Genomic DNA, 457,046 nt, shown 5'->3' on the forward strand with positions numbered 1-457,046 from the left:
CGTGGAGCGCGTCACCGGGTTCGACTTCCAGGTCGATTACGGCTCCAACGGCTACTGACACAGCTTTGTAGGAGCTGGCTTGCCAGCGAAGAGGTCGTCACGTTCACCATCAATCTTGTTTGAAAATCCGCCTTCGCTGGCAAGCCAGCTCCTACAGGGATCGCATTTCATCGGCACCCAATGCGACAAAGTCCCTGTAAACTCCGTCTCTTTACTCGACGTTCAGGGAGTTCCAATGTCCGGCTCGATCCTTTATATCCACGGTTTCAACAGTGCGCCTGCATCGCAAAAGGCCACTCAGTTGAGCGAAGTGATGGAGCGGCTGGGCTTGAGCGAGCATCTGCGGGTGCCCGCTTTGCATCACCACCCCCGTGAGGCCATCGGTCAGCTGGAACAGGCGATTGCCGGGCTCGGTCGGCCATTACTGGTCGGCAGCTCGCTCGGCGGCTACTATGCGACTCACTTGGCTGAGCGCCATGGCCTGAAAGCCCTGTTGATCAACCCTGCCGTCAGCCCGCACCGGATGTTCGACGGATTTCTGGGAACGCAGAAAAACCTGTATACCGATGAGACCTGGGAGCTGACCCACGACCACGTGACGGCCCTGGCCGAGCTGGAAGTGCCGGCGCCACAGGACCCGCATCGCTATCAGGTGTGGTTGCAGACCGGGGACGAAACGCTGGACTATCGCCTCGCCCAGCAGTATTACCGGGCTTGCGCCTTGCGTATCCAGGCCGGTGGCGACCATGGATATCAAGGGTTCGCCACACAGCTTCCCGCCATGCTGAGCTTTGCCGGCATTGGCGCAGATGTGTATCAGGCGATTGATTTCGCGGCGCTCTGATTTCAGGGCCGCATGGCCCCTTTGTACTGAACCTTTTTACTGAACAGCTTTTCACTGAAGGACGACGAGACCCCATGGCCACTCCCAGCGCTAGCTCTTATAACGCCGACGCCATCGAAGTCCTCTCGGGCCTCGACCCGGTGCGCAAGCGCCCCGGCATGTACACCGACACCAGCCGGCCGAACCACCTGGCCCAGGAAGTCATCGACAACAGCGTCGACGAAGCCTTGGCGGGGCATGCCAAATCGGTGCAGGTCATCCTGCACGCCGATCACTCGCTGGAAGTCAGCGATGATGGCCGCGGCATGCCGGTGGACATTCACCCCGAAGAAGGCGTTTCGGGCGTCGAACTGATCCTTACCAAGCTTCATGCCGGTGGCAAGTTTTCCAACAAGAACTACCAGTTCTCCGGCGGTCTGCACGGGGTGGGTATTTCCGTGGTTAACGCCCTGTCGACTGAAGTCCGGGTTCGCGTAAAGCGTGACGGCAACGAATACCAGATGACCTTCAAGGATGGTTACAAGGCCACCGAGCTGGAAATCGTCGGTACGGTTGGCAAGCGCAACACCGGCACCAGCGTGTTCTTTGCCCCGGACCCGAAGTACTTTGATTCACCGAAATTCTCCATCAGCCGCCTCAAGCACGTGCTCAAGGCCAAGGCCGTATTGTGCCCGGGGCTGCTGGTCAGTTTTGAAGACAAGGCCACCGGCGAGAAAGTCGAGTGGCATTACGAAGACGGCTTGCGCTCCTATCTGGTCGACGCCGTCAGCGAGTTCGAGCGTCTGCCGGACGAACCGTTCTGCGGCAGCCTGGCCGGTAACAAGGAAGCGGTGGACTGGGCGCTGCTGTGGCTGCCGGAAGGTGGCGACGCGGTGCAGGAAAGCTACGTCAACCTGATCCCGACCGCCCAGGGCGGTACTCACGTCAACGGCCTGCGTCAGGGATTGCTCGACGCCATGCGCGAATTCTGCGAATTCCGCAGCCTGTTGCCGCGCGGTGTGAAGCTGGCGCCGGAAGACGTCTGGGAGCGTGTCGCCTTCGTGCTGTCGATGAAGATGCAGGAGCCGCAATTCTCCGGCCAGACCAAGGAGCGCCTGTCGTCCCGCGAGGCGGCGGCGTTCGTCTCCGGTGTGGTCAAGGATGCCTTCAGCCTGTGGCTCAACGCCAATCCTGAAACCGGCCTGCTGCTGGCCGAACTGGCGATCAACAACGCCGGCCGGCGTTTGAAGGCCAGCAAGAAGGTCGAGCGCAAGCGCATTACCCAGGGGCCGGCGTTGCCGGGCAAGCTTGCCGATTGCGCCGGGCAGGACCCTATGCGCTCCGAGCTGTTCCTGGTCGAAGGTGACTCCGCCGGCGGCTCGGCCAAGCAGGCGCGGGATAAAGAGTTCCAGGCGATCCTGCCGTTGCGCGGCAAGATCCTCAATACCTGGGAAGTCGACGGCAGCGAAGTGCTGGCCAGTCAGGAAGTGCACAACATTGCCGTGGCGATCGGTGTCGATCCGGGTGCTGCGGATATGAGCCAGTTGCGCTACGGCAAGATCTGCATCCTCGCCGACGCCGACTCCGACGGTCTGCACATTGCAACCTTGCTCTGTGCCCTGTTCGTCCAGCATTTCCGTGCACTGGTCGATGCCGGTCACGTTTATGTCGCCATGCCGCCGCTGTACCGCATCGACCTCGGCAAAGAGATCTACTATGCCCTGGATGAAGCCGAGCGCGACGGGATCCTCGATCGCCTGGTGGCCGAGAAGAAACGCGGCAAGCCGCAGGTCACACGATTCAAAGGCCTGGGTGAAATGAACCCGCCGCAGCTGCGTGAAACCACCATGGACCCAAACACCCGACGGTTGGTGCAACTGACGCTGGATGATTTCGAAGCAACGTCGGAAATCATGGACATGCTGCTGGCGAAAAAACGCGCCGGCGACCGCAAGACCTGGCTGGAGTCCAAGGGCAACCTGGCCGAGGTACTGGGCTGATGCGTCTGGGCTTTGCCCTGGCGTGTGCGTTGCTGCTGACCTCGATCACGGTGTCCGCCGAGCCGATCCCGCAGTTGCGGATGTTGTCCGAGCATGCCGTCGATGGCATGCGCGGTGGCAACCTGTCCGGGTTGGCCCAGTGCGGCAAGGAGTTGTGGACGGTTTCCGACCGCGACGATGACCAAATCTACCGCCTCGAAACCGGCGATGGCACTTGGCGCGCGCAAGCGGTGGGGATCGACGTTCCTCCAGTGCCAGACAGTGGATTGCCATGGGGCATACGCGTTCGGGTCTGGGCGGCATCGTTCATCCGTGGCGGTGACCTGGATTTCGAAGGCATCACCTGCGACAACGCTGGCAACCGCTACGTTGTCAGCGAGGCCCACGCGGCGGTGCTGCAAATCCCGCCTGCCGGCCCTGCATCGTGGTTGAAAATTTCTCCACTGCTGGTACGCGAAGCAAGGGCCAGCGGCCTGCTTTTGCATTTCAATGCAGTGTTTGAAGGCCTGGCGATCAATCCGGCCGGTGATCAGCTATGGCTGGCAGCTGAGCGCGAGGGTCGCGGTCTGCTGATGATCAAGCGCAAGCAAACAGTCTGGGACTGTGACGGCGGTTGTGTGTTGCTGAGCGAAGCGGGCATGGAAATGCAACCGGCACAATTTCCTGGCGCCAGGGCGAGACCACGGGATTTCGCCGATCTGGCACTGTTCAACGGCAAGTTGTTCACACTGGAGCGCAATGTCTACCAAATTTGCCGGCGCGATGCGGTGACGGCCAAGGTCGAGCGCTGCTGGTCGTTCGCGGATGAGGCTTTGCAGGAAAATCGTCGTTATCCACAACCCTTTGGACTGGCAGAAGCGCTGGTGGTGGACGCCGAGGGCGCCTGGATCGGCGTCGACAACAACAACGGCGCCCGCGCCGATGGCGAGGTACGTCCGATCGTCTGGCGCTTTGCTGCACCTGACGGTGGCTGGGGCGCCAAGCCGTGAGCCGGCAAACGCCAGGCAAGCGTGCGGGTCGGGTGTTGATGGTGCTGGCCTGGTGCGCTGCGCTGTTTCTGGCGACGCGTTTTTTTGGTCAATGGGAACAACGGCAGCAAAATCCCAACGCCGTGGTCAGTTCACAGCAGGGCGAAGGCTTCGTCGAAGTGAAACTGCTCGGCAATGCCCAAGGGCATTTTGTCGCCAGCGGCCTGATCAACGGGCAGCCGGTGGACTTCATGCTCGACACCGGGGCGACCGATGTGGCGATCCCGGCGCAACTGGCTGAACGCTTGAAGCTCGAAGAAGGTTTCGGTGTGACCCTGAGCACGGCCAATGGCCTGAGCCAGGGCTATCGCACCCGTATCGAACGCCTGCAACTGGGCGACATCGTACTGCGGGACGTCCGCGCACTGGTGGCGCCCGGCCTGCATGGCGATCAGGTGCTGCTCGGTATGAGCGCACTGAACAAACTTGAATTTACCCAGCGCGGTGGCACCATGCTGCTGCGCCAGACAACGAACCGATGAGGCCCGCATGAGCGACATCCTTGCAGACAGCTTAGATGGCGTAGAACGCCGATCGCTGGCTGACTTCACCGAAAATGCCTACCTCAACTACTCCATGTACGTGATCATGGACCGCGCCCTGCCGCACATCGGCGACGGCTTGAAGCCCGTACAGCGGCGCATCATTTACGCGATGAGCGAGTTGGGGCTGGACGCCGACTCCAAGCACAAGAAATCGGCGCGTACCGTCGGTGACGTGCTGGGTAAATTTCACCCCCATGGCGACTCGGCCTGCTACGAAGCCATGGTGTTGATGGCCCAGCCATTCAGCTACCGCTACACGCTGGTGGACGGCCAGGGCAACTGGGGTGCGCCGGACGATCCCAAATCCTTCGCCGCCATGCGATACACCGAAGCGCGCCTGTCGCGTTATTCGGAAGTACTGCTCAGCGAACTGGGCCAGGGTACTGCGGACTGGGGACCGAACTTCGACGGCACTCTCGACGAACCGCTGGTATTGCCAGCACGTTTGCCGAATATCCTCCTCAACGGCACCACGGGTATCGCCGTGGGCATGGCCACCGACGTACCGCCGCACAACTTGCGCGAGGTCGCGAGCGCGTGCGTGCGTTTGCTCGATGAGCCCAAGGCCACGGTCGAACAGCTCTGCGAACATATCCAGGGCCCGGACTACCCGACCGAGGCGGAAATCATCACGCCGCGCGCCGACCTGCTGAAAATCTACGAAACCGGTCGCGGTTCGGTGCGCATGCGTGCCGTGTATCACATCGAAGACGGCGACATCATTGTTACCGCGCTGCCGCATCAGGTGTCCGGGGCCAAGGTGCTGGAACAGATCGCCGCGATGATGCAGGCCAAGCCATCCAAGGCACCGCAAATCGCCGATCTGCGCGATGAATCGGACCACGAAAACCCGTGCCGGATCGTGATCATTCCGGGCGCACGCAAGAACTTTGACCACGATGCGCTGATGCAGCACCTGTTCGCCAGCACGGAGCTGGAGTCGAGCTACCGGGTCAACGTCAACATCATCGGCCTGGACGGCAAGCCGCAGCTGAAGAACCTGCGGGCCTTACTGGTCGAGTGGCTGGAATTCCGCGTGCAGACCGTACGTCGCCGCCTGCAATTCCGCCTCGACAAGGTCGAGCGTCGCCTGCATCTGTTGGACGGCTTGCTGATTGCCTACCTCAACCTGGATGAAGTGATTCATATCATCCGTACCGAGGAACATCCCAAAGCCGCGCTGATCGAGCGTTTCGCCCTCAGCGAAATCCAGGCCGACTACATCCTCGATACTCGCTTGCGTCAGTTGGCGCGCCTGGAAGAGATGAAGCTGCGTGCCGAACAAGACGAGCTGCTCAAAGAACAAGCCAAGCTGCAAGCCTTGCTCGCCAGCGAAGCCAAGCTGAAAAAGCTGGTGCGCTCCGAATTGATCAAGGACGCCGAAACCTACGGCGATGACCGTCGCTCGCCAATCGTCGAGCGCGCTGAAGCCAAGGCGCTGACCGAACACGATCTGCTGCCGAACGAGAAAGTGACTGTTGTCTTGTCGGAAAAAGGCTGGGTTCGTTCCGCCAAGGGGCACGAGATCGACGCTACCGGGCTTTCCTATAAGGCAGGGGACGGTTTCAAGGCCCTGGCGGCCGGGCGTTCCAACCAGTTTGCGGTATTCATCGACTCCACCGGCCGCAGCTATTCGGTGGCGGCGCATACATTGCCATCGGCCCGAGGCCAGGGCGAGCCGCTGACCGGCCGCCTGACACCGCCGCCGGGCGCGAGCTTCGAATGCGTGCTGATGCCAGAAGACGATGCGTTGTACGTCATCGCCTCCGACGCCGGTTACGGTTTCGTGGTCAAGGGTGAAGACCTGCAGGCCAAGAACAAGGCGGGCAAGGCGCTGTTGAGCCTGCCGAACAACGCCAAGGTGATCCTGCCGCGTCCGGTGGTTGATCGAGAGCACAACTGGCTGGCTTCGGTCACCACCGAAGGTCGCCTGTTGATCTTCAAGATCAGCGATCTGCCACAATTAGGTAAAGGCAAAGGCAACAAGATCATCGGGATCTCCGGAGAGCGTGTGGCCAGTCGCGAAGAATATGTCACGGACATTGCCGTCATCCCGGATGGCGCCACATTGGTGCTTCAGGCTGGAAAACGTACCTTGTCACTGAAAGCAGACGACCTCGAACACTACAAGGGTGAGCGTGGGCGTCGTGGTAACAAGTTGCCACGTGGCTTCCAGAGGGTAGATGCACTGCTCGTCGAAAACCTCAATTAGGCGTCCTAGAGCGCCCGATCTACGATTTAACGCGTAGATCGGCGCATTCGCACTGGAGTCGGAACGCATATTCACGGATGATATGGCCTTTCAAGCGCCGGCGTGGCCGAGCGTTCTTCATATTTATTGAGTATTTTCACTGTGATCAGCCTTGTGGCGATCACCTGGATGGGACGATGACTGCTCTGCGCCTTCCTTTTATTTTGATGCTTGCCGGCGTTCTTGGCCTGGCAGGTTGCAGCGTTCACCAGCCGGTGTCGCTGTATCAACTGGACAGTGGAAGTCCCGTTCCGCCTGCGCAAAGCGCGGGCATGGCAGTTTTGCTGGGCCCGGTAACCGTTGCTGACTATCTGCAGCGCGAAACCCTGTTGCAGCGTCAGCCTGATGGCAGCCTGCAAGCCTCGTCCGACGGTCGTTGGGCCGGTAGCCTGTCCTCGGATATCGATCAGCTGTTGCTGCGTCAGGTCGCCGGCCACCTGGATAGCCAGCGCGTGGTGCTGGCGCCGGCCACCGTTGGCTTCACACCGGATGTTCAGGTATTGCTGACCATCACCCGTCTTGACTCGGGTGAGAAGCAACCGGCGATCCTCGATGCGCAATGGCGCCTGATCGACCGCCGTGGCCAAGTGCGCGACAACCGCATCATTCATCTGCAAGAACAGCACACAGGCTCCACGGCTGCCCAGGTTCAGGCTCAGGGAGCGTTGTTGCAGAAACTTGCCGAACAGCTGTCGACCGCGCTCAAGCCACTGGCCAACCAGCCACCGATTGCCGAGGTCCCAAAAAAGCCGGCAGCGAAACCTGTGGCGCCTGCGGCAGAGGCTGAAAAGCAGCCGAAGATCCCGATGGCTGCGCCGATTCGCACGGATATGGAAGTGTTTCGCTTCTAAGCCCGGACTGGTACAGAACAAGGCCCGCATTGATGCGGGCCTTGTTGTTCCTGCAGGATGGAGTTTTCAGTGCTGCTGATGGCCTCATCGCGGGTAAGCCTTGCTCCCGCAGGTTTTGTGTCGCACTCATGTCAAATGAACGACACAGAACCTGTGGGAGCAAGGCTTGCCCGCGATGAGGTCAGAACAGGCAACAAAAAGCCCGCAGACGATCACTCGTGTGCGGGCTTTTTCATAACAAGGTGGTTACGACCGACGCTCATGCATCCGCGCCAGTTGCCGCTCCAGCATTGACGGGTAAGGCTCCATCAAGCGCTCTACGCAGCACGCGCCTTCAGGGCTGGCAATCGGCCTGATACGTGCACGTTGGCGGATCAGCGCATCGTCACTGATCTTGCGCTCCACCAGCAGCAGGTTGCGGCTGTGTTGCGACAGTGCCAGGGCGTCCTGGGCGGGGTCGGTCAGCAGCAGGTCGATCTGGCTCAGGCCGAACAACTCGTCGCCCAGGGTCAGGCCCAGTTGCAATTGCAGGGTAATGCCGCTGTCGGCGACTTCGATCTGCAACTGATGGCCTAATGCCCTCAGCAGTTCGCCGCAGCAGATAGCGTTGGTCAGGTAGTCATCGCCGCTGTCTTCGGTATGGAACAGCATCAGCGTGCTGCCATCATTGAGTGTGTGCAGTTCGCTCTGGTAGAGCGAGGCGGCCTGGTCGAGGCAGTCGCGGTAGCGTTTGAGCAGTTCTTCCAGGCGTGCACGGGGCAGGCGACGTAGTTGCTCCTGGGAACCCAGCTGTACGGCGAGTACGGCGCTGTGCACAGGAGCGCTGGGTGCCACGGGTTTGGCCAGCGGTTTCGAGGCGCTGTCTGGCGCATCGTCGAGCAGGTCCGCGAATGCATCTTCGTCATCGTCTTCGACGGTACTGACAGCGCGTCGTGGGGCAGCCTTCATCGCGGGCATCGGGCGGCTTTCATCAAAGCTCGGATCGCGCAGGTTACGCACTTCGAAACCCGGCTCGGCAGCTTCGTCATCGTCGTCGAACTCGGGTTCCGGCACGGGCTCGGGTTCGGCCGGTTCCGGCGCGAAGTCGGCGTGCAACTGGCGCGCCAGGTCGCCGATCTCGTCCTGGCGCTCGATGCCCGGGGTGTGCTCGTCGATGCGGCGCAGCCATACCCGCAATTGCAGGAGTGGCGTAGTGATGTGCCGGCCCAGGCGCAGGCTCAAGGCCAGGGACAGCGCCAGCAGAATCGCACTCAGGATGCCCATGCTCTGCAGGCTGATGGTCATTGGCTGCTGGAACTGGTCCATGTCCAGGCTGATGCGCAACTGGCCGGCGGTCACGTCCTGGAAGGTGATCTTGCTCTGATAGATGCCTTCGGCCTCGCCCAGCAAGCCGTGCTTGGGACGCTGACCCGCTTCGGCAAGGATGCGGTTATCCATGCTGTAGATGGCGGCGTGGGCCACCAGCTTGTTCTTGGTCAGGTTGTTGAGCAGCACGTTGAGGCTGAGGATGTCGTTGGACACCAGCAGTTCGGTGGCTGAGGTCGCGGTCTGTGTGGTCAGGCTTTCACCCAGCGCATCCGCCTGCTCGTGCATGGCCTGCTTGAACTGCAAACCCATCACACCGGCATAGATCACCAGGGCCAGGGCGACCAGGATCACGTTATGGCTGGCGATGCGCAATGCAATCGGTACACGGCGATGGCGCAGTGCACGGAAGATCAGCAGAAAGAAGTTATCGGTTTTTACTGGCGTGGGCCGGTTCACTTGAGCTCGGCTCTTTTGTCCGTGAAGTTGACGCGCAGTATAGCGACAGGCCCTAGGCCGGCAAAGCGCTCACGGTGCCCGATGGTCACTGAATGTGGGTAGAATGCGGTTTTTTTCCACCTGCGGGGGTGCGCCTTGCGCGAAATCGTCCTGATAAACATCACGGGAGTCGACCGTCCGGGTCTGACTGCGGCCATTACCGGCGTTCTGGCCCAGGGTGGTGTGAACATTCTCGACATTGGTCAGGCGGTGATCCACGACACCCTGTCGTTCGGCATCCTGGTTGAAATTCCTGATACCGAACAAGGCAAGTCGGTCCTCAAGGACATCCTGTTCAAGGGCTATGAGCTCGATCAGCAGGTGCGTTTCACGCCGGTGTCCGAAGAGGACTACCAGCAATGGGTCGGTAACCAGGGTAAAAAACGCCACATCGTGACCTTGTTGACCCGCAAAGTGACTGCCGGGCAATTGCAGGCGGTGAGTTCGATCACCGCCAAGTATGGCCTGAACATCGACCATATCGATCGCCTGTCCGGGCGCATGCCGCTGGATACCCCGGCTGACAAGGGCAAGGGCTGCATCGAGTTTTCCGTGCGCGGCGAAGCGGCCGATCCGCAAGCGTTGCGGGCCGAATTCCTCAGCGTGGCCCAGGAGCTGAACGTCGACATCGCTTTCCAGGAAGATTCGCTGTTCCGTCGCAACCGTCGCCTGGCGGTGTTCGACATGGACTCGACCCTGATCGAAGCCGAAGTCATCGACGAATTGGCCAAGGCGGCTGGCGTGGGCGACAAGGTGTCGGAAATTACCGAGCGGGCGATGGCCGGTGAGCTGGATTTCCGCGCCAGTTTCAAAGAACGCCTGGCGTTGCTCAAGGGGCTGGATGTCGGCGTGCTGGACTCGATCGGCGCTTCGCTGCGCCTGACCGAAGGCGCCGAAACCCTGTTCGCCGAACTCAAGCGCCTGGGCTACAAGACGGCCATTCTGTCGGGCGGTTTCACCTACTTCGCCAAGCAATTGCAGGCGAAACTGGGCATCGACTACGTGTTCGCCAATGAGCTGGAAGTGGTTGATGGCAAGGTGACCGGCGTGGCGGTCGAGCCGATTGTCGATGCGCAGCGCAAGGCAGATCTGCTGAAAGAGCTGGCACACAAGGAAGGTTTGCGTCTGGAGCAGACCATTGCGGTCGGCGACGGTGCCAACGACTTGCCGATGCTGGCGATTGCCGGGTTGGGCGTGGCGTTCCGCGCCAAGCCGCTGGTCAAGCAGTCGGCGAAGCAGGCGATTTCCACCCTTGGGCTGGATGGCGTGCTGTACCTGCTAGGCTTCCGTGATCGCGACGGACAGCTGTAATACCGCAAAACCCGGTGTGAAAACCGGGTCCTGTGGGAGCTGGCTTGCCAGCGATGGCTTACTGGCATTCAACATTAATGTCGACTGATGTACCGCTATCGCTGGCAAGCCAGCTCCCACATTGATCACCATTGTTTTCAGATCAGGCTTTTGGTGAGCCCATGCCTTGGCCCATCTGCACCGGTGAACCCGCAGCCAGTTCTTCAGCCCATTTCACCTGATCCGGCCCGAACAGCACGACAGCGGTCGAGCCCAGCTTGAAGCGGCCCAGTTCCGCACCTTTTTCCAGGTGGATCGGCGCGCGGGCGGCTTCGTCGTAACGGAAGGTTTTCAGTTCGCGTTTCGGCGGTGTGACCAGCCCGGCCCACACGGTTTCGATCGAGGCCACGATCATTGCGCCCACCAGCACCACGGCCATCGGCCCGCGCTCGGTGTCGAAAATGCACGCCACACGCTCATTGCGTGCGAACAGTTCCGGCACGTTTTCAGCGGTGGTCTGGTTGACCGAGAACAGACGGCCCGGAATGTAGATCATCTCGCGCAAGGTGCCGGCCAGCGGCATGTGCACGCGGTGGTAGTCCTTCGGTGACAGGTAAATGGTCGCGAAATCACCGCCCATGAACGGCGCGGCATTCGCCGCATCGCCACCCAGCAGTTCCAGTACGCTGAAACTGTGGCCCTTGGCCTGGAACACGCGACCGTGTTCGATCGGGCCGAGTTGGCTGACCGCGCCGTCGGCGGGGCTGAGGATCGCGCCCGGTGTTTGGTCCAGTGGGCGCGCACCGTCTTTCAAGGCGCGGGTAAAGAAGGCGTTGAAGTGTTCGTAGGCGGTGAGGTCTTCGACCAGGGCTTCGGACATGTTCACCTGGTAACGCTGGGCGAACCAGGCGGTGAAGGCATTCTTGAACCAGCGCACGCGGCATTCGGCGATGCAGCCGGCCATTCGCGAGAGCAGGTTGTGGGGCAGCAGGTACTGGCTGACGATAAACAGACGCTTGTTCATTAACTGTCCTTAAAAACCTTGATTCTCTACGGGGGTATCGGGATGGTTGCCCCATTCGCCCCAGGAGCCGGCGTAGCCTTTGACCCGCGGATAACCGAGGGACTTGGCCACCAGATAGGTGAAGCCAGAGCGATGGTGAGTCTGGCAGTGGGTAATCACTTCTTTGTCTTTGCTGATCCCGAGTTGTTCGAGGATCTGCGGCATGTCGGTGCGGATGCGCAAGTTGCGCGCCTTGTCCATGCCCGCGGTCCATTCGAAATTGACCGCCCCGGGAATGTGCCCACCCTTGGCCGCGAGTACTTTTTCACCGGAAAACTCCAGCGGTCCGCGCGCGTCCCAGATCGCCAGGTCGGTTGCACCGAGACGGCTTTGCAGATACTCGCGGGTGGCGGTGGGCTCGTCGTGCAGGGTCAATGCCACCGGACCGCCAACCGCAGGCGGGATCTGGATCGACATGGGAAAACCTTCTGCCAGCCAGGCGGTCAGGCCACCGTCGACATAGTGGTACTTGCTGTGGCCGATGACATCCAGCAGCCAGATAAAGCGTCCGGCCCAACCGCCGCCTTCGTCGTCATAAACCACGTAGACCGCGTCAGGGTTATGTCCCAACTCACCGAACAGTGCTTCGAGTGCCGCTTGCGGCGGCATCAGCCCAGGCGCTGGCGCCTGGCCGAGTTGCGTGCGTTTCGGATCGACAAAGCGTGCGCCGGGGATATGCCCAGCGGCATAGCGCGCGCTGCTGGTCAGGTCCACCAGGATCAGTTCGCGGGCGTCGAGACGAGAGAGCAAGTCGCTCGGTTCGATCACCAGCGGCAAGCCAGAGAAGTCAGGCATGTGAGGTCTCCAGGGCACAAAAGGGAGGATTGTAGCGCAGCTTATTGTTGGCCGCGTCGGCTAAAACTGTGCAGGGCTTTCTCAATGCACTGCGCGGTTTTGCCGAAGGCTTGCAGGGTGATCTCTGAAAACGGTCCGCCGCCCTGATCCGCCACGACGATCATGATCACCCGGCCATTGTTGACCAGTGATCGCAGCAACAAGTGTTCACCGCTGAACTGCGAACGCAGGCTGTTGGGCAGCAGGGCGGAGAATTGCGCGTTGTTATCCGGGGTCAGGCGCACCTGGGCCTGTTGCGCGAGCAAGCGTTGCAGCACGGTGCTCTGGCTGACCGTGAAATTCAGCCCGGCCACCTCTTTCGGTAGTCCAGCAGTCTGATGCACCCGCAGATTGGCGTGGGTGCGGTCGGCCATCAGGATCATGACCCGGCGCATGCCGCACGCGACCAGTGCGTCACGGGCGGAGGTGGTCAGGTGCATGGCGTTGGTGAAACGACTCGGTTCGATCAGCAACTCGGCGCATTGTCTGCGCCACTTGGCCAGGTCTTCGGCGGTTGGCGCCGGGGCTGGCAGCAGGCCGGCGTGGACACGGTTCGTGCCCCACGGCCAGATCAGTGCAACGGCAGGGTGCCAGAGGTCTGGCATCGCATGATGGCGTCCGCTGTTAGCCGCCTGTTGGTGTAACTGTTGTTGCACCTCGTCCACTGGCATTTGCAGGTAAAGACTGGTCAGGTACTGCCAGCGTTCACTGTGCGGGCTGTCCCAGGCCTGTTGCGCCGAAAGTGCCAGGCCGTTGGCCAGCAGCACTGTGTTGGCCGGCTGATTAAGCCAACGGCGCAGGGTCGGGTCGTCATCGAGGCGGTTTTGCTGGCGTAATGGATGTTCGCTGTCGCGGGCAATGCGCAGGACTTTCACCAGTTCCCGTTGCTCGGTGAGTAGCAGTTTATAACCCTGTTGCACCCAGATCGGCAGGCGCCAGGTGTCCACCAGCGCCAGGCCGATTTCCAGCAGGCGAGCGCCGAACAATTGCTTTTCGACTTTGCGCGCCGACTCGCCTTTATGGATGACTCGCAGTTCCCAGTCTTCGAGCAATTGCGGGTGGGTCAGTGCCAGGGGCCACAGTGGAGAGAGGAACAGCAGGCTGCCCCAATGAATGTCCTGCCACAGGCGCGCGAGGCGGCTGGCAAAAAAACCGTTGGCCTGTTGAGTGGCGTGCTGGCTGATCATCTGCAATTGACGCAGCGCCTTTGGAATCTCGGCCATGGGTTCGGCCGGCAGGCGCTCGAGCAATTCTTCGGTGCGCTTCAGGCCGAGGCGATTGAGCGCGACCTCAAGGTTTTCCGCGGGTTCGCTCATGCTGCCATGCGTGTGTCGATTGGCTTCGCGAATCAGGCTCAGGGCCAGGGCCGGGCTGTCCTGCATCAATTCGGCGATGTCGCGCAGCGAGCTGCGACTGTCGCGGATCGCCCGGCAGACAAGGTCGTGACTGGCTTGCGGAATGGGTAGGCGCACGCCATCGAGAAGCTTGACCCAGCCTTCGAGCGTGGTTGGTTTTGGAGCCGGGACGTTCGTTTCGTTAGCCATGTCTGGAGGCGATCATCGTCTGGATTACCTATGCACGGAGTGGGTCAAATTAGCTTTTCGCCTGAACTGGCTATAGTCTGGCGCAGTTTTGCCGATAAGTAGAAGAAGAGATTTTTTAACTTCCGAATATGACCTTGAACCCGACTCAGTAAGTGCTCTCCTACCTATGGCTAAAATAATCGGCATCATCGTCGTATTCGCGAGCGTGCTCGGCGGATACGTGCTCTCACACGGCAAAATTGCCGCCCTGATCCAGCCTTTCGAGGTCATGATTATCGGGGGTGCGGCCCTCGGCGCATTCCTGCAGGCCAACCCCGGTCACATGACGATGCACGTGCTCAAGAAGTCCCTGAGCATGTTCGGTTCGCGTTTCAACAATGGCTACTACCTTGAAGTCCTGGGCCTGATTTACGAGATCCTCAACAAGAGTCGCCGCGAAGGCATGATGGCCATCGAAGGCGATATCGAAGATGCTGCCGCGAGCCCGATCTTCGCCAAGTACCCGTCGGTCCTCAAGGACGAGCGCATGACCGCGTTCATCTGCGATTACCTGCGCATCATGTCCTCCGGCAACATGGCCCCCCATGAGCTTGAAGGTCTGTTCGACATGGAACTCTATAGCCTCAAGGAGGAACTGGAACACCCTTCCCATGCCGTCAACGGCATTGCCGATGGCATGCCCGGTTTCGGTATCGTCGCCGCGGTACTGGGGATCGTGGTGACCATGGCCTCGCTGGGTGACGGCGACCAGAAATCCATCGGCCTGCACGTGGGTGCGGCACTGGTCGGTACCTTCTTCGGTATTCTCGCCGCCTACGGCTTCTTCGGTCCGCTGGCCCATTCCCTGGCTCACGACGCCAAGGAAGAACTGAATATCTATGAAGCCATCAAGGCCTCGCTGGTTGCCTCGGCTTCCGGCATGCCGCCATCGCTGGCCGTGGAGTTCGGACGCAAGGTTCTGTACCCGGCGCACCGTCCTAGCTTTGCTGAGCTGGAACAAGCGGTTCGTGGTCGATAGTGCTCTGTTTCGCAAATACGTTCCTTTTTTGGCGAGTGGCTGGTGTCGCCAGACAAGGCGCCGCGACGAGTCATAGCCCGCTATGGCGAGGAGCGGCAACGCCGTATGGCGACAACAGACACCGTCAAAAAGGAACAGTATTTGTGAGACAGAGCACTCTCCATGGAAAATAATCAGCCGATAATCATCAAGCGCGTCAAGCGCTATGCCGGCGGGCATCACGGTGGGGCGTGGAAAATCGCCTTCGCCGACTTCGCCACGGCGATGATGGCGTTCTTTCTGGTGTTGTGGCTGTTGTCCACGGCGACACCGGAACAGAAGCTTGCCATCGCCGGTTACTTCAAGGACCCGATCGGCTTCACCGAAAGCGGCACGCCGTACATCATTGATCTGGGCGGTACGCCAGAGTTGGCGCCGGAAAAAACCCTCAACCCCGAGGTGAAATCCCAGCCGCAGCCGGACAAGGTGACTGTCGACGCCGAACAGGTCGAAGGCATGGCCGAGATGGTGGAGAAGGAGCGCCTCGAACTGTTGCTGCAAGAGTTGCAAAACAAGGTCGAAGAAAACCCGCAGCTGCAGAAATTCAAAGACCAGATCATGTTCGAGATCACGCCGGACGGTTTGCGCATTCAGATCGTGGATGCCGAGAACCGGCCGATGTTCGACTCCGGCAGTGCCCGTCTGAAGCCGTATTTCGAAGACATCCTGCTGGCCATGGCCGACACCATCAAGGCCGTGCCGAACAAGATCAGCATCAGCGGCCACACCGATGCCAAGCCATACAGCGGCCAGGGTGATTTCGGCAACTGGGAGCTTTCTGCCAACCGTGCCAACGCCGCTCGCCGGGCGCTGGTCGCAGGTAGCTATCCGGATGCACAAGTGGCGCGGGTGGTCGGTTATGCCTCGTCGGCCTTGTTTGACCGCGAACATCCATTCAATCCGGTCAACCGCCGTATCGACATCATCGTACTGACCAAGAAAGCCCAGCGCGCCATCGAAGGTTCGCAAGGTGCGGAACCGGCGCCGGAACCAACGCAAGGGCAGGGCGGTCCGGGCGAAGTGCCTGCCGACCCGAATGCGTTGCCGGCAGACAAGGAGCCGTTGCCGGCCCACGAACTGCGCGAACGGCTAAACCTGTTCGATGACCCGGCACCGAAACCGGGTGAAGCGCCCAAGCAGTGATTTAGATAAATGAGGGGTGGCTGACCCACCCTCTTCGCGAGCAGGCTCGCTCCCACAAGGGCAACGCGCACTACTGTGGGAGCGAGCCTGCTCGCGAAGGCAATGTTGGAGTCACAACAAAAGCCCAGGCGAAAAAAAGCCGCGAGATGATCGCGGCTTTTTCATGTCTGCCCGAAACGGCTCAGTAACCGTTTTCCGGCAGGCTGGCGATGATCGAGCGGTAGCTGTTCATCCGTTGCTGCTGCACACGGCCATCTTCCAGGGCCTTGAGCAGGGCGCAACCCGGTTCGCGATCGTGCTTGCAGTCACGGAAGCGGCAGGTGCCGAGCAGGTCGTTGAACTCGATGAAGCCGGCTTCGACGTCAGCGCGGCTGACGTGGCCCAGGCCGAATTCGCGGATACCCGGGGAGTCGATCAGCTCACCGCCACCGGGGAAGTGGAACAAGCGTGCGGTGGTGGTGGTGTGAGTGCCCTGGCCGGACAGCTCGGACAGCGGGCCGACACGGGTCTCGACATCCGGCAGCAGGCTGTTGACCAGCGATGACTTGCCGACGCCGGACTGACCGACGAACACGCTGATGCGCCCGTCGAGTTGCTTCTGCAGTTGCTCCATGCCGTTGCCGTGATGCGCCGACACTTCCAGGACCGGATATCCAAGCGTGCGATAAACACCCAACAGGGCATTCAACGCCGGGGCGTTTTGCTCGTCGATCAGGTCGAACTTGTTCAGCAACAGCAGCGGCTTGATGCCCGCGTGTTCGGCAGCTACAAGGTAGCGGTCGATCAGGTTGGCATGAGGTTCTGGCAGTGGTGCGAAAACGATGACAATCATGTCGACGTTCGCCGCCACCGGCTTGAGCTGGCCACGGCTGTCCGGTCGGCACAGTTCGGTGTTGCGCGGCAGTTGCGCCACGATCACGCCGATGCCCTGGTTGCCGGCACGCCAGACCACCTGATCGCCGGTGACCAGCGCCGGCAGGTTGGCGCGCAGGTGGCAACGGAACACCTCGCCGGCCAGCTCGCCGTCGCGGGCCTCGACCTCGACCTGCACGCCGAAGTGCGCGATCACCAGGCCGTGCTGTTCCGGGCCCAGGTCGCCACCTTCGAGTGCCTCGACAGCCGAGGACTCACGTTTGGCGGCGCGGGCAGCGCGTTCGCCCTGAATCTTTTCGATGCGCCAGTTTTGACGACGATTGAGTTGGCGTTTGGCCATGGGTGTTCCGTAGTAATAATGCAGCGATTAGGTAAAACGGCCGCGAGTTTAGCACGCCCGGCCACCGGCCTAGGCTAAACTGCGCAGCATTGCCTAGGAGCCGACACATGCAAAATTCGCAGAACCTGATCTGGATCGACCTGGAAATGACCGGTCTGGACCCGGATAACGACGTCATTATCGAAATGGCCACCATCGTGACCGACAGCGACCTGAACACCTTGGCCGAAGGCCCGGTGATCGCTATCCACCACAGCGACGAAGTCCTCGCTCGCATGGACGAGTGGAACACCCGCACCCACGGCAATTCGGGTCTGACTCAGCGCGTGCGAGAAAGCCGTATCAGCATGGCTGAAGCGGAAGCCGAGACCATCGCCTTCCTGGAAAAGTGGGTGCCGAAAGGCAAGTCGCCGATCTGCGGCAACAGCATCTGCCAGGACCGTCGCTTCCTTTATACCCACATGAAATCCCTGGAAAGCTATTTCCACTACCGCAACCTCGACGTCTCAACCCTCAAGGAACTGGCCGCGCGCTGGGCGCCGGACGTGCGCGACAGCTTCAAGAAAGGCAGCACCCACCTGGCCCTGGACGACATCCGCGAATCCATCGCCGAGTTGCAGCACTACCGCCAGCATTTCATCAAGTCTTGAGCCTGACCAGCGACCTGTAGGAGCTGGCTTGCCAGCGAAGAGGCCCTTGAGGACGCCTTCGCCGGCAAGCCGGCTCCTACAGGTGCGGGTGCCCTCTTTTGGTGCTGACCTTATATGGCTAGACTGCGCGCCTTTCTGCAAGGACCGCCACCATGTTGTTGATGCTTTACCTGATCGCCATCACCGCCGAAGCCATGACCGGTGCCCTGTCTGCGGGCCGTCGAGGAATGGATTGGTTTGGCGTGGTGCTGATTGCGTGTGTTACGGCATTGGGCGGCGGTTCGGTGCGTGATGTGCTGCTGGGCCACTACCCGCTGACCTGGGTCAAACACCCGGAATACCTGGTCCTGACAACCATCGCAGCCATGTTCACGGTGTTCACCGCCCGCTGGATGCGCCATCTGCGCTCGCTGTTTCTGGTGCTCGATGCCGTCGGTCTGGTGGCATTCACCCTGATCGGCTGCATGACCGCCCTGGAAATGGGCCATGGCATGTTGGTTGCGTCGGTCAGCGGCGTGATCACCGGGGTTTTCGGCGGTATCCTGCGGGACATTTTCTGCAACGACATCCCGTTGATCTTCCGCCGCGAACTTTATGCCAGCGTCTCGTTTGCGGCAGCGTGGTGTTACATGTTTTGCCTGTATCTGAACGTGCCGGGTGAGCAGGCGATTCTGATCACGCTATTTGGCGGCTTTCTGTTGCGCTTGCTGGCGATCCGTTTCCATTGGGAAATGCCCAAGTTCGTTTATAACGACGAAGCCTGACGTTCGGCATGTTGCTGCAATGCCCACTCGACATGCTCACGCACCATCTCGGATGGATATTCTCGCCGCGCCTTCAACGCTTCCAATACCGGAATCGTTGAAGGCGCGTTGCCCAGCCCGACGGCCAGATTGCGCAACCAGCTTTCGTAGCCTGCACGTCTTAGCGGCGATCCTTCAGTGCTGCTTAAAAATTTGTCTTCGTCCCACATGAACAGTTCGGCCAGGCTGGCGTTGTCCAGGTTGTGCCGTGGCTTGAAGTCGCCTTCGCCGGATGGGCTGGCGAATCGGTTCCAGGGGCAGACGATCTGGCAGTCATCGCAGCCGAACACCCGGTTGCCGATCAGCGGTCGCAGATCTACAGGTATGGCGCCTTTGAGTTCGATGGTCAGATAGGAAATGCAGCGCCGGGCATCCAGTACATAGGGGCCGACGAAGGCATTGGTCGGACAGATGTCCAGGCAGGCGCTGCAGCGGCCGCAATGCTCGGTGGCGTGTGGCGGGTCCACGGGTAGCGGCAAATCGACGAACAATTCGGCGAGGAAGAAATAACTGCCGGCCTTGCGATTCAAGACCAGCGTGTTTTTGCCGATCCACCCAAGGCCGGCCTTTTCCGCGATGGCTTTTTCCAGCACCGGGGCACTGTCCACGAAGGCGCGGTAACCGAACGGACCAATGACCGCCTGAATTTTTTCCGCCAGTTGTTGCACGCGTTTACGAATCAACTTGTGGTAATCGCGGCCCAAGGCATAACGCGAGACGTAGGCTTTTTCCGGTTGAGCCAGCAATTGCGCCATTTTGGTGTCGCCCGACAGGTAGTCCATGCGCAGCGAAACCACGCGCAAAGTGCCCGGCACCAGCTCATCCGGGTGCGAGCGTTTGCTGCCATGGGCGCCCATGTAGTCCATTTCGCCGTGGTAACCGGCATCGAGCCAGCGCTGCAGGTGCTGCTCATGCTCCCCGAGGTCGAGGCCGCTGATGCCGACTTGCTGGAAGCCCAGCTCGCGGCCCCAGTCCTTGATGGATTGGGCGAGGGCGGGCAGGTCTGTGGTAATAGCGGGCATGAGGCGAGAGAAACCGGAGCTGAGGTGCGTATAATTCTGCCAGACATCGGAGCCTGAAGACGCATGCCGCACACTAAAGATGATTTACCCGACGCGCTGTACAGCGCCGCGCAGGTCCGAGGGCTCGATGCGAGCCTGATCGCGGCCGGCACCCCGGGCTTCGAACTGATGCAGCGGGCGGCGCGGGCAACCTGGCGCGCGCTGGTCCGCCAATGGCCAGCGGCAAGTGAATTGACAGTGGTTGCCGGCCACGGCAATAACGCCGGTGACGGTTACCTGGTGGCCGTTTTGGCCAGGCGCGCCGGTTGGTGGGTCCGGGTGCTGGCGGTAGGCGATCCGCTGCAACTGCGCGGTGATGCGGCGTCGGCCCATGCCGAGGCGGTATCCGAAAACGTCCGCATCGAAGCGTGGAGCGGGCAATCGGAATGTCGTGGGATAGTACTAGACGCCTTGCTCGGCACCGGCTTGACCGGTGACGTGCGCGAACCGTACGCCGGCGTTATTAGTGTAATCAATGCCAGTGGACTGCCAGTGGTGGCTGTGGATATCCCTTCCGGGCTCTGCGCCGATACCGGTCATATCCTCGGCCGCGCCGTTCGAGCCGATCTGACGGTCACCTTCATTGGCTTGAAACTGGGATTGTTCACCGGTGACGCGGCGGACGTGGTGGGCGAACTGGTTTTCAACGACCTGCATGCCGATCCGCAGCTGCTCGAAGGTGCGCCGACCAGTGCCCTTCGCCTGATGGCCGGCAACCTGCCATGTCTTCCCGCTCGGACGCCGACTTCCCATAAAGGCAAATTCGGTCATGTGCTGCTGGTGGGCGGCGATCGCGGCCTGGGTGGCGCGATCCTGCTGAGCGCGCAAAGTGCGCTGCGCAGCGGCGCCGGCATGGTGTCGGTGGCGACGCGGAGCGAACATGTGCCCGCCGCGCTGGCCAGAATCCCCGAAGCGATGGTGCTGGGCACATCATCGGCCAATCAGTTGATGGAATTGCTGCAAAAGGTGTCCGTGCTGGTGAGCGGCCCGGGGCTGGGGCAGTCCGCCTGGGGGCGCAGCTTGTTGTCCGCTGCCGCCAACGCACCCCTGCCGCAAGTCTGGGATGCCGACGCGCTGAACATGCTGGCCGAGGAACGTGTGAACTTGCCCAAGGATTGTGTCATTACGCCGCATCCGGGCGAAGCGGCGCGGTTGCTGGGCATGAGCACTGCCGAGATTCAGGCTGATCGCCCCGCGGCGGCTCATGCGCTGAGTAAAAAATATGCAGCAGTCGTGGTGCTCAAGGGCGCCGGCAGCCTGATCGCCAGTCCCGACGGGCGGCTGGCCGTATGTCATCAGGGTCATCCGGCCATGGCCACCGCGGGTTTGGGCGATGTGCTGGCCGGTCTGGTCGGCGCTCTGCTGGCCCAAGGGATGGACGCGTTCAATGCGGCCTGCCTGGCGGTCTGGCTGCATGCCAACGCGGGTGAGCAACAAGGCAAATTCGGCCGTGGGCTGGCGGCCAGTGATCTGATTCCAGCCATTCGTCAGTTGTTGGAGGAGCAAGCACCGTGTCTGAAGTAACCCTGTACCTGGCTGATGAAGAGGCGATGACCGCGTTTGGCGCTCGCATCGCCCAAACCACAAAAGGGCACGGCCTGATCTTTCTCGAAGGCAACCTGGGAATGGGCAAAACCACATTGTCCCGGGGCATCATTCGGGGGCTGGGGCACATCGGAGCGGTAAAAAGTCCGACATTCACCCTGGTCGAACCCTACGAGATTGGCGATATTCGCGCTTTCCATTTTGACCTGTATCGCCTGGTCGATCCGGAGGAGCTGGAATTCCTCGGTATCCGCGACTATTTCGAAGACGACGCCCTGTGTCTGATCGAATGGCCGGATAAAGGTGCAGGCTTTTTGCCAAAGCCCGACCTGACCATTACCATTAGCCCGCAAGGCAGCGGGCGTTCGCTGAAAATTTTGTCCCAGGGCTCGCGTGGCGAGTCGTGGTGTGCCGCTTTGGCATTGGAATCCAAATAAATGATGGGGTTAGGTATGCGCTTTCGCGCGTTGGTTGCTGCCGTAGGGGTGCTGTTTCTGGCGGTGACCGTCGACGCTGTGGCCGAGACAAAGGTCAACAGTGTTCGCCTGTGGCGGGCGCCGGACAACACGCGGCTGGTGTTTGACCTGACCGGCCCCGTGCAGCACAGCGTCTTTACCCTGACGGCGCCGGATCGCCTGGTTATCGACATCAATGGCGCTACCCTGGGAGCGCCATTGAATGTAAACAGCGCCAATACCCCGATCACTGCCATGCGCTCGGCCCAACGCACGCCGACCGACCTGAGGGTGGTTATCGACCTGAAAAAGGCCGTTACTCCGAAAAGCTTCTCGCTGGCCCCCAATGCCCAGTACGGCAACCGACTGGTGGTCGACCTGTTCGATAACCCGTCCGACGCCGCACCACCGCCTGCGCCGACGCCGTCGGTGGCCACGGTGCCTGCCGTGCCGGTCACGCCGACGGAACCTGCAATCAAATTACCGCCGGCACCGGCGGGCAAGCGCGACATCATTGTGGTGATCGACGCCGGTCACGGCGGTGAAGACCCGGGGGCCTCCGGCTCTCGCGGTCAGCGCGAAAAAGACGTGGTGCTGGCCATCGCCCGGGAATTGCAGCGCCAGGTCAACGGCATGAAAGGTTTCCGCGCCGAACTGACCCGCACCGGCGACTACTTCATTCCGTTGCGTGGGCGTACCGAAATCGCCCGCAAGAAAGGCGCCGATCTGTTCGTCTCTATTCACGCCGACGCCGCGCCTTCAGCCGCTGCTTTCGGTGCTTCGGTGTTCGCCCTGTCCGATCGTGGCGCCACATCGGAGACCGCACGCTGGCTGGCCGATAGTGAAAACCGCTCCGACCTGATCGGTGGTGCCGGCAACGTCAGCCTCGACGACAAGGACCGCATGCTCGCGGGTGTGCTGCTTGACCTGTCGATGACCGCTTCCCTGACTTCCAGCCTGAACGTCGGTCAGAAAGTGTTGAGTAACATCGGCCGGGTCACGCCGCTGCACAAGCAACGGGTTGAACAGGCCGGGTTCATGGTGCTGAAGTCGCCGGACATCCCGTCGATCCTGGTGGAAACCGGGTTCATCTCCAATGCCAATGAAGCGTCCAAACTTGCCGCGTCGAGCCACCAGCAGGCGCTGGCACGCTCCATCAGCAGTGGCGTGCGCCAGTTCTTCCAGCAAAACCCGCCACCGGGCACCTACATTGCGTGGCTGCGGGACTCCGGGAAGATTGCCCAGGGGCCGCGTGATCACCGGGTAAGCCCGGGCGAGACGCTGGCGATGATCGCCGTGCGTTATCAGGTATCGCCGGCCACGTTGCGCAGTGCCAACAACCTGGCGAGCGACGAGCTCAAGGTCGGTCAGCACTTGACCATCCCTGGAACTGAACTGGCGGCCAAGGAATGAACCAGGTGCTGACCAAAGCTGCCCGCATCGAGCTGCTCAGCCCGCGGCTGGCGAACCAGATTGCCGCCGGTGAGGTGGTTGAACGTCCGGCTTCGGTGATCAAGGAGTTGCTGGAGAACAGCCTCGACTCCGGCGCCAGGCGCATCGATGTCGATGTCGAGCAGGGCGGCGTCAAGTTGCTGCGGGTGCGCGACGATGGCAGCGGCATTTCCGCCGATGACCTGCCACTGGCCCTGGCGCGACATGCCACCAGTAAAATCCGCAACCTGGAAGACCTGGAACAGGTCATGAGCCTGGGTTTTCGCGGTGAGGCATTGGCGTCGATCAGTTCCGTGGCGCGCCTGACCCTGACCTCCCGCACCCGTGATGCCGATCAGGCCTGGCAGGTCGAGACCGAAGGCCGTGACATGGCGCCTCGCGTGCAACCGGCAGCGCATCCGGTGGGCACCTCTGTCGAAGTTCGCGACCTGTTTTTCAATACCCCGGCGCGACGCAAGTTTCTCAAGACCGAAAAAACCGAATTCGATCATCTGCAAGAAGTGATCAGGCGTCTGGCCCTGGCGCGTTTCGACGTGGCGTTCCATCTGCGCCACAACGGCAAGACCATCCTCAGCCTGCATGAGGCCCACGATGATGCGGCCCGTGCCCGGCGCGTGGCGGCGATTTGCGGTCCCGGTTTCCTGGAGCAGGCGCTGCCGATCGAAATCGAGCGCAACGGCCTGCATCTTTGGGGTTGGGTCGGGTTGCCGACGTTCAACCGCAGTCAGGCGGATTTGCAGTATTTCTTCGTCAACGGCCGTGCCGTGCGCGACAAGCTGGTGGCTCACGCAGTACGCCAGGCTTATCGCGATGTGCTGTTCAATGGCCGGCACCCGACATTCGTGCTGTTTTTCGAAGTCGATCCGGCGGGTGTTGACGTCAACGTGCACCCGACCAAGCACGAAGTGCGTTTCCGCGACGGGCGCATGGTCCACGATTTCCTATATGGCACGCTGCACCGGGCCCTGGGCGATGTGCGGCCGGAAGATCATCTTGCCGCACCGGTCGAGACAGCCGTTGTGCGGCCTACGGGCCTCGAAGCAGGCGAGTTCGGTCCTCAGGGTGAGATGCGCCTGGCCGCGAACGCACTGTTGGAGCAGCCCCAGGCGCAACCGACATTCAGCCCGCCCGCCGGCTCCGGCGCCGGAGCGGGGTATCAGTATCAATACACTCCGCGTCCTCAGTCCGCTGTTCCCGCCGCTGAAGCGCAAGCCGCCTATCGTGAATTCTTCGCGCCGTTGCCCGAGGCCAATGCGGCCGCGCTGCCGGCCGGACAAGGCGACATTCCGCCGCTGGGCTATGCGCTGGCGCAGCTCAAGGGTATTTATATTCTTTCGGAAAACGCCCAGGGTCTGGTGCTGGTGGACATGCACGCCGCTCACGAGCGGATCATGTACGAACGCCTGAAGGTCGCCATGGCCAGTGAAGGCTTGAGTGGGCAGCCGCTACTGGTGCCGGAGTCCCTGGCGGTCAGCCAGCGTGAAGCCGATTGCGCCGAGGAGCACGTCGCCTGGTTCCAGCGCCTGGGCTTCGAGTTGCAGCGCCTCGGTCCGGAAACCCTGGCCATCCGGCAGATTCCGGCGCTGCTCAAGCAGGCTGAAGCCAATCGACTGGTTGGCGATGTGTTGGCCGACCTGATGGAGTACGGCACCAGCGATCGCATTCAGGCACACCTGAACGAACTGCTTGGCACCATGGCCTGCCACGGCGCGGTACGGGCGAATCGGCGCCTGGCCCTGCCGGAAATGAACGGTCTGCTGCGCGACATGGAAAACACCGAGCGCAGCGGTCAATGCAACCATGGCCGACCGACCTGGACCCAGTTGGGCCTGGACGATCTGGACAAACTGTTCTTGCGCGGTCGTTGATGAGCCAGTTCCCACCTGCAATTTTCCTGATGGGCCCGACCGCCGCCGGCAAGACCGACTTGGCCATCGAACTCACCAAAGTCCTGCCCTGCGAACTGATCAGTGTCGATTCGGCGCTGGTCTACCGTGGCATGGACATCGGCACCGCCAAGCCCTCGAAAGAGCTTTTGGCGCAGTTTCCGCACCGTTTGATCGACATCCTTGATCCGGCGGAGAGTTATTCGGCCGCAGATTTCCGCCGTGATGCCCTCGAAGCCATGGCCGACATCACCGCGCGCGGAAAAATTCCGCTGCTGGTAGGCGGCACAATGCTCTACTACAAGGCTTTGCTCGAAGGCCTGGCCGACATGCCGGCTGCCGACCCGGATGTGCGTACGCAGATCGAAGAAGAAGCTGCACGCCTTGGCTGGCAAGCCTTGCACGAACAATTGGCGGTGATCGATCCGGTTTCTGCCGCGCGTATTCATCCGAACGATCCGCAGCGGCTCAGTCGAGCGCTGGAAGTTTATCGCGTCAGCGGTCAAAGCATGACTGAGCTACGACTGCAACAATCTGCGCAAAGTGCTGAAGCAGCCGCTTCGGGACGGCAACAATTGCCCTATACTGTCGCGAACTTGGCAATTGCTCCGGCAAATCGTCAGGTACTGCATGAGCGAATTAAACAAAGATTCACTTTAATGTTGGAACAGGGATTCATCGACGAGGTCGTAGCCCTGCGTAAGCGAAGGGACCTGCATGCCGGGTTGCCGTCTATACGTGCAGTAGGCTACCGACAAGTCTGGGACTACCTGGATGGCAAGCTGACATTAGCCGAGATGCAGGAGCGTGGAATCATTGCCACGCGCCAATTGGCAAAGCGTCAGTTCACCTGGTTGCGCAGTTGGGATGATTTACACTGGCTGGACAGCCTGGATTGCGACAATCTGCCGCGCGCCTTGAAATACCTGGGGACCATCTCCATATTGAGCTGAGTCCTTGCAATTGCCGTCTATCCTTGGGGGTGTGACGGCCACAAGCCATCTGTTTACCTATTTTTTTATATTGAATCCTTAAAGGAGTGCGGCACATGTCAAAAGGGCATTCGCTACAAGACCCTTACTTGAATACTTTGCGTAAAGAGAAAGTTGGGGTGTCCATCTACCTGGTCAACGGCATCAAACTGCAAGGCACGATCGAGTCTTTCGACCAGTTCGTTATCCTGCTGAAAAACACCGTCAGCCAAATGGTTTACAAACACGCTATCTCTACAGTAGTGCCGGTTCGTCCAATTCGTCTGCCTAGCGCAACCGAATCCGAAGCAGGTGATGCTGAGCCAGGTAACGCCTGATAGGAGTCTCCTTTGTTCTTTGAGCGCCACGGTGGTGGTGAGCGAGCCATTCTCGTTCACTTGGATGGTCAGGACCCTGAGGCGCGCGAAGATCCGCAGGAGTTTCAGGAATTGGCAATGTCGGCTGGCGCCGAGACCGTCGCGTTTTTCAACGTGCCGCGTAATCGGCCAACCGCCAAATACCTGATTGGCAGCGGCAAGGTCGAGGAATTACGCGACCTGGTCAAAGCCGAGCAGGTAGATCTGGTGATTTTCAATCACATCCTCACGCCCAGTCAGGAACGTAACCTCGAACGGATTTTCGAGTGTCGCGTGATCGACCGCACGGGCCTGATTCTCGATATCTTCGCCCAACGCGCCCGCACCCATGAAGGCAAGCTCCAGGTCGAACTGGCTCAGCTTGAGCACATGAGCACGCGGCTGGTTCGTGGCTGGACTCACCTTGAACGGCAGAAGGGCGGTATCGGTCTGCGCGGTCCGGGTGAAACACAGCTGGAAACCGACCGGCGTCTGTTGCGGGTTCGCCTGCGGCAGATCAAAGGGCGCCTGGAAAAGGTCCGCAGCCAGCGCGAACAGTCGCGTCGTGGCCGCAAGCGCGCTGACATCCCGACGGTTTCACTGGTGGGCTACACCAACGCCGGCAAGTCGACGCTGTTCAACTCGGTGACCGAATCCGACGTCTTTGCCGCTGACCAGCTGTTCGCGACCCTCGATCCGACCTTGCGCCGACTTGAACTCGACGACCTCGGGCCGATTGTGCTGGCCGACACCGTGGGTTTCATTCGCCACTTGCCGCACAAACTGGTCGAGGCATTTCGGGCTACGCTCGAAGAGTCGAGCAACTCCGACCTGCTGCTGCATGTCATCGACTCCCACGAGCCCGAGCGCATGGCCCAGATTGAGCAGGTCATGGTGGTGCTCGGGGAGATCGGGGCGCAGGACTTGCCGATCCTGGAGGTATACAACAAACTCGATTTGCTCGAGGGTGTCGAGCCGCAGATCCAGCGTGATGCCGATGGCAAGCCGCAGCGGGTCTGGTTGTCGGCCAAGGACGGTACGGGTCTTGACCTTCTCAAGCAGGCCGTTGCTGAACTGCTCGGCGATGATTTGTTTGTGGGTACCTTGCGCTTGCCGCAACGTTTTGCTCGACTGCGTGCGCAGTTTTTCGAAGTCGGTGCGGTACAGAAAGAAGAACACGACGAAGAAGGCATCAGCTTGCTTGCCGTTCGTTTGCCGCGAGTCGAATTGAATCGACTGGTAAGCCGCGAAGGTTTGCAGCCGCTGGACTTCATCGAGCAACACACTTTGCAATAAAAGCCTGAGAAAGCGGTTGTGTCGTGGTGACAGGCATTCTGTAGCATTGGTCGGCGCGCCGTGGGCGCGTCTTTGCTTTATCAGATGGAGAGCGCTATGGCTTGGAATGAGCCGGGTGGCAACTCGAATAATCAGGATCCTTGGGGTGGCAAGCGCCGTAATAACGGCGATCGCAAGGGGCCGCCAGATCTCGACGAGGCCTTCCGAAAGCTGCAGGAAAGCCTGAACGGGTTGTTCGGTGGTGGTAAGAAACGGGGTGATGACGGCGGTGGTCCGGGCAGGAGTGGCGGCTTCGGCGGCCTGCTCGGCATTGGCCTGGTCGTGTTGGCAGCCGTGTGGCTGTACAGCGCGGTCTATGTAGTCGATGAGCAGGAGCAAGCCGTGGTGCTGCGCTTCGGCAAGTACTACGAAACCGTCGGCCCGGGCCTGAACATCTATTTCCCGCCGATCGACAAGAAGTACATGGAAAACGTCACGCGTGAGCGTGCGTACACCAAGCAAGGCCAGATGCTGACTGAAGACGAAAACATCGTCGAAGTGCCGCTGACCGTGCAGTACAAGATCAGCAACCTGCAGGACTTCGTGTTGAGCGTCGATCAGCCGGAAATCAGCCTGCAGCACGCGACCGACAGCGCCTTGCGCCATGTGGTGGGTTCCACCGCCATGGACCAGGTACTGACCGAAGGCCGTGAATTGATGGCCAGCGAAATCAAGGAGCGCCTGCAACGCTTCATGGATACTTATCGCACCGGTATCACCGTTACCCAGGTCAACGTACAAAGCGCAGCGGCACCGCGTGAAGTGCAGGAAGCCTTCGATGACGTGATCCGTGCCCGTGAAGACGAGCAGCGTTCGCGCAACCAGGCTGAAACCTATGCCAACGGCGTCGTGCCGGAAGCCCGTGGTCAGGCCCAGCGCATTCTCGAAGATGCCAATGGTTACCGTGACGAGACCGTCTCGCGTGCCAAGGGTGAGGCTGATCGCTTCACCAAGCTGGTCGCCGAGTACCGCAAGGCGCCTGAAGTCACTCGTCAGCGTCTGTACCTGGACACCATGCAGGAAGTCTTCAGCAATACCAGCAAGGTTCTCGTGACCGGCAACAAGAATGGCCAGAGCAACCTGCTGTACCTGCCGCTGGACAAGATGATCGACAGCAGTGGCCGCAGCACCAGCACGCCGATGAGCAGTGCGGCAGCCACCAGCAATGAAGCGAATGCACGTGCCGCAGCTGATCTGCAGCAACAGCCGGCACGTACCAGGGAGAGTCGCTGATGAGCAATAAATCGCTGATCGCCCTTATTGTCGGCGTCGTCGTGGCGATCGCTGCCTGGAACTGCTTCTACATCGTGGCTCAGACCGAGCGTGCGGTGTTGCTGCAGTTCGGTCGCGTGGTCCAGGCCGATGTTCAGCCAGGCCTGCATGTGAAAGTGCCTTACGTTAACCAGGTGCGCAAATTCGACGCACGCCTGATGACGCTGGATGCACCGACACAACGCTTCCTGACGCTGGAAAAGAAAGCCGTGATGGTCGATGCCTTCGCCAAGTGGCGCGTGAAGGACGCCGAGCGTTTCTACACCGCGACTTCCGGCCTCAAGCAGATTGCCGACGAGCGTCTGTCCCGTCGCCTGGAATCGGGTCTGCGTGACCAGTTCGGTAAGCGCACCCTGCACGAAGTGGTGTCGGGTGAGCGTGATGCGCTGATGGCGGATATCACGTCTTCGCTGAACAAGATGGCTGAAAAAGAGTTGGGCATCGAAGTTGTCGATGTCCGGGTCAAGACCATCGACCTGCCGAAGGAAGTGAACCGCAGCGTGTTCGAGCGTATGAGCACCGAGCGTGAGCGTGAAGCTCGCGAGCACCGCGCCAAGGGTAACGAGCTGGCAGAAGGCATCCGTGCCGACGCCGATCGTCAACGCCGCGTGCTGCTGGCTGAAGCCTATCGTGAATCCGAAGAGATTCGCGGTGACGGCGACGCCCAGGCCGCTTCGATCTACTCCAAGGCCTACGGTCAGGATCAGGAGTTCTACGCGTTCTACCGTAGCCTGCGTGCCTACCGTGAAAGCTTCGCGAACAAATCCGACGTCATGGTCCTCGACCCAAGCAGTGACTTCTTCCACTACCTGGAAAAAGCCAAGCCTTGATACGACGTTGACCCGAATCATCCCGCCGGGCGGCTAAAACCTCTGGCGGGGTGATCCTTTGGGAAAACGTGTGTATGATGCGGCAGCCGGGAAATTCCCGGCTTTTTTGCGTCTGCACGTTTGATTGCTGTTTTTGTGCAGGTGCGAGAGCTGAAAAGCTCGACAGGTTTTACGAGGAAAGTGCTTGGCGAAGCCCATTTCAGGCTTTTCGCTTCGTCGCTCATGCGCGTGGTTTGTGCTGAGCCAATCATTTTCTGCTTCACTCAAGGCTCGCCCAAAGGCTTGTCGCCCGGATCATAGGGGAATGGCGTAATGGCAACGGTAGACCGCTGGCTGCTGCCAGATGGCATCGAAGAAGTACTGCCACCGGAAGCGGCGCGCATAGAAGTCGCGCGTCGTCAGGTGTTGGATCTGTTCCAGAGCTGGGGTTACGAGTTTGTCGTGACTCCCCATATCGAGTACCTGGAATCCCTGCTGACCGGCGCGGGCCAGGACCTGGATCTGCGGACCTTCAAGGTCATCGACCCGCAGTCGGGTCGGCAGATGGGTTTCCGGGCCGACATTACACCGCAGGTGGCGCGCATCGATGCGCATACCCTGCGTCGCGAAGGCCCGAACCGTCTGTGCTATGCCGGCAGCGTGCTGCATGCCCAGCCACGTGCCTTGTCGTCCTCGCGCAGCCCGATCCAGTTGGGCGCCGAGTTGTACGGCGATGCCAGCCCGAGCAGTGACGTTGAAGTCATCAGCCTGATGCTGGCCATGCTGCAACTGGCCGATGTGCCTGACGTGCACATGGACCTGGGGCATGTGGGCATCTACCGCGGGCTGGCGCGCGCCGCCGGATTGTCCGGTGAAGTCGAGCAGCAGTTGTTTGACGCATTGCAACGTAAAGCCATCGACGAGGTCATTACCTTGACCGAAGGCTTGCCGGCGGATTTGTCAGGCATGCTGCGGGCGTTGGTCGATCTGTGTGGCGGTCGTGAAGTGCTGGTGGCTGCCCGCGAACGTCTGGCCAAGGCTCCGGCGCAGGTGACGGCGGCGCTGGACGACCTGCTGGCGATTGCCGAGCGTTTGTCCGCGCGGTTCCCGGAACTGCCGCTGTATTTCGACCTGGGCGAGTTGCGCGGTTATCACTACCACACCGGTGTAGTGTTTGCCGTGTTCGTGCCAGGTGTTGGCCAGTCCATTGCCCAGGGCGGTCGTTACGACGATATCGGCGCCGACTTCGGTCGTGCCCGTCCGGCAACCGGTTTCTCTACCGATTTGAAAACCCTGGTGACCCTGGGGCGTGCTGAGATCGAGCTACCGTCTGGCGGTATCTGGATGCCTGACAGTACGGATGCGGCACTCTGGCAGCAGGTTTGCCAGTTGCGCAGTGAGGGTCAGCGTGTCGTTCAGGCCTTGCCTGGACAACCTTTGGCCGCCGCCCGTGAAGCGGACTGCGACCGGCAATTGATTCAGCAGAACGGGCTTTGGCAAGTATCGCCACTGGCTTCTTGAGTTTTCCTGCCGGCTACCGCCGGCACCAAGTTTGCGCGAATGAGGACAAGTGTTATGGGTAAGAATGTCGTAGTCCTGGGCACCCAATGGGGTGATGAGGGCAAAGGCAAGATCGTTGATCTGCTGACCGAACATGCTGCCGCCGTAGTGCGCTACCAGGGTGGCCACAACGCTGGCCACACCCTGGTGATCGACGGTGAAAAAACCGTCTTGCACCTGATCCCGTCGGGCGTGCTGCGCGAAGGCGTGCAGTGCCTGATCGGCAACGGCGTGGTGGTTGCACCTGACGCCCTGCTGCGGGAAATCAACAAGCTGGAAGAGAAAGGCGTGCCAGTGCGCGAGCGCCTGCGCATCAGCCCGTCCTGCCCGCTGATCCTGTCCTACCACGTAGCGCTGGACCAGGCTCGTGAAAAGGCCCGTGGCGAGCTGAAAATCGGCACCACCGGTCGCGGCATCGGCCCGGCCTACGAAGACAAGGTCGCACGTCGCGGTCTGCGCATCGGTGATCTGTTCCACCGCGAGCGTTTCGCCGCCAAGCTGGGCGAGTTGCTGGATTACCACAACTTCGTACTGGTCAATTACTACAAAGAGCCTGCGATCGACTTCCAGAAAACCCTGGACGAATGCATGGAATACGCCGAGCTGCTGAAGCCGATGATGCTCGACGTCACCGCCGAGCTGCACCAGCTGCGTCGCGCTGGCAAGGACATCATGTTCGAAGGCGCCCAAGGCTCCCTGCTGGACATCGACCACGGTACTTACCCGTACGTCACCAGCTCCAACACCACCGCTGGCGGCATCGCTACCGGTTCGGGTGTTGGCCCGATGTTCCTGGATTACATCCTCGGCATCACCAAGGCTTACACCACTCGCGTCGGTTCGGGTCCGTTCCCGACTGAACTGTTCGACGACGTTGGTGCGTTCCTGGCCAAGCGTGGCCACGAGTTCGGCGCGACCACCGGCCGCGCCCGTCGTTGCGGCTGGTTCGACGCTGTCATCCTGCGTCGCGCCATCGACGTCAACAGCATCTCGGGCCTGTGCCTGACCAAGCTGGACGTACTGGACGGCCTGGAAACCATCAACATCTGCGTTGGCTACAAGAACCAGGACGGTGCAGTGATCGACGCGCCGACCGACGCCGACAGCTACATCGGCCTGGAGCCAGTGTACGAAGAGATGCCGGGCTGGAAAGAGTCCACCCTCGGTGCCAAGACGCTGGAAGAGCTGCCACAGGCTGCACGCAACTACATCAAACGCGTCGAAGAGTTGGTCGGTGCGCCGATCGACATTATTTCGACGGGTCCGGATCGCAACGAAACCATCGTTCTGCGTCACCCGTTCGCTTGATAAGTCGTTGATGTAAAAAACAAAGGCCCCTTCATCGGGGCCTTTGTCGTTTATGCCTGTCGGACGGCACGACCTTTGCAACTAACATTAAAAAAGCATTGCTTCTGGCGTGCTATCAATTTAATGGCGCCAAAGCAGAGGGATTTCCAGTGTCGGCCGTTCTCTCACTGTTACAAAGCCGTCTCTTGCGGCCTGTGTTCGTTACTCTCGGTATCGCCCTTTTGGTGCAGGTGCTGGTCGCTGTTGCACTGACCAGGAGCACAGTGACCGCGCTGGAAGCCGATTTGGGTGTGCGGCTGGGAGCGGACAGTCAAAAGCTTTCCGGCGAGCTCGAGCAGGCGGGGCGTGAAGTCACGTCGAGCCTCGACAGCCTCTCCACCAGCACGCGTCAGCGTCTTACCGCCGGGTTGTCCTCACGATTGGAAGAGGAGCAGGCGCAACTGCGTGCGACCCTGGAAAAGGACCTGAAGGACTCCGCCAATGATATGGCGCAGCTTCTCGCTTCGGTCGCCCCTCGCGCCATGTGGGACAGCGACGTTCCAACCCTCTCCGAATTCGCCCGCCGGGCGCAGCGTAATCCTAATGTGCTGTTCGTGGTCTACGACGACGCAACGGGCCAACACTTGACGCGCTACCTCAACCGGGAAAATCCGATCAACAAGGCGCTGCTGGAAAAGGGCCAGGGCGAGCGGGCGCTGGACAAGGTGCTGGACGCGGCGAAGAACGATTCGTCGGTCTATTACCTCGAAGCCTCGATTAACCCCAATGGCGTGGAAATCGGCAAGGTTTTGATGGGCATCTCGACAGCTTCGGTGGAAACCGACCTGGCAGCCCTCGACAAGCGCTTCTCGGCCCTGATCGCCAACAGTGACCAACTGGTAGGCGACAGTCTCAAGGGGGCGGCAGCCGACAGCGCCACAGCCATGCGTACACGGCTGCAATCAGCACAATCCACGGCGTCTGAAATGAAAGCCAACACCACCAGCACTGTGCAGGAAGCGGCGGCGACTTTGCGCTGGCGCATCGGCATGGGCCTGGCGCTAGTCGGCGCAGGTGTTCTGCTGTTGCTCGCGGTGGTGCTGGGGCGTCGAGTGGTCAATCGTCTGAAAATGTTGATTGCTGCCATGGATGACCTGGCGGCCGGTGAAGGTGATTTGACCAAGCGTGTACAGATCAACAGCAAGGACGAAATCGGCGACATGGCCTCGGCGGTCAATCGCTTTGTGGATAAGTTGCAACCGATCGTGCGCGAGGCGGGTGATGTTGCCCAGCGCACCGGCGTGGAAATTGGCGCCATGACCTTGCGCAATGCCGGAGCCGATGCGGCTGCGGGCATGCAGCGCGATGAAGTGGCAGAGAGCCTGCGAGCCTTGTCGCAAATGGCGGATGAGGCCCAGTCCGAGAGCCAGGCCATGCAGGCGGCGTTGAAGCAGGTGGTGGATATTCGTCAGGCCACCGATGAAAACACCCGGACCTCGGCGAAAGTCGGCAGTCTTATCGAGGCTCTGGCCGGTCAGGTCGAGACCGGTGCGCAAGTGATCGAGCGGCTGGCGCAGCAAAGTGAACAGATTGAAGTGGTGTTGACGGTGATTCACGGGATTGCCGAACAGACCAACTTGTTGGCATTGAATGCCGCCATCGAGGCAGCGCGAGCCGGTGAGACCGGGCGCGGATTCGCAGTGGTGGCTGATGAGGTGCGGGCGTTGGCCAGCAAGACCCAAAGCTCCACTGGCGATATCCAGGCGCACATCGTGGCGTTGCAGCAAGGCGCGCGTGAAGCGGTGGCGGCGATCGGGCAGGCCGGGCGTCAGGCCAGCGAAGGTTTGCTGGTGTTACGCGACAGTGCGCGGTTGCAGCAATCGGTGCAGGCATCGGTTGAGCAGGTACATACGGCGATTGGTCTGGCGACCCAGGCAGCGGCGCACCAGGCGCAGGGGGCTCAGGCAGTGCGGGGTCGTGTAGAAACGATTCATGCACAGGCCGAGAAGGCGGCTCAGGCGGTGGTGGAAACCACGGCCAGCGGCAAGGTGCTGGATGGGTTGGCGGCGCAGTTGAAGGCGAGCCTGGGGCAGTTCAGGGCTTAAGATTTTCTTTGATTGAGCGGGCCCCTTCGCGAGCAGGCTCGCTCCCACAATGGAATGCGTTCTCTTGTGGGAGCGAGCCTGCTCGCGAAAGCGTTTTCAGCGGCTCAGATACATCCGCGTCGTCAGCAGATAGACCGGCAATCCCGACACCAAGATCAACAGCGCCGCATAGGGCGCCGCCGCCGCAAACTCCACATTCGCGGTATGCGCCCAGACTTCCGTCGCCAAGGTATTCAGCCCGGTCGGACTCAGGAGCAATGTCGCCGTCAGTTCTTTCATCGCGTCCAGAAACACCAGCGCAAACGCCGCCCCCAGCGCCGGGAAGATGATCGGCAATGTCACCCGGCAGAACGCGGTGAGCGATGATGCTCCCAGTGTGCGCGCAGCCTCTTCCAGTTGTGGGGCCGCTTTCGTTAGCGCCGTGCGAATCGGCGCCTGGGCCAATGGCAGAAACAGCAACGCATAGGCGATCAGCAGCAGCGCCGACGTCTGGTACAGCATCGGCACATAGTGAAGGGCGAAATACACCAGGGTCAGGGCGATCACCAGGCCTGGCAGTGCATGCAGCAGATACGGCAGGCGTTCGGCCCAGATTGCCAGTCGGCCCTTGTAACGCACCACCAGCAGTCCTACCGGCACTGCGAGCACCAGGCACAAGGCCGCGCCGCCCAGCGACAGTGCCAGGGATGACAGCAATGCCTCGCTGATGGCGGCAACCGGAAAGGCGGCCGACGAACCTGCAGCGAGCCAATAAGCCAGCATCCCCAGTGGAATGCCGCTGCCAATGATCGCCAGCAACAGGCAGAACAGTTGCCCGGCAGCCGCCCACGGCCCTAATCGCACCTGCTCCGCCCGTCGCGCCGCGCCCTGGCCGGCGCGCACATGCCGGCCCTTACCGCGAACGCGCAGTTCCAGCCACAGCAGTATCAGGCACATCACCAGCAGCACAGCCGAAAGCATCGCCGCATTGGCGTTGCTGAATTCCAGCTCGAACTGTTGATAGATCGCGGTGGTGAAGGTTTGCAGGCCGATGATCGATAGCGCGCCGAATTCCACCAGCATGTGCAGGGCAATCAGAAGTGAGCCTGCGAGCAGTGAGGGCCAAAGCAGGGGCAGGGTGACCTTGAAGAACACGCCCCAGCGATTGTGTCCCAGCGTACGTGCGGACTCTTCCAGCGATGGGTCAAGATTGCGCAGGGTCGCCGCCACCGGCAGGAAAATCAGCGGGTATTTGGACAGGGTCATCACCAGAATCGCCCCGCCCAGTCCTTCGAAGTGTGCGCTGAGCGAAACCCAGGTGAAGCTGCTGACAAACGCCGGTACGGCGAACGGCAAGCATAGAATCACGCCCCACAACCGCCGCCCGCGCAGATTGCTGCGTTCCAGCAACCACGCCAGTGACAGGCCGATCACGCCGCAAGCCACTGTGACGCCAATCATCAGCGACAGGGTGTTGCGCAGCAAGCCAAGCACATAGGGTCGCCACAGCAGGTGCAGTGCTTCGGCCCAGCCAGCTTGCCAGGCCTTGAGTCCGACATAGGCCAGCGGCAACAGGCTGAGTACAACCAGCGCTAAAACCGGTATTAACAACCAGATCGATGGCTGCCTGCGCCGTGGCACGTAATTGCCGTGAGCGGAGGCGGGGAGTGATGTGCTCATTAGTTCAGGCCAACGTCGCGTTCCAGGTCCAGGGCTTGTTCGGCGTTGCCGAGGTCGGCTGGAGTGACTTTCGGCGCTTCCAGTTCACTGAACGGCTTGAGGCCGCGATCCGATTCCATGCCTTTGTGCAGTGGGTATTCGGCGGTGGTCTGGGTGATCACGCGCTGACCCTCTTCGCTCGCCATGTAGGCGAGCAATTGTTGGGCTTCTTTAGGATGTTTGCTGGATTTCAATACGGCCGCGCTGGAAACCGTGATAAGCCCGCCGACGTCGCCACCGGTGAAGTAATGCAGTTTCGAATCGAGCTGACCTTTTTCCCGCTGCAGGGCGAACCAGTAGTAGTTGTTCACCAGGACGGTGGCCACTTCACCATTTTCAACAGCTTTGAGCGCAACCATGTTGTTGCTGTAGGTCTTGCCGAATGCGCGCAAACCGGTCAGCCATTCTTCGGCAGCGTCCATCCCGTGGACCTTGATGATTGCCACGGCCTGTTCCTGGAAGGCGCCGCTGGTGGGCACGAAGCCGACCTTGCCTTGCCATTTGGGGGCGGAGAAATCCATCACCGATTTCGGCAGGTCTTTTTCATCGATCAGCTTGGGGTTGAACGCTACGACGCGCACCCGGGCGGTCACGCCGATCCAGGTGCCATTGCCGGCGACATATTCCCTGGGTAGCACCGCCAACGTTGCGTCATCGGCCTTGGCCAGAAGTCCCTGTTCGCCAAGCTTGTTCAGAGGCGGCGATTCTTCGGTGTAAATCACGTCGGCAGGGGAGCGATCACCTTCTTCGACGATCTGGCTGGCAAGTTGGTTGCTGCTGCCTTTGCGTACGTTGACGTGAATGCCGGTCTTGGCTTCGAAAGCTTTGGCGACAGCGTCACCGACTTCCTTGTGTTGGCCGTTGTAGAGGGTCAGGGAAACCGTGTCGGCGGCTTGGGTGAGGGGAGTGGCGAGTGCCAGGCCTAGCAGGGTAAAGGTCAGGCCGCGGCGCAGGGTATTTCGAAACATCATTCGCAGGGTTCCTCACTGTCGCATTGCAAAAACTTGCAACAATGATAAACGATATTGTTTCTCAAATGCGCCTTGTGGGTTGAGTTGGGTTTTGATAGGCGGGTGTCAATGTGGCGAGGGAGCCTGCTCCCGTTGGGTTGCGAAGCGACCCCAAGATTCTCGCGCGATACAGATTTTGTGAGTGCTGCGCACTCAAGCGGGAGCAAGCTCCCTCGCCACAAAGGTTTCGTCGTTGCGGTTTTCAAATGCCAGAAGCGCAAAAACCCGCTTTCGCGGGTTTCTGTGAAATTCAAGGTCGTGACCGTGAATTTGAATTGGTGCCCAGAAGAAGACTCGAACTTCCACGGCCGTAAGGCCACCAGCACCTGAAGCTGGCGTGTCTACCAATTTCACCATCTGGGCATTCATCTTCAGCGTTGCCGCTGTTGATGTGGCGCACTATACGGAGAGTATTTTTATCTGTAAACCCCTGATTTAAATTTAATAAATCAGACATCCAGAATGCAAAAAACCCGCTTTCGCGGGTTTTTGTGTGAGCCTTGAAATTGATCTAATCTCAAGCTCGAAATTGGTGCCCAGAAGAAGACTCGAACTTCCACGACCGTAAGGTCACCAGCACCTGAAGCTGGCGTGTCTACCAATTTCACCATCTGGGCAGTATCGGCAACGTTGTCCGTCGTCGATGGCGCGCACTATACGGAGCGTCTTTTTAACTGTAAACCCCCGGCATCAAAAAAACCTGAAAAATTTCACCGGCGGTCTGCAAATCAGCTTTGAAGTGTCGATACAGGGCTTTAGAAGGGGCGTCTTAGCCTGAAATTTCCCGTTTCATTACGCCTATGCCAAACTAACCCGCATATAGACAAGGTGAAAACTCTCTAATGGCCGATTGGCAGTCCCTCGATCCCGAGGCCGCTCGTGAAGCGGAAAAATATGAAAACCCCATTCCTAGCCGCGAACTGATCCTTCAGCATCTTGCTGATCGGGGTTCGCCTGCTAACCGCGAACAATTGGTCGAAGAGTTCGGCCTGACCACAGAAGACCAGATCGAAGCCCTGCGCCGCCGCCTGCGCGCCATGGAGCGCGATGCTCAGCTCATCTATACCCGTCGTGGCACGTATGCACCGGTGGACAAGCTCGACCTGATCCTGGGTCGCATCAGCGGTCACCGTGACGGTTTCGGCTTCCTGGTGCCGGATGACGGCAGTGACGACCTGTTCATGAGCCCGGCGCAAATGCGCCTGGTGTTCGACGGTGACCGTGCCCTGGCCCGTGTTTCCGGCCTGGACCGTCGCGGTCGCCGTGAAGGCATGATTGTCGAAGTCGTGTCCCGCGCTCACGAGAGCATCGTCGGTCGTTATTTCGAAGAAGGCGGTATCGGTTTCGTCGTTGCCGACAATCCGAAGATCCAGCAGGAAGTGCTGGTGACGCCGGGCCGTAACGCCAACGCCCAGATCGGCCAGTTCGTCGAAGTGAAGATTACCCACTGGCCGACACCCCGCTTCCAGCCGCAAGGCGATGTGGTTGAGGTTGTGGGTAACTACATGGCGCCGGGCATGGAAATCGATGTTGCCCTGCGCACCTACGACATTCCTCACGTCTGGCCTGATGCCGTGCTCAAGGAAGCTGGCAAGCTCAAGCCGGAAGTCGAAGAGAAAGACAAAGAGAAGCGCATCGACCTGCGTCATTTGCCGTTCGTCACCATCGACGGTGAAGACGCCCGCGACTTCGATGACGCGGTCTACTGCGAGGCCCGGCCAGGCAAGCTGCGCCTGTTCTCCGGTGGCTGGAAGTTGTACGTGGCGATTGCCGACGTCTCCAGCTACGTGAAACTCGGTTCGGCACTGGATGCCGAGGCTCAGGTTCGCGGCAACTCGGTGTACTTCCCCGAGCGCGTGATTCCGATGTTGCCTGAGCAACTGTCTAACGGTTTGTGCTCGCTGAACCCGCAAGTCGATCGCCTGGCCATGGTTTGCGAGATGACCATCTCAAAATCCGGCGAAATGACCGATTACTGCTTCTACGAAGCGGTGATTCACTCCCATGCGCGCCTGACCTACAACAAGGTCAGTGCCATGCTCGAAACGCCGAAAGCGACTGAAGCCCGCAAGCTGCGCGGCGAGTACACCGACGTCGTGCCGCACCTCAAGCAGTTGTATGCGCTGTACAAGGTGTTGCTGGCCGCCCGTCATGTGCGTGGCGCGATCGATTTCGAAACCCAGGAAACCCGGATCATCTTCGGCTCCGAGCGCAAGATCGCCGAAATCCGGCCGACCGTGCGCAACGATGCGCACAAGCTGATCGAGGAATGCATGCTGGCGGCCAACGTGGCCACTGCCGAATTCCTGAAAAAGCACGAGATTCCGGCGCTGTACCGTGTTCATGACGGTCCGCCACCGGAACGTCTGGAAAAATTGCGTGCCTTCCTTGGTGAGCTCGGCCTGTCCCTGCACAAAGGCAAGGATGGCCCGTCGCCGAAGGACTACCAGGCACTGCTGGCCGGTATCAAGGATCGTCCGGATTTCCACCTGATCCAGACCGTCATGCTGCGTTCTTTGAGCCAGGCGGTGTACAGCGCCGATAACCAGGGTCACTTCGGCCTGAATTACGAGGCGTACACGCACTTCACTTCGCCGATTCGCCGCTACCCGGACTTGCTTACGCACCGGGCGATCCGCAGCGTCATCCATTCGAAGCAGGATACTCCGCACGTTCGCCGTGCCGGTGCGATGACCATTCCGAAGGCGCGCATCTATCCGTACGACGAAGCGGCCCTGGAGCAGCTCGGCGAGCAGTGCTCGATGAGCGAGCGTCGTGCCGACGAAGCGACCCGCGACGTGGTGAACTGGCTCAAGTGCGAGTTCATGAAAGACCGCGTCGGCGAGTCGTTCCCGGGCGTGATCACGGCTGTTACCGGTTTTGGTCTGTTCGTCGAGCTGACCGACATTTATGTCGAAGGCCTGGTGCACGTCACCGCGCTGCCGGGTGACTACTACCACTTCGACCCTGTGCACCATCGCCTGGCCGGTGAGCGCACCGGTCGCAGCTTCCGTCTTGGCGATACTGTTGAAGTGCGTGTCATGCGTGTCGACCTCGACGAGCGCAAGATTGACTTCGAGATGGCCGAAAAAACCATCAGCGCGCCGATCGGTCGCAAAAAGCGTGGAACGGAAGCGGCAGCACCTGCGGCCCTCTCTACAAAAACAGTCGCAGAACCGGCTCCGGCGAAAACCGGTCGTCGTCCTGCCAAAGAAAAGGCTGTCGAAGCCTATCGTCCGAGCGATGCAGCGGCGAAAAACGCCGAAGTGCGCAAAAGCCGTGAAATGAAAAAGGCCTTGCTGGCCGACGCGAAAAGCGGCGGTAAAGCGGCGTCTGGGGGAAAGCCCGGACGGTCGGCGCCTGACAAGGCTGTCGGCGGCAAGCCAGCCAAACCGAGCAAACATCGTAAAGGTCCGCCAAAAGCGGGCTCGGCCCCAGCCAAAAGTGGCGGGGCGCGTAAACCTAAGGCCAAGTCATGAGTCAGTTGGAAAAAATCTACGGTGTGCACGCAGTTGAAGCATTGCTGCGTCACCACCCCAAGCGCGTCAAGCAAATCTGGCTGGCCGAAGGTCGCGGTGATCCTCGGGTGCAGACTTTGATCGAGTTGGCCAACGAAAACCGTGTCCAGGTTGGTCAGGCCGAGCGCCGGGAAATGGATGCCTGGGTCGAAGGCGTGCATCAGGGCGTGGTCGCGGACGTAAGTCCAAGCCAGGTCTGGGGTGAGGCGATGCTCGACGAGCTGCTCGATCGCACCGAGGGCGCACCGCTGCTGTTGGTGCTCGACGGCGTGACCGATCCGCACAACCTCGGCGCCTGCCTGCGTTCTGCCGATGCGGCGGGTGCGCTGGCGGTGATCGTGCCGAAGGACAAATCCGCGACCCTGACGCCGGTCGTGCGAAAGGTTGCCTGCGGTGCGGCGGAAGTGATTCCGCTGGTCGCCGTGACCAACCTGGCGCGCACCCTCGAAAAGCTCAAGCAGCGCGGCTTGTGGGTTGTCGGTACGGCGGGCGAGGCGGATGTCAGCCTTTACGACCAGGACCTGACCGGGCCGACCATCCTGATCATGGGTGCAGAGGGCAGCGGCATGCGTCGCCTGACCCGCGACCTGTGCGATTACCTGGTACGCCTGCCGATGGCCGGTAGCGTCAGCAGTCTGAACGTTTCTGTGGCGACCGGCGTATGCCTGTTCGAGGCCTTGCGTCAGCGTGGCGCAAAAGCGGCGACCAAAAAATCTTAAGCCAGTTGTAATCCCTGTGGGAGCGAGCCTGCTCGCGAATGCGGAGTAACATTCAGCATCAATGTCGAATGTTATGCCCCTTCGCGAGCAGGCGCGCTCCCACAATGTTTTGTGCATGGGCAAAGATTGGTGGTTGTTCAAATAATCACCAATTACCTTGCGCCTCCCACATCCCTTCTCTACAATTGCGCCCCTTGCTGTGACGGCAGGCACGCATGTGCCTTACCCACGCAAGTCCATAAGTGTCATTCACTCCTTGTCTGACCGCTTTTGAGCGGCAGGCTACAACCCGTAAGGAGCATTCATGCGTCATTACGAAATCATCTTTTTGGTCCACCCGGATCAAAGCGAGCAAGTCGGCGGCATGGTTGAGCGTTACACCAAGCTGATCGAAGAAGACGGCGGCAAAATCCACCGTCTGGAAGATTGGGGCCGTCGTCAACTGGCCTACGCAATCAACAATGTTCACAAGGCTCACTACGTGATGCTGAACGTTGAGTGCACCGGCAAGGCCCTGGCCGAGCTGGAAGACAACTTCCGCTACAACGATGCAGTGATCCGTAACCTGGTCATCCGTCGCGAAGAAGCCGTTACCGGCCAATCCGAGATGCTCAAGGCTGAAGAAAACCGCAGTGAGCGCCGTGAGCGTCGCGACCGTCCTGAGCACTCCGACGCTGAAGGCGTTGACAGTGATGACAGCGACAACAGCGATAACGCTGACGAGTAATCCACGGACCTTTTAAGGAGCCTATCAAATGGCACGTTTCTTCCGTCGTCGTAAATTCTGCCGCTTCACCGCTGAAGACGTGAAAGAGATCGATTACAAAGATCTCAACACTCTGAAAGCCTACGTATCCGAGACCGGCAAAATCGTTCCAAGCCGCATCACCGGTACCAAAGCTCGTTATCAGCGTCAGCTGGCCACCGCTATCAAGCGCGCCCGCTTCCTGGCCCTGCTGGCCTACACCGACAGCCACGGCCGCTGAGACCGGGCAGTCGACACGTAGCAAAGGATTGAATGTATGCGTGCCTTAGCTGAGTTCATCATGCGGGGCCGTATGCAGGCCACTCTGGTAGTGGCTGGATGCGCGGCATTGCCGTTGTTGTATTGGTTGGGTGCTGCCGCCGGATGCCTTGTGCTCCTGCGGCGCGGATTGAAGGACGCCCTGGGCGTTCTTGCTCTGGGACTGCTGCCGGCGTTGATCTGGTGGCTTTTCTCCGACGACCCACGGGCGCTTCTGGTGCTGCTGGGGTCTGCGAGCCTTGCGTTGGTTTTGCGCGCAAGCGAGTCCTGGAACCGCGTGCTGCTGGTCAGCATAGCGATGGGAGTGGTGTTTTCAGTGGTGCTGGGGACGGCTTTTGGTCCCCAGATCGAGATGCTGGCGCAGGCTTTGATCAAAGTCATGCCGTCGCTACTCGGTGAGGTCTACCAGAAGATGTCGGTAGACGAGCAAGCGCGCTTCGCGTCCCTGATTGCACCAATCCTGACCGGCCTGATTGCGGCCTTGTTGCAAATCGTCAGTGTGCTGAGCCTGATTGTCGGGCGCTACTGGCAGGCGTTGTTGTACAACCCCGGTGGTTTCGGTCGCGAGTTTCGCGCCGTCCGAATCCCGCTGGGTCCCGCGATGTTGCTGCTGGCGGGCATGGTTGTGACACCGAATTTCGGTGCCCAGATGTCCATGCTTGTGCCGTTGTGCAGCGTACCGCTGGTTTTCGCCGGGCTGGCCCTGATTCACGGGCTGGTGGCGCAAAAGCGACTGGCCAAATTCTGGCTGGTGGGGTTGTACGTCACGCTGTTGCTGTTCATGCAGCTGATCTATCCGTTGCTGGTGGTCCTGGCCATCGTCGACAGCCTGATTGATTTTCGCGGTCGTCTGGCGTCGAAAGACGCCGATAACGCGAACGGTGAAGGTTAAAAGTTAAGAGGATTTTCACATGCAACTGATCCTTCTGGAAAAAGTCACCAACCTGGGCAACCTGGGTGACAAAGTGAACGTTAAGGCTGGTTACGGTCGTAACTACCTGCTGCCTTACGGCAAAGCTACCGCCGCGACCCCAGCCAACCTGGCTGCGTTCGAAGAGCGTCGCGCTGAGCTGGAAAAAGCTGCAGCAGACCGTAAATCGTCGGCTGAAAGCCGTGCCGCCCAACTGGCTGAGCTGGAAGTGACCATCACTGCCACCGCTGGTGACGAAGGCAAGCTGTTCGGTTCGATCGGCACCCACGACATCGCTGATGCACTGACCGCCTCTGGCGTTGAAGTGGCAAAAAGCGAAGTTCGTCTGCCGAACGGCACTATCCGCAACGTAGGTGAATTCGACGTAGCCGTGCACCTGCACGCTGAAGTTGAAGCCACCGTACGCGTTGTCGTGGTAGCAGCTTAAGCAGTACTTGTCGGCTGGCACCCTCGGGTGCTTGCCGGTAACATCGGGCACGATCCTGTTTACAGGTCGTGCCCTTTGTCTTTCTGGTAACGCCCGTTTTTCAACCCCTGCTTTTACTAAAAAACCAAGTGGCCATGAACGAAATCTCCGCTCCCGAGCAATACGATCTGCAAACCGCCGCGCTGAAGGTGCCGCCGCATTCCATCGAAGCCGAACAGGCTGTGCTCGGTGGTCTGATGCTGGACAACAACGCCTGGGAACGCGTGCTCGATCAAGTTTCCGACGGTGATTTCTATCGACATGACCACCGCCTGATTTTCCGTGCGATCGCCAAACTGGCCGATCAGAACTCCCCGATCGACGTCGTGACCCTTGCCGAGCAACTGGACAAGGAAGGTCAGACCTCGCAAGTCGGTGGCCTCGGTTATCTCGGCGAGCTGGCGAAAAACACGCCGTCCGTCGCCAACATCAAGGCCTATGCGCAGATTGTTCGCCAGCGCGCGACCCTGCGCCAATTGATCGGCATCAGCACTGAAATTGCCGACAGTGCCTTCAACCCGGAAGGTCGCACCGCTGAAGAAATCCTCGATGAAGCAGAGCGGCAGATCTTCCAGATCGCCGAGGCCCGGCCAAAAACCGGCGGCCCGGTGGGTGTGAATGAACTGCTGACCAAGGCCATCGACCGTATCGATACCCTGTTCAATACCGACAACGCCATCACCGGCCTGTCCACCGGCTACACCGACCTCGACGAGAAGACCAGCGGCCTGCAACCGGCCGACCTGATCATCGTCGCCGGCCGTCCGTCCATGGGTAAGACCACTTTTGCGATGAACCTGGTGGAAAACGCCGTGTTGCGCAGTGAGAAGGCTGTCCTGGTTTACTCCCTCGAGATGCCAGGCGAATCGCTGATCATGCGTATGTTGTCGTCCCTGGGGCGCATCGACCAGACCAAGGTCCGTTCCGGTCAGCTGGAAGACGACGACTGGCCGCGCCTGACTTCGGCGGTCAACCTGCTCAACGACCGCAAGCTGTTCATCGACGATACGGCCGGCATCAGCCCGTCGGAAATGCGCGCCCGGACCCGGCGTCTGGTGCGTGAGCATGGCGACGTCGGCCTGATCATGATCGACTACCTGCAACTGATGCAGATTCCGGGTTCCAGCGGCGACAACCGGACCAACGAGATTTCCGAGATCTCCCGGTCCCTGAAAGCCCTGGCCAAGGAATTCAACTGCCCGGTGGTGGCGCTGTCCCAGCTCAACCGTTCCCTGGAGCAGCGGCCGAACAAACGCCCGGTGAACTCCGACTTGCGGGAATCCGGAGCGATCGAGCAGGACGCCGACGTGATCATGTTCGTTTACCGCGACGAGGTGTATCACCCGGAAACCGAGCACAAGGGCATTGCCGAGATCATCATCGGCAAGCAGCGGAACGGCCCGATCGGCTTTATCCGGTTGGCGTTCATCGGTAAATACACCCGATTCGAGAACCTGGCGCCGGGTAGCTACAACTTCGATGACGACGAGTAAGTTTATGTAGCGCCTGTCAGGGCCTCATCGCGAGCAAGCTTTGCTCCCACAGGTCGCACGCAGACCTCTGTAGGAGCAATGCTTGCTCGCGATGAACGATTACGCGGTATAGCAGACACCCTCTAATTTCCGACCACAGCCGTCGGAATTGGTCAAAATTTGTGCTATATTCCGCGCCCGCGAAATTCAATGAAAGCCAACACCGGTTATCGACATGCAAGCAGCCAAGCCGTTATTTGACTATCCCAAGTACTGGGCCGAATGTTTCGGGCCAGCGCCATTCCTGCCAATGAGCAGGGAGGAGATGGATCAGCTCGGCTGGGATTCCTGCGACATCATCATCGTCACCGGTGATGCCTACGTCGATCACCCGTCGTTCGGCATGGCGATCATCGGCCGGCTGCTGGAGTCCCAGGGCTTCCGCGTCGGGATCATTGCCCAGCCGAACTGGCAGTCCAAAGACGATTTCATGAAGCTGGGCGAGCCGAACCTGTTCTTCGGCGTCGCGGCCGGCAACATGGATTCGATGATCAACCGCTACACCGCCGACAAGAAAATCCGTTCCGATGATGCCTACACGCCAGGTGGCCTGGCGGGCAAGCGTCCGGACCGTGCGAGCCTGGTCTACAGCCAGCGCTGCAAGGAAGCCTACAAGCACGTGCCGATCGTACTTGGCGGCATCGAAGCGTCCCTGCGCCGCATCGCCCACTACGATTACTGGCAGGACCGGGTTCGTAATTCGATCCTGATCGACGCCAGCGCCGACATCCTGCTCTACGGCAACGCCGAGCGTGCCATTGTCGAAGTCGCCCAGCGCCTGTCCTACGGTCACAAGATCGAAGACATCACCGATGTGCGCGGCACCGCGTTCATCCGCCGCGACACGCCGAAAGACTGGTACGAAGTCGATTCCACGCGCATCGACCGTCCGGGCAAGATCGACAAGATCATCAACCCGTACGTGAATACCCAGGACACTCAAGCCTGCGCCATCGAGCAGGAAAAGGGTCCGGTCGAGGATCCGCAAGAAGCCAAGGTCGTGCAGATTCTTGCCAGTCCGAAGATGACCCGCGACAAGACCGTGATCCGTCTGCCATCGGTTGAAAAAGTCCGTGGCGACGCCGTTCTGTATGCCCACGCCAACCGCGTGTTGCACCTGGAAACCAACCCCGGCAACGCCCGTGCGCTGGTGCAGAAACACGGCGAAGTGGACGTCTGGTTCAACCCGCCACCGATTCCGATGACCACCGAAGAAATGGACTACGTGTTCGGCATGCCTTATCAGCGCATTCCGCACCCGGCGTACGGCAAGGAGAAAATCCCGGCCTACGAGATGATCCGTTTCTCGGTGAACATCATGCGTGGCTGTTTCGGCGGTTGCACCTTCTGCTCGATCACCGAGCACGAAGGCCGCATCATCCAGAACCGTTCCGAAGAGTCGATCATTCGCGAGATCGAAGAAATTCGCGACAAGGTCCCAGGGTTTACCGGCGTCATTTCCGACCTCGGCGGCCCGACCGCGAACATGTACCGCATCGCCTGCAAGAGCCCGGAAATCGAATCCGCGTGCCGCAAGCCGTCCTGCGTGTTCCCTGGCATCTGTCCGAACCTGAACACCGACCACTCGTCGCTGATCCAGTTGTATCGAAGCGCCCGTGCCTTGCCGGGTGTGAAGAAGATCCTGATCGCTTCCGGCCTGCGCTACGACCTTGCAGTCGAGTCGCCGGAATACGTCAAGGAACTGGTGACCCACCACGTCGGTGGCTACCTGAAGATCGCCCCGGAACACACCGAGGAAGGTCCGCTCAACCAGATGATGAAACCGGGCATTGGCAGCTATGACAAGTTCAAGCGCATGTTCGAGAAGTACTCCAAGGAAGCCGGGAAAGAGCAGTACCTGATTCCGTACTTCATCGCCGCCCACCCGGGCACCACCGACGAAGACATGATGAACCTGGCCCTGTGGCTCAAGGGCAACGGCTTCCGTGCCGACCAGGTGCAGGCGTTCTACCCGTCGCCGATGGCCACCGCTACCGCGATGTACCACTCGGGCAAGAACCCGCTGCGCAAGGTCACCTACAAGAGTGACGCGGTGACCATCGTCAAGAGCGAAGAGCAGCGTCGTCTGCACAAGGCGTTCTTGCGTTATCACGACCCGAAAGGCTGGCCGATGCTGCGTGAGGCACTGACCCGCATGGGCCGCGCCGACCTGATCGGGCCGGGGAAGAACCAGTTGATTCCGCTGCACCAGCCGTCCACCGACAGCTACCAGAGTGCCCGTCGCAAGAACTCGACGCCGGCCGGCAGCCACAAGGTGGCAGGGGAAAAGACCACCAAGATCCTCACCCAGCACACTGGCCTGCCACCGCGCGCCAGCGATGGCGGTAATCCGTGGGACAAACGTGAACAGGCCAAGGCTGCGGCATTCGCCCGCAACCAGCAGGCCGCCAAGGAGCGCAAGGAAGCGGCCAAGGGCAAGGGGCCCAAGCCTGCGCGCAAGCCGGTCGTACCGCGCTAAGCCTCGCTTGAGCTGAACAGAACGCCAACCTTCGGGTTGGCGTTTTGCATTTCAGGCTTTAAAGGTTTGCTAGGGCGACTGGCCTCATCGCGAGCAGGCTCGCTCCCACAGGGGCCATTGTCGATTACAAGTTTCGCGAACGACTCGAACAAACTGTGGGAGCGAGCCTGCTCGCGATGAGGCCGGTGCAGGCGCTGCAAGTCAGGCTGGCAGTCTCGGCCGCCACAAATCCGTGCAACTCTCTCCAACCATTTTCCTGCATCGCCCGATTTTGGTGCTGTACTGCCTCCAGTAACCGGAGAAAGCGCCAGCACCGCTGGATGGCATAAGTCTTGCGCGCTTTCGAATACGCTTAAGGCTCGCAGGAGGCACGCCGTGTCGATTCATGTCGCATTGCACCATGTCACGCATTACCGCTATGACCGCGCCGTCGAGCTCGGTCCGCAGATCGTTCGCCTGCGCCCGGCCGCCCACAGCCGCACGCGGATACTGTCCTATGCGTTGAAAGTCTCGCCCGAGCAGCATTTCATCAACTGGCAACAAGACCCGCAGGGCAATTACCTGGCGCGGTTGGTGTTCCCGGAGAAAACCGATGAGTTGCGCATCGAAGTCGATCTGCTGGCAGAAATGGCGATCTTCAATCCCTTCGATTTTTTCCTCGAACCCTACGCAGAAAAAATCCCGTTCGACTACGCTGCGGACGAGCGCAAGGAGTTGGCGCCGTACCTGGAAACCTTGCCCCTGACGCCGAAGTTCAAGGCCTATCTGGACAACATTGGCCGTACGCCTCTGCCCGCCGTGGATTTCCTCGTCGCCCTCAACCAGCGCCTGAGCGAAGACGTCGACTACCTGATTCGCATGGAGCCGGGGGTGCAAACCCCCGAATACACGCTCGAACAGGCCTCCGGTTCGTGCCGCGATTCTGCGTGGCTGCTGGTGCAACTCCTGCGCAACCTCGGGCTGGCCGCTCGCTTTGTCTCGGGCTACCTGATCCAGTTGACCGCCGATGTGAAAAGTCTCGATGGCCCTTCAGGCACTGAAGTGGATTTCACCGACCTGCACGCCTGGTGCGAGGTGTACTTGCCCGGTGCGGGCTGGATCGGTCTGGATGCAACCTCCGGGCTGTTTGCGGGTGAAGGGCATATCCCATTGGCCTGTAGTCCAGATCCGTCTTCCGCGGCACCGATCAGTGGCCTGGTGGAACCGTGCGAGTGCGAATTCAGCCATGAAATGTCGGTGGAGCGGATTTGGGAGGCGCCACGGGTCACAAAGCCCTACACCGAAGAGCAGTGGCTGGCGATTCAGGCCTTGGGGCGACAGATCGACGCCGATCTGCTGGAAGGTGACGTTCGCTTGACCATGGGCGGTGAGCCGACCTTCGTCTCCATTGATGACCCGGACGGCGCCGAGTGGAATACGGCGGCACTGGGACCAAACAAGCGTCGGCTGTCCGCCGAACTGTTCCAGCGCATGCGTAAACGCTACGCGCCTCAGGGGTTGGTGCATTTCGGTCAGGGCAAGTGGTATCCCGGTGAGCAATTGCCGCGCTGGTCGCTCAATTGCTATTGGCGTCGCGACGGTGTGCCGATCTGGCATAACAACGCGTTGATCGCCGACGAACAGCAAGACTACGGCGCCAATGGCGAATTGGCCGGGCGCTTCCTGGCGAGTGTGGCCGAACGCCTGAAAATTCCGACACGCTTTGTGTTTCCGGCCTACGAAGACAATTTCTATTACCTCTGGCGCGAAGGCACTTTACCGCAGAACGTCACCGCCGAAGACTCGCGTCTTGACGAGCCGCTGGAACGCGCGCGGTTGCGCAAAGTCTTCAGTCAGGGACTGGACAAGGTCATCGGCCAGGTACTGCCGCTGGCGCGCACCGCCAAGGGCGACCAGTGGCAAAGCGGGCGCTGGTATCTGCGCGACGAACATTGCCGTCTGGTGCCGGGGGATTCCCCGTTGGGCTATCGCCTGCCCCTCGGTTCGCAGCCTTGGGTGAAAGCGGCAGAGTACCCGTTCATTCATACGCAGGACCCGAATCAGGTGTTTGCGTCGCTACCCGACACCGCGCAGTTGAACAGCCATGGTGAGCCTGCCGAGGCGCAAGAGCGCACGCCGAAAATCGACGAGTCCGCCGACTGGCTGACGCGTACGGCGTTCTGCGCCGAGGCGCGGGAAGGCCGGTTGTACCTGTTCATGCCACCGCTGGAGCGGGTCGAGGATTACCTGGAGCTGGTGGCCGCCATCGAAGCCACTGCCGAGGAATTGCATTGCCCGGTGCTACTGGAAGGTTATGAACCTCCGAACGATCCGCGTTTGTGCAACTTTCGCATCACCCCAGATCCCGGTGTGATCGAGGTCAACGTGCAGCCGTCCGCGACTTGGGATGAATTGGTCGAGCGCACTGAATTTCTCTACGAAGAAGCACGACAGACTCGCCTCACCACCGAGAAATTCATGATCGATGGCCGACACACTGGCACCGGAGGTGGTAACCATTTCGTACTGGGTGGCGCGACACCGGCTGACTCACCTTTTCTGCGTCGCCCGGATTTGCTACGCAGTCTGATCAGCTACTGGCATAACCACCCGTCACTGTCCTACCTGTTTTCCGGATTGTTCATCGGCCCGACATCGCAAGCGCCTCGTGTCGATGAGGCGCGCAACGATGCTTTATACGAGCTGGAAGTCGCCTTTGCGCAGATGCCGGAACCGGGCGAGGAGTGCGCGCCGTGGCTGGTTGACCGACTGTTGCGTAACCTGCTGATCGACGTCACTGGTAACACGCACCGTGCGGAATTCTGCATCGACAAACTGTATTCACCAGACGGCGCGACGGGGCGCCTCGGTTTGCTCGAGTTGCGTGCTTTTGAAATGCCACCCCATGCGCGCATGAGCCTGGCCCAACAATTACTGCTGCGAGCGTTAGTCGCACGGTTCTGGCGCGAACCTTACGCACCGCCAAAACTGGCGCGCTGGGGCACAGAGCTGCATGACCGGTTCTTGTTGCCGCACTTTATCGAGCAGGATTTTGCCGACGTCATCGTCGACCTCAATGCCGCCGGTTATCCGCTACGGGCCGAATGGTTTGCGGCGCATCTGGAGTTCCGCTTTCCCAAGGTCGGCGACTACGCCGTCAGTGGCATCGCCCTTGAGTTGCGCCAGGCACTCGAACCGTGGCATGTGCTGGGCGAGGAGGGCGCGGTCGGTGGTACGGTGCGCTATGTGGATTCATCCCTGGAACGCCTGCAGGTCAAGCTCACCGGTCTGCCGCCCCAGCGTTATGTGCTGACCTGCAACGGCATCCCGGTACCATTGCAGCCTACCGGGCGTGTAGGTGAATTCGTCGCAGGCGTGCGATTCCGCGCCTGGCAACCGGCGAACTGTCTGCACCCGACCATCCCGGTCCATGCGCCACTGGTGTTCGATCTGCTCGACACCTGGATGGAGCGGTCGCTGGGCGGTTGCCAGTATCACGTCGCACACCCGGGCGGGCGCAACTACGAGACCTTGCCGGTCAATGCCAATGAAGCCGAGAGCCGGCGCATGGCGCGTTTCTTCCGCATCGGACACACGCCGGGGAAACTTCCCATACCGACTCTGGAAATCAATGACGAGCTGCCGATGACACTCGATTTACGACGTTTCTAAACCGTACGCGACGCCCGGGTCTTTCGTCTATCCGGGCGTCATGAGCCTGCGTTAGTCTGACCGCTCCATGCTGTCTGCCGAGCTTTCCATGCCTGACTTGCTAGACCGCTACCCGCTGACGGCGGGCACCTATCACGAACTGCTCGATGACAGCGGGGCGGTACGTCCGCACTGGCGCCGATTGTTCGACCAATTGCAGCGCAGCACGCCAGCGCAACTGGCGCAGCGTCAGGCACTGCTCACCCGGCAGATTCAGGAAAACGGCGTCACCTATAACGTTTACGCGGATCCCAAGGGCGCCGATCGGCCATGGGAACTGGACCTGCTACCCCATGTGATTGCCGCTGACGAGTGGCAACAGCTGTCGGCGGGCATCGCCCAGCGCGCCCGATTGCTCAATGCCGTGCTGGCCGACCTGTACGGGCCGCAACGCCTGATTGCCGAAGGATTGCTGCCGGCCGAACTGGTGTTCGGCCACAACAACTTTCTCTGGCCCTGCCAGGGCATCAAACCGCCTGACGGCGCCTTTCTGCATCTGTATGCCGTGGATCTGGCGCGCACCCCCGATGGCCGTTGGTGGGTTACGGCGGACCGGACTCAAGCGCCGTCCGGTGCAGGCTATGCCCTGGAAAACCGCACCATCGTGTCCCGGGCGTTCCCCGAGTTGTACCGCGATCTGAAAGTGCAGCATCTGGCCGGCTTCTTCCGCACGCTTCAGGAAACCCTGTCCCGCCAGGCGCCCAGCGATGAAGAGGTGCCATTGGTTGTGTTGTTGACGCCGGGACGGTTCAACGAGAGTTATTTCGAACACCTGTACCTTGCTCGCCAACTCGGTTATCCGCTGGTCGAAGGCGGCGACCTGACAGTGCGCGATGCCACGGTTTACCTGAAAACCCTGAGTGGCCTGCGCCGGGTGCACGCGATCATGCGCCGTCTCGACGACGATTTCTGTGACCCGCTGGAGCTGCGTACCGATTCGGCATTGGGCGTACCGGGCTTGCTTGAAGCCGTGCGACAAGGGCGGGTCCTGGTGGCCAATGCCCTCGGCAGTGGCGTGCTCGAATCCCCAGGCTTGCTGGGTTTTCTGCCGAAGATCAGTCAGTTCCTGTTCGGTGAAGACCTGATTCTGCCGTCCATCGCCACCTGGTGGTGCGGCGAAGCTCCGGTGCTCGCGCAGGCGTTGGAGAAACTGCCGGAGTTGCTGATCAAACCGGCGTTCCCGTCCCAGAGTTTTACCCCGGTCTTTGGCCGTGACTTGAGTGAAAAACAGCGCCATCAGCTTGTCGAGCGCATGCAGGCACGGCCTTACGCTTATGTTGCGCAAGAATTGGCGCAGTTGTCCCAGGCGCCAATCTGGCAGGCCGATGGAGGTCAGTTACAACCCCGGGCCATCGGTCTGCGCGTGTATGCGGTGGCCAGCCGCGAGGGTTATCGGGTATTGCCCGGCGGATTGACCCGGGTGGCCGCCGAGGCCGATGCCGAAGTGGTGTCGATGCAGCGTGGCGGTGCGAGCAAGGACACCTGGGTACTGGGCGATCGCCCGCCCAGCGGCGAACAATGGAAAACCCAGCGCAATATCGGCGTGCATGATCTGGTGCGACGCGATCCCTATCTGCCGTCACGGGTGGTGGAAAACCTGTTCTGGTTCGGTCGTTACTGCGAGCGTTGCGATGACAGTGCGCGATTGTTGCGCATCATGCTGGCGCGATACGTGGACGGCGATGACCCGCAGGCCCTGCAGGCGGCCGTCGATCTTGGTGAACGGCTGATGCTGTTGCCCGATGAAGGTGAGCTGCCGGAGCGTTTGCTGGCAGCAATACTCGGCGATGATTGGCCGTTCAGCCTGCGTTCCAACCTGCAGCGGTTGCAGTGGGCGGCTTCGCAGGTGCGCGGCAAGCTCTCGCGGGAAAACTGGCAGGCGCTGGTGGAGTTGCAGCGCGAAGCCATGGAACTGGAAACCGATGAGCCGGACTTCGGCGAGCTGCTGGATTTTCTCAACCGTCTGGTGATGTCCCTGGCGGCGTTGTCCGGTTTTGCATTGGACGACATGACCCGGGACGAAGGCTGGCGCTTCCTGATGATCGGTCGGCGAATCGAGCGCCTGCAATTTCTCAGTGGCAGCCTGGCGGCGTTTTTGCGTGGCGCCGGGGCGTTCGATCAGGCCGGTCTCGAATGGTTGCTGGAGCTGGGCAACAGCAGCATCACCTACCGTTCGCGTTATCTGGCGGTGGCGCAGTTGATCCCGGTGCTCGACCTGTTGTTGCTCGATGAGCAGAACCCTCACGCCGTGCTGTTTCAATTGAAACTGGTGAACCGTACCCTCAAGCGCCTGAACGACGACTTTGCTGCCCCGCGAGAAGCGGGGCTGGCGCAATGGGTGGAGCGACTGGCGTGTTTCGATCTGGGTTGTCTGGAGAACCCGCTGTTCGGTGAGGCCAGCGTACGCGCGGCGCTCGAAGGGCTGGCCGACCTATTGCAAGAAATCGCCGATGCCAGCGGGCACGTGTCCGATCGCCTGGCCTTGCGTCATTTTGCCCATGTCGATGATGTCAGCCAGCGCACGGTGTCCGTCTGATGAATGCGCGATACCAGATTTTCCACGACACCCACTATCACTACGATAGCCCTGTGTCCCTGGCCCAGCAACTGGCGCACCTGTGGCCGCGGGTCTGCGGTTGGCAGCGTTGTACCGAGCAGCAGTTGCAGATCAGTCCGGACCCGACGTCGCGCCGTGATGAACTGGATGTTTTCGGTAACCCGCTGACCCGACTGGCGTTCGAGCGCCCTCATGATGAATTGCTGGTCAACGCCAGCCTCACGATAGAAGTGCTGCCCCGGCCTGCGCTGGATTTCAATCTGTCGCCAGCCTGGGAGGAAACCCGCAACGCGCTGACTTACAGCAGCCAGCCACTTTCGCCTGAGTTGCTCGAAGCTTGCCGTTATCGGTTTCAATCGCCCTACGTGCACTTGAAGCGCAATTTCGTCGAGTTTTCAGACAGCTGCTTTCCGGCAGGCCGTCCGCTGCTGCGGGGTGTGCAGGCACTGATGGAGAAAATCTTCAGCGAATTCACCTTCGACGCCGAAGCGACCCAGGTGGCAACGCCGCTGGTGGAAGTGCTGGAGCGTCGGCGCGGGGTCTGTCAGGACTTCGCCCACCTGATGCTTGCTTGCGTGCGATCCCGGGGCCTGGCCGCCCGCTACATCAGCGGCTATTTGCTGACTCAGCCACCACCCGGGCAGCCACGCCTGATTGGCGCCGATGCTTCCCATGCCTGGGTGTCGGTGTATTGCCCTGTGCTGGGTTGGGTAGATTTCGATCCGACCAACAACGTGCAGCCGGCACTGGAGCACATTACCTTGGCCTGGGGGCGGGATTTTTCTGATGTGTCGCCGCTGCGCGGGGTGATTCTGGGGGGCGGCAATCATGTCCCCGAAGTTCGCGTCACCGTCATGCCACTGGATTAGCGGTGAACCCCTGTGGGAGCGAGCCTGCTCGCGAAAGTGGTCCGTCAGTCACGGAAAGGATTGGATGTGCTGCCGTCTTCGCGAGCAGGCTCGCTCCCACAAAGGGATATCAGGTATTTTCTGGAAAGGTATTTCAGATCGACCTGTGAGGGCCGGCAGCAAGGCTGCCAACCCTGGACACAGATCCGGTGGGCCTGAAATTGAATCATCCGGCCCGGAGGGTCTCAGGCGTCGGGCGCCTGGTCTTTCGGTGCTTCAACATCATCTTCTGTCGCGACGTCACCGTCAGGGTTCAGTGTCGCGTCTTCAGCCATCGCTTTCTTGCGCTGAAGCTTTTCCTCTTTCTTCTGCTCCTTGGCCAAGTCACGCTGACGTTTGGCGAAGGAATAATTGGGTTTAGCCATGGGCGATCCTCTGGGGTCGAAGGTGAGGTTGAGCGGCGCGTATTCTGCCCTGTATCGGTGCCGAGTCGTTAGTCGGGTTTTTGCTCGACCCACTTTGGCGGTACGGTCGGTTGCCAGCTATCGAGGGCGTCGAGCAGCGTCTGTGGCGATTCGCTCATTTGCAGCATGTCACGGTGTGCCCCGCGAACGAAGCCTTCGCCGACGATGTGATCGAGAAAACCGGTGAGTTTGCTGTAGAAACCGTTCACTTCCAGCAATCCCAGCGGTTTGCCGTGGTAGCCCAATTGGCCCCAGGTCCAGACTTCAAACAGTTCTTCCAGCGTGCCCAAGCCGCCGGGCAGGGCGATGAAGGCATCGCTGAGTTCGGCCATTCGCGCCTTGCGTGCATGCATGCCGTCGACCACTTCCAGGCGAGTCAGGCCGCTGTGGCCGATTTCCTTGTCCTTGAGGCTTTGCGGAATGATGCCGATCACTTCACCGCCGGCTGCCAGGGCGGCGTCGGCCACGATGCCCATCAGGCCTACGGCACCGCCGCCATAGACCAGCGTCAGCTTGCGCTCGGCCAATGCCCGGCCGAGGGCCACGGCTGCTTCGCGATAAGCCGGGTGGGTGCCGGTGCTGGCACCACAAAATACACATACGGATGCTAAAGACATGCCTTCCTCCATGGTCGATCAGGACCACAGAGTAAAGGCAGGCGCGCAACGCTCCAAGGGCTAAACTTCCCGCTTGGACGTTTCGTACGTACCACTGGCGCCGCAGGCATAGGCGGCAAGCAAGCTGCACAACAGGCTATTGAGGGACATGTCAGACGCTCCATTAAGTAATGATGGATCGATCATAGGCCCGGGCCAGACGCTTGGCTGGTAGATTGTTTCGATCAGTGTCATAGCCCAAAAGTTGTATACAATTTTTGATTCAAGTCATATGAACTTGCGAAGTTTTCAGGCAGTCTTCTGTCCATTCGCATTTTTCACTAACCCTGCCTTGGAGATTCACCATGTTTGCCAAACTTGTTGCGGTATCCCTGTTGACGCTGGCCAGCAGCCAATTGATGGCTGCGGAGTGCAAAGTCACCGTTGACTCCACAGACCAAATGTCCTTCAACACCAAGGCCATTGAAATCGACAAGAGCTGCAAGACGTTCACCGTCGAACTGACCCACTCCGGCAGCTTGCCGAAGAACGTCATGGGCCATAACTGGGTGCTGAGCAAAGAAGCCGACATGCAGCCAATCGCCACCGACGGCCTGAGTGCCGGTATCGACAAGAACTACTTGAAAGAAGGCGATGCTCGCATCATCGCGCACACCAAGGTCATCGGCGCCAACGAAACCGACTCGGTGACCTTCGATGTGTCGAAGCTTGATGCTGCCGAGAAATATGGCTTCTTCTGCTCGTTCCCGGGCCACATCTCGATGATGAAAGGCACTGTGACCCTGAAGTAAGCAGGCTCACCGCGTTATCGTTCTTCGCGAGCAGGCTCGCTCCCACAGATTTAGCGCCGTCAATGTGGGAGCGAGCCTGCTCGCGAAGGGGCCATCAGCATCAATCAATGCAATGGTCAAAGAAAAGCCCGCTGAGAATCACTCCTCAGCGGGCTTTTTCATTCGCTCACGCCTCAAGGCGTAAACGGCATCACACGCTTGTGGTGGGTCTTGTTGTACGTGTTGCAAATGATCTTGAACGCTTCCTCTCGCACCGGGTTGCCGTGCAGGAAGGCGTCGATCTCGGCGTAGGTGACGCCGTGGGACGCTTCGTCCGGTTTGCCGGGAGACAGGTCTTCAAGGTCGGCGGTCGGGACTTTTTCCACCAGCGATTCCGGCGCGCCGAAACTGCGGGCAATGGCGCGGACCTGGTTTTTCACCAGGCCGCTGAGCGGTGCCAGGTCGCAAGCGCCATCACCGAACTTGGTGAAGAAACCCATCACCGCTTCAGCGGCGTGGTCGGTGCCGATCACCAGCCCGTGGGCCGCACCGGCGATGGTGTACTGGGCGACCATGCGCATCCGCGCCTTGGTGTTGCCGAGCACGAAATCCACCGAGACCGCATGCTTGCCTTCGAACGCCGCCACTTCGTTGGCCAGCGACTTGACCGCCGGACCGATATTCACCGTGTGACGTTCGTCCGGCTTGATGAAATCCACCGACGCCTGGGCATCGTGTTCATCGAACTGGGTCTCGTACGGCAGGCGCACAGCGATGAATTTGTAGCTGTCGTCACCCGTGCGCTCACGCAGTTCGCGCATGGCACGCTGGGCCAGCAGGCCGGCGGTCAGGGAATCGACGCCACCGCTGATGCCCAGCACCAGGGTCTTGAGCCCGGAATTGACCAGGCAGTCCTGAATGAAGGTAATCCGCCGGGCGACCTCTGCCTCGAGGGCGGCCTCATCGGCAAACGGCGGTTGGACCTTGAGCTGCTCAGCAATCTCACGCTGTACGGCTTGCATGAATTTACTCCTTGCCAGGTTGGCTTGATGGGGCAGGTACTTGGAAAACGTGTCGCAAATAGGCGACGAAATTCGGGTCTTTGCAGTGAGTCTTGCCAGGCTCGTCGGAGATCTTCGCCACCGGCGCACCGTTGCAGGCGGTCATTTTAAGCACGATGCTCATCGGTTCGACACCCGGAATGTCACAGGTCAGGTTGGTGCCGATGCCGAAACTCACATTGATCCGACCCCGCAGCGCCCGGAATATTTCCAGGGCTTTGGGCAGGGTCAGGCTGTCAGAGAAGGTCAGCGTCTTGCTCATCGGATCGATGCCGAGCTTGTGATAGTGCGCGATGGCTTTTTCCGCCCACAGCACTGGATCACCGGAGTCATGGCGCAGACCGTCGAAGAGCTTGGCGAAAAACAGGTCGAAATCGCCGAGGAAGGCATCGATGGTGATGCAATCGGTCAGGGCGATTCCCAGCAGGCCGCGATATTCGCGGACCCAGCAGTCGAGGGCGGCGATCTGGCTGTCGATCAGCCGTGGACCGAGTTGCTGATGAGCCATGATCCACTCGTGGGCCATGGTGCCCAGCGGTTTCATGTCCAGTTCCCGGGACAGGTGCACGTTGCTGGTGCCGACGAAGCGCCCAGGGAAATCGTGCTTGAGCACGTTCACCACTTCTTCCTGCACGCGGTACGAGAAACGACGGCGGGTACCAAAATCGGCGACCTGCAACTCTGATAGTTCGTCGGCCGAGGCGTTGGCAGTCAGCCAGTCAAACTTGCGATACAGCTGTTCGCGGGCCTGTTCCAGGACGATTTCCCGGTAGCGATAGCGGTTACGCACTTCGCTGACGATCGCCAGTATCGGCACTTCGAACAGGATCACGTGCAACCAGGGGCCCCGCAGGCGGATAAACAAATCACCGTTTTCGATGCCGGTGTGGATGTAGCGCAGGTTGAAGCGGAACAGCCCGAGAAAGCGCAGGAAGTCCGGCTTCAGGAAGGTGATGCGCTCCAGAAAGCTCAACTGGTCCGCACTCAGGCTCAACTCGGCCAGGCGCTCGATCTGGAAACGGATCTCCGCCAGGTACGGACGCAAATCCTCGCTGTTGCGGCAACGAAACTCCCATTCGACTTCCACGTTCGGGTAGTTGTGCAGCACCGCCTGCATCATCGTCAGTTTGTAGAAGTCGGTGTCGAGCAGGTTCTGCACGATGCGATCGGCAAACACACTCTCGCTCATAACGGGAATCTCCGGCGTTGCAGCGGTATTGATCAATGGCGCTAGTGGCGCATATCAGGGACAGGGATTACCAGCATTTTTTAGACTACACCGGGCCTCTGTAGGAGCTGGCTTGCCAGCGAAGGCGTCAGGCCAGTCAACCTGGATGTTGAATGTGCTGGCCTATTCGCTGGCAAGCCAGCTCCTACAGAGCGAAGGTACCCATCAGGTCGCTGCAGGGCTGTCGACCTGCTCCAGCATCCACTTCACAAAATCCCGCACTTTTGGCACTTCCGCCGAATGCTCAGGGTACGCCAGGTAATACGCATCGGTGCTGGGCATTGCATGCTGCCAGGGAATGACCAGCTTGCCGTCCGCCAATTCCTCTTCCACCAGAAACCGTGGCAGCAACGCCACGCCACAGCCGACTTGCGCGGCGCGGATGCACATATAGAAGGTTTCGAAGCGCGGTCCGTGGTAGCTGTGTTCGGTGTGGTAGCCCTGGTTGTCGAACCAGTCATGCCAGGCCTGGGGACGGGAGGCGTTTTGCAACAGGACCAGGTCGGTGAGTTGCGTAGGGTCGGTGAAGGGTTCGGCGGGCAGGCTGCCGGGGGCGCAGACCGGTACCAGCTCCTCACCGAACAGCTTCAGGCATTCCGTGCCGGGACGTGAGCCCTGGCCGAAGTAGAACGCCAGGTCACTGCGACCTTGCAGCAGATCATCGGCTTCCTGCTCGCTGCACAGGTCCAGATGAATTGACGGATGGCGCAGGCGCCAGCCTTTTAGCCGTGGTACCAGCCAGCGCGCGCCGAAAGTCGGAGGCGTGGAGACGCGCAGGACTTCTGTTTCGCCGCCGTAGGAACGCAGGTAATGGGTCGACATCTCGACCTGCGTGAGGATTTTTCGTACCTCGACCAGGTATAGATCGCCCGCCGGTGTCATTTGCAGGCGTCGGCGTACCCGGCGAAACAATAGATGCTGTAACAGCTCTTCGAGTTGCGCGACCTGTTTGCTGACAGCACTCTGGGTCAGGTTCAACTCTTCGGCAGCCCGGGTGAAGCTCAGATGCCGGGTCACGGCTTCGAAACACTGCAAGGCAGCGATCGATGGCAAATAGCGTTTGTTCAGCATGGGCGGTCCTTTGTTCTTGTCTCTTTATTGCCAGCAATGCACAGCATGAATAAACGGAATGATATCTCTCTTAAAGGTCGTTTGTTGAGTAACCTCCGGGGCGCTAAAACTACAGGTCTGATCAGCCGTGATCACGCGGCTGCACACGTACCGTTTTTTGCTTGAGGAGTGACCCATGGTTGCCGCATTGCTTGATCGTCTTGGTGTGAACCCGGCCCTGTACCAGAACGGCAAAGTGCCAGTGCATTCGCCCATCGACGGCAGTCGCATCGCCGCCGTGAACTGGGAAGGTGCCGCTGAAGTCGAGCAGCACATCAGTCGCGCAGATCATGCGTTCGAACTGTGGCGCAAGGTTCCGGCGCCGCGCCGTGGCGAGCTGGTGCGTCAACTGGGCGATATCCTGCGTGAATACAAGGCTGACCTCGGCGAGCTGGTGTCCTGGGAAGCTGGCAAGATCACCCAGGAAGGCTTGGGTGAAGTTCAGGAAATGATCGACATCTGCGATTTCGCCGTCGGCCTGTCCCGCCAGTTGTACGGTTTGACCATCGCCTCCGAGCGCCCTGGCCACCACATGCGTGAAACCTGGCACCCGCTGGGCGTCGTCGGCGTGATCAGTGCCTTCAACTTCCCGGTGGCGGTCTGGGCCTGGAACGCCACACTGGCGCTGGTTTGCGGCAACCCGGTGATCTGGAAACCGTCGGAAAAAACCCCGCTGACCGCACTGGCCTGCCAGGCGCTGTTTGATCGCGTGCTGAAAAACTTCAGTGATGCACCCGCACACCTGAGCCAGGTGATCATTGGCGGCCGCGATGCCGGCGAAGCCCTGGTCGATGACCCGCGTGTCGCACTGGTCAGCGCCACCGGCAGCACCCGCATGGGCCGCGAAGTGGCGCCGAAAATCGCTGCACGCTTCGCCCGCAGCATCCTGGAACTGGGCGGCAACAACGCGATGATCCTCGGCCCAAGCGCCGACCTGGACATGGCCGTTCGCGCCATCCTGTTCAGCGCCGTCGGTACCGCCGGTCAGCGTTGCACCACATTGCGTCGCCTGATTGCCCACGAATCGGTCAAGGAAGAAATCGTCACCCGCCTGAAAGCCGCGTACTCAAAAGTGCGTATCGGCCATCCGCTGGAAGGCAACCTGGTCGGCCCGCTGATCGACAAGCAAAGCTTCGACAACATGCAGGATGCGCTGGAGCAGGCGTTGAGCGAAGGCGGCCGGGTGTTTGGCGGTGAGCGTCAGTTGCAAGACAAATTCCCTAACGCTTACTACGTTTCGCCGGCCATCGTCGAAATGCCGGAGCAGAGCGATGTGGTCTGCCACGAAACCTTCGCGCCGATCCTCTACGTGGTGGGTTACAGCGATTTCAACGAAGCGCTGCGTTTGAACAACGCTGTGCCGCAAGGCTTGTCGTCCTGCATCTTCACCACCGACGTGCGCGAGGCCGAGCAGTTCATGTCGGCTGTAGGTAGCGATTGCGGCATTGCCAACGTCAACATCGGCCCAAGCGGTGCCGAAATCGGTGGCGCGTTCGGTGGCGAAAAAGAAACCGGCGGCGGTCGCGAGTCCGGCTCCGACGCATGGCGCGGTTACATGCGCCGTCAGACCAATACCGTGAACTACTCGCTGGAATTGCCGTTGGCCCAGGGTATTACGTTTGACTGATATTTCAGGCAAGCAGTGATCCCTGTGGGAGCGAGCCTGCTCGCGAATGCAATCTGTCAGCCGACATCAATAATGGCTGATATACCGCTTTCGCGAGCAGGCTCGCTCCCACAATGATTTGTGTGGGTTGGTTAGGTTTCTGATTGGAGTCTGGCAATGCCGTTACGCGAAGAGTGTCTGTGGGAAAAACTGACGCCACAAAGGCCCGACAATGCGGCGCTCAAAGGTGAGGTAACAGTCGATGTCTGCGTCATCGGCGCCGGTTTTACCGGGCTGTCGGCGGCGGTGCATCTGCTGGAGCAGGGCAAGACAGTGTGTGTGCTGGAGGCCCATCGCGCCGGTCATGGCGGTTCCGGACGTAACGTCGGGCTGGTCAACGCCGGTATGTGGATTGCGCCCGACGAAATCGAGGCCGGTTTTGGCGAGGCGGTCGGCAGTCAGCTCAACCGCATGCTGGGCGCGGCGCCAGCGCTGGTGTTCAGCCTGGTCGACAAATACAACATCGATTGTCAGCTGCGTCGCGAAGGCACGTTGCACATGGCGCACAACGCCCGTGGCGAAGCCGATCTGCGCAGTCGTGAAGAACAATGGAAGCGTCGCGGCGCGCCAGTGGAGCTGCTGACCGGGCAAGCTTGCGAGCAAGCGACAGGCACCCAAAAGATCGCTGCTGCGCTGCTCGATCGGCGTGCCGGTACCCTCAACCCGATGGCCTACACCACGGGGTTGGCGAAAGCGGCCATCGGTCTGGGCGGTCAGTTGTTCGACCATTCCCCGGTCACCCGACTTGAGCGTCAGGGCTCGCGCTGGTCAGTGCAGACAGCCCAGGGTTCGGTGCTTGCCGAGCAAGTGGTGATCGCCTCCAACGCTTACACCGAGGGTGACTGGACCGAGTTACGGCGCAATTTCTTCCCCGGTTATTACTATCAAGTGGCTTCAGTACCGCTGACCGAAGAGGCCGCCCGGAAAATCCTGCCCGGTGGCCAGGGCTCCTGGGACACCCGCCAGGTGCTCAGCAGTATCCGTCGGGATAAAGACGGTCGCCTGCTGCTCGGCAGTTTGGGCAACGGCAATCAGAAACCGGCCTGGTTCCTCAAGGCCTGGGCCGATCGCGTGCAGCAGCATTATTTCCCCTACCTGAAACCCGTGGAGTGGGAGTGCACCTGGACCGGGCGCATCGCGTTTACGCCCGACCATTTGATGCGCCTGTTCGAACCGGCGCCCGGAATAGTGGCAGTCACCGGTTACAACGGTCGGGGCGTGACCACGGGGACGGTGGTCGGCAAGGCCTTTGCCGATTACCTGTGTAACGGAAATCCTCAAGCGCTACCCATTCCGTTCGCCCCCATGCAGCCATTGGCCGGTGTGGGCCTTCGCAGTTGCCTGTATGAGGCGGGGTTCTCGCTGTATCACGCAGGCCAGTGCTTGCGGATCGTGATCTGATTGTTGAAATTTGTTGCTGGGAGCGGCGCTTTTTCGCGCAGCGACTAGCCTGTGATGGTGCGGGTTGTAGCAGTCCCGCACCAGCAGTGTGCAGTTAGGTGACGCACGTTGTTACAGGCTGGTTGCACACCGTTTGGTGCCGCGGTTGCAATGATGGCGCAGGAGGGTTGCGCCTCGAAAAATAAATGGTTTCACCTTCCGCGGTTTAGACGGTTGCACGCCCAATGAAAATGGGACCGAAACAGTCGAAATAAGAATAAAGCAGCGACTTTTTTAAGAATAAAAAACCGATGGCACGGCCCTTGCTCTGAGCATTCAGTGAAGTCGCAGTGCCAATTAAAAAAAAACCTTGGAGCACCACCTCATGTCCCAGACGTTTTACAAAAAAGGCTTTTTGGCCCTCGCAGTGGCAACTGCGTTGGGTGTTTCTGCGTTTGCTCAGGCTGACATCAAGATCGGCGTAGCGGGTCCAATGACGGGCGCCAACGCAGCATTTGGCGAGCAGTACATGAAGGGTGCACAGGCAGCGGCCGATGCGGTCAACGCATCGGGCGGCGTGAACGGGGAAAAAATCGTGCTGGTCAAGGGCGACGACGCCTGCGAACCGAAACAGGCTGTGACGGTCGCCAAGGACCTGACCAACCAGAAAGTCGCTGGCGTGGTCGGTCACTTCTGCTCCTCGTCGACCATCCCGGCCTCCGAGATCTACGACGAAGCGGGCATCATCGCCATCACCCCGGGCTCCACCAACCCGGCCGTTACCGAGCGTGGCCTGAGCGCCATGTTCCGTATGTGCGGTCGTGACGACCAGCAGGGCATCGTGGCCGGCGACTACATCGTCGACGTGCTCAAGGGCAAGAAGGTTGTCGTGCTGCACGACAAGGACACCTACGGCCAAGGCCTGGCTGACGCCACCAAGGCCCAGCTGGAAAAACGCGGCGTGAAGCCGGTGCTGTACGAAGGCCTGACCCGCGGCGAGAAAGATTTCAGCGCCGTTGTCACCAAGATCCGTGCGGCCGGTGCCGACGTGGTCTACTTCGGCGGCCTGCATCCGGAAGCCGGTCCACTGGTTAAACAACTGCGTACCGAAGGCCTGAAAGACGTGAAATTCATGTCCGACGACGGCATCGTGACCGACGAACTGGTGACCACCGCTGGCGGCCCGCAATACGTCGACGGCGTACTGATGACCTTCGGCGCCGACCCACGCCTGCTGCCAGACAGCAAGACCGTGGTAGACGCTTTCCGCAAGGCCGGCACCGAGCCTGAAGGCTACACCCTGTACGCTTACGCTTCGGTCCAGACCCTGGCTGCCGCCTTCAATGGCGCCAAGTCCAACAAGGGCGAAGACGCTGCTGCGTGGCTGAAGAAGAACCCGGTCAAAACCGTCATGGGCGAGAAGACCTGGGACAGCAAGGGCGACCTGAAAATCTCCGACTACGTGGTTTACCAGTGGGACAAGGACGGCAAATACCACCAACTGGAAAAACAGAAGTGATTTGAGGGTGTGACCGATCTGTGGCGAGGGAGCTTGCTCCCGTTGGACTGCGTAGCAGTCCTGATGTTGGGGGCGCCGCGCGACCCGGCGGGAGCAAGCTCCCTCGCCACACAGTTTGTGTTCGCCGTTAACTGACTGGCATTGGCCAGAAGGCACGTCTGTCTTTTCTCGTAGAGCTGCACACAACCGCATGGTGCCGGCGGCTGAACCCCGGTCCGACGCCAGCGGCTTCTGTGCAGTCTCTCAAATGCGTGAGATTGCGTTATGGATGGTATTTTCCTGCAGCAACTGGTCAATGGCCTGACCCTCGGGTCGGTCTATGGCCTGATCGCCATCGGCTACACAATGGTCTATGGCATCATCGGCATGATCAACTTCGCCCACGGCGAGGTTTACATGATTTCCGCTTACCTCGCGGCAATCAGTCTGGCTCTGCTGGCTTACTTCGGTATTGAATCCTTCCCTCTGCTGATGCTCGGCACCCTGATCTTCACCATCGTCGTCACGGCGGTGTACGGTTGGGTCATCGAGCGCGTCGCCTACAAACCCCTGCGTAACTCCACCCGGCTGGCTCCGCTGATCAGCGCCATCGGTATCTCGCTGATCCTGCAAAACTATGCACAGATCGCCCAGGGTGCCCGCCAACAGGGTGTTCCGACACTGTTGACCGGTGCATGGCGCGTTGACGTAGGCACTGGCTTCGTTCAGCTCACCTACACCAAGATCTTCATTCTGGTCGCAGCGTTCGTCGGGATGGGCCTGCTGACCTACGTCATCAAGTACACCAAGCTCGGCCGCATGTGCCGTGCGACCCAGCAAGACCGCAAGATGGCCTCGATCCTCGGGATCAACACCGACCGCGTGATCTCCTACGTGTTCATCATCGGTGCAGCCATGGCGGCGCTGGCCGGCGTGCTGATCACGATGAACTACGGCACGTTCGACTTCTACGCAGGCTTCGTCATCGGCATCAAGGCCTTCACTGCCGCGGTACTTGGCGGGATCGGTTCTTTACCTGGCGCCATGCTCGGCGGGATCATCCTCGGGATTTCCGAGTCGCTGTTCTCCGGCCTGGTGAACTCGGACTACAAAGACGTCTTCAGCTTCTCGCTGCTGGTTCTCGTTCTGGTCTTTCGGCCTCAAGGCCTGCTCGGCCGTCCTCTTGTGTCGAAGGTGTAAGCGATGTCTTCAACCACTAAAAAAACCATTGATCTCAAAAAAAGTCTGGTTGATGCGATTCTTGCCGGCCTCATCGCCCTGATCGTGTTCGGGCCGATTGTCGGCATCGTGCTCGATGGCTACGGCTTCAACCTGGAAACCAAGCGGGTGGCATGGATTGTTGCCATCGTCATGGCCGGCCGCTTTGCCTTGAGCACATTCCTGCAAACCCCAAAGGGCTTGAAAATCCTAGAAGGATTTGAAACCACCGGCTCCGGAGTGCATGTACTGGCGCCCGATTACAAATCACGTTTGCGCTGGATCATCCCGTTGATGATCGTCATCGCCGTGGTGTTTCCGTTCTTCTCCAACTCCTATCTGCTGGGCGTGGTCATCCTCGGGCTGATCTACGTGCTGCTGGGGCTTGGCCTGAACATCGTGGTCGGCCTGGCCGGTCTGCTCGACCTTGGCTATGTGGCGTTCTATGCCATTGGTGCCTACGGTCTGGCGCTCGGTTATCAGTACCTGGGACTGGGGTTCTGGACGGTGCTGCCGCTGGCGGCGATTACCGCGGGCCTGGCAGGTTGCATCCTTGGCTTCCCGGTGCTGCGCCTGCACGGCGACTACCTGGCGATCGTGACCCTGGGCTTCGGTGAAATCATCCGTCTGATCCTCAATAACTGGCTGTCCCTGACCGGCGGCCCGAACGGCATGCCGGCGCCGTTGCCGACCTTCTTCGGCCTCGAGTTCGGCAAGCGTGCGAAAGATGGCGGCGTGCCGTTCCATGAGTTCTTCGGCATTGCCTACAACCCCGACGTGAAGTACTACTTCATCTACACGGTGTTGTTCCTGGTGGTTCTGGCCGTGCTGTACATCAAGCATCGCTTGACCCGCATGCCGGTCGGTCGTGCTTGGGAAGCCTTGCGTGAAGATGAAATCGCTTGCCGCTCGATGGGTCTGAACCACGTGCTGGTCAAGCTCTCGGCGTTCACCATCGGTGCTTCGACAGCGGGTCTGGCCGGTGTGTTCTTCGCCACCTACCAGGGTTTCGTCAACCCGACCTCGTTCACCTTCTTTGAATCGGCCTTGATCCTTGCCATCGTGGTACTGGGCGGCATGGGCTCGACCATCGGCGTGGTGATCGCGGCCTTCGTACTGACAGTGGCTCCGGAATTGCTGCGTGGCTTTGCCGAATACCGCGTCCTGCTGTTCGGCATCCTGATGGTGTTGATGATGATTTGGCGACCGCGCGGCCTGATTCGGATCAGCCGTACCGGTGTGACCCCGCGTAAAGGAGTAGCGCCATGAGCGAAGTCGTACTCAGTGTCGAAAAACTGATGATGCACTTCGGCGGCATCAAGGCCTTGAGCGATGTCAGCCTGAAGGTCAAGCGCAACTCGATCTTCGCCCTGATCGGCCCCAATGGCGCCGGCAAGACCACGGTGTTCAACTGCCTGACCGGCTTCTACAAGGCCTCTGGCGGCAAGATCGAACTCAACGTGCGCGGCCAGCAAACCAACGTCATCAAGTTGTTGGGCGAATCGTTCAAGCCGACCGATTTCGTCTCGCCGAAAGCCTTTGCCAGTCGGTTGTTCTACAAGGCATTCGGCGGCACCCATCTGGTGAATCGTGCCGGGTTGGCGCGGACATTCCAGAACATTCGCCTGTTCAAGGAAATGTCGGTGCTGGAAAACCTGCTGGTGGCCCAGCACATGTGGGTCAACCGCAGCATGCTGGCCGGCATTCTCAACACCAAGGGTTATCGCAAGGCTGAAAGCGATGCCCTGGACCATGCGTTCTACTGGCTGGAGGTGGTGGACCTGGTGGATTGTGCCAACCGTCTGGCCGGTGAACTGTCCTACGGCCAGCAACGTCGCCTGGAGATTGCCCGGGCCATGTGCACGCGTCCGCAGATCATCTGCCTCGACGAACCGGCCGCCGGCCTCAACCCTCAGGAAACCGAAGCGCTGAGCGCGATGATCCGGCTGCTGCGCGACGAGCACGATCTGACCGTGGTGCTGATCGAACACGACATGGGCATGGTAATGAGTATTTCCGACCACATCGTGGTGCTGGACCACGGCATCGTCATCGCCGAGGGCGGTCCCGATGACATCCGCCACGACCCGAAAGTGATTGCCGCGTACCTGGGCGCCGACGAAGAGGAGGTGGTATGAGTAAATCCATCCTCGAACTCAAGGCGCTGGACGTGTTTTACGGGCCGATCCAGGCCCTGAAGAAAGTCTCGCTGCACATCAACGAAGGTGAAACCGTCAGCCTCATCGGCTCCAACGGCGCCGGCAAGTCGACCCTGTTGATGTCGATCTTCGGTCAGCCCCGGGCGGCGGACGGGCAGATCCTCTACCAGGGTGTGGACATCACCCACAAATCGTCGCACTACATCGCGTCCAACGGCATCGCGCAGTCGCCGGAAGGGCGGCGGGTGTTCCCTGACATGACCGTCGAGGAAAACCTGCTGATGGGCACCATTCCGATCGGCGACAAATACGCCAAGGAAGACATGCAGCGCATGTTCGAGCTGTTCCCGCGGCTCGAAGAGCGGCGCAACCAGCGGGCCATGACCATGTCCGGTGGCGAGCAGCAAATGCTCGCCATCGCCCGGGCGTTGATGAGCCGGCCGAAGCTGCTGTTGCTCGACGAGCCGAGCCTGGGCCTGGCCCCGATCGTGGTGAAGCAGATCTTCGCCACCCTGCGGGAACTGGCCAAGACCGGCATGACCATCTTCCTGGTAGAGCAGAACGCCAACCACGCCCTGAGGCTGTCGGACCGGGCGTACGTGATGGTTAACGGCGAGATCCGCATGAGCGGCACAGGCAAGGAGTTACTGGTCAACGAGGATGTGCGTAACGCCTATCTCGGCGGGCACTGAGTTTTCGTTGTTATGCACAAGCCCCGGCGCGAAAGCTCCGGGGCTTTTTTATATCTCCAGTACACCGCCAAACCCTGTGGGAGCGGGCTTGCCCGCGATGAGGCCGGCACTCTCAACATTAGTGCTGAATCTTAAATCGCCATCGCTGGCAAGCCAGCTCCCACAGGTTCGGTTGCAGCATTCGATGAAATTGTGGAAAACAATATTCCCAAGCTCCGTAACCGCGACATAAAGCCGCTGCAAATAGTTGTTTTGTCACGGTTTTGACTTGTCCCCGTTTACTGTGGAACTGGCTGTGAATAACGTGGGTGTAGCTGGCTGAGAGCCTTTGAATTCGTGGCTTTCAGCGCTGTGGTTGTTTTTTGCTCAGGTGTTTTTGCAAGGCCTCTGGGTGGCTTTGTCAACTTTTTTCTTGATGACGAAAGTGCGCCGGATCGGGGTATGCAAGCCTGTGGATAAGTCTGTGATTAAACTCTGGAAAGACTCGGCTGAAGGCCGTAGTTACTGGCTTGCGGCCATCGTCGAGTTGACTGCCTGGTCGAGAAATTGGCCATGGGCTACACGGCGGGCCTGTGAGGGTCAAGCGAAAAAGTTTTCAAATCCCTCGCAAAGCCTTGTGGAGAGCGGCTTGCAGCATTTCGACTTGCCCCCGGAATGTGTGGATGGGGCTGTGGATAAGGTGCGTGCACATGGCTGCAGGTCACGGTGCGTAAGGCATTGCCAAGATTGATCGTTTTTTGTACAGCTTGTGCGGTGGTTGCCGGTGCGTGCAAGGCCGGGCATGCTGCCAGCTGATTTTCTATTCCAATGGCTGACCATCGGCCGAAGCAAGGAGAACACGATGTCCAACACCCTGTTTATTACCGGCGCGACCTCCGGTTTTGGTGAAGCCTGTGCCCGTCGTTTTGCCGAAGCCGGCTGGAAACTGGTGCTGACCGGCCGTCGTGAAGAACGCCTCAACGCCCTGTGCGCCGAGCTATCGAAGCAGACCGAGGTGCATGGCCTAGTACTGGATGTGCGCGATCGCAAGGCCATGGAAGAAGCCATCGCCAACTTGCCGCCTTCGTTCGCCAAGTTGCGCGGGCTTATCAACAATGCGGGGCTGGCCCTTGGCGCTGATCCGGCGCCCAAGTGCAGTCTGGACGACTGGGACACCATGGTCGATACCAACATCAAGGGCCTGATGTACAGCACCCGCCTGCTGCTGCCGCGCCTGATTGCCCACGGTCGTGGCGCCGGTATCGTCAACCTGGGTTCCGTTGCCGGCAGTTACCCGTATCCGGGCAGCCATGTGTATGGCGGAACCAAAGCCTTCGTCCAGCAGTTCTCCCTGAGCCTGCGCTGCGATCTGCAAGGGACTGGCGTACGGGTCAGCAACATCGAACCGGGCCTGTGCGAGAGCGAGTTCTCGCTGGTGCGCTTCGCCGGTGATCAGGAGCGTTACAACGCCACTTATGCCGGTGCCGACCCGATCCAGCCGCAGGACATTGCCGAGACCATTTTCTGGGTCCTCAATGCCCCGGCGCACATCAATATCAACACCCTGGAGCTGATGCCGGTGAGCCAGACCTGGGCCGGGTTTGCGATTGATCGCAGTGGTGGCAAGGCTTAAGACCGCGTAACGGCCATTCGCGAGCAGGCTCGCTCCCACAAGGATTGCGCTGAACCTGTGGGGGAGAGCTAGCCCGCGAAGGGGGCGGAACAGACGCCGCAGGACATCAGCTAGACTCCTCCCTCAAGTAACCTGCCGCACCCGGCGGTTTCAAGGTTGATCGAGGAGAGCGAGTGAGCAATCGAGGCGAGCAGGCGCTGCTCAAGCAATCGACCTTCCTGATGCTGGTGGTGACATTTGCCGGGATCATCACCGGGTTTGTCTCGGGTTCCCAATCCATCCTGTTCGATGGCTTCTTCTCGCTGGTGGCAGCCTTCATCAAGGTCCTGATGCTGATCACCGCAAAGCTGATCGCCAAGGAAAGCAATCAACGCTTCCAGTTCGGCTCCTGGCACCTGGAACCCATGGTGCTGGTGATCGAAGGCAGTTTCCTGTTGCTGGTGGCCATTTATGCCTTTCTCAACGGCGTGTTCGGCATCATCAGCGGTGGCCGCGAGGTCGAGCTCGGCCTGGTGATCCTTTACGCGTCGGTGTTCACCATCGTCGAGCTCATCTATTTTTTCTACGTCCGCCATCGCAATCGCACGCTCAAATCATCGCTGATCAAGTTCGACAACATCAGTTGGCTGGTGGACGCGATGCTCACGGCCGGCCTGCTAGTGAGTTTCCTTATCGCGCTGCTGCTCAAGACTCAGGGCTACGACAAATGGGCGTTGTATGTCGACCCGATGATTCTGATTCTGCTGGCCCTGGGCATGCTCCCTCCAGCATTCCAAATCCTCGGTCCGGCGTTGCGCGATGTGTTGGGAATTGCCCCGGACCAATTGGACGACAAGGTGCGCCAAGTGATGGAAGAGGCCAAGATCGAGCACGGTTTCGACGACTACATTTCCTACGTGCAGAAGCACGGTCGTGCGTGTTTTATCGAGATTCACGTCGTGTTGCCGAAGGATTATTGGCTGGACGGTGTGGGTCAACTGGACAGTTTGCGAGAGGAAATTTCCACAAAACTTGGCGAGCCGGACGCCGCGCGATGGCTGACGATCAGCTTTACCGGGGATCGCAAGTGGATTGAGTGAAGGCCGTTGACCTCCTCGAGGTCAATCGTTGGATCGCCGCCCGGCCGGCTCGCTCCCACAGAGGAATGAGATCAACTGTAGGAGCGAGCCTGCTCGCGAAAGCGATCTGAACATTAACGCAGATATTCAGCCAACCCGGCATAGCAGGTCGCCAAGTGATAAGGCGTGGTCGATGGCATGTCCAGGCGGCTCACTTCACCGTGCTCGTCACGGCATTCATACCAACCGCCCGCGTGCAGCGATCGTTGTTGCAGCGCCTGCAATTGGCGCAGCACCGGGGCCTCGCTGTTGGGGCGTAGCGTCAGTGCACGCAGGTACTCGGCTTGAGCCCAGATTCGCTGGGTGGCGTCCCGCAAGCCTCCATCCGGCCCAAGATCGAGCATGGCCCGCACGGCCCCCGTCTGTTGGTCGACACCCAATTGCTCTGTGAACGCAAACGCGCGCTCCAGCGAAGCGTGCAATTTCGAACCGCGTAGCAGGTCGGAGGACTCCAGCAGGAAATACCATTCGAACTGATGCCCCGGTTCAAACCAGTTATCCACAGCGCCCAGCGGTTTCTCCATCAGCACACTGTGTTGCGGATCGATGAAACGCTTCTGCATGGCTGTGCATAACTCGACGAGCGCTCGTTGCACAGCGAGGTCTTCGCGCACTGACAACGTGGCGAGGAAGGCTTCCGCCAGATGCATCAATGGGTTTTGCAGAGGGCCGGTTTCCAGGGTTGCCCAGTCGCGATCCAGGCACGCTTCGTAGAGGCCGTCGCCGGTCGCGAATCGCCGTGCGATCACTTCCAGGGCAGCATTGAGCACGGACTCCACCAGCGGCTCGCGGACTTTGTTCCAGTAATGGGCGCAGGCAAACAGGATGAAGGCGTGGGTGTAGAGGTCTTTGCGCTGATCCAGCGGCGCTCCGTGCGGGTCGATGCTGTAGAACCAGCCGCCGTGCTCGGCATCGTGAAAATGCCGCTGCAAGGAGCGGAACAGTGCCGCGGCGCGCTCTTCGGCCTTTGGCACCTGGCCGATCAGACTGGCAAACAGATACAGCTGTCGTGCGCAGGCCATGGCCCGGTAGCGCTGGGGGGGCAGCGGCTGGTGCCCGGCATCCAGCGCTTCATAAGGCAACGCCATGTCGACATTCCAGCCGGGGCCTTGCCAGAGCGGCACGATCACGTTCAGGAAGTGCTGTTGCACCGAAGTGAACAGAGCGGTCAGATCGGGCTGGGAGGCGGAGCGGGAAACAGGCGGCATTGGCTGGCGTCGTCACGGCAGGGTTGATTGCGCGACATGTTAGCAGGCCTGAGAGGTATGGTGTTTTTCAGGCCGCCTTCGCGAGCAGGCTCGCTCCCACAGGGGAACGCATTCCAAATGTGGGAGCGAGCCTGCTCGCGAAGAGGCCGGTTCAATTAATACAAAATCAACCCGCCAACAACCAGACCCCAGCCCCCGCCGAAACTGCACCGGCCAGCCGAACCAATGGTGCAGCCGCCTGAGGCAACACCCGTACCAGCGCATAACCTGCGCCATGCAACGCCGCCGTCGCCGCCACAAACCCTGCTGCATAAGCCCAGGGGCTCGACATAACCGGCAGCTCCAACCCATGCGCCACACCATGGAACAGTGCAAACAGCGCCGTCGCGCCCACCGCCACACTTAATGGCGGACGTACTGCCAGAGCCACCGCCAGACCCAGCGCCAGCACCGACGCGGCAATCCCGCTTTCCAGCGCAGGCAGTTCCAGCCCTTCAAACCCCAGCAACCCGCCGAGCAACAAGGTGCCGACAAAGGTGCATGGCAGCGCCCAGCGCGCGACACCTTTTTGTTGCGCTGCCCACAGACCGACCGCGAGCATCGCCAGCAAGTGGTCGAGGCCGCCGATCGGATGGCTGATGCCGGCGATCAAGCCGTTGTCGCCATGCCCCGGGTGGGCAAAGGCGAGGGCCGGGGACAGCAGCAGGGCCAGGGCCCCCAGAATGCGTTTGAGTGTCATGGGTAAGCTTCCTTGTTGATCAGTGGAGGTCAAGCCGCGGTCAGCAGGCCCTGGCGTTCAATGAAGGCGATGATTTCTTCCAGGCCCTGACCGGTTTTCTGGTTGCTGAAGACGAACGGCTTGCCGTTGCGCATGCGCGTAGTGTCGCTGTCCATCAGGGTCAGTGATGCCCCCACCAGCGGTGCAAGATCGATTTTGTTGATCACCAGCAGATCGGATTTGCAGATCCCCGGGCCTCCCTTGCGAGGCAGTTTGTCGCCGGCCGAGACGTCGATCACGTAAATGGTCAGGTCCGACAGTTCCGGGCTGAAAGTTGCCGAGAGGTTGTCACCCCCGGATTCCACCAGAATCAGGTCCAGACCCGGAAAGCGGCGATTGAGCTGATCCACGGCCTCGAGGTTGATCGAGGCGTCTTCGCGGATCGCCGTATGCGGGCAGCCACCGGTTTCCACGCCGATGATGCGTTCCGGCGCCAAGGCCTGGTTGCGCACCAGAAAGTCGGCATCTTCACGGGTGTAGATGTCGTTGGTCACGACAGCCAGGTTGTACCGGTCGCGCAGAGCCAGGCACAGGGCCAGGGTCAGGGCGGTTTTGCCGGAGCCGACCGGGCCGCCGATGCCGACGCGCAGGGGTTGTGTGTTCATGTGGTTCTCCAATATAGGGCGGCCAAAATAAGGGGCTAGGAACGAAACAGGCGGCTGTATTGGCGCTCATGGGCCATACACGCCAGGGACAGGCCAAACGTGGCACTGCCGTAGTGTTCTGGGGTGATGCCGGTGGCGTTGTGCTGGGCTTGCTGCAGCAGCGGTAGCAATTCGCTGGTCAGGCGCTGAGCGGCCTGCTGGCCCAGCGGCAGGGTTTTCATCAGCACCGCCAGCTGGTTTTCCAGCCAGCTCCAGAGCCATGCAGCCAATGCATCCTGGGGGCTGATCTGCCAGGCACGAGCGGCCAGTGCCCAACCCAGGGCCAGGTGCGGTTCGGGGCGCTGTTCAAGGAAAGCGCGGGCCGTTGTATCCAGCTCCGGCAAGCCGTTGAGCAATTGCTGCAAGGAGTAGCCCATCTGCCGGCTCTCTTGATGCAACTCGCGGGTTTCCCGGCTGGCGCGGTGTTCTTCGCAGCGTTGCAGCAGTTCGCCCCAGTTTTCCTCGAAGGCGGCCACGCAATGAGCGAGCAGCAGCGGGGCTTCGAAGCGGGCGAGATTGAGCAGCAATTGATCGCTGATCCAGCGTCGTGCGCTGTCGGGATCGTTTACGCGGCTGTTCTCCACTGCCATTTCCAGGCCTTGGGAGTAGCTGTAGCCGCCAATCGGCAATTGCGGACTGGCCAGACGCAGCAGCGCCCAGGCGGCGTTCATAGGCGTACGCCGAACTGGTGCAGTTTGGGTGGGTAGTTGAAGTCTTCGTCGCCGTGACGCGAATGGTGATGACCGCCGCCGTACGCACCGTGTTCCGGCTGGAACGGCGCTTCGATGTGCGAGGGGGTGGCGCCCAATTGTTCGAGCATGGCCTTGAGCACGTAATCGTCGAGCAGGCGTAACCAGCCGTCGCCAACCTGCAGGGCGACGTGGCGATTGCCCAAGTGATAGGCGGCACGGGTCAGTTCGAATGCGTTGGCGCAGGTGACGTGCAGCAGCTGTTCCGCACGGGCGCAAACACGGACGATGCGCCCGTCTTCGGCTTGCAGGCATTCGCCGTCATACAGTGGCGATTGACCGCGCGCCAAAAACAACCCGACGTCTTCGCCCTCGGCACTGAAACAGCGCAAACGGCTTTTGCTCCGCGCTTCGAAAGTCAGGTGCAACTCGGCGGCCCAGACGGGTTGAGGGTCGATTCTGCGATGAATCACCAGCATCGGAAAGCTTCCAGCAATGGACAATGCTCAGGCTAGAGCAAGGGGCTTGCCAATCGGGGGAGTGTGTAGGAAATGCCTGTGGGATGCGTAGGGCGGAGCTGATTCGGACATGAGTTGTGAGTGACGATGGTGCGAGATTTTTTGTATTGCACCAACTTGAGGCGATTTGCTTTTTTGTGGGAGCGAGCCTGCTCGCGAATGGGGCTAGTCAGCCACATTGATATGAGAGGACGACCGCTTCGCGAGCAGGCTCGCTCCCACAAGGGTTATTCGGTGCTGCCGAGGCCTTGCCAGTGCTTCAATCCGATAAAGATAAACCGCAGCTGCTGGGTGATCTTTGCCTGGGGCGTCAGATGCTCGGGCAATGCCTCGGCCGGCGGGTCGATGATGTCGGGCAAGGTGGCGAATACACTTTTAACGATCAGGTCCGCCATCACGCTCAGACCGGCAATGTCCAGGTGTTGCAGCTTTGGCATCAATGACAGATCGGCAGCCAGGTCCGAGCTGATATCTTCGCGCAATCGGCCAATGGCCAGGCGCACCGGGAGTGAACCGCCGTATTGCTCGCGGGCGAGAAACAGAAATTGCGAACGGTTGGCCGAAACCACATCGAGAAAGATCCGCACCGACGCATCGATGATACCGCCCATGACGAATTCGTTATGTCGCACCAACCGGATGGTTTCGCGGAAGGTCTGGCCGACCTCGCTGACCAGCACCAGGCCCAGTTCATCCATATCAGCGAAATGCCGGTAGAAACCGGTCGGGACGATGCCGGCGGTTTTCGCCACTTCGCGCAGGCTCAGGCTGCCGAATCCTCGGCCGCCTTCCATCAGGTGGCGGGCAGCGTCCATCAGGGCGTTGCGGGTTTGTTGTTTCTGTTCGGCGCGGGGCAACATCGCAAGGGCGTTTTCTGGAGAAGGGGAGCGGCGCACTCTAGCAAATCGGCTTTGCCGGCGTCGAACGACGAAAGGGAGATCCAGTGCAGAAGGTACGGCGTTGTAAGGTGAGTGGCCAGAAAGTCAAAAGCCCAATCCGGTGATTGGGCTTCTTTTCAGGGCCGCCATGGGCTTAGCTCATAGCGCTGTTGCGTTCGATGACACGGTCACCACCATCAGCGGCAACGGTTTGACCTTGTGGAGTCTTGTCATAGCCATCAGCGGCAACGGTTTGGCCTTGTGGAGTCTTGTCGTAGCCGTCAGCGGCAACGGTTTGACCTTGTGGGGTCTTGTCATAGCCATCAGCAGCAACGGTTTGGCCTTGTGGGGTCTTGTCGTAGCCATCAGCGGCAATGGTTTGGCCTTGTGGAGTCTTGTCGTAGCCATCCTGAGTAATCAGGCCTTTTTCTTTCAGGCGATCGTTACCGCCTTCGGCCAGGGTTTGGCTGAATGCCGAGTGGCTGTCTTTGACTTGCGGAGTAGCCTGGTCAGCGGCCGGCAGTGCGAAAGCAGTGCTGGCCAACATAGAGAGGGTAAGGCTAAGCAGTAGTTGGCGTTTCATGATTGGGTGCTCCGTGGGGCGGCGATAAATTGGGTACAAGGGCAATGCTACTCTCGATAAGTCGATATAAAAGTTCATAAACGCAATGTTAATAATCAACGGAATTGATTGTTCGCTGCAGCCCTTGTAAACCGGGCCTTCGCGGTGCGCTGAGGTGGGTATTTTCGACTCACTTGCACCCCGCAAAAGTGCGGGTGTGGTAACGCCGGAGGAAGGAACGGCGGCAATCGGGCCGTCGTTTGCGGCAAAATCGGTTTTTCGATTAAACCTGCGCGCCGTTTTTCAGTCGTAGATTTCATAGCGGGCCGGTTCTGGCGCTGCGTTTCTCATGTGCGTCGCAGTCCGGCGCTCAGTCGTATCAGGAGCTCTGTGCAATGACGCGCACTCGTAAAATTCTCGCCTGGACCTTCGCCAGCCTGGTTGTACTGCTGGCGGTGCTGGTACTGGTCATCGTGTTCTTCGATTGGAACCGGATCAAACCACCCCTCAATGCCAAGGTCTCCGAGGAGTTGCACCGCCCGTTCGCGATCAACGGCAACCTGGCGGTGATCTGGCGGCGCGAGCTTGAAGAGGGGGGCTGGCGCGCGTGGGTGCCGTGGCCGCATGTGGTGGCCGAAGATTTGAGCCTGGGCAACCCCGACTGGTCGAAAACGCCACAGATGGCCAGCCTCAAGCGCGTGGAACTGCGCATTTCGCCCCTGGCCTTGCTGGCGCAACGGGTGGTGATCCCGCGCATCGACCTCACCGAACCCAATGCCGAGCTGCAACGCCTGGCGGACGGACGTGCCAACTGGACCTTTAAGTTCGATCCGAAAGACCCGAATGCCAAACCCTCGAACTGGGTGGTGGATATTGGTGCGATCGGCTTCGATAAAGGCCACGCCACCCTCGACGATCAGAACCTGAAGACGCAGCTCGATCTATTGATCGACCCGCTGGGCAAACCGATTCCATTCAGCGACATCGTCGGTGAAAAAACCGCGAAAGCCGCGCAGGAGAAGGGGGCGGCCCCGCAAGACTATGCGTTTGCCCTGAAGGTCAAAGGCCAGTACCACGGCCAGAAACTCACGGCCGAGGGCAAAGTCGGAGGGCTGCTGGCCTTACAGGATGCGGCCCGACCGTTTCCGTTGCAGGCTCAGGTGAAGATTGCCGACACCAGCATCGAACTGGCCGGCACCCTGACCGACCCGATGAACCTCGGCGCTCTGGATCTGCGCTTGAAGCTGGCTGGTACCAGCCTGGGCAATCTCTATCCTCTGACCGGTGTGACCCTGCCGGATACACCGCCCTATGCCACCGACGGTCACCTGATGGCCAAGCTGCATGAGCCGGGGGGCGCGGTGTTTCGCTATGAAGAGTTCAACGGCAAGATCGGCGCCAGCGATATCCATGGCGACTTGAGTTACGTCGCCAGCCAGCCGCGGCCGAAACTCAGCGGGTCATTGCTCTCCAATCAACTGCTGTTTGCCGACCTGGCCCCGCTGATCGGTGCTGATTCCAATGCCAAGCAAAAGGCCCGTGGCGGCGAGAGCAAACAGCCGGCGGACAAGGTACTGCCGGTTGAAGAGTTCAAGACCGAGCGCTGGCGTGACATGGACGCCGATGTTGAGTTCTCCGGCAAGCGCATCGTCCACAGCGAAAAACTGCCGTTCAACGACCTCTACACCCACCTGGTGCTCACCGATGGCGTGCTCAGCCTCGAACCGCTGCGATTCAGCGTGGCGGGCGGCAAGCTGGATGCGCAAATCCGCCTGAACGGTCGCACTGAACCCTTGGAGGGCAACGCAAAACTCACTGCGCGCGGTTTCAAACTCAAGCAGTTGTTTCCGACTTTCGAACCGATGAAAACCAGTTTCGGTGAGCTCAATGGCGATGCCGATATCACCGGTCGCGGCAACTCGGTGGCCACATTGCTGGGCAGTGCCAACGGCAATCTGAAAATGCTGATCAACGACGGCGCAATCAGTCGCGAGTTGATGGAGCTGGCCGGGTTGAACGTCGGCAACTACGTGGTGGGCAAGATCTTTGGTGACAAGGAAGTGAAGATCAACTGCGCGGCTGCCGACTTCGACATCAAGACTGGTCTGGCTACTACTCGGCTGTTCGTTTTCGATACCGAGAACGCGATTGTCTATATCGATGGCACGGCGAACATGGCGACCGAGCAACTGGACTTGACCATTACCCCGGAGTCCAAGGGCTGGCGCTTGATTTCATTGCGTTCGCCGCTGTACGTGCGGGGCAAGTTCATCAAGCCCGAAGCCGGGGTGAAAGCAGTACCCCTGATGTTGCGCGGGGCGGGGATGGTGGCACTGGGCGTGATCGCCGCACCGGCGGCGGGGTTGCTGGCATTGGTGGCGCCGAGCAGCGGCGAGACGAATCAGTGCGCGCCGTTACTGGAGCAGATGAAGGCGGGCAAGGCACCGAAGACCGTGAAGAACTGATGCATGAATTTCATGTTCTGTAGGAGCGAGCATGCTCGCTCCTACAGTTGCCGTACCTAAACGGCATCGATTTTTTCAAATCACCCGGTTGGGTGTTGGGGCATGTACTAAGTCGGTGTTGATGTGATTGCCGATTTTCTTTATCACGGTAGCTCTGAACTTGTCGTATTCGCGCGCGTCCAGCGAACTGACCCACAACCACACATTGGACTTTCCATCCTGGATGGAGTTGAGGACGGGTTGATCCAGGATGTCGATGCTGATTCCATTGGTTGCTTTGAATGCAACCTGCAGTGTGATGATGCTTGCATTGTTTCGAACAATGGTCAGTCGGGTTGAAGTGGCAACCGGTTTTTTCATCGAGTGGGAACAATCAATCTCGATTCCTGATGTAAACGTATTGGCCTGGAGTTTATCGAGAATGAGCGGAATGACCGGCGATTGCGTGGGCGGCTTTTTCAACTGCAGAAAAGCGTTAAGTACAGCTTGTTTCTCCTCTTTTGTCAGGGAAGATCCCGTACCTGATTCGATAACGTTCAAAAGGCTTTTCGTTGAAAAAACGTAGTGTCGGAACTCTCGGCTTTTTTCAATCCAGCCTAATCTATTCACAGTAGCTACATACTCTGAAAATAGCTGCTCCCGACTGCCCTGGTGTTTCGAAGTTGATACGAGTTCGGCGAGAAGGCTGGAGTTTAAAATGTCATTTTTAAATTCTTTTTCGTGTTGTCCGCAAAAAACGGTGATGTTGCCATTTATTAGGTAAGTGTCATGCGTTGATGTTTCCATGGTGTGGTGGCCCGAAATACGCAGGTGAAGTTTTTTTGAATCGGCAGATTTGCCAATTCAAATATTCTGTGATTTTAAAAGTCAGGCAGGTTGTCAATATATTTATTGGCCGCATCGGTGTATTTGCTTATCAGCTTGGCGCGTATTCCTGAGAAGGTGTGATTGCTTAGATACATGCGCACTGCGCCGGTTTTGATGGTGGTGGATTGTCTTGTGGATTTCCAGAACAGGATGCCACGGGTGCTTTCCCGCGCATCGAGGGAAATGCAGTTAAGGACCATGTTTGCCTGACCATGACTATCGACCCAAACCGGCGCGATGTCGAACTTGGCCTGAGTGCCGAGTTTAGAATCACGATTGAAAATTTCGATTGCCCTGGGGTTGTTTTTTACGGACTCTACCGCTTGATTCGAGACCTTTGACAGGACTGCCGCAGCACCTGGGGTGAGCAGGCTACTGGCAACCTCAAAGGCAACCTGGTCCATCGTCAGGCCGACTCTCCTGATGGTCGTCTCTTGAATATCCTTGTTTTGGAAAGTCCAGCCTATATTTGACAGACCAGTAATATATTCTTTATACCATTCAAACAGCTGCCTCTCTTCAGGGTACTTTTTAGTCGCGGCATGCTGCATGACCAACTTGCATAGATTGACGTCATCAATGATTTGTTGTGGAACCCCTGGGAGAAAAGCATTTATCGTGTCAGGCATTACACTTGCAGTGGAGTTGCTGACGTCGTGAGGGGGCTGGTTGTCTGGATAAGCAGCGAATGCTCGTGGCATTATGATGGGTGGTAACGCTGGCAGGGAGTCGATGAATTCGAGTCGTTGTTCAAGAAGCATAAGTGTATTCCTTTACTTGATTGTTTTGGCAACCGGTCGGTTGTGGCTGTTAGAATAATTTCATCCTGAAAAAAGTCTATGTGGGGTTTGTAACTTCAAGTGCGTAAAAGTGATAAGTGGAAATTAAGGTTTTGATGTGGTTTTAGTATGGTTAGTCATTGGGTATTACTTGAGTGCAAGCGCTGTCCTGATGCCAACGCCTCCTCGCGCAACCACGCAAAAAAGGCCCGAACCGGCGGGTGTCGCTCCCGTCCCGGCACACACAGTGCGCTGTAACCGGCGCCCTCCACCTGCACGTCGCCCCGATAAGGCACCAGCACACCGCTGGCCACGCTCTCTGACACCAGAATATTGCTCGCCAGCACCACGCCTTGACCGGCAATCGCGGCTTGCAAGGCGTAATGCTCTTCGTCGTATTCACGCACGGCCGGCTGGCCCGTCAGCCAGGTCTCGCCGGACTGCGCGCACCAGGCCTCCCAGCCGTGGGCGTAGAGCCTGGAGTTGTGCCAGCGAACGCTGATCAGCGCTGGTGTGCGAGCTGCCGCCAGGGCCACTTGTTCCGGTGAGCCATAGACACCGAAAGTTTCGTCGAACAGGCACAAGCCATACAGGTTTGGATAGTCACCGAGGCTGTAGCGCAGCACCAGGTCGACACTGGCGTCCTGATGCAGATCGATGACCTCGCAATGGGTGTCGAGGCGCAGGCTGATATTCGGATGGCGGGCGTAGAAGCGACCCAGGCGTGGCACCAGCCACAGTGCGGCGAAGGCGGCGGTGGTGGAGATCGTCAGGCTCGTGCCGCTGCGTTGCGGGCGCAGGGTATCGACGCTTTGCGCCACTTCCAGAAAAGCGCCGTGCAGGCTGTGGAACAGCCGTTCGCCGCAGTCGGTCAGGCGCACCTGGCGTGGCAGGCGCTCGAACAGCGGCACGCCGAGCCAGGTTTCCAGCGAGCGGATCTGATGGGACACCGCCGTCGGGGTCACAGAAAGTTCTTCGGCGGCGGCCTTGAAACTCAGCAGGCGAGAAGCGGATTCGAAGGCGCGCAGGGCGGTCAACGGCAAGGAAGCGAACATTGAGTGCTCCATGGATGAAATAGATTCATCCAGACTGATTTTTGCTCAGTTGAACAGGGGCAGCTGCAAGCTTGAATCTGCAAGCCACACGTTGTTCGAGTTTAGTCCCAAGGAGATTCAGATGAGCACAATTCTTGCGATACATGCCAGTCCACGTGGTGAGCGCTCGCATTCCCGACGTTTGGCCGAAGTGTTTTTGTCAGCCTGGCAGGCGCGCAATCCCCATGCGCAACTGACCCGCCGCGAAGTCGGCCGGGCGTTGATTCCGCCGGTCAACGAGGCTTTCGTGGCCGCGGCGTTTTACCCCGAACCCGACGCCCGACCGCTGACGATGCAGGCCGACCTGGCGTTCAGCGATGAACTGGTTGGCGAGTTGCTGGGCCATGACTTGCTGGTGATTTCCACGCCGATGCACAACTTCAGCGTACCCAGCGGTTTGAAAGCCTGGATTGATCAGATCGTGCGGCTCGGGCTGACCTTCAATCACACGCTGGACAACGGCGTGGCCCAGTACGAGCCGTTGGTGCCAGGCAAAAAGGCGCTGATTGTCACCAGTCGCGGCGGATTCGGTTTTGGTCCGGGCGGCGAGCTGGAAGCCATGAACCATGCCGATCCCTTGCTGCGTACGGTATTGGGTTTTATCGGCATCACCGATGTCACAGTGGTTGCCGCCGAGGGTGAAGAGTCCGAGGCCCGCACCTTCGAAGTCTCCGCAGCCGAGGCCGAGCAGCGCTTGCTCGCGCTGGCCAGGGAGTTCTAGATGGCCTGGTGGTTTTTGCTGATCGCTGCCGGGTTCGAAGTCACCTTTGCCATGGGCATGAAGTACGCCGAGGGCTTCACCCGGTTGTGGCCGTCGCTGATTACCGTGGTGGCGGCAGTGGGCGGGGTGTATTTCCTGACCCTGGCGATGCGTGAGTTGCCGGTGAGTATCGCCTACCCGATCTGGACCGCCATCGGTTCGCTGGGCACGGTGTTTCTCGGTTTTGCGTTGCTGGGTGAAAGCCTGACTGCGGTGAAATTGGTGTCGGTCGGGCTGATCGTGGCGGGTGTAGTGGGGTTGAAATAGGGCGGATGTCATAGACTGGTCGTCGAGTTGTCATATTCGCTGGCGATGCTTGGCGGGTGAATTGTCTCTCGCCTTGCGTCACCCCCGATCATCAGGACGTCCGCCCATGCCGCAAGGTTTTGCTCCGCGTTACCCCTTGGTGCTGGTCCCGGGAATGCTCGGGTACGTGCGGTTGCTGCTCTATCCGTACTGGTACGGGATCGTTTCGGCGTTGCGCCAGGGCGGTGCCGTGGTGTTTGCGGTGCAAGTGTCGCCGATCAACTCCAACGAAGTGCGGGGCGAACAATTGCTCGCGCGGATCGAAGAGATTCTGCGCGAAACCGGTGCCGAAAAGGTCAACTTGATTGGCCACAGCCAGGGCGCGTTGGCCGCTCGGTACGCTGCCGCCAAGCGACCGGATCGGGTGGCGTCGGTGACGTCGGTGGCGGGGCCGAATCATGGCTCGGAGCTGGCGGACTATCTGCATCACCACTATCCCCATGACAGTGTCCGTTGCAGGCTCCTGAGCTTTTTGCTGCGCCTGGTCGGGGCGTTGATGAGCCTGCTGGAAACCGGTTATCGCGGGCCGAAGCTTCCGGTGGATATCCATAAGGCCCATCACTCGCTCACCACTGAAGGTGTGGCGCTGTTCAATCAGCGTTATCCACAGGGGGTGCCCGAAACCTGGGGCGGACAGGGCGCGGAAGAGGTGAACGGCGTGCGTTATTACTCTTGGTCCGGCACCTTGCAGCCAGGCAAGACCGATCGCGGACGCAACCTCCTCGACGGCACCAACCGCACTTGCCGATTGTTTGCCAGAAGCTTCGTGCGCGAGGCCGGCCATTGCGACGGGATGGTCGGACGCTACAGCTCACACCTGGGGACGGTGATTGGCGATGAGTATCCACTGGACCACTTCGACATCGTCAATCAGTCGCTGGGATGGGTGGGCAAGGGGGGCGAGCCGGTGCGGTTGTTTGTCGAGCATGCGGCGCGGTTAAAAGCAGCAGGGCTTTAGACCGCGTGATTTTCTTCGCGAGCAGGCTCGCTCCCACAGGGGAATGCATTTTAAATGTGGGGGCGAGCCTGCTCGCGAAAGGGCCAGATCAGGCAATACTGACCCTTCTGCTCAACACCGTCGTCCAACGCTCCGAAAGAACCACCCCACCCAGCGTCAACACCCCACCCACCAGGTGATACATCGCCAATTGCTCATGCAGCACCCCCGCCGCAATCAAGGCCGTCATCACTGGCAGCAAATTGAAGAACAACGTGGTCCGGCTCGGCCCCAGGCGCACCACGGCCTGCATCCAGGCCAGGGGCGCCAGCATCGAGGCCAGCAGGCAGGCATACAGCACCAGCGGAATGTTCTGCAGGGTCGGGCCGATTTTCGGTGAGGCGAGGAACAATGGAAACAGCACCACCACCGCCACCAGCACCTGCAAATACAACAACACCAGCGGTGGCAACTTCAGCTGCCATTTTTTCAACAGTGTGCTGTAGATCGCATAGGCCAGCGTGGCGACCAGCATCATCGCATCACCCAGGTTCACCCCGTGCTCCAGCAACACGTCGAGGCTGCCGGAGGAAACGACCACCAGAACTCCGGCGAACGACAGTACCGCACCGGCCAGTGCCCCGGCGGTCAGGCGCTGGCCGAGGCTGATGATCGCCATGGCCAGGGACATCAAGGGCATCAGCGACAGGATAATGCCCATATTGGTGGCCGAGGTCAGGGCCGCAGCAAAGTACGCCAGACTCTGATAGACCGCCATGCCGAGCACGCCGAGGATGAAAATCTTGCCAAGATTCGGGCGAATCGCCGGCCAGTGGGCGATCACCGGTTTGAGCAGGAAGGGCGTGAACAATAGTCCGGCAAGCAGCCAGCGGTAAAAGCCGATCTCTGCGGGGAAGATCGCCCCGGCCGACATTTTTGTGATCACGGTGTTGCCGGCCCAGATAAAAATGGCCAGGAGGGGATAAGCGTATTGCATCGGGGAAAACCATAACGTTAATGAGGGGCGATTATCCCCTGTCTGGATACAGGCTTATACTTCGATCCAGACAACCCACCCCTGATTCCGGACAGCATGACCCATAAACACATCGACTTGCTGGATTTCAGCGAACTGCCGGCCCCGGTGTACTTTCGTTATGCCGATTTCGATGCCCACCGCTTTGCTTCGGCGCACCGGCATCCATGGGGCACGCTGGAATATTCGGCCCATGGCGTGTTGCACATGGAGATCGGCGGCAGCCGCTTCATGTCACCGCCGCAATACGCCGTGTGGGTACCGCCCCAGACCGAGCACAGTTTCTACAGCAACCAGCCGATCAACTACCGCGCGGTCTGTCTCGCGCCGACGCTTTGCCATGAATTGCCGCCACAAGCCTGCACCCTGGCCATCAGTGACATCCTCAAGGCCATCCTCAAGGATTTCGCCGCCCGGGACGTGAAGATTCCCGAGCAGGACGCGGACCGGCGCCTGGCCCAGGTGTTGGTGGATCAACTGCAACTGGCGCCGGTACACGAGTGCTACCTGCCCTACGCCAGCAGCGCGGGGCTGCTCGGCATTCTCGAAGCCCTGCAGAATGAGCCCGGGGATAACCGGCCATTGGCGGATTGGGCGGCGCACATTCATGTCAGCGAGCGCACCCTGGCGCGGCAGTTTGTCCGTGAGTTGGGCATGAGTTTTGGCGAGTGGCGCCAGCGCCTGCGGTTTCTCGCGGCCATCGAAGCGCTGGACAGCCACCGCAGCATTCAGGAAATCGCCTTCGACATGGGCTATAGCACCGGCTCTGCGTTTATAGCGATGTTCCAGCGCCAGGCCGGGTGCACGCCGGAGCAGTACCGACGTAGCCATCTGGAGAACAGGAAGGTGTAACAGCTGTTGTCTACACTCCATGGCGAGGCCGTTCCCCTCGGTGCGGCAACAAGGAGAAAACTCCATGAAGATGTTGCGTGTCCCTTTGTTGATGATCGGTTTGCTGCTCTGCTCCCAGAGTTTCGCCGCCACTGAACAACAGAACAAGATGACCACCTGCAACGCCGACGCCACCGCAAAAAGCCTCAAGGGCGATGAGCGCAAAGCCTTCATGAGCACTTGCCTCAAGGCGGCACCGGCAGCGAACGATGCCGGCAAAGCCTTGACTCCGCAGCAAGAGAAGATGAAGACCTGCAATGCCGATGCGGCGACCAAAGCCCTGAAGGGAGATGCGCGCAAGGCGTTCATGAGTGATTGCCTGAAGAAAAAATAGGCATTGATCGGGGTTCTGTGGTGGTTGTGAGGGCCTCTTCGCGAGCAGGCTCGCTCCCACATTTGTACTGTGTACACAATTCCACTGTGGGAGCGAGCCTGCTCGCGAAGGGGCCGATAAGGACGCTGCAAATCTTGATCGTAACCCCGACCAAGGTCGCCCCACACAATCCCTAGTGCTCACACCGGATCGCTGGCAGACTGCCAATCCTTTTACGCCGTTCGTTTTGAGGCTGTATGCCAACGTTTTCTCAGCGTCATGTATTGCTGGTCATCAGCTGGGTCATCATTTTTGGCGGGCTGCTGCTGGTCATCCCACTGCGGTTGCTGCCCAGCCTGCTGGCCGGGTTGCTGGTGTTCGAACTGGTCAACATGCTCACCCCGCAATTGCAGCGGCTGATTGAAGGTCGGCGTGCGCGCTGGCTGGCGGTGGCGTTGCTGGGGACGTTGGTGGTCAGCGTGTTGACGCTGATCTTTGCTGGCGCCATCAGCTTTCTGCTGCACGAGGCGGAAAACCCCGGCGCTTCCCTCGATAAATTCATGCACGTGGTCGATCGCGCCCGCGGGCAACTACCGCCGTTCATCGACGCCTACCTGCCGGCCAGCGCTGCGGAGTTTCGCGTGGCAATTGGCGAGTGGATGAGCAAACACCTCAGCGACCTGCAACTGGTGGGCAAGGACGCGGCGCACATGTTCGTGACGTTGCTGATCGGTATGGTGCTCGGCGCGATCATTGCCTTGCAGCGCGTGCCGGACCTGACCAAACGCATGCCTTTGGCCGCCGCGCTGTTCGATCGCCTGCACCTGCTGGTCCAGGCCTTTCGCAATATCGTCTTCGCGCAGATCAAGATTTCCCTGCTCAACACTGTCTTCACCGGGATTTTCCTGGCCGTAATCCTGCCGCTGTTCGGCATCAAGTTGCCGCTGACCAAGACGCTGATCGTCCTGACCTTCCTGCTCGGCCTGTTACCGGTGATCGGCAACCTGATGTCGAACACCCTGATCACCATCGTCGGCCTGTCGCTATCGATCTGGGTGGCCGTGGCGGCGCTGGGTTACCTGATTTTTATCCACAAGCTGGAATACTTCCTCAACGCGCGCATCGTCGGCGGGCAGATCAGTGCCAAGTCGTGGGAGTTGCTGCTGGCGATGCTGGTGTTCGAAGCCGCGTTCGGCCTGCCGGGGGTGGTGGCGGGGCCGATTTATTACGCGTATTTGAAGAGTGAGTTGAAGCTGGTGGGGATGGTTTGATAAAGCCTTTGTAGCGCCTGATGGGGCCTATTCGCGAGCAGGCTCGCTCCCACAGGGAACTGCATTCCATTGTGGGAGCGAGCCTGCTCGCGAAGGGCGCGCCTCGGTTTCGGATCAGTCCATGGTGCCGTAGCGCTTGGCCGCTTCAATGGCCAAACCACTGCCGATGCTGCCAAAGATATTGCCTTCCACATGCCGCGCATTCGGCAGCATCGCCGAGACACTGTTGCGCAGTGCCGGAATACCGCTCGAACCGCCTGTGAAGAACACCGTATCCACCTGATCGACTCGCACATCGGCATCCGCCAGCAATTGGCTGACGCTGTTGCGCACGCGTTCCAGCAAATTGTCGATGGCTGATTCGAACAGCGCACGGCTCAGTTCCACGCTTAAACCCGGTTCGATGCGGTCCAGAGGGACGATACGGCTATCGACGTGGGTCAGCTCAATCTTGGTTTCTTCTGTCAGCATGGCCAGCCAGTGCCCGGCACGCTGTTCGATCAGCTTGAACAGGCGATCGATGCCGCCGGTGTCTTCGATGTCGTAGCGCATGCTGCCCAGCGCCAGTTGCGACTTTTGCGAGTACACCGAGTTGATGGTGTGCCAGGTCGCCAGGTTCATGTGGTGGCTGGTGGGCATGTAGGCGCCACTCTTCATCCGGCTGCCGTAGCCGAACAGCGGCATGAGGCCCTGCAGGCTCAGTTGCTTGTCGAAATCGGTCCCGCCGATGTGCACACCGCCGGTGGCCAGGATGTCTTCGTGACGGTTATCCACACCCCGACGCTCGGGAGACAGGCGTACCAGCGAGAAGTCCGATGTACCCCCGCCGATGTCGACGATCAGCACCAGCTCTTCTTTCTCGATGGTCGACTCATAGTCGAACGCCGCGGCGATCGGTTCGAACTGGAACGAGACTTCCTTGAAACCGATTTTGCGCGCGACATCCACCAGCGTGTCTTCGGCTTCCTTGTCCGCCATCGGGTCGTCGTCGACAAAAAACACCGGCCGACCCAGTACCACCTCTTCGAATTCCCGACCGGCGGCGGCTTCGGCGCGCTGCTTCAGCTGACCGATGAACAGTCCGAGCAGGTCCTTGAACGGCATGGCCGTGCCCAGGACGCTGGTGTCGTGCTTGATCAGCTTGGAACCCAGCAGGCTCTTGAGCGAGCGCATCAGGCGGCCTTCGTAACCTTCCAGGTACTCGTGCAGCGCCAACCGGCCGTACACCGGGCGGCGTTCTTCCAGGTTGAAAAAGACCACCGAGGGCAGGGTGATCTTGTCGTCCTCCAGCGCGATCAGCGTTTCCACGCCGGGGCGCAGCCAGCCGACGGTGGAGTTGGACGTGCCAAAGTCGATGCCCACGGCACGGGCTGGAGATGCGTTTTTCATGTCTTTCGAGTTCCGGTTAAAAAACGGCCGCGCAGTGTATGCCAGAGCGGCACAGAATCGAAGGCCGGTTATCCGCTAAATCTTGCCGTTCACCGCTTGAAAGACGCGCCATCACCCCCAAACTACCCTGCATCAACCGGACAGCCCCCGGGGCGAGCACAAGTCGCCCCGCCCGCTGCCGATAAACTTCTGATGCGCTGCCCGGTCACAACCTTGAGATCGGTCAACCTCTGCACTGCAATCAAGCGCATGCTGTGGCAGGTGGCGCGACTTCGATAACGGATGGTGATTCCCGCGATGGACTTCAAAGACTATTACAAGATTCTCGGTGTGGAGCCGACGGCTGACGACAAGGCGATCAAGGCGGCCTATCGCAAGCTTGCGCGCAAATACCACCCCGACGTCAGCAAGGAAAAGGACGCCGAGTCCAAGTTCAAGGATGCGTCCGAAGCCTATGAAGCGCTGAAAAGCGCCGACAAACGCGCCGAATACGATGACTTGCGCCGCTATGGCCAGCACGGTCAGCCATTCCAGGGACCACCGGGCTGGCAGAGCCGTGGCGGTTTCGGCGGCGGTGGCCAGGACACCGGCGATTTTTCGGACTTCTTCAGTTCGATCTTCGGTAACCGTGGCCCGGGTTTCGGTGGTGGGCAGTCGCGTCGCAGCACCGGACGTCGAGGGCAGGACGTGGAAATGGAGCTGGGGGTTTTTCTCGAAGAAACCCTGTCCAACGAGTCGAAAAAAGTCACCTTCCAGGTGCCGCAATACAACGCGGCCGGCCAGCACGTGAGCAACACCCCTAAAAGCCTGAACGTGAAAATCCCCGCCGGCGTGACCGACGGCGAGCGCATCCGCCTCAAGGGCCAGGGTGCACCGGGCGTCGGCGGTGGCGTCAACGGCGATCTGTACCTGACGATTCGTTTCGCGCCGCATCCGAAATTCGACGTCGAAGGCGAAAACCTGATCATCACGCTGCCGCTGGCACCGTGGGAGCTGGCGCTGGGCACCGAAGTCGCCGTGCCGACCCTGACCGGCAAGATCAACCTCAAGGTCCCGGCCGGCAGCCAGAATGGCCAGCGCATGCGCGCCAAGGGGCACGGTTTGATGAACAAGGCCGGTGAGCGGGGTTACCTGTTCGTGCAACTGAAGGCTGTCATGCCGAAAAAATCCGACGATGACATCAAGGCCTTGTGGCAGGAACTGGCGAAGAAAGCCGCGTTCGACCCCAGAGAGCACTTCTGATTTGGAACCAAGGAGCTACTGACTATGAGCAGTCCCCTGATCGTTCAACTGGACCTGGCAGAATTCTGTGAGGCGACCGAGCTGTCGGACGTCTACGTGATCGAGATTGTCGAGCACGGCATCCTCGAACCTCAGGGCGCCGTGCCCAAGGACTGGCGTTTCACCGATTACGAACTAGCCCTGGCCAAACGGGCCGCCAAGCTGCGCCATGACCTGGAGCTGGACTGGGAAGGGGTTGCCCTGGCGTTGGACCTGCTTGAAGAGGTTCAGCAGCTGCGGGCGGAGAACCGGATGCTCAAGCAGCGGTTGGGGCGGTTGGTGGTGGAGTAATCGCTGTCTGGCTCGCCCCACCAAGCTTGAGCGCGGCTGGAGATTTGAATTGCCAGTGTTCACTCCCCCTCTCTGATGGCCTTTGATTCAAACATGACTTTACTGCTATGCGACCAGGTGCCATCGGTGTTCCGACTCATGCTGTACTGACGGACTAAATTGGGAGAAATCCTTCTCGTCGGAGGAAGAGGCGGAACGTCTGGATCTACTGAACCGATTAGATGGACCGTAATGTTGGCAGGTCGAATTCTGCTGCGGCCAGATGAGCCCGGATTCTGCGGAGCCAATCGCTCTACTAAAAAACCACTGCTTATCTGAGGCGTAGGAGCGGTATTCGGAGGTACCGGTCCTAACTGCTCAAGTGTAATGAACCGAGACGGTGCTGGGGGCTGAATAGCCTCGGTAGGCAGGAGTGACGGAAGTGACACTCCGCTAGTGGGCAATGTTTGTGCCGTCGAGGACGACCTTGCCGGGAGGGGTAAATACACATTAGGTGTAGCTGTGCTACGAGGAAGTGTCGGGGGGGATGGACTAGTTCTGGAAGTACGAAACACACGAGGTAATTTCATATGCCCCGTCGGATCCGTAAAATTTACCGGATCCCCCCCGCAATACCTATAAGCATTCAACCCACCTTTCCCAAACGGGCTCCAACTGTCCGGACTATGGAATCGCATCAATATTGGGTTGTAAACGCGGTAGCCTTTACCGAGGAAATACCAACCAATAGCCCTTTCGCACAATTCACCATTGAACCCCAGATGCGAGGCAATCTTCTGCTGCGCGGACTGCCGACCGTAGGGGGAATAAGCGATGGAATTATGCTGGGCCCCTGCGAGTTCGGCGTGTATCGAGTTTTTGTCGTCGGGCGCCAGCAGTATCGCGCGTGGCTGGGTAACAGAGGGCAGGTTGGGCATGGCGACGTCTTCCTTGGTAAGGGAACCCGGAGCAACACCCTCAGTTTGACTCGACCAGAAAGGGCTGGGAACTAGCAGAACTGATAGTGAGACATGTAGGAGCTCCTACACAGCTCCTGCAAGTCCTACCCGTTCTTGCGCGGCAACACCACGGTAAATAGCGTCCCCTCCAATTCGCTGGAACTGACCTCCACCGTCCCGCCGTGCGCATCGACCACTTCCTTGACGATGAACAAACCCAGCCCGAGGCTGGTGGATGGCCGGCCTAGTTCTTCGTCGGCGCTGCGTATCAGCGGGTCGAAGATCGTGCCAATGTCCTGCTCGGCGATCGGAGTGCCGTAGTTGTGCACCGTGAGGCGAACGGTGTCGGGCTCACCGGTAAGTGTCAGCGTTACATCGCCTTTGGTCGAGCCATGCTGCAAGGCATTGCCGATAAGATTTTGCAACAACTGACTCAACCGCGCGGCATCCCAGTTGCCTTGCATGTCACCCGCGACGTTCAGCGTCGGATCGCACTCCGGGTTTCCCGCGCAGGCCTGGGCAATCGCTTCATGCGCCACGGCAGCCAGGTCCATGGGCGCCGGGTCTATGGGCAGGCTTTTGCCCAGGCGACTGCGCACCAGTTCCAGCAAATCATTGACCATCGCCGCCATGTGCCGCGTGCCACGTTTGATGTTGTTGGCACAGGTCAGTGCATCGCCCTCCAACTGTGCTTTGCGCATCAGTAATTCGGTGGACATGCTCACCGCTTGCAAGGGCGCGCGCAGGTCATGGCCGAGAATCGCCAGGAAAATGTCCCGCGAACGATTGACCTGTTCGGCATAGGCCGCAGTGGACTCGGCGAGAGCTTCGTCGATGGCTTCGTTGAAACGGATCATGTCCTGGAAGTACGCCATGTCCGGTGATTCCAGGCTCTCGACCCACAAGCGAATCACACAGGCGCGCAGGTGGCGGAACTCGCTGGTCATCTGTACCAGGTCGAACCCCACGGTATGCCGCAGTTCGCCATGGCTGGCCCCGGCTTCGTCGAGGCTCGGGGTTTTCTCCGGCCCATCACCCCTGGCTTTAGCCATTTGCTCATTGGCGCTCTGCGGCTTGGTCATGTCCTGCGCGGCCGCCAGCAAAATGGCCTTGGCGTGGTCGCGCAGGGCCACCCGATCCATGTATTCGGCCGAGGGAGTGATGGTTTTGGCGAACTGCTCCCATTCATCGACGATACGGTCCGCCTGTTGCGTGATGAAATCGGGTAAGCGCATGGCGGAGTCCTGAGCATGTGAAGGCGGGTCGAGTCGAAATATTAGCTTCTTTGGGCTGGAATTAAAGCGACGCAGACGGGCAGCACAAGATGGGCTTGCCGAGGTGGTGCATAGATGTATGTGTAAACCTGCTTTTCGAACGATAGGCGGTGATTTTCTGCCTGTAACCAGCAGGTATTCGGACTTTTGTTTTGGGGCCGCGCGAATACGCTAATGACTCCATTTTTCATACAAAGGTTTTAACCATGGCCGATTTGCAAGGAAGCACTTCGACGACCGCTTTACCTGTGCCAGCAGTCAATAAAAGCATTCACGCGCATCGAGTGGCCAGTGTCATCCCCAATGCAATAAGACAGGCATCGAATGCCACGCTCGAGTCCATGCTGAATTTGAATCCCGCGATGCCGGATTGGTACATGAACACACGGGAGGTGAATCGGCAGCATCTTAAAGCGTTGATCGATGAACGCTGGCGTGTACAAGGTGAACTCGATGAAGTGCTTGATAACCTGCAGCATGAGATTGAGGTTTTTGCCAAGCCATTGCTCACCAATGCATTGAAGGAAAACTTCAACATTGGCGAAAAAACGGAGGATCTATCGCTGCAACTTTATGTGCCGGATAACCTTGTGTTCGGTATAGACACCGGCGTCAGCCGTGTCCGCCGCAGTTCTTTGCTTGCGGCGGCCCTGCATAATTTTGAAGAAGCGGAAACCCTGGCTGGAGCGTTTCGCAGCGGATCCGGTGTGTACAAAAATGACGCTCAAGGAGTTCCGGTATGCGTCAGTGTCATTACGCCGGATAAGTTCGCCAGTGTGTGCCGCAAGCTGGATATCGGTGGGCAATATCAAACTTATTTAAAGGCGCGATTGGCGCCGTCAAACATAAAGCAGCGGCTCGCCTTGCAGGAACGTTCGGTTGTCAGTGAAAAAGCCGCCTTCAAGTTGTCTGCGTTTATCGCCCGCTTGAAAGGCGAAGTCAGTGCCCGCGCCTATGCCCGACTTCGAGAAGTGGTGGATGGCCAATCCGGTATCACGCTAAATAGACGTCCCCTGCACAACCATCGTCTGTCCCTGATGGGATTCAGGCTGACAGGCGTGGTTCTTTTCAGTGCGGTGAGCGAGCCATCGATCGTGAAAGAGGCCATCGATGGCCTGACCCCTGACACTTTAAAGTTCTGGATCGACTGGTCACGACGCATTCCCGTTCTGCCGGGCCAGCAGTACGAGCAATTCAAATACCTCCAGGCGTTCTTTGCCAATGGGCCCGAGGGGGTGAAGGAAGAATGGCTGCGCAATGACGATATTTATCAACAGAGCCGCTTGAGCGGCCCGTTGATCGCCTACATCCCCGACGATCCGGATCATCCGCTGAGGGAATATGCCTCTCTGGCCGATTTCATGAAAACCCTCATAGGCCAGCTGCGCGACCCGCAATATCAGGCCTTTTTCAGCCGGTTCGTGGCGCAGAAGGACAAGGGGCGATTTTTCGCGCGGGTCAACGAACGCTTGAAGACCATCAGATGGCAACAACGAGAACCGCTCGACATGGGGCCGTGGTGGCGCGAGACCGCCATCGAAAACCCTAACGCGGAACCTGTCACCAACCTCATCGAGGGCGGCTTGTGGATCACGTTGTTTCGGGAACGTCGGGACAAAGCCCTGGCCGACGCCCGGCAGATCGCCGTGCCAACCAATGACGAAGATGCTGCCACCCGCTGGAAACGCCTGACCAGCTACCTGGACATTGGCTGGAATGTGTTCAGTTTCGCCGCGATGCTGGTCCCCGGCGTGGGCGAAGTGGTGCTGGGCATCATGGCCGCACAAATGCTGGCGGAGTTGGTCGAGGGTTTAGAGGACTGGAGTAAGGGCGACAGGGAAGAGGCGTCAGCCCACATCAACGGGGTATTGATCAACTTCGCACAATTGGCCTTGATGGGCGCAGGTCACGTGTTGCCCAAGGGAACCGTGGTGCCGGTCAAGGTTTCGCCCTTTGTGGAAAATCTCAAACCTGTGCAATTCGAGGGCAAAGAGCGACTCTGGAACCCTGATCTGACGCCTTACCGGCATTCGATCACCCTGCCCGAAGCCTCGCAGGCAAATGACCTGGGGCTTTACTCGCACGAGAGCGGGCAGGTGCTGCGCCTGGATGACCAACACCATGTCGTTGCGCAAGACCCGGAAACCGGACGATACCGCCTTCAGCATCCCACCCGGCCAGAAACCTATCAGCCTGCGCTTGAGCACAACGGTGCCGGTAGCTGGAAAACCGAACTCGACCAACCGCTTGAATGGGACAGGATCCGGCTGCTGCGCCGCCTGGGGCCATTGGCCCAGGGCTTGTCCGATGAAAGCCTTGAGCAAGTAATGACCGTCAGCGGCGTACCGGAAAATGCATTGCGCCGCCTGCATGTCGAGCACGAAGTGCCTCCGGCGATGCTGGTTGACACCCTCAAGCGATTCAAGCTGTGGACCGAGACCGGCGACGTCAGCCGGTTCGAAACGCTCTACAGACAAGGCAACGCCAGCGCCGATCCGCGGGCCAACCAACTGATCGGAGAGTATTCACAATTGCCAGCCAGCGTTGCCGAAGATCTGGTGCTCAACGCCGAGCCTGAGGATATGCGGCACCTGACAGAAAAACAGAGCCTTCCTTTACGGCTGCGGGAACAGACGGAAAAAGCCCTGGCACGGGTGCGATCGAGCCGGGCGTATGAGGGGCTCTACTTTGAGCGGTTGGCAACCCACGACACCCGCAGGCTAGAGCTGGCATCGGTGGCTGCTTTGCCGGGCTGGTCGGACAATGTGCGCATAGAGATTCGCTTGTATTCGTTCAGCGGTGAGTTGCAAGCCAGCATCGGCCCGGAAAATGCGCCTGTGCGCAAAGTGCTGGTGTGCGATGAGAGGGGCCGGTATGAGGCGCGGGACGAACAGGATCAGCACCTGCATGGCACTGACGATTTCTATGCGTCGGTATTGCACGCCTTGCCGGACAGCGAGCGAAAGGCCCTTGGGTATGACATTTATGAAGGGGGACGGCTGAGGCAGGCAATACAACGTTCGCCGCTGAGTCATGGGCAGTTCGAATCGATGCTGGATAAACATTCCATTCGCAAGCCGTTTTACGACCCGCAGCTTATGCGACTGCGCGGAGGCATGCAGGGCTATCGCCAACGGGTAGAAGAATCGATGTTGCACCGACAGCTCAGCTCGCTCTATCCGGGGTTCACCGAGGAGCAAGTCGCCACGCTGCTGACTGAATTTGGCGAGACGGCCGAACAACGAGTGACTGAACTGCAAGAGCAGTTCAATGAGCTGAACTACAAGTTCAGGGTCTGGATGGATACGCCGTCCCTGGCTTCCCGGATGAGCCCGGTGGGCATGGCGCAGCTGCGATCCAAAGAGCTGATCTACAAGGCGATCAGGCAATGCTGGCAAAGGACCGGACCGGTCGGGGTGGACGTTCCCGGTATTGTCAGCCCGCAGATGCTGAGGCTTGATGGCCTGCCCATGCACCTGCTGGGGAGCATGCCGAAGCTGGAAGCCAGCTTCGATCACGTCACCAGCCTGAGCCTGCGCAATTGCAACATGCTCAGCAGCCAAGCGGCCTTTCTCGAACCTTTTCGCCGAGTGCGTTACCTGGACCTTGGACAGAACCTGATGAACCGCCTTCCGCCGGTCATCGGTGATATGCGTTATCTGGAAGACGTGATACTCAACGGCAACAATATCGAATTGACTCGTCAGGCAGTTGCCCAATTGAGAGGCTTTATTCGGCTCAGGTCTCTTGGCTTGCGAGGAAACCCTTTGCGGTTGTTGCCCGACATCAGCCGGATGCCGGAGCTACAGGTATTGATTCTGGAAAACACTGGCATCGACAGTTGGCCAACAGGGCTGTTCGCCCAGGCACGACCGCGCAACCTCTATCTGGATATGCGAAACAATCCGATCAGTCGAATACCAGAGGTGGCCCCCGGTTCGTTTCGCGCCGAGTTGTTGGCGCGCACATTGTTGAGCCGCGAGCCGCAGTGGCTATCCCCGGAGAATCTGGAGCGGCTCAGGTTTTACACCGAGTCGGTCGGACTGGACCCTGAGCGTCCCTATCCGCCCAGAGGAACGGTCGATAGCACTGCATGGGCAGAGGGCATGACCGAGCAGCAGTGGCAGGCCAGACAACCTATATGGGACGAAGTCGAAGATGAATTCAACTCCGTATCCTTTTTCGACGAGATCCGGCGGCTGACCCAATCGGCCGATTTTCGGGCGGGAGGCCGTTATCGAGAGGAACTGACCGCGAGGGTCTGGCGCATGTTGGAGGCCATGGCACAAGACAGTGAATTGCGCACGACCCTGTTTGCCGAAGCGGTGGCCCGAACCCAGTGCGTCGATGGGGCGACGCAGCTGTTCAATGTCCTGGGCATGAAAGTGTTGGTTCATGAAGCCTATGGCTTGGCGAATCCGGGATTGATCGAAGCTGAATTGGTTGAACTGGCCAAAGGCAAGTCGCGCCTGGATGAGATCGAGCGGATCGCCGAGCACCATATCGCCGAGCGCGTGTCGAATGGAGAGCAGATGCGCCGCCTGGATGCCGACGGTGAGGTGACAGGTACCATTGACGTCGTCGAGGTTCACCTGGCGTTTACCACCGAACTGGCCAAACCCGAATCGGAGAATGGGCTCGACCTGCCATGGCAGGCTCGCACCATGCAGTTTCGCGGCATTGCGGGCGTGACCCCGACGATGATCGAAGAAGCGCGGCTGAGAGTCCTCGCGCTCGAAGAAGGAAATCTGCTGCGCGACTCCATTGCCGAGCAGCCTTTCTGGAAGTCTTATCTGGAAGGGGTCAATCGCGTTCGCTTCAGGCAGTTTGATCGGCAAATGGATGCGCTTTATGAGTTCAAGACTGCACTGGATGAGCGCGATACCGGTTCAGACCTGTCGCCCGAGGATAAAGACCATTTGAAAACGCAGATCAGGACATTGGCCTTTGAGTTGGGAAAACCGGAAAGCGATTTTGCTCCGGGCCGTGTCATGACCGATGACGAATTCACTGAGCAGTACACGGCGATCAAAAACGAGCGGGACGCACTGCTCAAACAATTGACGCAGCAGGCGATGGATCGGGCGAAGCTGCAAAGGCGCGAACTTCCGTTCCACATTCAATCTTCGTGACATAGCTGACCCTGTGCCCGGGAGTTCAGTGTTGCCCGCGCCGGGTTATATCCCTGGTAATCCGGAGCCCGGCGTCGATACAGGCGGCGCCGGGCTTCGTATGCCAGGGCGGTACATAGTTATGCTTTTTTGCTGATGTCGTTCGTTAGGCTGATGGCTTTCAATCAGTCATGGATGACCCGCAATGCCCAACTCAAATACTTCGCCTTCCCTGTCTGAAGGCGCATTCAATAGCGACCTTCGAGGCGTTCACTACGACTTCCTCAAGGATCGCATTCCCGCTTGGTTCACCGCGGCCTCTGCACGGCGGCAAGTCGAAATCGGCAGCCACGAATTGCAACTGCCCGCCTGGTACCGGACAGCCACACCCGAACAAAAGATGGCCCTGGCCGACAGTCACACGCGCTATCGCGAGACCTTAAATCAGATCGACGCCAAACTTGGCAGCATCAAAGACATTTTCGACTTTGCCGAGCAGCCGCTCAAAGACGCAATCAAGGCACAGTTCAACCTGGAACTCGATGTCCGAAATCTTTACTTCGCGCGTAAATACGGTTTCAAAGGGCGGGACGATTTTTTTGGCTTTTTTGTCTTCGATCATCAAGACAGTCAAAGCCTGCGTTACGAATACCGGGGTATCTCGTTACTCGAGGCGGCCTTGGCCAACTTCGAACCAGACGAAGAAAAGCCGTTGCACTGCAACGATTGTCAGGTCATTACCGGATGGGGCAGTTACGACGGCGAAATCATCCCGACGTTCGAAGCAATAAATTCCCAGGCCACACCCATCGCCCCCCATGACTTTGCCAAGCTATGCCGAACTCTTGATCTTGGAGCGCTGTATCAGAAGCACATCAAGGACATTGTGGCGCCAGGGAAGACCGAGGATCGGCAAGCGCTGGAGCGGGAACTGGAAGAACATCTGCGGCAACGGCTGGCGGTGAGCACCGAATTGGCCTGGCTGCAATTTGCACTCAAACCGGGCGGCAGTCAGGTCGAGACGGGTATCAGTCAAGGCGTCTATCAGATGCTTCAAAAACATTTGCGCAGCGAAAGCAGCGTGACACTGGACAACCGGCCGGTAACGTTCGCCTCATTGAAGGTGTTCGGTATCGAGCTGGTGGGCCCATTGCTGATCGGGCCGAACCGCAAGGACGCCGGTCGGGTCGAGCGCCTGGCGGTTTACCTGCCCAACGATCCGCAACAACCATTGAGAGAATATGCTTCAAGTGCAGAATTCATGGCAGACCTGCGGACCCGTTTGCACAGCGCTGCCTATCGCCGCTTCTTCAGCCAGTTCGTTCCTCTGCGACAACAGGGCATTTTTTTCGCCCGCTTCAATAAGTTGTACAACCCGTCCGGTCTCGATTCCCAGGTTGATTATCCACTGCAACCCAGGCCCGGGAAGCTACCGCTGGACGAAACATACGTTGATGGCGATCTGTGGAAACAACTGCGGCTGAACACCATCGGCAAGCTATATGACGATGCGCGAGCGGTGGCCGTACCTACCGGCGATGAAGACCGCAAGGCTCGGGAAGAAAGACTGGCAAGCTATCTGGATGCAGTGAACAGTGTGTTCAACCTGGCCGCCTTTGTCGTGCCCGGGCTGGGGCCGGTGATGCTGGCGGTGGGCGCCGCGCAAATGTGCGATGAAGTCTTCGAAGGCATGGAAGCGTACGAGCAGGGTGAAACAAAGGAGATGTGGGCGCACTTTTCCAGCGTGGCGCTGAACGTGGCGTTTGTCGGCACCGGCGCAGCAGTGTTGCCCAAGATTCAGGTGTCGAGCGTGGCGGATTCCCTCAAACCCGTTACCTTGGTCAACGGCAAGCAAAAACTTTGGAAACCGGACCTTTCGCCTTACAAGGCCTCCATCAAGCTGGCACCCGAGGCCCGGCCGGATGAATTGGGTCTCTATCCACACAACGGGCAGACAGTTCTGCCAATTGAAGACGCCGTCTACCAAGTCAAACAGGGTGCGGACAGCAACTCGTACCGGATTCAACACCCGACCCGTCCCGAAGCCTACGCACCTGAATTGCGGCATAACGGCGAAGGCGCCTGGCACCACGAGCTCGAGCGCCCTCAGACCTGGAAAGGCGCGACACTGATGCGCAGGCTCGGTCCGGTGGTGGACGGCTTCAGCGACACTGAGCTGGAGCAGATCCGACGGGTAAGTAACGTCGACGATGATGTCCTGCGTCGTGTGCATGCACAGGGTGAGCCGGTCCCGGCGATTCTGCTCGACACCCTCAAGAAGTTCCGTGCGCATGGCGATGCGGTGAAGGTCGCCGAAGGCATCGGCAAGGGTTCGCTTTCCAGCGCACTGTGCAGTTACGCCGCTTCCCTGGCCGTGGAATTGCCGGGCTGGCCACCGGGTAAGGCGATAGAAGCTTTTGCGGGTGAAACGTTGAGCGGGGATTCGGTCAAGTACGGTAACCCCGATGCCAAGCCGCAAGACACCCTCAAAGTCTCTCGCTCGGACCTGGTGCGCGGCCGATTGCCTCAACACGTCATCGGGTTCCTGAATGAGGCAGATATCAAGCAGCTGCAGCCCAACTACACGCCCAGAACGCCGGAGGAACGTATCAGCGCCTTGCAAAAGCAGTTGCAAGAGCAGGCGGTCAGCGCCAGGGGGCGATTGACACGCAGCCTCTACACCGAAGAGCAGTCATCTGCAGACACGGCGGTGGCTGTTGTACAACGTGCATTCAGTCGCTTGTCCGCAGCGATGGTCAAGGAATTGATGGCCGACGCCACCCCCGCCGAGCTAGCGACCCTGAACACCGACAGGCGCATTCCGTTACGCCTGGCCGAGGGGGCGCGCCGGCTGCAGCAGCAACTGCGTCTGACCCAGGCCTACGAAGGGCTACACCTCGATGCACTGGTGGACAAGGACAGCGAAATCCTGGCGCTCAATTCATTGAAAAATCTGCCTGGCTGGGTGAACGGTATCCGTCTCGAAGTACGGGAAGGCGGGCTGGAGGGTGAGCTGCGCGCCAGTTACGGTGCCGAGGATGCTCCCGAGCGCAAGGTGTTGGTGCGGGTGGGTGACGGTCGCTATGAGGCACGCAATGACCGGGACGAACACCTGCACGGTACCGACGATCTCTTTGGTTCGATTCAGCATGCCTTGCCCGATCGGCATCGTTTGTCCATCGGACTGCCCGAGGTTTCCCAGGGCGCACTGTTAAAGGCGACAGTCATTGAACATCAGTTACCCCCTGATCAACTTCGACCGCTGCTGAAGATGCAACCGCGCCGGCAACTGTTTTTCAAACCACCGACGCGTCTGTCCGGCGAGCGCATCGGGTACCCCTTGAGCGATCACCCCCGGACGAGTCAGTGGGAGCAGATCGCCGAGGAGCGGGTCCGGACACTTTATCCGGCGATGTCATCCGCGGAGGTCACGGCATTTATCGAGAGCATGGGGGACCGGCAGGAAACGATCCTGAGGAACCGCGAACGTGAATTCAAGCAACTCAATCACACCTTGCAAAACTGGCAGCGAGCGCAGATGGACGGGGTGTCTGCCGAAGAGCGCCGGACAGAGGATTTTGCCCGGGAGCGACACGCACGGTTGGCAATCATCAAGGCTCTCAAGCAAGCCTGGCAACGCACGGGAGAGCTGGACTTCGATATCCACGGCCAGCCCCTGGGCCAATTCTTGGATTTATCCAATGTGGATCTTGAGGGCCAGCTCGCTGAGCTGCCGCCGTTGACAGCCAATTTCGATCATGTGACCCACCTGGATTTGTCAGGTGCGGGTATTGACGTTGAGGTGGACGGGTTTTTACGCCATTTCCGGCGCCTGCGTCGGTTGAACCTGAGCAACAATGGTTTGTTCGAGTTGCCTGAGCCCGTGGATCGTATGAGCAACCTGACCGAACTGGATCTGTCCGACAACCTGATCGAACTGGACCTGCCGGCAGTTGCCCGATTGCGCGGACTGACACGTCTGCAGTTCCTCGGGCTTGAAGGCAATCCCTTGGGATTGTCGCCTGATGTAGGACAGATGCCGGACCTGAGTATGCTGTTGTTGGGCGATACCGGACTGAATGCCTGGCCTGAAGGAATATTCGATCAGCCTCGGGGCCGGACGTTTGTCCTGGATTTGAGTGCCAACAGGCTTGAGCAGATCCCGCAAGTGGCATCCGGATCGAATGAGGCCGAGTTGGTGGCGCGCACGATCATCAGTCCCGAACCTCGCTATGTTTCCGAACAGAATCTGCAAATCATCAGGGACTATCGCCAGTCAATCGGGCTGGAACCGGATCGGCCCTATCCACCCCGAGGCATGCTCGACAGTATTCATTGGAAAGCAGGCCTGACTGACGAGCAATGGCTGGACAAACAGAATGTGTGGGACAGTCTTGAAGATGAGTCAGGGTCCGAGCCGTTCTTCAGGGAACTGAGGAAACTCGCACAGTCCGCAGACGCCCTCAATCCTGAAGAAGCAGCAAAAGCGGAGCTGTGCCACAAGGTCTGGACAATGATCGAGGCGGCTGCCGAAAACAGCACGCTTCGCACAGTACTCTTTCGCATGGCCACGGCTCCGACGACCTGTGTCGATGCCGGCGCGCAACTGTTCAACGCCATGGGCCTGGAAGTCTTGATTTATCAGGCGTATCGGCTGTATGCACACGATCTGATTGAAACCGCATTACTGGAGTTGGCCCAGGGCAAGTCGCGCCTGGACGAACTGGGCAGGATTGCGCGCGAGCGTATTGGCGTGCTGTTGAGTGAGGGGCACGAATTTCCCCAATATGATGAGCAAGGTATGGCAATACCTCGTTTCGATAATCAGGGGCAGCCCGTTTCGAATATCGATGAGGTGGAGATCCATATGATCTACCCCACGCGATTGGCGCAGCGTCTGGATCTGCCGTGGCAGTCCCGGGAGATGAGGTTCCAGGTTCCCGAGGTCACCTCCGAGATGATTGAGCGCGCGCATGATCGGGTACTGCAAAAGGAACAGGGTGCGCAGTTGCAGCAGCGAATCATCGAGCAACCCTTCTGGGTTGACTACCTCAGGCGATCGAGCCCGGAGCTTTTCAAAGCGCTGCGCGACAAAGGCGAGATCGCACTGGACTTGCAGGCCGCGCAACAGGCGTGGGTCGACAGCGATTCAGCGGTGCACAGGATTCACTGGCGCTCGGAGGTCGTACGGTTGGCGAAACTGCTCGGCAAGCCGGACAGCGAGATCAGGCCTGGCACGGTCATGAGTGACGCGCAGTACTACGCTGAGATGGAAGCCATCGCAGGGCAAGAGCAGGCACTGATCAGTAGGTTGACCACCGAAGCCATGCAGCGCGCCAGATTGCCGCGTGCCGAAACTCCGTTCAAGGTCGAGGAGAGTCCTGCCTCTCGACCTTGATCGAAACCTGGCGCCCGCCGCTACGGTTGGCGCCAGGCAGATTGCCTAGAACAGGAAGTAACGTTGCGCCATCGGCAGGCTTTCTGCCGGTTCGCACCACAGCAGCACGCCGTCGGCCTTGACTTGATAGGTCTGCGGATCGACATCGATGTTCGGCAGATAATCGTTGTGGATCAAATCGGTTTTCTGCACGTCTCGACAGCCTTTGACCACGGCGATTTTCTTCTTCAATCCCAAGGCTTCCGGCAAGCCCGCTTCATGCGCCGCCTGGCTGATGAACGTCAGGCTGGTGGCATGCAGGGAGCCGCCATAACTGGCGAACATCGGACGGTAATGCACCGGTTGCGGGATTGGAATCGATGCATTGGCATCGCCCATCAGGCTGGCCGCAATGGCCCCTCCCTTGAGAATCAGCGTTGGCTTGACCCCAAAAAACGCCGGGCGCCACAGCACCAGATCCGCCCACTTTCCAACTTCAATCGAACCCACTTCATGGCTGATGCCATGGGTGATCGCCGGGTTGATGGTGTACTTGGCGATGTAGCGTTTGGCGCGGAAGTTATCGTTGCCTGCGCCGTCGCCCGGTAGTGCACCGCGCTGCTTTTTCATCTTGTCGGCGGTCTGCCAGGTGCGGGTAATGACTTCGCCGACCCGGCCCATGGCCTGGCTGTCGGAGCTGATCATCGAGAACGCGCCGAGGTCGTGGAGGATGTCTTCGGCGGCGATCGTCTCGCGGCGAATGCGGCTTTCGGCGAACGCTACGTCTTCGGCAATGCTCGGGTCCAGGTGGTGGCAGACCATCAGCATGTCGAGGTGTTCGTCGATGGTGTTGCGGGTGAAAGGTCGGGTCGGGTTGGTCGAACTCGGCAGCACGTTGGCAAAACCACAGGCCTTGATGATGTCCGGTGCATGGCCGCCGCCCGCGCCTTCGGTGTGGTAGGTATGGATGGTGCGGCCCTTGAAGGCGGCGAGGGTGGTTTCGACGAAGCCGGACTCGTTAAGGGTGTCGGTGTGGATCGCCACTTGAACGTCGTACTGATCGGCCACGCTCAGGCAGTTGTCGATGCTCGCCGGGGTGGTGCCCCAGTCTTCGTGCAACTTTAGACCGATGGCGCCGGCCTTGACCTGCTCGATCAGCGGCTCCGGCAGGCTGGCGTTGCCCTTGCCCGTGAGGCCAATGTTCATCGGGAAAGCATCAGCGGCCTGGAGCATGCGCGCCAGATGCCAGGGGCCCGAGGTGCAGGTGGTGGCATTGGTCCCGGTGGCCGGGCCGGTGCCGCCGCCGATCATGGTGGTGACGCCGCTCATCAATGCTTCTTCGATCTGCTGCGGGCAGATGAAATGGATGTGGGTGTCGATGCCGCCGGCGGTAAGGATCATGCCCTCGCCGGCGATGACTTCGGTGCTGGCGCCGATGGCAATGTTCACGTCGGGCTGGACGTCCGGGTTGCCGGCCTTGCCGATGGCGGCGATGCGTCCGTCCTTGAGGCCGACGTCGGCCTTGACGATGCCCCAGTGGTCGACGATCAGCGCGTTGGTGATCAAGGTGTCGACGACTTGCGCGGCAAGCAGCTGGCTCTGGCCCTGGCCGTCGCGGATGACTTTTCCGCCGCCGAACTTCACTTCTTCGCCGTAGGTGGTGAAGTCCTTTTCGACCTCGATCCACAGTTCGGTATCGGCCAGGCGAACCTTGTCGCCGACGGTGGGGCCGTACATGTCGGCGTAGGCTTGTCTTGAGATTCTCATGGGCTTGCCTTGGGGTTCAATTGAATTTGAAATCGTTCGCTGCGCTCACTTTCGCGAGCAGGCTCGCTCCCACAGGGAAATGCGATCAACTGTGGGAGCGAGCCCGCTCGCGAAGGGGCCGGAACATACACTGTGAAACTTACAGGTCACCCATGACCCGCCCGGCAAAGCCGAATACCCGGCGATGCCCGGCCAGATCCACCAGCTCGACCTCGCGACTCTGCCCCGGTTCAAAACGCACGGCAGTCCCGGCAGGAATATTCAGGCGCATGCCGCGGCTGGCGGCGCGGTCGAACGTCAGGGCGTCGTTGGTTTCGAAAAAGTGATAGTGCGAACCGACCTGGATGGGTCGATCGCCGCTGTTGGCTACTTTCAGGCTGAGGGTTCGTCGGCCGGCGTTGAGCTCGATGTCGCCGGGCTGGATCTGGTATTCACCGGGAATCATCAATGGGCTCCTTGGAGAATCTTGTAATAGAGGGCGGTCGGTTTGTAGCGGCCGCTCGGGTCGCAGGCGTAATCGGGAATCTCACCGACGCGGGTATAACCCAGCGCTTTGTAGAAGTCTTCGGCGGGGGAGCCGGCCTCGGTGTCGAGGTAGAGCATGCCGCGCTTGTGTTGCAGGGCGGCCTGCTCCAGCGCCGTCATCAATTGTTGGCCCAGCCCGCGACGCCGCGCGTGCTCGCGCACCAGGAGTTTCTGCACCTCGGCGCGGTTCAGGCCATTGGCTTTCTGGCACAAGCCGAGCTGCACGCTGGCCTGCACCTGTTCATCCTTGACCACCACCCACAGCAACACATTGCCCTTGTTCAGGTTCTCCTGGACTTCATCGAAATACGCGCGGGCCTGGGTTGCATCGAGGTCCGCCATGAAGCCCACGCTGGCGCCGTAGCCGACGGCATCGAGCAGCAGGTCAATCAGTCCCTGACGGTAGTGCGCAAAGCTTTCAACGTTGACGCGGCGCAGTTGAGCGGGGTTCATCGGCGATCACTCCTTGTTGGCGGTCGGTGGCTCGGCACCCGGATTGAGGGTCAGTTGCATGAAGGTCAGGTCCAGCCAGCGGCCGAATTTGGTGCCCACCTGGGGCATTTGTCCGGTTGTCACGAAACCGATGCGCTCGTGCAAATGAATGGAAGCTGCATTGCCGCTTTCGATGGCGGCGACCATCACGTGCTTGCCACAGTCCCTGGCACGCTCGATCAGGGCATCCATCAGTTTCGGGCCCAAGCCATTGCCGCGCTGGTCGCTGCGTACGTAGACCGAATGCTCGACGGTGTGGCGGAAACCATCGAAGGGCCGCCAGTCGCCGAATGAAGCGTAGCCCAGCACGTTGTTCTCATCGTCGGCGATTACCAGGATCGGATAGCGCTGGGACTGCCGTGCGCTGAACCAGGCCTGGCGGTTACCGAGGTCGACAGCCTGTTCGTTCCAGATCGCCGTGGTGTTGAGCACGGCGTCGTTGTAGATGTCACGGATTGCCGGCAGGTCGGCATGTACTGCGTCGCGAATGGTGTAAGTCATGGCGTGGCCTCAGGCGATCGGTTGGTGGACGGTGACCAGTTTGGTGCCGTCAGGAAAAGTCGCTTCCACCTGGATCTCCGGGATCATTTCCGGGATGCCTTCCATCACTTGTTCACGGCTGAGCAGGGTGGTGCCGTAGTGCATCAGTTGCGCAACGGTCTGGCCGTCACGGGCACCTTCGAGCAGCGCGGCGCTGATGTAGGCCATGGCTTCCGGGTAATTGAGTTTCACGCCGCGTGCCAGACGCCGCTCGGCCACGAGGCCGGCGGTGAAGATCAGCAGCTTGTCTTTTTCGCGAGGGGTCAGGTCCATCGTAGAAATCCAGTTTCGGCAGTTAAAAAATCATTCAATGTGTGAACACATGACCTGTAGGAGCTGGCTTGCCAGTGAAGCTTTTGGCGCCAGTACAGACGCCTTCGCTGGCAAGCCAGCTCCTACAGGGGATCGGTGTCAGGTGCTCCATATTCTGGGAGGGACTGCTTCTCGGCCGAGCAGTGCAGGCCTGAGCAATCGCCATAATTCAATCAACCAGCCGCGCGCCAACAGCGCTTCGCCGGCCAGGCATCGGGCAACCAGCAACCCCGGCAACTGCGTCAAATCCCCACGCACGTCATGGGGTAGCGAACGACACTGTTCCAGCAGTTCACTATCAATCTCGCCTGTCACCAACAGCGTCGCAAACACCGGCTGCCCATCCAGCCCGATCGGCGAGTCCAGCAAGCCGTCATCGCCGACGATGCGCTGGCGCTCATGCCAGAGCAACCGGCCATCACGGCTGATATCCAGGTGCGCCTGAAAATGCCCGAGGTCGAAGCGCTCGCCGCTGGCCGGTCTACCCAGTGCCACCACGTCCCAGTAGAACAGCCGGGCATCGCCTTCAAGGTCGATAGAGGTGCTGAGTTGCGCCTGTGCCGCGCTGAAAATGATCGTCTCCTGGGGCAACCATTCCAGTGTCGCACCGGCCGCCACCTTCAATTTCAAGTGCTGATAAGCGGGGCCCGCGGCGCGATACCACTTGGCTGCGCCGGGACTGGTGATCTGTGCCCAGGCGTCACGGCCGACACTGGCCGATATGTCCAGGCGATCACCACCCGCAATCCCGCCAGGCGGATGAACGATGATGTGCTGGCAGACTTCGGGGCCCTCGGCATACAAATGCTTCTGCACGCGCAAGGGCCCGAGGTGACGGCGCTGGACCGGGCGCGTGGTGTCGCCGAAGCGGGCGTAGCCGAGTTCCAGTTCGGCGTGCCAGCTGGGGGTGAACAGCGTTGTGGAGGCAGGTGAATTCATGGTTTTTAATTATCGTTAGGTTGCTACAGATTAAATCGTAACCAGACCGCGCACACCCTCGGCTTCCATATTTTTACCGCGACCCTGCTGCACGATCTCGCCACGGGACATCACCAGATACTGGTCAGCCAGTTCGGCGGCGAAGTCGTAGAACTGTTCAACCAGCAGAATCGCCATGTCGCCACGGGCCGCGAGTTTCTTGATCACCGCGCCGATCTCCTTGATCACCGACGGCTGGATGCCTTCGGTGGGCTCGTCGAGGATCAACAGGCGTGGGCGGCTGGCCAGTGCGCGGCCGATCGCCAGCTGTTGTTGCTGGCCGCCGGACAAGTCGCCGCCACGCCGTTGTTTCATTTGCAGTAACACCGGGAATAGCTCGTAGATGAATGCCGGGACTTCCCTGGCCTCGGAGCCGGGAAACCGCGACAGACCCATCAGCAGGTTTTCTTCCACGGTCAGCCGGCCAAAGATTTCCCGGCCCTGCGGCACATAGGCGATCCCGGCATGCACCCGCTGATGCGGCTTGAACGTGGTGATCGGTTTGCCCTCCCAGTTCACCGCGCCTTCTTTCGCCGGCAACAGACCCATCAGGCACTTGAGCAGAGTGGTCTTGCCCACGCCGTTGCGCCCGAGCAGGCAGGTGACTTCACCGACCTTCACGTCAAACGTCAGGCCGCGCAGGATGTGGCTACCGCCGTAGTATTGGTGCAGCTTGTCGACTTGCAGCATGTTCAAATTCCTTGTGCTTCACACAGAACCCTGTGGGAGCTGGCAAGCCAGCTCCCACAGTGATGGTGTTCGCAGACTCAGCGACCGAGGTACACCTCGATCACCCGCTCGTTGTCCTGTACCTGCTCCAGCGACCCCTCCGCCAGCACGCTACCCTGGTGCAACACGGTGACGTGGTCGGCAATCGAGCCGACGAAGCCCATGTCGTGTTCCACCACCATCAGCGAATGCTTGCCAGCCAGGCTCTTGAACAGTTCAGCGGTGAACTCGGTCTCGGCGTCGGTCATGCCCGCCACCGGTTCGTCGAGCAGCAACAGTTGCGGGTCCTGCATCAGCAACATGCCGATCTCCAGAAACTGCTTTTGACCATGGGACAGCAGGCCGGCCGGGCGATTGGCCGAAGAGGTCAGGCGAATGGTGTGCAGCACCTCGGCGATGCGATCCCGTTGTTCGCCGTTGAGCCGTGCTCGCAGGCTGGCCCACACCGACTTGTCGGTTTTTTGCGCCAATTCCAGGTTCTCGAACACGCTCAAGGCTTCGAACACCGTCGGCTTCTGGAACTTGCGGCCGATGCCAGCCTGGGCGATCTGCACTTCGCTCATTTGCGTCAGATCCAGGGTTTCACCGAACCAGGCCTTGCCGTGGCTGGGGCGGGTCTTGCCGGTGATGACGTCCATCAACGTGGTCTTGCCCGCGCCGTTGGGACCGATGATGCAGCGCAATTCACCCACGCCGATGTACAGATTCAGATTGTTCAGTGCCTTGAAGCCATCGAAGCTGACGCTGATGTCCTCCAGGGTCAGGAGGGTGCCGTGGCGGGTGTTCAGGCCTTTGCCGGCGCGCTGGCCGAGGCCGATCGTATCGCGGCTGGTACCGGCATCGCGGTTGGGCTCCAGGGGCGGAAAAAATGCCGGTTCGAGCATGAACTCAGCCGTGGCAGTGACTCTCATGATTCATCTCTCTTTTCATAAGGCCGTTTCTTCAGCAGACCGATCACGCCTTTGGGCAGGTACAGGGTCACGACGATGAACAGCGCGCCAAGGAAGAACAGCCAGTATTCGGGGAAGGCCACGGTGAACCAGCTCTTCATGCCGTTGACCACGCCGGCGCCGAGCAACGGGCCGATCAGCGTGCCGCGACCACCCAGGGCAACCCACACGGCGGCTTCGATGGAGTTGGTCGGGGACATTTCACTCGGGTTGATGATCCCGACTTGCGGTACGTACAGCGCACCGGCCAAGCCGCACAACACCGCACTCAATACCCAGACAAACAGCTTGAAACCACGCGGATCGTAGCCGCAGAACATCAGCCGGTTTTCCGCATCGCGCAACGCGGTCAGCACGCGACCGAATTTGCTTCGGGCCAGGCGCCAGCCGATGAGCAGGCTCGCTACCAGCAACAGCACCGTGGCGAAAAACAGCACCGCACGTGTGCCCGGTTCTGTGATGCCGAAACCGAGAATCGTGCGGAAATTGGTGAAGCCGTTGTTACCGCCAAACCCGGTCTCGTTGCGGAAGAACAGCAGCATCCCGGCGAAAGTCAGGGCCTGGGTCATGATCGAGAAATACACGCCCTTGATCCGCGAGCGGAAGGCGAAGAAGCCGAACACCAACGCCAGCAATCCCGGCGCCAGCACCACCAGGCATAGGGCCCAGAGGAAGCTTTGGGTGCCGGTCCAGTACCAGGGCAATTCGGTCCAGGACAGGAAGGTCATGAACGCCGGCAGGCCATCGCCCGAAGCCTGGCGCATCAAGTACATGCCCATGGCGTAACCGCCGAGGGCGAAGAACAGGCCGTGGCCGAGGGACAAGAGGCCGGCGTAGCCCCAGACCAGATCCAGCGCCAGGGCGACGATGGCATAGCAGAGGATTTTGCCCACCAAGGTCAGCGTGTAGGCCGAGACATGCAGCGTGCTATCGGGAGACAACAACGACAGCAGCGGTAGCGCCAGCAGTAAAACGAGGGCTACAACACCGACGGCAATCGTGGCTTTGGGGCCGGCTTTCTGTGTCGCGGTAACGAGCAGGGGCTGGTTCATCAGTCGATCACCCGTCCTTTCAGTGCGAAGAGACCTTGCGGACGTTTCTGGATGAACAGAATGATCAGCGCGAGGATGAGGATTTTGCCGAGCACGGCACCGATCTGCGGTTCGAGGATCTTGTTGGCAATGCCCAGACCAAAAGCGGCGAATACGCTACCGGCCAGTTGCCCGACACCACCGAGCACCACCACCAGGAACGAGTCGATGATGTAGCTTTGGCCGAGGTCCGGACCGACGTTGCCGATCTGGCTCAGCGCAACGCCACCGAGGCCCGCGATGCCCGAGCCAAGGCCGAAGGCAAGCATGTCGACGCGGCCGGTCGGCACACCGCAGCACGCCGCCATGTTGCGGTTCTGGGTGACCGCGCGAACGTTCAAGCCCAGACGTGTCTTGTTCAGCAGCAGCCAAGTGAGGACGACCACAAACAGCGCGAAGGCGATGATCACGATGCGGCTGTACGGCAATACCAGATTGGGCAGCACCTGAATCCCGCCTGACAGCCAGGCCGGGTTGGCCACTTCGACGTTCTGCGCGCCAAACACCAGACGCACCAACTGGATCAGCATCAGGCTGATGCCCCAGGTGGCGAGCAGGGTTTCCAGAGGACGGCCGTAGAGGTGACGAATTACCGTACGCTCCAGCGCCATGCCGATCCCGGCGGTGACGAAAAACGCCACCGGCAATGCGACCAATGGATAGAACTCGATGGCCTGCGGCGCCAAGCGCTGAAACATCAGTTGCACCACGTAAGTCGAGTAAGCGCCGAGCATCAGCATCTCGCCGTGGGCCATGTTGATCACCCCGAGCAGGCCGAAGGTGATCGCCAGGCCCAGCGCCGCGAGCAGCAGGATCGAACCGAGGGACATGCCGCTGAAGGCCTGGCCGAGCAGCTCGCCGATCAGCAGTTTGCGTTTGACTTGAGCGAGGCTGGTTTCGGCGGCGGTGCGCACGTTGGTGTCGGTTTCCACGCCGGGTTGCAACAAGCTTTCGAGGCGGGTGCGGGCCAGCGGATCGCCGGTTTCGCCAAGCAGGCGCACGGCGGCGAGGCGAACGGCGGGGTCGTTGTCTACCAGTTGCAGGTTAGCCAGGGCCAGACTCAGGGCGGCGTGGACGCTTTCATCTTTCTCACCAGACAGTTGCTGGTCGAGGAATTTCAGCTGCGCGGGTTTGGCGCTTTTCTGCAATTGTTGCGCGGCGGCCAGACGGAGTTTGGTATCGGTGGCGAGTAATTGGTGGCTCGCCAGCGCGGTATCGATCAGAGCCCGAAGGCGGTTGTTCAGGCGCAAGGTTTTCGGCTGGCCATCGACGGTCAACTCGCCTTGTTGCAGGGCGTTGATCAGTTCGATACGCGCCGGGTCGGGCTGCGCGGCCCAGGACTCCAGCAGCTTGGCTTGCTGTGTGGGGTTGGCGGCGACGAAGTCTTCGGCGTCGCTGGCGAAAGTGGCCATTGGCAAAAGAAATGCGATGGCAAGAACAAGTCGGTAAAAGGCACTGGGCATAGATGATCGCCTTGACGCGGACATTGTGGGAGCTGGCTTGCCAGCGATGCAGGCGACTCGGTGTGTCTGATGTACCGAGGTGATGCCATCCCTGGCAAGCCAGCTCCCACAGGGAATTGTGTCGGGCATGAGCACGGTGTTCACACCCGACATCCAATGGCTCAGTTGCTCTTCACCGCATACTCAGGCTTCTTGTCGTTGCCCGGAATGAACGGGCTCCACGGCTGGGCACGGATCGGCCCTTCGGTCTGCCACACGACGTTGAACTGTCCATCGGCCTGAATCTCGCCGATCATCACCGGCTTGTGCAGGTGGTGGTTGGTCTTGTCCATGGTCAGGGTGTAGCCGGACGGCGCGGCAAACGTCTGGCCGCCAAGGGCTTCGCGGACTTTGTCGACGTCGGTGGACTTGGCTTTTTCCGCTGCCTGGGCCCACATGTGTATGCCGACGTAGGTGGCTTCCATCGGGTCGTTGGTTACGGCTTTGTCGGCGCCCGGCAAGTTGTGCTTCTTCGCGTAGGCTTTCCAGTCATCGACGAACTTCTTGTTCACCGGGTTCTCCACCGACTCGAAGTAGTTCCACGCCGCGAGGTTGCCCACCAGCGGCTTGGTGTCGATGCCGCGCAATTCCTCTTCACCGACCGAGAACGCCACGACCGGAACGTCGGTGGCTTTCAGACCCTGGTTGGCCAGTTCTTTATAGAACGGCACGTTGGAGTCGCCGTTGACGGTGGAGATGACGGCGGTCTTGCCACCGGCCGAGAATTTTTTGATGTTGGCCACGATGGTTTGATAGTCGCTGTGGCCGAACGGGGTGTAGACCTCTTCGATGTCCTTGTCGGCCACGCCTTTGGCGTGCAGGAACGAACGCAGGATCTTGTTGGTGGTGCGTGGGTAGACGTAGTCGGTGCCGAGCAGGAAGTAGCGCTTGGCACTGCCGCCTTCTTCGCTCATCAGGTACTCGACGGCGGGGATCGCTTGCTGGTTTGGCGCGGCGCCGGTGTAGAACACGTTTGGCGACATCTCTTCGCCTTCGTATTGCACCGGATAGAACAGCAGGCCGTTGAGTTCTTCGAACACCGGCAACACCGATTTACGCGATACGGACGTCCAGCAACCGAACACCACCGCGACCTTGTCCTGGGTCAGCAGCTGCCGGCCCTTTTCCGCGAACAGCGGCCAGTTCGACGCCGGGTCCACCACCACTGGCTCCAGCATCTTGCCATTCACGCCGCCCTTGGCGTTGATCTCGTCGATGGTCATCAAGGCCATGTCCTTGAGCGACGTTTCGGAGATCGCCATGGTCCCGGACAACGAATGCAGAATCCCGACCTTGATGGTCTCGGCAGCCTGGACAGTCCAGGTCATGCCCATCGCGGCAATGCTTGCCGTGAGTGTGAAAGCCTTGATCAAACTGCGACGCTTCATTGTGCGATCTCCATGAACGTTTAATTTTTCTGGTTGGCAGATGCGGACGACTGAAGGGTCTTTAGCAAGGGCTGTGCCCGGTCGGGAAAAGGCAGGGAAATGTCGGTTTAGAGCGGTTGCCGGAGTTGGTGGCGCACCATGAAGGGACGCACCTGGCGCGTTGGTGCGTTCCTCTGCGCCAGAACGGGGCGCAGGAATGTCAATTAGCGCCGCCCTCTGTGGGAGCGGGCTTGCCCGCGATAGCGGTAGAACAGGCACAGAAATGTTGAATGTGCCGCCGTCATCGCTGGCAAGCCAGCTCCCACAGGTTCCGTGGTGTTTTGTGGTATCAGCGGCGGCGCATGAGGCCGATGAAGAACAGGCCGCCGATGGCAGCGGTGGCAACGCCGATGGGCAGGTCTTCTGGGGCGATCATTGTCCGTGCCGCAACGTCCACCCACACCAGGAAAACGCTGCCGATCAACACACACACCGGCAACAACCGACGATGCTCGGCCCCGACCAATCGCCGCGCAATGTGCGGCATCATCAGCCCGACGAAACCAATTGAACCGCTGATGGAGACCAGTACTCCGGTCATCAGCGAGGCAATGACAAACACCCACGACCGCACTGTCCGTGCGTTCAATCCCAGCGTCACGGCGGTCTGCTCACCCGCCATCAAGGCATTCAGCGAACGCGCCATACCCAGCAGCATGACCAGTCCGAGCAGTACGCTGGCAGCAGGCACTGCCAGCAATTCCCAACGCGCCAACCCGAGCCCGCCGAGCATCCAGAACATCACTGCGGAACTGGCGCGGTGATCGCCGAGAAACAGCAGCAGGTTGGCAATCGCCATCATCACGAACGACACCGCCACGCCACACAGCAGCAGACGATCACTGTCCAGGCGACCGTGCCGGCTGGCGATCATCAGCACCACCAGCATGCTCGACAATGCACCGATGAAAGCGGCGATGGGCAGGGTCAGCAGGCCGACGATTTCGCCGACATGCAGCACTACGATGACCGCGCCCAACGTCGCGCCGGACGTGACCCCGAGCAAATGCGGGTCGGCCAGCGGGTTGCGCGTCACCGCTTGCAGCACCGCGCCGATCAGAGCCAATCCGGCACCCACCAATGCACCCAGCAACATGCGCGGTACGCGGATCAGCCAGACGATGTGTTCCTGCCCGGCGCTCCAGTCGGGCACGCCGAAACCAAACAGCTTGTGCAGCAGAATCCGCCACACTACGTCCACCGGCACCCGCGCCGGGCCGAAACCCAGCGACACCACGCAGGACACCAGCAACAACGCACCGAGGGCGATCAGCAACAAGGCGTAGCGACGATTGATCATCCGCCGTGGAAGCCATTGGCCAGGGTTTGCACCGCCAGCACGTTATCGATCCCCGGCGTGGCCTGCACGTAGGGGATGACGATGAAGCGTTGGTGCTTGATCGCATCGACAGATTGCAGTGCCTTGTTATCCAGCAGGAACTGCATTTTTTGTTCGGCAGTGACTTCGCCGTAATCGACGATCACGATCACCTGCGGATTGCGCTCGACCACGTTCTCCCAGTTGACCCGGGTCCAGCTCGCTTCGACGTCGTCGAGCACATTGCGTCCGCCCGCCGCATCGATCAGCGCTTGCGGCATGCCCAGGCGACCCGAGGTCATGGCCCGGTCTTCGCCACTGTCATAGAGAAACACCCGGGGTCTTTCGGCAGGCAGACCTTTGCGGACTCCGGCGACCTGCGCCTGCATCTCGCTGATCAAGGTGTTGGCGCGATCCTGTACGTCGAAAATTTTTCCGAGGTTGCGCAGGTCGTTATAAGTGTCTTCCAGCGTCGCCGGTGGACGCTTCATCACAAAGGCGCAGGACTCGGTCAACTCATACACATTGATGCCCAGTGGCTGCAGGGTCTGTGGCGTGAGATCGCCGCCCACGCGCATGCCATAGTCCCAACCGGCGAAGAAGAAATCGACATTGGCGTCGAGCAGGGTTTCCACCGACGGGTACTTGGCCGCCAGTTCCGGCAATCCCTCGAGGATGCTGTGCATTTGCGGCGTCACCGACTTCCAGCCGGACACACCGCTGTATCCCGCCATCTGTGGCTTGAGGCCAAGGGCAAGCATCATCTGGGTCATGTTGATGTCGTGACTGACCGCGTGCTTTGGCGCTTGCTGGAAGGTCACCTCGCGGTTGCAGCTCTGAATCGTCAACGGGTAGTGCGTGGCCTCGGCAAGCGCCTGGGCGCTGCCCAGCAACAGGGAAACGTACAGCAGGGAACGCAAAATCATGGCCGGGTTATCCAGGTGATTCGTGGGTAGCCGTGCAAGGGGTGTTCATCGATTAACGCTTCGACACCAAACACGTTGCGCAGCAGCGCGGCGGTCAGTACTTCTTTCGGCGCGCCGCTGGCGACGATGCGACCGTGGTTGATCACGTAGAGCCGATCGCAGAAGGCGGCAGCCAGATTGAGGTCATGGATGCTCGCCAGGGTGCCGATTTTCAGGCGCTTGACCAACCGCAGCAGCTCAAGCTGATAGCGCGGGTCGAGGTGGTTGGTCGGCTCGTCGAGGATCAGCAATTGAGGTTGCTGGGCCAGGGCGCGGGCGAGGATCACGCGCTGCTTTTCGCCGCCGGAAAGGGTGGAGAGTGCGTGGTCTTCGAAGCCTTTGAGCCCGACGGATTCAATCGCCTTTGTCGCAAGGTTTCGATCTTCGACGGTGTCGCCGTCGAACAGCCCCTTGTGCGGCGTGCGCCCCATGGCAACGACCTCGCTGACGGTCAGGCCAAACGCATCGGGAAACTCCTGCAACACCACGGCGATACGTTGCGCGCACCAGCGCGAAGATTGCGTCCAGACGTTGTGATGGTCGAGCCTGGCCTCGCCGCTTTCCGGTTTGTTGAAGCGCCAGGCGCAACGCAACAGGCTGGTCTTGCCACTGCCGTTGGGGCCGATCAAACCGACGAACTCGCCGGCGGCCACGTGCAGCGAAGCACTGCGCAGCTGAAATTGGTGATGGCAGTGGCCGTGGCCCAGTGGCGACCAGGTGAGGTTTGTGAGGTTCAGCGAGGTCATGCAGTTGCTCTTGGGGTGTTGCTGATGGCCTCTCCGCTGGCAAGCCAGCTCCTACAGGGGACGTGAAAATCCTGTAGGAGCTGGCTTGCCAGCGAAAGGGCCGCAAAGGAAACCCTGAAATGTCAGAGTGACGCGCGGGGGAGTTTACAGTCCCTTAAACCCCGCGCATCTCGCCTGTTTCATGATGAAGTTGAGGCGCTTTCAGTTTGTCGGATCAAGCGCGACAGCAGTAGCTTGTCGAGCAGCCAGACCGCCACCAGCGAAGCCCCCACCAACGGGAACGCCACCGCCAGGGCAAACATGATAACCATTGCGGTTTTCCATTTTGGCAGGTCGTGGCGCAGCGGCGGCACGCCGAACTTGCCTTGCGGGCGACGCTTCCACCAGATCACCACGCCGCTGACGGCGCTGAGCAGGATCATCAGGCAGATCAACAGCACGACGATCTGATTGAACACGCCGAACATTTTGCCTTCATGCAGCATCACGCCGATTTCCGTGGCGCGGGCGACGGTGCCGTACTGCTCGAAGCGCACATCGGCCAGAACTTTGCCGCTGTATTGATCGACATGCAGGGTCGCGTCGTTGCGCGGATCATCGGCGAATACCGAGATGGTGAACACGCCGGTCGCGGACTTCGGCAGGGTGATGCTGTAACCGGGCTCGACCTTGCTTTGCGCCGCGATGTTTTGCACGTCTTGCAGGCTGATGGTCGGCGCCGCGGGACCTGCGTGAGCGCCGTCGTGGGCCATGTGTTCGGCGTGGTCACCGGACATTGGCATCGGCGTGTTTTCCATGGCCCATGGCACGGTTTGGCGATGAGCCTCGTTGAGGCTGCGCGCTTCAACATCGGATTTGGGCACGTTGTCCCACATCGCCGCCGGGAAGACGTTCCACACCGCTGCGTATTGCTGGCCCCAGAAACCTGTCCAGGTCATGCCGCTGAGCAGCATCACCAGCAGCAGCGAGGCGCCCCAGAACCCGGTGACGGCATGCAAGTCGCGCCACAGCAACCGGCCGCGGCTACTCAGGCGTGGCCACAGAATGCCGGCGGCCTGACCCCGCGGCCACCACAGGAATACCCCGGACACCACCAGCACCACACCCCAGCCGGCGGCCAATTCCACCAGTCGGTCGCCCACGGTGCCGATCATCAGTTCGCCGTGAATCGCCCGCGCGATGGCTTGCAGGTTTTTCTTGGCGTCTTGTTCGCCGAGGATGTCGCCGTGGTACGGATCGACGAATACGTTCAGCTCTTTGCCGCTGTCGAGCACAACAAACTGGGCACTGCGTTCGGCGTTCACCGGTGGCAGATATTGTTTGATCGTGCCTTGTGGGTAGGCTTCTTTCACCCGGTTGAGCAGGTTGTCGGCCGGGATGGTGTGATGGCCGGCGGGGACGTTGAGCAAACTGCTGTACATCAGCGAGTCGAGTTGTGGCTTGAACAGGTAAAGGGTGCCGGTGAGGGCCAGCATCACCATGAATGGCGCAACGAACAATCCGGCATAAAAATGCCAGCGCCATGCCAGGTTGTAGAAGTTCACTTTGGGCTGTTTCATCACGTGTGCTCCGCGTGGCTCGGATCTTTTAGTTATGGGTTTGCGGGTCTACGTGATGATGGGCGGGGCGCGGGTGCGGGCACCGGGGAAAAAGGTCTGCCGGGCATGGCCCAGGCGCGGGGAAGGGGAGGTGAAAGTACTGGTGGGCGGGGTGTCGAACGCGGTAAGTGACACACCACCGGTGAGCGCCGGGCAGTTGAACAACAGGCTGCAATAGCCGCACTTTTCCCACAGCGCATGATGCCCCGAAGGGAGCGGGCTGTGTTCGGCGCCCGGTTGTGCGCCATGCCCGGCATGATCCATTGCCGGCATGTCCATGGACAGGCCCATCGACATGCTCACGCTCATGGACGCGTGCGAGTCCATCGGCATCGACTGGGAAACCAGTGGGCCGATAAAGATCATCAACATGGCGAACAGGCTGATCCAGCTGCCGCGTGTCAGGCTCGATGGCTGACGACGGGGTCTGGATCGCCTGGCGCTAAACGGGCGCATGGGCGTTTTCAGCTCAAGCGGTTATTGGGCGTGCGCGTGCTTTTGCCCGTCTTCAGGCGCCTGTTTCTGCACCGCCACTTCGACCGTCACGTCACCGGATTTCTCGAAGTGCAGGGTCATCGGGAAGCGCTTGCCGTCGCTCAGCAGGCTCCGGTCTTTCAGGTTGAGCAGCATCACGTGATAGGCCATGGGTGCAAACGTGACTTCGCCACCGGCGGGGATTTCCACGTTTGGTGCGTGCTGCATTTTCATCACGTCGTTTTGCATCACGTGCTCGTGCAGTTGCGCTTCGCCTGCAATGGGCGAGTCGACACTGAGCAATCGGTCAGCTGATTTGCCTTCGTTGTTGATCACGAAATAGGCAGCAACGTTTGGCGCGTTGGGCGGCAACTCCTGTGACCAGGGATGAGCGATTTCCAGCTCCCCGACCTTGTATTCGTGGGCATTGGCAAAGCAGGCAGGCAGCAGCAACGCTGCCACAACGATGAGTTTGTTCAACATGGTGGTTCTCCAGAACGATTCAGGACGCAGTTCAATTGCGAGATGGAATCACACCAGAGGGGATGCGCGGGGATTGAGGCTCGGCCATTGCTGGCGCGGTGTCGGTGTACTGAGCGAGGCAGCCGGCAGGCTTCGATTGGATTCGAATTGCGCGAAATACAACTGGGGCACGTGCCCCGGCAACGCCACCACCGGCGCCGAGCCGGAGCAACACCAGCAATGCTGCATGTTGGAATGAACATCACTTTGCGGGGCTTTCTGCTCGATATCACCGAGAGAAACCGCCACCATCCTGGTGCCGCTGGACGAGCAGAAACTGCCCCACAACAATTGCTCGGCAGGCAACTTAGCCGACTGCGCCATCGCTCCGGACATCGGCATGGCGAGCAGGTTGAACAGCACTGCGAAGCAGGCTATCCAGGCAATTGCGAGCCGTTGTCGGGACATGGGACAGATCCATTGGGTGGGCGATCAGGCGCGGCTATTTAGCCTGATCAATGCCGATAAGTAAAAAAGCGGCGTGCGGTTTGGTGTCGCAGCGATTTCATAGACTTCAGAATAGACGCGAATAGCGAAATGCCAGTGTCGCTTAAGCATTCTTCGGAATTTCATTCATGATCGTTATCCTTTTGTATCGCTGCCCATGACGTCATCGCGGGCAAGCCCGCTCCCACAGGTTTATTGCCTGGCTCAAATTTTCTGCCCGATCAAATCAACTGTGGGAGCGGGCTTGCCCGCGATGGCGTGCTAAAGCGTTCGCAATACTCAAGTTGATAGCTGTTCTGTCATTACCCGCAACAACTCCGTCACTGATTCGAACTCCCGCTCAACCCCCGGCAACGCCGGCCGCTTCAACACCAACACCGGCACCCCACGCTCGCGCGCCACTTCCAGCTTCGGTTCGGTCGCGGTGCTGCCGCTGTTCTTGCTGATCAGCACGTCGATCTGCCTTCGTTCGAACAGTTCACGTTCATCGTCGATCAGGAACGGTCCACGTGCGCCGATCACTTCGCAGCGCTCATTGCCCGGATACACGTCCAGTGCGCGCAAGGTCCAGAATTGTTCCTCGGGGATTTCGTCCAGGTGTTGCAAGGGCTCGCGGCCCAGGGTGAACAGTGGTCGCCGAAAAGGCTTCAGCGCTTCGATCAGTTCGGCCCAATCGCTGACTTCGCGCCAGTCGTCCCCGGCTTGTGGCTGCCACGCCGGCCGCCGCAGTGCCCAGCAGGCAATACCACTCAGGTGCGCAGCGCTGGCGGCGTTCTGGCTGATTTTGGCCGCATAGGGATGCGTGGCATCCAGCAACAGGTCAATCCGTTCATCGCGGATGAACTGCGCCAGACCTTCGGCACCGCCATAGCCGCCGACGCGAACCTGACAGGTCAGGTCCGTTGGCACCCGACCGATACCGGCCAGGCTGTAGATGTGTTCGGGGCCGAGGGTGCGGGCGATGGCCAGGGCTTCGGTGACACCGCCCAGCAACAGAATGCGTTTCATTGAAAAGCTCCGGCATGGCCAACGATCCCGCCCTGGCGATCGATGGCAAACACTTCGACCTGAACCTGCGCCGGCACCACACTGCGGGCAAAGTCCAGGGCATGCCGGCACACCGCATTGCCGAGGGCAACGCCGGCGGCGCTGGCCATGGCCAGGGCTTGCTGACTGGTGTTGGCCTCGCGGATGCCTTGCTGCAACGCTGTATCGGCACCGACCGCCGCGGCCCATTCGGCCAGTTGCGGCAGGTCGATGCTCGAATGCCGACTGTGCAAGTCCATGTGCCCGGCCGCCAGTTTGCTGATCTTGCCGAAGCCACCACAAATACTGAGTCTGTCCACCGGCACCTTGCGCAGGTGTTTGAGCACCGCGCCAACGAAGTCACCCATTTCGATCAGGGCAATTTCCGGCAGGTTGTAGACCCGGCGCATAGTGTCTTCGCTGGCGTTGCCGGTGCACGCGGCGATGTGCAGGTAGCCGTTGGTCTTCGCCACATCGATGCCCTGGTGGATCGAGGCAATGTAGGCCGCGCACGAGAACGGCCGGACGATGCCACTGGTCCCGAGGATCGACAGGCCACCGAGGATTCCCAGGCGCGGATTCATGGTTTTCAGCGCCAGGGCCTCGCCGTTTTCGACGTTGACCGTGACCTCGAAACCACCGCCATAGCCCAGTTCGCCGGCTAGTCGGGTCAGGTGATCGGTGATCATTTTGCGCGGCACCGGGTTGATCGCCGGTTCGCCGACGCCCAGCACCAGCCCGGGGCGAGTCACTGTGCCGACTCCGCGTCCCGCATTGAAACCAATGCCCGGCTCGGCGCGCAGGCGGACCTGGGAATAGAGCAGGGCACCATGGGTGACATCGGGATCGTCGCCGGCATCCTTGATCGTTCCGGCCTCGGCGCTGTCGTCCGTCAGCCGACAGAATTCCAGGCGCATCTGCACCTGCTTGCCCTTGGGCAAGACGATTTGCACCGCGTCCGCCGGGGTACCGGCGAGCAGCAGGCGAGCCGCGGCGAGGCAGGTTGCAGTGGCGCAGCTGCCCGTGGTCAAGCCACTGCGCAGCGGCGCGGGTTGTTCGGCGGTTTCGTCACGCATCGAGTGGTTTCGTCATATCCAGCAGGGTGATCGGCAATGCCTGGCGCCAGGTATCGAAGTCGCCCAGCGGTTGCGCCTGAGCGATATGGATGCGCGTCAGCTCCCCGCAATGCTGTTCACGCCATGCCATCAGGGTCATTTCACTTTGCAGCGTGACCGCGTTGGCAATCAGTCGGCCGCCCGGTTTTAGCGCGGCCCAGCAGCTGTCCAATACGCCTTCGCGGGTGACACCGCCACCGATGAAGATGGCGTCTGGACGTTCGAGCCCGTCGAGGGCGTGCGGTGCTCGGCCGCGAACCAGTTGCAGGCCGGGCACGCCGAGGGCATCGCGGTTGTGCTCGATCAACAGCTGCCGCCCGTTATCGGCCTCGATGGCCAGCGCCCGGCAACTCGGGTGGGCGCGCATCCATTCGATGCCGATCGAACCGCTGCCGGCGCCGACATCCCACAACAGTTCGCCGGGCACTGGAGCCAGGCGGGCCAGGGTAATCGCGCGCACGTCGCGTTTGGTCAGTTGGCCGTCATGCTTGAACGCCGAGTCGGGCAGCCCGGCCAGGCGCGACAGGCGTGGTGTATTTGGCTCGGCAATGCAGTCGATGGCGATCAGGTTCAAGTCGGCGATGGCGCAATCGGTCCAGTCGCTGGCAATGCCATCGATACGCCGCTCGGCTTCACCGCCCAGGTGCTCCAGCACGGTAAGGCGGCTGGGGCCGAAACCACGCTCGCGCAACAGCGTGGCGATGGCGGCGGGGCTGCGGCCATCGTTGCTCAGCACCAGCAGGCGCGCGCCGCTGAACAATTGGACGCTGAGTGCGGCGACTGGGCGGGCAACCACCGACAGTGTGACCACGTCCTGCAATGGCCAACCCATCCGGGCGGCGGCGAGGGAGCAGGAGGAGGGGGTGGGCAGTATCAGCATTTCATCGGCGGGGATTTGTCGGACGAGACTGGCGCCCACTCCGAAAAACATCGGATCGCCGCTGGCCAGGACGCAGACCGGCTCGCCGCGCCTGGCCAGGACCGGGTCAAGGGTAAAAGGACTGGGCCACAATTGCCGCTCGCCACGGATGCAGGCGGGTAACAAATCCAGTTGCCGCTGGCCGCCAATGATCCGCGAAGCGTTCAACAGGGCGTGCCGGGCATTTTTGCCCAGGCCATTGAAGCCGTTCTCACCGATTCCCACTACCGTCAGCCAGGGCGACATCTATATTCCTCAAACGCACTGATCCGACGGGCAGACTTTTCATGCCGTCGAACAAAGCAGGCATAATACCGCGCCTTTGCTTGCGAATCGCCTTTCCAACATTCCCGGTCTCTCCTTTGAACGAACGCCCGCTGACCACTGCCTTACGCCCCTCGGCCTGCCCGGGGTTGTTGCGTATCGTCCAGGCTCTGGACGGCGGTATCTGCCGGATCAAACTCAACGGCGGCTCCATCCGCTCACAGCAGGCGATTGCCGTGGCTGACGCAGCCGAGCGATACGCTGGTGGGGTGATCGAGGCGACCAACCGCGCCAACCTGCAGATCCGCGGGATAGGCCGCGAACAGGCATCGTTGATCGACAGCCTGCTGGCAGCCGGGTTGGGGCCAAGCGATGCGGCGGGTGATGACGTGCGCAATCTGATGCTCAGCCCTGCTGCCGGGATCGATCGGCAGATGCTGTTCGACACTCGACCGCTGGCGGATCAGATTCTCGCCACGGTGCAACGGCACGAACGTTTCCACGACCTCAGCGCCAAGTTTGCCGTGCAGCTTGATGGCGGCGAGGCCTTGGCGATGCTCGAGCATCCCCACGACCTGTGGCTCTCGGCCTTTGAACGAGACGGCGAGCTGCGGCTGGCGTTTGGTTTGGCCGGTTGCCCCACGGATCAGCCCGCAGGCTCGGTTGCACTCGACGATGGCCATGACCTGGTGGTGGCGGTGCTTGAGTTGTTTCTGGAGCTGGCGCGTCCCGAGCAAACGCGGATGCGTCATTTGTTGGCCGAGTATTCAATCGAAGACTTTCTGGTTCGACTGGCCGAGCGTGTCTCCGTCCAGAGCGTGACCGATGGGCGACGCACCGCGGACTCGAGTGTTCTGCACATTGGCGCTCATCCGCAGGCCGAGACCGGGGTTATCTACGTCGGGGCAGTGCCACCGCTGGGGCGACTGGATCCCGCAACATTGCGCGGAGCTGCACAGCTGGCGGACGCGTTCGGCGATGGCAGCCTGCGGTTCACACCTTGGCAAGGCCTGCTGTTGCCCAACATTCGCAACGAACACGGCACTGAAGTCATTCGAGGTCTGGAGCGACTGGGCTTGCTATGCAACGCCGATCAGTCGTTGACCCGGATGATTGCGTGCACCGGTTCAAACGGTTGTGGCAAAAGCCTGGCCGAGACCAAGGGCGATGCCCGGCAACTGGCTGCACTACTACAACGCCACGCCCTGAGCGTTCATCTGAGCGGTTGCCCGCGTTCCTGCGCTGCCGCTCATACGGCGCCGGTGACGTTGCTGGCCGTCGCCCCCGGTCACTACGACCTCTATTTTCGCGATGCAGCGCAGTCCGGTTTCGGCGCGCTGCATGCACGCAACCTTACTATTGAAGCGGTCGCAGCCTTGCTCGACGCCCGCTCACGGAGCCCCCTTGATGCTTGATTACATCCGCGACGGTCAGGAGATCTATCGCAATTCCTTCGCGATCATTCGCGCCGAGGCCAACCTCGCGCGAATCCCGACCGATCTGGAAAAACTCGCGGTTCGGGTGATTCACGCCTGTGGCATGGTCGACGCCATCGACGGTTTGCAATTTTCCGAAGGCGCGGGCAAGGCCGGGCGCGATGCGCTGGCGGCCGGTGCGCCGATTCTGTGCGATGCACGGATGGTTTCCGAGGGCATCACCCGCGCGCGTTTGCCGGCGAACAATCCAGTCATCTGCACCTTGCGTGATGAAAGCGTGCCGGAGCTGGCTCGTGAACTGGGCAACACCCGATCCGCCGCCGCACTGGAATTGTGGCGTCCGCACCTGGAAGGCAGCGTGGTGGTGATCGGCAATGCGCCGACGGCGCTGTTCTATTTGCTGGAAATGCTTGATGCCGGTGCACCGAAACCGGCGCTGATCCTTGGCTTCCCGGTGGGTTTCGTCGGTGCAGCCGAGTCCAAGGCAATGCTCGCGGCGGACAGCCGTGGCGTGCCTTTCGTCATCATGCAAGGTCGCCTGGGCGGTAGCGCCATGGCCGCCGCCGCCGTCAATGCCCTCGCCACGGAGATCGAATGATGCAACAACCTGGACGTTTGATCGGCCTTGGCGTCGGTCCCGGTGATCCGGAACTGATTACTGTCAAAGCCTTGCGCCTGTTGCGTGAATCGCCGGTTGTGGCGTACTTCGTCGCCAAGGGCAAAAAGGGCAATGCTTTCGGCATCATCGAGGCGCATTTGCAGGGTGCCCAGACCTTGTTGCCGCTGGTTTACCCGGTGACCACCGAGGCGCTGCCCGCACCGTTGTCTTATGAACAAGTGATCAGTGATTTCTACGATGCCGCCGGTGAGCAACTGGCCGTGCACCTGGATGCGGGTCGCGACGTGGCAGTGATCTGCGAAGGTGATCCGTTCTTCTACGGTTCCTACATGTACCTGCACGACCGGCTCGCCGAGCGCTATCAGGCCGAAGTCGTGCCGGGCGTCTGCTCGATGCTGGGTGGGGCTTCGGTACTCGGAGCGCCGCTGGTGTATCGCAATCAGAGTCTGTCGGTATTGTCCGGCGTGTTGCCCCATGATGAGCTCAAACGCCGCCTGGCCGATGCCGATGCCGCGGTAATCATGAAGTTGGGGCGCAACTTTCCCAAGGTTCGCCAGGTGCTGGAAGAACTCGGGCTGGCCGAGCGCGCGCTTTACGTCGAGCGCGCGACCATGGCCAACCAGAAGATCGTGCCGCTGGATCAAGTCGAGCCGATGTCCTCGCCGTACTTCTCGCTGATCATCGTTCCGGGCGAAAGGTGGCAAGGCTGATGACTCGTCCAGTTCCGGCAATTGTCATTCTCGGTAATGGCAGCCTCGCTACCGCACGTACTATTGCGAAGCTGTATCCCGGTGCATTGATCCACGGCCTGGCCGAACGGGTCGAGGGCGCGGACCGTGTCTATCACGAGTTCGGCGCTACCCTGCGCGAGCTTTATCAACAGGACACGCCGATCATCGCCCTGTGCGCTGCCGGGATCGTGATCCGTACTCTCGCGCCGCTGCTGCTGGAAAAGGGCGCTGAGCCGCCCGTACTGGCGGTAGCCGAAGATGGCAGTGCGGTGGTGCCATTGCTCGGCGGCCTGGGCGGTGTGAACGTGCTGGCGCGGGAGATTGCCGCAGGCTTGAACGTGGCGCCCGCCATTACCACCAGCGGTGAGTTGCGCTTCGGTACTTGCCTGCTCAATCCTCCAAGTGGCTACGCCCTTGGTGATCTGGAACTGGGCAAGCGATTTGTCTCCGACTTGCTGGCCGGTGAAACGGTGCGCATCGAAGGCGCGGCACCCTGGCTGGCGCAAGCACAGTTGCCGGAGGATGCTCAGGCGCGACTGGCGGTGCATGTCAGTCCCGTCGAGCGTGTGCCCACGGCCAATGAATTGCTGATCTATCCACGCAGTGTGTTGGTGGCGGTCAGTGGCGGCATTACAGATTTGCCGAACGCGGTGCGCGAGGCTTTGCATCAGTCTCGCATCGCGGTGCAATCGGTGGCCTGCCTGTTGGCGGCCGATACCGATATGGCCAGCCCGGCGCTACGTGAAGCAGCCCTTGAGTTGGGTGTGCCGTTGCGTTTTACCAACGCGGGAGCAGGTGTTGGTGAGCTGGTCAGCAATGCCATCAGTCAGCCTGTATCCGTTCTGGGTGATGACAGCATTGCCATTGTGGTCGCTGAACAACCGCTGGATCCATTGCAGATTGGTCGGCCTCGCGGACGCCTGGCGGTGATAGGGTTGGGCCCCGGTGCCGCCGAACTGATGGTGCCAGCGGTGAAGTCCGAACTGGCTCGCGCCAATGATGTGCTGGGTTATGAAACCTACGTGCGGATGGCCGGACCGTTCCGTGATGACCAGGTGCTGCATTGCACCGACAACCGCGAAGAGATGCAGCGGGCACGCCATGCGTTTGAACTGGCGGCTCAAGGGCGTTCGGTGGTGGTGGTGTCGTCTGGCGACCCGGGCGTGTTTGCCATGGCGGCCGCCGTGCTTGAAGCGTTGCATGAGTCCAGCGATCCAGCGTGGCACCGCGTTGATCTGGAAATCCTGCCGGGCGTGTCCGCGTCACTGGCGACGGCTGCCCAGGCTGGCGCGCCCTTGGGGCATGACTTCTGCGTGATATCGCTGTCGGACAACCTCAAGCCTTGGTCGATCATTGAGAAACGTCTGGATCTGGCAGCTCAAGCGGACCTGGCCCTGGCGTTCTACAACCCGATCTCGCGTTCACGTCCTTGGCAACTTGGGCAGGCGCTGGATATCGTTTCCCGCCATCGCGAGCCCCAGACCCCGGTCGTGTTGGGACGGGACATCGGCCGCCCAGGCCAGACCTTGCGGGTCATCACCCTCGGTCAGTTGACCCCGGATCAGGTCGACATGCGCACCATGGTGTTGATCGGTTCTTCCACGACATGCACTTTTCCCCGTGCCGACGGCGGAGAATGGGTTTATACGCCGCGCTGGTACGGTACTAAACCGGGCTGTTGATGATTACGGCCTCGTTCCGGGGCCGTTTTACCCAGATAATAATGTGGACACTCATCTTGTGTTTGGTGTCTTGTTGTTGTGTCTGAATTGGCAATTTGTTGTATGAGTTTCTATTTATTGTTAATTGAGTCTTGTGGGTGAATGCTTTAGTTTGGATTTGTCGCATGAGGCGGCTTGATGCTAACTAAGGAGTAATGATGGATAATTTTATTTTCACGGACTTGTTGTTTGATCCCTTGTCCCAAGATGAATATTTCGAAGGAATTGAAACTCAGTTGGCCGAGGCTTCTTCTCAACCACGCGTCAGAGGTTTCAGTGGGGATTTCGATTTTGCGTTTTCTCGTACGGAGCAAGAACATGATGCATCCATTGTTGGTCAATCACTCGTAGTGTTCGAAGAGCGTCTTTCCGAGGACGACAAGCAGGATGCATTGGATAGCCAGGCCTTTGCCGAAGCCGTCGTTCGTAAATTGCCTGCCAATAGCTCCCAGGAGCAACGCTACGCCGCGTACAACGAGGCATTGACTGCGCTCGGCTGGGTTACCGAAAGCTATACCCGCAAGACTCATGACTCCAAAACACTGACGCTGACTATGAATGAAGCACTATTGCAGGTGCTGCAGACCGTCATCAGTGCTGGTTCGGGTAATGTGCTGAATCTGGTGGCCAGCGGCTTCGAAAAGCTGAAGGGAGACCAGGCAGCCCTAAAGGTAATCGAGTCGGGAAGCAAGAACAGTCAAGTCGTCAGCTTCAAGGCAGTCCCTTGCATCGTTGCTCCAGGTGGTGGAATGGCGATGGTCATGGGAGGGCTTGATGTCTATAGTAAGCATTACAATGGTGACTTTTTGTTCTTTACCTTCAATACTCAGGGTGTGCATCTTTTTCAGGCGGCTGGAATTCGAAAGTTCAATAAGCGAGCTTTCGATCGCAAGCGCCAGCAGGTGTACAGTTATATTGACCAGTTTGGTGATGGGCTATTCAAGAAGCGGGCGGGCTAACGGCTTTCAGTAACGTTATCAGTTGTTGTGTTGTTATTAAGGTTTGGCTGGCGAGGTATTTATATGCCGGTACATGCAGATGCTGCTGTGGTGGGTGGTTGTTTGCTTGCTTTTGATTCAATAGTCGACTTGCAAGACCAACAGGATATACAGGACTGTTTGCTATATTCCGAATTGACGGCGAACGATAAATACCCACAGCACACGTCACAGAAAGTTTGGTTCGATTGCTACAAGAATCAATTGCTGGAAGTCGGTTTCACCCTGGAAGCTATGGTTCACACCGAACCGTTCCGGGTGACGAGTGTTCCCCAGTTACTGAGGACTGGCCATGAGGTCATTGTTCGGCTTGGCTCCAAGCGCATGGGAGAGCTTTTCGAACATACCTACAGGGCGTTGGAGTTAGACAAATTCGCTTGGGAGTTTTTCCACGGTAACGTCATGCACGGCGGTTTGGGCATTCTCAAATGTGCGCCTTGCGAGCGCCTGGCATCGGGCAAAACGGTTGTCTGTCTTTTTGGCATGCGTGTCAGTACTACTGTGACAGAGCAGGATTTTTTCTTCTGGAAGGAGTTTGACAAAAGGGTGCTGATTGTCCCGGACGGTGGTGTGTATGCCTTCAAGCGAAAAGTATTTGAGGATCACCGTGCGCAGGTGCACGAAAAAATCGAGGCTTACTCCGAAAGATTACTTGTGCACAAACTCAAGCTCTGAATATCTGCCCTGGTAAAAAACAAAGGCCTTGTCTTAATGACAAGGCCTTTTCGTAACTGTCATGTTTCGGCAGGTCAGGGCACCAGATAACCTTTGACCCCGGTAAAAATAATCTGCGCCGCCAACGCACACACGAACAACCCCATCAACCGACTGACAATCTGCAATCCCTGATCGCCGAGAATACGTTCGATGCGGTTGGAGAGGTACAGCACCACACCGACAGTGAAGCTGGCCAGGGCAATACTGAGAATGGCCGTGAGCTTGTCATCCCAATGCGGCTGGCTCACGCCCATCACTAGCAAGGCACCAATAGTGCCGGGGCCGACCGTCAGAGGGATGGTCAGCGGGACGATGGTCACATCCTGCTGCACGTTGTCGGTCTGCACCGCCGACTTGCCCTGAGCCATGCCCAGCGCCGAGATGAACAGCACGCTGCCGGCGCCAATGCGGAACGCGTCCACGGTGATACCGAAAACGCTGAAAATCACCCGGCCAAACAGGTACAACAAGACACTTGAGACCAGGGTGGCGATCGCCACTTTCCAGGCCAGCCGACGTTGTTCCTTGCGCGAGTATCCGCGGGTCAGACTGATGAAGCAGGACAATACGAAGAACGGGCTATAAAGCACCAGCATCTTCAGGTAAACGCTGAACAACACATGGAGCATGGTGCAGGCTCACTGGCGAGGGAGGTCGAGGGGGGAGTCTATCAGGCGTTGCCGGGTCTGTCGGCTCAGGACGTGGGTGTCGCCGTGCGGTTCTGCAGATCGCGTTGGGCAACCCAGTGTTCGATCAGTTCGCGCAATTGCGAAAGCTCGACCGGCTTGGCCATGTGTCCGTCCATGCCCGCCTGGCGCGCGCGCTCCTTATGCTCGGCAAGGATGTGTGCGGTCAACGCAACCACTGGAGTACGGGTGCGCTGGTTGCCCACTTCCCAGGCGCGCAATTGCTGGGTAGCCGAGAAACCGTCGAGGATGGGCATTTCGCAGTCCATCAACACCAGGTCGTAACGTTGCGCCTTCATGGCCTGCAAGGCTTCTTCACCATTGCTGGCCGTGTCAGGTTGCAGATTGAGCTTGCCCAGCATGCCGCGGATAACCTTGGTCGAGATGCTGTTGTCTTCAGCCACCAGAATGCGGAAATCGCTGGGCACCTTGACCGGCAGGGGGCCGCCGGACGGCGGTTGGTGCATGACTGCGAGGCCCTTGTTGCGTTGGGTCAGCTCGTCGGCCAGGGTCGTTTTGAGGGTGTAGCCGGCCACCGGTTTGGCGAGGATGCGTTTGATCCCCGAGTTGCGCGCGATGATTTTGCTCGGCGCATTGCTGATGCCGGTGAGCATGATCAGCAAGATATCGTGGTTCAGGCTCGGATCTTCCTTGATCTTGGCGGCCAGCTGCATGCCGGTCATGCCAGGCATGTTCTGGTCCAGCAGGACGACGTCGAAGTAGTCGCGCAAGTGCGCCTTGGTGCGCAGCAACGCCAGTGCTTCCTTGCCGGACGGAACGGCGCTGACGTTCAGGCCCCAGGCGCTGCACTGTTGCACCAGAACCTTGCGACAGGTGTCGTTGTCATCCACCACCAGAACCCGGGCGCCTTGCAGCGGTCCATCAAGGTCGGAGGTCGGGTGCTCGAGGCGATCAGGGTCCAGCGGCAAAGTCAGCCATAAGGTGCTGCCCTGATTGCTGCCGCTCTTGATGCCGAACTCGCCTTGCATCAGGCGGATCAGCTGTCGGGCGATCACCAGCCCCAGATTGCCGCCCAGACGGTTGGCCGAGAGGAAGTGCTTGCTGTGCAGTTCGGCGTGCATCAGCGCATCGCGCTCTTCGGCGTCCATGGGTTCGCCACTGTCCTGCACGGCAATGCGCAGGCGGGGTTTGGCACTGCGTTCGTCGAGCGCGACGACGATCAGGATTTCGCCTTCGTCGGTTTTCTTCAGGGCATTTTCAAGCAGGCTCAACAAGGTCTGGCGCAGGCGTGTCGGGTCGCCACTGATGACCCGCGGAACTTGCGGCTGAATGAAGCTGATCAACTCGACGTTCTGCTGTTCGGCCTTGGCGCGGAAGATGCTCAGGCAGTCTTCGATCAGTGCGTTGAGATCGAACTGCACGTCGTCGAGTTCGATTTGCCCGGATTCGAGTTTGGAGATGTCGAGGATTTCGTTGATCAGTGTGAGCAGTTCGTTGCCGGCGCTATGGATGGTCTGCACATAGTCGCGCTGCTTGACCGAGAGTGGCGTACCCAGCAACAGCTCGGTCATGCCCAGCACGCCATTCATCGGTGTGCGGATCTCATGGCTGATCTTCGCCAGGAATTCGGCCTTGGCGTTGATCTCGGCGTTGCTGGCCGCGAGGTCGCGGCTGATGCTGAAACGGTCTTCAGTGATACGGCGCTGGCGCTCGCTCAAGGCAATGCTCATCAACAGGCCGCTGATGCAGATGAATGCCAGCAGGGTGGTGATCAGGCCATGGGGCTCGATCAGGGTCAGGCCCAGCAGGGCGGGCAGGATGATCAGAGTGCCGAGGTTGAACACCACCATGGCCGCCACGAACAGCCGCGCCGGACGATAGCCTTTCTGCCAGTGATAGGCGCTGACAAACAGCATGCTCAAGCCTGCCAGGGCGACCAGGCCGTAGGTGATGATGTTCAGCGGCAGTGTGTTGACGAAGAGCAGCAGCAGGCCGCAGATCATGATGAATACGATGTCGCCCAGAATCAGCTTGTTCAGCGGATGCGGACCGAGGGGGGCGAAGAAGCGATAGGCGAACATCAGTCCACAGGGGGCCGTCAATAACAGGGCGAGGTATGCCCCCGGCGTTTGCACCGCTTGCCAATTCGGCAGCCAGGGCCCAGCCAGATTCAGCAACAGTACAAGGCTGAGCCCCAACAAGGCTTCACAAGCTGCCAGCCAGGCACTGCTGCGCGAGCGGGTGTAGGCGTAACGGATGAGGTTGTGCAGGATCAGCATGCCGATGCAGCCCAGCAACAGGCCGTAAATCAGCGACTGGTTCTGGCTGGCCGCGGTCATGACCGCCGATTCCAGGGTGATATAGGGGCGCAGCTGATGTTCGGAAACCAGGCGCAGGTAAACGTCGAGGGGCTTTTCGTTTTGCGGTAGCGGCAGCATGAAGTCGCTGCTGGGCAGTGGCCGATCCGCCAGGGGCTGTTTGTTACCGGTGGTCGACTGCTCTATCAGCTTGTCGCCGTCCAGCACATACATGTTGAGTTGCAGCAGGTCGGGTGCGAACACCCTCAGCACCTGTTCATGCTTGCCGGGTGCGAGGCGAAAGCGTAGCCAGAGTGCGCCATCGGGCTCGGCTGCCTTGACGCGTTCCAGATCGATGGGACTGAATTGGTTGGTATAGCGGGCGGAACGGATATCGCTCAGTTGCAGGTCGCCCTGTTCGTCAAGCAATACAGCCAAGCCACTGCCTTGCCCGGCTTGGGCCGGGAGCATGCAGAGCAGTGTCAGCAAGGTGACGGTGAAGCCTATGGCAATCCTGAGCCAGCGCACGGCGAAATCCCTTCGTAGGTTGATGCCAGAATATAACTATGCGCGGCGCCGGAATAGTCAGGCAAGGGCTCGAAGCCCTTGCCCGGCCGAATGGGTAGCTTATTCCTGATTTTCGCCACGCTCGCGGGCAATGGCACGGTAGCCAATGTCCTTGCGATAGAAACAACCTTCCCAATCAATACTGGCCGCCAGTTTGTAAGCCTGCTGTTGAGCCGCATCGACGCTGGTGCCCATGGCCGTGGCGCAGAGCACTCGACCGCCGGCTGTCACCACCTGGCCGTCCTTGAGGGCAGTGCCGGCGTGGAATACTTTGCCTTCCAGCGCCGCCGCTGCATCCAGACCCTGGATGGCCACGCCTTTGGCATAGTCACCAGGATAGCCTCCCGCCGCCAACACGATGCCGACGCTCGGACGTGGATCCCATTGTGCCTCGACCTTGTCCAGCGCCTGTGCCAGGGCCGCTTCGACCAGCAGGACCAGGCTCGACTGCAAGCGCAGCATGACCGGTTGGGTCTCAGGGTCGCCGAAACGGCAGTTGAATTCGATAACTTTTGGGTTACCGGCCTTGTCAATCATCAGGCCCGCGTACAGGAAGCCAGTGTAGACGTTACCTTCGTCGGCCATGCCGCGAACCGTCGGCCAGATCACCAGGTCCATGACACGCTTGTGCACTTCACTGGTGACAACCGGGGCAGGGGAGTAGGCACCCATGCCGCCGGTGTTCGGACCGGTGTCGCCGTCGCCGACGCGTTTGTGGTCCTGGCTGGTGGCCATTGGCAATACGTTCTTGCCATCGACCATAACGATGAAGCTGGCCTCTTCGCCGTCCAGGAACTCTTCGATCACGACGCGCGAACCGGCATCGCCGAAGGCATTGCCTGCCAGCATGTCGCGCACGGCATCTTCGGCTTCGGCCAGGGTCATGGCGACAATCACGCCTTTACCCGCTGCAAGGCCGTCGGCCTTGATCACGATTGGGGCGCCTTTCTCACGCAGGTAAGCCAGTGCGGGCTCGATCTCGGTGAAGTTCTGGTAGTCGGCGGTCGGGATCTTGTGGCGAGCCAGGAAGTCCTTGGTGAACGCTTTCGAGCCTTCCAGTTGAGCAGCGCCAGCGGTCGGGCCGAAGCAATCCAGGCCACGGGAGCGGAACAGGTCAACCACACCGGCGACCAGCGGCACTTCCGGGCCGACGATGGTCAGGGAAACATTTTTCTCGGCGAAGTCTGCCAACTGCTCCAGGGCCAGCACGTCGATAGCGACGTTCTCGCACTTGGCTTCAATGGCAGTGCCGGCATTACCGGGCGCCACGAACACTTTCTGCACGCGCGGATCCTGAGCCACTTTCCAGGCCAGGGCGTGTTCACGGCCACCGCTGCCAATGATCAAAACATTCATTTCAAAAACCTCGGATGACGCTAATTCTTGATAGCACCGCGGGGATGCTTTTATGTGGGAGCGAGCCTGCTCGCGAAGGTGGTGTGTCAGTCACATCAAAGTTTAATGTGCCGCCGTCTTCGCGAGCAGGCTCGCTCCCACAGTTGATCTATGTGTCAGTGACGGAAGTGGCGCATGCCGGTGAAGACCATGGCAATGCCGGCTTCGTCAGCGGCTGCAATCACTTCGGCATCACGCATCGAGCCGCCTGGTTGGATCACAGCAGTCACGCCCGCCTTGGCCGCATTGTCCAGACCATCGCGGAACGGGAAGAATGCGTCGGAAGCCATCACCGAACCGGCGACCTGCAAGCCAGCATGTTCAGCCTTGATCGCAGCAATGCGCGCAGAGTTCACGCGGCTCATCTGGCCAGCGCCGACACCGATGGTCTGACGGTTCTTGGCGTAGACGATGGCGTTGGATTTAACGTATTTGGCGACTTTCCAGGCGAAGATCAGGTCGTTGATCTCTTGCTCGGTTGGTGCACGCTTGGTCACAACCTTCAGGTCTTCGCTGCCGATCATGCCGATGTCGCGGCTCTGTACCAGCAGGCCGCCATTGACGCGTTTGTAGTCCCAGGCAGCGGCGCGATCCGCCGACCACTCGCCGCAGGCCAGCAGGCGTACGTTGGCTTTGGCCGCCACGATGGCGCGGGCTTCTTCGCTGACGCTTGGGGCAATGATCACTTCGACGAACTGACGGTCGACGATGGCCTTGGCGGTTTCAGCGTCCAGTTCGCGGTTGAAGGCGATGATGCCGCCGAATGCGGATTCGGTATCGGTGGCGTAGGCCAGGTCGTAGGCCTTGCGGATACCGCCTTCGGCATCCGGGCTCACGGCCACGCCGCACGGGTTGGCGTGCTTGACGATCACGCAGGCCGGCTTGACGAAGCTCTTCACGCATTCCAGCGCGGCGTCGGTGTCGGCCACGTTGTTGTACGACAGTTCCTTGCCTTGCAGTTGGGTCGCGGTGGCGATGCCGACTTCGGCAGGCTTGGCTTCCACGTAGAACGCCGCGCTCTGGTGCGGGTTCTCGCCGTAGCGCATTTCCTGGGCCTTGATGAACTGGCTGTTGAAAGTGCGCGGGAATTCGCTGCGACCTTCAGTGCTGAGGGTGTCAGCGGCCTGGTTCACGGTGCCCATGTAGTTGGCGATCATGCCGTCGTAGGCAGCGGTGTGTTCGAATGCCTTGAGCATCAGGTCGAAACGCTGAGCGTAGGTCAGGCCGCCGGCCTTGAGATTTTCCAGGACGTTGGCGTAATCGCCGGCATTGACCACGATGGCCACGTCCTTGTGGTTCTTGGCAGCCGAGCGGACCATGGTCGGGCCACCGATGTCGATGTTCTCGATCGCAGTCGGCAGGTCGCAGCCTGGCTTGTTGATGGTGGCTTCGAACGGGTAGAGGTTGACCGCTACCAGGTCGATCGGCTTGATGCCGTGCTCGTTCATGATGGCGTCGTCGATACCGCGACGACCGAGGATCCCGCCGTGGATTTTCGGGTGCAGGGTTTTCACCCGACCGTCCATCATTTCCGCGAAGCCGGTGTAATCAGCGACTTCCACGGCGGCAACGCCGTTGTCCTGCAGCAGCTTGAATGTTCCGCCGGTGGAGAGGATCTCGACGCCCAGGGCTTCAAGCTCTTTGGCGAATTCGAGGATCCCGGTCTTGTCGGAAACACTGATCAAGGCGCGGCGGATCGGCAGGCGGGTAGTCTGGTCGGTCATCTCAATTTCCATCAAAAGCAAAGGAGTCAGCAAAAAAGGCGACCGGTTTTACGCGGGCGCCTTTCTGGTTTGATTGAATGCTTACAGCAAATCGTACTGCTTGAGTTTCTTGCGCAGCGTGCCCCGGTTCAGTCCGAGCATCTCGCTGGCCTTGGTCTGGTTGCCCTTGACGTAGTTCATCACGCACTCGAGCAGGGGAGCCTCGACTTCGGAGAGCACGAGGTTGTACACATCCGTGACGGCAGCGCCCTCAAGGTGGGCGAAATAATTGTGCAGCGCTTTCTCGACACTCCCGCGAAGGGTCTGGCCTTCTTCGCTTGGGGTATTGAGGTGCTGTTTCAAATTCACGTTGTCGCTCACGGGTGTCGTTCCACTCACTAAAGTCTCGGTCATCATCGTCATGCGGCCACCCCCTCTCCGTCCCCTGTCAGGCTCTTGTAACGTTCGGCGAAGAAGTCCTGAACGTTGGCGCATTGTGCTTCCGTATCTTCCAAACGATTGAAGTGGGCGCGAAACTCCCTGGCGCCCGGCAAGGTTGCGAGATACCAGCCCACATGCTTTCGAGCAATGCGTACGCCCATCACGTCGCCATAGAAGGCGTGCAGCGCAGCCAGATGCTCTAGCAGTATGCGTTCCACTTCGATCAGGTCCAGCGCCGGGAGCTTCTCGCCGGTCCGCAGGAAATGGTCGATCTCACGAAAAATCCATGGCCGCCCTTGGGCAGCCCGGCCAATCAGCAGGCCGTCGGCACCGGTCGCGTCGAGCACGTATCGGGCCTTTTCCGGCGAATCGATATCGCCATTGGCGAAGACCGGCATCGACACCGCCTGCTTGATCGCGGCGATGGTGTCGTACTCGGCTTCCCCGGTGTACAGGTCGGCACGGGTGCGGCCATGGACCGCCAGCGCCGTGATCCCTGCCTGCTCGGCGATCTTCGCCACCGTCAGGCCATTCTTGTTGTCCCGGTCCCAGCCGGTACGGATCTTCAGGGTAACCGGTACATCGACCGCAGCCACGACGGCCTGCAGGATCTCGGTTACCAGTGCTTCATCCTTCAACAGTGCGGAACCGGCCGCCTTGTTACAGACCTTCTTCGCCGGACAGCCCATGTTGATATCGATAATCTGCGCGCCCGATTCGACGTTGGCCCGGGCCGCATCCGCCAGCATCTGCGCGTCGCCACCGGCGATCTGTACCGAGCGTGGCTCGGGATCGCCTTCGTGGATCATGCGCATCCGCGACTTGCGGGTGTTCCACAGGCTCATGTCGCTGGTGACCATTTCTGAGACTACTAGCCCCGCGCCCAATCGCTTGCACAGCTGACGAAAGGGTTGGTCGGTGACACCCGCCATGGGGGCGAGAATCAAGCCGTTGTGTAATGTGTATGGACCGATGCGTACCGCCGACATAGGGCTTCCCTGTTGTGGGGCCGGATCATGAGAGTTCGAAAAAGGGTTGGCATGATACCCGCTCTCGATGACTGGATAAAGGCTGAATTGAACAAAATCTGAACAGTTATTCTGTTATTGCCAGCGGTTTGGTCCGGGTGGGCGAAGTCGGAATGCCGTCGTCAATTTGAGATCAGTGAATCGTTTCACTCTGGCGAGTGGAAGCTCAGGCTGTAGTTCACCGCTTTGGCGCCTGGATCGAGGATGTCCAGTGCGATGTGGATCGGCGTTTGCGGAGGCATTTCCACCATGCCCTCGAGGTCGCCGTTGAGGTATTCGCCAGGCTTGAAGCGACGGCTGGCGATCAGATGGCCATTGAGGTCGGCAAAGCGTAGTTCCAGCAACGGGAATGGCTGGGAGAAGGGCGCGCGGTTGTAGATGATCGCATCGACCACCAGTGCACCGCTGAATTCCGGGTGGCTGCGAACCACCAGGTTGCTGCTTTTGATTTTTGCGATATCGACCTTCGATGGCACGGTGCAGCCTATTTGCGGACACAACTGCTGGAACCATGGTCGGTACTGGTCCTGGCGCGCCAATTCGTCGAAGTGATAAGCGACATACTGGCCGACAAGTGCGCCAGCGCCGAGCAGGATCAGCAGCAGCCAGAAGAACCGGCGACCCCATGGCGAACGGCGCTTTTGCCAGTCCAGTTGCAGTGGGTCATCGGTCAGGTCCTGCAGCACGTCGGCGCGAACCCCTGGCTCGTTGCGTTCGCGGCGTTTGCGAAGTGGCTCGGCCGAGGGCAGGTCGGCATCGATTTCATCGGTTGCCGTTGCCGACAGGCGCCCGTGATGAAGCGGTGCGTCCAGCGGATCGTGCAGGCGAAGTTGTGGCGGCTGTGATTCGTCGTCCAGGTCTACCGGTTCCAGCGAGAGCGACGGTTCGGTGCGCGCGAGTATGCCTGTCTCGTTTATCGGCTCCGGGGTGTCCGAAGCTTCGAGTGCGTCGAGCGTATCGAGGTCATCAAGATCCGTGATCGCTTGCGCGCGGTCGGTCGCCGGTTCGCTGAACAGGCTGTCGGACGTCCAGGGTTCTTCGTCGTTTTCGGGGCTATCACGACGCGCGCTAAGGGTATCTTCCCGGTGCCGGCCGAATTCGGTGGTCGGCTGGATTTCCCGCTGTTCGAGCCGGGCGAGTTCCTCGTCGAGGTCGAGACTGTCCAGATCCAGCTCAGCGGCGGTCCATTGTTTTTGGCTGATGGCCCTGGGCTCGGCGGGTGCTGGCGTTTCGGCGACAGTTGGCGCGACCGGCGCGACCGGCTCCTTGCCGGCCTGCTCAAGCAATTGCTTGGCAGCGTTGAACACCTGCAGGCAAGAGCCACAGCGAACGACGCCACGCGCCACGCTCAACTGGGCGTGGCTGACGCGGAAGCTGGTGTGACAATGCGGGCACTGGGTGACGAAGCTGTCGGTCATGCGGCGATCCGGTTTATGCAGATGCTCATTCTAGCGCCGACGGCCGGTAATGCGCACCCAGCCATCGCGATTGGCGATCGGATCCAGATCGAAGTCTTTGGCATAGGCGGCGGCCACTTCTTCACCTTGCTCGGCGAGGATGCCCGACAGCGCCAGGCGACCGCCGGATTTGACCAGGCCTGATAGCTGCGGTGCCAGGGAAACCAGCGGGCCGGCGAGGATGTTGGCCACCAGTACGTCAGCCTGAACCTGCGGCAGATCTTCCGGCAGATAGAGCGGGAACAGCTCTTCGGCAATGTTGTTGCGCCCGGCGTTGTCGCGGGAGGCTTCCAGCGCCTGCACGTCGATGTCGGTGCCTACGGCCTGCTTGGCACCCAGCAACAGGGCGGCAATTGCCAGGATCCCCGAACCGCAGCCGAAGTCCAGCACGTTGCAGTCCTTCAGGTCCTGGCCGTCGAGCCATTCCAGGCACAGTGCGGTGGTCGGATGGGTACCGGTGCCGAACGCCAGGCCCGGGTCGAGCAGCAGGTTCACGGCGTCAGGCTCGGGGGCGGCGTGCCAGCTCGGCACGATCCACAGGCGCTGACCGAAACGCATCGGCTGGAAGTTGTCCATCCAGCTGCGTTCCCAGTCCTGGTCTTCGATCACTTCGCTGTGGTGCTCGGGCAGCGGGCTGCCGGTCAACAGCTCCAGATGGGCCAGTACCGGGCCGGGCTCGGTACCGCCTTCGAACAGGGCCAGCAAGTGGGTGTGCGACCACAGTGGCGTGGTATTGAGTTCCGGTTCGAAGATCGGCTGGTCTTCGGCGTCCATGAAGGTCACTGACACGGCGCCCACTTCAAGGAAAGCGTCTTCGTAGGTTTCGGCTTGTTCTGGGCTGATGGCGAGACGGACTTGCAGCCAAGGCATGGCGGGCACCTTTGAAAAATATTGATTGCAGCCTAGCGGGCTGCGAGAAGCGCGCAAGTTTACGCGAGCGCGGAGGGTTTGTGGGAGTGGCTTGAGACGGGCGCCAAACCTGTGGGAGCGAGCCTGCTCGCGAAAGCGGTGTGTCAGCCGGCATCAATGTTGAATGTAGCGGCCTCTTCGCGAGCAGGCTCGCTCCCACAAAGGGGTTGTGAAGCCCTCGGAAACAACAAAACCGCCCGAAGGCGGCTTTGTCATGTGCCGGTTGAAGCTTAGTGCTTCTCGCCAGCCAGCTTGTGCTCGAGGTAGTGAATGTTCACGCCCCCTTTGCAGAAGCCTTCGTCGCGGGTCAGGTCGCGGTGCAGCGGGATGTTGGTCTTGATCCCGTCGACCACGATTTCGTCCAGCGCATTGCGCATGCGCGCCATGGCTTCGTCACGGGTTGCGCCGTAAGTGATCAGCTTGCCGATCAACGAATCGTAGTTCGGCGGAACGGCATAGCCACTGTACAGGTGCGAATCGACGCGAACGCCGTTGCCGCCTGGAGCGTGGAAATGCTTGACCGTGCCCGGGCTCGGCATGAAGGTTTTCGGGTCTTCGGCGTTGATCCGGCATTCCAGCGCGTGACCGCGGATGACCACGTCATCCTGGGTGAACGACAGTTTGTTGCCGGCGGCGATGCTGAGCATCTCCTTGACGATGTCGATGCCGGTGACCATTTCCGAAACCGGGTGCTCTACCTGGACACGAGTGTTCATCTCGATGAAGTAGAAGCGACCGTTTTCGTACAGGAACTCGAAAGTGCCTGCGCCACGGTAACCGATGTCGATGCACGCCTTGACGCAGCGGGCGAGGACTTCCTCGCGCGCGTTTTCGTCGATGCCCGGTGCCGGCGCTTCTTCGAGAACCTTCTGGTGGCGACGTTGCAACGAGCAGTCGCGGTCGCCCAGATGGATGGCGTGGCCCTGGCCATCGGAAAGTACCTGGACTTCCACGTGACGCGGATTGGTCAGGAATTTTTCCAGATAGACCATCGGGTTGCCGAACGCTGCGCCCGCTTCGGAGCGGGTCAGTTTCGCCGAGGAAATCAGGTCTTCTTCCTTGTGCACGACGCGCATGCCGCGACCACCGCCGCCGCCAGCGGCTTTGATGATCACCGGGTAACCGACTTCACGGCCGATGCGCAGAGCAGTTTCTTCGTCTTCCGGCAGCGGGCCGTCGGAACCTGGAACGGTGGGTACGCCAGCGGCGATCATCGCGTGCTTGGCCGAAACCTTGTCACCCATCAGGCGGATGGTTTCAGCTTTCGGGCCGATGAAGGCGAAGCCGGAGTTCTCGACCTGTTCGGCGAAGTCGGCGTTTTCCGCGAGGAAACCGTAGCCTGGGTGAATGGCGGTGGCGCCGGTCACTTCGGCCGCGGCGATGATTGCCGGGATGTGCAGGTAGGAGTGGGCGGCCGATGCCGGGCCGATGCAGACGGATTCGTCTGCCAGGCCCAGGTGCATCAGTTCCTTGTCAGCCTTGGAATAAACGGCGACGGTCTTGATGCCCATCTCTTTGCAGGCGCGCAGAATCCGCAGTGCGATCTCACCGCGGTTGGCGATCAGAACTTTTTCCAACTTCGCAGTCATCAAAGGCTCTCCGCGGTTCAAACGATGGTGAACAGCGGTTGGTCGTACTCAACCGGCTGGCCGTCTTCGACGAGGATGGATTCGATCACACCGCTGGTTTCAGCTTCGATGTGGTTCATCATCTTCATGGCTTCAACGATGCACAGGGTGTCGCCTTTCTTCACGGTCTGGCCGACTTCAACGAAGGACGGCGAAGTTGGCGAAGACTTGCGATAGAACGTACCGACCATCGGCGAACGGGCTACGGCGCCGTTCAGTGCTGGTGCGGCTGCGGCAGCAGGGGCGGCAGCGGCAGCCGGCGCGGCGGCAGCGACAGGCGCGGCAGCCGGAGCAGGCATTGGAGCCGGCGCGTAGTACTGCTGAGCCGGGGTCTTGCTGTGACGACTGATGCGTACGGACTCTTCGCCTTCCTTGATCTCGAGCTCGTCGATGCCGGACTCTTCCAGCAATTCGATCAGTTTCTTAACTTTACGGATATCCATGAATCATCAACTCCCAGGGGTCGGTCAGGGGGCGGTTAACTTGTTGTTCAAGCTGTTGCCTGTTGTTCAAGCTGCTCTAGCGCGGCCTCCAGGGCCAGTCGATAACCGCTGGCGCCAAGGCCGCAGATCACTCCCACCGCTACGTCGGAGAAGTAAGAGTGATGGCGGAAAGGTTCGCGTTTGTGCACGTTAGACAAATGCACTTCGATGAATGGGATGCTCACCGCCAGCAGCGCGTCACGTAATGCGACACTTGTATGTGTAAAAGCTGCTGGGTTGATCAGAATGAAGTCCACACCTTCGCTGCGAGCAGCGTGGATGCGGTCGATCAATTCGTACTCGGCGTTGCTTTGCAGGTGCAGCAAATGGTGGCCGGCTTCACGGGCACGGCGTTCCAGGTCCTGGTTGATCTGCGCCAGTGTCGTGGCGCCATAGGTGCCCGGTTCACGGGTGCCGAGCATGTTCAGGTTGGGTCCGTGCAGAACCAGTAGCGTCGCCATCGGCTGTTCCCTTGTTATCAGTGTGCAAGTGTCAGAACCCGGCGACTATGCCGCAAAGCCTTTGTGACTGTCCAGTTCTCTGCAAAAGCCCGCACGATGTCCGATGTTTGCGCGAAATATATGACTGCTTGATTAAATCCGGTCATTTGCCCTGGCGACGCGTTCGGCGAAGTCCGTGGCGTCGATCTCGCCGATCACCCGCACATCGGCGCGTTCGACGCCATCCTTGCCGAAAAACATCAGTGCCGGAGGGCCGAAGAGTTTGTAGCGGTCGAGCAGGGTCCGCTGCTCGGCAGTGCTGGCGGTGATGTCGAAGCGGACCAGCCGATAGCCCTTGAGGCGTTCGACGACGGTGGCGTCATTGAGTACCTGGTGTTCAATGACTTTGCAGCTGATGCACCAGTCGGCGTACCAGTCGAGCAGCAGCGGGGTGCCGGATGCGCGGGCTTGGGCCAGTACGCGGTCGAGTTCCGCCGGGGTACTGACGGTTTGCCAGGCGCTGGTGTTAGTGGCTTGCTCGGTAGCGACCACCGTGCGCGACTGGCCGATCGGGTTGAACGGGTCGCTCTGGCCGCTGAATCCGCCGTACCAGCAGGCCAGCGCGTAAAACAGCAGGAACATGCCGAGCAATTGACCCAGGCGCTTTCTCGGCGGTTTATAGACGAACTCCAGCGCGCCCATGAACAAACCGACGCCACCGGCCAGCAAACCGATCAGTAGCAAGGTGATCTGGCCGGGCAGTACCCGACTGAGCAAGCCGACGGCCAGCCCCAGCAGCAACACGCCAATGGCGTTTTTCACGTAGATCAGCCACGGCCCGCTTTTCGGCAGCCAGGCAGCACCGCCTGTGGCCACCAGCAGCAGCGGGGCGCCCATGCCGAGCCCCAGCATGAACAGTTTCAAACCGCCGCCCAAGGCATCACCGCTGGCGCTGATGTACAGCAGCGCGCCGGCCAGTGGCGCCGAAACGCAGGGCGAAACCAGCAGGCTGGACACCACGCCCAGCACCGCCGCGCCCCACAATGAACCGCCTTCGGTGCGGCCGGCAATCCGGTCAAGACGACTGCTGATGGCATGCGGCAACTTCAGTTCGAAGACGCCAAACATCGCCAGGGCAAAGACCGCGAAGAACAGCGCAAACGGCACCAGCACCCAGGCCGATTGCAGCCGTGCCTGCAAATTGAGCTGCGCGCCGAACATCCCCATGAGTGCGCCGAGCAGGGCGAAACAGGCGGCCATTGGCAGTACATAGGCCAGCGACAGATTGAAACCGCGCCAGCCACCGACCTGACCGCGTAACACCACGCCAGAAAGGATCGGCAACATCGGCAGCACGCAAGGCGTAAAGGTCAGGCCCAGGCCCGCGAGGAAGAACAGCGCCAGCTCGCGCCAGCCCCAGGCATGGGGGGGGGCGCCATCGCCATTGATGCTCAGGCGCTCGGTTTCAGGTGGATAGCACAGGCCTTTGTCTGCGCAGCCTTGATAGGTCACAGCCAGAGTGAATGCGCGCTGATCGGTACGCGGCAGTTCGACATCGAGAATGCCGTGGTAAACCTCCACGTCGCCGAAATACTCGTCGTGTTTCTGTTCGCCCTTGGGCAGTTGCGCGGTGCCGAGGGGCACATCGGCAGGGTCGGCGCGGAACTGGAAGCGATGGCGGTAGAGGTAATACCCCTCGGTGGCAACGAAGCGCAGTTTGATCGATAGCGGCGTGCTTTCAACCAGGCTCAATTGAAAGGCTTCGCGTACCGGCAGGAAGTCGGCGCTGTTGTTCACTGAACCCAGGGTCGAACTGGGGCGGCTCTCCAGCAGCCCAGCGGCGGTGGCCGGCAGGGCGAGCATTAAAAGCAGAAGGCAGAGCAAACGGCGCATGTCGGTCTCGCGTATCGGAGTTGGGGGCATGATAGCGGACAGCGGGCGGGTGTGCAGGGCAGGGAGTTTTGTGGTGGTTGTTCTGACGCCTTCGCGAGCAGGCTCGCTCCCACATTGGATCCGTGAGCAGCGGAAATTCACTGTGGGAGATTCTATGGTTGAGGGGAAGCCCTCATCTGGTTTTCGGCTGGTATTCGCTCTGTCCTTTCAACAGGGCGAATACCAGCCGAGCAAGCTTGCGGGCCAGCATCACCAGTGCCTGGGTGGTGCTGAAACCTCGGCTTCTTTGCTCCTGGTAAAACCCTTTCCAGGTCTCGGTACGACTCGCCGACATGGCCGCATTGTGCAAAAGCCGACGGGCCTCTGGATCGCCTCGCTTGGTCAAACTCCGGCGAGCGTCCTTTTGCCCTGATTTTGCCACCCGTAAATCCATTCCCAGAAAGGCGATGAAGGCATCTGCATTTCTGAAGTCTCCGCGCTGAAACGCTGTAATCAGGCGCGCACCGGTCAAAAATCCGATGCCTTCAACTTTCAGGCAACGTTTCAGCTGACCGAGCAAACCGGCTTCCTTGAGCTGATCGTTGATCGTCTTTTCGATCAGCGTCTCGAGCTGCTGCATGGACTTTATTTGCTCGGTAAAAGCCGCCTTCAGCAGGGGCTCATTCGACCAGCTTTGCACCAGTCCAACCCTTGCCTGGACCAAGGCGGCCCGACGGCGGAAAAGGCTCAGGAGCTGGCGGTATAGCGGTGACGGCGGGGTCCATGGGTGAAGCTCTTCCTGTTCATTTTTCAGATACCGAGCAAGTAGCTTGGCATCCAGCGCATCGGTTTTGGCGCGAATCTTCACACCTTCGCGGTAATGCTTGAGCTCATAACCGCCCACCATGTAAATCACGCAGCCGGCCTCATAGGCCAAGTCAGCGAACTCCAAGTGGTAGATATTGGTGGCTTCGATGGCAATAGCCACCGGCCCCGCCAATTCTTTTAACCATTTACCAATGGCTACCTTGTTGTTGGGGATTTTTTCGAGCAGGTCCAGTTCGGCGTGATAGATCACCAGTTCGTTCTTGGCGACATCCACGCCCACGATCGGCTTTAAGACTGGAACCGGCATTGCCATAGGATTTCCTCCGAGATATGGTTTTAAGCACTTGAAGGGCTCACCCAGGGGCGCAGGCTTGTTCCTATCGTCGGTCCTAGCCAGAAGCATTCTTTATCGGCGCTTGGGTGAAAGGAGGAGGGGCGAACTCTCCCACAGTCTGTACTGCGTCAACAGTCAGAATCGAGCCTTGTCCCTCCTCCTCCCTTCAAGTCCTACCATACAAGCGAGCCTGCTCGCGAAAGCAATCTGTCAGACGCGGAAGGCTTGAACGGCTGTGTGCAACCGCCCACCCAACACCAGCAGGTTTTCACCTTGCTCCCGCCCTTCGCCGATGCGCAGCAAGTTATCCCCGCCCAATTGGTGAATCCGCTCGCTGTGATCGCGGATCTCGCTGACGGCGCCGCTTTGCTGGGCGGTGACATCGGCGATGCGTACGGCCGTGTCGGAAATGGTCTGGATCGCGCCGACGATTTTATCCAGTGCGCCGTCAGCCGCCTGGGCCTGGTTGGCCGTGGCTTCGGCATGCTCGACCTGGGCGCGCATGCCTTCGACCGATTGCCGCGCAGCGGTTTGCAGGCCGGCAATCAATGTCTGGATTTCGGCCGTGGCGCCGGCGGTGCGTTGCGCCAGCGAGCGGACCTCCTCCGCCACCACGGCGAAGCCGCGGCCCATTTCCCCGGCCCGTGCCGCTTCAATGGCTGCGTTCAGCGCCAGCAGGTTGGTCTGGTCAGCGATCGAACGGATCACCGTCAACACACCGCCGATGGTCGCGGACTCTTCGGCCAGATGTTCGATCATTTGCGCATTGCCTTGCACTTCATCCACCAGCGCATGCAGGCCCGTGAGACTCAAGCCGATGACTTTCTGCCCGTGTTCCACCGCCAGTCCGGCATGACGGCTGGCGTCGGCAGCCTGGCTGGCATCGCCGGCGACTTGCTGGATGGTCGCTTCCAGTTCACCCAGGGAATCGCGGATCAACGCCGTGTCGCCGGCCTGATGTTCGGCGCCGCTGTGCAGGTCATTGCTCAGTTCGGCCAGGGTGCGGCTGCTGCCCGCCACCTGCTCGGCGTTGAGGCGGATGGTACCCACCAAGTCCACCAAGTAGGCGCGCAAGCGATTGAGGGACGCTTCAATGTCATGCAGTTCGCGGTTGGTCTTGCCCAACTGGATGTCCTGGCTGAAGTCGCCCTCGGCCCAGGTCGAGAGGGCGGGTGCAAGATTGGTCAATGTCCGGGCCAGGCGCCGTTGCAGGGTGTCGATGAGCAAGGCGATCAGCAGGATCAGGCCGATCATCACCCCTTGCATCAGCCGTACTTCACTCTGGATCTGTCCATGCTGGGCGCGTACCACAGGCTCCAGACCGGCAATGGCCTGTTGCACATCGGCGATTTTAAGGTGGGTCGCGGTGCTGAGGTCGGCGCGTTTCTGGATCTGGTCACGGGTGCGTGCCAGTTCCGCCGGGTAGCGGCCGAGCAGGCTGTTCAGCTCGCGTTTGTAACCGACGCCAGCATCTTCGGTGACGGCTTTTTCGGTGTTCTCCAGGCCCATCATCGCGGCGTAATCATCGGTGTTCGATTCGCTGCTGGCTGCCACGCCGAGCAACGGCAGGGCGTCCAGTAGTCCGGCCTGGGTGCGGATACTGGTGACTTCTCGCTCGACATCGGCGGCCAGTTCACTGCGACCGCTGCTGACCAGTTTGTCCCGGGCCAGCGACAGTTTGCCCAGATGCTGGGAAGCGGCAAGCAATGGTGTCAGGTACGCCGCGTTGCCGCTGGCGTACTGGCTGAGTTGATCCAGGCTGGCGCCCAGTTCGCGCTCGGCTTGCAGCAGCAGGGCCTGCGGGTCGCCTGCGAGTTTGCCGGCGGCGAGCAAGTCGGTTTTGCTGAACTCGTTCAGGTTCGACAGGCTGGGGCGCAGGGTTTCAGCCAGGGCCGGTGGCAATTCTGCGAGTTCCTTTTGCAGGTTGTCGATGGCCTGGGCGGCGCTGCTCAAACGCAGGGCATCGCCGTTGGCCAGGTAGTCCTCGATATTACGCGCCACTTCGTTTTGAAATTGCTGGGACAAACCCAGGTAGCGCTCCATTAATAGATAAGGGCGTTCCAGGGCTTTTTGCGACCACCAGAGTGTGGCGCCAAGGGCCACGCATACGGCGACTAATAGGAGGGTGTTGAGATTGGTCAGCAGCTTCAGGCGCATCGCGGGACTACCAACGGCAGAATGGTAAGTGCCTGAAGTTATTGCGTTTTTGTTACAGGGTTATGACGGAAGGGCTCGATCGAGATGAAAAAGTGGCACTTTGCTTTTACGTCCGCGCGGCTTGAACACGGTTGCGTCCGGCGCCCTTTGCGCGATACAGCGCCTCGTCTGCCTGGCTGGCCATCAACAGGCCGTCAGAGTCCTCGCACAGTTCGACCACCCCGGCGCTGAAGGTGCACCACAGATCCTGCGGCTGGGCCGGGTAGTGGATTTCGGCAAAACGCTGGCGGATTTCATCCAGCACTTTCCAGGCCGCTTCGAGATCGGTATCGGGCATGACGATGGCGAATTCTTCGCCGCCGTAGCGGCCGATGAAGTCGGTTTTGCGCAGCCGCTGTTTGAGGAACAACGCCAGGCTCTTGATCACCCGGTCGCCCATGGGGTGGCCGTGACTGTCATTGACCCGCTTGAAGTGGTCGATGTCGAGCATGGCAAAGCTCAGCGGCTTGTTTTCGCGACGGGCGCGGAACGAGCAGTCTTCGAGCAATTGCAGAATGTGGGTGTGGTTGTACAAACCCGTGAGGCTGTCGCGGACCATTCGCGCCTTCAGGTTACGCGCCCGCGCCGCACGGTTACGCACGGTGGTGATCAGGTGCCGGGGCTTGATCGGTTTGGTCAGGAAGTCATCGCCACCCTCGCTCATGGCGTCGAGTTGCTTGTCCAGATCGTCTTCGGCCGAAAGATAAATGATCGGCACGCTGACATAGCGATCGTTGTGGCGGATCACTTTGGCCAGTTCAGTACCGGTGCAGGCCGGCATGTACATGTCGAGGATGATCAGGTCCGGTTGAAAATCCGCCAGCTCGGCCATGGCCTGGATTGGCTCGATCAAGGTCCGGGTCACGATCCCCGCACTGTTGAGCAGGCGCTCGGTGTGCAAGGCCTGGGCGCGGGAGTCATCGATGATCAGCACTTTATAAGGTTCGTACTGGGCGACGCAGGTCAGGACTTCGATTTTCTCCAGCAGGCTCGAGGCTTCGAGCGTGCCGGTAAGGAACTCCTGGCCACCGGCGCGCACGGCGGCCAGGCGGGTGGGGGTGTCTGTCTCGTGCAGGCTGAAGAACAGTAGCGGCAAACGATGGTCGAGGCCTTCCTGAGCTTCGGCGGCCAGTTTCAGGCCTACACCGGGACCGCTGAAATCCACATCCATGACAATGGCTGCCGGCAGACGCTCGACCATCGAGGAGCGAAATGCCGGCACGCTGTCCAGGGATTGGGCCGTGAGCCCGAAGAATTCCAGTTGTTTGGCCAGGCGTTCGGCACGGTCGTGATCCTGCAGCATCACGTAGATCGGCTTGCGCAGGGGCGGCAGGAACGTTTGATCGAGCTGATCGCCATGGCGCAAACCGGTGCGGGACAGGCGCTGCATCAAACGGTTGAGATCGGTGATCAAGCCACTGCTCAGGCGCCCGCGATTGGCGTCGACAGCCTCCAGCGACTGGCCGATATGGCGTGCCAGTTGCGTGTGTTCCGGCTGCTCGAAACGCTCGGCGAACCGCAACAGGCGCAAATTGGCTTCGCTCAGCTCCGACAGGTCGTTGGTGGACCACTCGCTGCGTTGCAGGCGCTGCCATATCTCAAGAATCTGACGTGCCTGATGAATGACCCGCTGGGCAAAGTGATGCTTGAGGCGCTCTCGGCTGGGATCTTCTGGCTCGGTCATATCCTGACTACTAATTAGGGGGCACGCTGAGGACGAGTGGTGGCTCTATGCTAGCACCTCTTTTCGATTGCATGAGTGTTGTACGTCAATAATCTGCAACGCACAGGTATTCAGTTTGTGACTGATCGGTCTTTAATTGGCTGATGGTTCTGGATGAGTGCCCGTGAACGCTGGGGTTCAGGCGATTTCATACGCAGGGTTCGGTCTCTTCCGACGTAATGGCAAGCCGCATCTGTCAGGGGATTCTGATTTTTCGCCGTCCTGATTCGGAGCCTGTTTCCGGCTGATAGGGTTCAGGGATTCCCCTAGGACCCTCACCGTCTCATGACTTCATGTTTTAAAAATCATCCAGGCGATCAGCAGCGGCTGAACCACAACAGCACCCCCGTCGCTGACTGTGAATGCAAAGAAGAACGGCTCTATGGCGCCATGACCATGGTCACCGAAGTGCCGGTACTGACCTGCGCATGCCTCTGGCGCACCTACCAGCGCGAAGCTGAAGAAATTGTCGCCCCTGAGGGTGTGTTGATTGCCGATCCGGTAGCGCGAAACCGCGCGATCAATGCCGCATACGCCCGATTGTGGCTACACGACCGGCGCTTCCAGTGGGCCGGGCTGGCGGCGTTTGCGTCCAAGCAGGTCGGTTGCGGATTGCTGCATGCGGCGGACAGTGTCGAGCGCATCCGCGAAGAGCGTGAGGCCAGGCAGCGACTGCGGGACAGCCGAAGTGAACATGGGTTGTTGACGCCGGACAGGATGCCCGAACAGGCAGAGGCATTGCGTGCATATAAAGAAGCGGATGCACGTAATCCTGTGCCCTCTGTGGATTTCCATCCGGCAGGGGAGGACTTGTCGTTGGTGCAACAGCAATTCCGGCATGTGCACGACATGATGGCGTTAGGCAATACCACGCTGTTTCTGGATGTTTATCCGCTGCATGAGTTTTATGCGAAGCGTGGGTTGGATGAGTTGAAGAAGTGTCTGGAGGTGCGGAAACGTATTTATGGGCATCCGAAGTTTCCGGTGCTTTGGCCGGTGGGGCGGGAAAAGCTGACATTCGGGCTGGACCACATCGAAATTTTTCGGGCGTTTGAGGCGATTGAAGCCGGGAATGTTGCCGGCAGTGTGGAACATCTGGCGTGGCATGAGCAGCAAAATATTCTTCAGCCCACGATTTATCAGGACCAGCAGTTGGTGGCTTTACTGCGTGGCAACCATGTTTCCTATGTGACCGGGTTTCCTTCTGGCGTAGCTCAAGCAATTGAGTTGACGCTTTCCAGCCAATGCCAGCGTGTTGATGATGGGCGCACCATTGGTTTTAGTAATAACCCGCTGGCGGACTTATCGGATATCAAGCAGCGAATGCCGTTCGTACTTCGGGCTGCCGCACGCTTTGATCAGATGCTCAACGACACGAACCGTAGTGTGCTTGAACAGTCGATCACCGAGATCGCATCAGGGGAGGGAACAGGATGAGTTGGCGGCAAGGTATCGGCCGCTGGCGGTTTGGGTCAGGTTTGCTGCTTCTGATTGTCCTGATATTGGGCACTCATCAGATAGTGGAGTCCCTGTCGCAGGAACCGATAATTGCATTGGAAGTGGGCGGCACCTATGAAACCTTGCGCAAGTATTCTTCAGTCCCCTTCAGCCCGATGGTACGCGGACATGTCTGGATGGGGCTACCCAAGACGGATGCGCGACTTCGGCTCATCGATCCTCAGTACGAGTTCCTCACGCCAAGAGCGCGCTTTTTCACTGTTATTTTTGACGACACTGTCGTTAGCAGCATCCGCATGTCCCCACAGCTTGAACCGTTGCTGCTCGATGACGCCCTGAAAGTCGCTCTGGATTTGCAAGAGCAGTGGCTCCAGGGCGGATGGAGGGTGGCCGGGAGGACGAGCTATCCACCCTTTGTCGATACACCTGAATGGCGAGCTCGGTTGCGAGACGTGAATAAAGGCGGAACGGTTTACTGGAAGGCTGGCGAAAAATACCAGGTCACGATGTTTATGAACCGTTTCCAATACGACAAGCGACCCGACGAGGAGCGCTACCTGATCACCCTGTCGATCGGCAAGCCGTGGACGCCTTTCGAGGAAGACGGAGATGAAGAAGCGCTTATCGAGTTGGATCAATCCAACCCGGTTACCCCCTTGTTCCCAACAAAAAACAACGGAGCCCCACCATGCCAACCCCCGCGTTCATGACCCTCCACGGCCAACGACAAGGCCTCATCAGCAAAGGCGCCTTCACCGAGGCGTCAGTGGGCAACATCTACCAACTGGGCCGAGAAGACCAGATCATGGTGCAAGCCCTGAGCCATGGCATTTTTGTACCCAGAGGTTCGGGTGTGGGGCGGCGGATGCACAAGCCCTTGATCATCACCAAGACCATCGACAAGTCGTCGCCGCTGATCAACATCGCCTTGTGTTCCGGGGAGTTGCTCAGCAAGTGCCGCGTCGAGTGGTATCGCACTTCGGCTAAAGGCACACAGGAGCATTTCTATACGATGGAGCTGGAGGACGCGCTGATCATCGGTGCAGAGGTGCTAATGCCCCATTGCCAGGATTCCGTGAGTGCGCACCTTACCCAGCTGGAGAAGGTTCACTTCAGTTATCGGCGCATTTACTGGCGGCATGAAATCAGTCGGACCATGGGCTCCGACGAGTGGAGTGGGGAGCACGAGGCATGAAACTGGTCAGGGCGCTGTATCTGTCCGCGAGGGAACGCCAGCATGCATTTTCCGGTGAACAAGCACTGGAGCCTGTCCGCCAGGCTTTGCAGGATCGACAACCCATCGAAGGCCTGGATGAGTTGCGCGCCGGCCTGCTGTTCGATGCCGACAGCGAGGTGCTGGATCAACTTGAACGAGGCGAGTGGTGCCTGCTCAAGGCTGAAGCCGAATACGGCGACTGGGCGGTGCAGGAGCGGGCCTTCAATCAGAGGGTCATTGAATTGATGAAAAATCCACCGGTGCAGCCCTCTCGAACGCCGAGGATTTTCCGCCTCGTCGACAGCGTAACGGGCGAGCCCCTGGCGCAGCGGCGTTACATCGCGACCGTGGATGGGCAGGCTGCCGAGCGCAGAACCGATGGCGAGGGTATCGCCCATCTTTTTACATCACCTCAGACAAGGCAGATTTCAATGAAGGTCATCGGCGTTTAGCGCTGGCATGGACATTTGATTTCATGGGTCACAACCTTTGCTGCGCTTGAGCGGTAATTTGCGCGATAAAGCCAACGGCGGGTGCCGGGCCAAGGCACGTTGTTGTATGGTTATGGTCGAACCGATGAACCCAAGTGATTGAAAGGATATCGCCATGCTGGACTGGAAGAACCGCGCCGGTAGCGCGCCTGAACGTGCCGCTGAACCGAAATCGGCTACCCGCAGTTATCTGGGCGGCTTGTTGTTCAGCCGGGCGCTGGCCACGCTGGTCGGCATCTACCTGCTGGTGACCATTGCCCTGGGCTGGTACTGGAGCGAGGAGCCTGCACTGTTCCCGGTTCAGCAAAACGCGCAAATGGCTGCCGAGAAGGAAGGCAAGCAGATGGTGGTCGGCTACACCACGGTCGAGACCCTCAAGACGGTTGTCGGCACCTTGCTGAACAAGCCGGGCGGCTACATTTCCAACGACCGTTTCCCGCCAGGCCTGTGGATGGATAACACGCCGAGCTGGGAATATGGCGTGCTGGTCCAGGTGCGTGACCTGACCCGCGCCATGCGTAAAGACTTCGCCCGCTCGCAATCGCAGTCTACCGAAGACGCCGACCTGGCCAAGGCCGAGCCGCGTTTCAACTTCGACAACAAAAGCTGGGTGCTGCCATCCAGCGAATCCGAGTACCAGGAAGGCATCAATTCCCTGAGCCGCTATCAGGCGCGCCTGTCCGACCCAAATCAGAAGACCGCGCTGTTTTTTGCCCGTGCCGACAACCTGAACAACTGGCTGGGTGACGTAGGCACTCGCTTGGGATCGCTGTCGCAACGCCTGTCCGCCAGCGTGGGTCGGGTCAAACTCAATACCGCATTGAAGACCGAGGTCGTCGCGCCGGGCCAGGTGCCTCAGGTTGACGAGGAAATCGTCGAAACCCCATGGCTGCAGATCGACAACGTGTTCTACGAAGCCCGTGGCCAGGCCTGGGCCTTGTCGCATTTGCTGCGCGCCATCGAAGTCGACTTCGCCGATGTGCTGGCCAAGAAGAACGCCACGGTCAGCGTGCGCCAGATCATTCGTGAGCTGGAAGCCTCGCAGGAGCCGGTGTGGAGTCCGATGATCCTCAATGGCAGCGGCTTTGGTGTGCTGGCCAACCACTCGCTGGTCATGGCCAATTACATTTCCCGGGCCAACGCGGCGGTGATCGATTTGCGTCAACTGCTGAATCAGGGCTGAGCCATGGCCGATAGTTCCAACGATAACCTGCGCGAGGCCGCCCACCGGGCGGCGTCGGATGCCGAGCAAATTGCCTGGGTCGACGAGCAGGACAACCTGCTGGGCGCCCTGGTCCGTTCCGACCTGCGCGAGCGCGGGCTGATCGGACGCGGCACCTACATTATGTTGTTCAACTCCGCCGGCGAACTCTGCGTGCACCGGCGTACCCTGAGCAAGGCTATTTATCCGGGATATTGGGACGTGGCGGCGGGCGGCATGGTGCTCGCCACCGAAAGCTATGCCGAGTCGGCGGCGCGGGAGCTGGAAGAAGAATTGGGTGTGCGCGGGGTCGAGTTGACCGCCCATGATCACTTTTTCTTCGAAGACACCGGCAATCGGCTCTGGTGTTCGGCGTTTTCGGCGGTGTGGGACGGTCCGTTGATCCTTCAGCCGGAAGAGGTACTCGAAGCGCGCTTTTTACCCATAGACCAAGTGTTGCGGGAAATCGAGGAAAAGCCTTATTGCCCGGACTCCTTGGCGGCGTTGAAGCGGTATCTTCGGTCCCGACAAACCGACGTCGCAAAAGAGCTATAAATTGGCGCCGATTGGCTCTTAGCAATCGGCGTTTTTGCCGTTACACTGCGCGACCTTTTCAAACTGAACCGGTATTGCTGTTTCTTCTGTGGGAGCGAGCTTGCTCGCGATGAATTCAAGGGCGACGCGTTCATACTGGATGCCCGCGTTATCGTTGACGTCCATCGCGAGCACGCTCGCTCCTACAGGGAGATCCACCCGTTTCAGTAGCGCTGCCCCTGCCTGAGTGGGGCTTCGCGGTCGATGGCACCTGCCCCAGGTTGCCGCGACCAGTCTTTGTCCTCCCAAGAGGATTGCCGGTGGCCAAAAAAGCCGCATCCTTCGCCGCCCTTGGTGGCCTGGTATTTTCCACCGACGCAGGTCGTCATTGCCCGGAATGCAGTAAACCGGTGGACGCCTGCATCTGCAAACAGACCGTTATCCCGGCCGGCGACGGCATCGCTCGCGTGCGTCGCGAAAGCAAGGGTCGTGGCGGCAAGACGGTGACCACCATCACCGGCGTGCCATTGCCCGAGGACGCGCTCAAGGAACTGGCGACCACGTTGAAGAAACGTTGTGGCACCGGTGGGGCGTTGAAAGACGGCGTCATTGAAATCCAGGGCGATCATGTCGAGCTACTCTTGGCTGAGTTGATCAAACACGGTTTCAAGGCGAAGAAGTCCGGCGGCTAGCAGCCTCTGTGAAAACCACCTGCGGCTTGATCCAGCCCTGATAACCTTCAGGCCTGGCGTCGTCACCATGGTTTTCACAGAGCCTGTTCATGACCGGTTTCTAAACTCGTTGCGGTTGGCGGGGTCTACCCCCTCGTTGACGAACCGTCATTTTCATTCTTTAGACTGCGCCGGCCTGAATCCAGGCGACGCACCATGACTTCTTTATAGGGGACTTCGATGTCCGTACGACGCACACGCAAAGACGATGGCAGCCAATGGACAGTTGCGGACAGCCGCAGTGTTTACGGGATTCGCCATTGGGGGGCCGGGTATTTCGCGATCAATGACGCCGGTCGCGTCGAAGTTCGTCCGAACGGCCCGAGCAGTTCGCCCATCGACCTCTTCGAGCAGGTCGACCAGTTGCGCAAGAGCGGCCTGTCGTTGCCGTTGCTGGTGCGCTTCCCGGATATCCTGCAAGACCGCGTGCGTCAGTTGACCGGCGCCTTCGACGCCAACATCGAGCGCCTGGAATACCAGAGCAAGTACACCGCGCTGTACCCGATCAAGGTGAACCAGCAGGAAGCGGTGATCGAGAACATCATCGCGACCCAGAACGTGTCCATCGGCCTGGAGGCCGGCTCCAAGCCTGAACTGCTGGCGGTGCTGGCACTGGCGCCGAAGGGCGGCACCATCGTCTGCAACGGCTACAAGGACCGCGAGTTCATCCGCCTGGCGCTGATGGGCCAGAAACTCGGCCACAACGTGTTCATCGTGATCGAGAAAGAGTCCGAAGTCGGGCTGGTGATCGAAGAGGCCGCCTCGCTCAAGGTCAAGCCACAGGTCGGCCTGCGCGTGCGCCTGTCGTCCCTGGCATCGAGCAAGTGGGCCGACACCGGTGGCGAGAAATCCAAGTTCGGTCTGTCGGCGGCGCAACTGCTGTCGGTGGTCGAGCGTTTCCGCACCGCGGGCCTGGATCAGGGCATCCGCCTGCTGCACTTCCACATGGGCTCGCAGATCGCCAACCTGGCGGACTACCAGCATGGTTTCAAGGAAGCGATTCGCTACTACGGCGAATTGCGCAACCTCGGCCTGCCGGTGGACCACATCGACGTCGGCGGCGGTTTGGGCGTGGACTACGACGGCACGCACTCGCGTAACGCCAGTTCGATCAACTACGACATGGACGATTACGCCGGTGTCGTGGTCGGGATGCTCAAGGAATTCTGCGACGCGCAGAGCCTGCCGCACCCGAACATCTTCTCCGAAAGCGGCCGTTCCCTGACCGCCCACCATGCCATGCTGGTGGTGCAGGTGACCGACGTCGAGAAACACAACGACGACGTGCCGCAGATCGAGAACAAGGAAGCATTGCCGGAAACCGTGCAGTGGCTGGTCGACCTGTTGGGGCCGACCGATATCGAGATGGTCACCGAAACCTACTGGCGCGCCACGCACTACATGAGCGATGTCGCCTCCCAATACGCCGATGGCAAGCTGACCCTGGCCGAAAAAGCCCTGGCCGAGCAATGCTATTTCGCCGTGTGCCGTCGCCTGCACAACTCGTTGAAGGCACGTCAGCGTTCCCACCGTCAGGTGCTCGACGAACTCAACGACAAGCTGGCCGACAAGTACATCTGCAACTTCTCGGTGTTCCAGAGCCTGCCGGACACCTGGGCCATCGACCAGGTACTGCCGATCATCCCGCTGCATCGCCTTGACGAAGAGCCGCTGCGCCGTGCGGTGCTGCAAGACCTGACCTGTGACTCCGACGGCAAGATCAATCAGTACGTCGACGAGCAGAGCATCGAAACCAGCCTGCCGGTGCACGCATTGAATGAGGGTGAAGACTACCTGCTGGGCGTGTTCCTGGTCGGTGCCTATCAGGAAATCCTCGGCGACATGCACAACCTGTTCGGTGACACCGACTCGGTGAACATCTACCAGAACGCCGACGGCAGCGTGTACCACGCGGGTATCGAAACCCACGACACCATCGAAGACATGCTGCGTTATGTGCACTTGTCGCCGGAAGAGCTGATGACCCACTACCGCGACAAGTGCGCCAGTGCCCGAATCAGTGCCACCGAGCGCACCCAGTTCCTCGACGCCTTGCGTCTGGGCCTGACCCGATCGTCTTACCTGTCTTCTTGACGTAAGCCTCGCTCTCATCAGGTTGTCTGAAAATGTTCCGCTAGCTGCGGAAATTTCGGATGACCTGGTGCGACGACCTCACTTTTTCAAAGCGAAACAACCTACGTCTTCGGCTTTTCAAGTCATTGGTCTTCTTTTCGCGTAGGTCATTTCCTAAGTTGTATTTCGCCTCTCTACTCGGCCATTTCTCTCGGCGAAAATCCACGGCCGCCCCTCCTGTAGAGAATCGCCGATGTTCGATCCAGTCAACGAGCCCGCATTTCGTCTGGACGTAGCAGGTCTGTCCGACACCTTCGAGGTCCTGGCCTTTACCGGTAGTGAAGCCATCAGCGAACCATTCGTGTTTGATATGGATCTGCTGATCGATGACCCCGCACTCGACCTCGCCAGCCTGCTGTACCGCCCGGCTTCCCTGCATTTCGGGCCAGCGGGAAGCAGCATCCATGGACAACTGCATGAACTGGTGCAACGCGACCATGGCTCGACGGTCAGGTTTTGTCACGTGCGTCTGGGGCCGAAAATGGCATGCCTTGCCCAGCGCTTCAGCCAGCGCATCTTCAGTGCCCGGTCGGTGCCTCAAATCATCGACCAGGTGCTCAGGGAGCACGGAATTGTCGGCCAGGACCGGCGCTTCGAACTGGACGGTAACTATCCGCTGCGGGATTTCTGCACGCAGTACCGCGAATCGGACCTGCAGTTTCTTCAGCGCCTGTGTGCCCAGGAGCGGCTGCACTACCACTTTGAACACCGGGCACAGGGGCATTGCGTGGTATTTGCCGATGGGCAGGGGCATTTTCGTGTGGGCGAAACGGCGGTTTTCAGCCGTGACGGCGAACAACCGGCGGTGCGCCGTTTCGAAGTGCAACGGTGCGTCGACAGTGTGCAGGACAGTGCTCAATGTCATACGGATCTGGCGACGTTACGCAGTGGTCAACTGATGCCGTTGGCCGACCACCCGGTGGCCGACTGGAATCAGCTGTGGTTGCTGACCCATGTCGATCATCAAGGCGGCCAGGATCCGCTCATCCCTTACAGCAATAAGGCGCGCGCAATACATTGGCCCGCGTCGTTCGAGCCTCGCCATTGTTGGGTGAAGCCCAGGATGCACAGCCTGCAACGGGCCTGGGTGGTGAGTGTCGATGAGCCCCGACCGGATCCTTCGCGGCCGGTGGCCGTGCAGTTTGACTGGTCGTATCAGGGCGAGGGGGCAACGCCCGGTCACTGTTGGCTGCCATTGGCGCCGCAGCTGCAAGCGGCGAGCGACGCTTCGTTGGCCGAAGGTGCGGAAGTGGTGGTGAGCTTCATCGAAGGCGATCCGGACCGGCCGTTGATTACCGGAATTCTTTATCTGCCAACACCTGTTGAAGAGGGCGATAAGGCGAACGTGGCGTGTACCGACCAATGCCCGCCTGAAGGGGTGCAGGACTGGTTGCGTTCAGGGGAGCCCTTGATGTTGTTGTGTCTGTTGCCCGGTGGCGGCAGCTTCAATCATTGCGCGCAGGCGCTGTGCACCTGCCGTGCGGCCGTGCGGCTTGGCCAGAGCGGTGCGGCATGATCGCCGTGCACCCGGCCGAAGTGATCCCGCAATGGTTGTTGCTGGATGTACCGCGTACACCCCAGGCGAGAGCGATGCTCAAACACGGTTTTGCCCAGGCCAGGTGCTTGCCGCTGTTCGAAGGCACCGAATGGCATGTATTGCGCGAGCAAGGCCCGACGCTGATCGACCTGCGGACCTGCCCGCTGCTGGCCGAAGCGAGCCAGCGCGATACTCGGCTCTGGCCTGGCCTGTTGCTGATCAGCGAGGCGTCGACGTCAACATTGCTGGCGCACTTGCGGCGCATGCTCACGGTCAGTTTCGGTTTGCACCACCGTGCCTTGCTGAGTTACTACAACCCGCACACCGCGAGCTACTTTTTCGATGCCTGCGATGCCGGGGAGCTGAGTCGCTGGTTGGGGCCGATCAGCCAGTTGCGCTGGTTTGGCGGCACCTGGGCCGACCGGGCGATCGGCAGCCAGGGCTGGCAGCAACTGATCAATCCCGGGCTTGCCGTCCGCCCTCTGGCCGTCGAAGAAGACCTCACGCCCCGCCAGCGGGAAAAACTGCAAACCTGCCTGATGGAACAGCACGCCTGGCACTGGAGCCGGACCACCGCGACGGATTACGCCCGCCTGTGGGCTCATTTGCAGGAGGGGTTGGCGCTGGGCTTCAGTGAACGACCGGTGCTGGATGGCTGGTTGTGGTTGCGCCTGCAGCACCCCGACGCTGTGCCTGTGCCGCCACTGTCGGGGAGAACCCAGCAGGAACGGCTCGACTGCCTTCGCAACCGCTGGCAGAACAATCAACCTTGAACGCCCGCCGTTCAGTGCGCGCGGACGAACCAGCCGTCGTTGCGACGCAGGCGCCAGGCAATGGCGCCGAGGGTCATGCTACGCAGCAGCATGAACAGCAGGAAGGTTATCCACAGGCCATGGTTGCCCAGGCCTTGCAACGCCCAAGCGAACGGCGCCAGCAAAAGTACCGTCAGCAGCATGCCGTTGCGCATTTCCCGGGCGCGGGTGGCGCCGATGAACAGCCCGTCGAGCAGGTAGCTCCAGACTGCAATCAGCGGCAGCGCGGCGAGGTAGGGCAGGTAGATGAACGCGGTGTCGCGCACGCTGGCAATGTCGGTCTGCATCTCGATGAACAGGTGCCCGGCAAACAGAAACAACACGGCAAACCCCAGGCTCGCCAGCAACGACCAGCCGCAGGCCACCACCAGGGAGCGGCGCAAGGCATCACGGTCACGAGCGCCGATGGCATGCCCGCACAGAGCCTCCACGGCGTGGGCCAGACCATCGAGCGCGTGGGCGGTCAACAACAATCCATTGAGTAGAAGGGCGTTGGCAGCGACGGTGGCATCGCCCAATCGTGCACCCTGGACGGTGATCAGAAAAAACACCGATTGCAGCGCCAGGCTGCGCAGGAAGATGTCGCGGTTGACCGCCAGCAGTGGACGCCAGCTCTGCCACAGCCTCAAGGCAGCCCAGGCGATGTGGCCAGGGTAAGCGCGCAGGGCCTGGCGGGTCATCAGCAGGCCGAACAGGGCGCCGGTCCACTCGGCGATCACCGAGGCCCTGGCCGCGCCGACCACGCCCCATTCCAGACCGAGGACAAACCACAGGTTCAGGGCGATGTTCACCAGGTTGGTACTCAGCAGAATCACCAGCGGCGCGCGGGCGTTTTGCGTGCCGAGGAACCAGCCAACCAGCGCATAACTGGCCAGCGCCGCGGGCAGGCCGAACAGCCGTGTATGGAAGAACTCGCGGGTCATCTGGTCCAGTTCCGCGGACGGCTGCATGAAATGCAGGGCGACCCCGCTCAACGGCACGCCCGCCGCACCCAGCACAATGGCCAGCCCCATGGCCAACAGCAGGCCCTGCAACAAAATCTGCCGCAACGCCGCGCCATCTCCACGGCCGGCGGCCTGGGCGGCAAACCCGGTGGAACCCATGCGCAGAAACCCCATGGCCCAGGCCAGAAAGGTATACAGGCTGGCCCCGACCGCGACGGCACCGAGTTGATGGGCATGGGGCAGGTGACCGATGACGGTACTGTCGACCAGCGCCACCAGCGGTACGGAAATGTTCGAAAGAATCATTGGCGCAGCCAGTGCCCAGACCCGGCGATGGGTAGGGCGGTCGCGCCAGTCGGCAATCAGGTTGGACATGCAGGCTCCTTGGGGGAGCGGGCATTGTAGCGGTGAACTCAACCTGTAAAACAATGAGATCTCTGTGGGAGCGAGCCTGCTCGCGATAGCGGTGTGTCAGTCCGGAAAATGCTGGTTGTGCCGACGACATCGCGAGCCGGCTCGCTCCCACAGTGTTTGGTGGTGTCAGTGCATGATCCAGCTCAGCAACCACAACCCCAGCATCAACCAGATGATTCCCATGATGAACGCCGCATTCATGAATGCGCGAATGGCCGACCATAGCAACACCAAGCCGATAATCAAGACAGCGATGCTGATGATCGAGGTGTCCATGCCCAGTGCACGGGACAGGCCATCGACAAAGTTGCTGCTGGCGCGGCTCACCATCTGGAACAGGCCACTGAGGGCGTCAACGATGAAGCGGATGACTGTGCCTAGCGCTTGGCCGAGCCATTCGAAAAAACCTTCTACCTGCATGGAATGAGCGTCCTGATCAAAAAGAAGCGTGGTTGACGGAGTTGGGCCGTCAATCGCGGTGGCGAGTTCCACACAAGCATAGAGCGTTGCACCGTAACTGTGGGAGCGAGCCTGCTCGCGAAGGCGGCGGTGCAGTCAAAATTGAGGTGTCTGACTCACCGCCTTCGCGAGCAGGCTCGCTCCCACAAAAAAGCAGGGCCGGCCGCTCAAGCTTTGTCACTTGCCTTCACTCGTCATCCCCCCGAAGCTATACATCTTCAGGAGAGCCCGATGAACCTTGTTGAACTGACCGAACGCCTGCACGCCATCCGTGACCGCAATGACTGGCAGCCCTTTCACAGCCCGAAAAACCTGGCCATGGCCGCGAGTGTCGAAATGGCCGAACTGGTGGAAATCTTCCAGTGGCTGACCGAAGACCAGTCGCGGCAGTTGCCGGCGGACAAACTGGCCCATGCCGGGCAGGAAATCGGCGATATCGTGCTTTATCTGCTGTTGCTGTGCAGTGAGCTGGGTCTGGATATGAATGACGTAGTGCGCAGCAAGCTGGCCGACAGTGAACGGAGGTTCAGCTGATGAGCGACCGTCATTTCGATCAACTGGCGACGCGTTTCGCGGAAAAAATCTACGGCGGTGCCAAAGGCGCGATCCGCCTGGCAGTGCTGCAGGCCGACCTGGCCGAGTCCCTGCCGGACCGACCGCTGCGGGTACTGGATATCGGTGCCGGTCTTGGCCACATGTCGTTGTGGTTAGCCGAGCGCGGGCATCAGGTGACCCTGGCCGAGCCCGCCGAGCCCATGCTCGAAGGTGCCCGCCAGCGTTTCGCCGAGGCCGGGCAAACGGCAACGTTCATCCAGGCGCCATGGCAGGAACTGCTCGGCCAACTCACCGAACCCTACGATCTGGTGCTGTGCCATGCCGTGCTGGAGTGGCTGGCCGAACCCCACGCGATCCTGCCGGTGCTGCACCAACTGACGAAGGCGGATGGCTGGCTGTCCCTGGCGTTCTACAACCGCGATGCACTGATTTATCGCAACCTGCTCAAGGGCCATTTCCGCAAGATGCGCAAGAACGACATGGCCGGCGAGAAGCAGAGCCTGACCCCGCAACAACCCCTGGATCCACGGGAATTGGCGGCGCAACTTGAGGGGCTTTGGCGGGTCGAAATACAGAGCGGGGTACGGGTTTTTCACGACTACATGCCCGTGGAATTCCAGGCCCGCGCCGAGTTGCCGGACTTGCTCGAAATGGAACTGGCGCATCGCCGTCACCCAAGCTTTGCCGGGCTTGGGCGGTACCTGCACTGGATCTGCCGGCCTGTCTGATCGGAGCGTGAAATGAAAAGTCGTTCAGGGTTGCTGGTGATCTGCCTGGGTTTGTTTGCCTGTCAGGGCAGCAACCCGTATGTGGCGTCCTCCAATCCCATTCCCCCGGCGCCACCACAGGCGGCCAACACCTTCGACCGCAGCGCCTACCCGGCGCCGACCCGTGATTACGGGCGTTATCGCAGTTGGGCCTGGCTCAATGGGCATCTGCCACCGGGCAACGCGTGGGCAGACTCGGCGCAGGTCGCCGAAGCCGTCAGTAACGCCCTCGATCAACGGGGCTTGCGACCGTTGCACGATAATCGCCCGGCAGACCTGTTTGTCAGTGCCGACCTGCGTCTGGAAACCCGCTTGCGCCAGGTTCAGGACGACTACGGTTATGGCGGTTATGGTGGCTACAACCGCTATGGATATGGCCCGGGTTATGGCATGTACGGCAGCGCGCCGATCATCCGGACTTATCAGGAGCAAGTCGTGGTCGTGCAAGTAGATATGTTCGATGCGCAAAGCGGCCAACCGGTATGGAGTTCCAGTGCTGAAACCAGCCACCGGGGCACCCAGTCCGAGCAGGCGGATGCCATACGCAAGGCTGTGGAAAAGGCGATGTCGGCGTATCCTCCCAGTTAGCTTCTGTAGTTAAGAAGCATTTCGCAGGTTCATGTTCTCAATCGGAGAAAAATCATGTTCCGCCGTTTCGCTTTACTGGCAGTGGCTGCGCTGCTCAGTGCCTGCGCCGCCAACCAGGTCAATCATGACTTCGACGCCAGCCGCGATTTCACCGCTTATCGCAGCTGGAGCTGGAAAGAACCGGCCCTGCAATATCGTCCCGATGATCCCCGGATCAAGAGCGACCTGACCGAGCAAAGGGTGCGCCAGTCGGTGGCCGATCAACTGGACCAGCGTGGCTTGCGCCCGGCCGCCAAGGGTGATTTGAATGTGCAGACCTACCTGATTGTCGAAGAGCGCCAGCAACAGGTGACGACCAATTACGGCGGAGGTTGGGGTAACCCATGGAACGGCTACTGGGGCGCGCCGATGTACAACGAAACCCGCAACGTCAGCTACAAAGTGGCTACCATCCAGATCGATCTGCTCGACAGCAAGGACGGCAAGCTGGTGTGGCGTGGCAGTGACGAACAGATGCTCAGCCGCACACCGAATCCCTCCGATCGCAGCAATGCGATACGCGAAACCGTCGCCCGGATATTGGCCAACTATCCACCCAGATAAACACCACAACACCCTGTAGGAGCGAGCTTGCTCGCGATGGACGCAAGGACGACGCGTGCGGCCTGAAAGCGCGCGTTATCGTTGACCTCCATCGCGAGCAAGCTCGCTCCTACAGGGTTTTTTGTTGCATGAGCTGGCTAGATGCCAGCAGTCTCGTCTGCCCTTGTCTACACTGCTTCACACCAACGGAGGTAGCGCTTGGCAGCGCGCCGGCAAAGGAGTGCGCGATGTCGCCTCGCATGCAGTTTCGCGGCCCGGCCCGGCAACGGGGGGCGATAGGCTTGATGGCGGCATTGACCCTGACGCTGGCACTGGGATTCATGTTGCTGGTGGTCGATACCGGCAGGCTTTATCTGGAGCAGCGCAAGTTGCAGCGGGTGGCCGATGTCGCGGCCCTGGAGGCGGTCACCCGTGACGGCAATTGCCTGCCGCCGGGGTCAAGCGCCGCGGATTACGCCCTCGCCAGTGCGACCCGCAACGGTTACAGCGCCGCCGACGGCACGCTGCAAACGGCCTGCGGATCGATGCAGACGGGGGCCGACAACCTTCGATACTTCGTGGCCGATGCCAGCAAAAAAGAAGCTGTTCGCGTGATCGTGACCCATACGGTGCGGACCAGCGTCGCCGCGGGCATAGGCGCACTGTTGGGCCCTGGCCCTGCCGCGCTTACCACTCGGCTCACAGCGACAGCGGTCAGCGCCCCGGCGGTGCTTCCCCCGCTCGCGTCGTTGACCATCGGCAGTACGACGCTGGTGGTAGATGCCAGCAAGTCGGCCGCCTTGAATCTGCTATTGGGGCAAATGCTCGGTGGCAGCCTGAACCTGAGCGTTGCCGGGTGGCAAGGGCTGGTTGATAGCCAGATCAACCTGCTCGGCTACCTCAACCAGCTGGCCGTCGACGTGCACGTCAGTGCAGGGAACTACACCGAACTGCTCAGCAAAAACATCGCGCTCACTCAAGTGCTGGATACGGCCGTCACGGTACTCCAGGCCGCTGGCCCGACCACCAGCGTGGCAGTCACCGGCCTGACCAATCTCAAGGCCGCGGCAGGCAGCACGTCAGTCATACTGGGGCAGTTATTGCAATTGCAGACAGGCGTCTCTTCTTCGGCACTCAATACCAATGTGCAGGTGTTCCAGTTGGTGGAAGCATTCGTGCAACTGGCCAACAGCCGCAATGCCGCGGTCGCCAATATACCGTTGAACATCCCGGGCCTGGTCAATGGGACGGTCAAGGTCAAAGTCATCGAGCCGCCGCAATTGTCGGCCATCGGCAATCCGGCGTTGGTCAATGGCCAGCTCAATGATCCCAACCGGATATTCGTGCGCACGGCCCAAGTGCGCACGGTCCTGTCGCTCAACTTGCCGGTGTTGTCCGGTATCAGCGGTCTGGCCAGCGCCATTACCAACAATGCCTTGGTGAGCGGGCTCACCAGTACCTTGAACAGTGTTTTGAATCTTGATCTGGGTGGTACGTTGGGCTCGGTGTTTTGCCTGTTGGGTACCTGCGATGAAACCAATCTGCAGATCCTGCCCACACCGACCATCGACATCGCCCTGGAGGTGGGCGCTGCCGATAGCCACGTCACCGGATACACCTGCGCCAGCGATGCCACAAAAACGCTGACCACGCAGACCAACACGTCATTGGTAAAGCTGAAAGTCGGCAAAATCGATACCGCCAATGCCTTTGCCTCCTCGGCCGATGTGACCGTGCAGCCCTTGGCTTTGATTGATATCGGCAAGATCAAATGTGTTCTCTGGAACTGTATCGCGAGTACCCGCGTCCCCTTTTATGGCGGTGGGCTCGGCGTGAAAATCGACACTTCGGTGGCCAGTACCCAAAGCACGCATGTCTACAACCAGCCACCGGAAATCAAGAAGCCACCGATGTACTACAGCCTGGGCACGCAAGGCATAGTCAATAGTCTGAAAGGAACCTTGAGCGGTGTTCAGGTGGAGGCCTACAAACCCACCGGCTCAAGCTTGCTGGGCGGCTTGCTCGTCACTGCCGCCGGTACGCTCAATGCCGTCAACACGACGTTGGGACTGGCGATCCAGGGATTGCTCGGCCCCCTGGTTGACCCCATCCTCGACGGCTTGCTCGCCAACCTCGGGATAACGCTGAACAAGGTCGACGTGGGCGCAAACTTGAGCTGCAAGCCGCCCGGACGCCCGGCCCTCACCATCTAGTCCACCTGCACAATGGGCAGTTCGATGCAGAACCGCGCGCCCTCGACCGAGTTCCTGACGCTCAGTCTGCCGCCCATGTTCTCGACGATGCCGTAACTCACCGATAGCCCCAGACCGGTGCCGACACCCACCGGTTTGGTGGTGAAGAACGGCTCGAAAATCCGCTCCAGCAGACGTGGATCGATGCCGCCGCCGTTGTCCTCGACCCACAATCGCACCGACTGTTCATCCCGTTCGACGTACAGCGAAATCCACGGTTTGAATGCCGGATCGGTTTCGCGCTTGCCGAGCAGCGCATCCCGGGCGTTGACCATCAGGTTGATCAGCACCTGTTCAAGTTGATCGACATGACCACGCACCTGCACCTCAAACCCCGGTTCGCTGACACGCAAATCCACCCCTTTGCCGCGCATGCCCTCGGCCAGCAGCGAAAGCGTGCCTTCGATGGCCTGGGCCGGGTTGAACGGATGCTGTTCGATCTCCGAGCGACGGCCGAACACCCGCATGTGATCCACCACCCGAGCGGCGCGCTGTACCTGTGTATCGATCCGGGTGAGCTTGTCGGTCAGGTAGTCGATTTGTGCATCGCCTTTTTCCAGGCGCTTGAGCACGTTGACGATGGCCATGCGCATCACGTTCAGCGGCTGGTTGATTTCATGGGCCAGTCCCGTGGCCATTTCGCCGAGGGTGGCCATTTTCGCGCTTTGCGTGAGCTGCTGCTGGGAACGCCGGACTTCAGTGTTGTCGCGGCCTACGGCTTGAATTTCCAGCAACCGGCCCTGCTGATCGAACACCCCGCGATCCGACCAGACCCACCAGGCATGTTCCCGGCCGGGCAGTTGCAGGTTGATTTCGGCGGTGCTGACCGGAAATTCCGGGCTCAACTGGTTCAGGCGCCGGGTGAAGGCGTCGCGCTGTTCCGCGGACATCCAGCTGCCCAGGTTGACCCCCGGCAATTGCTCCGGTGGACATTCGAGGTAAGAGGCCAGCGGCTTGTTGCCGAACGTCAGGGTCAGGTCCGGGCGGTATCGGCAAATCATCGCCGGCGAATCTTCCACCAGAATCCGGTAACGCTCTTCGCTCTGTTTGACCTGTTCGGTCGCCAGGGTCGCTTCGGTGATATCCAGCCACAAGCCTACGGCCTCGACCGGCAGGCCGAGGTCATCGCGCAGCAACCTGGCTTCGTCGAGCAACCAGTGGTAATCGCCGCGACTGTCGCGCAGCCGATAGCGGGCGCTCACCGAACCTTCGCGCAACAGCTGGCGGGTGCGTTCGAAATAGCCGTTGCGGTCATCGGGATGAACCCGTTCGACCAACGCGGCGCCACTGCAATCGGCGAGTGTCCAGCCGAGCAACGGCAGCAGGCTGTCACTGAAAAACGTTGGTTGCAGCGCGCCTTCGACATAGCGTTGCACGTAGATGACGGCAGGTGAACGGGCGATCAGATTGTCCAGCCGCGCATGGGCCACTTCGGCCTGTTGTTCGTGGTTCTTGATGTCGCTGATGTCGAGCATGAAGCCTACCAGGCGCCGGTTCTTGCCGACGCCCAGGGCCTGGCCTTGCAGGCGATACCAGACCGGCGCGAGTGCATCGTCGGGGCGGTGCAAGCGCACACACAACAGGAGCGCCTGACTTTCATCCTGCAAGGCTTGCAGACGACTGCGCAGCTCTTCGCGGTCGGCAGGATGCACCTGGTCGAGCCAGTCGGACAGCGGCAGGCGCGCACTGACAAGGTTCAGGGCAGAGGCCAGCGAGGGTGCCAGCTGCACCTCGGCGCTGTCACTGAACACTTCCCACCAACCCGTGCCGAGTAACGCTTGCAGCGACTCCAGCCGTTCCAGTTGCAGGTGATGTCGGTGCTCGCGCAGGCGCTCCAGCAAGGGGCCGGCGAGCGCGGCGACGACTTGCAGCCAGTCGCGCTCACTGATGTCGGGCGGGCGTTGCTGCACAGGGTAGAAGCCGCACAGTAACCAGGCGACCACGCCTTGAGCATCGTGATAGGGCACGGCGAACCCGTCGGCATTGCCGAAAGTGGCTTGCAGGCGTGGATGCTCACGCAGTGACAGGTGCTGCGGTACGGAACCGCTCAAACTGTCCAGGCCCGTGCCCAGGCGCTGACCGTTGTGCCACAGCTGTGGTGCGTCAAAAGCAGCATAGTGCTGGTGAATCTGCCAACCCTGCTCCTGTTCATCGAGCAATGCCAGGGCCACGCACGGGATCTGAAAGCGCTGCGCCAGAGACTGTAATTGTTCCGCCAGTACATCGGGCAGGCGCATCAGGCTGCACAGGCGCAACTGTTCGGCCATCTGCATCGCGAGCAACTGGCATTGTTCACGGTTGCGCGCTTGGCGGCGTTCCAGCAGCAAGTCGCCGATGTCCAGCAGTTGCAACAGCCAGGCGTCAGCCAAGGGTTGAACCCAGCCGCGCAGGTGCAACGGGGTACCATTGAGGCTGTAGAAATCCAGATCGAGCTGTTGTCCCTGCCAATCGGCCGGCGCGCCCTCGAGGCTCAGACTGCTGTGGGGCAGGACGAAGTCGAGCAGATGAGGGGCTTGCGCGCCGGGAATCTGCTGGGCCAGCAAGTGGCGCAGCGGCCCTGTCAGGTGAACGACATTGCCCTGGGCATCGAGCTGTAACTGCAAACCGAAACCGTGCGTGCGCAAGGGCTCCGGCAGCACCGGCGAGGGCGGTGGATGACGGTTGAGCAGGCGCCCGAACAGTTTATCTCCGGCACTCAAAATTGCAGGCTCGAACTGGCCGTGAGCGTCGCCGGCAGGTTGGGTACCTGGCCGACCCCCGGCAGGTTCAGAAACGGGATGACGGCGCTGATTTTATTCGTAGGGTAATGAATGGCGACCTTCAACTCGCCACCCACATAAGTCGTGGTGGCATCGGTGGCGACGTTGAAGTTAAGTGCCGCGGGGATCCAGGCCAATTGCCGGGTCAGCTCTGCGGTGGCGCGGTTTTTGAGCGCCGCTTCGTAACCCGGCATGTTCGGGTCCAGCGCCACGCTTCGGCGTACGGCTTCGGCGGTCGACTGGTTGAACGACTGCATCAACAGCAGCGGCAAGCTGTAACTGACAATGCCATAGAACACGGCGAAAAAAACGATGAACACCAGGGCGAATTCAATGGCCGCGGCGCCTTTTTGTTTGTGGGGGAGGTGGATTTTCATGAGTGCGTCTACCCTGACCATCACTGCGTAATGTCAGCATAGAATCATTCAGCCAAAAAGGACGTTTTTTACCCGATGCAGAGTTTTGTCCTACTGACCTGGCTGACGCTTTGCGCAGCGCAGGATGCCCGGCAACGGCACATCGCCAATGGCCTGACGTTGGGTGCCGGGGTGCTGGCCCTGGCCTGGTTGCTGTGGAGTGGCACCACGTGGCTTGGCGCGACGGCAGAGCAGGGTGGCTGGGCTGCGCTGCTGGCGCTGGCCTTCACATTGCCGGGTTATGCGAAGGGCAGGCTGGGCGCGGCAGATGTGAAACTCATGACCGCACTGGGACTGGCGACCGACGGTCGGCATGTGCTGGGCGTGTTTATCGGCGCGGCTTTGGCCAGTGTGTGCTGGCTGCTGCTGGCGCCAAGCGTCTGGCTTCATATCGGTCAAGGGTTTAGATCGCATGTTCGTTATCTGGAGCCGGGAATGTCAAAAAAACAACCCTTTGCGCCCTTCCTGCTGGTGGGGTTGTTGCTGACATTTGCCTGGCTCGGCTAGGTGTACAGAGTCGGGAACTGCGACTACTTTCTTAGTGAGTTGTACAGCTTATGGCTGTGAGTATGGGAACGGTCAGTTTTTGACCAGGCAGGGAGTTGCACGTGAACAAGCGTACCTCGGCAGTAAAAGTCCTTGTGGTCGATGACCAGCCATTGATCGTTGAAGAACTCTGCGAATTTCTTGAGCGCAACGGCTACCGTTGTGTCCCCTGCGACTCCGGCCATCAAGCCATCGAACGCTTCAATGAAGACACCGACATCGGCCTGGTGCTCTGCGATTTGCACATGCCCGGCCTGGACGGGATTCAACTGGTCCAGGAACTGCAACGCCTGTCCGGAAAACACCGGGCGTTCGAAGCGATCATGCTCACCGGTCGCGCGGACAAGCAGGATGTGATCAAGGCACTGCGCGCCGGGATTGCCGATTACTACCAGAAACCGATTGATCTGAATGAGTTGCTCGAAGGTCTGCAACGCCAGGAAGTGGCCTTGCACGAGCGGCATAAGGCGTTGCAACTGGGGCATCTGCATCAAAAGCTGCAGTACCTGTCCGAGTCGATTGATGACCTGTATCAAGACCTGGACAAGGTTCGGCGTTCGCCGAATCCATCGCCATCGACGGAATCGGATGACGGCGATACCCGCGATGTGGATGGGATGGAGATCCCGGCGATTTTCAATCAGCTTTCGCCGCGGCAGTTGGAGGTGGCGCGGTTGGTGGGCAAGGGGCAGACCAACTATCAGATTGCCTGTGAGTTGGGGATTACTGAGAACACGGTGAAGTTGTATGTGTCGCAGGTGTTGCGGTTGACGCATATGCATAATCGGACGCAGTTGGCGTTGGCGCTTACGCCCAGCAGTACCGGGTTGCGGCAGAGAGTCACGGCGCACTGACTTGCCTTTGCTTCTGTAGGAGCTGGCTTGCCAGCGAAGCCGGCCTGAGTACATATCCATTCCTGCGGTAACGGCTGCTTATGGTATCGCCCTTACGGCGAGTCCCTTTTGGCAAACGCCCCAAAAGGAACCAAAAAGTCTCGCCCCGGCGTCCGGCCCCTCGCCAAGGCTCGGGGTTCCTTCGCTCCGGTATCCATCCGGGGACACTGCCCTCCGGTTGGCTTCGCTGCACCTACATGCAGCGTGTTCGACTGCGTCGAACGGCGCTGCGCGCCACTCCCCGGATGAACACCTCCACTCAGCCTCCCGAAGGGGCGGGTGGATCAAAATCAAAAGCTGAAGGCGAGCTAACGCTCGGCCTGATGAGTGGTGAGGAGCGGGTGTACATGCTTTTGTAGGAGCTGGCTTGTCGGGGCGCCGCATCGCAGCGAAGGCGGCCTGTCGGCCGACCTGATTTGTGCGGATGTACCCAGTCCCCTGTAGGAGCTGGCTTGCCAGCGAAGACGGCGGAACAGGTGAAGATGTTTAGCGACCCATAAAACCCCCAGAACCTTCCCACACGTTTTTCAGGTTGTCCGTCGGAAGCCTGATCCCTAGCCTTTGTCCGTCACTGAAAAAATCAGTGATCGGGTTTGGTCGCCCGGGTTTAGAATGGCGCACAGTGCCGCGCGAGCGGTTTTTTTGTGCTTGCTTAATGGCGAGCTGTGCGTGGGAGGGCTCAGGCCCTGCCGGGTTTCCATTCCCTGGTCGACCAACCTGCGTACAGTTCGCCACCCTTCTGCTTGGTCGCAGTGATGGCGAACTCCTACTAGCGAATGGAGCTTCACCATGATCAAACCAACCCCAAATCCCCCCGAAACCGACAACGTTCCTGTCGTGCGCAAACCCAGCACGATGTTCGTCATCGCCCCCGATATCGATACCGAAACCCTGCTGGCTCACGCCTGCGAATCCCTTGCTTCGGCAAGTGTCATGGCCAGTGATTTCGCGACGTTTCTGGAAGGCTCGCAACGCAGCACCCTGCTGGGGATTGCGCAGGTGATCATGCTGGGTGAGCTGGCGGTGAATCGGGCGTTGGATAATCTCGATCCGCCATAACAGCCTGCAGCCTGATAGACCGCGTTATCGTTTTTCGCGAGCAGGCTCGCTCCCACAGAGGAATGCATTTCAACTGTGGGAGCGAGCCGGCTCCGGGCGGCGTTCCGACGAAAGCGGTCTGACAGGCGCAGTAAAATCCAAACCCGTTACTGCGACCCCGTATCCACCTTCCCCCCCTCATACTGATCAAAGTATTGCGGGATCTCATGCTGATAGCTCTTCAACCAGCGTTGCATAGCCAGTTCACGCTCAGTCGCGGTGGCGGTCTGGGTTTTTGGGGAGGCGACCGTGTTATGTGATTGCAGTTGCAGCCAGCCTTCGGTTTCCTGCTGTTGAGGTGAGGCCGGGCCGGCGTCGATGGCGTGGCTGGTGAGGGGCAGGGCCAGCAGGCCGAGACAGTAGAGGGTGGTCGGTTTCATCCTGCGTTCTCCCTATTGAAGCGCCGACGGGGTGACGACGGCGACCTGGGCCGCCATGCTCGGGCCCGGTCTGCCCGGGGTCTTGAGTTTCTCGGCGCGGGCCTGGGCTTCGGTGACCTGCGCGGGGCTCAGGCCGAGGCGGCTGACCAGCTCGGCGGCGCGGCTCCAGTCGTCCTGGTAGATCAGCAGGGTCACCAGATTCACCGCGGCCAATTGATCGCTTTGCTTGAGTTCGATGGCGGTGAGGAACTCGAACCGGGCGTCTTCGACCCGCAGTTGGTTGAGGTACACCACCCCCAGGTCGTTGCGGATTTTTTCATCGGTGGGCGCCAGGCGCGCGGCCCGTAGCAGATGGGCCTGTGCCTGGCCGTTGTCGCCTTTGGCGGCGGCGAGTTGTCCGAGGCCATGTTCGGCTTCGGCGGCCATGCAACTGCCCAGCAGGCTGCGGTACAGCGGCTCGGCTTCTCTGCGGCCCAGCAGTCGATAGACCTTGGCCTTGCGCAGGCGCACGTCGGCCAGGTTGTCCGGAAGGTTTTGCAGGTTGGCCAGGCTGGCGTGCAGTTTGCCGTCCCTGGCCATGTCATCGGCGAGGTTCATGGCCAGTTGTTCATCTGAATTCAATTTGCCGCAACTGGCGGTATGGGTCAGGGTTTCCCAGGGCGTCTGGCCGGTGCTCGCACAACCGCCCAGCAATATCAGGCTCAAACCGGCAATCAATGCTTTCATCAGGTTCCCTCTAGGAAGCAAAGGCTCGTGCCAGGGCCGTGAAGCCCGGGCCGGCCAGTACGATCATCAACGCCGGGAAGAGGAACAGCATCATCACGACGGACATTTTGGCGGACATTTTGGAGATGTATTCCTGCAGGCGCGTGAGGCGCCGGTCGTCGAGCAATTGTTTGAGTGACAGCAGGGATTTCAGTGCGCCGCCACCCTGATGGATCAACTGTTGCAGGATCACGCAGGTGTCGGTGAATTCGTCTACGCCCAGCAAACGGGTGGTCTTGTTCAGTTCTTCGCCCAGCTCCAGGCCGGAATCGACCCGGGCCAGTACCAGGCGCAGTTCATGGGTCAGGTTGGGCAGCAGCTGTTTGCCTTCGATGCTCAAGACCCGCAGCGATTGCTCCACGGCCATGCCCGATTCGAACAGGATGCGCAGTAACGCGATGAACGTTGAGGTCTCGCTGGCCAGTTGTCTTTGCCGACGTTGTGCGGCGGCGGCCAGCAGACGTTTGGGCAACAGGTAGCCGATGCCGGTGGCGAATGCCGGGGCGATCCAGTGATTTTCCACCACAGGGTAAAACAGGCCCTGAATCAGCAGGCTCAAGGCCAGGGCCAGCACCGGTATGCCCACCTGAAATGCGGCGAACAGCGTGCGTTGCCGTGCACTGCGCCAGCCCAGGCGATTGAGCAGGGCCTGGGTTTCATTGTCGAGGTTGACCGTCTGCTGTCCGATGCGGCTGGCGCCCAACGCTTGCAGCCATTGGCTGAAACGGTGGTCGCCAGAGACTTTGCCATCCAGGCGCTGGACGATCTGGCGGGCCCGCCGGCGCTGTTCCAGCAGGCTGCCCAGAAGCAAGAGTGCGGCGCCGAGAAACAGCAGGGCGCTGATCAGCAATGGCATCTTCATAGGCTGCGCAACATGCGCCACAGCGCCAGGCATCCCACCGCCTGCAAACCGAAGGCGGTGGCCAGCATCGTCTGGCCGGAGTGGGTGTCCCACATGGCGAGCAGGTAGGTCGGATTGGAGATCAGGAAGTACCCGGCGAGTGTCACCGGCAACAGTGCCAGGACCACCGCCGTGACCCGGGTTTCCCCCGTCATGGCTTTCAATTGACGAGCGGCTTGCTCGCGTTCGCGAATCACTTTGATCAGGTTTTCCAGCACCTCACTGGCATTGCCGCCGTAGCGGTGGTTGACCTTCAGCCCGAGAGCGAACAAGCGCAGTTCATCTTTTTCATACAGCTCGGCGAAGTCAGAGACGGCGTCCGCCAGGCTGACACCCAACTGCACATTGCGTTGAACCCGGCCCATGGCATTTTTCAACGGGTCCTCGACTGCGTCGATGGCGCCCAGTACGGCATCGGCCAGTGTCCGCCCCGCCTTCAGGCTGCGCACGGCGTGATCGAGCAGGGACGGCAGTTGTTCAATCATGCGCGTGAGCCGGCGCTGATAACGCCAGCCGACATACAGGCGCATCACCAGCGGTGGTATCAACAGCAACAGCAGCGCGCCGACCCAGCCACCCACGGCCAGCCCCATCAGCACTGCCAGGGACCAGAATGCCAGCCATGCGCCCAGCCGTTCGGTGGGCCGTCCGAGACCCGCCCGCAGGAAGGCGCGATCAAGTCCTGTCCACGAGGTTTTCTGCACCACCCGTTGCGGCTGCCCCTGGTTAAGGCGGCCCAGAATCCGCTCGGTGCCGCTCTGGCGCAGCCCGTTGTAGAACAGCCGCACCGATACCCCCAACAGGGTCAGGCAAACGAGGATGAGCAGCAGCGGTTTGAGCATGCGCTGGCCTCAATACGCCGATGGGGAGAGCGCCGACTCGCGGCGCAGTTTGTCGCCGGCGGGGTTGACCGCCTCGCGCATGAAACCGAAGCCGGTACGGCGGTCGAGCCGGAACAGGGTGTTGGTGACGTACACGTCATCGCGCACACCAATGACCTCCACCACTTCACTGACGCAGCGGCGGCCGTCGGGCATGCGCGTCAACTGGATGACTACGTCCAGCGCTGCACAGATCATCTGCCGCAAGGTGCGGTCGGCGATGGTGCGGCCCGTCAGGCCGACCAGGGTTTCCAGGCGCAGCAATGCATCCTGAGCGTTGTTGGCGTGCACGGTGCTCATGGAACCGTCGTGGCCGGTGTTCATGGCGGTGAGCACATCGACCACTTCGACGCCCCGGATCTCGCCAAGAATGATCCGGTCCGGGCGCATCCGCAGGGCGTTGCGAATCAGGTCGCTGGCCTTCACTTCACCATGGCCTTCGGCATTCGGCGGGCGGGTTTCCAGGCGCACGACATGGGGGTGGCCCAGTTGCAATTCGGCGACATCTTCGATGGTCACCAGCCGTTCGTGAGGGTTGATCAACTGACTGAGGATATTGAGCAGCGTGGTTTTGCCGGTGCCGGTGCCGCCACTGATCAGGATGTTGCAACGGCTGCCCACGGCTTGCTGGATGAACTCGAAGACCGCCTGATCGATGGTTTGCATTGCAATCAGGTCGCTGCTTTTGAGCATGTCCTGGCGAAATTTCCGAATCGACAGGCACGGGCCGTCGAGGGCGATCGGTGGAATGATCGCATTGACCCGGCTGCCGTCCGGCAGGCGCGCATCGACCATCGGTGATGATTCATCGAGGCGACGCCCCAGGGGCGCGAGAATGCGCTGCATGACGCGCTCGACGTGGTGGGCGTCGATGAAGCGCAAGTCGCTTTGATGCAGGACGCCATCGCGCTCGACAAAGACCCGGTGCGGACCGTTGACCAGGATTTCGGTCACCGCGGTGTCGCGCAGCAGCACTTCCAAGGGGCCGAAGCCGGTGAGCTCATCGACGATCTCCTCGGCCAGGCGCTCCATTTCATAGCGGGATATCGCCAGGTGCAATCGGGCGATGTATTCGGCCACCTTGTCGATGACGAACTGCGCCAGCACTTGCCGCGAACCTTCCAGCAGGTTTTTGCCGGACTCTTCGATGGCGTCGATGATGTAGCGGTGCAGCACCAGTTTCAGGCCTTCGTGGTCGGTGTTGCCGATCACGGCGCGCTGGGGGGCGCCGAACAGTTTTTCGCCGTTCATTGCGCACCCCTCAAGCGGTTGAACCAGCCGATCCTGGGTTTGGCCAGGCCTTCGGAGCGTTTGGCCAGGCGTTCGCCCAGGGCCCGCAGGCTTTGGGTAAGGCCTTCGCGCGGAGCCAGCTCAAACAGGGTCACGCCCTGGTTCTTGGCGTTGAGTCGCACTTCCGGGCTGTAGGTGAGCGTGGCGATGACCTCCATGCCGAAGCTTTTACCCAGGGTGTCGGAGTCCGGTGCGACGCTGCGCAGGTAACGGTCCACCAGCAGCCTGGCGTGATCGAGCTTCAAGCCTTTTTCACGCCACAGGTTGAGCACCGTCAGGTTGCGCCGGCAGTCGAGCACGTTCTGATCGGTGTACCACAGCAGCTTGTCGCAATGGCTGACGAACGTGCGCAAGGCTTCGCTGTCCGGCTGGCCGGTGAGGTTCACCACGATGTGCTGGAAGTGTTGGCGCAAGGCACTGAGCAGCATGTACAACTCGGCGGCGCTGGTGTGTTCCAGCGGTTCGTCGCTGCTGGCGTAGGCCAGGATGCGCAGCCCCATGTCACAACAGGTGAAGGCGCTGTCGATCAGCGTCGCGTCGAGGCGTCGCACGTGCCGCAACGCATCGCCGAAATGAAACGAACTCTCGAGGCCGAGCAAGGCCAGGCTGTCACCGCGCGGCAATCCGAGGTCAAGCAGCAGCGTGTGCTGACCGCTGTTTTGCACCACTTGCGCCATGTGAGTGGCCAACAGCGCACCGTCGGCATTGCTCTGCACGCCATAGAGCACGGTCAGGCCACCCAGATGCGTGTTCGGTGCCACGGGCGGCAGGCGTTTGCTCAAGCGCCGCACCAGGCCGGCCACTTCACTGGAGCGGGAACCATAGGCCACGAAATCCCGGGCACCGGCGCGCATTGCGTTGAGTACAAGCTGGTTGTCCATGCCATCGCCCAACGCGACGATGGCCAGCATCGGTTTGGCTTCCAGCGCACCTTCGATCAGTGCGCTTTGGGTGACGACGTGTTCACGGTCAAGGCCGACGAACACCAGGCTGGCGAAGGTCACGTCCACCAACGCCAACAATTCGTCGAGGCTGCCGCCGCCGGCACTGACCACCTGGCCCAAAGGAGCAAGGGCACCTTGCAGCCACTCGAGGTCGGTGCTGTTGCGCGTGATCGCGAGGAAGGTCTGGCTCAGGTTCTGACTCATTGCGATAACCCGCTGCGTTTGTCGAAGTCGCCGTTTTCGAGGAAGTACAGGCGATACCAGTTCGGGTCGTAGTTACGCAGTTTTTCACCGGGCAACGACGGTAGCTGCGCGTTGGCCGCCAATGGCTGCACCAGGTGCGGCGTGACGATCATCAACAGCTCCCGTTCTTCGCGGTTGATCGACGAGCTGCGAAAGAACGCGCCAAGGATCGGGATATCACCCAGTCCTGGAAACTTGCTGACTTGCGACGTGTTTTGCGTGCTGATCAAACCGCTGATGACAAAACTCTCGCCATCGGCCAGGGAAATGCTGGTATCGGTGCGGCGAATGGTGAATGCCGGAACGTTGGTGCCGCCGATGGTGACGCCGTTGTTGAAGTCCAGTTCGCTGACCTCCGGCGCCACCTTGAGGGTGATCTGGTCATTACTGATCACGGTCGGTGTCAGGGTCAGGCGGATGCCGAATTCCTTGTATTCGATGGAGTAGCTGTTGCTGTTGGCGCTGGGCACCGGGATCGGGATTTCACCGCCGGCGAGGAAACTGGCGCTCTGTCCGCTGAGTGCGACCAGGCTGGGGCGGGCCAGGGTATAGGCGAAGCCGCTGCTCTCCATGGCATTGATGATGGCCAGGAAATTGCCGCCGCCGGCGACGATGTTGTACATGTCGTTGGCCAGCGGAATGCTGGGCACGGCAATGCGTGGATCGATGTTGCGCAGCGGAAACACGCGAGGTGTCACGGCCGTGTTGGGCACCGTGCCGGGGGAGCCGAACAGGAAGTTCGAGCTCTTGCCGAAAATCGAGGTGCTGGCTTCTTTGAGTTTGGTCCGGCTGACCTCGACGAAGCGGATATCGGTCTGTACTTGCGACGGCAGTAACGGGTCATCGGATGGCAGCCTGGCGTTGCGGGTCATGGCGGCGGTCGCTCGCCCCTGAACAAATACCATGCTCTGGCGCGGCGCAGTGGCGCAGGCGGTCCAGACCATCAGGCTGGTAGCGCCGGGGGCCATGCCGGTGAGCAGCAAGGCCTGGTTGCCGTTGATCCGCACATCGGCGATTTTCGGATCGCCCACCGCCAGGCGGGTGATCGCCACTGGCGATTGCAGTTCCTGTTGCAGGCCTTCGCCGACTTCCAGCACCGCCGGCAACGGACCGAGCGCGGCGCAGTTTCCGGCCGCCGCCGAGACTGAATTGACGGGCATACCGCACAGCAAGGTGGCGCAGATCAAGCCGTTGAGCAGCGGCATAAAACGTCTGTGCATGGGAGAAGCGTCCTTGCTTGATTCAGGGGGTTTGTTGAGTGAGTTCGTTGCCACGGATGATTTCCACCCCCCGCTTATGCGGTGCTGCCACGGCACTGACGGGTTTGGGTGGCGCAGTCATGGCCAATTGGCTGAACTGCAGCAACTGGCGATTGGCATTGTCGAGGCTGGCTGCGGAACCGCTTTCACCCGCCCAATAACGTGACAGGCGTTTCTCATCGGCACTGCGTACTGCCAGGCGCAGGACGCCAGCCTGGGTCGCGAGCATGAGGCGACTCACCAGTTGCTCCGGCACCGCGAGCAGAACGCTACGGGCGCTGGCGCGCAATTGCTCCTGCCTGAGTTTTTCTTCGATGTTGCGGGCGGGGCTCGAGGGCTGGCCATCATTGGTCAAACCCAATTGTTCACCCACCCCGAGAACCCGCAATGCCGGAACCACAAGCTGCGCCGATGGCTGAAGGTTGTTGCTGTCCATGCGCAGAAACAGCAGCACATCGACATAATCCCCCGGCGTCAGTTGGCCACCGGCATTGATCACTTCGTCCACGGCGACCGCGAGGGCGCGCTCATCGGGACGGATCATCCGCGCCAGGCTACTGCCCGCCTCGAAGCTTTCGTCATTGAGCCAGGTGCCGGCGGCCAGGGCGCGCCATGGTGTACGACCAATCGCTTGATCGAGTCGGCTCAGGCTACCGGCCGGTGCGGTACGCAGTTTTTCCAGGGTGACGTCGGCGGCGGTGATGGGTGTGTACGGCGCCACGTCATTGACCAGCACGACCACCGGCTGGCGCGTGGAGTCTTCCACCGTTGCAGGCGCCGGGGCGGGTGCGGCAGGTGCAGTGACAGTAGGTTGAACGATGGGCTCGGCGGCGGGTTGACGGCTCAGCATCAGGCCCCAGTAACCGGCGACAAGGGCGCCCACCAGCAACAACCCGGCAAGGCCCAGGGTGACACGACTGTTCATGACGGCTCTCCCTTTCCTGCTGCTACAAGCACTCGTTCAAACAACGAGAAATATTCGCAATCAGGCAGCTATGAACATGAAATCATTTGGCTATTTGACCGTAGCGCAGGTAGAGCAAAATGCCATTAGCTGACCAAAAATAACTAACGAGCAGGACGGGATAGAAGAAATAACACGGTTTTTTGACGTCAACGAAACGGTTAATACTTTCGTGTTAATGCGTATTTACAGTTGTTGGTCGGGGGAATGCCGACAATGCTGGTGCTGGCATAGGGGAATCATGTTGCGTTTGTGCAACACCCGGGTGCTCCAGGAGATACGTCATGTCTTTTTCCAAGCTGGTTCAGAAGGTCAAATCCGAAATCGCTTTTTACAAAGGTCTGGCCAAGGACACCGAGGGTGCTTCGGGTATCGAGTACGCGATCGTCGCGGGAATGGCGGCGGTGATACTGGCGACGTTCATGTCACCCATTGCCACGGCGGTGAAGGGCATTTTCACCATCATCAAGGATCAACTCGTGCCAGCGCCATGATGGCGGTGGCCCGCTGATTTTTCGCCATGGTTCCAACGTCAGTGCCCAGTCCCACACAGGTGGTGCCCATGATCGCTCCAGCTTCCCCGCGCCAGCAGCTTCTTCTGGTCGATGACGAAGAGGACGCATTGCTTGAGCTGGCGGAGTTGCTGGAGGGGGAAGGGTTCAACTGTTTCACGGCAACCTCGGTCAAGCTGGCATTGCATCATCTGACGCGTCATCCGGATATCGCCCTGGTGATCACCGACTTGCGCATGCCCGAGGAGAGCGGCATGTCGTTGATCAAACGGCTGCGCGAGCACACGTCGCGCCAGCATCTGCCGGTGATTGTGATGTCCGGGCACGCGGACATGGACGATGTCAGTGACATGTTGCGCTTGCAGGTGCTGGATCTGTTTCGCAAACCGATCTATCACGTGCGGTTGCTGGAGACGCTGAACAATCTGTTTCCGCAGCCGCAGGTTTTTCTGGTCAAGGGGTGATCCCTCCATCCCTGTAGGCGCTGGCTTGTCGGGGCGCCGCATCGCAGCGAAGGCGTCCTTGAACCGTGCGCTGACCATTAGAACGCCTTCGCCGGCAAGCCGGCTCCTACAGGTTTTGTCGGGAATCAGGTCACCGGCTGCCAATGCCCCACCATGTGCTCCAGATCCCCGTCCCCGATCAACTGCAGTGCACCACTGGACCCCGCCGCGCTGGCCAGTAACGCCACTTGGCTGGGCAGGCGCACCGGTTTCTTGAACTGCACCGTGATCTCGATGTTCGCCGCCGGCAAATGATCCGCCAGCGCGGCGAGCGTGCGCGCCTTGTTCCACAGTCCGTGGGCGATGGCACAAGGAAATCCGAACAGTCTGGCACTGGCCGCACTGAGGTGAATCGGGTTGTAGTCACCAGAGACCCTGGCGTACTGCCGGCCGATGTCCGAGGGTGCTTTCCACTGGGCAATCTGGGTCAGTGCCAGCGTCGAAGCCAGCGCTTCTTCGACAGGCTCGCCCTCCAGCTTGACGCCGCGACAGAGCATCTGGCTTTCGGCTTCCCACAGCGTCCCCAACTGATCATCCAGGGTCGTCACCAGCTCGAACGTCGCGCCCTTGGCATGAGGTTGCAGGTTCTGCACTTTCACGCCGATCCGCGCCCGATGGAGCCCACCCATGGGGCGTAACACTCGAATGCGATTGCCCAGGTGAATCAACCCCAGCAACGGGAACGGAAACTCCCGGGCGGTGAGTAACTGCATCTGCAAGGCGAAGGCGAGGATGTGGGGGTAGGTCGGTGGCAGCAGGCTGTTGTCGTCGAAACCGCAGACGTTGCGATAGGCCGCCAGCCGCTGCGGTTCGACATCGACCCAGCAGCGCAGTCCCGAGTCGGGTAGGGAGGTGCCGGTGATCTTGCGCCGCGTCGCGGCTTTTGCGTACAACGCCGGCAGGCCGGGTTCGCGTGTGAGCATGTGCCAGTCAGTCGTCATGCTTCAGGCCCCCAGAACACTTTGTCCGCAGACGCGCAGCGCCTGTCCGGTGAAGGCGCCGGTGCCCGGTTGCGCCAGCCACGCCACCGCTTCGGCCACATCCTGCGGCAGGCCACCCTGGCCCAGGGAACTCATGCGCCGCCCGGCCTCGCGCAGACCGAACGGAACGCGCGCGGTCATCTGGGTTTCGATAAAACCGGGGGCCACCGCATTGATGCTGATGCCCCGTGCCTGCAACAACGGCGCCCAGGCTTGCGCCAGGCCGATCAGTCCGGCCTTGCTCGCCGCGTAATTGGTTTGTCCGCGATTGCCGGCGATGCCGCTGATCGAGGCCAGCAGAATCACCCGGCCGTTGTCATGCAGCGTGCCCTTGTCGAGCAGGGCCTTGGTCAGCACCTGCGGGGCATTGAGGTTGACCGCGAGCACCGCGTCCCAGAAATCCGGGGTCATGTTGGCCAGGGTTTTATCCCGGGTGATACCGGCGTTGTGCACCACGATATCGACGCCGTCGGGCAACTGTTCGATCAACTGCGTGGCGGCGCCTTCAGCGCAGATGTCCAGGGTGACGCTGCGCCCGCCGAGGCGCGCGGCCAGGGCTTCGAGATCGTTTTTCGCCGGTGGCACGTCCAGCAGGATGACCTCGGCACCATCGCGGGCCAGGGTTTCGGCAATGGAAGCGCCGATACCCCGTGCGGCACCGGTGACCAGTGCCTTGCGTCCGGCCAACGGGCGGGTCCAGTCCGTCACCTGAGTGGCGCAGGCGTTCAGGCGGACCACTTGCCCGGAGACGAACGCGCTTTTCGGTGAGAGGAAAAACCGCAGCGGGCCTTCGAGTTGGTCTTCGGCACCTTCGCCGACGAGGATCAGTTGCAGGGTGCCGCCGCTGCGCAGTTCCTTGGCCAGCGAACGACTGAAACCTTCCAGGGCACGCTGGGTACTGGCTGCGAAGGGGGCGCTCAAGGTCTGCGGGTCACGTCCCAGGATCACCAGATGCGCGCAATGATCGAGGTTTTTCATCAGGGGCTGGAAGAACTCGCGCAGTTGTTTGAGCTGGTCGGTCTGCACCAGGTCGCTGGCGTCGAACACCACCGCTTTGAGTTTCGGGCCGTGGCCGGGGATCCATGCCGTGGCCATCGAAGGGTCGGTGCCGTAGCTGTAGATCGCGTCGGTCAGGCGGTTGGCGAACGCGCTGACTTTCTCCGCCAACGGCCCGCCACCGATCAGCAACGCACCCTCGACCGGACGCAGGCGGCCGGCCTGCCAGCGTTCCAGGCGCACCGGCGAAGGCAGGCCGATGGCCCCGACAAGGCGATGGCCGATAGACGAATTGGCGAAGTCGATATAGCGGTCAGACATGGAACGCGCTCCGGTAGCTGGGATACAAAGTGTGGACCATCAATGGCGATCGGTCGTTCGATCCGCGAGATAAGGCCTACGCTCAGGTTATGGCAACGCAATCCCTGTAGGAGCAAAGCTTGCTCGCGATGATGGTGTGTCAGTTGACATGAATGTAGCTGACCCACCGTCATCGCGAGCAAGCTTTGCTCCTACAAGGGATTGGCTCAACTTTCGGGTATTTCATCAGGAGCTTTTCATGACTCAACTGCGTCGTGTCGCGATCATCGGCGGTAACCGCATCCCCTTCGCCCGCTCCAATGGACCGTACGCAACCGCCAGTAACCAGGCCATGCTCACCGCCGCGCTTGAAGGTCTGATCGAGCGTTACAACCTGCATGGCCTGCGCATCGGCGAGGTGGTCGCCGGGGCGGTGCTCAAGCTGTCACGGGACATGAACCTGACCCGCGAGTGCGTGCTCGGTTCGCGGCTCTCGCCCTCGACACCCGCCTATGACATTCAGCAAGCCTGCGGCACCGGGCTGGAAGCGGCACTGCTGGTGGCGAACAAGATTGCCCTGGGCCAGATCGAGTGTGGCATTGCCGGTGGCGTCGACACCACCTCCGATGCGCCGATCAGTGTCAGCGAAGGGTTGCGCAAGATTCTGCTACAAGCCAACCGCGCGAAGAGTACCGGCGACAAACTCAAAACCTTCCTGCAATTGCGCCTCCGTCACCTGGTCCCCGAGTTCCCGCGCAACGGCGAGCCGCGCACCGGTTTATCCATGGGGCAGCATTGCGAGTTGATGGCGCAGACCTGGAGCATTTCCCGTGAAGCACAGGATCAACTGGCCCTGGAGAGTCATCAGAAATTGGCCGCGTCCTATGCCGAGGGCTGGCACAACGATTTGATCACACCCTACCTGGGCCTCACCCGCGACAACAACCTGCGCCCGGACTCGACACTGGAAAAGCTCGCCGCCCTCAAACCGGCCTACGAGAAAAGCGCCAAGGGCACCCTGACTGCGGGCAACTCCACGCCGCTGACCGATGGCGCGTCGTTGGTACTGCTGGGCAGTGAGGCGTGGGCGAAGGAGCGTGGCCTGCCGATTCTCGCTTACCTGCGTGATGGCGAGGCGGCAGCGGTGGATTTCGTCAACGGAGCCGAAGGTTTGTTGATGGCTCCGGTGTATGCGGTGCCGCGTCTGTTGGCCCGCAATGGCCTGACCCTGCAGGACTTCGATTATTACGAAATCCACGAAGCCTTCGCCGCGCAAGTGCTGTGCACGTTGAAGGCCTGGGAGGATGCGGACTACTGCAAAACCCGCCTCGGGCTCGATGCACCGTTGGGCTCGATCGATCGCAGCCGACTCAACGTCAAAGGCAGCTCGCTGGCGGCGGGGCATCCGTTTGCCGCCACGGGCGGGCGGATTGTTGCCAATCTGGCGAAGCTACTGGATGCGGCGGGGAAAGGGCGGGGACTTGTCTCAATCTGCGCGGCGGGGGGGCAGGGGGTGACCGCCATCATCGAACGTTGATTGCTCGATATGAAATGAAACCCTGTGGGAGCGAGCCTGCTCGCGAAAGCGGTGGGTCAGCCAACATCATTGTCGACTGACACTCCGTCTTCGCGAGCAGGCTCGCTCCCACAGGGGGGAACTGTCGGTGTTGAATAGATTTGTGACATGGCTTAGCGTCGCCCCATCAGCCGTCCCGCAACACAAGGCCCGTCAATGCCGACCAACGGACAAGTGTCACTCGAACGCAGCATCCCGCCACTCACTGCACTACCGCGCCCTCTGTATGCACGGGTGGAGAGCCTCAACGCCGGTTCGTGGACGCCGTCCCATCGCCACGATTGGGTGCAGTTTTCCTACGCCATCAGCGGCGTTCTCGGCGTGCACACCGCCGAAGGCAGTTTCTTCGCGCCGCCGCAGTGGGGCATCTGGATTCCGGCGGATCTTGAGCACCAGGTGGTGACCTCGATGCGCGCCGAAATGCGCAGCCTGTATGTGCGCCGCGAGGATTGCCAGTGGGCGGACGGGCGCTGTCGGGTGTTGGAAGTGACGCCGCTGGCCCGGGAGCTGATCAAGAGTTTCTGCCTGCTGCCCGTGGAGTATCCACAGGGCGATAGCCCGGAAGCACGACTGGTGAGTGTGTTGCTGGATCAACTGGCAGCGTTGCCGGAAGTCGGGTTCTCCTTGCCGTTACCCCGCCATGAGCGGTTGTTGGGGTTGTGCAACGAGTTGATCGAAAATCCGGAGCGCAATGTGACTCTGCAGGCGTGGGCAGAGCGTTTGGGCACGTCGGAAAAAACCCTGATGCGCCTGTTTCAGCGCGAAACCGGGTTGAGCTTTCGCGGCTGGCGCCAGCGCATGCGGTTGCTGTCGTCGCTGAGTTTGCTGGAGGAGGGAGACAGCGTGACCAATGCCGCGCTGGCCTGCGGGTATGACTCGACGTCGGCGTTTATTGCGGCGTTCAAGAGTCTGTTCGGGTTTACCCCGGGGGAGTTGTTTCGGCAGTGACGGCCCCATCGCTGGCAAGCCAGCTCCCACAAGGACAATGCGGACCCTGTGGGAGCGGGCTTGCCCGCGATTGGCCGCAAAGCGGCCCCTGATCAGGTCCGGAAGCGGCGCACCAACCCATCCAGCTCATTCGACAGCCCGGCCAGGCTCTGGGAGTCCAGGCGTGCCGAGTTCGCCAGTTCGGCCACCAGTTGCGCGTCGCCGTGAATCTGGCTGATGTGCCGGTTGATGTCTTCGGCCACCTGGTGCTGTTGTTCCGCCGCCGTGGCGATCTGGGTGTTCATGTCGCGAATCACGTCCACCGACTCGCGAATCTGCCCGAAGCTACTGCGTGCTTCGCCGATGCGCGTCACCGACTGCTGCGATACCTCCAGGCTGGCATGCATTTGCTGCGTTACCTGGCTGGTGCGTTTGGCCAGGTTGCCCAGCAGCCCGTCGATTTCCGCCGTGGAGTCGGCCGTACGCTTGGCCAGCGCCCGAACTTCATCCGCCACCACCGCAAAACCACGACCTTGCTCACCGGCCCGCGCCGCTTCGATGGCGGCGTTCAGCGCCAACAGGTTGGTCTGTTCGGCGATCGAGCGAATGGTGCCGAGGATCGACTGAATGTCATTGCTGTCGCGCTCCAGTTGTTGCATCGACTGGGCCGACTGTTCGATTTCCTGGCTCAGGCGATCCACGCTGCTCACGGCGGCATCGATCTGTTGCTGGCCTTCGCGGGCCTGACGCTGGCCGCTGTCGGCAGACTCGGCGGCCTGGCTGCACGAGCGCGCCACTTCGTTGGCGGTAGCGACCATTTCGTGGAACGCCGTGGACACCATGTCCACCGCTTCACGCTGGCGCCCGGCGGCTTCCGCCATGTCGCTGGAGACCTGGGTCGAGCTTTTGGACGTGGCCAGAATCTTGCTCGCGGCACCGCCGATGTTCTGGATCAGGTTGCGAATCGCGGCCAGGAATTGGTTGAACCAGTTGGCCAGTTGCGCGGTTTCGTCGTTGCCACGGATTTGCAGGTTCTTGGTCAGGTCGCCTTCACCTTGGGCAATGCCTTCCAGACCATCGGCCACGCTGCGGATCGGACGCACGATGACACTGGCGAAACTGGCGCCGACGATGGCGAAGACCACTGCCAGTACGGCGGCGATGATCGCGATCAACCAGGTCAGCTGGGTCGCGGTGCTCATCACGTCGCTTTGCTTGATCAGGCCGATGAAGGTCCAGCCCAATTGCTCGGACGGCCAGACGTTGGCCATGTAGCGCTCGCCATTGAGTTCCACTTCAACCAGGCCTTTGCCGGCCTTGGCCAGTTGCGCATAACCCTCGCCGAGGCTGCCCAGGGCCTTGAAGTTGTGTTCCGGTTGCTTCGGGTCGACCAGTACGGTGCCGGAGTTTTCCAGCAGCATCAGGTAGCCGGTTTCGCCGAGCTTGATCTGTTTGACCAGTTCGGTGAGCTGTTTGAGCGACACGTCGATGCTGACCACGCCGCCGTTGGTGCCCAGCTTGTTGTCGATGGTGCGTACGGTGCTGACGTAGGACGTATCGTTTTCGGCCCAGTAATAGGCCTCGGTACGGAACGGCTTGCCTGGTTTGGCCTGGGCTGCCTTGTACCAAGGGCGCTGACGCGGGTCGTAGTTGGCCAGCTTGGCATCGTCCGGCCACGACACGTAACCGCCGGCGGCGGTGCCGAGGATGGCGTAGGCGTAGGAAGGATGGGCGTTGCCCAGCTCCTGCAGGAAGGCGAAGACTTTCTTGTCCATCTCGCCCTGGGGAATGCTGGCGGCGTTGGCGTCCATGTAAGTCTTGAGGCTGTCATCGGAGTTCTTGATAACCGATTGCCTGGCCAGGTATTCGACGTTCTGGCTGATGCCGTCGAAGAACAGTTGCATGGCATTACTGACCTGACGGATTTCGCGACCGCTGTTGTCGACGAATTCGTCCTTGGCATCACTGCGCAAGTTCAGCACTACGAGGGTGGCGACCAGCACCACGGGCAGGCAGGCGATGATTGCAAACGCCCAGGTCAACTTCTGTTTGATGTTCATCCGCGCTCCAGATTTTCTTGTAGGCCCACGCAGTGCAGATGACTCGCGGTTTATTGGCAGCCGTAAACGTTCTTGATCAACCCGGATCCGTGAGTGCGGCATCGTTATTGTTATGGAAACGATTGTCGGACAAATCAGTTTGTCACTCAGGGCTTCGGCTGTTGCCTCCGGAAATTGAGGGTTGATGTGAAAAATCCTGCGAACGGTACGTCGGCACCCCCTCCCCCGAATGGATGGATTGCCGTATAACGAATGACTTTCGCGTGTTTGGTAATAAAGGACCCACAATAAAAGCTGATGAAGACTCCAAAACGCATTGAACCCCTGATCGAGGACGGTCTGGTCGACGAAGTGCTGCGCCCACTCATGAGTGGTAAAGAAGCAGCTGTTTATGTGGTGCGCTGCGGTAACCAGTTACGTTGCGCGAAGGTCTACAAGGAGGCGAACAAACGCAGTTTTCGTCAGGCGGCCGAGTATCAGGAAGGCCGCAAGGTACGCAACAGCCGTCAGGCCCGGGCCATGGCCAAGGGTTCCAAGTTTGGCCGCAAGGAAACCGAAGACGCCTGGCAGAACGCCGAAGTGGCTGCGCTGTTTCGCCTGGCCAATGCCGGTGTGCGAGTGCCCAAGCCGTATGACTTCCTCGAAGGCGTGCTGCTGATGGAGTTGGTGGCCGATGAGTACGGTGATGCCGCGCCGCGTCTGAACGACGTGGTCCTGGAGCCGGATCAGGCGCGCGAGTACCACGCGTACCTGATTTCGCAGATCGTGCTGATGTTGTGTACCGGCCTGGTGCACGGCGACCTGTCCGAGTTCAACGTTTTGCTGACTCCGACCGGCCCGGTGATCATCGACTTGCCGCAAGCGGTGGACGCGGCGGGTAATAACCACGCGTTCAGCATGCTGGAGCGGGACGTGGGCAACATGGCGTCCTACTTCGGGCGTTTTGCGCCGGAGTTGAAAAAGACCCGGTATGCCAAGGAAATGTGGGCCTTGTACGAGGCCGGTACGTTGCACCCGGCCAGCGTCCTGACTGGCGAATTCGACGAACCGGAAGAGTTGGCCGATGTCGGCGGCATCATGCGCGAGATCGAGGCCGCGCGCCTGGATGAAGAACGCAAGCAAGCGGCCCGCGCCGCGGACGATGCGCCACCGGGCAAAACCGAAGAGCCGCCTCCGCCGTGGATGCAGTGATCGGTTGAACGAAAAAACCGGCTTCGGCCGGTTTTTTTGTGCCCGACACCTGCACCCTGTAGGAGCGAGCCTGCTCGCGAAAGCGGTGTGTCAGTAACTCGAGATGTTGAATGTGCTGGCCTCATCGCGAGCAGGCTCGCTCCCACAAGGGTTAGTTTTTCAATCAGGCACGCACCGGTTCAGCGCAACACCCCGATTCCAGCTCCTTGAGAATCGGACAATCAGGCCGGTGATCCCCCTGACAATGCTCCACCAGGTCCTGCAAGGTATCGCGCAATTGGCCCAGCTCGCGGATTTTCTGGTTCAGCTCGTCGATGTGCTGGCGGGCCAAGGCTTTCACATCGGCGCTGGCACGCTGGCGGTCTTGCCAGAGGGTCAGCAGTTTGCCGACCTCCTCCAGGGAAAACCCCAGGTCCCGGGAACGCTTGATGAAGGCCAGGGTGTGCAGGTCCTCATCGCCATACACCCGGTAACCGCTGTCAGTGCGATGAGCCGCCTGGAGCAGGCCGATCGACTCGTAATAACGGATCATCTTCGCGCTCAGGCCGCTGTGGCGAGCCGCTTGGCCGATGTTCATCGATTGTCCTCCAGATCCGTGGGTTTCCAGGTTTTCAACAGTAGCGCATTGCTCACCACGCTGACGCTCGACAACGCCATGGCCGCGCCGGCCAGCACCGGGTTGAGAAAGCCGAAGGCCGCCAGGGGAATGCCGATCAGGTTATAGACGAAGGCCCAGAACAGGTTTTGCCGGATCTTCGCGTAGGTCTTGCGGCTGATCTCCAGCGCCGCCGGCACCAGGCGCGGATCGCCGCGCATCAGGGTAATCCCGGCAGCGTGCATGGCCACGTCGGTGCCGCCGCCCATGGCGATGCCGATGTCGGCGGCGGCCAGTGCCGGCGCATCATTGATACCGTCACCGACCATCGCCACCACACCGGTTTTCTTCAGGGCCGCGACCTCGGCGGCTTTGTCCGCCGGCAGCACTTCAGCGTGCACGTTGGTGATGCCCAGCGCATCGGCAACCACTTTGGCGCTGCCACGATTGTCGCCGGTCAACAGGTGACTGCTGATGTTTCGTGCCTTGAGTTGTTGCACCGCGTGCTGAGCGCCGGGCTTGAGCGTGTCGCCGAAAGCGAACAGCCCCAGGACTCGGAGCCGCGGCTGTTGCTCGATCAGCCAGGACAGGGTCCGCCCTTCGGTCTCCCACGCGGTGGCCACGCCGGCCAAATCGCCTGCGCTCAAACCGCTTTCTTCCAGTAGACGCCGATTGCCCAAGGCTAACCGTCGCCCATCGAGGCTACCGGCTATGCCGCGTCCGGTCAGGGACTGGCTGTCGTTGACATCGGCCACGATCAGGCCGCGTTGCGCGCATTCGTCCAGCACCGCCTTGGCCAGTGGATGCTCACTGCCGCGTTGCAGGGCACCGGCCACTTGCAACAGGCTGGCTTCGTCACCGTCGACGGCACTTAAGTGGGCGATACGTGGGGTGCCCGAGGTGAGGGTGCCGGTCTTGTCGAACACCACCGAACTGACTTCATGGGCACGTTCCAGCGCTTCGGCGTCCTTGATCAGAATGCCGTAGCGCGCCGCCACCCCGGTGCCGGCCATGATCGCCGTCGGTGTGGCCAACCCCAGCGCGCATGGGCATGCGATCACCAGGACCGCGACGGCATTGATCAGCGCGGTTTCCAGGGGCGCGCCGTACAACCACCAGCCGATCAAGGTGGCCAGGGCCAGCAACAGAACCACCGGCACGAATACCTGGCTGACTTTATCCACCAGCTTCTGAATGGGTGCCTTGGCCGCCTGAGCGTCTTCAACCAGGCGAATAATCCGGGCCAGTACGGTTTCCGCGCCGAGTGCCTGAGTGCGAACCAGCAATCGACCTTCACCATTGATCGCGCCGCCCGTGACGTGATCGCCAGGTTGCTTGGGCACTGGCAGGCTTTCGCCGCTGATCAATGCTTCGTCGGCATGGCTCTGGCCGTCGACCACTTCACCGTCCACCGGGAAGCGTTCGCCGGGTTTGACCAGCACCAGATCATTGAGGCGCAGGTCGCTGATCGCGACGTCCTGCTCATGTCCGTCTATCACCTGAATCGCCCGCTCCGGGCGCAACGCCTCAAGGGCGCGAATGGCGCTGGCGGTCTGGCGCTTGGCGCGGCTTTCAAGGTATTTGCCCAACAGCACCAGGGCGATCACCACGGCCGAGGCTTCGAAATACAGGTGCGGCATGCGCCCGTCGGCGGTGGCCCATTCATAGACACTCAAGCCATACCCGGCGCTGGTACCCAGGGCGACCAGCAAGTCCATGTTGCCGGCACCGGCGCGCACGGCTTTCCATGCAGCGACGTAAAACCGCGCGCCGAAGATGAACTGCACCGGCGTGGCCAACACGAATTGCGCCCAGGCCGGGAGCATCCAGTGCACGCCGAACGGTTGCAACAACATCGGCAGCACCAGCGGCAAGGCGAGGACGATGGCCGCGATCAAGGCCCAGCGTTCGCGGTGCAGGCGGGTCTGTTGGGTATCGGTGGCCGGATGTTCGGCTTCCCGGACGCTGGCGGTATAACCGGCCTTGGTCACGGCGGCGATCAGGGTTTGCGCATCGACCTGCCCGAGCAGGTCCAGATGGGCGCGTTCGTTGGCCAGGTTCACACTGACGCTCCTTACCCCAGGCACTTTGTTCAGTGCCCGCTCGACGCGGCCGACGCAGGAAGCGCAGGTCATGCCGTCGATGCTCAATTCCAGGCTCTGCTGCGGCACGCTGTAACCGGCGTTTTCCACGGCTTCCATCAAGGCCGGAAGACTGCCCATTGGCGCTTGAACCCGCGCCTGCTCGGTGGCCAGGTTGACACTGACGGCGCTGGCGCCGATGACGTTGCTCAAGGCTCGCTCGACACGTCCGGCGCAACTGGCGCAGGTCATGCCGGCAATCGGCAGATCGAAAGTGGTGGATTCGGACATGGGGCACGCTCCCTGTAGAAGATGTCTACAGGATCAACCTTGCCATGTTGGCAAGGTCAAGCGCCAATCCGCAAATTGCCGCCGTTCCCCTGTGGGAGCGAGCCTGCTCGCGAAAGCGGTCGTCCTATCAACATCATCGTTTACTGACACGCCTCCTTCGCGAGCAGGCTCACTCCCACAAGGGATTTGTGTCAGTAACCGAGGCCCGCGCGCTTGAGGTACATCCCTTCCTGCGTCATCGCTATCCGGTACTTTTGCACTTCCCCGGCACGCAGCGTGATGTTCTGCGAGCCCGGCGCCAGCATGCCCGGATTGCAACCCGGCGCCTGGCCCGGCAGCAGTTTGAGACGCAGGGAAACGTTGCCCGGTGGCAGGTTGAACGAAGTGCTTTGCTCCTGGAACAACCGCGCCGACAGCTGATCATGGATGTACACGCCGATCTCGCAGCTCGTCGCCACTTCCAGCCGCTCGCGGGAAATGATCAACACGCCATAGTCCTCCCCGGCGGCATGGGCCGCAGGCAGGGCGGCGAAAAGGCTGAGGAAGCCAAACAGGCTGAAAGCTGACCAGCGCATGGCTGAATCTCCCGAAGTCGAGTCATTGATGGACGCAGCTTGGCCGAGCACGCGGCCGATTGCCAGCCCGGCAGAACACTTCAGAACTTGACCTTGCCATGGTGGCAAGCTCGACACTGGGGGCAACCTCACTCGAAAGCTTCATTAAAGGAGTCGTCCCCATGCAAGTGTTCAATGTTGAAGGCATGTCTTGCGGTCATTGCGTCAGAGCCATCACTCAAGCCGTCCAGGCCAAGGATCCGGCGGCCAGCGTGCGTGTCGATCTGGCGGCGAAAGAAGTCGGCGTCGAGTCGGCATTGAGCGCCGATCAAGTGATCGCACTGATCAGCGAAGAAGGTTACGGCGTGAAGCTGGCCTGATCTTTTTAATAGTTAGCGAGCTATCGGAATGTTCAAGGCGTCCATGCGCGGCTAGACTGTCGGGCTGCCGACTTCTGTCCAACTGGATGCCTGATGAACTTCCGTACCATTCTCATTCTTGGCGCCTTGAGCGCTTTCGGTCCGCTGGCGATCGATTTCTATTTGCCGGCGTTCCCCGCCATGGCACTCGCCTTCGGCACGGACGAAAAGCATGTTCAGCTGACATTGGCGGCGTATTTTCTCGGTTTGTCCATTGGCCAGTTGGCTTACGGTCCGGTGGCTGATCGTTTCGGGCGCCGCATCCCGTTATTGACCGGGGTCGGGCTGTTTACGGCGGCCTCATTGGCGTGCGCCTATGCACCGAACCTGGAATGGCTGATCGGCGCGCGGTTCACCCAGGCGTTGGGCGGTTGCGCAGGGATGGTGATCTCGCGGGCCGTGGTCAGCGATAAATGCGATGCGGTGGGTTCGGCCAAGGTCTTTTCGCAATTGATGCTGGTGATGGGACTGGCACCGATTCTCGCGCCGATGCTGGGCGGGTTGCTGGTCAACACCACCGGTTGGCAGTCGATTTTCCTGGCGTTGACCGGTTTCAGTGCATTGGCGGGATTGGCCGTTGCCTTCGGTTTGCCGGAAAGCCTGCCGGCCCATATACCACGCCAACCCTTGTCGGGGGCGTTGCGTCAGTACGGACGGCTGTTGAAGGATCCGGTGTACCTCGGCCATGCGCTGACCGGTGGCATCGCCATCGCCGGGATGTTTTCCTACATCGCCGGGTCACCATTCGTCATCATCAAACTCTATGGCATCCCGGCCGAACATTTTGGCTGGTTCTTCGGTGCCAATGCGGCGGGTTTCATACTGGTGGCCCAGGTCAACGCGCGGTTACTGGCCAGGCGCGGACCTGCATTCCTGTTGGCACGCGCCGTGTGGGTTTACCTCGGCGCGGGTCTGACCCTGCTTGCCGTCAGCGCCTTGCACACCGCGCAACTGTGGCCGTTGCTGGTGCCGTTGTTCATCTGCATCGCCAGCCTTGGCTGCATCCTTCCCAACGCTTCGGCCTGTGCGATGAATGGCCAAGGTGCACGGGCCGGCAGTGCTTCGGCGATGCTCGGTTGCCTGCAATTCAGTGTGGCCGCCGGCGCCGCCGCGCTGGTGGGTGTTTTGCACGATGGCAGCGCCATGCCGATGGCCATGGTCATCAGCCTGTGCGGAGTTCTGGTGGTGAGCGTGGCGATGCTCACCCGGCGTTTGCAGAATGCCCGGGCACTGGCGCAAGCCCAGGTCTGAGGACGGGCTCAGCCAACGGCAGCACGTTGTTGGCGGTCGGGAATCTGATGGGGAGCTTGCAGTCGCGCTTCGAGGGTATTGGTGAAAGCTCGGGCTTCGGCTTCGCTGCGGAACGTTACAGCATGTTGGTCCAGGCGGACCTGCCACTGGGATTTTGCCAATTCTTTTATCAGGATCTTCATTACTGACCTCCTCATGTAAAAGATTGTCTCGCAGAGATTTCGATTGTAGTCCTGAATACGATCACCATTGTGACAAGGGTCAACTGTCGGACTGACGGCATAAGATCGCAGTTGTATCCGCCAGCACCAATCCGCTTGCCAGCGATGGCGTCCTTGAACCATCCAAGGGCCCTATCGCCAACAAGCCGGGTCCTACTGGCTTAAAACCCTTCCAGCACGATCTTGCCCTTGGATTTTCCGCTTTCCAGCAGCGCATGGGCACGGCGCAGATTGCTCGCGTTGATGCTGCCGAAGTGCTCGCCGACCGTGGTCTTCAAGGTGCCGGCATCGATCAGCTGGGCCACGCGATTGAGCAGCTTGTGCTGTTCGATCATGTCCGCGGTTTCAAACAGCGAGCGGGTGTACATGAACTCCCAATGCAGCGACAGGCTCTTGCGCTTGAGCTTGGTCACGTCCAGGGATTTAGGGTCGTCGATCAGCGCGAGTTTGCCCTGTGGTGCCAGCGCCTCGACCAATTGATCCAGGTGATGATCGGTCTGGGTCAGGCTGGCGACGTGGGTCACCTGATGGATGCCTGCACGCTTGAGTTCCTCGCTCAGCGGCTGGCTGTGATCGATCACCTGATCGGCGCCGAGCTCTTTCACCCAGCTATGGGTCTGTGGACGCGAAGCGGTGCCGATGACGTTCAGCCCGGTGAGTTGTTTCGCCAGCTGCGTCAGGATCGAGCCGACGCCACCGGCGGCACCGACGATCAGCAGGCTCTGGCCTTCATCAACGCTGCCTTCTCGCACTTGCAGGCGTTCGAAGAGCAATTCCCACGCGGTAATGGCGGTCAACGGCAGAGCGGCGGCTTCGGCGAAACCGAGGGTTTTCGGCATATGGCCTACGATCCGCTCATCCACCACGTGCAGTTCGCTGTTACCGCCGGCGCGGGCGATGGACCCGGCGTAGAACACCTTGTCGCCGGCTTTGAACAGGGTCACGTCACTGCCGACCGCCTTGACGATGCCGGCCACATCCCAACCCAGCACTTTTGCGGTGCCACCTTCGGGCTGGACGTTCTGACGGACCTTGGTGTCCACCGGGTTGACCGAAATGGCCTTGACCTCCACCAGCAAGTCCCGAGGTCCGGCGACCGGTTCCGGCAGTTCGATATCTTGCAGGGATTTTTCGTCGCTGATCGGCAGGGACGCGTAATAGGCAATGGCTTTCATGGGAGCTCCGGACGGTACTGAAAGAAAGAATCGATGGGGCAGATGATTGGCTATTTCTCCAGAGGATAAAACCCGCTAAAAGAGCAGTCTCTTTCAATATTTTTTTGATAATAGGGGCTTTGAATGCTGCGTTTCGATGACTTGCAGCTGTTCGTTCGGGCGGCAGACCTGGGCAGTCTGTCGGCGGCCGCACGGGGCATGGACATGTCGGCGGCGGTGGCCAGTGCGGCATTGAAACGCATCGAACAGCACTTGGGCGCCCGTTTGCTCGCCCGTTCGACCCGCAGCCTGCGCCTGACCGCCGAGGGTGAAGGCTTTCTTGAGTATGCCCGGGCGGCTTTGAGCAATCTCGACGAGGGCCGGCGTTTATTGGCCAGCAGCCAGGATCAAGTCAGCGGTGTGTTGCAGTTGTCGGCGCCGTCGGATTTCGGTCGTAACTTATTGCTGCCCTGGCTGGACGAGTTTCAACGCGAGCACCCCAAGCTCACCGTACGTTTGTTGCTGGGTGACCGTATCGCCGATCTGTTCCGCCAACCGGTGGACATTGCCCTGCGCTACGGCGAACCGGAAGACTCCAGCCTCGTGGCTTTGCCCATCGCCCCGCATAACCGGCGTGTGCTCTGTGCGGCGCCAAGCTATCTGGCCCGACACGGCGAGCCACGGCAACTGGAGCAATTGGCTCAACACAATTGTCTGCTGTTTATGCTCGGCAGCCGGGTCCACGATCACTGGAGTTTCCACGACGGTAAACGCGAGGTCGGCCTGACGGTCAGCGGTGATCGTTTCAGCGACGATGCCGATGTCGTGCGGCTATGGGCCGTGGCGGGAGCCGGTATTGCTTACAAGTCCTGGCTTGATGTGGCTGCCGATGTGCTCGCCGGTCGATTGAAAGTGCTAATGCCTGAACTGCTTTGTGAGCGCGCACCGCTGAATCTGTTGTGCGCCCATCGCGCACAATTGAGTAAGCCGGTGAACCTGTTACGGGAAATGCTTGCCAGTCGATGCGCCCGGTTGAGCAGTCATTTTCCGGGGTTCTCGAGAATCGGTCATTAGTCGCAGGAAAAAAGCGAAATTTCCCTCAGGAACTATCACCACCAGCGGTTTGCGGGGGGCAGGAACCGACGGTCAACCCGCCTATACTAGCGATCGCCTCATCTCCGCACCGTCATTCGCAAGCGCGAAGCCACGCTGGATCCAGCCTTGTCCAGTGCTCTATCGCCGGGCCCCGGCGACCTTTGTCCGGTGTTGGCTCACGTTAGCGATGACTTTGTCTGGTGTATGGCGATTTCCACGTCTTGGCCGACGGCGCATGACTGGTCAAGATGTCTCAGAGCAGTAGACGAACGATTCAACAGGGAGTGAATTCATGGAACATGCACCTTGCATCAGCCAGATAGCCACCTTACTGGCTGACCCAAAGCGCAGCGCGATGATGTGGGCCTTGATGGACGGATCGGCGCGCCAGGCCGAAGAGCTGGCTCTGTTGGCCGGTCTGTCGCCATCGTCGGCCAGCGCCCATTTGGGGCGTTTGTCCGCGGGAGGTTTGTTGAAAGTCGAAACCCGGGGACGCAAGCGCTTTTTCCGTTTGAGCACCCCCGAAGTCGGGGCCGCGATCGAAGCCCTGGCAAGCGCGACGCTGGCCAGCACGCCCCGGGAAACTCCGGATATCTTCAAACACACCACACCCCTCGCCAAGCCTCAAGCCAGGCGCTCGTCTTTGTTGCGCGCTCGGCTTTGCGACGATCATCTGGGCGGCACCCTGGCCGCCGACCTGTATCAGCGTTTGCTGGAAGCGGGCTGGATAGAACAGTTCGATCAACGGGTCACGATAACGCTCAAGGGGGCCAATGCGTTGGCGGCACGTGGTGTATTCATCCAGGCGTTGGCCCATCGCAATGGCAAGTCCGCGTGCGCGTGTCCCGACTGGAGTGAAAGACGCCCGCACATGGGCGGATCACTGGGAGCGGCGTTGTTGCAGTTGTTCATGCAGTCCGGCTGGCTGTGCCTGCCCAACGATTCGCGGGCCTTGCAGGTGACCGTTGCAGGGCAGCGTGAAATTCACCGGTTCGCAAGGGAAACCGAGCTGGAAATGGCGCTCTAGAACCTTTTGATGGCTGGCGTGTTACCTCTGAACCTGTGGGAGCGAGCCTGCTCGCGAAAGCTGCATTGCAGTCAACATCATCAGTGACTGACACAACGCCTTCGCGAGCAGGCTCGCTCCCACATTGGGTTTATGGTGCCCTTGCTTACGGTTTTACCAACCGCGCATCCAGGCTGTTCTGCGCCAGGCGTCGGGCCTGATCCTGGGTCATGCCCAGATGTGTGTGCAGTGCATGGAAGTTTTCGGTCACGTAACCGCCGAAGTACGCCGGGTCATCGGAATTCACCGTCACTTTCACACCACGTTCGAGCATGTCGAGAATGTTGTGCTGCGACATGTGATCGAACACGCAGAGTTTGGTGTTGGACAGAGGGCACACGGTGAGCGGGATCTGCTCGTCAATAATGCGCTGCATCAAGCGCTCGTCTTCGATAGCGCGTACGCCATGGTCGATGCGCTGGATTTTCAGCAGGTCGAGGGCTTCCCAGATGTACTCGGGTGGGCCTTCTTCACCGGCGTGGGCGACGGTCAGGAAACCTTCGCCGCGCGCACGATCGAACACCCGCTGGAACTTGCTCGGCGGGTGACCCATTTCGGAGCTGTCGAGGCCGACCGCGACAAACGCATCCCGGAACGGCAGCGCCTGGTCGAGGGTCTTCTGTGCCTGTTCTTCGCTCAAGTGGCGCAGGAAACTCAGGATCAAACCGCTGGTGATGCCCAGTTGCTGCTCACCGTCCTTCAGTGCCGCGGCGATGCCGTTCAGCACCACTTCGAACGGGATGCCACGATCGGTGTGGGTCTGCGGGTCAAAGAACGGTTCGGTGTGAATCACGTTCTGTTCTTTGCAGCGCAACAGGTAAGCCCAGGTCAGGTCGTAGAAATCCTGAGAGGTACGCAGCACGTCGGCGCCCTGGTAATACAGGTCGAGGAACTCTTGCAGGTTATTGAAGGCGTAAGCCTTGCGCAAGGTGTCGACATCGCTCCATGGCAGGGCGATCTTGTTGCGCTCGGCGAGGGCGAACAGCAGCTCGGGTTCCAGCGAACCCTCCAGGTGCAAGTGCAATTCTGCCTTGGGCAGGGCGTTCAGCCAGTCGTACATATTCGTTTCTCATCAGGTGCAGATGACGGGCATTCTACAGGTGCTTGCAGAAACAATTGGCAGAACCTGACCGAAAGGTTCATTGCGCCGGGCGGGATGTATTGACCGGTGCGCTAAGGTGTAACGAAACGTTAGTGCCGTGCCGTAGTCAGTCGCTTATCTGTTTCTCCATGGCAAAAGGTGCGCCATGCTCACGATCCTCAAGCAAGAAACCTTTCTGCTGCTGGCCCTTATCGCCGCCATCGTTGCTTTCCCGCTGGAACACTGGCTGCTGCACAGTGGCCAGGCCGTTGCGTTGATCGCCGGGCTGGTGCTGGTTGCGTTCATCGTCGCCGCCTCGATGCGCGTCGCCCATCAGGCCGAACTGCTGGCGGAAAAGGTCGGTGATCCTTACGGCACGATGATCCTGACCCTGGCCGCAGTGCTGGTGGAAGTGGTGATCCTGGCGATCATGATGAGCAACGAGGCCTCCGCGACCCTGGTACGCGACACGATCTATTCGGCGGTGATGCTCGACATCAACGGCATCCTTGGCCTGGCGGCGTTGATGGGTGGGCTCAAGCATGGCGAACAGTCCTACAACGATGACTCGGCACGCAGCTACAGTGTGATGATCCTCACCGCCATGGGTGTGTCGATGGTGGTGCCCGAGTTCATTCCCGAATCCAACTGGAAGCTTTATTCGGCGTTCACCATTGGTGCGATGGTGGTGCTTTATGCCTTGTTCCTACGCATGCAGGTCGGGCCACACAGTTACTTTTTCAGCTACAGCTATCCCGACAAGCGCCGCAAGAAAGAACCGCAGGACGTGGAGCCGGCACCGATCAGCCTGACGCTGTCCGTCGGCATTCTGGTGTTCGGCGTGGTGGTGATCGGCGCATTGGCCGAAGTGATGTCCAAGACCCTGGATCTGGGGCTGGAAGGCACGGGTGCACCGCCGGTGATCACGGCGATCCTGGTCGCGGCGATCTCTGCAGCGCCGGAGATTCTGACCGCGTTGCGCGCGGCGCTGGCCAACCGCATGCAATCGGTGGTCAACATCGCCTTGGGTGCATCGCTGTCGACGGTGATTCTGACAGTGCCGGTGATGGAGGCGATGGCGCTCTACACCGGCCAGCCATTCCAGATGGCCATGACCCCGGTGCAGACGGTGATGGTCTTCATCACGTTGATCGTCAGCGCGATCAACCTCAACGATGGCGAAACCAATGCCATCGAAGGGATGACTCACTTTGTGCTGTTTGCGACCTTCATCATGTTGTCGTTGCTGGGTCTTTGAAAAACAACGCACCCCCCCTGTGGGAGCGAGCCTGCTCGCGAAGGCGTAGTGTCAGTTGTCTTGTATGTCGCCTGATACTCCGTCATCGCGAGCAGGCTCGCTCCCACAGGTTTGATGGGTGTTGTGTCAGGTGCCGGCGATTAGCTGCCGAGCCGCCTGGCTGTGATCGGCAATCAACCCCTTCAGGTCCAGCCCTTCGACCTGCCCATCGATCACCCGCCATTTGCCACCGACCATCACCCGGTCCGCCCGATCCGCGCCGCACAGCAGCAGCGCGGACACCGGGTCATGGCTGCCGGAAAAACGCAGCTCATCGAGCTTGAACAATGCCAGGTCAGCCTGCTTGCCCACTGCCAGTTCACCGATGTCGCTGCGACCGAGCAACTGGGCCGAACCCTTGGTAGCCCAGCCCAACACACGTTCCGGGGTGATTTTCTCGGCGCCGTAGCGCAGCCGCTGGATATACAGTGCCTGACGCGCTTCGAGGATCATGTTCGATGCGTCGTTGGAGGCCGATCCGTCAACGCCCAGACCCAACGGCGCCCCGGCGTCGGTCAATTCGATGCTCGGGCAGATACCGGAAGCCAGGCGCATGTTCGAACTTGGGCAATGGCAGATGCCGGTACCGGCGGCGCCGAGGCGGGTAATTTCATCCGGATTGAAGTGGATGCCGTGGGCCAGCCAGGTGCGTGGGCCGAGCCAGCCGACGCTGTCCAGGTAATCCACGGTGCGCAGGCCGAAGCGTTGCAGGCAGAAGTCTTCTTCGTCGAGGGTTTCCGCCAGGTGGGTATGCAGGCGCACATCGAGTTTGTTCGCCAGCTCGGCACTGGCGGACATGATTTCGGGGGTCACCGAGAACGGTGAGCAGGGCGCCAGGGCGATCTGGATTTGCGCGCCGTCACCGCGTTCGTGGTACTCGGCGATCAGACGCTGACTGTCGTCGAGGATTACCTGGCCTTCCTGCACGGTTTGCTGCGGTGGCAGCCCGCCGTCCTTTTCACCGAGACTCATCGAACCGCGAGTCAACATGGCGCGCATGCCCAGTTCGCGAACGCTCTCGACTTGCACGTCGATGGCATTTTCCAGACCTTGCGGAAACAGATAATGGTGGTCGGCGGCCGTGGTGCAACCGGACAGCAACAACTCGGCCAGCGCGACCTTGCTGGCCAGGGCGAGTTTTTCCGGGGTAAGTCGCGCCCACACCGGATACAGGGTTTTCAGCCAAGGGAATAACGGCTGGTTGACCACCGGCGCCCAGGCACGGGTGAGGGTTTGATAGAAGTGATGATGGGTGTTGATCAGCCCTGGCAGGATCACATGCTCGCGGGCGTCGAATACATCATTGCATGGTGTGGAGGGCTGCTGGCCGAGGCTCAGCACTTCGACGATCACACCGTCTTGCAGCACCAGACCGCCACGGGCATCGAGACCGTTGGCCGTGAAAATGGCGAGGGGATTTTTTAACCAGGTACGGGTCGCAGGCATGTTGGCCGGCTCCTCTGAAAGTTGGGTTCAGGGTTGCCAGCTCAGTGTTGCCCTGTCTGCTGATCCAGGGTCGCCGGGGAGGCGAGGTGCGAAGTGTCGAACAAAAGTGCGATGCGGGCAAGTCCTGCCCGACCAGACGATTCAACCCCCTGTAGGAACTGGCTTGCCAGCTAAGGTGTGTCAGTCGACATCGACGTAGCTGATACACCATCGCTGGCAAGCCAGCGCCTACAGGGGAATGTGGTTACCAGGGAATGGTTTCACCCCGGTAATTCACAAAATGATGCCCACCCTTGCCGACATACGCATTCACTTGATCGACCAACCCGCGGGTACTGGTGTCCACATCGATATCGGCGCCTTCACCGCCCATGTCGGTTTTCACCCAGCCGGGATGCAGCGACAGCACGGTGAGTTTTTGCTCGCCTGATTGTTCGTTGAGCTGCGTGACGAAGCTGTTGGTCATGGAATTCAGTGCGGCTTTGCTGGCCTTGTACAGTGCCAGTTCCGGTGCGTCGGGCATGGTCACGCTGCCGAGCACCGAACTCATGAACGCCAACACACCGGTATCCGGGCGAATCTGGCCGACGAACCGCTGGGCCAGGTTGATGGGCGCCACGGCATTGGTGAAAAACAGCTGACCGACTTCGGCCAGCGTCGCGCCACCTGGCGTCTGCACATCCGGCCCTTTGACCCCGGCATTCACGAAGAGCAGATCGAACACTTCGTCCTTGAGTCGCTGGCTCAAGGCGATCACCGCCTGCTGATCGTCCATGTCGAGTTTCTCGATCCGCACCTTGCCCAGGGCCTGCAAGGCATCGGCATTTTGCGGATTGCGCACGGTGGCGGTGACTTGCCAGCCGTCGGCCAGCAGGGTTTTCACCAGCCCGAGGCCCAACCCGCGGGAGGCGCCGATGATGAGTGCGGTTTTTGCCGTAGACATGAGTAGCTTCCTTGATAAATGAGGGGCAGGGAGTCAGTGGACATCATTGGCCGAGTTTATGCTGCAACGTCCAATACGTTGCGTCGAGTCCATTGTTGGCGTTTCGAAACGGGATTGGCACCACTTCAGGGCAAAGCCTCTGGTCAGGCCATGCTGTTGCCCTGCATGAGTTGATCAAAAAACGAGCAGTTTGGCGAGAGCCATGCCCGGCATGGGGCCGAGACAGGAATGAACGGGTTATCCACAGATTGCTCCACAGTATTTGTGTGCAAGCGCAGGGGGCGGGCATAAGCGCGGGGCGGCTATCTTCTAAAGGTGATAAACCATCCTAAGTGTATGTTTTAACGTGAATTTTTGTTTTGTGATGGCATATTGGACGAAAAGTGAACAAAGCCCGCAAAGCCGCATGACAGAAGGGTTACAGCGGAGTGTGCTCAGGTTATCCACAGCCGGGTGCACAGCAGATGTGGGCAACTGTCGGGTGCAATCGAAAGTCGGATCGCCCCAAAAGATTGCAGCTCAACGCTGCAATAGAATGCGCCCGCGGCTCAAATCGGCGAGTTGTCTTTGCAGTGCATCGATCTGCCCGGCACCGACTGCCAACTGCAATTCCACGCCATTGGCGGTAAAGGTTTCCTCGACCACTAGGCCCCCCAGCTCCACGACCCGCAGCTTCACCAACGCAAGCTCGCCAAACGCGCAGGCACAACGTAGCGGTACCCGACTGATCAACTCGATCTTCGGCGCTGCCTGCAGGCATTTGTTGGCGCCGCCGCCATAGGCTCGGGCGAGTCCGCCGGTGCCCAGTTGGATGCCGCCATACCAGCGGATTACCAGCACCGCGACCTGATCGCAATCCTGTGCGTCGATCGCTGCCAGAATCGGCCGGCCAGCGGTGCCGCCCGGCTCGCCGTCATCGGTGCTGCGGTACTGATCACCCAGTTTCCACGCCCAGCAATTGTGCGTGGCATTCAGGTCGCTGTGTTGCTCGATGAATGCCTGGGCTTCAGCGGGGCTGCTGATCGGCGCGGCGTAAGTAATGAAGCGACTTTTTCGAATCTCTTCGCGGTATTCGCAAAAGCCGCTGAGGGTAAAAGGCATAAGTGTCTTAAATGGTTGGCGTCAGGCCGCAGCCCTTGAGAATGATGCGGATCAGGTTGTTGCCGGCATCTTCCATGTCCTGTTTGGTCAACTTGCTGCGTCCGCTGACACGGCAGATCTGCGTGGCGAAGTCGGCGTAATGCTGGGTGCTGCCCCACAGCAGGAAGATCAGGTTGACCGGATCGACCGGGTCCATTTTGCCTGCGTCGATCCATGCTTGAAACACCGCGGCCCGGCCCTGGAACCAGGTGCGGTAGTCCTGGTTGAAATACTCGGTCAGGCATTCGCCACCGCTGATGACCTCCATGGCGAAGATACGCGAGGCTTGTGGTTGGCGTCGGGAAAACTCCATCTTGGCGCGGATATAGCGGGTCAAGGCTTCGGCCGGATCGTCCTCGGCGGTCAGGGTGTTGAAGGTGCTGTCCCACAACTGGAGGATGTTGCTCAACACCGCCACGTACAAGCCCAGTTTATTGGCGAAGTAGTAATGCAGGTTTGCTTTTGGCAACCCGGCATTCAGGGCGATGGTGTTCATGCTGGTGCCTTTGAACCCGTGACGGGCGAACTCGTCTTCGGCGGCTTTGATGATGGTCTCTTCGTTCTTCTGACGAATGCGGCTGGCAGGCTTGCTGCCGTGAGCTGGGACTTCAAAGGTCATGGGCGCTTCCGAAAAGGTGGATGAGTGCGGCCAGAGCGTTGATAGCGCACCCATAAGCTACAGACAAGTCCCAAGGTGATAATTCCAGGAACACCGCAATCCCTGTAGGAGCCGAGCTTGCTCGCGATGGCGGCGTCACATTCAACCTTAATGTTGACTGAACTGACGCCATCGCGAGCAAGCTCAGCTCCTACAAGGACAGTGGCGATCAACGTGTCGCCGCCAGGCTTTCCAGAAAGCTCTCCAGCACCAAATGAGGTCGTCGCCCCTTGCGCGTAACCGAGGCGAGGCTCAAGTCATAGAAGCGCGCTTTGGGTTTCAGCGCACGTAATCGACCCTGTTGCACCCAAAGGCTGGCGTAATGATCCGGCAGATAACCGATGTAGCGCCCGGTCAGGATCAGGAATGCCATGCCTTCGCGGTCCGAGGCACTGGCGGTGCAATTGAGTACCTGGTAGTGGGCCTGAATTTCCGCCGGTAGGCGGAAGGTCGGCGCAATGGCGTCCTGGCTGTTGAGGCGGCCGTCATCCAGTTGCTTGTCATCGACATAAAAAAGGGGGTGGCCAACTGCGCAATACAGCAGTGAACGTTCACTGTAGAGCGGTTGATATTCCAGACCGGACAGTGCACTTGCCTGCGGAACTACGCCGACGTGCAAGCGACCGTCGAGCACGCCTTGCTCCACTTCGTTGGGCGCGATCATGCGGATCTGGATCTGCACGTCCGGCCCGCGCTCCTTCAATTGTGCCAGGGCATGGGTAATGCGCATGTGGGGCAGGGTGACCAGGTTATCGGTCAGGCCGATGGTCAGTTCGCCGCGCAAGTGCTGGTGCAGACCATTGACCTCGGTGCGGAAGCTTTCCAGCGCACTTAATAACTGCAGCGCCGATTGATAAACCTCTCGGCCTTCTTCAGTCAGTGAAAAGCCGGCGCGGCCACGTTGGCACAGGCGCAGGCCGAGGCGCTGCTCCAGATCGCTCATCTGTTGGCTAATCGCCGACCGACCAATGCCGAGTACGCTTTCGGCTGCGGAAAAACCACCGCATTCGACCACGCTACGAAAGATTCGCAACAGGCGTATGTCGAAGTCGCTGACTTGCGCCAATGGATCTGGGCGGCGGCTGCTCATGTTTCTTACCCAATAGTTTAGTCAGCTGCTGACTGAAGGTTAGAAAAGTTGGATTTCACCGACTTTATCCCCGTGGCAACTTAGCTGCAACAACGGTGTTCAATCGCCGGTTTTACATTCTTATGCCGCTTATTGCCTTGCGAGGTTTTCTCGATGAACTTGCCTGAAAACGCCCCGACTTCTCTGGCCAGCCAGCTCAAGCTCGATGCGCACTGGATGCCCTACACCGCCAACCGCAACTTCCAGCGCGATCCGCGCTTGATCGTGGGTGCCGAAGGCAGCTGGCTGATCGATGACAAGGGCCGTAAGGTCTATGACTCGCTGTCGGGTCTGTGGACCTGCGGCGCCGGGCATACCCGCAAGGAAATTCAAGAAGCGGTGGCCAAGCAGCTGGGTACTCTCGATTACTCGCCAGGTTTCCAGTACGGTCACCCGCTGTCGTTCCAGTTGGCTGAAAAAATCACCGATCTGACCCCGGGCAACCTGAACCACGTGTTCTTCACCGACTCCGGCTCCGAGTGCGCCGATACTGCGGTGAAGATGGTGCGTGCCTACTGGCGCCTCAAAGGCCAGTCGACCAAGACCAAGATGATCGGTCGTGCCCGTGGCTACCACGGTGTGAACATCGCCGGCACCAGCCTCGGCGGCGTCAACGGTAACCGCAAGCTGTTCGGCCAGGCGATGATGGACGTCGATCACCTGCCGCACACGCTGCTGGCGAGCAATGCTTACTCGCGCGGCATGCCAGAGCAGGGCGGTATTGCCCTCGCCGATGAACTGCTGAAGCTGATCGAACTGCACGATGCCTCGAACATTGCCGCCGTGTTTGTCGAGCCATTGGCCGGTTCTGCTGGCGTGCTGGTTCCGCCACAGGGTTACCTCAAGCGTCTGCGCGAGATCTGCGACCAGCACAACATTCTGCTGGTGTTCGACGAAGTGATCACCGGTTTCGGCCGTACCGGCACCATGTTCGGCGCCACCACCTTCGGTGTGACCCCGGACTTGATGTGCATCGCCAAGCAAGTCACCAACGGCGCTATTCCGATGGGCGCGGTGATTGCCAGTTCCGAGATCTATCAGACCTTCATGAACCAGGCCACGCCTGAATACGCCGTGGAATTCCCCCACGGCTACACCTATTCCGCCCACCCGGTGGCGTGCGCCGCGGGTCTGGCAGCACTCGACCTGCTGCAAAAGGAAAACCTGGTGCAGAGCGTGGCCGAAGTCGCACCGCATTTCGAAAATGCGCTGCATGGCCTCAAGGGCACAAAAAACATCATCGACATCCGTAACTTCGGCCTGGCCGGTGCCATCCAGATCGCGCCGCGTGACGGCGACGCTATCGTGCGTCCATTCGAAGCGGGCATGGCGCTGTGGAAAGCGGGGTTCTACGTGCGCTTCGGCGGCGACACCCTGCAGTTTGGCCCAACCTTCAACAGCAAACCGCAGGACCTGGATCGTCTGTTCGACGCGGTCGGCGAAGTGCTGAGCAAGATCGACTGATTTCTCCTTCTATATAACAGCACCCGTTGACGGGTGCCTGTGGACAATTTTTCAGGAGCTTCCATGAGCGTTATTCCGCATTTGATCAATGGTGAGCTGGTCACCGAAACCGGTCGCAGCACCGACGTATTCAACCCGTCCACCGGCCAGGCAATCCACAAGCTGCCATTGGCCAGCCGCGAAACCATTCAACACGCCATCGACGCAGCCAAGGCCGCATTCCCGGCCTGGCGTAACACGCCTGCGGCCAAGCGTGCTCAAGTGATGTTCCGCTTCAAGCAACTGCTGGAGCAGAACGAGGCGCGTATTGCCCAACTGATCAGCGAAGAACACGGCAAGACTCTGGAAGATGCTGCCGGTGAATTGAAGCGCGGTATTGAGAACGTCGAGTTCGCCTGTGCCGCACCGGAAATCCTCAAGGGCGAATACAGCCGTAACGTTGGCCCGAATATCGATGCGTGGTCGGATTTCCAACCGCTGGGTGTGGTGGCGGGTATCACTCCGTTCAACTTCCCGGCGATGGTGCCGCTGTGGATGTACCCACTGGCGATCGTCTGCGGTAACTGCTTCATCCTCAAACCATCCGAGCGTGACCCGAGCTCGACGCTGCTGATCGCGCAATTGCTGCTGGAAGCAGGTCTGCCTAAAGGCGTGCTGAGTGTTGTACACGGTGACAAGGTAGCCGTGGACGCGCTGATCGAAGCGCCGGAAGTCAAAGCGCTGAGCTTCGTGGGTTCGACCCCGATTGCCGAATACATCTATTCCGAAGGTACCAAGCGTGGCAAACGCGTTCAGGCACTGGGCGGGGCGAAGAACCACGCGGTGCTGATGCCGGATGCAGACCTGGACAACGCCGTCAGCGCGCTGATGGGTGCAGCTTACGGTTCTTGCGGCGAGCGTTGCATGGCGATCTCGGTGGCAGTGTGCGTGGGCGATCAGGTGGCGGATGCGCTGGTGGCCAAACTGGTACCGCAAATCCAGGCGCTGAAAATCGGCGCCGGTACTTCTTGCGGTCTGGACATGGGGCCTCTGGTCACGGGCCAAGCCCGCGACAAAGTTAGCGGTTATGTAGAAGACGGCGTAGCTGCCGGCGCGACGCTGGTCGTGGACGGCCGTGGTCTGACCGTGGCCGGTCACGAGCAAGGCTTCTTCCTGGGTGGTTGCCTGTTCGACAACGTCACGCCAGAGATGCGCATCTATAAAGAAGAGATTTTCGGGCCGGTGTTGTGCGTCGTTCGCGTCAACAGCCTGGAAGAGGCGATGCAACTGATCAACGATCACGAGTATGGCAACGGCACCTGCATCTTCACCCGTGACGGGGAAGCGGCGCGGTTGTTCTGCGATGAAATCGAAGTTGGTATGGTTGGCGTCAACGTGCCGTTGCCGGTGCCGGTGGCTTACCACAGCTTTGGCGGCTGGAAGCGCTCGCTGTTTGGCGACCTGCATGCCTATGGTCCGGATGGTGTACGTTTCTACACCCGCCGCAAGGCCATCACTCAGCGCTGGCCGCAGCGTGCGAGCCATGAAGCTTCCCAATTCGCGTTCCCTAGCTTGTAAGTAGAAGGATGTAGAAGGCCGACCCATTGGGTCGGCCTTTTTGTTTTCGGGGCTTTTTTGACCTGTATGACAGAATTATGAAAATAGGTGTTGACGGCAGATTCTGGAAGCCTATAATTCGCCCCACTTCCGGCGCAGTCGAAACGGAAAACTCCTTGGTAACCAATGAGTTACGCAGTTTCGACAGCAAGTTGCTTCAGGTCATCGAAGTCGAAAGGAAGTTGAAAAAGAGGTGTTGACAGCAGCGAGTAACGCTGTAGAATTCGCCTCCCGCTGACGAGAGATTGGCAGCGCAAGTGGTTGAAGTTGTTAAGGATTCCTTGAAAACTTCTGAAACAAATCACTTGACAGCAAATGAGGCTGCTGTAGAATGCGCGCCTCGGTTGAGACGAAAGATCTTAACCAACCGCTCTTTAACAACTGAATCAAGCAATTCGTGTGGGTGCTTGTGGTATCAGACTGCTAGTCAACAGATTATCAGCATCACAAGTTACTCCGCGAGAAATCAAAGATGTAACCAACGATTGCTGAGCCAAGTTTAGGGTTTTCTCAAAACCCAAAGATGTTTGAACTGAAGAGTTTGATCATGGCTCAGATTGAACGCTGGCGGCAGGCCTAACACATGCAAGTCGAGCGGATGAAGAGAGCTTGCTCTCTGATTCAGCGGCGGACGGGTGAGTAATGCCTAGGAATCTGCCTGGTAGTGGGGGACAACGTTTCGAAAGGAACGCTAATACCGCATACGTCCTACGGGAGAAAGCAGGGGACCTTCGGGCCTTGCGCTATCAGATGAGCCTAGGTCGGATTAGCTAGTTGGTGAGGTAATGGCTCACCAAGGCGACGATCCGTAACTGGTCTGAGAGGATGATCAGTCACACTGGAACTGAGACACGGTCCAGACTCCTACGGGAGGCAGCAGTGGGGAATATTGGACAATGGGCGAAAGCCTGATCCAGCCATGCCGCGTGTGTGAAGAAGGTCTTCGGATTGTAAAGCACTTTAAGTTGGGAGGAAGGGTTGTAGATTAATACTCTGCAATTTTGACGTTACCGACAGAATAAGCACCGGCTAACTCTGTGCCAGCAGCCGCGGTAATACAGAGGGTGCAAGCGTTAATCGGAATTACTGGGCGTAAAGCGCGCGTAGGTGGTTTGTTAAGTTGGATGTGAAAGCCCCGGGCTCAACCTGGGAACTGCATTCAAAACTGACAAGCTAGAGTATGGTAGAGGGTGGTGGAATTTCCTGTGTAGCGGTGAAATGCGTAGATATAGGAAGGAACACCAGTGGCGAAGGCGACCACCTGGACTGATACTGACACTGAGGTGCGAAAGCGTGGGGAGCAAACAGGATTAGATACCCTGGTAGTCCACGCCGTAAACGATGTCAACTAGCCGTTGGGAGCCTTGAGCTCTTAGTGGCGCAGCTAACGCATTAAGTTGACCGCCTGGGGAGTACGGCCGCAAGGTTAAAACTCAAATGAATTGACGGGGGCCCGCACAAGCGGTGGAGCATGTGGTTTAATTCGAAGCAACGCGAAGAACCTTACCAGGCCTTGACATCCAATGAACTTTCCAGAGATGGATCGGTGCCTTCGGGAACATTGAGACAGGTGCTGCATGGCTGTCGTCAGCTCGTGTCGTGAGATGTTGGGTTAAGTCCCGTAACGAGCGCAACCCTTGTCCTTAGTTACCAGCACGTTATGGTGGGCACTCTAAGGAGACTGCCGGTGACAAACCGGAGGAAGGTGGGGATGACGTCAAGTCATCATGGCCCTTACGGCCTGGGCTACACACGTGCTACAATGGTCGGTACAGAGGGTTGCCAAGCCGCGAGGTGGAGCTAATCCCACAAAACCGATCGTAGTCCGGATCGCAGTCTGCAACTCGACTGCGTGAAGTCGGAATCGCTAGTAATCGCGAATCAGAATGTCGCGGTGAATACGTTCCCGGGCCTTGTACACACCGCCCGTCACACCATGGGAGTGGGTTGCACCAGAAGTAGCTAGTCTAACCTTCGGGGGGACGGTTACCACGGTGTGATTCATGACTGGGGTGAAGTCGTAACAAGGTAGCCGTAGGGGAACCTGCGGCTGGATCACCTCCTTAATCGACGACTCAGCTGTACCATAAGCTCCCACACGAATTGCTTGATTCATTGAAGAAGACGATAGAAGCAGCTTTAAGCTCCAAGCTGATAGCTCACGCTAACAGTTACAAGCTCGAAATTGGGTCTGTAGCTCAGTTGGTTAGAGCGCACCCCTGATAAGGGTGAGGTCGGCAGTTCGAATCTGCCCAGACCCACCAATTTTGTATGGGGCCATAGCTCAGCTGGGAGAGCGCCTGCCTTGCACGCAGGAGGTCAGCGGTTCGATCCCGCTTGGCTCCACCATAAACTGCTTCAACGTGTCGAAGAGTTTAGAAATGAATATTCCACTGTGAATATTGATTTCTAGTCTTTTGATTAGATCGTTCTTTAAAAATTTGGGTATGTGATAGAAAGATAGACTGAACGTTACTTTCACTGGTAACGGATCAGGCTAAGGTAAAATTTGTGAGTTCTCTTAGTTGAGAAATTCGAATTTTCGGCGAATGTCGTCTTCACAGTATAACCAGATTGCTTGGGGTTATATGGTCAAGTGAAGAAGCGCATACGGTGGATGCCTTGGCAGTCAGAGGCGATGAAAGACGTGGTAGCCTGCGAAAAGCTTCGGGGAGTCGGCAAACAGACTTTGATCCGGAGATGTCTGAATGGGGGAACCCAGCCATCATAAGATGGTTATCTTAAGCTGAATACATAGGCTTAAGAGGCGAACCAGGGGAACTGAAACATCTAAGTACCCTGAGGAAAAGAAATCAACCGAGATTCCCTTAGTAGTGGCGAGCGAACGGGGACTAGCCCTTAAGTGGCTTTGAGATTAGCGGAACGCTCTGGAAAGTGCGGCCATAGTGGGTGATAGCCCTGTACGCGAAAATCTCTTGGTCATGAAATCGAGTAGGACGGAGCACGAGAAACTTTGTCTGAATATGGGGGGACCATCCTCCAAGGCTAAATACTACTGACTGACCGATAGTGAACTAGTACCGTGAGGGAAAGGCGAAAAGAACCCCGGAGAGGGGAGTGAAATAGATCCTGAAACCGTATGCGTACAAGCAGTGGGAGCCCACTTTGTTGGGTGACTGCGTACCTTTTGTATAATGGGTCAGCGACTTATTTTCAGTGGCGAGCTTAACCGAATAGGGGAGGCGTAGCGAAAGCGAGTCTTAATAGGGCGTCTAGTCGCTGGGAATAGACCCGAAACCGGGCGATCTATCCATGGGCAGGTTGAAGGTTAGGTAACACTGACTGGAGGACCGAACCGACTACCGTTGAAAAGTTAGCGGATGACCTGTGGATCGGAGTGAAAGGCTAATCAAGCTCGGAGATAGCTGGTTCTCCTCGAAAGCTATTTAGGTAGCGCCTCATGTATCACTGTAGGGGGTAGAGCACTGTTTCGGCTAGGGGGTCATCCCGACTTACCAAACCGATGCAAACTCCGAATACCTACAAGTGCCGAGCATGGGAGACACACGGCGGGTGCTAACGTCCGTCGTGAAAAGGGAAACAACCCAGACCGTCAGCTAAGGTCCCAAAGTTATGGTTAAGTGGGAAACGATGTGGGAAGGCTTAGACAGCTAGGAGGTTGGCTTAGAAGCAGCCACCCTTTAAAGAAAGCGTAATAGCTCACTAGTCGAGTCGGCCTGCGCGGAAGATGTAACGGGGCTCAAACCATACACCGAAGCTACGGGTATCACGTAAGTGATGCGGTAGAGGAGCGTTCTGTAAGCCTGTGAAGGTGAGTTGAGAAGCTTGCTGGAGGTATCAGAAGTGCGAATGCTGACATGAGTAACGACAATGGGTGTGAAAAACACCCACGCCGAAAGACCAAGGTTTCCTGCGCAACGTTAATCGACGCAGGGTTAGTCGGTCCCTAAGGCGAGGCTGAAAAGCGTAGTCGATGGAAAACAGGTTAATATTCCTGTACTTCTGGTTATTGCGATGGAGGGACGGAGAAGGCTAGGCCAGCTTGGCGTTGGTTGTCCAAGTTTAAGGTGGTAGGCTGGAATCTTAGGTAAATCCGGGATTCCAAGGCCGAGAGCTGATGACGAGTTACCCTTTGGGTGACGAAGTGGTTGATGCCATGCTTCCAAGAAAAGCTTCTAAGCTTCAGATAACCAGGAACCGTACCCCAAACCGACACAGGTGGTTGGGTAGAGAATACCAAGGCGCTTGAGAGAACTCGGGTGAAGGAACTAGGCAAAATGGCACCGTAACTTCGGGAGAAGGTGCGCCGGTGAGGGTGAAGCACTTGCTGCGTAAGCCCACGCCGGTCGAAGATACCAGGCCGCTGCGACTGTTTATTAAAAACACAGCACTCTGCAAACACGAAAGTGGACGTATAGGGTGTGACGCCTGCCCGGTGCCGGAAGGTTAATTGATGGGGTTAGCTAACGCGAAGCTCTTGATCGAAGCCCCGGTAAACGGCGGCCGTAACTATAACGGTCCTAAGGTAGCGAAATTCCTTGTCGGGTAAGTTCCGACCTGCACGAATGGCGTAACGATGGCGGCGCTGTCTCCACCCGAGACTCAGTGAAATTGAAATCGCTGTGAAGATGCAGTGTATCCGCGGCTAGACGGAAAGACCCCGTGAACCTTTACTATAGCTTTGCACTGGACTTTGAATTTGCTTGTGTAGGATAGGTGGGAGGCTTTGAAGCGTGGACGCCAGTTCGCGTGGAGCCATCCTTGAAATACCACCCTGGCAACTTTGAGGTTCTAACTCAGGTCCGTTATCCGGATCGAGGACAGTGTATGGTGGGTAGTTTGACTGGGGCGGTCTCCTCCTAAAGAGTAACGGAGGAGTACGAAGGTGCGCTCAGACCGGTCGGAAATCGGTCGTAGAGTATAAAGGCAAAAGCGCGCTTGACTGCGAGACAGACACGTCGAGCAGGTACGAAAGTAGGTCTTAGTGATCCGGTGGTTCTGTATGGAAGGGCCATCGCTCAACGGATAAAAGGTACTCCGGGGATAACAGGCTGATACCGCCCAAGAGTTCATATCGACGGCGGTGTTTGGCACCTCGATGTCGGCTCATCACATCCTGGGGCTGAAGCCGGTCCCAAGGGTATGGCTGTTCGCCATTTAAAGTGGTACGCGAGCTGGGTTTAGAACGTCGTGAGACAGTTCGGTCCCTATCTGCCGTGGACGTTTGAGATTTGAGAGGGGCTGCTCCTAGTACGAGAGGACCGGAGTGGACGAACCTCTGGTGTTCCGGTTGTCACGCCAGTGGCATTGCCGGGTAGCTATGTTCGGAATAGATAACCGCTGAAAGCATCTAAGCGGGAAACTAGCCTCAAGATGAGATCTCACTGGGACCTTGAGTCCCCTGAAGGGCCGTCGAAGACTACGACGTTGATAGGTTGGGTGTGTAAGCGCTGTGAGGCGTTGAGCTAACCAATACTAATTGCCCGTGAGGCTTGACCATATAACACCCAAGCAATTTGCGAACTCGAAAGAGACCAGATTGCGGTGTGTGAAGACGAAACGAACCGAAAGTTCGACGCGCACAAAACACCGAATTCTATCACCTGCCCAATTTGCTGAAGCGCGGCCAACCGGCCACGATTCGGTACCCGAATTTCTTGACGACCATAGAGCATTGGAACCACCTGATCCCATCCCGAACTCAGCAGTGAAACGATGCATCGCCGATGGTAGTGTGGGGTTTCCCCATGTGAGAGTAGGTCATCGTCAAGATTAAATTCCGAAACCCCTATCTGCGTATGCAGGTAGGGGTTTTGTTTTGCCCGCAGGAAAGTTCGTACAGCAGTACCGGACAGGTCCACGCTGTCACAGTCTCCCGACAATGCTAAGGTTCGGCCCTAGCATTTGTATTTTCCAAGGAAGCCTTTATGCCGGACGCGACACCCCTCAGTGCTGGTTTTATGGTGGTTCACGGCAACCGCCTGGACGAGTTGCGCAGCCTGGTGGTTAGCTGGATGCGGCGTTATCCGCTGGCTCCCCTGGAGGATGAGATCGCGCTGGTACAGAGCAACGGCATTGCACAATGGCTCAAGCTTGCACTGGCCGAAGATGCTGAAGAAGACGACATGGGCGGCTGTGGAATCGCCGCTGCCATTGATGTGCAGTTGCCCGGTAGTTTCATGTGGCAGCTCTATCGCATGGTGCTTGGTCGCGACGAAATTCCGGCGAAGTCCCTGCTCGATAAAGCCCCATTGACCTGGCGTTTGATGCGCCTGCTTCCGCAACTGATCAATCAACCGCACTTCGAGCCCTTGCAGCGCTTCCTTACCAATGACACGGATCTGCGCAAACGCTATCAGCTCGCTGAGCGGCTGGCGGATCTCTTCGACCAATACCAAGTGTATCGAGCTGACTGGCTCGAAGACTGGGCAGAAGGCCGTCATCAGTTACGCAACGGTAGAGGCGAAGCCAAACCGCTGCCGCCAGCGAATTGCTGGCAGGCAGAATTGTGGCGTGCGTTGTTGCTGGATGTCGGTGAAGAAGGCATGGCGCAGAGTCGTGCAGGTGTCCATCAGCGGTTTATCGAACGTATCAACAACCTCGACGTAGCGCCCAATGGGTTGCCCTCCCGAGTGATCGTGTTCGGGATTTCCTCTCTGCCAGCTCAAGCCCTGGAAGCGTTGGCCGGATTAGCTCGATTCAGCCAGGTGCTGCTATGCGTGCATAATCCGTGTCGTCACCATTGGGCGGACATCGTCGCCGATAAAGACCTTTTGCGGCATCAATACAAACGACAAGCCCGCAAAAGCGGCATGCCGGTTGTGCTCGACCCGCAAACCCTTCATCAACATGCCCATCCATTGCTCGCCGCATGGGGCAAGCAGGGGCGCGACTATATAAACTTGCTCGACAGCTATGATGATCCAAATAGCTATCGCTCGGCGTTTCGCGACGGGCGCATCGACTTGTTCAGCGACAGCCTGCCACTGAACATGCTCAATCAGTTGCAGGATGACATCCTCGAGTTGCGTCCACTGAACGAAACTCGCGAACGTTGGCCAGCCGTAGATCCGCATACAGATCAGTCGATCCGTTTTCACATCGCTCACAGTGCACAACGTGAAGTAGAGATCCTTCACGATCAGTTGCTCGCGCGCTTCAGCGCCGATCCACAATTGCGTCCTCGCGATGTGATTGTGATGGTCCCGGATATCGACAGCTATGCACCGCACATTCGTGCGGTGTTTGGTCAACTCGAACGTCATGATCCGCGCTTCATCCCCTTCACCCTGGCTGATCAGGGGCAGCGTGGCCGTGATCCGTTACTGATCGCCGTCGAGCATCTGCTCAAGTTGCCCGACAGTCGATTCCCTGTCAGCGAAATCCTCGATCTGCTCGACGTTCCGGCGTTACGCGCCCGCTTTGGTGTAGAGGAGCGCGACCTGCCGACCCTGCACCGCTGGATTGAAGGCGCAGGCATCCGTTGGGGCATGAATGCCGAACAGCGTGCGGGCCTCGGTTTGCCACAGGCGCTGGAGCAAAACAGTTGGCGTTTTGGTCTGCGACGCATGTTGCTTGGTTATGCCGTAGGCAGTGCCAGTGCTTGTGGTGGAATCGAGCCATATGACGAGATCGGTGGTCTGGACGCCGCACTTATCGGCCCATTGGTTGCGCTACTGGATGCGTTGGAAATTGCCCATCAGGAACTCATGCAGCCGGCATCGCCTCAGCAGTGGAGCGTGCGCTTGCAGGCATTGGTGTCGCTGTTCTTCCTGGCCAGCAACGAACATGACGACTTCTTGCTGAGTCAATTGGAAGAATTGCGGGAAGCCTGGCTCGAGAATTGTGAGTCGGTAGGTCTACAAGACGAACTTTCGCTGACCGTAGTCCGTGAAGCCTGGCTTGCGGGTCTCGATCAGGGGCGATTATCCCAACGCTTTCTCGCCGGTGCGGTGAATTTCTGTACCTTGATGCCGATGCGGGCGATTCCCTTCAAACTGGTGTGCTTGCTGGGAATGAACGATGGCGATTACCCGCGTGCACAGCCACCCCTCGATTTCGACCTCATGGGCAGTGACTACCGCCCTGGCGATCGCTCACGGCGCGAAGATGACCGCTACTTGTTGCTGGAAGCGCTGTTGTCGGCACGAGACCAGCTATACATCAGTTGGGTCGGCCGCAGCATTCGCGATAACAGCGAACGCCCTGCTTCGGTGTTGATCGGCCAGCTCCGTGACCATCTGGCCAGCGGTTGGCGATTGACCGGGTCCGACGAAGACTTGCTTGAAGCCATTACTCAGGAACATCCGCTGCAACCTTTCAGCGCTCGTTACTTTCATGAAGGCGATGACCTGTTCAGCTACGCCAACGAGTGGCAGGTGCTTCACCACTTGACCGAGCAAGTGACTGAATGCGAGATCCTTGATCCTCATGTTCAGGAGGAGCCACTGAGTCTCGGTCAACTCCAGGACTTCCTGCGCAACCCGGTGCGGCATTTCTTCAGCCAGCGGTTGAAGGTGTTCTTCGAGGCCGCCGAAGTGCCTTTGGCGGATGAAGAGCCCTTTGTACTCGACGCTCTGCAACGCTATAGCCTCAGCGACAGTTTGCTTGAAGCAGCACTGGCTGATGCGGACAACGCCGACCAGGCACTTGACGCGCAGGCCCGGCGTCTGCAAAACAGTGGCCTGTTACCCATGGCCGGATTTGGCGAATGCCTTCAGCGCGAACTGATCGAGCCGCTGCCGGATCTGCTGCAGCGCTATCAGCAGCTTCTGGCTCTGTGGCCAACGCCATTGACCAGCGCTCTGCCGGTGAATCTGGAGTTGCATGACCTGCGTCTTGAAGGTTGGCTCAGTGGCCTGCATCAACGTGCCGATGGTGGCTTGTTGTCCATCACCACGATCCCCAACAGCATCGGTTCGATCAAGTCGCGCAAATGGCATCGCCTGACGCGGCCTTGGGTCAATCATCTGGTCGCCTGCGCCAGTGGTCTGGCGATGACCACGGCTTTGGTGGCCAGTGATGACAGTCTGGTGCTCGCACCAATGGAGGCGGACTCCGCGCAACGGATTCTGGGTGACCTGTTGCTGGCCTGGCAATCGGGTATGCGTCAGCCATTGCCGATCGCGGTCAAGACTGCCTTCGCCTGGCTGGGTCAAACCGAACCGGTCAAAGCCGAAGCGGCGGCTCGCAAGGCTTATGAAGGTGATGGATTGACCACTGATGGTGAGCGGCGCGAAAGCGTGGCGCTGGCTCGTCAGTTCGCTGACTACGATGCCTTGGTTGCCGACGAGACATTCGTTGACTGGTGCAACGCTCTGTACCGGCCATTGCTTGAAGCCCCTTGGCGTTCGATGTCCAGTGAGGAGGCGCGCCCATGACCGGCAAAACACCTTTGGCCCTGGCATTTCCGCTGCGGGGCAGCCAACTGATCGAAGCCAGCGCCGGGACGGGCAAGACTTTCACCATTTCTGCGCTGTATCTGCGCCTGGTCCTAGGCCATGGTGGCGAGGACAGTGGTTTCGGACGCGAGCTGTTGCCTCCGCAAATCCTTGTCGTGACCTTTACCGATGCCGCCACCAAAGAATTGCGTGAGCGAATTCGTACCCGTCTGGCGGAAGCCGCCCGTTTTTTCCGCGAGGAAACACCGGCCCCCGATGGCCTGATTGCCGAACTGCGTGAGCAGTACTTGCCTGAACAATGGTCCGGTTGCGCAAACCGCCTGGACATCGCCGCCCAGTGGATGGATGAAGCGGCGGTTTCGACGATCCACAGTTGGTGCCAGCGTATGCTGCGCGAACACGCATTCGACAGTGGCAGCTTGTTTACCCAGACCCTGGAAACCGATCACAGCGATTTGCTCGGGGAAGTCCTGCGCGACTACTGGCGGCTGTTTTGTTATCCGATGCAAGGCGATGCGCTGAATTGGGTGCGTAACAATTGGGGTGGTCCGGCGGCATTGTTGCCACGGGTTCGCGGCCTGTTTGCCAGCGAGCGGGACAACGTCGAAGGCAAGGAGCCTGCTGAACTGATCACGGAGTGTTTGCAGGAGCGGCGGGCTGCGCTACTGGAACTCAAGATGCCCTGGCGTCAATGGGCGAATGAGTTGCTCGCCATCTGCCATGAGGGTGTCACCAGCAAGAGTGTCGACGGCCGCAAGATGCAGTCGCGTTACTTCGAACCCTGGTTCGAGAAGATCAAAGCCTGGGCCGAGGACGAAACCCTTGAGCAACTGGACATCGGAACCGGCTTCACGCGCCTGACCCCCGACGGCATGGCTGAAGCCTGGAAGAAAGGCGATGTTCCCAATCATCCAGGCCTGGACGCCATGCCTGGCCTGAAGGCCTGTCTTGATGGCTTGCCGACGCCTGACGCTGCCGTTTTAAAACACGCCGCCCATTGGGTGGGTGCACGCTTCGAGGAAGAAAAACGCCGCCGCGCGGAAATGGGTTTCGACGACATGCTTTTGCGCCTCGATGCTGCCTTGCAAGCCGAGGGTGGCGAGCGCCTGGCAAGCTTGATCCGTGAGCAATTTCCGGTGGCGCTGATCGACGAGTTTCAGGATACCGACCCGGTGCAGTACCGGATCTTCGAGAGCATCTATCGCATCGAGGACAACAATCCGGAAAGCGGCCTGTTCCTGATCGGCGACCCGAAGCAGGCGATCTATGCCTTCCGCGGTGCCGACATCTACACCTACCTGCGCGCCCGTCAGGCGACCGCTGGCCGCCTGCATACCCTGGGCACCAACTTCCGTTCGAGTCATGGCATGGTCAACGCCGTAAACCATGTCTTTGAGCGCGCCGAGACTCGTGAGGCCGGACGGGGGGCCTACCTGTTCCGTGAAAGCAATGGCGATAACCCGGTACCGTTTTTGCCGGTCGAATCCCAGGGCCGCAAAGAGGTTTTGCACATCGACGGTCAGGTGGTGCCCGCGCTGAACATCTGGCACTTGTCTGCCGAGCAGCCGTTGTCCGGTGCGGTGTACCGGCAACAGCTGGCCGCCGCGTGTGCCAGTGAAATCACCGCATTGCTCAACGGTGGGCAACAAGGTCGTGCGGGGTTCGTACGGGACGGCGACTTCAAAGGCTTGCTGCCGGCGGATATCGCGATCCTGGTCCGCGATGGCAAGGAAGCGCAGGCCGTACGTGCCGAGCTTTCCGCCCGGGGAGTGCGCAGCGTTTATCTGTCGGACAAGGATTCGGTGTTCGCCGCCCAGGAAGCTCACGACGTGCTGACCTGGCTCAAAGCCTGCGCCGAGCCGGATATCGAACGACCACTGCGGGCCGCATTGGCCTGCATCACACTGGACCTGTCGTTGGCGGAGCTGGAACGGCTCAATCAGGACGAGTTGGCCTGGGAAGCGCGGGTCATGCAGTTCCGCCGTTATCGAGAGATCTGGCGCAAGCAGGGCGTGTTGCCCATGTTGCGATGCTTGCTGCATGACTTCCAACTGCCACAGGCACTGATTGCACGCAACGATGGCGAGCGGGTGTTGACCAACCTTTTGCATCTCTGCGAGTTACTGCAACAGGCGGCCGCCGAACTGGATGGCGAACAGGCTCTGATCCGTCATTTGTCCGAGCATCTGGCGCTGTCCGGTCAGGCCGGCGAAGAGCAGATCCTGCGTCTGGAGAGTGATGAACAACTGGTCAAGGTCGTGACCATCCACAAGTCCAAGGGGCTGGAATATCCCTTGGTGTTTCTGCCGTTCATTTGCTCGGCGAAACCGGTGGATGGCAGTCGGTTGCCGCTGCATTACCACGATGCCATGGGCAAGGCTCAGGTGACCTTGAGCCCGACCGCCGAGTTGATTGCCCTGGCCGATGATGAACGACTGGCGGAAGACCTGCGCTTGCTCTATGTGGCCCTGACCCGCGCGCAGCATGCCTGCTGGCTGGGGGTGACGGACCTGAAACGCGGCAGTAACAACAGCTCGGTGCTGCACCTGTCGGCGCTGGGTTACCTGCTGGGCGGCGGCGCGGCCTTGACCGAGCCGGCGGGGTTGAAGCGTTGGCTCGAAGACTTGCAGCAGGACTGCCCTGCACTGAGTTACAGCGAAATGCCCGAAGCCACGGGCGAGCACTACCATCCGCCGCAAAACGAAGCAGCATTGCGCGCGCCGCTGGTTCCCAAGCGCAAGGCCAGCGAAAACTGGTGGATCGCCTCCTACAGCGCCTTGCGCATGAGCGACATTCTGAGCATCGGCAGTGACGAGGCGCCGGAGAGCCCGCAGGCGCAGAAGCTCTTCGACGACGAGCGTCTCGATCCGCAGGCGCCTCGGGAAATGGCTGCGGGTGGCGCCGATATCCATCGATTCCCCCGTGGCCCGAACCCCGGCACCTTTCTTCATGGCTTGCTCGAATGGGCGGGCGACGAAGGTTTTTCTGCCACGCCGCAAGCCGTGGAGGACGCCATCGCCCGTCGTTGCAACCGTCGTGGCTGGGAAGGCTGGATCACCACGCTGAGCGATTGGCTGCAGCATCTGCTCAAATCACCGCTGCCTGTGGGAGCTGGGCAAACCCCGGTGATTTTCGAGCGCCTGACCCAATACCGGGTTGAAATGGAATTCTGGTTCGCCAGCCATAAGGTCGATGTACTCAAGCTCGATGCGTTGGTGCGCGAACATACGCACAATGGAGTTGCCCGGGTGGCCGCCGAGCCGGTGCTGCTCAATGGCATGTTCAAGGGCTTTATCGACCTGACGTTCGAACACGAGGGCCGCTACTACGTCGCTGACTACAAATCCAACTGGCTGGGCATTGATGACTCGGCCTACACCGGGCAGGCCATGGAACAGTCGATCCTCGACAACCGCTACGACCTGCAATACGTCTTGTACCTTCTGGCCCTGCATCGTCAACTCAAGGCCCGGCTTGCCGATTACGACTACGACCGGCATGTCGGAGGTGCGTTGTACCTGTTCCTGCGCGGTACGCGTGCACCCAGCCAGGGCGTGTATTTTGCCCGTCCGCCGAGGGAGCTGATCGAGCGACTGGACCGACTGTTTCAGGGGAAAGCAGAACCGAAGGCCGAACCGGCATGGGAACAGGGAGTATTGCTATGAGCCGCACCTTCGCCGATTTGCTGCCCACCTCATTGGCCGCTGAAAGCCTGGCGAACCTCGACCCCTTGAACAGTGCGGACGACTTGCTGCTGTTGCTCACGCGCTGGGTCGAGCGTGGCTGGTTGCGGGCGCTGGACAAAGCCTTCGTTGCTTTCCTCCATGAACTGGCACCGGACGATGACCCGCTGGTGTTGCTGGCGGCGGCATTGACCAGTCATCAACTGGGCCACGGGCATGTCTGCCTGGATCTGTTCGAGACATTGAAAGAACCTGACTTCGCCCTGTCACTGCCACCGGAAGGCGATCTGCACAGTGGCGCGATGTTGCTGCCGTCACAGATGCTGGAGACCCTGGACGGTGCCCATTGGTGCAAGGTGCTGGCTTCGGGCAGCCTGGTCGCATTGGCCGCTGACAGGCGTGAGGCCGTGCAGCAGCGGCCGTTGGTGTTGTCGGGAAAGCGCCTGTACTTGCGGCGCTACTGGGCCTACGAGCGGCGTATCGATCATTCGCTGCGTCAACGCCTGGCCGAACAAGAAGCAGTGCCGAGTGATTTGCTCCAGCGCCTTACCGGCTTGTTCGGTGCGGCCAGGCCCGGTGAGGTCATCGATTGGCAGAAACTGGCGTGTGCCCTCGCGACTCGCAGTGCCTTCAGCATCGTCACCGGCGGTCCGGGCACCGGCAAGACCACGACCGTCGTGCGCTTGCTGGCCTTGCTCCAGGCGCCCGCAGTGGAGGCTGGCAAGCCGCTGCGCATTCGTTTGGCCGCGCCGACCGGCAAAGCCGCGGCGCGATTGACGGAATCCATCAGTCAGCAAGTCAGAACCTTGAAAGTCGCTGAAGCCATACGCAACAAAATTCCCTCGGATGTCACCACCGTTCACCGCCTGCTCGGCAGTCGCCCCGGTACGCGACATTTCCGTCATCACGCGGGCAATCGCTTGCCGCTGGATGTATTGGTGGTGGACGAGGCCTCGATGATCGACCTGGAAATGATGGCCAACCTGCTTGATGCCCTGCCGTCGCACGCCCGCCTCGTGTTGCTCGGAGATAAGGACCAGTTGGCTTCGGTGGAGGCCGGTGCGGTGCTCGGCGATTTGTGTCGGGATGCCGAGGCCGGATGGTACAGCCCGCAGACCCGTCAGTGGCTGGAGGCGGTCAGTGGCGAAAGCCTGGAGGCCAGCGGGTTGCAGGAGGATACCCAAGGCACTCATCCATTGGCGCAACAAGTGGTGATGCTGCGCCACTCGCGACGGTTCGGCGAGGGCAGCGGAATCGGCCAGTTGGCGCGTTGGGTCAATCAGCAGCAGCCCGAAGAGGCGCGTAAGTTGCTGGCGGCTCGAAGCCACGACGATGTATTTTGCCTGCCCCTCAAGAGTGAACAGGATCGGGCACTTGAGCGTTTGTTGCTTGAAGGTCATGGCGACGGGCCGCAGGGTTATCGGCATTACTTGAGCCTGCTGCGAAACCAGCGGCCCGCGCTCGACACGCCGCTGGAGGATTCGCGCTGGATGGATTGGGCTCGACAAATCCTGCAAGCCTTCGATGCTTTCCAGTTGTTGTGCGCGGTCCGCAAAGGGCCGTGGGGTGTAGAAGGATTGAACCAGCGAGTGACCGAGGCGTTGCTCAAGGCCCGGCTGATCGACAGCGACCAGCAGTGGTATGAAGGACGACCCGTGCTGATGACGCGCAATGATTACGGACTGGGTCTGATGAACGGCGATATCGGCATTGCGCTCAAACTTCCCGAACATGATGGACCTGAAGCGGGTAAACAGGTACTTCGGGTAGCATTCCCGCGCAATGACGGGCAGGGCGGGGTACGTTTCGTTCTGCCGAGCCGGCTCAATGATGTCGAAACCGTTTACGCCATGACGGTACACAAATCCCAGGGCTCGGAATTTGCCCATACTGCGCTGATTTTGCCGGATGCCCTGAATCCGGTGCTTACCAAGGAGCTGATATATACCGGGATTACCCGGGCCAAGCACTGGTTCACATTGATCGAACCGCGGGCCGGTGTATTTGAAGAAGCAGTGCGGCGTAAGGTCAAGCGCTTGAGCGGGTTGATGCTGGAGCTCAAGGAAGTTATCGATGCGCCCGATTGAAGGACGCGTCTGTATCTGTAGGAGCGAGCTTGCTCCGGGCGGCGTTCCGACGATGGACTCAAGAGCGCCGCGTTTATCCAGTAAACGCGCGTTTTGAAATGCGACAAAAGTAAGTTTACCGACCGGTTCGGAAAGCCCGCCTGGTTTCAATCATTTTTACTGGCAAGGCCTTTCACTCCTTTATCGATACGCAGTAGGCGTCAATGACCCACATGAAAAAAATAATAAATTACTGCCGGAATTCTTTTTGGAAGCGATGGCTTCGCCAACGCAAATACAAATTGGCTGGCGGGGTGTCATCGCTTAACGCGAGAACTACTTTGGTTCTTGAAGAAGGTGTCTCGCTGGGGCATTTGGTCATCGAGGCCAGGCGTTTGAGCATCGGGGCCCATACCTATATTCGCAGCGGTTGTGTGCTGTCCACGGTAGCTTCAATTGGGCGGTTTTGTTCTATTGGCAATAACTGCCATATCGGGCAGGAAAAAAACACTCACCCTTCAAGCTGGGTAAGCTCTCATCCCTTTCAGTACACCGATACAGGGCTGTCCTACGAGCCTGTCATCGCTGATGTCACTATCGGCGATGACGTATGGATCGGGCACAGCGCCATGATCATGGAGGGCGTCACGGTCGGTACGGGCGCCATTATCGCTACCCGTGCATTGGTTGCTCATGATGTTCCGCCCTATGCGATAGTCGCTGGCGTGCCGGCGAAAGTGGTCAAGTATCGGCATCCTCCAGAAATCACTTCCAGGTTGTTGAACAGCAAGTGGTGGGAATGTGAAGTCGAGTTTCTTCAGAACTTGCGTCTGGATGACCCGGATGCCGCTTTGCCGGAATTGATGAATAAGCGCCACGATAATCTGGCCAGCTACCAGCAGATCGAAGTAACCCGCAAGGGATGCCGTTCAATGCCTTCCATGCCCCGTGGCGAAGACAGTATCGAGTCCAGGCAAGCGCTCAATCAACAAACCGCAACTCCCGCGTTTCACCCAACAACAGTGGGCCATTCAGTTCAGTCACCTCGCGTATGTAATCCCACAGCAGGGTAATCCGCTTGAGCTTGCGCAGGTCTTCGCGGCAGTACATCCAGAACTGCCGGGTGATATTGATTTCGTCCGGCAACACTGGCAGCAGGCGAGGGTCCTGAGCCGCGAGGAAGCAGGGCAGGATCGCCAGTGATCGCCCTTGCTGCGCCGCCACGAACTGGGCTATCACGCTGGTACTGCGCAGATTGGCGCTGGCGCCGGGCAGGACGTTGGCCAGGTACAACAGTTCCGAGCTGAATGCCAGATCGTCGACATAACTGATGAATGAATGCTTGCCCAGGTCGGCCGGGCGGCGGATGGCCGGGTGTTTGTCCAGGTATTCCTGGGTCGCGTACAGCTGGAGTCGGTAGTCGGTCAGTTTGCAGCAGACGTACGGGCCATGTTCCGGGCGTTCCAGGGCGATAACGATATCCGCCTCGCGCTTGGACAGGCTGATGAAGTGCGGCAGCGGCAGGATGTCCACCGAGATCGCCGGGTAGGCATCCACAAAATGGCTTAGCTGTGGGGTGATGAAGAAACTGCCGAAACCTTCGGTGCAGCCCATGCGCACGTGACCGGACAGCGCCACTCCGGACCCTGAAACCTGTTCACAGGCCATGTGCAGCGTGCTTTCGATCGATTCGGCATAACCCATCAAACGCTGACCTTCAGCGGTCAGCACAAAGCCAGTGGTCCGGGACTTCTCGAACAATAACGTGCCCAATGAGGCTTCCAGCGAACTGATGCGTCGGGACACAGTGGTGTAGTCGACCGCCAGGCGCTTGGCTGCGGTGCTGGCTTTACGGGTCCGGGCGACTTCAAGGAAAAACTTGAGGTCATCCCAGTTCAACGAGCCTAACGAGGTGATATTTTTTTGCATGTTGGACCGGCTTTTATGTGCGTTCTTATCAGAAGTTTGCACATCTATACTCCAGAAACAGCCCGATAACCAATCGCGGCGCAAGGCTCCTCTCAAGGCGGCTATCCCGCCTTGACTCCCTGATAGCTCTCTTCCACAAGAATAACGCCCAGGAGACCCCCATGAACGCACCGATCACATCTAACGAAACCACCGTACAAAAGGTCAAATTATTGATCGATGGCGAGTGGGTCGAATCCAAGACCACCGAATGGCACGACATCGTTAACCCGGCGACCCAGCAAGTGCTGGCCAAAGTGCCATTCGCTACCGCTGAAGAAGTCGACGCAGCAATCAGTGCGGCCCATCGCGCCTTCCAGACCTGGAAGCTGACACCGATCGGCGCGCGGATGCGCATCATGCTCAAGCTCCAGGCACTGATTCGCGAACACTCCAAGCGCATCGCCGCGGTGCTGAGCGCCGAGCAGGGCAAAACCATTGCCGACGCCGAAGGCGATATTTTCCGTGGCCTGGAAGTGGTTGAGCACGCCTGCTCCATCGGCAGCCTGCAAATGGGTGAGTTCGCTGAAAACGTCGCGGGTGGTGTCGATACCTACACCCTGCGTCAGCCGATCGGTGTGTGTGCCGGCATCACCCCGTTCAACTTCCCGGCGATGATCCCGTTGTGGATGTTCCCGATGGCCATCGCCTGCGGCAACACCTTCGTCCTCAAGCCGTCCGAACAGGACCCGATGTCGACCATGCTGCTGGTGGAGCTGGCCATCGAAGCCGGCATTCCGGCCGGTGTGCTGAACGTCGTGCACGGTGGCAAGGACGTGGTGGACGGGCTCTGCAGCCACAAGGACATCAAGGCCGTTTCCTTCGTCGGTTCGACGGCGGTCGGTACTCATGTCTATGACCTGGCCGGCAAACACGGCAAGCGCGTGCAATCGATGATGGGCGCGAAGAACCATGCCGTGGTGCTGCCCGATGCCAATCGCGAACAAGCGCTGAATGCGCTGGTGGGTGCCGGTTTCGGCGCGGCCGGGCAGCGCTGCATGGCCACGTCGGTCGTGGTGTTGGTGGGCGCGGCGAAGCAATGGCTGCCAGACCTGAAGGCGCTGGCGCAGAAACTCAAGGTCAATGCCGGCAGCGAGCCAGGCACCGACGTCGGTCCGGTGATCTCGAAAAAGGCCAAGGCGCGAATTCTCGATCTGATCGAGAGCGGCATCAAGGAAGGCGCGAAACTGGAACTGGACGGTCGCGAGATCACGGTTCCCGGTTACGAGAAAGGCAACTTTGTCGGCCCGACCTTGTTCTCCGGCGTGACCACCGACATGCAGATCTACACCCAGGAAATCTTCGGCCCGGTACTGGTGGTACTGGAAGTCGCCACCCTCGATGAGGCCATTGCTTTGGTCAACGCCAACCCGTTCGGTAACGGCACGGGCCTGTTCACCCAGAGCGGTGCGGCGGCACGCAAATTCCAGAATGAAATCGACGTCGGCCAGGTGGGTATCAATATCCCGATTCCGGTGCCGGTACCGTTCTTCAGCTTCACCGGTTCCCGTGGTTCCAAACTCGGCGACCTCGGCCCGTATGGCAAGCAAGTGGTGCAGTTCTACACTCAGACCAAGACCGTCACCAGCCGCTGGTTTGATGACGACAGCGTCAACGACGGTGTGAACACCACCATCAACTTGCGTTAAGGAGCCGGACATGAAAATCGCTTTTATCGGTCTGGGCAACATGGGCGCGCCGATGGCGCGCAACCTGATCAAGGCCGGTCACTCGCTCAATCTGGTCGACCTGAACAAAGCCGTGTTGGCGGAGTTGGAACAATTGGGCGGCACCATCAGCCCCTCGGCCCGTGACGCGGCAATGGGTGCGGAACTGGTGATCACCATGCTGCCGGCCGCCGTGCATGTGCGCAGCGTCTGGCTGGGTGAAGACGGCGTACTCGCCGGTATCGGCAAAGGCGTGCCGGCGGTGGATTGCAGCACCATCGATCCGCAGACCGCCCGTGACGTGGCCGCCGCTGCGGCCAAACAGGGCGTGGCCATGGCCGATGCGCCGGTTTCCGGCGGTACGGGCGGTGCGGCAGCCGGGACGCTGACTTTCATGGTCGGTGGCACTGCGGAACTGTTCGCCACCCTGCAACCGGTGCTCGCGCAGATGGGCCGCAACATCGTCCACTGCGGCGAAGTCGGCACAGGGCAAATTGCCAAGATCTGCAATAACCTGCTGCTGGGGATTTCCATGGTCGGCGTCAGCGAGGCCATGGCCCTGGGCGATGCCCTGGGTATCGACACCAAAGTGCTCGCGGGCATCATCAATAGCTCCACCGGGCGTTGCTGGAGTTCGGAGATGTACAACCCGTGGCCGGGCATCGTCGAAACGGCTCCGGCTTCGCGCGGCTATACCGGTGGTTTCGGTGCCGAATTGATGCTCAAGGATCTGGGCCTGGCCACGGAAGCGGCACGTCAGGCGCACCAACCGGTGGTGCTTGGCGCGGTGGCCCAGCAGCTGTATCAGGCGATGAGTCTGCGGGGCGAAGGCGGCAGCGACTTCTCGGCGATCATCAATAGCTATCGCAAGCCGTTGTAACTGGCTGAAAACCTGTGGGAGCGAGCCTGCTCGCGAAAGCGGTCTGTCAGTCACATTGATGCTAAATGTGTCGGCGCATTCGCGAGCAGGCTCGCTCCCACAGGGTATTGAATAGGCGCATCGACATTTGCCGGGAAATCACGTCGGGTGATCTCCCGGCTTTTTTATGTCTGAAAGATCTCGCTCAGGTTCGTTCGCTCATCCGCACACTGGCAAAAGTCGATTCATTTCTCGCCTGCTCCAGGGCCGACAGCGGCCGGGTCGATGCCGGCTGAGCAATGGCAAGCACCGCCGGCCTGCGACTCATTTCCGAACCGGCCCGCTCATCGCTCGGTGGAACGCCGAAGTGCTCGCGATAGCATTTGGAAAAGTGTGGCGTGGACACGAAACCGCAGACCGTCGCCAGCTCAATGAGCGACATCGATGTTTGCTTGAGCAATTGCCGCGCCCGGATCAGGCGCAGTCTGAGGTAGTAACGCGATGGCGTGCAGTTCAGGTATTTCTGGAACAGCCGCTCCAGCTGCCGACGTGACAGGTCCACATACTCGGCCAGATTATCCAGGTCGATCGGCTCCTCGAGGTTGGCCTCCATCAACGCGACGATTTCTTGCAGCTTGGGCTGATGAGTGCCCAGTACGTGCTTGAGCGGTACGCGCTGATGGTCCTGCTCGTTGCGTATGCGCTCGTAGACAAACATCTCCGAAATGGCGGCCGATAATTCACGGCCATGATCGCGACCGATCAGGTGCAGCATCATGTCCATCGGCGCGGTCCCGCCGGAGCTTGTGAACCGGTTGCGGTCGAGGGTAAACAGACTGGCGCTCATGCTGACCCGCGGAAAAGCTTCCTGCATGGCTGCCAGAAATTCCCAATGCACGCTGCACTCGTATCCGTCGAGCAGACCGGCTTTGGCCAGTGCCCAGCTACCGGTACATATACCCCCCAGGCGCCTGGATTGACGCGCCAGGGCTTTGAGCCAGGTGATGTGCTCGCGGGTGACCACGCTCTGGATACCTACACCACCGCAGACGATCACCGTGTCTGCCACCCCCGGCTTGTCCCAGGAAGCATCGGGGGTGATCGGCACGCCGTCACTCGCCCAGACAGGCTGGCCACCGGAGCTGAAGGTATGCCAGCGATACAACTCCTGCCCCGATAGCTGATTGGCCATGCGCAATGGCTCCACGGCGGAGGCCAGGGAAATCAGGGTGAATTGATCCAGCAGCAGAAAACCGACGCATTGGGTCGGCTTGCCGTCCAACGGGGTGGACCTTGATGACATCGTGGCCATGTCCTTACGAAAAGCGATGACGGCCAGCGGCACGGTAGCGTGGAACGCCATGCCGCTGGTATGCGCAACCGGTATCTCTCCCGGGTTATCCCACGGACGTCGCCCTTGCAGGCTGCGCAGGATGGCGCGAGGTGACCAGGCCGATAAAGGAAATTGCCAGTGCCAGGCCGATGGTCGTCGTCACTTCGGTACGGTGTTGCGGCGAGACCATCATCACTGCCAGCGCAGCGCAAATGAACACGATCACCAACCATGTCAGCCAAGGGAACAGCCACATGCGGAAGGTCAGTTCGACGTTCTGTCGACACAACATCCGGCGCATGCGCAACTGCGACACTGCAATGGCCAGGTACACCACCAAGGCAATCGCGCCGGAACTGGCCAGCAGGAACTCAAACAACCCGGCAGGCATGAAGTAGCTCCAAACGGTAATCGCCGCACCCAGCACGGTACTGGCGATGACCGCCGCCCGTGGCACGCCTTCGGAGGAGGTCGCCTTCAGCGCTTTCGGCGCATCCCCGCGCCGTCCCAGCGAGTACAGCATGCGCGAGGCGATGTAGATCGATGAGTTCATGCAACTGGCCACGGCGATCAGCACCACTACGTCCACCATGAACTTGGCGTGGGGAATGTTCATGATTTCCAGCGCTCGCTGGTAGGAACCCACCTCGGCCAGCAGCGGATCGTTCCAGGGCACCACGGAGATGACCACGAAAATCGACAACAGATAGAACACGCCAATACGCCAGATCACCGAACGCGTGGCCTTGGCAATGTTCTGCGACGGGTTGTCGGATTCGGCGGCGGCGATGGTGACCGCCTCGGTACCGATGAAGCTGAACATGATCGTGATGAAGGCGCCGACGACCGCCGACAGGCCATTGGGAGCGAACCCGCCGTGTTCGGCCATCAGGCCGCTCAAGCCGCTGACTTGCCGATCGGGAATCCAGCCCATCAACACCGCGAAACCCACGCCGATGAAACCAATGATTGCCACGACCTTGGCCATGGCGAACCAGAATTCGAATTCGCCGTACTTGGAGACACTGAACAGGTTGGTGATCACCAACGCAATGATCGACATCAGGGCGAACAGCCAGGCATCGATCTGGGGAAACCACTGGTTCAGCACATGACCGGCGGCCAGCGCTTCAATCGGGATCACCAGCACCCAAAACCACCAATAGAGCCACCCGATGGTGAAGCCCGCCCAACGGCCGATGGCCTGGTCGGCATAGGTGGAGAACGAGCCGGTGTCGGGATTGGCCACCGCCATTTCACCGAGCATGCGCATGACCAGAACGACCAGCAGGCCCGAGAACAGATAGGCCAGCAATACGGCGGGGCCAGCGGCCGCGATGGCATGCCCCGAGCCTACGAACAAACCGGCGCCGATAATCCCGGCGATAGACAACATGGTGACGTGACGAGGCTTGAAGCCCTGCGCCAATTGGCCACTGGAATCCTTTGAGCTCGGGCTAATCATTATTTTTCTTCTCTGGTGAACGACATTTGAGCGTGCTGATGGGGGCGGGAGAGTGTCACGGTTGCCGGATGCCCTTTCTGAACGCCGCGCTCTCCAGGCGCCGCCATTCTTGTCAGACCCATCATCGCGATGAGGTTGTATCGGTGAAAAGCAGCGCCACCTTACCCGGCTTGTCCGACAAACCAGTTTCCTGATTGCGCCACCTCGGTGTCTGATATCGACACGGACAAGCTTTGCGTTCGTTATGAAAACCAATGGGTCACCGAGTGGCAAAAAGCAATCACCTGTTTTTTTCGAGCGTTCTGCCGATGTAGCGGCGAAGCGTATAGCGCGGGTGTTTTGAGCAGGGAGGGGGGGAGCAGGAGGGGATCCGAGTGCGGCTATGGAGTGCGTATTGCGCAATGAGTCGTTACTCGGGTAACGACTCATTGCGGGTGTCGCTTTTGTAACCGGGTGTCGTTTTGCCCAGGGATCAGGCAAACACAAAATACTTGCGCACGGTTTCCACCACTTCCCAGGTGCCTTTCATCCCCGGTTCGATGACGAAAATGTCACCGGCACGCAGGTGGATCGGCGCCATGCCTTCCGGGGTGATGATGCAGTAGCCTTCCTGGAAGTGGCAGTATTCCCACTTCACGTATTCCACATACCACTTGCCCGGCGTGCAGATCCAGGTGCCCATGATCTTGCTGCCGTCTTCGCTGGTGTAGGCGTTGAGGTTGACGGTGTGCGGATCGCCTTCGAGTTTTTCCCATTTGCAGGCGTCGAGTACGGGCAGCGGGTGGGTGTCGCGAAGAACGGTAATCGGTGCGGTCATGATGACTCCGGGCGTTGGTGGAGAGCTGAAGCCGCACCCTATCGGGCTTGGCCCGGTATCAGTTGTCTGTGCTCGACACTGAGGTATCCAGAAGCGCTCGATCATTTGCGCACCCCATGAAAAACGCCCCGGCATTCATCGAATGCCGGGGCGTTTTATTTTGCGGGGTTACTGAGCCACTGGCAGGTTTCGATGCCTGGCCATGCGCAACCGGTAGCAACCGTAGATGAGCAGCACCCACACCGGCATGGCGTAGACCGAGGCGCGTACCGGCGGAATCATCCAGATGACGCAGATGATCACGGCCATGAACGCCAGGCACAGGTAATTGGTGTACGGCGACCAGAACGCCTTGAAGCCGGGCACGATGCCGCGCTGGCCCATGGCCTTGCGAAACTTCAGGTGCGTCAGGCTGATCAGCGCCCAGTTGATCATCAAGGACGCGACTACCAGAGCGAACAGCAACTCCAGCGCTTCGTGCGGAGCGATGAAGTTGACCAGTACAACCAGCATCGTAATCAGCGCCGATACGCCCAGCGCCAGCAATGGCACGCCCTGCTTGTTCAGTTTCATCAGCACCTTGGGTGCGTCACCTTGCTCGGCCAGGCCGTAGAGCATGCGGCTGTTGCAGTAGACGCCACTGTTGTAGACCGACAGCGCCGCGGTGAGCACCACGAAGTTGAGGATTTGCGCGGCGGTGTCGCTGCCGATCAAGGCGAAGATCTGCACGAACGGGCTGCCGCTGTAGGCATCGCCCGAAGCGCCCAGGGTTTGCAGCAGTTGGTCCCACGGATACAGCGACAGCAGCACGGTGAGTGCGCCGACGTAGAAGATCAGCACCCGGTAAACCACCTGGTTGATGGCCTTGGGAATGACCTTGCGCGGTTCGCTGGCTTCAGCGGCGGTGATGCCGACCAGCTCCAGGCCGCCGAAGGAGAACATGATGAACGCCATCGCCATCAGCAGGCCGCTGTAACCGTTGGGGAAGAACCCGCCGTGGTCCCACAGGTTGCTCACCGAGGCCTGCGGGCCGCCGGTGCCACTGAACAGCATGTAACAGCCCAGGACGATCATGCCGATGATGGCCACGACCTTGATGATCGCGAACCAGAATTCCATTTCACCGAACACTTTGACGTTCAGCGTGTTGATCAGGTTGACTAGCACAAAGAACACCGCGGCGCTGACCCAGGTCGGCACCTCTGGCCACCAGAACTGCACGTACTTGCCGACGGCCGTCAGCTCGGCCATGCCCACCAGCACATAGAGCACCCAGTAGTTCCAGCCGGACAGGAAGCCGGCGAAGCCGCCCCAGTAGTTATGGGCAAAGTGGCTGAAGGAGCCGGCGACCGGTTCCTCGACAATCATCTCGCCGAGCTGGCGCATGATCAGGAACGCGATGAAACCGGCAATCGCGTAGCCGAGGATCATCGACGGTCCGGCGGACTTGAGCACGCCGGCGGAGCCCAGGAACAGTCCCGTACCAATGGCTCCACCCAGGGCGATCAGTTGAATATGTCGATTTTTCAACCCCCGCTTGAGCGTCCCCTGTTGCACTATTTCATCCGCCATCTGGTTCCCTTCTGGTTGTTGTGGCCAGGCCTGATTTCAAAGGTCGAATATTACTCTGGCTCACCTCTTCGTCATACCGCCGCGCGTTGCCGTGAACGCAGGTTTTCAAGGGGTTTCACGGCTGTTTGCGGTATGTAGGGCCTGAAGCAAGGCTTTGGCATAGCCTGGCAGGTGATCGAACGAGCGTGCGCACAACAGCAGTTTGCGCTGTGCCCATGGCTCTTTCAGCGCGAAGCTCTTCAAGGGGTGATCGACCGTCCGGCGTCGCAAGGCGGCCAACGGCACAATGCCGAGCCCGGCACCGTGAGCGACCATGCGCATCACTGCGTCGAAGCCTTCGGCACGGATGCGGATCTGCATGCGCAGGCCAGCGTGCAGGGCCTGTTCTTCCAGGTACACGGCCAAGGCGCTGTTGGCGGTCAGGCCGACAAAGTAATGCTGCAAGGTATCGGTGAAGCTCGGCGCTTCGCCTTCACCCAGGGGATGCCCGGGCGGCATGATCAGCACCAGCGGATCGTCGCGAAAGGGCAGGGTGTCGAGGGTGTGGGTGTCGACTGCATCAGAGACGATCCCCAGGTCCGCCGCACCCTGGCGCAAGGCGTGGGTGATGCGCGCGCTGGGCAGTTCCTGCAGATCGATGTCGAGGTTGGGATGGTCGCGCAGGAAATCGGCGAGCACTTCCGGCAGGTACTCGGTGATTGCCGTGGTGTTGCACAGCAATCGCACCTGGCCTTTAACGCCGTTGGCGTATTCGGCGAGGTCCTGCTGCATGCGCTCGGCGTGTTGCAGCAGGGTGCGGGCGTGCCGGGCCAAGGCCTTGCCGGCAGGTGTAGGCGTGACGCCGCGCCGCCCGCGTTCCAGGAAGTCGATACCCAAGGAGGCTTCCATGGCCCGGATGCGCGCACTGGCGGCTGCCAGGGACAAATGGCTGCGGGCGGCGCCGGCGGTGATGTTGCCAGTGTCGAGGATGTTCAGGTAGAGGCGCAGGTCGGTGAGGTCGAAGTGCATCGGTACAACCTTGAAAGTGATGTTGTCTGGGCGGGCGTCTTCGCGAGCGGGCTCGCTCCCACATTTGAAATGCATTCCCCTGTGGGAGCGAGCCTGCTCGCGAAGGGGGCGGTAGCCTCGGCCTAAATTTCAGCCTCTTGGCGGGTGAGAGGCACCCTCAGTATATGGCAGATTTTCAACCGACCCTGCCGGGCTCACCATAGCCCCATGAATACACTCGCCGCGTTCTACCAAAACCTCGGTCTGGCCCTTTCAATACTGGTCATCGGCACCTTCCTGCTGGCCGGCATGATCAAGGGCGTGATCGGTCTCGGCCTGCCGACCATCGCCATGGGCTTGCTCGGTCTGGCTATGGCACCGTCGCAGGCTGCGGCGCTGTTGATCATTCCGGCAACGCTGACCAATGTCTGGCAACTGGCATTCGGTGGTCATTTGCTCGGGCTGATCAAACGGCTGTGGCCGATGTTGCTGGCCATTTTCATCGGCACCGGTGCGGGCACCCTATGGATCGGCATGGCGGGTGGGCACTGGGTGGTGCGGGGATTGGGGGCGGCGTTGTTGCTCTATGCATTGAGCGGGCTGTTCCTGCCGGCCTTGCGTGTCAGTGGGCGCACCGAAGCCTGGCTCGGTCCGTTGTGCGGGGGAGTGACCGGTGTGATCACCTCGGCCACCGGCGTGTTCGTGATTCCCGCGGTGCCCTACCTCCAGGCGCTGGGTTTGAGCCGGGATGAACTGGTGCAGGCGCTGGGACTGTCGTTCACCGTCTCGACCCTGGCCCTGGCCGGCGGGTTGTTATCGCGCGGCGCCCTCGGTGGTGGTGAGTTGAGCGCGTCGCTGTTGGCGCTGATCCCGGCAGTGCTCGGCATGTGGCTGGGGCAGTGGTTGCGCCAGCGGATCAGCGCCGTGTTGTTCAAGCGCGTGTTCTTTATCGGCCTGGGGTTGCTCGGCGGCCATCTGTTGATCAGCGGCTAGCGGACGACGCGCTGATCATCTCGATGGCGCGGATCTCGAAATCACGCTCCAGGTACTCATCGCGCTGCTCAAGAAACTGCTTCATGTGAGGCAGGTTCGAATGCACATCGAGGTGGGCCTGGGACTGCCAGATCTCGTAAAAGATAAACAGGGTCGGGTCCTGTTTGTCGCGCAGCATGTGGTACTCGATGCAACCCGGTTCGGCACGACTCGCTTCCACATGACGACTGAAAAACGCTTCGAAGGCGTCGGATTTTTCCGGGCGGGTCTTGGCGTGCAGGATGAAGCCTTGCAGTTCACTCATGAACATTTCTCCTCAAGTCAGAATTGGCCCCAGTCTAAGACAACAATCCCGTCCTGATTCGTGCGTATGGGTCAAATGAATTTTGTCCCACGAGTGCTTATTCCGCGCGAGGCCGATCGTTACGCTGCCGCCATCCATTTCTGACCTTCCCGAGACCTCTCATGAAAAAAGTACTGTTGCTCAATGGCGGCAAAAAATTCGCTCACTCCGATGGCCGCTACAACGCCACTCTGCATGAAGCTGCGTTGAGCGTGCTGGACCGTGGCGGCGTGGACGTCAAAGCCACGTTCATCGACGAGGGTTACGACGTTGCTGAAGAAGTCGCCAAATTCCTCTGGGCCGACGTGATCATTTACCAGATGCCTGGCTGGTGGATGGGCGCGCCGTGGACCGTCAAGAAATACATCGACGAAGTCTTTACCGAAGGTCATGGCAGCCTCTACGCCAGCGACGGCCGCACCCGTTCCGACGCCTCGCAGAAGTACGGCAGCGGCGGCCTGATTCAGGGCAAGCAGTACATGCTGTCGTTGACCTGGAACGCACCGCAGCAAGCCTTCGACGACCCGACCGACTTCTTCGAAGCCAAAGGTGTGGACGCGGTGTACTTCCCGTTTCACAAAGCCAACGAATTCCTCGGCATGACCGGTTTGCCGACGTTCCTCTGCGTGGATGTGATGAAGCGCCCGAACATCGAAAGCGATGTGGTGCGTTATGAACAGCATTTGACCGAGGTGTTTGGCCTTAAGGCGTAACGCTCGGCTACTATCGAAAGCATGACCCAAAAAAACCGTCGCTGAATTTTCGATAAGGAAAGCAGGTGAAAGCCAGATCCGATGAGTTGCAGATTTTCGTCTGCGTGATTGAGTGCGGGTCGATTTCGGCGGCGGCCGAGCAGGTCGGGCAAACGCCGTCGGCGGTCAGCCGCACGCTGTCGCGGCTGGAGGCCAAGCTCGATACGACGTTGATCAATCGCACCACGCGGCGCATGGACCTCACCGAGGAAGGCAAGTATTTCTTCGAGCACGCCAAGCTGATTCTTGATCAGATGGACGAACTCGAAGAGCGCTTGTCCTCCCGCCAGCAAACACCGTCCGGGCGCTTGCGCATCAATGCCGCCTCGCCGTTCATGCTGCACGCCATCGTGCCCTACATCGATGAGTTCCGCGGGCTCTACCCCGATATCCAGCTCGAACTCAACAGCAACGACCTGATCATCGACCTGCTCGAACAGAGCACCGACATCGCCATCCGCATCGGCACGCTGACCGACTCGACCCTGCACGCCCGCTCCCTGGGCTGCAGTCCGTTGCACATCGTCGCCAGCCCGGCGTACCTGGAAAAGCACGGTACACCGACGGCGGTGGCGGATCTGTCCGGCCATTCGCTGCTGGGCTTCACGCATAACGAAGGCCTCAATCAATGGCCGCTGCGCCATGTGCAGGGTGATCGCTGGCCGATCCAGGCGTCGCTCGGTGCCTCCAGCGGCGAGACCATCCGCCACCTGGCGCTGGAGGGCCAGGGCATCGCCAGCCTGTCGCACTACATGACCATCGAGGACATTCGTGCCGGGCGCTTGAAAGTGTTGCTGGCGGAGTTCAACAGTGGTTATCGCCAGCCCATCAACGCCGTGTACTACCGCAACTCGCAATTGGCGCTGCGAATCCAGTGTTTCCTGGACTTCATCCAGAGCAAGTTGGCGCTTTATGCGAGCTCGGATTTCAAGGGCTGATTCGTGATCCCTGCGCAAGAGTGAATTGGGTCAGCGGGGATTTTTCGCCACGGATCTCTCCCTGATACTCGTTGCATCACTTATCAACGCAGGGAGTTTCTCCATGAACGTATTCGTTACCGGCGCTGCCGGTTTTATCGGCGGCTCTATCGCCACAGGCCTGATCAAGGCCGGTCACAACGTCACCGGTCTGGTGCGCAACGCCGAACAAGCGGATGAGCTGAAAGCGCTGGGTATCACGCCAGTGATCGGCACGCTGGATGACAGTGCACTGCTGGCTGACCAGGCCCGGTCCGCCGACGCCGTGATCAACGCCGCCAGCAGCGACCATCGCGGCGCGGTGGAAGCTTTGCTCAATGCCTTGCGTGGCTCCAACAAGGTATTTCTGCACACCAGCGGTTCAAGCATCGTCGGCGATGCGTCGGGCGGCCAATCCAGTGAGGTCATTTACTTCGAAGACAACCTGCCGGAGCCGACCGTGGACAAGGCCGCGCGGGTGGCAATCGATAACCTGATCCTCGCTGCGGCGAAGGACGGGGTGAACTCGGCGGTCATTTGCAATACCCTGATCTACGGCCACAGCTTGGGTGTCCATCGCGACAGCGTGCAACTGCCGCGCTTGCTGAAACAGGCGCGTAAAAGTGGCGTGGTTCGCCATGTCGGCACCGGCCAGAACATCTGGTCCAACGTGCACATCGAAGACGTGGTGTCGCTGTACCTGCTGGCGCTGACCAAGAATATCCCGGGCACGTTCTACTTCGTCGAAAGCGGCGAAGCGTCGTTCATCGACATGACCACTACCATGGCGCAGGCGTTGAACCTGGGCGAGCCGCAAGACTGGCCGCTCAAAGACGCCGAGGCTGAGTGGGGCTACGAGATGGCCAACTATGGCCTGGGTTCCAACAGCCGTGTTCGCGGCAAGCATGCGCGGGAGTTGTTGGGGTGGGTGCCCAAACGCACTTCGGTGGTGGAATGGATTCTTCACGAAATGGTGTGAGTTCGCTGTAGTCCGCGTTGCCACCTTCGCGAGCAGGCTCGCTCCCACATTTAATATCATCGCTCACGGATTTTGTGTTCGACGAAGATCCACTGTGGGAGCGAGCCTGCTCGCGAAGGCATTTCTGAAGTTCCAACAACTGGCCGGGCTGCCCTCGATTCCGTAACATCCGCACACTCTTTCTCGCTATTCCCTGCGGTCCCCCATGAAACCAAAACACCTGCGCGCCGATGTCCTGGCCGGCCTCACCACGTCTTTTGCCCTGTTGCCCGAATGCATCGCTTTCGCGCTGGTGGCCCATCTCAACCCGCTGATGGGGCTGTATGGCGCGTTCATCATTTGCACGCTCACCGCGCTGTTCGGTGGCCGGCCGGGGATGGTGTCCGGGGCTGCGGGGTCGATGGCGGTGGTGATTGTCGCGCTGGTGGTGCAGCACGGTGTGCAGTACTTGCTGGCCACTGTGTTGCTGGGCGGTTTGATCATGTCCGCCTTCGGTTTGCTCAAGCTCGGCAAACTGGTGCGCATGGTGCCGCACCCGGTGATGCTCGGTTTCGTCAACGGCCTGGCGATCATCATCGCGCTTGCGCAGTTGGAGCATTTCAAGCGTGGTGATGCGTGGCTGAGCGGCGCGCCGCTGTACATCATGATTGGCCTGGTGGTTGTCACCATGGCGATTGTCTACGTGCTGCCGCGCCTGACCCGCGCGGTGCCGCCCGCACTGGCGGCGATTCTGGGAGTGGGCCTGGCGGTTTATCTATTGGGCCTGCCGACCCGCACCCTCGGCGACATGGCACACATTGCCGGCGGCTTGCCGACCTTTGCGTTGCCGGACATTCCGTGGAATCTGGACACCCTGCGCATCATTGCCCCTTACGCGATCCTGATGGCCTTGGTCGGCCTGCTGGAAACCCTGCTGACCCTGAACCTCACCGATGAAATCACCGAGAGCCGCGGTTATCCGGACCGAGAGTGCGTGGCGCTGGGGGCGGCGAATATGGTGTCCGGTGCCTTGGGCGGCATGGGTGGCTGCGCGATGATCGGCCAGACCGTGATCAACCTCAGTTCCGGTGGGCGAGGTCGTGTGTCCGGTGTGGTGGCCGGGGTGTCGATCTTGTTGTTCATCCTGTTTCTGTCGCCGCTGATCGAGCGCATTCCACTGGCAGCGCTGGTCGGGGTGATGTTCGTGGTATCGCAGCAAACCTTCGCCTGGGCTTCGCTGCGGGTGGTGAATAAGGTGCCGCTCAACGACGTACTGGTGATCGTCGCCGTGACGGTGATCACCGTGTTCACCGACCTGGCCACGGCGGTGCTGTGCGGGATCATCATTGCCGCGCTGAACTTTGCCTGGCAGCAGGCTCGCGAACTCTACGCAGACAGCCACGTTGAAGCCGATGGCAGCAAGCTTTACCGGCTGCATGGCACGCTTTTCTTCGCTTCGACGACACCGTTCCTCAATCAGTTCGACCCTGCCAACGACCCGTCGGTGGTGACGATCGATTGTCGTCATTTGAGTTTCGTCGACTACTCAGCCATTGCCGCACTCAAGACGCTGCGCGAGCGCTACGAAAAAGCCGGCAAACACCTGCGCGTGCTGCACTTGTCCGAGCGCTGCAGGAAACTGCTCAAGCGTGCTCGGGTGGACCACGATTGACGGCGCCCGGCGATGAAAATTCGCCGGTCCGATTTTCATTATTTGCGACACGGCATATCCCTCAGCGACATCACTTGCCTCTATACGAAAATTACTTTCACCTCGTTTGATAATCACGCCTCGAAATGTTTTAAGAGTTTCACAACTATTTCGACGTGACCCTCTCGAGGAGTACCGCATGACCCTGTCCTTCGGCTATTGGCTGTTGGTGTACGCCGCCATCGCCATCATCGCGCTGATCGTGTTGATCGCCCGTTACCGACTCAATCCGTTCATTGTTATCACCCTGATTTCCATCGGTCTGGCGCTGGTGGCGGGGATGCCGCCGTCCGGCGTGGTCGGGGCTTATGAGGCCGGAGTCGGCAAGACCCTGGGGCATATCGCGCTGGTGGTGGCGCTGGGTACGATGCTCGGCAAGATGATGGCCGAGTCCGGCGGTGCCGAGCAGGTGGCGCGGACCTTGATCGACCGTTTCGGCGAGAAGAACGCGCATTGGGCGATGGTCTGTATCGCGTTCCTGGTGGGCCTGCCGCTGTTCTTCGAGGTCGGTTTCGTGTTGCTGGTGCCGATTGCGTTTACCGTGGCGCGGCGGGTCGGCGTGTCGATCCTGATGGTCGGTTTGCCAATGGTTGCCGGCCTCTCGGTGGTGCATGCACTGGTACCGCCGCACCCGGCGGCTATGCTGGCGGTGCAGGTCTATCAGGCGTCGGTGGGGCAGACCTTGCTCTACGCAATTGCGATCGGCATTCCCACGGCGATCATCGCCGGTCCCCTGTACGCCAAATTCATCGTGCCGCGCATTCAGTTGCCGGCGGAAAACCCGCTGGAGCGCCAGTTCCTCGAACGTGAACCGCGTGACAGCCTGCCGGGGTTCGGCATCACCATGGCGACCATTCTGTTGCCGGTGGTGCTGATGTTGATCGGCGGTTGGGCCAACCTGATTTCTACGCCGGGCACCGGTTTCAACCAGTTCTTGCTGTTCATCGGCAACTCGGTGATCGCACTGCTGCTGGCGACCTTGCTGAGCTTCTGGACCCTCGGCCTGGCCCAGGGTTTCAACCGCGAATCGATCCTCAAGTTCACCAACGAATGCCTGGCGCCGACTGCCAGCATCACCCTGTTGGTGGGCGCTGGTGGTGGCTTGAACCGGATTCTGGTGGATGCTGGTGTCACTGACCAGATCGTCGGCCTGGCCCACGAATTCCATCTGTCGCCGCTGTTGATGGGCTGGCTGTTCGCCGCGCTGATGCGCATCGCCACCGGTTCGGCCACAGTGGCCATGACCACCGCGTCCGGCGTGGTCGCGCCTGTGGCCATCGGCCTGGGCTATCCACATCCGGAGCTGCTGGTGCTGGCGACCGGGGCCGGCTCGGTGATTTTTTCCCACGTCAACGACGGCGGCTTCTGGTTGATCAAGGAATACTTCAACATGACGGTGACCCAGACCTTCAAGACCTGGACCGTGCTTGAGACCCTGATCTCGCTCGTCGCCTTCGGCCTGACCGTTGGTCTTTCCTACCTGATTTAGCCCTGATTTAGCCGGAGTAGCCTGCCATGGACATCCTTTACCAGATTCGCGCCCGCCAGGATTCTTTCAGCGCCGGTGAAGGACGCATCGCCCGTCTGATGCTCGACGACGTAGGATTTGCCGCCTCCGCCAGCCTCGATGAGCTGGCGCAAAGGGCGGAAGTCAGTACCGCCACTTTGTCGCGTTTCGCTCGTACGGTCGGCTGCCGGGACTTGCGTGACCTGCGCCTGCAACTGGCCCAGGCCAGCGGTGTCGGCAGCCGGTTTCTCGACCCGGCGGGGACCCCAGAGCAGTCGGCATTCTATGGACAGATTGTGGGGGATATCGAATCGACCCTGCGCCAGCATCTGGCAGCGTTCGATGAGTCACGTTTCGCCGATGCGGTGAAACTGTTGGGCAAGGCGCGGATGATTCATGCCTTCGGCATGGGGGGCTGCTCGACCCTGTGCAGCGATGAGCTACAAGTGCGCCTGGTGCGGCTCGGCTACCCGATTGCGGTGTGCCATGACGCGGTGATGATGCGAATCACCGCCGCCAGCCTCAGTGCCGAGCACGTGGTCATCGTCTGCTCATTGACCGGCATCACCCCCGAGTTGCTCGAAACGGTGGAACTGGCCCGCAATTACGGCGCACGGATCCTGGCCATCACCCGCGGCGACTCGCCGCTGGCGCAACTGGCCGACATCGTGTTGCCACTGCAAAGTGCCGAAACCTCCTTCATCTACAAACCGACGGCGGCACGCTACGGCATGCTGCTCGCCATTGATGTGCTTGCCACCGAGCTGGCACTGGCCAATCCTGAAGACAATCAAGAGCGTCTGCGGCGAATCAAACTCGCCCTGGACGATTACCGCGGCGGCGACGATCACCTGCCGCTGGGAGACTGACATGCAGTACGACACGCTGATCCGCAACGCCCTGATCATCGATGGCAGCAACAGCCCCGGTTACCCCGCCGACGTGGCGCTACTCAACGGTCGCATCGAGCGCATCGGCGACTTGCACGATGCCCGCGCCGCTGAAGAAATCGATGCGAAGGGTCACGTGCTGGCGCCTGGGTTCATCGACGTGCACACCCACGACGACACCGTGGTGATCCGCCAGCCGCAGATGCTGCCCAAGCTCAGTCAGGGCGTGACCACGGTGATCGTCGGCAACTGCGGGATCAGCGCCTCGCCGGTGAGTCTGCGCGGCGATCCGCCGGACCCGATGAACCTGCTCGGCACATCCGCTGCGTTTGTTTACCCTAAATTCAGCGATTACCGTGCCGCTGTCGAAGCGGCGAACACCACGCTGAACGTTGCCGCCCTGGTCGGTCATACCGCGTTGCGCAGCAATCACCTCGATGACCTGTATCGCACCGCCACGCCTGATGAAATCACCGGCATGCGTGAGCAACTGCGCGAAAGCCTGGAGGACGGGGCACTGGGCTTGTCCACCGGTCTTGCCTACGCCAGCGCCTTCTCGGCGTCCACCGATGAAGTCATGCAACTGACCGAAGAGCTCACGGCTTTCGGCGCGGTGTACACCACCCATTTGCGCAGCGAATTCGAACCGGTGCTGGAGGCCATGGACGAGGCATTCCAGATCGGCCGCCACGCGAAATCCCCGGTGATCATTTCCCACCTCAAATGTGCCGGCGCCGGTAATTGGGGGCGCAGTCCGCAACTGCTGACATCGCTGGAAGAAGCGGCGAAAACCCACCCCGTGGGCTGCGACTGCTATCCCTATGCGGCAAGCTCCTCGACCCTGGACCTCAAGCAAGTCACCGATGCCCACCGCATCACCATCACCTGGTCCACGCCCCATCCGGAAATGGGTGGCCGCGACCTGATAGACATCGCCGCGCAATGGAACCTGTCCTTGCTCGATGCGGCCCGCCAACTGCAACCGGCCGGCGCGGTGTATTACGGGATGGACGAAGCCGATGTGCGAAGGATCCTCGCGCATCCGTTGTCGATGGTCGGCTCCGATGGCTTGCCGGAAGATCCGTTCCCACATCCACGGCTGTGGGGGGCATTCCCGCGAGTGCTCGGACATTTCAGCCGAGACGTAGGACTGTTTCCGCTGCACACCGCCGTGCACAAGATGACCGGGCTGTCGGCAGCGCGATTCGGCTTGAAGGGCAGGGGCGAGATCCGTGAAGGGCATTGGGCAGACCTGGTGTTGTTCGACCCGGCATCCATTCGTGATGTGGCCGACTTCAATGACCCGCAACGGGCAGCCGAAGGCATCGAAGGCGTGTGGGTCAACGGTGTGCTGAGTTACCGCGACGGTCAGGCGAACGGACGCAGGGAAGGGCGGTTTCTGGCGCGGGAAGGGGATTTGCGCGACGGCTTTCTGAGCGTTTTGGGGGGTGCGTCACAGTGATGGCATATTGAGATTAAAGAATGCCTGCACCAAGCCGATTCGCTGACGTACCGCCCGGCTACACTGTGGGCTACTTCTGTCTGGGAGCAACTCGATGAGCTTCGGCAAAACCACTCCGATCCTGCGGATCTTCGATGAAAACAAGGCGGTTGAGTTCTACGTCGACTTCCTTGGATTCAAGATCGACTGGCAGCACCGCTTCGAAGCCAACTTCCCGTTGTACCTGCAAGTGTCCCGTGGCGAATGTGTATTGCACCTGTCCGAACATCACGGCGACGCGACACCAGGCTCGGCCCTGCGCATCGAGACCGATGAACTGGAAGCCTTTCAGCAGCAGCTGCTGGCCAAGGATTATTCATTCTCCCGCCCGCAGATCCAGGCGATGCCGTGGGGCAGCCAGGACATGACCATCAGCGATCCGTTTGGCAATCGGTTGGTGTTTACCAATGCGATTAGCGTGTAAACGTTAGACCGCTTTCGCGAGCAGGCTCGCTCCCACAGGGTGTTCATTGAACCTGTGGGAGCGAGCCTGCTCGCGAAGGGGCCTTTCATTCAATGCAGATTGAGCGTCAGACCCGGAAGTGGCTGACCATCATCTGCAACTGATTCCCCAACCGCGCCAGTTCGACACTGGACTTGGCCGTCTCATCGCTGGCCGCAGCGGTCTGTTCCGAAACATCGCGCACATTGATGATGCTGCGGCTGATCTCTTCGGCCACGGCGCTTTGCTGCTCGGCTGCGGCGGCGATTTGCTGGTTCATCGACTGGATGTTGGACACCGTGCGGGTGATGCTTTCCAGTGACTCGCCGGCCTTGCGGGTCAGGGCCACGCTGCTGTCGGTGAGAACGCGGCTGTTGTTCATCACTGCCGAGACTTGTTGCGTGCCGTTTTGCAGACCGGCGACCAGGCCTTCGATTTCTTCGGTGGATTTTTGCGTGCGCTGGGCCAGGCCACGGACCTCGTCGGCCACCACGGCAAAGCCACGCCCGGCTTCACCGGCACGGGCGGCTTCGATGGCGGCGTTGAGCGCCAGCAGGTTGGTCTGTTCCGCTACTGCCTTGATCACGTCCATGACACTGCCGATCTTGTCGCTTTCCTGTTGCAGCACGCTCATGGCCTCGGTGGAACGCACCACTTCGCTGGCCAGGCGCTCGATCTGTGCAATCGCTTCGTTGACGACCTTGTCACCTTCGCGGGCTTCACCGTCGGCAGCGGCGGCGGCCTGCGAGGCCTGTTCGGCGTTGCGCGCAACTTCCTGAACCGTGGCCGTCATCTCGTGCATGGCAGTGGCGACCTGGTCGGTCTCGACCTTCTGGCTGTTGACCCCGGCGCTGGTTTGCTCGGTCACGGCCGACAGCTCTTCGGCGGCGCTGGCGATCTGGGTGACGCCGTCGCGGATACCGCTGATCAGGTCGCGCAGGGTCACGCCCATGCGTGCAATGCCTTGCTGCAATACACCGAGTTCGTCGCGGCGGGTCACCCTGACGTTATGGGACAAGTCACCGCTGGCGATGCGATCGACCACGGCCAGGGTATCGCGCAACGGGCCGGTGATCTGGCGGGTGATGAGGACGGCGGCAATGATGCCTACCAGCAGCGCCAGCAATGTGCTGACCAGTTGCAGGGTGCGCGCCTTGGCGCTTTCGGCATCGCGGCGGTCGAGCTGGATCTGATACAGCTGCTCGCTCAGGGAGACGATGGCAGCGCCCTCGTCGGTCATTTCCTTGCGCGCTTGCACCACATCGATGTTCGCGGTTTTGTAAGCCTGCAAGGCGTTGCGGTAGTTGCCCAGCGCGGTGACCAGTTGAGGCAGGGCGTCTGGTTGCACGTCGGCGAAATGCACGCTGAGCGGTTTCAGGCTGGCGATGGCGGCGTCCAGTTGGGTGACGGCTTTCTGCTCGGTCTCGGCGTTGGTGGAAGCGGTGTAGCCGCGCACTTCGTAGCGGGCCAGCAGGAACGCTTCCCGGGCGGCGGTGATGGCCTGGAACTGTTCGAAACGCTGATCGCCGGGCGGCAGTTGTTGCACACCGGTGTTCAAGGCGTTGATCAGCGTGTTGGCGGTTTCGGCATTGGCGGTCATGACGTCCCGTGCGCTGTTGCCGGCGCGGTAGGCGCCACGCATTTTGTCCAGCGACGTCTTGTAGGCGTCGATGACGGCACCTTGCTCTTTGAGCAACTTGAGGTTTTCCGGGCTCTTGAATTTCACCAGCAGGGCCTGCTGTTGCGCGGAAAAGGCTTCCAGGCTGGTCTGGACGGTCTGGGCGGTGGTTTCGTCGCCGTTGGTCAGCATGTATTGCAGGCGAACCACACGCAGTTTGGTCAGCCCGGCATTGAGCTGGGTGATGTCGCTCATCCAGTTGCTGCGGTCAATCAAGCTGCCGAGGCTGGTCCAGCCGGTGAGGGCGAGGACGCAGGTCAGGGCCAGGACCAGGCCGAATCCCAGGCCCAGTTTCAGGTTCACGCTGATATTGCCGAACCAGCTATTCATCAAAATTCCTCCAGGAACGTGGTGCTTCTTTATCGTCGGTTGGCTGGAAGATTGTTGTTTTTAGGTGCCAGCAAGGTGTGTAGAAGGTCTGTATCGGCCGCGATCACCAGAGCTGAAAGGATTTTGTGGCCAGTTCTGTAACAAGACTTTTGCGTCTTTTGTGCGGCCCTTAAGCTTTTTTTCACAATCGTTTCACTGCCTGCCCACGCCCGTCTCTGTACCCTCAGCCCATCCAACGAAGTGGTGTATGCCGGCGAGGCGGCTTGATGTGGAATTGAGACTGAGTCTGTTCGGTATAAATCGCTCGATCGATCTGAGCCGTTTGGCCCGGCATCGCAAAGCAGTCGTGGTGCTGGCCTCGGCGCTGCTGGTGATCCCGTTGACGGTGTTCTTACTTCGTCCTGCCGCCGTGCCGGACCTGGCCCATGGCAACGTCGCCGGTGCCCGGGCGTTGCAGACAGGATGGGCCAAGGGTGACATCATTGTGCTGGTGCGCCATGTCGAGCGCTGCGATCACTCCCCGGCGCCTTGCCTGAGTGGCAACGACGGGATTACCGATCGCTCGCGCAGTGTGGCGGTGGACGTCGGCGCGCAGTTCGAACATTTGGGTATCGACAAGGCTGACATCTACAACAGCCCGATGATGCGCACGGCGCAGACCGCTGGTTTCATGTTCAACAAGGTCGGTGTGGGTGACGAGTGGTTGGTGAACTGCAAGGGCACCATGTTGCGCGACGCACTGGCGCACAAGGTCGCCGGGCGCAACCTGATCCTGGTGACCCATAGCGAATGCATGTCGGAACTGGAGAAAGACCTCAAGTTGCCGGCCTCGACCCTGGGGTACGGCGCTTCGCTGTTTATCGATGCCGAAACGCTGCAGAAGCCGCACATGCTCGGTTACATTGAAGCCTCGGACTGGCGTTCGATGACCTCTAAATAAATTCACTCTATGGATCAGGACACACGATTTTGACTTCCACCCGCTCCCGTTTTTACTGGATGAACTTCGGTATTCCGCTGGTCTGTGCCGCCGTAGTGTTCCTGATGTTCGACATGACAAAAATCGACATCGCCTTCAGCGATCTTTTTTTTGATCCGGTGACGCAGACCTTTCCGCTGGAACACGTACATCTGTTCGAAAAGATCACCCATAAATGGGCGCGGATCATCCCGAACTGGACCGGCGAAATTGCGATCATCGGTGCCTTGGTGTCGTTTCTGTGGCCGCGGCTGAAGGCGGAGAAACACACGAAGTTCATCGCGTTCCTGGAAAAAATCAGAGTCGCGCCCGTGCTGCGGTTTGCCACCAAACACCGGCGGGATTTTCTCTACGTGGTGTTCGCGTTTTCCATCTGCACCGGTGTCATCCATTACCTCAAGAGCCATACCAGCGTGTACTGCCCGATTGAAACGACGCAGTACGGGGGCAAAATCGAGCACAAGGAATGGTACGAGAATTTCGATTTGCTGAAGGAGGCCGGTGATGGCCGCTGCTGGCCCGGTGGGCATGCCTCCGGTGGCTTTACTATGTTGGCGCTGTACTTCGTCGCGCGCCGTTATCGCTGGCGTTATTCCAAGGCGCTGATGTACGGCTCGCTGGGGTTGGGTTTCGTGTATGGCACGACGCGGGTGCTGCAAGGCTGGCACTACATGTCCCACACCTTCTGGTCCGGAATCTTCGTGTGGTTGGCTTGTTTGCTGACGGCGCTGGCGTTTTATGGGCGGGCGCGGCTGGAGCAACCTGTGTTGAAAAAGCATGAAGGAACGCAGTTGGGGGCTCAGGCTGAGTCTGTGAACTGAAATATTTGTTGCATGGCGAAACCCGTCTCCTGAGTAAGGGGGCGGGTTTTTTATTGTCTGGGATATCGCTTTCGCGAGCAGGCTCGCTCCCACAATGGATTGATGTCGTTCACGAAACCTGTGAATGACGATGTTCCTGTGGGAGCGAGCCTGCTCGCGAAGAACGATAACGCGGTCGTTCAGACTGAGTCCTGCGACTCACTGACCGACGAAGTAATATGCCTGCTGCCCCACCTTCATCGTCTTGAGCACCTTCAGCGGTGCGACAGGTTCAGCATTGCCGGACAGGATCGCGACATGATCGGGCGATGCCCTCAGAAATTCATGAAGCTGCGCCTCGGTATCGAGCCCCTTGAGCAGGCTGCGGGTATAGAACACGCTGGCGCCGCCCACCCGTTCATTGGCCTGGAACAGCGCGACCTGTTGCCCATGGGCCTGCATCGACTGGATCTGTTCGATCAGGGGCAGGAAAGACAATTTGCGATCGGCATGGGGCAGCGCCCATTGCGCGGCCGCGAGGTAGCCACCGATGACCACGGTCAGCGTGCCGATGGCCAGGCCGTGGCGGTATCCGGCGAGGCGCCCCAGCCAGGTCGAAGAGCCTTCCCGGGCCTTCAGGCGTTCGAACAGCACACTCGCGTATTCGGCCGCGATGACCGCAGCGGCGGGTGTCATCGACATCAGGTATACGGTGCGTTTGCTCGACGCCAACGTCAGCATCACAAACTGCGCCAGTACCCACAGGGTGAAGAACAGCAAGTAACGGTTGGCCACCAGGCTTTTGCGAAAGTGCCACAGTCCCAGGTACACCAGAATGTTCCAGGGCAGAAATGCTTGCGGCAGTTTGGCCAGGTAGTAGTAGAACGGTTCGTAATGCCCGGCCTCGACGAAGGCGCCGCTGAACCGACCGACACTGTTGGTCAGCAACACGTCGGTCACCGCCTGGATGCCGTCGCGCCGATACAACACGGCGAGCCAGATCATCAGAGGCACCAGCCCCAGCAGCGTCAGTAGCCCTGGCCGCAACCAGTCCGCCAGCTTCACGCGTCTGTCCATCAAAGTCTCGGCCAACAGGCACGCGAAGATCACCACCCCCGGCATGGCCAGGCCCAGTACGCCTTTGCTCAATGTGGCGACCGCGATGCCCGAGGCAAACAGCAAACCGTTGCCGACGCCCGCCTGTCGTTGCCCGGCAAAGAACGCCAACAGGGCCATGCTCACGCCGAGGGCGAGCAGCGCATCCTCGCCGACACCGCGCACGTTGCTCCAGTAACTGGCCATGGTCGCCAGCAAAATGGCGGCGGTCCATGCAACGGTGACGGGCCGGCCATAGCGGCGCAGCATCCCGTACAGCAGCATCACGCTGAACAGCCCGGCAAACGCCGATGTCAGGCGCACGGCCCAGGGTGTGCCGCCCAATTCACGGATCGCGGCGGCATCGAGCCACAGGCTCAGGGGTGGTTTTTCCAGAAACGGTTCGCTGAACAGGCGGGGCGTCACCCAATCGTTTTCCAGCTGCATTTCCATGGCGATCCCGGCGACCCGGGGTTCGGTGGAACCTTGTAACTGGTGATTGCCCAAGGCAAAGAAAAACAGCATCGCGGCAAGCAGCAAGAGCGAAGTGGCGGGGCGCGACATGGGCTTCTGGTGACCGAAGGAGGACCGGGAAAGCCCAGCATACGAGGCGATAACTTAACGAATCGTGAACGGCGAGTGAAACTTACGAAAGCTGTCGCGACCAGAGCTCGTCCGGGTTTTCGTAAACCTTGCTGACCAGCGCCGTCAGCACATGATCCTGCCAGCGCCCGGCAATGTTCAGGTACGCCTTGGCATACCCCTCGCGCTCGAAACCCAGGCGCTCCAGCAACCGCGCGCTGCGTTCGTTACCGGGGATGTAGTTGGCCATGATCCGGTGCAGGTTCATGGTTTCGAACATATAACCGATGCCCGCCTCGAGCGCTTCCTGCATCAGGCCCTGGCCCTGGCGGGATTGGCAAATGTGGTAGCCGAGATAGCACGCCTGAAAGGCCCCGCGAACGATACCGCTGAAATTGCACGCGCCGATCATCTGCTCGCTGTCGCGATCCAGCACCGCAAAATGCACCGCGTACCCTTCGTCGAAGGCCATTTCCTGCTGCGCCAGGCGCGAACGTATTTTTTCCGGGCTGTAGTAATCGTCCGGCCGAACCGGCGACCACGGTGCGAGATGTGCCTGGTTGCGTCGATAGAAATCGCTTTCCAGCACGGCCTGGCTGGGGCTCAGGATCGCCAGCGTCAGGCGTTTGCAGGGCAGGGTGAGGATCGTCATCTGGCGCTCCGGGCGCTATGCCCTATCGGTGGAGAGAGTGACGAGCAATCTACAGGCAAAAAAAAGCCCGCGGGAGGGCGGGCAAACCGTAGTTTCTTGAATGAGCGAGGCAAATGTACAGGGTGGGGCATTAAGGTGGGGTGAAGAAAAGTTCATGTCTCGGTCGATGAGCCAGGCTCAAGGCAAATGATCCGCCGCAAAATCGGCGTCTGAACGTGCGCGTAGCGTCCCCTTGCGGCAGGCTTGCTGGAAGCGTTCGAAGTCGCGTTCGTTTTGCTCGGTATAGCCTTGGGCATACGTGTAGAGCGCATCGGCCAGTGCGTCGCCTTTGCCGATGTAGCCGCTGATCACCGCGGCGTGCCCCGATGACTTGGCATGCGCGCGGGCCAATGCCCGCCCGCAAAGCCGCCCGTAGGCGGCAAAGGCTTCGCCATCGAAGGTTTCCAGTTCGGCCGAGATTTTCATGTCGCGCAATTGCCGAACATAAAAATGACGTCCGCTGGGGCCGGTGGTCCAACCGAGGAACAAATCACTGGCCGATTGCATGAGCCGCTGGCCATCGACGACGCGCTGGCCTTCATGTCGTACCCGTGACTTACGTTTAACGTAGTTGGCCAGCACCGAGGGGCGTGCTTCCTTGAATTGCAGGAACAACGGGAAGTTCTGCCCGTCAGTCAGCAGGGCCACCAGGCAGCGGGTGCCGACGCTACCGACGCCCACCACTTTGAATGCCATGTCCTGAGCCTCGAAGCGTGACAACAGTTCACGGCGATCGGCTTGCAGCGTGACGCGGTAATCGCGCATGAGTGTGTCGAACAGCGGTCGCCAGTCGGACAACCGCAGCCAGTCATCGTCGGCATCGAGCAGCGTGGTGCTGTTATGCAGGTGGAAGATTTCCGGCAGGTCATCGCGAATGATCAGGCGACCTTTGGCGTCGCGCTCGCTTATTTTGGGCAACAGTTCGGCGTGGGTGCGCCGCTCGGCTTTTTCGATGGCGCGCTGCACATGCTCCAGCGTGCTTTTGTTTGCCTGCTGCAGCAGATCGTCATAGCTGATGGATTCGTACCAGGTTTCCAGCGCGCTCTGTTCGGCGCACTCAAGCAGGGTCTTCTGATAGGCCCTCACCACTTCATGACAGATCGCTTCTTCAACCGAACCGCCATGACGCAGGTCGCGGGCGGCCACCAGAAAACTCGCGACCAGGCGTTTCAAATCCCACTCCCAAGGTCCGGGATGGGCTTCGTCAAAGTCGTTGACGCTGAACAGCAGATTGCGTTCGGGTGTGGCAAAGCCACCGAAATTCATCAGGTGACAGTCGCCGCAGATCGGCGACACCAGCCCCATGTCCGGTGTTCCCGCCAGGTCGTGTGCATGCAGCAATGCATTGCCCCGGTAAAAGGTAAACGGCGACACGAGCATGCGCCCGTAACGCAACTCGACCAGCGACTTGACCCGCCCCTGACTCGACGCCTTGATCAACGGAATCGGATCGCGATTGGCTTTTCCCAGCGAAGCCTGAGCGCTGCGCGGGCACTTCTTGCGCGCGTCCTTGCCTTGTTTGAAATCGTCTTTGAGGGAGGTCATGGGGGCTCATTTCGGCGGTTGTTTTAGGTGATTGCCGATTGAGTGTAGAAGGGCAGGGAGCAGGTGTGGTCAACGGCTGGCGAGGGACACGTGATAATCGTGGGCAACAAAAAAGCCGTAAAGCGTTGGCTTTACGGCTTTTTCGAGTCTTCCCGGGAAGACGAATTGGTGGAGCCGGGGGGATTTGAACCCCCGTCCGCCAGTACTCCGCTGTCGGTACTACATGCGTAGCCGTGTCTATTAAGTTAACCCTCAGCGACCCGACGGGCAGGGTGCTTTGGGCGAGTTGTGTAAGTTTTAGCCGCTTCGTCCACAACGTACTGCACGGCGATTCTGTTCTATATGACAATCATTTCGGGTTTACAGACATCCCCTAATGATTGCTGGACCCGAAGGTACCAGAAGCTCAGGATCTAAGGCTGCTTACGCAGCGATAGCGAATTCCTGGCCGTAGTTTTCGTCATTGGCAACTATAAGAAGTTGCAACAGTGGATTTACGAGTTCTGTTACCAACTCGGCATGCACCTAAAGTTTCGCAACCGGCGTCGAATCCTAAACGGCCCCGAACTCATTGCTCGTGAATCAAATGAGCAACAAGCCTGTACAGTCTACGTCAATGTGACCCGGAAGGCCAACCCGAAGGTTGGCCTTGAGCCAAGAGTTACTTTCCGCCTTTGCTCGCGTTCTTGAGGTCCTGGATGGTTTGGTTGGTCTCGGCAATGCAATCATCAATACCTTGTTTGGTGCCTTTTGCCTGGTCGGCTTGGGCTTTCTCGACAGAGTCCGCTACCTGGTCAGTCATTTCGGGAGGAATCTGTGCCTTTGCGTTTTCGATGGTTTTCAGATTGAGCGCGCATTGATCTTTTTCGGCGGCAAACGAGGGGGAGGCCAGCATTGAGGCAGTAACGAACAGACCAAACAGTACAGAACGTTTCATGAGTATCTCCTTGAACTGAGTGGCCAGGCATCGCTGGCCATCAGGTCGGGCTGCCGAGTATTGGGAAAGGCCCGCATTGGCGGGACTTGATCGGTGGACTGCGGCGACACGTCAGGGTTCTGTTTTTCTGTGTTGATACCCGCAAGAAACTACTCAGCAGGCGCCTGAATGCGCCTTCCTTGAGGCCTTGTCATCAGGTCACCCTGGCCTGGGTAACGCGGTCCACCAGATAGACTAGCCCGTGGTAGTCGATTCCGCCGTGTTGTGTCAGGCCGATCTCACAAGTACGACTGGTGGATATTCCCTCGCTGCAATACTGCACCGCCTCCTTGAGTGTGCGCAGCGAATGGGCGTTCAACTGCGGCGTGGTGAAGCCCTTGTCGCCAGCGAAGCCGCAGCAGTGAATACCTTCCGGAATGACCACGTTTTTGCTGCACTTGCGCGCCAGGTCGATCAGCGCCTGGCTTTCCCCCAGGTGTTGGGTGCTGCAGGTCACGTGTACGGCGATCGGTGCCTCCTGAGGTGTGAACTCCAGGCGATCCATCAGGTGCGTGCGGATGAATCGCACCGGGTCGTACAGGTCGAGGCGGGTTTCTCCCAGGTCTTGAATCAGGCGCAGGGTGCACGGGCTGGTGTCGCAGTAGATGGGGTCGAGGCCCCCTCGGCTGGCGTGGAGCAATGCGCCGATCAGCTCCTGGCGTTTGTGCTCGGCCTGTTCCGCGTAGCCCTTGGAGGCGAACGGCTGGCCGCAGCAAAGATTGTCCAGATTGTCCGGAAAGACTACTTGGTAACCGGCTTTTTCCAGCAGTCCGCGAGTTTTGTCGTACAGCGACATTTGTTCCTTGTCGCCGGCAGCCGGGCCCATGGCGCGTGAAACGCACGCGGCCAGGTATACCACTCGCGGTCGCTCGTCCGTCACGGGCGGGCTGAAGCGGATCGCCCGCTCAGGCTGCGGCATGGCGTTGGTCCACTGCGGGATTTGCCCTTTGGACAGTCGGGTCGCGGCAGCGGAAAGCGTTGTCAGCCGCGGTGCCCCCAGCAACATCCGGGCACCGTTTGCCACATGCAGGGTCAGTCGCGCGCCTTGCAGCGCCGTAGCGAAATTTCCTTCGATCCAGTTGGCGGTTTTCGTATGGGTTGCGTGCTGGCCGCGAAGTTTTTTCACCAGCTCGCCGGTGTTAATTCCTACCGGGCAGCGTTGCGCACAAAGACCCGTCGCGGCACAGGTTTCGATGCCCTGGTACTCGTAGGCGGCTTCAAGTTCCCGGGTATCGACCCCGGCGCGTTTTTTCGCCTGGATGTCCCGCCAGATCACGATGCGCTGGCGCGGGCTCAGGGTCAGGCCTTTCGATGGGCAGACCGGCTCGCAGAAGCCGCACTCGATGCACTTATCCACAATCTCGTCGGCGGCCGGCAAAGGTTTGAGGTGCTTGAGGTGGATCTGTGGATCCTCGCTGAGGACCACGTCCGGGTTGAGGATGCCGTTGGGATCGAGCAGGCGTTTGAGTTGCCACATCAATTGGTAGGCGTCGCTGCCCCATTCCAGTTCGACGAAAGGCGCCATGTTGCGCCCCGTACCGTGTTCAGCCTTGAGCGAACCGCCAAACTCCACGGCCACCAACTGTGCCACGTCGTCCATGAACGCCTGGTAGCGTGCGATTTCTTCCGCGCTGTTGAAGCCTTGGGTGAAGACGAAATGCAGATTGCCTTCCAGGGCGTGTCCGAAAAGAATCGCTTCGTCATAGTGATGTTTGTCGAACAACTCGATCAGGCGATTCACGCCGATGGCCAGTTGTTCCACCGGGAAGGTCACGTCCTCGATGATCACCGTGGTACCGGTCTTGCGCACTGCGCCGACGGCGGGGAAGGTGTCCTTGCGGATCGCCCAGAGGCGGGCGTTTTCCGTTGGGTCTTCGGTGAAGTCGACTTGTTTCTCCACCGGGAACGAAGCCAGTGACGCCATGATCTGCGCCAGTTGTTCCTGTAGCAACGTAGACGATGCCGCGCGGGATTCGATCAGCAAGGCGCAGGCATTGTTCGACAGGTGCTGTACGAAAGCGGGCATTCCGGGTTTGTTCTGCACCGAGCGCAAGCTGCGGCGGTCCAGCAGTTCCACGGCTGACACCGGCTGGCTTTTCAGCACGGTGACTGCATTGCAGCAAGTTTCCACGTTCGGGAAGACGATCAGCGCCGAGGCCTTGTTCGGATGGTCGATCACCGTGTCGTAGGTCACTGCGCTGATGAAGCCGAGGGTGCCTTCGGAGCCCACCAGCAAGTGGCTCAAGATATCCACAGGCTCGTCGTAATCCACCAGGGCGTTGAGTGACAGGCCGGTGGTATTTTTCAGACGGTACTTGTGGCGAATTTTTGCAGCGAGTTCGGTGTTGGCGCGTGTTTCGCGACCCAGCGTCGCAAGACGTTCCAGCAGCGATGCATGGCTTTGCCGAAACGCAGAGACACTGGCGGCATCTTCGGTATCGAGACGGCTGCCATCGGCCAGTACCAGACGAATCCCGGCCAGGGTGTGATAGGTGTTTTGCGCGGTGCCGCAGCACATGCCGCTGGCATTGTTGGCGACGATGCCGCCGATTTTGCAGGCGTTGATCGATGCCGGGTCCGGGCCGATCTTGCGCCCGAACGGTGCCAGCCAGGCATTGGCTTGGGCGCCGATCACGCCAGGTTGCAGACGGATTTGCATGCCCTGGCCTCGGATCTCGCGACCGTTCCAGTTATCCCCAAGGACGATCAACACCGAATCGCTGATGGCCTGGCCGGACAGGCTGGTGCCAGCGGCGCGGAAGGTCACCGGAACCTGATCGCGTTGCGCCAGTTGCAGCAGCGCCACCACTTCATCTTCGGACTCGACACGGATCACCAGTTGCGGAATCAGGCGATAGAAACTGGCGTCGGTCCCGAACGCCAAAGTCGACAACGGGTCGTCGAAGCGACGTTCCCGGGGGATCAGTTGCTGCGCATCGCGCAAGAAAGCGGCCGGTAGACTCATTGGTCCTCCAGGATCAACACCACCAAATCCTTCGGACCATGGGCGCCGTAGGCCAGCACCTGCTCGATGTCGGCAGTCTTCGACGGACCGGACACCAGCAAAGCGTTGGTCGGCATGCCCTGGGCCCATTCGTATTCCTGCTGCACCTGATAGAAGTTATCGCGGATTTCGCTGGCCTTGAGCAAAGCGAAATGCACCGGTGGCGCCAGGCTCATCAAGCGCGGTTCTTCACGTGTTGGCCAGAGAATCAGGCTACCGGTCGCCGCGATTGCGCCCAGGGTAGAGGTCAGGCTGGCCGGGGTGTCATTGAACAGCTCGGCTTTCCATTCTTCTACCGGACGGTCGTAGGCCTTGAGTGTCGGCAGGTTCGGATTTTTCGCCCAGTGCCGAGTGACGCATTGACCGTGAGGTGTCGTCGGTGCGATCAACAGGCTCGGCAGCTGACGATCCAGCAGCAGTTTCGCCAGCAAGGCCGGCCAGTCTTCACCCGAAGTCAGATGGATTTCCGTGTGCACCGCTTCCATCAGTTTGCGCAGTTGCGGGATGCGTTGTTCCGCCGTGTAGCTATAGGGCGTGGTTACCAAATCGACATCGAAGTTGTCGGCCACGGGTGTAGTGCCTGTCAGACTTTTACGCAATTTGCCTAGGATATTTTGCTTGGCGCTCATCAACGATCTCCCTGTTTGGCCAGATGCTCGCGAGCCATGTCATGCAGTGAGCGGGCGGCGGGTTTCGGCGCGCTGTGGTTCTGTGTCCATGGGCCGACATTACTTGGCGTGAGTGCGCGCAGGCGCGTGGCGAAGAAACCGAACAGGCGATACAGCGTCGGTGAGCTGTTGAGCCTGGCCCAGGCATTCCAGATGAACCGTTCCTTGCGCGAGTACTTGCTGCCCTGGCCGCGCATCGCTTGATGCGGGCTATCGGGTGCCTTGACGTTCTCTTCGCGCAGACGCCGCAGCAGGGAAGGGATCGGAATCTTGACCGGGCACACTTCGCCGCAGGCACCGCACAGCGAAGAGGCGCTTGGGTGGTCAGGGACTTTCGCCAGGCCGACCATGTGCGGGGTGATGATTTTTCCGATAGGGCCGGGGTAGACCTCGCCGTAGGCATGGCCACCGATTCGGGTGTAGACCGGGCAATGATTCATACAGGCGCCGCAGCGGATGCAGTTCAGGGTCTGGCGCAACTCGCTGTCGGCAAACGCCTGGCTGCGACCGTTGTCCAGCAGCACCAGATGCACTTCTTGCGGGCCGTCGAGTTCATGTTCCTTGCGCGGGCCGGAGATCATGTTGACGTAGGTGGTGATCGGGATGCCCAGGGCCGAACGGGTCAGCAACGACAACAGCGGAACCACGTCGCGCAGGTTTTCCACGACTTTTTCGATACCGGTGACGGCAATGTGCACCGGTGGCACTGTGGTCGTCATGCGACCGTTGCCTTCGTTTTCCACCAGCAGCAGGGTGCCGGTTTCGGCCACGGCGAAGTTGACGCCGGAGACGCCGATGTCCGCTTCGAAAAATTTCTGCCGCAGGACCCTGCGACCGATCTGAATGAGTTGGTCAACGTCCTTGGTGTATTCCACGCCAAGTTTGTCGTGGAACAAGGACGCGACCTGGCCGGCGTTCTTGTGGATCGCCGGCATAATGATGTGTGAAGGCTTCTCGTGGTCGAGCTGGACGATGTACTCGCCCATGTCCGATTCCAGGCATTCAATGCCCTGTTCAGCGAGGACATGGTTCATCTCCATCTCTTCGCTGACCATCGATTTGCCCTTGATCACTTGCCGCCCCTCGTGAGCGCGGATGATCGAGAGGACGATGCCATTGGCTTCGTCCACCGTTTCCGCCCAGTGCACTGTCACACCGTTGCGGGTCAGGTTCTGTTCCAGTTGCTCAAGCAGGTCGGGCAACTTCGATAACGCACGGGCGCGGACAGCATTGCCCAGTGCTCGCAGATGTTCTCTTTCATGGGCATCGCTGAAAGCCGTTGCCCGTTTTGTCATCAGTGAATCCATCGCCTTGCGAAAGTTGTTTCGCAATTGCGCATCACCCAGCGCCTCGTGAGCTCGGGTGCGAAAATCTTCTTCTACGGCGACCGTAGGAATAATCGCGGAAGCGTTCATTGTGCGCCTCCGGTTCTTTCCCAGAGAAAGCTGGCCAGGTGTTGGCCGCGCAACGCTTCCTTCTGTTTCTCCAGCGAACCGTTGATGTTCATCAGGCAACCGCAGTCGGCACTCAGTACCTTGTGCGCGCCGGACTCCTTCAACGATCGGGTCTTGTCAGCCACCATCGCCCCGGAAATGTCCGGCATACGGACGCTGAATGTCCCACCGAAGCCACAGCACTCACTTTCGTGATCGTGATTGACCCGTTCCACATTGCTCAGCTGCGACAACAGCTCGCGCCCGTGCAGGTGGGTGTTCATTTCACGGCGTGCCGAACACGACGTGTGCAACGCCACTTTCACCGGTTCCCCGCTGTCCTTGAGCTGCACCTTGCAGACAAACAGCAAGAACTCGGCGAGTTCATAGGTCCTGGCAGCCAGTGCTTGAACCTGTTTCAACGTGTGCGGCTCGTCCTTGAACAAATCGGCATAGTGCTCGCGCAACATGCCGGCGCAGGAACCGGAGGGCACCACCACCGGATAATCCCCGGCGAACAGCGCCAGTTGCGAGCGCGCGACGGTCCTGGCCTGTTCGGTGTAACCCGAGGTGTAGGCCGGTTGTCCGCAGCAGCTTTGCCCTTGCGGGTACTCGACACGGATGCCTTCGCGCTCCAGCAAGTGGATCGCATCCATTCCGGCTTCCGGGTAGAACAAATCCACTACGCAGGTCCCGAACAGGTACACCCGTTGCGGTTTCTCGCTGGGGTATTGCCGAGGCTCGGGCAGTGGCGGGGCGACGCGGGTCGCATTCGGCACGGCGTTGTAAAAAAGCTCGCTCATCAGGCGTGTCTCTCGGCCGGTTGTCCGTCCGTTGAGGCTGCTGACTATAGCGATGCACGCTTTCAGCAGCCTTACAGACCAGGTGTGAATTGCTGACGCCGAAGTGGTGGTCCGGCGTCGGTTTTTTTCAGATTGGCTGTAGGACTCAGTGCACCAGCATGCCGGTGAACCAGTAGGCCTGAGCCAGGGTGATCAGGCCGACGATGGTGGCGAAGAACAGGCTGTGCTTGAGCGTGAAGCGGAACAGATCCGATTCCTTGCCCACCAGGCCGGTCGCGGCGCAGGCCACGGCGATCGATTGTGGCGAGATCATCTTGCCGGTCACCCCGCCGCTGGTATTCGCCGCCACCAGCAAGGTGTCATTGACACCGATCTGGTGCGCAGTGGTCGCTTGCAACGAGCTGAACAGCGCATTGGACGAGGTATCAGAGCCGGTCAGGAACACGCCCAGCCAACCGAGGAACGGCGAGAAGAACGGGAAAGCTGCGCCGGTGGCTGCCAACACCAGGGCCATGGTCGAGGACATGCCCGAGTAGTTGGTGACGAAGGCGAAGGCCAGCACCATGCCGATGGACAGAATCGGCCAGCGCAGTTCGTAGAAGGTTTCTTTTAAAGTGGTCAGACCAGTTTTGATGTTGATCTTCAGGATCAGCATCGAGATTAGCGCCGAGAAGAAAATCGCCGTACCGGTCGCGGAAATCGGATCAAGCTTGAACACCGCCGGAATGGCAGTCGGTGCGGCAACAATCGGCGCCACCTTGATCACCATCTGGTCCAGATGCGGTATGGCGAAGTTGAACACCCAGCTGTACATCGAACCGCCGGCGGCAAACATCGCCTTGAATGGTTTCAGGGTCCAGATAGTGACCAGCACGGTGAGGATCAGGAACGGCGACCAGGCCTTGAAAATTTCCCCCAGGCTGTAGGGCGAAGCCACGGTGCTGCGCTTCTGGCCGAAGCCACCGGCGCTGGCACTCACGACGGAAGCGGAGACGGCACCGACGATGTGTTGGCCGGCGGCACGTTTCGGCTGCCAGATTTTCAGGAACAGCGTCAGGGAAACCAGGCTGACGAGGGCCGACGTGATGTCAGGCAGTTCCGGGCCAATGAAGTTCGAGGTGAAGTACTGGGTCACGGCAAAGCTCAAGCCGGCCACCAGTGCGGCGGGCCATGTCTCGCGGACGCCACGCAGGCCATCCATCATGAACACCAGCCAGAACGGTACGAATAGCGACAGCAGCGGCAGCTGGCGGCCGGCCATGGCGCCGATCTTGAACGCGTCGATACCGGTCACCTGCCCGGCCACGATGATCGGAATGCCCAGGGCGCCGAACGCGACGGGGGCCGTGTTCGCGATCAGGCACAAGCCGGCGGCGTACAGCGGGTTGAAGCCCAGCCCTACCAGCAGTGCGGCGGTAATCGCCACCGGCGCACCGAAGCCGGCTGCACCTTCGAGGAAGGCGCCGAAGCAAAAGCCGATCAGCAGCACTTGCAGGCGCTGGTCGTCGGTAATCGACAGCACTGAGCTGCGGATCACTTCGAACTGGCCACTCTTGACCGTCAGCTTGTAGAGGAACACGGCCGCCACGATGATCCAGGCAATCGGCCACAAGCCATAGGCGAAGCCATATCCGGCGGCAGCGAATGCCATGTCCACCGGCATCTGGAAGGCAAAGATTGCCACCAAAATCGACAAGGCCAGTGTGATGCTGCCGGCCACGTGCCCTTTCAGGCGGAACACGGCCAGGGCCAGAAAGAAAAACACGATGGGAATGACGGCTGCGAGCGCGGATAAACCGAGGCTGCCGAGAGGGCTGTAGAGCTGTTGCCAGGTTTGCATATGGGGTGGCCCCTAATTGTTGTTGGTCAGGCACTGATCAGCGTTCTTGGATAATTGGTAATACCAATTTACAATCGCTGTTGGCTAGGGTAAAAGCCTTGTAGGCGGTGTGTCAATTTGCCGCCCTAAAACTTTTGTCGAATGCGTGATCCATTGGAGCATCCGGGGCGCACGGGTAATTGCTTACCGACAGGTGCCGACGCGCGGCGAATGGGCCAGAATAGAGCCCCGGCGAGCCGTCGGGTCGTGGAGAAATCGAGTTATGGGCTTTGATCAGATTCGTCAGCGCCGTTTGTCTGACGATATTGTCGAGCAGCTGGAGGGCATGATCCTCGAGGGCACGCTGAAGGCGGGTGAACGCCTGCCGGCGGAGCGGGCATTGGCCGAGCAGTTCGGTGTATCGCGTCCTTCGTTGCGCGAAGCGATTCAGAAACTGGTTGCCAAGGGTTTGCTGGTCAGTCGCCAGGGCGGCGGTAATTATGTGGTGGAATCGCTGGGCACGACCTTCAGCGATCCACTGCTGCAATTGCTGGAAAGCAATCCCGAGGCCCAGCGTGATCTGCTGGAATTTCGGCACACGCTGGAAGCGTCCTGCGCTTATTACGCTGCATTGCGCGCCACGGATGTTGATCGCGAGCGACTGACCGCGGCGTTCAACGAATTGCAGGACTGTTACTCACGGCACGATGAAGTCAGTCGGGCGGAAGAGGGCGCGGCGGATGCGAAATTCCATCTGGCGATTGCCGAAGCCAGTCACAACGCGGTGCTGCTGCACACCATCCGTGGCTTGTTCGACCTGCTCAAGCGCAATGTGGTGACCAACATTGGCGGCATGTACAAGCAGCGCACTGAAACCCGCGACATGCTGATCACGCAGCACCGGGAATTGTATCTGGCGATTATCGAGGGCCGGGCGGAGGAGGCGCGGGAAGTCTCCAGCCGTCACATCCTGTATGTGCAGGAAGTGCTGGAAGAGGTGCGTCAGGAAGTGCAGCGCATGGCCCGGGCGGAGCGGCGCAAGGGGATGTAGTCAGTTTGAGTTGCGTTGAAGCATTCGCGGCAAGCCTCGCTCCTACAGACGGGCGCGTCTGTGGGAGCGAGGCTTGCCCGCGAAGAGGTAAGAAGAGACGTTAGTCCTCTTTGCCCTTGTTCCGCACCGCACGCTGCAACTCGCGGCCGGCGTCGCGTTCGCGCTCGGTATCTCGCTTGTCGTATTCCTTCTTGCCCTTGCCCAGAGCGATCTCGCACTTGACCATGTGCTTGCTCCAGTACCAGGACAGGCAGACGCAGGCGTAACCCTTCTGCTGTACGGCGGCGGCCAGCTTTTCCAGCTCGCGTCGGTTGAGCAGCAATTTTCGGGTGCGGGTCGGATCGGCAATGACGTGGGTACTGGCCGTCGTCAGCGGCGTGATGTGGCTGCCGAGCAGCCAGGCTTCGCCGTCCTTGAGCAGTACATAACTGTCAACCAGTTGCAGCTTGCTTGCCCGCAAACTCTTTACTTCCCAGCCGGCCAGGACCAGACCAGCCTCGAACCGATGCTCGATGAAGTAATCGTGTCGCGCCTTTTTATTTTGCGCGATGGTCCCTGTGGGGTGTTTCTTCTGTTTAGCCATAGGGGCGGCATTATAGGGAGTTGCAAGCGAGTCGGCTACGGTGATGCTGCGTGCTTGAGCAGGTTGATTGAATCCCGGACAATGCGCGCTCTTTTTTGAACGCTTGGTCGTAATATCGATGTCGACAGACAAGGTTTCTGTCCACGGCAGTTGGGCTAGCCGCTGGGTTTTCATACTCGCCGCGACCGGTTCGGCCGTGGGGCTGGGCAGCATCTGGAAGTTCCCTTATATGGTCGGCGTCTATGGCGGCGGCGCTTTTGTGCTGATGTTTCTGGCGTGTATCGCACTGATCGGCATTCCGGTCATGTTGGCGGAAACCTTGATCGGTCGGCGTGCCAGGCAAAGTCCGGCCAACGCCTTGAAAGTGTTGGCGCTGGAAGCCGGACATTCGGCCAAATGGTCCTGGGGCGCCTTTGCCGGGATGATCACGGCGTTACTGATCCTGTCTTTCTACAGTGTGGTCGGCGGCTGGTCGCTCGATTACATCATCGATATGGGGCGTGGCGACTTCCAGGGTGCGACACCGGAGCAGGTGGGGGCGTACTTTGGCAGTGTCATTGCCGACCCGTGGCGCCTGACACTTTGGCACACGATTTTCATGCTGCTGTCGGCGGTTGTGATCGCCAAGGGTGTGGTCGCCGGGCTTGAGCGCAGCCTGCGAGTCATGATGCCGATGCTGTTCGTGATGGTGATTGTGTTGCTGGGCTACAGCATGACCACCGGATATTTCATGGAGGGCGTGCATTTCATGTTCGACTTCCATCCGGAAAAAGTCCTCGACGGCTTATTGCCGGCCATGGGGCACGCGTTCTTTTCCCTGAGCGTGGGCGTGGGGTCGATCATGATCTACGGTGCCTACATGCCGAAGAACTCGTCGATTTCCGGGACCATCGTCGGTGTGGCGCTGCTCGATACTTTTGTTTCCCTGGTGGCCGGCCTGGCATTGTTTCCGATTGTGTTCGCTGCGGGTCTGAACCCGAGCGAAGGGCCTGGGCTGATGTTTGTGAGCCTGCCGTTTGCCTTCGGTAACGTAGCATTCGGTCAGTTGATGGGCGTAGTGTTCTTCGTGCTGGTAGCGATTGCAGCCTGGAGTTCGGCGATCTCGCTGCTCGAGCCGATGGTGGCTTACCTGGTCGAGCGGACAAAAATCAGGCGCGCCTGGGTGACCTTCTGGCTGGCATTTACCTGTTGGTTTGTTGGTCTGGGCACGGTGTTTTCCTTCAATATCTGGAAGCAGGCCAGGTTTTTCGTGAGCGAAGGCGGCTTGTTCCACCTCTATCAATGGGGTGCTACGGGCGGGTTGGATTTCTTCGGTGTGATCGATTTCTTTACTTCGCGGATCATGTTGCCACTCGGTGGTTTGTGTTTCGTGGTGTTTGCGGGCTGGGTGATGAGGCGGGAAGCGGTGCACGACGAACTGTCGATCCGTCATCCTGCGTTGTTCGCCCTGTCTTTGTTCTTGATGCGCTATGTGGCGCCCATCGGCATTCTTGTAGTGTTTGCCGCCCAGCTGTGGAAGTGACGCTGACATGACGACACACATTTCACGTTCGGCCTTGCTGCCGTATCCGGCACAAGCCCTGTATGACCTGGTCAACGACGTGGCGCGATACCCGGAGTTTCTGCCGTGGTGTTCTACCGCCGAAGTGCTGGAAAGCTCGCCCGAGCATATGCGTGCCAGCGTTGGCGTGGCCAAGGGCGGACTCAGCCAGCATTTCGTGACGCGCAATACCCTGGTTCCAGGGAAGTCGATCGAGATGAACCTTGAGGAAGGCCCATTCACTCAACTGCATGGCAATTGGGTATTCAAGGCATTGACCGACAAGGCCTGCAAGATCAGCCTGGACCTTTCGTTCGATTATGCCGGGCCTATTGTTCGCGCGACCTTGGGACCGTTGTTCAATCAGGCGGCCAATACGCTGGTGGATGCATTCTGCCAGCGGGCCAAGCAAATATATGGCTGAGGCCGTGATCGAGGTCGAGGTGGTCTATGCCGCCGTTGATCGTCAGGTGCTTTTATCGGTGCAAGTAACGCCAGGATCAAGCGTTCGGGCGGTATTGCTTCAATCCGGTATTGGCAAAGCATTTCCTGAGCTGGATTTGGCGGTGTGTCCCGTGGGGGTCTTCGGCAAGGTGATCGCCGATCCGGACAGTCGCGCTGTTCAGGCGGGGGATCGTATCGAGGTCTACCGGCCGTTGCTGGCGGATCCGAAGGAAGTTCGTCGGCTACGTGCGGCCAAGGCTGCTGAGGCTCGGAATCAGTGAGTCGAGTAAACGCCGGATAATAAAAAACCCGGACATGCCGGGTTTTTATTGAGTCGCAAATTATTGCGGCTTGGTATCCAATGGTTCTGGTGTCGGGACTGGAACAGTTTCTACACCGTCCACTTCCTTCTGGATCTGATCCAGCAGCGAACCCGGTTTCACTGGTTTTTCCGGTTTTGGCTGCTCGGCCTTTTCAGCCGGCGCGGTGACGTTAGTGCCGCTGTCCTTGCCGAGGATAGCCTCGTCGCGGCTCACGCCGGGCATGAAATCACCGGAGAGGCTGACAAGTTGATCATTTGGGTTGAAGATAACGCTGATGCGTTCCTGTTGGCGTTCACCGCCCCCCGGTTGCAGGCTGTACAGGTAATCCCAGCGATCGGCATGGAACGTGTCGGTCAACAGAGGGTTGCCCATGATAAACCGTACTTGCTTGCGGGTCATTCCCGGGCGTAACTGGTCTATCATGTCCTGCGTGACGACATTGCCCTGCTGGATGTCGATTTTGTAAACCCCGGGGAATGAACAACCGGCGAGTGCGAGCAGTCCCACAAAGGTGAAACTGGTTAGCAAGAGCTTGGTGTTTTGCATCGGTGGGCGACTTCCACTATCTTGGCTGGGACAACGTAAACGCCGATCATACCCGCATTAAGAGAAGCTGCGAAGCAGCATCGCGAGAAAGCTGACCATGGTTGAAAATAGCGAACTACGCAAAGCCGGCCTCAAAGTGACCCTGCCACGGGTCAAAATTCTGCAAATGCTCGATTCCGCCGAGCAACGCCACATGAGTGCCGAGGATGTCTACAAGGCACTGATGGAGGCTGGCGAGGACGTCGGTCTGGCCACGGTTTACCGTGTACTGACTCAGTTCGAGGCAGCTGGCCTTGTGGTGCGGCACAACTTCGACGGAGGCCATGCGGTCTTCGAGCTGGACGACGGCAAGCATCACGACCATATGGTCAACGTCGAGACCAGTGAAGTGATCGAATTCTTCGACGAAGAAATCGAGCGCCTGCAGAAAGCAATCGTCGACAAGTATGGCTTCGAGATGGTTGATCACAATCTGGTGCTGTACGTACGCAAGAAAAAGTAAGCATGTCGCGCGAACACAAGGTTCGCGAAACGAACGAAGGCGACCCCAAGGTCGCCTTCGTGCTTTCTGCCCTACCTCAAGCTTTTGCGGCTACTACCATTTTTTTGGCGTGAGCCAGGGATTCCTTGGTCAGATCGATGCCGCCCAGCATTCGAGCCACCTCTTCGACGCGATCGTTCCTGCTCAATTTGGAAACCGCAGTTCGGGTGGCATCCTCACCTCGTACTTTGTGCACAAATAGATGTTGATGACCTTGCGCCGCTACTTGTGGCAAGTGGGTTACGGTCAGTACCTGCCCTCGCTCACCAAGTCTGCGCAGCAACTGGCCGACGATCTCTGCGGTCGGACCGCCAATGCCCACGTCCACTTCGTCGAACACCAGGGTTGGTACGCGAGAGGTTTGTGCGGTGATCACCTGGATAGCCAGGCTGATCCGCGACAGCTCACCACCCGATGCAACTTTCGCCAGGGCTTTGAGCGGTTGCCCCGGGTTGGCGCTGACCAGCAGTTCTACTTGCTCGAGCCCGTTAGGCAGCAGTTCGTCGCCGCTGTTGGGGCGCAGTTCGATGGTGAAGCGACCGCCGGGCATGCCCAGGCGCTGGATTTCCTGTTCCACGGCGCTGGCCAGGCTGCTCGAGGCCTGGTGACGCAAGTCGCTTAGCTCGCGGGCCTTTTCCTGATAGTGGCGGGCATAGGAAGACAGCTCATCGCTCAGCCGCTCGATGGATTCATCATTGGCATTCAGGGTTTCGATTTCATCCAGCAGCTTTTGCTGCATCTCGGCGACTTCGGTCGGCTGGATGCGGTGTTTGCGCGCCAGGGTGTAGATCGAATCGAGACGTTCCTCCAGATATTGAAGGCGCGACGGGTCGGCGTCGAAGTTGTCGAGGAAGCGATTCAACTCGCCGACGGCTTCTTCCACCTGGATCTGCGCGCTGGTCAGCAGGCTACTGGCCTCGCCCAGTGCGCCGATCGAGTTGTTCACGCTCGACAGGCGGTTGAGGCTGGCGGTCAGCGCGTTGAGCACATTGCCGGAATCACTTTCGCTGCATTGCTCCACCACTTGCCGGCAGATACCCAGCAGTGTTTCGGCGTTGGTTAGGTTCTTGTGTTCCTGCTCGAGTTGTTCCAGTTCATTGTCGCCAAGACCCAGGTTTTCCAGTTCTTCCAGTTGATAGCTGAGCAATTGGTGGCGAGCGCGCTGCTCGTCGCCGGAATTGGAGAGCCGTTCCAGTTCCTGGCGCGTCTGGCGCCAGCGTTGGGCGGCCAGATGTACCTGGCGGGCAAGGTCCGTCGCGCCGGCATACTCGTCGAGCAGGCGGCGGTGGGTGTCGGTCTTGAGCAGGGATTGGTGTTCGTGCTGGCTGTGAATATCGATCAGCAGTTCGCCCAGTGCCTTGAGGTCGCCCAGCGGGCAGGGCGTGCCGTTGATGTAGCCGCGCGAGCGCCCTTCCGCCGTGATCACCCGGCGCAGGATGCACGGTCCATCGTTCTCGAGGTCGCGTTCCGCGAGCCAGGCACTGGCTTCCGGGATGTCGACCAGATCGAAGGTCGCCAGGATGTCGGCCTTGTCTGCGCCGGGACGGACAACGCCGCTATCGGCGCGATCACCAAGGGTAAGGCCCAGCGCGTCGAGCATGATCGACTTGCCGGCGCCGGTTTCTCCTGTGATCACGCTCATCCCGCGATCGAGTTCGAGATCGAGATGTTCAACGATGGCGTAGTTATGTACGGACAGGTGCACCAGCATAAAGGCCGCTCCCAGGCATTAGGTCTGGTTATTTATACAGTGTTTTGTTTCGGGCTGACAATGCCCCCCTTTAGCTCGATTCGCTTGATCCGACGAAATCCTTAGTGCGCCCTGGAATGACAATGCAGGTGTTTTTTGTAGGGTTAATGCGTGGACACCCCTTGAAGGTTGATTTTGCGGCCCCATATAGCTGGGCAGAAGCGCGAGTCAGGCTCGCGGACGATCTTGAAAGGAGAATTCTATGGCTGACGAACAGACAGTGGATACGCAAAACCCAGACGCCAACCAGGCGCCCGAGGCTTCGGGTGAAGACCTGGCGGCTCGTGTACAAGTGCTCGAAGAGCAACTGGCAGGCGCGCAGGATCAAGCTTTGCGTGTGGCCGCCGATCTGCAGAACGTCCGCCGTCGTGCCGAGCAGGATGTAGAAAAAGCTCACAAATTCGCGCTGGAAAAATTTGCTGGCGACTTGCTGCCGATCATCGACAGCCTGGAGCGTGGCCTGGAGTTGTCCAACCCGGATGACGAAAGCATCCGCCCAATGCGCGAGGGCATCGAGCTGACCCTGAAAATGTTCCAGGACACCCTGAAGCGTTATCAGCTGGAAGCGATCGATCCGCATGGCGAACCGTTCAACGCCGTCCTGCATCAGGCAATGGCCATGCAGGAAAGCGCCGACCTCGAGCCGAACAGCGTGCTCAAGGTGTTCCAAAAGGGCTATCAGCTCAATGGCCGCCTGCTGCGCCCGGCGATGGTCGTGGTCAGCAAAGCGCCTGCGCCAGTTTCGCCTTCCATTGATGAGCAGGCTTGAAATTAGCCGCAAGGCCCCCATTTAGAAGTCAAGCGTTTAAGTGCTACCGCAGTTAGCCACCACTGCTGCGGCAACCAAATCCAAAGTTTCGGGAGAGTGAACATGGGCAAAATTATCGGTATCGACCTGGGGACTACCAACTCCTGCGTCTCCGTGCTGGAAAACGGCAAGGCAAAAGTTATTGAAAACGCCGAAGGCGCGCGTACCACGCCGTCGATCATCGCTTACGCCAACGATGGCGAAATCCTGGTCGGCCAGTCCGCCAAGCGTCAGGCAGTAACCAATCCGCACAACACCCTGTACGCGGTGAAGCGTCTGATCGGTCGTCGTTTCGAAGAAGAAGTGGTACAGAAAGACATCCAGATGGTCCCTTACAAGATCGTCAAGGCTGACAACAACGACGCCTGGGTTGAAGTGAACGGCCAGAAAATGGCGCCGCCACAAATCTCGGCTGAAATCCTGAAGAAAATGAAGAAGACCGCCGAAGACTACCTCGGCGAGCCTGTGACCGAAGCGGTGATTACCGTTCCGGCCTACTTCAACGACAGCCAGCGTCAAGCCACTAAAGACGCCGGCCGCATCGCGGGCCTGGACGTAAAACGCATCATCAACGAACCAACCGCGGCCGCTCTGGCCTACGGTATGGACAAGGCCAAGGGCGACCACACCGTGATCGTTTACGACCTGGGTGGCGGTACTTTCGACGTTTCCGTGATCGAAATCGCTGAAGTCGACGGTGAGCACCAGTTCGAAGTGTTGGCCACCAACGGCGACACCTTCCTGGGTGGTGAAGACTTTGACATTCGTCTGATCGACTACCTCGTCGACGAGTTCAAGAAAGAAAGCGGCATGAACCTCAAGGGTGACCCGCTGGCAATGCAGCGCCTGAAAGAAGCCGCTGAAAAAGCCAAGATCGAGCTGTCGTCCGCTCAGTCGACCGACGTGAACCTGCCGTACATCACTGCAGATGCCACCGGTCCTAAGCACTTGAACGTGAAAATCTCCCGCGCCAAGCTGGAAGCGCTGGTAGAAGATCTGGTTCAACGCACCATCGAGCCATGCCGCATCGCGCTGAAAGACTCCGGTATCGACGTTGGTTCGATCAACGACGTGATCCTGGTTGGCGGTCAGACCCGTATGCCACTGGTTCAGAAGCTGGTGACCGAGTTCTTCGGTAAAGAAGCCCGTAAAGACGTGAACCCGGACGAAGCCGTTGCCATGGGTGCTGCGATTCAGGGCGCCGTTCTGGCCGGTGACGTGAAAGACGTTCTGCTGCTGGACGTCAGCCCGCTGACCCTGGGTATCGAAACCATGGGTGGCGTGATGACCGCGCTGATCGAGAAAAACACCACGATTCCTACCAAGAAATCGCAAGTGTTCTCGACTGCCGACGACAATCAGGGCGCCGTGACCATTCACGTGCTGCAAGGTGAGCGTAAGCAAGCGGCGCAGAACAAGTCCCTGGGCAAGTTCGACCTGGCCGAGATTCCACCAGCGCCACGTGGCGTGCCACAGATCGAAGTGACCTTCGACATCGACGCCAACGGCATCCTGCACGTAGGTGCGAAAGACAAAGCCACCGGCAAGACTCAGTCGATCGTGATCAAGGCCAACTCCGGTCTGTCCGACGAGGAAATCGAGCGCATGGTGCGTGATGCCGAGGCCAATGCCGAGGAAGACCGCAAGTTCGAAGAGCTGGCCGCTGCCCGTAACCAGGGTGATGCACTGGTTCACTCGACGCGCAAAATGGTCGCTGATGCTGGCGACAAGGTGAGCGCTGAAGAGAAGACTGCAATCGAAGCTGCCGTAGTTGCCCTGGAAGCCGCTGTAAAAGGCGACGACAAGGCCGCTATCGAAGCCAAGGTTGAAGAGCTGTCCAAGGTCTCCGCGCCAGTGGCTCAGAAGATGTACGCCGAACAGGCTCAGCCTGCTGAAGGCGCGGCACCGCACGACGACAAGGCGGAAAAGGCTGACGACGTTGTCGACGCCGAGTTCGAAGAAGTCAAAGACCACAAGTAAGTTGTTGGTCGGCCGGTTGACTGCCTTTGGGCGGTGACTGGTAGGATGTCGCCGCGCGGGAGCTTGCTCCCGCGTTGGCGTGTCTGGAACACGCGAATTTTTACAGCATGCGACAAGGTTCGGGTGCTGGTGGCATGGCCGGGAATGCTCCTGCTTTCCGAGCTGAAAGTGCCAGATTGAAACAAAGACCAGGATCGTTGAATTGACGTGAGTTGGGTCCGGGCCTGTATTGGGGCTCAACGAGTTTGGCGAAGCTCAGGAGAGGTTGGCCGAACGTCCTCAAGAGTGCAGAAGACATATGGCAAAGCGTGACTATTACGAAGTATTGGGTGTTGAGCGAGGCTCAAGCGAGGCGGACCTGAAAAAGGCCTACCGCCGCCTGGCGATGAAGCACCACCCGGACCGTAATCCCGATGACAAAGCGTCGGAAGAGATGTTCAAGGAGGCCAACGAGGCCTACGAAGTGCTGTCCGATTCCAGCAAGCGTGCGGCGTACGACCAGTACGGCCATGCTGGCGTCGACCCGAGCATGGGTGGCGGCGGTGCCGGTTTTGGTGGTCAGAACTTCTCTGACATCTTTGGCGATGTCTTCAGTGACTTCTTCGGTGGCGGTCGCGGTGGTTCCCGTGGTGGCGCGCAGCGCGGCAGCGATTTGCGCTACACCCTGGAGCTGGATCTGGAAGAGGCGGTGCGCGGTACGACCGTGAATATCCGTGTTCCGACACTGGTCAACTGCAAGCCATGTGATGGCTCGGGTGCCAAGAAAGGCTCCTCGCCGGTCACCTGCCCGACCTGTGGCGGTATCGGCCAGGTGCGCATGCAGCAAGGCTTCTTCTCGGTGCAGCAGACCTGCCCGCGCTGCCATGGTCAGGGCAAGATCATTTCCGATCCGTGCGATTCCTGCCACGGCGAAGGTCGTGTCGAAGAGTACAAGACCCTGTCGGTGAAAGTGCCGGCGGGCGTCGATACCGGTGACCGCATTCGCCTGTCTGGCGAAGGTGAGGCGGGTGCTCAGGGTGGGCCTACAGGCGACCTGTACGTGGTGATCAATGTGCGCGAGCACTCGATCTTCCAGCGTGACGGCAAGCACCTGTTCTGCGAAGTGCCGATCAGCTTTGTCGATGCGGCGCTGGGTGGCGAGCTGGAGATTCCGACCCTGGATGGTCGGGTCAAGCTGAAGATCCCTGAGGGCACTCAAACCGGCAAGCAGTTCCGCGTACGTGGCAAGGGTGTTGCGCCAGTGCGTGGCGGCGGTGCGGGTGACTTGATGTGCCGTGTAGCGGTTGAGACGCCGGTCAACCTGAGTCGTCGTCAACGCGAAATGCTGGAAGAGTTCCGCAGTTCGCTCGCGGACGACAACAGCCACTCACCGAAAACCACGGGCTGGTTCGAAGGCGTGAAGCGCTTCTTCGGCGATTTGTAAGGAGGCAGGCATGCGACGTATAGCTGTGATGGGCGCCGCCGGGCGCATGGGCAAAACCCTGATCGAAGCCGTGCATCAAGCACCGGGCGCGGGTCTGACGGCGGCGGTGGATCGTCCGGACAGCACGCTGGTCGGCGCTGATGCCGGTGAGCTGGCTGCGCTGGGTCGTATCGGTGTGCCATTGTCCGGTGACCTGGATCGTGTCGTTGACGAGTTCGATGTGTTGATCGACTTCACGCACCCGACGGTGACCCTGAAGAACCTCGCCTTCTGCCGCAAGCACGGCAAGGCGATGATCATTGGCACCACCGGTTTCAGTGTTGAAGAAAAGCAGTTGCTGGCCGAGGCGGGCAAAGATATCCCGATCGTCTTCGCGGCCAACTTCAGCGTGGGTGTAAACCTTTGTTTGAAGCTGCTCGACACGGCTGCTCGAGTGCTGGGTGATGATGTCGATATCGAGATCACTGAAGCTCACCATCGGCATAAAGTCGATGCGCCGTCGGGAACGGCGGTGCGTATGGGTGAAGTGATTGCCGATGCGCTGGGTCGTGACTTGAAGAAGGTGGCGGTTTACGGTCGTGAGGGCCAGACCGGTGCTCGTGAGCGCGAAACAATCGGTTTCGCCACTGTTCGCGCCGGTGACATCGTCGGGGATCACACTGTGCTGTTCGCCGCCGATGGCGAGCGTGTCGAGATCACTCACAAGGCATCCAGTCGCATGACCTTCGCCAAGGGCGCGGTACGTGCCGCGTTGTGGCTGGATGGGCGTGAGCCTGGCCTCTACGACATGCAAGACGTGCTCGACCTGCGTTAAGATGCGCCCGAAACCGGGCTCTAACCCAAGGTTTGAGCCCGGTTTTACTCCGCCAAGCGACGACCTGTCGCATTCTCCGGCCTTTCAGGCTCATTGGCGGTAGACCAAAAAAGCCTTTTTCTGTAAGCTACAGCTTTAGTGTGTCCACTAAAAGCGCGCAGAATAATTCAGTGAAGAAGCGGGGTGACGTGTCCATACGTCACTCCGCTTTTTTACAACCTGCGATCGCCCTTTCAGGCTTTATTTACGGGAGGTCTTCTTGACTAAGCCAGCCATACTCGCCCTTGCTGATGGCAGCATTTTTCGCGGCGAAGCCATTGGAGCCGACGGTCAGACCGTTGGTGAGGTGGTGTTCAACACCGCAATGACCGGCTATCAGGAAATCCTTACCGATCCTTCCTACGCCCAACAGATCGTTACCCTGACTTATCCGCACATCGGCAACACCGGTACCACGCCGGAAGACGCCGAATCGAACCGCGTCTGGTCTGCCGGCCTGGTCATTCGTGACCTGCCACTGGTGGCGAGCAACTGGCGTAACACGATGTCCTTGTCCGACTACCTGAAAGCCAACAATGTTGTGGCAATCGCCGGTATCGACACCCGCCGCCTGACGCGCATCCTGCGTGAAAAAGGTGCGCAAAACGGCTGCATCATGGCCGGTGACAACATTTCCGAAGAAGCCGCCATCGCCGCCGCCCAGGGTTTTCCTGGTCTCAAGGGCATGGACCTGGCGAAAGTCGTCAGCACCAAGGACACCTACGAGTGGCGCTCGACGGTCTGGGACCTGAAAACCGACAGCCACGCGACCATCGAAGCGTCCGAGCTGCCATATCACGTCGTGGCCTACGACTACGGCGTCAAGGTGAACATCTTGCGCATGCTGGTCGAGCGTGGTTGCCGCGTGACCGTGGTGCCTGCTCAAACCCCTGCGGCTGATGTGCTGGCACTGAATCCGGACGGCGTGTTCCTGTCCAATGGTCCTGGTGATCCGGAGCCTTGCGACTACGCGATCCAGGCGATCAAGGATGTGCTGGAAACCGAGATCCCGGTGTTCGGTATCTGCCTCGGTCACCAACTGCTCGCCCTGGCCTCCGGCGCCAAGACCCTGAAAATGGGCCACGGCCACCACGGTGCCAACCACCCGGTCCAGGACCTGGATACCGGCGTTGTGATGATCACCAGCCAGAACCACGGTTTTGCGGTTGACGAAGAGACCCTGCCAGCCAACGTCCGCGCGATCCACAAATCGCTGTTCGACGGCACCCTGCAAGGTATCGAGCGGACCGACAAGAGCGCCTTCAGCTTCCAGGGTCACCCGGAAGCCAGCCCTGGCCCGAACGACGTAGCGCCATTGTTTGATCGCTTCATCAATGAGATGGCCAAGCGACGCTGATCGCTCGCCCTGATGTAGCAAAGCTTGAGGGCGGTCCCGACACCGGCGGCCCCCTCAGGTCTTCAGAGATTGAACAAGACGGCTTGCCGACTGACCTGCGGATTTGAGTGACAAACCCATGCCAAAACGTACAGACATTAAAAGCATCCTGATTCTCGGCGCTGGCCCGATCGTGATCGGCCAGGCCTGCGAATTCGACTACTCCGGCGCCCAGGCCTGTAAAGCCCTGCGCGAAGAGGGTTATCGCGTCATCCTGGTGAACTCCAACCCGGCCACCATCATGACCGACCCGGCCATGGCCGACGCCACTTACATCGAGCCGATCAAATGGCAAACCGTTGCCAAGATCATCGAGAAAGAACGTCCGGACGCACTGCTGCCGACCATGGGCGGCCAGACCGCTCTGAACTGCGCCCTGGACCTGGAGCGCGAAGGCGTTCTGGAGAAGTTCGGCGTAGAAATGATCGGTGCCAACGCCGACACCATCGACAAGGCTGAAGACCGCTCGCGTTTCGACAAGGCCATGAAGTCCATCGGCTTGGCGTGCCCGCGTTCCGGTATCGCCCACAGCATGGAAGAGGCCAATGCGGTCCTCGAGAAGCTGGGCTTCCCGTGCATCATCCGTCCGTCCTTCACCATGGGCGGCACTGGTGGCGGTATCGCTTACAACCGTGAAGAGTTCGAAGAAATCTGCGCCCGTGGTCTGGACCTGTCGCCGACCAAAGAGCTGCTGATCGACGAATCGCTGATCGGCTGGAAAGAGTACGAGATGGAGGTTGTCCGTGATAAGAAGGACAACTGCATCATCGTCTGCTCCATCGAAAACTTCGACCCGATGGGCGTGCACACCGGTGACTCGATCACCGTGGCGCCGGCACAGACCCTGACCGACAAGGAATACCAGATCCTGCGTAACGCCTCCCTGGCGGTACTGCGCGAGATCGGCGTGGAAACCGGTGGTTCCAACGTCCAGTTCGGTATCTGCCCGAACACTGGCCGCATGGTTGTCATCGAGATGAACCCGCGCGTATCCCGTTCCTCCGCGCTGGCTTCGAAAGCCACCGGCTTCCCGATCGCCAAGGTCGCGGCCAAACTGGCTGTGGGTTACACCCTGGACGAACTGTCGAACGACATCACCGGCGGCAAGACCCCGGCGTCTTTCGAGCCGTCCATCGACTACGTCGTGACCAAGCTGCCACGTTTCGCCTTCGAGAAATTTGCCAAGGCTGACGCGCGCCTGACCACCCAAATGAAGTCGGTCGGTGAAGTCATGGCCATCGGCCGGACCTTCCAGGAATCCCTGCAGAAAGCCCTGCGCGGTCTGGAAGTCGGTGTTTGCGGCCTGGACGAGAAGGTTGATCTGAGCAACCCGGAAAGCATGAGCATCCTCAAGCGCGAGCTGACCGTGCCGGGCGCCGAGCGTATCTGGTACGTGGCGGATGCAATGCGCGCCGGCATGAGCGTTGAAGACATCTTCGGCATGACCATGATCGATCCTTGGTTCCTGGTGCAGATGGAAGATCTGATCAAGGACGAAGAGAAGGTCAAGACCCTGGGTCTGACCAGCATCAACCGTGACCTGATGTTTCGCCTCAAGCGCAAAGGCTTCTCCGATCAGCGTCTGGCCAAGCTGCTGGGCGTGACCGAGAAGAGCCTGCGTGCTCATCGCCACAAGCTGGAAGTGTTCCCGGTCTACAAGCGCGTCGATACCTGCGCGGCCGAGTTCGCTACCGACACCGCTTACCTGTACTCGACGTACGAAGAAGAGTGCGAAGCTGCACCATCGGGTCGCGACAAAATCATGATCCTGGGCGGCGGTCCGAACCGTATCGGTCAGGGCATCGAGTTCGACTACTGCTGCGTACACGCTGCACTGGCTCTGCGTGACGATGGTTACGAGACCATCATGGTCAACTGCAACCCGGAAACCGTCTCTACAGACTACGACACCTCCGATCGTCTGTACTTCGAGCCGGTAACCCTGGAAGACGTGCTGGAAATCGTCCGTGTAGAGAAGCCAAAAGGCGTGATCGTCCAGTACGGCGGCCAGACTCCGCTGAAACTGGCTCGCGCCCTGGAAGCCGCCGGCGTGCCGATCATCGGCACCAGCCCTGACGCCATTGACCGTGCCGAAGATCGCGAGCGCTTCCAGCAAATGGTCCAGCGCCTGAACCTGCGTCAGCCGCCAAACGCCACCGTACGCAGCGAAGACGAAGCGATTCGTGCCGCTGCCAAGATCGGTTATCCGCTGGTGGTGCGCCCGTCCTACGTGTTGGGCGGTCGTGCGATGGAAATCGTTTACGAAGAAGAAGAACTCAAGCGCTACCTGCGTGAAGCGGTTCAAGTGTCCAACGACAGCCCTGTGCTGCTGGACCACTTCCTCAATTGCGCCATCGAAATGGACGTGGATGCGGTCTGCGACGGCAAGGACGTGGTGATTGGCGCGATCATGCAGCACATCGAGCAGGCCGGCGTTCACTCCGGTGACTCCGCGTGCTCGCTGCCACCGTACTCGTTGCCTGCGCACATCCAGGACGAGATGCGCGAACAGGTCAAGAAAATGGCCCTGGAGCTGGGTGTGGTCGGCCTGATGAACGTACAGTTGGCCCTGCAAGGCGAAGACATCTACGTCATCGAAGTCAACCCGCGCGCTTCGCGTACCGTACCGTTCGTGTCCAAGTGCATCGGTGTTTCCCTGGCGATGATCGCAGCGCGCGTGATGGCCGGTAAAACCCTGAAAGAGCTGGGTTTCACCAAGGAAATCATCCCGAATTTCTACAGCGTGAAAGAAGCGGTGTTCCCGTTCGCCAAATTCCCTGGCGTTGACCCGATCCTCGGCCCAGAGATGAAGTCCACCGGTGAAGTGATGGGCGTGGGTGACACCTTCGGTGAAGCGTTCGCCAAGGCGCAAATGGGCGCCAGCGAAGTGCTGCCGACCGGTGGTACCGCGTTCATCAGCGTCCGTGACGACGACAAGCCACTGGTTGCAGGCGTGGCCCGTGATCTGATCAACTTGGGCTTTGAAGTGGTTGCCACTGCCGGTACTGCCAAGCTGATCGAAGCCGCAGGTCTGAAAGTGCGCCGCGTGAACAAGGTGACCGAGGGTCGTCCGCACGTGGTCGACATGATCAAGAATGATGAAGTCACTCTGATCATCAACACTACCGAAGGTCGCCAGTCGATCGCTGACTCCTATTCCATTCGTCGCAATGCCCTGCAGCACAAGATTTACTGCACCACCACCATTGCTGCTGGCGAAGCGATCTGCGAAGCACTGAAGTTCGGTCCCGAGAAGACCGTGCGCCGCTTGCAGGATCTACACGCAGGATTGAAGGCATGAGCATAACGAAGTACCCAATGACTGTTCAGGGCGCTCGCGCCCTGGAAGAAGAGCACGCTCACCTGACCAAGGTCGTTCGTCCGAAGCTCAGCCAGGACATCGGTACGGCCCGCGAGTTGGGTGACTTGAAGGAAAACGCCGAATATCACGCTGCTCGCGAGCAGCAGGGTATGGTCGAGGCGCGGATCCGTGACATCGAAGGTCGCATGCAAAATGCGGTGGTCATCGACGTCACGACCATTCCTCACACCGGTAAGGTGATTTTCGGCACGACTGTCGAGATCGCCAACGTCGAGACAGATGAGAGTGTCACTTACCAGATCGTGGGTGAAGACGAAGCTGACATCAAGCTCGGCAAGATCTCCGTCGGCTCGCCCATTGCCCGTGCCTTGATTGCCAAGGAAGAGGGAGATGTGGTCGCCGTCAAAACGCCAGGTGGCGTTATCGAGTACGAGATTGTCGAAGTTCGCCACATCTAAAGGCAGGCGCCCGCTCCGCGCGGGTGCCGTGCTTTGGCAGCTGGCCCAGATGTTATGGGTCGGCGGTCTGTGGCTGTTGCATATCGGTCTGCTGCCGGTGCTGGGGAAAATTGGCCTGGCACCGCTGCTGATCGACGAAATCGCAGGCATGCTGAATGCGCTGATGGTGGGATTTGCCGCAGCGTGCGTGGTTTTTCAGGCTTTGGTGCTGATTCAGGCCGAGGGCCTTGCCAGTCTATGGCGGGATATTCGCGGGCAACTGTTGTTGGTGGCGCTGTGTGCGTGTGCGATGTACTTCGCAGTGCGTATCGGTTGGCCGCAGGCAGTGCGTTGGCAGGTATTCAGCTATCTTGTCCTGGGTTTTTCCGGGCTGCTGCTGGTGTTGCAGCCGGTGCCGGGATGGAGTGGCAGGGTGCGCGAAGCACACCCTTGACCCTTGTCATCACTTGAAGCGATGGACGTTCGACAGCTGCTTGTTGACGCTGAAGTTTTTGCGGTAAATCAGTGCCATCTTGCCGATGACCTGAACCAGATCCGCTTTGCCGACCTTGCACAGTTCTGCAATGGACGCCAGGCGCGATTCGCGATCCAGGATGTTGAGCTTGATCTTGATCAGCTCGTGATCCGCCAAAGCGCGTTCAAGTTCGGCTAGCACACCTTCAGTCAAACCGTTGTCAGCCACAATCAAAACCGGTTTCAGATGGTGGCCAATGGATTTGTACTGTTTCTTCTGCTCTTGAGTGAGCGGCATAATCTGACCCTTTCGTCTGGATTCTGTAAAATGGCGGCCATTTTACCCGAGGGTTCGTGGATCCGCCCAACTAATCACGACCCTTATTATCGAGGTGCCCAATGGCGCGTTCCAAGACAAGCCTTGGTTGGCTGAAAAGACATGTCAATGATCCCTATGTGAAGCAGGCACAGAAGGATGGCTACCGCTCGCGTGCGAGTTACAAGCTTCTGGAGGTACAGGAGAAATACAAGCTGATCCGTCCGGGTATGACCGTTGTCGACCTGGGAGCGGCGCCCGGTGGCTGGTCGCAGGTCACTAGCCGTCTGATCGGTGGTCAGGGGCGTCTGATCGCCTCGGACATCCTGGAAATGGACAGCATTCCGGACGTGACTTTCATCCAGGGTGACTTCACCCAGGACGAAGTGCTCGCCCGGATCCTGGAGGCCGTGGGTAATTCGCAGGTGGACCTTGTGATTTCCGATATGGCCCCCAATATGAGTGGTACGCCTGCCGTAGATATGCCAAAAGCCATGTTTCTTTGCGAGCTGGCTCTTGATCTGGCTGCTCGGATACTCAAGCCGGGTGGTAATTTCGTGATCAAGGTTTTTCAGGGTGAAGGGTTTGATGCTTACGTGAAGGACGCTCGTCAGAAATTCGACAAGGTCCAGATGATCAAGCCGGACTCTTCCCGTGGCAGTTCCCGCGAGCAATACATGCTGGCTTGGGGCTACCGCGGCCGGAGTGAATAAAGCGGGTTTTTTTTGCGGGGCGATAGGTTTTTCGTATTTCGCCTTGTGGGAATTAGCGAATATTGTGTAGGAAGTGTTTCACAAAGGGTTACAGACGGCGCCTGCCAAGTTGTAGGTAATGTAGTAAGTTAGGCCGGTGAATATCATGCGAAGCGCGCGCCATTAGCGGAGCTTGCTTCAGAGGGTAGTTAATTGAACGATATGGCAAAGAATCTGATCCTGTGGTTGATCATCGCGGCTGTCCTGGTGACGGTGATGAACAACTTCTCCAGCCCTAACGAGCCGCAGACCCTCAACTATTCCGACTTCATCCAGCAGGTCAAGGATGGCAAGGTCGAGCGCGTGGCGGTTGATGGCTACGTGATTACCGGCAAGCGCAACGATGGCGACAGTTTCAAGACCATTCGTCCGGCAATTCAGGACAATGGCCTGATTGGCGATCTGGTGGATAACCACGTCGTGGTCGAAGGCAAGCAGCCTGAACAGCAAAGCATCTGGACTCAACTCCTGGTCGCGAGCTTCCCGATCCTGGTGATCATTGCCGTGTTCATGTTCTTCATGCGGCAAATGCAGGGCGGTGCCGGTGGCAAGGGCGGGCCGATGAGCTTCGGCAAGAGCAAGGCGCGCCTGCTCTCCGAAGATCAGGTCAAGACTACTTTGGCTGACGTTGCCGGTTGCGACGAAGCCAAGGAAGAGGTTGGTGAGCTTGTCGAGTTCCTGCGTGATCCGGGCAAGTTCCAGCGCCTGGGCGGTCGCATTCCTCGCGGCGTGCTGATGGTGGGGCCACCGGGTACCGGTAAGACCTTGCTGGCCAAGGCCATTGCCGGCGAAGCCAAAGTGCCGTTCTTCACCATTTCCGGTTCCGACTTCGTTGAAATGTTCGTCGGTGTCGGGGCCAGCCGTGTTCGCGATATGTTTGAACAGGCGAAGAAACACGCGCCATGCATTATCTTCATCGATGAAATCGACGCCGTTGGTCGCCACCGTGGCGCCGGCATGGGCGGCGGTCACGACGAGCGCGAACAGACTCTCAACCAGTTGCTGGTGGAGATGGACGGCTTCGAAATGAATGACGGCATCATCGTGATCGCTGCGACCAACCGTCCTGACGTACTGGACCCTGCGCTCCTGCGTCCGGGTCGTTTCGACCGTCAGGTTGTGGTCGGTCTGCCGGACATCCGTGGTCGTGAACAGATTCTCAAGGTCCACATGCGCAAAGTGCCAATGGGTGACGACGTCGCTCCGGCAGTGATCGCTCGTGGTACTCCTGGCTTCTCCGGTGCTGACCTGGCCAACCTGGTGAACGAGGCGTCGTTGTTCGCCGCCCGTGCCGGCAAGCGCATCGTTGAAATGAAAGAGTTCGAATTGGCCAAGGACAAGATCATGATGGGCGCCGAGCGCAAATCCATGGTCATGTCCGAGAAAGAAAAGCAAAACACTGCTTACCACGAGGCGGGGCACGCTATCGTCGGTCGGGTCGTACCTGAACATGATCCGGTGTACAAAGTATCGATCATCCCGCGCGGCCGGGCATTGGGCGTGACCATGTTCCTGCCGGAAGAAGATCGCTACAGCCTGTCCAAGCGTGCGTTGATCAGCCAGATCTGTTCGCTGTACGGTGGCCGTATCGCCGAAGAGATGACCTTGGGCTTCGACGGTGTCACCACCGGTGCGTCCAACGACATCATGCGTGCCAGCCAGATTGCCCGGAACATGGTGACCAAGTGGGGTCTTTCGGAGAAGCTCGGTCCGTTGATGTACGCCGAAGAAGAGGGCGAAGTGTTCCTCGGTCGCGGCGGCGGTGGTCAGAATGCAAGTTTCTCGGGTGAGACGGCGAAGCTGATCGACTCCGAGGTGCGCAGCATCATTGATCAGTGCTACGGCACGGCGAAGCAGATCCTCACGGACAACCGTGACAAGCTCGACGCCATGGCTGATGCGCTGATGAAGTACGAGACGATTGACGCCGAGCAGATTGACGACATCATGGCGGGGCGCACTCCTCGTGAACCTCGCGACTGGTCGGGTGGTGCCGGTACTTCTGGAACGCCTCCGGCGGTACAGGATGAGCGTCCACAAACACCTATCGGCGGCCCGGCTGCTGACGTTTAAGGTTTGAAATGACTTCTGTTCAGTCCTCGACCCGGTTGCCTTGTGGCAATCGGGTTCTTGATTTGGCCCAGACGCATGTCATGGGTATTCTCAATGTCACTCCCGATTCTTTCTCCGATGGCGGTCAGTACAGCCAGCTCGATGCGGCCTTGCGCCACGCCGAAGCCATGGTGGTGGCTGGAGCGACGCTGATCGATGTCGGGGGTGAGTCGACGCGTCCGGGCGCCAGGGCGGTTTCGCCCCTGGAAGAGCTTGAGCGCGTTGCTCCGATCGTCGAGCGAATCCATCGCGAGCTTGATGTGATCATATCGGTCGATACCTCCACGCCAGCCGTCATGCGCGAAACCGCGCGTCTGGGGGCCGGGTTGATCAACGATGTTCGTTCGTTGCGTCGCGATGGCGCGCTGGATGCTGCGGCGGCCACGGGGTTGCCGGTCTGTCTGATGCATATGCTCGGTGAGCCGGGTGACATGCAGGATGACCCGCAATATCAGGACGTTACGAAAGAGGTGGGCGAGTTTCTTGCCGGACGCATGGCTGAATGCGCCTTGGTGGGGATTCCGGCTGAACGAATCATTCTTGATCCAGGTTTCGGTTTCGCAAAAACCTTGCAGCACAATCTAAGCTTGTTTAAGCATATGGAGGCTCTGCATGCCTTGGGGCGGCCCCTATTGGTCGGGGTTTCGCGCAAGAGCATGATAGGTCAGGCACTGAATCGCCCTGTGGATGAGCGCCTGTATGGTGGGCTCGCCCTCGCGGCGCTGGCTTCGCACAAGGGTGCGCGCATATTGCGCGTCCATGATGTAGCCGAAACAGTCGATGTGGTGAAGATGATCGCCGCAGTGGATTCAGCCGAATAAGAATGATGGAGCACTTATGACTAGAAAATATTTTGGTACTGACGGCATTCGTGGTCGAGTCGGCGAATACCCGATTACTCCTGACTTCATGCTCAGGCTCGGCTGGGCTGCGGGTATGGCGTTCCGCAAGATGGGTGCCTGCAAGGTGCTGGTCGGCAAGGACACCCGGATTTCCGGGTATATGTTTGAGTCGGCGCTTGAAGCCGGTCTGACATCGGCGGGTGCTGATGTGATGCTGCTCGGCCCCATGCCGACGCCGGCTATTGCCTATCTGTCGCGTACGTTCCAGGCTGAGGCCGGTATTGTGATCAGCGCCTCGCACAACCCGCATGATGATAACGGCATCAAGTTTTTCTCTGGCAAGGGCACCAAGCTGCCGGATGAGCTGGAGCTGATGATCGAAGAGCTGCTGGACACGCCGATGACCGTGGTCGAGTCGAGCAAAATCGGCAAGGTCTCGCGAATCAACGACGCGTCCGGCCGTTATATCGAGTTCTGCAAGAGCAGCGTGCCGACCGGTACCAATTTCTCTGGTCTGAAGATCGTTCTCGACTGTGCTCATGGTGCGACCTACAAAGTCGCACCTAGCGTGTTCCGTGAGCTGGGCGCCGAAGTCGTGGTCATGTCCGCCCAGCCTAACGGTTTGAACATTAACGAGAACTGTGGCTCGACCCACATGGGGCAGTTGCAGGCGGCCGTGCTGGCTGAACACGCTGATATGGGTATCGCTTTCGATGGCGATGGTGACCGCGTACTGATGGTCGATCATACCGGTGCAATCGTTGATGGTGATGACCTGCTGTTTATCATTGCCCGCGATCTCCATGAGCACGGCAAGCTGCAAGGCGGCGTGGTCGGTACGTTGATGAGTAACCTGGGTCTTGAGCTGGCGTTGAAGGACCTTGCGATTCCATTTGTGCGGGCCAACGTCGGCGACCGTTATGTAATGGCGGATCTGATCGAGCGCAACTGGTTGGTAGGTGGTGAGAATTCGGGGCATATCGTTTGCTTCCATCACACTACCACCGGTGATGCGATCATTGCGGCTTTGCAGGTGCTGATGGCGCTGAAGACGCGTTCCGAAGGGCTGGCTCAGGCCCGCCAGGCGCTGCGTAAGTGCCCTCAGGTGCTGATCAATGTGCGCTTCGGTGGCGGTGCAAATCCTCTCGAGCATGCGTCGGTCAAGGAGGCCAGTGAGCGTGTGACCAAGGCCATGGAGGGTCGCGGGCGTGTGCTGTTGCGCAAGTCCGGCACAGAGCCGCTGGTGCGTGTGATGGTCGAAGGTGAAGACGAAAAGCAGGTTCGCGCTTATGCCGAAGAGCTGGCAAAACTGGTTACTGAAGTTTCTGCCTGAATTCGGCTTGCCAGCCATGATTGTGTTGGGTAACATCTGCGCCCACTTTGACCGACGAGGTACAGCATGCGTCGCCCTATGGTAGCTGGTAACTGGAAGATGCACGGTACCCGCGCCAGCGTCGCTGAGCTGATCGATGGCCTTCGAGAGTTGGCCTTGCCGAGCGGTGTTGATGTAGCGGTATTCCCATCTTGTCTGCATGTCAATCAAGTGATTGATGGCGTGAAAGGAAAGTCGATTTCGGTCGGCGCGCAGAATTCTGCGGTGGAATCCGGGCAAGGTGCGTTGACCGGTGAGATCGCGCCGAGTCAGTTGGTGGATGCAGGTTGTTCCCTGGTGCTTGTCGGGCACTCCGAGCGCCGCCAGATTATGGGCGAGCAGGACGGAATGTTGATCCGCAAGTTCGCAGCGGCACAGGCGTGCGGTTTGATTCCGGTGCTGTGCATAGGGGAGACCCTTGAGCAGCGCGAAGCCGGGAAGACACTTGAGGTTGTCGGGCGTCAGCTGGATAGCGTCATCGAGGCATTGGGTGTCGATGTTTTTGCAAATGCAGTAATTGCTTACGAGCCGGTCTGGGCCATTGGCACCGGGCTGACTGCTTCGCCGCAACAGGCGCAGGATGTGCACGCAGCCATTCGCGCTCAGTTGGCGGGAAAAAATTCTGAAGTCGCACAAGGTGTGCGGCTTCTATACGGCGGCAGCGTGAAGGCGGCCAATGCGGTCGAACTGTTCGGCATGCCGGATATCGATGGGGGCCTCATTGGCGGGGCTTCCCTGAATGCAGATGAGTTCGGTGCGATTTGTCGCGCCGCGGGAAACTGAAAAAATGCTGGAAACAGTCGTAGTCGTTTTTCATCTGCTGGGTGCGTTGGGCGTAGTTGCTCTGGTATTGCTGCAGCAGGGTAAGGGTGCGGATGCTGGCGCGTCTTTCGGAGCAGGTGCTTCAAATACTGTGTTCGGAAGCCAAGGTTCCTCTACCTTTCTTAGTAAGTTTACTGCTATACTTGCCGCAGGTTTTTTCATAACCAGCTTGGGGTTAGGTTACTTTGCTAAAGAGAAGGCTCATCAGCTGACTCAAGTAGGTCTCCCAAACCCAGCGGTGTTGGAAGTTCCAAAGCAACAACCGGCTTCTGATGATGTCCCGGTGCTTCAAGAGCAAAAGTCGGCTACTCCAGCGACTGACGTGCCTCCAGCTCAAGAGCAGAAGTAAGAAGGGTTTCAAACGTAGTATTGCCGAGGTGGTGGAATTGGTAGACACGCAACCTTGAGGTGGTTGTGCCCATAGGGTGTAGGGGTTCGAGTCCCCTTCTCGGTACCAATTAGTCAGGAGAGCCCGCTGTTGCGGGCTTTCTTGCAGGTGGAAGGTTACATTGACCCTGTTAGGGATCGGTCGTATACTTCCGCCCCAGCTTTGTCGCGGGGTGGAGCAGTCTGGTAGCTCGTCGGGCTCATAACCCGAAGGTCGTCGGTTCAAATCCGGCCCCCGCAACCAGTTTAAGGAGCCCCTTTTAAGGGGCTTTTTGTTAGCTGGACACTTTCAACGCCGCTGTTCGACGGCGTTTCAAGGATGGGCGCTTCGCCCATTTTTTTATTTTGCATAGCATGCACATACATGCACTAGGGGGTTCAGGTGTCGAGCAAGCTAGAAGAGTTGCAGGCCTTGCTGGCCCCGGTGGTCGTGGCCCTAGGCTATGAATGCTGGGGTATTGAGTTTTCGGCTCAAGGTCGTCACTCAATGTTGCGCGTTTATATCGATAAAGAGGGCGGTGTACTGGTGGACGATTGCGCCATCGTAAGCCGTCAGATCAGCGGCGTCCTGGATGTTGAAGATCCAATCTCCGTTGAATACACCCTTGAAGTTTCCTCGCCTGGCATGGAACGCCCGCTGTTCACTCTTGAGCAGTTTGCAAAATTTGCCGGTGAACAAGTGAAGATCAAGCTGCGCTCGCCTTTTGAAGGACGACGCAACTTTCAGGGCCTTCTGCGCGGTGTAGAAGAGCAGGATGTCGTGGTGCAGGTAGATGACCATGAATTCCTGTTGCCGATCGATATGATCGACAAGGCCAACATTATTCCCAGTTTTGACTGAGACGCGGATCCCGCGGATCCAATGGCTTGCGAAAGGCGAGGCGTACGATGAGCAAAGAAGTACTGCTGGTTGTTGAGTCGGTATCCAATGAAAAGGGTGTACCGGCAAGCGTGATTTTTGAAGCGTTGGAGCTGGCTCTGGCCACTGCTACCAAAAAGCGCTTCGAGGACGAAGTTGATCTGCGTGTGGAAATCAATCGCCACACTGGTGCCTACGAGACTTTCCGTCGCTGGACGGTCGTCGAAGAGGCAGACCTGGACGATCCAGCCATCGAAACCTGGCCGAGCAAGGTCGCGGAAACGCACCCTGGCGCCAAGGTCGGCGACGTCGTTGAAGAAAAAATCGAGTCCATCGAGTTCGGTCGTATCGCGGCACAGACTGCCAAGCAAGTCATTGTGCAGAAAGTTCGTGAAGCCGAGCGCGCTCAGGTTGTTGACGCTTACCGCGAGCGCCTGGGTGAAATCATCTCCGGCACCGTGAAGAAAGTGACCCGCGACAACGTGATCGTTGATCTGGGTAACAACGCCGAAGCGTTGCTGGCTCGTGAAGACATCATTTCTCGCGAAACCTTCCGGGTTGGCGTGCGCCTGCGTGCACTGCTCAAGGAAATCCGCACCGAGAACCGCGGCCCGCAGCTGATCCTGTCGCGTACCGCGCCGGAAATGCTGATCGAGTTGTTCCGCATCGAAGTGCCGGAAATCGCTGAAGGCCTGATCGAAGTCATGGCTGCGTCCCGTGACCCGGGTTCGCGCGCCAAGATCGCCGTTCGCTCCAAGGACAAACGCATCGACCCGCAGGGCGCTTGCATCGGTATGCGCGGCTCGCGCGTCCAGGCAGTGTCGGGTGAGTTGGGTGGTGAGCGTGTCGATATCGTCCTGTGGGACGACAATCCGGCTCAGTTCGTGATCAACGCCATGTCCCCGGCCGAGGTTGCGGCAATTATCGTTGACGAAGATGCCCATGCCATGGACATCGCCGTCGGCGCAGACAATCTGGCTCAGGCCATCGGTCGCGGTGGTCAGAACGTGCGTCTGGCCAGCCAGCTGACTGGCTGGACCCTGAACGTGATGACCGAATCGGACATCCAGGCTAAGCAGCAAGCAGAAACCGGCGACATCCTGCGCAACTTCATCGACGAGCTGGAAGTCGACGAAGAGCTGGCGCAGGTGCTGGTTGATGAAGGCTTCACCAGCCTGGAAGAGATTGCCTACGTACCGTTGGAAGAAATGCTCAACATCGACGGCTTTGACGAAGATATCGTCAACGAGCTTCGCGCTCGTGCCAAGGATCGTTTGTTGACCAAAGCCATCGCTACTGAGGAAAAGCTGGCAGACGCCCATCCGGCCGAAGACCTGCTCTCGCTTGAGGGTATGGACAAGGATTTGGCGATGGAACTGGCGGTGCGCGGCGTAATTACCCGCGAAGACCTGGCCGAGCAGTCTATTGACGATCTGCTCGACATCGACGGCATTGACGATGATCGTGCCGGCAAGTTGATCATGGCCGCCCGAGCCCACTGGTTCGAGTAATTAGGCGCGGCCTGAGGAGAGAAGTGCATGACGCAAGTCACGGTGAAACAACTGGCCGATGAGGTCAAAACACCGGTAGAGCGCCTGTTGCAGCAGATGCGTGAGGCAGGTCTGCCGCACACCGCCGCCGAAGAAAGTGTGACTGACAGTGAGAAGCAATCCTTGCTGACTCACTTGAAAAGCAGCCACAAGGCGAAAGTGGAAGAACCACGCAAGATCACGCTGCAGCGTAAAACCACCAGCACCCTGCGGGTTGCTGGCAGCAAAAGCATCAGTGTTGAAGTACGCAAGAAGAAAGTCTTCGTACAGCGCAGCCCGGAAGAAATCGAAGCCGAGCGCAAGCGTGAACTGGAAGAGCGTCGCGCAGTAGAAAATGCTGCTCGTCAGAAGGCTGAAGAAGAAGCCAAGCGTCGCGCCGAAGAAGAAGCGCGTCGCCAGCCTGCTGCTGCGCCGACCGCTCCGGCCGAACCTGTTGCCGCACCAGTTGCAGTGGCCGAGCCTGTGCGTGAAAGCGCGCCGGTCGTGGCTGTCGCACCGGTTGCCGATACCCGCAAGCGTGACGAACCACGCCGTCCGGACAAACCACGTGCCGACGATAACAATCGTCGTGGTGGTGGCGATGGCGAGCGCAAAAACGCTCCGCATCGTGCTTCGGTCAAGGAAAAAGCGCCGGCTCCACGCGTTGCCCCACGTACTACCGACGAAGAAAGCGATGGCTTCCGTCGTGGTGGTCGCGGCAAGGCCAAGCTGAAGAAGCGCAACGCCCACGGTTTCCAGAGCCCAACCGGCCCTGTCGTGCGCGAAGTGAAGATCGGCGAGACCATCACTGTGGGCGATCTGGCCCAGCAGATGTCGGTCAAGGCTGCTGAAATCATCAAGTTCATGTTCAAACTGGGTACTCCAGCGACCATCAACCAGGTACTGGATCAGGAAACTGCCCAACTGGTTGCTGAAGAACTGGGCCACAAAGTGACCCTGGTCAGCGACACCGCCCTGGAAGATTCCCTGGCCGAGTCCCTGAAGTTTGAAGGCGAGGCCGTTGCCCGTGCGCCGGTCGTGACCGTAATGGGCCACGTTGACCACGGTAAGACTTCCCTGCTCGACTACATCCGTCGTGCCAAGGTAGCGGCTGGCGAAGCCGGCGGCATTACCCAGCACATCGGTGCATACCACGTTGAAACCGACCGTGGCATGGTGACGTTCCTCGACACCCCTGGCCACGCCGCGTTTACCGCCATGCGTGCCCGTGGTGCCAAGGCGACCGACATCGTGATCCTGGTGGTTGCAGCGGACGACGGCGTAATGCCGCAAACCATCGAAGCTGTTCAGCACGCTCAGGCTGCTGGCGTGCCGCTGGTGGTTGCTGTGAACAAGATCGACAAGCCGGGCGCCGATCTCGATCGCATCCGTAGCGAACTGTCGGTACACGGCGTGACGTCGGAAGAGTGGGGTGGTGACACTCCATTCGTACCGGTTTCGGCGAAGATGGGTACCGGTGTCGACGAATTGCTCGAAGCCGTATTGCTGCAAGCCGAGGTTCTGGAACTGACCGCTACCCCATCGGCTCCTGGCCGTGGTGTTGTCGTCGAATCCCGTCTGGACAAGGGCCGCGGCCCGGTGGCTACCGTTCTGGTTCAAGACGGTACTCTGCGCCAGGGCGACATGGTCCTGGTCGGTTCGAACTACGGTCGCGTTCGCGCCATGCTCGACGAGAACGGCAAAGCCATCAAGGAAGCCGGTCCAGCCATCCCTGTCGAGATCCTCGGCCTGGACGGTACTCCGGACGCTGGCGACGAGATGAGCGTTGTGGCCGACGAGAAGAAAGCCCGTGAAGTGGCTCTGTTCCGTCAAGGCAAGTTCCGCGAAGTCAAACTGGCTCGTGCTCACGCAGGCAAGCTGGAAAACATCTTCGAAAGCATGGGCCAGGAAGAGAAGAAGACGCTCAACATCGTCCTCAAATCCGACGTCCGTGGTTCGCTGGAAGCGTTGAACGGTGCCTTGAACGGCCTGGGTAACGACGAAGTGCAAGTGCGTGTTGTCGGTGGCGGTGTCGGTGGTATCACCGAGTCCGACGCCAACCTGGCACTGGCCTCCAACGCTGTACTGTTCGGCTTCAACGTGCGTGCCGATGCCGGCGCTCGCAAGATTGTCGAGCAGGAAGGCCTGGATATGCGTTACTACAACGTGATCTACGACATCATCGAAGACGTCAAGAAAGCGTTGACCGGTATGCTCGGCAGCGATGTTCGCGAGAACATCCTGGGTATCGCCGAAGTGCGTGACGTGTTCCGTTCGCCTAAGTTTGGCGCGATCGCCGGTTGCATGGTTATCGAAGGTGTTGTGCACCGTAACCGTCCAATCCGTGTACTGCGTGAAGACATCGTTATCTTCGAAGGCGAGCTGGAATCCCTGCGCCGCTTCAAGGATGACGCTTCCGAAGTGCGTGCCGGCATGGAATGCGGTATCGGCGTGAAGAGCTACAACGACGTCAAAGTCGGTGACAAGATCGAAGTCTTCGAGAAGGTGCAGGTTGCTCGCAGCCTCTAATTCGCGTACTTCAAGGGCCACGATGAGCCGCTGCATGCAGATGCGCGGCACAGCGTCAGGACTCTAAACGCAACGCCCGGTCTGGCTTTTGTCAGGCCGGGCGTTTGCCGCTTTCAGACCCTTCGGGTTTCACCGTGGGGCAGTAACAGGTAACAAGACATGGCAAAAGAATACAGCCGTACCCAACGTATCGGCGATCAGATGCAGCGTGAGCTGGCACAGCTGATCCGTCGTGAAGTCAAAGACCCGCGCGTCGGCCTGGTCACCATTACCGCAGTGGAAGTCAGCCGTGACGTCGGTCACGCCAAGATTTTCATTACCGTGATGGGGCAGGACAACGCCGAAGATATCGCGCAAAGCATCAAGGTGCTCAATTCCGCCGCCGGCTTCCTGCGCATGCAGTTGGCTCGCGAGATGAAGCTGCGTAGCGTCCCGCAGTTGCACTTCCACTACGACGAAAGCGTCGTGCGCGGTGCGCATCTGTCGGCACTGATCGAGCGCGCAGTAGCGGAAGACAATCAGCATCCGGTTGCGGCAGAAGCCGAAGACACCAAGGAGTAATCGGTGGCTCAGGTCAAACGTATCCGTCGTAACGTCAGCGGTATCATCCTGCTCGACAAGCCGCTTGGGTTCACCTCCAACGCGGCCCTGCAAAAGGTCCGCTGGCTGCTGAACGCCGAGAAGGCTGGACATACCGGCAGTCTCGATCCGCTGGCCACCGGTGTGTTGCCGTTGTGCTTCGGTGAAGCCACCAAGTTTTCGCAATACCTGCTCGATTCCGACAAGGGTTACGAAACCCTGGCTCAACTGGGCAAAACCACCACCACGGCGGATGCCGAGGGCGAAGTTTTGCAGGAGCGCCCGGTGACCGTTGGTCGCGCCGATATCGAGGCTGTACTGCCGAATTTTCGTGGGCAAATCAATCAGATACCGCCGATGTACTCTGCCCTCAAGCGTGATGGCCAGCCGCTGTACAAGTTGGCTCGCGCAGGCGAAGTAGTGGAGCGCGAACCGCGTTCTGTTACTATTACGCGCTTGGAATTGCTGGCCTTCGAAGGTGATACTGCGCGGCTTGCGGTGGATTGCAGCAAAGGCACCTATATCCGCACGCTGGTGGAGGATATTGGTGAGCAACTCGGTTGTGGCGCTTATGTCGCGGAACTGCGACGTACCCAGGCCGGGCCTTTCACGCTGGCGCAGACCGTCACCCTGGAAGAGCTGGAAGCGGTACATGCCGAAGGTGGCAATGAAGCGGTCGATCGCTTCCTGATGCCATCGGACAGCGGCCTGCTGGATTGGCCGCTGCTGCAGTTCTCGGAAGCGAGCGCGTTCTACTGGCTCAACGGCCAGCCGGTACGCGCCCCGGATGCACCGAAGTTCGGCATGGTACGGGTACAGGATCACAATGGTCGCTTCATCGGTATCGGTGAAGTGAGCGAAGACGGGCGTATCGCGCCACGTCGACTGATTCGGTCAGAATGACCGAACGAGGGTGGCTGTTAACAGGCACGGTCACTACTCATTTTTAGATACGGGGATTTGTCCCTGGCCTGTTGAAGCTGTTTCTTTGAAACAGTTTCCTGATAAAAGGATTGCCTCATGGCTCTCAGCGTTGAAGAAAAAGCTCAAATCGTTACCGACTACCAGCAAGCTGTTGGTGATACTGGTTCGCCAGAAGTGCAAGTTGCACTGCTGACCGCCAACATCAACAAACTGCAAGGTCACTTCAAGGCCAACGGTAAAGATCACCACTCCCGTCGTGGTCTGATCCGCATGGTTAACCAGCGTCGTAAGCTGCTGGACTACCTGAAAGGCAAAGACGTGAGCCGTTACAGCGCTCTGATCGGTCGCCTGGGTCTGCGTCGCTAATAAGCGATTGCGCTAGAGGTTGGTTGTCTGTCGTGCGTCAGCGGGTTTCCCGCCGGCGCATGGCAGGCTCCCAGCCTCAAGTTTTATCTGGCTTTCTGCTTTACCTGAGTGACACCTGGACAAACCGACCGGGCCGATTCCCGGCATTGCCCAAGAATTTCGCAAGAAACCCGTTTCCCCAAGAGCCACAAAAGAAGGTAGGACACCGTGAACCCGGTAATCAAAAAATTCCAGTTCGGTCAGTCGACCGTTACCCTCGAGACTGGCCGTATCGCCCGTCAGGCCTCCGGCGCAGTATTGGTCACCGTTGACGACGACGTCAGCGTATTGGTGACCGTAGTCGGTGCCAAACAAGCCGATCCGGGCAAGGGTTTCTTCCCTCTGTCTGTTCACTACCAGGAAAAGACTTACGCTGCCGGTAAGATCCCTGGCGGTTTCTTCAAGCGTGAAGGCCGTCCTTCCGAGAAAGAAACCCTGACTTCCCGACTGATCGACCGTCCGATCCGTCCGCTGTTCCCTGAAGGCTTCATGAACGAAGTGCAGGTTGTCTGCACCGTCGTTTCCACCAGCAAGAAGACCGATCCGGACATCGCTGCGATGATCGGTACCTCGGCTGCCCTGGCCATCTCCGGCATTCCTTTCGATGGTCCGATCGGCGCTGCCCGCGTTGCCTTCCACGAAAGCACCGGCTACCTGCTGAACCCGACTTATGAGCAACTGGCTGCTTCGAGCCTGGACATGGTCGTTGCCGGTACTTCGGAAGCCGTTTTGATGGTTGAATCGGAAGCCAAAGAGCTGACCGAAGACCAGATGCTGGGCGCCGTACTGTTCGCTCACGACGAGTTCCAGGCTGTTATCCAGGCCGTCAAAGAGCTGGCCGCCGAAGCTGCCAAACCAACCTGGACTTGGGCTCCGCAAGCCGAAGCCACCGAACTGCTGGGCGCTATCCGCTCCGAGTTCGGCGAAGCGATCTCCCAGGCCTACACCATCACCGTCAAGGCCGACCGTTACGCTCGCCTGGGCGAGTTGAAGGATCAGGTCGTTGCCAAGCTGTCCGGTGAAGAAGGCCAGCCTTCTGCTGCTGACGTCAAAGCGGCTTTCGGCGAAATCGAATACCGCACCGTTCGCGAAAACATCGTTAACGGCAAGCCACGTATCGACGGTCGCGACACCCGCACCGTACGTCCGCTGAACATCGAAGTCGGCGTTCTGCCGAAGACCCACGGTTCGGCACTGTTCACCCGTGGTGAAACCCAGGCTCTGGTAGTCGCGACTCTCGGCACCGCCCGTGACGCACAGCTGCTGGACACCCTGGAAGGCGAGAAAAAAGACCCGTTCATGCTGCACTACAACTTCCCTCCGTTCTCGGTGGGCGAGTGTGGTCGCATGGGTGGCGCTGGTCGCCGCGAAATCGGTCACGGCCGTCTGGCCCGTCGTTCGGTTCAGGCCATGCTGCCAGCCGCTGACGTGTTCCCGTACACCATTCGCGTTGTATCGGAAATCACCGAATCCAACGGTTCGAGCTCCATGGCTTCCGTTTGCGGTGCTTCCCTGGCGCTGATGGACGCTGGTGTGCCAATGAAGGCACCGGTTGCCGGTATCGCCATGGGCCTGGTTAAAGAAGGCGAGAAATTCGCCGTCCTGACCGACATCCTGGGCGACGAAGACCACCTGGGCGACATGGACTTCAAGGTAGCCGGTACCGCCAAGGGTGTGACCGCGCTGCAGATGGACATCAAGATCAAGGGCATCACCGAAGAAATCATGGAAATCGCTCTGGGCCAAGCCCTGGAAGCGCGCCTGAACATCCTCGGTCAGATGAACCAGATCATTGGCCAGTCGCGTACCGAACTGTCGGCCAACGCACCGACCATGATCGCGATGAAAATCGACACCGACAAAATCCGTGATGTCATCGGTAAAGGCGGCGCGACCATTCGTGCGATCTGCGAAGAAACCAAGGCTTCGATCGACATCGAAGACGACGGTTCGATCAAGATCTTCGGCGAAACCAAGGAAGCGGCTGAAGCTGCACGTCAGCGCGTTCTGGGCATCACCGCCGAGGCCGAGATCGGCAAGATCTACGTCGGTAAGGTTGAGCGCATCGTCGACTTCGGCGCATTCGTTAACATCCTGCCTGGCAAGGACGGTCTGGTTCACATCTCGATGCTGAGCGACGCTCGCGTTGAGAAAGTGACCGACATCCTGAAAGAAGGCCAGGAAGTGGAAGTGCTGGTACTGGACGTGGACAACCGCGGCCGTATCAAGCTGTCCATCAAAGACGTAGCCGCAGCCAAGGCTTCGGGCGTTTAATCTGCCCTCAAGCCTGACTGTTCCAACGTTGTAAAAAAGGCCCTGCAGTGAAAACTGCGGGGCCTTTTTTTGCCTGCGGAAAAACGAAACGGTGGACGAAGTTGCCGGTAGGGCTTGGCGATGCTAGGTTTAGCCCACTGCCCGTGTAGCTCAGTCGGTAGAGCAGCGCACTCGTAACGCGAAGGTCGCAGGTTCGATTCCTGTCTCGGGCACCAGCGACACTCTGTTTTCAGATGATCCCGAATGGTTCTGAAGGCCAGAAAAGCCGGGCTTCAATCGGTTTTTTTGCGTCAGAGAGATCCTTGATGATCCAGATCCATCTTCCATTCCCCAGATCAGCGAGAACGCCATGACCGTTAAAGAATTGACTCAAGAAGCCAGACACGAAGAAGCCCTCAGGAAGTATGTGCTGGACGCGCCTGAATTGATGGACGAGATCAAGGACTTGCCAGCCGATGATCAGAAGGACCAGATCCAGTGGGCGTTTGAGGATGAAGCAGAAGCCCAGGGCTTGCAGCCGTGGGAACTGACGCTCAAGTACACCTCGAGCCCGGAAGAATACGAGGCCGAGCGCCTGAAGCTGCACAAGGAAGCGGCCGAGGTGTTGGGCGTCGAGTGGGAAGAGTACTGCGAGATGAACAATCTGGTGGTCTGATGCAAAAACGCCAGCCTTATCGAGGCTGGCGTTTTTTATTGCGCGCGGATCTCAGAGACTCAAGCGCATCGACAAGTCGACAGCTTTCACGTCCTTGGTCATCGCACCAATCGAAATGTAATCCACACCGGTTTCGGCGATCGGCAGCAACGTACTTTCGTTGATCCCGCCACTGGCCTCCAGTTTTGCCTTGCCGCCGTTCAGGCGTACGGCTTCGCGCATATCATCCAGGCTCAATTCGTCGAGCATGATGATATCGGCGCCGGCCGCCAAGGCCTCTTTGAGCTCGGCCAGGCTTTCCACTTCGATCTCCACCGGTTTGCCCGGTGCGATTTTGTGTGCAGCCGCGATAGCCTGGGAGATCCCTCCGCAAGCGGCGATATGGTTTTCCTTGATCAGGAAGGCGTCATACAGGCCGATGCGGTGGTTGTGGCAGCCGCCACAGGTCACCGCGTACTTTTGCGCCAGGCGCAGCCCTGGCAGGGTCTTGCGGGTATCGAGCAATTTCACCTGAGTCTGGGCCACGAAGTCTGCCAGGTACTGCGCGCGAGTGGCCACGCCGGACAACAGTTGCAGGAAGTTCAGTGCACTGCGTTCACCGGTCAGCAGCGAGCGAGCGGGACCTTCGAGGTGGAACAGCACTTGATTGGGCTTGACCCGTTCCCCATCGGCAACCTGCCAGTGCACCGCTACTCGCGGGTCCAGTTGCCGAAACACGGTATCCACCCAGGCCGTACCGCAGATGACGGCGGCGTCGCGGGTAATGATGGTGGCTTTGGCCAGGCGTTCGGTCGGGATCAATTGCGCAGTGATGTCGCCACTGCCGACGTCTTCGAGCAACGCACGGCGCACGTTGGCTTCGATTTCGGCGGTCAAATCGGCGAGACGTAGATTCGGCATAACGGGCTCCACAAACAAAGTGGCTCGATTATAGGGCCATGGCGGGAGGCAACCCAAGGCATCCGCGATGTTCCTGGCATCCTGTAGCCTGCATTTGGTCGATTCCCGCGAGCCAGCCGGCGCCTGTGCGAACGCGGGTTCAGAGTCTTCTGGCACAAGAGGGGCCTTTGCAAGATAATTCGCCTTGCAATTGACGTCATGACTTTGACAAGTCGAGGAATCGCCGTTTCAGGAGGCCGGATGTACAACGACGGGAATGTAGTGCCTTTGCGCAAGGCGACTACCGATCATGCGACTCGCTCGTCGCTCGCCCGCCTGCCCATGATTCTGCTTCAGGTTCGCGACAAGGCTGTGCAACAACTGCGGCAAGGTTTGCAGGAACTCTTCGACAATGCCGATGACACCCTCTTCGAAATGGCTGACCGGGCTCGCAATGACGTCGAGCAGAATGTTTTCTTCCAGGCGATGCGGGACCTGCGTCTGAAGCGCAAAAGCATCGAGCGGTTCTTTTTCGAACAATTCTTCGAAGCGTTCATTAGCCTCACTCAATACAGCGCCACGCACAGGGTATTGCCTCAGGCATCGTCCGCCGGGGCGGGCATCCCGTTGCTCAGTGACGAATGGGAACGTGATGTAGCGGTGGAGGCGATGGTCAATAAAGTGTTGGATCGCGACGGCCTGGCACTCGACCAGCTCACTGCCCGTCTCAGTACCCTGCTGGGCAGGTCGCTGATGGAGCAGCACAATCCCATGGGGCCGACCCTGCTCTGCGCGTTTTTCTTACAGGCCTGGCGTAACCTGGGAGTGGAGATCAAGGTCAAGGTGATCCTTCTCAAGCTGTTTGACCGCTATGTGCTGAGCGGGACCGATCAGCTATACGCACAAGCCAACCAGCTGCTGATCGCCACCGGTGTACTGAACGGTCTCCAGCCCGCTCGGGCATGCCGGATAGTGGATAGGCTCGCCAGTGACCTGATCGAGCCTGACTCGCTTGAACGTCGTCGTAGTGAATGGTTGGAACAACGGACACATGATGTCGAGGAAAGGCGTGCCCAAACCGCAATGGCCCGCCGTCGTGTCGAATGGGCGTTAAACCAGGCACTGATCGGCAAGGTCTTGCCGCGAAGCGTGGTGGTGTTCGTTCACGAGGCCTGGAGCAAAGTGTTGCTGCTGGCCTTTCTCAAACATGGCGATCAGTCGACGCAATGGCATGTCGCTGTGCAGACGATGGAACAGTTGATCTGGAGCGTCCAGCGCCATGAGGAGCCTGGCGCACGCTCACGCTTGTTGGTGCTGGTACCGGACTTGCTCAAAGGGTTGCGCGAGGGATTGCGTGGCTCGGCATTCGATCCGTTTACCGCCAGCGAATTTTTCACCGAACTGGAAGGTTTGCACCTTCAGTTGTTTGAGCCTGACCCGCAAAGCACCCATGCAAACCCGGCGATGGTCGAAGTGCTGGAAGAAGTCGTTTTGCCGTGCGCTGACGATGGCCCGTTCCGCCTCAATCGCGGCAAGTGATCGCGTCTGGAGGGGCTATCGCGGCATACTGGGCACCAACACAGTCGTCGTTGAAGGAATCGGTATGCAGTTGGACCCCGCGAGCGGTTGGTGTCAGGACGTACGTTTGTGTCCCTCACCCAACTTCAATGCGCGCCCCACGGGCGAAATTTCCCTGCTGGTGATTCACAACATCAGCCTGCCGCCGGCGCAATTCGCCACCGGCAAGGTGCAGGAGTTTTTCCAGAATCGCCTGGATGTCACTGAGCACCCTTACTTTGAAGGGATAGCCGACCTGCGGGTGTCTGCGCACTTTTTGATCGAGCGTGACGGCACCGTCACCCAGTTTGTCTCTTGTCTTGAGCGCGCCTGGCACGCCGGGGTGTCGAGTTTCGAGGGTCGGGAAACCTGTAACGATTTTTCCGTGGGCATCGAGCTTGAGGGCACGGATGATCTACCGTTCACCGATGCCCAGTACGATGCATTGATTGCCCTGACCCGACAGCTGCAAAGCGTTTTCACGGCCATTACTCCGCAGCGTATCTGCGGGCACAGTGACATTGCGCCGGGACGCAAGACCGATCCGGGGCCGGCATTCGACTGGACACGCTATCGTGCGGCCCTGGCCAAGGCCGCTGGGGAAAAAGAGGAACGACAATGAGTTTTCTGGTGTTGCTGCTGGCGGTGTGGATCGAGAAGTTCTCGGCCCTGCGCCATCAGGTTCAGCGAGATGGCGGTTGGGTGCGCGAGTTACACAAGCTTGAGTCCAGCCCGCGCCTGGCGAAAAGTCCGTGGCTGGTTTTGGTCGTGCTGGTATTGTTCCCGGTCGCGCTATTGGGGTTGCTGCTGCTGGTGCTGGACCCGGTGGCCTACGGTCTGCTGACGCTGCCGGTGCACCTGCTGGTGGTGATTTACAGCCTGGGGCGGGGCGATCTGCTGGGGGGGCTGGGGCCGTTTCGCGATGCCTGGCGCCGGGAGGACTTGCAAGCCGCGGCCCTTGTCGCCAAACGCGACCTCGATATCTGCGCCGACAGCGGTGAGCAACTGCTGGAGCGAGTCGAAGGGCATTTGTTGTGGGAGGCCTACCAGAGTTTTTTCGCGGTGATTTTCTGGTACTTCCTGCTGGGGCCGGTCGCCGCCCTCAGCTACCGGCTGCTGGCCCTGGCTGAAGAGCATGGGCAAAACCCCATGGTAGTCGAGCGCGCTGCTCAACTGCGTCATGCTTTCGATTGGGTACCGGTACGCTTGCTGGCGGCGAGTTTTGCCCTGGTCGGCAATTTTGTCGCAGTCAGTCGGGTGATGTTGCACGAGCTGCTGAACTGGAACATCAGCGCCGCTCAATTGATCGAGAAGGCCGGGCTGGTGGCCGCCGAAATCCCGGCACCGGTGGTCGGACCGGAAGGCATCATCAACCTTGACCGGATCTGGGAGTTGCTGCTGCGGGCGGCAGTGCTCTGGTACGCGGGGTTTGCATTGTGGACGGTGTTGCCGTAACCCGTTGAAGCATATTCCATTGTGGCGAGGAAGCAGGCTCCCTCGCCACAGGGCGTTCATCAGTCCGACGATCTGCGTCCGCCGTTAACCTTATGTTACAAAACCCTCCCTTGATTTGAGCTATATAGAGACAGCGCCCAATAGTGGCTATCTGCTGTCGAGCTGCGCCTGCCAATAAAAATAAGAAATCAAAGGGAGACTTCCAGTGAAGAGCTTGCTCTATCCCGCCGTCGCGCTGATGAATCGCCTGAGCTTCGGCATGAAGTTCAGCCTGATCAGCGTTTTGTTCCTGGTGCCGATGCTGGTGACCAACTTTTATCTGGTGCGCGATTCCTATCGCGAATTCCAGGGCACCCGGGTCGAATTGCAGAGCCTCGACCTGTTGGGCAACGGCCTGACGCTACGGCGTGACCTGGAAACCCTGAACAATCTGGTGCAGATCAATGTCACCCTCGGTCAGTCCGGCAAGGCCGGTAACATCGAATCGCAGATCAGCACCCTGGGACAAAGCGTGCTGAACCGCTTGCAGGGCCTGACGGCGATGACCACCGACCCGGAGCAAATCGCGGTTTTTGAGGGCAAGCGCGATGAAATGATCGCTGCGTTCAAGGCTCAACAGGCCGAAACCTCCCTGCAAAGCAAAAGTGCCTTGATCGCAAAGTTGCTGGGCAATGCGCAGATTTTCAGTCAAATCATCGCCAGTCAGGCAGGCTTGAGTCGCGATACCCAGAGCGACATGCGCCAGTTGAGCGAACTCATCACCAGCGTCACCCCGGCGGTCACCCAGCTACTGGGCGAAGGTCGTGCAATGGGCTCTTACTCGTTGGGGCAGGGCTTTCTCAATTCATCGTCTAGCACCCGTTTCGATGAACTGCTGGCGCAGATCGAAAAACTCCAGGGCGAATATGGCCTGAAGTTGCAGGATGCGCTGGCGTCCAGCAAAGCCGCACGAGAAACCCTGGCCGCGCAGGCCGACACCAGCAAGGCGACGCTGAAAAAAGCCAGTGAGTTGTTCGAAGAGCAAGTGGTCATGGCCGACACGCTGGATGCGCCGTGGCAGACTTTTTACGGTCAGGTCTCCGGCCTGATGGACCAGACTTACCAGCTCAACGAAGCCACCCTGAAGTTTCTTGGTGCTCAATTGCAGCAGCGCCTGGAGCAGAACCGCACCCACATGATCTTGCAAGCCGTGGCGTTGTCGGTGGTGTTCGTATTGATCTTTTACCTGTACGGCGGCTTCTATGCCTCAACCCGCACCACGCTCAAACGCCTTGGCGGGGTGATGGATAAAGTGGCGGCCGGGGACATGACCGTCACGTTCAGCGCCAACAGTCGTGATGAGTTGGGCGAGTTGGGTGAGGTGTTCAACGGCACCGTTAAAAAAATCCATGACCTGATCGAGCGAGTGGGACACACCGTCAGCGAGGTCGAGCGTCAGGCTGGGCAGGTGGAGAACGTTTCCGCGCAAAGTAACCAAGCCGTGACCGGGCAGCGCACGCAGATCGAGCAGGTCGCCACGGCAATGAACCAGATGTCCGCCACCTCCCTGGAAGTCGCGCGAAGTGCCGCCGCGGCGGTCAACAGTGCCCACAGTGTCAACGACGAAACCATCAGCGGCCGCGGGCTGGTGCAATCCCAGCAGGGCAGCATTGCCGCGCTGGCCAGCGAGATCGATCAATCGGTCCTGGTGATCAATCAGCTGGCCAGCGACAGCCAGTCCATCAGCCGTGTGCTGGAGGTGATCAAGAGCATTGCCGAACAGACCAACCTGCTGGCACTCAATGCCGCGATCGAAGCGGCACGGGCCGGGGAGCAGGGGCGTGGTTTCGCGGTGGTGGCGGACGAGGTCCGGACGCTGGCCAAGCGTACCCAGCAGTCGACCGAGGAAATCGAGCAGATGATCGCCAAACTCCACGGTGGAGTCGGCGCGGCGGTGAAGGCCATGGGTGTCAGCCATGAGATGGCCAACGGCACTGTAAGTCAGTCGGAGAAGGTCCAGCTGGCGCTGGAAAACATCCTCGGCGCGGTGGGGATGATCGTCGACCAGAACCAGCAGATCGCGGCGGCCGTGGAGCAGCAAACCGCCGTGGCCCATGACATCGATCAGAACATCGTCGAGATCAACCGCGCCGGCGAGCGCACTGCCGAAGGTGCGCACCGGACCGAAGATGCCAGCCGTGCGTTGTCGGCGCAGGTGGTGGAGCTCAAGCAACTGATCAGTGCGTTCCGGGTTTAACAGGCACTGCGGTAAAAAAGTGGGAGCGAGCCTGCTCGCGAAAGCGGTTAGTCAGTCACATTGATGTTGGATGTGGTGACGCCTTCGCGAGCAGGCTCGCTCCCACAGGTGTTTTGTGTTGTCGGTGATTACCAGTTGAACAAGTCGCAAGCATTGGCTGTGCTCGCGGCGGCCAACTGCTGCGGCGTGACAGCCATGATCCCGGCCAGCGCTTCACAGATCGCCGGCAAGTGCGCCGGGCTGTTGCGTTGCCCGGCAAACATGGCGGGCGCCATGTCCGGTGAGTCGGTCTCCAGTACCACCGATTCCAGCGGCAACTCGGCCAGAACGCGGTGCATGCGCAGTGCCTGTGGCCAGGTGGCGGCACCGCCCAATCCCAGTTTGAAACCGAGCTTGATGTATTCCCGGGCCTCTTCGCGACTGCCGGCGAAGGCGTGAATGATGCCGGCACGCTTCAGGCGAAACCGTTTGAGCGTGGCAATCACCGCCGCATGGCTGCGCCGTACATGGATCAGCGCCGGCAGATTGAAATCCTCTGCCAGTTGCAGTTGTGCGTCGAACAGCGCTTGTTGGCCTTCACGGTCGAGGGTTTCGATGAAGTAGTCGAGGCCGATTTCGCCCACCGCGCACAGTTGCCGATGACCGGCGAGCCGGGTCAGCCAATCCCCGAGTTCCGCCAGGTCTTCGGGGCGGTGATCGTCCAGGTACACCGGATGCAAGCCGAACGCGGCATGCAGGTCGGGATCGCTTTGCACCAGATCCCAGACCCGCTGCCAATTGCCTTGATAAACCCCCAACACCACCATTTGTCGCACCCCGAGGGCGCGGCTCTCGGCCAGCAACGCCTGACGGTCGGCGTCGAAGTCCGGGAAATCCAGATGGGTGTGGGTGTCGATCAGCTCCACGGTTCAGTCCTGGCGAATGCGCTGCTTGAAGGTGCGGGCGATGGCCTGCACGCCGGGTTGGTAATCGGACTGCTCGATGGCGGCCAAGGCCAGTGCCAGGGCTTTGTCGGCGATCAGCTGATGTTGCTGGGCCATGGCATTGACCGGCAACGGCAGAAAGTCCAGCAGCTGGGTATCGCCGAATGTGCCGAGGCGCAATGGGCGGGTTTTCAAAGGGAAGTCATGCAAGGCATCGAACACGCCCTGGAGTAATACGTAAGACGTGGTCACCAGTGCCTCGGGCAAGTGCCCTACACGCTGGAGCAGTTCTTCCATCAACTGTTTGCCACATTCACGACTGAACGATTCACCATGTTCGATCAGGACTACACCGTTGTACCCGGACAGCGCCTCTTTGAAACCGGCGGCCCGTTCCTGGCTGATGCTCAGTTCCGGGCGGGCGCCGATCAAGGCGATCTGTTTGGGCAGCGGGTCGAGCAGGCTACGGGTCAGGTGCAGGCTGGCTTCGCGGTCGTCACTGATCACCGAGCAGAAGTGTTCCGGCTCCATGACCCGGTCGATGGCAATAATGGGAATGCCTTTGGCCTGCAACTGGCGATAGCTGTCGTCGCCGGGCGGCAGGCAACTGGCGACGATCAGCGCGTCACAGCGCCGGGCGCGGAACAGTTTCAGCAATTGCCGTTCGCTGTCCGGTGCATCGTCGGAACTGGCGATCAGCAACTGATAGCCGCGAGCCCGTGCGCCCTGTTCCAGCAGTTTGGCGATTCGCGCGTAACTGGGGTTTTCCAGATCCGGCAGAATGAAACCCAGCGTGCGAGTGTGGCGACTGCGCAGACCGGCGGCCTGGGGATTGGGCGTGAAGCCATGCTGATCGACCACCGCGCGCACGCGCTCGACGGTGGCACTGCTGATGCGTTGCTGTTCGGCCTTGCCATTGATGACATAGCTGGCGGTGGTAACGGACACACCGGCCAACTGGGCGATATCACTGAGTTTCAACCCGTTATTTCCTTGTTTTTGCGAGCATGCCCGACATTTTCGTCAATCCTAACCGATTCAGGCAGTCGACCATTGTCGTGACGCATCCGACAATTGGACTTCATGCGGGCGAGATTATCGAGTAACGTGCCAATCATGCTAGATTAAACGTTTCAGCAGGCGTATTTTCTAGATAATTGGTCCCTTTGGCCGGTTCTGCCGCAAAACCGCCAAATACTGTCTTCAGACAAGCGCGTAAGCTGAATCATTCAAAACAATACCTGGTGCCCACAGGCGCCAAAAAGGAGAAAGCATGCTCGAGCTCACTGTAGAGCAGATATCCATGGGCCAGTCGGCTGTGGATAAGTCAGCCGCCTTGCAGTTGCTGGCCCGGCATCTGGTTGCCGACGGCCTGGTCGCCGAGGGTTACCTCGCCGGTTTGCAGGCACGCGAAGCCCAGGGCTCGACCTTTCTCGGTCAGGGTATTGCCATTCCCCACGGAACGCCGGAAACCCGCGACCTGGTGTTCACCACCGGCGTGCGCCTGATGCAGTTCCCCGACGGCGTGGATTGGGGTGACGGGCAGATCGTTTATCTGGCGATCGGCATTGCCGCCAAATCCGATGAACATCTGCGCCTGCTGCAATTGCTGACCCGAGCCCTCGGCGAAACCGATCTGGGCCAGGCACTGCGTCGCGCCGGTTCCGCCGAAGCCTTGTTGAAACTGCTGCAAGGCGCGCCGCAGGAACTGGCGCTGGATGCACAAATGATTGGCCTGGGCGTTGCCGCCGAAGATTTCGAAGAGTTGGTCTGGCGCGGCGCACGTTTGCTGCGCCAGGCCGACTGCGTCAGCAATGGTTTTTCCGCTGTGTTGCAACAGGTCGAGGCGTTGCCGCTGGGCGATGGCCTGTGGTGGCTGCACAGTGAACAAACGGTCAAGCGCCCAGGTCTGGCCTTCGTCACCCCCGACAAACCCTTGCGTTACCTCGGCCAGCCGCTGAGTGGGCTGTTCTGTCTGGCCAGCCTTGGCGAAGCCCATCAAGCCTTGCTCGAACGCCTGTGCGCGTTGCTGATCGAAGGCCGCGGCCATGAATTGGGGCGCGCCACCAGTTGCCGCGCAGTGCTGGAGGTGCTCGGCGGTGAACTGCCGGCTGACTGGCCGAGCGCGCGTATCGCACTGGCCAACGCCCACGGTTTGCATGCACGTCCGGCGCAAATCCTCGCTCAATTGGCGAAAAGCTTTGAAGGCGACATTCGTATCCGCATCGTTGATAGCCAGGACAGTGCAGTGTCGGTGAAGAGTCTGAGCAAGTTGCTCAGCCTCGGCGCCCGTCGCGGACAGGTGCTGGAAATCATCGCCGAGCCGAGCATCGCCGCCGATGCATTGCCGGTGTTGTTGAAAGCCATCGAAGAAGGCCTCGGCGAAGAAATCGAGCCATTGCCTGCGGTGAACCCGCCACGGGAAGACGTCGTCGAAGTGGCCGAAGTGCTGTTGGCCCCCGCGTCCGGCAGTTTGTTGCAGGCGATTGCTGCCGCACCGGGCATTGCTATCGGTCCGGCGCATATTCAAGTGCTGCAACACATTGATTACCCGCTGCGCGGAGAGTCCGCCGCCATCGAGCGCGAACGTCTCAAGCAGGCGCTGGCGGATGTACGTCGTGACATTGGCGGCTTGATCAAGCGCAGCAAGGCCAAGGCCATCCGCGAGATTTTCGTCACCCACCAGGAAATGCTCGACGACCCGGAACTGACCGATGACGTCGACACCCGGCTCAAGCAGGGTGAAAGCGCGGAAGCCGCGTGGATGTCGGTGATCGAAGCCGCAGCCCGGCAACAGGAAGCGCTGCAGGATGCGTTGCTGGCCGAGCGCGCCGCCGATTTGCGTGATATCGGTCGTCGCGTGTTGGCACAGTTGTGTGGTGTCCAAAGCCCAAGTGAGCCTGAGCAGCCTTACATTCTGGTGATGGACGAAGTCGGCCCGTCCGATGTGGCGCGTCTTGATCCGACCCGCGTCGCCGGCATTCTTACCGCCCGGGGTGGCGCCACCGCCCACAGCGCCATCGTCGCCCGGGCACTGGGTATTCCGGCACTGGTCGGCGCCGGTGCGGCGGTGCTGCTGCTGGCATCGGGCACACCATTGCTGCTCGATGGCCAGCGCGGTCGTTTGCACGTGGATGCCGATGCGACGACCCTGCAACGTGCCATCGAAGAGCGTGACACCCGCGAACAGCGACTCAAAGCCGCTGCCGAACAACGTCATCAACCGGCGCTGACCACCGACGGGCACGCGGTCGAAGTGTTTGCCAACATCGGTGAAAGCGCCGGCGTTACCAGCGCGGTGGAGCAGGGCGCCGAAGGCATCGGCCTGTTGCGCACCGAACTGATTTTCATGGCCCACCCGCAAGCACCGGACGAAGCGACCCAGGAAGCGGAATACCGCCGTGTGCTCGATGGCCTGGCCGGACGTCCGCTGGTGGTGCGCACTCTCGATGTTGGCGGTGACAAACCACTGCCGTATTGGCCGATCGCCAAGGAGGAAAACCCCTTCCTCGGTGTACGCGGTATTCGCCTGACCTTGCAGCGGCCGCAGATCATGGAGGCGCAGCTGCGCGCCCTGCTGCGGGCCGCCGACAACCGCCCGTTGCGCATCATGTTCCCCATGGTCGGCAGCGTTGATGAGTGGCGCCAGGCCCGGGACATGACGGAACGCCTGCGTCTGGAAATTCCGGTGGCGGACTTGCAGCTCGGGATTATGATCGAAGTGCCATCAGCCGCCTTGCTGGCACCGGTACTGGCCAAAGAGGTCGATTTTTTCAGTGTCGGCACCAACGACCTGACCCAATACACCCTGGCCATCGACCGTGGCCATCCGACCTTGTCGGCGCAGGCTGATGGCTTGCATCCGGCGGTGTTGCAACTAATCGACATCACCGTGCGCGCGGCTCATGCCCATGGCAAATGGGTTGGCGTATGCGGCGAATTGGCGGCCGATCCGCTGGCGGTGCCGGTGCTGGTCGGCCTTGGCGTGGATGAGCTGAGCGTGGGGGCGCGCAGCATTGCCGAGGTCAAGGCGCGGATTCGTGAATTGAGCCTGGGCCAGACCCAAACCCTCGCCCAAGCGGCACTCGCCGTGGGCAGCGCCAATGAAGTGCGCGCATTAGTGGAGGCCCTGTAATGGCCAGGATTTTAACGTTGACCCTCAACCCGGCGCTGGATTTGACCGTGCAGTTGCCGCAACTGGAACCCGGTCAGGTCAACCGCAGCGATGCCATGCACACCCACGCCGCCGGCAAAGGCGTGAACGTGGCGCAAGTGCTGGCGGACCTGGGGCATCAACTGACCGTCAGCGGTTTCCTCGGCGAAGACAACCAGCAGGCGTTCGAAACCCTGTTCGCCAAACGCGGTTTTACCGATGCGTTCATCCGCGTGCCGGGCGAGACGCGCAGCAATATCAAACTGGCGGAAAGCGATGGCCGCATCACCGACCTCAATGGTCCGGGGCCGCAGGTTAGTGCGGCGGCGCAGCATGCGTTGCTCGATCGACTCGACCAGATTGCGCCGGCCCATGACGCTGTCGTCGTCGCCGGCAGCCTGCCCCAAGGCGTCAGCCCGCAGTGGTTGCAGGCGTTGGTGCTGCGCTTGAAAAATCTCGGTTTGAACGTCGCCCTCGACACCAGTGGCGATGCCCTGGCGGCCGCGCTCAAGGCCGGTCCATGGCTGATCAAGCCCAACACACAAGAACTGGCCGAGGTGCTGGGTGGCGAGGTGATTTCGGTGCTGGCCCAGGCCGAAGCGGCGAGCCGCTTACACGCCCAGGGCATCGAACACGTGGTGATTTCACACGGTGCCGAGGGCGTGAACTGGTTCAGCGTCGGCTCTGCGCTGCATGCCACGCCGCCCAAGGTCAGCGTCGCCAGTACGGTGGGCGCGGGTGACGCGTTGCTCGCGGGCATGCTCCACGGGTTGCTCAGCGCCGACACGCCCGAACAGACCTTGCGTACTGCCACGGCGATTGCCGCGATGGCGGTGACCCGGATCGGTTTCGGCATCGACGATGCGGCGTACCTGGCGCAGCTCGAACAGGGTGTGCGCGTGCGTCCCCTGACAGAACAATAAGAGGGTTGGTCATGAAGTTAGCCATTGTTACTGCCTGCCCGAACGGCATGGTCACCAGTGTGCTGTGCGCCCGTTTGCTGGATGCGGCGGCCCAGCGACAGGGCTGGAGCACCAGTGTCGAAGTCAACGATGCGGCACATCCCGAGCGGCAAATGTCGGCGGCCACGATTGAAGCTGCCGAGTGGGTGTTGCTGGTGACCAGTGCACCGGTGGATATGTCGCGGTTCGTCGGTAAACGCGTCTTCCAGAGTACGCCGGCTCAAGCCCTGCAAGATGTCGAAGCAGTGCTGCGGCACGGCGCTGAAGAAGCTCAGGTTTACGCTGCCCCCGACGTCATCGCCGAGCCTGTGACCCTCGCTGAAAACACCCCGCGTCTGGTGGCGATTACCGCGTGCCCGACCGGTGTCGCCCATACCTTCATGGCTGCCGAAGCCTTGCACCAGGCAGCCAAGCGTCTGGGCTACGACCTGCAAGTGGAAACCCAGGGCTCCGTGGGCGCGCGCAATCCCCTGAGTCCGCAAGCGATTGCCGATGCCGACGTGGTGCTGCTGGCTGCAGACATCGAAGTTGCCACCGAGCGTTTTGCCGGCAAGAAAATCTATCGTTGCAGCACCGGCATTGCCCTCAAGCAAGCCGAAGCGACGCTGAACAAAGCGCTGGCCGAAGGCGCGCAGGAAAGCGCGGCCACCGGTGCGAAAGGCCCGGTCAAGCAAGAGAAGACCGGGGTCTACAAACACCTGCTGACCGGTGTGTCGTTCATGTTGCCGATGGTGGTGGCGGGCGGTCTGATGATCGCCCTGTCATTCGTGTTCGGCATCACCGCGTTCAAGGAAGAGGGGACGTTGGCGGCAGCGCTGATGCAGATTGGTGGCGATACGGCGTTCAAGCTGATGGTGCCGTTGCTGGCGGGCTACATCGCCTATTCGATTGCCGACCGACCGGGCCTGGCCCCCGGGATGATCGGCGGCCTGTTGGCGAGCACCCTTGGCGCCGGTTTCATTGGCGGGATCATTGCCGGGTTTATCGCCGGTTATGCCGCCCAGGCGATCAATCGTTATGCGCGGTTACCGCAAAGCCTCGAGGCACTGAAGCCGATCCTGATCATTCCGCTGCTGGCCAGTTTGTTCACCGGTCTGGTGATGATCTACGTGGTCGGCAAACCGGTGGCCGGAATGCTTGCCGGGCTCACGCATTTCCTCGACAGCATGGGTACCACCAACGCGATTCTGCTCGGCGTGCTGCTGGGCGGCATGATGTGCGTCGACTTGGGCGGGCCGATCAACAAGGCCGCTTATGCGTTCTCGGTCGGGCTGCTGGCATCACAGAGTTATGCGCCAATGGCGGCGACCATGGCGGCGGGCATGGTGCCGCCGATTGGCCTGGGGATCGCCACGTTCATTGCCCGGCGCAAGTTTGCGCAAACTGAACGCGAGGCCGGTAAGGCCGCGTTGGTGCTGGGCTTGTGTTTTATCTCCGAAGGCGCGATCCCGTTTGCCGCCAAAGACCCGCTGCGGGTGATTCCGGCAAGTATTGCCGGTGGTGCGCTGACCGGTGCGTTGTCGATGTATTTCGGCTGCAAGTTGATGGCGCCCCACGGCGGTTTGTTCGTGATGATGATTCCCAATGCGATCAACCATGCCCTGCTGTATTTGCTGGCGATTGTCGCGGGGAGTTTGTTGACGGCGGTGGTGTATGCGCTGGTCAAGCGGTCTGAGGTGGTGGAGTTAGCAGTTGACCCCGTCAGTGCCTGACACCGACCCCCTTGTGGGAGCGAGCCTGCTCGCGAAGGCGGTCTGTCAGTAAAGTAGAAGTAGACTGACACAACGCCTTCGCGAGCAGGCTCGCTCCCACAGAGATCGCGTTTTCACACGGGCGTCATGCGCACGTGCTTCAGTCTTCCTTTTTCAGGGAGAACACCATGAGCGAATTCGACCTCGGCCGTCGTCGAGTCATGCAAGCCGTCGGCGCCGGGCTGTTGTTGCCGGGGTTGGCACCGGCGGTGATCGCTTCGGTCAAGGATCGGCCGCAACTCACCGATGGTGTGCAGTCGGGTGACCTGCTCGTCGACCGCGCAATGATCTGGAGCCGCTGTGATCGTCCGGCGCGAATGGTGGTGGAGTGGGACACCCGCAGCCTGTTTCCCAACCCCCGGCGATTCATTTCGCCCCTGGCCGATGCCCGCACCGACTTCACGGCTCGGGTGGAGCTCACTGGGCTGCCCGCCGATCAGGCGATTTTCTACCGTGTGCAATTTGAAGATGCCCAGAGCGGCGTCACCAGCGAGCCCTGGTTCGGCCATCTGCGTAGTGTGCCCCAGACCCGCCGCGACATTCGTTTTGTCTGGAGCGGCGACACCGTCGGCCAGGGCTTCGGCATCAACCCGGACATCGGCGGCATGCGCATCTACGAAGCCATGCGCCTGCGTCTGCCGGACTTCTTTATCCACAGCGGCGACACCATCTACGCCGACGGTCCCGTGCCTGAGCAGATCGTCACCGAAGGCGGCCGGGTATGGCGCAACCTCACCAGCGAGGCCAAGAGCAAAGTCGCCGAGACCCTGGATGATTACCGTGGCAATTACCGCTACAACCTGATGGACGAAAACATTCGCCGCTTCAACGCCGAAGTGCCGCAGATCTGGCAATGGGACGACCACGAAGTGGTGAACAACTGGTCGCCGGGCAAACAACTGGACCAGCGGTACAAGAGCAAAGATATCCACAGCCTGGTGGACCGCGCGCGCCAGGCCTGGCTCGAGTACGCACCGATGCGCTTGCAGAGCGCCGATGGTGGCGGGCGGATTTATCGCCAGCTCAGTTATGGGCCCTTGCTGGATGTATTCGTGCTCGACATGCGCAGTTATCGTGGCGCCAATGATGACAACCTGGGTGCCACCAAACCTTTCCTTGGGCGTGAACAACTGGATTGGCTGAAGGCTTCGCTGAAAGCCTCCAAGGCCCAGTGGAAAGTCATTGCCGCCGACATGCCCATCGGCCTCGGCGTCCCCGATGGCGAGGTCAGCCCCGGTGTGGCGCGCTGGGAAGCGGTGGCCAATGGCGACCCCGGACCGGCTCAGGGGCGAGAGCTGGAAGTCGCCGAGCTGCTGGGTTTCTTACGGGCGCAACAGGTGCGCAATTTCCTGTTCCTGACGGCGGATGTGCACTACTGCGCGGCGCATCATTACCACCCGGATCGCGCCGCCTTCCAGGATTTCGAACCGTTTTGGGAGTTCGTCGCAGGCCCCTTGAATGCTGGCAGCTACGGGCCTAATCCGCTGGATGAAACATTCGGCCCCGAGGTGGTGTTCCAGAAGGCACCGCCCGCGCAAAACATGTCGCCGTTTGCCGGGTTTCAGTTTTTTGGCGAAGTGAATATTGAAGGGCAGAGCGGGGAATTGAGCGTGGTGTTGCGGGATCTGGATGGAGTGGCGGTGTTTGAGCAGAAGTTGCAGCCGGCATAACAACACCGACCCTCTGTTGTAGGAGCTGGCTTGCCAGCGAAGGCGGCTTCACATCCAACGAAATGGTTGAACGTTCTGGTCCCTTCGCTGGCAAGCCAGCTCCTACAAGGGAAATGCGTTGTATCAGTAAACGTCGCGGCGGTAGCGACCCTGTTCGATCAGGCGCTCCACTTCCGCGGCACCGAGCAGGTCGTTGAGTACTTGATCGACGCCAGCGGCCATCCCCTGCAAGCTACCGCAGATATAGATCACGGCCCCCTCCGCCAGCCATTTCTGCAGTTCAGCGGCCGACTCGCGCAGGCGATCCTGTACATAGATTTTCTCGGCCTGGTCCCTTGAGAAGGCCAGGTCCAGGCGCTGCAGATCGCCGGAAATCAGCCATTCTTCCAGCTCGTCGCGACACAGGTAATCGTGTTCCCGATTGCGCTCGCCGAACAGCAACCAGTGACGTTGTTGACCCTCGGCAATCCGCGCCTTGAGCAGACTGCGCAGCCCGGCCAGTCCGGTGCCGTTGCCGAGCAGGATCATCGGCACCGGTTCGTTCGGCAGGTGGAAGCCGCTGTTGCGCCGAACCCGCAGGCTGATGTTGGAGCCCACCGGCGCGTGTTCCGTGAGCCAGCCGGAGCCGACGCCCAGGCGGCCATCGGGGTGCAGTTCCTGGCGCACGATCAGTTCCAGGATGCCGTCGGCGGCAATCGAGGCAATGGAGTATTCGCGCATGGCCAATGGCACGAGGGCGTCCACCAGCGCTTGCGCGTGCAGGCCGACCAGATGACTGCGGTTCTCGGGCAGTTGTCGGCGGGCGAGGGCTTGTTCCAGCGGTTGCGACAACCCATCGAGTGCAATCGTGGCTCGACCATCAATCCCCAGGCCATCGAGGAAATGCTCGATCGCCCATGGGCAATTGCGCGGCAGCACTTCCACCAGGTCACCGGCCAGCCAACTACTGGTGGTCGGCGCGGTGAGGCCCAGCAAGTAAACGGGCGAACCGCTGCTGTCCGGGTTGAGCAGCTCGCGACGGGTCAGGGTCCAGTTGTCGTAGCTCGGCGCTTGCCAGGTGTCCACGGGCGCCTGGCCGGTCAACAGACCGAGTTGCTGTTGCCAGTGACGCAAGGCATAGGGGTCGCCACTGTCGACCTCCACAGGGGCGAACAGGGTCTTGCCGCCGTGTTCGCCCAGCCAGGTGTGCAGGCGTCGGGCGAAGCCGCAGAAGTGCTGGTATTGCCGGTCACCCAGACCGAGCACGGCGTAGTTCAGGCGCTCCAGGCTCAACGTCCGGCCCAGGACCTTGCGCTCGAAACCCCGGGCACTGTCCGGCGCTTCGCCGTCGCCGAAGGTGCTGACCACGAACAGCGCGTTACTCGAATCCCGCAAGTCCTGTTCGCTGACACTGGCCAGCGGCTGCACCTTCACCGGCAGGCCGGCAGCCTGTAATTGGCCGGCGGTCTGCCACGCCAGTTGCTCGGCAAAACCGCTTTGGCTGGCGAAGCCGATCAGCCACGACGGCGCATCGCTGCCCGGTTGGGCGAGGCCTTGGCGGGCGTCCTTGATCTGGCGCTTTTTGCGGCGACGATCGAGGTACAACATCCACCCGGTGATGAAAAACAGCGGCATGGTCAGGGCAGTGATCGTCAGGATGATGCGCCCGACGATGCCGAAGTAGCTGCCGACGTGCAGCGCGTAGATACTGGTCAACAGTTGTGCCTTGAAACTCTTGTCGCTGTAGCGGTCATGCCGTTTGATCACGCCGGTGACCGGGTCGAGGGTGATCTGGTTCAGCGCGCGGTCGTGGGGAGAGTCTTTCAGCAGGTAATAAATCGTCGCCGGTTGCCCCGCCACCGGTGGCATGCGGGTGTTGTAGAAACTCAGCCCGGGGCCGGCCGCGCTATAGATGCTGCTCCACATGGCCGAGTAATCGGCGGTCGGAGCCGGGCCGTTTGGCGCCGGGCCACGACCGCCGCGAACGCGTTCGTTCTGCGGCGAATCGGAGAGAAGTCGTGTCAGGCCCTTGTTGTACCACTCGTAGGACCAGGACAAACCGGTCAGCGCTGCCAAGAGGTAAAACACCAGGCACCAGGTGCCCGCGACCGAGTGCAGGTCCCAGTTGAAGCTGCGACCCTTTTTCTTCCAGTCGAGGGTCAGCCAGGCGCGCCAGCTTTTCCACTGGCGGGGCCAACGCAGGTACAGGCCGGAGAGGCAGAAGAACACCAGGATCAGCGTACAGGCGCCGGTGATCTGGCGACCGGTGTCGCCCATGGCAAGGAAGCGGTGCAGTTGCAGCATCAGGCCGAAGAAGTCCTGGCCGGTGGCGTCGCCCATCAATTCGGCGGTGTACGGGTCGAAGAAGCGCATTGGCCCACGGCGCTCCCCCGGCGGCGGGGCGAAGAACACGCGTGCGGCGATGTCGCTGTCGATATCCACCGAAAGCATTGCGACTTTGTTCCCGGTGGCCGCTTCGATTTTCTCCACCAGTTCGGCGGGCGGCAGTACACCGGCGACCTGCTTGTGCACCTGCAACACGGAAGGGTTCAGCGCGTACAGGATTTCGTCCTGAAACGATACCGTCGCCCCGGTGATGCCCATCAGGGCCAGGACGAGCCCTGCGCTGATGCCGAAAAACCAGTGCAACTGGAACAGGGTTTTCTTCAACACGTCGCTCGCCTTGTTCGTTCAAAAATAGTCATCACGGCGCGCATTATGATGCCGTGGGTTGTCGAGAAACATTCTTTTTTACATACAAAAACTGTGGGAGCGAGCCTGCTCGCGATGGCGGCCTTACATCCAGCATAAATGGCGAATGTTATGACCTCATCGCGAGCAGGCTCGCTCCCACAGGGATTGTGTTGCACCGCCTGGCCTTTGTAGGAGCGAGCCTACTCGCGATGAACTCGAGAACGACGCGGGGTGTCAGGTTCCACGGGTTATCGTTGACGACCATCGCGAACAGGCTCGCTCCTACAGGGGGCGGGTTTCACCCTTCTATCAGAAGTGGAAGTTGGTGCTCAGCAACGCAGTACGGCCCGCCGCCTGGTTGGCGAAGTGAGTCGAGAAAGCCTTGTCGTAGTAGGTTTCGTCGGTCAGGTTCTGCACGTTCAGTTGCAGGTCGATGTTTTTGCTCAGCTTGTAGGCCGCCATCGCATCGTAACGAACGTAGGAATCGACCATGGTGGTGTTGGCCGCGCTGCCGAACACATCGTCGACGTAGAACGCACCGCCACCGACGGTCAGCTTCGGCGTGACCTGATAGGTCGTCCACAGGCTGGCGCTGTTTTTCGGCGTGTTAGGCAGTTCGTTGCCGTTGTTGGCTTTGTTGGCCGGCAGGTCACCACCATCGACTTGCTCGCTGTCCATGTAGGCGTAGCCGGCGAAGACTTGCCATTTGTCGGTGAGCCTGCCGGTGGCCGACAGCTCGAAACCTTGAACGCGGGTTTTGCCGACGTTTTCGAACGACGTGGTGTTGGTTTGCACACGAGCGTTTTCTTTCTCGGTGCGGAAGATATCGGCCGTCAGCGACAGGCGATCATTCATCAGATCCCACTTGGTACCGATTTCGTAGTTCTTGGTGGTTTCCGGCTCCATGTCACTGCTCAGCTGGTTGCCGTTGCGATCAGGCGTGCCGCTCAGCGGGTTGCCGTCCATGCCTTCGCCGAGAGTGGAGCCCGGTGGTGTGGCGGACGTGGCGTAGGACGCATAGATGCTGCCGTTTTCCGCCGGCTTGTAGACCACGCCGAACTGACCGGTGACGAACTCGCTGGTGTCATCGCCCTTGGCCGGTATGCCTTTGTTGACCACCGTTGCCCCGGTACCGTCAAAGGTGCGGTACTCGGTATCGAAATGGTCGTAACGCAGGCCCATGTTCACCAGCCACTGCTCGGACAACTCCAGGGTGTCGAACACATACAGCGCATAGGTGTTGGCCTTGGTGTCGGTGCCGGCGTAGTTGCGCGAGATTGCACCGTTCCACGGATCGTTCGGGTTCGGGTTAGACAACGAGGTGCAGTTGTAACCACTCGGTGCGCCAATCAGCGCCGGCGAGCAGTTGGTGGTGGCGCCCGCTGTGCCAGGCGTGGTGTCGGTATCGACGTTGTACGAGGATTTCCTGCTTTCCTCGCGGCTCAACTCGATACCGGTGGCGAAGCTGTTCTTGAACCCGGCGATATAAACATCACCAAACAGATCGGTCTGGTTGGTGGTGGTCTCGGTGTTGCTCACGCGTGTGTTCGCACGGCGCCAGACGCTGCCATTGTTGACGTTGCCCTTGCTGTCGTCCGGCTGGGTCAGGATGTAATCCTGCATGCTGGTGCCGTGGCGCAGGGTGTTCTTGATGGTCAGCGCGTCATCCAGGTCGTGCTCGATGGAAATGGTTGCGGTGTCGGTGCGGCCCTTGCGGAAGTCGCGGTCATTCAAACCGTAGAAGTTGCTGCTGTTGCCGCCGTCGTCAGGTTTGTCCGGGTTGGACTTGGTGCGGGCGGCGGAGCCTGCGGTCGGGATCGAGTACGGAATGCCCGAATCCGGCAAGTCGTTGCTTTCCAGATGGTAGTAATCGAGGTTGACGCGGGTGTCGGTGCCCAGACCAAAAGCCAGGGAAGGTGCCACGCCCCAACGGTCGTAATTGACGCTTTGGCGACCGGCGACATTGCTCTCGTGGCTCATCAGGTTCAGACGGCCGGCAGCGGTGTCGGAGAACTGATAGTTGCCGTCCATGGTGTAACGCTGGGTCTGGTCCGAACCCCAGGTAAAGCCACCGTCGAGGGAGTCGCCCAGGTGCGCTTTCTTGCTCACCAGGTTGATGCTGCCGCCCGCCGCGCCCCGGCCGCCAATGGCGGAGTTCGGGCCCTTGCTGACTTCAATGGATTCAACGGCGAAGATTTCGCGGCTCTGCGAACCGGTATCGCGCACGCCGTCCAGGTAGGTGTCGCCCTGGGCATCGAAGCCGCGGATGAAGGGACGGTCGCCCTGCGGGTTGCCGCCTTCACCGGCGCCGAAGGTGATGCCTGGAACAGTGCGCAATGCGTCCTGCATGTTCAGGGCGCCGGTGTCCTTGAGGACTTGTTGCGGGATGACCGTGATCGAACGCGGTGTGTCGACCAGCGGTGCGGTGTACTTGGGCGAGGAGGCTTTTTCGACGTTGTAGGTTGTCTCGTCCCGGGCTTCGCCGTTGATGGAGGTAGCGCCCAGCGAAATCGCGTTGCCCGGCGCTTTCTCTTCGGTTTTTTCAGCCGCGAAAACCATGTGGCCCGCAGAGCCGGCAGTGATTGCCACGCCAATGGCAGAAGCGAGCAGGCGTGGTGAACTGACCGGTGATTGTGGGTGTAGACGTGACATTTGATTCCCCTCCCCAAGGATTTGAGGCGGCGGAATATAGGGTAGACGCGTCTCTGTATCAATTGCGAAACTTTGCTATTTGCATCGAATTTACATTCTTTACAATTTGGCCTTACGGTTTTTACTGTTTCATCCGTCCAGCGGGTTTTACACAGGCAATAAGAATCAATACCATTAGCGCTCCTTGTTTTCAGGCGTCCTTCCCATGCTGCTGCACATTCCCGGCTTGTTCGATAAAGAAGAGGTGCGGCGCATTCGCGAGGCTCTCGAACAGGCCGATTGGGCCGATGGCAAGATCACCGCCGGCTATCAGTCGGCCAAGGCCAAGCACAATCTGCAGCTTCCGGAAGGTCATCCGCTGGCCAAGGAAATCGGCGCGGCCATGCTGGATCGGCTGTGGAAGAATCCACAGTTCATGTCAGCGGCGCTGCCACACAAGGTCTTTCCCCCGTTACTGAACTGTTACACGGCCGGTGGCAGTTTCGACTTCCACATCGACAATGCCGTGCGCCAGCCAAAGGGCAGCATCGAACGGGTGCGCACCGATCTGTCGGCGACCCTGTTTTTCAGTGAGCCGCAGGATTACGACGGCGGCGAACTGGAAATCCAGGACACTTTCGGTACGCAGCGTGTGAAGTTGCCGGCCGGCGACATGGTGCTGTACCCCGGCACCAGTTTGCACAAGGTCAACGCGGTGACCCGTGGCGCACGCTACGCCTCGTTTTTCTGGACCCAAAGCCTGGTGCGCGAAGACAGTCAGCGTGCGCTGTTGTTCGAGATGGACGGTGCGATCCGGCAACTGACCCAGGATGTGCCGGACCACCCTTCGCTGATCCGCCTGACCGGCACCTATCACAACCTGCTTCGCCGCTGGGTCGAGGTATGAGTTTTCAATTGCGCCGCGAAGAGGTGCTCGACGGCGAACGCCTCAAAGCCATGCTTGATGAAAGCCCGGCCCGTGCCGCCCAGGCGATTCTGATGGCGGCTCGTGAAGGGCTCGTCGATGCCCAGGCGTTGCTCGGGCAAATCCTGCTGGACGGGCGAGGGATTGCGCAGGACCAGCCACTGGCGTTGCGCTGGTTCGAGATTGCCGCCCGACAAGGGCACCTGATGGCGCGCAACATGCTGGGCCGGTGTCATGAGCATGGTTGGGGTTGCGTTGCCGATGCTTCGGTCGCTGCGCGGCATTACCGGGTCGGGGCAGAAGCCGGGCTGGATTGGGCGATGTACAACTACGCCAACCTGCTGGCGACGGGGCGTGGTGTCGTTGAGGATCAGCCACAGGCATTAAGTTTCTATCAACGCGCTGCTGATCTTGGCCACGCTAAATCGATGAATCTGCTGGGGCGATATCTGGAAGAAGGGCGTATTTGCCCGGTAGATACAGAAGCTGCCCGCGACTGGTATCGACGCTCGGCAGTCGGTGGGGATTTTCGCGGGCAGTTCAGTTATGCCGCGATGCTGGCGGATGAAGGGAACATTGATGAGGCACTCGTGTGGCTACGCAAGGCATTGGCCGGTGGCAATATGAATTTCCTGCGGGTAGCGAGCCAGACATTGTCGTGCGCAACCGATCCGCAAATCCGCGCGTTGGCAACGGCATATGTCCAGCGCTACGCCGAATTGGAGCTGGAAACCACACCCCTGTAGGGGCTGGCTTGCCAGCGAAGGCGGCGTAAAGTTCACCATCGATTCGCCAGCAAGCCGGCTCCTACAGGTTGGGCATCTTTTCAATTCCAGGCAAAAAAAAGCCCATGACACGTCATGGGCTTTTTGCTTTCTACGTGTAGCGCTTACACGTAGAAGGATTTCAGCGGCGGGAAGCCATTGAATTCCACGGCGCTGTAACTGGTGGTGTAGGCACCGGTCGACAGCCAGTACAGGCGATCACCGATGGCCAGGTTCAGCGGCAGGCCGTACTTGTAGTTTTCGTACATGATGTCGGCACTGTCGCAGGTCGGGCCGGCAATCACGACTTCTTCCATTTCGCCTTTCTTCTCGGTCCAGATCGGGAACTTGATGGCTTCGTCCATGGTTTCGATCAGGCCGGAGAACTTGCCCACATCCGTGTACACCCAGCGCTCTACAGCGGTACGGGATTTACGCGCAACCAGCACCACTTCACTGACCAGGATGCCGGCGTTGGCGATCAGCGAGCGGCCCGGTTCCAGGATGATTTCCGGCAGGTCGTCACCGAAGTCTTCCTTGAGGAAGCGGATGATTTCTTCGGCGTAGGTTTCCAGGCTGTTGGTGCGGGTAATGTAGTTGGCCGGGAAGCCACCGCCCATGTTGATCAGCTTCAGGTGGATGCCGTCTTCTTCTTTCAAACGTTCGAAGATCACTTTGACCTTGGCGATCGCCGCGTCCCAGACGCTGATGTCGCGTTGTTGCGAGCCAACGTGGAACGAGATGCCGTAAGGCACCAGGCCCAGGTCGCGGGCGAGGATCAGCAGGTCCATGGCCATGTCGGTCTGGCAGCCGAATTTGCGCGACAGCGGCCAGTCGGCAGTGGTCGAGCCTTCGGTCAGGATGCGCACGTAGACTTTTGCACCCGGTGCCGCCTTGGCGATGTTGCGCAGGTCAGCTTCGGAGTCGGTGGCGAACAGGCGCACGCCCTTCTCGTAGAAGTAGCGGATGTCCTTGGATTTCTTGATGGTGTTGCCGTAGCTGATGTGGTCGGGGCTGACGCCACGGCCCAGTACTTTGTCCAGCTCATAGATAGAGGCGATGTCGAAGCTCGAGCCTTTCTCTTTGAGCAGGTCGATGATTTCCACGGCCGGGTTGGCCTTGACCGCGTAGTAGACCTTGGCGAATTCGAAACCGGCGCGCAGGTCGTCATAGGCCTGGCTGATCATCGCGGTGTCGATCACCACGAACGGGGTTTCTTGCTTGTCGGCGAATGCCTTCATTTTCTGAAAGGTTTCGCGCGCGAAATAGTCTTCGACCTGGATCGACATACTTGGGAGCTCCTAATGGCAAACGAGTAAAAACAATGGGTGCAAATGAACGTCCTCCGTATCCCCACTTTGGTTCGCCTACTTCCCAAGGCATGTCGCCGAAAGCAAAAAGGCCATGGGAAGTGCAGCTTTTCCCTTGGCCTTGCTGTCTCGTCGTCAGTACTTGAGCCGGATGGATCGTTTCCAGCATGGACGTTCGGCGCGAACTTTAGGGCGTGAGGGGCTTGAGATCAACAAAAAATGTCGCGTTTTTGCACGCTTCTGACGTGCGTCACGGAGATCACTCTTTGTAGCCGACCGAGATGACGGGCAGATGTTCCCCGATAATTTTCAGGTGTTAAAAATATCTGCACGTTCGACGCTTTTGTGAGCCAAGTCGTCGATAAGTACGATGGCTTCAACATCGGCGACGTTGGCCGCGAGAAGGTAGACTGAAAGAGGTTTAGGTTGTTTTGCGGGCTATTTCTGACGGTGTTTCAGGCAGTCAGGTGTTGATATTCTTTTCCGCCTTGTAACAGATGAAAAAAACACTCAGATCCTGTGGGAGCGAGCCTGCTCGCGAAGGCATTTTCACAATCAACATCATTGTTGACTGAAATTGCGCATTCGCGAGCAGGCTCGCTCCCACAGGTTTTGCATTTTTACGCCACTACAGCCTCGGCCGGCGACACGATATGGGTCTTCATCCCTCGCGAGCGACCGGAGCTCAAGTAAGCCGCAATCGATTCCTGAGTGACTTCGCCGAGGAACACCCGCTCGGCATCCATCACCGGCAACCACGCCCGATTGAACTCGTACATCCGCGACAACAGGATGCGCAAATGCTCGTCGTACGCCGCCGTGGCGTTGAACTCGCGCAGGTATTGGCCGCATGTGCCGGTCTGGCGGTGCAGGTCGCGACGCCTTACATAACCCAGGGCTTTGTTCTCGGCGCAGGTGACCACTACATAACGCCGGTCATGCTCGTCCATCAACTCCAGCGCTTCGGCCACCGGCGTTTCCGGGCGGACGGACGGCGCGTTGTCCGCCGCGTCTTCGGCCTTCACCAGCAGCAGGCGCTTGAGTGTGCTGTCCTGGCCGACGAAGTTGCTGACGAAGTCGTCCACCGGGTGCGCCAGCAGGGTATCCGGGTGGTCGATCTGCAGCAGTTTGCCGGCGCGGAAAATCGCAATCTTGTCGCCGAGCTTGATTGCCTCGTCGATGTCATGGCTGACCATGATCACGGTCTTGTTCAGCGCCCGTTGCATTTCGAAGAACTCGTTCTGGATCATTTCGCGGTTGATCGGGTCGACCGCGCCGAAGGGTTCGTCCATCAACAACAGCGGCGCATCGGCCGCAAGGGCCCGAATCACGCCGATCCGCTGTTGTTGGCCGCCGGATAATTCCCGTGGGTAGCGATGCAGGTATTGCTTGGGCTCAAGCTTGATCATGCTCATCAACTCGCGGGCGCGGTCGTGGCATTTCTGTTTGTCCCAGCCCAGTAGCTTCGGTACGACCACTATGTTCTCTTCGATGGTCATGTTCGGGAACAGGCCGATCTGCTGGATCACATAGCCGATGTTGCGCCGCAGGGTCACGGCGTCGAGGTCGGTGGTGTCTTCACCATTGATCAGGATCTTGCCCGAGGTCGGTTTGATCAGGCGGTTGATCATTTTCAGCGTGGTGCTTTTGCCGCAACCCGATGGCCCGAGGAACACGCAAATCTCGCCTTCATTAACGGTCAGGCTCACCGAGTCCACGGCTTTCACGTCCTTGCCGTTGCTTTGGAAGGTCTTGCTGAGGTTTTGAAGTTCGATCATTTCAGGAGTCCTTTTGGAGTCAGCGAGCGTTGCAGTGCTTGCAGAAGCAGGTCGGCGAAGATGGCCAGCAGGCTGACCAGTACGGCGCCGACGATCAGCATCGACATGTCGCTGCGGCTGATGGAAGCGAGGATGAGCACGCCCAGGCCGCCAGCGCCGATGGTGGCGGCGATGGTCATGACGCCGATGTTCATCACCACGGCGGTACGTACCCCAGCAAGAATCACTGGTACGGCGATGGGCAGTTCGACCCTGCGCAGGCGCTGGCCGAAGGTCATGCCGATGCCGCGCGCGGCTTCGCGAATGCCCGGTTCGACGCTGGTCAGGGCCAGGTAGGTGTTGCGCATGATTGGTAGCAGTGAATACAGAAAAACCGCAGTGATCGCCGGCATTGGGCCCAGGCCCTGGCCGAATTTCGAATAGAACGGCAGCAGCAGGCCGAACAGGGCAATCGACGGCACGGTCAGCAGCACCGTGGCGCTGGCCTGCAAGGGGCCGGCAAGTGTCGGAAAGCGTGTCATCAGAATGCCCAGCGGCACACCGACGACAATCGCCAGGGTGACGGCGGTGCCTACCAGAGTGATGTGCTGCCAGGTCAGGTGCATTACCTGTTGCCAGTCGAGATGGGAAAAGGCGTTCAAGAATTCCATGACTTTTCCTCCTTAATTGAATGGATGCTGGCGCAGGAAGTCGGCGGCAACAGTGGAGGGGCTTTCATGATCGACATCCACCCGCGCATTGAGCTGGCGCATGGTGTCGTCATCGAACAATTCGGCCAGTGGTTTGAGTTGCTCGGCCAATTGCGGGTGAGCATCGAGAAACGCCTGGCGCACCACGGGGGCAGCGGTGTAGTCCGGGAAGTAATGCTTGTCGTCTTTCAGCAACTTGAGCTTGAAAGCGTTGAGGCGTCCGTCGGTGGTGTAGACCAGTCCGGCAAACACCTGGCCGTTGCGCAGGGCGGTGTAGACCAGCCCGGCGTCCATCTGGCGGATGTTTTGGCGTGTCAGGTTCATCCCATACAGCTGCACCATGCCGCCAAGTCCGTCGGAGCGATTGGCGAATTCGGTATCGAGCGCCACCAGGTGATGGGTCTTCGCCTCATCACGCAGCACTTTGTTCAGCTCGCTGATGGTGTTGATTTGCGGGTATTGGTCAGCGACGTTCTTCGGTAGTGCAAGGGCGTAGGTGTTGCTGAATTTCGACGGAGTAAGCCAGACCAGGCCTTTTTTCGCGTCGAGTGCTTTCACCCGGGCGTAGGACTGTTCGCTGTCGAGTTTTTCAGTGACGTGGTTGTAGGCCACCAGCGACACGCCGGTGTATTCCCAGAGCATGTCCAGTTGGCCGCTTTCGTGGGCGCTGCGGGCCAGGTTGCTGCCCAGTCCACCCGTGACCTGTGCGTCGTAACCCTTGGCACGCAGGTACTGCGAGGTGATTTCCGCCAGAAGGGTCTGTTCGGTGAACACCCGGGCGCCGATGCGGATCAGCGGTTTTTCAGCGGCTTGGGCAAATCCCGCGAACAGCAGGACGCAGCCTAGTAAAAAGCTTGATGTCTTCATGAGAATTCCTTTGCCGGGGCTTAAGACGGGCGCAAGCCGCGTTCGAGCCAGAGGCGGCTGGCCATTGTCACCAGGCCATCGAGCAGCAGGGCCAGCAGCGCCGTGCAGGCCGCGCCGAGCAATAGTTGCGGCTGATTGTTCAGGGCAATGCCTGGGAAAATCAGGCTGCCGAGGCTGTTGGCGCCGATCAGGAACGCCAGCGGCGCGGTCCCGACATTGATCGCCAGCGCCACGCGCACGCCGCCGATGATGATCGGCACGGCGTTGGGCAGTTCGACTTTCCACAGCACCTGGCGCGGGGTCATGCCGATGCCGACGGCGGCTTCCTTGAGCGAACCCTGAACGTTTTTCAGGCCTTCATAGGTGTTGCGCACGATGGGCAACAGCGAGGCGAGGAACAGGGCGAAGATCGCGGGACCACTGCCAATCCCGAGCACGCCCAGGGCGATGGCCAGCACCGCCAGCGGCGGAATGGTATTGCCGATGTTGAAGATCTGCATGAAGCGTTCGGCACGCGCGACCCGGGTCGGACGGCTGAGGAAGATACCGGCGGGGAGGCCCACGACAAGGGCGGCCAGCATGGAGACGAGGACGAGAAGCAGATGAGCTTGCAGGTAGAACAACAGATCGTCGCGGTAATGTTCGATCGTGTCGATGCCGATCCAGTGGATCAGCAGGGCCAGAAGGGCGATTACCAGCGCGCCTCCTATCAGCCCTTTGCCATGGTGGATAGCCACAGGCGGACTCCTTTTTTCAGTCGGCGAACGCAGTCCCGTGTGGCAGGCCATCATTGGCTGCCGGGCAAGACGTTCGCGAGAAGCAGCTCAATCCGAGCGCGTTCTACTGTAGGAGCGAGCTTGCTCGCAAAAAAAACGCCCAGACAACGCGGACATTCAGATACCCAGCGTTATCGTTGACGTTCATCGCGAGCAGGCTCGCTCCTACAGAGGGCAGACGCACAGCAATCGAGCCATGAGCACAGCCTCGTCAGGCCGTTTTGCAGGTGTTGCAGGCCCCCGACGAGTGGTCGTAACAGGGGAGTGGACGTCTCCGTGCTTTAAAAGGTTCCCATCTGAAGCAGCATTTGGCCACCCCTAATGTGCTCAACGGTTCGGTTCTTCGATCAACTTGGGCTATAATCTGCGCCCTTTTTTGAATCACCTGCCAGGCGATTTCCCATGACCAAACAGGCCGCCGAAGTCGCGAAACGCCGCACTTTCGCCATTATTTCCCACCCAGACGCCGGTAAAACCACCATCACCGAAAAGCTCTTGCTGATGGGCAAGGCGATTGCGGTAGCCGGTACGGTGAAGTCCCGTAAATCCGATCGCCATGCCACTTCCGACTGGATGGAGATGGAAAAGCAGCGGGGTATCTCGATTACCACGTCGGTCATGCAGTTCCCGTATCGCGAGCACATGATCAACCTGCTCGACACTCCGGGCCACGAAGACTTCTCCGAAGACACCTACCGCACCCTGACTGCGGTGGACTCGGCGTTGATGGTGCTCGACGGCGGTAAGGGCGTAGAGCCGCGTACCATTGCCCTGATGGACGTCTGCCGTCTGCGTGATACGCCGATCGTCAGCTTCATCAACAAACTCGACCGTGACATCCGCGACCCGATCGAACTGCTCGACGAAATCGAAGCCGTCCTGAAGATCAAGGCCGCGCCGATCACCTGGCCGATCGGTTGCTACCGTGATTTCAAAGGCGTGTATCACCTCGCCGACGACTACATCATTGTCTACACCGCCGGTCACGGCCATGAGCGCACCGAAACCAAGATCATCGAGAAGCTCGACTCCGATGAAGCCCGCGCGCACCTGGGCGACGAGTACGAGCGCTTCATCGAGCAGCTTGAGCTGGTGCAAGGGGCCTGCCACGAGTTCAACCAGCAGGAGTTCCTCGACGGTCAGTTGACCCCGGTGTTCTTCGGTACCGCACTGGGCAACTTCGGGGTGGATCACGTTCTCGACGCCGTGGTGGACTGGGCCCCGCGCCCGCTGGCGCGCGTCGCCAACGAACGTACCGTGGAACCGGTGGAAGAGAAGTTTTCGGGCTTCATCTTCAAGATCCAGGCGAACATGGACCCCAAACACCGCGACCGTATCGCCTTCATGCGCATCTGCTCCGGCAAGTACGAGAAAGGCATGAAGATGCGCCACGTGCGTACCGGCAAGGACGTGCGCATCGGCGATGCGCTGACGTTCTTCTCCTCCGAGCGTGAGCAACTGGAAGAAGCCTTTGCCGGCGACATCATCGGTTTGCACAACCACGGCACCATCCAGATCGGCGACACCTTCAGCGAAGGCGAAACCCTGGGTTTCACCGGCATCCCGCACTTCGCCCCGGAACTGTTCCGCCGCGTGCGCCTGAAGGACCCGCTGAAATCCAAGCAACTGCGTCAGGGCCTGCAACAACTGGCCGAAGAAGGCGCGACCCAGGTGTTCTTCCCCGAGCGCAGCAACGACATCATCCTCGGCGCCGTCGGTGTGCTGCAGTTCGATGTGGTCGCCAGCCGCCTGAAAGAGGAATACAAGGTCGAATGCTCCTATGAGCCGATCACTGTCTATTCCGCGCGCTGGGTCGATTGCAGCGACAAGAAGAAGCTCGAGGAATTCTCCAACAAGGCGGTGGAAAACCTGGCACTGGACGGCGGCGGTCACCTGACCTACCTCGCCCCGACCCGGGTCAACCTGGCACTGATGGAAGAGCGCTGGCCGGACGTGAAATTCCGTGCGACGCGTGAGCATCACTAAGCACTGAGTTGAGACACCGAAAACCCCTGTTGTTAATCAACAGGGGTTTTTTTGTTAATGCGTAAAAGTTTTATTGGAGATGACGTCAGCATTTGATTCGAACTAACTATAGGCTCTCAAGTGTTGGTAGCAAGTCATTTTCGAGAGTGCCGCTTGTCGGAACTGTCATTTCTAACAGGTTGTTATTTCAGTAGGCGATTCTTAAGCTGAGCTTTATAAAGCCTGGCAGAACGCTGGGTCTATAGAGGTGATATTGTAATGGATAAGGAAAATAAAACTACCGATGAAGATCTGAACCCAAAATTTAGTGCTCCACGTATTTTAGAGCCTAAAAATAGTGTTGTGAGTCCTGGGTTTAGGATTTATGGATTAAGTCCGATTCCGGCTGATCAGTGGAATCTGGAGGTGCTTGTCGTAGAAAATGGTGCGGATAATAAAGTACTTGATGTATTGCTGGAAACTGGCGGGCCGCTAAATGATACATGTGTGTATCAGGTGTCCCCTACACTAATAAACGCTGGAGCGAAATTTTGGTTCAGGCTAGATTATAAGCATAGTTTCGGTATTTGGAGTCCTTGGGCGAACTCTGGCGGTTTGGTGATGGGGCTCGGCAAGCCAGAAATAACAAGCCCGATCACTGGCACTACGGTAGGGCGCAGGCCCAGAATTTCAGGTAAAGGTGGGCTCATTAATGGGCCACTTACGGCCACGGTCAGGCTGTATCGAGCGGGATCCAGAGATGTTCTTGGTCTCGCTCCTGTATTGAGCAACGACGGATCATGGAACATAACTCCGACCAATGATTTACCAACTGGCGACACTGAATTGGTAGTTGATCAGTCTACTGATGGAGTAACTTATTCACCACTGTCGGATGGCGTAAAAGTTTTCGTGGCGGATAATGCTCCGGCTCCACCTCCTGTCCTTGATAAACCTTTGGAAGGCTCTTATGAGTCAAGTGAAATGAAACCTAATTTTGAAGGGAGCGGTAAACCTGATAGCACGCTGATACTGTATGAGGCGGACTCCAATAAACGTCTCGCTCAGTCCCCTATCGGCCCGGATGGACGGTTCAAATTCACAATTATAAGAGATCCCTTGCCAGCCGGAATTATCAAGGTGAGAGCGAGTCAGGTTTCAAATGGGGTGGAGTCAGGGTTTACGCCTATACGGACTTTTACTCTCTACTAGTTAATTAACACTGCAATATTGGTAGGGTGCGTCAATCCCGTTGTGAACGCAGCGGGGTTGTTGTCTCTCCATCACACTATAGGGCGAAGTCGTACCCTGTCGCGTGGTGTTATTTAGTTTGGATATAACCCTTATTCAAAACCAGTCTCGGCATCCACCGCATTCCGTCCCTTCGCCAGCGTCCTATCTGGAGAACCCGGCAGATCGGAACTAGATTTCACTCAGCGCCAGACAGGCACTTCAAGAAAGGATGGATTCGGCTATGAACAGGTTGCTACGTGTTTTATTGCTGTTGAAGGTCTTGGTCATGTTGTCCCTCGGCAGTGCGGCGGTGCTGGCCGAATGTGAGAATCACGATACGCAGGCGTCGAGCGGTCAGGCGGGGCAGGGTGAGTTGATGATTGCCGCGTCCGACTCCGAGGCGGGCGACAAGGGACAGGGTGGCAGCGAAGGCGACGATGATTCGACCACCGATGAGCCAGACTCCGATGATTCGGATGAAGGCGATAGCCAGACGTAGATTCGAGACAAAAGAAAACCCCTTCTGCCTCGACTGATGCGCAATCGGAGTGGAAGGGGTTTGGTTAACGCAAATCCCTGTGGGAGCGGGCTTGCCCGCGATGGCGGCGTGTCAGTGACAGTATCGCTGACTGACACTCCGCTATCGCTGGCAAGCCAGCTCCCACAGGTTTTTCACATCATTGTTACGCCGCGCCGTCGAGGAATTGCTCGGCGTAATGGCACGCTACCTGGCGGGTGTCGAGCTTGCGCAAGGCCGGCTCTTCGCTGCTGCAACGCTCGGTGGCGTAGGGGCAGCGCTTGTGGAAAGCGCAACCCGGCGGCGGGTTCAGCGGGTTGGGCAACTCGCCGACGATCTTGATTTTCGGCTTGGACGGATCCGGGTGGATGGTCGGAGTGGCCGACAACAATGCCTGGGTGTACGGGTGCAGGGGGCGGGCATAGATGTCGTTTTTCGGACCGATTTCCACCGGGCGACCGAGGTACATCACCATCACGTCATCGGCCACGTGTTGCACCACGGCCAGGTTGTGGGAGATGAACACGTAACCGGTGTTGAACTCTTGCTGCAGGTCCATGAACAGGTTCAGCACCTGGGCCTGGATCGACACGTCCAACGCCGAGGTCGGTTCGTCCGCCACCAGCACCTTGGGTTGCAGCATCATGGCGCGGGCCAACGCGATCCGCTGGCGCTGACCGCCGGAGAACATGTGCGGATAACGCTGGTAGTGCTCGGGACGCAAGCCCACCTGCTTCATCATCGCTTGCACTTTCTCGCGACGTTCCGCAGCGCTCAAATTCGTGTTGATCAGCAGTGGCTCAGCCAGTTGATCACCAATCTTTTGCCGCGGATTGAGCGAAGCGTACGGGCTCTGGAACACCATCTGCACGTCTTTGCGCAGTTGCTTGCGCTGGGCCTTGTCGGCACCGGCGACTTCCTGGCCGGCGATTTTCAGGGAGCCCGAAGACGGCTCTTCGATCAAGGTCAGGGCGCGGGCCAAAGTGGATTTGCCGCAACCCGACTCACCTACGACAGCGAGAGTCTTGCCGGCTTCCAGTTCGAACGACACGCCATTGAGTGCGCGTACGGTCGCGTGCCCCTTGAACAGGCCACGGGACACTTCGTAGTGACGGGTCAGGTCGCGGGCGGTAAGTACGACGGCCATTACGCCACCTCCTGGTTCAACGGATAGAAGCAGCGGGCGAGGCTGTTGCTTTTCGGGTCAAGGGTTGGACGCTGCGCGCGGCAGTTGTCCTGCACGTACGGGCAGCGTGGCGATAGCAGGCAGCCCTGCGGACGGTCGTAGCGGCCGGGAACGATGCCCGGCAGGGTCGACAGGCGCGAGGCGCCCAGGCTGTGTTCCGGAATCGCCTTGAGCAGCGCTTCGCTGTACGGGTGCGCCGGGATGTCGAACAGTTGCGGCACCTGGCCGACCTCGACGGCTTGACCGGCGTACATCACACACACACGCTGGGCGGTTTCGGCCACGACCGCGAGGTCGTGGGTGATCAGCACCAGGCCCATGTTCTGCTCTTTCTGCAACGCCAGCAGCAGGTCCATGATCTGCGCCTGAATCGTTACGTCGAGGGCAGTGGTCGGTTCGTCGGCGATCAGCAGTTTAGGTTCGCCGGCAATCGCCATGGCGATCGCGACACGCTGGCTCATGCCACCGGACAGTTGATGCGGGTAGGCGTCCATACGGCTGGCCGCGCCCGGGATTTCAACTTTTTCCAGCAGTTCGATGGCGCGTTTGCGCGCGGCCTTGCCGGACATCTTCAGGTGCAGGCGCAGCACTTCTTCGATCTGGAAACCGACGGTGTAGCTCGGGTTCAGCGCGGTCATCGGGTCCTGGAAGACCATGGACAGGTCTTTACCGACAATCTGCCGCCGCTGGCGATTGTTGAGCTTGAGCATGTCCTTGCCGTCAAAGCTGAGCGAGTCGGCGGTGACGATGCCTGGATGCTCGATCAGCCCCATCAGCGCCATCATGGTCACGGACTTGCCGGAACCGGACTCGCCAACGATGGCCAGTACTTCGCCCTTGTCCACTTTCAAGTCGAGTCCATCGACGACTGGCGTGGCGTTTTTGTCGCCGAAGCGAACGTTGAGATTCTTGATTTCTAACAGTGACATGGGAATCTCCTCAGGCGGCGTTCTTGAGTTTCGGATCCAGCGCATCGCGCAGACCGTCGCCCATCAAGTTGATTGCCAGCACGCTGAGCAAAATGGTCAAACCGGGCAGACTGACTACCCACCAGGCGCGTTCGATGTAGTCGCGGGCCGAGGCCAGCATGGTGCCCCACTCAGGGGTTGGCGGTTGTACGCCAAGGCCCAGGAAGCCCAGTGCGGCGGCATCGAGAATCGCCGAGGAGAAGCTCAGGGTCGCCTGAACGATCAGGGGTGCCATGCAGTTGGGCAGCACGGTCACGAACATCAGGCGTGGCAGGCCGGCACCGGCCAGGCGCGCGGCGGTCACGTAGTCGCGGTTCAGTTCGCCCATCACCGCGGCGCGGGTCAGACGAACGTAGGACGGCAGGGACACCACGGCAATGGCGATCACGGTGTTGATCAGGCCAGGGCCGAGGATGGCGACGATCGCCACGGCCAGCAGCAGGGATGGCAGGGCCAGCATGATGTCCATCAGACGCATGATGGTCGGGCCGACAACGCGCGGGAAGAACCCGGCGAACAGACCCAGCAGGATGCCCGGGATCAGCGACATCACCACCGACGACAAGCCGATCATCAGCGACAGGCGCGAACCGGTGATCAGGCGCGACAGCAAATCACGACCCAGTTCATCGGTACCCAGCAGGAATTGCAGTTGCCCGCCTTCGAGCCAGGATGGCGGCGTCAGCAGGAAGTCACGGAATTGCTCGCTCGGGTCATGCGGCGCGACCCACGGGGCGAAGATGGCGCAGAAAATCACCAGCAGCATGAACAGCAGGCCGGCGACAGCGCCCTTGTTCTTGGAAAACGCTTGCCAGAATTCTTTGTACGGCGACGGGTACAGCAGGCTTTGATCCACGGCGGTGGCGGCGGTGGCTACTGAGGAAGTTGAAGTGTTCATGGGTATTGACCTCAGCGCTGATGACGGATGCGTGGGTTGGCAAAGCCGTAGAGGATGTCCACTACGAAGTTGACCAGAATCACCAGGCAGGCGATTAACAGGATGCCGTTTTGTACTACCGGGTAGTCACGGGCGCCAATGGCTTCAATCAGCCATTTGCCGATGCCCGGCCAGGAGAAGATGGTTTCGGTCAGGACCGCACCGGCCAGCAGCGTGCCGACTTGCAGGCCGACCACGGTCAGCACCGGAATCAACGCGTTACGCAAGCCGTGCACGAACACCACGCGCGATGGCGACAGGCCCTTCGCTTTGGCGGTACGGATGTAATCCTCGCGCAACACTTCTAGCATCGACGAACGGGTCATCCGCGCGATGACCGCCAGCGGAATGGTGCCGAGCACGATGGCCGGCAGGATCAGGTGGTGCAGGGCATCGAAGAACGCGCTGACATCATCGGCCAGCAACGTATCGATGAGCATGAAGCCGGTGCGCGGCTCGATGTCATACAGCAGGTCGATTCGCCCGGATACCGGGGTCCAGCCCAGGGACACCGAGAAAAACATGATCAGGATCAGGCCCCACCAGAAGATCGGCATCGAGTATCCCGCCAGGGAGACACCCATCACCCCATGGTCGAACAGGGATCCTCGCTTGAGTGCCGCGATCACCCCGGCCAGAAGGCCCAGGACGCCGGCGAACAACAGCGCGGCCGCGGACAGTTCCAGGGTCGCGGGGAATAGGGAGGTGAACTCGTGCCAGACGCTTTCACGGGTACGCAGGGATTCCCCGAGATCGCCGTGAGCCAGTTTACCGATGTAATCCAGGTACTGGGCGTACAGGGGTTTGTTCAGACCAAGGCGTTCCATTGCCTGAGCATGCATCTCGGGGTCGACCCGACGTTCGCCCATCATCACTTCCACGGGGTCGCCGGGGATCATGCGAATCAACGCGAAAGTCAGCAAGGTGATGCCGAAGAACGTGGGGATCAATAACCCCAGTCGGCGGGCAATAAAACTAAACATCGTGTGGTGTACCTCATCAGCCGGTTAGGCGTGCCCGGCATGCCTGGGGTCAGGAATGCCGGGAGTTTCTTATCTACTTCACCTGGGTGGTGGCGAAGTTATTAGTGGTGAGTGGGCTAATGTGATAACCCTCTACGTTGTTGCGCATTGCAGTAAACATTCTAGTGTGCGCCATGCTGATCCATGGCTGGTCCTGGTTAAAAATAACCTGAGCCTGTTCGTAGAGCGCCGCCCGTTCGGCCGGGTCGGTTTTTTCCCGGGCCTGGTCGATCAGGGCCTGGAATTTGTCGTTGCACCAGCGTGCGTAGTTTTCGCCGTTCTTGGCGGCTTCGCAACTGAGCATAGGCGTCAGGAAGTTATCCGGGTCGCCGTTATCGCCCGCCCATCCGGCGGATACCATATCGTGCTCGCCGTTTTTCGCCCGTTTGAGCATTTCGCCCCATTCCATCACGCGAATGTCGATCTTGATCCCGACCTTGGCCAGGTCGGCCTGCATCATCTGCGCGCCGAGCATTGGGTTAGGGTTGGTCGGGCCGCCGCCGTTGCGGGTGAACAGGGTGAACGTGGTGCCTTCCGGTACACCGGCTTCCTTGAGCAGGGCGCGAGCCTTGTCCAGATCGCGAGCCGGGTTCTTCAGGCTGTGGTTGTAACCCAGCAGAGTATCCGGGTAAGGGTTGACCCCGACGGTCGCGTTGCCCTTGCCGAACAGTGCGTTGACGTAGGCTTCCTTGTCGAAGGCGATATCGATGGCTTTACGCACCCGCACGTCGCTCATGTACTTGTGCGTGGTGTTCATGGCGATGTACGAAACGGTCATGGCGTTCAGTTCATCGACACTCAGCTTGGCGTCTTTCTTGATGCTCGGGATGTCATCCGGCTTCGGATACAGCGCCACCTGGCACTCGTTGGCCTTGAGTTTTTGCAGGCGCACGTTGTTATCGGTGGCGATGGCCAAGATCAACGATTCAGCCGGTGGTTTGCCACGGAAGTAGTCCGGGTTGGCCTTGAAGCGAACCTGGGCGTCCTTGTTGTAACGCTGGAAGACGAACGGGCCGGTGCCGATCGGCTTGTTGTTCAGATCGCCGGTCTTGTTGGCCTTGAGCAGCTGGTCGGCGTACTCGGCGGAGTAGATCGAGGAGAACGCCATGGCGATGTCGGCCAGGAACGGCGCTTCGCGGCGGGTCAGGGTGAACTTGACCGTGTTGTCGTCGACTTTCTCGACGCTTTTGAGCAGCTCTTTGAAACCCATGCTTTCAAAGTACGGGAAGCCCACGCTCGACAGTTTGTGCCATGGGTGGTTCGGGTCCAGCTGGCGCTGGAAGCTCCAGACCACGTCGTCGGCATTCATGTCGCGGGTCGGCTTGAAGTATTCGGTGGTGTGAAACTTGACGCCTTTACGCAGGTGGAAGGTGTAGCTCAGGCCATCGTCGCTGATGTCCCAGGATTCGGCCAGCGCCGGAATCACCTCAGTGGTGCCGGGCTTGAAGTCCGCCAGTCGATTGAAGATGGTTTCGGCCACCGCATCGGCTGTGACTGCAGTTGTGTACTGGACCATGTCGAAGCCTTCCGGACTGGCTTCGGTGCAGACGACCAGCGGTTTGGCCGATACGCCCACCGCGACACTCAGCAACGCGGCCGCGATGGCCGCACGTAGGGGAAGCATTTTCATCAAGAACCCTCTGCAATCGGTTAGAAGGACAAAGCCGAACGGCCGATTCATCGCTGAATCAGCCGTTCGACCGGTGCATTACAGAATGTTGAACGGAACAGTGGTCACGAGACGGAACTCGTTGATGCTGCCGTCAGCCTGGTTTTCACTGGCGCGGTGAGCGGTGTAGGTCGCGCGAACAGTCGTGGCCTTGAGCGGGCCGCTCTGAATCGCGTAGGAGCCACCGATGCCGTATTCGTAATGGGTTTCGCCATCTTGCGACTGGATGCCGTCGTAGCCTTTGCCGGCCACGCCGCCGTTACCGGTGTAGTGCGTGCCGTCGATACCCCAGCCGCGAGCCTGGTAGATGTTGAACTTCAGGCCTGGTACGCCGTATTCAGCCATGTTCAGACCGTAGGCAATCTGGAACGATTTCTCGTTCGGGCCGTTGAAGTCCGACAGCAGGGAGTTGGCCAGGTAGATACCGTTGGTTTCGTGCAGGTAGTCGAAGTACTCGTTACCGTTCACTTCCTGGTACGAGAAGGTCAGGCTGTGAGCCTGATGGGTCAGGCCAAGCGACAGCGAGTAGGTGTCGTTGTCGATGTCGCCGATCAGGGCCTTACCGGTATCCTTGGTTTTGTAGTAGTTCAGGCCGGTGGTCAGGCTCAGTACCTGGCTATCGCCCAGTACGTGAGAGGCGCCGAAGTAGTACTGGTTCCAGATGTCTTCAGCCTGGGTCGCCCAGAGGCTGGTGGTCAGGCTGGCGAACGGGTTGTAGGTGATGCCGCCGGTGTAAATGTGGTCGGTTTCGACGATGCCATTGGCGTATTCGGTGCGGAATTTACGCTGGCTTTCTTCGGTACGCGGAGAGTTGCGATCGAAGGTGGCCAGGTCGAATGTCAGGTTGTTCAGCTCTTCGCTGTGGATCGCCACACCTTCGAAGCTCGAAGGCAGCGCACGGTTACCGATCACGTCGACCATCGGGCTGCTGAAGTTCATGCGACCGGCGGTCAGGGTGGTGTTGGAAACACGCGCCTTGACGTTGGCCAGGCCCAGTTTGCTCCACTGGCCAACAGCGTCGCCGCCTTCTTCGGTCAGGGTACGGTTGTTGCCTGCGCCTGGACGAGTGCCCGGTGCGCCGCCGTTGTTGGAAGCCAGGTCCTTGCGGTCGCGATCCAGGGCGATGGCGTTGTAGGCCGCCACTTCAGTGCTGAAACCGATAGCGCCTTCGGTGAAGCCTGAGTTGTACTTGACGATCGTGCCCTGAACCCAGTTGATGCGACGGTCGGTTTCGGTCGAGACGCCGTCTTTCTTGTAGGCGAATTTGCCACCCCGTTTCAGTTGTTCGTTGGCGTACCAGTTACGGGTAGTGCCGCTGATCGACTGGCCTTCGAGAAAGCCGGTGGCTTCGCTTTGGGCGCTTTTTTCGTTCACGGTAACCGGAGTGAACGCCTGGCTCTGGGTTTCAGCGTAAGCCGTGGCGGTTACGCTGCTGATGGCCAACGCCAGTATTGCGGTGCTGCTCAGTTTCATGGGTGAAGCTCCTTACTTTCTTTTATTAATGCCGGTCTTTTTTGGTGATCCGGCTATTTGCTTTGGAACTCATTTACACATCGCAAACGTTTGCTGTACGCCGGATTGGCGAATTGCGGCAATACGCTTGCGTGAGGGTGCAATGCACCCCCAGCGTTTCAGCTACACGGTTTTATTTATCGATACTGACACCCGAGAACACGTTGCGACCGAAAGGGCTGACCTTGAACCCTTCGATTTTGGCGCTCAACGGCTGGTTGACCGTCGAGTGGGCGATCGGCGTGATCGGCACCTGCTGCTTGAGGTACTGCTGCGCCTGTTTGTAGAGCACGGTGCGCTGGTCGCGGTCGGTCACGACCTTGGCCTGCTTGATCAGCTTGTCGTAAGCCGGATCGCACCACATGGAGTAGTTGTTGCCGCCAATGGCGTCGCAGCTGTACAGCGTGCCGAGCCAGTTGTCCGGATCACCGTTGTCACCGGTCCAGCCGATCAGGCTGATGTCGTGCTCGCCGTTCTTGGTGCGCTTGATGTACTCGCCCCATTCGTAGCTGACGATCTTGACCTTGAGACCGATCTTCGCCCAGTCCGCCTGGAGCATCTCGGCCATCAACTTGGCGTTGGGGTTGTACGGCCGCTGCACGGGCATGGCCCACAGAGTGATTTCGGTGCCTTCCTTTACGCCCGCAGCCTTGAGCAGTTCCCTGGCTTTTTCCGGGTTGTAGGCGGGGTCCGTGATGGTCTCGTCGTAGGACCACTGGGTCGGCGGCATGGCGTTGACCGCCAGTTGGCCGGCGCCCTGGTAAACGGCGTTGAGGATGCCTTGTTTGTTCACCGCCATGTCCAGCGCCTGGCGTACTTCAAGCTGGTCGAATGGCTTGTGGCGCACGTTGTAGGCGATGTAGCCGAGGTTGAAGCCGGGTTTTTCGATCAGTTGCAGTTTCGGATCGTTTTTCAGTGCGGTTACGTCGGCAGGACGCGGGTGCAGGGTGATCTGGCACTCGTCCGCCTTGAGTTTCTGCACACGCACCGAGGCGTCGGTGTTGATGGCGAAAATCAGGTTGTCGAGCTTCACGCGGCTCGGGTCCCAGTAGTGCTTGTTGCCGGTGTAACGGATGTTGGAGTCTTTCTGGTAACTCTTGAACACGAACGGCCCGGTGCCGATCGGCTTCTGGTTGATGTCGCTCGGCTTGCCTTCGGCCAGCAGCTTGTCGGCGTACTCGGCGGAAAGAATGGCGGCGAAACTCATGGCAATGTTCTGGATGAACGCGGCGTCCACGCTGTTGAGCGTCATGACCACGGTCAACGGCCCGGTCTTTTCGACCCTGGCAATATTCTTGTTCAGGCTCATGCCGTTGAAATACGGGAATTCGGTCGGGTAAGCCTTACGGAACGGTTGTTGCGGATCGAGCATGCGATTGAACGTGAACAGCACGTCATCGGCATTGAAGTCGCGGGTCGGGGTGAAGTATTTGGTTGTATGAAATTTCACCCCTGGGCGTAGGTGAAAGGTGTACGTGAGACCGTCCTCGGAAATATCCCAACTCGTGGCCAGGCCAGGTACGACATTGGTCGAACCCTTCTCAAACTCTGCCAGGCGGTTGTACAGCGGCTCGGCGGCGTCGTTATCGGTCGCGGTCGTGTACTGCGCCGTATCGAAACCGGCGGGACTGCCTTCTGAGCAGAACACCAGGCTGTTATTGGCGGCCTGGCTCATGGAAGTGGCGGCCAACAGGCCGGTGCCCAGCAATGCGGATAAAACCAAGGAATGGCGCATGACGCTCCCTCTTGTTCAGTGTTTTGCAATACGCCTTCGTCCGTCCACAGACGTGGAAGGCGTCATTGCTCTCAAACCATGACGTGCAGCACAAAAACCGATGACCCACGCATGGACTGGTCGGATCCCGACGGTATGAACCGTGGGTCCGGCAGTAAATGCGTAAAGTCCGAAAGACTTGTGGGAAAAGACGACGCGTCCTAGTGGTCTGCTGTAGTCAGTAGACGATCTGGATGTAGGCGATTTCCTGCTTTCTCGGTAGATCAAGCAGCGGCGACGTCAGAAACGTCGCCGCTGCCAAACCTTACTTGCTGACGCTGACGCCGTAGAAGGAGTTCAAGCCAAATGGGCTGATCTTGAAGTCCTGCACTTCGGCGCGCATGGGTTGGAACACCGTCGAGTGAGCGATAGGTGTGTAGGGAACCGCGTCTTTCAGGACGTGCTGAGCCTGCTTGTACAGCTCGGTGCGCTTGCTCTGGTCCGAAGTACGCTTGGCTTGCTTGACGATGTCGTCAAACTTCTTGTCGCACCATTTGGAGAAGTTGTTGCCCTGCAGCGAGTCGCAGCCGAACAGTACGTTGAGCCAGTTGTCCGGATCACCGTTGTCGCCGCTCCAGCCAATCAGCATCGCGCCGTTTTCGCCGCCTTTGGAACGCTTGATGTACTCGCCCCATTCGTAGCTCTGGATCTTGGCCTTGATACCGATCTTCGCCCAGTCGGATTGCAGCATTTCTGCCATCAGCTTGGCGTTCGGGTTGTACGGACGCTGTACCGGCATTGCCCACAGAACGATTTCGGTGCCTTCCTTCACACCGGCTTCCTTGAGCAGCTCCTTGGCTTTCTCAGGATTGTACGGCGCATCCTGGATAGTGGTGTCGTAGGACCACTGGGTAGGTGGCATGGCGTTGACAGCTTTTTGGCCGGCGCCCTGGTAAACGGAATCGATGATCTGCTGCTTGTTGACGGCCATGTCCAGTGCCTGACGCACTTTCAGTTGGGCCATCGGGTTCGGCTTGTCGTCACCCTTGATCTTGTCCATCACGTTGTAGGCGATGTAACCCAGGTTGAAACCGGCCTGGTCAGGCACTTTCAGGGTCTTGTCTTCTTTCAGCGCCTTCAGGTCAGCCGGACGTGGGAACAGAGTGATCTGGCACTCGCCCTTCTTCAGCTTCTGGATGCGGACCGACGGGTCGGTGGTGATGGCGAAGATCAGGTTGTCGATCTTGACGTCTTCAGGCTTCCAGTAGTCCTTGTTCCCGGTGTAGCGGATGTTGGAGTCTTTCTGGTAGCTCTTGAACACGAACGGGCCGGTGCCTACCGGCTTCTGGTTGATGTCGGCGGCCTTGCCTTCCTTGAGCAGCTGGGCAGCGTACTCGGCGGACTGGATCGAGGCGAAGCTCATGGCCATGTTCTGGATGAACGCGGCATCAACGTCCTTGAGGGTGAACTTGACGGTGTTGTCGTCGACTTTATCGATCTTGGTGATGTTGGTGTCCATCCCCATGTCGGTGAAGTACGGGAATTCGGTCGGGTACGCTTTGCGGAACGGGTCATCCTTGTTAATCATGCGATTAAAGGTGAACAGCACGTCGTCGGCGTTGAAGGTACGCGTTGGCTTGAAGTACGGGGTGGTGTGGAACTTGACGCCTTCACGCAGGTGGAAGGTGTAGGTCAGGCCGTCAGGGGAGACGTCCCAGCTGGTCGCCAGGCCAGGAATTACGGCGGTGCCGCCGCGCTCGAACTGGGTCAGGCGGTTGAACATGGTTTCGGCAGAGGCGTCGAAGTCGGTTCCGGTGGTGTATTGACCTGGATCGAAACCGGCCGGGCTCCCTTCGGAGCAGAACACCAGGTTACTCGCAGCTTGGGCGAACGGTGCGGCGGCCAAAAGGCTGGCGCCGACTAAAAACGGAATGACCGCGTGTTTAAGCATGGTGGCCTCATGATTTGTTGTCATTTTTTGATTTTGAGGACGACCTCGTGAGTCGTGCCTGCGGATACTTATGCAGGGCCCATACCCAATGCAAGATCCAGAGCGACTACAAGCCTTAAACGGTGGCACGAACGTACCTTAATGTCGCATTTGTATAAATGTTGACGCATTTGACCGTTTGCGCGGCATTTTTGCAGTGCAACTGGCGCACTTTTATGGTGCGTGCGCGGTGTGGGCTGCCCGCGGGTGGGGCGCGGTGTTACCTATGTATACCCCGTCCTGTGGGGGTGTGTAGAGGGTGAATGGGAGTGGTTATCGTTGCACCGATAATGGGTTGATGGTCATGGGTTCTACCAAGTGCAACTGATGTCGTTTTCCGGGGTTTGACTGCCCCTTCCCGGATTCAGCATAGACGCTGTTTGCAAAAAAAAGGCGATCACCGGGGTGATCGCCTTTTTTTGCACGGGGGTTATCGATTCAAGGCATCAACACTTCAATCGAACCGTCGGCCGTCATGCCGACCTGGCTGGTGCCGGCTTCAACTTCCGGCGTCACGGGGGCGCTGTCCATGCCGGCGGCTTTCATCATCATCGGGGCGCGCATGTACGGTTGCGGGTAGCCGTTGCTGTTGAGGTTCATGTTGACGATCTTGTAGCCCTTGCCACCCAGTGCGTCGGTGGCGAGTTGGGCGCGGGCCTTGAAGGCAGTCACGGCGTCCTTGAGCAAGGCGTCTTCGCTGGCCTTGCGGGTTGGCGTGGCAATCGCGAAGTCCATGCCGCCCATCTTCAGGTCGGTGAGCAGTTCGCCGGTCAGCTTCGACAGCGCGGCGAAATCCGTACTTTCCAGACGCAGCTCGGCGCGTTCACGCCAGCCGGTGATTTTCTGGCCCTTGGCGTCGTAGATCGGGTAGCTGTTGCGGCTGCCCTGGCGCAGGGTGATGTCCTTGACTTGCTTGGCCTGGGCCAACGCCTTGTTCATGGTGGTGCTGACGTCGGCGGCGAGTTTGGCCGGGTCGGTGTTTTGTTCTTCTGTATAGAGGGTCACGATCATCAGGTCGCGAGCCACTTCCTGACTGACTTCGGCGCGCAGGGAAATCTGGTTGTAATGAAGTTCGTCGGCAGCCAGGGCCGGGAGGCTGGCGAGCGTGCCGGCACTCAGGGCGAGGAGGGCGGCGCTGCGGCGGAATGTGTGCATGAAAGCTCCTTGGAGGGTGCGCAGGCAATGGTCCGGGCCTGCGTGAAACCATCAGACTCTAGCTTCAATGATCCGGTTCGCACAGTTACAACTTCTATACAGATGTATGGCATTTAACCGCGTCATGGCCAATCGCGGGCAAGCCTTGCTCCTACAGGCCCGAGGTGTGCCTGAAGCTTGTGGGCGACTCGGACCTGTAGGAGCAAGGCTTGCCCGCGATGACAATCTGACAGGTTCCAGACATGTGGCGGTTTGCCGCACTTTTGCCTGTCAGTCCTCGTGCTTGGTTATACTCCCTGCGATCCGCCTGGAGCGCTCATCAGGAGAGCTCATGCTCGCCCCCGTTCAAATCACTTCCGCCACTCGCCAGAACCTCTGGCGGCTGACATTCATCCGCACGTTGGTGCTGGCCGCACAGGCCGGTTCCGTGGGCCTGGCCTACTGGCTCGAACTGCTGCCATTGCCCTGGTTCCAACTGGCGGCGACCCTCGGCTGCTCGATGCTGTTGTGCGCGTTCACGGCGATTCGCCTGCGCACCACCTGGCCGGTCACCGAGCTCGAATACGCCGTGCAACTGGCCTGCGACCTGTTTATCCACAGCGCCTTGCTGTATTTCTCCGGCGGCTCGACCAACCCGTTCGTCTCCTATTACCTGGTACCGCTGACCATTGCGGCAGTGACCTTGCCGTGGCGCTATTCGGTGATTCTGTCGGGCATCGCGCTGACGATGTACACCCTGCTGCTGGCGCGGTTCTATCCGTTGCAGACCTTCCCGATCGCCAGGGAAAACCTGCAGGTGTACGGGATGTGGCTGAGTTTCGCCCTCGCGGCTGCGGTGATCACGTTCTTCGCGGCGCGCATGGCCGAAGAATTGCGCCGTCAGGAGGAGCTGCGGGCGATCCGCCGCGAAGAGGGCCTGCGCGATCAGCAATTACTGGCCGTGGCCACCCAGGCGGCGGGCGCCGCCCATGAACTGGGCACACCGCTGGCGACCATGAGCGTGCTGCTCAAGGAAATGCGCCAGGACCATCATGACCCGCTGTTGCAGGACGACCTGAGCGTGCTGCAGGATCAGGTCAAGCTGTGCAAGGAGACCTTGCAGCATCTGGTACGCGCCGCCGAAGCCAATCGCCGTCTGGCGGTGGAGATGCAGGACGTCACCGATTGGCTCGATGAAGCGCTCAATCGCTGGCACCTGATGCGTCCGGAAGCCAGTTATCGCTTCCAGCGCCTGGGCCAGGGCACGGTGCCGCGCATGGCGCCGCCGCCGGACCTGACCCAGGCCCTGCTGAACTTGCTGAACAACGCGGCGGATGCCTGTCCAGAAGGGCTGCAAGTGACCCTGGACTGGAATGCCGAGGACTTGACCATCAGTATCCGCGACCACGGTGCCGGTGTGCCGCTGGCTATCGCCGAACAGATCGGCAAGCCGTTTTTTACCACCAAGGGCAAAGGTTTCGGCCTGGGCCTGTTTTTGAGCAAGGCGAGCGTGACACGCGCCGGCGGCTCAGTGAAACTCTATAGTCATGAGGAAGGCGGCACGCTCACCGAGCTGCGCCTGCCCCATGGCGCCCGAGGAGACCAACATGAGTGACGATATCCAGGTTGAAGGCGAAGAACTGCCGCATTTGCTGTTGGTCGACGACGACGCGACCTTTACCCGGGTGATGGCCCGCGCCATGGCTCGCCGCGGCTTTCGCGTCAGCACCGCCGGTTCTGCCGAAGAGGGGCTGGCCCTTGCCCAGAACGATCTGCCGGACTACGCCGCGCTGGATCTGAAAATGGACGGCGATTCGGGCCTGGTGTTGCTGCCCAAGTTGCTGGAAATGGATCCGGAAATGCGCGTGGTGATCCTCACCGGTTATTCGAGCATTGCCACCGCCGTCGAAGCGATCAAGCGCGGTGCCTGCAACTACCTGTGCAAACCCGCCGACGCCGACGACGTGCTGGCCGCGCTGCTGTCCGAACACGCCGATCTCGACAGCCTGGTGCCGGAAAACCCGATGTCCGTGGACCGCTTGCAGTGGGAACACATTCAGCGTGTGCTGACCGAGCACGAAGGCAACATCTCCGCCACGGCCCGTGCCCTGGGCATGCACCGCCGCACGCTGCAGCGCAAACTGCAGAAGCGTCCCGTTCGTCGCTGAACCTGCGCTGAACGAATGCTGGCCGCTCCTCGCGACAATCCGAACCGATCATCTATGATCGGTTCGTGCCTGTACTTTTCTTTATCGAGCCTTATCCATGAATCAGAACGCTGAATACTCCGCGGTCAACGATGCTGTGCGCGGGCAGTTTTTTCGCAAAGTCTGGGCGATCATCACGCCTTACTGGCGCAGTGAGGAGAAGGTCAAGGCCTGGTCGCTGCTGATCGCGGTGATAGCCCTGTCGCTGATCAGCGTAGGGATCTCGGTGTGGTTCAACACCTGGTACAAGGATTTTTACAACGCCCTGCAACAGAAGGACGAAGCGGCATTCTGGCGGCTGATCCTGTACTTCTGCGCGATTGCAGCCGTCGCGATTGTCGGTGCGGTGTATCGGCTCTACCTGACACAAATGCTGACGATCCGCTGGCGGGCGTGGCTCACCGAGACGTATTTTTCCCGCTGGCTCACCGACAAGAATTACTACCGGCTGGAGCAGGGGGGCTACACCGATAACCCGGACCAGCGGATTTCCGAAGACCTCAACAACTTCACCTCGAACACCTTGGAACTGGGCATTGGTTTACTTCGCAACATTGTCAGCCTGGTGTCGTTCTCGATCATTCTGTGGGGCGTGTCGGGCAGTATTGAGGTATGGGGTTTCACCATTCCCGGCTACATGTTCTGGTGCGTGCTGGTGTACGCCGCGGTGGGCAGTTGGCTGACGCATTTGATCGGTCGTCGCTTGATCGGCCTGAACAACCAACAACAACGCTTCGAAGCGGACCTGCGTTTCTCCATGGTGCGGATTCGCGAAAATGCCGAAAGCATTGCGCTGTACAACGGCGAGCCGAACGAACATCGTCGCTTGAGCGGTCGCTTCGGGATGGTCTGGCATAACTTCTGGGACATCATGAAGGTGTCCAAACGCCTGACTTTCTTCACCGCCGGTTACAGTCAGGCCGCCATCATCTTTCCGTTCATCGTCGCTTCGCCGCGTTACTTGTCCGGCAAGATCGAACTTGGCGAGCTGATGCAAATCAGCTCGGCGTTCGGCAACGTCCAGGAGAGTTTCAGCTGGTTCATCACCGCGTACCAGAACCTCGCCTCATGGCGCGCCACCTGTGATCGTCTGCTGAGCTTCCGCCAGGCCATGGCCGACAACGAAGAGCGTGCTCCGGCCATCGATGTGCAGAATCAAGGTGATGCGTTGAAAGTGCACAACCTTGGCCTCGACCTGGCGGACGGTCGCCATTTGCTGACCAATGCCGACATGACCGTGGAGGAGGGCGAGCGCGTCATGCTCAGCGGCCGCTCCGGCAGTGGCAAGTCGACCCTGTTGCGAGCGATGGGGCACCTGTGGCCGTCGGGCCACGGCAGCATTCGCCTGCCGGCGGCGCGATATCTGTTCCTGCCGCAAAAGCCTTATCTGCCGATCGGCACGCTGCGTGATGCCTTGAGTTATCCACAAGCCGGCGATACCTACCTGAACGAGCGCTATGTGCACGTCCTGGAAACCTGCCGTTTGCCGCACCTGGTGCCACGCCTGGACGAAGCCAATCATTGGCAACGCATGCTGTCACCCGGTGAGCAGCAACGCCTGGCCTTTGCCCGCGCCCTGCTGTATGCGCCGCAATGGCTGTACATGGACGAAGCCACATCGGCGATGGATGAAGAGGACGAAGCGTCGCTGTACCAGGCGCTGATCGACGAGCTGCCGGGACTGAGCATCGTCAGCGTCGGCCATCGCAGCAGCCTCAAGCGCTTCCATCCTCGGCATGTTCGAATCGAGAACGGTCATCTGGTGGACCAGGCCGTGACCGCATAACACCATAAACCCTGTAGGAGCAAAGCTTGCTCGCGATGAACGATGACACGGTCTCCAGTCGGAAAAGTGTAACGGCCATCGCGAGCAAGCTTTGCTCCTACAGGGCGAAGGTGATCGTACAACTGCGTTGAGCTATGATGCGGTTTCAGCCGAATTTTTCGAGACAGATGTTCACCATGGAAAACCCGAACGACGTACCACGCCTCCCTCGCAAGCGCCGCAGCCTCGCTCAGGAGTTGGTGACGGTGCTGTCCGAACAGATTCGCGACGGTCACCTCAAGCGTGGCGACAAATTGCCCACCGAGTCGGCGATCATGGACGCCCATGGCGTCAGCCGCACCGTGGTACGCGAAGCGATTTCCCGTTTGCAGGCGGCGGGGCAGGTGGAAACCCGCCACGGCATCGGCACCTTCGTGCTCGACACGCCGAGCCCGAGCGGCTTCCGCATCGACCCGGCCACCGTGGTGACCTTGCGTGACGTGCTGGCGATTCTGGAGTTGCGTATCAGCCTGGAAGTGGAGTCCGCCGGTCTCGCTGCGCAACGCCGCAGCCCCGAGCAGTTGGGGTTGATGCGTGCAGCGCTGGATGCGTTGAATGAAAGTGTTTCCCACGCCAGCGATGCCGTGGCCTCGGACTTCCAGTTCCACCTGCAGATCGCGCTGGCCACCGGCAACCGTTACTTCACCGACATCATGACGCACCTGGGCACCAGCATTATCCCGCGCACCCGACTCAACTCCGCGCGGCTGGCCCATGATGACCAGCAGCACTACATGAATCGCCTGAGCCGTGAGCACGAAGAGATCTACGACGCCATCGCCCGCCAGGATTCCGATGCTGCGCGAGCGGCCATGCGGTTGCACCTGACGAACAGTCGTGAGCGGCTGCGCCACGCCCATGAAGAGGCCGAGGCGCAGCGGGGGTAAGTGTTCTGATCCAAGTGATTTAAAGTCTGTAAGACCGCTATCGCGAGCAGGCTCGCTCCCACAGGTGATCGCACACAGAACCTTGTGGGAGCGAGCTTGCTCGCGATTGGGGCAGAGGCCGCTACGCAGTGACTTCAGGCAGTCGTGAGAGTCGAACGATCCACCCTCACGGCCAACTCGCCAGTCCCGGGTTTGGCATTGAATGCCACCGTCCCATGCTCATCCACAACTCCCTGGGCAATCGGTACCCCACAGGCCAACAACTCCAGCGGCGCACCCTTCATTGATTCGCCAGAGGCCAGTTGCAGTTTCAATTTGATAGTCATTCTTGATCTCCTGATCAGACATTGCCAGTGGGGTTGTAGTCTTTGAGCAGCAGGTAGGTGCTCCAGCCCCACCAGTCATCGATGGTGGCGGTGTCGTTCAGATTGTTCACATCCTTGCGTCGCAGCACTTTGTTGCCATCGACCTTGAACAGCGGCGAGAAATTGCCTGTCGGGTTGAGTGCCGCTTGCAGGTCGGGGAGCTTTTTCAACGCAGCAAAGCTGCCCGGCGACGGGGTAATGCCACTCAGATACGCCGCAAAGATCTCGTCCGCAGAAACCTGAACCGCTTGATTGACCTGCGCCCGGTTAGCATTGTCGATCGCGTCGAAATAACGCTTGTCGCCGTAGGCACGCCATTGGTCGCCATCGCCGTTGCGCACGTTGAGGCCGAACTTGCTGTCTTCGTCGTGCATGAAACGGGTAATCAACGAGCCCAGGTCGCTGGGCGTGACCACCGCTGCCAACTGTTTGCGCGGCACGCGCAAATGGCCGGCGGAGAACAGGTCAGTCAGGTAATGGTCGGCAAACGCGTTCATCGCGTAGGCCAGTTCCAGCAACCGCTCATCGCCGCTGTCTTTTGCCAGCAGCGCTTGCTGCAATGCCGCCGTATGTCCGGCGACGTAGGCTGCCAGTGCCCCTTCGGCAAAATGATCGCTGTTGTTGGCCGCCAGTTTCAGATAGCGGCCAAGCGGGAACAGGGCCGAGACGAAACTGCCGCCACCGGTGATCTTGTTCCACTCTTCCGACAACGTATCTCCCAGCGTGTCGTAAGCCTCATGGGCCTGTTTTCCATCCCGGATCGCCTGATTGACGGCGGCGATTTCCTTCTGCATGACGGCGAGGATTTGTTTGGCCTCGGCATTGGCAGCGGGCAGTACCGCGAGGGAATTGAAGGCGTTGGCGAAGCGCTGGATTCGATCGGCGGCTGTCGTGCCTTCGCTGATCGGCTGATCGGGAATTCCGTAGAAATCACCTCCCAGCGCAACCACCTGGCCATACCTCAGCGCCAGGCCATTGGGTAGATGCAGCTCGACCTGCGAAGCCGGGATGGCAGGCGCATCCTTGACGAAACGCAGCAGGGTGCTGTCGCCGGTGGCGGTATGCTCACCGCCCTCGAACCTCAGCTGTGGCTTGCTTTTCAGGGCTTTTCCAGGCGCGGAGGCGGGAGGCCTGGACGGGTGAGTGTGATGCTCGCCAATACGCAGAACCAACGAGTCATTACCGGTGATGGCAATACCCTGCTCGGTAAAAAGATCATCCAGCGTGGCAAGGACGTGCCTGGTTTTTTCCTGCGGTTGTGTGTGTAGACCTGACATTTCTATCTCCTTGATATGTCGTCGGTATGCTTCATATTTAACTGTATGTATATACAGTTTTCTGGATCATAGATCAGAAACTTCCTACGTCAAGGAAATGTTTTTCCGAAGCAAAAATGGCGACTAGTGATGAAATGCAGTTGACGGTTGCATTTTAAGTTGTACGATGACCTACAACTTCGGCGCAGGCTGAACAGTCTTCTCACACAAACGTCGCAACCCAGGGTGTTCGAATAATGAATCCACAAGAACTGAAGTCCATCCTCTCCTCCGGTCTGCTGTCTTTCCCGGTGACCGATTTCAATGCCCAGGGCGATTTCAATCGCGCTGGCTACATCAAGCGTCTTGAATGGCTGGCCCCATACGGCGCCTCGGCGCTGTTCGCCGCGGGTGGTACCGGTGAGTTCTTCTCTCTGGCGGCCAGCGAATACTCGGAAATCATCAAGACGGCCGTCGACACCTGCGCGACCAGCGTGCCGATCCTGGCCGGTGTTGGTGGTTCGACCCGTCAAGCCATCGAATACGCTCAGGAAGCCGAGCGTCTGGGCGCCAAAGGCCTGTTGCTGCTGCCGCACTACTTGACCGAAGCCAGCCAGGACGGCGTTGCCGCCCACGTTGAGGCCGTGTGCAAATCGGTCAGCATTGGCGTCGTGGTTTACAACCGTAACGTCTGCCGCTTGACCGCGCCTTTGCTGGAACGCCTGGCCGAGCGCTGCCCGAACCTGATCGGCTACAAGGATGGCCTGGGCGATATCGAGTTGATGGTGTCGATCCGTCGCCGCCTCGGTGATCGCTTCAGCTACCTGGGCGGCTTGCCGACCGCCGAAGTCTACGCCGCGGCCTACAAGGCGCTGGGCGTGCCGGTCTACTCCTCGGCGGTGTTCAACTTCATCCCGAAAACCGCGATGGACTTCTATCACGCCATCGCCCGTGAAGATCACGCCACCGTCGGCAAGATCATCGACGACTTCTTCCTGCCGTACCTGGACATCCGTAACCGCAAGGCCGGCTATGCCGTGAGCATCGTCAAGGCCGGGGCCAAAATCGCCGGCTATGACGCAGGCCCGGTGCGTGCGCCACTGACCGACCTGACCGGCGAAGAGTACGAAATGCTCGCCGCGCTGATCGACAAGCAGGGCGCGCAGTAAATCCCGACATAACCAGAGCCGCTGAGCAGTCAGCGGCTTTTTGCGTGAGGAGTGCATCCCGTGACAAAGCGCTATGACAACTACATCAACGGTGAATGGGTCGCCGGTGCCGATTACTCGGCCAACATCAACCCGTCGGAACTGAGCGACACCATCGGCGACTACGCCAAGGCTGACCTGGCCCAGGTCAACGCTGCCATCGACGCCGCCCGTGCCGCGTTCCCGGCATGGTCCACGTCTGGTATCCAGGCGCGTCACGATTCCCTGGATAAAGTCGGCACAGAAATCCTCGCTCGCCGCGAAGAGCTCGGTACCCTGCTGGCTCGGGAAGAGGGCAAGACCCTGCCCGAAGCCATCGGCGAAGTGACCCGCGCCGGTAACATCTTCAAGTTCTTCGCCGGTGAATGCCTGCGCCTGTCCGGTGACTACGTGCCGTCGGTGCGTCCGGGCGTCAACGTTGAAGTCACTCGCGAAGCCTTGGGCGTGGTCGGTCTGATCACCCCGTGGAACTTCCCGATTGCCATCCCGTCGTGGAAAATCGCCCCGGCCCTGGCCTACGGTAACTGCGTGGTGCTCAAGCCTGCGGACCTGGTGCCGGGTTGCGCCTGGGCGCTGGCAGACATTATCTCCCGCGCCGGCTTCCCGGCGGGTGTGTTCAACCTGGTGATGGGCAGCGGTCGCGTGGTGGGCGAAGCACTGGTCAACAGCCCGAAAGTCGATGGCATCAGCTTCACCGGTTCCGTTGGCGTGGGTCGTCAGATCGCGGTCAGCTGCGTATCGCGCCAGGCCAAAGTTCAGCTGGAAATGGGCGGCAAGAACCCGCAGATCATTCTCGACGATGCCGACCTCAAGCAAGCGGTCGAGTTGTCGGTGCAGAGCGCGTTCTACTCCACCGGCCAGCGTTGCACGGCCTCCAGCCGCCTGATCGTCACTGCCGGGATTCACGACAAGTTCGTCGAAGCCATGGCCGAGCGCATGAAGTCGATCAAGGTCGGTCACGCGTTGAAGGCGGGCACCGACATCGGTCCGGTGGTCTCCCAGGCGCAGCTTGAACAGGACATGAAGTACATCGACATCGGACAATCCGAAGGTGCGCGCCTGGTCAGTGGTGGCGGCCTGGTGACCTGTGACACCGAGGGTTACTTCCTCGCGCCAACCCTGTTTGCCGACAGCGAAGCGTCGATGCGCATCAGTCGCGAAGAGATCTTCGGTCCGGTCGCCAACATTGTCCGCGTGGCCGATTACGACGCTGCGCTGGCCATGGCCAATGACACCGAGTTCGGCCTGTCGGCGGGCATTGCCACCACGTCCCTGAAGTACGCCAACCACTTCAAGCGCCACTCGCAGGCCGGGATGGTGATGGTCAATCTGCCGACAGCCGGCGTGGATTACCACGTTCCGTTCGGTGGGCGTAAGGGCTCATCCTATGGGTCACGTGAGCAAGGCCGCTATGCGCAAGAGTTCTACACGGTCGTGAAAACCAGCTACATCGGCTCCTGACGCAATACCTGTGGGAGCTGGCTTGCCAGCGATGGCATCACCGCGGTGCAACTGAACGACCGAGGTATCCGCATCGCTGGCAAGCCAGCTCCCACAAAAAGACCAAAAAAGATTCACCCCGCATAAAAATAATCAGTGGGAGTACATCTACATGCAATCGACCCAGAAGCCGACTCACGTCCGCTATTTGATCCTGCTCATGCTGTTTCTGGTGACCACGATCAACTACGCCGACCGGGCGACCATCGCGATCGCCGGCTCCAGCCTGCAAAAAGACCTCGGCATTGACGCGGTCACCCTCGGCTATATCTTCTCGGCATTCGGTTGGGCCTATGTGGCCGGGCAAATTCCCGGTGGCTGGTTGCTGGACCGTTTCGGTTCGAAAAAAATCTATGCATTGAGCATCTTCACCTGGTCGCTGTTCACCGTGTTGCAGGGTTATGTCGGTGAGTTCGGCCTGTCCACGGCAGTGGTTGCGCTGTTCATGCTGCGCTTTTTGGTGGGCCTGGCCGAAGCGCCATCCTTCCCCGGTAACGCACGGATTGTGGCGGCCTGGTTCCCGACCGCTGAACGCGGTACGGCTTCGGCGATCTTCAACTCGGCGCAATACTTTGCCACCGTGTTGTTCGCGCCACTGATGGGCTGGATCGTCTACAGCTTCGGCTGGCAGCACGTGTTTATCGTCATGGGCGTGATCGGCATGATCTTCTCGGGGATCTGGCTCAAGGTTATCCACAGCCCGCGCCAGCACCCGATGATCAATGATGCCGAGTTCAAGCACATTGCCGACAACGGCGGCATGGTCGACATGGACCAGGACAAGGACAAAGGCAAAAAGGTCGACGGTCCGAAATGGGACTACATCCGCCAACTGCTGACCAACCGCATGATGCTCGGTGTGTACCTGGGCCAGTACTGCATCAACGGCATTACTTACTTCTTCCTGACCTGGTTCCCGGTGTACCTGGTGCAGGAACGTGGCATGACCATCCTCAAGGCCGGTTTCATTGCCTCGTTGCCGGCGATCTGCGGCTTTATCGGTGGCGTGCTCGGCGGGGTGATTTCCGACTACCTGCTGCGCAAGGGTCATTCCCTGACCTTCGCCCGCAAGGCGCCGATCATTGCCGGTCTGCTGGTTTCCAGCAGCATCGTGGCCTGTAACTACGTCGATATCGAATGGATGGTCGTGGGCTTCATGGCCCTGGCGTTCTTCGGCAAAGGCGTGGGTGCGCTGGGCTGGGCCGTGGTATCCGACACATCGCCGAAACAGATCGCCGGTTTGAGCGGTGGTCTTTTCAACATGTTCGGCAACCTCGCTTCGATCACCACCCCGATCGTCATCGGTTACATCATCAGCTCCACCGGTTCGTTCAAATGGGCGCTGGTGTTTGTCGGTTGCAACGCTCTGGTCGCGGTGTTCAGCTATCTGGTCATCGTGGGTCCGATCAAGCGTGTAGTGCTCAAGGAGCCGCCGGTCAGCGGTTCTGAAACGAACAACAAATTGTCTCAAGCGCATTCCTGAGGAGCGGCGTCATGCAGTTGATTGAACATTCCGACTCGCCGCGCTACATCCGCCTGCACGAGCGGGACAATGTAGTGATCGTGGTCAACGATCAGGGCGTACCGGCCGGCACCGAGTTTTCGGATGGCCTGGTGACCGTGGACTTCGTGCCACAGAGCCACAAGATCACCCTGGAAGACATTCCCGAGGGAGGCCAGGTAATTCGTTACGGCCAGACCATTGGCTACGCCTTGCAGCCGATTCCACGCGGCAGCTGGGTCAAGGAAGATCAACTGCGCATGCCGACCGCGCCACCGCTGGACAGCCTGCCGCTGTCCACCGAAGTGCCGGCCGCGCAAGCACCGCTGGAAGGCTACACGTTCGAGGGTTATCGCAACGCCGACGGTACCGTTGGTACGCGCAATATTCTCGGCATCACCACCACTGTGCAATGCGTGACCGGCGTGCTGGATCACGCGGTCAAGCGCATCAAGGACGAGTTGCTGCCCAAGTACCCGCACGTCGATGACGTGGTGGCGCTGACCCATAGTTACGGTTGTGGTGTGGCGATTACCGCCACCGATGCCTACATCCCGATCCGCACCGTGCGCAACCTGGCGCGCAACCCGAACCTGGGTGGCGAGGCGTTGGTGATCAGCCTGGGTTGCGAGAAATTACAGGCCGGGCAGGTGATGCACGAGGACGATGCCTCGGTGGATTTGAGCGAGCCGTGGCTGTATCGCCTGCAGGATTCCAGCCACGGTTTTACCGAGATGATCGAGCAGATCATGGCGCTGGCTGAAACCCGTTTGAAGAAGCTCGATCAACGCCGTCGGGAAACCGTGCCGGCGTCCGAGCTGATCCTCGGCATGCAGTGTGGTGGCAGCGATGCGTTTTCCGGGATCACCGCCAACCCGGCCCTGGGCTATGCCTCGGACCTGTTGCTGCGTGCTGGCGCGACGGTGATGTTTTCCGAAGTGACCGAAGTGCGCGACGCCATCTACTTGCTGACCTCGCGTGCGCAAACCCGGGAAGTCGCCCAGGAACTGGTGCGGGAAATGGACTGGTACGACCGTTACCTGGCCAAGGGCGAGGCGGATCGCAGCGCCAACACCACGCCGGGCAACAAGAAGGGCGGGTTGTCGAATATCGTCGAGAAGTCCCTGGGGTCGATCGTCAAATCCGGTAGCAGCGCGATCAGCGGTGTGCTCGGCCCTGGCGAGCGATTCAAGGAAAAAGGCCTGATCTTCTGCGCGACCCCGGCCAGCGACTTTGTCTGCGGGACGTTGCAGCTGGCGGCGGGGATGAACCTGCACGTGTTCACCACCGGTCGCGGCACGCCCTACGGGCTGGCCATGGCGCCCGTGGTGAAGGTCTCGACCCGGACCGAACTGGCACAGCGCTGGCCGGACCTGATCGACATCGATGCCGGACGCATCGCCACCGGACGCGCTTCTATCGAAGACCTCGGCTGGGAGTTGTTTCACTATTACCTGGACGTGGCCAGCGGCAAGAAACAGACCTGGGCCGAGCGGCACAAGCTGCATAACGACATCACCCTGTTCAACCCGGCGCCTATCACCTGATACCGAATCGCCTGCATCGCGGGCAAGCCTTGCTCCCACAGGATCGGGTCGTACACATCTTCCGTGTATGACCCGATCCTGTGGGAGCAAGGCTTGTCGAATCGTCGCACCGCCGCGATGACGGACTTCCAGACGCCAAAGTGCCTGGTGGCTTATCATTAGCTAACTAACGACGCTCACCCAAGGTTCCCCCGGCATGCTGGCAATTTTCCTCGAAACCCTGAACATCACCGCGCCGGTGTTCGCCATGCTGTTTCTGGGGGTGTTGCTCAAGCGCATCGACTGGATCAACGACAACTTCATCCACACGGCGTCGTCACTGGTGTTCAACGTCACCATGCCGGCATTGCTGTTTCTGGGCATCCTGCATGCCGACCTGCATGCCGCGTTGCAACCAGCCCTGCTGATCTACTTCTCCCTCGCGACCCTGGTGTGCTTTGCCATCGCCTGGGGCTGGGCGATCTTGAAGTGCCCGCGGGAAGACCGCGGGATCTACACCCAGGGCGCCTTCCGGGGCAACAATGGAGTGATTGGCCTGGCGCTGGCAGCGAGCATGTACGGTGATTACGGGATTTCCCTCGGGGCCATTCTCGCAGCGCTGGTGATCTTGTTTTACAACACGCTGTCGACTATCGTGCTGGCGGTGTACAGCCCGGTGATCAAGTCCGACCCGTGGAGCATCTGCAAAAGCGTATTGAGCAATCCGCTGATCATCAGCGTGATCGTGGCGGCGCCATTTGCCTACTTCAAGATCGGATTGCCGGGATGGCTGGAGACGTCCGGCCAGTATCTGGCGCAAACCACCTTGCCGCTGGCACTGATCTGCATCGGTGGCACCCTGTCGCTCGCAGCGATGCGTAAAAGCGGCTCAATGGCGCTCAGTTCAAGCCTGGTGAAAATGCTCGGCCTGCCGGTACTGGCGACGCTGGGCGCATGGCTCTGGGGCTTTCGCGGGGCGGAATTGGGGATTCTGTTTCTGTACTTCGGCAGCCCGACCGCCGCCGCCAGTTTCGTCATGGCCCGGGCGGCGGATGGCAACCATGAACTGGCGGCGGCGATCATCGTCATCACCACGCTGATGGCGGCGGTCACCACCAACATCGGGATCTTTTTGTTGCAGTGGGGTGGGTGGATCTAACTTCAGAAATTTCGGTGTTCTTCAGGGCCTCATCTCGGGCAAGCCTTGCTCCCACAGGTTTCGTGTTGTTCGAATAAGTTGTGTCCGACAGAAAACCTGTGGGAGCAAGGCTTGCCCGCGATGGCAATCTTATTGTCACTGCAAATGTTGGGTTGTTACTCCGGCTTCTGATAAGTGTCGATCACTTCCTGCGCCGCCCGAAACGCATCGATCGCCGCCGGCACGCCGGCATACACCGCGCAATGCAGCAGCGCCTCGCGGATCTCTTCCACGGTGCAACCGTTGTTCAGTGCACCACGCACATGACCCTTCAACTCTTGCGGACACTTCAGCGCAGTCAGCGCGGCGAGGGTAATCAGGCTGCGGGTTTTCAATGGCAACCCTTCGCGGTTCCACACACCGCCCCAGGCGTGTTCGTTGACGAAATCCTGCAGAGGCTGGGTGAACTCGGTGGCGTTGCCCAGCGCGCGATCGACGAAGGCATCGCCCATCACTTGGCGACGTACTTCAACGCCGGCTTTTTTATTCTCGGTCATGGCAATTCCCTCTTGTGGTGTTGGCGACGCCAGGCGCGCAGCGACGTGAACAGCAAGAACGCCACCAGCGCCGGCAGGACGAAAAACAGCATCAAATGTTCAAGCTTGCCCGCCAGCGGCATGCCGGTGGTGAACGACACCACGTGCAGGCCGTAAGCCAGGTACAAGCCCAAAAACAACAGGCCTTCGGCGCGGGTCACCCGGTAACCGGAATAGAACACCGGCAGGCAAAGCGCCGCGACGCCGAGCATCACCGGCAGGTCGAAATCCAGGGCATTGGGCGACACCGACAGTGGCGATGGTGCAATCAATGCGGTGACGCCGAGCACGCCCAGCAGGTTGAACAGGTTGCTGCCGATCACGTTACCCACCGCGATTTCCCGCTCACCGCGCAAGGCGGCGATCAACGAGGTGGCAAGCTCCGGCAAAGACGTGCCGATGGCGACGATGGTCAGGCCGATGATCCGCTCCGACAACCCCAGTTCGGTGGCGACCGATACCGCCGCGCCCAGCAGCAAATGCCCGGCGTACACCAGTAGCGCCAGACCGACGAAAATCATCAGCAGGCTGCTGATCCACGGCGCCTGCTCGCCTTCGTGGCTGATCGAATGCGGGCGAGCCGAGTGCCGGGACTGGCGCAGCAGCAAGCCCAGGTACAACACCATTGCCGCCAGCAAAATCGTGCCGTCGGTGCGGGTCAGTTCTTCGTTCCAGGCCAGCACGAACACCAGCAGGCTGGCGCCGATCATCAGGGGAATGTCCAGGCGCACCAGTTGCCGTGACACCCGCAACGGGATGACCAGTGCGGATAACCCGAGGGTGACGAGGATGTTGAATATGCTGCTGCCGATCACGCTGCCGACGGCGATGTCGGCGTTATGCGCGAGGGTCGCTTGAAGGCTGACCGCCATCTGCGGTGCGCTACTGCCGAGGGCGACGATGGTCAGGCCGATGATCAGCGGTCGTACATGCAGGCGAGCGGCCAGGCGCACCGCTGCACGCACCATCAGTTCGGCGCCGGCAATCAATAGCACCAGCCCACTGAACAATTCGATCACGCTGATCAGGGGTAAATCGGCAAGTCCGAAAATGGTCGGGGCTCCGTGGTTCAGTCGTCGAGGGCTTGCACGCGAACCCGTGCGGTGCCGCTCTTGAGCATGCCCAGGCGTGCGGCGGCTTCATGGGACAGGTCAATCAGGCGCCCACGGGTGTGTGGCCCGCGATCGTTGATGCGCACCACGCAGGATCTGTCGTTGTTCAGGTTGGTGACCTTCACCCGCGTGCCGAAGGGCAACTGGCGATGGGCGGCGGTCAGGGAATTCTTGTCGAAACGCTCGCCACTGGCGGTGCGTTTGCCTTGGTGTTTGGCGCCGTAATAGGACGCTACACCAGTCCTGTCATAGCCGTGCGGATCGACGGTTTCGGTGCTGGCGCAACCGGCCAGCAGAGAGAGCAGGGCGCAGGCGCCAAGTAGACGTTTCATAGAAGGTTTTCCCGAAACAATGTGGGAGCGAGCTGGCTCGCGAATGCCATTCTGACAATCAACTTTGTATTGAGTGCCGGACCGCCATCGCGAGCAGGCTCGCTCCCACAGGGTGTGGAGCCAGTCTTGAATGCTGGCTCCATGCCCATCAGCCTTCGAGCTTGCTTTTGAGCAGTTCGTTGACCTGTTGCGGGTTGGCCTTGCCTTTGGAGGCTTTCATGGCCTGGCCGACGAAGAAGCCGAACATCTTGCCCCGTTTGGCTTCGTCTGCCGCGCGGTACTGTTCGACCTGTTCGGCATTGGCCGCGAGCATTTCGTCCAGCACCGCCGAGATCGCGCCGGTGTCGGTCACTTGCTTGAGGCCGCGCTTGTCGATGATCTCGTCCGCACTGCCTTCGCCGTTGGCCATGGCTTCGAACACCACCTTGGCGATCTTGCCGGAGATGGTGTTGTCCTTGATGCGCAGCAGCATGCCGCCCAATTGCTCGGCGGAAACCGGCGACTCTTCGATGTCCAGGCCTTGCTTGTTCAGCAGGCTGCCCAGTTCAACCATGACCCAGTTGGCCGCCAGTTTGGCGTCACCGCCAATGCTCGCGACTTTCTCGAAGTAATCGGCTTGCTCGCGGCTGGTGGCCAGGACGCTGGCGTCATAGACCGACAGACCGAACTGCGCCTGGAAACGCTCGCGCTTCTGCGGTGGCAATTCAGGCAGGGTGGCACGTACGTCATCGAGGAAGGTGTTTTCAATGACCACTGGCAGCAGGTCCGGATCGGGGAAGTAACGATAGTCGTTGGCTTCCTCCTTGCTGCGCATCGGACGGGTTTCGTCCTTGTTCGGGTCGTACAGGCGCGTCTGCTGGATCACCTTGCCACCGTCTTCGATCAACTCGATCTGACGCTGGATTTCGCTGTTGATCGCCTTCTCGATGAAGCGGAACGAGTTGACGTTCTTGATCTCGCAGCGGGTGCCGAACTCGACCTGGCCTTTCGGACGGATCGATACGTTGCAGTCGCAACGCAGCGAACCCTCGGCCATGTTGCCGTCGCAGATGCCCAGGTAACGCACCAGCGCGTGAATCGCCTTGACGTAAGCCACGGCTTCCTTGGCGCTGCGCATGTCCGGCTCGGAGACGATTTCCAGCAACGGCGTGCCGGCACGGTTCAGGTCGATGCCGCTGGCGCCGCTGAACTCTTCGTGCAGGCTCTTGCCGGCGTCTTCTTCCAGGTGCGCGCGGGTGATGCCGACGCGTTTGACCGTGCCGTCTTCCAGGGCGATGTCCAGGTGACCCTTGCCGACGATCGGCAATTCCATCTGGCTGATCTGGTAGCCCTTGGGCAAGTCCGGGTAGAAATAGTTTTTACGGGCGAACACGTTGTGCTGGCCGATCTCGGCGTCAATCGCCAGGCCGAACATCACCGCCATGCGCACCGCTTCCTGGTTCAGCACCGGCAATACGCCAGGCATGCCCAGGTCGATCAGGCTGGCCTGGGTGTTCGGCTCGGAACCGAAGGTGGTGGAACTACCGGAAAAGATTTTCGACCGGGTGGTGAGCTGGGTGTGAATCTCCAGCCCGATCACGACTTCCCATTGCATGTGTGTCTCCTCAGAAGCCGGTTGGGGTGCGGGTGTGCCAGTCGGTGTTCAACTGGTACTGGTGCGCAACGTTTAGCAAGCGGCCTTCCTGGAAATACGGGGCGAGCAGTTGCACACCGACCGGCAGGCCATCGACAAAACCTGCTGGCATGGACAAGCCCGGCAGACCCGCGAGGTTGGCGGTGATGGTGTAGACGTCTTCCAGGTACGCAGCGACCGGGTCGCTGTTCTTGGCGCCGAGCTTCCAGGCCGGGTTCGGCGTGGTCGGGCCGAGGATGATGTCGACCTCATTGAAGGCGGCCATGAAGTCGTTCTTGATCAAGCGACGAATCTTCTGCGCCTTCAGGTAGTAGGCATCGTAGTAACCGGCGGACAGCGCGTAGGCACCGACCATGATCCGGCGCTGCACTTCAGGTCCGAAGCCTTCGCCACGGGAGCGTTTGTACAGGTCGATCAGGTTTGCCGGGTTTTCGCAGCGATAGCCGAAACGCACACCGTCGAAACGCGACAGGTTGGAAGAGGCTTCCGCCGGGGCGATCACGTAGTACGCAGGGATCGCGTGCTGCATGTTCGGCAGGCTGATTTCCTTGACCACGGCGCCGAGCTTTTCCAGCTCCTTGACGCTGTTGTGGATCAGATCGGCGATGCGCGGATCGAGACCGGGGCCGAAGTACTCTTTAGGTACACCAATGCGCAGGCCTTGCAGCGAGCCGTTCAGGCTGGCGCTGTAGTCCGGCACGGGCTCGTCGATGCTGGTGGAGTCGTTCGGGTCGAAGCCGGCCATGCCTTGCAACAAAATTGCGCAGTCTTCGGCGGTGCGAGCCAACGGGCCACCTTGGTCGAGGCTGGAGGCGTAGGCAATCATGCCCCAGCGCGATACACGACCGTACGTCGGTTTCAAGCCGGTGAGGTTGGTCAGGGCGGCGGGCTGACGAATGGAACCGCCGGTGTCGGTGCCGGTGGCGGCAGGCAACAGACGAGCGGCAACCGCAGCGGCCGAACCGCCCGACGAACCGCCTGGAACGTGCTCCAGGTTCCACGGGTTTTTCACCGCGCCGTAGTAGCTCGACTCGTTGGCCGAACCCATGGCGAACTCGTCCATGTTGGTCTTGCCCAGGGTCACGGCCCCGGCAGCGGCCAGCTTGGCGACGACGGTGGCGTCGTACGGTGCCTTGAAGTTGTCGAGCATCTTCGAACCGCAGCTGGTGCGGATGCCCTGGGTGCAGAACAGGTCCTTGTGGGCGATCGGCGCACCCAGCAGGGCGCCGCTCTCACCCTTGGCGCGGCGTGCGTCAGCGGCTTTCGCCTGCGTGAGCGCCAGCTCTTCGGTGAGGCTGATGAAGCTGTTGAGCTGCGGATCGAGCTGGGCGATACGCGCCAGCAAGACTTTGGTCAGCTCTTCGGAGGAAAACTTTTTATCGGCGAGTCCGCGGGCGATCTCGGCCAGAGTCAATTGATGCATTGCAGGCTCTTTCCCTTTAGTCGATGACTTTCGGAACCAGGTACAGGCCGTTTTCGACCGCTGGTGCGATGGACTGGTAAGCCTCGCGGTTATTGGTCTCGGTCACGACGTCCGCACGCAGGCGCTGGCTGGCTTCCAGTGGGTGGGCCAGCGGCTCGATGCCGTCGGTATTGACCGCCTGCATTTCGTCGACGAGCCCAAGAATGCTGTTGAGGGCCGAAGTGATGTGTGGAAGATCGGCTTCATTGAGGCCAAGGCAGGCCAGATGAGCGATTTTTTCCACGTCGGAGCGTTCTAGCGCCATTGGGATTCTCCAGTGGAAAACAAGACGGACGGCGTCCGTGTGTTAGATTGTCGGAACACTACCGCACTTCTACGGTCATAAGGCCGCGATTGTGGGGCTTGGTGCACAGAAAAGCGGCCAATTTAACATATTGGCGCCTTGCCCAAAATCCCTGTCGTTGTTAGAGTTTGCCGCACTTTTTTACCCACGCGTTGCCTAGGGTCCCTTTCCCATGTTCAAGAAACTGCGTGGCATGTTTTCCAGCGATCTTTCCATTGACCTGGGCACTGCCAACACCCTTATTTACGTGCGCGAGCGCGGTATCGTCCTGAATGAGCCATCGGTTGTGGCCATTCGGACACACGGTAACCAGAAAAGTGTCGTTGCTGTCGGCACCGAAGCCAAGCGCATGCTTGGTCGTACGCCGGGCAACATTGCTGCCATTCGTCCGATGAAGGACGGCGTGATCGCCGATTTCAGCGTCTGCGAAAAGATGCTGCAGTACTTCATCAACAAGGTTCATGAAAACAGCTTCCTGCAGCCTAGCCCTCGCGTGTTGATCTGCGTTCCGTGCAAATCCACCCAGGTTGAGCGTCGCGCCATCCGTGAATCGGCCCTCGGTGCCGGTGCCCGTGAAGTGTTCCTGATCGAAGAGCCAATGGCCGCCGCCATCGGTGCCGGCCTGCCGGTTGAAGAAGCTCGCGGTTCGATGGTCGTGGATATCGGTGGTGGTACTACCGAAATTGCCCTGATCTCCCTGAACGGTGTGGTTTACGCCGAATCCGTCCGCGTTGGCGGCGACCGCTTCGACGAAGCGATCATCACCTACGTGCGTCGCAACTACGGCAGCCTGATCGGTGAGTCCACTGCCGAGCGCATCAAGCAGGAAATCGGTACGGCCTACCCGGGCGGCGAAGTGCGTGAAGTCGACGTGCGTGGCCGTAACCTGGCCGAAGGCGTTCCACGCGCATTCACCCTGAACTCCAACGAAGTGCTGGAAGCTCTGCAAGAGTCCCTGGCGACCATCGTTCAGGCTGTGAAGAGCGCTCTGGAGCAATCGCCTCCGGAACTGGCTTCCGATATCGCCGAGCGTGGCCTGGTACTGACCGGTGGTGGCGCCTTGCTGCGTGACCTCGACAAGTTGCTGGCCCAGGAAACCGGTCTGCCGGTGATCGTCGCCGAAGACCCGTTGACCTGCGTTGCTCGCGGCGGTGGCCGTGCATTGGAAATGATGGATAAGCACACCATGGATCTGCTCTCCAGCGAGTAAGTCGCCGGATCGCCTCCATGCTGTTGAGCGCGCAGGCAGCACTTTGCAGTGCTGCCTGTTCGCGTTTATCTTCTGTCAGTCTGCATCCAGGCCAGTTTGATGCCGTATGAATAAAGAGAACATTTGCCTGGGAGGAGCGGCTTATTAAACCGCTTTTCACCAAGGGTCCCTCACTGGGCGTGCGCTTGTTGGTGCTGGTCGTGCTTTCGGTCGCACTGATGGTGGTCGATGCCCGCTTCACACTGCTCAAGCCAGTGCGTAGCCAAATGTCGCTGGTGCTGATGCAGTCTTACTGGATCACCGACCTGCCGCAGCGGCTATGGCAGGGGGTGGCCAGCCAGTTTGGCAGCCGTACCGAACTCGTCGCCGAAAACGAAAAACTCAAGACCGAAAACCTGTTGCTGCAGGGGCGGATGCAAAAGCTCGCCTCCCTGACCGAGCAGAACGTTCGGCTGCGCGAGTTGCTCAACTCTTCTGCACTGGTCAACGAAAAGGTCGAAGTGGCCGAATTGATCGGCATGGACCCCAACCCGTTCACCCATCGCATCATCATCAACAAAGGTGAGCGTGACGGGGTGATCCTCGGTCAGCCGGTACTCGATGCCCGTGGCCTGATGGGGCAAGTGGTCGAGTTGATGCCCTATACCTCCCGGGTCTTGTTGCTCACCGATTCCACCCACAGCATTCCGGTGCAGGTCAACCGCAACGGCTTGCGGGCGATTGCCAGCGGCACCGGTAACCCGGAACGCCTCGAACTGCGTCACGTGGCGGATACTGCCGATATCAAGGAAGGCGATCTGCTGGTCAGCTCTGGCCTCGGTCAGCGTTTCCCGGCGGGTTATCCGGTGGCCACGGTCAAGGAAGTGATACATGACTCCGGCCAGCCGTTCGCCATTGTTCGCGCGGTGCCGACCGCTGCCTTGAATCGCAGTCGTTACCTGCTGCTGGTGTTCAGCGATGGCCGCACTGCCGAAGAGCGTGCGAACGACGCCGCGCAGGCTCAGGAGTCTCTGGATGCGCAAGGCGGTGGGCCAATCATCCCGGCGACCGTGCCCAAGCCTGCGGTTGTTCCGGCGGCCGTCGCGGCGCCAGCCACTCCAGCGGCCCCAGCGACTGCTCCGGCAGCTGCCCCGGCCAAGCCTGCCGCCGCACGTCCTGCCGCTTCCAAACCGCCTGCGACTGCCCCGGCGACCAAGCCTCCAGCAGCGCAACCCGCGAAACGTGTTGCCAAACCGCCTGTCTCTGAGCCGGCTACCACTGGGAGGCAAGAATAATGGTCGGTGTCAAAGCCTCGCGAAACGGCTGGATCGTCTGGCTGACGTTTGCCATCGGCATGCTGCTCAGCGTTTCGCCGCTACCGCAATTCATGGAAATCCTTCGCCCGCTGTGGCTGGCCTTGCTGCTGGCGTTCTGGGCGTTGACCCTGCCGCAGAAAGTCGGGATGGTCACCGCGTGGTGCCTGGGGCTGGCTGAAGACGTGCTGTATGGCACGTTGCTGGGCCAGAACGCATTGATCCTGACCCTCATCACCTACCTGGTGCTGGCGCTGCAACAGCGCCTGCGGATGTTCCCGATGTGGCAGCAGAGCCTGGTGATCCTGGTGATCTTCGGCCTCGCTCAGCTGGTTCAACTATGGCTGAGCGCCCTGACCGGCAATCGTCAGCCAACACTGGCGCTGGTATTGCCAGCTCTGGTCAGCGCGTTGCTCTGGCCCTGGATCAGCTTCGGTTTGCGCGGATTGCGTCGACGCTACAAAATCAATTAATTGGGTCAGGCATTTGCCCGAACTTGGACAGAGGGAGATGTCTTGATGAAACGGCTGTATCTTGCCTCTGGCTCGCCGCGTCGGCGTGAACTGCTCACGCAGATCGGCGTGCCATTCACCGCCATCAGTGCGGACATCGATGAAACCCCTCTGGCTCATGAATCCCCCTCGGCCTACGTCGAACGGCTCGCGCGTGGCAAGGCTGCGGCCGGGCGCGATTCGGTGGTGAGCGACGATTCCTTCTGTGTGCTGGGCGCTGATACCGCCGTGGTGCTCGACGGCAAAATTCTCGGCAAACCGGTTGATGAAGCCGACGCTTGCGCCATGCTGAAGATGTTGTCCGGTAAAGAACATGAAGTCCTGACGGCCATTGCGCTGCTCGACGGTGAACGCTGCGAGTCGCGGGTGGTGCGCAGCGTGGTGCGTTTTCGCCCCATCGGCAGCGACGAGGCGGCGGCCTACTGGTCAAGCGGCGAGCCGCGGGACAAGGCGGGTGGTTATGGAATTCAAGGATTGGGTGCGGTATTTGTCGCCGGGCTCGATGGAAGCTACTCGGCGGTGGTTGGACTGCCACTGTGCGAAACCGCGGAACTGCTCGGCCATTTCGGCATACCCTGTTGGCAAACCCATAACGCGCGCTAAGCGTCGTACTGACCAGATGCGGCCATTATCGTGAACATGCCTGAACGAGATCCTGCCATGAGTGAAGAGATTCTGATCAACATCACGCCGATGGAATCGCGCGTGGCGGTGGTCGAAAACGGTGTCCTGCAAGAGGTTCATGTCGAGCGCACGCAAAAGCGCGGGATCGTCGGCAACATCTATAAAGGCAAAGTCGTGCGGGTATTGCCGGGCATGCAGGCGGCATTTGTCGATATTGGCCTGGATCGCGCAGCGTTCATCCATGCTTCGGAAATTTCCCTGCGTGAAGGCCCGGCGGTGGAGAGCATCAGTGCCCTGGTGCACGAAGGCCAGAGCCTGGTGGTGCAAGTCACCAAAGACCCGATCGGCTCCAAAGGCGCACGCCTGACCACTCAGCTGTCGATCCCTTCGCGCTACCTGGTGTACATGCCGCGCACCGCACATGTCGGCATTTCGCTGAAGATCGAAGACGAAGCCGAGCGCGAACGCCTCAAGCAAGTGGTCAGTGATTGCGTCGCCAAAGAAGGCATCCAGGAGGCCGGCGGTTTTATCCTGCGCACGGCAGCCGAAGGCGCCGGGGCTGACGAGATACTCATGGACATTCGCTATCTGCGAAGGCTCTGGGATCAGATCAATGTCCAGATCAAGACCATCAGTGCTCCCAGCGTAATCTATGAAGATCTCGGCCTGGCGCTGCGCACCTTGCGTGACCTGGTCAGCCCGAAGATCGAGAAGATTCGCATCGACTCACGGGAAACCTTCCAGAAAACCACGCAGTTCGTTGCCGAACTGATGCCGGAGATCGCCGATCGTCTGGAGCACTACCCTGGCGAACGACCGATTTTCGATCTGTACGGCGTCGAAGACGAAATCCAGAAAGCCCTGGAACGCAAAGTCCCGCTGAAGTCCGGCGGTTACCTGGTGGTCGATCCGGCAGAAGCCATGAGTACCATCGACGTCAATACAGGGGCGTTCGTCGGTCATCGCAACCTCGAAGAAACCATCTTCAAGACCAACCTTGAGGCTGCAACCGCCATTGCTCGCCAACTGCGCCTGCGCAACCTGGGCGGGATCATCATCATCGACTTCATCGACATGGAAGATGAAGAGCACCAGCGCCAAGTGCTGCGCACGCTGGAGAAGCAGCTGGAGCGTGACCACGCCAAGACCAACATCATCGGCATCACCGAGTTGGGCCTGGTTCAGATGACGCGCAAGCGCACCCGCGAAAGCCTCGAGCAGATATTGTGCGAGCCGTGCACCAGTTGCCAGGGCCGCGGCAAGTTGAAGACCCCGGAAACCGTTTGCTACGAAATCTTCCGCGAAATCCTCCGCGAAGCTCGCGCCTATCAGGCGGAAGGCTATCGTGTATTGGCGAACCAGAAAGTCGTCGATCGCCTGCTCGATGAGGAGTCGGGCAACGTTGCCGAGCTTGAAGGGTTCATTGGGCGCACCATTCGGTTCCAGGTAGAAACCATGTATTCCCAGGAACAATACGACGTGGTGCTGCTCTGATTCGCTGCATTTTGATTGTTTCTGAACGGCTGGCCTCAGCTTTTTGCAGGATTTTTTGCCATGGGAGCCAACTGACATGGAGCGTCTGACACGCATTTTGGCCGCACTGACCCGCTGGGGTCTGGGCCTGTGCGCGTTGGTTTTGGTGTTGATGGCGTTGTACGTCAGTCTGGGCCGGGAGCTGGCGCCCTTGTCGGCCGAGTACCGTGCTGAAGTCGAAGCAAAGGCCGGCGAGGCCTTGGGCATGCCGCTGCAAATCGGCGAGTTGAAAGGCAGCTGGAGGGGGTTCGCCCCTGTTTTGTCGGCTCACGATGTGACCGTGGGCGAGGGCGCTAACGCCCTCCACCTGGATCATGTGCAAGCAGTGCCGGACCTTTGGGCCAGTGTGCTGGCGCGTGACGTGCGCATCGCCCATCTGGAACTCAGCGGCCTGAAGATCAGCCTCAAGCAAGGCGACGACGGTCAGTGGGCGCTGGAAGGCTTCCCGGTCAAGGACGATCAGCCCCTCGATCCGGAACAGTTGCTCAATCGCATGCAGATGCTCCAGCAGTTGTCGTTGCTCGACAGCCAGATCACCTTGCAGCCGTGGGGAGCGTCGCCGCTGACCTTGACCTACGTCGGCCTGAATCTGAAAACCGGTGCCACCCGGCAACGGCTCGATGCCCGCCTGACCCTGCCTGATGGGCAACCGCTGGCCATGAGCCTGCGCACGCGCATTCGCGCGAGCGAGTGGAAGGACGGTTCCGCCGAGATTTACCTGAGCCTGCCGCAAAGTGACTGGTCGAAATGGTTGCCCGAGAGCATCAGCCAACAGTGGAATTTTTCCGAAATAAAGGCCGGTGGCGAGCTGTGGGCAACCTGGGGCCAAGGCATGCTGCAAAGCGCCGCAGTGCGTTTGAATGCCCCCCAACTCAAGGGTGCCTATGCCGACCGTAAACCGGTTCAGATCAATAATCTGGCGCTAAACGGCTATTTCCAGCGCAGTGCCGAAGGCATGTTGGTGACGGTGGATTCCCTGGCGATGAACCTCGGCGAGACCCGCTGGGAATCGCGTCTGCAAGTCAAGCAGTCTGTCGCTGACGACAAGTCCGGGGAACTCTGGCATTTGCAGGCCGACCGCTTCGAGCTTACCCCGCTCACGCCATTGCTCAATGCCCTGGCACCACTGCCGGAAGGATTTGCCACGGTGGTCGAGCGGCTAAAGGTCACCGGCGGGTTGCGGAATGTGCTGATCGATCTGCGGCCCGATGCCACGGATGACAGCAAGTTCAGCTTTGCCGCCAACCTCGACCGGGTCGGTTTCGATGCCTATCACGGTGCGCCGGCGGCGCGAAATGTCACGGGCAGCATCAGCGGTGACCTTGGGCACGGCGAATTGCGCATGGACAGCAAGGATTTCATGCTGCACCTGGACCCGATTTTCGCCAAGCCATGGCAGTACATTCAAGCCAATGCCCGCCTGACCTGGAAGCTCGACAAAGAAGGTTTCACGCTGATCGCGCCATACCTGAAAGTGTTGGGCGAAGAGGGCAAGATTGCCGGCGATTTCCTGATCCGCCTGCATTTCGATCACACCCAGGAAGACTACATGGACCTGCGGGTCGGTATGGTCGAGGGTGACGGTCGTTATACCGCCAAGTACCTGCCGGCGGTCCTCAGCCCGGCATTGGACGAATGGCTGCGCACGGCGATTCTCAAAGGAGCGGTGGATCAAGGTTTCTTCCAGTACCAAGGGTCGTTGAACCACGGCGCGGCCGATACCGCGCGCAGCATCAGTCTGTTTTTCAAGGTGCACGATGCCGAATTGGCATTCCAGCCGGGTTGGCCCCATGTCAGCAAGGTCACGGGTGATGTGTTCGTGGAAGACAGTGGTGTGAGGATTCTGGCCAGCAAGGGGCAACTGCTCGACACCCAGGTCAGCGATATTTACGTCAATATTCCCCATGCACCGGAAGGGCAAAGTCCTCACCTGTTTCTCGACGGCGCGTTCGCCGGAGGCCTGGGCGATGGCCTGAAAATCCTGCAGCAAGCACCCATCGGTACCGCCGACACCTTCGCCGGATGGGAAGGCGACGGTGATCTGCAAGGCAAGTTGAAGCTGGATATTCCACTGACCAAGGGCGAACAACCGAAAATCCTGGTCGACTTCAAGACGGCCAAGGCTCGCCTGAAGCTGGCCGAACCGCCTCTGGAACTCACTCAGCTCAAAGGCGATTTCCGATTCGACAGTGCCAAAGGACTGAGCGGGCAGAACATCACCGCCCGTGCGTTCGACAAACCGGTGAGCGCGCAGATCTTCGCCGATGGCCGCGAGGGCAAGCTCAATACACGGGTCACCGCTTCGGGGCAAGTCGAAGTCAAAAAACTCTCGGAGTGGCTGAGCGTAACCCAGCCACTGCCCGCCAGCGGCGTGATTCCGTATCAGCTGAAACTGACCCTGGATGGGGCTGATAGCCAATTGATGGTCAATTCCGATCTCAAAGGCGTTGCAATTGATTTGCCGGCACCTTTCGGCATGACAGCAGATGCGGGGCGCGATACGACGTTCCGCATGACCCTGCAAGGAGCGGAGCGTCGTTACTGGGTGAATTATGGCGAATTGGCCAACTTCACCTTTGCCGCACCGACCGGCAATTTTGCCGAGGGGCGCGGTGAGTTGTTCCTGGGCAACGGCAATGCGGTGCTGCCTGACGCAAAAGGCCTGCGGGTGCGCGGCGTGCTGTCGGAGCTGGACATCGGTCCGTGGCAGGACTTGATGACCAAATACGCCGGGAAAGACCCCGGTGGCAGTGCCAAACAGCTGCTCAGCGGCGCGGATTTCAAGGTTGGCAAGCTCAGCGCCCTCGGCACCACGCTGGATCAGGCGTCGGTGCAGTTGACACGCAAGCCGGCCTCCTGGGCTTTGCAACTCGACAGTCAGCAGGTCAAGGGCAGCGCCAGCATTCCTGATTCGAAAGTCGCACCGATCGTGATCAATCTGCAAACCGTACGTCTGCCGGCACCCGACCCCACGGTCCTGGCCGACGAGAATTCGCCGGATCCGCTGGCGTCTGTAGACCCGAGCAAGATCCCGGCGCTGGATATCACCATCAATCAACTGTTCCAGGGCAATGACCTGGTGGGCGGCTGGTCGTTGAAGGTGCGTCCGACGGGCAGGGGCATTGCTCTCAACTCGCTGGACATGGGCCTCAAGGGCATCCTGTTGCAAGGCAACGGCGGCTGGGAAGGCGCGCCCGGCTCCAGCACAAGCTGGTTCAAGGGCCGGATCAACGGCAAGAACCTGGCGGATGTGCTCAAGGGCTGGGGCTTTGCGCCAAGCGTCACCAGTCAGGAATTCCGTATGGATGTCGATGGCCGATGGCCCGGCTCACCGGCCTGGCTAGCCTCCAAGCGATTCTCCGGCACCCTCGATGCTTCGATGAAGGAAGGCCAGTTTGTGGAAGTCGAGGGCGGTGCTCAGGCATTGCGGGTGTTCGGGTTGCTCAATTTCAACTCCATTGGCAGGCGCTTGCGCCTGGACTTCTCCGACCTGTTCGGTAAAGGCTTGAGCTACGACAGGGTCAAGGGGCTGCTGGTGGCAACCAACGGCGTGTACGTCACCCGCGAGCCGATCCAGATGACAGGCCCCTCGAGCAATGTTGAACTCAATGGCACCCTGAACCTGGTGGGCGATCAGATCGACGCCAAATTGTTGGTGACCTTGCCGGTGACCAACAACCTGCCGATTGCCGCACTGATCGTCGGCGCACCGGCCATCGGCGGGGCGCTGTTCCTGATCGACAAGTTGATTGGTGATCGTGTGGCCCGTTTTGCCAGCGTGAAATACACCGTCAAAGGCCCCTGGAAAGACCCGAAAATCACCTTCGACCAACCTTTTTGAAACGCCAGCCTTCGGACCTTTGGAGTAGCATGGTCAGAACGGCTCGCCCCCCTGTAGGAGCGAGCTTGCTCGCGAAGAATGTGAGAACACCGCATTCATCCAGGCAGTACGCGTTATCGTTCACGTCCACGGCGAGCAAGCTCGCTCCTACAGGTTTGTGCTGATTTCAATCAAGGAAAAACCCATGTCTGTTGCGGTGATTCAAATGGTCAGCCAGAGCGATGTGCTGGCCAATCTGACCCAGGCCCGTCGCTTGCTGGAGCAGGCTGCGGCCGCGGGTGCCAGGCTTGCCGTGCTGCCGGAAAACTTCGCCGCCATGGGCCGACGCGATATTGCCGACATCGGCCGCGCCGAGGCGCTGGGCGAAGGCCCGATACTGCCCTGGTTGAAACGGACCGCATGCGACCTCAAATTATGGATAGTGGCTGGCACTTTGCCGTTGCCTCCGGTGGATCAACCGACGGCCAAGTCGCATGCCTGCTCATTGCTGGTCAATGATCAGGGCGAAACGGTGGCGCGCTATGACAAGTTGCATTTGTTCGACGTGGACGTAGCCGACAATCGCGGCCGTTATCGCGAATCCGATGACTATGCTTATGGCAGTGGGGTAGTGGTTGCGGACACGCCGGTGGGGCGAGTCGGCCTGACGGTCTGTTATGACTTGCGCTTCCCGGAGCTGTACAGCGAATTGCGTGCCGCCGGCGCGGAACTGATTACCGCGCCGTCGGCCTTTACCGCGGTGACTGGCGCCGCGCACTGGGACGTGCTGATTCGCGCGCGGGCCATCGAAACCCAGTGTTATGTGCTCGCGGCTGCCCAGGGTGGGACGCATCCGGGGCCGCGGGAGACCTGGGGCCATGCGGCAATCGTCGATCCATGGGGACGCGTGTTGGCGCAACAGGATCAGGGCGAGGCCGTGCTGCTGGCCGAACGTGACAGCAACGAACAGGCGTCCATCCGGGCGCGGATGCCGGTGTCCAGTCACCGGCGCTTTTTCTCGCAGGGCGCCCAGCGACCTGCATCAGAACGACGAATTTAAGGCGTAAAACATATGAGCGAGTTGTTGTCCTCAGTCAGTGAACACCTCCTGGCGCCCGGCGGCGTAACGATTGAAAGTCTGCAAGGTGTGCTTGGCGACCTGGCCGGTCCGGGTATCGATGCCGCCGACCTGTATTTCCAGGGGCAGATCTCCGAGTCCTGGGCGCTGGAAGACGGCATCGTCAAGGAAGGCAGCTTCAACCTTGACCAGGGTGTGGGAGTGCGGGCGCAATCGGGTGAAAAAACCGGTTTCGCCTACAGCAACGCGATCACCCTGGAAGCCCTGGGTGCAGCGGCCCGTGCTGCCCGTTCGATCTCCCGTGCCGGGCAAAATGGCACGGTGCAAGCGTTCACCACCCAGGATGTCGCGCAGTTGTACGCGCCGGACAATCCTCTGGAAGTGCTGACCCGTGCCGAGAAGGTCGACCTGCTCAAGCGCATCGATGCTGCCACGCGCGCGCTCGATCCGCGCATCCAGCAAGTCACCGTGAGCATGGCCGGTGTCTGGGAGCGAATTCTGGTGGCATCCACCGACGGCGGGCTGGCGGCGGATGTGCGGCCGCTGGTGCGTTTCAATGTCAGTGTGATCGTCGAGCAGAACGGCCGTCGCGAGCGCGGTGGTCATGGCGGTGGCGGTCGCACCGATTACCGTTATTTCCTCGCCGAAGATCGCGCCATGAGTTATGCCCGCGAAGCGCTGCGCCAGGCACTGGTCAATCTGGAGGCTATTCCTGCGCCGGCTGGCACATTGCCCGTGGTGCTCGGTTCGGGCTGGTCGGGCGTGCTGCTGCACGAAGCAGTCGGCCACGGTCTGGAAGGTGACTTCAATCGCAAGGGCAGCTCGGCCTATAGCGGGCGCATGGGCGAGATGGTTGCCTCCAAGCTCTGCACCATCGTCGATGACGGCACCCTGTCCGGTCGCCGTGGCTCCTTGAGCGTTGACGACGAAGGTACCCCGACCGAGTGCACCACGCTGATCGAGAACGGCGTGCTCAAGGGTTACATGCAGGACAAGCTCAACGCGCGCCTGATGGGCGTGGCCCGCACCGGTAACGGGCGTCGTGAATCCTATGCACACTTGCCCATGCCACGCATGACCAACACCTACATGCTGGCCGGCGAAAGCGACCCGGCGGAAATCATCGCCTCGGTGAAGAAGGGCATCTACTGCGCCAACCTTGGCGGCGGTCAGGTCGATATCACCAGTGGCAAGTTCGTATTCTCCACCAGCGAGGCGTACCTGATCGAAGACGGCAAGATCACCGCCCCGGTCAAAGGCGCGACCTTGATCGGCAACGGCCCGGAAGCCATGAGCAAGGTGTCGATGGTCGGCAACGATCTGGCGCTGGATAGTGGCGTGGGGACGTGCGGCAAGGATGGGCAGTCGGTGCCGGTGGGTGTCGGCCAGCCAACGCTGAAAATTGATGCGATTACCGTGGGTGGCACGGGCTCGTAAGGAATGGAGCGGCGGGTGAGTCGCGTGGCGACTCACCCGGTCCGGGAATCAACGCAGACCGCGTTGAGTCTCGTCCAGCTCACGGATGTACTTGAAGATTTTACGGCTGGAAGCAGGAGGCTTGTTTTGCGCAACCTCGTGCTGGGCCTGACGGATCATGGAACGCAGCTGCTGGCGATCGGCGTCAGGGTAGTCGACGACGAATTTTTCCAGAACGGCATCGTCACCGGCAATCAGGCGATCCCGCCAGCGCTCCAGGTTATGGAAGCGCTCGTTGTACTGGCGAGTGGAGGCATCGAGTTGGTCGAGCAAAACCAGAATGGCGTCAGTGTCCTGATCGCGCATCAATTTGCCGATGAACTGAAGATGCCGTTTACGCGCGATGTTCGCGGTGTGCTTGGGGGCATCGGCCAGGGCCCGGCGCAAGGCGTCGGTCAAAGGCAGTTTTGCCACCAAGTCAGGCTTGAGTGTTGTAAGGCGCTCGCCAAGATCAACCAGAGCATGCAGCTCGCGTTTGACCTGGGATTTGCTTTTTTCTCCCGTATCGAGGGAGTCGTCGTAAGAATCAACCATGGTGGCCGTCCGCAAAGAAACGCCGCCATGATAACCAGTCGGGGGCCGCTTGTCCGGCCCGGTCGCTCGATGAGCGTCACCGAAAGCAGAATTTGAGTGGAGAACAGCATGAGTGCAGTTGAAAGCGTCGGCCCACAAGCATTGCCGGCACTGCAAGAACAAGTCGAGCAGATCATCGCTGAAGCCAAGCGCCAGGGCGCCAGCGCCTGTGAAGTGGCGGTGTCCCTGGAGCAGGGGCTGTCGACTTCGGTACGCCAGCGCGAGGTCGAAACCGTCGAATTCAACCGTGATCAGGGCTTTGGTATCACCCTGTACGTGGGGCAACGCAAGGGGTCGGCCAGCACCTCGGCCAGTGGTCCGGAGGCGATTCGGGAAACCGTGGCGGCGGCACTGGCCATCGCCAGGCACACCTCCGAAGACGAAGCGTCGGGCCTGGCAGATGCGGCGCTGATGGCCAGGGATCTGCAAGATTTTGATCTGTTCCACGAATGGGACATCACCCCGGAGCAGGCCATCGAAAAAGCCCTGCTCTGCGAAGCGGCGGCATTCGATGCCGACGCGCGGATCAAGAACGCCGACGGCACCACCCTGAGCACCCATCAGGGTTGCCGGGTCTACGGCAACAGCCACGGGTTTATCGGCGGCTATGCATCGACCCGGCACAGCCTGAGCTGCGTGATGATCGCCGAGGCCGATGGCCAGATGCAGCGTGATTACTGGTACGACGTGAACCGTCAGGGCAACCTGTTGGCCGACCCGGTGAGCATCGGCCAGCGCGCCGCGCAACGGGCGGCGAGCCGCCTGGGCGCGCGTCCGGTCCCGACCTGCGAAGTACCGGTGCTGTTTTCCGCGGAGCTGGCCGGTGGTTTGTTCAGCAGTTTCCTGTCGGCGATTTCCGGTGGCAACCTGTATCGCAAGTCGTCGTTCCTCGAAGGCACGCTGGGGCAGAAGCTGTTTCCGGAGTGGCTGACCCTCGACGAGCGTCCGCACCTGATGCGTGCCTTGGGCAGTGCGGCGTTCGATGGCGATGGCCTGGCGACCTACGCCAAACCGTTCGTCGAAAAAGGCGAACTGGTGTCCTATATTCTCGGTACGTACTCCGGTCGCAAACTCGGCATGCCGAGCACCGCGAATGCCGGTGGCGTGCACAACCTGTTCGTCACCCATGGCGACGAAGACCAGGCTGCCTTGCTGCGGCGTATGGGGCGTGGCTTGCTGGTGACCGAGCTGATGGGTCAGGGCCTGAACATGGTGACGGGCGATTACTCCCGTGGCGCGGCGGGTTATTGGGTTGAGAACGGCGAAATCCAGTTCGCGGTTCAGGAAGTGACCATCGCCGGCAACATGCGCGACATGTTCAAGCAGATCCTCGCCGTGGGTAACGATCTGGAACTGCGCAGCAACATTCGTACGGGCTCGGTGCTGATCGAGCGGATGACAGTCGCCGGTAGCTGATCTTTCTCGCTGTAAACAAAGGCGCGCCACCCATCGGGTGGCGCGCTTTTTTTATGCGCCGTGCACTGCCCCCCTGTAGGAGCAAAGCTTGCTCGAGATGGCGGCGTAACAGTCAACATCGATGCTGAATGTTAATCCGTCATCGCGAGCAAGCTTTGCTCCTACAGAAGCGTTTGTGTGCTGTGGCTCACTTGTTTTGTTTCTCATTATCATTTAATAATAAATCTCATTATCGAATGAGCCCGGATCATGAGTTCTGCCTTGCACGAGCAGCCTTACCTCGAAAGTTGGCGCTGGATGAGTCGCCAGATCCGTTGCGCGATGGATCCCGACGAACCTCGCCTGATCCAACATTACCTGGCGGAAGGCCGGTACCTGGCCTGTTGCACGGCAACTTCACCCTGGACCGTCGCTGAAACCTCTTTCCGTTTATTGCTCGATACCGCCGCCGATGTCGCACTGCCCTGGCACTGGCGCACCTACTGCCTGGACCAGGCCTGGCGTCCGCTGCGTGATCTGGAACGCCTCTCTCTGTGCAAATGCCGCCTCAAGCGCTGGCAAAGCTACACCTGGCAACTGGCGACCTGCGAGTTGCAACCCTCGATTCCGTTAATTGAACTGGTGCAAGGATTTTCAGATGACCAAGACACGTATTGAGCGCGACAGCATGGGTGAACTACAGGTCCCGGAAGGCGCCCTCTATGGCGCACAGACGCAACGTGCGGTGGATAACTTCCCGATCAGCGGCAAACCGATGCCGATGCAGTTCATTCGCGCACTGATCCTGGCCAAGGCCGCGGCCGCCCGCGCCAACATCGAGCTCAAGCAGATCAGCGAATCCCTGGGCAAAGCCATCGTCGATGCAGCGCAAGGTCTGCTTGAAGGCGATTTCATGCAGCACTTCCCTGTGGATATCTTCCAGACCGGTTCCGGCACCAGTTCCAACATGAACGCCAACGAAGTGATCGCCACGCTGGCCAGCCGTTTGCTCGGCGAGCCGGTGAACCCTAACGATCACGTCAACTGTGGCCAAAGCAGCAACGACATCATTCCGACCACCATCCACGTCAGTGCGGCGCTGGCATTACACGAGCAGTTGTTGCCGGCGCTGACCGGGCTGGTGCAGGTGATCGAGCGCAAGGCCGGACAGGTGCATCACCATGTCAAAACAGGGCGTACCCACCTGATGGATGCGATGCCGGTGCGCATGAGCCAGGTACTCAACGGTTGGGCGCAACAGCTCAAGGCCAATATCGGTCATTTGCAGGATTTGCAGCCAAGCCTGCAATCCCTGGCCCAGGGTGGCACGGCGGTGGGCACCGGGGTCAATGCGCATCCCGAGTTCGCCGGGCGATTCAGCCAGCAGCTGAGCAGACTGACCCAGGTTCAATTCACCCCGGGTGTGGATCTGTTTGCGTTAATCGGTTCCCAGGACACCGCCGTCGCTGTCTCCGGGCAACTCAAGGCTACTGCCGTATCGCTGATGAAAATCGCCAATGACCTGCGCTGGATGAACTCCGGGCCGTTGGCCGGCCTGGGTGAAATCGAACTCGAAGCCTTGCAACCGGGTTCTTCGATCATGCCGGGCAAGGTCAATCCGGTCATTCCTGAAGCCACCGCCATGGTGGCTGCTCAAGTCATCGGCAACGACACCGTCATCACCATCGCCGGTCAGTCGGGCAACTTCGAGCTGAACGTCATGCTGCCGATCGTTGCCCAGAACCTTCTCAGCAGCATCGAATTGCTGGCCAATGCCAGCCGTCTGCTCGGTGAAAAGGCTATCGCCAGCTTCAAGGTCAATGACGCACGGCTCAAGGAAGCGTTGTCGCGTAACCCGATTCTGGTGACCGCACTCAACCCGATCATTGGCTACCAGAAGGCTGCGGAAATCGCCAAGAAGGCTTATCAGCAAGGCCGGCCCGTGATCGATGTCGCCCTGGAACATACCGACCTGTCGCGCAGCCAGCTGGAAGAGCTGCTTAACCCGGAAAAACTCACCGCTGGCGGCGTGTAAACACCACCACCGCTTTGGAGGTTCACCATGGAGCACTGGAAACGCACGATCGAAAGAGCCAATCGCTTTTTCATGTTGGGTGAACTGGTCGATGCTCGCGAGGCTTACTTGCAGGCATTGGCCCTGGCCCAAGTGTTGTTCGAGCGCTGGGCGAATGCCGATGAAGCGGTGGCGGCCTGCGTGATTTCCCATCACAACCTGGCGGACCTGCATTTGCGTTTGAACCAGCCGGAGGAGAGCGCCGAGTACCTGTGCGCGATTCACCAGCGGCTGTTGCAGGTCATGCAGGATCCGCGGCTGCCGCAGTCCTTGCGTGAAGCTGCGTTGCGCCAGAGCAGCAAAACCTACGTCGAGCTGCTGAATTTCATCAGCGAACACGGCGAGTACCCGCGCACCCATCGCTTGCTGCACATCGATGCCGCCACGCCTGCGCCCCAACCACATGGAGTTCACTGAAATGGCTTTTACCTTGCCTGTCTTGCCGTACGCCTATGACGCCCTGGAACCGCACATCGATGCGCAGACCATGGAGATTCACTACACCAGGCATCACCAGACCTACATCAACAACCTGAACGCCGCGGTCGAAGGCACTGAGTTCGCCGAGTGGCCGGTGGAAAAACTGGTGGCCGCCGTGCACCAACTGCCGGAAAAACTCCGTGCGGCAGTGATCAATCAGGGCGGTGGTCACGCCAATCATTCGTTGTTCTGGGAAGTTATGGCGCCCCATGGTGGCGGCAAGCCTGAAGGTGCACTGGCCAACGCCATCGATGAGCAACTGGGTGGTCTCGACAGCTTCAAGGATGCCTTCACCAAAGCGGCGCTGACCCGTTTCGGCAGTGGTTGGGCCTGGTTGAGCGTGACGCCGCTAAAGACCCTGGTGGTGGAAAGCAGCGGTAACCAGGACAGCCCATTGATGAGCGGCAATACGCCGATCCTCGGCCTGGATGTCTGGGAACATGCCTATTACCTGCATTATCAGAACCGCCGCCCGGAATACATCAGTGCGTTCTACAACGTGATCAACTGGCCTGAAGTTGCTGCGCGCTATCAGGCTGCACTGATTTAAGTCTTCATAAAAACAATCCAAGGCTGACTATGGGCACTGAAACACTGGCGATCGGAAGTGGACGAATGTTTCGTTACGCGTTTGGATCGCTGTTAATGCTGGCGGGCATGAGCTTGCTGGTGGCGCACGGGCTGGAGTGGCTGGAACTGGAACCCAGGTTATCGCGGGCGTTGCAGGGTGGTGTGATCTGCGCCCTCGGCACCGCGCTGGGTGCGGTGCCGGTGCTGGTGATTCGGCGCATGCCCCAGGCTCTGGGCGATACTTTGTTGGGGTTTGGTGCTGGCGTGATGCTGGCGGCGACCGCGTTTTCGCTGATCGTGCCCGGCATAGCGGCAGCAGAAAGCCTTGGCATGACCCCGTGGACGGCCAGTGGCCTGATCTGTTTGGGCATCATGCTCGGCGCGTTCGGTCTGTTTCTGGTGGATCGCAAAGTGTCCGGTGCATCACCGCAAATGCTCGTCGGCACGGTGGAGCATCCGGTGATTGCGCCGCGGATCTGGCTGTTCGTGTTCGCGATCATTGCCCATAACATTCCCGAAGGTATGGCCGTCGGCGTCTCGGCAGGTGGCGGTATGCCTGATGCCGACAGTCTGGCGATGGGCATTGCGTTGCAGGATGTGCCGGAAGGGTTGGTGATTGCCCTGGTATTGGCCGGAGCAGGGATGTCGCGGTTCAAGGCGTTCCTGATGGGTGCCGCATCAGGCCTGGTCGAGCCAGTGTTCGCCCTGTTGTGCGCGTGGCTGGTGAGCCTGGCTGAACTGCTGTTGCCTTTGGGCCTGGCATTGGCAGCCGGGGCCATGTTGCTGGTGGTGACCCACGAAGTCATTCCCGAGTCGCGTCGACACGGTCATGACAAGTTGGCCAGCCTTGGGCTGTTGATCGGATTCTGTCTGATGATGGTGATGGATACTGCGCTCGACTAGGCGAGCATTCACTCGCCTTCGTCGAAGAAGTTATTGATCAAGGCCACCAGCGCATCCATCGCTTCCTGCTCCTGCTCGCCTTCCGTGCTCAGATGGATTTTGGTGCCCTTGCCGGCAGCAAGCATCATCATGGCCATGATGCTTTTGCCGTCGACGGTGGATTCCGGCGTGCGTCCTACCCTGATCGTGCAATCCTTGAATTGGCCGGCGACCCCGACGAATTTTGCGGACGCCCGGGCATGCAGGCCCAGTTTGTTGATGATTTCGATTTCCAGAGCAGGCATCGCGATGTGAATCCTTTAGCTGAGGTCGCGGTGGCGGACCTGGACGTTCTTCAGGGATTGCTGCAGGGTCTTGCCCAAGCGTTCGGTCAGGTAGACAGAGCGGTGATGTCCGCCGGTGCAACCGATGGCAATGGTGACATAAGCGCGGTTGCTGGCAGCAAAGCGGGGTAGCCATTTGAGCAGGTAGGTGGAGATATCCTGGAACATTTCTTCGACATCCGGCTGTGCCGCCAGATACTCCGCAACCGGTTGATCGAGCCCGGACTGCGCGCGTAACTCCGGTTTCCAGTAGGGATTGGGCAGGCAGCGTACATCGAACACCAGGTCGGCATCGACCGGCATGCCACGCTTGAAGCCGAAAGATTCCACCAGGAAAGCTGTGCCGGGTTCCGGCTGGTTCAACAGGCGTAGCTTGATGGTATCGCGCAGTTGATACAGGTTCAGATTGGTGGTGTTTACTTTGAGATCGGCCAGGTCGGCGATAGGGCCGAGCAGGTCCGTTTCATCATTGATCGCCTCGGCCAGCGAGCGATTGGCACTGCTCAGCGGGTGGCGACGGCGGGTTTCAGAGAAGCGTTTGAGCAGGGTTTCTTCGTCGGCATCCAGGTACAGGACATCACACTGGATGTGACGGCTGCGGACTTCTTCCAGCAGCTCTGGGAACCGCGACAAGTGGCTTGGCAGGTTGCGTGCATCGATGGATACGGCAACCAGCGGCTGTGACAGTTCAGTGTGAATCAACGCGCGTTCGGCCAACTCCGGCAACAAGCCGGCAGGCAGGTTGTCGATGCAGTAGTAGCCGTTGTCCTCAAGCACATCGAGGGCGGTACTTTTACCTGAGCCGGAACGGCCGCTGACGATGATCAAGCGCATGATTAGTGCCCGTTTTGCTCGTCCAGGACAACCTGATACAAGGCTTCATTGCTCGGGGCGCTACGCAGTTTGTCGCGCACGTCCTTGCGGTCGAGCATGCTGGCGATCTGGCGCAACAGCTCCAGGTGCGCATCGGTAGCGGCTTGCGGGACCAACAGGACGAACAGCAGGTCAACCGGTGCGCCATCGATGGCGTCGAAATCGATAGGGGCGTCAAGGTGCATCAAGGCGCTGATGGGCGAGATACAACCCTTCAGGCGACAATGAGGGATGGCGATGCCGTTGCCAAAACCGGTCGAACCGAGTTTTTCACGGGCAATCAAAGCCTCGAAGACATCTTGCATCTCCAGTCCCGGCACTTCGCGGGCGATCAGATTGGCAATTTGCTCGAGGGCTTTCTTTTTACTGCCGCCCGGCACGTTCACCAGGGAACGGCCGGGGGTCAGGATGCTTTCAAGTCGGATCATGGGTTGGGAGTGTTAACGACCGGTAGCGCCCTGGAGGAGGCTCTGGGTCTTTTCCTTATGCTTTTTGAGTTGTTTATCCAGCTTGTCGGTCAGTGCGTCGATCGCCGCGTACATATCGGTATGTTCCGCGTTGGCGACCACTTCATTGCCGGGAATATGCAACGTGGCTTCGATTTTCTGCTTCAGCTTTTCGACCGTCATCGTGACCTGCACGTTGGTGATCTTGTCGAAATGTCGCTCCAATCGTTCGAGTTTTTCGCCGATGTAGGTGCGAAGAGGTTCGGTCACTTCCAGTTGGTGTCCACTGATGTTGACTTGCATACAGCTTCTCCTTCGTTGCCAGTGCATTAAGCGGTAGATCAGATGATCTACCACTGGAACGCTGTGGCGTGGCTCTACATCAACCGCTTGCGTTCGCTCGAAGGCGCGATCCCGAGGGATTCGCGGTACTTGGCGACGGTGCGGCGAGCCACCTGAATGCCTTGTGCCTCCAGTAAACCAGCGATCTTGCTGTCACTCAACGGCTTTTTCTGATTTTCCGCGGCAACCAGTTTTTTGATGATCGCGCGGATCGCCGTGGACGAGCATTCGCCGCCTTCAGAGGTGCTGACGTGACTGGAGAAAAAGTATTTCAGTTCATAGATGCCCCGGGGGGTATGCATGAATTTCTGTGTGGTCACTCGAGAGATCGTTGACTCGTGCATGCCGACCGCTTCAGCGATGTCATGCAGGACCAGTGGTTTCATGGCTTCGTCGCCATATTCCAGGAAGCCGCGCTGATGCTCGACGATCTGGGTGGCCACTTTCATCAGGGTTTCGTTGCGGCTTTGCAGGCTCTTGATGAACCAGCGGGCCTCCTGCAACTGATTGCGCATGAAGGTGTTATCAGCGCTGGTGTCGGCGCGGCGCACGAAGCCGGCGTACTGGGCGTTGACCCGCAGCCGTGGCACGGACTCCTGGTTCAGTTCCACAAGCCAGCGCTCATTGTCCTTGCGCACGATCACGTCAGGGACGACGTATTCGGCTTCGGTAGATTCGATCTGGGAGCCGGGACGCGGATTGAGGCTCTGAACCAGTTCGATGACCTGGCGCAGCTCATCTTCCTTGAGCTTCATGCGGCGCATCAACTGACTGTAATCGCGGCTGCCGAGCAGATCGATAAAATCGGTCACCAGGCGCTTGGCCTCGTTCAGCCATGGAGTCTTGACCGGCAACTGGCGCAATTGCAGCAACAGGCATTCACCCAGGTTCCGGGCGCCGATGCCGGCTGGTTCGAATTGCTGGATGCGGTGCAGGACGGCTTCGATTTCGTCCAGTTCGATGTCCAATTCCGGATCGAAGGCCTCGAGTATTTCCTCGAGTGTTTCGTCCAGATAGCCCTGATTGTTGATGCAGTCGATCAGGGTTACGGCGATCAGGCGGTCGGTGTCGGACATCGGCGCCAGGTTCAATTGCCAGAGCAAGTGGCTTTGCAGGCTTTCACCGGCGGATGTGCGGGTGGTGAAATCCCACTCATCGTCATCGTTGCTCGGCAGGCTGCTGGCGCTGGTCTGGTAAACGTCTTCCCATGCCGTGTCGACAGGAAGTTCGTTGGGGATGCGCTCGTTCCAGTCGCCTTCGTCGAGGTTATCAACGGTTGGCGCGCTTTCCTGGTAGGAGGGTTCCTGAGTCTCGGTGTTGGGCTTCTGTTCGACGTTGTCGGCCAAGGGGTCAGTGTTATCGAAGTCGTCGCCTTCTTCCTGGCGTTCGAGCATCGGATTGGACTCCAGGGCCTCCTGGATTTCCTGTTGCAGGTCCAGGGTCGACAATTGGAGCAGACGGATGGCCTGTTGCAGCTGCGGTGTCATCGTCAGCTGCTGGCCCATTCTCAAGACTAGCGATGGTTTCATGGCAGGGGCTTAACACCTTATTCGCCGGCGCACATGCGCCATCCACTACAGGGCGCCGGAGCGCCAAACATAAGCAAATTATATGCCCGAAGTTGCGGTGTTTGCCTAGAGCGCTGTAACAATAAAAAAGTGTTGATTTTTTATCGAGACAAGCGCTCGGTCGACTAGCCAGGCGCCTCAGTGCTTACAGGCGGAACTCATGCCCCAGGTACACTTCCTTGACCAGGTCGTTGGCCAGGATGGTATGAGCGTCACCTTCGGCGATCAATTGGCCATCGTTGACGATGTAGGCGGTTTCGCAGATATCCAGGGTTTCACGGACGTTATGGTCAGTGATCAGGACGCCAATGCCCTTGGCCTTCAGATGGTGGATGATCTGTTTGATATCGCCCACCGAAATCGGGTCCACGCCGGCGAAGGGTTCGTCGAGCAGGATGAATTTTGGATTGGTGGCCAGTGCACGGGCAATTTCCACGCGGCGACGCTCGCCACCGGACAGGCTCATGCCAAGGTTGTCGCGAATGTGGCTGATGTGGAATTCCTGCAGCAGGCTTTCCAGCTCTTTGCGACGGCCGGCCTTGTCGAGTTCCTTGCGGGTCTCGAGGATGGCCATGATGTTGTCGGCCACCGAGAGTTTGCGGAAGATCGACGCTTCTTGCGGAAGATAGCCGATACCGGCCTTCGCGCGGCCGTGCATGGGCTGGTGGCTGACGTCCAGGTCGTCGATCAGGACGCGGCCCTGATCGGCCTGGACCAGGCCAACGATCATGTAGAAACAGGTGGTCTTGCCGGCACCGTTGGGGCCAAGCAGGCCAACGATCTGACCGCTGTCGATGGACAGGCTGACGTCACGCACGACCTGGCGGCTCTTGTAGCTCTTGGCCAGATGCTGAGCTTTCAGAGTTGCCATTACTGGGCCTTTTGCTCGTCGGTTTTCTTTTTCGGCTGGATCACCATGTCGATGCGCGGACGCGCCTCGGTGACTTTACTGCCGGTGGCGCGACCGGCACTGGCCAGCTTCTTGACCGTGTCGTAGACGATTTTCTCGCCTTGGGTGGTGTTGTTGTCCTTGTCGATGACTTTGGCGCGATCGATCAGCACAACGCGGTTCTGCGTGGCGTGGTACTGGATCGTCACTCCCCAACCCTGGACGGGTTTGGTGTCGCCTTGGGTTTGCAATTGCTCGAAGTAAGCCAGGTTGCCCACTGAAGTCATCACGTCGATATCGCCGGCAGGAGTGCGGGTGACGGTCACGGTGTTGCCGGTAACCTTCATCGAGCCCTGGGTGATGATCACGTCACCTTTATAGGTGGCAATGCCATTCTTGTCGTCCAGCTGGGCATCGTCGGCCTGGATGCGGATAGGCTGCTCTTGATCGTTCGGCAGGGCCCAGGCGCTCACGCTTCCCAGTGCTGCGCCCAGACTGAGCAAAATAGGGAGGGTTTTAACGAGCCTCATACTGTCCTCTTACGTTCGAGAGCAGGTGTATCCTGCTTTCTTTCAAATACGCTTTCATTCCAATGCCTGTCGATACACCGCCGGCGCCGTCGATTCTAACGGGTTGCTCGGTCTGCGCATATTGCTGCTGCGGGAACACCGTCATGCGAGTGGTGGTGATCAGGGTTTTGCGGTTTTTCTCGTCGAAGCGCGTGATGCGTACCGAGTCGATCAGTTCAACCTGTGTGCCGTCGGGATTGACTTCACCCTTCTCGCTCTGGACGTGCCATGGAAATTCGGTGCCACGGAATATGTTCAGGTCGGGGTTGGTCAGCAATGTCACTTCGGTGGCTTTGAGGTGTTCGACCTTGTCCGAAGTCATGTCGTATTGCAATTTCCCGTCCGGCAGGAACTGCACGCTATGGGCGTTGGTGGCGTAATAGTCGATCGCGCTTTCGTCGACTTGCGTAACCGGCTTGTCGAGGAAGCGTTCCGGGCTGATGTTCCAGTAGCCGACCGCAGCGAAAATCGCCGCGATGCAACCGAAGATCAGGATGTTGCGAATCTTTTTGCTCAGCATGTCTGGCTCACAGGTACGCGGCGTTGGCCGCATCGAGGCGGCCCTGGGCGCGCAGGATCAATTCGCAGAATTCGCGGGCGGCACCTTCGCCACCACGGGCCTGGGTAATGCCATGAGCGTGTTCGCGCACGAAACTGGCGGCGTTGGCCACTGCCATGCCCAGTCCCACGCGGCGAATCACCGGCAAGTCAGGCAAGTCGTCACCCAGGTACGCGACCTGTTCATAGCTTAGGTTGAGTTGGCCAAGAAGCTCGTCGAGCACTACCAGTTTGTCTTCGCGACCCTGATACAGATGCGGAATGCCGAGGTTCTTCGCCCGTCGCTCGACCACTGGAGTCTTGCGGCCGCTGATGATGGCGGTCTGTACGCCGGCGGCCATCAGCATCTTGATGCCCTGGCCGTCGAGGGTGTTGAACGTCTTGAATTCGCTGCCGTCTTCGAGGAAGTACAAGCGCCCGTCGGTGAGAACGCCGTCGACGTCGAAAACTGCCAGCTTGATCTGTTGGCCGCGTTGCAGCAGGTCCGTGCTCATTACATTACCCCTGCACGCAACAAGTCGTGCATGTTCAAGGCGCCGACCGGGCGGTCTTCACCGTCGACCACCACCAGTGCGTTGATTTTATGGTCTTCCATGATTTTCAGGGCCTCGGCGGCGAGCATCTCGGCGCGGGCAGTCTTGCCGTGGGCGGTCATGACTTGATCGATGGTGACGCTGTGTATGTCGATGGTGCGGTCCAGGGTGCGGCGCAGATCGCCGTCGGTGAATATCCCGGCCAGCTTGCCGTCGGCTTCAAGGATTACGGTCATGCCCAGGCCCTTGCGGGTCATTTCCATCAGGGCGTCCTTGAGCAGGGTGCCGCGCTGAACCTGCGGCAGCTCTTGCCCGGCGTGCATGACGTTTTCCACTTTCAGCAACAGACGTCGGCCCAGTGCACCACCAGGATGGGAAAAGGCGAAGTCTTCGGCGGTGAATCCGCGGGCTTCCAGCAAGGCGACGGCCAGGGCATCGCCCATGACCAGCGCGGCGGTTGTCGAAGAGGTGGGCGCCAGGTTCAGCGGGCAGGCTTCATGCTCGACGATAACATTGAGGTTGACCTCGGAGGCCTTGGCCAGCGGCGAGTCGGGATTGCCGGTCATGCTGATCAGTTGGATGCCCAGGCGCTTGATCAGCGGCAGCAGGGTCACGATTTCATGGGTGGAACCGGAGTTCGACAGCGCCAGGATGATGTCGTCGCGGGTGATCATGCCCATGTCACCATGACTGGCTTCAGCCGGGTGGACGAAAAATGCCGGGGTGCCGGTGCTGGCCAGGGTGGCGGCGATCTTGTTGCCGATATGCCCCGACTTGCCCATGCCGACCACGACTACGCGGCCTTTGCTGGCCAGAATCATCTCGCAGGCGCGTACGAAATCTGCGTCGATATGCGGCAGCAAGCCTTGTACGGCTTCCACCTCGAGGCGGATGGTGCGTTGGGCGGATTGAATCAGGTCGCTGGATTGGCTCATGTCAGAAATCATTTAGCCTGATGAAAAGGCGGCGATTATAACGGTTATGATCAAAACCCTCACGCAAGTTCGTCGCGCATTGTCATTCCCTGCTACCGAATCACACCAGGTAATGCTTTTGGCTGGTCATGTTGCTGCACATGGCCCGGCAATGACCTTGGGTGCCTGGCGTTTGCAGTGATATAGTTCGCCGCCAGTTCGGCCCGCCCGGGAATATGTGCTTTCGTCAGAAAGTCAGGCGTCCGAGTGAGAGGCTGCATCGCAAGGAGTTTAGATGAGTGCCGATAACGCCTACGCGGTCGAGCTGAAGGGACTGACCTTCAAGCGCGGTGCGCGCAGCATTTTCAATAACGTCGATATCCGTATTCCCCGCGGCAAGGTCACCGGCATCATGGGACCTTCCGGGTGTGGCAAGACTACGCTGTTGCGGTTGATGGGCGCGCAGTTGCGACCTACCCGGGGCGAAGTCTGGGTCAACGGCCAGAACCTGCCGAAACTCTCGCGCAGCGATCTGTTCGATGCCCGCAAGCACATGGGCGTGCTGTTTCAGAGTGGCGCACTGTTTACCGATCTCGATGTGTACGAGAACGTGGCCTTTCCGCTGCGCGTTCACACCGAGCTGTCGGATGAAATGATCCGCGATATCGTCCTGCTCAAGTTGCAGGCCGTGGGTTTGCGTGGCGCCATCGAACTGATGCCCGACGAACTGTCCGGTGGCATGAAGCGTCGTGTCGCGCTGGCGCGGGCGATAGCGCTCGATCCGCAGATTCTCATGTATGACGAGCCCTTTGTCGGTCAGGACCCTATCGCCATGGGTGTGCTGGTGCGCCTGATCCGCCTGCTCAACGATGCTCTGGGCATCACCAGTATCGTGGTTTCCCACGATCTGGCCGAGACCGCGAGCATTGCCGATTACATCTATGTAGTGGGCGACGGGCAGGTGTTGGGGCAGGGCACACCGAAGGAACTGATGAATTCGGACGACCCGAAAATTCGTCAATTCATGACCGGGGAGCCCGATGGCCCGGTTCCGTATCACTTTCCAGCGCCGGATTACCGCGCAGATCTCCTGGGGAAGCGCCGCTGATGCGCAGAATTACATTAATAGAACGCGTACGCCGGTTTGGTCGGGCCGGGATCGACACTGTTGCGGTGTTCGGTCGTTCAACGCTGTTCCTGTTTCACGCGTTGCTGGGCCGCGGCGGCATCGGCGGCGGTTTCGGCCTGCTGGTCAGGCAATTGCACTCCGTGGGCGTGATGTCGCTGGTGATCATCGTGGTCTCCGGCATCTTCATCGGCATGGTGCTGGCGCTGCAGGGCTTCAATATCCTGTCCAGTTACGGTTCGGAGCAGGCAGTAGGGCAGATGGTAGCGCTGACCCTGTTACGCGAATTGGGCCCGGTAGTGACGGCTTTGCTGTTTGCCGGGCGTGCCGGTTCGGCGCTGACGGCTGAAATCGGCAACATGAAGTCCACCGAACAATTGTCCAGCCTGGAAATGATCGGGGTCGACCCGCTCAAGTACATCATTGCCCCACGCTTGTGGGCCGGTTTCATTTCCCTGCCGGTGCTGGCGATGATTTTCAGCGTGGTGGGTATCTGGGGTGGCTCGTGGGTGGCGGTCGACTGGCTGGGTGTTTATGACGGCTCCTACTGGTCGAACATGCAGAACAGCGTGACCTTCTCTGACGATGTGCTCAACGGCATCATCAAAAGCATGGTTTTTGCCTTTGTGGTGACCTGGATCGCCGTATTCCAAGGCTATGACTGCGAGCCCACTTCCGAGGGGATCAGTCGTGCCACTACCAAGACCGTGGTGTATGCCTCTCTGGCTGTGCTCGGCCTGGACTTTATTCTGACCGCCTTGATGTTTGGAGATTTCTGATGCAAAACCGCACCCTGGAAATCGGTGTCGGCCTTTTCTTGCTGGCCGGCGTCCTGGCTTTATTGTTGCTGGCGTTGCGGGTGAGTGGCTTGTCCCCGAGCCCGAGCACCGACACTTATAAACTTTATGCGTATTTCGACAATATCGCCGGTTTGACGGTCAGAGCTAAAGTGACCATGGCCGGTGTGACCATCGGCAAGGTCACGGCGATCGATCTGGACCGCGACAGTTTCACCGGTCGAGTGACCATGCAGCTGGAAAAGCGTGTGGATAACCTGCCCGCCGACTCCACTGCGTCTATCCTGACCGCTGGCCTGTTGGGCGAGAAATACATCGGCATCAGCGTGGGCGGGGAAGAAGCCCTGCTCAAGGATGGCGGGACCATCCATGACACCCAGTCGTCGCTGGTGCTCGAGGACCTGATCGGTAAGTTTCTTCTCAATACCGTAAGCAAAGACGCCAAATGAGGAATTGCTAAATGATCTCTACCTTGCGACGTGGCCTGTTGGTGTTGTTCGCGGCCTTGCCGTTGATGGCTAACGCCGTGGCGGCGCCTTCCGCGCACGATCTGGTCCAGGACACCACCAACCGTATGCTGGCCGATCTGGCCGCCAACAAAGAAAAGTACAAGCAGGATCCGCAGGATTTTTATACGGCGCTGAACACCATTGTCGGGCCTGTCGTGGATGCCGAGGGCATTTCCAAGAGCATCATGACGGTCAAGTACTCGCGCAAAGCCACGCCTGCGCAAATGAAGACCTTTGAAGAGAACTTCAAGAAGGGTCTGTTCCAGTTCTATGGCAACGCCTTGCTCGAGTACAACAACCAGGGCATCACGGTTGAACCTGCCAAGGACGAGTCGGGTGACCGTACGAGCGTCGGCATGACCGTCAAGGGCAGCAGCGGCGCGATCTACCCGGTGTCCTACACCCTGGAAAAGGTCGGTGGCGAGTGGAAACTGCGCAACGTCATCATCAATGGCATCAACATCGGCAAGCTGTTCCGCGATCAGTTCGCCGATGCGATGCAGCGCAATGGCAACGACCTGGACAAGACCATCAATGGTTGGGCCGGGGAAGTCGCCAAAGCCAAGGAAGCCACCGACAAGTCTAAAGGGCAGCAAGCCCAATGAGTGAGTCGGCCATCATGATGGACGACTCCGGCGAGCTGCGGCTAAGCGGCGTGCTGGACTACCGCACCGGTCCTGCCCTGCGTGAACAGGGGCAGGCGCTGATCAAGGCCAGCGAGGCCCCGGCGCTGGTGGTCGATTGTTCTGCGGTGACCAAGTCCAGCAGTGTCGGTCTGTCGTTGCTGTTGTGCTTCATGCGCGATGCACGGGCGACCGGCAAGACGCTGAGCATCCGCGGGATGCCGGAAGACATGCGCGAAATCGCTCAGGTCAGTGAGTTGACCGAGCTGTTGGAGCAACCCTAACCCGCATCTATAAAGAAGCCCCCCGTCAGAGTCCTGCTTCGCGGGGTTCGCAGGCGCGGGGCTTTTTTGTATGATGTCCGACCCGCGCGCACAGGGCGCCGATTGAGGTTGAGCATGCAGGCCGTAGAAGTTAAAAGCTTCCTTGAAGGAAAGCTGCCAGGAACGCTGGTGGAAGTTGAGGGCGAAGGCTGCAATTTCCAGCTGAACGTGATTAGCGATGAACTGGCGGCATTGAGCCCGGTCAAGCGTCAGCAGCAGATCTATGCCCATTTGAACCCATGGATCACCGATGGCAGCATCCATGCGGTCACTATGAAATTTTTCAGCAGCGCGGCCTGGGCCGAGCGCACCTGAGCCCAAGGGCGTCGAGATTCTTATGGATAAATTGATTATTACTGGCGGTGCTCGTCTTGACGGCGAAATCCGCATCTCCGGGGCAAAGAACTCTGCCCTGCCGATCCTGGCTGCCACGCTGCTGTGCGATGGTCCGGTGACCGTTGCCAACCTGCCGCACCTGCACGACATCACCACCATGATCGAACTGTTCGGTCGCATGGGGATCGAGCCGGTGATCGACGAGAAACTGGCCGTCGAAATCGACCCGCGCACCATCAAGACCCTGATCGCTCCGTACGAACTGGTTAAAACCATGCGTGCATCGATCCTGGTGCTGGGCCCGATGGTTGCCCGTTTCGGTGAAGCCGAAGTTGCACTGCCTGGCGGTTGTGCCATCGGTTCGCGTCCGGTTGACCTGCACATCCGCGGCCTGGAAGCCATGGGCGCGATCATCGACGTCGAAGGCGGCTACATCAAGGCCAAGGCCCCTGAAGGCGGCCTGCGCGGTGCACACTTCTTCTTTGATACCGTCAGCGTGACCGGTACCGAAAACATCATGATGGCAGCGGCGCTGGCCAAGGGCCGTAGCGTACTGGCTAACGCCGCGCGCGAGCCTGAAGTGGTCGACCTGGCGAACTTCCTGAACGCCATGGGTGCCAAGGTTTCCGGCGCCGGCACCGACACCATCACCATCGATGGCGTCGAGCGTCTGCACACCACCACTTACAAAGTGATGCCTGACCGTATCGAAACCGGTACCTACCTGGTTGCCGCTGCCGTGACCGGCGGTCGCGTAAAGGTCAAGGACACCGATCCGACCATCCTCGAAGCCGTTCTGGAAAAACTTCGGGAATCGGGTGCGGAAATCACCACCGGTGAAGACTGGATCGAGCTGAACATGCACGGCAAGCGGCCTAAAGCCGTCAACGTGCGGACCGCTCCGTATCCGGCGTTCCCGACGGACATGCAGGCGCAGTTCATCTCCCTCAACGCCATTGCCGAAGGCACCGGTGCGGTGATCGAGACGATCTTCGAAAACCGTTTCATGCACGTTTACGAACTGCACCGCATGGGCGCCAAGATCCAGGTCGAAGGCAACACCGCCATCGTCACCGGCACCGAAAAGCTCAAGGGCGCGCCAGTCATGGCCACCGACCTGCGTGCTTCGGCCAGCCTGGTGATTTCGGCGCTGATCGCCGAAGGCGACACCCTGATCGACCGCATCTACCACATCGACCGTGGTTACGAGTGCATCGAAGAGAAACTGCAGATGCTGGGCGCCAAGATCCGTCGCGTTCCGGGCTAGTCGTTGCAGATGGGGCACAGGGAGGTGCCCATTGGTTTTCAAGTCGAGCCGGTTTCCGGCTCGATGCGTGTCCGGCGCCGATTGTGACCGGGCATAAGATTCCTGATTAAGGGCTGACGTTTCCCATGCTGACTATCGCACTGTCCAAGGGCCGCATCCTTGACGACACCCTGCCGCTTCTGGCTGAAGCGGGCATTGTGCCGACCGAGAATCCGGACAAGAGCCGCAAGCTGATCATCCCCACGACCCAGGACGATGTTCGTCTGCTGATCGTGCGTGCCACCGATGTGCCGACCTATGTCGAACATGGTGCCGCCGACCTGGGTGTCGCCGGTAAGGATGTGCTGATGGAATACGGCGGCCAGGGCCTGTATGAGCCACTGGACCTGCAAATTGCCCAGTGCAAGCTGATGACCGCCGGCAAGGTCGGCGCGGTCGAGCCCAAGGGCCGCCTGCGTATCGCCACCAAGTTCGTCAACGTTGCCAAGCGCTACTACGCCGAACAGGGCCGCCAGGTCGACATCATCAAGCTGTACGGCTCGATGGAGCTGGCACCGCTGATTGGTCTGGCCGACAAGATCATCGACGTGGTCGACACCGGCAACACGCTGCGGGCCAACGGCCTGGAGCCCCAGGATTTCATTGCTGCCATCAGCTCTCGCCTGATCGTCAACAAGGCATCGATGAAAATGCAGCACGCCCGTATCCAGGCGTTGATCGACACCCTGCGCAAGGCAGTGGAGTCTCGACACCGCGGCTGATTCACCTGCGCGACCTTGAGTCGCGCCCGTCTATCCGCCTCATAGCCAGAATTCTCAGGTGCCCAAGCGGAACGACTGCTAAGTTAGGGCGCCTGAGTTTTTTGCCAATTCTATGAGGCTCTCGCTATGACCGCACCGACTGCAATTCGCCGACTCAACGCTGCTGACCCGGATTTCGCACATCATCTGGATCATCTGCTGAGCTGGGAAAGTGTGTCTGACGACTCGGTCAATCAGCGCGTGCTGGACATCATCAAAGCCGTTCGCGAGCGTGGCGATGCGGCGTTGGTGGAATTCACCCGCCAGTTCGACGGGCTGGACGTCGCCTCCATGGCCGATCTGATCCTGCCGCGCGAACGCCTGGAACTGGCGCTCACTCGTATCACCGTGGCGCAACGCGAAGCCCTGGAAAAAGCCGCGGCCCGCGTGCGCAGCTATCACGAAAAGCAGAAACAGGACTCCTGGAGCTACACCGAAGCCGACGGCACCGTGCTGGGCCAGAAGGTCACGCCGCTGGATCGCGCAGGCCTGTACGTGCCGGGCGGCAAGGCGTCGTATCCGTCGTCGGTACTGATGAACGCGATTCCGGCCAAGGTCGCCGGTGTGACCGAAGTGGTCATGGTGGTGCCGACTCCACGGGGTGAAATCAACGAACTGGTGCTGGCCGCTGCCTGCATCGCCGGCGTGGACCGGGTGTTCACCATCGGTGGCGCTCAAGCCGTCGCCGCGCTGGCCTACGGCACCGAAAGCGTGCCGAAGGTCGACAAGGTGGTGGGGCCGGGCAACATCTATGTGGCCACCGCCAAGCGCCACGTGTTCGGCCAGGTCGGTATCGACATGATCGCCGGGCCGTCGGAGATCCTTGTGGTATGCGATGGCAAGACCGATCCGGACTGGATCGCCATGGACCTGTTCTCCCAGGCCGAACACGACGAAGACGCCCAGGCGATTCTGGTCAGCCCGGATGCCGCGTTTCTCGACCAGGTCGCCGCCAGCATTGCCAAGCTGCTGCCGACCATGGACCGCGCCGCCATCATCGAAACCTCGATCAATGGCCGCGGTGCGCTGATTCAGGTCCGTGACATGGAACAGGCCATCGAAGTCGCCAACCGCATCGCGCCGGAGCACCTCGAGTTGTCGGTCGCCGACCCGCAGGCCTGGCTGCCGCAGATCCGTCACGCCGGTGCGATCTTCATGGGCCGTCACACTTCCGAAGCCCTGGGCGATTACTGCGCAGGTCCAAACCACGTGCTGCCGACTTCCGGTACTGCCCGGTTCTCGTCGCCGCTGGGCGTGTACGACTTCCAGAAACGCTCGTCGATCATCTTCTGTTCCGAGGCCGGTGCCTCTGAGCTGGGCAAAACCGCCTCGGTACTGGCCCGTGGCGAATCGCTGAGCGCCCACGCGCGCAGCGCCGAATACCGTATTCTCGATGAACAGAAGGGGAACTGAACATGAGTAAATTCTGGAGCCCGTTCGTCAAGAATCTGGTGCCTTACGTACCGGGTGAGCAGCCGAAGCTGGCCAAACTGGTGAAGCTCAACACCAACGAAAACCCGTATGGTCCATCGCCGAAAGCCTTGGCTGCGATGCAAACCGAACTGAACGACAACCTGCGTCTGTACCCGGACCCCAACAGCGACCTGCTCAAGAACGCCGTTGCGAAATACTACGGCGTACAGAGCAATCAGGTATTCCTCGGTAACGGGTCCGACGAAGTCCTGGCGCACATCTTCCACGGGCTGCTGCAGCACGATCAGCCGCTGCTGTTCCCGGACATCAGTTACAGCTTTTATCCGGTTTACTGCGGGTTGTACGGCATCGAGTTCGACGCCGTGCCGCTGGACGAGCAGTTCCAGATCAACCCGGCGGACTACGCCAAGCCGAACGGCGGGATCATCTTCCCCAACCCGAACGCACCGACCGGTTGCCTGTTGGCGCTGGACGCCGTCGAGCAGATCCTCAAGGCCAGTCCGGATTCGGTGGTCGTGGTGGACGAGGCTTACATCGACTTCGGCGGGGAAACGGCGATCAGTCTGGTGGACCGTTATCCGAACCTGCTGGTGACGCAAACATTGTCCAAGTCCCGTTCTCTGGCCGGTCTGCGGGTCGGTCTGGCGGTTGGGCATCCGGACCTGATCGAGGCGCTGGAGCGCATCAAGAACAGCTTCAACTCCTATCCGCTGGATCGCATGGCGAATGTCGGCGCGGCGGCGGCGTTCGAGGATCGCGAATACTTCGACAAGACTTGCCGGTTGGTGATCGAGAATCGCCAATGGGTTGTCGCGCAACTACAGGCCAAAGGGTTTGAGGTGCTGCCGTCGGCGGCAAACTTCATCTTCGCCCGTCATCCGCAGCACGATGCGGCGGGGCTGGCGGCGAAGCTGCGTGAGCAGGGTGTGATTGTCCGGCACTTCAAGCAGCAGCGGATTGCGCAGTTCTTGCGGATCTCGATTGGTACGCCGGATCAGAATCAGGCGCTGATCGACGGCCTCGGCGACCTATGATCCAAAACTAACCCCTGCAGGAGCGAGCTTGCTCGCTCCTGCAGGGGAATGTATTAGCTGTTTACTCTTCTTCTTTCTCTTTGACCGGCGCGGGCGGCGGGCGCAGGCCGATTTCCGCCGTGAGCTTGAGTTCCTTGCCGTTGCGCATCACCTGGACCACAACCTTGTCGGTCGGCTTGATCCGTGCCACCTGGTTCATCGAACGGCGACCATCGCCCGCTGGCTCTCCGTCGATGGAGAGGATCACGTCCCCCAATTGCAGGCCGGCCTTCTGGGCTGGGCCGTCGCGGAAAATGCCGGCGACCACAATGCCCGGGCGCCCCGACAGACCAAAGGATTCCGCCAGTTCCTGGCTCAATGGCTGTACCTCGATGCCTAGCCAGCCACGAATCACCTGGCCGTGCTCGATGATCGACTTCATCACCTCCATCGCCAGTTTGACCGGGATCGCGAAACCGATGCCCTGGGAGCCGCCGGACTTGGAGAAAATCGCCGTGTTGATACCCGTCAGGTTGCCGTTGGCGTCCACCAGCGCGCCGCCGGAGTTGCCGGGGTTGATGGCGGCGTCGGTCTGGATGAAGTCTTCGTAGTTGTTCAGGCCCAACTGATTGCGCCCGGTGGCGCTGATGATGCCCATGGTCACGGTCTGGCCGACGCCGAACGGGTTGCCGATGGCCAGCGCGACATCACCGATGCGGATGTTGTCGGAGCGACCGACAGTGATCGAAGGCAGATTCTTCAAATCGATCTTCAACACCGCGAGATCGGTTTCCGGGTCGCTGCCGATCACCCGGGCCAGGGTTTCACGACCGTCCTTGAGCGCCACCACGATCTGGTCGGCGCCAGTGGTCACATGGTTGTTGGTCAGGATGTAGCCTTCCGGGCTCATGATCACGCCGGAACCGAGGCTCGATTCCATACGCTTCTGCTTGGGCGAGTTGTCACCGAAGAAACGCCGGAACTGCGGATCTTCAAACAATGGATGGTTGGGTTTGTTGATGACTTTGGTGGTGTACAGATTCACCACCGAGGGCGCGGCGGTAATCACCGCTTCGGAGTAGGACACCGGACCTTGCTGCATGCTCGTGGTTTGCGGGGCTTGTTGCAGATTGACGTCGAGGCTCGGAAGCCCGACCCACTGCGGGTAACGCTGGATGATTAACAGAGCGACAAGCACGCCGGCCAACAACGGCCAGCCGGAAAAACGCAGCGCCTTGAGCATTAAGCACGTCCTGAGAGGTTGCAGGCGGTTAGAGACCGCCCATAATGTCGCGCATTATACGAGGCCGCGCGCGCCTCTGAACGGGATATTTAGGAGTCTTTTATGGCCGTCGCCCTGAGCACACTCGTCGAAGAAGCCGACCGTTACCTGAACAGTGCAAAGATTGCCGATTATTGCCCTAACGGCCTGCAGGTCGAGGGTCGGCCGCAAGTGATGCGCATTGTCAGTGGCGTCACCGCCAGCCAGGCATTACTCGATGCCGCCGTCGAAGCCAATGCCGATCTGATACTGGTGCACCACGGCTACTTCTGGAAGGGTGAAAACCCGTGCATCACCGGCATGAAGCAGCGCCGCTTGAAGACCCTGCTCAAGCACGATATCAGCCTGCTTTCGTACCACCTGCCGCTGGACCTGCACCCGGATGTCGGCAATAACGTGCAGCTGGCGCGGCAACTCGACATCACCGTCGAAGGCCCGCTCGATCCCGACAACCTGAAAATCGTCGGCCTGGTCGGCTCGTTGAGCGAGCCGATAACCCCCCGGGATTTCGCCCGCCGCGTGCAGGACGTCATGGGCCGCGAGCCGTTGCTTGTTGAGGGCAGCGCAATGATTCGTCGCGTTGGCTGGTGCACCGGTGGTGGTCAGGGTTACATCGACCAGGCGATCCTGGCGGGTGTCGATCTGTACCTCAGCGGTGAAGCCTCCGAGCAGACTTTCCACAGCGCCCGGGAAAACGACATCAGTTTCATCGCCGCCGGCCACCATGCGACCGAACGCTATGGCGTCCAGGCGCTGGGTGATTACCTGGCACGGCGGTTTGCCCTGGAACACATCTTCATCGATTGCCCCAACCCGATCTGACCTGAATTATGGGTGCACACCTGTAGGAGCTGGCTTGCCAGCGAAGACGGCCTCAGAACCGCTGCAAGACTTAAGGACGCTTTCGCTGGCAAGCCAGCTTCTACAGATAAGGGAAGGGCCAAACGGGCAGGCATATTCATATGCTCTTTCGATCTAGTTGGCGTCCTGATTAGAAGAGGTCGCTGTGCTAGGATCCCCGCTCGAACACGGCCCGCTGGCCGTTCATAAGAAAGCTTTCGTGAGTAGCCATGGTCGACAAACTGACGCATCTGAAACAGCTGGAGGCGGAAAGCATCCACATCATCCGCGAGGTGGCCGCCGAGTTCGACAACCCGGTGATGCTGTACTCCATCGGTAAAGACTCCGCCGTGATGCTGCATCTGGCACGCAAGGCGTTCTTCCCGGGCAAGCTGCCGTTTCCGGTGATGCACGTCGACACTCGCTGGAAATTCCAGGAGATGTACGCCTTCCGCGACAAGATGGTCGCCGAGCTGGGCCTGGACCTGATCACCCACGTCAATCCGGACGGCGTGGCGCAGAACATCAACCCGTTCACCCACGGCAGCGCCAAGCACACCGACATCATGAAGACCGAGGGCCTGAAGCAGGCACTCGACAAGCATGGTTTCGACGCAGCCTTCGGTGGTGCCCGTCGCGATGAAGAGAAATCCCGCGCCAAGGAGCGTGTGTACTCGTTCCGCGACAGCAAGCACCGCTGGGACCCGAAGAACCAGCGCCCCGAGCTGTGGAACGTCTACAACGGCAAGGTCAACAAGGGCGAGTCGATCCGCGTCTTCCCGCTGTCGAACTGGACCGAACTGGACATCTGGCAGTACATCTACCTCGAAGGCATCCCGATCGTGCCGCTGTACTTCGCTGCCGAGCGTGAAGTCATCGAGAAGAACGGCACCCTGATCATGATCGACGACGAGCGCATCCTCGAACACCTGAGCGAGGAAGACAAAGCCCGCATCGTCAAAAAGAAAGTGCGTTTCCGTACCCTTGGTTGCTACCCGTTGACGGGCGCGGTGGAGTCCGAGGCCGAAAGCCTCACGGACATCATTCAGGAAATGCTCCTGACGCGAACTTCCGAGCGCCAGGGCCGTGTCATCGACCACGATGGCGCAGGCTCGATGGAAGACAAAAAACGTCAAGGTTATTTCTAAGGGGCTGTCATGTCGCATCAATCTGATTTGATCAGCGAGGACATCCTCGCCTACCTGGGCCAGCACGAACGTAAAGAGCTGCTGCGCTTTCTGACCTGCGGTAACGTCGACGACGGCAAGAGCACCCTGATCGGGCGCCTGCTGCACGACTCCAAGATGATCTACGAAGATCACCTGGAAGCGATCACCCGCGACTCGAAAAAAGTCGGCACCACCGGCGAAGACATCGACCTGGCATTGCTGGTCGACGGCTTGCAGGCCGAGCGTGAGCAAGGCATCACCATCGATGTCGCCTACCGCTACTTCTCCACCGCCAAGCGCAAATTCATCATCGCCGACACTCCCGGCCATGAGCAGTACACCCGCAACATGGCCACCGGTGCATCCACCTGTGACCTGGCGATCATCCTGGTTGACGCCCGTTACGGCGTGCAGACCCAGACCCGTCGCCACAGCTTCATCGCCTCGTTGCTGGGCATCAAGCACATCGTCGTCGCCATCAACAAGATGGACCTCAAGGACTTCGATCAGGGCGTGTTCGAATCGATCAAGGCCGACTACCTGCAGTTCGCCGAAGGCTTGAAACTCAAGCCAACCAGCATGCACTTCGTACCGATGTCGGCGCTCAAGGGCGACAACGTCGTGAACAAATCCGAGCGCTCGCCGTGGTACACCGGCCAGTCGCTGATGGAAATTCTCGAGACTGTGGAAGTGGCGGGTGACCGCAACTTCACCGACCTGCGTTTCCCGGTGCAGTACGTCAACCGTCCAAACCTGAACTTCCGCGGTTTCGCCGGCACCCTCGCCAGCGGCATCGTCAAGAAGGGCGACGAAGTCGTAGTCCTGCCGTCGGGCAAGAGCAGCCGCGTGAAATCCATCGTCACCTTCGAAGGTGAGCTGGAGCATGCCGGCCCGGGTCAGGCAGTCACGCTGACCATGGAAGACGAAATCGACATCTCCCGTGGCGACCTGCTGGTGCACGCCGATAACGTGCCGCCAGTCACCGACAGCTTCGAAGCGATGCTGGTGTGGATGGCTGAAGAACCGATGCTGCCGGGCAAGAAATACGACTTCAAGCGCGCCACCAGTTACGTACCGGGCTCCATTGCCAGCATCGTCAACAAGGTCGACGTGAACACCCTGGAGGAAGGTCCGGCCAGCGCGCTGCAGCTGAACGAAATCGGCAAGGTCAAGATCGCGCTCGACGCGCCGATTGCCCTCGATGGTTACGACAGCAACCGCACCACCGGCGCTTTCATCATCATCGACCGCTTGACCAACGGCACCGTCGGTGCCGGCATGATCGTCGCTCAACCCCTGGCCCATGGCACCAGCACGCACCACGGCAAACTGGCCCACGTCGCCACCGAAGAACGCGCCCAGCGCTTCGGCCAGCAACCGGCCACCGTGTTGTTCAGCGGCTTGTCGGGTGCGGGCAAAAGCACACTGGCCTATGCGGTTGAACGCAAGTTGTTCGACCTGGGCCGTGCGGTGTTCGTGCTCGATGGCCAGAACCTGCGTCATGACCTGAACAAAGGTCTGCCACAGGATCGTGCCGGGCGCACCGAGAACTGGCGTCGCGCCGCGCACGTGGCGCGTCAGTTCAACGAAGCCGGTCTACTGACTCTCGCGGCGTTCGTTGCACCGAGTGCCGAAGGTCGTGAGCAGGCCAAAGAGCTGATCGGCAAGGAGCGTCTGCTGACGGTCTACGTCCAGGCTTCGCCGACAGTGTGTGCCGAGCGTGACCCGCAAGGCCTGTACGCAGCGGCCGGGGATAACATCCCGGGCGAGTCCTTCCCGTACGACGTGCCGCTGGATGCCGATCTGGTGATCGATACCCAGTCCGTGTCGCTGGAAGAAGGTGTCAAGCAGGTGCTGGAGCTGCTGCGCAAGCGTGGCGCGATCTAAGCGCTAGCCAGAAAAAAGAAACCCGCCGATGAGTGATCACCGGCGGGTTTTTTGTTGCCTTGAAATTGCTATCGCTGGCAAGCCAGCTCCCACAGGTTTCTCCGCCGTACACAATATTTGTGTTCACTGAAGATCACTGTGGGAGCTGGCTTGCCAGCGATAGGGCCGGAACATTCACTGAGTTACTTTGCGGGATACTCCCGATGCATCTGCCCCAACAACGCATCCTTGTCCTGCCACAACTGGTTGATCCAACCCTGGAACTGCAAGCGGTACTCGCCATCCTGGTCATAGTTCTTGCCGATGAACTGCGGCGGAATGTTCAGTTCCTGAAAATGCACCACCACATCCCTCACATTCCCGCACAGCAGGTCCCAGAAGCCGGGACGACCCGCCGGATAATGGAGGGTCACGTTGACGATCGATTCCAGCTGCTCGCCCATCGCATCCAGCACAAATGCAATGCCACCGGCCTTGGGTTTGAGCAGATATTTGAACGGTGACTGTTGCCGGGCATGCTTGCCTTCGGTGAAGCGTGTGCCTTCAACGAAGTTGAAAATACCGACCGGGTTATTGCGGAACTTTGCGCAGGTCTTGCGGGTGGTTTCCAGGTCCTTGCCTTTCTTCTCCGGGTGCTTTTCCAGATACGCCTTGGAGTAGCGTTTCATGAACGGAAAGCCGAGTGCCCACCACGCCAGTCCAATCACCGGCACCCAGATCAGTTCTTGCTTGAGAAAGAACTTCAACGGCTGGATGCGCCGATTGAGCACGTATTGCAGCACCAGAATATCAACCCAGCTCTGGTGGTTGCTGGTGATCAGGTACGAGTGCTGATAGTCGAGGCCTTGCAGGCCGGTGATGTGCCAGCGCGTTCGGCGGACCAGATTCATCCAGCCCTTGTTGAGACTGATCCAGGCTTCATGGGTATGGCTCATCAACCAGAGTGCCAGACGTTGGGTGGCGGCGAACGGCAATACCTTGACCAGCGCCACACAGAACAGAAACGAGCAGAGCAAAATCGTATTCAGCGCCAACAGCAGCGCGGCGATCACGCCGCGCACGGGGGCAGGGAGAAAATCCAGCATTTAAACATCCATGGGTCGGTTGGCTGCCTGAATCGCGGTCAAGGCGATGGTGTAGACGATGTCATCGACCTGCGCACCGCGCGGCAAATCGTTCACCGGTTTGCGCAGGCCTTGCAGCATCGGTCCGAGGCTGACGCAGTCGGCGCTGCGCTGCACGGCTTTGTGGGTGGTGTTGCCGGTGTTGAGGTCCGGGAACACGAACACCGTGGCGCGACCGGCCACCTGACTGTTCGGTGCGAGTTGCCGGGCCACGGTTTCGTTGGCGGCGGCGTCGTATTGCAACGGGCCGTCAATCAGCAGCGAGTGTTGCTGTTCATGGGCGAGCAAGGTCGCCTCACGCACCTTCTCGACTTCTTCGCCACTGGCCGACTCACCGCTGGAGTAACTGATCATCGCCACCCGTGGCGTGATACCGAATGCCGCCGCCGAGTCCGCGCTTTGCAGGGCAATCTCCGCCAGTTCGCTGGCACTTGGGTGCGGGTTCATCACGCAGTCGCCGTAGACCAGCACTTCTTCCGGAAACAGCATGAAGAATACCGACGACACCAGGGTGCAGCCCGGCGCCGTTTTAATCAGCTGGAGGGCCGGGCGGATGGTGTTGGCGGTGGAGTGAATGACGCCCGATACCAGGCCGTCGACTTCATCCAGCGCCAGCATCATGGTGCCGATCACCACGGTGTCTTCCAGTTGTTGCTCGGCCATTGGTGCGTTGAGGCTTTTGCTCTTGCGCAGCTTCACCATCGGCTCGACGTAGCGCTCGCGGATCAGGTCCGGATCGAGAATCTCCAGCCCCGGTGGCAGTTCGATGCCCTGGGCGCGGGCGACAGCTTCGACGTCGGCCGGTTTGGCCAGCAGAACGCAGCGGGCAATGCCACGGGCCTGGCAGATCGCCGCCGCCTGTACGGTCAATGGCTCGCTGCCTTCGGGCAGGACGATGCGCTTGTTGGCGGTCTGTGCGCGCTGGATCAGCTGATAGCGGAACACCGCTGGCGACAGGCGCATTTCCCGTGGCGTGCCGCAGCGCTGGTGCAGCCAGTTGGCATCCAGATGGCTGGCGACGAAATCGGTGATGATCTCCGCGCGCTCGCGGTCGTCGATCGGGATTTCCTTGTTCAGGCCGTTCAACTGGTTGGCGGTGTCGTAGGAGCCCGTGCTCACCGACAGCACCGGCAGGCCGGCCTGCAAGGCGCCACGGCAGAGGTCCATGATGCGCGGGTCGGGCAGGGTGTCACTGGTCAGCAGCAGGCCGGCCAGGGGCACGCCGTTCATGGCCGCGAGGCTCACGGCGAGGATGATGTCGTCGCGATCGCCGGGGGTCACCACCAGTACGCCAGGCTTGAGCAGCTCCACGGTGTTGCGCATGGTGCGCGCGCAAATGATGATTTTGGTCATGCGCCGGGTTTCATAGTCGCCGGCGTTGAGTACCTGGGCGCCCATCAGATCGGCGACGTCGCGTGTGCGCGGGGCGTTCAGTTCCGGCTGAAACGGGATACAGCCCAGCAGACGGAAATCGCCACTGCGCAACAGTGGCGAATGCTCGTTCAGGCGTGCAGCGAAAGCCTCCATGCTCTCCTCGGTCTTGACCTTGTTGAGGATCACACCGAGGACTTTCGGATCTTTCGGACCGCCGAACAATTGCGCCTGCAACTCCACACGGCCGGACAATTCGGTCAGCACTTCGTTTTCCGGTGCCGACACCAGGATCACTTCGGCATCGAGGCTCTTGGCCAGGTGCAGGTTGACCCGTGCGGCGTAACTGGCGCTGCGGGTCGGCACCATTCCCTCGACGATCAGCACATCCTTGCCGATGGCAGCCTGCTGATAGAGGGTGATGATTTCTTCGAGCAACTCATCCAGCTGACCATCGCCGAGCATCCGCTCGACATGGGCCAGGCCCAGCGGTTGCGGTGGTTTCAGGCCGTGGGTGCGGGCCACCAGTTCGGTGGAGCGCTCAGGTCCCGTATCACCCGGATGCGGCTGGGCAATCGGTTTGAAAAAGCCGACCTTGAGGCCGGCCCGCTCGAGGGTACGCACCAGCCCCAGGCTGATGGAGGTCAGGCCCACACCAAAGTCGGTGGGAGCGATAAAAAAAGTTTGCATGCGGATTCTCTGGAGGTGCATGGCAAGGGTGACGGCCCAGGACGGGGCGACCACCGAAATTCAGTCGCCAAGGTTATCGCTAACCGAGCCTTGTGCGCACCAACCGCAATCAAAGGGTTGGCCTATTTTTTCATGGCGCTGCAAAGGGTCCATGACCCAGGCCCGGGATTGCCAGGGCGGCTGATGGCGCAGGTGTTGGGTATGGCCGCAGGAAAGTTCGGCCACCCAGTGGCCGTCTTCGTCCTGATGAAAGCCTGTGATCGTCGCACCCCGTCTGTCCGGGTTGTGTTCGCTTTCGGGCGATTGCTTCGCTAAACTGGGTCTTTCATCATTCTTTTGCAAAAGGTCTCGCCCCATGCTGATCGCCGCCAATAAGGCTGTCTCCATCGACTATACCCTGACCAACGACGCTGGTGAGGTCATCGACAGCTCCGCCGGCGGCGCGCCGCTGGTCTACCTGCAAGGCGCAGGCAACATCATCCCGGGCCTGGAAAAGGCCCTGGAAGGCAAAGCAGTCGGCGACGAGCTGACCGTAGCCGTTGAACCTGAAGATGCCTACGGCGAGTACGCGGCCGAACTGGTCAGCACCCTGAGCCGCAGCATGTTCGAAGGCGTCGACGAGCTGGAAGTGGGCATGCAGTTCCACGCTTCCGCTCCGGACGGCCAGATGCAGATCGTGACCATTCGCGACCTGGACGGCGACGACGTTACCGTTGACGGCAACCACCCGTTGGCCGGTCAGCGCCTGAACTTCCAGGTCAAGATCGTTGCTATCCGTGATGCAAGCCAGGAAGAAATCGCCCATGGCCACGTCCATGGCGAAGGTGGCCATCACCACTGATTTTCTGCGCTAAGCTCAGATAACTGGAGAGGCGCCCTGAGGGCGCCTTTTTAGTCTGCGGCTGTCCGAGGCGACACCGCCAAGTGGCTGTTTCGAGAAGAACACGGGAATCTGGAGTACGTCATGAGTGCTTTTCACGACCTTAATTTGACAGCCCTGAATGGTCAGGCGCTACCTCTGGCGCCTTTCAAGGGGCACGTCGTGCTGGTGGTCAACGTTGCCTCCAAATGCGGCTTGACCCCACAGTACGCGGCGCTTGAAAACCTGTACCAGCAATACAAGGGCAAGGGTTTCAGCGTGCTGGGCCTGCCGTGCAATCAATTTGCCGGGCAGGAGCCTGGTTCCGAGCAAGAGATTCAGGCGTTTTGCAGCCTCAACTATGGCGTGACCTTCCCGTTGTCCAGCAAGCTGGACGTCAATGGTCACGAACGTCATCAGCTGTACAAGCTGCTGGCGGGCGAGGGTGCCGAATTCCCTGGTGACATCACGTGGAACTTCGAAAAGTTCCTGCTGGGTAAAGACGGGCGCGTATTGGCGCGGTTCTCGCCACGTACTGCTCCGGATGATCCAAGCGTCGTTCAGGCGATTGAAAAAGCCCTGAGCTGACCCGCTCTTTGTGGGAGCAATGCTTGCTCGCGATGACGTCGGCACATTCAACCCAGATGTTGCCTGACAGACCGCTATCGCGAGCAAGCTTTGCTCCCACAAGCTTTTAACCCTTAATCACCCAAATCAATAGTGCTGTTCAGCGCGTGCGAACCTCCATATTATCGCCGTCATAAAGTCTATTCCCGTGGAGCGCTCACATGCCCGTCAAAGCCCTGTTCAAACCGTTCCACCTCGGCACCCTCGAACTGCCGACCCGTGTCGTCATGGCACCGATGACCCGTTCGTTTTCGCCGGGTGGCGTACCCAATTCCAAAGTGATCGAGTACTACCGCCGTCGCGCCGCGGCTGGCGTAGGCTTGATCATTACCGAAGGCACCACTGTTGGTCACAAGGCTTCCAACGGTTACCCGAATGTGCCGCACTTCTACGGTGAAGCCGCGTTGGCCGGCTGGAAAAAAGTCGTCGACGCCGTACACGCCGAAGGCGGCAAGATCGTTCCGCAGTTGTGGCACGTGGGCAGCGTGCGTCGTATCGGCACCGAGCCGGACGCCAGCGTGCCAGGCTACGGTCCGTCGGAAAAAGTGAAGGATGGCAATGTCGTGGTTCACGGCATGAGCAAGCAGGACATTCAGGATGTAATCGCCGCGTTCGCCCAAGCAGCCAGGGATGCCCAGAGCATCGGCATGGACGGCGTGGAAATCCATGGTGCCCACGGCTATCTGATCGACCAGTTCTTCTGGGAAGGCAGCAACCAGCGTACCGACGAATACGGCGGCAGCCTGGCCAACCGTTCGCGCTTCGCCATCGAGTTGATTCAGGCGGTGCGTGCGGCGGTCGGTGAAGGCTTCCCGATCATCTTCCGCTTCTCCCAGTGGAAACAGCAGGATTACACCGCGCGGCTGGTACAAACGCCCGAGGCGTTGGGCGAGTTCCTCAAGCCGTTGTCCGACGCTGGCGTGGATATTTTCCACTGCTCGACACGCCGTTTCTGGGAGCCGGAATTCGACGGCTCCGAATTGAACCTGGCCGGCTGGACCCGCCAACTGACCGGCAAGCCGACCATCACCGTGGGCAGCGTCGGCCTGGACGGCGAGTTCCTGCAATTCATGGTCAACACCGACAAAGTGGCACAACCGGCCAGCCTGGAAAAACTGCTGGAACGTTTGAACAATGATGAATTCGACCTGGTGGCGGTGGGGCGTGCATTGCTGGTGGACCCCGACTGGGCACAGAAAGTGCGCGACGGCCGCGAGGAAGACATCCTGCCGTTCAGCCGTGAGGCGTTGATGACGCTGGTTTAAGCAGCAACTGGAAAATACTTTCGCGAGCAGGCTCGCTCCCACAGGGTTTGTGTTTAACGCAGATCCACTGTGGGAGCGAGCCTGCTCGCGAAGACTGGCTCAACATCGCCGAAGATTTCAGAGGACGGTCGGTGCATTCGGGATCGCAACCTCACCCACACAAGCCCCCCGCAACTGCCCCTCGAACTGCTCGATAATCGCCGCCCAGCCCTGGCGACTGGCATGCTGGCGCGCATTGAGGCGCATGCAGCGCAATGTTTCGCGCTCCTCCAGCAACCACGCCGCCGCATCGCAGAACGCTTCTTCGTCCCCGGGCATCGCCAGCACGCCGTTGTAGCCATGGCGAATATGCTGCGCCGCCGCCGCCTGATCGTAAGCCACCACCCCAAGTCCGGAGGCCAGCGCCTCGAGCACTACGTTGCCGAAGGTTTCAGTCAGGCTCGGAAACAGAAACACATCCCCCGACGCATAGTGACTGGCCAGGGCCTCACCCCTTTGGCTGCCGCAGAAAATCGCTTCGGGTATTTCGCTTTCCATGAGCAGGCGTTGCGGGCCGTCGCCCACCACGATCAGCTTCAGGGTGCGTTGTGGATAAGTTGACTTCAACCGGTCGAAACAACGTTTGAGCAAACCCAGATTTTTCTCCGGTGCCAAACGTCCTACATGGATGACGGCAATGTCGTTCTCGCCCAGTCCCCATTGTTCGCGCAACGCATTCAAACGTTTGGCCGGATGAAACAACTGGCTGTCGACGCCGCGAGACAGCAGCGCCAGACGCTCGAAATGCCGCCGCTCCAGCTCCATCCGCTGGCTGACGCTGGGTACCAGCGTCAAGGTCGAGCGATTGTGGAACCAGCGCAGGTAGTGGGTCAGCAGGCGCGTCAGTAACCCGAGCCCGTACTGGCTGGAATACTGTTGAAAATTGGTATGAAAGCCGCTGACCACCGAAATGCCCAGGCGTCGTGCCGCGCGCAGTGCCGACAGCCCGAGCGGTCCCTCGGTGGCGATGTACAGGACATCCGGACGGTGACGTTTCCAGCGTCTGAGCAGCTTGTGCATCGACGACTGCCCCCATTGCAGGCCGGGATAGCCCGGCAGCGGCCAGCCACGGCACAGCAACAATTCATCGTCGCCGCCCGCCGAAGGATCACCGCCCTGGCGCGGTCGCACCAGCTCCACCTGATGCCCGCGCGCGCGCAAACCGTCGCACAGGCGACCAAGGGTATTGGCCACGCCGTTGATTTCGGGAGGGAATGTTTCGGTGATCAGGGTGATATGCAGAGCTGTCGTCATGACCTCAGTGTCAGCTGAGGCCATGTCGCCGTTGTGACGGTCAGATGATGGATTTATGAACGCTTTTGTGGGTATGGCTCAGCGCTGGCTCACCAGGTTCTCGGCCCCACGCTCGCGCACCCAGAACAAGGTCGCCCCGGCCACGGCAGCCGGCATCATCAGGATGTTCACCACCGGAATCAGCAGCACCAGATACACGATCCCGCCAAAGCTCATGCTCTGCCAGCGTTTCTGCCGCAGCCAGGCGAGCATCTCGTTCCAGCCCAGCTTGTGGTTGTCCGCCGGGTAGTCGATGTACTGGATCGCCATCATCCAGACACCGAACAGTAGCCAGAGCGGCGCGGCGATGATGTTCACGACGGGGATGAACGAGAGGATGAACAGCCCGATTGCCCGCGGCAGGAAGTAACCGAGTTTGCGCATTTCCCGGCCCAGGGTCCGCGGGATCATGGCGATCAGCTCGCCCCAGCTGAAAGCCGGGAAGTCGTCGGTGCCGCGCACCACCACTTCGACCTTTTCCGCCAGGAAGCCGTTGAACGGTGCGGCGATGACGTTGGCGAGCATCGTGAAAGTGAAGAACACCATCAATGTCACGAGTACCACGAACAGCGGCCACAGCACATAGCTGAGGAAACTCAGCCAGTCGGGCAGGGAAGGCATCAGCGAATCGACCCACAGGCTGAATTGATGGCCAGCCAGATAGATCAATCCGACGAACAGCACCAGGTTGATTGCCAGCGGCAACAACACAAACAAACGCAGGCTTGGGCTCAAGACCAACTTGAGACCTTCGCGCAGGTATTGCGGGCCGGACAGTACAGGGGCGGGCATAACGTGCTCCGAGCAGAGGGAAAACGCGCCGACCTTACCGGCTTTGCCTGACGGGCGAAAGCGCGGCAGCGGTATCGACATTAACTGTAACAAAGGCGCCTTGTTCATCGCGCCGACGGGATAGAGACCACCTATGAGCTGGATTGTTAAACCGTATTTCCTTAATCTTCGCCCCCTCGATACGCTGCACCCATTCTTTTACAGGACTGTCGAGTTCAAGCCTTCCCCAAGTGCTTTCAATGGTCCTTTTTTATTCCCGCCGGCAACCCGGCGTTCCGCGCCAGGTAATTCCGGGCCGGTCAACAGGAGCAGGTCATGTCTGAAGTCCGTCATTCGCGAGTGATTATTCTCGGTTCCGGCCCTGCCGGTTACAGCGCTGCGGTCTATGCCGCCCGTGCCAACCTCAAGCCACTTTTGATCACCGGCATGCAGGCCGGCGGTCAACTGACCACCACCACCGAAGTCGACAACTGGCCGGGCGATGTCCACGGCCTGACCGGCCCGGCGTTGATGGAGCGCATGAAAGAGCACGCCGAGCGCTTTGAAACCGAGATCGTCTTCGATCACATCAATGCCGTGGACTTCGCTTCCAAGCCGTACACCCTGATCGGTGACAGCGCGACTTACACCTGCGACGCCCTGATCATCGCCACCGGTGCCAGCGCTCGCTACCTGGGCCTGCCGTCGGAAGAAGCCTTCATGGGCAAAGGCGTTTCGGCCTGCGCCACCTGCGATGGTTTCTTCTATCGCAATAAGCCAGTGGCTGTGGTTGGCGGCGGCAACACCGCTGTTGAGGAAGCCCTGTACCTGGCCAACATCGCCAGCACCGTGACCCTGATTCACCGTCGCGAAACCTTCCGCGCCGAGAAAATCCTGATCGACAAGCTCAATGCCCGGGTTGCCGAAGGCAAGATCATCCTGAAGCTGAACGCCACCCTGGACGAAGTCCTGGGCGACAACATGGGCGTGACCGGTGCGCGTCTGAAGAACAACGACGGCAGCTTCGACGAAGTGAAGGTCGACGGCGTGTTCATCGCCATCGGCCACACCCCGAACACTTCGCTGTTCGAAGGCCAGTTGACCTTGAAGGACGGCTACCTGGTTGTGCACGGCGGCCGTGACGGCAACGCGACGGCCACCAACCTCGAAGGTATCTTCGCGGCGGGTGACGTGGCTGACCACGTCTACCGTCAGGCCATCACCTCGGCTGGCGCCGGTTGCATGGCGGCACTGGATGCCGAGCGTTATCTGGACAACCTGCAGAACGCTTGATTCTGTAGAAACAAGAAAACCGGCTTCGGCCGGTTTTTTTGTGCCCTCGATTCCATGTTCGATCAAATCTGTTGTAGGAGCGAGCCTGCTCGCGATCACGGTGATTCAGTCGACCTCAATGTTGAATGAAAAATCGTCATCGCGAGCAGGCTCGCTCCTACAGGGATTGTGCGTTCAAATCAGTTTTGCCAGGCACGCCTCAAGAATATCCAAACCCTCCTCCAGCACAGCCGCCTCGGTCGTCAGCGGCGCCAGCAACCGAATGATGTGCCGCGACTTGCCGCTCGGCATCAGCAACAAACCTGCATCCCGCGCCAGTGCCAGCAATTGCGTGAGCCGTGCTGGAGCAGGTGTACCGTCGGCGTTCGCCAATTCAATCCCACGCATCGCGCCAACGCCGGTCAAGCGCCCGAGGTACGGTGACAGGTTGCGATCACGCCACGATTGGTAACGGCTGACAATCGCCTCTTCCTGCTGCGTGCCCCAGGCTTGCAGATGGGGATCGGTCATTTCATCCAGGGTCGCCAGCGCGGCGGCGCAGGCGATGGGGTTGCCGGAATAGGTGCCACCCAGGCCGCCCTTGGGCAAGGTGTCGAGCAGCGACTTGCGTCCAACCACCGCCCCCAGCGGCACGCCGCCAGCGATGCTTTTGCCGAGCAGGATCAGGTCCGGCTCGATGCCCAGTCGCGAGAATGCAAAGCGCTGGCCGGTGCGGCCGAAACCGGACTGGATTTCATCGGCGATCAGCACAATGCCTTTCTCGTCACACAAGCGCCGCAGTGCCTGGGCGAATGCCACATCCAAGGCGAGGAAACCCGCTTCGCCCTGCACCGGCTCGACAATAAAGCAGGCCACGTCTTCGATGTCGATTTCGACGCTGAACAGGCGCTCCATGGCCTTGAGCGCTTCGGCGCAGGTCACGCCATTGTCCTGGCTGGGGAAGGGCAGGTGATACACCGGCCCCGGCAATACGCCGACTTTCTGCTTGTAGGGTGCGACTTTGCCGTTGAGATTTAGGGTAGCCAGCGTACGGCCGTGGAAGGCGCCGTCGAAGGCAATCACTGCCGTGCGGCCGGTCGCGCCACGGACGATCTTCAGCGCATTTTCGGCCGCTTCGGCGCCGCTGTTGGTGAGCATGCCGCTGACCGGGTAGTTCACCGGAATGAAGCCCGAAAGGCGATCCATGAGTGCGATATAGGGCGTATGAGGCGCGGCGTTGAACGCGTAGTGAGTCAGCCGCGTGGCCTGATCTTGAATGGCTGCGACAATGCGTGGATGGCAATGGCCGAGGTTCAGCACGCCGATGCCGCCGACGAAGTCGATGTAGCGTTTGCCGTCAATGTCCCAGACTTCGGCATTTTTGCCGTGGCTGAGTGTGACAGGGTGAACGATGTTGATCGACTGACTGATGGTTTCGCTGCTCATGGGTGACCGGCTCGGAAGTGGGAGGACTTCTTTTTATCTAAGCCGTGAGCAGTGCTGGCCGGCAAACGAAATAAAGTCGCCGGGTCAATCTTAAAAGTGGGGATGTGTCGCAGAACATCTGTAGGAGCGAGCCTGCTCGCGATGATCGCCAGCGATAACGCTGGCTACCTGAAACCCCGCGGTGTTCTTGCGTCCATCGCGAGCAGGGTTCAGGTTCACAGCCGGGTTTGGTTCAACGGCGGGTCAGCGGTTGCTGGGTGAATTTCACCCCGGCCAGACCATGGGCCATCAACGCACGGATATTGCCGTGATCGCTGCCTTCGGGCGTGGCCAGCACCGAACGGTAATGCTCGCCGAAAGCCAGCAGTGCTTCGTCATCGCTCAGGCCTTCCAACAGTGCCAGACCCAGGGTCTTGCACGAGCCTTCGTTCTGCCCTGCCGCGTTTTCCACGCCGCCGTTGTTGAATGCCTGTGGCTGATAGTCGTAGCCGGCGGCAATGAACGCCAGGGTATCGGCAAAAACGTGTTCGCCGCTGTTGAAGCTGGCGCGCAGGGTATTCAAATCACTCATGGGTTTTTCCTTTGGCGAACGCCGCTTGTTGATCGGCGCTGGCTTCTTGCTGAAATTGGGCTTTCCACTCGGCGTACGGCATGCCGTAAACCACTTCGCGGGCTTCATCGAGGCTGACATCGATCTGGCGTTCGTCGGCAGCGGCCTTGTACCACTTGGACAGGCAGTTGCGGCAGAAACCCGAGAGGTTCATCAGGTCGATGTTCTGCACATCCTTGCGGCTGTCCAGGTGGGCCACCAGTCGGCGAAAGGCGGCGGCTTCGAGTTCGAGGCGTTCTTGATCAGTCATGGGGGTCTCTGCGAGACAGCTGCAAGCCACAAGCTTCAAGCTGCAAGATGGGTTTCGGTGGCTTGTAGCTTACCGCTTGAAGCTTGAAGCTTGAAGCTTGAAGCTTGAAGCTTAGCGGCTTGCCGCAAGCGTAATCGACACCGACTCTGCAAACCTCAGGGCGTGAGGCTTGTCGACTTCGACCTCGGCGTACAGCACCGACTCGTTGGCCATGACCAGGTCCAGCAGTTCCTGGGTCAGGCGTTCGAGCAGGGCAAAGCGATTGCCCTCGACATGCGCAATGATCGCCTTGGTGATGGTCCGGTAGTTCAGGGCATGGTCGATATCGTTGTCACGCACCGCGTCCTGGGCCGCGTAGAGGATGGTCAGGTTGATCAACACATCCTGCTTGTTGAGGATTTCGTCCTCATTGATGCCGATGTAGGTGCGCAGGCACAGGTCCTTGACCCGAATGCGTGCCATGCCTGGTTGAAGTTGTGGCATTACGTCTTGCTCCGTCCAATCAATTGCAGGAACTCCTGGCGGGTATTGCTCGACTCGCGGAAAGCGCCGAGCATCACCGAGGTATTCATGGTCGAATTCTGTTTCTCGACGCCGCGCATCATCATGCACATGTGTTGGGCTTCGATGACCACGGCAACGCCAGCCGCACCGGTGACCTTTTGCACCGCCTCGGCGATCTGCCGGGTCAGGTTTTCCTGGATTTGCAGGCGACGGGCGAACATGTCCACCAGTCGTGCAATCTTCGACAGGCCCAGCACCTTGCCCGTTGGAATATAAGCCACATGCGCCTTGCCGATGAAGGGCAGCATGTGATGTTCGCAGAGCGAGTAGAGCTCGATGTTGTCGACGATCACCATTTCATCATTGTCGGAGGCGAACAGCGCACCGTTGACGATTTCTTCAACGCACTGTTCGTAGCCATGGCAGAGGTACTGCATGGCTTTGGCAGCGCGCATCGGAGTGTCGAGCAGGCCTTCGCGGTCGGGGTCTTCACCCACGCCGATCAGGATCTCGCGATAGCTTTCGGACAGGGCGTTCCGGGGCAGGGATAGCGTCATGGAAGATCCTCGCGGGGCACTATTTGATGTGCCTTCCGCCGTTGACGGTCAGGGTTGTGCCGGTGACATAAGGGTTGTCGAGCAAATAACGCAGGCTTTGGTAAATCACTTCGCTGCCCGGCTCGATGCCCAGCGCGGATTTGGCCAGCGCCTTGGCGCGGTAGGCCGCGTCGTCATCAGGGTTGAACATTAGCAGGGCCGGGGCGATTGCGTTGACCTTGATGCCAGGCGCGTACTTGGCGGCAAAGGACAGGGTCAGGTTTTCGAGTCCGGCTTTGCTGGCGCAGTAGCCGATGTGCCGGCTGCTGCCCTTGCGGGTCACGTCATCGCTGATGTGGACGATGTCGGCCGGGTTCGAGCGTTCGAGCAGATCAGCGCAATGCAGATTGATCAGATAGGGCGCCAGCATGTGCACATTGAACATGCGGGTGAATGCCGTCGCATCGGTGTCCGGGGTTTCGGCCAGCCACTCGGAGGCGTTATGGACAATCGCCCGCAGGCTGTCGGCATGGGTTTTCAGTTCGCCGATGAAGGCGAAGATTCCGGCTTCGGTGGAGAAGTCTGCAAACACCGCCGTCGCCCCCAGGTCGCGCAGGACTTGCACGCCGGGACGTTCACTGCGGTAGCTGAAGATCACGCGATGGCCGTCTTCGAGCAATCGCTGCGCACAGTGCAGGCCGACACGCTGGCCGGCACCGGTGATAAGGATTGGGGCTACCGAGGAATTCATGAACGGCTCGCGTCGCGGTGAGAGCAAAACTATACCAGCGACAACAGCGGACTACCTATGGGTGCAGCGTCCTCTGTGGGAGCGAGCCTGCTCGCGAAGGCGATTCTATTCGCGACATCTGAGGCCTGCGTAACAATCAATGTCTTGAATCATGACGGGGCGGCAGGGGTACAATGGGATCCAAACAAAAACACGGACGCCAATCCGCTGATGCCTGTCCTGACTGACGTTGCTACCGCTAAGTCGCCTATGCTCTCTCTTGAACGGGAAGAGCTCTTTCCCATTCGCGAAGTGGCGCGGCTGACGGGCGTCAACCCGGTCACGCTTCGCGCATGGGAACGGCGTTACGGTCTGATCGTTCCCACGCGTACCGAAAGCGGACATCGTCTGTACTCCATGGCCGATATCGAGCGTGTGCGCAGTATCCTCGAGTGGATCGAGCGCGGCGTGGCGGTGAGCAAGATCGGCAAGATCCTGGCCAAGGCGGCACCGCTTGAAGCACTGTCGCACTTCATCCCCAATGACCTGGTACACGCCGACTACGCGCAATGGCAGCAGCAAGTGCAGGCTGCAGTAAGTGCTTTCGACGATGTTCAGCTGGAGCAGGTCTACGGACAGATCTTTTCCACTTACTCCCAGCCGGTGGTGTTCCAGGACATCCTTGTCCCGCTGTGGAAACAATTGCTGCAACGCCAGGACTCATTCGGCCGGACCAGTGAGTGGCTGTTCCTGGACGGTTTTCTGCGGTCACGGGTTTTGCAGCGTTTGCTGTTGATCCGCGACAAGCAACCAAGGCGAGTTCTCGTCAGTGCCCTGGCAGGCCAGTGCCGGGAACTTGAGTTGTTGGTTGCCGCCCTGTTCCTGAGCAGCGGACATACCGGCGTGCGCGTGTTGACCACCGGCCAGCCGTTCGACGAATTGACGCTGGTCTGCGATCGAATCAAACCCCAGGCGCTGGTGCTGTTTTCCAATCATGTACCCACCCCTGATCTGCCACGGCGTTTGAATCGCCTGGCGATGAGCCTGGAGTGTCCGGTGATGCTGGCTGGCGATGCGTCCGATCTCGCTCAGGACAGTCTGGCCGGATCGTCGATTGGCTGCCTGGGGAACGAAGGCACGGTGATGCGCCAGCGACTGAAACAGTTTCTGGCGGGCAACCTGGATACTTGAAGTCAGAGATGCAGGGTGGGGTGGGTCAAGCGGTGCTGCTGCAGGATGTACTGGCGCAGGCGTTCGGTTTCATCCTTGTCGCTCTGGCTCAGTGTGTAGGCATAGAAGCCGTTCTCGGTTTCTTTCTCGAGCGTGCCACGCAAGGCAATCCGCTCGTAGCCTGACGGGCTGAACCATAATGCAAAGTGCTTCGGCGCCTTGGTCTTGTTGTGAATTTCCAGCAAAACCCCTTTGAACGATACTTCGTGCACCCACATCGTGCCAGGCTGGCCCTTGGCGTTTTCCAGTGCCACGGGTTCGTCGAGCACCAGGCGCCATGGCCGGACCAGAGGCCCGTCTTCATAAATGCTGGGGACACCCAGACGCAGATGCAGGGCATGGAACTCGTCTTCCACCAGATGCAGCGGGAAGGTCATTTGCTGGTTTTCGAAGTTGGCGTGAATGGTGACTTGCTCATGGGCAGCAAGGCGCGTGAGCAAGTCACGGATTTGCGAACCACCGTTGACGAGCAGGCTCGACGTTGCGTCCCGCACATTGAGTTGCGGGTTGTGTTGCATGCTCTGAATGAAATCCAGTTCATCCTGGGTCAGGAGCGCGTCGCGTTGCATGGCTAGCTCGAAAGAAATAATTACAAAGTCATTGGTGATTGTAGTTAATGACAACTAATTCGCAGATTTGTTTGTACCGTTCGTCGCCTTGAGCGCAGCAAGTTCAGCCTGGACTTGCGCCAATTGCGCTTCAAGCTGCGCCACACGCTGCTGCGCCTTGACCTGCACGGTCACGTCTTTCTGCACGCCGATGAAATAAACCTGCCCATCATTCAGGTTTTTCACCGTTGAAAGGGACAGCTCATTCCAGAACGGTGTGCCGTCCTTGCGGTAGTTACGCAGGATTTCCCGGCAGGATCCTTCATTGTTCAACGCGTCACGGATCTTCGGCAGCGCGTCTTGATCGCGATCGCCGGATTGCAGGAAACGGCAATCCTGATAGAGGATTTCTTCGCTGGTGTAACCCGTCAGGCGTTCGAACGCCGGGTTGACGTAAATCAGGATCTTGTCTTGATCGCCTTCCTTTTCGGCAATCACGATACCGTCGTTGGAGGCATTGATGGCCAGTTGCAGCAGTTTGGCGTTGATCATGGGTGAACCTCTTCCTTGTTGGTTGTCTGGGGCATTCTAAAAGAACAAGACAGGCCGTGCTGTTAATATCCCGGTCTTTTACTCAGCTTCAGGATCAGATTGATGAAAGTCGCCATCATTTCCGGCTCGGTGTACGGCACGGCTGAAGAAGTCGCCCGCCATGCCTCCAGTATTTTGAAAGCCGCCGGTTTCGAAACCTGGCACAACCCGCGTGCAAGCCTGGCCGATGTGCAGGCCTTTGGCCCCGAAGCCTTCCTGGCCGTGACCTCGACCACCGGCATGGGCGAACTGCCGGACAACCTGCAGCCGCTGTACTTCGCAATTCGCGATCAGTTGCCCGCTGCCTGGCGCGGCTTGCCGGGGGCGGTGATCGGTCTGGGCGATGCCAGTTATGGTGATACGTTCTGCGGCGGCGGTGAGTTGATGCGTGAGCTGTTCGCTGAGCTGGGCATCCGCGAAGTCCTGCCGATGCTGCGCCTGGACGCCAGCGAAAGCGTGACGCCGGAAGCGGACGCCGAGCCCTGGCTGGCGGAACTGGCGGGCGCTCTACGCGGCTGACCGGTCCGGTCGAAGCACCCGCGACCGGGCTCGTCATTGTTCTGGCGGGGCGGCTGAACGCGCGCCCCACCTCTTCTCTGGCGGCGGCTGTTTGACATGGATCCACTATCCCCTGTCCGCTGACTCGTTCGGCCATCAAGCTGGCTGCCAATGCAACTACGCGAACCCGGAGGGCTGGCTAGACTCGGTAGTTATTGGAAACACTCCATAATAAAAACCAGAGGTTCCTAGCCGTGAGCGTAGCCCCCGTCCAATCGCCACAGAGTGTCAAAGAGCTGGTCAGCCCCGCCGAATGGCAGACCCGCATCGACCTCGCTGCCTGTTATCGCCTGGTGGCCCAGCATGGCTGGGATGATCTGATTTTCACCCACATCTCCGCCAAAGTGCCGGGTACTGATGACTTCCTCATCAATCCGTTCGGGCTGATGTTTCATGAAATTACTGCGTCGAGCCTGGTCAAGGTCGATCAGGCCGGCAACAAGCTGATGGACAGCCCCTACGAGATCAACCCGGCCGGGTACACCATCCACAGTGCGGTGCATGAGGTCCGTCACGATGTCGTCTGTGTGCTACACACTCATACGGCGTCCGGGGTGGCGGTGTCGGCGCAGAAACAGGGCGTATTGCCGATCAGCCAGCAGTCGCTGTTCGTCCTTTCGAGCCTGGCGTATCACGCCTACGAAGGCGTCGCGCTTAACCATGAGGAGAAGGCACGGTTGCAGGCCGATCTCGGCGAAAACAATTTTCTGATGCTGCACAACCACGGTCTGCTGACCTGCGGCAGCAGCATTACCGACACCTTCCTGATGATGTTCACCTTCCAGCGCGCCTGCGATATCCAGGTCATGGCACAGACCGGCGGCGCGGAACTGATCGCCATCGAGCCACACATTCTGGCGGGTGCCAAGGCGATGATCGCCGGTGTCACCAAAAGTGCTCAAGGCATGGGCGGCGCGTTGGCCTGGCCAGCGCTGTTGCGCAAACTCGATAAACAAGACCCGGGTTATAAACTCTAATGGCCCTCGCCGAGATCCCGCTGTGTATCTGGCGCAAGCGCGGCCAGACGTTCGAGTTCCGTGGCCAGGCCATCCGTTACTGGACGGCGGGGCAGGGTGAGCCACTGCTGCTCATCCATGGCTTCCCAAGCGCCAGTTGGGACTGGCATTACCTGTGGCAACCACTGACTCAGCGCTATCGCGTGATCGCCTGCGACATGCTGGGTTTCGGTGACTCGGCCAAACCGGTGAGCCACGCCTACAGCCTGCTGGAGCAGGCCGATCTGCAACAGGCGCTGCTGGAGCACCTGGATGTCGGGCAACCGGTGCATTTATTGGCTCACGATTATGGCGACAGCGTGGCTCAGGAATTGCTGGCCCGGCATTACGAATCGCAGATCAATATCGCAAGCTGTGTGTTCCTCAATGGTGGGTTGTTTCCGGAAACCCATCGCCCGGTCCTGATGCAAAAATTGCTGCTCAGCCCCTTGGGCTGGATGATCGGCCGTGCGTTCAGTCGTGACGGGCTGGTGAAGAGCTTTCGCCAGATCTTTGGTCCACACACCCGCCCCAGTGAAAGCGAGATGGATGATTTCTGGAGCCTGATCGAAAACAATCATGGCCCAAGGATCATGCACAAATTGATCACCTACATTCCCGAGCGGCGCACACGGCGCGAGCGTTGGGTCGGCGCGATGCAACGCGGCGAGGTGCCGCTGCGGGTGATCGATGGCGAGGTCGACCCGATCTCCGGGGCGCATATGGTCGCGCGTTATCGAGAGCTGATCCCCGAACCCGACACGGTGTTGTTGAGCGACATCGGCCATTACCCGCAGATCGAGGCGCCGTGCCAGGTACTCAAGCACTACCTGGCATTTCGCGACCGGCTGATGTTGCCGCCACTGAAAGTAGCGTGTTCATAGTGCTGAGCCTGCTGTAGGAGCCGGCTTGCCGGCGAAGGCGACCTGATTGGCGGTGCAAGACTCCAGGCCGCCTTCGCTGGCAAGCCAGCTCCTGCAGAGGCCGGGGATGAATGAAGCATCTGCGGCTACATCATCCCCCTGCCTTATCGCACACCATTCAGCCTCCCCCCTGTTCATTGTGACCCGCGCCGCCGTGCCTGAAACTCCAAGGCAATGTCCCTGGCCTGCTGGAGTTCCCCATGAATGAATCTGTGCGCTTCGAAGATAAAGTCGTGATCATCACTGGTGCAGGTGGCGGCCTGGGACGGGCGCACGCACTGCTGTTCGCCAAACAGGGCGCCAAAGTGCTGGTCAACGACCTCGGCGGCTCGACCCAGGGTGAAGGCGCCAACGCTTCGGCGGCGGATCGCGTGGTCGCGCAAATCCGCGAAGCCGGCGGCACTGCCGAGGCCAACCACGACTCGGTCACCGACGGCGACAAGCTTGTTCAACATGCCCTCGATGCCTTCGGTCGTGTCGATGTCGTGGTCAACAACGCCGGCATCCTGCGCGACAAGACCTTCCACAAAATGGAAGATGCCGACTGGGACCTGGTTTACCGCGTCCACGTCGAAGGTGCCTACAAAGTCACCCGCGCCGCCTGGCCGCACATGCGCGAGCAAAACTACGGCCGGGTGATCTTCACCGCCTCCACCTCGGGCATCTACGGCAACTTCGGCCAGTCCAACTACGGCATGGCCAAACTCGGCCTCTACGGCCTGACCCGCACCCTGGCCATCGAAGGTCGCAAGAACAACATCCTGGTCAACGCCATCGCCCCCACCGGCGGCACCCGCATGACCGAAGGCCTGATCCCGCCGCAAGTGTTCGAACAACTCAAACCGGAACTGGTCAGCCCGTTGGTGGTGTACCTGGCCAGCGAAAACTGCCAGGAAACCTCCGGCCTATTCGAAGTCGGCGGCGGCTGGATGGGCAAGGTGCGCTGGGAACGCAGCCTCGGCGCCGGGTTCGACCCACGGGCCGGTTTCTCCCCGGAAGACGTGGCGGCGCACTGGCAGCAGATCTGTGATTTCGAGGGGGCGGCGCATCCGAAGGACAACATTGAAGCGCTGAAGGAAATGATGGGGAATTTGCAGAAATATTCGCTCTGATTCCGCTTTACCCGGCAGGGCCTGCACGGGCCCTGCAATCCCTTCGATTTGCCCCTTCGCTTGAAAACCATCGCCCATAAAAAAAGGCCGCTGCAAAAGCAGCGGCCAAAGCAAGACGTTGGATCCAGGAGCTACAAATCAACGTCGGTGTACACGGGGCGATGACTCGAAAGCTTCAAATCATCTGAAATCTGTCGCGAACGGCGTGGTGCATCAAACGCTGTCGCTTCGTGCTATCCGGCGGTTTCCCGTGAAAGCCCGGAAAGAATAAGTCTTTGCCGGTAAAGGAAAAATAGCGATTCCGGACATGCACTGTTACGGGGCGCGCAACAGTCGAATGCGCTGTAGGCTCTTTCACTGTAGCAGCTGGTTGTAGGAGCTGCCGCAGGCTGCGATCTTTTGATGTTGTCTTTAAAAGATCGCAGCCTCGTTTCACTCGACAGCTCCTACACAACTCCTACACAGCTCAGGTGTTTATCGCCCCCATGCGTTGCGCTGATAGGTCGCCATTGCGGGCATCCATGCACTGCGCAACACCCCGTACTCAGCGGCCAGTCATCCTTTGGAGGTACACCGCGAATACCTCCTTGGTGCGCTTATCGCCCTCGGCGGGCGGCAGTAGGGTGAGGCCTTCTGTCACTCACCGGGGAAGACGCATGACAAAAACAACAATGCGCGCCATCTTCAAACCGCAGGCGCTGGCCGCTGCGGTGGCCTTGGGTTGCTGTGCCCAGGCACAGGCCGTTTCATTCAACATCGGGGAAATCGAGGGGACGTTCGACTCTTCGCTGTCGATCGGCGCGAGTTGGGGCATGCGCGATGCCGACAAGTCGCTGGTGGGCATCGTCAATGGCGGGACTGGCCAGGCATCGACCGGCGACGACGGGCGTCAGAACTTCGGAAAGGGCGAAACCTTCTCGAAGATTTTCAAAGGTATCCACGACCTTGAACTGAAGTATGGCGATACCGGTGTGTTTCTCCGTGGCAAGTACTGGTACGACTTCGAGTTGAAGGACGAAGACCGGCCGTTCAAGCAAATCAGCGATGACAACCGCAAGGAAGGCGCCAAGTCCTCCGGGACCCAACTCCTCGACGCTTTTGTCTACCACAACTACTCCATCGCCGATCTGCCGGGCACGGTGCGCGCCGGCAAGCAGGTGGTCAGTTGGGGGGAAAGTACCTTCATCGGAAACTCGATCAACAGCATCAACCCGGTCGACGTCTCCGCGTTCCGTCGTCCCGGTGCCGAGATCAAGGAAGGTCTGATTCCGGTCAACATGCTGTTCGCCTCCCAAGGCCTGACGGACAAGTTGACGGTCGAAGGCTTCTATCAACTGGAGTGGGACCAGACCGTCGTCGACAACTGCGGCACTTTCTTCGGCAACGATGTGGTGGCCGACGGCTGCAACAAGAACTACACCGTCGCCAGTCCGGCCATTGCGCCGTTGCAGCCGGTAGCCGCGGCTTTTGGCCAGGGCTTCGAGGTCACCCGGGAAGGGGTGGTCGTTCCTCGCGGCCCGGACCGCGATGCCCGGGACTCGGGGCAGTGGGGTACCGCACTGCGCTGGCTGGGGGATGACACCGAGTACGGCCTGTACTTCATGAACTACCACAGCCGCACACCCAACGTCGGTACGACGACGGCGGGCGCCTCCACGCTGGCGAGCATTCCCGGGATCGTCGCGGCGGCCAATCGTCTTGCACCTGGCAGCGGCTCGGGCCTGGCGCAAAGCGTGATGCTCGGCCGTGGCCAGTATTTCCTCGAATACCCGGAAGACATTCGCCTGTACGGCGCGAGCTTCTCCACCACGTTGCCCACCGGCACGGCGTGGACCGGTGAGATCAGCTATCGCCCCAACCTGCCGATACAGGTCAACAGCACCGACCTGACCCTGGCCATGCTCAACCCGATTGCCGGCGGCGCAGCGTCACCCATCGCCACCGCGCCTGGCGCCGACAACAAGGGCTATCGGCGCAAGGAAGTGACGCAGGTCCAAAGCACCCTGACGCACTTCGTCGACCAGGTTGCGGGCGCGGATCGCCTGACACTGGTAGGCGAAGCGGCAGTGGTCCATGTCGGTGGCCTGGAGCCCCGCAGCAAGCTGCGCTACGGCCGCGACTCGGTCTATGGCCAGTATGGTTTCGGCGGCGATACCAATGGTTTCGTGACCTCGACTTCGTGGGGTTATCGCGCCCGGGCGATCCTCGATTACAACAACGTCATTGCCGGGATCAACTTCCGCCCCAACCTGTCGTGGTCCCACGACGTCTCCGGTTACGGCCCCAACGGCCTGTTCAACGAGGGCGCCAAGGCCGTCAGCCTCGGCGTCGATGCGGACTACCGCAACACCTACACCGCAAGCCTCAGTTACACCGACTTCTTCGGTGGCAACTACAACACGCTCGAGGACCGCGACTTCGTGGCGTTGAGCTTTGGCGTGAACTTCTGACCTGTCTCGAGAAGGATGATTTCCATGCGCAAGATGATTCTGCAATGCGGTGTCCTGGCCCTCGGTCTGCTGGCCGCCAACGTCATGGCCGCAGTGTCCCCGGAAGAAGCGAACAAACTTGGCACCAGTCTCACACCGTTGGGGGGCGAGAAGGCTGGCAATGCCGACGGCTCGATTCCGGCGTGGACCGGAGGCATCCCGAAAAACGCCGGCGCGGTGGACAGCAAGGGTTTCCTGGCGGACCCGTTCGCCAATGAAAAACCGCTGTTCATCATTACGGCGGCGACGGTCGACAAGTACAAGGACAAGCTCTCCGACGGGCAGATCGCGATGTTCAAGCGCTACCCCGACACCTACAAGATCCCGGTGTATCCGACCCACCGCACAGCCGCACTGCCAGCGGACATCTATGAGTCGGCCAAGCGCAGCGCGTTGAACGTTACCCCGATCAACGATGGTAACGGCCTGGCCAATTTCACCGGCAATCGCTACTACGCCTTTCCGATTCCGAAGAACGGGGTCGAGGTGATCTGGAACCACATCACCCGTTATCACGGCGGCAATCTGCGCCGCACCATCACCCAGGCAACGCCGCAGGCCAATGGCGATTTCACCGTCATCCGCTTCAAGGACGAGGTGGCCGTGCCGTCGTTGCTGGGGGATTTGAAACCGGGCAGTGATGACAACGTGCTCAACTATTTCAAGCAGGAAGTGACGGCGCCGGCGCGGCTGGCGGGTAACGTGCTGCTGGTCCACGAGACCCTCGATCAGGTCCAGGAGCCGCGCAAGGCCTGGATCTACAACGCCGGTCAGCGCCGTGTGCGGCGTGCACCGCAAGTGGCCTATGACGGCGTGGGCACCTCGTCCGATGGCTTGCGCACCACCGACAACTTCGACATGTTTTCCGGTGCGCCGGACCGCTACGACTGGAAGCTGATCGGCAAGAAGGAAATGTACATCCCGTACAACAGCTACAAACTCGACTCGCCTGACCTGAAATATACCGATGTGATCAAGGCCGGCCATATCAATCAGGACCTGACCCGTTACGAATTGCACCGGGTGTGGGAAGTCGTCGCCACGGTCAAGCCCAACGAGCGGCACGTGTATGCCAAGCGGCACATGTACCTCGACGAAGACACTTGGCAGGTGGCGCTGGCCGATCACTATGACGGTCGCGGCCAGCTCTGGCGTGTGGCCGAAGGGCATGCGCAGTTCTATTACGATCATCAGGTGCCGGCCTATACGGTCGAAGCACTGTATGACCTGATTGCCGGTCGCTACATCGCACTGGGGATGAAGAACGAAGAGAAACGCAGCTTCGAATTCAACATCGCCGCCAAAGCCGGGGACTACACACCGGCAGCCCTGCGGAGCACGGGTGTGAGGTAATCTTCCTACAACCTCCTACACAAAAAGGTGACTTTACGGTCACCTTTTTTATGTCTGCAAATCAGCCTGCTGAATACTTCTTCAACAAGCGCTCCGGAGAGGGCTAGGGTGGCGCCACAATTATAAAAAGGCGCACCACTATGACTGCCATGACGACGTGTCTGGACCGTCCTGGACTTCTGCCTCGCTTGTGTTCCCATCATGTGTCCCGCGCGCGATTGGTCGAGCCATTGCTGGCCTCCACGGCACGGGTGAAATTGCTTTGCGCGCCGGCCGGCAGCGGCAAGAGTGCGCTGCTTACCGAGTGCCTGTTGCGGGCGCCGACGCCCTGCCGGGTGTATTGGCTGCCGTTGGCCGGCGAGTCATTGAGTGTTGCCGATTTCCGGCAGCGGCTGGCGTACGTGCTGGGGCTGGCAACGTCGGATGAGCTTGCATTGCTGGAGCATCTGGCCCGGTTGCGAACGCCAACCTGGCTGTTTATCGATGATTACTGTCGTTTTTCCCATCCTGAGCTCGACCGTCTGCTCGATCGCTTGCTGGCCCTCACAAACCCGGTGTTGAGTTGGTGGCTGGGTTCGCGCAGGCGTCCGTCCTGCAATTGGCCACGGTTGTTGCTCGATGACGAGGTGTATGAGTGCAACGGTCCGGCGCTGGCTTTTACCGAGTCTGACGTCGAGCAGTTGCTCGGCCATGTAGAGCCTTCCCAGGCGGCCAGTTTGGCCAAACGCGTCGTTCAGCGCAGCGGCGGATGGGGTGCCGGTGTGCGCATTGCCTTGCTCGAGGGTTGCCCGTGGTCTGCCGGGCAGGACAGGCAGGGGCGCTCGACGACATTGCTCGATTATCTGCAGCATGAATTGTTCAACACCTTGCCGCCGGAGCTGGTGGAGGCCTGGCAGGTGCTGGCCCATCTGCCGCGCTTCAATGCCGGACTCTGCGAGCATCTGTTCGGTGCCGGAGAGGGCGCAGGATGGTTGCAGGCCTTGCAGGAGATGGGGTGCTTTATCGAACCCTGGGAAGATTCTGCAGAATGGTTTCGTGTGTTCGTACCACTGGCCCGAGCCATGCGTGACGAACAGGGAACGGTGGGGCGCTCCTGGCATCGGCGCGCGTGCCAATGGTTCTGCGCCGAAGAGGATTGGCAGGGGGCGTTCGAGCAGGCGCTGCTGGCTGAAGAGTTCGAGGTGGCGGTCAGTCTGTTGCAGCACTTTAATTTCGAGCATTTGTTCCGGCGCGAGAACGTACGTCTGTTACTGAGTCTGCATGAGCGCCAGGGGCAAGAGTTGACCCTCGGTTCGCCACAACTGGTCGGTCTGATCACGGCGGCGCTGCTGTTTGCCGGACGCTTCGACCAGGCGGCGCTGTGCATCGAACAAATGGCGCGCTTTGCACCGCAACCGACGGCGGCATCGCAGCGGCAATTGTTGGCACGCTGGCAGGCGCAGCAAGGCTGGTTGCTGCATTTGCAGGGGCGCATGCCGGCCGCTCGCGGACATTTCGTCGAGGCATTGGCCGAACTGGCAGCAGAGGCCTGGCCGGCACGCTTGCTGTGCCTGTCCGGGCTGACCCAGCAGGCGCTGCTCAATGCCGAACTCGATGCCGCGCAGGCCCTCAATCGTGAGGCGCTGTGCCTGGCGCGGGCACAAGGTTCGTTGCTGTTCGAAGGCTTGCTCGAACTCGATCACGCACAATTGCTCGAACATCGTGGCGCTCCCCGGCGTGCCGAGAGCCTGTTGGCCGATATTCATGAATTGTTGAGCCGGCAGGCTGATCGCCCGACACCGTTGCTGGGACGTATTGCCTTGCGACGCGGGCGTCTGGCGCTGTGGCAGGGACAGGATGGAGTAGCCGCCGAGTTCTTCCAGAGCGGCCTTCAGGATTGCCTGCACAGTCAGGACAAGCGGGCATTGTACGGCTTTCTCGGGCAGGCCCAGGTAGCGGCCAACCAACGGGACTACGCCCACGCGTTTGACCGCTTGCGTGAGGCCGAGCGGTTGATGCAACAGCGACAGATTCCCGACACCGTTTATCGCAGTGCACTGCTGCAAATCAGCGGTCACTTCTGGTTGCAGCAAGGTCGACCGGAGCTGGTCCACGAAGCACTGACTCGCGTGTTGCGCCATTACCGCGGGCCTCATGCCCGGCAGGCGCCGCCGGCCACGGTGGAGCTGCTTGCGCGGGTCGAGTACCTGCTGATCATCGCCGAGACCCAACTGCAATTGACGCAGACTCCGCTGGAGCAGCTCAAGGCTTTGCTCGATCACGCGCAACAGCATGGAATGCTGGCGCTGGAAACCGAATTGCAGTTGGCCATCTGCGAAGTGGCGGACATCGTCGGCGAAACAGGCCTGGCGACCTCGGCGTTACAGGCGGGACTGGCGTTAGTGAGGCGTTGTCATCTACAGCAGGCTTTGAATGAGTTGCGGCTGCGTCAACCGACCTTGCTCGGTCGCCTCGGCGTGGACGACGAACCTGCGGCGCTTCTGGACGCCAGTCCGTTGAGCGGGCGTGAACTGGAGGTGCTCCGCCTGATCGCCCAAGGCAACTCCAATCAACAGATCGCCGAGCAGTTGTTTATCTCATTGCATACGGTGAAAACCCACGCGCGACGTATTCACAGCAAATTAGGCGTTGAACGTCGGACTCAAGCCGTGGCCACGGCGAAGAAGCTGGGCTTGATTGCGCAAGGGTAGGAGAGCCGACCAGACTTTTGACTCGATCCCTGTAGGAGCAAAGCTTGCTCGCGATGGCGTCGTTACACTCAACAATGCAGCGCCTGACACACCGTCATCGCGAGCAAGCTTTGCTCCTACAGGTCGTCAGGCAACAGGTTTGCTATCCGGCTCAAAGCCCATTCGCCAACTGACCGCCCGCGTGGCGGCCAGCAAGCGTTGCGCCGCCGGGCCATCTTCATCGGCATGAAACAGCGACGTCGGGCCAACCACTGTCAGTACGGCCACGACATTGCCCATTGCGTTGAAGACCGGCGCGGACAAGGCATCGACGCCGGGCATCAGCAAACCATGTACATGGTGCAAGCCGCGTGCGCGGATCTGCTCGCACATGGCGGCATAGGTCTGCTCGTCGGCCAGCGCATGGCCTGTGTGCGCCAGCAGTTCCTGCTCGCGTAATTCAATGGTTTCGCGCTTGGGCAGATAGGCGCCAAACACCAGGCCTGTGGAAGAACTGAGCAATGGCAACACCGAGCCCAATTGGGTCACCACGGTGACCGCACGCACCGCTGGTTCGATGTGCACCACGGTCGCGCCCTGATTGCCCCACACCGCCAAAAAGCAGGTTTCGTTCAGGTCGTCGCGCAATTCGGCCAAGGGCAGGGCGGCGACTTTCAGCACGTCCATACTGTTGAGTGCCGCCAGCCCCACGCGCAAGGCCTCGCGGCCCAGCCCGTAATGGTTGGTCGCGGGATTCTGCTCGGCAAAGCCGCTGGCGATCAGGGCCTGCAAATAGCGGTGAACCTTGCTCGCCGGCATCTGCACGTGTTCCGCCAGGCGCGAGAGTGACGTCGACGGCGACAACTCGGCCAAGGCCTTGAGGATGTCGGTACCCACCTCGGCGGAGCGGACTTTCTGTTTACCGTTACTGTCGCTCGCGGGCTTTTGCATGGTGGCGCCGTCTTTCAAGGGAGGAGTTCCGGGGATGAATGGGCGTCTTTATAGCTTGACGGTCATTACCAATCAAATTACGTTATTCGTAATTGAATTACGATAAAAACAACTCCGGCGTGCCGAGACCTCTTCCGCAGAGCGACAGGCCACGGCCAACTCCCTGTTCAGGAGGCTCCATGAACCTCGATTCAACGACACCTGCACTGGCTTATCAGTCAGGCTTCGGCAACGAATTCAGCAGCGAAGCATTGCCCGGCGCACTGCCGGTCGGCCAGAACTCCCCGCAAAAGGCCCCTTACGGCCTCTACACCGAACTGTTTTCCGGTACCGCGTTCACCATGGCCCGCAGCGAAGCACGACGGACCTGGATGTACCGTATCCAGCCATCGGCCAATCACCCGGCGTTCATCAAACTCGAGCGGCAACTGGCCGGCGGGCCGTTGGGTGAAGTGACCCCCAATCGCCTGCGCTGGAATGCCCTGGATATGCCCGCCGAGCCGACGGATTTCATCGACGGCCTGGTGAGCATGGCCGCCAACTCCGGCCCGGACAAACCGGCCGGGATCAGCATCCACCAGTACCGCGCCAACCGCTCCATGGAGCGAGTGTTCTTCAATGCCGATGGCGAGATGCTGCTGGTGCCGCAGCTGGGACGGTTGCGGATTGCCACGGAATTGGGCGTGCTGGAGCTGGAACCACTGGAAATCGCCGTACTGCCACGGGGTTTGAAATTCCGCGTCGAGCTGCTCGACCCACAAGCCCGCGGCTACATCGCCGAGAACCATGGCGCGCCCCTGCGCCTGCCGGACCTGGGGCCGATTGGCAGCAACGGCCTGGCCAATCCGCGGGACTTCCTGACCCCGGTCGCCCATTACGAACACCTGGCGCAACCGACCACCCTGGTGCAGAAATTCCTCGGCCAGCTGTGGGGCACCGAGCTCGATCATTCGCCGCTGAACGTGGTCGCCTGGCATGGCAACAACGTGCCGTACAAATACGACCTGCGCCGTTTCAATACGATCGGCACCGTCAGCTTCGATCATCCGGACCCGTCGATCTTCACCGTGCTGACCTCGCCGACCAGCGTCCACGGCCTGGCCAACCTCGATTTCGTGATCTTCCCGCCACGCTGGATGGTTGCCGAGAACACCTTCCGTCCACCGTGGTTCCACCGCAACCTGATGAACGAATTCATGGGCCTGATCCAGGGCGAGTACGACGCCAAGGCCGAAGGTTTCGTCCCCGGCGGCGCGTCGTTGCACAGCTGCATGAGTGCCCACGGCCCCGACGGCGAAACCTGTACCAAGGCGATCAACGCGGACCTCAAACCGGCAAAAATCGACAACACCATGGCCTTCATGTTCGAGACCAGCCAGGTGCTGCGCCCGAGCCGTTTCGCCCTCGATTGCCCGCAACTGCAAACCAACTACGACGCTTGCTGGGCCACGCTGCCCGCCACTTTCGACCCGACCCGGAGATAACCCATGACGCAGACTTCCATCACTCGCAGCTGGGTCGCTTCCGCCAACGGCCATGCCGATTTCCCGTTGCAAAACCTGCCGCTGGGTGTGTTCAGCGTGAAGGGTTCGGCGCCACGCAGCGGCGTGGCCATTGGCGAGCATATTTTTGACCTGGAAGCCGCACTTGAAGCTGGCCTGTTCGACGGTGTGGCAAAAAACGCCGTCGAAGCCACCCGTGGGGGTCAGTTGAATGCGTTTTTCGAGCTGGGCCGCGAGGCGCGTGTTGCCCTGCGTGAACGCTTGCTGGAATTACTGAGCGAAGGCAGCACCCTGCACGGCAAGATCGAAGCCCAGGGCGCAAAATTGCTGCCACTGGCGGCGAATTGCGAGATGCACCTGCCGGCGAAAATCAACGATTACACCGACTTCTATGTCGGCATCGAGCACGCGCAGAACGTCGGCAAACTGTTCCGCCCGGACAATCCGTTGCTGCCGAACTACAAGTACGTGCCGATCGGTTACCACGGCCGCGCCTCGACCATTCGCCCGTCCGGCACCGACGTGCGCCGTCCCAAAGGCCAGACCTTGCCGGCTGGCCAGACCGAGCCGACCTTTGGTCCGTGCGCTCGCCTGGATTACGAACTGGAGCTGGGCATCTGGATTGGCCAGGGCAACGACATGGGCGACTCGATTGCCATTGGCGACGCCGCCGATCACATCGCCGGTTTCTGCCTGCTCAACGACTGGTCGGCGCGGGACATCCAGGCCTGGGAATATCAGCCGCTGGGGCCGTTCCTGTCGAAGAGTTTCATCACCAGCATTTCGCCATGGGTGGTGACCGCCGAAGCCCTGGAGCCGTTCCGTCGTGCCCAGCCTGCGCGCCCGGAAGGTGATCCGCAGCCGTTGCCGTACCTGTTCGACAAACGCGATCAGGCCGCCGGCGCCTTCGACATCGAACTGGAAGTGCTGCTGCTGACCGAAGCCATGCGCGAGCAGAATCTGCCGGCCCATCGCCTGACCCTGAGCAATTCCAAACACATGTACTGGACCGTGGCGCAAATGGTCGCGCACCACAGCGTCAATGGCTGCCAGTTGCAGGCGGGTGACCTGTTTGGTTCGGGCACGTTGTCGGGGCCGCAAAGCGGTCAGTTCGGCAGCCTGCTGGAAATCACCGAGGGCGGCAAAAAACCGATCGAGCTGGCGTCGGGCGAGGTGCGCAAGTTCCTTGAAGACGGCGATGAAATCATCCTGCGTGGCCGTTGCAACCGCGAGGGATTTGCCTCCATCGGCTTCGGCGAATGCCGTGGCAAAGTGCTGCCGGCGCGCTAAGGAGAACGGGTCATGGAACTCTATACCTACTATCGTTCCACCTCGTCTTACCGGGTGCGCATCGCGCTGGCGTTGAAGGGGCTGGATTACCAGGCGCTGCCGATCAACCTGATCGCGCCGCCCGGTGGCGAGCACCGCCAGCCACCGTATCTGGCCATCAACCCGCAAGGCCGTGTACCGGCCTTGCGCACCGATGAGGGCGAGTTGCTGATCCAGTCACCGGCGATTATCGAGTACCTCGAAGAACGTTATCCACAGGTGCCATTGCTGTCCAAAGACCTCGCCGCCCGCGCCCACGAGCGCGGCGTGGCGGCGGTGATCGGCTGTGATGTGCATCCGCTGCATAACGTCAGTGTGCTCAACCGGCTGCGTCAGTTGGGCCAGGATGAAGCGCAGGTGGTCGAGTGGATCGGCCACTGGATCAGCCAGGGGTTGACGGCGGTGGAGCAGTTGATCGGTGATGAGGGATATTGCTTTGGTCCGCAGCCGGGGTTGGCGGATGTGTACCTGATACCGCAACTGTACGCGGCCGAACGCTTCAGCATTTCCCTGGAAGCCTGGCCGCGGATTCGTCGTGTGGCGACGCTGGCGGCCATGCACCCGGCGTTCATCAAGGCGCATCCCGCGAATCAGCCCGACACCCCATAGCAACCACATACCAACCCCTGTGGGAGCGAGCCTGCTCGCGAAAGCGGTGTGTCAGTCACGCCAATTTTGGATGTGACTCCGTCTTCGCGAGCAGGCTCGCTCCCACAGGGGAGCTGTGTTTAGTGGACGATGGAGTTGGGCGGCAAATGCCCCAGCCGCTCGGTCAGGCGTATCCGCTGAATCGGATCGTCGCTGAGCAGCAAGGCATGTTCCAGGTCGAAGCGCTCGGCGTTCGGGCAATCCAGCCGTTGGTAGAGGCTGGCCCGGGCCAGGTAGTCGGCAGCGGTGCCGTTGCCCAGTTCCAGCACGCGTTCGGCGTCGATAAGGGCCCCGATGTAGTCGTCGTTGGAAAGGTGCAACTGACGCAGGTTGCGCGACAGGCGTTGCAGCATCTGTACGGGCTCGGCGGTGACCAGGTGTTCGGCGCTGAGCTTCAGGTTCGGGCCGTACTGGCGTTGCAGCAGTTCCCGGCAATCGTTGGGGTAGAGACGACGGCCGCCGCAGGGATCGAGCAGATGGTCGGCACCCGGTACGCGCAGTAGAAAATGTCCGGGGAAGTTGACCCCGACCAAAGGGATTTCCAGGCCTCTGGCCAATTCCAGCGCAATCAGACCCAAGGCCAGGGGTTGTCCACGTCGGCGTTCCAGCACGCGATTGAGCAGCGCCACTTGCGGGCGCAAGGGCGTGAAGTCGTCCTGGGCGAACCCCAGGTCATTCATGCGCCGCAGCAGCGGTTGCGCCAATTCGCTCACCGGCAGCATGGGCAGGCTGCCACTGATCCGCTGCTGCAGAGACTTGAAGTCCACCAGCAGCGATTCGAGGTTCATCTCGCTGTCATGTTCAGCGGCAATCCACAGTGCCGCCTCGAACAGCGCGGGCGGTGATCGTTGCAGACAGGCAAAAAACGATTGTCGCGGGGTCATCAAAATCTCCGGGCAATGCCTCGTTTTAGCCCCGTCTCTGCCATTCGTCCAGTGCTCCACAAGGGGGTGTGGCGGTTATTTCCGAATGTCTGAATAGACGATCTGTTTATTCCGGCGCGCTTCTGCAATTTTTGTGCGCAAGCCTATACTGGCGACTACAAGAAGTGATTCGGGAGCCTTACGATGTTCGCTCTCATGCAAAGCACTCGCCTTGAATCGCTGCATCTGAGCGTCGACCCGGCCACCGGGTTGAAGGCGGTCATTGCCATTCATAACAGTCGCCTGGGGCCTGCCCTGGGTGGTTGTCGTTACCTTGCCTACCCCAGCGACGAGTCCGCGGTCGAGGATGCCGTGCGCCTTGCCCAGGGCATGAGTTACAAGGCCGCACTGGCCGGCCTGGCCCAGGGCGGTGGCGTAGCGGTCATCATTCGCCCCGTTCACGTGGCCAATCGCGCGGCGCTGTTCGAAGCCTTCGGACGCTGCATCAATCAGCTCGACGGGCGCTACATCACTGCCATCGACAGCGGTACTTCGGTGGCGGACATGGATTGCATCGCCCAGCAAACCCAACACGTCACCAGCACCACGTCAGCGGGCGACCCTGCTCCCCACGCGGCGATGGGCGTGTTCACCGGCATTCGCGCCACCGCCATGGCGCGGTTGGGCAGCGACAATCTCGAAGGTTTGCGCGTGGCCATTCAGGGCCTGGGCAATGTGGGTTATGCGCTGGCGGAACAGCTGCATGCGGCCGGTGCTGAACTGCTGGTCAGCGACATCGACCACGGCAAGGTGCAACTGGCGATGGAGCAACTCGGCGCCCACCCCATTGCCAACGATGCACTGCTCAGCACGCCTTGCGACATTCTGGCGCCGTGTGGCCTGGGGGGCGTGCTCAACAGCCATAGCGTGACGCAACTGCGCTGCGCGGCGGTGGCGGGTTCGGCGAACAACCAGCTGACTCATCTGGACGTTGCCGATCTGCTGGAGCGGCGGGGCATTTTGTATGCACCGGATTACGTGATCAATGCCGGCGGCCTGATCTATGTTTCACTCAGGCATCGGGGTGAAGCGTTGGCGACCATCACGGCGCATCTGTCGAAAATCAGCTCGCGGCTGACCGAAGTCTTCGCCCATGCCCAGGCGGAGAAGCGCTCGCCGGCAAGGGTGGCGGACGAGTTGGCGGAGAAGGTGTTGTATCGGTGAAGCAGCGCTTTTTCATCAAGCATTAAAAAGGCCCTGAGTCATTCGACTCAGGGCCTGTTCAATTCGGCTGTCACTTATTTTGCTGCTTTGGTGGCCTTGGCTGGCTTGGCCGGGGCAATCGACTCAACAACCGCCTCTTCAACAGGCGCCGCCACTTCAACCGGTTGCGGGACTTCGACGGGCGCGCTGAGCAACTCGGACAAGGCGTCCGGCTGGCTCTTGAATGCCTTGGCAAACACATCGCGATTTTTCGCCATGTAGATCCCGGCTTCTTCCACTTGCTGTTCGGTCAGGGACGGAACGGCTTTTTGCAACACTTCAGCCAGCAACTCGGCCAGCTCGAGCATTTTGTCATGACGGTCAGCTTCGGCTTTATCCATGAACAAGCGCTCCAGATCTCGGCTGCTGCGGTATACCACTTCGACGGCCATTCACCACCTCACATGCCTTCACATTTGGTTGTCTGATTCGACTACTGTATTTATATACAGCGAAAAGGATAAGCGAATCGCTGGAGTTTGGGTAGTGGCTTTTTAATGTAGACCGGATTTGGGGTTTGTCATTGGCTTGTGGGAGCAAGGCTTGCCCGCGATGGCGTCCTTCAAGCCACCAAAGTGCCTCATCTCAATCGGCAATCATCTCACCCATAAGCCACTGGCCTTGTTTCTGCATGCAGAACAATCGTCACGTCCAACCCGCATTATCCGGTCGAGCCGACCTGAGGAAGCATCATCGTGAAAATCAACTGGGCCGAAAATCTGCGGCAGACCGTGCATCATCTGGCAGAGTCGCTGGGCAACCTGTTCGTCGAGACCTTTCACTACCTGGCACTGTTCGCCATCGGCGCCGTGACCGCGTGGGCGGCGGTGATGGAGTTTCTCGGGATGATCGAGCAAGGACACATCAAGATCGATGACATCCTGCTGCTGTTCATCTACCTGGAACTGGGGGCGATGGTCGGGATTTATTTCAAGACCAACCACATGCCCGTGCGCTTCCTGATCTATGTGGCGATCACCGCACTGACACGCCTGCTGATTTCCAACGTGTCGCACCATAACCCGCCGGACCTGGGGATCATTTACCTGTGCGGCGGGATTCTGCTGCTGGCATTTGCGATTCTGGTGGTGCGTTACGCGTCTTCGCAATTTCCGTCGGTGAAGATTGAAAACCCGCACCGCAAGACCGGTGCGGGCTCCAGTGAACATCCGGAAGTAGAAAAGGGCGAGATTTAAAGGCCCAAGGCAGGTCGGTGCCGGCCTTTGGCAGGTGGCGGCGGCGGGTTGCGCGTGCCGCCATCGGTCATGGCTTCGAGGATGGCCACCGCGCTGTGGCCCTGTTCGATGGCGATGCCGAACTGAATGCTTTGCACCAGGCGTTTGAGGCGCTCGGGGTCATTGCGTTGTTCGGCGCTGATCATGCGCTTTGCGACTACGTGGCCACAGTTGGACAGGGTCAGCATGATGCTGCCGTCCAGACCCTGAATGCTCAGGTTGATCTGATAGTCCGCTGCAAAGGCATCGGTAATGAGCTGAAAGGGGTTGTCCATGATGCGTCACCGCCTGATTGAACGTGCAATTGTTGACCGGTCGGGATCGGGATTAGTTCGCCACACCAGACCATCGGCCATTCCATGGCCACATCGCCATCAATGCCTGCATCAGGGATAAAGCAAGGGGCATGCCGGATAGATTTTCGGACAATGCTCGCGACCTGCAAAACCAGTGGGAGCGAGCCTGCTCGCGATAGCGGACTCTCAGCCAAGCAGAAGTTGACTGTGCAGCCGTCATCGCGAGCAGGCTCGCTCCCACAGGCCCGCATTATTTTTGCCTGCCCGTTTCAGGGCAATTAAATCCGACGTGCCTCCAAACCGGTCAGCATTCCACCCAACTCACCGCCAGACCGCCCCGTGACGTTTCCTTGTATTTGTCGTGCATGTCGGCGCCGGTATCGCGCATGGTGCGGATCACCCGGTCCAGGGAAATGAAGTGTTTACCATCACCGCGCAGGGCCATTTGCGTGGCATTGATCGCCTTCACCGCGGCAATCGCATTGCGTTCGATGCACGGCACTTGCACCAGCCCGCCCACCGGGTCGCAAGTCAGGCCAAGGTTGTGTTCCAAGCCGATTTCCGCGGCGTTTTCCAATTGCTCCGGTGTGGCGCCCAGCACCTCTGCCAGGCCGGCGGCAGCCATGGCGCAGGCCGAGCCGACTTCACCCTGGCAGCCGACCTCGGCACCGGAGATCGAGGCGTTTTTCTTACAGAGAATGCCGACAGCCGCCGCACCCAAAAAGAACGCCACCACGTCATCGTCCGACGCGTCCGGATTGAATTTCATGTAGTAGTGCAGCACGGCCGGAATGATCCCCGCCGCACCGTTGGTCGGTGCGGTGACCATACGGCCGCCGGCGGCGTTTTCTTCGTTCACCGCAAGGGCGAACAGATTGACCCACTCCATGGCCGACAGGGTCGAGGTGATGACGTTCGGCTTGCCGATTTCCAACAGGCTGCGGTGCAATTTCGCCGCGCGACGCGGCACATTCAGACCACCGGGCAGGATGCCTTCGTGGTGCAAACCCTGCTCGACGCACTCGCGCATCACCGACCAGATGTGCAACAGGCCCTGACGGATTTCTTCGTCACTGCGCCAGGCCCGTTCGTTGGCCATCATCAATTCGGAAACCCGCAAGCCGTGCCGGTTGCACAGCTGAAGCAATTCGACGGCGCTGGAGAAGTCGTACGGCAACACCACGTCGCTTGCCGGGGGAATCCCGGACTCGGCTTCGGCCGCTTCGATGATGAAACCCCCGCCTATCGAGTAGTAGGTTTGCTCGAACAGCTCGCCGGTTTCGCCGAAGGCTGTCAGGGACATGGCGTTGGGGTGGTAGGGCAGACTCTCGTCGAGCAACAGCAGGTCACGCGTCCAGTCGAAGGCAATCGTCACCTGGCCGGCCAGGGACAGTTCGGCGGTTTCGCGCAGGGTGTGGATTCGGTCGTCGATGGTGGTGGGATCGATTCGATCCGGCCACTCGCCCATCAAGCCCATGACACAGGCGCGGTCGGTGGCGTGACCGACGCCGGTTGCCGACAGGGAGCCATACAGTCGGATTTCTACGCGCCGCACGTCAGACACCAAACCCTGATCGACCAGCGCCTGGGCGAAGGTCGCCGCAGCGCGCATCGGGCCAACGGTATGAGAGCTGGACGGGCCGATGCCGACTTTGAAAAGATCGAAAACACTGATAGCCATGCTAAAGCCTATTCCCGCAATGGAGGATGAATCGCTGCCATTTTTGTAGGACAAGCGCACTATCAGCGATACTGCCAACCTCGGTCCTACGTGACCAACGAAACTTCCTAAGACAGCCTTTAGCAGGACTAAACGATGAGCCGTCAATTACACGCCCAGACTTATGTGTGGCTGCAGGTGTTTTCCTGTGCCGCCCGGCACTTGTCGTTCACCCGCTGCGCCGAAGAGCTGCACATCACGCCGGGGGCGGTCAGCCAGCAGATCCGTCAACTGGAGGAACGCCTGGGTTTTCGCCTGTTTCATCGGCGTGCCCGGGGCGTGGAGTTGAGTGCCGAAGGCCAGCGACTGGCCATCACCGTCAACGAAGCCTACGGCAGCATCGACGCGGAATTGCGCCGACTGGACGCGGGCATGATCAGCGGGACACTGCGGGTGCGATCGATTCCGTCGTTCCTGAGCAAATGGCTGACCCCACGCCTGCCGCGCTTGCAGCAACGTTTTCCGGACATCCAGTTGCGCCTGGTGGCGGAGGACAGCAGCGTGCCGTTGCATGAGGGCGACTTCGATCTGGCCATCGACCTGAACGACGGCAGCTACCCCGGACTGTTATCCACAGCCTTGCTCGATGAACAGATTTTTCCGGTGTGTGCACCGGGCCTGTTGCGCGGTCGTCCTCCGCTGCATGGCCCCGCCGACCTGATGCATTTCCCGCTGCTACATGACATCACTGCCTGGCGCGGCAGCTACGAATATGCGGAATGGGAGTTCTATCTCAACGCCATTGGTTTTGAAGGCGCGGATGTGCGGCGCGGGCACACGTTCAATCGCAATCACCTGACCATCGAGGCGGCCATCGCCGGAATGGGCGTGGCGATTGCCCGGCGAACGCTGTTGAACGACGAGCTGGAGCGGGGAGCGCTGATCGTGCCGTTTGGCCTGGCGGTGCCCAATCACAAACGCTACATGCTGCTCTATGCGCCGGGTGCGCTGAGCCATCCGGGCGTACGTGCGGTGCATGACTGGCTGGTGGAAGAGGCGGGGATTTTTCGCGGTCTGCACCCGCTTGGGGAGCGGCAAATGTGAGAATTTGTGACAGAGGGGCGGGGCGAATCAACTCCCGACCTTAACAGCGCTTTTACCGGTTGTCCGGCTTTTTTTGCGATTACAAAATTATCTTTTTTCAGGGGTTGAATTGTTCAGCGTACAGACCGATTGTGTAACCAAGAGGTCACGGTGACGACGCCCAAGGGCTTAGCTGACCGGCCTCTCGCGAGCTAGCTGAAATAAGGGATGAACTATGCAAATCCAAGTCAATAGCGATAACCATATTCAAAGCAGTAAACGACTGGAGGAGTGGGTACGAACCACCATTGAGAGCACGCTCGAACGTTATGAGGAGGACTTGACCCGAGTCGAAGTTCACCTGCGGGACGAGAACGGCGACAAGCCCGGTCCCCACGATTTACGCTGCCAGCTGGAAGCGAGGCCAAAAGGCCACCAACCGATTTCTGTCACCCATAAAGCCGCCAACCTGGAACTGGCGATAGACGGGGCTGCCGAGAAGCTCGAGCATGCACTTGAACACCTGTTCGGCAAATTGCGCGGAAAACCACGCGCCGCCGTGGTGCCGTTCGAGCGCAGGGCTCACGCGGATGTGCTGCTGGAAGAAGAGTTTCTTGAAAACGAGCAGGCTGCGCAAAACGCCTGAAGCCTGATTCACCTTCCCAATGAAAACGGGTCTGCATTGCAGGCCCGTTTTATTTCCGGTGTCACCGATGCCCTGTAGGAGCCGGCTTGCTGGCGAAGGCGGTGCATCAATCAATATTGATGACGCCTGACACACCGCCATCGCCAGCAAGCCGGCTCCTACAGGTTTGCATTAATGATCTTTTGCGCATGAGAATATTTATCATTAGTATTGCGCCTCGCTGACCAGCCCGATTGCCCTTTGCGCAGTACTGAACCGATGATCACGAGTCCCCCCGAACCGCACGATCTTGCGCACGACGAACCGCGCGGCGATCGTGCGCATTTTCTCCAGGTGTTCCTGTCGCAACGGTCGCAAATGGAAGCGCTGGTCAATCGCCGCGTCGGTTGCCGGGCGACGGCAGCGGACCTGGTGCAGGACTTGTTCCTGCGTTTCTGGCGGCGGCCGCTGGTGCAGGTCGAGGAACTGAGCACCTACCTGTTGCGTTGCGCCGGCAACATCGCCATCGATCACTTGCGCAGTGAAGGCACGCGCGCCCGGGCCAGCGAAGGCTTGATGGTGGAGCCATCCGACGGTGTCGGCAGTGAGCCGCAAGCGGCGCTGGAGGCGGGCAACGATTTACGGCATGTCGAAGCCGCGTTGCGCGCCTTGCCCGAACGCACGCGGCAGATTTTTTTGCTCAACCGCATCCATGGCCGCAAGTACGCCGAAATCGCCAAGGCCATGGGGTTGTCCCAAAGCGCCGTGGAAAAACATATGATGCGCGCACTCGAGGCCTGCAAGGCCAGCCTTCGGGAACCGGAACCGCGTACGCCAGGGAAAGCACCGTGAACAACTTTCAAACCGTCACTCCGACGCCCGCTCAAGAGCAGGCCGCGTTGGCCTGGCTGAGCCTGTTGCATGACCAGCCGAGCAGTGGCGACCAAGCCACCTTCAGCCAATGGTTGCAGGCTGACCCGGCCCATGCCGAGGCCTACGCCCGCGCGCAAGTGCTGTGGGAGTTGAGCGAAGTGCCGGCGCGCACCCTGGCCGATGAAGACGCCTTGGCCTTGCAGCGTTACCTCAATGCAATGAATCGCTCGCGCCGCCACAGCGTCAGGCGCTGGTCCGGGGCGCTGGCGATGGCCGCTTGCCTGGTGCTGATGATCAGCTTCGGCACCGGTTGGCAGCCGTCGCGCTGGGTTGATGACCTGGGCGCCGATTATGTCTCGGCGCCGGGGGAAATCCGCACCGTCACCCTGGCCGATCAGTCACAAGTCACCCTCGATGCCGACAGTGCCATTGCCGTGGATTTTAGTCGTGGTGAACGGCATGTGCAGGTGCGTCGCGGTGCCGGTTTCTTCAGCGTGACCCACACGGGCGAGCCGTTCGTGGTCGACGCCGAAAAGGGCCAGGCGCGAGTGCTGGGCACGCAGTTCGAAGTGCGCCTGCAGCCCCACGGCGCGCAGGTCACGGTATTGTCCGGTCGCGTCGCCGTGACGGCGGATAAAAACGCTGCCCAGCAAATCCTCACCGCCGGCCAGCAAGTGGCCTATGGCGAAGGCACGGCGCAACCTTTACACGGGGTGGACAGTGAAGCGCAACTGGCGTGGCGCCAGGGTTGGCTCAACTATTACAAGGCGCCGTTGGCTGACGTGGTGCAGGACCTCGGCCGGTATTACCCGGGAAGGATCGTGCTGCTCAACGATGAACTGGCCAAGCGACGGGTCAGTGGCAGTTTTCCGAGCAAGAACCCGCAGGCGGTGTTGGGTTCGTTGCAGGGGGTGTTGGGGTTTGAGCAGCATCAGGTGTTGGGGCATCTGATTATTTTGCGTTGAAGCCGCCGGCCTCTTCGCGGGCAAGTCGGAACGCCGCCCGCTCGCTCCCACAGGATTGGGGGGATCCTGTGGGAGCAAGGCTTGCCCGCGATGGGGCCAGATCAGGCGCCACATCCTTCAAGAAAAAATATTTTCAAATTTTTGCTGAGGTAAAACCGAACGCCATCCGTGTAGTGACTGAAACTGCGAGTCATTCGCATCCGCTGCGGTTCTACACAGGTCATGAGTCATGAAGTCCAGGGCAAAATCGGGTTCGGTCAAACAATGGTTGGGTGTTTCTGCCTTGAGCTTTTCGGCGTTGGCATTGCTGCCGCCGAGCGTGGCGATGGCCGCTGAGTCTGGCGGTAGTCAGCAACGTGAGCAGTTCAGTTTTTCGATGGCCGCCAAACCCTTGCCTCAGGCCTTGAGCGATTTCAGCCGGGTGACCGGCATCAGCGTCGTCTACACCGATGAAGCGCCCTACGGTCTCAACGCGCCCGCCGTGAATGGCCAGATGAGCGCCGAACAGGCACTGCAGCGTTTGCTCGGCGGTTCGGGTTTAACCTTCCGTCGTACCGACGGCCACACCATGGCACTTGAGCCGCAGCCTACCGAAGGCGCCTTGAACCTGGGCGCGACCAACATCACGTCGGTAATGGACGAATCGACCAGCTACCAGCCACCGCCCGTCAGTTCGGTCATGCGCTCCTCGACCCCCATTCAGGAAATTCCGCAAACCATCAACGTGGTCGCGGCCCAGGTCATTCGCGATCAGGCGCCGCGCAATCTGGATGATGCCCTGGCCAACGTCAGCGGTATCACCCAGGGCAACACCCTGGGCAGCACCCAGGACTCGGTCATGACTCGCGGTTTCGGGGATAACCGCAACGGCTCGATCATGCGCGACAGCATGCCGATCGTGCAGGGCCGCGGCATGAACGCCACCGTGGATCGGGTCGAGGTGCTCAAGGGGCCCGCCTCGCTGCTCTACGGGATTCAAGACCCGGGCGGCGTGGTGAACATGGTCAGCAAGAAGCCGGAGCTTGAGCAGTACAACGCCATGACCCTGCGTGGCTCGACCTATGGCGAAGGCAAGAACGGCAGCGGTGGCACCTTCGACAGCACCGGCGGGCTGGGGGATTCCGGCCTGGCTTATCGCATGGTGCTGGACCATGAAGACGAAGATTACTGGCGCAATTTCGGTGTTCATCGCGAGAGCCTGGTGGCGCCCTCCCTGGCCTGGTTCGGCGAAAGCACCAAGTTGCTGTTCGCCTATGAGCACCGTGAATTCCTGACCCCGTTCGACCGTGGCACGCTGATCGACCCTCGTGACAATCATCCTCTGAGCATCTCGCGCGAAGAACGCCTGGATGAACCGTTCAACAACATGGAAGGGCGCTCCGACCTCTATCACTTCGAGGCCGACCACGAGCTCAACGACAACTGGAAAGCCCACTTCGGCTACAGCTGGAACCGCGAAACCTACGACGCCAGCCAGGTACGCGTGACGGCCATCGACACCAACAAAGGCACGCTGACCCGCAGCATGGACGGTACCCAAGGCGCGATCAGCACCGACCGCTTCACCACCGCGAGTCTCGAAGGCAACGTGAATGTGCTGGGCATGCAGCATGACCTGTTGATAGGCGTCGATGACGAGTACCGCAAGATCTTCCGTGAAGACCTGATTCGCCAGAAAAGCCTGACCAACTTCAGCTACATCAATCCGGTGTATGGCCGTGAAGTGCCGGGCACTACCGTCAGTGCAGCCGACAGCGCGCAGACCGATGAACTGCGCAGCGACTCGATCTTCCTGCAGGACTCCATTCACCTCACCGACCAGTGGATTCTGGTGGCGGGCGGGCGTTTCCAGGCGTACGACCAGTACGCCGGCAAAGGCGTGCCATTCCACGCCAACACCGACAGCAACGGGCAGAAATGGGTGCCGCGCGCGGGCCTGGTGTATCGCTACACCGATGCGTTGTCGTTCTACGGCAGCTACACCGAATCGTTCAAACCCAACTCGACCATTGCACCGTTGAGCGGCAGCACCACTGTGCTGGACGGCAGCATCGCGCCGGAAGAAGCCAAGTCCTGGGAGCTGGGCGCCAAGCTGGATCTGCCGGGTCGTGTGACGGGCAATATCGCCTTGTTCGACATCAAGAAGCGCAATGTACTGGTGGCCAACGCCGAAGGCCCGACGACGGTTTACAGCGCGGCCGGTGAAGTGCGTTCTCGTGGTCTTGAGGTGGATTTGAGCGGCCAGCTCACCGATCGCTGGAGCATGATCGGCAGCTACGCCTACACCGATGCCGAGGTCACCGAAGACCCGCTTTACGAAGGCAAGAAATTGCAGAACGTCGCCAGGAACAGTGGCTCGCTGTCGGCGGTTTATGACTTCGGTAACGTCGTCGGTGGCGATCAACTGCGGGTCGGTGCGGGGGCGCGTTATGTCGGTGAACGGGAGGGCAATGCGGTCAATGATTTCGACCTGCCGGCCTACACTGTGGCCGATGCGTTTGCGACCTACGACACCAAGGTCGAGGGGCAGAAGGTCAAGTTTCAGCTCAACGTGAAAAACCTGTTCGACCGTACGTACTACACCTCTGCGGCGAGTCGGTTCTTCGTATCGATGGGCGATTCGCGGCAGGTGATCGTGTCGAGCACTTTGGTGTTCTGATCAAAGACTGCATTATCGTTCATCGCTGGCAAGCCAGCTCCCACAAATCCTGTGGGAGCTGGCTTGCCAGCGATGGCGGCGTGACTGGCGCCGAAAATCTCCGGTCTACCGTAGAAACGCCTGGCGATATTCGCCGGGCGTTCCTCCCAACGTCTGCCGGAACCGGTTGGTAAAGTGACTGGCACTGGCGAACCCGCAAGCCAATGCAATCTCCCCCAATGGTTGCGATGTCGTGCGCAGCAAATCCCGCGCCCGGCTCAAGCGGCGTGCCAATACATATTGATGCGGCGGCAAGCCGAAGCTTTCGCGGAACATCCGCGCAAAGTGGTATTCCGACAACGCGCACAGCGCCGCCAATTGCCCCAGGCTGATGGCGTCGGCCAGGTGGCCGTCGATGTATTCCACCAACAACCGCCGTTGATGCGCCGCCAGGCCACCCTTGAGGCGCAAGTCCGGACGGGTGCTGACCTGGCTGAGCAGCGCATGGCTGAGCATTTCGTGGGCCAGGCTGCTGGTGAGCAGGCGCTCACCCGGTTCGTCCCAGTTGAGGGCGATCAACTGTCGAAAACGCGACGCCTGCTGCGGGTCCTCCAGAAAGGTTTGCTCGCGCAACTGCAATTCCCGCGGCTCACGATCGAGCAGCGTGACGCAGCCAAGGGCAAATTGTTCGGGGCTGAAATACAGGTGAGCCAGGCGAATGTCGCCGTTGATGACCCAGCCGGACTGATGATCGGCGGGCAGGATGCACAGTTTGTCCGGGCCGCCCTTGGTGCCGGGCTGGTCGCGGCGAAAGGTGCCGGTGCCACCGGCGATGTAGCACGACAATGTGTGGTGGCTCGGCGCTTCGTAGTCCTGGGCATCGTGATGGTTGCTCCACAAGGCCGCAGACAGGCCGTCACCGAGCTCGGCGCTGTGCTCCAGGCGAGCATTGGGCGAGCGGTTGAGGGCTTGAAAGACTTGTAGGGTTTCCAGTGCGGCCATGATCGTTGCTCGTTAACACCTGCATCCAACGCCCTGCATCCTACTCCGTAGAGGTTCGCCTGCCAGCCTGTCGCGCGACAAAAGCGCAAGTTTATGCAAGTGCGCCAAGGCCCGGCACCGGACACTGGGCACCTATCGAGGAGCCTTTGCCATGAACCTTTCTTTGTACCTGCTGACCGTGCTGATCTGGGGCACCACCTGGATTGCCCTGAAATGGCAACTGGGCGTGGTGGCGATTCCCGTGTCGATTGTCTATCGCTTCGGTCTCGCGGCGTTGGTGCTGTTCGCGATGCTGCTGCTCAGCCGGCGTCTGCAAGTGATGAACCGGCGCGGGCATCTGATTTGCCTGGCGCAGGGGTTGTGCCTGTTTTGCGTCAATTTCATGTGTTTCCTGACCGCCAGCCAGTGGATTCCCAGCGGTCTGGTCGCCGTGGTGTTCTCCACCGCTACTTTGTGGAATGCCCTCAATGCGCGGGTGTTCTTCGGCCAGAAAATCGCCCGCAATGTGCTGATGGGCGGCGCGTTGGGCTTGCTCGGCCTGGGCCTGTTGTTCTGGCCGGAACTGGTCGGCCACACTGCCAGCCCGCAAACCTTGCTGGGCCTGGGCCTGGCCCTGTGCGGCACCTTGTGCTTCTCGGCGGGCAACATGCTTTCGAGCCTGCAGCAGAAAGCCGGACTCAAGCCGCTGACGACCAACGCCTGGGGGATGGCTTACGGCGCGGCGATGCTATCGGTGTGGTGCCTGGTCAAGGGGATTCCGTTCGACGTGGAGTGGAGTGCGCGCTACATCGGTTCGCTGTTGTATTTGGTCATTCCGGGCTCGGTGATCGGCTTCACCGCATACCTGACGCTGGTCGGTCGCATGGGGCCGGAGCGTGCCGCCTATTGCACCGTGCTGTTCCCGGTGGTGGCGCTGAATGTCTCGGCATTTGTCGAAGGCTACCAGTGGACCGCTCCGGCGCTGGTGGGGCTGGTGATGGTGATGTTGGGTAATGTGCTGGTGTTCCGCAAACCCAGGGCGAGTATTAACCCGGTGGCGGGCAAGTTGGCATGAGAAACATGCTGTTTAATTATCCTTGGCTACCAGCAGAAATATCAGCCCGAGGAACATGTATTCAATGTTGCTTCTTGCCCATTCGAATGCATTGCGCTGAGCGGAGTATTCCATGTCGAACCATTCGTTGAGTATGGTGACGTATAAGGTCTGGTAAACGAAAATGGCTGTACTGAAACCAATGATGGCGAACTTCTTGGCTTCGTGGAATTCACTGCGTGGTGCAGAAAGTTTTCGGCACAGCTGATAAGTGCCTACCAGGAAACTGAAGGTGAATATGATCTCGAGGGTGATGATCGCCCAATAAAAGCGGTGATGGAAAATCATGGAAGTGACGGCTCTGTATCGACGGGAATCATTACCTGTTGTGTCGCTCATGCTGATGATTCGCCCGATATAGTCGGAGTACGCCGCGTAGTCAGTGAAGTTGTTGGTGAGCGTCATCAGTCCGAAAAGAGCCGCCATCAGGACGACCAGTATTTTGCTCCGCCTGATAACGCCGGCAGTGGTGAAGTTGTTCATGCCAATACGCTCCGAGTGCACGTCAGTGCTTTTTTGTCGTCGGAGTTTATCGGCGTTTTTTTGTAAAGTGGCCGGGCACTGAGTTGCGAGTTATGTCGTTACTTGCGCTTCAATAAAGTGTGTTTACAAGCGGCACGCCGAGCAAGGCGTGCCGCGGTTCAATCAACCTTTCCAGACCTGCGGATTGACCAGATCCTGCGGACGTTCGCCCAACAAGGCGCTGCGCAAGTTGCTCAGGGCGCGGTTGGCCATCGCTTCACGGGTTTCATGGGTGGCCGAGCCGATGTGCGGCAAGGTCACGGCGTTTTTCAGCTGGAACAGCGGCGATTCCGCCAGTGGTTCTTTTTCGTACACATCCAGCCCGGCACCGCGAATCCGGTTGCTTTGCAGCGCTTCGATCAGTGCCGGCTCATCCACCACCGGGCCGCGCGAGATATTGACCAGGATGGCGCCTGGTTTCATCAACGCCAGTTCGCGATGGCTGATCAGGTGTCTGGTTTTCTCGCTGAGCGGCACCACCAGGCACACGAAGTCGGCTTCTGCCAGCAATTCATCCAGAGTACGGAACTGCGCACCGAGCTCCTGTTCCAGCTCGGTCTTGCGACTGTTACCGCTGTAGATGACCGGCATGTTGAAGCCCAGGCGGCCACGGCGGGCGATGGCTGCACCGATGTTGCCCATGCCGACGATACCTAGCGTCTTGCCGTGGACATCGCAACCGAACAACGGTGCGCCGACGGTGGCTTTCCATTGCCCGGCCTTGGTCCAGGCATCGAGTTCGGCTACGCGGCGGGCACTGCTCATCAACAGGGCGAAGGCCAGGTCGGCGGTGCTTTCGGTGAGCACGTCGGGGGTGTTGGTCAGCATGATCCCGCGTTCGCTCAGGTACGCCACGTCATAGTTGTCATAGCCCACCGAAACGCTGGACACCACTTCCAGTTTGGCCGCGCTCTCCAGTTGCGCACGACCGAGTTTGCGACCGACGCCGATCAAGCCGTGGGCGTGGGGCAGGGCTTCGTTGAACTGGGCATTGATGTCGCCGTTTTTCGGATTCGGCACGATGACGTCGAAGTCTTGTTGCAGGCGTTCGACCATTTCAGGTGTGACGCGGCTGAAGGCGAGGACGGTTTTTTTCATGGATGCAGGCTCGTCGGTGCGGAGGAGAATGCTGAGCACGCTAACATTCTTGCCGGGATTTGTGCGAGTCGCTTAACAGCAGCTTGCGGCGCTTCATCCAGTTATACTGCCGCCTTTCGCGGCTCGCTGACCGGGCCCGACACATAACGCATCACCCGGAGCTTTCATGACTTCCCCGAAACAACCGCCGGTCGCCGACACCTTGAGCGACGAACAGGCAGAGCTGCCAGACAGCGTCGACTCCAGCGCCGATAGCGAAACCAAAGCCGCGATCCCGGCGTTCAAGTTCCCGTTCAAACCGGGAGAGCTGGCAGGCGCCAAAGGCTCCAACCAGCCGTGGTACAAGAACGGCGCCAAGAACGGTCACACCAAGACGCCAGGCATGGCGCCGCCGGGGACTCGGCGGTCGATGGGCAAGCGTTAAGCCCCAGTTTTTGTAGCGCCTGTGCGGGCCTCATCGCGAGCAGGCTCGCTCCCACAGTGGATCTGCGTTGCACACACAATCTGTGTTCACTGAAGATCCCTTGTGGGAGCGAGCCTGCTCGCGAAGGGGCCATCACAGGCAACACACTTTTTGGATCAGGCCGCCCGCAACGAAATGAATCCATAGTTCACAGGCGCATCCGTCACCACCTGTGCCCCTGCCGCCAAAACCTGCCCGGCAATATCCTCACCCGAAACATGAAACAGCCACTCGCTGCTCCACTGCGGCAATGCCTGGCCGTTCAGTTCATCGAAGATCCTGGCGAATTCGTTCATATCCGGTAGATAAGCGGTAAACCCATCACCCTTCAGCGCGGTCGTTCGGATCCCCAGCAGCGCGCACATCGCGTCCTTCATCTGAATGTCATCGCGATCCGCCTGACGGGAGCGCTGGATCAATTCCGACAGGTCTCTGTCAACCAATTCACCACCGACTATCAGCTCCGGCCCTTTTTCCCACGACTGGGGCGGACATTCCTTCACGGCGGTGTTCAGGGGGATGTGCGGATTGATTTCCATCGGGTAGATACGGCACACCAGCGGTCGGCGCTCATAGATGCGGCACAGGTTGTTTTCGTCAAGATTCCGGCAGGCACCCAGGTTGTAAGCGGCAAAGGTGATGGCGACATACGCCTCGGCGTCGGCGCTGCGGACCATGGCCGAACGACGTTCGGCATGTTCGCGTTGCTGCACCGGCAGGCCCAGGCCATTACTCAGGAAGGCTTCCACCAGCACGATCACTTGACCGCCGTCGGCTGCCCACATGCGGGCTTCGGGCAGGGTCAGGGGGACATGGTGGTCATTGCAGCATTTGCCACAGCCTACGCAGGAAAACGTCGTATTCATTGAGCGGTCAGTCGCATCCGGGAGCATGAAACGGCGACAGAATGCCACCGCAAAGACCCCAGCCGAAGCAAGTTATGCGCCACTCACTGCGCCTTGGCGGCCGCACGGATGGAGTCCCATTCGGTGACGTACGCGGTTTTGCTCTGTTTGTTGTAGAGGCACAGCTCGGTGCCTTGCGCGCCTTTCATGTGTTTTTGCGGGTACTGGCCTTGTAGCAGGAGTGCGGTGTAGCCGACACGGTCATCGAACTGCGCGGCGTTGCCGACCGGTTTGGCGTTCTTCAAGCCACTGGCCTTGGTGCAACTGGCGAGCACGGCTTTGTCGTAGGCGGCCCAGGCGTCCGGGCTGGAGGCATGGGCGTGGGTGGCGAGGGCGGTGAGGCAGAGGAAGGTCAGGGTCGAAGCTTTCATGGTTCGGGATCCTTGGGTGATGTCCAAGGTTGGAGTATGCCTGATGGTTTGATGGCGTTTGTAAGGGCCTCTTCGCGAGCAGGCTCGCTCCCACAAGGGAAGCGCGATCCTCTGTGGGAGTGAGCCTGCTCGCGAAAGCGGTTTCAGATTGGAACCGGTTCGCGGCGGACTACACGCATCCCGACACTTTCATACAACCGCCGCGCCCGCAGGTTGTCTTCCAGCACCTTCAAATCCACAAACCCTTCCCGGCGCTGTTGAAACACCTTGAAAGCATGCAGCAGCAACGCGCGCCCCAGACCTTGCTGTCGAGCCCGCGCATGCACCACCAGATTCTTGATGTAGGCACTGGTCCAGCACTGACACACCGCAACCACGCCTTCGCTGTCCAGCAAGACGAAGCAGAGCTCGGGATCGTATTCGGGGTCGGTCTCGAACTGGCGTTGCCACAGCGCCAGGGCCGGCACGCGACCGCCACCGTCGCTGTAACCCGACTCCATCAAGTGATGCACGGCAGCGGCGAGTTCAGGGCGGTAGTGGGTCAACTGAATGCCGGATGGCCAGCGGATGGCGGGCACCACCTCGGCGAGGTCGCGCCGCATCAGCCAGCAATAGTCCCCGGCCAAGCCTCAATGTCCTTGTTCGGCCACAGCCTTGGCCGCGTCGATCAGGCATTTGGTCAGTTCCGGCGAAGAGAACTTGGTCAACACCGCGTTCGCGCCGGCCAGGCGGGCCTTTTCGCTGTTCATCGCGCTGTCCAGCGAGGTATGCAGCAGCACATAGAGGTGCGCGAAATCCGGGGTTTCGCGCAGGGTGCGGGTGAAGGCGTAGCCGTCCATTTCGGACATTTCGATGTCGGAGACGATCAGGTTGATCTGCTGGGCAGTACCTTGCAGGTCCAGCAAGCAATCGATGGCTTCCTTGGCACTGCGCGCCGTGTGGCATTGCAGGCCGAGATTGCGCAGGGTGTGCACGGATTGCTGCAACGCCACCTGGCTGTCATCGACCACCAGAATCCGCGCATTACCCAGCACTTCGGCATCTTCCATGCTGAGCTCGGTCGGTGCCATGTCGATTTGCACCGGAGCGATGCCATGGATGACTTTCTCGATGTCCAGCACCTGCACCAGCGTGCCATCGACCGAGGTCACGCCGGTGATGTACGAGCGCACGCCACCAGAGCCGAAGGGCGGCGGGCGGATGTCGGTGGTCAGGCAATGGACAATCTTGCTGACAGCCTGAACGTGCAAGCCCTGTTTGGAGCGGCTGACATCGGTGACGATCAGGCAGCCGCCGTTCGGATCTTCCAGCGGGCGCTCGCCGATGGCGCGACTGAGGTCGATCACCGACAACGAGGCGCCGCGCAGGGTGGCGATGCCTTTTACGTGGGGGTGCGACTCCGGCAATTTGGTCAGCGGCGGGCAGGGGATGATTTCACTGACTTTGAGCAGGTTGATCGCCATCAACTTGCCACTGCGCAAGGTGAACAGCAGAAGCGAAAGTGAATCCGCGCGGCCTTTGGTGGAAGACATAAGTACCTTCTGTGGAAAAAGGTGACGGGCGATCCCGAGGAACGCCAAGAGCTATCAATGCCGGGTTATCGACTTGTTGGGGGCAGGCTTTAGTTAATCGGTTGAATGGTAGTGCGCCTTCGCGAGCAGGCCCGCTCCCACAAAGGCAGCGACAATCCTTGTGGGAGCGAGCCTGCTCGCGAAGAGGCCCTCACTTCATCCCCAATCTTTTGGCCATCCGCCCAAGGTTTGCCCGATCCAAGCCTAGTTCACGCGCCGCGCTCGCCCAATTATGGTGATGCCGCTCCAGGCACGCACCGATCAACTGGCGCTGATAGTTTTCAGTGGCCTCGCGCAAATCCCCGGTCACCAACGCCACGGCGGCCGCAGCCGGTTGCTCGGCGGCGACTTCGACACTGCCGTTGGGCAGGTCCAGGTCGGCTGCGCTCAAGCTGAGGATTTTCGGCCGTTCCTTGCAGTTACCCAGGGCCTTCAACGCACTGCGGCCGATCAAGTGCTCCAGTTCCCGCACGTTGCCCGGCCAGTCGTACGCCAGCAACGCAACCTGGGCGTCGCTGCTCAGGCGCAGGCTGTTAAGGCCCATGCGCGAGCGATTCTGTTCGAGGAAATAACCGCTGAGCAGCAGTACATCGCGGCCACGGTCACGCAGGGCCGGCACTAATAAAGGGTAAACGCTGAGGCGATGATAGAAGTCGGCACGATAGCGGCCGCTGCGCACTTCTTCGGCCAGATCGCGGTTGGTCGCCGCGATCAGCCGCACATCGACCTGATGTTCCTTGTCCGACCCCAGCCGCTGCAACTGACCGCTTTGCAGTACGCGCAGCAATTTGGCCTGGACCGTCAGCGACAGCTCGCCGACTTCATCGAGAAACAGCGTGCCGCCATTGGCCAGTTCGAACTTGCCGCGTCGATCATTCATCGCCCCGGTGAAGGCGCCGCGCACGTGGCCAAACAACTCGCTCTCCACCAGCGTGTCGGGCAGCGCGGCGCAGTTGAGGCTGATGATTGGCTTGTCGGCCCGGGGCGAGGCGGCATGGATGGCCTGGGCCACCAGTTCCTTGCCGACCCCGGTTTCCCCGGTGATCAGCACGGTCAGATCACTGCCGCCCACCAGATGGATTTCTTCCACCAGCCGTTTGTGCGCCTTGCTCTGGCCGATCATTTCGCGGTTCTGCTGGCCGCTGGCCTGGCGGTAGACCTCGGCGCGCTGGTGTTCATCTTCGACGCGATTGTTCAGGCGCTCGATGCGCTCGGCGGCATTCACGGTGGCGGCGGCAAGGCTGGCGAAAGCCTCCAAGGCATCCAGCTCGATCGGTTCAAATTGCCCGGGATCGAGGGCGTCGAGGGTCAACAGGCCCCATGGACGCTCGTCGATGAACAGCGGGCAGCCCATGCAGTCATGGACTTCCAGATGGTCGTCCAGGCCTTCAACCAGACCGTCGTAGGGATCGGGCATGTTGCTGTCGGCGGCGAAGCGGGTCGGGCCGTGGCTGCTGAGCAACGCTTCGAAGCGCGGGTGTTCGCTGACCTTGAAGCGGCGCCCGAGGGTGTCGGTACTCAAGCCGTCGACGGCCAGCGGGACCAGCCACTCGCCATCGAGGCGCAGCAGGGCGGCCGCATCGCAGGGCAGCAGGGCGCGCATCGCTTCGAGCAAGCGTCGATAGCGCTCGCCTTCGGGGAGTTCGCGGGACAGGTCAGAGACCAGTGGCAGCAGGGCGGTAAGCAGGGATTTTGCAGTCATAGTGACTCCATGTAGTCGGTGTGACTATAAAGCAGGCTGTGTCGATATGACTATCATGTTGTTAAGTTATTGATTTATATGAAAATAAATTCTGGCACGAAACCTGATAAGCATAGGGCAACCGTTAAGAAACCCTCGTTGCTCTGGAGTCACCTTATGCTTAGCGTTCAAGACCGTGCCATCGTCAAATCCACTGTGCCGCTGCTGGAAAGCGGTGGTGAAGCGCTGATCACCCACTTCTACCGCATGATGCTGTCCGAGTACCCGGAGGTGCGTCCGCTGTTCAACCAGGCCCACCAGGCCAGCGGTGACCAGCCACGCGCACTGGCCAACGGCGTATTGATGTATGCACGCCACATCGACCAGCTCGACCAGTTGGGTGACCTGGTGGCCAAGATCATCAACAAGCACGTGGCCCTGCAGATTCTGCCGGAACACTACCCGATTGTTGGCTCCTGCCTGCTGCGTGCAATTGCTGAAGTATTGGGCGAAGAAATCGCCACACCAGAGGTGATCGCGGCGTGGGGCGCAGCTTACGGCCAGCTGGCAGATATCCTGATCGGTGCCGAAACCAGCATCTACGACCAGAAAGAACAGGCACCGGGCGGCTGGCGCGGGGCGCGGGATTTCGTCGTGGTGGCCAAGGTCGAGGAAAGCGCGGAAATTACCTCGTTCTACTTCGAACCTGCCGACAAAGGCCCGATTCTGGCGGCAGAGCCGGGCCAGTACATCGGCATGAAATTGATCCTCGATGGCGAAGAAATCCGTCGCAACTATTCGCTGTCGGCCTTGGCGAACAAAGGCCAGTACCGCATCAGCGTCAAGCGTGAAACCGGCGGCCGCGCGTCCAACCACCTGCACGATCAATTGCATGTCGGGGCGAGCATTCAGCTGTTTCCGCCTTCGGGGGAGTTCACCCTGACCGCGAGCGACAAACCGCTGGTGCTGATCAGCGGTGGCGTCGGCATCACGCCGACCCTGGCGATGCTCGAAGCGGCACTGGAAACCGAGCGGCCGGTGCACTTTATCCACTGTGCCCGCAACGGCAGCGTTCACGCCTTCCGTGACTGGATCGACGGGCTGGCCGAGCGTCATCCGCAACTCAAGCGCTTCTATTGCTATGCCGAAGACGACGGTATGAGCCCGGCGGCGCACAAGGTCGGGTTGTTGAGCCAGGAGCAGTTGGGCGAGTGGTTGCCTGCCGAGCGCGACGTGGATGCCTACTTCCTCGGCCCGAAAGGCTTCATGGCCGCGATCAAGCGTCACCTCAAGGCGCTGGGTGTACCCGAGAAGCAGAGCCGTTACGAGTTCTTCGGCCCGGCTGCGGCGCTGGAGTAAACATTGGTGGCGACTCGGGACACCGAGTCGCCTGCTTCGCGAGCAGGCTCGCTCCCACAAGGGATCTCCAGTGAACACAGGTTTTGTGTCTGGCGTAGATCCACTGTGGGAGCGAGCCTGCTCGCGAATGCAGCACCGCGGTTTCAATCCTGAAAAACGCTCGAAAGTTAATCCCTTCTTAACCCGCCTATTGTCTATTCCCCCCCGACATCCCCCCACCACGCGCCGGGCTCTCAAAGATCCAGGTCAGCGTGTAGACTGGCGGGCAATCGATATATTGAAGGGAAACGCGATGAGCGAGGAAACCATGCGGTTGGGCCGTGAACGGCGCTATCTGGTGTTGCTGGGCGTTATCTGCCTGGCGCTGATCGGCGGTGCGCTGTACATGCAAATCGTGCTGGGCGAGGCGCCATGCCCGCTGTGTATCCTGCAACGTTATGCCTTGCTGTTGATCGCGATCTTCGCTTTTGTCGGCGCGGCCATGCGCAGTCGTCGTAGCATCACGGTGTGTGAAACCCTGGTGGTGATCTGCGCGCTGGCAGGCGTTGGAGTGGCGGGGCATCACGTCTTTACGCAGTTCTATCCGGCGGTCAGTTGCGGCATCGACGTCCTGCAGCCGATTGTCGATGGCTTGCCGCTGGCGAAGATCTTCCCGCTGGGCTTCCAGGTCGATGGTTTCTGCTCCACGCCGTACCCGCCGATCCTTGGATTGTCGCTGGCGCAGTGGGCGCTGGTCGCCTTCGTGCTGGTGGTGGTGCTGGTGCCGCTACTCACTGTGCGTAATCGCAAAGCGCTGCGCTGAGGTCATCGGCGACCACGCCGTGACATCAAAAACGCCCCGGTCCTTGAACAGAGGACCGGGGCGTTTTTGCATTTTCAGAGGCCAGGTAAAAAGTCCGTGACAGGCGGCAACGAAGGGTGTGGCAAGTGTGCGACATGTTGTCACATCTTGAGTGTCGCACCGGCTTTCAGTGCATCGGATTGGTACGCGGGTACGCAATGAAATTGGCCTGCTTTTCAGGAAGGTCACTTGACCCTCGTCACGCTGGAGCAGGCAGTTTTAACAGGCTCTGGCAATTTGCCAGAGCCCTTGCCATATGGGGCTCACGCCGTATCGGGCGCAGCCGCCGAGCCTTCGATGCTGTCTGAATTGCGGATGGTAGGCCTACTATTTTTGGTGTTTTTGTTGAGAATCAATTTCGATAACATGCGCCACTTTTACAAGTTGTGTTAAGGATTGTTGCGGGGCGGGATATAAATTATTTCGGGATGAGACATGGTTTAAAAAACGCTACATAACTACAATCGCCCGCACTGAATTCCCGGCTCTGCTCACGCCCACCAGGTGTTTGGGCAGGAACAGGGTGTCGAGAGGCCGGGCGGCTTCATGCGATGCCCAGGTGTCGGTGCCTCCAATTATCCGCACCAAATGGAATTGGTCTGTAACAAGGCCTTTGACCACGAATTCGAATAAGAACTCACGCTAGCCCAGGATTTGTCGAAACGCGTCTGACGCTCGACGGGCCAGCCCTTATTCAATCCAAGAAAAATGCCAACCCTTGGCAGGGTGAAGTGTTGGCGATCAAAACCCAACTGCATTGCGCAAGCTGCTTTAGAGGTCGTGAGATGAGTAAAAACAGGTACCCCAGACTACTAGGCTTATTGCCGCTGATGGGCACATTGCTGCTGTCAGGCTGCAACATGACCTTGCTCGACCCCAAGGGCCAGGTGGGCCTGGACGAGCGAAACCTGATCATCACCGCAACGCTGCTGATGCTGTTGGTCGTGATTCCGGTCATCGTGATGACCTTCCTGTTCGCGTGGAAATATCGCGCGTCCAACACCAGCGCTACCTACACGCCGAAGTGGAACCACTCCACCAAGATCGAGATCGCGGTGTGGGCTGTGCCAATCATGATCATCATTGCCCTGGGTTACGTCACCTACAAGTCGACCCACGCCCTGGACCCGTACCGTCCGCTGGAATCCGACGTGAAGCCGGTGACCATCGAAGTGGTCGCGCTGGACTGGAAGTGGCTGTTCATCTACCCGGAACAAGGCATTGCCACGGTCAACAAGATCGTGTTCCCGGCGCACACGCCAATCAACTTCAAGATCACCTCTGACGCTGTGATGAACTCGTTCTTCATCCCTGCGCTGGGCGGCCAGATCTACGCGATGGCGGGCATGCAGACCAAGCTGCACCTGATCGCCAACCAGAACGCTGAGATGGACGGTATCTCCGCCAACTACAGCGGCGCTGGCTTCACCGGCATGAAATTCAAAGCGACCGCGACTACCCAGGAAGAATTCGACGCCTGGGTAAGTGAAGTCAAAAAGGCACCTAAGAAGCTTGAACAGGCTGAATACGCAGCTCTTGCCAAGCAGAGCCAGAACAACCCAGTCGAGCTCTACTCCTCGGTTACGCCGAACCTGTTCCAGATCATCGTCGACAAGTACGAAGGCATGAAACCAGGTCCTAAGGTGCACCACGAGAAGAAAGAGAAAGAAGTGGCCGCTACGGACATGAACTCGCATTCAGCTGCCGGGGCAGAGGAGTAAACGATGTTTGGTAAATTAAGTTGGGAAGCGATCCCGTTCCACGAGCCGATCGTGATGGTCACCATCTCGATGATCGCGCTTGGTGGTCTGGCGTTGTTCGCTGCAATCACCTACTTCAAGAAGTGGACCTACCTGTGGACCGAGTGGCTGACGTCGGTCGACCACAAGAAAATCGGCGTGATGTACATCGTCGTCGCCATGGTCATGCTGCTGCGTGGCTTTGCCGACGCCATCATGATGCGTACCCAGTTGGCCATGGCCACCGAAGGTTCGCCTGGCTACCTGCCACCTGAACACTATGACCAGATCTTCACCGCTCACGGTGTGATCATGATCATCTTCATGGCGATGCCATTCTTCACCGGCCTGATGAACCTTGCAGTGCCGCTGCAGATCGGCGCGCGTGACGTTGCCTACCCGTTCCTGAACTCCCTGAGCTTCTGGCTGCTGGTTTCCGGCGTGGTGCTGATCAACCTGTCCCTGGGCGTCGGCGAATTCGCCAAGACCGGTTGGGTTGCCTATCCGCCGTTGTCGGGTCTGCAATACAGCCCTGGCGTGGGGATGGATTACTACATCTGGGCGCTACAGCTATCGGGTCTGGGTACAACGCTAACCGGGGTTAACTTCCTGGCGACCGTGCTGAAAATGCGTACCCCAGGCATGAAACTGATGGACATGCCGATCTTCACCTGGACCTGCACCTGGGCCAACGTCCTGATCGTGGCTTCGTTCCCGATCCTGACCGCTACCCTGGCTTTGCTGACGCTTGACCGTTACATGGATTTCCACATTTTCACCAATGAACTTGGTGGCAATCCAATGATGTACGTCAACCTGTTCTGGGCTTGGGGTCACCCCGAGGTTTACATCCTGATTCTGCCGGCGTTCGGTATCTTCTCCGAAGTCATCTCGACCTTCTCGGGCAAGAAACTGTTCGGCCACCACTCGATGATCTACGCATCGGGCGCGATCTCGATCCTGGGCTTCATGGTTTGGCTGCACCACTTCTTCACCATGGGTTCGGGTGCCAGCGTCAACGCCTTCTTCGGTCTGGCGACGATGCTGATTTCCATCCCGACGGGTGTGAAGCTATTCAACTGGCTGTTCACCATCTACCAGGGCCGTCTGCGCTTCACCAGCCAGGTGATGTGGACCCTGGGCTTCATGGTGACCTTCGCCATCGGCGGCATGACCGGCGTACTGCTGGCCATCCCGGGTGCTGACTTCGTTCTGCACAACAGCCTGTTCGTGATCGCGCACTTCCACAACGTGATCATCGGTGGTGCTGTATTCGGTTACATCGCCGGTTTCGGCTTCTACTTCCCGAAAGCGTTCGGCTTCAAGCTGCACGAAGGTTGGGGCAAGGCTGCATTCTGGTTCTGGATCACCGGCTTCTTCGTCGCGTTCATGCCGCTCTATGTACTGGGCTTCATGGGCATGACCCGTCGCCTGAACGCCACCACCAACCCTGAGTGGGTACCGTACCTGTACGTTGCCATGTTCGGTGCGGTGATGATCGCTGTCGGTATCGCTTGCCAGCTGATCCAGCTCTACGTGAGTGTGCGTGACCGCAACAAGCCAGAGAACATGTGCGAACACGGCGACCCGTGGAATGCACACACCCTGGAATGGTCGACTTCGTCGCCACCTCCGTTCTACAACTTCGCTGTACTGCCAAAAGCCGACGTGGTCGATCCGTTCACCGAAGCCAAGGAAAACGGTACTGCGTACAAGGCTCCGGCCAAGTACGAACCGATCCACATGCCAAACAACACTGCGACCGGTGTGGTCATGGGTGCTCTGTTGACCGTGTTCGGTTTCGCGATGATCTGGCACATCTGGTGGCTGGCAATCGCTGGTCTGGCCGGCACCGTGATCTACTTCGTGATCCACGCGGCCCGTGATGATCAAGGCTACTACGTGCCGGTCGACGTGATCGAGCGCATCGAAGCCGAGCAGCACAAGCGTCTGGTCAAGGCCGGGAAAGTCCCAGCCACTGCCACCCGTGTTGAAACCTCGTTGGAACAGGCTTAAACCATGTCGAACTTAGTGACCAATGCTGGACACACCCATGTCGATGGACATGGGCATGATGACCATCACCACGACTCGGGCGAGATGACCGTATTCGGTTTCTGGCTCTACCTGATGACCGACTGCATTCTGTTTGCGTCGATCTTCGCAGCGTACGCGGTACTGGTTAACAACGTAGCGGGTGGCCCGTCGGGCCACGATATCTTCGAACTGCCATACGTACTGGGCGAAACCGCTCTGCTGCTGTTCAGTTCGATCACCTACGGCTTCGCCATGCTGGCGTTCTTCCGTGGCAACAAGAAGCAGGTCCTGGGCTGGCTGGCCCTGACCTTCGTGTTCGGTGCCGGCTTCATCGGCATGGAAATCAACGAGTTCCACATGTTGATCTCCGAGGGCTACGGCCCTAACCGTTCGGGCTTCCTGTCCGCGTTCTTCACCCTGGTTGGTACCCACGGTCTGCACGTGACCAGCGGTCTGATCTGGATGGCGATCATGATGTATCAGGTGCAGAAAAACGGCCTGACGGCGACCAACAAGACCCGTCTGAGCTGCCTGAGCCTGTTCTGGCACTTCCTGGACGTCGTGTGGATCTGCGTATTCACCGTTGTTTATCTGATGGGGACTATGTAAATGGCTAACGCTCATTCCCACAATGGCCACGACGACGGCAGCCACGGCAGCGTCAAGTCCTACGGCATTGGCTTCATCCTGTCGGTCATCCTGACCCTGATTCCGTTCGGTCTGGTGATGTACCCGACGTTGCCGAAGTCGATCACTTTGTTGATCGTCGTGGCTTTCGCCGTGATCCAGGTGCTGGTGCACCTGGTGTACTTCCTGCACCTGGATCGTTCGCAGGCGCAGCGTAACAACGTGATTGCGTTTGTCTTTGCCGCGATCGTGATTGCCCTGCTGGTTGGTCTGTCGATCTGGATCATGTTCAGCATCCACACGTTCATGATGGCGAAGTGAGGTAAGTCCGGATGTCCTTTAAGCACTTTATCCAAATCACCAAACCGGGGATCATTTTCGGTAACGTGCTTTCTGTGGCAGGCGGATTTTTCCTGGCCTCCAAAGGGCATGTCGATCTGGCCATCTTCCTGGCCGCGATGATCGGCACGTCCCTGGTGGTCGCCTCCGGTTGCGTGTTCAACAACTGCATCGACCGCGACATCGACATTAAGATGGAACGCACCAAGAACCGGGTGCTGGTCCAGGGCCTCATCTCCCTGAAACTGGCCCTGGCCTATGCGACCGTCCTGGGTGTCGCCGGCGTTGCGCTGTTGTACAAGGTGGCCAACCCGTTGGCCGCGCTGTTCGCGGTCATCGGCTTCGTTATCTACGTCGGCTTCTACAGCCTGTACCTCAAGCGCAAGTCGGTTCACGGCACGCTGGTGGGCAGCCTGTCGGGTGCCATGCCGCCGGTGATCGGCTACGTCGCGGTGAGCAACACCTTCGACATGGCCGCGCTGACCCTGCTGGTGATGTTCAGCCTGTGGCAGATGCCGCATTCCTACGCCATCGCGATCTTCCGCTTCAACGATTACCTGGCCGCATCGATTCCGGTGCTGCCAGTGAAGCGCGGAATCCAGGTGGCCAAGAAGCACATCCTGATCTACATCCTGGCCTTCCTCGTGGCGACCTTGATGCTGACCTTCAGCGGCTACGCCGGCATGAGCTACCTCGCCGTCGCCGCGGCCATGGGCATGTACTGGCTGTACATGGCCTGGACCGGCTACAAGGCAGTGGATGACACGGTCTGGGCACGCAAGCTGTTCGTGTTCTCGATCTTCACCATTACCGCGTTGAGCGTGATGATGTCCCTGGACTTCAAAGTGCCGACCGAGCTGCTGCTGACGTACGCGCCTTAAGCGTCGGACGCGATAAAGAAAAACCCCGCCCTTTGAGAGAAGGTGCGGGGTTTTTTGTTGGACCCAAATCAAACAAACCTTTCGGTCATGCGAAGGAGTTTCTCATTTCGGAAAACGGTGCAAGGCATTTAGGAAACGTCCTAACGCCAGATCCGTGTTTGCTGGGTACGGTCCATTTCGATCACCACACTTCCTTCAGTGGTAGAGGTTCGAAATGGAATTGCCGGACGTAATCACTCCCCGCGTGAATACAAGTACAGCTTTGGGGCAGGCTTTGGTGTCGATGTTCAAGTCGGTTGAAGCAGACCTGGTGCTTGAGAGTGCAAGACCAGGGGCGGTCAAAATTATTGTGTTTGGTGGATGTGCAGTTCATCTATATACAAAACATCGTGTCTCCACAGATGTCGATGCCGAGATTTACGAGGTCAATGTTCCAGAAGGTCTTCACCTTCAAACCATGCTTGCGCAGGTACCGGAGCTATTTGTAGAGGAGCGATCCGGTCGAGTGATGGAGCTGAACTACGACCTGCAATACAACACAAGTTTTGGCCCCATTCATGAGGAATACTGGGAGCGAAGCCTTCGTCTGACAGAGTTTTCGCAGGAGTCGCCTTTACACGTCCACATTGCAGCACCTATCGATCTTGCAATCTCCAAACTGGGTAGAGCTACCGATCAGGATATCAGCGATATCATGGCGCTTCTCAGGGGCGGCTTCATACTTGGCGCCGAGCTACGCCGGCTGGCATTGCAGGCGATTGATGTATATGTTGGCAACAAGGAACCCCCAACCTCCGTTCTTACCAATATTTTGCAAGACTATTTGGAGAAGACAGTTGACGAAGCCCCTTGAAGGCCACGTCCTCTCATCGGCCTTGGACACACTGGTCAAAAGTCCTCTAAATCAGGCAGATGACGCCGCGCTCCTTAGCGCGGCTAAAGCCGTTTGGTATTCAAATTCCAATCTTGAGGGGGAGGTGACAGCATTTCTGCGCTGTCACAGTGACGAGTTGGAGGTGCGACGTGCAGGCTATCTGCTCGAGCGATTGACTCGATTTGCATGCGTGTCTGATACCCGTGTGTCGGAAGCCCTCAATGCTCTCGAACTGTTTGCTCATTCAACGTCCAGACAAGAAGTGACGTCATCCGCGGCAGCACCGCTTCGCCTGCGCCGTGATGCACTTGCCGTTTCTTGGGGATTGAGTGAGGGGCTTGGCCTGAAGGCTCAGACCCTGATGCCTTATCAGACACGGCACTATGAGGCAGAGCAGCGCTCAATGTTTTCCTGAGTTAATCGATATCTGAAAAGCCCCGCATTCAAAAGAATCGCGGGGCTTTTTTATTCAAGCGCGGTTGTTGCACGGTGCTTCGAGCACCGTCACCACATCATTGATCACGGCAGGCAGCCAGCTATCGGAGCATTCCTTGCTCGCGAAGAGGCCGTATCAGCCAACATCAATGTTGCCTGACACGTCGCCTTCGCGAGCAGGCTCGCTCCCACAATGTTGTGTGGCGGTCAGTTATTTACTGGGTATTGAGCAATCGCAAAAACCGCTCGCGCACCTGGGTGTTGTCGCTGTGGGCGACGTTGAAGCGCAGGTACTGGCTGGCATCCGGCGCTTTGCTGAGCAGGGTGCCGGGGGCCAGCACCAGGTCGATTTCCAGACCTTTCCTCGCCAGTGTTTCGGCGTGAAACCCTTCGGGTAATCGCGTCCAGATGTACAACCCTTCATGGGGCAGCGACGACACCGAGCAACCGGCCTCCACCAGCCAGTTCGCCACCCGGCTGCTCGACTCGTAAAGCCTGTCCACCGTGCGCCGGGTATGTTTGGCATAGCTGCCATCGCTGAGCATCGTGCAGATAATCTGCTCCGCCAGCTCCGAGGTCATGCCGCCGCAGGCCATTTTCAGGGTGACCATCCGCGCCGCCAGTTGCGGCGAAAGCACCGCATAGCTGACTCGACAGTTCGCCGTCAGGGTCTTGGAGAAACCGGACACGTAGCTGACATTGTCCAGCCCGCCCGCTGCCAGGCGCGGTGACGTTCGTTGCTGCATGTCGCAATACAAATCGTCTTCAACGATGTGAAAACCATAACGGTGACTCAACTCCAGCAAGCGATAGACCTGGGCCGGGGAAAACGAGTGCCCGGTCGGGTTGTGCAGGGTGTTGTTGGTCATGTAGAGCACGGGACGATGGGCGATCACCCGTTGCTCGAAGGCCTCCAGGTCCATGCCGTCAAAACCCCGGTGGATGGTGATGACCTTCGCGCCATGCAGGGCCAGGTTGGTGTGCATGGTGAAGTAACACGGATCGTCGAGCAGTACCGTGTCGCCTGGCTTGACCAGCAGGCGCATCAGCATGTCGATGGCCTGCACGGTGTTGGCGGTGGTAACGATCTGCTCCACGGGCACTTCGATGCCCAGGGTTGCCAGCTTGACCCGCAATGCCTCGCGCAGCGGCAGGTAACCGGCGGCGACGCCGTATTCGCCCATGCGCAGGGAGGTGGCGCGAAGCGTGCCGCGCACGGCTTTGAGCAATTCTTCTGCCGGCAGCCACGAGGAGGGCAGGAAACCGGCGCCGGGGCGTAGCGCGCCAATGTCCTGCAGCACGGCGCGGCGGACCACGCTCAGCGTATCCTGAGGTTGCAGGTCAGGGACCGCATCGGTCTTGAGGGTGGTGCTGGAGCGGTGCACGTAATGCCCCGAGCCCTGTCGTGAAACCACCAGGCCCTTGGCCCGCAAGCGGTCCAGTGCATCCACCACCGTGGATTTGCCCACGTTCATCAGCTCGGAGAGTTCGCGAATCGGTGGCAGCCGCGAACCGTGGGGCAGGCCGCCCTGGCTGATCGCCACCGACAACTGATCGACGATCTGCTGGACCAGCGGCACTCCCGGCTGGAACTCGATGGCGGCGATCACTGCGCGCTGAACCTGCATTTTACTGGTCTCTCCGGCAGTAAAGTTCGTTTGATTCTATACGAACTTGCTCTGATGAAATCAAGCGTCCCTCTCTACCATCACCTTACAGACTTTCCTGATTGTTCGCGCCGGGCGCCTGAACAATCGCTGGTTCCAGAGGTGCTGCATGAGTGTTCAAACAACGGTTGCCGTTGCCAAACCGGTGATCAATATCCGCCTGTTCATGATCCGGATCATCACCGCCGTGTCGTTGTTCGCGGTGTTGGGCAAGGCCAACGTCTGGCTCGACACCGCGACCAACAGCATCCTGGCCCTCGGTTATCGGGCCTTGCTGCTGTTGCTGCCGCTGACCTTGTTGGTCCTGGGGCGCCGTTCCCTGAGCGTGACGCTGCTCTGCGCCGCGCTCGGGCTGGTGCTGCTGGCCGTCACCAGCAACCAGGGTGTTGTGATGTTCGCGGCGGCGTTGTTTGCCTACGGCATTGCGATTGCCGGTTACCTGATCAAGAGCGAAGCGGCGCAAACCAAGGAAGGCGCGGCGTACAACCGCGTGGCCATGAACATGGGCAGCCTGCTGGCCGGTCTGATCCTGCTGTCGCCGCTGCTGACTCCGACGATGTTCTTCCTCGGCGCCGCGAGCTTCGTATTGCTGTGCCTGCCCATCGCCATGGGGGCGACCTTCACCTCGGAGCCGGTGGCGGCCAGTCCCGTGCGCCACGACGGCAGCGGCTGGCGCAACAAACTGCCGTGGGTGATCGCCGGGATCATCATGGGCATCAAGTTGTTCGGGGTGTTCTCGATCCTGCCGCAAGCGATCCTGCTCAAGACCGGTGAGCTGCCGGCCTGGTACGGCCTGATGCTGATCCTCAACAGCGCCGTGGTGGTGTTCGCCCAGGTGCCGATGATGAAGCTGATCGAGCGCACCGGGCGCTTCAAGGTCGTC

The 457,046-nt window shown here is 59.8% G+C and carries 396 protein-coding genes, 7 tRNA genes, 3 rRNA genes, 1 other RNA gene and 3 pseudogenes (2 of these 410 running past the window's edge); 227 read left to right on the plus strand and 183 right to left on the minus strand.

Annotated elements, in window-relative coordinates; genetic code table 11:
• The 7 genes from cpdA to LAB08_RS02305 all read left to right on the plus strand — a co-directional run.
• Positions 1–58, plus strand: partial view of a 3',5'-cyclic-AMP phosphodiesterase gene (cpdA, locus tag LAB08_RS02275; RefSeq protein ID WP_096515585.1) — the end only. The gene continues 758 nt to the left of window position 1, outside the view; 58 of the gene's 816 nt are visible here — the last part of the coding sequence; its start codon lies beyond the left edge, outside the window; its stop codon occupies positions 56–58.
• Between the two features lie 177 nt (positions 59–235).
• Positions 236–844, plus strand: a complete 609-nt coding sequence (locus LAB08_RS02280; RefSeq protein WP_096513718.1) for a YqiA/YcfP family alpha/beta fold hydrolase — start codon at positions 236–238, stop codon at positions 842–844.
• A 74-nt stretch (positions 845–918) separates the two neighbouring features.
• The gene (gene parE / locus LAB08_RS02285; RefSeq protein ID WP_096513717.1) at positions 919–2,823 is read left to right on the plus strand and encodes a DNA topoisomerase IV subunit B; all 1,905 of its coding nucleotides are present in this window, start codon (positions 919–921) and stop codon (positions 2,821–2,823) included.
• Positions 2,823–3,812 (plus strand): esterase-like activity of phytase family protein, encoded by a 990-nt coding sequence (locus LAB08_RS02290; RefSeq protein WP_096513716.1) that lies wholly within the window; start codon positions 2,823–2,825, stop codon positions 3,810–3,812. The genes parE and LAB08_RS02290 overlap by 1 nt, the downstream gene beginning before the upstream one ends.
• Positions 3,809–4,333 carry a retropepsin-like aspartic protease family protein gene (locus LAB08_RS02295; protein WP_096513715.1) on the plus strand — a complete coding sequence of 175 codons (525 nt, stop codon included), beginning with the start codon at positions 3,809–3,811 and terminating at the stop codon, positions 4,331–4,333. The genes LAB08_RS02290 and LAB08_RS02295 overlap by 4 nt, the downstream gene beginning before the upstream one ends.
• Before the next feature lie 7 nt (positions 4,334–4,340).
• On the plus strand, positions 4,341–6,608 hold the full coding sequence (parC, locus tag LAB08_RS02300) for a DNA topoisomerase IV subunit A (protein WP_096513714.1): 2,268 nt from the start codon (positions 4,341–4,343) through the stop codon (positions 6,606–6,608).
• Positions 6,609–6,784: 176 nt separating this feature from the next.
• Positions 6,785–7,498 carry a PqiC family protein gene (locus tag LAB08_RS02305; protein WP_096513713.1) on the plus strand — a complete coding sequence of 238 codons (714 nt, stop codon included), beginning with the start codon at positions 6,785–6,787 and terminating at the stop codon, positions 7,496–7,498.
• A gap of 246 nt (positions 7,499–7,744) precedes the next feature.
• Here LAB08_RS02305 and LAB08_RS02310 read toward each other — a convergent pair whose 3' ends face one another.
• The gene (locus tag LAB08_RS02310) at positions 7,745–9,262 is read right to left on the minus strand and encodes an AhpA/YtjB family protein (RefSeq protein WP_096513712.1); all 1,518 of its coding nucleotides are present in this window, start codon (positions 9,260–9,262) and stop codon (positions 7,745–7,747) included.
• Between the two features lie 135 nt (positions 9,263–9,397).
• Between LAB08_RS02310 and serB the strand changes: the two genes are divergently transcribed.
• Complete coding sequence (gene serB / locus LAB08_RS02315) at positions 9,398–10,612, plus strand: phosphoserine phosphatase SerB (protein WP_095192149.1); 1,215 nt, start codon at positions 9,398–9,400, stop codon at positions 10,610–10,612.
• A gap of 142 nt (positions 10,613–10,754) precedes the next feature.
• Here the strand turns inward: serB and asd are convergent, their stop codons facing one another.
• From asd to LAB08_RS02330, 3 genes are read right to left on the minus strand one after another with little or no spacing between them, the layout of a single operon-like run.
• The gene (gene asd, locus LAB08_RS02320) at positions 10,755–11,615 is read right to left on the minus strand and encodes an archaetidylserine decarboxylase (RefSeq protein WP_096513711.1); all 861 of its coding nucleotides are present in this window, start codon (positions 11,613–11,615) and stop codon (positions 10,755–10,757) included.
• Between the two features lie 9 nt (positions 11,616–11,624).
• On the minus strand, positions 11,625–12,449 hold the full coding sequence (locus LAB08_RS02325; RefSeq protein WP_096513710.1) for a rhodanese-like domain-containing protein: 825 nt from the start codon (positions 12,447–12,449) through the stop codon (positions 11,625–11,627).
• Between the two features lie 41 nt (positions 12,450–12,490).
• Positions 12,491–14,032 carry an HDOD domain-containing protein gene (locus tag LAB08_RS02330; RefSeq protein ID WP_096513709.1) on the minus strand — a complete coding sequence of 514 codons (1,542 nt, stop codon included), beginning with the start codon at positions 14,030–14,032 and terminating at the stop codon, positions 12,491–12,493.
• A 166-nt stretch (positions 14,033–14,198) separates the two neighbouring features.
• On the opposite strand from LAB08_RS02330, the gene motA reads away from it, so the two are divergent.
• Both motA and motB read left to right on the plus strand, forming a co-directional pair.
• Positions 14,199–15,050, plus strand: coding sequence for a flagellar motor stator protein MotA (gene motA, locus LAB08_RS02335; RefSeq protein ID WP_096513708.1), 852 nt, complete (start codon positions 14,199–14,201; stop codon positions 15,048–15,050).
• Positions 15,051–15,212: 162 nt separating this feature from the next.
• Entirely contained in the window at positions 15,213–16,232 is a 1,020-nt protein-coding gene (motB, locus tag LAB08_RS02340; protein WP_096513707.1) for a flagellar motor protein MotB, read from the plus strand.
• A 181-nt stretch (positions 16,233–16,413) separates the two neighbouring features.
• Here the strand turns inward: motB and rsgA are convergent, their stop codons facing one another.
• Entirely contained in the window at positions 16,414–17,445 is a 1,032-nt protein-coding gene (rsgA, locus tag LAB08_RS02345) for a small ribosomal subunit biogenesis GTPase RsgA (RefSeq protein WP_096513706.1), read from the minus strand.
• A 107-nt stretch (positions 17,446–17,552) separates the two neighbouring features.
• On the opposite strand from rsgA, the gene orn reads away from it, so the two are divergent.
• Together orn and LAB08_RS02355 are read left to right on the plus strand one after the other, a co-directional pair.
• Complete coding sequence (orn, locus tag LAB08_RS02350) at positions 17,553–18,095, plus strand: oligoribonuclease (protein WP_096513705.1); 543 nt, start codon at positions 17,553–17,555, stop codon at positions 18,093–18,095.
• A 152-nt stretch (positions 18,096–18,247) separates the two neighbouring features.
• Positions 18,248–18,859: a trimeric intracellular cation channel family protein gene (locus LAB08_RS02355; protein ID WP_096513704.1), complete on the plus strand. Its 612-nt coding sequence runs from the start codon at positions 18,248–18,250 to the stop codon at positions 18,857–18,859.
• On the opposite strand, the gene queG is transcribed toward LAB08_RS02355, so the two are convergent.
• Positions 18,841–19,920 (minus strand): tRNA epoxyqueuosine(34) reductase QueG, encoded by a 1,080-nt coding sequence (gene queG / locus LAB08_RS02360; RefSeq protein ID WP_096513703.1) that lies wholly within the window; start codon positions 19,918–19,920, stop codon positions 18,841–18,843. The two genes, LAB08_RS02355 and queG, sit on opposite strands and share 19 nt — an antisense overlap.
• 63 nt (positions 19,921–19,983) lie before the next feature.
• Here queG and LAB08_RS02365 point away from each other — a divergent pair, with 63 nt between their 5' ends.
• The 9 genes from LAB08_RS02365 to hflC all read left to right on the plus strand — a co-directional run bounded on the left by LAB08_RS02365 (position 19,984) and on the right by hflC (position 30,061).
• Entirely contained in the window at positions 19,984–21,483 is a 1,500-nt protein-coding gene (locus LAB08_RS02365) for an NAD(P)H-hydrate dehydratase (protein WP_096513702.1), read from the plus strand.
• Complete coding sequence (gene tsaE / locus LAB08_RS02370; protein WP_096513701.1) at positions 21,471–21,941, plus strand: tRNA (adenosine(37)-N6)-threonylcarbamoyltransferase complex ATPase subunit type 1 TsaE; 471 nt, start codon at positions 21,471–21,473, stop codon at positions 21,939–21,941. The genes LAB08_RS02365 and tsaE overlap by 13 nt, the downstream gene beginning before the upstream one ends.
• Positions 21,942–23,372 carry an N-acetylmuramoyl-L-alanine amidase gene (locus LAB08_RS02375; protein ID WP_096513700.1) on the plus strand — a complete coding sequence of 477 codons (1,431 nt, stop codon included), beginning with the start codon at positions 21,942–21,944 and terminating at the stop codon, positions 23,370–23,372.
• Between the two features lie 8 nt (positions 23,373–23,380).
• Positions 23,381–25,279 carry a DNA mismatch repair endonuclease MutL gene (mutL, locus tag LAB08_RS02380; protein ID WP_172901691.1) on the plus strand — a complete coding sequence of 633 codons (1,899 nt, stop codon included), beginning with the start codon at positions 23,381–23,383 and terminating at the stop codon, positions 25,277–25,279.
• Positions 25,279–26,250 carry a tRNA (adenosine(37)-N6)-dimethylallyltransferase MiaA gene (miaA, locus tag LAB08_RS02385; RefSeq protein ID WP_096513698.1) on the plus strand — a complete coding sequence of 324 codons (972 nt, stop codon included), beginning with the start codon at positions 25,279–25,281 and terminating at the stop codon, positions 26,248–26,250. The genes mutL and miaA overlap by 1 nt, the downstream gene beginning before the upstream one ends.
• Positions 26,251–26,345: 95 nt before the next feature.
• A complete protein-coding gene (gene hfq / locus LAB08_RS02390; RefSeq protein WP_007902656.1) occupies positions 26,346–26,606 on the plus strand; it encodes an RNA chaperone Hfq in 261 nt (86 codons plus the stop codon).
• 12 nt (positions 26,607–26,618) lie between these two features.
• The gene (gene hflX / locus LAB08_RS02395; RefSeq protein WP_096513697.1) at positions 26,619–27,920 is read left to right on the plus strand and encodes a ribosome rescue GTPase HflX; all 1,302 of its coding nucleotides are present in this window, start codon (positions 26,619–26,621) and stop codon (positions 27,918–27,920) included.
• A gap of 96 nt (positions 27,921–28,016) precedes the next feature.
• Positions 28,017–29,192 (plus strand): FtsH protease activity modulator HflK, encoded by a 1,176-nt coding sequence (gene hflK, locus LAB08_RS02400; protein WP_096513696.1) that lies wholly within the window; start codon positions 28,017–28,019, stop codon positions 29,190–29,192.
• Entirely contained in the window at positions 29,192–30,061 is an 870-nt protein-coding gene (gene hflC, locus LAB08_RS02405) for a protease modulator HflC (RefSeq protein WP_096513695.1), read from the plus strand. Before hflK ends, hflC begins: the two co-directional genes overlap by 1 nt.
• Before the next feature lie 17 nt (positions 30,062–30,078).
• Here the strand turns inward: hflC and LAB08_RS02410 are convergent, their stop codons facing one another.
• Complete coding sequence (locus LAB08_RS02410) at positions 30,079–30,324, minus strand: hypothetical protein (protein ID WP_147432576.1); 246 nt, start codon at positions 30,322–30,324, stop codon at positions 30,079–30,081.
• A gap of 49 nt (positions 30,325–30,373) precedes the next feature.
• On the opposite strand from LAB08_RS02410, the gene LAB08_RS02415 reads away from it, so the two are divergent.
• The 3 genes from LAB08_RS02415 (at position 30,374) to LAB08_RS02425 (ending at position 34,992) form a co-directional block, all read left to right on the plus strand.
• Entirely contained in the window at positions 30,374–31,561 is a 1,188-nt protein-coding gene (locus LAB08_RS02415) for an ATP phosphoribosyltransferase regulatory subunit (RefSeq protein ID WP_096513694.1), read from the plus strand.
• Between the two features lie 54 nt (positions 31,562–31,615).
• Positions 31,616–32,908, plus strand: a complete 1,293-nt coding sequence (locus LAB08_RS02420; RefSeq protein WP_095192127.1) for an adenylosuccinate synthase — start codon at positions 31,616–31,618, stop codon at positions 32,906–32,908.
• A 149-nt stretch (positions 32,909–33,057) separates the two neighbouring features.
• A complete protein-coding gene (locus LAB08_RS02425; protein ID WP_096513693.1) occupies positions 33,058–34,992 on the plus strand; it encodes a methyl-accepting chemotaxis protein in 1,935 nt (644 codons plus the stop codon).
• A 96-nt stretch (positions 34,993–35,088) separates the two neighbouring features.
• Here the strand turns inward: LAB08_RS02425 and LAB08_RS02430 are convergent, their stop codons facing one another.
• The 4 genes from LAB08_RS02430 to LAB08_RS02445 all read right to left on the minus strand — a co-directional run bounded on the left by LAB08_RS02430 (position 35,089) and on the right by LAB08_RS02445 (position 38,317).
• Positions 35,089–36,651 carry an ABC transporter permease gene (locus LAB08_RS02430; protein ID WP_096513692.1) on the minus strand — a complete coding sequence of 521 codons (1,563 nt, stop codon included), beginning with the start codon at positions 36,649–36,651 and terminating at the stop codon, positions 35,089–35,091.
• Positions 36,651–37,661, minus strand: coding sequence for an extracellular solute-binding protein (locus LAB08_RS02435; protein ID WP_096513691.1), 1,011 nt, complete (start codon positions 37,659–37,661; stop codon positions 36,651–36,653). The genes LAB08_RS02430 and LAB08_RS02435 overlap by 1 nt, the downstream gene beginning before the upstream one ends.
• A 315-nt stretch (positions 37,662–37,976) precedes the next feature.
• Positions 37,977–38,063, minus strand: a tRNA-Leu gene (locus LAB08_RS02440).
• A gap of 167 nt (positions 38,064–38,230) precedes the next feature.
• Positions 38,231–38,317: transfer RNA gene (locus LAB08_RS02445), tRNA-Leu, on the minus strand.
• Positions 38,318–38,542: 225 nt separating this feature from the next.
• Here LAB08_RS02445 and rnr point away from each other — a divergent pair.
• The 11 genes from rnr (at position 38,543) to LAB08_RS02500 (ending at position 55,485) form a co-directional block, all read left to right on the plus strand.
• On the plus strand, positions 38,543–41,179 hold the full coding sequence (rnr, locus tag LAB08_RS02450; RefSeq protein ID WP_096513690.1) for a ribonuclease R: 2,637 nt from the start codon (positions 38,543–38,545) through the stop codon (positions 41,177–41,179).
• Positions 41,176–41,937, plus strand: a complete 762-nt coding sequence (gene rlmB / locus LAB08_RS02455; RefSeq protein ID WP_096513689.1) for a 23S rRNA (guanosine(2251)-2'-O)-methyltransferase RlmB — start codon at positions 41,176–41,178, stop codon at positions 41,935–41,937. Before rnr ends, rlmB begins: the two co-directional genes overlap by 4 nt.
• Before the next feature lie 304 nt (positions 41,938–42,241).
• The gene (gene rpsF / locus LAB08_RS02460; protein ID WP_007939579.1) at positions 42,242–42,664 is read left to right on the plus strand and encodes a 30S ribosomal protein S6; all 423 of its coding nucleotides are present in this window, start codon (positions 42,242–42,244) and stop codon (positions 42,662–42,664) included.
• A gap of 28 nt (positions 42,665–42,692) precedes the next feature.
• Positions 42,693–42,923 (plus strand): 30S ribosomal protein S18, encoded by a 231-nt coding sequence (rpsR, locus tag LAB08_RS02465; protein WP_002551829.1) that lies wholly within the window; start codon positions 42,693–42,695, stop codon positions 42,921–42,923.
• 36 nt (positions 42,924–42,959) lie between these two features.
• A complete protein-coding gene (locus LAB08_RS02470) occupies positions 42,960–43,853 on the plus strand; it encodes a YybS family protein (RefSeq protein ID WP_096513688.1) in 894 nt (297 codons plus the stop codon).
• 19 nt (positions 43,854–43,872) lie between these two features.
• Positions 43,873–44,319: a 50S ribosomal protein L9 gene (gene rplI / locus LAB08_RS02475; protein WP_008058981.1), complete on the plus strand. Its 447-nt coding sequence runs from the start codon at positions 43,873–43,875 to the stop codon at positions 44,317–44,319.
• 134 nt (positions 44,320–44,453) lie between these two features.
• On the plus strand, positions 44,454–45,851 hold the full coding sequence (dnaB, locus tag LAB08_RS02480; RefSeq protein ID WP_077045379.1) for a replicative DNA helicase: 1,398 nt from the start codon (positions 44,454–44,456) through the stop codon (positions 45,849–45,851).
• Positions 45,852–46,065: 214 nt separating this feature from the next.
• Positions 46,066–48,369 carry a YgiQ family radical SAM protein gene (locus tag LAB08_RS02485; protein WP_096513687.1) on the plus strand — a complete coding sequence of 768 codons (2,304 nt, stop codon included), beginning with the start codon at positions 46,066–46,068 and terminating at the stop codon, positions 48,367–48,369.
• A 375-nt stretch (positions 48,370–48,744) separates the two neighbouring features.
• Positions 48,745–52,020, plus strand: a complete 3,276-nt coding sequence (locus tag LAB08_RS02490) for a transglutaminase family protein (protein WP_096513686.1) — start codon at positions 48,745–48,747, stop codon at positions 52,018–52,020.
• An 88-nt stretch (positions 52,021–52,108) separates the two neighbouring features.
• On the plus strand, positions 52,109–54,595 hold the full coding sequence (locus LAB08_RS02495) for a circularly permuted type 2 ATP-grasp protein (RefSeq protein ID WP_096515584.1): 2,487 nt from the start codon (positions 52,109–52,111) through the stop codon (positions 54,593–54,595).
• Complete coding sequence (locus LAB08_RS02500) at positions 54,595–55,485, plus strand: transglutaminase family protein (RefSeq protein WP_096513685.1); 891 nt, start codon at positions 54,595–54,597, stop codon at positions 55,483–55,485. Before LAB08_RS02495 ends, LAB08_RS02500 begins: the two co-directional genes overlap by 1 nt.
• Before the next feature lie 224 nt (positions 55,486–55,709).
• On the opposite strand, the gene LAB08_RS02505 is transcribed toward LAB08_RS02500, so the two are convergent.
• Both LAB08_RS02505 and LAB08_RS02510 read right to left on the minus strand, forming a co-directional pair.
• The gene (locus tag LAB08_RS02505) at positions 55,710–55,889 is read right to left on the minus strand and encodes a hypothetical protein (RefSeq protein ID WP_095192115.1); all 180 of its coding nucleotides are present in this window, start codon (positions 55,887–55,889) and stop codon (positions 55,710–55,712) included.
• A gap of 68 nt (positions 55,890–55,957) precedes the next feature.
• Positions 55,958–56,545 (minus strand): cytokinin riboside 5'-monophosphate phosphoribohydrolase, encoded by a 588-nt coding sequence (locus LAB08_RS02510; RefSeq protein ID WP_096513684.1) that lies wholly within the window; start codon positions 56,543–56,545, stop codon positions 55,958–55,960.
• A gap of 344 nt (positions 56,546–56,889) precedes the next feature.
• On the opposite strand from LAB08_RS02510, the gene azu reads away from it, so the two are divergent.
• The gene (azu, locus tag LAB08_RS02515; RefSeq protein WP_096513683.1) at positions 56,890–57,336 is read left to right on the plus strand and encodes an azurin; all 447 of its coding nucleotides are present in this window, start codon (positions 56,890–56,892) and stop codon (positions 57,334–57,336) included.
• Positions 57,337–57,509: 173 nt separating this feature from the next.
• Here azu and nadE read toward each other — a convergent pair whose 3' ends face one another.
• The 3 genes from nadE to LAB08_RS02530 form a co-directional block, all read right to left on the minus strand.
• Positions 57,510–58,337, minus strand: coding sequence for an NAD(+) synthase (nadE, locus tag LAB08_RS02520; RefSeq protein WP_096513682.1), 828 nt, complete (start codon positions 58,335–58,337; stop codon positions 57,510–57,512).
• Positions 58,338–58,341: 4 nt separating this feature from the next.
• On the minus strand, positions 58,342–59,565 hold the full coding sequence (gene pncB, locus LAB08_RS02525; RefSeq protein ID WP_096513681.1) for a nicotinate phosphoribosyltransferase: 1,224 nt from the start codon (positions 59,563–59,565) through the stop codon (positions 58,342–58,344).
• A gap of 204 nt (positions 59,566–59,769) precedes the next feature.
• Positions 59,770–60,675, minus strand: a complete 906-nt coding sequence (locus LAB08_RS02530; protein ID WP_096513680.1) for a LysR family transcriptional regulator — start codon at positions 60,673–60,675, stop codon at positions 59,770–59,772.
• A 175-nt stretch (positions 60,676–60,850) separates the two neighbouring features.
• On the opposite strand from LAB08_RS02530, the gene amaB reads away from it, so the two are divergent.
• From amaB to LAB08_RS02575, 9 genes are all read left to right on the plus strand, one after another.
• Positions 60,851–62,341 carry an L-piperidine-6-carboxylate dehydrogenase gene (amaB, locus tag LAB08_RS02535; protein ID WP_096513679.1) on the plus strand — a complete coding sequence of 497 codons (1,491 nt, stop codon included), beginning with the start codon at positions 60,851–60,853 and terminating at the stop codon, positions 62,339–62,341.
• A 156-nt stretch (positions 62,342–62,497) separates the two neighbouring features.
• A complete protein-coding gene (gene amaA, locus LAB08_RS02540; protein WP_096513678.1) occupies positions 62,498–63,781 on the plus strand; it encodes an L-pipecolate oxidase in 1,284 nt (427 codons plus the stop codon).
• Positions 63,782–64,145: 364 nt separating this feature from the next.
• Positions 64,146–65,279, plus strand: a complete 1,134-nt coding sequence (locus tag LAB08_RS02545; RefSeq protein ID WP_096513677.1) for an ABC transporter substrate-binding protein — start codon at positions 64,146–64,148, stop codon at positions 65,277–65,279.
• A gap of 264 nt (positions 65,280–65,543) precedes the next feature.
• Positions 65,544–66,458 (plus strand): ABC transporter permease subunit, encoded by a 915-nt coding sequence (locus LAB08_RS02550; RefSeq protein ID WP_096513676.1) that lies wholly within the window; start codon positions 65,544–65,546, stop codon positions 66,456–66,458.
• A gap of 3 nt (positions 66,459–66,461) precedes the next feature.
• Complete coding sequence (gene livM / locus LAB08_RS02555) at positions 66,462–67,745, plus strand: high-affinity branched-chain amino acid ABC transporter permease LivM (RefSeq protein ID WP_096513675.1); 1,284 nt, start codon at positions 66,462–66,464, stop codon at positions 67,743–67,745.
• Complete coding sequence (locus tag LAB08_RS02560) at positions 67,742–68,614, plus strand: ABC transporter ATP-binding protein (protein WP_096513674.1); 873 nt, start codon at positions 67,742–67,744, stop codon at positions 68,612–68,614. Before livM ends, LAB08_RS02560 begins: the two co-directional genes overlap by 4 nt.
• A complete protein-coding gene (locus LAB08_RS02565; protein WP_096513673.1) occupies positions 68,611–69,327 on the plus strand; it encodes an ABC transporter ATP-binding protein in 717 nt (238 codons plus the stop codon). Before LAB08_RS02560 ends, LAB08_RS02565 begins: the two co-directional genes overlap by 4 nt.
• Positions 69,328–70,168: 841 nt before the next feature.
• Positions 70,169–70,939 (plus strand): SDR family oxidoreductase, encoded by a 771-nt coding sequence (locus LAB08_RS02570; RefSeq protein WP_096513672.1) that lies wholly within the window; start codon positions 70,169–70,171, stop codon positions 70,937–70,939.
• 173 nt (positions 70,940–71,112) lie between these two features.
• The gene (locus LAB08_RS02575; RefSeq protein WP_096513671.1) at positions 71,113–72,018 is read left to right on the plus strand and encodes a cation diffusion facilitator family transporter; all 906 of its coding nucleotides are present in this window, start codon (positions 71,113–71,115) and stop codon (positions 72,016–72,018) included.
• Between the two features lie 113 nt (positions 72,019–72,131).
• On the opposite strand, the gene LAB08_RS02580 is transcribed toward LAB08_RS02575, so the two are convergent.
• From LAB08_RS02580 to LAB08_RS02610, 7 genes are all read right to left on the minus strand, one after another.
• Entirely contained in the window at positions 72,132–73,265 is a 1,134-nt protein-coding gene (locus tag LAB08_RS02580) for an AGE family epimerase/isomerase (protein ID WP_096513670.1), read from the minus strand.
• Positions 73,266–73,431: 166 nt separating this feature from the next.
• Positions 73,432–74,004: a HupE/UreJ family protein gene (locus LAB08_RS02585; protein WP_096513669.1), complete on the minus strand. Its 573-nt coding sequence runs from the start codon at positions 74,002–74,004 to the stop codon at positions 73,432–73,434.
• A gap of 29 nt (positions 74,005–74,033) precedes the next feature.
• Positions 74,034–74,648 carry an urease accessory protein UreG gene (gene ureG / locus LAB08_RS02590; protein ID WP_077045358.1) on the minus strand — a complete coding sequence of 205 codons (615 nt, stop codon included), beginning with the start codon at positions 74,646–74,648 and terminating at the stop codon, positions 74,034–74,036.
• Between the two features lie 35 nt (positions 74,649–74,683).
• The gene (locus LAB08_RS02595; protein WP_096513668.1) at positions 74,684–75,358 is read right to left on the minus strand and encodes an urease accessory protein UreF; all 675 of its coding nucleotides are present in this window, start codon (positions 75,356–75,358) and stop codon (positions 74,684–74,686) included.
• Entirely contained in the window at positions 75,355–75,855 is a 501-nt protein-coding gene (gene ureE / locus LAB08_RS02600; protein WP_096513667.1) for an urease accessory protein UreE, read from the minus strand. The genes LAB08_RS02595 and ureE overlap by 4 nt, the downstream gene beginning before the upstream one ends.
• A 266-nt stretch (positions 75,856–76,121) precedes the next feature.
• On the minus strand, positions 76,122–76,754 hold the full coding sequence (locus LAB08_RS02605) for a TetR family transcriptional regulator (protein WP_096513666.1): 633 nt from the start codon (positions 76,752–76,754) through the stop codon (positions 76,122–76,124).
• A gap of 172 nt (positions 76,755–76,926) precedes the next feature.
• The gene (locus LAB08_RS02610) at positions 76,927–77,355 is read right to left on the minus strand and encodes a hypothetical protein (protein WP_096513665.1); all 429 of its coding nucleotides are present in this window, start codon (positions 77,353–77,355) and stop codon (positions 76,927–76,929) included.
• A gap of 374 nt (positions 77,356–77,729) precedes the next feature.
• On the opposite strand from LAB08_RS02610, the gene LAB08_RS02615 reads away from it, so the two are divergent.
• Positions 77,730–79,799, plus strand: coding sequence for an AsmA family protein (locus LAB08_RS02615; protein ID WP_096513664.1), 2,070 nt, complete (start codon positions 77,730–77,732; stop codon positions 79,797–79,799).
• A 75-nt stretch (positions 79,800–79,874) separates the two neighbouring features.
• On the opposite strand, the gene LAB08_RS02620 is transcribed toward LAB08_RS02615, so the two are convergent.
• From LAB08_RS02620 to LAB08_RS02630, 3 genes are all read right to left on the minus strand, one after another.
• Positions 79,875–80,585, minus strand: coding sequence for a hypothetical protein (locus LAB08_RS02620; RefSeq protein ID WP_147432575.1), 711 nt, complete (start codon positions 80,583–80,585; stop codon positions 79,875–79,877).
• Between the two features lie 74 nt (positions 80,586–80,659).
• On the minus strand, positions 80,660–81,427 hold the full coding sequence (locus tag LAB08_RS02625) for a hypothetical protein (protein ID WP_096513662.1): 768 nt from the start codon (positions 81,425–81,427) through the stop codon (positions 80,660–80,662).
• A gap of 155 nt (positions 81,428–81,582) precedes the next feature.
• Positions 81,583–82,512, minus strand: coding sequence for a LysR substrate-binding domain-containing protein (locus LAB08_RS02630; RefSeq protein ID WP_172901634.1), 930 nt, complete (start codon positions 82,510–82,512; stop codon positions 81,583–81,585).
• A gap of 109 nt (positions 82,513–82,621) precedes the next feature.
• Between LAB08_RS02630 and LAB08_RS02635 the strand changes: the two genes are divergently transcribed.
• From LAB08_RS02635 to LAB08_RS02645, 3 genes are all read left to right on the plus strand, one after another.
• A complete protein-coding gene (locus LAB08_RS02635) occupies positions 82,622–83,260 on the plus strand; it encodes an FMN-dependent NADH-azoreductase (RefSeq protein ID WP_096513660.1) in 639 nt (212 codons plus the stop codon).
• Positions 83,261–83,566 (plus strand): DMT family transporter, encoded by a 306-nt coding sequence (locus LAB08_RS02640; RefSeq protein WP_096513659.1) that lies wholly within the window; start codon positions 83,261–83,263, stop codon positions 83,564–83,566.
• A 106-nt stretch (positions 83,567–83,672) separates the two neighbouring features.
• Positions 83,673–84,563 carry an esterase/lipase family protein gene (locus LAB08_RS02645; protein WP_096513658.1) on the plus strand — a complete coding sequence of 297 codons (891 nt, stop codon included), beginning with the start codon at positions 83,673–83,675 and terminating at the stop codon, positions 84,561–84,563.
• Between the two features lie 88 nt (positions 84,564–84,651).
• Here the strand turns inward: LAB08_RS02645 and LAB08_RS02650 are convergent, their stop codons facing one another.
• Positions 84,652–85,539 (minus strand): DMT family transporter, encoded by an 888-nt coding sequence (locus LAB08_RS02650; protein WP_096513657.1) that lies wholly within the window; start codon positions 85,537–85,539, stop codon positions 84,652–84,654.
• A 96-nt stretch (positions 85,540–85,635) separates the two neighbouring features.
• Between LAB08_RS02650 and LAB08_RS02655 the strand changes: the two genes are divergently transcribed.
• The 3 genes from LAB08_RS02655 (at position 85,636) to LAB08_RS02665 (ending at position 88,053) form a co-directional block, all read left to right on the plus strand.
• On the plus strand, positions 85,636–86,430 hold the full coding sequence (locus LAB08_RS02655) for an AraC family transcriptional regulator (protein WP_096513656.1): 795 nt from the start codon (positions 85,636–85,638) through the stop codon (positions 86,428–86,430).
• Positions 86,431–86,494: 64 nt separating this feature from the next.
• Positions 86,495–86,803, plus strand: coding sequence for a PsiF family protein (locus LAB08_RS02660; RefSeq protein ID WP_096513655.1), 309 nt, complete (start codon positions 86,495–86,497; stop codon positions 86,801–86,803).
• 236 nt (positions 86,804–87,039) lie between these two features.
• A complete protein-coding gene (locus LAB08_RS02665) occupies positions 87,040–88,053 on the plus strand; it encodes an AI-2E family transporter (protein ID WP_096513654.1) in 1,014 nt (337 codons plus the stop codon).
• A 114-nt stretch (positions 88,054–88,167) separates the two neighbouring features.
• Here LAB08_RS02665 and LAB08_RS02670 read toward each other — a convergent pair whose 3' ends face one another.
• A complete protein-coding gene (locus LAB08_RS02670) occupies positions 88,168–89,442 on the minus strand; it encodes an Hsp70 family protein (RefSeq protein WP_096513653.1) in 1,275 nt (424 codons plus the stop codon).
• A 297-nt stretch (positions 89,443–89,739) separates the two neighbouring features.
• Here LAB08_RS02670 and LAB08_RS02675 point away from each other — a divergent pair, with 297 nt between their 5' ends.
• Positions 89,740–90,684 (plus strand): DnaJ C-terminal domain-containing protein, encoded by a 945-nt coding sequence (locus LAB08_RS02675; protein ID WP_096513652.1) that lies wholly within the window; start codon positions 89,740–89,742, stop codon positions 90,682–90,684.
• Between the two features lie 24 nt (positions 90,685–90,708).
• Positions 90,709–91,014 (plus strand): chaperone modulator CbpM, encoded by a 306-nt coding sequence (locus tag LAB08_RS02680; RefSeq protein ID WP_096513651.1) that lies wholly within the window; start codon positions 90,709–90,711, stop codon positions 91,012–91,014.
• Between the two features lie 59 nt (positions 91,015–91,073).
• On the opposite strand, the gene LAB08_RS02685 is transcribed toward LAB08_RS02680, so the two are convergent.
• Positions 91,074–91,931, minus strand: a complete 858-nt coding sequence (locus LAB08_RS02685) for an RHS repeat-associated core domain-containing protein (protein WP_096513650.1) — start codon at positions 91,929–91,931, stop codon at positions 91,074–91,076.
• Between the two features lie 125 nt (positions 91,932–92,056).
• Positions 92,057–93,187, minus strand: a complete 1,131-nt coding sequence (locus LAB08_RS02690; RefSeq protein ID WP_096513649.1) for a sensor histidine kinase — start codon at positions 93,185–93,187, stop codon at positions 92,057–92,059.
• A 245-nt stretch (positions 93,188–93,432) separates the two neighbouring features.
• Here LAB08_RS02690 and LAB08_RS02695 point away from each other — a divergent pair, with 245 nt between their 5' ends.
• Both LAB08_RS02695 and LAB08_RS02700 read left to right on the plus strand, forming a co-directional pair.
• A complete protein-coding gene (locus LAB08_RS02695) occupies positions 93,433–98,358 on the plus strand; it encodes a dermonecrotic toxin domain-containing protein (protein ID WP_096513648.1) in 4,926 nt (1,641 codons plus the stop codon).
• Between the two features lie 184 nt (positions 98,359–98,542).
• Complete coding sequence (locus tag LAB08_RS02700; protein WP_096513647.1) at positions 98,543–103,735, plus strand: NEL-type E3 ubiquitin ligase domain-containing protein; 5,193 nt, start codon at positions 98,543–98,545, stop codon at positions 103,733–103,735.
• 45 nt (positions 103,736–103,780) lie between these two features.
• On the opposite strand, the gene ureC is transcribed toward LAB08_RS02700, so the two are convergent.
• The 21 genes from ureC to cbiE form a co-directional block, all read right to left on the minus strand.
• Positions 103,781–105,481, minus strand: a complete 1,701-nt coding sequence (gene ureC, locus LAB08_RS02705; RefSeq protein ID WP_096513646.1) for an urease subunit alpha — start codon at positions 105,479–105,481, stop codon at positions 103,781–103,783.
• A 139-nt stretch (positions 105,482–105,620) separates the two neighbouring features.
• Positions 105,621–105,926: an urease subunit beta gene (locus LAB08_RS02710; RefSeq protein WP_096513645.1), complete on the minus strand. Its 306-nt coding sequence runs from the start codon at positions 105,924–105,926 to the stop codon at positions 105,621–105,623.
• Positions 105,926–106,459, minus strand: coding sequence for a GNAT family N-acetyltransferase (locus LAB08_RS02715; protein ID WP_096513644.1), 534 nt, complete (start codon positions 106,457–106,459; stop codon positions 105,926–105,928). The genes LAB08_RS02710 and LAB08_RS02715 overlap by 1 nt, the downstream gene beginning before the upstream one ends.
• Positions 106,460–106,465: 6 nt before the next feature.
• Entirely contained in the window at positions 106,466–106,999 is a 534-nt protein-coding gene (locus tag LAB08_RS02720) for a GNAT family N-acetyltransferase (RefSeq protein WP_096513643.1), read from the minus strand.
• Between the two features lie 9 nt (positions 107,000–107,008).
• Entirely contained in the window at positions 107,009–107,311 is a 303-nt protein-coding gene (ureA, locus tag LAB08_RS02725; RefSeq protein ID WP_096513642.1) for an urease subunit gamma, read from the minus strand.
• Positions 107,312–107,449: 138 nt separating this feature from the next.
• Entirely contained in the window at positions 107,450–108,289 is an 840-nt protein-coding gene (locus tag LAB08_RS02730; RefSeq protein WP_096513641.1) for an urease accessory protein UreD, read from the minus strand.
• A 30-nt stretch (positions 108,290–108,319) separates the two neighbouring features.
• Positions 108,320–109,018, minus strand: a complete 699-nt coding sequence (gene urtE / locus LAB08_RS02735) for an urea ABC transporter ATP-binding subunit UrtE (protein ID WP_096513640.1) — start codon at positions 109,016–109,018, stop codon at positions 108,320–108,322.
• Between the two features lie 77 nt (positions 109,019–109,095).
• Positions 109,096–109,968, minus strand: coding sequence for an urea ABC transporter ATP-binding protein UrtD (gene urtD, locus LAB08_RS02740; RefSeq protein WP_096513639.1), 873 nt, complete (start codon positions 109,966–109,968; stop codon positions 109,096–109,098).
• The gene (urtC, locus tag LAB08_RS02745; RefSeq protein ID WP_096513638.1) at positions 109,965–111,059 is read right to left on the minus strand and encodes an urea ABC transporter permease subunit UrtC; all 1,095 of its coding nucleotides are present in this window, start codon (positions 111,057–111,059) and stop codon (positions 109,965–109,967) included. Before urtC ends, urtD begins: the two co-directional genes overlap by 4 nt.
• The gene (gene urtB / locus LAB08_RS02750) at positions 111,059–112,561 is read right to left on the minus strand and encodes an urea ABC transporter permease subunit UrtB (protein WP_096513637.1); all 1,503 of its coding nucleotides are present in this window, start codon (positions 112,559–112,561) and stop codon (positions 111,059–111,061) included. Before urtB ends, urtC begins: the two co-directional genes overlap by 1 nt.
• Before the next feature lie 161 nt (positions 112,562–112,722).
• On the minus strand, positions 112,723–113,988 hold the full coding sequence (gene urtA, locus LAB08_RS02755) for an urea ABC transporter substrate-binding protein (protein ID WP_096513636.1): 1,266 nt from the start codon (positions 113,986–113,988) through the stop codon (positions 112,723–112,725).
• A gap of 328 nt (positions 113,989–114,316) precedes the next feature.
• Positions 114,317–115,327 carry a FecCD family ABC transporter permease gene (locus LAB08_RS02760; RefSeq protein WP_096513635.1) on the minus strand — a complete coding sequence of 337 codons (1,011 nt, stop codon included), beginning with the start codon at positions 115,325–115,327 and terminating at the stop codon, positions 114,317–114,319.
• Entirely contained in the window at positions 115,324–116,271 is a 948-nt protein-coding gene (locus LAB08_RS02765; protein WP_096513634.1) for an ABC transporter substrate-binding protein, read from the minus strand. Before LAB08_RS02765 ends, LAB08_RS02760 begins: the two co-directional genes overlap by 4 nt.
• On the minus strand, positions 116,268–117,056 hold the full coding sequence (locus tag LAB08_RS02770) for an ABC transporter ATP-binding protein (protein ID WP_096513633.1): 789 nt from the start codon (positions 117,054–117,056) through the stop codon (positions 116,268–116,270). Before LAB08_RS02770 ends, LAB08_RS02765 begins: the two co-directional genes overlap by 4 nt.
• Before the next feature lie 179 nt (positions 117,057–117,235).
• The gene (locus LAB08_RS02775; RefSeq protein ID WP_096513632.1) at positions 117,236–118,615 is read right to left on the minus strand and encodes a PepSY-associated TM helix domain-containing protein; all 1,380 of its coding nucleotides are present in this window, start codon (positions 118,613–118,615) and stop codon (positions 117,236–117,238) included.
• 48 nt (positions 118,616–118,663) lie between these two features.
• A complete protein-coding gene (locus LAB08_RS02780; protein WP_096513631.1) occupies positions 118,664–119,110 on the minus strand; it encodes a DUF2946 domain-containing protein in 447 nt (148 codons plus the stop codon).
• Between the two features lie 21 nt (positions 119,111–119,131).
• A complete protein-coding gene (locus tag LAB08_RS02785) occupies positions 119,132–119,611 on the minus strand; it encodes a copper chaperone PCu(A)C (protein WP_096513630.1) in 480 nt (159 codons plus the stop codon).
• A gap of 48 nt (positions 119,612–119,659) precedes the next feature.
• Complete coding sequence (locus LAB08_RS02790) at positions 119,660–120,058, minus strand: DUF2946 domain-containing protein (RefSeq protein WP_096513629.1); 399 nt, start codon at positions 120,056–120,058, stop codon at positions 119,660–119,662.
• Between the two features lie 318 nt (positions 120,059–120,376).
• Positions 120,377–121,105 carry a cobalt-precorrin-6A reductase gene (locus LAB08_RS02795; protein WP_096513628.1) on the minus strand — a complete coding sequence of 243 codons (729 nt, stop codon included), beginning with the start codon at positions 121,103–121,105 and terminating at the stop codon, positions 120,377–120,379.
• A complete protein-coding gene (locus tag LAB08_RS02800; RefSeq protein WP_096513627.1) occupies positions 121,102–122,199 on the minus strand; it encodes a cobalt-precorrin-5B (C(1))-methyltransferase in 1,098 nt (365 codons plus the stop codon). Before LAB08_RS02800 ends, LAB08_RS02795 begins: the two co-directional genes overlap by 4 nt.
• A complete protein-coding gene (gene cbiE / locus LAB08_RS02805; RefSeq protein WP_096513626.1) occupies positions 122,192–123,403 on the minus strand; it encodes a precorrin-6y C5,15-methyltransferase (decarboxylating) subunit CbiE in 1,212 nt (403 codons plus the stop codon). The genes LAB08_RS02800 and cbiE overlap by 8 nt, the downstream gene beginning before the upstream one ends.
• 41 nt (positions 123,404–123,444) lie before the next feature.
• On the opposite strand from cbiE, the gene cobG reads away from it, so the two are divergent.
• From cobG to LAB08_RS02835, 6 genes are all read left to right on the plus strand, one after another.
• Positions 123,445–124,836: a precorrin-3B synthase gene (gene cobG / locus LAB08_RS02810; protein ID WP_096513625.1), complete on the plus strand. Its 1,392-nt coding sequence runs from the start codon at positions 123,445–123,447 to the stop codon at positions 124,834–124,836.
• Positions 124,829–125,455, plus strand: coding sequence for a precorrin-8X methylmutase (locus LAB08_RS02815; protein ID WP_096513624.1), 627 nt, complete (start codon positions 124,829–124,831; stop codon positions 125,453–125,455). The genes cobG and LAB08_RS02815 overlap by 8 nt, the downstream gene beginning before the upstream one ends.
• Complete coding sequence (locus LAB08_RS02820) at positions 125,455–126,186, plus strand: precorrin-2 C(20)-methyltransferase (RefSeq protein WP_096513623.1); 732 nt, start codon at positions 125,455–125,457, stop codon at positions 126,184–126,186. Before LAB08_RS02815 ends, LAB08_RS02820 begins: the two co-directional genes overlap by 1 nt.
• Positions 126,186–127,889 (plus strand): precorrin-3B C(17)-methyltransferase, encoded by a 1,704-nt coding sequence (gene cobJ / locus LAB08_RS02825; RefSeq protein ID WP_096513622.1) that lies wholly within the window; start codon positions 126,186–126,188, stop codon positions 127,887–127,889. Before LAB08_RS02820 ends, cobJ begins: the two co-directional genes overlap by 1 nt.
• 197 nt (positions 127,890–128,086) lie before the next feature.
• Positions 128,087–128,887 (plus strand): hypothetical protein, encoded by an 801-nt coding sequence (locus LAB08_RS02830; protein WP_254007497.1) that lies wholly within the window; start codon positions 128,087–128,089, stop codon positions 128,885–128,887.
• Positions 128,888–128,950: 63 nt separating this feature from the next.
• Complete coding sequence (locus LAB08_RS02835) at positions 128,951–129,601, plus strand: hypothetical protein (protein WP_096513620.1); 651 nt, start codon at positions 128,951–128,953, stop codon at positions 129,599–129,601.
• Between the two features lie 74 nt (positions 129,602–129,675).
• Here LAB08_RS02835 and LAB08_RS02840 read toward each other — a convergent pair whose 3' ends face one another.
• From LAB08_RS02840 to gcbA, 15 genes are all read right to left on the minus strand, one after another.
• Positions 129,676–130,272: a MarC family protein gene (locus tag LAB08_RS02840; RefSeq protein ID WP_096513619.1), complete on the minus strand. Its 597-nt coding sequence runs from the start codon at positions 130,270–130,272 to the stop codon at positions 129,676–129,678.
• Positions 130,273–130,337: 65 nt separating this feature from the next.
• Entirely contained in the window at positions 130,338–133,115 is a 2,778-nt protein-coding gene (locus LAB08_RS02845; protein ID WP_096513618.1) for a hybrid sensor histidine kinase/response regulator, read from the minus strand.
• A 99-nt stretch (positions 133,116–133,214) separates the two neighbouring features.
• Entirely contained in the window at positions 133,215–134,510 is a 1,296-nt protein-coding gene (purD, locus tag LAB08_RS02850; RefSeq protein WP_096513617.1) for a phosphoribosylamine--glycine ligase, read from the minus strand.
• A 155-nt stretch (positions 134,511–134,665) separates the two neighbouring features.
• Complete coding sequence (gene purH, locus LAB08_RS02855; RefSeq protein WP_096513616.1) at positions 134,666–136,273, minus strand: bifunctional phosphoribosylaminoimidazolecarboxamide formyltransferase/IMP cyclohydrolase; 1,608 nt, start codon at positions 136,271–136,273, stop codon at positions 134,666–134,668.
• Positions 136,274–136,354: 81 nt separating this feature from the next.
• Entirely contained in the window at positions 136,355–136,675 is a 321-nt protein-coding gene (gene fis, locus LAB08_RS02860; RefSeq protein WP_015093301.1) for a DNA-binding transcriptional regulator Fis, read from the minus strand.
• Positions 136,672–137,682, minus strand: a complete 1,011-nt coding sequence (gene dusB, locus LAB08_RS02865) for a tRNA dihydrouridine synthase DusB (protein ID WP_096513615.1) — start codon at positions 137,680–137,682, stop codon at positions 136,672–136,674. The genes fis and dusB overlap by 4 nt, the downstream gene beginning before the upstream one ends.
• A 185-nt stretch (positions 137,683–137,867) precedes the next feature.
• Positions 137,868–139,139: a DUF3426 domain-containing protein gene (locus tag LAB08_RS02870; RefSeq protein ID WP_096513614.1), complete on the minus strand. Its 1,272-nt coding sequence runs from the start codon at positions 139,137–139,139 to the stop codon at positions 137,868–137,870.
• A gap of 30 nt (positions 139,140–139,169) precedes the next feature.
• Positions 139,170–140,048, minus strand: a complete 879-nt coding sequence (prmA, locus tag LAB08_RS02875; protein WP_096513613.1) for a 50S ribosomal protein L11 methyltransferase — start codon at positions 140,046–140,048, stop codon at positions 139,170–139,172.
• 269 nt (positions 140,049–140,317) lie between these two features.
• A complete protein-coding gene (gene accC / locus LAB08_RS02880; protein ID WP_096513612.1) occupies positions 140,318–141,676 on the minus strand; it encodes an acetyl-CoA carboxylase biotin carboxylase subunit in 1,359 nt (452 codons plus the stop codon).
• 17 nt (positions 141,677–141,693) lie between these two features.
• Positions 141,694–142,158, minus strand: coding sequence for an acetyl-CoA carboxylase biotin carboxyl carrier protein (gene accB, locus LAB08_RS02885; RefSeq protein WP_096513611.1), 465 nt, complete (start codon positions 142,156–142,158; stop codon positions 141,694–141,696).
• A 47-nt stretch (positions 142,159–142,205) separates the two neighbouring features.
• Positions 142,206–142,658: a type II 3-dehydroquinate dehydratase gene (aroQ, locus tag LAB08_RS02890; protein WP_096513610.1), complete on the minus strand. Its 453-nt coding sequence runs from the start codon at positions 142,656–142,658 to the stop codon at positions 142,206–142,208.
• A gap of 132 nt (positions 142,659–142,790) precedes the next feature.
• Positions 142,791–144,530, minus strand: a complete 1,740-nt coding sequence (locus tag LAB08_RS02895; RefSeq protein ID WP_096513609.1) for a protein-disulfide reductase DsbD — start codon at positions 144,528–144,530, stop codon at positions 142,791–142,793.
• A 172-nt stretch (positions 144,531–144,702) separates the two neighbouring features.
• Positions 144,703–145,650, minus strand: a complete 948-nt coding sequence (locus tag LAB08_RS02900) for an IS110 family transposase (RefSeq protein WP_217910633.1) — start codon at positions 145,648–145,650, stop codon at positions 144,703–144,705.
• Between the two features lie 231 nt (positions 145,651–145,881).
• Entirely contained in the window at positions 145,882–147,828 is a 1,947-nt protein-coding gene (locus tag LAB08_RS02905; protein ID WP_096513608.1) for a methyl-accepting chemotaxis protein, read from the minus strand.
• A 106-nt stretch (positions 147,829–147,934) separates the two neighbouring features.
• The gene (gcbA, locus tag LAB08_RS02910; RefSeq protein WP_096513607.1) at positions 147,935–149,551 is read right to left on the minus strand and encodes a diguanylate cyclase GcbA; all 1,617 of its coding nucleotides are present in this window, start codon (positions 149,549–149,551) and stop codon (positions 147,935–147,937) included.
• Positions 149,552–149,875: 324 nt separating this feature from the next.
• Here gcbA and LAB08_RS02915 point away from each other — a divergent pair, with 324 nt between their 5' ends.
• The 6 genes from LAB08_RS02915 (at position 149,876) to LAB08_RS02940 (ending at position 154,511) form a co-directional block, all read left to right on the plus strand.
• Complete coding sequence (locus LAB08_RS02915) at positions 149,876–151,027, plus strand: DUF2515 family protein (protein WP_096513606.1); 1,152 nt, start codon at positions 149,876–149,878, stop codon at positions 151,025–151,027.
• A complete protein-coding gene (locus LAB08_RS02920; RefSeq protein ID WP_254007498.1) occupies positions 151,024–151,758 on the plus strand; it encodes a hypothetical protein in 735 nt (244 codons plus the stop codon). The genes LAB08_RS02915 and LAB08_RS02920 overlap by 4 nt, the downstream gene beginning before the upstream one ends.
• Complete coding sequence (locus LAB08_RS02925) at positions 151,737–152,243, plus strand: Hcp family type VI secretion system effector (RefSeq protein ID WP_096513605.1); 507 nt, start codon at positions 151,737–151,739, stop codon at positions 152,241–152,243. Before LAB08_RS02920 ends, LAB08_RS02925 begins: the two co-directional genes overlap by 22 nt.
• A complete protein-coding gene (locus LAB08_RS02930) occupies positions 152,240–152,716 on the plus strand; it encodes a hypothetical protein (RefSeq protein WP_096513604.1) in 477 nt (158 codons plus the stop codon). The genes LAB08_RS02925 and LAB08_RS02930 overlap by 4 nt, the downstream gene beginning before the upstream one ends.
• Positions 152,717–152,870: 154 nt before the next feature.
• Positions 152,871–153,938, plus strand: coding sequence for a DUF2333 family protein (locus LAB08_RS02935; RefSeq protein WP_096513603.1), 1,068 nt, complete (start codon positions 152,871–152,873; stop codon positions 153,936–153,938).
• Positions 153,939–153,941: 3 nt separating this feature from the next.
• Positions 153,942–154,511, plus strand: a complete 570-nt coding sequence (locus tag LAB08_RS02940) for an NUDIX hydrolase (protein WP_096513602.1) — start codon at positions 153,942–153,944, stop codon at positions 154,509–154,511.
• Positions 154,512–154,529: 18 nt separating this feature from the next.
• Here LAB08_RS02940 and LAB08_RS02945 read toward each other — a convergent pair whose 3' ends face one another.
• Positions 154,530–154,685, minus strand: a complete 156-nt coding sequence (locus LAB08_RS02945; RefSeq protein ID WP_157755747.1) for a hypothetical protein — start codon at positions 154,683–154,685, stop codon at positions 154,530–154,532.
• 125 nt (positions 154,686–154,810) lie between these two features.
• Between LAB08_RS02945 and LAB08_RS02950 the strand changes: the two genes are divergently transcribed.
• The 4 genes from LAB08_RS02950 (at position 154,811) to LAB08_RS02965 (ending at position 159,664) form a co-directional block, all read left to right on the plus strand.
• Positions 154,811–155,182: a translation initiation factor Sui1 gene (locus LAB08_RS02950; RefSeq protein ID WP_096513600.1), complete on the plus strand. Its 372-nt coding sequence runs from the start codon at positions 154,811–154,813 to the stop codon at positions 155,180–155,182.
• A 219-nt stretch (positions 155,183–155,401) separates the two neighbouring features.
• On the plus strand, positions 155,402–157,315 hold the full coding sequence (speA, locus tag LAB08_RS02955) for an arginine decarboxylase (RefSeq protein WP_096513599.1): 1,914 nt from the start codon (positions 155,402–155,404) through the stop codon (positions 157,313–157,315).
• 232 nt (positions 157,316–157,547) lie between these two features.
• A complete protein-coding gene (locus LAB08_RS02960; protein ID WP_096513598.1) occupies positions 157,548–158,870 on the plus strand; it encodes a type VI secretion system Vgr family protein in 1,323 nt (440 codons plus the stop codon).
• On the plus strand, positions 158,867–159,664 hold the full coding sequence (locus LAB08_RS02965) for a DUF4123 domain-containing protein (protein WP_096513597.1): 798 nt from the start codon (positions 158,867–158,869) through the stop codon (positions 159,662–159,664). The genes LAB08_RS02960 and LAB08_RS02965 overlap by 4 nt, the downstream gene beginning before the upstream one ends.
• An 11-nt stretch (positions 159,665–159,675) precedes the next feature.
• On the opposite strand, the gene LAB08_RS02970 is transcribed toward LAB08_RS02965, so the two are convergent.
• Entirely contained in the window at positions 159,676–161,022 is a 1,347-nt protein-coding gene (locus LAB08_RS02970) for an MATE family efflux transporter (protein WP_096513596.1), read from the minus strand.
• A gap of 165 nt (positions 161,023–161,187) precedes the next feature.
• Positions 161,188–161,481, minus strand: coding sequence for a hypothetical protein (locus LAB08_RS02975; protein WP_096513595.1), 294 nt, complete (start codon positions 161,479–161,481; stop codon positions 161,188–161,190).
• Positions 161,482–161,751: 270 nt separating this feature from the next.
• Between LAB08_RS02975 and LAB08_RS02980 the strand changes: the two genes are divergently transcribed.
• The 5 genes from LAB08_RS02980 to LAB08_RS03000 all read left to right on the plus strand — a co-directional run bounded on the left by LAB08_RS02980 (position 161,752) and on the right by LAB08_RS03000 (position 166,225).
• Positions 161,752–162,054 (plus strand): MazG-like family protein, encoded by a 303-nt coding sequence (locus LAB08_RS02980; RefSeq protein ID WP_096513594.1) that lies wholly within the window; start codon positions 161,752–161,754, stop codon positions 162,052–162,054.
• Entirely contained in the window at positions 162,054–162,803 is a 750-nt protein-coding gene (locus tag LAB08_RS02985; protein ID WP_096513593.1) for a methyltransferase domain-containing protein, read from the plus strand. Before LAB08_RS02980 ends, LAB08_RS02985 begins: the two co-directional genes overlap by 1 nt.
• Positions 162,804–162,815: 12 nt before the next feature.
• Entirely contained in the window at positions 162,816–163,430 is a 615-nt protein-coding gene (locus tag LAB08_RS02990) for a DUF4136 domain-containing protein (RefSeq protein WP_096513592.1), read from the plus strand.
• A 54-nt stretch (positions 163,431–163,484) separates the two neighbouring features.
• Positions 163,485–164,033 carry a DUF4136 domain-containing protein gene (locus LAB08_RS02995; protein ID WP_096513591.1) on the plus strand — a complete coding sequence of 183 codons (549 nt, stop codon included), beginning with the start codon at positions 163,485–163,487 and terminating at the stop codon, positions 164,031–164,033.
• Between the two features lie 227 nt (positions 164,034–164,260).
• The gene (locus LAB08_RS03000; RefSeq protein WP_096513590.1) at positions 164,261–166,225 is read left to right on the plus strand and encodes a pilus assembly protein TadG-related protein; all 1,965 of its coding nucleotides are present in this window, start codon (positions 164,261–164,263) and stop codon (positions 166,223–166,225) included.
• Here LAB08_RS03000 and LAB08_RS03005 read toward each other — a convergent pair.
• Positions 166,222–168,963 (minus strand): ATP-binding protein, encoded by a 2,742-nt coding sequence (locus tag LAB08_RS03005; RefSeq protein ID WP_096513589.1) that lies wholly within the window; start codon positions 168,961–168,963, stop codon positions 166,222–166,224. The two genes, LAB08_RS03000 and LAB08_RS03005, sit on opposite strands and share 4 nt — an antisense overlap.
• The gene (locus tag LAB08_RS03010; protein WP_096513588.1) at positions 168,960–169,400 is read right to left on the minus strand and encodes a TadE/TadG family type IV pilus assembly protein; all 441 of its coding nucleotides are present in this window, start codon (positions 169,398–169,400) and stop codon (positions 168,960–168,962) included. Before LAB08_RS03010 ends, LAB08_RS03005 begins: the two co-directional genes overlap by 4 nt.
• 75 nt (positions 169,401–169,475) lie before the next feature.
• Between LAB08_RS03010 and LAB08_RS03015 the strand changes: the two genes are divergently transcribed.
• The 3 genes from LAB08_RS03015 to LAB08_RS03025 all read left to right on the plus strand — a co-directional run bounded on the left by LAB08_RS03015 (position 169,476) and on the right by LAB08_RS03025 (position 171,937).
• Entirely contained in the window at positions 169,476–169,946 is a 471-nt protein-coding gene (locus tag LAB08_RS03015; protein ID WP_096513587.1) for an A24 family peptidase, read from the plus strand.
• 101 nt (positions 169,947–170,047) lie between these two features.
• Positions 170,048–170,839 (plus strand): response regulator transcription factor, encoded by a 792-nt coding sequence (locus tag LAB08_RS03020; protein ID WP_096513586.1) that lies wholly within the window; start codon positions 170,048–170,050, stop codon positions 170,837–170,839.
• 828 nt (positions 170,840–171,667) lie between these two features.
• The gene (locus LAB08_RS03025) at positions 171,668–171,937 is read left to right on the plus strand and encodes a DUF6124 family protein (RefSeq protein WP_096513585.1); all 270 of its coding nucleotides are present in this window, start codon (positions 171,668–171,670) and stop codon (positions 171,935–171,937) included.
• A gap of 146 nt (positions 171,938–172,083) precedes the next feature.
• Here LAB08_RS03025 and LAB08_RS03030 read toward each other — a convergent pair whose 3' ends face one another.
• Genes LAB08_RS03030 through cpaB form a run of 8 tightly spaced genes read right to left on the minus strand, consistent with a single transcriptional unit; the run spans position 172,084 to position 179,564 of the window.
• The gene (locus LAB08_RS03030) at positions 172,084–172,356 is read right to left on the minus strand and encodes a DUF3613 domain-containing protein (RefSeq protein ID WP_096513584.1); all 273 of its coding nucleotides are present in this window, start codon (positions 172,354–172,356) and stop codon (positions 172,084–172,086) included.
• Between the two features lie 12 nt (positions 172,357–172,368).
• The gene (locus LAB08_RS03035) at positions 172,369–173,082 is read right to left on the minus strand and encodes a tetratricopeptide repeat protein (RefSeq protein ID WP_096513583.1); all 714 of its coding nucleotides are present in this window, start codon (positions 173,080–173,082) and stop codon (positions 172,369–172,371) included.
• A 10-nt stretch (positions 173,083–173,092) separates the two neighbouring features.
• Complete coding sequence (locus tag LAB08_RS03040; RefSeq protein WP_096513582.1) at positions 173,093–173,983, minus strand: type II secretion system F family protein; 891 nt, start codon at positions 173,981–173,983, stop codon at positions 173,093–173,095.
• Positions 173,980–174,864, minus strand: a complete 885-nt coding sequence (locus LAB08_RS03045) for a type II secretion system F family protein (protein WP_096513581.1) — start codon at positions 174,862–174,864, stop codon at positions 173,980–173,982. Before LAB08_RS03045 ends, LAB08_RS03040 begins: the two co-directional genes overlap by 4 nt.
• A gap of 9 nt (positions 174,865–174,873) precedes the next feature.
• A complete protein-coding gene (locus LAB08_RS03050; RefSeq protein WP_096513580.1) occupies positions 174,874–176,154 on the minus strand; it encodes a TadA family conjugal transfer-associated ATPase in 1,281 nt (426 codons plus the stop codon).
• Positions 176,151–177,341, minus strand: coding sequence for a CpaE/TadZ family protein (locus tag LAB08_RS03055; RefSeq protein ID WP_096513579.1), 1,191 nt, complete (start codon positions 177,339–177,341; stop codon positions 176,151–176,153). Before LAB08_RS03055 ends, LAB08_RS03050 begins: the two co-directional genes overlap by 4 nt.
• A complete protein-coding gene (locus LAB08_RS03060; protein WP_096513578.1) occupies positions 177,338–178,600 on the minus strand; it encodes a type II and III secretion system protein family protein in 1,263 nt (420 codons plus the stop codon). Before LAB08_RS03060 ends, LAB08_RS03055 begins: the two co-directional genes overlap by 4 nt.
• 22 nt (positions 178,601–178,622) lie before the next feature.
• Positions 178,623–179,564 carry a Flp pilus assembly protein CpaB gene (gene cpaB, locus LAB08_RS03065; RefSeq protein WP_096513577.1) on the minus strand — a complete coding sequence of 314 codons (942 nt, stop codon included), beginning with the start codon at positions 179,562–179,564 and terminating at the stop codon, positions 178,623–178,625.
• Positions 179,565–179,887: 323 nt separating this feature from the next.
• Here cpaB and LAB08_RS03070 point away from each other — a divergent pair, with 323 nt between their 5' ends.
• Positions 179,888–180,097, plus strand: a complete 210-nt coding sequence (locus LAB08_RS03070; protein WP_096513576.1) for a Flp family type IVb pilin — start codon at positions 179,888–179,890, stop codon at positions 180,095–180,097.
• Positions 180,098–180,165: 68 nt separating this feature from the next.
• On the plus strand, positions 180,166–180,579 hold the full coding sequence (locus tag LAB08_RS03075) for a response regulator (RefSeq protein WP_096513575.1): 414 nt from the start codon (positions 180,166–180,168) through the stop codon (positions 180,577–180,579).
• Positions 180,580–180,704: 125 nt separating this feature from the next.
• On the opposite strand, the gene LAB08_RS03080 is transcribed toward LAB08_RS03075, so the two are convergent.
• Together LAB08_RS03080 and LAB08_RS03085 are read right to left on the minus strand one after the other, a co-directional pair.
• The gene (locus LAB08_RS03080; RefSeq protein WP_096513574.1) at positions 180,705–181,559 is read right to left on the minus strand and encodes a MaoC family dehydratase; all 855 of its coding nucleotides are present in this window, start codon (positions 181,557–181,559) and stop codon (positions 180,705–180,707) included.
• Positions 181,560–181,562: 3 nt separating this feature from the next.
• Positions 181,563–182,915: a 3-oxoacyl-ACP reductase gene (locus tag LAB08_RS03085; protein ID WP_096513573.1), complete on the minus strand. Its 1,353-nt coding sequence runs from the start codon at positions 182,913–182,915 to the stop codon at positions 181,563–181,565.
• 238 nt (positions 182,916–183,153) lie between these two features.
• Between LAB08_RS03085 and LAB08_RS03090 the strand changes: the two genes are divergently transcribed.
• Positions 183,154–184,431 carry an acetyl-CoA C-acetyltransferase gene (locus LAB08_RS03090; protein ID WP_096513572.1) on the plus strand — a complete coding sequence of 426 codons (1,278 nt, stop codon included), beginning with the start codon at positions 183,154–183,156 and terminating at the stop codon, positions 184,429–184,431.
• Positions 184,432–184,626: 195 nt separating this feature from the next.
• A complete protein-coding gene (locus LAB08_RS03095) occupies positions 184,627–185,418 on the plus strand; it encodes an AraC family transcriptional regulator (RefSeq protein WP_096513571.1) in 792 nt (263 codons plus the stop codon).
• 92 nt (positions 185,419–185,510) lie between these two features.
• On the opposite strand, the gene LAB08_RS30705 is transcribed toward LAB08_RS03095, so the two are convergent.
• Both LAB08_RS30705 and LAB08_RS30710 read right to left on the minus strand, forming a co-directional pair.
• Positions 185,511–186,278: a methyl-accepting chemotaxis protein gene (locus LAB08_RS30705; protein WP_371858212.1), complete on the minus strand. Its 768-nt coding sequence runs from the start codon at positions 186,276–186,278 to the stop codon at positions 185,511–185,513.
• A 90-nt stretch (positions 186,279–186,368) separates the two neighbouring features.
• Positions 186,369–187,559 (minus strand): annotated as a pseudogene (locus LAB08_RS30710) (cache domain-containing protein); the annotation flags it as partial.
• Positions 187,560–187,754: 195 nt separating this feature from the next.
• Here LAB08_RS30710 and LAB08_RS03105 point away from each other — a divergent pair.
• Entirely contained in the window at positions 187,755–188,648 is an 894-nt protein-coding gene (locus tag LAB08_RS03105; RefSeq protein ID WP_096513569.1) for a PA4780 family RIO1-like protein kinase, read from the plus strand.
• A gap of 163 nt (positions 188,649–188,811) precedes the next feature.
• On the opposite strand, the gene cueR is transcribed toward LAB08_RS03105, so the two are convergent.
• From cueR to LAB08_RS03120, 3 genes are all read right to left on the minus strand, one after another.
• Positions 188,812–189,225, minus strand: a complete 414-nt coding sequence (gene cueR, locus LAB08_RS03110) for a Cu(I)-responsive transcriptional regulator (protein ID WP_096513568.1) — start codon at positions 189,223–189,225, stop codon at positions 188,812–188,814.
• Positions 189,222–191,615: a heavy metal translocating P-type ATPase gene (locus LAB08_RS03115; protein ID WP_096513567.1), complete on the minus strand. Its 2,394-nt coding sequence runs from the start codon at positions 191,613–191,615 to the stop codon at positions 189,222–189,224. The genes cueR and LAB08_RS03115 overlap by 4 nt, the downstream gene beginning before the upstream one ends.
• A 191-nt stretch (positions 191,616–191,806) precedes the next feature.
• Positions 191,807–192,190, minus strand: coding sequence for a hypothetical protein (locus tag LAB08_RS03120; protein ID WP_096513566.1), 384 nt, complete (start codon positions 192,188–192,190; stop codon positions 191,807–191,809).
• 161 nt (positions 192,191–192,351) lie between these two features.
• Here LAB08_RS03120 and LAB08_RS03125 point away from each other — a divergent pair, with 161 nt between their 5' ends.
• Entirely contained in the window at positions 192,352–192,549 is a 198-nt protein-coding gene (locus LAB08_RS03125) for a heavy-metal-associated domain-containing protein (RefSeq protein WP_096513565.1), read from the plus strand.
• Between the two features lie 93 nt (positions 192,550–192,642).
• Positions 192,643–193,839: a multidrug effflux MFS transporter gene (locus tag LAB08_RS03130; protein WP_096513564.1), complete on the plus strand. Its 1,197-nt coding sequence runs from the start codon at positions 192,643–192,645 to the stop codon at positions 193,837–193,839.
• Positions 193,840–193,847: 8 nt separating this feature from the next.
• On the opposite strand, the gene LAB08_RS03135 is transcribed toward LAB08_RS03130, so the two are convergent.
• Together LAB08_RS03135 and LAB08_RS03140 are read right to left on the minus strand one after the other, a co-directional pair.
• Entirely contained in the window at positions 193,848–194,021 is a 174-nt protein-coding gene (locus tag LAB08_RS03135; protein ID WP_172901633.1) for a hypothetical protein, read from the minus strand.
• 200 nt (positions 194,022–194,221) lie between these two features.
• Positions 194,222–195,235, minus strand: a complete 1,014-nt coding sequence (locus LAB08_RS03140) for a zinc-binding alcohol dehydrogenase family protein (protein WP_096513563.1) — start codon at positions 195,233–195,235, stop codon at positions 194,222–194,224.
• A gap of 123 nt (positions 195,236–195,358) precedes the next feature.
• Here LAB08_RS03140 and vimR point away from each other — a divergent pair, with 123 nt between their 5' ends.
• Together vimR and LAB08_RS03150 are read left to right on the plus strand one after the other, a co-directional pair.
• Positions 195,359–196,288 (plus strand): transcription regulator VimR, encoded by a 930-nt coding sequence (gene vimR, locus LAB08_RS03145; RefSeq protein ID WP_096513562.1) that lies wholly within the window; start codon positions 195,359–195,361, stop codon positions 196,286–196,288.
• Between the two features lie 313 nt (positions 196,289–196,601).
• A complete protein-coding gene (locus LAB08_RS03150) occupies positions 196,602–197,336 on the plus strand; it encodes an ArsR/SmtB family transcription factor (protein ID WP_096513561.1) in 735 nt (244 codons plus the stop codon).
• Between the two features lie 145 nt (positions 197,337–197,481).
• On the opposite strand, the gene LAB08_RS03155 is transcribed toward LAB08_RS03150, so the two are convergent.
• The gene (locus LAB08_RS03155; RefSeq protein ID WP_096513560.1) at positions 197,482–198,435 is read right to left on the minus strand and encodes an adenosine deaminase; all 954 of its coding nucleotides are present in this window, start codon (positions 198,433–198,435) and stop codon (positions 197,482–197,484) included.
• Positions 198,436–198,622: 187 nt separating this feature from the next.
• Here LAB08_RS03155 and LAB08_RS03160 point away from each other — a divergent pair, with 187 nt between their 5' ends.
• The gene (locus LAB08_RS03160) at positions 198,623–199,714 is read left to right on the plus strand and encodes a calcium:cation antiporter (protein ID WP_096513559.1); all 1,092 of its coding nucleotides are present in this window, start codon (positions 198,623–198,625) and stop codon (positions 199,712–199,714) included.
• Between the two features lie 126 nt (positions 199,715–199,840).
• On the opposite strand, the gene LAB08_RS03165 is transcribed toward LAB08_RS03160, so the two are convergent.
• The 5 genes from LAB08_RS03165 to LAB08_RS03185 form a co-directional block, all read right to left on the minus strand.
• A complete protein-coding gene (locus tag LAB08_RS03165; protein ID WP_096513558.1) occupies positions 199,841–201,199 on the minus strand; it encodes an 8-oxoguanine deaminase in 1,359 nt (452 codons plus the stop codon).
• 244 nt (positions 201,200–201,443) lie between these two features.
• A complete protein-coding gene (locus tag LAB08_RS03170; RefSeq protein ID WP_096513557.1) occupies positions 201,444–202,142 on the minus strand; it encodes an SDR family oxidoreductase in 699 nt (232 codons plus the stop codon).
• 519 nt (positions 202,143–202,661) lie between these two features.
• Positions 202,662–203,243 carry an IMPACT family protein gene (locus tag LAB08_RS03175; RefSeq protein WP_096513556.1) on the minus strand — a complete coding sequence of 194 codons (582 nt, stop codon included), beginning with the start codon at positions 203,241–203,243 and terminating at the stop codon, positions 202,662–202,664.
• Positions 203,244–203,250: 7 nt separating this feature from the next.
• Complete coding sequence (locus LAB08_RS03180) at positions 203,251–203,901, minus strand: TetR/AcrR family transcriptional regulator (protein ID WP_096513555.1); 651 nt, start codon at positions 203,899–203,901, stop codon at positions 203,251–203,253.
• A 208-nt stretch (positions 203,902–204,109) separates the two neighbouring features.
• The gene (locus LAB08_RS03185) at positions 204,110–205,030 is read right to left on the minus strand and encodes a LysR family transcriptional regulator (protein ID WP_096513554.1); all 921 of its coding nucleotides are present in this window, start codon (positions 205,028–205,030) and stop codon (positions 204,110–204,112) included.
• Positions 205,031–205,183: 153 nt separating this feature from the next.
• Between LAB08_RS03185 and aptA the strand changes: the two genes are divergently transcribed.
• From aptA to LAB08_RS03240, 11 genes are all read left to right on the plus strand, one after another.
• Positions 205,184–206,533: an omega-aminotransferase AptA gene (gene aptA, locus LAB08_RS03190; RefSeq protein WP_096513553.1), complete on the plus strand. Its 1,350-nt coding sequence runs from the start codon at positions 205,184–205,186 to the stop codon at positions 206,531–206,533.
• Positions 206,534–206,596: 63 nt separating this feature from the next.
• Positions 206,597–208,090, plus strand: coding sequence for a CoA-acylating methylmalonate-semialdehyde dehydrogenase (locus tag LAB08_RS03195; protein WP_096513552.1), 1,494 nt, complete (start codon positions 206,597–206,599; stop codon positions 208,088–208,090).
• 568 nt (positions 208,091–208,658) lie between these two features.
• Positions 208,659–210,195 (plus strand): 16S ribosomal RNA (locus LAB08_RS03200).
• A 121-nt stretch (positions 210,196–210,316) separates the two neighbouring features.
• A tRNA-Ile gene (locus tag LAB08_RS03205) sits at positions 210,317–210,393 on the plus strand.
• A gap of 9 nt (positions 210,394–210,402) precedes the next feature.
• A tRNA-Ala gene (locus LAB08_RS03210) sits at positions 210,403–210,478 on the plus strand.
• A gap of 241 nt (positions 210,479–210,719) precedes the next feature.
• Positions 210,720–213,611 (plus strand): 23S ribosomal RNA (locus tag LAB08_RS03215).
• A 156-nt stretch (positions 213,612–213,767) separates the two neighbouring features.
• Positions 213,768–213,883, plus strand: a 5S ribosomal RNA gene (rrf, locus tag LAB08_RS03220).
• The 16S, 23S and 5S rRNA genes sit together here with 2 tRNA genes alongside, the layout of an rRNA operon.
• Before the next feature lie 155 nt (positions 213,884–214,038).
• Positions 214,039–217,491, plus strand: a complete 3,453-nt coding sequence (recC, locus tag LAB08_RS03225; RefSeq protein WP_096513551.1) for an exodeoxyribonuclease V subunit gamma — start codon at positions 214,039–214,041, stop codon at positions 217,489–217,491.
• Positions 217,488–221,177, plus strand: a complete 3,690-nt coding sequence (recB, locus tag LAB08_RS03230; protein WP_096513550.1) for an exodeoxyribonuclease V subunit beta — start codon at positions 217,488–217,490, stop codon at positions 221,175–221,177. Before recC ends, recB begins: the two co-directional genes overlap by 4 nt.
• A complete protein-coding gene (gene recD, locus LAB08_RS03235) occupies positions 221,174–223,282 on the plus strand; it encodes an exodeoxyribonuclease V subunit alpha (RefSeq protein ID WP_096513549.1) in 2,109 nt (702 codons plus the stop codon). The genes recB and recD overlap by 4 nt, the downstream gene beginning before the upstream one ends.
• A 212-nt stretch (positions 223,283–223,494) precedes the next feature.
• Complete coding sequence (locus LAB08_RS03240) at positions 223,495–224,334, plus strand: CatB-related O-acetyltransferase (RefSeq protein WP_157755756.1); 840 nt, start codon at positions 223,495–223,497, stop codon at positions 224,332–224,334.
• Here LAB08_RS03240 and LAB08_RS03245 read toward each other — a convergent pair.
• The gene (locus LAB08_RS03245; protein WP_096515581.1) at positions 224,243–225,190 is read right to left on the minus strand and encodes a LysR family transcriptional regulator; all 948 of its coding nucleotides are present in this window, start codon (positions 225,188–225,190) and stop codon (positions 224,243–224,245) included. The two genes, LAB08_RS03240 and LAB08_RS03245, sit on opposite strands and share 92 nt — an antisense overlap.
• Positions 225,191–225,351: 161 nt before the next feature.
• Between LAB08_RS03245 and LAB08_RS03250 the strand changes: the two genes are divergently transcribed.
• Both LAB08_RS03250 and mmsB read left to right on the plus strand, forming a co-directional pair.
• Positions 225,352–226,878: a CoA-acylating methylmalonate-semialdehyde dehydrogenase gene (locus tag LAB08_RS03250; protein WP_096513548.1), complete on the plus strand. Its 1,527-nt coding sequence runs from the start codon at positions 225,352–225,354 to the stop codon at positions 226,876–226,878.
• A gap of 10 nt (positions 226,879–226,888) precedes the next feature.
• Positions 226,889–227,776 (plus strand): 3-hydroxyisobutyrate dehydrogenase, encoded by an 888-nt coding sequence (gene mmsB, locus LAB08_RS03255; protein ID WP_096513547.1) that lies wholly within the window; start codon positions 226,889–226,891, stop codon positions 227,774–227,776.
• A 184-nt stretch (positions 227,777–227,960) separates the two neighbouring features.
• Here the strand turns inward: mmsB and gbdR are convergent, their stop codons facing one another.
• The 5 genes from gbdR to LAB08_RS03280 form a co-directional block, all read right to left on the minus strand.
• The gene (gbdR, locus tag LAB08_RS03260; protein WP_172901632.1) at positions 227,961–229,058 is read right to left on the minus strand and encodes a choline metabolism transcriptional regulator GbdR; all 1,098 of its coding nucleotides are present in this window, start codon (positions 229,056–229,058) and stop codon (positions 227,961–227,963) included.
• 94 nt (positions 229,059–229,152) lie between these two features.
• On the minus strand, positions 229,153–230,553 hold the full coding sequence (gabP, locus tag LAB08_RS03265) for a GABA permease (protein WP_096513546.1): 1,401 nt from the start codon (positions 230,551–230,553) through the stop codon (positions 229,153–229,155).
• A 472-nt stretch (positions 230,554–231,025) separates the two neighbouring features.
• Positions 231,026–231,370 carry a cupin domain-containing protein gene (locus LAB08_RS03270; protein WP_007900627.1) on the minus strand — a complete coding sequence of 115 codons (345 nt, stop codon included), beginning with the start codon at positions 231,368–231,370 and terminating at the stop codon, positions 231,026–231,028.
• Between the two features lie 168 nt (positions 231,371–231,538).
• Entirely contained in the window at positions 231,539–232,942 is a 1,404-nt protein-coding gene (locus LAB08_RS03275) for an amino acid permease (RefSeq protein WP_096513545.1), read from the minus strand.
• A gap of 105 nt (positions 232,943–233,047) precedes the next feature.
• Positions 233,048–233,950 carry a LysR substrate-binding domain-containing protein gene (locus tag LAB08_RS03280; RefSeq protein WP_096513544.1) on the minus strand — a complete coding sequence of 301 codons (903 nt, stop codon included), beginning with the start codon at positions 233,948–233,950 and terminating at the stop codon, positions 233,048–233,050.
• 207 nt (positions 233,951–234,157) lie between these two features.
• On the opposite strand from LAB08_RS03280, the gene LAB08_RS03285 reads away from it, so the two are divergent.
• The gene (locus tag LAB08_RS03285; protein WP_096513543.1) at positions 234,158–234,922 is read left to right on the plus strand and encodes a sulfite exporter TauE/SafE family protein; all 765 of its coding nucleotides are present in this window, start codon (positions 234,158–234,160) and stop codon (positions 234,920–234,922) included.
• Here LAB08_RS03285 and LAB08_RS03290 read toward each other — a convergent pair.
• Positions 234,912–235,226, minus strand: a complete 315-nt coding sequence (locus LAB08_RS03290; RefSeq protein ID WP_096515577.1) for a putative quinol monooxygenase — start codon at positions 235,224–235,226, stop codon at positions 234,912–234,914. The genes LAB08_RS03285 and LAB08_RS03290 overlap by 11 nt on opposite strands.
• Before the next feature lie 161 nt (positions 235,227–235,387).
• Between LAB08_RS03290 and mdaB the strand changes: the two genes are divergently transcribed.
• From mdaB to LAB08_RS03330, 8 genes are all read left to right on the plus strand, one after another.
• The gene (mdaB, locus tag LAB08_RS03295; protein ID WP_096513542.1) at positions 235,388–235,978 is read left to right on the plus strand and encodes an NADPH:quinone oxidoreductase MdaB; all 591 of its coding nucleotides are present in this window, start codon (positions 235,388–235,390) and stop codon (positions 235,976–235,978) included.
• A gap of 65 nt (positions 235,979–236,043) precedes the next feature.
• Positions 236,044–236,955, plus strand: a complete 912-nt coding sequence (locus tag LAB08_RS03300) for a LysR family transcriptional regulator (protein WP_096513541.1) — start codon at positions 236,044–236,046, stop codon at positions 236,953–236,955.
• A gap of 103 nt (positions 236,956–237,058) precedes the next feature.
• A complete protein-coding gene (locus LAB08_RS03305) occupies positions 237,059–237,952 on the plus strand; it encodes an NAD-dependent epimerase/dehydratase family protein (protein WP_096513540.1) in 894 nt (297 codons plus the stop codon).
• 205 nt (positions 237,953–238,157) lie between these two features.
• The gene (locus LAB08_RS03310) at positions 238,158–239,603 is read left to right on the plus strand and encodes a SulP family inorganic anion transporter (protein ID WP_096513539.1); all 1,446 of its coding nucleotides are present in this window, start codon (positions 238,158–238,160) and stop codon (positions 239,601–239,603) included.
• A 178-nt stretch (positions 239,604–239,781) separates the two neighbouring features.
• Entirely contained in the window at positions 239,782–241,131 is a 1,350-nt protein-coding gene (locus LAB08_RS03315; RefSeq protein ID WP_056854921.1) for a GntT/GntP/DsdX family permease, read from the plus strand.
• Between the two features lie 26 nt (positions 241,132–241,157).
• Positions 241,158–242,018, plus strand: a complete 861-nt coding sequence (locus LAB08_RS03320) for a MurR/RpiR family transcriptional regulator (protein ID WP_096513538.1) — start codon at positions 241,158–241,160, stop codon at positions 242,016–242,018.
• 1 nt (position 242,019) lies between these two features.
• Positions 242,020–243,501 carry an N-acyl-D-amino-acid deacylase family protein gene (locus tag LAB08_RS03325; protein ID WP_096513537.1) on the plus strand — a complete coding sequence of 494 codons (1,482 nt, stop codon included), beginning with the start codon at positions 242,020–242,022 and terminating at the stop codon, positions 243,499–243,501.
• 94 nt (positions 243,502–243,595) lie between these two features.
• The gene (locus tag LAB08_RS03330) at positions 243,596–243,964 is read left to right on the plus strand and encodes a glyoxalase superfamily protein (RefSeq protein WP_096513536.1); all 369 of its coding nucleotides are present in this window, start codon (positions 243,596–243,598) and stop codon (positions 243,962–243,964) included.
• A 106-nt stretch (positions 243,965–244,070) separates the two neighbouring features.
• Here the strand turns inward: LAB08_RS03330 and LAB08_RS30715 are convergent, their stop codons facing one another.
• Both LAB08_RS30715 and LAB08_RS30720 read right to left on the minus strand, forming a co-directional pair.
• A complete protein-coding gene (locus LAB08_RS30715) occupies positions 244,071–244,934 on the minus strand; it encodes a methyl-accepting chemotaxis protein (RefSeq protein WP_372237759.1) in 864 nt (287 codons plus the stop codon).
• Positions 244,929–245,990: pseudogene (locus LAB08_RS30720) on the minus strand (methyl-accepting chemotaxis protein); the annotation flags it as partial. The pseudogene LAB08_RS30720 and the gene LAB08_RS30715, both read right to left, overlap by 6 nt.
• Positions 245,991–246,258: 268 nt before the next feature.
• Between LAB08_RS30720 and pmrG the strand changes: the two are divergent.
• A complete protein-coding gene (pmrG, locus tag LAB08_RS03340; protein ID WP_096515575.1) occupies positions 246,259–246,930 on the plus strand; it encodes a lipopolysaccharide core heptose(II)-phosphate phosphatase PmrG in 672 nt (223 codons plus the stop codon).
• Between the two features lie 26 nt (positions 246,931–246,956).
• Entirely contained in the window at positions 246,957–247,790 is an 834-nt protein-coding gene (locus LAB08_RS03345; RefSeq protein ID WP_096513534.1) for a phosphatase PAP2 family protein, read from the plus strand.
• 198 nt (positions 247,791–247,988) lie between these two features.
• Here LAB08_RS03345 and LAB08_RS03350 read toward each other — a convergent pair whose 3' ends face one another.
• From LAB08_RS03350 to LAB08_RS03395, 10 genes are all read right to left on the minus strand, one after another.
• Positions 247,989–249,428, minus strand: coding sequence for an ArnT family glycosyltransferase (locus LAB08_RS03350; protein WP_096513533.1), 1,440 nt, complete (start codon positions 249,426–249,428; stop codon positions 247,989–247,991).
• A gap of 82 nt (positions 249,429–249,510) precedes the next feature.
• Positions 249,511–250,098 carry a ribosomal protein S5-alanine N-acetyltransferase gene (gene rimJ / locus LAB08_RS03355; RefSeq protein ID WP_096513532.1) on the minus strand — a complete coding sequence of 196 codons (588 nt, stop codon included), beginning with the start codon at positions 250,096–250,098 and terminating at the stop codon, positions 249,511–249,513.
• A gap of 177 nt (positions 250,099–250,275) precedes the next feature.
• The gene (locus tag LAB08_RS03360; protein ID WP_096513531.1) at positions 250,276–251,682 is read right to left on the minus strand and encodes a DUF2252 domain-containing protein; all 1,407 of its coding nucleotides are present in this window, start codon (positions 251,680–251,682) and stop codon (positions 250,276–250,278) included.
• A gap of 166 nt (positions 251,683–251,848) precedes the next feature.
• Positions 251,849–252,246, minus strand: a transfer-messenger RNA (tmRNA) gene (gene ssrA, locus LAB08_RS03365).
• A gap of 97 nt (positions 252,247–252,343) precedes the next feature.
• On the minus strand, positions 252,344–252,619 hold the full coding sequence (locus LAB08_RS03370) for a PA2433 domain-containing protein (RefSeq protein WP_096513530.1): 276 nt from the start codon (positions 252,617–252,619) through the stop codon (positions 252,344–252,346).
• Positions 252,620–252,812: 193 nt separating this feature from the next.
• Positions 252,813–255,623, minus strand: a complete 2,811-nt coding sequence (locus LAB08_RS03375; protein ID WP_096513529.1) for an FAD-binding and (Fe-S)-binding domain-containing protein — start codon at positions 255,621–255,623, stop codon at positions 252,813–252,815.
• Positions 255,620–256,291, minus strand: a complete 672-nt coding sequence (locus LAB08_RS03380) for a LutC/YkgG family protein (protein WP_096513528.1) — start codon at positions 256,289–256,291, stop codon at positions 255,620–255,622. The genes LAB08_RS03375 and LAB08_RS03380 overlap by 4 nt, the downstream gene beginning before the upstream one ends.
• Complete coding sequence (locus tag LAB08_RS03385) at positions 256,291–257,745, minus strand: LutB/LldF family L-lactate oxidation iron-sulfur protein (RefSeq protein WP_096513527.1); 1,455 nt, start codon at positions 257,743–257,745, stop codon at positions 256,291–256,293. The genes LAB08_RS03380 and LAB08_RS03385 overlap by 1 nt, the downstream gene beginning before the upstream one ends.
• Positions 257,742–258,566 carry a (Fe-S)-binding protein gene (locus LAB08_RS03390; RefSeq protein ID WP_096513526.1) on the minus strand — a complete coding sequence of 275 codons (825 nt, stop codon included), beginning with the start codon at positions 258,564–258,566 and terminating at the stop codon, positions 257,742–257,744. The genes LAB08_RS03385 and LAB08_RS03390 overlap by 4 nt, the downstream gene beginning before the upstream one ends.
• Before the next feature lie 145 nt (positions 258,567–258,711).
• The gene (locus LAB08_RS03395; protein WP_096513525.1) at positions 258,712–260,406 is read right to left on the minus strand and encodes a lactate permease LctP family transporter; all 1,695 of its coding nucleotides are present in this window, start codon (positions 260,404–260,406) and stop codon (positions 258,712–258,714) included.
• A gap of 262 nt (positions 260,407–260,668) precedes the next feature.
• On the opposite strand from LAB08_RS03395, the gene LAB08_RS03400 reads away from it, so the two are divergent.
• Positions 260,669–261,436 (plus strand): GntR family transcriptional regulator, encoded by a 768-nt coding sequence (locus LAB08_RS03400; protein ID WP_096513524.1) that lies wholly within the window; start codon positions 260,669–260,671, stop codon positions 261,434–261,436.
• Positions 261,437–261,536: 100 nt separating this feature from the next.
• On the opposite strand, the gene smpB is transcribed toward LAB08_RS03400, so the two are convergent.
• Positions 261,537–262,019 (minus strand): SsrA-binding protein SmpB, encoded by a 483-nt coding sequence (gene smpB, locus LAB08_RS03405; RefSeq protein ID WP_018929470.1) that lies wholly within the window; start codon positions 262,017–262,019, stop codon positions 261,537–261,539.
• A gap of 118 nt (positions 262,020–262,137) precedes the next feature.
• Here smpB and LAB08_RS03410 point away from each other — a divergent pair, with 118 nt between their 5' ends.
• The 3 genes from LAB08_RS03410 to LAB08_RS03420 are packed head-to-tail and all read left to right on the plus strand — an operon-like array spanning position 262,138 to position 264,284.
• Positions 262,138–263,541, plus strand: a complete 1,404-nt coding sequence (locus LAB08_RS03410) for a sodium-dependent transporter (protein ID WP_096513523.1) — start codon at positions 262,138–262,140, stop codon at positions 263,539–263,541.
• Between the two features lie 7 nt (positions 263,542–263,548).
• Complete coding sequence (locus LAB08_RS03415; RefSeq protein ID WP_096513522.1) at positions 263,549–263,983, plus strand: type II toxin-antitoxin system RatA family toxin; 435 nt, start codon at positions 263,549–263,551, stop codon at positions 263,981–263,983.
• Positions 263,976–264,284, plus strand: a complete 309-nt coding sequence (locus LAB08_RS03420) for an RnfH family protein (protein ID WP_096513521.1) — start codon at positions 263,976–263,978, stop codon at positions 264,282–264,284. The genes LAB08_RS03415 and LAB08_RS03420 overlap by 8 nt, the downstream gene beginning before the upstream one ends.
• Positions 264,285–264,344: 60 nt before the next feature.
• Here LAB08_RS03420 and LAB08_RS03425 read toward each other — a convergent pair whose 3' ends face one another.
• On the minus strand, positions 264,345–264,872 hold the full coding sequence (locus LAB08_RS03425) for an outer membrane protein assembly factor BamE (protein ID WP_096513520.1): 528 nt from the start codon (positions 264,870–264,872) through the stop codon (positions 264,345–264,347).
• Positions 264,873–264,969: 97 nt separating this feature from the next.
• Between LAB08_RS03425 and fur the strand changes: the two genes are divergently transcribed.
• The gene (fur, locus tag LAB08_RS03430) at positions 264,970–265,374 is read left to right on the plus strand and encodes a ferric iron uptake transcriptional regulator (protein ID WP_003197684.1); all 405 of its coding nucleotides are present in this window, start codon (positions 264,970–264,972) and stop codon (positions 265,372–265,374) included.
• A gap of 76 nt (positions 265,375–265,450) precedes the next feature.
• On the opposite strand, the gene recN is transcribed toward fur, so the two are convergent.
• Entirely contained in the window at positions 265,451–267,124 is a 1,674-nt protein-coding gene (gene recN / locus LAB08_RS03435; RefSeq protein WP_096513519.1) for a DNA repair protein RecN, read from the minus strand.
• A 241-nt stretch (positions 267,125–267,365) separates the two neighbouring features.
• On the opposite strand from recN, the gene grpE reads away from it, so the two are divergent.
• From grpE to LAB08_RS03475, 8 genes are all read left to right on the plus strand, one after another.
• Positions 267,366–267,932: a nucleotide exchange factor GrpE gene (gene grpE, locus LAB08_RS03440; protein ID WP_077046411.1), complete on the plus strand. Its 567-nt coding sequence runs from the start codon at positions 267,366–267,368 to the stop codon at positions 267,930–267,932.
• A gap of 102 nt (positions 267,933–268,034) precedes the next feature.
• The gene (dnaK, locus tag LAB08_RS03445; RefSeq protein ID WP_096513518.1) at positions 268,035–269,951 is read left to right on the plus strand and encodes a molecular chaperone DnaK; all 1,917 of its coding nucleotides are present in this window, start codon (positions 268,035–268,037) and stop codon (positions 269,949–269,951) included.
• A gap of 298 nt (positions 269,952–270,249) precedes the next feature.
• On the plus strand, positions 270,250–271,374 hold the full coding sequence (dnaJ, locus tag LAB08_RS03450) for a molecular chaperone DnaJ (RefSeq protein WP_007973132.1): 1,125 nt from the start codon (positions 270,250–270,252) through the stop codon (positions 271,372–271,374).
• 10 nt (positions 271,375–271,384) lie between these two features.
• Positions 271,385–272,188 (plus strand): 4-hydroxy-tetrahydrodipicolinate reductase, encoded by an 804-nt coding sequence (gene dapB / locus LAB08_RS03455; RefSeq protein ID WP_096513517.1) that lies wholly within the window; start codon positions 271,385–271,387, stop codon positions 272,186–272,188.
• A 259-nt stretch (positions 272,189–272,447) separates the two neighbouring features.
• Entirely contained in the window at positions 272,448–273,584 is a 1,137-nt protein-coding gene (carA, locus tag LAB08_RS03460; protein ID WP_096513516.1) for a glutamine-hydrolyzing carbamoyl-phosphate synthase small subunit, read from the plus strand.
• 118 nt (positions 273,585–273,702) lie between these two features.
• A complete protein-coding gene (gene carB, locus LAB08_RS03465) occupies positions 273,703–276,924 on the plus strand; it encodes a carbamoyl-phosphate synthase large subunit (protein WP_096513515.1) in 3,222 nt (1,073 codons plus the stop codon).
• Between the two features lie 2 nt (positions 276,925–276,926).
• Positions 276,927–277,403: a transcription elongation factor GreA gene (gene greA / locus LAB08_RS03470; protein WP_096515573.1), complete on the plus strand. Its 477-nt coding sequence runs from the start codon at positions 276,927–276,929 to the stop codon at positions 277,401–277,403.
• A 28-nt stretch (positions 277,404–277,431) separates the two neighbouring features.
• Positions 277,432–277,836, plus strand: a complete 405-nt coding sequence (locus LAB08_RS03475; RefSeq protein ID WP_096513514.1) for an MFS transporter — start codon at positions 277,432–277,434, stop codon at positions 277,834–277,836.
• 9 nt (positions 277,837–277,845) lie between these two features.
• Here LAB08_RS03475 and LAB08_RS03480 read toward each other — a convergent pair whose 3' ends face one another.
• Positions 277,846–278,154, minus strand: a complete 309-nt coding sequence (locus LAB08_RS03480; RefSeq protein ID WP_007942889.1) for a YhbY family RNA-binding protein — start codon at positions 278,152–278,154, stop codon at positions 277,846–277,848.
• Positions 278,155–278,255: 101 nt separating this feature from the next.
• Here LAB08_RS03480 and rlmE point away from each other — a divergent pair, with 101 nt between their 5' ends.
• From rlmE to LAB08_RS03565, 17 genes are all read left to right on the plus strand, one after another.
• Positions 278,256–278,885 carry a 23S rRNA (uridine(2552)-2'-O)-methyltransferase RlmE gene (rlmE, locus tag LAB08_RS03485; protein ID WP_096513513.1) on the plus strand — a complete coding sequence of 210 codons (630 nt, stop codon included), beginning with the start codon at positions 278,256–278,258 and terminating at the stop codon, positions 278,883–278,885.
• A 201-nt stretch (positions 278,886–279,086) separates the two neighbouring features.
• Positions 279,087–280,997, plus strand: a complete 1,911-nt coding sequence (gene ftsH / locus LAB08_RS03490; protein ID WP_096513512.1) for an ATP-dependent zinc metalloprotease FtsH — start codon at positions 279,087–279,089, stop codon at positions 280,995–280,997.
• Positions 280,998–281,005: 8 nt separating this feature from the next.
• A complete protein-coding gene (gene folP / locus LAB08_RS03495; RefSeq protein ID WP_096513511.1) occupies positions 281,006–281,857 on the plus strand; it encodes a dihydropteroate synthase in 852 nt (283 codons plus the stop codon).
• 16 nt (positions 281,858–281,873) lie between these two features.
• Complete coding sequence (gene glmM / locus LAB08_RS03500; protein ID WP_096513510.1) at positions 281,874–283,211, plus strand: phosphoglucosamine mutase; 1,338 nt, start codon at positions 281,874–281,876, stop codon at positions 283,209–283,211.
• A gap of 66 nt (positions 283,212–283,277) precedes the next feature.
• Complete coding sequence (gene tpiA, locus LAB08_RS03505; RefSeq protein ID WP_096513509.1) at positions 283,278–284,033, plus strand: triose-phosphate isomerase; 756 nt, start codon at positions 283,278–283,280, stop codon at positions 284,031–284,033.
• 4 nt (positions 284,034–284,037) lie between these two features.
• Positions 284,038–284,421 carry a preprotein translocase subunit SecG gene (secG, locus tag LAB08_RS03510; protein WP_017336473.1) on the plus strand — a complete coding sequence of 128 codons (384 nt, stop codon included), beginning with the start codon at positions 284,038–284,040 and terminating at the stop codon, positions 284,419–284,421.
• A 22-nt stretch (positions 284,422–284,443) separates the two neighbouring features.
• Positions 284,444–284,529 (plus strand) — tRNA-Leu (locus LAB08_RS03515).
• 97 nt (positions 284,530–284,626) lie between these two features.
• Positions 284,627–284,703 (plus strand) — tRNA-Met (locus LAB08_RS03520).
• 138 nt (positions 284,704–284,841) lie between these two features.
• Positions 284,842–285,300, plus strand: a complete 459-nt coding sequence (gene rimP / locus LAB08_RS03525) for a ribosome maturation factor RimP (protein ID WP_007915250.1) — start codon at positions 284,842–284,844, stop codon at positions 285,298–285,300.
• 47 nt (positions 285,301–285,347) lie between these two features.
• Positions 285,348–286,829 (plus strand): transcription termination factor NusA, encoded by a 1,482-nt coding sequence (gene nusA, locus LAB08_RS03530; RefSeq protein ID WP_096513508.1) that lies wholly within the window; start codon positions 285,348–285,350, stop codon positions 286,827–286,829.
• A 27-nt stretch (positions 286,830–286,856) separates the two neighbouring features.
• Entirely contained in the window at positions 286,857–289,376 is a 2,520-nt protein-coding gene (gene infB / locus LAB08_RS03535; protein WP_096513507.1) for a translation initiation factor IF-2, read from the plus strand.
• A gap of 159 nt (positions 289,377–289,535) precedes the next feature.
• Positions 289,536–289,937: a 30S ribosome-binding factor RbfA gene (rbfA, locus tag LAB08_RS03540; protein WP_008149016.1), complete on the plus strand. Its 402-nt coding sequence runs from the start codon at positions 289,536–289,538 to the stop codon at positions 289,935–289,937.
• A 3-nt stretch (positions 289,938–289,940) separates the two neighbouring features.
• The gene (gene truB / locus LAB08_RS03545) at positions 289,941–290,858 is read left to right on the plus strand and encodes a tRNA pseudouridine(55) synthase TruB (RefSeq protein ID WP_096513506.1); all 918 of its coding nucleotides are present in this window, start codon (positions 289,941–289,943) and stop codon (positions 290,856–290,858) included.
• Between the two features lie 117 nt (positions 290,859–290,975).
• Complete coding sequence (gene rpsO / locus LAB08_RS03550) at positions 290,976–291,245, plus strand: 30S ribosomal protein S15 (protein WP_002555121.1); 270 nt, start codon at positions 290,976–290,978, stop codon at positions 291,243–291,245.
• A gap of 207 nt (positions 291,246–291,452) precedes the next feature.
• Positions 291,453–293,558: a polyribonucleotide nucleotidyltransferase gene (gene pnp / locus LAB08_RS03555; protein WP_096513505.1), complete on the plus strand. Its 2,106-nt coding sequence runs from the start codon at positions 291,453–291,455 to the stop codon at positions 293,556–293,558.
• A gap of 139 nt (positions 293,559–293,697) precedes the next feature.
• Positions 293,698–293,773, plus strand: a tRNA-Thr gene (locus LAB08_RS03560).
• 134 nt (positions 293,774–293,907) lie between these two features.
• A complete protein-coding gene (locus tag LAB08_RS03565; protein ID WP_096513504.1) occupies positions 293,908–294,213 on the plus strand; it encodes a DUF6388 family protein in 306 nt (101 codons plus the stop codon).
• A gap of 51 nt (positions 294,214–294,264) precedes the next feature.
• On the opposite strand, the gene nadC is transcribed toward LAB08_RS03565, so the two are convergent.
• Positions 294,265–295,113 (minus strand): carboxylating nicotinate-nucleotide diphosphorylase, encoded by an 849-nt coding sequence (nadC, locus tag LAB08_RS03570; protein WP_096513503.1) that lies wholly within the window; start codon positions 295,111–295,113, stop codon positions 294,265–294,267.
• Positions 295,114–295,353: 240 nt separating this feature from the next.
• Between nadC and LAB08_RS03575 the strand changes: the two genes are divergently transcribed.
• The 4 genes from LAB08_RS03575 to LAB08_RS03590 all read left to right on the plus strand — a co-directional run bounded on the left by LAB08_RS03575 (position 295,354) and on the right by LAB08_RS03590 (position 300,340).
• A complete protein-coding gene (locus LAB08_RS03575; protein ID WP_096513502.1) occupies positions 295,354–296,631 on the plus strand; it encodes a DUF1631 family protein in 1,278 nt (425 codons plus the stop codon).
• Positions 296,632–296,695: 64 nt separating this feature from the next.
• Positions 296,696–297,271 carry a 1,6-anhydro-N-acetylmuramyl-L-alanine amidase AmpD gene (gene ampD, locus LAB08_RS03580; protein WP_096513501.1) on the plus strand — a complete coding sequence of 192 codons (576 nt, stop codon included), beginning with the start codon at positions 296,696–296,698 and terminating at the stop codon, positions 297,269–297,271.
• Positions 297,268–298,104 (plus strand): regulatory signaling modulator protein AmpE, encoded by an 837-nt coding sequence (gene ampE, locus LAB08_RS03585; RefSeq protein ID WP_096513500.1) that lies wholly within the window; start codon positions 297,268–297,270, stop codon positions 298,102–298,104. The genes ampD and ampE overlap by 4 nt, the downstream gene beginning before the upstream one ends.
• Before the next feature lie 205 nt (positions 298,105–298,309).
• Entirely contained in the window at positions 298,310–300,340 is a 2,031-nt protein-coding gene (locus LAB08_RS03590) for a methyl-accepting chemotaxis protein (RefSeq protein ID WP_096513499.1), read from the plus strand.
• Positions 300,341–300,468: 128 nt separating this feature from the next.
• Here LAB08_RS03590 and LAB08_RS03595 read toward each other — a convergent pair whose 3' ends face one another.
• Both LAB08_RS03595 and cra read right to left on the minus strand, forming a co-directional pair.
• Positions 300,469–301,245: a TatD family hydrolase gene (locus tag LAB08_RS03595; RefSeq protein WP_096513498.1), complete on the minus strand. Its 777-nt coding sequence runs from the start codon at positions 301,243–301,245 to the stop codon at positions 300,469–300,471.
• A 3-nt stretch (positions 301,246–301,248) separates the two neighbouring features.
• A complete protein-coding gene (gene cra / locus LAB08_RS03600; RefSeq protein WP_096513497.1) occupies positions 301,249–302,244 on the minus strand; it encodes a catabolite repressor/activator in 996 nt (331 codons plus the stop codon).
• 292 nt (positions 302,245–302,536) lie between these two features.
• Between cra and ptsP the strand changes: the two genes are divergently transcribed.
• The 4 genes from ptsP (at position 302,537) to LAB08_RS03620 (ending at position 309,799) form a co-directional block, all read left to right on the plus strand.
• Positions 302,537–305,398, plus strand: a complete 2,862-nt coding sequence (ptsP, locus tag LAB08_RS03605) for a phosphoenolpyruvate--protein phosphotransferase (RefSeq protein ID WP_096513496.1) — start codon at positions 302,537–302,539, stop codon at positions 305,396–305,398.
• A complete protein-coding gene (pfkB, locus tag LAB08_RS03610; protein WP_096513495.1) occupies positions 305,398–306,339 on the plus strand; it encodes a 1-phosphofructokinase in 942 nt (313 codons plus the stop codon). The genes ptsP and pfkB overlap by 1 nt, the downstream gene beginning before the upstream one ends.
• Positions 306,340–306,350: 11 nt before the next feature.
• Positions 306,351–308,090: a PTS fructose-like transporter subunit IIB gene (locus LAB08_RS03615; protein ID WP_096513494.1), complete on the plus strand. Its 1,740-nt coding sequence runs from the start codon at positions 306,351–306,353 to the stop codon at positions 308,088–308,090.
• 167 nt (positions 308,091–308,257) lie between these two features.
• On the plus strand, positions 308,258–309,799 hold the full coding sequence (locus tag LAB08_RS03620; protein ID WP_096513493.1) for an alkaline phosphatase D family protein: 1,542 nt from the start codon (positions 308,258–308,260) through the stop codon (positions 309,797–309,799).
• Between the two features lie 123 nt (positions 309,800–309,922).
• On the opposite strand, the gene LAB08_RS03625 is transcribed toward LAB08_RS03620, so the two are convergent.
• On the minus strand, positions 309,923–312,451 hold the full coding sequence (locus LAB08_RS03625) for a PepSY domain-containing protein (protein ID WP_096513492.1): 2,529 nt from the start codon (positions 312,449–312,451) through the stop codon (positions 309,923–309,925).
• Positions 312,452–312,781: 330 nt separating this feature from the next.
• Entirely contained in the window at positions 312,782–315,124 is a 2,343-nt protein-coding gene (locus tag LAB08_RS03630) for a TonB-dependent receptor (RefSeq protein WP_096513491.1), read from the minus strand.
• Positions 315,125–315,329: 205 nt separating this feature from the next.
• Here LAB08_RS03630 and LAB08_RS03635 point away from each other — a divergent pair, with 205 nt between their 5' ends.
• A complete protein-coding gene (locus tag LAB08_RS03635) occupies positions 315,330–316,010 on the plus strand; it encodes a Fe2+-dependent dioxygenase (RefSeq protein ID WP_096513490.1) in 681 nt (226 codons plus the stop codon).
• Positions 316,007–316,774 (plus strand): tetratricopeptide repeat protein, encoded by a 768-nt coding sequence (locus tag LAB08_RS03640; RefSeq protein WP_096513489.1) that lies wholly within the window; start codon positions 316,007–316,009, stop codon positions 316,772–316,774. Before LAB08_RS03635 ends, LAB08_RS03640 begins: the two co-directional genes overlap by 4 nt.
• A gap of 143 nt (positions 316,775–316,917) precedes the next feature.
• On the opposite strand, the gene LAB08_RS03645 is transcribed toward LAB08_RS03640, so the two are convergent.
• The 5 genes from LAB08_RS03645 to LAB08_RS03665 form a co-directional block, all read right to left on the minus strand.
• Positions 316,918–318,081 (minus strand): type III PLP-dependent enzyme, encoded by a 1,164-nt coding sequence (locus LAB08_RS03645; protein WP_096513488.1) that lies wholly within the window; start codon positions 318,079–318,081, stop codon positions 316,918–316,920.
• A gap of 641 nt (positions 318,082–318,722) precedes the next feature.
• Positions 318,723–319,880 (minus strand): osmoprotectant ABC transporter ATP-binding protein OsmV, encoded by a 1,158-nt coding sequence (locus LAB08_RS03650; protein ID WP_096513487.1) that lies wholly within the window; start codon positions 319,878–319,880, stop codon positions 318,723–318,725.
• A complete protein-coding gene (locus LAB08_RS03655) occupies positions 319,877–320,530 on the minus strand; it encodes an ABC transporter permease (protein WP_096513486.1) in 654 nt (217 codons plus the stop codon). Before LAB08_RS03655 ends, LAB08_RS03650 begins: the two co-directional genes overlap by 4 nt.
• 12 nt (positions 320,531–320,542) lie before the next feature.
• Positions 320,543–321,436: a glycine betaine ABC transporter substrate-binding protein gene (locus tag LAB08_RS03660; RefSeq protein WP_096513485.1), complete on the minus strand. Its 894-nt coding sequence runs from the start codon at positions 321,434–321,436 to the stop codon at positions 320,543–320,545.
• Positions 321,437–321,456: 20 nt separating this feature from the next.
• Positions 321,457–322,173: an ABC transporter permease gene (locus LAB08_RS03665; protein WP_096513484.1), complete on the minus strand. Its 717-nt coding sequence runs from the start codon at positions 322,171–322,173 to the stop codon at positions 321,457–321,459.
• 441 nt (positions 322,174–322,614) lie between these two features.
• Here LAB08_RS03665 and LAB08_RS03670 point away from each other — a divergent pair, with 441 nt between their 5' ends.
• The 3 genes from LAB08_RS03670 to LAB08_RS03680 all read left to right on the plus strand — a co-directional run bounded on the left by LAB08_RS03670 (position 322,615) and on the right by LAB08_RS03680 (position 325,909).
• Complete coding sequence (locus tag LAB08_RS03670; protein ID WP_096513483.1) at positions 322,615–324,198, plus strand: peptide chain release factor 3; 1,584 nt, start codon at positions 322,615–322,617, stop codon at positions 324,196–324,198.
• 258 nt (positions 324,199–324,456) lie between these two features.
• Positions 324,457–325,389 carry a hypothetical protein gene (locus tag LAB08_RS03675; protein ID WP_157755746.1) on the plus strand — a complete coding sequence of 311 codons (933 nt, stop codon included), beginning with the start codon at positions 324,457–324,459 and terminating at the stop codon, positions 325,387–325,389.
• 262 nt (positions 325,390–325,651) lie between these two features.
• Entirely contained in the window at positions 325,652–325,909 is a 258-nt protein-coding gene (locus LAB08_RS03680; protein ID WP_096513482.1) for a hypothetical protein, read from the plus strand.
• Positions 325,910–326,093: 184 nt separating this feature from the next.
• Here the strand turns inward: LAB08_RS03680 and LAB08_RS03685 are convergent, their stop codons facing one another.
• From LAB08_RS03685 to LAB08_RS03725, 9 genes are all read right to left on the minus strand, one after another.
• A complete protein-coding gene (locus tag LAB08_RS03685) occupies positions 326,094–327,074 on the minus strand; it encodes a peptide ABC transporter ATP-binding protein (RefSeq protein ID WP_096513481.1) in 981 nt (326 codons plus the stop codon).
• Positions 327,074–328,042, minus strand: coding sequence for an ABC transporter ATP-binding protein (locus LAB08_RS03690; RefSeq protein ID WP_096513480.1), 969 nt, complete (start codon positions 328,040–328,042; stop codon positions 327,074–327,076). The genes LAB08_RS03685 and LAB08_RS03690 overlap by 1 nt, the downstream gene beginning before the upstream one ends.
• Positions 328,043–328,052: 10 nt before the next feature.
• Complete coding sequence (locus LAB08_RS03695; protein WP_096513479.1) at positions 328,053–328,979, minus strand: ABC transporter permease subunit; 927 nt, start codon at positions 328,977–328,979, stop codon at positions 328,053–328,055.
• 11 nt (positions 328,980–328,990) lie between these two features.
• A complete protein-coding gene (locus LAB08_RS03700; protein ID WP_096513478.1) occupies positions 328,991–330,001 on the minus strand; it encodes an ABC transporter permease subunit in 1,011 nt (336 codons plus the stop codon).
• 73 nt (positions 330,002–330,074) lie between these two features.
• Positions 330,075–331,670 (minus strand): ABC transporter substrate-binding protein, encoded by a 1,596-nt coding sequence (locus tag LAB08_RS03705; protein WP_096513477.1) that lies wholly within the window; start codon positions 331,668–331,670, stop codon positions 330,075–330,077.
• Between the two features lie 78 nt (positions 331,671–331,748).
• Positions 331,749–333,182 (minus strand): OprD family porin, encoded by a 1,434-nt coding sequence (locus LAB08_RS03710; RefSeq protein WP_096513476.1) that lies wholly within the window; start codon positions 333,180–333,182, stop codon positions 331,749–331,751.
• A 172-nt stretch (positions 333,183–333,354) separates the two neighbouring features.
• Positions 333,355–334,956 (minus strand): ABC transporter substrate-binding protein, encoded by a 1,602-nt coding sequence (locus tag LAB08_RS03715; protein WP_096513475.1) that lies wholly within the window; start codon positions 334,954–334,956, stop codon positions 333,355–333,357.
• A 304-nt stretch (positions 334,957–335,260) separates the two neighbouring features.
• Entirely contained in the window at positions 335,261–336,886 is a 1,626-nt protein-coding gene (locus LAB08_RS03720; protein WP_096513474.1) for an ABC transporter substrate-binding protein, read from the minus strand.
• 477 nt (positions 336,887–337,363) lie between these two features.
• Entirely contained in the window at positions 337,364–338,080 is a 717-nt protein-coding gene (locus tag LAB08_RS03725; RefSeq protein ID WP_096513473.1) for an SIMPL domain-containing protein, read from the minus strand.
• 331 nt (positions 338,081–338,411) lie between these two features.
• Between LAB08_RS03725 and LAB08_RS03730 the strand changes: the two genes are divergently transcribed.
• From LAB08_RS03730 to LAB08_RS03745, 4 genes are all read left to right on the plus strand, one after another.
• Positions 338,412–339,674, plus strand: coding sequence for an ATP-binding protein (locus LAB08_RS03730; protein ID WP_096513472.1), 1,263 nt, complete (start codon positions 338,412–338,414; stop codon positions 339,672–339,674).
• Positions 339,667–340,227: a response regulator transcription factor gene (locus tag LAB08_RS03735; RefSeq protein WP_096513471.1), complete on the plus strand. Its 561-nt coding sequence runs from the start codon at positions 339,667–339,669 to the stop codon at positions 340,225–340,227. The genes LAB08_RS03730 and LAB08_RS03735 overlap by 8 nt, the downstream gene beginning before the upstream one ends.
• Before the next feature lie 97 nt (positions 340,228–340,324).
• Positions 340,325–342,052 carry an ABC transporter ATP-binding protein/permease gene (locus tag LAB08_RS03740; RefSeq protein WP_096513470.1) on the plus strand — a complete coding sequence of 576 codons (1,728 nt, stop codon included), beginning with the start codon at positions 340,325–340,327 and terminating at the stop codon, positions 342,050–342,052.
• Between the two features lie 176 nt (positions 342,053–342,228).
• Positions 342,229–342,978 (plus strand): FadR/GntR family transcriptional regulator, encoded by a 750-nt coding sequence (locus tag LAB08_RS03745; RefSeq protein WP_177409555.1) that lies wholly within the window; start codon positions 342,229–342,231, stop codon positions 342,976–342,978.
• Between the two features lie 134 nt (positions 342,979–343,112).
• Here LAB08_RS03745 and LAB08_RS03750 read toward each other — a convergent pair whose 3' ends face one another.
• Both LAB08_RS03750 and LAB08_RS03755 read right to left on the minus strand, forming a co-directional pair.
• Positions 343,113–343,304: a hypothetical protein gene (locus LAB08_RS03750; RefSeq protein ID WP_096513469.1), complete on the minus strand. Its 192-nt coding sequence runs from the start codon at positions 343,302–343,304 to the stop codon at positions 343,113–343,115.
• A gap of 14 nt (positions 343,305–343,318) precedes the next feature.
• A complete protein-coding gene (locus LAB08_RS03755) occupies positions 343,319–344,620 on the minus strand; it encodes a phospholipase (RefSeq protein WP_096513468.1) in 1,302 nt (433 codons plus the stop codon).
• A gap of 236 nt (positions 344,621–344,856) precedes the next feature.
• On the opposite strand from LAB08_RS03755, the gene kdgD reads away from it, so the two are divergent.
• From kdgD to LAB08_RS03780, 5 genes are all read left to right on the plus strand, one after another.
• Positions 344,857–345,768, plus strand: coding sequence for a 5-dehydro-4-deoxyglucarate dehydratase (gene kdgD, locus LAB08_RS03760; protein ID WP_060542957.1), 912 nt, complete (start codon positions 344,857–344,859; stop codon positions 345,766–345,768).
• 60 nt (positions 345,769–345,828) lie between these two features.
• Positions 345,829–347,268 (plus strand): aldehyde dehydrogenase family protein, encoded by a 1,440-nt coding sequence (locus LAB08_RS03765; protein WP_096513467.1) that lies wholly within the window; start codon positions 345,829–345,831, stop codon positions 347,266–347,268.
• A 151-nt stretch (positions 347,269–347,419) separates the two neighbouring features.
• Positions 347,420–348,790, plus strand: coding sequence for an MFS transporter (locus LAB08_RS03770; protein WP_096513465.1), 1,371 nt, complete (start codon positions 347,420–347,422; stop codon positions 348,788–348,790).
• 11 nt (positions 348,791–348,801) lie between these two features.
• A complete protein-coding gene (gene garD, locus LAB08_RS03775; RefSeq protein WP_096513464.1) occupies positions 348,802–350,355 on the plus strand; it encodes a galactarate dehydratase in 1,554 nt (517 codons plus the stop codon).
• 196 nt (positions 350,356–350,551) lie between these two features.
• The gene (locus LAB08_RS03780; protein WP_096513463.1) at positions 350,552–351,493 is read left to right on the plus strand and encodes an AEC family transporter; all 942 of its coding nucleotides are present in this window, start codon (positions 350,552–350,554) and stop codon (positions 351,491–351,493) included.
• Between the two features lie 155 nt (positions 351,494–351,648).
• On the opposite strand, the gene LAB08_RS03785 is transcribed toward LAB08_RS03780, so the two are convergent.
• From LAB08_RS03785 to gatC, 6 genes are all read right to left on the minus strand, one after another.
• Positions 351,649–352,029, minus strand: coding sequence for a carboxymuconolactone decarboxylase family protein (locus tag LAB08_RS03785; RefSeq protein WP_096513462.1), 381 nt, complete (start codon positions 352,027–352,029; stop codon positions 351,649–351,651).
• Positions 352,026–353,087: a calcium/sodium antiporter gene (locus tag LAB08_RS03790; protein WP_096513461.1), complete on the minus strand. Its 1,062-nt coding sequence runs from the start codon at positions 353,085–353,087 to the stop codon at positions 352,026–352,028. Before LAB08_RS03790 ends, LAB08_RS03785 begins: the two co-directional genes overlap by 4 nt.
• Positions 353,088–353,137: 50 nt before the next feature.
• The gene (locus LAB08_RS03795) at positions 353,138–353,512 is read right to left on the minus strand and encodes a septal ring lytic transglycosylase RlpA family protein (protein ID WP_096513460.1); all 375 of its coding nucleotides are present in this window, start codon (positions 353,510–353,512) and stop codon (positions 353,138–353,140) included.
• Positions 353,513–353,660: 148 nt separating this feature from the next.
• Positions 353,661–355,106, minus strand: coding sequence for an Asp-tRNA(Asn)/Glu-tRNA(Gln) amidotransferase subunit GatB (gene gatB, locus LAB08_RS03800; protein ID WP_096513459.1), 1,446 nt, complete (start codon positions 355,104–355,106; stop codon positions 353,661–353,663).
• Positions 355,107–355,116: 10 nt separating this feature from the next.
• Entirely contained in the window at positions 355,117–356,568 is a 1,452-nt protein-coding gene (gene gatA / locus LAB08_RS03805) for an Asp-tRNA(Asn)/Glu-tRNA(Gln) amidotransferase subunit GatA (protein WP_096513458.1), read from the minus strand.
• A gap of 16 nt (positions 356,569–356,584) precedes the next feature.
• Positions 356,585–356,872 carry an Asp-tRNA(Asn)/Glu-tRNA(Gln) amidotransferase subunit GatC gene (gene gatC, locus LAB08_RS03810; RefSeq protein ID WP_077045271.1) on the minus strand — a complete coding sequence of 96 codons (288 nt, stop codon included), beginning with the start codon at positions 356,870–356,872 and terminating at the stop codon, positions 356,585–356,587.
• 211 nt (positions 356,873–357,083) lie between these two features.
• Between gatC and mreB the strand changes: the two genes are divergently transcribed.
• The 8 genes from mreB (at position 357,084) to tldD (ending at position 368,417) form a co-directional block, all read left to right on the plus strand.
• Positions 357,084–358,121 (plus strand): rod shape-determining protein MreB, encoded by a 1,038-nt coding sequence (mreB, locus tag LAB08_RS03815; RefSeq protein WP_002555108.1) that lies wholly within the window; start codon positions 357,084–357,086, stop codon positions 358,119–358,121.
• A gap of 143 nt (positions 358,122–358,264) precedes the next feature.
• Positions 358,265–359,395: a rod shape-determining protein MreC gene (gene mreC / locus LAB08_RS03820; RefSeq protein WP_096513457.1), complete on the plus strand. Its 1,131-nt coding sequence runs from the start codon at positions 358,265–358,267 to the stop codon at positions 359,393–359,395.
• Positions 359,395–359,886: a rod shape-determining protein MreD gene (mreD, locus tag LAB08_RS03825; RefSeq protein WP_096513456.1), complete on the plus strand. Its 492-nt coding sequence runs from the start codon at positions 359,395–359,397 to the stop codon at positions 359,884–359,886. Before mreC ends, mreD begins: the two co-directional genes overlap by 1 nt.
• A 45-nt stretch (positions 359,887–359,931) precedes the next feature.
• Positions 359,932–360,528, plus strand: coding sequence for a Maf family protein (locus LAB08_RS03830; RefSeq protein WP_096513455.1), 597 nt, complete (start codon positions 359,932–359,934; stop codon positions 360,526–360,528).
• 57 nt (positions 360,529–360,585) lie between these two features.
• A complete protein-coding gene (rng, locus tag LAB08_RS03835; RefSeq protein WP_096513454.1) occupies positions 360,586–362,043 on the plus strand; it encodes a ribonuclease G in 1,458 nt (485 codons plus the stop codon).
• A gap of 76 nt (positions 362,044–362,119) precedes the next feature.
• Positions 362,120–365,923 (plus strand): YhdP family protein, encoded by a 3,804-nt coding sequence (locus LAB08_RS03840; protein ID WP_096513453.1) that lies wholly within the window; start codon positions 362,120–362,122, stop codon positions 365,921–365,923.
• Between the two features lie 184 nt (positions 365,924–366,107).
• Positions 366,108–366,962: a carbon-nitrogen hydrolase family protein gene (locus LAB08_RS03845; RefSeq protein WP_096513452.1), complete on the plus strand. Its 855-nt coding sequence runs from the start codon at positions 366,108–366,110 to the stop codon at positions 366,960–366,962.
• A gap of 12 nt (positions 366,963–366,974) precedes the next feature.
• Complete coding sequence (tldD, locus tag LAB08_RS03850) at positions 366,975–368,417, plus strand: metalloprotease TldD (RefSeq protein WP_096513451.1); 1,443 nt, start codon at positions 366,975–366,977, stop codon at positions 368,415–368,417.
• 48 nt (positions 368,418–368,465) lie between these two features.
• Here the strand turns inward: tldD and yjgA are convergent, their stop codons facing one another.
• Positions 368,466–368,990 carry a ribosome biogenesis factor YjgA gene (gene yjgA, locus LAB08_RS03855; protein ID WP_008018722.1) on the minus strand — a complete coding sequence of 175 codons (525 nt, stop codon included), beginning with the start codon at positions 368,988–368,990 and terminating at the stop codon, positions 368,466–368,468.
• Positions 368,991–369,098: 108 nt separating this feature from the next.
• Between yjgA and pmbA the strand changes: the two genes are divergently transcribed.
• The 6 genes from pmbA to LAB08_RS03885 all read left to right on the plus strand — a co-directional run bounded on the left by pmbA (position 369,099) and on the right by LAB08_RS03885 (position 374,451).
• Positions 369,099–370,445, plus strand: coding sequence for a metalloprotease PmbA (gene pmbA / locus LAB08_RS03860; protein ID WP_096513450.1), 1,347 nt, complete (start codon positions 369,099–369,101; stop codon positions 370,443–370,445).
• A gap of 249 nt (positions 370,446–370,694) precedes the next feature.
• Entirely contained in the window at positions 370,695–371,102 is a 408-nt protein-coding gene (locus tag LAB08_RS03865; protein WP_096513449.1) for a FagA protein, read from the plus strand.
• Complete coding sequence (locus LAB08_RS03870; RefSeq protein WP_096513448.1) at positions 371,083–372,459, plus strand: class II fumarate hydratase; 1,377 nt, start codon at positions 371,083–371,085, stop codon at positions 372,457–372,459. The genes LAB08_RS03865 and LAB08_RS03870 overlap by 20 nt, the downstream gene beginning before the upstream one ends.
• Before the next feature lie 27 nt (positions 372,460–372,486).
• Positions 372,487–372,915, plus strand: a complete 429-nt coding sequence (locus LAB08_RS03875; RefSeq protein WP_096513447.1) for a DUF2753 family protein — start codon at positions 372,487–372,489, stop codon at positions 372,913–372,915.
• Between the two features lies 1 nt (position 372,916).
• A complete protein-coding gene (locus tag LAB08_RS03880) occupies positions 372,917–373,528 on the plus strand; it encodes a superoxide dismutase (protein WP_096513446.1) in 612 nt (203 codons plus the stop codon).
• A gap of 29 nt (positions 373,529–373,557) precedes the next feature.
• Positions 373,558–374,451, plus strand: a complete 894-nt coding sequence (locus LAB08_RS03885; protein ID WP_096513445.1) for a ZIP family metal transporter — start codon at positions 373,558–373,560, stop codon at positions 374,449–374,451.
• An 8-nt stretch (positions 374,452–374,459) separates the two neighbouring features.
• Here LAB08_RS03885 and LAB08_RS03890 read toward each other — a convergent pair whose 3' ends face one another.
• The 10 genes from LAB08_RS03890 to LAB08_RS03935 all read right to left on the minus strand — a co-directional run bounded on the left by LAB08_RS03890 (position 374,460) and on the right by LAB08_RS03935 (position 381,487).
• Positions 374,460–374,735, minus strand: a complete 276-nt coding sequence (locus tag LAB08_RS03890; protein ID WP_096513444.1) for an HPr family phosphocarrier protein — start codon at positions 374,733–374,735, stop codon at positions 374,460–374,462.
• A 15-nt stretch (positions 374,736–374,750) separates the two neighbouring features.
• Positions 374,751–375,608: an RNase adapter RapZ gene (gene rapZ / locus LAB08_RS03895; protein ID WP_096513443.1), complete on the minus strand. Its 858-nt coding sequence runs from the start codon at positions 375,606–375,608 to the stop codon at positions 374,751–374,753.
• A gap of 2 nt (positions 375,609–375,610) precedes the next feature.
• Entirely contained in the window at positions 375,611–376,075 is a 465-nt protein-coding gene (ptsN, locus tag LAB08_RS03900) for a PTS IIA-like nitrogen regulatory protein PtsN (protein ID WP_096513442.1), read from the minus strand.
• Between the two features lie 12 nt (positions 376,076–376,087).
• Entirely contained in the window at positions 376,088–376,396 is a 309-nt protein-coding gene (gene hpf, locus LAB08_RS03905; RefSeq protein WP_007941242.1) for a ribosome hibernation-promoting factor, HPF/YfiA family, read from the minus strand.
• A gap of 74 nt (positions 376,397–376,470) precedes the next feature.
• Entirely contained in the window at positions 376,471–377,964 is a 1,494-nt protein-coding gene (locus LAB08_RS03910) for an RNA polymerase factor sigma-54 (RefSeq protein WP_096513441.1), read from the minus strand.
• Between the two features lie 184 nt (positions 377,965–378,148).
• Positions 378,149–378,874 (minus strand): LPS export ABC transporter ATP-binding protein, encoded by a 726-nt coding sequence (gene lptB, locus LAB08_RS03915; RefSeq protein ID WP_096513440.1) that lies wholly within the window; start codon positions 378,872–378,874, stop codon positions 378,149–378,151.
• Complete coding sequence (lptA, locus tag LAB08_RS03920) at positions 378,874–379,422, minus strand: lipopolysaccharide transport periplasmic protein LptA (RefSeq protein WP_096513439.1); 549 nt, start codon at positions 379,420–379,422, stop codon at positions 378,874–378,876. Before lptA ends, lptB begins: the two co-directional genes overlap by 1 nt.
• Positions 379,409–379,981 (minus strand): LPS export ABC transporter periplasmic protein LptC, encoded by a 573-nt coding sequence (gene lptC, locus LAB08_RS03925; protein WP_096513438.1) that lies wholly within the window; start codon positions 379,979–379,981, stop codon positions 379,409–379,411. The genes lptA and lptC overlap by 14 nt, the downstream gene beginning before the upstream one ends.
• Positions 379,982–379,988: 7 nt before the next feature.
• The gene (locus tag LAB08_RS03930; RefSeq protein ID WP_096513437.1) at positions 379,989–380,513 is read right to left on the minus strand and encodes a KdsC family phosphatase; all 525 of its coding nucleotides are present in this window, start codon (positions 380,511–380,513) and stop codon (positions 379,989–379,991) included.
• Positions 380,513–381,487: a KpsF/GutQ family sugar-phosphate isomerase gene (locus LAB08_RS03935; RefSeq protein WP_096513436.1), complete on the minus strand. Its 975-nt coding sequence runs from the start codon at positions 381,485–381,487 to the stop codon at positions 380,513–380,515. The genes LAB08_RS03930 and LAB08_RS03935 overlap by 1 nt, the downstream gene beginning before the upstream one ends.
• Before the next feature lie 274 nt (positions 381,488–381,761).
• Between LAB08_RS03935 and LAB08_RS03940 the strand changes: the two genes are divergently transcribed.
• From LAB08_RS03940 to hisC, 10 genes are all read left to right on the plus strand, one after another.
• The gene (locus LAB08_RS03940) at positions 381,762–382,574 is read left to right on the plus strand and encodes an ATP-binding cassette domain-containing protein (protein WP_096513435.1); all 813 of its coding nucleotides are present in this window, start codon (positions 381,762–381,764) and stop codon (positions 382,572–382,574) included.
• On the plus strand, positions 382,574–383,371 hold the full coding sequence (gene mlaE, locus LAB08_RS03945; protein WP_096513434.1) for a lipid asymmetry maintenance ABC transporter permease subunit MlaE: 798 nt from the start codon (positions 382,574–382,576) through the stop codon (positions 383,369–383,371). The genes LAB08_RS03940 and mlaE overlap by 1 nt, the downstream gene beginning before the upstream one ends.
• Positions 383,371–383,838, plus strand: a complete 468-nt coding sequence (gene mlaD / locus LAB08_RS03950) for an outer membrane lipid asymmetry maintenance protein MlaD (RefSeq protein ID WP_096513433.1) — start codon at positions 383,371–383,373, stop codon at positions 383,836–383,838. The genes mlaE and mlaD overlap by 1 nt, the downstream gene beginning before the upstream one ends.
• Positions 383,839–383,849: 11 nt before the next feature.
• Positions 383,850–384,503 (plus strand): MlaC/ttg2D family ABC transporter substrate-binding protein, encoded by a 654-nt coding sequence (locus LAB08_RS03955; RefSeq protein ID WP_096513432.1) that lies wholly within the window; start codon positions 383,850–383,852, stop codon positions 384,501–384,503.
• Complete coding sequence (locus tag LAB08_RS03960) at positions 384,500–384,805, plus strand: STAS domain-containing protein (RefSeq protein ID WP_096513431.1); 306 nt, start codon at positions 384,500–384,502, stop codon at positions 384,803–384,805. Before LAB08_RS03955 ends, LAB08_RS03960 begins: the two co-directional genes overlap by 4 nt.
• A gap of 114 nt (positions 384,806–384,919) precedes the next feature.
• Positions 384,920–385,159 (plus strand): BolA family protein, encoded by a 240-nt coding sequence (locus LAB08_RS03965; RefSeq protein WP_007912386.1) that lies wholly within the window; start codon positions 384,920–384,922, stop codon positions 385,157–385,159.
• Positions 385,160–385,181: 22 nt separating this feature from the next.
• Positions 385,182–386,447 carry a UDP-N-acetylglucosamine 1-carboxyvinyltransferase gene (gene murA, locus LAB08_RS03970; protein WP_096513430.1) on the plus strand — a complete coding sequence of 422 codons (1,266 nt, stop codon included), beginning with the start codon at positions 385,182–385,184 and terminating at the stop codon, positions 386,445–386,447.
• Positions 386,448–386,572: 125 nt separating this feature from the next.
• Complete coding sequence (hisG, locus tag LAB08_RS03975) at positions 386,573–387,208, plus strand: ATP phosphoribosyltransferase (protein WP_007970278.1); 636 nt, start codon at positions 386,573–386,575, stop codon at positions 387,206–387,208.
• A 126-nt stretch (positions 387,209–387,334) separates the two neighbouring features.
• Positions 387,335–388,660: a histidinol dehydrogenase gene (gene hisD, locus LAB08_RS03980; RefSeq protein WP_096513429.1), complete on the plus strand. Its 1,326-nt coding sequence runs from the start codon at positions 387,335–387,337 to the stop codon at positions 388,658–388,660.
• A 2-nt stretch (positions 388,661–388,662) separates the two neighbouring features.
• Positions 388,663–389,715, plus strand: coding sequence for a histidinol-phosphate transaminase (gene hisC, locus LAB08_RS03985; protein ID WP_096513428.1), 1,053 nt, complete (start codon positions 388,663–388,665; stop codon positions 389,713–389,715).
• Between the two features lie 61 nt (positions 389,716–389,776).
• Here the strand turns inward: hisC and algW are convergent, their stop codons facing one another.
• Positions 389,777–390,937, minus strand: a complete 1,161-nt coding sequence (algW, locus tag LAB08_RS03990) for a Do family serine endopeptidase AlgW (protein ID WP_096513427.1) — start codon at positions 390,935–390,937, stop codon at positions 389,777–389,779.
• A gap of 102 nt (positions 390,938–391,039) precedes the next feature.
• Here algW and LAB08_RS03995 point away from each other — a divergent pair, with 102 nt between their 5' ends.
• The 3 genes from LAB08_RS03995 (at position 391,040) to cysN (ending at position 394,872) form a co-directional block, all read left to right on the plus strand.
• Complete coding sequence (locus tag LAB08_RS03995) at positions 391,040–391,798, plus strand: Nif3-like dinuclear metal center hexameric protein (protein ID WP_096513426.1); 759 nt, start codon at positions 391,040–391,042, stop codon at positions 391,796–391,798.
• A 248-nt stretch (positions 391,799–392,046) separates the two neighbouring features.
• Positions 392,047–392,964 carry a sulfate adenylyltransferase subunit CysD gene (cysD, locus tag LAB08_RS04000; protein ID WP_096513425.1) on the plus strand — a complete coding sequence of 306 codons (918 nt, stop codon included), beginning with the start codon at positions 392,047–392,049 and terminating at the stop codon, positions 392,962–392,964.
• Positions 392,965–392,973: 9 nt separating this feature from the next.
• Entirely contained in the window at positions 392,974–394,872 is a 1,899-nt protein-coding gene (gene cysN / locus LAB08_RS04005; RefSeq protein WP_096513424.1) for a sulfate adenylyltransferase subunit CysN, read from the plus strand.
• 182 nt (positions 394,873–395,054) lie between these two features.
• Here the strand turns inward: cysN and yihG are convergent, their stop codons facing one another.
• Genes yihG through LAB08_RS04020 form a run of 3 tightly spaced genes read right to left on the minus strand, consistent with a single transcriptional unit; the run spans position 395,055 to position 398,444 of the window.
• A complete protein-coding gene (yihG, locus tag LAB08_RS04010; RefSeq protein ID WP_096513423.1) occupies positions 395,055–395,957 on the minus strand; it encodes a 1-acylglycerol-3-phosphate O-acyltransferase, YihG family in 903 nt (300 codons plus the stop codon).
• On the minus strand, positions 395,958–398,057 hold the full coding sequence (gene pta / locus LAB08_RS04015; protein WP_096513422.1) for a phosphate acetyltransferase: 2,100 nt from the start codon (positions 398,055–398,057) through the stop codon (positions 395,958–395,960). It lies immediately after the preceding gene.
• A gap of 60 nt (positions 398,058–398,117) precedes the next feature.
• Positions 398,118–398,444: a DUF3565 domain-containing protein gene (locus LAB08_RS04020; protein WP_096515570.1), complete on the minus strand. Its 327-nt coding sequence runs from the start codon at positions 398,442–398,444 to the stop codon at positions 398,118–398,120.
• Here LAB08_RS04020 and LAB08_RS04025 point away from each other — a divergent pair.
• The 3 genes from LAB08_RS04025 (at position 398,413) to LAB08_RS04035 (ending at position 400,808) form a co-directional block, all read left to right on the plus strand.
• Positions 398,413–398,898, plus strand: a complete 486-nt coding sequence (locus LAB08_RS04025; protein WP_007942189.1) for an FKBP-type peptidyl-prolyl cis-trans isomerase — start codon at positions 398,413–398,415, stop codon at positions 398,896–398,898. The two genes, LAB08_RS04020 and LAB08_RS04025, sit on opposite strands and share 32 nt — an antisense overlap.
• A 123-nt stretch (positions 398,899–399,021) precedes the next feature.
• Positions 399,022–399,504, plus strand: coding sequence for a glutathione peroxidase (locus tag LAB08_RS04030; protein WP_096513421.1), 483 nt, complete (start codon positions 399,022–399,024; stop codon positions 399,502–399,504).
• Between the two features lie 200 nt (positions 399,505–399,704).
• Complete coding sequence (locus LAB08_RS04035) at positions 399,705–400,808, plus strand: NADH:flavin oxidoreductase (RefSeq protein ID WP_096513420.1); 1,104 nt, start codon at positions 399,705–399,707, stop codon at positions 400,806–400,808.
• Between the two features lie 117 nt (positions 400,809–400,925).
• Here the strand turns inward: LAB08_RS04035 and LAB08_RS04040 are convergent, their stop codons facing one another.
• Positions 400,926–402,125 (minus strand): glycosyltransferase family 4 protein, encoded by a 1,200-nt coding sequence (locus tag LAB08_RS04040; RefSeq protein ID WP_096513419.1) that lies wholly within the window; start codon positions 402,123–402,125, stop codon positions 400,926–400,928.
• A gap of 54 nt (positions 402,126–402,179) precedes the next feature.
• Entirely contained in the window at positions 402,180–402,932 is a 753-nt protein-coding gene (cysZ, locus tag LAB08_RS04045; protein ID WP_096513418.1) for a sulfate transporter CysZ, read from the minus strand.
• 315 nt (positions 402,933–403,247) lie between these two features.
• On the opposite strand from cysZ, the gene trxB reads away from it, so the two are divergent.
• Positions 403,248–404,204: a thioredoxin-disulfide reductase gene (gene trxB, locus LAB08_RS04050; protein ID WP_096513417.1), complete on the plus strand. Its 957-nt coding sequence runs from the start codon at positions 403,248–403,250 to the stop codon at positions 404,202–404,204.
• 174 nt (positions 404,205–404,378) lie between these two features.
• Here the strand turns inward: trxB and LAB08_RS04055 are convergent, their stop codons facing one another.
• The 6 genes from LAB08_RS04055 to folM form a co-directional block, all read right to left on the minus strand.
• The gene (locus LAB08_RS04055) at positions 404,379–405,629 is read right to left on the minus strand and encodes a 2-aminoadipate transaminase (protein WP_096513416.1); all 1,251 of its coding nucleotides are present in this window, start codon (positions 405,627–405,629) and stop codon (positions 404,379–404,381) included.
• A 232-nt stretch (positions 405,630–405,861) separates the two neighbouring features.
• Positions 405,862–406,200, minus strand: coding sequence for a HopJ type III effector protein (locus tag LAB08_RS04060; RefSeq protein ID WP_096513415.1), 339 nt, complete (start codon positions 406,198–406,200; stop codon positions 405,862–405,864).
• Complete coding sequence (locus tag LAB08_RS04065) at positions 406,193–406,489, minus strand: DUF1244 domain-containing protein (protein WP_096513414.1); 297 nt, start codon at positions 406,487–406,489, stop codon at positions 406,193–406,195. Before LAB08_RS04065 ends, LAB08_RS04060 begins: the two co-directional genes overlap by 8 nt.
• 111 nt (positions 406,490–406,600) lie before the next feature.
• Positions 406,601–406,972 (minus strand): dihydroneopterin triphosphate 2'-epimerase, encoded by a 372-nt coding sequence (folX, locus tag LAB08_RS04070; RefSeq protein ID WP_096513413.1) that lies wholly within the window; start codon positions 406,970–406,972, stop codon positions 406,601–406,603.
• Positions 406,972–407,550 (minus strand): GTP cyclohydrolase I FolE, encoded by a 579-nt coding sequence (folE, locus tag LAB08_RS04075; protein ID WP_096513412.1) that lies wholly within the window; start codon positions 407,548–407,550, stop codon positions 406,972–406,974. The genes folX and folE overlap by 1 nt, the downstream gene beginning before the upstream one ends.
• 19 nt (positions 407,551–407,569) lie before the next feature.
• On the minus strand, positions 407,570–408,280 hold the full coding sequence (gene folM, locus LAB08_RS04080) for a dihydromonapterin reductase (RefSeq protein WP_096513411.1): 711 nt from the start codon (positions 408,278–408,280) through the stop codon (positions 407,570–407,572).
• Between the two features lie 210 nt (positions 408,281–408,490).
• Between folM and LAB08_RS04085 the strand changes: the two genes are divergently transcribed.
• Positions 408,491–409,450, plus strand: coding sequence for a MerR family transcriptional regulator (locus LAB08_RS04085; RefSeq protein WP_096513410.1), 960 nt, complete (start codon positions 408,491–408,493; stop codon positions 409,448–409,450).
• 2 nt (positions 409,451–409,452) lie between these two features.
• Here the strand turns inward: LAB08_RS04085 and LAB08_RS04090 are convergent, their stop codons facing one another.
• Both LAB08_RS04090 and LAB08_RS04095 read right to left on the minus strand, forming a co-directional pair.
• Complete coding sequence (locus tag LAB08_RS04090; RefSeq protein WP_096513409.1) at positions 409,453–410,058, minus strand: hypothetical protein; 606 nt, start codon at positions 410,056–410,058, stop codon at positions 409,453–409,455.
• A gap of 54 nt (positions 410,059–410,112) precedes the next feature.
• On the minus strand, positions 410,113–410,589 hold the full coding sequence (locus LAB08_RS04095; protein ID WP_096513408.1) for a PAS domain-containing protein: 477 nt from the start codon (positions 410,587–410,589) through the stop codon (positions 410,113–410,115).
• Positions 410,590–410,691: 102 nt separating this feature from the next.
• Between LAB08_RS04095 and LAB08_RS04100 the strand changes: the two genes are divergently transcribed.
• The 7 genes from LAB08_RS04100 (at position 410,692) to LAB08_RS04130 (ending at position 420,748) form a co-directional block, all read left to right on the plus strand.
• A complete protein-coding gene (locus LAB08_RS04100) occupies positions 410,692–411,147 on the plus strand; it encodes a flavodoxin (RefSeq protein WP_096513407.1) in 456 nt (151 codons plus the stop codon).
• A 233-nt stretch (positions 411,148–411,380) separates the two neighbouring features.
• Entirely contained in the window at positions 411,381–412,163 is a 783-nt protein-coding gene (locus LAB08_RS04105) for a class II aldolase/adducin family protein (RefSeq protein WP_096513406.1), read from the plus strand.
• Positions 412,163–413,065 (plus strand): alpha/beta fold hydrolase, encoded by a 903-nt coding sequence (locus tag LAB08_RS04110; protein WP_096513405.1) that lies wholly within the window; start codon positions 412,163–412,165, stop codon positions 413,063–413,065. Before LAB08_RS04105 ends, LAB08_RS04110 begins: the two co-directional genes overlap by 1 nt.
• A 239-nt stretch (positions 413,066–413,304) precedes the next feature.
• Positions 413,305–414,216 (plus strand): SDR family oxidoreductase, encoded by a 912-nt coding sequence (locus LAB08_RS04115; RefSeq protein WP_096513404.1) that lies wholly within the window; start codon positions 413,305–413,307, stop codon positions 414,214–414,216.
• 656 nt (positions 414,217–414,872) lie between these two features.
• On the plus strand, positions 414,873–416,666 hold the full coding sequence (locus tag LAB08_RS04120; protein WP_096513403.1) for a DUF1302 domain-containing protein: 1,794 nt from the start codon (positions 414,873–414,875) through the stop codon (positions 416,664–416,666).
• 24 nt (positions 416,667–416,690) lie between these two features.
• A complete protein-coding gene (locus tag LAB08_RS04125; RefSeq protein WP_096513402.1) occupies positions 416,691–418,058 on the plus strand; it encodes a DUF1329 domain-containing protein in 1,368 nt (455 codons plus the stop codon).
• A gap of 140 nt (positions 418,059–418,198) precedes the next feature.
• Positions 418,199–420,748 (plus strand): helix-turn-helix transcriptional regulator, encoded by a 2,550-nt coding sequence (locus LAB08_RS04130; protein ID WP_096513401.1) that lies wholly within the window; start codon positions 418,199–418,201, stop codon positions 420,746–420,748.
• Positions 420,749–420,874: 126 nt separating this feature from the next.
• On the opposite strand, the gene LAB08_RS04135 is transcribed toward LAB08_RS04130, so the two are convergent.
• Complete coding sequence (locus LAB08_RS04135) at positions 420,875–421,678, minus strand: IclR family transcriptional regulator (RefSeq protein WP_096515568.1); 804 nt, start codon at positions 421,676–421,678, stop codon at positions 420,875–420,877.
• Positions 421,679–421,857: 179 nt separating this feature from the next.
• Between LAB08_RS04135 and hmgA the strand changes: the two genes are divergently transcribed.
• Genes hmgA through maiA form a run of 3 tightly spaced genes read left to right on the plus strand, consistent with a single transcriptional unit; the run spans position 421,858 to position 425,118 of the window.
• The gene (hmgA, locus tag LAB08_RS04140) at positions 421,858–423,162 is read left to right on the plus strand and encodes a homogentisate 1,2-dioxygenase (RefSeq protein ID WP_096513400.1); all 1,305 of its coding nucleotides are present in this window, start codon (positions 421,858–421,860) and stop codon (positions 423,160–423,162) included.
• A 3-nt stretch (positions 423,163–423,165) separates the two neighbouring features.
• On the plus strand, positions 423,166–424,470 hold the full coding sequence (fahA, locus tag LAB08_RS04145; RefSeq protein ID WP_096513399.1) for a fumarylacetoacetase: 1,305 nt from the start codon (positions 423,166–423,168) through the stop codon (positions 424,468–424,470).
• 12 nt (positions 424,471–424,482) lie between these two features.
• The gene (gene maiA / locus LAB08_RS04150; protein WP_096513398.1) at positions 424,483–425,118 is read left to right on the plus strand and encodes a maleylacetoacetate isomerase; all 636 of its coding nucleotides are present in this window, start codon (positions 424,483–424,485) and stop codon (positions 425,116–425,118) included.
• A 119-nt stretch (positions 425,119–425,237) separates the two neighbouring features.
• On the opposite strand, the gene LAB08_RS04155 is transcribed toward maiA, so the two are convergent.
• Entirely contained in the window at positions 425,238–426,041 is an 804-nt protein-coding gene (locus tag LAB08_RS04155) for a SirB1 family protein (RefSeq protein ID WP_096513397.1), read from the minus strand.
• Between the two features lie 183 nt (positions 426,042–426,224).
• Between LAB08_RS04155 and LAB08_RS04160 the strand changes: the two genes are divergently transcribed.
• Positions 426,225–427,244 (plus strand): Glu/Leu/Phe/Val dehydrogenase family protein, encoded by a 1,020-nt coding sequence (locus LAB08_RS04160; protein ID WP_096513396.1) that lies wholly within the window; start codon positions 426,225–426,227, stop codon positions 427,242–427,244.
• 191 nt (positions 427,245–427,435) lie between these two features.
• Here LAB08_RS04160 and LAB08_RS04165 read toward each other — a convergent pair.
• Positions 427,436–427,675, minus strand: a pseudogene (locus tag LAB08_RS04165) (YebG family protein); the annotation flags it as partial.
• Positions 427,676–427,978: 303 nt separating this feature from the next.
• Here LAB08_RS04165 and LAB08_RS04170 point away from each other — a divergent pair.
• The gene (locus tag LAB08_RS04170; RefSeq protein ID WP_096513394.1) at positions 427,979–428,479 is read left to right on the plus strand and encodes a phosphate-starvation-inducible protein PsiE; all 501 of its coding nucleotides are present in this window, start codon (positions 427,979–427,981) and stop codon (positions 428,477–428,479) included.
• On the opposite strand, the gene LAB08_RS04175 is transcribed toward LAB08_RS04170, so the two are convergent.
• On the minus strand, positions 428,476–428,793 hold the full coding sequence (locus LAB08_RS04175; protein WP_096513393.1) for a DUF3509 domain-containing protein: 318 nt from the start codon (positions 428,791–428,793) through the stop codon (positions 428,476–428,478). The genes LAB08_RS04170 and LAB08_RS04175 overlap by 4 nt on opposite strands.
• A gap of 325 nt (positions 428,794–429,118) precedes the next feature.
• A complete protein-coding gene (locus LAB08_RS04180; RefSeq protein WP_096513392.1) occupies positions 429,119–430,495 on the minus strand; it encodes an L-serine ammonia-lyase in 1,377 nt (458 codons plus the stop codon).
• A gap of 135 nt (positions 430,496–430,630) precedes the next feature.
• On the opposite strand from LAB08_RS04180, the gene LAB08_RS04185 reads away from it, so the two are divergent.
• From LAB08_RS04185 to LAB08_RS04205, 5 genes are all read left to right on the plus strand, one after another.
• On the plus strand, positions 430,631–431,578 hold the full coding sequence (locus tag LAB08_RS04185) for a LysR substrate-binding domain-containing protein (protein ID WP_096513391.1): 948 nt from the start codon (positions 430,631–430,633) through the stop codon (positions 431,576–431,578).
• Positions 431,579–431,792: 214 nt separating this feature from the next.
• Positions 431,793–432,203, plus strand: a complete 411-nt coding sequence (locus tag LAB08_RS04190; protein WP_096513390.1) for an HPF/RaiA family ribosome-associated protein — start codon at positions 431,793–431,795, stop codon at positions 432,201–432,203.
• A gap of 258 nt (positions 432,204–432,461) precedes the next feature.
• Positions 432,462–433,034 carry an RNA polymerase sigma factor gene (locus tag LAB08_RS04195; protein ID WP_096513389.1) on the plus strand — a complete coding sequence of 191 codons (573 nt, stop codon included), beginning with the start codon at positions 432,462–432,464 and terminating at the stop codon, positions 433,032–433,034.
• The gene (locus tag LAB08_RS04200; protein ID WP_096513388.1) at positions 433,031–434,020 is read left to right on the plus strand and encodes a FecR family protein; all 990 of its coding nucleotides are present in this window, start codon (positions 433,031–433,033) and stop codon (positions 434,018–434,020) included. Before LAB08_RS04195 ends, LAB08_RS04200 begins: the two co-directional genes overlap by 4 nt.
• A 229-nt stretch (positions 434,021–434,249) precedes the next feature.
• Positions 434,250–436,679 (plus strand): TonB-dependent siderophore receptor, encoded by a 2,430-nt coding sequence (locus tag LAB08_RS04205; RefSeq protein ID WP_096513387.1) that lies wholly within the window; start codon positions 434,250–434,252, stop codon positions 436,677–436,679.
• A gap of 105 nt (positions 436,680–436,784) precedes the next feature.
• Here the strand turns inward: LAB08_RS04205 and LAB08_RS04210 are convergent, their stop codons facing one another.
• Entirely contained in the window at positions 436,785–437,660 is an 876-nt protein-coding gene (locus tag LAB08_RS04210; protein WP_096513386.1) for an AraC family transcriptional regulator, read from the minus strand.
• 151 nt (positions 437,661–437,811) lie between these two features.
• Between LAB08_RS04210 and LAB08_RS04215 the strand changes: the two genes are divergently transcribed.
• The gene (locus tag LAB08_RS04215; protein WP_096513385.1) at positions 437,812–438,714 is read left to right on the plus strand and encodes a DMT family transporter; all 903 of its coding nucleotides are present in this window, start codon (positions 437,812–437,814) and stop codon (positions 438,712–438,714) included.
• 12 nt (positions 438,715–438,726) lie between these two features.
• On the opposite strand, the gene LAB08_RS04220 is transcribed toward LAB08_RS04215, so the two are convergent.
• A complete protein-coding gene (locus LAB08_RS04220) occupies positions 438,727–439,236 on the minus strand; it encodes a DUF2165 family protein (protein WP_096513384.1) in 510 nt (169 codons plus the stop codon).
• Positions 439,237–439,398: 162 nt separating this feature from the next.
• Positions 439,399–440,373, minus strand: coding sequence for a 2-hydroxyacid dehydrogenase (locus LAB08_RS04225; protein ID WP_096513383.1), 975 nt, complete (start codon positions 440,371–440,373; stop codon positions 439,399–439,401).
• A gap of 166 nt (positions 440,374–440,539) precedes the next feature.
• Here LAB08_RS04225 and LAB08_RS04230 point away from each other — a divergent pair, with 166 nt between their 5' ends.
• A complete protein-coding gene (locus LAB08_RS04230) occupies positions 440,540–440,797 on the plus strand; it encodes a hypothetical protein (protein ID WP_096513382.1) in 258 nt (85 codons plus the stop codon).
• 155 nt (positions 440,798–440,952) lie between these two features.
• Here LAB08_RS04230 and LAB08_RS04235 read toward each other — a convergent pair whose 3' ends face one another.
• The 5 genes from LAB08_RS04235 to norR all read right to left on the minus strand — a co-directional run bounded on the left by LAB08_RS04235 (position 440,953) and on the right by norR (position 445,385).
• Entirely contained in the window at positions 440,953–441,702 is a 750-nt protein-coding gene (locus tag LAB08_RS04235) for a YkgJ family cysteine cluster protein (protein ID WP_096513381.1), read from the minus strand.
• A gap of 83 nt (positions 441,703–441,785) precedes the next feature.
• On the minus strand, positions 441,786–442,112 hold the full coding sequence (locus LAB08_RS04240; RefSeq protein WP_096513380.1) for a hypothetical protein: 327 nt from the start codon (positions 442,110–442,112) through the stop codon (positions 441,786–441,788).
• Positions 442,113–442,255: 143 nt separating this feature from the next.
• A complete protein-coding gene (locus tag LAB08_RS04245) occupies positions 442,256–442,714 on the minus strand; it encodes a GNAT family N-acetyltransferase (RefSeq protein WP_096515567.1) in 459 nt (152 codons plus the stop codon).
• Positions 442,715–442,741: 27 nt separating this feature from the next.
• A complete protein-coding gene (locus LAB08_RS04250) occupies positions 442,742–443,644 on the minus strand; it encodes a chemotaxis protein CheV (RefSeq protein ID WP_096513379.1) in 903 nt (300 codons plus the stop codon).
• Between the two features lie 190 nt (positions 443,645–443,834).
• Complete coding sequence (gene norR, locus LAB08_RS04255) at positions 443,835–445,385, minus strand: nitric oxide reductase transcriptional regulator NorR (RefSeq protein WP_096513378.1); 1,551 nt, start codon at positions 445,383–445,385, stop codon at positions 443,835–443,837.
• Positions 445,386–445,541: 156 nt separating this feature from the next.
• On the opposite strand from norR, the gene hmpA reads away from it, so the two are divergent.
• The 9 genes from hmpA (at position 445,542) to LAB08_RS04300 (ending at position 454,476) form a co-directional block, all read left to right on the plus strand.
• Positions 445,542–446,723: an NO-inducible flavohemoprotein gene (gene hmpA / locus LAB08_RS04260; RefSeq protein WP_096513377.1), complete on the plus strand. Its 1,182-nt coding sequence runs from the start codon at positions 445,542–445,544 to the stop codon at positions 446,721–446,723.
• 292 nt (positions 446,724–447,015) lie between these two features.
• Entirely contained in the window at positions 447,016–447,525 is a 510-nt protein-coding gene (locus LAB08_RS04265) for a disulfide bond formation protein B (protein WP_096513376.1), read from the plus strand.
• 824 nt (positions 447,526–448,349) lie between these two features.
• Complete coding sequence (cyoA, locus tag LAB08_RS04270) at positions 448,350–449,285, plus strand: ubiquinol oxidase subunit II (protein ID WP_096513374.1); 936 nt, start codon at positions 448,350–448,352, stop codon at positions 449,283–449,285.
• A 3-nt stretch (positions 449,286–449,288) separates the two neighbouring features.
• A complete protein-coding gene (gene cyoB, locus LAB08_RS04275; protein WP_096513373.1) occupies positions 449,289–451,319 on the plus strand; it encodes a cytochrome o ubiquinol oxidase subunit I in 2,031 nt (676 codons plus the stop codon).
• Positions 451,320–451,322: 3 nt separating this feature from the next.
• Positions 451,323–451,949, plus strand: coding sequence for a cytochrome o ubiquinol oxidase subunit III (locus LAB08_RS04280; RefSeq protein ID WP_096513372.1), 627 nt, complete (start codon positions 451,323–451,325; stop codon positions 451,947–451,949).
• Positions 451,950–452,288, plus strand: coding sequence for a cytochrome o ubiquinol oxidase subunit IV (gene cyoD, locus LAB08_RS04285; protein ID WP_096513371.1), 339 nt, complete (start codon positions 451,950–451,952; stop codon positions 452,286–452,288).
• Positions 452,289–452,299: 11 nt separating this feature from the next.
• Positions 452,300–453,187: a heme o synthase gene (gene cyoE / locus LAB08_RS04290; protein ID WP_096513370.1), complete on the plus strand. Its 888-nt coding sequence runs from the start codon at positions 452,300–452,302 to the stop codon at positions 453,185–453,187.
• 214 nt (positions 453,188–453,401) lie between these two features.
• Positions 453,402–454,040: a DUF6036 family nucleotidyltransferase gene (locus tag LAB08_RS04295; protein WP_172901631.1), complete on the plus strand. Its 639-nt coding sequence runs from the start codon at positions 453,402–453,404 to the stop codon at positions 454,038–454,040.
• Positions 454,024–454,476 carry a hypothetical protein gene (locus tag LAB08_RS04300; RefSeq protein ID WP_096513369.1) on the plus strand — a complete coding sequence of 151 codons (453 nt, stop codon included), beginning with the start codon at positions 454,024–454,026 and terminating at the stop codon, positions 454,474–454,476. The genes LAB08_RS04295 and LAB08_RS04300 overlap by 17 nt, the downstream gene beginning before the upstream one ends.
• A 235-nt stretch (positions 454,477–454,711) precedes the next feature.
• On the opposite strand, the gene LAB08_RS04305 is transcribed toward LAB08_RS04300, so the two are convergent.
• Positions 454,712–456,124, minus strand: a complete 1,413-nt coding sequence (locus tag LAB08_RS04305; protein ID WP_096513368.1) for an aminotransferase-like domain-containing protein — start codon at positions 456,122–456,124, stop codon at positions 454,712–454,714.
• Positions 456,125–456,272: 148 nt separating this feature from the next.
• Between LAB08_RS04305 and LAB08_RS04310 the strand changes: the two genes are divergently transcribed.
• A protein-coding gene (locus LAB08_RS04310; protein WP_096513367.1) for an MFS transporter crosses the window boundary here: on the plus strand, positions 456,273–457,046 show its 5' portion. Its footprint extends 327 nt past the window's final position; the window shows 774 of its 1,101 coding nt (coding positions 1–774); the start codon lies at positions 456,273–456,275; the stop codon falls past the right edge of the window.

The organism is Pseudomonas izuensis (assembly GCF_002356535.2).
Lineage (GTDB): Bacteria > Pseudomonadota > Gammaproteobacteria > Pseudomonadales > Pseudomonadaceae > Aquipseudomonas > Aquipseudomonas izuensis.

What these genes read in the sequence shown, in the direction of transcription:
- hfq (WP_007902656.1), top strand. Translation starts at nt 26,346, where the DNA reads ATGTCAAAAGGGCATTCGCTACAAGACCCTTACTTGAATACTTTGCGT.
- LAB08_RS04220 (WP_096513384.1), bottom strand. Translation starts at nt 439,236, where the DNA reads ATGAACAACTTCACCACTGCCGGCGTTATCAGGCGGAGCAAAATACTG.
- parC (WP_096513714.1), top strand. Translation starts at nt 4,341, where the DNA reads ATGAGCGACATCCTTGCAGACAGCTTAGATGGCGTAGAACGCCGATCG.
- prmA (WP_096513613.1), bottom strand. Translation starts at nt 140,048, where the DNA reads ATGCCTTGGCTGCAAGTCCGTCTCGCCATCAGCCCAGAACAAGCCGAA.
- LAB08_RS30715 (WP_372237759.1), bottom strand. Translation starts at nt 244,934, where the DNA reads ATGGGCGTGACCCTGCGCGACCTGATCAGCGGTATCCGCGACGGCGTC.
- carB (WP_096513515.1), top strand. Translation starts at nt 273,703, where the DNA reads ATGCCAAAACGTACAGACATTAAAAGCATCCTGATTCTCGGCGCTGGC.
- ptsP (WP_096513496.1), top strand. Translation starts at nt 302,537, where the DNA reads ATGCTCGAGCTCACTGTAGAGCAGATATCCATGGGCCAGTCGGCTGTG.
- LAB08_RS02965 (WP_096513597.1), top strand. Translation starts at nt 158,867, where the DNA reads ATGATCGCCGTGCACCCGGCCGAAGTGATCCCGCAATGGTTGTTGCTG.
- LAB08_RS02715 (WP_096513644.1), bottom strand. Translation starts at nt 106,459, where the DNA reads ATGAACCCCGCTCAACTGCGCCGCGTCAACGTTGAAAGCTTTGCGCAC.
- dusB (WP_096513615.1), bottom strand. Translation starts at nt 137,682, where the DNA reads ATGTCGGCGGTACGCATCGGTCCATACACATTACACAACGGCTTGATT.
- hflC (WP_096513695.1), top strand. Translation starts at nt 29,192, where the DNA reads ATGAGCAATAAATCGCTGATCGCCCTTATTGTCGGCGTCGTCGTGGCG.
- nadE (WP_096513682.1), bottom strand. Translation starts at nt 58,337, where the DNA reads ATGCAAGCCGTACAGCGTGAGATTGCTGAGCAGCTCAAGGTCCAACCG.
- LAB08_RS03670 (WP_096513483.1), top strand. Translation starts at nt 322,615, where the DNA reads ATGACCAAACAGGCCGCCGAAGTCGCGAAACGCCGCACTTTCGCCATT.
- LAB08_RS03030 (WP_096513584.1), bottom strand. Translation starts at nt 172,356, where the DNA reads ATGAAACCGACCACCCTCTACTGTCTCGGCCTGCTGGCCCTGCCCCTC.
- LAB08_RS04035 (WP_096513420.1), top strand. Translation starts at nt 399,705, where the DNA reads ATGCCCGTCAAAGCCCTGTTCAAACCGTTCCACCTCGGCACCCTCGAA.
- LAB08_RS04280 (WP_096513372.1), top strand. Translation starts at nt 451,323, where the DNA reads ATGTCGAACTTAGTGACCAATGCTGGACACACCCATGTCGATGGACAT.
- cpaB (WP_096513577.1), bottom strand. Translation starts at nt 179,564, where the DNA reads ATGAACAGTCGTGTCACCCTGGGCCTTGCCGGGTTGTTGCTGGTGGGC.
- LAB08_RS02970 (WP_096513596.1), bottom strand. Translation starts at nt 161,022, where the DNA reads ATGTCCAACCTGATTGCCGACTGGCGCGACCGCCCTACCCATCGCCGG.
- LAB08_RS03650 (WP_096513487.1), bottom strand. Translation starts at nt 319,880, where the DNA reads ATGATCGAACTTCAAAACCTCAGCAAGACCTTCCAAAGCAACGGCAAG.
- LAB08_RS03380 (WP_096513528.1), bottom strand. Translation starts at nt 256,291, where the DNA reads ATGAGCGCCAAGCAAAATATCCTAGGCAAATTGCGTAAAAGTCTGACA.
- LAB08_RS03245 (WP_096515581.1), bottom strand. Translation starts at nt 225,190, where the DNA reads ATGCAAAAAAATATCACCTCGTTAGGCTCGTTGAACTGGGATGACCTC.
- rapZ (WP_096513443.1), bottom strand. Translation starts at nt 375,608, where the DNA reads ATGCGCTTGATCATCGTCAGCGGCCGTTCCGGCTCAGGTAAAAGTACC.
- LAB08_RS03330 (WP_096513536.1), top strand. Translation starts at nt 243,596, where the DNA reads ATGAGCTTCGGCAAAACCACTCCGATCCTGCGGATCTTCGATGAAAAC.
- LAB08_RS04100 (WP_096513407.1), top strand. Translation starts at nt 410,692, where the DNA reads ATGAAAGTCGCCATCATTTCCGGCTCGGTGTACGGCACGGCTGAAGAA.
- LAB08_RS03015 (WP_096513587.1), top strand. Translation starts at nt 169,476, where the DNA reads ATGCAGAGTTTTGTCCTACTGACCTGGCTGACGCTTTGCGCAGCGCAG.
- urtE (WP_096513640.1), bottom strand. Translation starts at nt 109,018, where the DNA reads ATGCTGCAAGTCGACAAGCTGCACCAATACTACGGCGGTAGCCACATC.
- LAB08_RS03755 (WP_096513468.1), bottom strand. Translation starts at nt 344,620, where the DNA reads ATGTCAGGTCTACACACACAACCGCAGGAAAAAACCAGGCACGTCCTT.
- LAB08_RS02905 (WP_096513608.1), bottom strand. Translation starts at nt 147,828, where the DNA reads ATGCGCCTGAAGCTGCTGACCAATCTCAACACCCTCCTATTAGTCGCC.
- LAB08_RS03995 (WP_096513426.1), top strand. Translation starts at nt 391,040, where the DNA reads ATGGCCGTCGCCCTGAGCACACTCGTCGAAGAAGCCGACCGTTACCTG.
- orn (WP_096513705.1), top strand. Translation starts at nt 17,553, where the DNA reads ATGCAAAATTCGCAGAACCTGATCTGGATCGACCTGGAAATGACCGGT.
- LAB08_RS02995 (WP_096513591.1), top strand. Translation starts at nt 163,485, where the DNA reads ATGTTCCGCCGTTTCGCTTTACTGGCAGTGGCTGCGCTGCTCAGTGCC.
- norR (WP_096513378.1), bottom strand. Translation starts at nt 445,385, where the DNA reads ATGACTGCAAAATCCCTGCTTACCGCCCTGCTGCCACTGGTCTCTGAC.
- LAB08_RS03725 (WP_096513473.1), bottom strand. Translation starts at nt 338,080, where the DNA reads ATGCACACATTCCGCCGCAGCGCCGCCCTCCTCGCCCTGAGTGCCGGC.
- hflK (WP_096513696.1), top strand. Translation starts at nt 28,017, where the DNA reads ATGGCTTGGAATGAGCCGGGTGGCAACTCGAATAATCAGGATCCTTGG.
- ptsN (WP_096513442.1), bottom strand. Translation starts at nt 376,075, where the DNA reads ATGATCCGACTTGAAAGCATCCTGACCCCCGGCCGTTCCCTGGTGAAC.
- algW (WP_096513427.1), bottom strand. Translation starts at nt 390,937, where the DNA reads ATGCTCAAGGCGCTGCGTTTTTCCGGCTGGCCGTTGTTGGCCGGCGTG.
- LAB08_RS03290 (WP_096515577.1), bottom strand. Translation starts at nt 235,226, where the DNA reads ATGAGTGAACTGCAAGGCTTCATCCTGCACGCCAAGACCCGCCCGGAA.
- LAB08_RS03105 (WP_096513569.1), top strand. Translation starts at nt 187,755, where the DNA reads ATGAAGACTCCAAAACGCATTGAACCCCTGATCGAGGACGGTCTGGTC.
- LAB08_RS02290 (WP_096513716.1), top strand. Translation starts at nt 2,823, where the DNA reads ATGCGTCTGGGCTTTGCCCTGGCGTGTGCGTTGCTGCTGACCTCGATC.
- LAB08_RS03965 (WP_007912386.1), top strand. Translation starts at nt 384,920, where the DNA reads ATGCAGGCCGTAGAAGTTAAAAGCTTCCTTGAAGGAAAGCTGCCAGGA.
- LAB08_RS04180 (WP_096513392.1), bottom strand. Translation starts at nt 430,495, where the DNA reads ATGGCTATCAGTGTTTTCGATCTTTTCAAAGTCGGCATCGGCCCGTCC.
- tldD (WP_096513451.1), top strand. Translation starts at nt 366,975, where the DNA reads ATGAGCGAGTTGTTGTCCTCAGTCAGTGAACACCTCCTGGCGCCCGGC.
- LAB08_RS03090 (WP_096513572.1), top strand. Translation starts at nt 183,154, where the DNA reads ATGACTCAACTGCGTCGTGTCGCGATCATCGGCGGTAACCGCATCCCC.
- rng (WP_096513454.1), top strand. Translation starts at nt 360,586, where the DNA reads ATGAGTGAAGAGATTCTGATCAACATCACGCCGATGGAATCGCGCGTG.
- LAB08_RS04215 (WP_096513385.1), top strand. Translation starts at nt 437,812, where the DNA reads ATGAACCTTTCTTTGTACCTGCTGACCGTGCTGATCTGGGGCACCACC.
- LAB08_RS04250 (WP_096513379.1), bottom strand. Translation starts at nt 443,644, where the DNA reads ATGTCTTCCACCAAAGGCCGCGCGGATTCACTTTCGCTTCTGCTGTTC.
- LAB08_RS02870 (WP_096513614.1), bottom strand. Translation starts at nt 139,139, where the DNA reads ATGACCGACAGCTTCGTCACCCAGTGCCCGCATTGTCACACCAGCTTC.
- motB (WP_096513707.1), top strand. Translation starts at nt 15,213, where the DNA reads ATGGAAAATAATCAGCCGATAATCATCAAGCGCGTCAAGCGCTATGCC.
- LAB08_RS03635 (WP_096513490.1), top strand. Translation starts at nt 315,330, where the DNA reads ATGCTGCTGCACATTCCCGGCTTGTTCGATAAAGAAGAGGTGCGGCGC.
- LAB08_RS03375 (WP_096513529.1), bottom strand. Translation starts at nt 255,623, where the DNA reads ATGAGTCTACCGGCCGCTTTCTTGCGCGATGCGCAGCAACTGATCCCC.
- LAB08_RS02775 (WP_096513632.1), bottom strand. Translation starts at nt 118,615, where the DNA reads ATGAAACAGCCCAAAGTGAACTTCTACAACCTGGCATGGCGCTGGCAT.
- kdgD (WP_060542957.1), top strand. Translation starts at nt 344,857, where the DNA reads ATGAATCCACAAGAACTGAAGTCCATCCTCTCCTCCGGTCTGCTGTCT.
- LAB08_RS03875 (WP_096513447.1), top strand. Translation starts at nt 372,487, where the DNA reads ATGGAGCACTGGAAACGCACGATCGAAAGAGCCAATCGCTTTTTCATG.
- gabP (WP_096513546.1), bottom strand. Translation starts at nt 230,553, where the DNA reads ATGATTAGCCCGAGCTCAAAGGATTCCAGTGGCCAATTGGCGCAGGGC.
- LAB08_RS03675 (WP_157755746.1), top strand. Translation starts at nt 324,457, where the DNA reads ATGGATAAGGAAAATAAAACTACCGATGAAGATCTGAACCCAAAATTT.
- LAB08_RS04155 (WP_096513397.1), bottom strand. Translation starts at nt 426,041, where the DNA reads ATGACCCCGCGACAATCGTTTTTTGCCTGTCTGCAACGATCACCGCCC.
- LAB08_RS02760 (WP_096513635.1), bottom strand. Translation starts at nt 115,327, where the DNA reads ATGATCAATCGTCGCTACGCCTTGTTGCTGATCGCCCTCGGTGCGTTG.
- rbfA (WP_008149016.1), top strand. Translation starts at nt 289,536, where the DNA reads ATGGCAAAAGAATACAGCCGTACCCAACGTATCGGCGATCAGATGCAG.
- LAB08_RS04065 (WP_096513414.1), bottom strand. Translation starts at nt 406,489, where the DNA reads ATGACTGATCAAGAACGCCTCGAACTCGAAGCCGCCGCCTTTCGCCGA.
- rlmE (WP_096513513.1), top strand. Translation starts at nt 278,256, where the DNA reads ATGGCGCGTTCCAAGACAAGCCTTGGTTGGCTGAAAAGACATGTCAAT.
- murA (WP_096513430.1), top strand. Translation starts at nt 385,182, where the DNA reads ATGGATAAATTGATTATTACTGGCGGTGCTCGTCTTGACGGCGAAATC.
- glmM (WP_096513510.1), top strand. Translation starts at nt 281,874, where the DNA reads ATGACTAGAAAATATTTTGGTACTGACGGCATTCGTGGTCGAGTCGGC.
- LAB08_RS04160 (WP_096513396.1), top strand. Translation starts at nt 426,225, where the DNA reads ATGTTCGCTCTCATGCAAAGCACTCGCCTTGAATCGCTGCATCTGAGC.
- gatA (WP_096513458.1), bottom strand. Translation starts at nt 356,568, where the DNA reads ATGCATCAATTGACTCTGGCCGAGATCGCCCGCGGACTCGCCGATAAA.
- LAB08_RS03420 (WP_096513521.1), top strand. Translation starts at nt 263,976, where the DNA reads ATGGCTGAGGCCGTGATCGAGGTCGAGGTGGTCTATGCCGCCGTTGAT.
- rplI (WP_008058981.1), top strand. Translation starts at nt 43,873, where the DNA reads ATGCAACTGATCCTTCTGGAAAAAGTCACCAACCTGGGCAACCTGGGT.
- LAB08_RS02975 (WP_096513595.1), bottom strand. Translation starts at nt 161,481, where the DNA reads ATGCAGGTAGAAGGTTTTTTCGAATGGCTCGGCCAAGCGCTAGGCACA.
- LAB08_RS02940 (WP_096513602.1), top strand. Translation starts at nt 153,942, where the DNA reads ATGGCCGATAGTTCCAACGATAACCTGCGCGAGGCCGCCCACCGGGCG.
- LAB08_RS02620 (WP_147432575.1), bottom strand. Translation starts at nt 80,585, where the DNA reads ATGGAAACATCAACGCATGACACTTACCTAATAAATGGCAACATCACC.
- LAB08_RS03640 (WP_096513489.1), top strand. Translation starts at nt 316,007, where the DNA reads ATGAGTTTTCAATTGCGCCGCGAAGAGGTGCTCGACGGCGAACGCCTC.
- yjgA (WP_008018722.1), bottom strand. Translation starts at nt 368,990, where the DNA reads ATGGTTGATTCTTACGACGACTCCCTCGATACGGGAGAAAAAAGCAAA.
- maiA (WP_096513398.1), top strand. Translation starts at nt 424,483, where the DNA reads ATGGAACTCTATACCTACTATCGTTCCACCTCGTCTTACCGGGTGCGC.
- rpsO (WP_002555121.1), top strand. Translation starts at nt 290,976, where the DNA reads ATGGCTCTCAGCGTTGAAGAAAAAGCTCAAATCGTTACCGACTACCAG.
- LAB08_RS04040 (WP_096513419.1), bottom strand. Translation starts at nt 402,125, where the DNA reads ATGGCCTCAGCTGACACTGAGGTCATGACGACAGCTCTGCATATCACC.
- LAB08_RS02510 (WP_096513684.1), bottom strand. Translation starts at nt 56,545, where the DNA reads ATGTCTTTAGCATCCGTATGTGTATTTTGTGGTGCCAGCACCGGCACC.
- LAB08_RS03130 (WP_096513564.1), top strand. Translation starts at nt 192,643, where the DNA reads ATGAACTTCCGTACCATTCTCATTCTTGGCGCCTTGAGCGCTTTCGGT.
- LAB08_RS02325 (WP_096513710.1), bottom strand. Translation starts at nt 12,449, where the DNA reads ATGCCTGACTTCTCTGGCTTGCCGCTGGTGATCGAACCGAGCGACTTG.
- LAB08_RS03735 (WP_096513471.1), top strand. Translation starts at nt 339,667, where the DNA reads ATGAGTGACGATATCCAGGTTGAAGGCGAAGAACTGCCGCATTTGCTG.
- LAB08_RS03700 (WP_096513478.1), bottom strand. Translation starts at nt 330,001, where the DNA reads ATGTTTAGTTTTATTGCCCGCCGACTGGGGTTATTGATCCCCACGTTC.
- LAB08_RS03050 (WP_096513580.1), bottom strand. Translation starts at nt 176,154, where the DNA reads ATGAACGGCGAAAAACTGTTCGGCGCCCCCCAGCGCGCCGTGATCGGC.
- LAB08_RS04240 (WP_096513380.1), bottom strand. Translation starts at nt 442,112, where the DNA reads ATGAAAGCTTCGACCCTGACCTTCCTCTGCCTCACCGCCCTCGCCACC.
- folE (WP_096513412.1), bottom strand. Translation starts at nt 407,550, where the DNA reads ATGACGCTATCCCTGCCCCGGAACGCCCTGTCCGAAAGCTATCGCGAG.
- LAB08_RS03040 (WP_096513582.1), bottom strand. Translation starts at nt 173,983, where the DNA reads ATGAAGATGCCATTGCTGATCAGCGCCCTGCTGTTTCTCGGCGCCGCA.
- gbdR (WP_172901632.1), bottom strand. Translation starts at nt 229,058, where the DNA reads ATGTCATCAAGGTCCACCCCGTTGGACGGCAAGCCGACCCAATGCGTC.
- cyoB (WP_096513373.1), top strand. Translation starts at nt 449,289, where the DNA reads ATGTTTGGTAAATTAAGTTGGGAAGCGATCCCGTTCCACGAGCCGATC.
- LAB08_RS02840 (WP_096513619.1), bottom strand. Translation starts at nt 130,272, where the DNA reads ATGCTCCATGTGTTGTTCAGCGTTTACCTGAAGATGCTGGTGCTTTAT.
- LAB08_RS03155 (WP_096513560.1), bottom strand. Translation starts at nt 198,435, where the DNA reads ATGTACGACTGGCTGAACGCCCTGCCCAAGGCAGAATTGCACTTGCAC.
- LAB08_RS03010 (WP_096513588.1), bottom strand. Translation starts at nt 169,400, where the DNA reads ATGAAAATCCACCTCCCCCACAAACAAAAAGGCGCCGCGGCCATTGAA.
- LAB08_RS03120 (WP_096513566.1), bottom strand. Translation starts at nt 192,190, where the DNA reads ATGCGCTGGTCAGCTTTCAGCCTGTTTGGCTTCCTCAGCCTTTTCGCC.
- LAB08_RS04190 (WP_096513390.1), top strand. Translation starts at nt 431,793, where the DNA reads ATGCAAATCCAAGTCAATAGCGATAACCATATTCAAAGCAGTAAACGA.
- rimJ (WP_096513532.1), bottom strand. Translation starts at nt 250,098, where the DNA reads ATGACGATCCTCACCCTGCCCTGCAAACGCCTGACGCTGGCGATCCTG.
- ftsH (WP_096513512.1), top strand. Translation starts at nt 279,087, where the DNA reads ATGGCAAAGAATCTGATCCTGTGGTTGATCATCGCGGCTGTCCTGGTG.
- gatB (WP_096513459.1), bottom strand. Translation starts at nt 355,106, where the DNA reads ATGCAATGGGAAGTCGTGATCGGGCTGGAGATTCACACCCAGCTCACC.
- LAB08_RS02785 (WP_096513630.1), bottom strand. Translation starts at nt 119,611, where the DNA reads ATGTTGAACAAACTCATCGTTGTGGCAGCGTTGCTGCTGCCTGCCTGC.
- fahA (WP_096513399.1), top strand. Translation starts at nt 423,166, where the DNA reads ATGACGCAGACTTCCATCACTCGCAGCTGGGTCGCTTCCGCCAACGGC.
- LAB08_RS03910 (WP_096513441.1), bottom strand. Translation starts at nt 377,964, where the DNA reads ATGAAACCATCGCTAGTCTTGAGAATGGGCCAGCAGCTGACGATGACA.
- LAB08_RS02545 (WP_096513677.1), top strand. Translation starts at nt 64,146, where the DNA reads ATGTCCCAGACGTTTTACAAAAAAGGCTTTTTGGCCCTCGCAGTGGCA.
- LAB08_RS03425 (WP_096513520.1), bottom strand. Translation starts at nt 264,872, where the DNA reads ATGCAAAACACCAAGCTCTTGCTAACCAGTTTCACCTTTGTGGGACTG.
- LAB08_RS02685 (WP_096513650.1), bottom strand. Translation starts at nt 91,931, where the DNA reads ATGCCCAACCTGCCCTCTGTTACCCAGCCACGCGCGATACTGCTGGCG.
- speA (WP_096513599.1), top strand. Translation starts at nt 155,402, where the DNA reads ATGTCCGTACGACGCACACGCAAAGACGATGGCAGCCAATGGACAGTT.
- LAB08_RS03060 (WP_096513578.1), bottom strand. Translation starts at nt 178,600, where the DNA reads ATGCACAGACGTTTTATGCCGCTGCTCAACGGCTTGATCTGCGCCACC.
- LAB08_RS02675 (WP_096513652.1), top strand. Translation starts at nt 89,740, where the DNA reads ATGGACTTCAAAGACTATTACAAGATTCTCGGTGTGGAGCCGACGGCT.
- LAB08_RS02915 (WP_096513606.1), top strand. Translation starts at nt 149,876, where the DNA reads ATGACTTCATGTTTTAAAAATCATCCAGGCGATCAGCAGCGGCTGAAC.
- pta (WP_096513422.1), bottom strand. Translation starts at nt 398,057, where the DNA reads ATGCAAACTTTTTTTATCGCTCCCACCGACTTTGGTGTGGGCCTGACC.
- amaA (WP_096513678.1), top strand. Translation starts at nt 62,498, where the DNA reads ATGCCGTTACGCGAAGAGTGTCTGTGGGAAAAACTGACGCCACAAAGG.
- LAB08_RS03385 (WP_096513527.1), bottom strand. Translation starts at nt 257,745, where the DNA reads ATGAACGCTTCCGCGATTATTCCTACGGTCGCCGTAGAAGAAGATTTT.
- LAB08_RS02615 (WP_096513664.1), top strand. Translation starts at nt 77,730, where the DNA reads ATGACGCGCACTCGTAAAATTCTCGCCTGGACCTTCGCCAGCCTGGTT.
- LAB08_RS03690 (WP_096513480.1), bottom strand. Translation starts at nt 328,042, where the DNA reads ATGTCACTGTTAGAAATCAAGAATCTCAACGTTCGCTTCGGCGACAAA.
- rlmB (WP_096513689.1), top strand. Translation starts at nt 41,176, where the DNA reads ATGAGTCAGTTGGAAAAAATCTACGGTGTGCACGCAGTTGAAGCATTG.
- LAB08_RS02990 (WP_096513592.1), top strand. Translation starts at nt 162,816, where the DNA reads ATGAAAAGTCGTTCAGGGTTGCTGGTGATCTGCCTGGGTTTGTTTGCC.
- LAB08_RS04090 (WP_096513409.1), bottom strand. Translation starts at nt 410,058, where the DNA reads ATGCAACGCGACGCGCTCCTGACCCAGGATGAACTGGATTTCATTCAG.
- LAB08_RS02500 (WP_096513685.1), top strand. Translation starts at nt 54,595, where the DNA reads ATGAATGCGCGATACCAGATTTTCCACGACACCCACTATCACTACGAT.
- LAB08_RS04265 (WP_096513376.1), top strand. Translation starts at nt 447,016, where the DNA reads ATGAGCGAGGAAACCATGCGGTTGGGCCGTGAACGGCGCTATCTGGTG.
- LAB08_RS02630 (WP_172901634.1), bottom strand. Translation starts at nt 82,512, where the DNA reads ATGGAGCACTCAATGTTCGCTTCCTTGCCGTTGACCGCCCTGCGCGCC.
- lptB (WP_096513440.1), bottom strand. Translation starts at nt 378,874, where the DNA reads ATGGCAACTCTGAAAGCTCAGCATCTGGCCAAGAGCTACAAGAGCCGC.
- tpiA (WP_096513509.1), top strand. Translation starts at nt 283,278, where the DNA reads ATGCGTCGCCCTATGGTAGCTGGTAACTGGAAGATGCACGGTACCCGC.
- LAB08_RS02895 (WP_096513609.1), bottom strand. Translation starts at nt 144,530, where the DNA reads ATGCGCCGTTTGCTCTGCCTTCTGCTTTTAATGCTCGCCCTGCCGGCC.
- hpf (WP_007941242.1), bottom strand. Translation starts at nt 376,396, where the DNA reads ATGCAAGTCAACATCAGTGGACACCAACTGGAAGTGACCGAACCTCTT.
- LAB08_RS02605 (WP_096513666.1), bottom strand. Translation starts at nt 76,754, where the DNA reads ATGTTGCCCCGCGCCGAACAGAAACAACAAACCCGCAACGCCCTGATG.
- fur (WP_003197684.1), top strand. Translation starts at nt 264,970, where the DNA reads ATGGTTGAAAATAGCGAACTACGCAAAGCCGGCCTCAAAGTGACCCTG.
- pmbA (WP_096513450.1), top strand. Translation starts at nt 369,099, where the DNA reads ATGAGTGCAGTTGAAAGCGTCGGCCCACAAGCATTGCCGGCACTGCAA.
- asd (WP_096513711.1), bottom strand. Translation starts at nt 11,615, where the DNA reads ATGAACAAGCGTCTGTTTATCGTCAGCCAGTACCTGCTGCCCCACAAC.
- folX (WP_096513413.1), bottom strand. Translation starts at nt 406,972, where the DNA reads ATGCCACAACTTCAACCAGGCATGGCACGCATTCGGGTCAAGGACCTG.
- LAB08_RS03285 (WP_096513543.1), top strand. Translation starts at nt 234,158, where the DNA reads ATGAATACACTCGCCGCGTTCTACCAAAACCTCGGTCTGGCCCTTTCA.
- cyoE (WP_096513370.1), top strand. Translation starts at nt 452,300, where the DNA reads ATGTCCTTTAAGCACTTTATCCAAATCACCAAACCGGGGATCATTTTC.
- cysZ (WP_096513418.1), bottom strand. Translation starts at nt 402,932, where the DNA reads ATGCCCGCCCCTGTACTGTCCGGCCCGCAATACCTGCGCGAAGGTCTC.
- LAB08_RS02330 (WP_096513709.1), bottom strand. Translation starts at nt 14,032, where the DNA reads ATGGCTAACGAAACGAACGTCCCGGCTCCAAAACCAACCACGCTCGAA.
- LAB08_RS02485 (WP_096513687.1), top strand. Translation starts at nt 46,066, where the DNA reads ATGCAAGCAGCCAAGCCGTTATTTGACTATCCCAAGTACTGGGCCGAA.
- LAB08_RS03870 (WP_096513448.1), top strand. Translation starts at nt 371,083, where the DNA reads ATGACCAAGACACGTATTGAGCGCGACAGCATGGGTGAACTACAGGTC.
- LAB08_RS03150 (WP_096513561.1), top strand. Translation starts at nt 196,602, where the DNA reads ATGGAACATGCACCTTGCATCAGCCAGATAGCCACCTTACTGGCTGAC.
- ureE (WP_096513667.1), bottom strand. Translation starts at nt 75,855, where the DNA reads ATGCTGGTGATTCATCGCAGAATCGACCCTCAACCCGTCTGGGCCGCC.
- LAB08_RS03745 (WP_177409555.1), top strand. Translation starts at nt 342,229, where the DNA reads ATGGAAAACCCGAACGACGTACCACGCCTCCCTCGCAAGCGCCGCAGC.
- recD (WP_096513549.1), top strand. Translation starts at nt 221,174, where the DNA reads ATGAGCCGCACCTTCGCCGATTTGCTGCCCACCTCATTGGCCGCTGAA.
- recB (WP_096513550.1), top strand. Translation starts at nt 217,488, where the DNA reads ATGACCGGCAAAACACCTTTGGCCCTGGCATTTCCGCTGCGGGGCAGC.
- LAB08_RS02935 (WP_096513603.1), top strand. Translation starts at nt 152,871, where the DNA reads ATGCTGGACTGGAAGAACCGCGCCGGTAGCGCGCCTGAACGTGCCGCT.
- LAB08_RS02355 (WP_096513704.1), top strand. Translation starts at nt 18,248, where the DNA reads ATGTTGTTGATGCTTTACCTGATCGCCATCACCGCCGAAGCCATGACC.
- LAB08_RS03325 (WP_096513537.1), top strand. Translation starts at nt 242,020, where the DNA reads ATGCAGTACGACACGCTGATCCGCAACGCCCTGATCATCGATGGCAGC.
- LAB08_RS02665 (WP_096513654.1), top strand. Translation starts at nt 87,040, where the DNA reads ATGCCAACGTTTTCTCAGCGTCATGTATTGCTGGTCATCAGCTGGGTC.
- LAB08_RS02925 (WP_096513605.1), top strand. Translation starts at nt 151,737, where the DNA reads ATGCCAACCCCCGCGTTCATGACCCTCCACGGCCAACGACAAGGCCTC.
- LAB08_RS02435 (WP_096513691.1), bottom strand. Translation starts at nt 37,661, where the DNA reads ATGATGTTTCGAAATACCCTGCGCCGCGGCCTGACCTTTACCCTGCTA.
- LAB08_RS03740 (WP_096513470.1), top strand. Translation starts at nt 340,325, where the DNA reads ATGAATCAGAACGCTGAATACTCCGCGGTCAACGATGCTGTGCGCGGG.
- dapB (WP_096513517.1), top strand. Translation starts at nt 271,385, where the DNA reads ATGCGACGTATAGCTGTGATGGGCGCCGCCGGGCGCATGGGCAAAACC.
- purD (WP_096513617.1), bottom strand. Translation starts at nt 134,510, where the DNA reads ATGAATGTTTTGATCATTGGCAGCGGTGGCCGTGAACACGCCCTGGCC.
- LAB08_RS02660 (WP_096513655.1), top strand. Translation starts at nt 86,495, where the DNA reads ATGAAGATGTTGCGTGTCCCTTTGTTGATGATCGGTTTGCTGCTCTGC.
- dnaJ (WP_007973132.1), top strand. Translation starts at nt 270,250, where the DNA reads ATGGCAAAGCGTGACTATTACGAAGTATTGGGTGTTGAGCGAGGCTCA.
- LAB08_RS02595 (WP_096513668.1), bottom strand. Translation starts at nt 75,358, where the DNA reads ATGAACGCCGCCTGGGCGCTGCTGCGTCTGGCCAGTCCGCAATTGCCG.
- LAB08_RS03575 (WP_096513502.1), top strand. Translation starts at nt 295,354, where the DNA reads ATGTACAACGACGGGAATGTAGTGCCTTTGCGCAAGGCGACTACCGAT.
- LAB08_RS03115 (WP_096513567.1), bottom strand. Translation starts at nt 191,615, where the DNA reads ATGTCCGAATCCACCACTTTCGATCTGCCGATTGCCGGCATGACCTGC.
- cyoD (WP_096513371.1), top strand. Translation starts at nt 451,950, where the DNA reads ATGGCTAACGCTCATTCCCACAATGGCCACGACGACGGCAGCCACGGC.
- folM (WP_096513411.1), bottom strand. Translation starts at nt 408,280, where the DNA reads ATGAATTCCTCGGTAGCCCCAATCCTTATCACCGGTGCCGGCCAGCGT.
- dnaB (WP_077045379.1), top strand. Translation starts at nt 44,454, where the DNA reads ATGAACGAAATCTCCGCTCCCGAGCAATACGATCTGCAAACCGCCGCG.
- hmpA (WP_096513377.1), top strand. Translation starts at nt 445,542, where the DNA reads ATGCTTAGCGTTCAAGACCGTGCCATCGTCAAATCCACTGTGCCGCTG.
- ureC (WP_096513646.1), bottom strand. Translation starts at nt 105,481, where the DNA reads ATGAGAATCTCAAGACAAGCCTACGCCGACATGTACGGCCCCACCGTC.
- LAB08_RS02980 (WP_096513594.1), top strand. Translation starts at nt 161,752, where the DNA reads ATGAACCTTGTTGAACTGACCGAACGCCTGCACGCCATCCGTGACCGC.
- rnr (WP_096513690.1), top strand. Translation starts at nt 38,543, where the DNA reads ATGGCCGATTGGCAGTCCCTCGATCCCGAGGCCGCTCGTGAAGCGGAA.
- cbiE (WP_096513626.1), bottom strand. Translation starts at nt 123,403, where the DNA reads ATGTCGCCCTGGCTGACGGTAGTGGGAATCGGTGAGAACGGCTTCAAT.
- urtA (WP_096513636.1), bottom strand. Translation starts at nt 113,988, where the DNA reads ATGAAGCGTCGCAGTTTGATCAAGGCTTTCACACTCACGGCAAGCATT.
- LAB08_RS02645 (WP_096513658.1), top strand. Translation starts at nt 83,673, where the DNA reads ATGCCGCAAGGTTTTGCTCCGCGTTACCCCTTGGTGCTGGTCCCGGGA.
- LAB08_RS02585 (WP_096513669.1), bottom strand. Translation starts at nt 74,004, where the DNA reads ATGACACTCAAACGCATTCTGGGGGCCCTGGCCCTGCTGCTGTCCCCG.
- LAB08_RS02800 (WP_096513627.1), bottom strand. Translation starts at nt 122,199, where the DNA reads ATGCGTGACGAAACCGCCGAACAACCCGCGCCGCTGCGCAGTGGCTTG.
- LAB08_RS04085 (WP_096513410.1), top strand. Translation starts at nt 408,491, where the DNA reads ATGCCTGTCCTGACTGACGTTGCTACCGCTAAGTCGCCTATGCTCTCT.
- LAB08_RS02985 (WP_096513593.1), top strand. Translation starts at nt 162,054, where the DNA reads ATGAGCGACCGTCATTTCGATCAACTGGCGACGCGTTTCGCGGAAAAA.
- LAB08_RS02690 (WP_096513649.1), bottom strand. Translation starts at nt 93,187, where the DNA reads ATGCGCTTACCCGATTTCATCACGCAACAGGCGGACCGTATCGTCGAT.
- rpsR (WP_002551829.1), top strand. Translation starts at nt 42,693, where the DNA reads ATGGCACGTTTCTTCCGTCGTCGTAAATTCTGCCGCTTCACCGCTGAA.
- LAB08_RS03830 (WP_096513455.1), top strand. Translation starts at nt 359,932, where the DNA reads ATGAAACGGCTGTATCTTGCCTCTGGCTCGCCGCGTCGGCGTGAACTG.
- LAB08_RS03390 (WP_096513526.1), bottom strand. Translation starts at nt 258,566, where the DNA reads ATGAGCGAGCTTTTTTACAACGCCGTGCCGAATGCGACCCGCGTCGCC.
- LAB08_RS02365 (WP_096513702.1), top strand. Translation starts at nt 19,984, where the DNA reads ATGCCGCACACTAAAGATGATTTACCCGACGCGCTGTACAGCGCCGCG.
- infB (WP_096513507.1), top strand. Translation starts at nt 286,857, where the DNA reads ATGACGCAAGTCACGGTGAAACAACTGGCCGATGAGGTCAAAACACCG.
- LAB08_RS02420 (WP_095192127.1), top strand. Translation starts at nt 31,616, where the DNA reads ATGGGTAAGAATGTCGTAGTCCTGGGCACCCAATGGGGTGATGAGGGC.
- ureA (WP_096513642.1), bottom strand. Translation starts at nt 107,311, where the DNA reads ATGGACCTGACCCCTCGCGAAAAAGACAAGCTGCTGATCTTCACCGCC.
- urtB (WP_096513637.1), bottom strand. Translation starts at nt 112,561, where the DNA reads ATGCCCAGTGCCTTTTACCGACTTGTTCTTGCCATCGCATTTCTTTTG.
- LAB08_RS02635 (WP_096513660.1), top strand. Translation starts at nt 82,622, where the DNA reads ATGAGCACAATTCTTGCGATACATGCCAGTCCACGTGGTGAGCGCTCG.
- LAB08_RS03565 (WP_096513504.1), top strand. Translation starts at nt 293,908, where the DNA reads ATGACCGTTAAAGAATTGACTCAAGAAGCCAGACACGAAGAAGCCCTC.
- LAB08_RS02720 (WP_096513643.1), bottom strand. Translation starts at nt 106,999, where the DNA reads ATGACTTACACCATTCGCGACGCAGTACATGCCGACCTGCCGGCAATC.
- LAB08_RS03660 (WP_096513485.1), bottom strand. Translation starts at nt 321,436, where the DNA reads ATGAAGACATCAAGCTTTTTACTAGGCTGCGTCCTGCTGTTCGCGGGA.
- LAB08_RS02780 (WP_096513631.1), bottom strand. Translation starts at nt 119,110, where the DNA reads ATGCGCCCGTTTAGCGCCAGGCGATCCAGACCCCGTCGTCAGCCATCG.
- LAB08_RS03085 (WP_096513573.1), bottom strand. Translation starts at nt 182,915, where the DNA reads ATGTCTGACCGCTATATCGACTTCGCCAATTCGTCTATCGGCCATCGC.
- LAB08_RS03655 (WP_096513486.1), bottom strand. Translation starts at nt 320,530, where the DNA reads ATGGAATTCTTGAACGCCTTTTCCCATCTCGACTGGCAACAGGTAATG.
- LAB08_RS02640 (WP_096513659.1), top strand. Translation starts at nt 83,261, where the DNA reads ATGGCCTGGTGGTTTTTGCTGATCGCTGCCGGGTTCGAAGTCACCTTT.
- LAB08_RS03140 (WP_096513563.1), bottom strand. Translation starts at nt 195,235, where the DNA reads ATGAAAGCCATTGCCTATTACGCGTCCCTGCCGATCAGCGACGAAAAA.
- hisC (WP_096513428.1), top strand. Translation starts at nt 388,663, where the DNA reads ATGAGTAAATTCTGGAGCCCGTTCGTCAAGAATCTGGTGCCTTACGTA.
- LAB08_RS02820 (WP_096513623.1), top strand. Translation starts at nt 125,455, where the DNA reads ATGCAACAACCTGGACGTTTGATCGGCCTTGGCGTCGGTCCCGGTGAT.
- LAB08_RS03730 (WP_096513472.1), top strand. Translation starts at nt 338,412, where the DNA reads ATGCTCGCCCCCGTTCAAATCACTTCCGCCACTCGCCAGAACCTCTGG.
- LAB08_RS03865 (WP_096513449.1), top strand. Translation starts at nt 370,695, where the DNA reads ATGAGTTCTGCCTTGCACGAGCAGCCTTACCTCGAAAGTTGGCGCTGG.
- LAB08_RS02815 (WP_096513624.1), top strand. Translation starts at nt 124,829, where the DNA reads ATGCTTGATTACATCCGCGACGGTCAGGAGATCTATCGCAATTCCTTC.
- cobJ (WP_096513622.1), top strand. Translation starts at nt 126,186, where the DNA reads ATGACTCGTCCAGTTCCGGCAATTGTCATTCTCGGTAATGGCAGCCTC.
- LAB08_RS03620 (WP_096513493.1), top strand. Translation starts at nt 308,258, where the DNA reads ATGAGCGAATTCGACCTCGGCCGTCGTCGAGTCATGCAAGCCGTCGGC.
- LAB08_RS02730 (WP_096513641.1), bottom strand. Translation starts at nt 108,289, where the DNA reads ATGAATTCACCTGCCTCCACAACGCTGTTCACCCCCAGCTGGCACGCC.
- LAB08_RS04095 (WP_096513408.1), bottom strand. Translation starts at nt 410,589, where the DNA reads ATGATCAACGCCAAACTGCTGCAACTGGCCATCAATGCCTCCAACGAC.
- LAB08_RS03035 (WP_096513583.1), bottom strand. Translation starts at nt 173,082, where the DNA reads ATGAAAGCATTGATTGCCGGTTTGAGCCTGATATTGCTGGGCGGTTGT.
- hisD (WP_096513429.1), top strand. Translation starts at nt 387,335, where the DNA reads ATGACCGCACCGACTGCAATTCGCCGACTCAACGCTGCTGACCCGGAT.
- amaB (WP_096513679.1), top strand. Translation starts at nt 60,851, where the DNA reads ATGGTTGCCGCATTGCTTGATCGTCTTGGTGTGAACCCGGCCCTGTAC.
- gcbA (WP_096513607.1), bottom strand. Translation starts at nt 149,551, where the DNA reads ATGACCGAGCCAGAAGATCCCAGCCGAGAGCGCCTCAAGCATCACTTT.
- LAB08_RS03780 (WP_096513463.1), top strand. Translation starts at nt 350,552, where the DNA reads ATGCTGGCAATTTTCCTCGAAACCCTGAACATCACCGCGCCGGTGTTC.
- LAB08_RS03880 (WP_096513446.1), top strand. Translation starts at nt 372,917, where the DNA reads ATGGCTTTTACCTTGCCTGTCTTGCCGTACGCCTATGACGCCCTGGAA.
- LAB08_RS03885 (WP_096513445.1), top strand. Translation starts at nt 373,558, where the DNA reads ATGGGCACTGAAACACTGGCGATCGGAAGTGGACGAATGTTTCGTTAC.
- LAB08_RS02505 (WP_095192115.1), bottom strand. Translation starts at nt 55,889, where the DNA reads ATGGCTAAACCCAATTATTCCTTCGCCAAACGTCAGCGTGACTTGGCC.
- trxB (WP_096513417.1), top strand. Translation starts at nt 403,248, where the DNA reads ATGTCTGAAGTCCGTCATTCGCGAGTGATTATTCTCGGTTCCGGCCCT.
- cysD (WP_096513425.1), top strand. Translation starts at nt 392,047, where the DNA reads ATGGTCGACAAACTGACGCATCTGAAACAGCTGGAGGCGGAAAGCATC.
- pncB (WP_096513681.1), bottom strand. Translation starts at nt 59,565, where the DNA reads ATGAGCGAGAGTGTGTTTGCCGATCGCATCGTGCAGAACCTGCTCGAC.
- LAB08_RS02550 (WP_096513676.1), top strand. Translation starts at nt 65,544, where the DNA reads ATGGATGGTATTTTCCTGCAGCAACTGGTCAATGGCCTGACCCTCGGG.
- LAB08_RS02560 (WP_096513674.1), top strand. Translation starts at nt 67,742, where the DNA reads ATGAGCGAAGTCGTACTCAGTGTCGAAAAACTGATGATGCACTTCGGC.
- LAB08_RS04295 (WP_172901631.1), top strand. Translation starts at nt 453,402, where the DNA reads ATGGAATTGCCGGACGTAATCACTCCCCGCGTGAATACAAGTACAGCT.
- LAB08_RS03630 (WP_096513491.1), bottom strand. Translation starts at nt 315,124, where the DNA reads ATGTCACGTCTACACCCACAATCACCGGTCAGTTCACCACGCCTGCTC.
- accC (WP_096513612.1), bottom strand. Translation starts at nt 141,676, where the DNA reads ATGACTGCGAAGTTGGAAAAAGTTCTGATCGCCAACCGCGGTGAGATC.
- dnaK (WP_096513518.1), top strand. Translation starts at nt 268,035, where the DNA reads ATGGGCAAAATTATCGGTATCGACCTGGGGACTACCAACTCCTGCGTC.
- recN (WP_096513519.1), bottom strand. Translation starts at nt 267,124, where the DNA reads ATGCTGGTGCACCTGTCCGTACATAACTACGCCATCGTTGAACATCTC.
- LAB08_RS03025 (WP_096513585.1), top strand. Translation starts at nt 171,668, where the DNA reads ATGATCAAACCAACCCCAAATCCCCCCGAAACCGACAACGTTCCTGTC.
- secG (WP_017336473.1), top strand. Translation starts at nt 284,038, where the DNA reads ATGCTGGAAACAGTCGTAGTCGTTTTTCATCTGCTGGGTGCGTTGGGC.
- LAB08_RS03955 (WP_096513432.1), top strand. Translation starts at nt 383,850, where the DNA reads ATGATCTCTACCTTGCGACGTGGCCTGTTGGTGTTGTTCGCGGCCTTG.
- LAB08_RS03785 (WP_096513462.1), bottom strand. Translation starts at nt 352,029, where the DNA reads ATGACCGAGAATAAAAAAGCCGGCGTTGAAGTACGTCGCCAAGTGATG.
- LAB08_RS02375 (WP_096513700.1), top strand. Translation starts at nt 21,942, where the DNA reads ATGATGGGGTTAGGTATGCGCTTTCGCGCGTTGGTTGCTGCCGTAGGG.
- cyoA (WP_096513374.1), top strand. Translation starts at nt 448,350, where the DNA reads ATGAGTAAAAACAGGTACCCCAGACTACTAGGCTTATTGCCGCTGATG.
- LAB08_RS03410 (WP_096513523.1), top strand. Translation starts at nt 262,138, where the DNA reads ATGTCGACAGACAAGGTTTCTGTCCACGGCAGTTGGGCTAGCCGCTGG.
- LAB08_RS04115 (WP_096513404.1), top strand. Translation starts at nt 413,305, where the DNA reads ATGAATGAATCTGTGCGCTTCGAAGATAAAGTCGTGATCATCACTGGT.
- folP (WP_096513511.1), top strand. Translation starts at nt 281,006, where the DNA reads ATGACTTCTGTTCAGTCCTCGACCCGGTTGCCTTGTGGCAATCGGGTT.
- LAB08_RS03195 (WP_096513552.1), top strand. Translation starts at nt 206,597, where the DNA reads ATGAGCGTTATTCCGCATTTGATCAATGGTGAGCTGGTCACCGAAACC.
- LAB08_RS02795 (WP_096513628.1), bottom strand. Translation starts at nt 121,105, where the DNA reads ATGAAACGCATTCTGTTGCTGGGCGGTGTCACCGAAGCCCTGGCCATC.
- LAB08_RS02280 (WP_096513718.1), top strand. Translation starts at nt 236, where the DNA reads ATGTCCGGCTCGATCCTTTATATCCACGGTTTCAACAGTGCGCCTGCA.
- LAB08_RS03315 (WP_056854921.1), top strand. Translation starts at nt 239,782, where the DNA reads ATGACCCTGTCCTTCGGCTATTGGCTGTTGGTGTACGCCGCCATCGCC.
- rsgA (WP_096513706.1), bottom strand. Translation starts at nt 17,445, where the DNA reads ATGGCCAAACGCCAACTCAATCGTCGTCAAAACTGGCGCATCGAAAAG.
- LAB08_RS02305 (WP_096513713.1), top strand. Translation starts at nt 6,785, where the DNA reads ATGACTGCTCTGCGCCTTCCTTTTATTTTGATGCTTGCCGGCGTTCTT.
- LAB08_RS03320 (WP_096513538.1), top strand. Translation starts at nt 241,158, where the DNA reads ATGGACATCCTTTACCAGATTCGCGCCCGCCAGGATTCTTTCAGCGCC.
- nusA (WP_096513508.1), top strand. Translation starts at nt 285,348, where the DNA reads ATGAGCAAAGAAGTACTGCTGGTTGTTGAGTCGGTATCCAATGAAAAG.
- lptC (WP_096513438.1), bottom strand. Translation starts at nt 379,981, where the DNA reads ATGCTGAGCAAAAAGATTCGCAACATCCTGATCTTCGGTTGCATCGCG.
- hisG (WP_007970278.1), top strand. Translation starts at nt 386,573, where the DNA reads ATGCTGACTATCGCACTGTCCAAGGGCCGCATCCTTGACGACACCCTG.
- LAB08_RS04305 (WP_096513368.1), bottom strand. Translation starts at nt 456,124, where the DNA reads ATGCAGGTTCAGCGCGCAGTGATCGCCGCCATCGAGTTCCAGCCGGGA.
- LAB08_RS04175 (WP_096513393.1), bottom strand. Translation starts at nt 428,793, where the DNA reads ATGGACAACCCCTTTCAGCTCATTACCGATGCCTTTGCAGCGGACTAT.
- LAB08_RS03645 (WP_096513488.1), bottom strand. Translation starts at nt 318,081, where the DNA reads ATGTCGATCCAGGTCGAAGACTATTTCGCGCGCGAAACCTTTCAGAAA.
- urtD (WP_096513639.1), bottom strand. Translation starts at nt 109,968, where the DNA reads ATGAGAGTCACTGCCACGGCTGAGTTCATGCTCGAACCGGCATTTTTT.
- LAB08_RS03180 (WP_096513555.1), bottom strand. Translation starts at nt 203,901, where the DNA reads ATGACCTTTGAAGTCCCAGCTCACGGCAGCAAGCCTGCCAGCCGCATT.
- LAB08_RS04245 (WP_096515567.1), bottom strand. Translation starts at nt 442,714, where the DNA reads ATGCGGCGCGACCTCGCCGAGGTGGTGCCCGCCATCCGCTGGCCATCC.
- LAB08_RS03095 (WP_096513571.1), top strand. Translation starts at nt 184,627, where the DNA reads ATGCCGACCAACGGACAAGTGTCACTCGAACGCAGCATCCCGCCACTC.
- LAB08_RS03170 (WP_096513557.1), bottom strand. Translation starts at nt 202,142, where the DNA reads ATGTCTACGGCAAAAACCGCACTCATCATCGGCGCCTCCCGCGGGTTG.
- LAB08_RS03370 (WP_096513530.1), bottom strand. Translation starts at nt 252,619, where the DNA reads ATGAAACGTTCTGTACTGTTTGGTCTGTTCGTTACTGCCTCAATGCTG.
- LAB08_RS03360 (WP_096513531.1), bottom strand. Translation starts at nt 251,682, where the DNA reads ATGACCTCCCTCAAAGACGATTTCAAACAAGGCAAGGACGCGCGCAAG.
- LAB08_RS03795 (WP_096513460.1), bottom strand. Translation starts at nt 353,512, where the DNA reads ATGAAACGTCTACTTGGCGCCTGCGCCCTGCTCTCTCTGCTGGCCGGT.
- recC (WP_096513551.1), top strand. Translation starts at nt 214,039, where the DNA reads ATGCCGGACGCGACACCCCTCAGTGCTGGTTTTATGGTGGTTCACGGC.
- LAB08_RS03185 (WP_096513554.1), bottom strand. Translation starts at nt 205,030, where the DNA reads ATGAGCAGCCGCCGCCCAGATCCATTGGCGCAAGTCAGCGACTTCGAC.
- LAB08_RS03720 (WP_096513474.1), bottom strand. Translation starts at nt 336,886, where the DNA reads ATGCTTAAACACGCGGTCATTCCGTTTTTAGTCGGCGCCAGCCTTTTG.
- mlaE (WP_096513434.1), top strand. Translation starts at nt 382,574, where the DNA reads ATGCGCAGAATTACATTAATAGAACGCGTACGCCGGTTTGGTCGGGCC.
- yihG (WP_096513423.1), bottom strand. Translation starts at nt 395,957, where the DNA reads ATGCTGGATTTTCTCCCTGCCCCCGTGCGCGGCGTGATCGCCGCGCTG.
- LAB08_RS03845 (WP_096513452.1), top strand. Translation starts at nt 366,108, where the DNA reads ATGTCTGTTGCGGTGATTCAAATGGTCAGCCAGAGCGATGTGCTGGCC.
- LAB08_RS03280 (WP_096513544.1), bottom strand. Translation starts at nt 233,950, where the DNA reads ATGCACTTCGACCTCACCGACCTGCGCCTCTACCTGAACATCCTCGAC.
- LAB08_RS03415 (WP_096513522.1), top strand. Translation starts at nt 263,549, where the DNA reads ATGACGACACACATTTCACGTTCGGCCTTGCTGCCGTATCCGGCACAA.
- LAB08_RS02695 (WP_096513648.1), top strand. Translation starts at nt 93,433, where the DNA reads ATGGCCGATTTGCAAGGAAGCACTTCGACGACCGCTTTACCTGTGCCA.
- LAB08_RS02930 (WP_096513604.1), top strand. Translation starts at nt 152,240, where the DNA reads ATGAAACTGGTCAGGGCGCTGTATCTGTCCGCGAGGGAACGCCAGCAT.
- LAB08_RS03240 (WP_157755756.1), top strand. Translation starts at nt 223,495, where the DNA reads ATGAAAAAAATAATAAATTACTGCCGGAATTCTTTTTGGAAGCGATGG.
- LAB08_RS03930 (WP_096513437.1), bottom strand. Translation starts at nt 380,513, where the DNA reads ATGAGCACGGACCTGCTGCAACGCGGCCAACAGATCAAGCTGGCAGTT.
- LAB08_RS03350 (WP_096513533.1), bottom strand. Translation starts at nt 249,428, where the DNA reads ATGTCGCGCCCCGCCACTTCGCTCTTGCTGCTTGCCGCGATGCTGTTT.
- LAB08_RS03770 (WP_096513465.1), top strand. Translation starts at nt 347,420, where the DNA reads ATGCAATCGACCCAGAAGCCGACTCACGTCCGCTATTTGATCCTGCTC.
- LAB08_RS02530 (WP_096513680.1), bottom strand. Translation starts at nt 60,675, where the DNA reads ATGCTGAACAAACGCTATTTGCCATCGATCGCTGCCTTGCAGTGTTTC.
- LAB08_RS04120 (WP_096513403.1), top strand. Translation starts at nt 414,873, where the DNA reads ATGACAAAAACAACAATGCGCGCCATCTTCAAACCGCAGGCGCTGGCC.
- LAB08_RS03160 (WP_096513559.1), top strand. Translation starts at nt 198,623, where the DNA reads ATGCTCACGATCCTCAAGCAAGAAACCTTTCTGCTGCTGGCCCTTATC.
- LAB08_RS03070 (WP_096513576.1), top strand. Translation starts at nt 179,888, where the DNA reads ATGTCTTTTTCCAAGCTGGTTCAGAAGGTCAAATCCGAAATCGCTTTT.
- parE (WP_096513717.1), top strand. Translation starts at nt 919, where the DNA reads ATGGCCACTCCCAGCGCTAGCTCTTATAACGCCGACGCCATCGAAGTC.
- LAB08_RS02565 (WP_096513673.1), top strand. Translation starts at nt 68,611, where the DNA reads ATGAGTAAATCCATCCTCGAACTCAAGGCGCTGGACGTGTTTTACGGG.
- LAB08_RS03305 (WP_096513540.1), top strand. Translation starts at nt 237,059, where the DNA reads ATGAACGTATTCGTTACCGGCGCTGCCGGTTTTATCGGCGGCTCTATC.
- azu (WP_096513683.1), top strand. Translation starts at nt 56,890, where the DNA reads ATGTTTGCCAAACTTGTTGCGGTATCCCTGTTGACGCTGGCCAGCAGC.
- LAB08_RS04020 (WP_096515570.1), bottom strand. Translation starts at nt 398,444, where the DNA reads ATGGAGACAGCCTTATTGGCGGCGATCAGCATGGGGCGAGACCTTTTG.
- LAB08_RS02830 (WP_254007497.1), top strand. Translation starts at nt 128,087, where the DNA reads ATGGATAATTTTATTTTCACGGACTTGTTGTTTGATCCCTTGTCCCAA.
- LAB08_RS02625 (WP_096513662.1), bottom strand. Translation starts at nt 81,427, where the DNA reads ATGCTTCTTGAACAACGACTCGAATTCATCGACTCCCTGCCAGCGTTA.
- LAB08_RS04210 (WP_096513386.1), bottom strand. Translation starts at nt 437,660, where the DNA reads ATGGCCGCACTGGAAACCCTACAAGTCTTTCAAGCCCTCAACCGCTCG.
- LAB08_RS02680 (WP_096513651.1), top strand. Translation starts at nt 90,709, where the DNA reads ATGAGCAGTCCCCTGATCGTTCAACTGGACCTGGCAGAATTCTGTGAG.
- LAB08_RS02470 (WP_096513688.1), top strand. Translation starts at nt 42,960, where the DNA reads ATGCGTGCCTTAGCTGAGTTCATCATGCGGGGCCGTATGCAGGCCACT.
- ureG (WP_077045358.1), bottom strand. Translation starts at nt 74,648, where the DNA reads ATGAACACACAACCCCTGCGCGTCGGCATCGGCGGCCCGGTCGGCTCC.
- cysN (WP_096513424.1), top strand. Translation starts at nt 392,974, where the DNA reads ATGTCGCATCAATCTGATTTGATCAGCGAGGACATCCTCGCCTACCTG.
- LAB08_RS02770 (WP_096513633.1), bottom strand. Translation starts at nt 117,056, where the DNA reads ATGACCTCGCTGAACCTCACAAACCTCACCTGGTCGCCACTGGGCCAC.
- LAB08_RS03075 (WP_096513575.1), top strand. Translation starts at nt 180,166, where the DNA reads ATGATCGCTCCAGCTTCCCCGCGCCAGCAGCTTCTTCTGGTCGATGAC.
- LAB08_RS03715 (WP_096513475.1), bottom strand. Translation starts at nt 334,956, where the DNA reads ATGCGCCATTCCTTGGTTTTATCCGCATTGCTGGGCACCGGCCTGTTG.
- LAB08_RS03135 (WP_172901633.1), bottom strand. Translation starts at nt 194,021, where the DNA reads ATGAAGATCCTGATAAAAGAATTGGCAAAATCCCAGTGGCAGGTCCGC.
- mdaB (WP_096513542.1), top strand. Translation starts at nt 235,388, where the DNA reads ATGAAAAAAGTACTGTTGCTCAATGGCGGCAAAAAATTCGCTCACTCC.
- LAB08_RS02670 (WP_096513653.1), bottom strand. Translation starts at nt 89,442, where the DNA reads ATGAAAAACGCATCTCCAGCCCGTGCCGTGGGCATCGACTTTGGCACG.
- LAB08_RS04055 (WP_096513416.1), bottom strand. Translation starts at nt 405,629, where the DNA reads ATGAGCAGCGAAACCATCAGTCAGTCGATCAACATCGTTCACCCTGTC.
- smpB (WP_018929470.1), bottom strand. Translation starts at nt 262,019, where the DNA reads ATGGCTAAACAGAAGAAACACCCCACAGGGACCATCGCGCAAAATAAA.
- cobG (WP_096513625.1), top strand. Translation starts at nt 123,445, where the DNA reads ATGCCGTCGAACAAAGCAGGCATAATACCGCGCCTTTGCTTGCGAATC.
- rpsF (WP_007939579.1), top strand. Translation starts at nt 42,242, where the DNA reads ATGCGTCATTACGAAATCATCTTTTTGGTCCACCCGGATCAAAGCGAG.
- LAB08_RS03310 (WP_096513539.1), top strand. Translation starts at nt 238,158, where the DNA reads ATGAAACCAAAACACCTGCGCGCCGATGTCCTGGCCGGCCTCACCACG.
- LAB08_RS03045 (WP_096513581.1), bottom strand. Translation starts at nt 174,864, where the DNA reads ATGCTCAAACCGCTGCTGCTCATCCTCGTTTGCCTGACCCTGTTGGGG.
- LAB08_RS03165 (WP_096513558.1), bottom strand. Translation starts at nt 201,199, where the DNA reads ATGCCTGCGACCCGTACCTGGTTAAAAAATCCCCTCGCCATTTTCACG.
- LAB08_RS03275 (WP_096513545.1), bottom strand. Translation starts at nt 232,942, where the DNA reads ATGGCGGATGAAATAGTGCAACAGGGGACGCTCAAGCGGGGGTTGAAA.
- LAB08_RS04135 (WP_096515568.1), bottom strand. Translation starts at nt 421,678, where the DNA reads ATGCAAAAGCCCGCGAGCGACAGTAACGGTAAACAGAAAGTCCGCTCC.
- LAB08_RS04225 (WP_096513383.1), bottom strand. Translation starts at nt 440,373, where the DNA reads ATGAAAAAAACCGTCCTCGCCTTCAGCCGCGTCACACCTGAAATGGTC.
- LAB08_RS04185 (WP_096513391.1), top strand. Translation starts at nt 430,631, where the DNA reads ATGAGCCGTCAATTACACGCCCAGACTTATGTGTGGCTGCAGGTGTTT.
- motA (WP_096513708.1), top strand. Translation starts at nt 14,199, where the DNA reads ATGGCTAAAATAATCGGCATCATCGTCGTATTCGCGAGCGTGCTCGGC.
- LAB08_RS04110 (WP_096513405.1), top strand. Translation starts at nt 412,163, where the DNA reads ATGGCCCTCGCCGAGATCCCGCTGTGTATCTGGCGCAAGCGCGGCCAG.
- LAB08_RS02610 (WP_096513665.1), bottom strand. Translation starts at nt 77,355, where the DNA reads ATGAAACGCCAACTACTGCTTAGCCTTACCCTCTCTATGTTGGCCAGC.
- fis (WP_015093301.1), bottom strand. Translation starts at nt 136,675, where the DNA reads ATGACGATGATGACCGAGACTTTAGTGAGTGGAACGACACCCGTGAGC.
- miaA (WP_096513698.1), top strand. Translation starts at nt 25,279, where the DNA reads ATGAGCCAGTTCCCACCTGCAATTTTCCTGATGGGCCCGACCGCCGCC.
- LAB08_RS03080 (WP_096513574.1), bottom strand. Translation starts at nt 181,559, where the DNA reads ATGACGACTGACTGGCACATGCTCACACGCGAACCCGGCCTGCCGGCG.
- aptA (WP_096513553.1), top strand. Translation starts at nt 205,184, where the DNA reads ATGAACTTGCCTGAAAACGCCCCGACTTCTCTGGCCAGCCAGCTCAAG.
- LAB08_RS02790 (WP_096513629.1), bottom strand. Translation starts at nt 120,058, where the DNA reads ATGTCCCGACAACGGCTCGCAATTGCCTGGATAGCCTGCTTCGCAGTG.
- cueR (WP_096513568.1), bottom strand. Translation starts at nt 189,225, where the DNA reads ATGAACATCGGCCAAGCGGCTCGCCACAGCGGCCTGAGCGCGAAGATG.
- LAB08_RS03480 (WP_007942889.1), bottom strand. Translation starts at nt 278,154, where the DNA reads ATGCCGCTCACTCAAGAGCAGAAGAAACAGTACAAATCCATTGGCCAC.
- LAB08_RS03960 (WP_096513431.1), top strand. Translation starts at nt 384,500, where the DNA reads ATGAGTGAGTCGGCCATCATGATGGACGACTCCGGCGAGCTGCGGCTA.
- LAB08_RS02835 (WP_096513620.1), top strand. Translation starts at nt 128,951, where the DNA reads ATGCCGGTACATGCAGATGCTGCTGTGGTGGGTGGTTGTTTGCTTGCT.
- LAB08_RS04130 (WP_096513401.1), top strand. Translation starts at nt 418,199, where the DNA reads ATGACTGCCATGACGACGTGTCTGGACCGTCCTGGACTTCTGCCTCGC.
- lptA (WP_096513439.1), bottom strand. Translation starts at nt 379,422, where the DNA reads ATGAGGCTCGTTAAAACCCTCCCTATTTTGCTCAGTCTGGGCGCAGCA.
- LAB08_RS04205 (WP_096513387.1), top strand. Translation starts at nt 434,250, where the DNA reads ATGAAGTCCAGGGCAAAATCGGGTTCGGTCAAACAATGGTTGGGTGTT.
- LAB08_RS03695 (WP_096513479.1), bottom strand. Translation starts at nt 328,979, where the DNA reads ATGAACACTTCAACTTCCTCAGTAGCCACCGCCGCCACCGCCGTGGAT.
- LAB08_RS03055 (WP_096513579.1), bottom strand. Translation starts at nt 177,341, where the DNA reads ATGAGTCAGAACCTGAGCCAGACCTTCCTCGCGATCACGCGCAACAGC.
- LAB08_RS02900 (WP_217910633.1), bottom strand. Translation starts at nt 145,650, where the DNA reads ATGGCAATGCCGGTTCCAGTCTTAAAGCCGATCGTGGGCGTGGATGTC.
- purH (WP_096513616.1), bottom strand. Translation starts at nt 136,273, where the DNA reads ATGACCGACCAGACTACCCGCCTGCCGATCCGCCGCGCCTTGATCAGT.
- mreB (WP_002555108.1), top strand. Translation starts at nt 357,084, where the DNA reads ATGTTCAAGAAACTGCGTGGCATGTTTTCCAGCGATCTTTCCATTGAC.
- LAB08_RS03685 (WP_096513481.1), bottom strand. Translation starts at nt 327,074, where the DNA reads ATGGCCGTCGTACTTACCGCCCGCGACCTGACCCGTCACTACGAAGTG.
- LAB08_RS03750 (WP_096513469.1), bottom strand. Translation starts at nt 343,304, where the DNA reads ATGACTATCAAATTGAAACTGCAACTGGCCTCTGGCGAATCAATGAAG.
- LAB08_RS02765 (WP_096513634.1), bottom strand. Translation starts at nt 116,271, where the DNA reads ATGATTTTGCGTTCCCTGCTGTACGTTTCCCTGTTGCTGGGCAGCGCC.
- ampE (WP_096513500.1), top strand. Translation starts at nt 297,268, where the DNA reads ATGAGTTTTCTGGTGTTGCTGCTGGCGGTGTGGATCGAGAAGTTCTCG.
- LAB08_RS03705 (WP_096513477.1), bottom strand. Translation starts at nt 331,670, where the DNA reads ATGAAAATGCTTCCCCTACGTGCGGCCATCGCGGCCGCGTTGCTGAGT.
- LAB08_RS02700 (WP_096513647.1), top strand. Translation starts at nt 98,543, where the DNA reads ATGCCCAACTCAAATACTTCGCCTTCCCTGTCTGAAGGCGCATTCAAT.
- urtC (WP_096513638.1), bottom strand. Translation starts at nt 111,059, where the DNA reads ATGAACCAGCCCCTGCTCGTTACCGCGACACAGAAAGCCGGCCCCAAA.
- LAB08_RS02570 (WP_096513672.1), top strand. Translation starts at nt 70,169, where the DNA reads ATGTCCAACACCCTGTTTATTACCGGCGCGACCTCCGGTTTTGGTGAA.
- gatC (WP_077045271.1), bottom strand. Translation starts at nt 356,872, where the DNA reads ATGGCGCTAGAACGCTCCGACGTGGAAAAAATCGCTCATCTGGCCTGC.
- LAB08_RS03125 (WP_096513565.1), top strand. Translation starts at nt 192,352, where the DNA reads ATGCAAGTGTTCAATGTTGAAGGCATGTCTTGCGGTCATTGCGTCAGA.
- vimR (WP_096513562.1), top strand. Translation starts at nt 195,359, where the DNA reads ATGCTGCGTTTCGATGACTTGCAGCTGTTCGTTCGGGCGGCAGACCTG.
- LAB08_RS03940 (WP_096513435.1), top strand. Translation starts at nt 381,762, where the DNA reads ATGAGTGCCGATAACGCCTACGCGGTCGAGCTGAAGGGACTGACCTTC.
- LAB08_RS03710 (WP_096513476.1), bottom strand. Translation starts at nt 333,182, where the DNA reads ATGAAACTGAGCAGCACCGCAATACTGGCGTTGGCCATCAGCAGCGTA.
- LAB08_RS03250 (WP_096513548.1), top strand. Translation starts at nt 225,352, where the DNA reads ATGAACGCACCGATCACATCTAACGAAACCACCGTACAAAAGGTCAAA.
- LAB08_RS03175 (WP_096513556.1), bottom strand. Translation starts at nt 203,243, where the DNA reads ATGCCTTTTACCCTCAGCGGCTTTTGCGAATACCGCGAAGAGATTCGA.
- LAB08_RS02655 (WP_096513656.1), top strand. Translation starts at nt 85,636, where the DNA reads ATGACCCATAAACACATCGACTTGCTGGATTTCAGCGAACTGCCGGCC.
- LAB08_RS04030 (WP_096513421.1), top strand. Translation starts at nt 399,022, where the DNA reads ATGAGTGCTTTTCACGACCTTAATTTGACAGCCCTGAATGGTCAGGCG.
- pfkB (WP_096513495.1), top strand. Translation starts at nt 305,398, where the DNA reads ATGGCCAGGATTTTAACGTTGACCCTCAACCCGGCGCTGGATTTGACC.
- LAB08_RS03000 (WP_096513590.1), top strand. Translation starts at nt 164,261, where the DNA reads ATGTCGCCTCGCATGCAGTTTCGCGGCCCGGCCCGGCAACGGGGGGCG.
- LAB08_RS03400 (WP_096513524.1), top strand. Translation starts at nt 260,669, where the DNA reads ATGGGCTTTGATCAGATTCGTCAGCGCCGTTTGTCTGACGATATTGTC.
- mlaD (WP_096513433.1), top strand. Translation starts at nt 383,371, where the DNA reads ATGCAAAACCGCACCCTGGAAATCGGTGTCGGCCTTTTCTTGCTGGCC.
- queG (WP_096513703.1), bottom strand. Translation starts at nt 19,920, where the DNA reads ATGCCCGCTATTACCACAGACCTGCCCGCCCTCGCCCAATCCATCAAG.
- LAB08_RS03615 (WP_096513494.1), top strand. Translation starts at nt 306,351, where the DNA reads ATGAAGTTAGCCATTGTTACTGCCTGCCCGAACGGCATGGTCACCAGT.
- livM (WP_096513675.1), top strand. Translation starts at nt 66,462, where the DNA reads ATGTCTTCAACCACTAAAAAAACCATTGATCTCAAAAAAAGTCTGGTT.
- LAB08_RS03395 (WP_096513525.1), bottom strand. Translation starts at nt 260,406, where the DNA reads ATGCAAACCTGGCAACAGCTCTACAGCCCTCTCGGCAGCCTCGGTTTA.
- ampD (WP_096513501.1), top strand. Translation starts at nt 296,696, where the DNA reads ATGCAGTTGGACCCCGCGAGCGGTTGGTGTCAGGACGTACGTTTGTGT.
- LAB08_RS02430 (WP_096513692.1), bottom strand. Translation starts at nt 36,651, where the DNA reads ATGAGCACATCACTCCCCGCCTCCGCTCACGGCAATTACGTGCCACGG.
- LAB08_RS04230 (WP_096513382.1), top strand. Translation starts at nt 440,540, where the DNA reads ATGACTTCCCCGAAACAACCGCCGGTCGCCGACACCTTGAGCGACGAA.
- LAB08_RS03840 (WP_096513453.1), top strand. Translation starts at nt 362,120, where the DNA reads ATGGAGCGTCTGACACGCATTTTGGCCGCACTGACCCGCTGGGGTCTG.
- LAB08_RS02920 (WP_254007498.1), top strand. Translation starts at nt 151,024, where the DNA reads ATGAGTTGGCGGCAAGGTATCGGCCGCTGGCGGTTTGGGTCAGGTTTG.
- LAB08_RS02650 (WP_096513657.1), bottom strand. Translation starts at nt 85,539, where the DNA reads ATGCAATACGCTTATCCCCTCCTGGCCATTTTTATCTGGGCCGGCAAC.
- LAB08_RS02495 (WP_096515584.1), top strand. Translation starts at nt 52,109, where the DNA reads ATGCCTGACTTGCTAGACCGCTACCCGCTGACGGCGGGCACCTATCAC.
- nadC (WP_096513503.1), bottom strand. Translation starts at nt 295,113, where the DNA reads ATGCCGAATCTACGTCTCGCCGATTTGACCGCCGAAATCGAAGCCAAC.
- LAB08_RS02580 (WP_096513670.1), bottom strand. Translation starts at nt 73,265, where the DNA reads ATGCCGCCTGTTTCCCGCTCCGCCTCCCAGCCCGATCTGACCGCTCTG.
- aroQ (WP_096513610.1), bottom strand. Translation starts at nt 142,658, where the DNA reads ATGGCGACGCTACTGGTTCTGCACGGACCCAACCTGAACATGCTCGGC.
- LAB08_RS30705 (WP_371858212.1), bottom strand. Translation starts at nt 186,278, where the DNA reads ATGGCGGAAGCCGCCGGGCGCCAGCGTGAAGCGGTGGACATGGTGTCC.
- accB (WP_096513611.1), bottom strand. Translation starts at nt 142,158, where the DNA reads ATGGATATCCGTAAAGTTAAGAAACTGATCGAATTGCTGGAAGAGTCC.
- LAB08_RS03935 (WP_096513436.1), bottom strand. Translation starts at nt 381,487, where the DNA reads ATGAGCCAATCCAGCGACCTGATTCAATCCGCCCAACGCACCATCCGC.
- LAB08_RS02960 (WP_096513598.1), top strand. Translation starts at nt 157,548, where the DNA reads ATGTTCGATCCAGTCAACGAGCCCGCATTTCGTCTGGACGTAGCAGGT.
- grpE (WP_077046411.1), top strand. Translation starts at nt 267,366, where the DNA reads ATGGCTGACGAACAGACAGTGGATACGCAAAACCCAGACGCCAACCAG.
- LAB08_RS02415 (WP_096513694.1), top strand. Translation starts at nt 30,374, where the DNA reads ATGGCAACGGTAGACCGCTGGCTGCTGCCAGATGGCATCGAAGAAGTA.
- LAB08_RS03890 (WP_096513444.1), bottom strand. Translation starts at nt 374,735, where the DNA reads ATGCCTGCTCTGGAAATCGAAATCATCAACAAACTGGGCCTGCATGCC.
- mreD (WP_096513456.1), top strand. Translation starts at nt 359,395, where the DNA reads ATGGTCGGTGTCAAAGCCTCGCGAAACGGCTGGATCGTCTGGCTGACG.
- LAB08_RS03680 (WP_096513482.1), top strand. Translation starts at nt 325,652, where the DNA reads ATGAACAGGTTGCTACGTGTTTTATTGCTGTTGAAGGTCTTGGTCATG.
- LAB08_RS04125 (WP_096513402.1), top strand. Translation starts at nt 416,691, where the DNA reads ATGCGCAAGATGATTCTGCAATGCGGTGTCCTGGCCCTCGGTCTGCTG.
- garD (WP_096513464.1), top strand. Translation starts at nt 348,802, where the DNA reads ATGCAGTTGATTGAACATTCCGACTCGCCGCGCTACATCCGCCTGCAC.
- LAB08_RS04195 (WP_096513389.1), top strand. Translation starts at nt 432,462, where the DNA reads ATGATCACGAGTCCCCCCGAACCGCACGATCTTGCGCACGACGAACCG.
- LAB08_RS04060 (WP_096513415.1), bottom strand. Translation starts at nt 406,200, where the DNA reads ATGAGTGATTTGAATACCCTGCGCGCCAGCTTCAACAGCGGCGAACAC.
- LAB08_RS02710 (WP_096513645.1), bottom strand. Translation starts at nt 105,926, where the DNA reads ATGATTCCCGGTGAATACCAGATCCAGCCCGGCGACATCGAGCTCAAC.
- LAB08_RS04025 (WP_007942189.1), top strand. Translation starts at nt 398,413, where the DNA reads ATGCTGATCGCCGCCAATAAGGCTGTCTCCATCGACTATACCCTGACC.
- LAB08_RS04235 (WP_096513381.1), bottom strand. Translation starts at nt 441,702, where the DNA reads ATGAATACGACGTTTTCCTGCGTAGGCTGTGGCAAATGCTGCAATGAC.
- LAB08_RS03270 (WP_007900627.1), bottom strand. Translation starts at nt 231,370, where the DNA reads ATGACCGCACCGATTACCGTTCTTCGCGACACCCACCCGCTGCCCGTA.
- hmgA (WP_096513400.1), top strand. Translation starts at nt 421,858, where the DNA reads ATGAACCTCGATTCAACGACACCTGCACTGGCTTATCAGTCAGGCTTC.
- mmsB (WP_096513547.1), top strand. Translation starts at nt 226,889, where the DNA reads ATGAAAATCGCTTTTATCGGTCTGGGCAACATGGGCGCGCCGATGGCG.